The organism is Caldimonas caldifontis, from assembly GCF_002930615.1.
Lineage (GTDB): Bacteria > Pseudomonadota > Gammaproteobacteria > Burkholderiales > Burkholderiaceae_C > Caldimonas > Caldimonas caldifontis.
The window spans coordinates 56,204-402,065 of record NZ_PSNX01000003.1 but is presented as its reverse complement, the minus strand read 5'-3'; the positions used below and the strand labels follow the sequence as shown (position 1 = coordinate 402,065).

349 protein-coding genes, 3 pseudogenes and 1 riboswitch (1 of these 353 only partly in view) are annotated in these 345,862 nt (G+C 68.4%); of the genes and pseudogenes, 156 read left to right on the top strand and 196 right to left on the bottom strand.

Going from position 1 to position 345,862, the window contains the following annotated elements; genetic code table 11:
- Positions 1-93 precede the first annotated feature (93 nt).
- The 5 genes from C1704_RS17640 to C1704_RS05220 all read right to left on the bottom strand — a co-directional run bounded on the left by C1704_RS17640 (position 94) and on the right by C1704_RS05220 (position 3,865).
- Positions 94-495: a hypothetical protein gene (locus C1704_RS17640; protein ID WP_211286843.1), complete on the bottom strand. Its 402-nt coding sequence runs from the start codon at positions 493-495 to the stop codon at positions 94-96.
- 28 nt (positions 496-523) lie between these two features.
- Complete coding sequence (locus tag C1704_RS05235; protein ID WP_104301654.1) at positions 524-823, bottom strand: addiction module antidote protein; 300 nt, start codon at positions 821-823, stop codon at positions 524-526.
- Between the two features lie 53 nt (positions 824-876).
- Positions 877-2,220 carry an NADP-specific glutamate dehydrogenase gene (gdhA, locus tag C1704_RS05230; protein WP_104301652.1) on the bottom strand — a complete coding sequence of 448 codons (1,344 nt, stop codon included), beginning with the start codon at positions 2,218-2,220 and terminating at the stop codon, positions 877-879.
- A gap of 203 nt (positions 2,221-2,423) precedes the next feature.
- Positions 2,424-2,936 carry a hypothetical protein gene (locus C1704_RS05225; RefSeq protein ID WP_104301650.1) on the bottom strand — a complete coding sequence of 171 codons (513 nt, stop codon included), beginning with the start codon at positions 2,934-2,936 and terminating at the stop codon, positions 2,424-2,426.
- Positions 2,924-3,865 (bottom strand): LysM peptidoglycan-binding domain-containing protein, encoded by a 942-nt coding sequence (locus C1704_RS05220; RefSeq protein WP_104301648.1) that lies wholly within the window; start codon positions 3,863-3,865, stop codon positions 2,924-2,926. The genes C1704_RS05225 and C1704_RS05220 overlap by 13 nt, the downstream gene beginning before the upstream one ends.
- A 224-nt stretch (positions 3,866-4,089) precedes the next feature.
- Here C1704_RS05220 and C1704_RS05215 point away from each other — a divergent pair, with 224 nt between their 5' ends.
- A complete protein-coding gene (locus C1704_RS05215; RefSeq protein WP_245876381.1) occupies positions 4,090-5,220 on the top strand; it encodes a patatin-like phospholipase family protein in 1,131 nt (376 codons plus the stop codon).
- Between the two features lie 6 nt (positions 5,221-5,226).
- Here C1704_RS05215 and gatB read toward each other — a convergent pair whose 3' ends face one another.
- From gatB to gatC, 3 genes are read right to left on the bottom strand one after another with little or no spacing between them, the layout of a single operon-like run.
- Complete coding sequence (gene gatB, locus C1704_RS05210) at positions 5,227-6,684, bottom strand: Asp-tRNA(Asn)/Glu-tRNA(Gln) amidotransferase subunit GatB (protein ID WP_104301646.1); 1,458 nt, start codon at positions 6,682-6,684, stop codon at positions 5,227-5,229.
- A 1-nt stretch (position 6,685) separates the two neighbouring features.
- A complete protein-coding gene (gene gatA, locus C1704_RS05205) occupies positions 6,686-8,173 on the bottom strand; it encodes an Asp-tRNA(Asn)/Glu-tRNA(Gln) amidotransferase subunit GatA (protein WP_104301644.1) in 1,488 nt (495 codons plus the stop codon).
- A gap of 7 nt (positions 8,174-8,180) precedes the next feature.
- Positions 8,181-8,480 (bottom strand): Asp-tRNA(Asn)/Glu-tRNA(Gln) amidotransferase subunit GatC, encoded by a 300-nt coding sequence (gene gatC, locus C1704_RS05200; RefSeq protein ID WP_104301642.1) that lies wholly within the window; start codon positions 8,478-8,480, stop codon positions 8,181-8,183.
- Between the two features lie 165 nt (positions 8,481-8,645).
- Here gatC and C1704_RS05195 point away from each other — a divergent pair, with 165 nt between their 5' ends.
- The 5 genes from C1704_RS05195 (at position 8,646) to rodA (ending at position 14,452) form a co-directional block, all read left to right on the top strand.
- Entirely contained in the window at positions 8,646-9,689 is a 1,044-nt protein-coding gene (locus C1704_RS05195; RefSeq protein WP_104301640.1) for a rod shape-determining protein, read from the top strand.
- An 85-nt stretch (positions 9,690-9,774) separates the two neighbouring features.
- Entirely contained in the window at positions 9,775-10,692 is a 918-nt protein-coding gene (gene mreC, locus C1704_RS05190; RefSeq protein ID WP_104301638.1) for a rod shape-determining protein MreC, read from the top strand.
- 15 nt (positions 10,693-10,707) lie between these two features.
- Complete coding sequence (mreD, locus tag C1704_RS05185; protein WP_104301636.1) at positions 10,708-11,226, top strand: rod shape-determining protein MreD; 519 nt, start codon at positions 10,708-10,710, stop codon at positions 11,224-11,226.
- A gap of 17 nt (positions 11,227-11,243) precedes the next feature.
- Positions 11,244-13,298, top strand: coding sequence for a penicillin-binding protein 2 (mrdA, locus tag C1704_RS05180; protein ID WP_104301634.1), 2,055 nt, complete (start codon positions 11,244-11,246; stop codon positions 13,296-13,298).
- A complete protein-coding gene (gene rodA / locus C1704_RS05175) occupies positions 13,295-14,452 on the top strand; it encodes a rod shape-determining protein RodA (RefSeq protein ID WP_104301632.1) in 1,158 nt (385 codons plus the stop codon). The genes mrdA and rodA overlap by 4 nt, the downstream gene beginning before the upstream one ends.
- Here rodA and C1704_RS05170 read toward each other — a convergent pair.
- From C1704_RS05170 to C1704_RS05105, 14 genes are all read right to left on the bottom strand, one after another.
- On the bottom strand, positions 14,439-15,485 hold the full coding sequence (locus C1704_RS05170) for an asparaginase (RefSeq protein WP_104301630.1): 1,047 nt from the start codon (positions 15,483-15,485) through the stop codon (positions 14,439-14,441). The two genes, rodA and C1704_RS05170, sit on opposite strands and share 14 nt — an antisense overlap.
- Before the next feature lie 2 nt (positions 15,486-15,487).
- Positions 15,488-16,153: a glutathione S-transferase family protein gene (locus tag C1704_RS05165; protein WP_104301628.1), complete on the bottom strand. Its 666-nt coding sequence runs from the start codon at positions 16,151-16,153 to the stop codon at positions 15,488-15,490.
- 80 nt (positions 16,154-16,233) lie between these two features.
- Positions 16,234-17,409 (bottom strand): thiolase family protein, encoded by a 1,176-nt coding sequence (locus tag C1704_RS05160; RefSeq protein WP_104301626.1) that lies wholly within the window; start codon positions 17,407-17,409, stop codon positions 16,234-16,236.
- Between the two features lie 59 nt (positions 17,410-17,468).
- Positions 17,469-18,530: a DUF1513 domain-containing protein gene (locus tag C1704_RS05155; RefSeq protein ID WP_170064629.1), complete on the bottom strand. Its 1,062-nt coding sequence runs from the start codon at positions 18,528-18,530 to the stop codon at positions 17,469-17,471.
- Complete coding sequence (locus tag C1704_RS05150) at positions 18,520-19,554, bottom strand: imelysin family protein (RefSeq protein WP_104301622.1); 1,035 nt, start codon at positions 19,552-19,554, stop codon at positions 18,520-18,522. Before C1704_RS05150 ends, C1704_RS05155 begins: the two co-directional genes overlap by 11 nt.
- Entirely contained in the window at positions 19,551-20,978 is a 1,428-nt protein-coding gene (locus tag C1704_RS05145) for a di-heme oxidoreductase family protein (RefSeq protein ID WP_104301620.1), read from the bottom strand. The genes C1704_RS05150 and C1704_RS05145 overlap by 4 nt, the downstream gene beginning before the upstream one ends.
- Complete coding sequence (locus C1704_RS05140) at positions 20,975-22,150, bottom strand: imelysin family protein (protein ID WP_104301618.1); 1,176 nt, start codon at positions 22,148-22,150, stop codon at positions 20,975-20,977. Before C1704_RS05140 ends, C1704_RS05145 begins: the two co-directional genes overlap by 4 nt.
- A 183-nt stretch (positions 22,151-22,333) precedes the next feature.
- Positions 22,334-23,107 (bottom strand): ferredoxin--NADP reductase, encoded by a 774-nt coding sequence (locus C1704_RS05135; RefSeq protein WP_104301616.1) that lies wholly within the window; start codon positions 23,105-23,107, stop codon positions 22,334-22,336.
- A gap of 180 nt (positions 23,108-23,287) precedes the next feature.
- On the bottom strand, positions 23,288-25,438 hold the full coding sequence (locus C1704_RS05130) for a TonB-dependent siderophore receptor (RefSeq protein ID WP_104301614.1): 2,151 nt from the start codon (positions 25,436-25,438) through the stop codon (positions 23,288-23,290).
- Positions 25,439-25,473: 35 nt separating this feature from the next.
- Complete coding sequence (locus tag C1704_RS05125; protein ID WP_104301613.1) at positions 25,474-26,724, bottom strand: PepSY-associated TM helix domain-containing protein; 1,251 nt, start codon at positions 26,722-26,724, stop codon at positions 25,474-25,476.
- Between the two features lie 39 nt (positions 26,725-26,763).
- Complete coding sequence (locus C1704_RS05120) at positions 26,764-28,878, bottom strand: TonB-dependent siderophore receptor (RefSeq protein WP_104301611.1); 2,115 nt, start codon at positions 28,876-28,878, stop codon at positions 26,764-26,766.
- A 108-nt stretch (positions 28,879-28,986) separates the two neighbouring features.
- Positions 28,987-29,409, bottom strand: a complete 423-nt coding sequence (locus C1704_RS05115; protein WP_104301609.1) for an ExbD/TolR family protein — start codon at positions 29,407-29,409, stop codon at positions 28,987-28,989.
- 19 nt (positions 29,410-29,428) lie between these two features.
- Positions 29,429-30,175, bottom strand: a complete 747-nt coding sequence (locus C1704_RS05110) for a MotA/TolQ/ExbB proton channel family protein (protein WP_104301607.1) — start codon at positions 30,173-30,175, stop codon at positions 29,429-29,431.
- The gene (locus C1704_RS05105; RefSeq protein ID WP_104301605.1) at positions 30,172-30,933 is read right to left on the bottom strand and encodes an energy transducer TonB; all 762 of its coding nucleotides are present in this window, start codon (positions 30,931-30,933) and stop codon (positions 30,172-30,174) included. The genes C1704_RS05110 and C1704_RS05105 overlap by 4 nt, the downstream gene beginning before the upstream one ends.
- Before the next feature lie 132 nt (positions 30,934-31,065).
- Between C1704_RS05105 and C1704_RS05100 the strand changes: the two genes are divergently transcribed.
- Entirely contained in the window at positions 31,066-32,142 is a 1,077-nt protein-coding gene (locus tag C1704_RS05100; RefSeq protein WP_245876380.1) for an AbrB family transcriptional regulator, read from the top strand.
- Here C1704_RS05100 and lysM read toward each other — a convergent pair whose 3' ends face one another.
- From lysM to C1704_RS05085, 3 genes are all read right to left on the bottom strand, one after another.
- Entirely contained in the window at positions 32,143-32,649 is a 507-nt protein-coding gene (gene lysM / locus C1704_RS05095) for a peptidoglycan-binding protein LysM (protein WP_104301603.1), read from the bottom strand.
- Between the two features lie 95 nt (positions 32,650-32,744).
- Complete coding sequence (locus C1704_RS05090; RefSeq protein WP_104301601.1) at positions 32,745-33,317, bottom strand: MOSC domain-containing protein; 573 nt, start codon at positions 33,315-33,317, stop codon at positions 32,745-32,747.
- A 3-nt stretch (positions 33,318-33,320) separates the two neighbouring features.
- A complete protein-coding gene (locus C1704_RS05085) occupies positions 33,321-34,199 on the bottom strand; it encodes a substrate-binding domain-containing protein (RefSeq protein ID WP_104301599.1) in 879 nt (292 codons plus the stop codon).
- A 473-nt stretch (positions 34,200-34,672) separates the two neighbouring features.
- Between C1704_RS05085 and C1704_RS05080 the strand changes: the two are divergent.
- A pseudogene (locus C1704_RS05080) lies at positions 34,673-36,510 on the top strand (phosphoenolpyruvate carboxykinase (GTP)).
- Between the two features lie 87 nt (positions 36,511-36,597).
- Here C1704_RS05080 and C1704_RS05075 read toward each other — a convergent pair.
- Positions 36,598-36,867 (bottom strand): hypothetical protein, encoded by a 270-nt coding sequence (locus C1704_RS05075; protein WP_104301597.1) that lies wholly within the window; start codon positions 36,865-36,867, stop codon positions 36,598-36,600.
- A gap of 126 nt (positions 36,868-36,993) precedes the next feature.
- Here C1704_RS05075 and C1704_RS05070 point away from each other — a divergent pair, with 126 nt between their 5' ends.
- Entirely contained in the window at positions 36,994-37,950 is a 957-nt protein-coding gene (locus C1704_RS05070; RefSeq protein ID WP_104301595.1) for a LysR family transcriptional regulator, read from the top strand.
- On the opposite strand, the gene C1704_RS05065 is transcribed toward C1704_RS05070, so the two are convergent.
- Positions 37,951-39,267, bottom strand: a complete 1,317-nt coding sequence (locus tag C1704_RS05065; protein ID WP_104301593.1) for a D-amino acid dehydrogenase — start codon at positions 39,265-39,267, stop codon at positions 37,951-37,953.
- Positions 39,268-39,389: 122 nt separating this feature from the next.
- On the opposite strand from C1704_RS05065, the gene C1704_RS05060 reads away from it, so the two are divergent.
- The 3 genes from C1704_RS05060 (at position 39,390) to C1704_RS05050 (ending at position 42,282) form a co-directional block, all read left to right on the top strand.
- Positions 39,390-40,310 (top strand): LysR family transcriptional regulator ArgP, encoded by a 921-nt coding sequence (locus C1704_RS05060; RefSeq protein WP_104301591.1) that lies wholly within the window; start codon positions 39,390-39,392, stop codon positions 40,308-40,310.
- 15 nt (positions 40,311-40,325) lie between these two features.
- Entirely contained in the window at positions 40,326-41,924 is a 1,599-nt protein-coding gene (locus tag C1704_RS05055) for an alkaline phosphatase D family protein (RefSeq protein ID WP_245876379.1), read from the top strand.
- 151 nt (positions 41,925-42,075) lie between these two features.
- Complete coding sequence (locus C1704_RS05050; protein ID WP_104301587.1) at positions 42,076-42,282, top strand: hypothetical protein; 207 nt, start codon at positions 42,076-42,078, stop codon at positions 42,280-42,282.
- 76 nt (positions 42,283-42,358) lie between these two features.
- Here the strand turns inward: C1704_RS05050 and C1704_RS05045 are convergent, their stop codons facing one another.
- Both C1704_RS05045 and C1704_RS05040 read right to left on the bottom strand, forming a co-directional pair.
- Positions 42,359-42,814 carry a fasciclin domain-containing protein gene (locus tag C1704_RS05045; RefSeq protein WP_104301585.1) on the bottom strand — a complete coding sequence of 152 codons (456 nt, stop codon included), beginning with the start codon at positions 42,812-42,814 and terminating at the stop codon, positions 42,359-42,361.
- 31 nt (positions 42,815-42,845) lie between these two features.
- Positions 42,846-43,826, bottom strand: a complete 981-nt coding sequence (locus tag C1704_RS05040; RefSeq protein ID WP_170064628.1) for a fasciclin domain-containing protein — start codon at positions 43,824-43,826, stop codon at positions 42,846-42,848.
- Positions 43,827-44,023: 197 nt separating this feature from the next.
- Here C1704_RS05040 and C1704_RS05035 point away from each other — a divergent pair, with 197 nt between their 5' ends.
- Entirely contained in the window at positions 44,024-44,638 is a 615-nt protein-coding gene (locus C1704_RS05035) for a TetR/AcrR family transcriptional regulator (protein WP_104301698.1), read from the top strand.
- 30 nt (positions 44,639-44,668) lie between these two features.
- Here the strand turns inward: C1704_RS05035 and C1704_RS05030 are convergent, their stop codons facing one another.
- Positions 44,669-45,091: a universal stress protein gene (locus C1704_RS05030; RefSeq protein WP_104301581.1), complete on the bottom strand. Its 423-nt coding sequence runs from the start codon at positions 45,089-45,091 to the stop codon at positions 44,669-44,671.
- A 337-nt stretch (positions 45,092-45,428) separates the two neighbouring features.
- On the bottom strand, positions 45,429-46,355 hold the full coding sequence (locus C1704_RS05025) for a LysR family transcriptional regulator (RefSeq protein WP_104301579.1): 927 nt from the start codon (positions 46,353-46,355) through the stop codon (positions 45,429-45,431).
- 123 nt (positions 46,356-46,478) lie between these two features.
- On the opposite strand from C1704_RS05025, the gene C1704_RS05020 reads away from it, so the two are divergent.
- Together C1704_RS05020 and C1704_RS05015 are read left to right on the top strand one after the other, a co-directional pair.
- Positions 46,479-47,996 (top strand): CoA-acylating methylmalonate-semialdehyde dehydrogenase, encoded by a 1,518-nt coding sequence (locus C1704_RS05020; protein WP_104301577.1) that lies wholly within the window; start codon positions 46,479-46,481, stop codon positions 47,994-47,996.
- A 90-nt stretch (positions 47,997-48,086) separates the two neighbouring features.
- Positions 48,087-48,341, top strand: coding sequence for a hypothetical protein (locus C1704_RS05015; RefSeq protein WP_104301575.1), 255 nt, complete (start codon positions 48,087-48,089; stop codon positions 48,339-48,341).
- Positions 48,342-48,347: 6 nt separating this feature from the next.
- Here the strand turns inward: C1704_RS05015 and C1704_RS05010 are convergent, their stop codons facing one another.
- Positions 48,348-51,218, bottom strand: coding sequence for an AAA family ATPase (locus C1704_RS05010; protein ID WP_170064627.1), 2,871 nt, complete (start codon positions 51,216-51,218; stop codon positions 48,348-48,350).
- Positions 51,219-51,527: 309 nt separating this feature from the next.
- Complete coding sequence (locus C1704_RS05005; RefSeq protein WP_104301571.1) at positions 51,528-52,430, bottom strand: LysR family transcriptional regulator; 903 nt, start codon at positions 52,428-52,430, stop codon at positions 51,528-51,530.
- A 73-nt stretch (positions 52,431-52,503) separates the two neighbouring features.
- Between C1704_RS05005 and C1704_RS05000 the strand changes: the two genes are divergently transcribed.
- The 4 genes from C1704_RS05000 to C1704_RS17555 are packed head-to-tail and all read left to right on the top strand — an operon-like array spanning position 52,504 to position 55,169.
- A complete protein-coding gene (locus C1704_RS05000; RefSeq protein ID WP_104301569.1) occupies positions 52,504-53,673 on the top strand; it encodes a muconate/chloromuconate family cycloisomerase in 1,170 nt (389 codons plus the stop codon).
- A 3-nt stretch (positions 53,674-53,676) separates the two neighbouring features.
- Positions 53,677-53,967: a muconolactone Delta-isomerase gene (gene catC, locus C1704_RS04995; RefSeq protein WP_104301567.1), complete on the top strand. Its 291-nt coding sequence runs from the start codon at positions 53,677-53,679 to the stop codon at positions 53,965-53,967.
- A gap of 39 nt (positions 53,968-54,006) precedes the next feature.
- A complete protein-coding gene (locus C1704_RS04990; protein WP_104301565.1) occupies positions 54,007-54,984 on the top strand; it encodes a tripartite tricarboxylate transporter substrate binding protein in 978 nt (325 codons plus the stop codon).
- A gap of 44 nt (positions 54,985-55,028) precedes the next feature.
- A complete protein-coding gene (locus tag C1704_RS17555) occupies positions 55,029-55,169 on the top strand; it encodes a hypothetical protein (RefSeq protein WP_170064626.1) in 141 nt (46 codons plus the stop codon).
- 9 nt (positions 55,170-55,178) lie between these two features.
- Here the strand turns inward: C1704_RS17555 and C1704_RS17415 are convergent, their stop codons facing one another.
- From C1704_RS17415 to C1704_RS04980, 3 genes are all read right to left on the bottom strand, one after another.
- Entirely contained in the window at positions 55,179-55,319 is a 141-nt protein-coding gene (locus tag C1704_RS17415; protein ID WP_245876378.1) for a hypothetical protein, read from the bottom strand.
- Positions 55,320-55,415: 96 nt separating this feature from the next.
- Positions 55,416-55,865: a VOC family protein gene (locus C1704_RS04985; RefSeq protein ID WP_104301563.1), complete on the bottom strand. Its 450-nt coding sequence runs from the start codon at positions 55,863-55,865 to the stop codon at positions 55,416-55,418.
- Positions 55,866-55,952: 87 nt separating this feature from the next.
- Positions 55,953-56,828, bottom strand: a complete 876-nt coding sequence (locus tag C1704_RS04980) for a helix-turn-helix domain-containing protein (RefSeq protein ID WP_170064625.1) — start codon at positions 56,826-56,828, stop codon at positions 55,953-55,955.
- Between the two features lie 79 nt (positions 56,829-56,907).
- On the opposite strand from C1704_RS04980, the gene C1704_RS04975 reads away from it, so the two are divergent.
- The gene (locus tag C1704_RS04975) at positions 56,908-58,113 is read left to right on the top strand and encodes a serine hydrolase domain-containing protein (protein ID WP_104301559.1); all 1,206 of its coding nucleotides are present in this window, start codon (positions 56,908-56,910) and stop codon (positions 58,111-58,113) included.
- 5 nt (positions 58,114-58,118) lie between these two features.
- Here C1704_RS04975 and C1704_RS04970 read toward each other — a convergent pair whose 3' ends face one another.
- The 7 genes from C1704_RS04970 to C1704_RS04940 all read right to left on the bottom strand — a co-directional run bounded on the left by C1704_RS04970 (position 58,119) and on the right by C1704_RS04940 (position 62,328).
- The gene (locus C1704_RS04970) at positions 58,119-58,640 is read right to left on the bottom strand and encodes a GFA family protein (protein ID WP_104301557.1); all 522 of its coding nucleotides are present in this window, start codon (positions 58,638-58,640) and stop codon (positions 58,119-58,121) included.
- Positions 58,641-58,661: 21 nt separating this feature from the next.
- Complete coding sequence (locus C1704_RS04965) at positions 58,662-59,135, bottom strand: hypothetical protein (protein WP_211286841.1); 474 nt, start codon at positions 59,133-59,135, stop codon at positions 58,662-58,664.
- A gap of 42 nt (positions 59,136-59,177) precedes the next feature.
- Positions 59,178-59,549, bottom strand: coding sequence for a nuclear transport factor 2 family protein (locus C1704_RS04960; RefSeq protein WP_104301555.1), 372 nt, complete (start codon positions 59,547-59,549; stop codon positions 59,178-59,180).
- Between the two features lie 31 nt (positions 59,550-59,580).
- Positions 59,581-59,874: a type II toxin-antitoxin system RelE/ParE family toxin gene (locus C1704_RS17970; RefSeq protein ID WP_104301553.1), complete on the bottom strand. Its 294-nt coding sequence runs from the start codon at positions 59,872-59,874 to the stop codon at positions 59,581-59,583.
- Entirely contained in the window at positions 59,871-60,101 is a 231-nt protein-coding gene (locus C1704_RS04950) for an addiction module protein (RefSeq protein WP_104301551.1), read from the bottom strand. The genes C1704_RS17970 and C1704_RS04950 overlap by 4 nt, the downstream gene beginning before the upstream one ends.
- 87 nt (positions 60,102-60,188) lie before the next feature.
- Entirely contained in the window at positions 60,189-60,431 is a 243-nt protein-coding gene (locus C1704_RS04945) for a DUF4287 domain-containing protein (RefSeq protein WP_245876377.1), read from the bottom strand.
- Positions 60,432-60,447: 16 nt separating this feature from the next.
- Positions 60,448-62,328: a PhoX family protein gene (locus C1704_RS04940; RefSeq protein WP_104301549.1), complete on the bottom strand. Its 1,881-nt coding sequence runs from the start codon at positions 62,326-62,328 to the stop codon at positions 60,448-60,450.
- A 144-nt stretch (positions 62,329-62,472) separates the two neighbouring features.
- Between C1704_RS04940 and C1704_RS04935 the strand changes: the two genes are divergently transcribed.
- The 6 genes from C1704_RS04935 (at position 62,473) to C1704_RS04910 (ending at position 67,909) form a co-directional block, all read left to right on the top strand.
- Positions 62,473-63,234 (top strand): SDR family NAD(P)-dependent oxidoreductase, encoded by a 762-nt coding sequence (locus C1704_RS04935; RefSeq protein WP_104301547.1) that lies wholly within the window; start codon positions 62,473-62,475, stop codon positions 63,232-63,234.
- Positions 63,235-63,275: 41 nt separating this feature from the next.
- Entirely contained in the window at positions 63,276-64,139 is an 864-nt protein-coding gene (locus tag C1704_RS04930; protein WP_104301545.1) for a branched-chain amino acid ABC transporter permease, read from the top strand.
- Position 64,140: 1 nt separating this feature from the next.
- Entirely contained in the window at positions 64,141-65,172 is a 1,032-nt protein-coding gene (locus C1704_RS04925) for a branched-chain amino acid ABC transporter permease (protein ID WP_104301543.1), read from the top strand.
- Positions 65,165-65,965, top strand: a complete 801-nt coding sequence (locus C1704_RS04920; protein ID WP_104301541.1) for an ABC transporter ATP-binding protein — start codon at positions 65,165-65,167, stop codon at positions 65,963-65,965. The genes C1704_RS04925 and C1704_RS04920 overlap by 8 nt, the downstream gene beginning before the upstream one ends.
- Positions 65,952-66,659: an ABC transporter ATP-binding protein gene (locus tag C1704_RS04915; protein ID WP_104301539.1), complete on the top strand. Its 708-nt coding sequence runs from the start codon at positions 65,952-65,954 to the stop codon at positions 66,657-66,659. The genes C1704_RS04920 and C1704_RS04915 overlap by 14 nt, the downstream gene beginning before the upstream one ends.
- A 68-nt stretch (positions 66,660-66,727) precedes the next feature.
- Positions 66,728-67,909 carry an ABC transporter substrate-binding protein gene (locus tag C1704_RS04910; protein ID WP_104301538.1) on the top strand — a complete coding sequence of 394 codons (1,182 nt, stop codon included), beginning with the start codon at positions 66,728-66,730 and terminating at the stop codon, positions 67,907-67,909.
- A 76-nt stretch (positions 67,910-67,985) separates the two neighbouring features.
- On the opposite strand, the gene C1704_RS04905 is transcribed toward C1704_RS04910, so the two are convergent.
- Genes C1704_RS04905 through C1704_RS04895 form a run of 3 tightly spaced genes read right to left on the bottom strand, consistent with a single transcriptional unit; the run spans position 67,986 to position 70,653 of the window.
- A complete protein-coding gene (locus tag C1704_RS04905) occupies positions 67,986-68,813 on the bottom strand; it encodes an ABC transporter permease (protein WP_104301536.1) in 828 nt (275 codons plus the stop codon).
- A gap of 5 nt (positions 68,814-68,818) precedes the next feature.
- Positions 68,819-69,622 (bottom strand): ABC transporter ATP-binding protein, encoded by an 804-nt coding sequence (locus C1704_RS04900; protein ID WP_104301534.1) that lies wholly within the window; start codon positions 69,620-69,622, stop codon positions 68,819-68,821.
- Positions 69,619-70,653: an ABC transporter substrate-binding protein gene (locus tag C1704_RS04895; RefSeq protein WP_104301532.1), complete on the bottom strand. Its 1,035-nt coding sequence runs from the start codon at positions 70,651-70,653 to the stop codon at positions 69,619-69,621. The genes C1704_RS04900 and C1704_RS04895 overlap by 4 nt, the downstream gene beginning before the upstream one ends.
- A 145-nt stretch (positions 70,654-70,798) precedes the next feature.
- On the opposite strand from C1704_RS04895, the gene C1704_RS04890 reads away from it, so the two are divergent.
- Positions 70,799-71,548: an SDR family oxidoreductase gene (locus C1704_RS04890; protein WP_104301530.1), complete on the top strand. Its 750-nt coding sequence runs from the start codon at positions 70,799-70,801 to the stop codon at positions 71,546-71,548.
- A gap of 5 nt (positions 71,549-71,553) precedes the next feature.
- Complete coding sequence (locus C1704_RS04885) at positions 71,554-72,189, top strand: MarC family protein (protein ID WP_104301528.1); 636 nt, start codon at positions 71,554-71,556, stop codon at positions 72,187-72,189.
- On the opposite strand, the gene C1704_RS04880 is transcribed toward C1704_RS04885, so the two are convergent.
- Together C1704_RS04880 and C1704_RS04875 are read right to left on the bottom strand one after the other, a co-directional pair.
- Positions 72,182-72,628 (bottom strand): OsmC family protein, encoded by a 447-nt coding sequence (locus C1704_RS04880; protein WP_104301526.1) that lies wholly within the window; start codon positions 72,626-72,628, stop codon positions 72,182-72,184. The genes C1704_RS04885 and C1704_RS04880 overlap by 8 nt on opposite strands.
- 8 nt (positions 72,629-72,636) lie before the next feature.
- Positions 72,637-73,497, bottom strand: a complete 861-nt coding sequence (locus C1704_RS04875) for an MBL fold metallo-hydrolase (protein WP_104301524.1) — start codon at positions 73,495-73,497, stop codon at positions 72,637-72,639.
- 98 nt (positions 73,498-73,595) lie between these two features.
- On the opposite strand from C1704_RS04875, the gene C1704_RS04870 reads away from it, so the two are divergent.
- From C1704_RS04870 to C1704_RS04855, 4 genes are read left to right on the top strand one after another with little or no spacing between them, the layout of a single operon-like run.
- A complete protein-coding gene (locus tag C1704_RS04870; RefSeq protein WP_245876376.1) occupies positions 73,596-73,907 on the top strand; it encodes an ArsR/SmtB family transcription factor in 312 nt (103 codons plus the stop codon).
- 10 nt (positions 73,908-73,917) lie between these two features.
- Positions 73,918-74,349, top strand: coding sequence for a YeeE/YedE family protein (locus C1704_RS04865; protein WP_146076033.1), 432 nt, complete (start codon positions 73,918-73,920; stop codon positions 74,347-74,349).
- Positions 74,350-74,371: 22 nt separating this feature from the next.
- A complete protein-coding gene (locus C1704_RS04860; RefSeq protein WP_104301520.1) occupies positions 74,372-74,806 on the top strand; it encodes a YeeE/YedE family protein in 435 nt (144 codons plus the stop codon).
- Positions 74,807-74,819: 13 nt separating this feature from the next.
- Positions 74,820-76,529: a SulP family inorganic anion transporter gene (locus C1704_RS04855; protein ID WP_104301518.1), complete on the top strand. Its 1,710-nt coding sequence runs from the start codon at positions 74,820-74,822 to the stop codon at positions 76,527-76,529.
- Between the two features lie 3 nt (positions 76,530-76,532).
- On the opposite strand, the gene C1704_RS04850 is transcribed toward C1704_RS04855, so the two are convergent.
- A complete protein-coding gene (locus C1704_RS04850; RefSeq protein ID WP_245876375.1) occupies positions 76,533-77,075 on the bottom strand; it encodes a VUT family protein in 543 nt (180 codons plus the stop codon).
- A 154-nt stretch (positions 77,076-77,229) separates the two neighbouring features.
- On the opposite strand from C1704_RS04850, the gene C1704_RS04845 reads away from it, so the two are divergent.
- From C1704_RS04845 to C1704_RS04830, 4 genes are all read left to right on the top strand, one after another.
- Positions 77,230-78,894 carry a GMC family oxidoreductase gene (locus C1704_RS04845; RefSeq protein WP_104301516.1) on the top strand — a complete coding sequence of 555 codons (1,665 nt, stop codon included), beginning with the start codon at positions 77,230-77,232 and terminating at the stop codon, positions 78,892-78,894.
- 9 nt (positions 78,895-78,903) lie between these two features.
- Positions 78,904-79,578, top strand: coding sequence for a LysE family transporter (locus tag C1704_RS04840; RefSeq protein WP_104301514.1), 675 nt, complete (start codon positions 78,904-78,906; stop codon positions 79,576-79,578).
- A gap of 121 nt (positions 79,579-79,699) precedes the next feature.
- Positions 79,700-80,530: a hypothetical protein gene (locus C1704_RS04835; RefSeq protein WP_104301512.1), complete on the top strand. Its 831-nt coding sequence runs from the start codon at positions 79,700-79,702 to the stop codon at positions 80,528-80,530.
- 128 nt (positions 80,531-80,658) lie between these two features.
- On the top strand, positions 80,659-81,033 hold the full coding sequence (locus C1704_RS04830) for a hypothetical protein (protein WP_104301510.1): 375 nt from the start codon (positions 80,659-80,661) through the stop codon (positions 81,031-81,033).
- A 21-nt stretch (positions 81,034-81,054) separates the two neighbouring features.
- Here the strand turns inward: C1704_RS04830 and chrA are convergent, their stop codons facing one another.
- The 39 genes from chrA to C1704_RS04635 form a co-directional block, all read right to left on the bottom strand.
- Complete coding sequence (chrA, locus tag C1704_RS04825) at positions 81,055-82,389, bottom strand: chromate efflux transporter (RefSeq protein WP_104301508.1); 1,335 nt, start codon at positions 82,387-82,389, stop codon at positions 81,055-81,057.
- A gap of 81 nt (positions 82,390-82,470) precedes the next feature.
- Positions 82,471-82,923, bottom strand: a complete 453-nt coding sequence (locus C1704_RS04820) for a YciI family protein (protein ID WP_104301506.1) — start codon at positions 82,921-82,923, stop codon at positions 82,471-82,473.
- 99 nt (positions 82,924-83,022) lie between these two features.
- Entirely contained in the window at positions 83,023-84,048 is a 1,026-nt protein-coding gene (gene arsB, locus C1704_RS04815) for an ACR3 family arsenite efflux transporter (protein WP_104301505.1), read from the bottom strand.
- An 8-nt stretch (positions 84,049-84,056) separates the two neighbouring features.
- A complete protein-coding gene (locus tag C1704_RS04810) occupies positions 84,057-84,557 on the bottom strand; it encodes an arsenate reductase ArsC (protein ID WP_104301503.1) in 501 nt (166 codons plus the stop codon).
- 22 nt (positions 84,558-84,579) lie between these two features.
- Positions 84,580-84,921 (bottom strand): ArsR/SmtB family transcription factor, encoded by a 342-nt coding sequence (locus tag C1704_RS04805; protein WP_104301693.1) that lies wholly within the window; start codon positions 84,919-84,921, stop codon positions 84,580-84,582.
- Between the two features lie 46 nt (positions 84,922-84,967).
- Positions 84,968-86,194, bottom strand: a complete 1,227-nt coding sequence (gene arsJ, locus C1704_RS04800; RefSeq protein ID WP_211286839.1) for an organoarsenical effux MFS transporter ArsJ — start codon at positions 86,192-86,194, stop codon at positions 84,968-84,970.
- 10 nt (positions 86,195-86,204) lie between these two features.
- Positions 86,205-87,263 carry an ArsJ-associated glyceraldehyde-3-phosphate dehydrogenase gene (locus tag C1704_RS04795; protein ID WP_104301499.1) on the bottom strand — a complete coding sequence of 353 codons (1,059 nt, stop codon included), beginning with the start codon at positions 87,261-87,263 and terminating at the stop codon, positions 86,205-86,207.
- Positions 87,264-87,344: 81 nt separating this feature from the next.
- Positions 87,345-87,971: a LysE family translocator gene (locus tag C1704_RS04790; RefSeq protein WP_104301497.1), complete on the bottom strand. Its 627-nt coding sequence runs from the start codon at positions 87,969-87,971 to the stop codon at positions 87,345-87,347.
- A 12-nt stretch (positions 87,972-87,983) separates the two neighbouring features.
- Positions 87,984-88,376: a VOC family protein gene (locus tag C1704_RS04785; RefSeq protein ID WP_104301495.1), complete on the bottom strand. Its 393-nt coding sequence runs from the start codon at positions 88,374-88,376 to the stop codon at positions 87,984-87,986.
- A gap of 450 nt (positions 88,377-88,826) precedes the next feature.
- Entirely contained in the window at positions 88,827-89,576 is a 750-nt protein-coding gene (locus C1704_RS04780; protein WP_104301493.1) for an HNH endonuclease, read from the bottom strand.
- Between the two features lie 47 nt (positions 89,577-89,623).
- The gene (locus C1704_RS17410) at positions 89,624-89,956 is read right to left on the bottom strand and encodes a hypothetical protein (RefSeq protein WP_146076032.1); all 333 of its coding nucleotides are present in this window, start codon (positions 89,954-89,956) and stop codon (positions 89,624-89,626) included.
- Positions 89,957-90,170: 214 nt separating this feature from the next.
- Positions 90,171-90,689: a hypothetical protein gene (locus C1704_RS04770; protein WP_104301489.1), complete on the bottom strand. Its 519-nt coding sequence runs from the start codon at positions 90,687-90,689 to the stop codon at positions 90,171-90,173.
- 27 nt (positions 90,690-90,716) lie between these two features.
- On the bottom strand, positions 90,717-91,265 hold the full coding sequence (locus tag C1704_RS04765; RefSeq protein ID WP_211286837.1) for an ankyrin repeat domain-containing protein: 549 nt from the start codon (positions 91,263-91,265) through the stop codon (positions 90,717-90,719).
- A complete protein-coding gene (locus C1704_RS04760; RefSeq protein WP_146076031.1) occupies positions 91,256-91,720 on the bottom strand; it encodes a hypothetical protein in 465 nt (154 codons plus the stop codon). The genes C1704_RS04765 and C1704_RS04760 overlap by 10 nt, the downstream gene beginning before the upstream one ends.
- A 78-nt stretch (positions 91,721-91,798) precedes the next feature.
- On the bottom strand, positions 91,799-92,434 hold the full coding sequence (locus C1704_RS04755) for a tetratricopeptide repeat protein (protein WP_104301485.1): 636 nt from the start codon (positions 92,432-92,434) through the stop codon (positions 91,799-91,801).
- Entirely contained in the window at positions 92,431-92,886 is a 456-nt protein-coding gene (locus tag C1704_RS04750) for a cytochrome c-type biogenesis protein (RefSeq protein ID WP_104301483.1), read from the bottom strand. The genes C1704_RS04755 and C1704_RS04750 overlap by 4 nt, the downstream gene beginning before the upstream one ends.
- Positions 92,879-93,427 carry a DsbE family thiol:disulfide interchange protein gene (locus C1704_RS04745; RefSeq protein WP_272867977.1) on the bottom strand — a complete coding sequence of 183 codons (549 nt, stop codon included), beginning with the start codon at positions 93,425-93,427 and terminating at the stop codon, positions 92,879-92,881. The genes C1704_RS04750 and C1704_RS04745 overlap by 8 nt, the downstream gene beginning before the upstream one ends.
- Positions 93,424-95,370, bottom strand: a complete 1,947-nt coding sequence (locus tag C1704_RS04740; RefSeq protein WP_104301481.1) for a heme lyase CcmF/NrfE family subunit — start codon at positions 95,368-95,370, stop codon at positions 93,424-93,426. The genes C1704_RS04745 and C1704_RS04740 overlap by 4 nt, the downstream gene beginning before the upstream one ends.
- The gene (gene ccmE / locus C1704_RS04735; protein WP_104301479.1) at positions 95,367-95,810 is read right to left on the bottom strand and encodes a cytochrome c maturation protein CcmE; all 444 of its coding nucleotides are present in this window, start codon (positions 95,808-95,810) and stop codon (positions 95,367-95,369) included. The genes C1704_RS04740 and ccmE overlap by 4 nt, the downstream gene beginning before the upstream one ends.
- The gene (locus C1704_RS17405) at positions 95,807-95,947 is read right to left on the bottom strand and encodes a heme exporter protein CcmD (protein WP_146076030.1); all 141 of its coding nucleotides are present in this window, start codon (positions 95,945-95,947) and stop codon (positions 95,807-95,809) included. Before C1704_RS17405 ends, ccmE begins: the two co-directional genes overlap by 4 nt.
- Positions 95,944-97,365 (bottom strand): heme exporter protein CcmB, encoded by a 1,422-nt coding sequence (ccmB, locus tag C1704_RS17935; RefSeq protein ID WP_104301477.1) that lies wholly within the window; start codon positions 97,363-97,365, stop codon positions 95,944-95,946. Before ccmB ends, C1704_RS17405 begins: the two co-directional genes overlap by 4 nt.
- A gap of 10 nt (positions 97,366-97,375) precedes the next feature.
- The gene (gene ccmA / locus C1704_RS04725; RefSeq protein ID WP_104301475.1) at positions 97,376-97,975 is read right to left on the bottom strand and encodes a heme ABC exporter ATP-binding protein CcmA; all 600 of its coding nucleotides are present in this window, start codon (positions 97,973-97,975) and stop codon (positions 97,376-97,378) included.
- Complete coding sequence (locus C1704_RS17900; protein WP_146076029.1) at positions 97,975-99,111, bottom strand: AgmX/PglI C-terminal domain-containing protein; 1,137 nt, start codon at positions 99,109-99,111, stop codon at positions 97,975-97,977. Before C1704_RS17900 ends, ccmA begins: the two co-directional genes overlap by 1 nt.
- The gene (locus C1704_RS04710) at positions 99,108-99,608 is read right to left on the bottom strand and encodes an ExbD/TolR family protein (RefSeq protein WP_104301473.1); all 501 of its coding nucleotides are present in this window, start codon (positions 99,606-99,608) and stop codon (positions 99,108-99,110) included. The genes C1704_RS17900 and C1704_RS04710 overlap by 4 nt, the downstream gene beginning before the upstream one ends.
- 9 nt (positions 99,609-99,617) lie before the next feature.
- The gene (locus C1704_RS04705) at positions 99,618-100,112 is read right to left on the bottom strand and encodes an ExbD/TolR family protein (RefSeq protein WP_104301471.1); all 495 of its coding nucleotides are present in this window, start codon (positions 100,110-100,112) and stop codon (positions 99,618-99,620) included.
- Positions 100,113-100,142: 30 nt separating this feature from the next.
- Positions 100,143-100,802 carry a MotA/TolQ/ExbB proton channel family protein gene (locus tag C1704_RS04700; RefSeq protein WP_104301469.1) on the bottom strand — a complete coding sequence of 220 codons (660 nt, stop codon included), beginning with the start codon at positions 100,800-100,802 and terminating at the stop codon, positions 100,143-100,145.
- A 48-nt stretch (positions 100,803-100,850) separates the two neighbouring features.
- A complete protein-coding gene (locus C1704_RS04695; RefSeq protein ID WP_104301467.1) occupies positions 100,851-101,141 on the bottom strand; it encodes a hypothetical protein in 291 nt (96 codons plus the stop codon).
- Entirely contained in the window at positions 101,138-101,797 is a 660-nt protein-coding gene (locus C1704_RS04690; RefSeq protein WP_170064624.1) for a tetratricopeptide repeat protein, read from the bottom strand. Before C1704_RS04690 ends, C1704_RS04695 begins: the two co-directional genes overlap by 4 nt.
- Complete coding sequence (locus tag C1704_RS04685; protein WP_104301463.1) at positions 101,784-104,609, bottom strand: tetratricopeptide repeat protein; 2,826 nt, start codon at positions 104,607-104,609, stop codon at positions 101,784-101,786. Before C1704_RS04685 ends, C1704_RS04690 begins: the two co-directional genes overlap by 14 nt.
- Positions 104,593-106,542, bottom strand: a complete 1,950-nt coding sequence (locus tag C1704_RS04680; RefSeq protein ID WP_104301461.1) for a coiled-coil domain-containing protein — start codon at positions 106,540-106,542, stop codon at positions 104,593-104,595. The genes C1704_RS04685 and C1704_RS04680 overlap by 17 nt, the downstream gene beginning before the upstream one ends.
- Positions 106,543-106,552: 10 nt before the next feature.
- A complete protein-coding gene (locus C1704_RS04675; RefSeq protein WP_211286836.1) occupies positions 106,553-107,092 on the bottom strand; it encodes an AraC family transcriptional regulator in 540 nt (179 codons plus the stop codon).
- A 24-nt stretch (positions 107,093-107,116) separates the two neighbouring features.
- Positions 107,117-108,277 (bottom strand): DUF3570 domain-containing protein, encoded by a 1,161-nt coding sequence (locus C1704_RS04670; RefSeq protein WP_245876374.1) that lies wholly within the window; start codon positions 108,275-108,277, stop codon positions 107,117-107,119.
- Positions 108,264-108,485 carry a DUF4266 domain-containing protein gene (locus tag C1704_RS04665; protein WP_245876373.1) on the bottom strand — a complete coding sequence of 74 codons (222 nt, stop codon included), beginning with the start codon at positions 108,483-108,485 and terminating at the stop codon, positions 108,264-108,266. Before C1704_RS04665 ends, C1704_RS04670 begins: the two co-directional genes overlap by 14 nt.
- 5 nt (positions 108,486-108,490) lie before the next feature.
- A complete protein-coding gene (locus C1704_RS04660) occupies positions 108,491-108,991 on the bottom strand; it encodes a TlpA family protein disulfide reductase (RefSeq protein WP_104301453.1) in 501 nt (166 codons plus the stop codon).
- A gap of 32 nt (positions 108,992-109,023) precedes the next feature.
- Complete coding sequence (locus tag C1704_RS04655; RefSeq protein WP_104301451.1) at positions 109,024-109,692, bottom strand: outer membrane beta-barrel domain-containing protein; 669 nt, start codon at positions 109,690-109,692, stop codon at positions 109,024-109,026.
- A 12-nt stretch (positions 109,693-109,704) separates the two neighbouring features.
- A complete protein-coding gene (locus tag C1704_RS04650) occupies positions 109,705-110,493 on the bottom strand; it encodes an SH3 domain-containing protein (RefSeq protein WP_245876372.1) in 789 nt (262 codons plus the stop codon).
- A gap of 8 nt (positions 110,494-110,501) precedes the next feature.
- On the bottom strand, positions 110,502-111,122 hold the full coding sequence (locus C1704_RS04645) for a hypothetical protein (protein ID WP_104301447.1): 621 nt from the start codon (positions 111,120-111,122) through the stop codon (positions 110,502-110,504).
- On the bottom strand, positions 111,119-114,088 hold the full coding sequence (locus C1704_RS04640) for an HzsA-related protein (RefSeq protein WP_245876371.1): 2,970 nt from the start codon (positions 114,086-114,088) through the stop codon (positions 111,119-111,121). The genes C1704_RS04645 and C1704_RS04640 overlap by 4 nt, the downstream gene beginning before the upstream one ends.
- Before the next feature lie 65 nt (positions 114,089-114,153).
- Positions 114,154-115,182 (bottom strand): FAD:protein FMN transferase, encoded by a 1,029-nt coding sequence (locus C1704_RS04635; protein WP_104301443.1) that lies wholly within the window; start codon positions 115,180-115,182, stop codon positions 114,154-114,156.
- 540 nt (positions 115,183-115,722) lie between these two features.
- Between C1704_RS04635 and C1704_RS04630 the strand changes: the two genes are divergently transcribed.
- The gene (locus tag C1704_RS04630; RefSeq protein ID WP_104301441.1) at positions 115,723-116,280 is read left to right on the top strand and encodes a hypothetical protein; all 558 of its coding nucleotides are present in this window, start codon (positions 115,723-115,725) and stop codon (positions 116,278-116,280) included.
- Between the two features lie 68 nt (positions 116,281-116,348).
- On the opposite strand, the gene C1704_RS04625 is transcribed toward C1704_RS04630, so the two are convergent.
- Positions 116,349-118,139, bottom strand: a complete 1,791-nt coding sequence (locus C1704_RS04625) for a diguanylate cyclase (protein WP_170064623.1) — start codon at positions 118,137-118,139, stop codon at positions 116,349-116,351.
- A 181-nt stretch (positions 118,140-118,320) separates the two neighbouring features.
- Between C1704_RS04625 and C1704_RS04620 the strand changes: the two genes are divergently transcribed.
- Positions 118,321-119,913, top strand: a complete 1,593-nt coding sequence (locus C1704_RS04620; protein ID WP_104301690.1) for a gamma-glutamyltransferase family protein — start codon at positions 118,321-118,323, stop codon at positions 119,911-119,913.
- Between the two features lie 4 nt (positions 119,914-119,917).
- Here the strand turns inward: C1704_RS04620 and C1704_RS04615 are convergent, their stop codons facing one another.
- Together C1704_RS04615 and C1704_RS04610 are read right to left on the bottom strand one after the other, a co-directional pair.
- Positions 119,918-120,253 (bottom strand): hypothetical protein, encoded by a 336-nt coding sequence (locus C1704_RS04615; RefSeq protein WP_419186778.1) that lies wholly within the window; start codon positions 120,251-120,253, stop codon positions 119,918-119,920.
- 68 nt (positions 120,254-120,321) lie between these two features.
- Complete coding sequence (locus tag C1704_RS04610; protein WP_104301437.1) at positions 120,322-120,519, bottom strand: YgaP family membrane protein; 198 nt, start codon at positions 120,517-120,519, stop codon at positions 120,322-120,324.
- A 197-nt stretch (positions 120,520-120,716) separates the two neighbouring features.
- Between C1704_RS04610 and C1704_RS04605 the strand changes: the two genes are divergently transcribed.
- The 6 genes from C1704_RS04605 to C1704_RS04580 all read left to right on the top strand — a co-directional run bounded on the left by C1704_RS04605 (position 120,717) and on the right by C1704_RS04580 (position 128,135).
- Positions 120,717-122,834: a sensor histidine kinase gene (locus C1704_RS04605; protein WP_104301435.1), complete on the top strand. Its 2,118-nt coding sequence runs from the start codon at positions 120,717-120,719 to the stop codon at positions 122,832-122,834.
- 90 nt (positions 122,835-122,924) lie between these two features.
- A complete protein-coding gene (locus C1704_RS04600; protein ID WP_104301433.1) occupies positions 122,925-123,170 on the top strand; it encodes a DUF2061 domain-containing protein in 246 nt (81 codons plus the stop codon).
- 71 nt (positions 123,171-123,241) lie between these two features.
- Complete coding sequence (gene otsB, locus C1704_RS04595; RefSeq protein ID WP_104301431.1) at positions 123,242-123,997, top strand: trehalose-phosphatase; 756 nt, start codon at positions 123,242-123,244, stop codon at positions 123,995-123,997.
- A complete protein-coding gene (locus C1704_RS04590) occupies positions 123,994-125,799 on the top strand; it encodes a glycoside hydrolase family 15 protein (protein ID WP_104301429.1) in 1,806 nt (601 codons plus the stop codon). The genes otsB and C1704_RS04590 overlap by 4 nt, the downstream gene beginning before the upstream one ends.
- Positions 125,796-127,175 (top strand): alpha,alpha-trehalose-phosphate synthase (UDP-forming), encoded by a 1,380-nt coding sequence (gene otsA, locus C1704_RS04585; protein WP_104301427.1) that lies wholly within the window; start codon positions 125,796-125,798, stop codon positions 127,173-127,175. Before C1704_RS04590 ends, otsA begins: the two co-directional genes overlap by 4 nt.
- 27 nt (positions 127,176-127,202) lie before the next feature.
- Positions 127,203-128,135, top strand: a complete 933-nt coding sequence (locus C1704_RS04580; RefSeq protein WP_104301425.1) for a mechanosensitive ion channel family protein — start codon at positions 127,203-127,205, stop codon at positions 128,133-128,135.
- Positions 128,136-128,158: 23 nt separating this feature from the next.
- Here the strand turns inward: C1704_RS04580 and C1704_RS04575 are convergent, their stop codons facing one another.
- Positions 128,159-128,497 carry a hypothetical protein gene (locus C1704_RS04575; protein ID WP_104301423.1) on the bottom strand — a complete coding sequence of 113 codons (339 nt, stop codon included), beginning with the start codon at positions 128,495-128,497 and terminating at the stop codon, positions 128,159-128,161.
- Between the two features lie 206 nt (positions 128,498-128,703).
- On the opposite strand from C1704_RS04575, the gene mnmG reads away from it, so the two are divergent.
- The 9 genes from mnmG (at position 128,704) to C1704_RS04530 (ending at position 135,913) form a co-directional block, all read left to right on the top strand.
- Entirely contained in the window at positions 128,704-130,653 is a 1,950-nt protein-coding gene (gene mnmG / locus C1704_RS04570) for a tRNA uridine-5-carboxymethylaminomethyl(34) synthesis enzyme MnmG (protein ID WP_104301421.1), read from the top strand.
- A 440-nt stretch (positions 130,654-131,093) separates the two neighbouring features.
- Positions 131,094-131,738 carry a 16S rRNA (guanine(527)-N(7))-methyltransferase RsmG gene (gene rsmG / locus C1704_RS04565; RefSeq protein WP_104301420.1) on the top strand — a complete coding sequence of 215 codons (645 nt, stop codon included), beginning with the start codon at positions 131,094-131,096 and terminating at the stop codon, positions 131,736-131,738.
- The gene (locus C1704_RS04560) at positions 131,735-132,307 is read left to right on the top strand and encodes a lipocalin family protein (protein ID WP_104301418.1); all 573 of its coding nucleotides are present in this window, start codon (positions 131,735-131,737) and stop codon (positions 132,305-132,307) included. The genes rsmG and C1704_RS04560 overlap by 4 nt, the downstream gene beginning before the upstream one ends.
- 15 nt (positions 132,308-132,322) lie before the next feature.
- Entirely contained in the window at positions 132,323-132,934 is a 612-nt protein-coding gene (locus tag C1704_RS04555) for a LysE family transporter (RefSeq protein WP_104301417.1), read from the top strand.
- Positions 132,935-132,994: 60 nt separating this feature from the next.
- Complete coding sequence (locus C1704_RS04550) at positions 132,995-133,243, top strand: type II toxin-antitoxin system Phd/YefM family antitoxin (protein ID WP_104301415.1); 249 nt, start codon at positions 132,995-132,997, stop codon at positions 133,241-133,243.
- Positions 133,240-133,656 carry a type II toxin-antitoxin system VapC family toxin gene (locus tag C1704_RS04545; protein WP_104301413.1) on the top strand — a complete coding sequence of 139 codons (417 nt, stop codon included), beginning with the start codon at positions 133,240-133,242 and terminating at the stop codon, positions 133,654-133,656. The genes C1704_RS04550 and C1704_RS04545 overlap by 4 nt, the downstream gene beginning before the upstream one ends.
- A 20-nt stretch (positions 133,657-133,676) precedes the next feature.
- Positions 133,677-134,447, top strand: a complete 771-nt coding sequence (locus C1704_RS04540; protein ID WP_104301412.1) for a ParA family protein — start codon at positions 133,677-133,679, stop codon at positions 134,445-134,447.
- 20 nt (positions 134,448-134,467) lie between these two features.
- A complete protein-coding gene (locus C1704_RS04535) occupies positions 134,468-135,004 on the top strand; it encodes an RBBP9/YdeN family alpha/beta hydrolase (protein WP_104301410.1) in 537 nt (178 codons plus the stop codon).
- A 15-nt stretch (positions 135,005-135,019) separates the two neighbouring features.
- Positions 135,020-135,913, top strand: a complete 894-nt coding sequence (locus C1704_RS04530; RefSeq protein WP_104301408.1) for a ParB/RepB/Spo0J family partition protein — start codon at positions 135,020-135,022, stop codon at positions 135,911-135,913.
- A 15-nt stretch (positions 135,914-135,928) separates the two neighbouring features.
- On the opposite strand, the gene C1704_RS04525 is transcribed toward C1704_RS04530, so the two are convergent.
- Both C1704_RS04525 and C1704_RS04520 read right to left on the bottom strand, forming a co-directional pair.
- Entirely contained in the window at positions 135,929-137,203 is a 1,275-nt protein-coding gene (locus tag C1704_RS04525; protein ID WP_170064622.1) for an HD-GYP domain-containing protein, read from the bottom strand.
- A gap of 99 nt (positions 137,204-137,302) precedes the next feature.
- On the bottom strand, positions 137,303-138,214 hold the full coding sequence (locus C1704_RS04520) for a universal stress protein (protein WP_170064621.1): 912 nt from the start codon (positions 138,212-138,214) through the stop codon (positions 137,303-137,305).
- Between the two features lie 523 nt (positions 138,215-138,737).
- Here C1704_RS04520 and C1704_RS04515 point away from each other — a divergent pair.
- From C1704_RS04515 to C1704_RS04505, 3 genes are read left to right on the top strand one after another with little or no spacing between them, the layout of a single operon-like run.
- Positions 138,738-140,660 carry a PrkA family serine protein kinase gene (locus C1704_RS04515; RefSeq protein ID WP_104301403.1) on the top strand — a complete coding sequence of 641 codons (1,923 nt, stop codon included), beginning with the start codon at positions 138,738-138,740 and terminating at the stop codon, positions 140,658-140,660.
- Between the two features lie 54 nt (positions 140,661-140,714).
- Positions 140,715-142,004: a YeaH/YhbH family protein gene (locus tag C1704_RS04510; protein ID WP_104301401.1), complete on the top strand. Its 1,290-nt coding sequence runs from the start codon at positions 140,715-140,717 to the stop codon at positions 142,002-142,004.
- Positions 142,001-143,530, top strand: coding sequence for a SpoVR family protein (locus tag C1704_RS04505; protein WP_104301399.1), 1,530 nt, complete (start codon positions 142,001-142,003; stop codon positions 143,528-143,530). Before C1704_RS04510 ends, C1704_RS04505 begins: the two co-directional genes overlap by 4 nt.
- A 13-nt stretch (positions 143,531-143,543) precedes the next feature.
- Here C1704_RS04505 and C1704_RS04500 read toward each other — a convergent pair whose 3' ends face one another.
- Positions 143,544-144,095 (bottom strand): class I SAM-dependent methyltransferase, encoded by a 552-nt coding sequence (locus tag C1704_RS04500; protein ID WP_211286834.1) that lies wholly within the window; start codon positions 144,093-144,095, stop codon positions 143,544-143,546.
- An 82-nt stretch (positions 144,096-144,177) separates the two neighbouring features.
- The gene (locus C1704_RS04495) at positions 144,178-145,599 is read right to left on the bottom strand and encodes an FAD-binding oxidoreductase (protein ID WP_104301397.1); all 1,422 of its coding nucleotides are present in this window, start codon (positions 145,597-145,599) and stop codon (positions 144,178-144,180) included.
- Between the two features lie 80 nt (positions 145,600-145,679).
- On the opposite strand from C1704_RS04495, the gene C1704_RS04490 reads away from it, so the two are divergent.
- Positions 145,680-146,261 carry a cob(I)yrinic acid a,c-diamide adenosyltransferase gene (locus C1704_RS04490; protein ID WP_104301395.1) on the top strand — a complete coding sequence of 194 codons (582 nt, stop codon included), beginning with the start codon at positions 145,680-145,682 and terminating at the stop codon, positions 146,259-146,261.
- Here C1704_RS04490 and C1704_RS04485 read toward each other — a convergent pair.
- The 7 genes from C1704_RS04485 to C1704_RS04455 form a co-directional block, all read right to left on the bottom strand.
- Positions 146,258-146,563, bottom strand: coding sequence for a hypothetical protein (locus tag C1704_RS04485; protein ID WP_104301393.1), 306 nt, complete (start codon positions 146,561-146,563; stop codon positions 146,258-146,260). The two genes, C1704_RS04490 and C1704_RS04485, sit on opposite strands and share 4 nt — an antisense overlap.
- A 220-nt stretch (positions 146,564-146,783) precedes the next feature.
- A complete protein-coding gene (locus C1704_RS04480) occupies positions 146,784-147,431 on the bottom strand; it encodes a dioxygenase family protein (protein WP_104301391.1) in 648 nt (215 codons plus the stop codon).
- Between the two features lie 58 nt (positions 147,432-147,489).
- Positions 147,490-148,608, bottom strand: a complete 1,119-nt coding sequence (locus C1704_RS04475; protein WP_104301389.1) for a 3-deoxy-7-phosphoheptulonate synthase — start codon at positions 148,606-148,608, stop codon at positions 147,490-147,492.
- Positions 148,609-148,873: 265 nt separating this feature from the next.
- A complete protein-coding gene (locus C1704_RS04470) occupies positions 148,874-149,374 on the bottom strand; it encodes a hypothetical protein (protein WP_104301387.1) in 501 nt (166 codons plus the stop codon).
- A gap of 127 nt (positions 149,375-149,501) precedes the next feature.
- Complete coding sequence (gene tldD / locus C1704_RS04465; protein WP_104301385.1) at positions 149,502-150,962, bottom strand: metalloprotease TldD; 1,461 nt, start codon at positions 150,960-150,962, stop codon at positions 149,502-149,504.
- A 45-nt stretch (positions 150,963-151,007) separates the two neighbouring features.
- On the bottom strand, positions 151,008-152,159 hold the full coding sequence (locus C1704_RS04460; RefSeq protein WP_104301383.1) for a GGDEF domain-containing protein: 1,152 nt from the start codon (positions 152,157-152,159) through the stop codon (positions 151,008-151,010).
- Positions 152,156-152,956, bottom strand: coding sequence for a helical backbone metal receptor (locus tag C1704_RS04455; RefSeq protein ID WP_104301381.1), 801 nt, complete (start codon positions 152,954-152,956; stop codon positions 152,156-152,158). The genes C1704_RS04460 and C1704_RS04455 overlap by 4 nt, the downstream gene beginning before the upstream one ends.
- Positions 152,957-153,192: 236 nt before the next feature.
- Between C1704_RS04455 and C1704_RS04450 the strand changes: the two genes are divergently transcribed.
- The gene (locus C1704_RS04450; RefSeq protein ID WP_104301379.1) at positions 153,193-153,603 is read left to right on the top strand and encodes an RNA recognition motif domain-containing protein; all 411 of its coding nucleotides are present in this window, start codon (positions 153,193-153,195) and stop codon (positions 153,601-153,603) included.
- Positions 153,604-153,667: 64 nt separating this feature from the next.
- On the opposite strand, the gene C1704_RS04445 is transcribed toward C1704_RS04450, so the two are convergent.
- The 3 genes from C1704_RS04445 to fumC are packed head-to-tail and all read right to left on the bottom strand — an operon-like array spanning position 153,668 to position 156,338.
- Positions 153,668-153,976 carry a P-II family nitrogen regulator gene (locus C1704_RS04445; RefSeq protein WP_104301377.1) on the bottom strand — a complete coding sequence of 103 codons (309 nt, stop codon included), beginning with the start codon at positions 153,974-153,976 and terminating at the stop codon, positions 153,668-153,670.
- A 2-nt stretch (positions 153,977-153,978) separates the two neighbouring features.
- Complete coding sequence (locus tag C1704_RS04440; protein WP_211286828.1) at positions 153,979-154,914, bottom strand: sodium-dependent bicarbonate transport family permease; 936 nt, start codon at positions 154,912-154,914, stop codon at positions 153,979-153,981.
- Positions 154,915-154,943: 29 nt separating this feature from the next.
- Positions 154,944-156,338 carry a class II fumarate hydratase gene (gene fumC, locus C1704_RS04435; RefSeq protein ID WP_104301375.1) on the bottom strand — a complete coding sequence of 465 codons (1,395 nt, stop codon included), beginning with the start codon at positions 156,336-156,338 and terminating at the stop codon, positions 154,944-154,946.
- Positions 156,339-156,545: 207 nt separating this feature from the next.
- On the opposite strand from fumC, the gene C1704_RS04430 reads away from it, so the two are divergent.
- On the top strand, positions 156,546-157,049 hold the full coding sequence (locus tag C1704_RS04430) for a hypothetical protein (RefSeq protein WP_104301373.1): 504 nt from the start codon (positions 156,546-156,548) through the stop codon (positions 157,047-157,049).
- Complete coding sequence (locus C1704_RS04425) at positions 157,046-157,510, top strand: hypothetical protein (RefSeq protein WP_211286826.1); 465 nt, start codon at positions 157,046-157,048, stop codon at positions 157,508-157,510. The genes C1704_RS04430 and C1704_RS04425 overlap by 4 nt, the downstream gene beginning before the upstream one ends.
- 6 nt (positions 157,511-157,516) lie before the next feature.
- On the opposite strand, the gene C1704_RS04420 is transcribed toward C1704_RS04425, so the two are convergent.
- The 4 genes from C1704_RS04420 to C1704_RS04405 form a co-directional block, all read right to left on the bottom strand.
- Positions 157,517-158,293, bottom strand: coding sequence for an SDR family oxidoreductase (locus C1704_RS04420; RefSeq protein ID WP_104301369.1), 777 nt, complete (start codon positions 158,291-158,293; stop codon positions 157,517-157,519).
- A complete protein-coding gene (gene lptC / locus C1704_RS04415; RefSeq protein ID WP_146076027.1) occupies positions 158,290-158,889 on the bottom strand; it encodes an LPS export ABC transporter periplasmic protein LptC in 600 nt (199 codons plus the stop codon). Before lptC ends, C1704_RS04420 begins: the two co-directional genes overlap by 4 nt.
- Before the next feature lie 79 nt (positions 158,890-158,968).
- Positions 158,969-159,556 carry a KdsC family phosphatase gene (locus C1704_RS04410; protein WP_104301365.1) on the bottom strand — a complete coding sequence of 196 codons (588 nt, stop codon included), beginning with the start codon at positions 159,554-159,556 and terminating at the stop codon, positions 158,969-158,971.
- Complete coding sequence (locus C1704_RS04405) at positions 159,556-160,551, bottom strand: KpsF/GutQ family sugar-phosphate isomerase (protein WP_104301363.1); 996 nt, start codon at positions 160,549-160,551, stop codon at positions 159,556-159,558. The genes C1704_RS04410 and C1704_RS04405 overlap by 1 nt, the downstream gene beginning before the upstream one ends.
- A 92-nt stretch (positions 160,552-160,643) precedes the next feature.
- Between C1704_RS04405 and C1704_RS04400 the strand changes: the two genes are divergently transcribed.
- The 4 genes from C1704_RS04400 (at position 160,644) to C1704_RS04385 (ending at position 164,921) form a co-directional block, all read left to right on the top strand.
- Positions 160,644-162,641: a monovalent cation:proton antiporter family protein gene (locus C1704_RS04400; protein ID WP_104301361.1), complete on the top strand. Its 1,998-nt coding sequence runs from the start codon at positions 160,644-160,646 to the stop codon at positions 162,639-162,641.
- Positions 162,642-162,776: 135 nt separating this feature from the next.
- Positions 162,777-163,751, top strand: coding sequence for an MBL fold metallo-hydrolase (locus tag C1704_RS04395; RefSeq protein ID WP_104301360.1), 975 nt, complete (start codon positions 162,777-162,779; stop codon positions 163,749-163,751).
- A 14-nt stretch (positions 163,752-163,765) separates the two neighbouring features.
- The gene (locus tag C1704_RS04390; protein WP_211286824.1) at positions 163,766-164,341 is read left to right on the top strand and encodes a histidine phosphatase family protein; all 576 of its coding nucleotides are present in this window, start codon (positions 163,766-163,768) and stop codon (positions 164,339-164,341) included.
- Between the two features lie 40 nt (positions 164,342-164,381).
- Positions 164,382-164,921: an adenine phosphoribosyltransferase gene (locus C1704_RS04385; protein WP_104301358.1), complete on the top strand. Its 540-nt coding sequence runs from the start codon at positions 164,382-164,384 to the stop codon at positions 164,919-164,921.
- 12 nt (positions 164,922-164,933) lie between these two features.
- Here the strand turns inward: C1704_RS04385 and C1704_RS04380 are convergent, their stop codons facing one another.
- From C1704_RS04380 to rpmH, 6 genes are all read right to left on the bottom strand, one after another.
- The gene (locus C1704_RS04380) at positions 164,934-165,401 is read right to left on the bottom strand and encodes a cyclic nucleotide-binding domain-containing protein (protein WP_104301356.1); all 468 of its coding nucleotides are present in this window, start codon (positions 165,399-165,401) and stop codon (positions 164,934-164,936) included.
- A gap of 184 nt (positions 165,402-165,585) precedes the next feature.
- Positions 165,586-166,962: a tRNA uridine-5-carboxymethylaminomethyl(34) synthesis GTPase MnmE gene (gene mnmE / locus C1704_RS04375; RefSeq protein ID WP_104301354.1), complete on the bottom strand. Its 1,377-nt coding sequence runs from the start codon at positions 166,960-166,962 to the stop codon at positions 165,586-165,588.
- A 74-nt stretch (positions 166,963-167,036) separates the two neighbouring features.
- On the bottom strand, positions 167,037-168,758 hold the full coding sequence (gene yidC, locus C1704_RS04370) for a membrane protein insertase YidC (protein WP_104301352.1): 1,722 nt from the start codon (positions 168,756-168,758) through the stop codon (positions 167,037-167,039).
- Positions 168,755-169,054 carry a membrane protein insertion efficiency factor YidD gene (yidD, locus tag C1704_RS04365; protein ID WP_104301350.1) on the bottom strand — a complete coding sequence of 100 codons (300 nt, stop codon included), beginning with the start codon at positions 169,052-169,054 and terminating at the stop codon, positions 168,755-168,757. The genes yidC and yidD overlap by 4 nt, the downstream gene beginning before the upstream one ends.
- Entirely contained in the window at positions 169,051-169,521 is a 471-nt protein-coding gene (locus C1704_RS04360) for a ribonuclease P protein component (RefSeq protein WP_104301348.1), read from the bottom strand. Before C1704_RS04360 ends, yidD begins: the two co-directional genes overlap by 4 nt.
- A 21-nt stretch (positions 169,522-169,542) precedes the next feature.
- A complete protein-coding gene (gene rpmH / locus C1704_RS04355; protein ID WP_104301346.1) occupies positions 169,543-169,677 on the bottom strand; it encodes a 50S ribosomal protein L34 in 135 nt (44 codons plus the stop codon).
- 239 nt (positions 169,678-169,916) lie between these two features.
- Here rpmH and dnaA point away from each other — a divergent pair, with 239 nt between their 5' ends.
- The 5 genes from dnaA (at position 169,917) to C1704_RS04330 (ending at position 177,178) form a co-directional block, all read left to right on the top strand.
- Positions 169,917-171,323: a chromosomal replication initiator protein DnaA gene (dnaA, locus tag C1704_RS04350; protein WP_104301344.1), complete on the top strand. Its 1,407-nt coding sequence runs from the start codon at positions 169,917-169,919 to the stop codon at positions 171,321-171,323.
- 259 nt (positions 171,324-171,582) lie between these two features.
- Positions 171,583-172,689, top strand: coding sequence for a DNA polymerase III subunit beta (dnaN, locus tag C1704_RS04345; protein WP_104301342.1), 1,107 nt, complete (start codon positions 171,583-171,585; stop codon positions 172,687-172,689).
- 75 nt (positions 172,690-172,764) lie between these two features.
- Complete coding sequence (gene gyrB / locus C1704_RS04340; protein WP_104301340.1) at positions 172,765-175,269, top strand: DNA topoisomerase (ATP-hydrolyzing) subunit B; 2,505 nt, start codon at positions 172,765-172,767, stop codon at positions 175,267-175,269.
- A 183-nt stretch (positions 175,270-175,452) separates the two neighbouring features.
- Entirely contained in the window at positions 175,453-175,809 is a 357-nt protein-coding gene (locus tag C1704_RS04335) for a helix-turn-helix domain-containing protein (protein ID WP_104301338.1), read from the top strand.
- The gene (locus C1704_RS04330) at positions 175,787-177,178 is read left to right on the top strand and encodes a HipA domain-containing protein (RefSeq protein ID WP_104301336.1); all 1,392 of its coding nucleotides are present in this window, start codon (positions 175,787-175,789) and stop codon (positions 177,176-177,178) included. The genes C1704_RS04335 and C1704_RS04330 overlap by 23 nt, the downstream gene beginning before the upstream one ends.
- A 47-nt stretch (positions 177,179-177,225) precedes the next feature.
- Here C1704_RS04330 and C1704_RS04325 read toward each other — a convergent pair whose 3' ends face one another.
- Entirely contained in the window at positions 177,226-177,975 is a 750-nt protein-coding gene (locus C1704_RS04325) for a metallophosphoesterase family protein (RefSeq protein WP_104301334.1), read from the bottom strand.
- 291 nt (positions 177,976-178,266) lie between these two features.
- On the opposite strand from C1704_RS04325, the gene C1704_RS17545 reads away from it, so the two are divergent.
- Together C1704_RS17545 and C1704_RS17395 are read left to right on the top strand one after the other, a co-directional pair.
- Entirely contained in the window at positions 178,267-178,425 is a 159-nt protein-coding gene (locus tag C1704_RS17545; protein WP_170064620.1) for a hypothetical protein, read from the top strand.
- Positions 178,426-178,442: 17 nt separating this feature from the next.
- Positions 178,443-178,601, top strand: coding sequence for a hypothetical protein (locus tag C1704_RS17395; protein ID WP_211286822.1), 159 nt, complete (start codon positions 178,443-178,445; stop codon positions 178,599-178,601).
- Here the strand turns inward: C1704_RS17395 and C1704_RS04315 are convergent.
- Positions 178,598-178,909, bottom strand: coding sequence for a cupin domain-containing protein (locus C1704_RS04315; RefSeq protein ID WP_104301685.1), 312 nt, complete (start codon positions 178,907-178,909; stop codon positions 178,598-178,600). The genes C1704_RS17395 and C1704_RS04315 overlap by 4 nt on opposite strands.
- Positions 178,910-179,016: 107 nt before the next feature.
- Here C1704_RS04315 and C1704_RS04310 point away from each other — a divergent pair, with 107 nt between their 5' ends.
- A complete protein-coding gene (locus tag C1704_RS04310) occupies positions 179,017-179,439 on the top strand; it encodes an Lrp/AsnC family transcriptional regulator (protein WP_104301332.1) in 423 nt (140 codons plus the stop codon).
- Between the two features lie 19 nt (positions 179,440-179,458).
- Here C1704_RS04310 and C1704_RS04305 read toward each other — a convergent pair whose 3' ends face one another.
- Positions 179,459-180,271, bottom strand: coding sequence for a YihY family inner membrane protein (locus tag C1704_RS04305; RefSeq protein ID WP_104301330.1), 813 nt, complete (start codon positions 180,269-180,271; stop codon positions 179,459-179,461).
- A 122-nt stretch (positions 180,272-180,393) separates the two neighbouring features.
- Here C1704_RS04305 and C1704_RS04300 point away from each other — a divergent pair, with 122 nt between their 5' ends.
- Both C1704_RS04300 and C1704_RS04295 read left to right on the top strand, forming a co-directional pair.
- A complete protein-coding gene (locus C1704_RS04300) occupies positions 180,394-180,612 on the top strand; it encodes a SlyX family protein (RefSeq protein WP_104301328.1) in 219 nt (72 codons plus the stop codon).
- Positions 180,613-180,651: 39 nt separating this feature from the next.
- A riboswitch (glycine riboswitch) is annotated at positions 180,652-180,752 on the top strand.
- Between the two features lie 175 nt (positions 180,753-180,927).
- Positions 180,928-182,214 (top strand): D-amino acid dehydrogenase, encoded by a 1,287-nt coding sequence (locus tag C1704_RS04295; RefSeq protein WP_104301326.1) that lies wholly within the window; start codon positions 180,928-180,930, stop codon positions 182,212-182,214.
- Here C1704_RS04295 and C1704_RS04290 read toward each other — a convergent pair.
- Together C1704_RS04290 and C1704_RS04285 are read right to left on the bottom strand one after the other, a co-directional pair.
- Positions 182,175-183,614: an NAD-dependent succinate-semialdehyde dehydrogenase gene (locus C1704_RS04290; protein ID WP_104301324.1), complete on the bottom strand. Its 1,440-nt coding sequence runs from the start codon at positions 183,612-183,614 to the stop codon at positions 182,175-182,177. The genes C1704_RS04295 and C1704_RS04290 overlap by 40 nt on opposite strands.
- The gene (locus tag C1704_RS04285; RefSeq protein ID WP_104301322.1) at positions 183,611-184,528 is read right to left on the bottom strand and encodes a LysR substrate-binding domain-containing protein; all 918 of its coding nucleotides are present in this window, start codon (positions 184,526-184,528) and stop codon (positions 183,611-183,613) included. Before C1704_RS04285 ends, C1704_RS04290 begins: the two co-directional genes overlap by 4 nt.
- Before the next feature lie 55 nt (positions 184,529-184,583).
- On the opposite strand from C1704_RS04285, the gene phnC reads away from it, so the two are divergent.
- The 5 genes from phnC to C1704_RS04260 all read left to right on the top strand — a co-directional run bounded on the left by phnC (position 184,584) and on the right by C1704_RS04260 (position 191,333).
- Positions 184,584-185,447 (top strand): phosphonate ABC transporter ATP-binding protein, encoded by an 864-nt coding sequence (phnC, locus tag C1704_RS04280; RefSeq protein ID WP_473206047.1) that lies wholly within the window; start codon positions 184,584-184,586, stop codon positions 185,445-185,447.
- Between the two features lie 58 nt (positions 185,448-185,505).
- Positions 185,506-186,372 carry a phosphate/phosphite/phosphonate ABC transporter substrate-binding protein gene (gene phnD, locus C1704_RS04275; protein WP_170064619.1) on the top strand — a complete coding sequence of 289 codons (867 nt, stop codon included), beginning with the start codon at positions 185,506-185,508 and terminating at the stop codon, positions 186,370-186,372.
- Positions 186,372-187,187 (top strand): phosphonate ABC transporter, permease protein PhnE, encoded by an 816-nt coding sequence (phnE, locus tag C1704_RS04270; protein WP_104301320.1) that lies wholly within the window; start codon positions 186,372-186,374, stop codon positions 187,185-187,187. The genes phnD and phnE overlap by 1 nt, the downstream gene beginning before the upstream one ends.
- Before the next feature lie 14 nt (positions 187,188-187,201).
- Positions 187,202-188,188 (top strand): NAD(P)-dependent oxidoreductase, encoded by a 987-nt coding sequence (locus C1704_RS04265; protein ID WP_104301318.1) that lies wholly within the window; start codon positions 187,202-187,204, stop codon positions 188,186-188,188.
- A gap of 268 nt (positions 188,189-188,456) precedes the next feature.
- Positions 188,457-191,333, top strand: a complete 2,877-nt coding sequence (locus C1704_RS04260) for a PAS domain S-box protein (protein WP_104301316.1) — start codon at positions 188,457-188,459, stop codon at positions 191,331-191,333.
- A 3-nt stretch (positions 191,334-191,336) separates the two neighbouring features.
- Here the strand turns inward: C1704_RS04260 and C1704_RS04255 are convergent, their stop codons facing one another.
- Positions 191,337-193,730 (bottom strand): DUF6351 family protein, encoded by a 2,394-nt coding sequence (locus C1704_RS04255; protein ID WP_104301314.1) that lies wholly within the window; start codon positions 193,728-193,730, stop codon positions 191,337-191,339.
- Between the two features lie 298 nt (positions 193,731-194,028).
- Here C1704_RS04255 and C1704_RS04250 point away from each other — a divergent pair, with 298 nt between their 5' ends.
- Positions 194,029-194,925: a hypothetical protein gene (locus tag C1704_RS04250; protein WP_146076024.1), complete on the top strand. Its 897-nt coding sequence runs from the start codon at positions 194,029-194,031 to the stop codon at positions 194,923-194,925.
- Positions 194,926-194,949: 24 nt separating this feature from the next.
- Here the strand turns inward: C1704_RS04250 and C1704_RS04245 are convergent, their stop codons facing one another.
- From C1704_RS04245 to C1704_RS04235, 3 genes are read right to left on the bottom strand one after another with little or no spacing between them, the layout of a single operon-like run.
- Positions 194,950-195,570: a glutathione S-transferase family protein gene (locus tag C1704_RS04245; protein WP_104301311.1), complete on the bottom strand. Its 621-nt coding sequence runs from the start codon at positions 195,568-195,570 to the stop codon at positions 194,950-194,952.
- Between the two features lie 25 nt (positions 195,571-195,595).
- Positions 195,596-197,065, bottom strand: a complete 1,470-nt coding sequence (locus C1704_RS04240) for a gamma-glutamyltransferase family protein (RefSeq protein ID WP_104301682.1) — start codon at positions 197,063-197,065, stop codon at positions 195,596-195,598.
- Positions 197,066-197,097: 32 nt separating this feature from the next.
- Positions 197,098-198,636: a hypothetical protein gene (locus C1704_RS04235; protein ID WP_104301309.1), complete on the bottom strand. Its 1,539-nt coding sequence runs from the start codon at positions 198,634-198,636 to the stop codon at positions 197,098-197,100.
- A 433-nt stretch (positions 198,637-199,069) separates the two neighbouring features.
- Here C1704_RS04235 and C1704_RS04230 point away from each other — a divergent pair, with 433 nt between their 5' ends.
- The 4 genes from C1704_RS04230 to C1704_RS04215 are packed head-to-tail and all read left to right on the top strand — an operon-like array spanning position 199,070 to position 202,502.
- On the top strand, positions 199,070-200,107 hold the full coding sequence (locus C1704_RS04230; protein ID WP_104301307.1) for an ABC transporter substrate-binding protein: 1,038 nt from the start codon (positions 199,070-199,072) through the stop codon (positions 200,105-200,107).
- On the top strand, positions 200,107-200,919 hold the full coding sequence (locus C1704_RS04225; protein ID WP_104301305.1) for an ABC transporter ATP-binding protein: 813 nt from the start codon (positions 200,107-200,109) through the stop codon (positions 200,917-200,919). The genes C1704_RS04230 and C1704_RS04225 overlap by 1 nt, the downstream gene beginning before the upstream one ends.
- A gap of 5 nt (positions 200,920-200,924) precedes the next feature.
- On the top strand, positions 200,925-201,779 hold the full coding sequence (locus tag C1704_RS04220; RefSeq protein ID WP_104301303.1) for an ABC transporter permease: 855 nt from the start codon (positions 200,925-200,927) through the stop codon (positions 201,777-201,779).
- 18 nt (positions 201,780-201,797) lie between these two features.
- Positions 201,798-202,502 carry a cysteine hydrolase family protein gene (locus tag C1704_RS04215; RefSeq protein ID WP_104301301.1) on the top strand — a complete coding sequence of 235 codons (705 nt, stop codon included), beginning with the start codon at positions 201,798-201,800 and terminating at the stop codon, positions 202,500-202,502.
- On the opposite strand, the gene C1704_RS04210 is transcribed toward C1704_RS04215, so the two are convergent.
- From C1704_RS04210 to C1704_RS04190, 5 genes are all read right to left on the bottom strand, one after another.
- Positions 202,496-203,275, bottom strand: a complete 780-nt coding sequence (locus tag C1704_RS04210; RefSeq protein WP_104301299.1) for an SDR family oxidoreductase — start codon at positions 203,273-203,275, stop codon at positions 202,496-202,498. The genes C1704_RS04215 and C1704_RS04210 overlap by 7 nt on opposite strands.
- 12 nt (positions 203,276-203,287) lie before the next feature.
- A complete protein-coding gene (locus C1704_RS04205; protein ID WP_104301297.1) occupies positions 203,288-204,283 on the bottom strand; it encodes a 2Fe-2S iron-sulfur cluster-binding protein in 996 nt (331 codons plus the stop codon).
- A 16-nt stretch (positions 204,284-204,299) separates the two neighbouring features.
- Positions 204,300-204,776, bottom strand: a complete 477-nt coding sequence (locus C1704_RS04200; RefSeq protein WP_104301295.1) for a GlcG/HbpS family heme-binding protein — start codon at positions 204,774-204,776, stop codon at positions 204,300-204,302.
- Positions 204,777-204,808: 32 nt separating this feature from the next.
- A complete protein-coding gene (locus tag C1704_RS04195; RefSeq protein WP_104301293.1) occupies positions 204,809-206,266 on the bottom strand; it encodes an aldehyde dehydrogenase family protein in 1,458 nt (485 codons plus the stop codon).
- Positions 206,267-206,339: 73 nt separating this feature from the next.
- Positions 206,340-207,065, bottom strand: a complete 726-nt coding sequence (locus tag C1704_RS04190) for an iron-containing redox enzyme family protein (protein WP_104301291.1) — start codon at positions 207,063-207,065, stop codon at positions 206,340-206,342.
- Between the two features lie 277 nt (positions 207,066-207,342).
- Between C1704_RS04190 and C1704_RS04185 the strand changes: the two genes are divergently transcribed.
- From C1704_RS04185 to C1704_RS04165, 5 genes are read left to right on the top strand one after another with little or no spacing between them, the layout of a single operon-like run.
- The gene (locus tag C1704_RS04185) at positions 207,343-207,699 is read left to right on the top strand and encodes a 2Fe-2S iron-sulfur cluster-binding protein (protein WP_104301289.1); all 357 of its coding nucleotides are present in this window, start codon (positions 207,343-207,345) and stop codon (positions 207,697-207,699) included.
- A 24-nt stretch (positions 207,700-207,723) separates the two neighbouring features.
- Positions 207,724-208,044 carry a ferredoxin gene (locus tag C1704_RS04180; protein WP_104301287.1) on the top strand — a complete coding sequence of 107 codons (321 nt, stop codon included), beginning with the start codon at positions 207,724-207,726 and terminating at the stop codon, positions 208,042-208,044.
- Between the two features lie 4 nt (positions 208,045-208,048).
- Positions 208,049-208,327, top strand: a complete 279-nt coding sequence (locus tag C1704_RS04175; RefSeq protein ID WP_104301285.1) for a 2Fe-2S iron-sulfur cluster-binding protein — start codon at positions 208,049-208,051, stop codon at positions 208,325-208,327.
- Between the two features lies 1 nt (position 208,328).
- Entirely contained in the window at positions 208,329-209,078 is a 750-nt protein-coding gene (locus C1704_RS04170; RefSeq protein ID WP_245876370.1) for a sulfite exporter TauE/SafE family protein, read from the top strand.
- Between the two features lie 23 nt (positions 209,079-209,101).
- On the top strand, positions 209,102-210,022 hold the full coding sequence (locus C1704_RS04165; RefSeq protein WP_104301283.1) for an ornithine cyclodeaminase family protein: 921 nt from the start codon (positions 209,102-209,104) through the stop codon (positions 210,020-210,022).
- Positions 210,023-210,036: 14 nt separating this feature from the next.
- On the opposite strand, the gene C1704_RS04160 is transcribed toward C1704_RS04165, so the two are convergent.
- Complete coding sequence (locus tag C1704_RS04160; RefSeq protein ID WP_104301281.1) at positions 210,037-210,690, bottom strand: GntR family transcriptional regulator; 654 nt, start codon at positions 210,688-210,690, stop codon at positions 210,037-210,039.
- Between the two features lie 132 nt (positions 210,691-210,822).
- On the opposite strand from C1704_RS04160, the pseudogene C1704_RS17965 reads away from it, so the two are divergent.
- Positions 210,823-211,691 (top strand): annotated as a pseudogene (locus tag C1704_RS17965) (EamA/RhaT family transporter).
- A 24-nt stretch (positions 211,692-211,715) separates the two neighbouring features.
- Here the strand turns inward: C1704_RS17965 and C1704_RS04150 are convergent.
- A complete protein-coding gene (locus C1704_RS04150; protein ID WP_104301279.1) occupies positions 211,716-212,477 on the bottom strand; it encodes an IclR family transcriptional regulator domain-containing protein in 762 nt (253 codons plus the stop codon).
- A 109-nt stretch (positions 212,478-212,586) separates the two neighbouring features.
- On the opposite strand from C1704_RS04150, the gene C1704_RS04145 reads away from it, so the two are divergent.
- From C1704_RS04145 to C1704_RS04125, 5 genes are read left to right on the top strand one after another with little or no spacing between them, the layout of a single operon-like run.
- Positions 212,587-213,558, top strand: a complete 972-nt coding sequence (locus C1704_RS04145; protein WP_104301277.1) for a Bug family tripartite tricarboxylate transporter substrate binding protein — start codon at positions 212,587-212,589, stop codon at positions 213,556-213,558.
- A 7-nt stretch (positions 213,559-213,565) separates the two neighbouring features.
- Entirely contained in the window at positions 213,566-214,795 is a 1,230-nt protein-coding gene (locus C1704_RS04140) for an aromatic ring-hydroxylating dioxygenase subunit alpha (RefSeq protein WP_104301275.1), read from the top strand.
- Position 214,796: 1 nt separating this feature from the next.
- Positions 214,797-215,270, top strand: a complete 474-nt coding sequence (locus C1704_RS04135) for an aromatic-ring-hydroxylating dioxygenase subunit beta (RefSeq protein WP_104301273.1) — start codon at positions 214,797-214,799, stop codon at positions 215,268-215,270.
- A 10-nt stretch (positions 215,271-215,280) separates the two neighbouring features.
- Positions 215,281-216,252, top strand: a complete 972-nt coding sequence (locus tag C1704_RS04130; protein ID WP_104301271.1) for a PdxA family dehydrogenase — start codon at positions 215,281-215,283, stop codon at positions 216,250-216,252.
- Positions 216,249-217,292 carry an FAD-binding oxidoreductase gene (locus C1704_RS04125; RefSeq protein ID WP_104301269.1) on the top strand — a complete coding sequence of 348 codons (1,044 nt, stop codon included), beginning with the start codon at positions 216,249-216,251 and terminating at the stop codon, positions 217,290-217,292. The genes C1704_RS04130 and C1704_RS04125 overlap by 4 nt, the downstream gene beginning before the upstream one ends.
- Before the next feature lie 5 nt (positions 217,293-217,297).
- On the opposite strand, the gene C1704_RS04120 is transcribed toward C1704_RS04125, so the two are convergent.
- Positions 217,298-218,281 (bottom strand): magnesium transporter, encoded by a 984-nt coding sequence (locus tag C1704_RS04120; protein WP_104301267.1) that lies wholly within the window; start codon positions 218,279-218,281, stop codon positions 217,298-217,300.
- 211 nt (positions 218,282-218,492) lie between these two features.
- On the opposite strand from C1704_RS04120, the gene C1704_RS04115 reads away from it, so the two are divergent.
- The gene (locus C1704_RS04115; RefSeq protein WP_104301680.1) at positions 218,493-218,921 is read left to right on the top strand and encodes a DUF1810 domain-containing protein; all 429 of its coding nucleotides are present in this window, start codon (positions 218,493-218,495) and stop codon (positions 218,919-218,921) included.
- Here C1704_RS04115 and C1704_RS04110 read toward each other — a convergent pair.
- The 3 genes from C1704_RS04110 to C1704_RS04100 form a co-directional block, all read right to left on the bottom strand.
- A complete protein-coding gene (locus C1704_RS04110) occupies positions 218,911-219,672 on the bottom strand; it encodes an ABC transporter permease (RefSeq protein ID WP_104301265.1) in 762 nt (253 codons plus the stop codon). The genes C1704_RS04115 and C1704_RS04110 overlap by 11 nt on opposite strands.
- Positions 219,669-220,598: an ABC transporter ATP-binding protein gene (locus C1704_RS04105; protein ID WP_104301263.1), complete on the bottom strand. Its 930-nt coding sequence runs from the start codon at positions 220,596-220,598 to the stop codon at positions 219,669-219,671. Before C1704_RS04105 ends, C1704_RS04110 begins: the two co-directional genes overlap by 4 nt.
- Positions 220,599-220,706: 108 nt before the next feature.
- On the bottom strand, positions 220,707-221,585 hold the full coding sequence (locus C1704_RS04100) for a LysR substrate-binding domain-containing protein (protein ID WP_104301261.1): 879 nt from the start codon (positions 221,583-221,585) through the stop codon (positions 220,707-220,709).
- A 135-nt stretch (positions 221,586-221,720) separates the two neighbouring features.
- Between C1704_RS04100 and C1704_RS04095 the strand changes: the two genes are divergently transcribed.
- From C1704_RS04095 to C1704_RS04070, 6 genes are read left to right on the top strand one after another with little or no spacing between them, the layout of a single operon-like run.
- A complete protein-coding gene (locus C1704_RS04095) occupies positions 221,721-222,902 on the top strand; it encodes an acyl-CoA dehydrogenase (protein WP_104301259.1) in 1,182 nt (393 codons plus the stop codon).
- Positions 222,902-224,086 carry a CaiB/BaiF CoA transferase family protein gene (locus C1704_RS04090; protein ID WP_245876369.1) on the top strand — a complete coding sequence of 395 codons (1,185 nt, stop codon included), beginning with the start codon at positions 222,902-222,904 and terminating at the stop codon, positions 224,084-224,086. Before C1704_RS04095 ends, C1704_RS04090 begins: the two co-directional genes overlap by 1 nt.
- A gap of 52 nt (positions 224,087-224,138) precedes the next feature.
- Positions 224,139-224,561: a hypothetical protein gene (locus tag C1704_RS04085; protein WP_104301255.1), complete on the top strand. Its 423-nt coding sequence runs from the start codon at positions 224,139-224,141 to the stop codon at positions 224,559-224,561.
- Positions 224,562-224,589: 28 nt separating this feature from the next.
- On the top strand, positions 224,590-224,832 hold the full coding sequence (locus C1704_RS04080; RefSeq protein WP_104301253.1) for a type II toxin-antitoxin system Phd/YefM family antitoxin: 243 nt from the start codon (positions 224,590-224,592) through the stop codon (positions 224,830-224,832).
- Positions 224,829-225,281, top strand: coding sequence for a PIN domain-containing protein (locus C1704_RS04075; protein ID WP_104301251.1), 453 nt, complete (start codon positions 224,829-224,831; stop codon positions 225,279-225,281). The genes C1704_RS04080 and C1704_RS04075 overlap by 4 nt, the downstream gene beginning before the upstream one ends.
- A 48-nt stretch (positions 225,282-225,329) precedes the next feature.
- A complete protein-coding gene (locus C1704_RS04070) occupies positions 225,330-227,375 on the top strand; it encodes an acetoacetate--CoA ligase (RefSeq protein WP_104301249.1) in 2,046 nt (681 codons plus the stop codon).
- Here the strand turns inward: C1704_RS04070 and C1704_RS04065 are convergent.
- Positions 227,364-228,536: an ATP-binding protein gene (locus C1704_RS04065; RefSeq protein ID WP_104301247.1), complete on the bottom strand. Its 1,173-nt coding sequence runs from the start codon at positions 228,534-228,536 to the stop codon at positions 227,364-227,366. The two genes, C1704_RS04070 and C1704_RS04065, sit on opposite strands and share 12 nt — an antisense overlap.
- A gap of 42 nt (positions 228,537-228,578) precedes the next feature.
- The gene (locus C1704_RS04060) at positions 228,579-229,982 is read right to left on the bottom strand and encodes an MATE family efflux transporter (protein WP_104301245.1); all 1,404 of its coding nucleotides are present in this window, start codon (positions 229,980-229,982) and stop codon (positions 228,579-228,581) included.
- Between the two features lie 161 nt (positions 229,983-230,143).
- Between C1704_RS04060 and C1704_RS04055 the strand changes: the two genes are divergently transcribed.
- Both C1704_RS04055 and C1704_RS04050 read left to right on the top strand, forming a co-directional pair.
- Complete coding sequence (locus tag C1704_RS04055) at positions 230,144-230,437, top strand: nucleotidyltransferase family protein (protein WP_104301679.1); 294 nt, start codon at positions 230,144-230,146, stop codon at positions 230,435-230,437.
- On the top strand, positions 230,434-230,787 hold the full coding sequence (locus tag C1704_RS04050; protein ID WP_104301243.1) for a HepT-like ribonuclease domain-containing protein: 354 nt from the start codon (positions 230,434-230,436) through the stop codon (positions 230,785-230,787). Before C1704_RS04055 ends, C1704_RS04050 begins: the two co-directional genes overlap by 4 nt.
- A gap of 2 nt (positions 230,788-230,789) precedes the next feature.
- Here C1704_RS04050 and C1704_RS04045 read toward each other — a convergent pair whose 3' ends face one another.
- The 21 genes from C1704_RS04045 to C1704_RS03945 form a co-directional block, all read right to left on the bottom strand.
- Positions 230,790-231,491, bottom strand: coding sequence for a DUF4124 domain-containing protein (locus tag C1704_RS04045; protein ID WP_104301241.1), 702 nt, complete (start codon positions 231,489-231,491; stop codon positions 230,790-230,792).
- Positions 231,492-231,497: 6 nt separating this feature from the next.
- Positions 231,498-232,166, bottom strand: a complete 669-nt coding sequence (gene pyrE, locus C1704_RS04040; protein WP_104301239.1) for an orotate phosphoribosyltransferase — start codon at positions 232,164-232,166, stop codon at positions 231,498-231,500.
- A 57-nt stretch (positions 232,167-232,223) separates the two neighbouring features.
- A complete protein-coding gene (locus C1704_RS04035) occupies positions 232,224-232,640 on the bottom strand; it encodes a putative toxin-antitoxin system toxin component, PIN family (RefSeq protein WP_104301237.1) in 417 nt (138 codons plus the stop codon).
- Positions 232,627-232,896, bottom strand: coding sequence for a type II toxin-antitoxin system Phd/YefM family antitoxin (locus C1704_RS04030; RefSeq protein ID WP_104301235.1), 270 nt, complete (start codon positions 232,894-232,896; stop codon positions 232,627-232,629). The genes C1704_RS04035 and C1704_RS04030 overlap by 14 nt, the downstream gene beginning before the upstream one ends.
- Positions 232,897-232,965: 69 nt before the next feature.
- Entirely contained in the window at positions 232,966-234,015 is a 1,050-nt protein-coding gene (locus C1704_RS04025; RefSeq protein ID WP_104301233.1) for a phytanoyl-CoA dioxygenase family protein, read from the bottom strand.
- 20 nt (positions 234,016-234,035) lie between these two features.
- Positions 234,036-235,415 carry a capsule biosynthesis protein gene (locus tag C1704_RS04020; RefSeq protein WP_104301231.1) on the bottom strand — a complete coding sequence of 460 codons (1,380 nt, stop codon included), beginning with the start codon at positions 235,413-235,415 and terminating at the stop codon, positions 234,036-234,038.
- On the bottom strand, positions 235,412-236,434 hold the full coding sequence (locus C1704_RS04015) for a capsular polysaccharide export protein, LipB/KpsS family (protein ID WP_104301229.1): 1,023 nt from the start codon (positions 236,432-236,434) through the stop codon (positions 235,412-235,414). The genes C1704_RS04020 and C1704_RS04015 overlap by 4 nt, the downstream gene beginning before the upstream one ends.
- Positions 236,415-237,587, bottom strand: coding sequence for a glycosyltransferase family 4 protein (locus tag C1704_RS04010; protein WP_104301227.1), 1,173 nt, complete (start codon positions 237,585-237,587; stop codon positions 236,415-236,417). The genes C1704_RS04015 and C1704_RS04010 overlap by 20 nt, the downstream gene beginning before the upstream one ends.
- A 47-nt stretch (positions 237,588-237,634) precedes the next feature.
- The gene (locus tag C1704_RS04005) at positions 237,635-239,065 is read right to left on the bottom strand and encodes a glycosyltransferase family 4 protein (RefSeq protein ID WP_104301225.1); all 1,431 of its coding nucleotides are present in this window, start codon (positions 239,063-239,065) and stop codon (positions 237,635-237,637) included.
- Between the two features lie 25 nt (positions 239,066-239,090).
- Positions 239,091-239,975, bottom strand: coding sequence for an NAD-dependent epimerase/dehydratase family protein (locus C1704_RS04000; protein ID WP_104301223.1), 885 nt, complete (start codon positions 239,973-239,975; stop codon positions 239,091-239,093).
- Complete coding sequence (locus C1704_RS03995) at positions 239,972-240,796, bottom strand: D-hexose-6-phosphate mutarotase (protein WP_104301221.1); 825 nt, start codon at positions 240,794-240,796, stop codon at positions 239,972-239,974. The genes C1704_RS04000 and C1704_RS03995 overlap by 4 nt, the downstream gene beginning before the upstream one ends.
- A 14-nt stretch (positions 240,797-240,810) precedes the next feature.
- The gene (gene gmd / locus C1704_RS03990) at positions 240,811-241,845 is read right to left on the bottom strand and encodes a GDP-mannose 4,6-dehydratase (protein ID WP_104301219.1); all 1,035 of its coding nucleotides are present in this window, start codon (positions 241,843-241,845) and stop codon (positions 240,811-240,813) included.
- A gap of 33 nt (positions 241,846-241,878) precedes the next feature.
- Positions 241,879-245,010 (bottom strand): glycosyltransferase family 4 protein, encoded by a 3,132-nt coding sequence (locus tag C1704_RS03985; RefSeq protein ID WP_104301678.1) that lies wholly within the window; start codon positions 245,008-245,010, stop codon positions 241,879-241,881.
- Positions 245,011-245,072: 62 nt separating this feature from the next.
- Complete coding sequence (locus tag C1704_RS03980; protein WP_104301217.1) at positions 245,073-247,319, bottom strand: methyltransferase domain-containing protein; 2,247 nt, start codon at positions 247,317-247,319, stop codon at positions 245,073-245,075.
- Positions 247,320-247,343: 24 nt separating this feature from the next.
- Positions 247,344-248,540: a polysaccharide biosynthesis/export family protein gene (locus tag C1704_RS03975; protein ID WP_104301215.1), complete on the bottom strand. Its 1,197-nt coding sequence runs from the start codon at positions 248,538-248,540 to the stop codon at positions 247,344-247,346.
- Between the two features lie 2 nt (positions 248,541-248,542).
- Positions 248,543-249,805, bottom strand: a complete 1,263-nt coding sequence (locus tag C1704_RS03970; protein WP_170064618.1) for a glycosyltransferase family 4 protein — start codon at positions 249,803-249,805, stop codon at positions 248,543-248,545.
- Positions 249,806-249,851: 46 nt separating this feature from the next.
- On the bottom strand, positions 249,852-250,505 hold the full coding sequence (locus C1704_RS03965; RefSeq protein ID WP_104301211.1) for an ABC transporter ATP-binding protein: 654 nt from the start codon (positions 250,503-250,505) through the stop codon (positions 249,852-249,854).
- Positions 250,502-251,299: an ABC transporter permease gene (locus tag C1704_RS03960; RefSeq protein ID WP_104301209.1), complete on the bottom strand. Its 798-nt coding sequence runs from the start codon at positions 251,297-251,299 to the stop codon at positions 250,502-250,504. The genes C1704_RS03965 and C1704_RS03960 overlap by 4 nt, the downstream gene beginning before the upstream one ends.
- 13 nt (positions 251,300-251,312) lie before the next feature.
- On the bottom strand, positions 251,313-252,467 hold the full coding sequence (locus tag C1704_RS03955; protein WP_104301207.1) for a KpsE/RkpR family capsule polysaccharide export protein: 1,155 nt from the start codon (positions 252,465-252,467) through the stop codon (positions 251,313-251,315).
- A gap of 26 nt (positions 252,468-252,493) precedes the next feature.
- Entirely contained in the window at positions 252,494-253,852 is a 1,359-nt protein-coding gene (locus tag C1704_RS03950) for a phosphohexomutase domain-containing protein (RefSeq protein ID WP_272867976.1), read from the bottom strand.
- Complete coding sequence (locus C1704_RS03945; protein ID WP_104301203.1) at positions 253,852-255,282, bottom strand: mannose-1-phosphate guanylyltransferase/mannose-6-phosphate isomerase; 1,431 nt, start codon at positions 255,280-255,282, stop codon at positions 253,852-253,854. Before C1704_RS03945 ends, C1704_RS03950 begins: the two co-directional genes overlap by 1 nt.
- 268 nt (positions 255,283-255,550) lie before the next feature.
- On the opposite strand from C1704_RS03945, the gene C1704_RS03940 reads away from it, so the two are divergent.
- A complete protein-coding gene (locus tag C1704_RS03940) occupies positions 255,551-256,723 on the top strand; it encodes a nucleotide sugar dehydrogenase (protein ID WP_104301201.1) in 1,173 nt (390 codons plus the stop codon).
- A gap of 4 nt (positions 256,724-256,727) precedes the next feature.
- Here C1704_RS03940 and C1704_RS03935 read toward each other — a convergent pair whose 3' ends face one another.
- Positions 256,728-257,114, bottom strand: a complete 387-nt coding sequence (locus tag C1704_RS03935) for a HepT-like ribonuclease domain-containing protein (RefSeq protein WP_104301199.1) — start codon at positions 257,112-257,114, stop codon at positions 256,728-256,730.
- Positions 257,111-257,401 (bottom strand): nucleotidyltransferase family protein, encoded by a 291-nt coding sequence (locus C1704_RS03930; RefSeq protein WP_104301677.1) that lies wholly within the window; start codon positions 257,399-257,401, stop codon positions 257,111-257,113. The genes C1704_RS03935 and C1704_RS03930 overlap by 4 nt, the downstream gene beginning before the upstream one ends.
- Positions 257,402-257,550: 149 nt before the next feature.
- On the opposite strand from C1704_RS03930, the gene C1704_RS03925 reads away from it, so the two are divergent.
- Positions 257,551-257,796 (top strand): antitoxin, encoded by a 246-nt coding sequence (locus tag C1704_RS03925; RefSeq protein WP_104301197.1) that lies wholly within the window; start codon positions 257,551-257,553, stop codon positions 257,794-257,796.
- Positions 257,797-257,798: 2 nt separating this feature from the next.
- Positions 257,799-258,224: a type II toxin-antitoxin system VapC family toxin gene (locus C1704_RS03920; RefSeq protein WP_104301195.1), complete on the top strand. Its 426-nt coding sequence runs from the start codon at positions 257,799-257,801 to the stop codon at positions 258,222-258,224.
- On the opposite strand, the gene C1704_RS03915 is transcribed toward C1704_RS03920, so the two are convergent.
- Positions 258,197-258,583, bottom strand: a complete 387-nt coding sequence (locus tag C1704_RS03915; RefSeq protein ID WP_104301193.1) for a type II toxin-antitoxin system VapC family toxin — start codon at positions 258,581-258,583, stop codon at positions 258,197-258,199. The genes C1704_RS03920 and C1704_RS03915 overlap by 28 nt on opposite strands.
- On the bottom strand, positions 258,580-258,822 hold the full coding sequence (locus C1704_RS03910; RefSeq protein ID WP_104301191.1) for a type II toxin-antitoxin system Phd/YefM family antitoxin: 243 nt from the start codon (positions 258,820-258,822) through the stop codon (positions 258,580-258,582). The genes C1704_RS03915 and C1704_RS03910 overlap by 4 nt, the downstream gene beginning before the upstream one ends.
- A 125-nt stretch (positions 258,823-258,947) precedes the next feature.
- Here C1704_RS03910 and kdsA point away from each other — a divergent pair, with 125 nt between their 5' ends.
- Complete coding sequence (gene kdsA, locus C1704_RS03905; RefSeq protein ID WP_104301189.1) at positions 258,948-259,790, top strand: 3-deoxy-8-phosphooctulonate synthase; 843 nt, start codon at positions 258,948-258,950, stop codon at positions 259,788-259,790.
- Between the two features lie 4 nt (positions 259,791-259,794).
- Here kdsA and C1704_RS03900 read toward each other — a convergent pair whose 3' ends face one another.
- From C1704_RS03900 to C1704_RS03890, 3 genes are all read right to left on the bottom strand, one after another.
- Positions 259,795-261,111, bottom strand: coding sequence for a type II toxin-antitoxin system HipA family toxin (locus tag C1704_RS03900; RefSeq protein ID WP_245876368.1), 1,317 nt, complete (start codon positions 261,109-261,111; stop codon positions 259,795-259,797).
- 11 nt (positions 261,112-261,122) lie between these two features.
- Positions 261,123-261,398 (bottom strand): helix-turn-helix domain-containing protein, encoded by a 276-nt coding sequence (locus C1704_RS03895; protein ID WP_104301185.1) that lies wholly within the window; start codon positions 261,396-261,398, stop codon positions 261,123-261,125.
- Positions 261,399-261,502: 104 nt separating this feature from the next.
- Positions 261,503-262,243: a hypothetical protein gene (locus C1704_RS03890; protein WP_104301183.1), complete on the bottom strand. Its 741-nt coding sequence runs from the start codon at positions 262,241-262,243 to the stop codon at positions 261,503-261,505.
- Between the two features lie 195 nt (positions 262,244-262,438).
- On the opposite strand from C1704_RS03890, the gene C1704_RS03885 reads away from it, so the two are divergent.
- From C1704_RS03885 to C1704_RS03865, 5 genes are read left to right on the top strand one after another with little or no spacing between them, the layout of a single operon-like run.
- Positions 262,439-263,152 carry a GntR family transcriptional regulator gene (locus C1704_RS03885; protein ID WP_104301181.1) on the top strand — a complete coding sequence of 238 codons (714 nt, stop codon included), beginning with the start codon at positions 262,439-262,441 and terminating at the stop codon, positions 263,150-263,152.
- On the top strand, positions 263,149-264,492 hold the full coding sequence (locus C1704_RS03880) for a malonyl-CoA decarboxylase (protein ID WP_245876367.1): 1,344 nt from the start codon (positions 263,149-263,151) through the stop codon (positions 264,490-264,492). Before C1704_RS03885 ends, C1704_RS03880 begins: the two co-directional genes overlap by 4 nt.
- A gap of 48 nt (positions 264,493-264,540) precedes the next feature.
- Positions 264,541-265,539, top strand: a complete 999-nt coding sequence (locus tag C1704_RS03875; protein WP_104301177.1) for a Bug family tripartite tricarboxylate transporter substrate binding protein — start codon at positions 264,541-264,543, stop codon at positions 265,537-265,539.
- A gap of 7 nt (positions 265,540-265,546) precedes the next feature.
- A complete protein-coding gene (locus C1704_RS03870; protein WP_104301175.1) occupies positions 265,547-266,338 on the top strand; it encodes an enoyl-CoA hydratase/isomerase family protein in 792 nt (263 codons plus the stop codon).
- A 25-nt stretch (positions 266,339-266,363) separates the two neighbouring features.
- Positions 266,364-267,893: a malonate--CoA ligase gene (locus C1704_RS03865; RefSeq protein ID WP_104301173.1), complete on the top strand. Its 1,530-nt coding sequence runs from the start codon at positions 266,364-266,366 to the stop codon at positions 267,891-267,893.
- Between the two features lie 15 nt (positions 267,894-267,908).
- Here the strand turns inward: C1704_RS03865 and C1704_RS03860 are convergent, their stop codons facing one another.
- Positions 267,909-268,673, bottom strand: coding sequence for a TSUP family transporter (locus C1704_RS03860; protein WP_104301171.1), 765 nt, complete (start codon positions 268,671-268,673; stop codon positions 267,909-267,911).
- Between the two features lie 420 nt (positions 268,674-269,093).
- Between C1704_RS03860 and C1704_RS03855 the strand changes: the two genes are divergently transcribed.
- Positions 269,094-270,227: an ABC transporter substrate-binding protein gene (locus tag C1704_RS03855; protein WP_104301169.1), complete on the top strand. Its 1,134-nt coding sequence runs from the start codon at positions 269,094-269,096 to the stop codon at positions 270,225-270,227.
- 45 nt (positions 270,228-270,272) lie between these two features.
- The gene (locus tag C1704_RS03850) at positions 270,273-271,268 is read left to right on the top strand and encodes a Bug family tripartite tricarboxylate transporter substrate binding protein (RefSeq protein ID WP_104301167.1); all 996 of its coding nucleotides are present in this window, start codon (positions 270,273-270,275) and stop codon (positions 271,266-271,268) included.
- A gap of 95 nt (positions 271,269-271,363) precedes the next feature.
- Here C1704_RS03850 and C1704_RS03845 read toward each other — a convergent pair whose 3' ends face one another.
- The 8 genes and pseudogenes from C1704_RS03845 to C1704_RS03815 form a co-directional block, all read right to left on the bottom strand.
- The gene (locus tag C1704_RS03845; RefSeq protein ID WP_104301165.1) at positions 271,364-272,329 is read right to left on the bottom strand and encodes a DUF6708 domain-containing protein; all 966 of its coding nucleotides are present in this window, start codon (positions 272,327-272,329) and stop codon (positions 271,364-271,366) included.
- A 10-nt stretch (positions 272,330-272,339) separates the two neighbouring features.
- Positions 272,340-274,931, bottom strand: a complete 2,592-nt coding sequence (locus tag C1704_RS03840; RefSeq protein ID WP_104301163.1) for a T6SS effector BTH_I2691 family protein — start codon at positions 274,929-274,931, stop codon at positions 272,340-272,342.
- 206 nt (positions 274,932-275,137) lie between these two features.
- Positions 275,138-276,592 (bottom strand): aldehyde dehydrogenase, encoded by a 1,455-nt coding sequence (locus tag C1704_RS17715; protein ID WP_245876383.1) that lies wholly within the window; start codon positions 276,590-276,592, stop codon positions 275,138-275,140.
- Positions 276,593-276,877: 285 nt separating this feature from the next.
- Positions 276,878-277,390, bottom strand: a pseudogene (locus C1704_RS17710) (ABC transporter ATP-binding protein); the annotation flags it as partial.
- Entirely contained in the window at positions 277,387-278,133 is a 747-nt protein-coding gene (locus tag C1704_RS03830; RefSeq protein WP_104301161.1) for an ABC transporter ATP-binding protein, read from the bottom strand. The gene C1704_RS03830 and the pseudogene C1704_RS17710, both read right to left, overlap by 4 nt.
- Positions 278,126-279,088, bottom strand: a complete 963-nt coding sequence (locus C1704_RS03825) for a branched-chain amino acid ABC transporter permease (protein ID WP_104301159.1) — start codon at positions 279,086-279,088, stop codon at positions 278,126-278,128. Before C1704_RS03825 ends, C1704_RS03830 begins: the two co-directional genes overlap by 8 nt.
- A complete protein-coding gene (locus tag C1704_RS03820; RefSeq protein WP_104301157.1) occupies positions 279,085-279,960 on the bottom strand; it encodes a branched-chain amino acid ABC transporter permease in 876 nt (291 codons plus the stop codon). Before C1704_RS03820 ends, C1704_RS03825 begins: the two co-directional genes overlap by 4 nt.
- 9 nt (positions 279,961-279,969) lie before the next feature.
- Positions 279,970-281,214 carry an amino acid ABC transporter substrate-binding protein gene (locus tag C1704_RS03815; RefSeq protein WP_104301675.1) on the bottom strand — a complete coding sequence of 415 codons (1,245 nt, stop codon included), beginning with the start codon at positions 281,212-281,214 and terminating at the stop codon, positions 279,970-279,972.
- A 218-nt stretch (positions 281,215-281,432) separates the two neighbouring features.
- Between C1704_RS03815 and C1704_RS03810 the strand changes: the two genes are divergently transcribed.
- From C1704_RS03810 to C1704_RS03750, 13 genes are all read left to right on the top strand, one after another.
- Positions 281,433-282,404 (top strand): AraC-like ligand-binding domain-containing protein, encoded by a 972-nt coding sequence (locus tag C1704_RS03810; protein WP_104301155.1) that lies wholly within the window; start codon positions 281,433-281,435, stop codon positions 282,402-282,404.
- Positions 282,405-282,508: 104 nt separating this feature from the next.
- Positions 282,509-283,945: a mannose-1-phosphate guanylyltransferase/mannose-6-phosphate isomerase gene (locus C1704_RS03805; RefSeq protein ID WP_104301153.1), complete on the top strand. Its 1,437-nt coding sequence runs from the start codon at positions 282,509-282,511 to the stop codon at positions 283,943-283,945.
- A gap of 36 nt (positions 283,946-283,981) precedes the next feature.
- Positions 283,982-285,016, top strand: coding sequence for a GDP-mannose 4,6-dehydratase (gene gmd, locus C1704_RS03800; RefSeq protein WP_104301151.1), 1,035 nt, complete (start codon positions 283,982-283,984; stop codon positions 285,014-285,016).
- Entirely contained in the window at positions 285,016-285,936 is a 921-nt protein-coding gene (locus C1704_RS03795; RefSeq protein ID WP_104301149.1) for an NAD-dependent epimerase/dehydratase family protein, read from the top strand. The genes gmd (C1704_RS03800) and C1704_RS03795 overlap by 1 nt, the downstream gene beginning before the upstream one ends.
- Positions 285,933-287,054 (top strand): WecB/TagA/CpsF family glycosyltransferase, encoded by a 1,122-nt coding sequence (locus C1704_RS03790; RefSeq protein WP_104301147.1) that lies wholly within the window; start codon positions 285,933-285,935, stop codon positions 287,052-287,054. Before C1704_RS03795 ends, C1704_RS03790 begins: the two co-directional genes overlap by 4 nt.
- Before the next feature lie 139 nt (positions 287,055-287,193).
- A complete protein-coding gene (gene rfbB / locus C1704_RS03785) occupies positions 287,194-288,267 on the top strand; it encodes a dTDP-glucose 4,6-dehydratase (RefSeq protein ID WP_104301145.1) in 1,074 nt (357 codons plus the stop codon).
- Positions 288,264-289,169: a dTDP-4-dehydrorhamnose reductase gene (rfbD, locus tag C1704_RS03780; RefSeq protein WP_104301143.1), complete on the top strand. Its 906-nt coding sequence runs from the start codon at positions 288,264-288,266 to the stop codon at positions 289,167-289,169. Before rfbB ends, rfbD begins: the two co-directional genes overlap by 4 nt.
- Before the next feature lie 109 nt (positions 289,170-289,278).
- Positions 289,279-290,163, top strand: a complete 885-nt coding sequence (gene rfbA / locus C1704_RS03775) for a glucose-1-phosphate thymidylyltransferase RfbA (protein ID WP_104301141.1) — start codon at positions 289,279-289,281, stop codon at positions 290,161-290,163.
- The gene (gene rfbC / locus C1704_RS03770) at positions 290,163-290,714 is read left to right on the top strand and encodes a dTDP-4-dehydrorhamnose 3,5-epimerase (RefSeq protein WP_104301140.1); all 552 of its coding nucleotides are present in this window, start codon (positions 290,163-290,165) and stop codon (positions 290,712-290,714) included. The genes rfbA and rfbC overlap by 1 nt, the downstream gene beginning before the upstream one ends.
- A gap of 34 nt (positions 290,715-290,748) precedes the next feature.
- Entirely contained in the window at positions 290,749-291,540 is a 792-nt protein-coding gene (locus C1704_RS03765) for an exodeoxyribonuclease III (RefSeq protein WP_104301138.1), read from the top strand.
- Positions 291,541-291,625: 85 nt separating this feature from the next.
- On the top strand, positions 291,626-292,144 hold the full coding sequence (locus C1704_RS03760) for a flavin reductase family protein (protein WP_211286818.1): 519 nt from the start codon (positions 291,626-291,628) through the stop codon (positions 292,142-292,144).
- Positions 292,145-292,214: 70 nt separating this feature from the next.
- Entirely contained in the window at positions 292,215-292,634 is a 420-nt protein-coding gene (trxC, locus tag C1704_RS03755; protein ID WP_104301136.1) for a thioredoxin TrxC, read from the top strand.
- A gap of 55 nt (positions 292,635-292,689) precedes the next feature.
- Positions 292,690-293,589 carry a DMT family transporter gene (locus tag C1704_RS03750; protein WP_104301134.1) on the top strand — a complete coding sequence of 300 codons (900 nt, stop codon included), beginning with the start codon at positions 292,690-292,692 and terminating at the stop codon, positions 293,587-293,589.
- Between the two features lie 4 nt (positions 293,590-293,593).
- On the opposite strand, the gene C1704_RS03745 is transcribed toward C1704_RS03750, so the two are convergent.
- A complete protein-coding gene (locus C1704_RS03745; RefSeq protein WP_104301132.1) occupies positions 293,594-295,327 on the bottom strand; it encodes a diguanylate cyclase domain-containing protein in 1,734 nt (577 codons plus the stop codon).
- A gap of 100 nt (positions 295,328-295,427) precedes the next feature.
- On the opposite strand from C1704_RS03745, the gene C1704_RS03740 reads away from it, so the two are divergent.
- Entirely contained in the window at positions 295,428-296,960 is a 1,533-nt protein-coding gene (locus C1704_RS03740) for an MFS transporter (protein WP_104301130.1), read from the top strand.
- Between the two features lie 62 nt (positions 296,961-297,022).
- Positions 297,023-297,916, top strand: coding sequence for a M48 family metallopeptidase (locus C1704_RS03735; protein ID WP_104301673.1), 894 nt, complete (start codon positions 297,023-297,025; stop codon positions 297,914-297,916).
- On the opposite strand, the gene C1704_RS03730 is transcribed toward C1704_RS03735, so the two are convergent.
- The 3 genes from C1704_RS03730 to C1704_RS03720 all read right to left on the bottom strand — a co-directional run bounded on the left by C1704_RS03730 (position 297,871) and on the right by C1704_RS03720 (position 300,737).
- Positions 297,871-299,001, bottom strand: a complete 1,131-nt coding sequence (locus tag C1704_RS03730) for an AI-2E family transporter (protein WP_104301672.1) — start codon at positions 298,999-299,001, stop codon at positions 297,871-297,873. The genes C1704_RS03735 and C1704_RS03730 overlap by 46 nt on opposite strands.
- 46 nt (positions 299,002-299,047) lie before the next feature.
- Positions 299,048-299,686, bottom strand: coding sequence for an MBL fold metallo-hydrolase (locus tag C1704_RS03725; protein ID WP_104301128.1), 639 nt, complete (start codon positions 299,684-299,686; stop codon positions 299,048-299,050).
- Positions 299,687-299,798: 112 nt separating this feature from the next.
- Positions 299,799-300,737 carry a porin gene (locus C1704_RS03720; protein ID WP_170064616.1) on the bottom strand — a complete coding sequence of 313 codons (939 nt, stop codon included), beginning with the start codon at positions 300,735-300,737 and terminating at the stop codon, positions 299,799-299,801.
- Positions 300,738-301,133: 396 nt separating this feature from the next.
- Here C1704_RS03720 and alaC point away from each other — a divergent pair, with 396 nt between their 5' ends.
- Positions 301,134-302,342 (top strand): alanine transaminase, encoded by a 1,209-nt coding sequence (gene alaC, locus C1704_RS03715; protein ID WP_104301124.1) that lies wholly within the window; start codon positions 301,134-301,136, stop codon positions 302,340-302,342.
- A complete protein-coding gene (locus C1704_RS03710) occupies positions 302,339-303,433 on the top strand; it encodes a tetratricopeptide repeat protein (RefSeq protein ID WP_104301122.1) in 1,095 nt (364 codons plus the stop codon). The genes alaC and C1704_RS03710 overlap by 4 nt, the downstream gene beginning before the upstream one ends.
- 4 nt (positions 303,434-303,437) lie before the next feature.
- On the opposite strand, the gene C1704_RS03705 is transcribed toward C1704_RS03710, so the two are convergent.
- On the bottom strand, positions 303,438-304,187 hold the full coding sequence (locus C1704_RS03705; protein WP_104301121.1) for a UPF0149 family protein: 750 nt from the start codon (positions 304,185-304,187) through the stop codon (positions 303,438-303,440).
- 76 nt (positions 304,188-304,263) lie between these two features.
- On the opposite strand from C1704_RS03705, the gene C1704_RS03700 reads away from it, so the two are divergent.
- Both C1704_RS03700 and C1704_RS03695 read left to right on the top strand, forming a co-directional pair.
- Positions 304,264-304,929 carry a response regulator gene (locus tag C1704_RS03700; RefSeq protein WP_245876365.1) on the top strand — a complete coding sequence of 222 codons (666 nt, stop codon included), beginning with the start codon at positions 304,264-304,266 and terminating at the stop codon, positions 304,927-304,929.
- Positions 304,930-304,932: 3 nt separating this feature from the next.
- On the top strand, positions 304,933-306,843 hold the full coding sequence (locus C1704_RS03695) for a sensor histidine kinase (protein WP_104301117.1): 1,911 nt from the start codon (positions 304,933-304,935) through the stop codon (positions 306,841-306,843).
- Positions 306,844-306,859: 16 nt separating this feature from the next.
- Here the strand turns inward: C1704_RS03695 and C1704_RS03690 are convergent, their stop codons facing one another.
- Positions 306,860-307,480: a glutathione S-transferase N-terminal domain-containing protein gene (locus C1704_RS03690; protein WP_104301115.1), complete on the bottom strand. Its 621-nt coding sequence runs from the start codon at positions 307,478-307,480 to the stop codon at positions 306,860-306,862.
- Between the two features lie 132 nt (positions 307,481-307,612).
- On the opposite strand from C1704_RS03690, the gene C1704_RS03685 reads away from it, so the two are divergent.
- The 3 genes from C1704_RS03685 to purB all read left to right on the top strand — a co-directional run bounded on the left by C1704_RS03685 (position 307,613) and on the right by purB (position 311,345).
- The gene (locus C1704_RS03685; RefSeq protein WP_104301113.1) at positions 307,613-308,896 is read left to right on the top strand and encodes a YjgN family protein; all 1,284 of its coding nucleotides are present in this window, start codon (positions 307,613-307,615) and stop codon (positions 308,894-308,896) included.
- Positions 308,883-309,908, top strand: a complete 1,026-nt coding sequence (locus C1704_RS03680) for a M48 family metallopeptidase (RefSeq protein ID WP_170064615.1) — start codon at positions 308,883-308,885, stop codon at positions 309,906-309,908. Before C1704_RS03685 ends, C1704_RS03680 begins: the two co-directional genes overlap by 14 nt.
- A 69-nt stretch (positions 309,909-309,977) precedes the next feature.
- Positions 309,978-311,345, top strand: a complete 1,368-nt coding sequence (purB, locus tag C1704_RS03675) for an adenylosuccinate lyase (RefSeq protein WP_104301109.1) — start codon at positions 309,978-309,980, stop codon at positions 311,343-311,345.
- A gap of 10 nt (positions 311,346-311,355) precedes the next feature.
- On the opposite strand, the gene C1704_RS03670 is transcribed toward purB, so the two are convergent.
- Complete coding sequence (locus C1704_RS03670; RefSeq protein ID WP_245876364.1) at positions 311,356-312,537, bottom strand: CynX/NimT family MFS transporter; 1,182 nt, start codon at positions 312,535-312,537, stop codon at positions 311,356-311,358.
- Position 312,538: 1 nt separating this feature from the next.
- Complete coding sequence (locus C1704_RS03665; RefSeq protein WP_170064614.1) at positions 312,539-313,261, bottom strand: FadR/GntR family transcriptional regulator; 723 nt, start codon at positions 313,259-313,261, stop codon at positions 312,539-312,541.
- 183 nt (positions 313,262-313,444) lie between these two features.
- On the opposite strand from C1704_RS03665, the gene C1704_RS03660 reads away from it, so the two are divergent.
- Both C1704_RS03660 and pyrF read left to right on the top strand, forming a co-directional pair.
- A complete protein-coding gene (locus tag C1704_RS03660; RefSeq protein WP_104301107.1) occupies positions 313,445-314,476 on the top strand; it encodes a TRAP transporter substrate-binding protein in 1,032 nt (343 codons plus the stop codon).
- Between the two features lie 32 nt (positions 314,477-314,508).
- A complete protein-coding gene (gene pyrF / locus C1704_RS03655) occupies positions 314,509-315,348 on the top strand; it encodes an orotidine-5'-phosphate decarboxylase (RefSeq protein WP_104301105.1) in 840 nt (279 codons plus the stop codon).
- On the opposite strand, the gene C1704_RS03650 is transcribed toward pyrF, so the two are convergent.
- The gene (locus tag C1704_RS03650; RefSeq protein WP_104301104.1) at positions 315,349-317,655 is read right to left on the bottom strand and encodes a xanthine dehydrogenase family protein molybdopterin-binding subunit; all 2,307 of its coding nucleotides are present in this window, start codon (positions 317,653-317,655) and stop codon (positions 315,349-315,351) included.
- Positions 317,652-318,155, bottom strand: a complete 504-nt coding sequence (locus C1704_RS03645; RefSeq protein ID WP_104301102.1) for a (2Fe-2S)-binding protein — start codon at positions 318,153-318,155, stop codon at positions 317,652-317,654. The genes C1704_RS03650 and C1704_RS03645 overlap by 4 nt, the downstream gene beginning before the upstream one ends.
- A 160-nt stretch (positions 318,156-318,315) precedes the next feature.
- Between C1704_RS03645 and C1704_RS03640 the strand changes: the two genes are divergently transcribed.
- Positions 318,316-319,323, top strand: coding sequence for a porin (locus tag C1704_RS03640; protein WP_104301100.1), 1,008 nt, complete (start codon positions 318,316-318,318; stop codon positions 319,321-319,323).
- 7 nt (positions 319,324-319,330) lie between these two features.
- Here C1704_RS03640 and C1704_RS03635 read toward each other — a convergent pair whose 3' ends face one another.
- The gene (locus C1704_RS03635; RefSeq protein WP_104301098.1) at positions 319,331-320,101 is read right to left on the bottom strand and encodes a class II glutamine amidotransferase; all 771 of its coding nucleotides are present in this window, start codon (positions 320,099-320,101) and stop codon (positions 319,331-319,333) included.
- Between the two features lie 116 nt (positions 320,102-320,217).
- Between C1704_RS03635 and C1704_RS03630 the strand changes: the two genes are divergently transcribed.
- Together C1704_RS03630 and C1704_RS03625 are read left to right on the top strand one after the other, a co-directional pair.
- The gene (locus tag C1704_RS03630; RefSeq protein WP_104301096.1) at positions 320,218-320,601 is read left to right on the top strand and encodes a TraR/DksA family transcriptional regulator; all 384 of its coding nucleotides are present in this window, start codon (positions 320,218-320,220) and stop codon (positions 320,599-320,601) included.
- Between the two features lie 53 nt (positions 320,602-320,654).
- A complete protein-coding gene (locus C1704_RS03625; RefSeq protein WP_104301094.1) occupies positions 320,655-321,065 on the top strand; it encodes an HIT family protein in 411 nt (136 codons plus the stop codon).
- Here C1704_RS03625 and C1704_RS03620 read toward each other — a convergent pair.
- Positions 321,053-323,233, bottom strand: a complete 2,181-nt coding sequence (locus C1704_RS03620; protein ID WP_104301092.1) for a malate synthase G — start codon at positions 323,231-323,233, stop codon at positions 321,053-321,055. The genes C1704_RS03625 and C1704_RS03620 overlap by 13 nt on opposite strands.
- 166 nt (positions 323,234-323,399) lie before the next feature.
- Here C1704_RS03620 and C1704_RS03615 point away from each other — a divergent pair, with 166 nt between their 5' ends.
- Both C1704_RS03615 and C1704_RS03610 read left to right on the top strand, forming a co-directional pair.
- Entirely contained in the window at positions 323,400-324,335 is a 936-nt protein-coding gene (locus C1704_RS03615; protein WP_104301090.1) for a LysR family transcriptional regulator, read from the top strand.
- Between the two features lie 2 nt (positions 324,336-324,337).
- Positions 324,338-324,793 (top strand): DUF2214 family protein, encoded by a 456-nt coding sequence (locus C1704_RS03610; RefSeq protein WP_104301088.1) that lies wholly within the window; start codon positions 324,338-324,340, stop codon positions 324,791-324,793.
- A gap of 45 nt (positions 324,794-324,838) precedes the next feature.
- On the opposite strand, the gene C1704_RS03605 is transcribed toward C1704_RS03610, so the two are convergent.
- Positions 324,839-326,200, bottom strand: coding sequence for a serine/threonine-protein kinase (locus tag C1704_RS03605; RefSeq protein ID WP_104301086.1), 1,362 nt, complete (start codon positions 326,198-326,200; stop codon positions 324,839-324,841).
- A gap of 95 nt (positions 326,201-326,295) precedes the next feature.
- Between C1704_RS03605 and argS the strand changes: the two genes are divergently transcribed.
- The 7 genes from argS (at position 326,296) to C1704_RS03570 (ending at position 333,570) form a co-directional block, all read left to right on the top strand.
- On the top strand, positions 326,296-327,981 hold the full coding sequence (gene argS, locus C1704_RS03600; protein WP_104301083.1) for an arginine--tRNA ligase: 1,686 nt from the start codon (positions 326,296-326,298) through the stop codon (positions 327,979-327,981).
- 58 nt (positions 327,982-328,039) lie between these two features.
- Entirely contained in the window at positions 328,040-328,642 is a 603-nt protein-coding gene (locus tag C1704_RS03595; RefSeq protein WP_104301081.1) for an SPOR domain-containing protein, read from the top strand.
- A 100-nt stretch (positions 328,643-328,742) separates the two neighbouring features.
- Complete coding sequence (locus C1704_RS03590) at positions 328,743-329,378, top strand: thiol:disulfide interchange protein DsbA/DsbL (protein ID WP_104301079.1); 636 nt, start codon at positions 328,743-328,745, stop codon at positions 329,376-329,378.
- Between the two features lie 101 nt (positions 329,379-329,479).
- Complete coding sequence (gene lptA / locus C1704_RS03585) at positions 329,480-330,046, top strand: lipopolysaccharide transport periplasmic protein LptA (protein WP_104301077.1); 567 nt, start codon at positions 329,480-329,482, stop codon at positions 330,044-330,046.
- 11 nt (positions 330,047-330,057) lie between these two features.
- Positions 330,058-330,822, top strand: coding sequence for an LPS export ABC transporter ATP-binding protein (gene lptB / locus C1704_RS03580; protein ID WP_104301669.1), 765 nt, complete (start codon positions 330,058-330,060; stop codon positions 330,820-330,822).
- Position 330,823: 1 nt separating this feature from the next.
- A complete protein-coding gene (locus C1704_RS03575) occupies positions 330,824-332,338 on the top strand; it encodes an RNA polymerase factor sigma-54 (protein WP_104301075.1) in 1,515 nt (504 codons plus the stop codon).
- Entirely contained in the window at positions 332,335-333,570 is a 1,236-nt protein-coding gene (locus C1704_RS03570; protein WP_104301073.1) for a THUMP domain-containing class I SAM-dependent RNA methyltransferase, read from the top strand. Before C1704_RS03575 ends, C1704_RS03570 begins: the two co-directional genes overlap by 4 nt.
- On the opposite strand, the gene C1704_RS03565 is transcribed toward C1704_RS03570, so the two are convergent.
- The 7 genes from C1704_RS03565 to C1704_RS03535 all read right to left on the bottom strand — a co-directional run bounded on the left by C1704_RS03565 (position 333,549) and on the right by C1704_RS03535 (position 341,183).
- On the bottom strand, positions 333,549-334,301 hold the full coding sequence (locus C1704_RS03565; protein WP_104301071.1) for a 5'-methylthioadenosine/adenosylhomocysteine nucleosidase: 753 nt from the start codon (positions 334,299-334,301) through the stop codon (positions 333,549-333,551). The genes C1704_RS03570 and C1704_RS03565 overlap by 22 nt on opposite strands.
- A 20-nt stretch (positions 334,302-334,321) precedes the next feature.
- Complete coding sequence (locus C1704_RS03560; RefSeq protein ID WP_104301668.1) at positions 334,322-335,995, bottom strand: long-chain-fatty-acid--CoA ligase; 1,674 nt, start codon at positions 335,993-335,995, stop codon at positions 334,322-334,324.
- A 135-nt stretch (positions 335,996-336,130) separates the two neighbouring features.
- Complete coding sequence (locus C1704_RS03555) at positions 336,131-336,901, bottom strand: amino acid ABC transporter ATP-binding protein (RefSeq protein WP_104301069.1); 771 nt, start codon at positions 336,899-336,901, stop codon at positions 336,131-336,133.
- Positions 336,902-336,919: 18 nt separating this feature from the next.
- Positions 336,920-338,038 carry an amino acid ABC transporter permease gene (locus C1704_RS03550; RefSeq protein ID WP_170064613.1) on the bottom strand — a complete coding sequence of 373 codons (1,119 nt, stop codon included), beginning with the start codon at positions 338,036-338,038 and terminating at the stop codon, positions 336,920-336,922.
- Complete coding sequence (locus C1704_RS03545) at positions 338,035-339,177, bottom strand: amino acid ABC transporter permease (RefSeq protein ID WP_104301067.1); 1,143 nt, start codon at positions 339,175-339,177, stop codon at positions 338,035-338,037. Before C1704_RS03545 ends, C1704_RS03550 begins: the two co-directional genes overlap by 4 nt.
- A gap of 92 nt (positions 339,178-339,269) precedes the next feature.
- Positions 339,270-340,295, bottom strand: coding sequence for an amino acid ABC transporter substrate-binding protein (locus tag C1704_RS03540; RefSeq protein ID WP_104301066.1), 1,026 nt, complete (start codon positions 340,293-340,295; stop codon positions 339,270-339,272).
- Positions 340,296-340,583: 288 nt separating this feature from the next.
- Positions 340,584-341,183 (bottom strand): GAF domain-containing protein, encoded by a 600-nt coding sequence (locus C1704_RS03535; protein ID WP_104301064.1) that lies wholly within the window; start codon positions 341,181-341,183, stop codon positions 340,584-340,586.
- 186 nt (positions 341,184-341,369) lie between these two features.
- On the opposite strand from C1704_RS03535, the gene C1704_RS03530 reads away from it, so the two are divergent.
- The 5 genes from C1704_RS03530 to C1704_RS03510 are packed head-to-tail and all read left to right on the top strand — an operon-like array spanning position 341,370 to position 345,691.
- A complete protein-coding gene (locus C1704_RS03530) occupies positions 341,370-342,020 on the top strand; it encodes a thermostable hemolysin (RefSeq protein ID WP_104301062.1) in 651 nt (216 codons plus the stop codon).
- Complete coding sequence (locus tag C1704_RS03525; protein WP_104301060.1) at positions 342,017-343,462, top strand: AMP-binding protein; 1,446 nt, start codon at positions 342,017-342,019, stop codon at positions 343,460-343,462. The genes C1704_RS03530 and C1704_RS03525 overlap by 4 nt, the downstream gene beginning before the upstream one ends.
- A complete protein-coding gene (locus C1704_RS03520; RefSeq protein ID WP_104301058.1) occupies positions 343,459-344,148 on the top strand; it encodes an iron-containing redox enzyme family protein in 690 nt (229 codons plus the stop codon). The genes C1704_RS03525 and C1704_RS03520 overlap by 4 nt, the downstream gene beginning before the upstream one ends.
- Positions 344,145-344,996 carry an SDR family oxidoreductase gene (locus C1704_RS03515; RefSeq protein WP_104301056.1) on the top strand — a complete coding sequence of 284 codons (852 nt, stop codon included), beginning with the start codon at positions 344,145-344,147 and terminating at the stop codon, positions 344,994-344,996. The genes C1704_RS03520 and C1704_RS03515 overlap by 4 nt, the downstream gene beginning before the upstream one ends.
- Positions 344,997-344,998: 2 nt before the next feature.
- The gene (locus C1704_RS03510; RefSeq protein WP_245876363.1) at positions 344,999-345,691 is read left to right on the top strand and encodes a tetratricopeptide repeat protein; all 693 of its coding nucleotides are present in this window, start codon (positions 344,999-345,001) and stop codon (positions 345,689-345,691) included.
- Here C1704_RS03510 and C1704_RS03505 read toward each other — a convergent pair.
- Positions 345,685-345,862, bottom strand: partial view of an ATP-binding protein gene (locus C1704_RS03505; protein ID WP_104301054.1) — the 3' end only. It continues 1,202 nt past the right edge of the window; the window shows 178 of its 1,380 coding nt (coding positions 1,203-1,380); the start codon falls outside the window, past its right edge; it ends in the stop codon at positions 345,685-345,687. The two genes, C1704_RS03510 and C1704_RS03505, sit on opposite strands and share 7 nt — an antisense overlap.

Below are 345,862 nucleotides of genomic sequence, written 5' to 3'. Positions count from 1 at the left end.
TCGAAAAGCTCGACATCATGTTCCTCGGCTTCATCACCTTCGTTCTCGTCGCTGATGGACTGCGGATGTGTTAACAGGCCCTAGCCCTGCACCTCACCCCGCCGGCAACCTCGCCATCAGAGCCTTGTACGCCCTCGGCTGCTCCTCGCGCAACTTGCGCAGCGCCGCTTCGGCAGCCTCGGCCAGATCCGCTTTGTGCACCTGCTTCACGGCTTCGATGCGCGCGGCCAGTTCTTTCAGGCGCGTGTGATTCCGGGCGGCCTCAGCCGTCTTCCACTGGGCGTCTTCGGCCTGGGCCAGCAGCACCTCGGTGATCAGGCCCAGCTGGCGGCCGTAGGAGGCCGTCTCGAAGACCTTGCGCTCGACTTCGCCCACGCCCGCCTGGGGCGGGATGGCGCCGAAGAACCAGCGGGTGTCGGGGGCGATGTCCTGAACGACATCACCGCTGAAGGGCCAGTGCACCTGCGGGGCCCACCACCAGAACCAGGGGAACATGGATCACCTCCCGCGGTACACCCGCGCGTCAGTTGACCTGCGCAGAAAAGCGCACGCCCAATGCGCGCGCCACCTTCACAACCGTGTCGAAACGAGGCTTGGCACCGGGTGCCAGCGCCTTGTAGAGGCTCTCGCGGCCCAGCCCCGCATCCTTGGCCACCCGGGCCATGCCACGCGCGCGGGCCACGTCGCCCAGAGCCAGCAGCAGCAGATCGGTATCGCCGGTTTCAAGCACCGCGTTCATGTACTCGGCGATGGCCGCATCGTCGGTCAGGTAGCGTGCCGCATCGAAAGGGACCAGGGCGGCTTTGCTCTTGGAGGCGCTCATGTCGTCATGGTATCCAATTGGATACTGACGTCAATCACGAGCCCGGCGAAGTCTCACCACACCCCTTGTGCCAGCATCGCGTCGGCCACCTTCACGAAGCCGGCCACGTTGGCGCCGCGCACGTAGTCGGTGCCGCCGCTGCCATTGTCGCCATAGCGCACGCAGTTGGTGTGAATGTCGGCCATGATGCTGCGCAGGCGGGCGTCGACCTCGTCGCGCGTCCAGGGCAGGCGCTGGGCGTTCTGGGTCATCTCCAGGCCCGAGGTGGCCACGCCGCCGGCGTTGCTGGCCTTGCCCGGGGCGTACAGCGCCTTGGCGTGCTGGAACACATCCACCGCCTCCAGCGTGCAGGGCATGTTGGCCCCTTCGGCCACGCACTTCACGCCCTGCTTCACCAGGGTGCGGGCGTCATCGGCGTCGAGTTCGTTCTGCGTGGCGCAGGGCAGGGCCACGTCCACCTTCACGCCCCAGGGCTTGCGGCCGGCCTCGTAGCGCAGGCCGCGCTCGCGGGCATAGTCTTCCACGCGGCCGTAGCGGTCGTTCTTAATGTGCATGAGCATCGCGAGCTTCTCGGGCGTGAAGCCCTCCTCGTCGATGACCGTGCCACCGGAGTCGGAGGCCGTCACCACGCGCGCGCCCAGCTGCAGGCACTTCTCGATGGCGTACTGCGCCACGTTCCCCGAGCCCGACACCGACACGCGCAGGCCCTCGAGCGTCATCTGCTTGCTGCGCAGCATGTGATCGACAAAGTACACCAGGCCATAGCCGGTGGCCTCGGGGCGGATCAGGCTGCCGCCGAAGGACAGGCTCTTGCCGGTGAACACGCAGGCGGCGTTGTTGGTGAGCTTCTTCATCATGCCCGCCATGTAGCCCACCTCGCGCGCGCCCACGCCGATGTCACCGGCCGGCACGTCGGTGTCGGCGCCCAGATGGCGATACAGCTCCAGCATCAGCGCCTGGCAGAAGCGCATCACCTCGCCGCGGCTCTTGCCCTTGGGGTCGAAATCCGACCCGCCCTTGCCGCCGCCCATGGGCAGGGTGGTCAGCGCGTTCTTGAAGGTCTGCTCGAAGGCCAGGAACTTCAGGATCGACAGGTTCACCGACGGGTGGAAGCGCATGCCACCCTTGAAGGGGCCGATGGCACTGTTGTGCTGGATGCGGAAGGCCCGGTTGGTCTGCGTGTCGCCGTTGTCATCGACCCAGCACACCCGGAACTGGATCACGCGCTCGGGCTCCACCAGCCGGTCGAGCAGCCCGCTCTCGGCGTACTTCGGATGCGCGGCGATGAAGTCCGACAGGCTCACCATCACCTCCTGCACGGCCTGCAGGAACTCCGGCTGCTGCGGGTCACGGGCACGCACCTGCCCCAGGAACTCGTCGAGACTCTTGTATTTCACGGGCCAACTCCAAGGAAGCGCACTGATTCAGTGCAAAACTCATCAAGTGTCGCACCAAATGCGCGCGTTCCCCTGACGCCAGATCAGACATTGCGCCGTGTGTGGGCGCTCAGCCCGCCAACGGTGCGCGGCGAGGTCGTCGCGGGCGAGCAGCCAATCGCTTCCACCGCATTGCACGGACCCGCCCAATCCATACGCGAAGCTCAGCGGCGCCGTCCCTGCGTCACACGGCCTTTGTCCCGCTGTCGTCGCAGGTTCCACTGATACAAGCCCACTCCACCGAAGCAGCCCAAGGCCACGAGCAACCAGAACGTGTCGGCCCACGGGGGATCCTCGCGAGTCATCCACGCGTCCACGTTGAAGCCGATCAACGACAGGAAAAGCAAAGGCGTCATCACCATCGTGCCAACCGTGAACGCTTTGGCGCAGAAGCGGTACCACCCTGGAGCCAGAAGGCGAGCCTGCGATATGCCTCGCTTCCGGCCCAGGTTTGGAAACGCAATGGCCCCCATCAGCATGACCGTGCGCATGGGTGCGAAGAGGTTCCTTGAGAACAACCCGAGTTCGAAGGGGCGGAAGTGGGGCTCTTTCCAGTACCGGTCCAGAACGGCGCGGGGCATCAGGACGTGCAAGACGATCAAGGCGGGGATGCTTGCGAGCACCCATGCAAGAAATGCGATCAGCATCGCGCTGGAGATGAGCATCACGAGCGACATAGGCGGTCAATCCCGAGGCCGCTGACCAAGTCGACGGTTGAACCCGAGGTGTCGTAGACCTGCGCGGCCCACTTGCCGGCCTGCCAAGTTGCTGCGGCACTTCCTGTCGCCAACAACAGCGCCATTCCCCACCCCACGGGGTTGGACAACAGAAAGAGGCTGATTGCCGCGCCGGTGCCTGCTCCGACCAGCGTGCTTGTCATGGCTTCCACAAAGATCTCGTTCTTTTCCTTCTGGCTCACCGTGTGGGCGATCTGATAGCACGCGGCCGTCACGCCCACGCCACCCAGCAGGATCCCGCCGGCGCCAGCAGCCTTGCCGAGCTGCCGCAACCGCCCCACCTGCCGCTGGATGTTCGCATCGTAGGGCACCCCGCCTGCGCGGGCGATGCGGATCTCCTCCTGCGTTGTGGCGCCACCGAAGAGCAGCTTCTCCATCGGCCCGACGTTGTCGGCGAACTGCCTCACCAGCACCCGGCGGCGGTGATCGTACTGGCCCTTGGTGATGCGCCCGCCGCTGGCCTTGTAGGCGGCATACTCGTCACCCACCTGGCGCAGCAGGGTCAGGTTGCCCTCGCTCAGGAGGTTGGCCGCCGTGCCCATGGCCACCGCCCCCGGTGCCAGCAGCAAGCCGCTGCGCTGCGCCCAGGCCATGGCCCACATCTGCCGGCGCTCGGCGGGGTCGGGTGAGGCGCTCAGGAACAAGGGCCCTGGGGGTGCCGCCACAGCAGGCGCGCGGTCGGACACGCGCAGCACGGTGCCCGGCCACAGGTTGTGCAGGTTGGGCACCTCCGGGTTAAGGGCCTTGATGGCGTCCAGGATCTCGCCATAGCGGCGTGTGGGGGGTGACCATCCATAGAGCTTGTGGATGATGGTCGTGATCGTCTCGCCGGGTTGCACGGCGTACTCGTAGTACAGCGGCGGCGTCATGTTCTCTCCCTGCCATTGCTTGTGTGATGACCGCTTCTGCGGCCGAGTGCATCGTAGACAGAAGCTCGGGAACGGAATCGGCGCACGCTGTATCCGTGTGTGCCAGTGCGTTACTGCCCGTAAGGACGGGAGCTTGCTGCGGAGAGCGCCGCGCGCGATCAGCGCATGACCGCTGCATGGTGCCCGGCTCCTCGCCCTACACTCGGGCAAACCCTGAGCCCCCCATGCCCTCAGCCTCCACGCCCCTCCCGCTCGACCTCGCGCTGCAAGGCGGCGGGTCGCATGGGGCCTTCACCTGGGGCGTGCTCGACCGGCTGCTGGAGGACGAGGGCCTCGCCGTGCAAGGCGTGTCGGGCACCAGCGCGGGGGCGTTGAATGGCGCGGTGCTGGTGACGGGGCTGGTGCGCGGCGGGCGTGAGGGTGCGCGGGCGGCCTTGCGGGCGTTCTGGGAGGACGTAGGGCGCAGCGGACAGGTGTTCTCGCCGTTTTCGCTGACGCAGGCGGCCGCTGCGCAGCACCACAGCTTCAACTTCGACGTGCTGCCCAGCTACCAGTGGGTGACAAGCCTCTGGCGCAGCTTCAGCCCCTACGAGTTCAACCCGCTCAACCTCAACCCACTGCGCGACGTGGCGCGCCGGCATGTGGACGAAGCTGCGCTGCGCGAGGCGCACACCCACGTGCCGGGCCTGGGCCTGTTCGTGACAGCCACCGCCGTGCACACCGGCCAGGCGCGCGTGTTCACGGGCGAAGACCTCGGCATCGACGCGCTGCTGGCCTCGGCCTGCCTGCCCTTCCTGTTCCAGGCGGTGGAGATCGACGGCGAGCCCTACTGGGACGGCGGCTACACCGGCAACCCGGCGCTCTACCCGTTGATCTACCGCACGAACACGCTGGACATCCTGCTGGTGAAGATCAACCCGCTCAGGCGCGAAGGCACACCTAAGCGCAGCGTGGAGATCATGGACCGCCTGAGCGAGATCACCTTCAACGCGAGCCTGATCGCCGAGCTGCGCGCGATCGCCTTCGTGTCGCGGCTGCTGCGCGAGCACAAGCTCGACCCGCGGCAGTACAAGGACCTGCGCCTGCACATGGTGGCCGACGAAGAAGGGCTCGCACCCTTCAATGCGTCGAGCAAGCTCAACACCGACCCGGCCTTCCTGGAGCAGCTCTTCACCCTGGGCCGCGCCGCAGCCGAGCGTTGGCTGGCCGCGCACCGCGGCGACCTGGGCCGACGTTCGTCGCTGGACATCGAGGCGCAGTTCCTGGGCCGCACGGACAACGCAGGCGCCCGGCCCTTCTCGACGGAAGCCCTGCCGCCGCGCCGCCCGTGGTGGCGGCGCTGGCTGGGGCGTTGAATCCCCTCAGGCGCCGAGCTTCTTCTTAAGCAGCTCGTTCACCTGGGCCGGGTTGGCCTTGCCCTTGGTGGCCTTCATGGCCTGGCCCACCAGGGCGTTGAAGGCCTTTTCCTTGCCGGCGCGGAATTCCTCGACCGACTTGGCATTGGCGGCCAGCACCTCGTCGAGGAGGGCTTCCAGGGCGCCGGTGTCGTTCATCTGCTTGAGGCCCTTGGCCTCAATCAGCGTGTCCACCTCGCTGCCCTCGCCGCTCCACAGGGCCTCGAACACCTGCTTGGCGCCGTTGTTGGAGATGGTGCCGTCGCTGATGCGGCCGATCAGCGCGGCCAGCGTGGCGGCCTGCACGGGGGCCTGGGCGATGTCCTTGCCCTCGGTATTGAGCCGGCGCGACACCTCGCCCATCAGCCAGTTCGCCACCAGCTTCGGTTGCTTGCAGGCATCGCGCGCCGCCTCGTAGTAGCGCGCGAACGCAAGGCTCTGCGTCATCATCGTGGCGTCATAGGCCGGCAGGCCGTCCTCGCGCTGGAAGCGCTCGGCCATCACGCTGGGCAGCTCGGGCATCTCGGCCTTCACCCGTTCGACCCACTCGGGCGCAATCACCAGCGGCGGCAGGTCGGGGTCGGGGAAGTAGCGGTAGTCATGCGCGTCTTCCTTGGTGCGCATGGCCCGCGTCTCGCCGGTGTCGGGGTTGAAGAGGACGGTGGCCTGCTGGACCTCGCCGCCGTCTTCGATGAGGTCGATCTGCCAGTTCACCTCGTAGTCGATGGCCTGCTGCAGGAAGCGGAAGCTGTTGAGGTTCTTGATCTCGCGGCGCGTGCCGAAGGGCTGGCCGGGTTTGCGCACCGACACGTTGGCGTCGCAGCGGAAGCTGCCTTCCTGCATGTTGCCATCGCAGATGCCCAGCCACACCACCAGCGCGTGCAGCGCCTTGGCATAGCCCACGGCCTCGGCCGAAGAGCGCATCTCGGGCTCGGAGACGATCTCCAGCAGCGGTGTGCCGGCGCGGTTGAGGTCGATGCCCGTCTGGCCGTGGTAGTCCTCGTGCAGCGACTTGCCGGCGTCTTCTTCCAGGTGGGCGCGCGTGAGGTGCACCACGTGCTTCTCGTTGCCGAGGTAGAACTCGACCTCGCCGCCCTGCACCACCGGGATCTCATACTGGCTGATCTGGTAGCCCTTGGGCAGATCGGGGTAGAAGTAGTTCTTGCGCGCGAAGATGGACCGCGGCGCGATCTTCGCCCTCACCGCCAGGCCGAAGCGGATGGCACGCTCCACGGCTGCGCGGTTCATCACCGGCAGCGTGCCCGGCAGGGCCAGGTCCACCGCGCAGGCCTGGGTGTTGGGCGGCGCGCCAAAGGCCGTGCTGGCACCCGAGAAGATCTTGGATTGCGTGGACAGCTGGGCGTGCGTTTCGAGGCCGATCACCACCTCGTAGCCGCGCACCAGTTTCGATGCGGTCTGGGTCATCTCAATAGCCCTCCGGAGCGCGGAGGTGGAAGTCGGTCGCCTGCTGGAAGGCATGCGCGGCGTGCAGCAGCTGCCCTTCCTGCCAGTAGTTGCCGATGAGCTGCAGGCCCACGGGCAGGCCCTCTTCACCGAAGCCCGCGGGCACGCTCATGCCGGGCAGGCCGGCCAGGCTGCCGGGCAGCGTGAAGATGTCGGCCAGGTATTCCTGCACCGGGTCGGTCTGGCTGCCCAGGGGGCGCGCCACGGTGGGCGAGACGGGGCCAGCGATCAGGTCGCACTGAGCGAAGGCGGCCTGGAAGTCGTCGGCGATCATGCGACGCAGCTTCTGCGCCTGCAGGTAGTAGGCGTCGTAGTAGCCGTGGCTGAGCACATAGGTGCCGATCATGATGCGGCGCTTCACCTCGGGCCCGAAGCCTTCCGCGCGGCTCTTCTTGTACATGTCGAGCAGGTCGCCGTGGTCCTTGGCGCGGTGGCCATAGCGCACGCCATCGAAGCGGCTCAGGTTGGAGCTGGCCTCGGCGGGGGCGATGATGTAGTAGACGGGGATCGACAGCTCGGTGCGGGGCAGGCTCACGTCCACCAGCGTGGCACCGAGCTTCTCGAACTCGGCCAGCGCGGCGCGCACGGCCGTGGTCACGCCGGCGGCCACGCCGTCGCCGAAGAATTCCTTCGGCAGCCCGATGCGCAGGCCCTTCAGGGGCTGGGCCGCGGTGGCGCCCGCGCGCGGCGCGCGGATCGCCGCCGCGTAGTCTTCGACGGGCCGCTCGGCCGAGGTGGCGTCGCGCGGGTCGAAGCCGCTCATGGCCGACAGCAGCAGCGCGCAGTCTTCGGCGCTGCGCGCCAGCGGGCCGGCCTGGTCGAGGCTGGAGGCGAAGGCGATCATCCCGTAGCGCGAGCAGCGGCCGTAGGTGGGCTTGATGCCGGTGATGCCGGTGAGCGAGGCCGGCTGGCGCACCGAGCCGCCGGTGTCGGTGCCGGTGGCGGCCGGGATCAGGCGGGCGGCCACCGCCGCGGCCGAGCCACCGGACGAGCCGCCCGTGATGCGGTTCACGTTCCAGGGGTTGCGCGCCGGGCCGTAGGCCGAGTTCTCGTTGCTGCCGCCCATCGCGAACTCGTCGCAGTTGAGCTTGCCCAGGGTGACGCTGCCGGCCGCCTTGAGCTGGGCCACCACGGTGGCGTCGAAGGGGCTGCGATAGCCCTCGAGCATCTTCGAGGCCGCGGTGCTGGGGAAGTCGGTGGTGACGAAGATGTCTTTGTGCGCCAGGGGCACGCCCAGCAGCGGGCCCGTCTCGCCCTTGGCGCGCCGATCGTCCGCGGCCTGTGCCTGCGCCAGCGCCAGGGCCTCGTCGGTGCACAGGAAAGCCCCGAGTTGTTGATGGGCGGCAACGCGCGCAAGCAGATGTTTCGTGATTTCGACGCTGGAGACGGCCTTGGCGTCGAGCTGGCGGGCCAGGTCGGCCACGCCCAGGTGGTGCAGTTCGGTGCTCATCGCGCCCTCACTCGATGACCTTGGGCACGAGGAAGAGCCCATCTTCCACCGCGGGGGCGCTGCGCTGGTTGGCCTCGCGCTGGTCAACCTCGGTCACCACGTCCTCGCGCAGGCGCAAAGCCACGTCCTGCACGGCCGACAGCGGGGTGTAGAGGGGTTCGACGCCGGTGGTGTCCACCGCGCGCATGCGCTCGACGATGTCGAAGAAGCCATTGAGTTGTTCGAGCATCCGGGCCTGTTCGGCCTCGCTCAGCGCCAGCCGCGCGAGGTGGGCGATGCGGCCCACGTCCTGGGGTGTCAGAGCCATGGGAAATTGTTTGCTGATGGGGGCTTCCCGCACGCTTGGGCGCGGGGTCATTGGGGTATTATCTTCGGTTATCCACAGCCGGCCCGGACGCGGTGTTTCCATGCGGGGCTGCCCACGCCCCGATGGCCGCGCCCTGCGCCGGTTTTGTGCAAGGAAAACACACACATGTTCGAATCCTTTCGTCGCTACTTTTCGACGGACCTCGCCATTGACCTGGGCACGGCCAACACGCTGATCTACGTGCGCGGCAAGGGCATCGTCCTGGACGAGCCCTCGGTGGTGGCCATCCGCCATGAAGGCGGCCCCAACGGCAAGAAGACCATCCAGGCGGTGGGCGCCGAGGCCAAGGCCATGCTGGGCAAGGTGCCCGGCAACATCGAGGCCATCCGCCCCATGAAGGACGGCGTGATCGCCGACTTCACCGTCACCGAGCAGATGCTCAAGCAGTTCATCAAGATGGTCCACCCGCGCTCGGTGCTCAAGCCGAGCCCGCGGATCATCATCTGCGTGCCCTGCGGCTCCACCCAGGTCGAGCGCCGCGCCATCCGCGAGTCGGCCCTGGGCGCAGGTGCCTCCGAGGTCTACCTGATCGAGGAACCCATGGCCGCGGCCATCGGCGCGGGCCTGCCGGTCTCGGAAGCCTCGGGCTCGATGGTGGTGGACATCGGTGGCGGCACCACCGAGGTGGGCGTCATCAGCCTGGGCGGCATGGTCTACAAGGGCAGCGTGCGCGTGGGCGGCGACAAGTTCGATGAGGCCATCATCAACTACATCCGCCGCAACTACGGCATGCTGATCGGCGAGCCCACGGCCGAAGCCATCAAGAAGGAGATCGGCTCGGCCTTCCCCGGCTCCGAGGTCAAGGAGATGGAAGTGAAGGGGCGCAACCTCTCGGAGGGTGTGCCGCGCAGCTTCACGATCAGCTCCAACGAGATCCTGGAAGCCCTGACCGACCCGCTGAACCAGATCGTCTCGTCGGTGAAGAACGCTCTGGAGCAGACGCCGCCCGAACTCGGCGCCGACATCGCTGAACGCGGCATGATGCTCACCGGCGGCGGCGCCCTGCTGCGCGACCTCGATCGCCTGCTGGCGGAAGAGACCGGCCTGCCGGTGCTGGTGGCCGAAGACCCGCTGACCTGCGTGGTGCGTGGCTGCGGCACGGCCCTGGAGCGCATGGAGCGCCTGGGCTCGATCTTCACCTCGGAATAAGCCCCCACGGATGTCCCCGCCGGCCCAGCCCTTCCCCGCTGCGCCGGCCTGTGCCTGTTCGAGTGCCTGACCCCCGCTCCGCGCCATGCCCCTGGGTACGCTGGACCGCACACCCCCACCCTTCTTCCGCCAGGGCCCCTCGGCCCTGACGCGGGTGGTGTTCTTCTCGGCGCTGGCCCTTTTCCTGATGGTGGCCGACCGCCGCCTCGTGGTGGTCGAACCGCTGCGGGCCGTCATCGCCACGGTGCTGCACCCCATCCAGCAGGCCCTGCTGGTGCCGGTGCAGGCCCTCAGCACCGGCGGCGAGTACCTGCAGGGCCTGGCGGCCGCCCGCGCCTCGGAAGCCGAAGCCCGCCGCCTGATGGCCGACAAGGCCGAGCGCCTGAGCCGCCTGGAAATGCTGGAGCAGGAGAACGCCCGCCTGCGCGAAATGCTGGAGCTGCGCGCGGCCGTGCCGGCCCGCACCCAGGCTGCCGAAGTGCTCTATGACCGGCCCGACCCCTACACCCGCAAGGTGGTGATCGACCGCGGCCTCACCCAGGGCATCGTGCGGGGCTCCCCGGTCATCGACCACACCGGCGTGATCGGTCAGGTGACGCGGGTGTATCCGCTCACTTCTGAAGTGACGCTGCTGGTGGACAAGGACGCCGTGATTCCGGTGCTGAACACCCGCACGCAGGTGCGCGGCGTGGCCTATGGCGACCCGCTGCGCGGGGGACTGGAGCTGCGCTTCATGCCCACCAATGCCGACGTGCGCGAGGGCGACGAGCTGGCCACCTCGGGGGTGGACGGCGTCTATCCACCGGGCCTGCCCGTGGCCACGGTCACGCGCGTCGAGCGCCGCGCCGACAGCTCCTTCGCGCGCATCACGCTGGAGCCGGTGGGGCAGCTGGCCAGCGCCCGTCACGTGCTGGTGGTCGAACCCGTGGGCCTGTCGCTGCCCCCGCCGCCTGAGCCGGAACCCGAGCCGGCCGCCACCCGCCGCGGCGCGCGCAGCCGCTGAACGGAGCCTCCTGCCATGATGCCGCGCGGCTCCGACCAGCTCCTCCTGCCTGCCAACCCGGTCTTCATCTGGGGTTCGCTGGTGGTGGCCCTGGCCATCAACATGCTGCCCCTGGGGCGCACGCCGGCCATGCCCGACTTGCTGGCCCTCACCCTGGTGTTCTGGAACGTGCACCAGCCGCGACGCATCGGCATCGGTGCGGCCTTTGTCTTCGGGCTGATGATGGATGTGCACGACGGCGCCCTGCTGGGCCAGCACGCCCTGGCCTACACGCTGCTCAGCTTCTTCGCCATCACCATCCACCGCCGGCTGCTGTGGTTCTCGGTGCTGGAGCAGGCATTGCAGATTCTTCCGCTGTTTTTCGCCGCGCATGCGGTGCTGGTCTTGATCCGGCTGGTCGCTGGTGGCATCTTCCCGGGATGGGAACTGCTGCTGGCGCCGGTGTTCGAATCTTTGTTGTGGCCCCTGGCCAGCTGGGTGCTGCTGGCACCGCAGCGCCGTGCGCCGGACCCTGACAAGAACCGCCCGCTGTAAGGTTCACAAGGTCTGCCGTGACCGAACTCAAGGACGTCGAACTCGAGCTGTCGCGCTTTCGCGCGAGGCTGCTGTTCGCCGCTGCGCTGGTGCTGGTGTGCTTTGGCCTCGTGACGGCTCGGCTGGTGTATCTTCAGGTGATCAAGCACGAGGAGCTGTCCACTCGGGCTGAAACCAACCGCATCTCGGTGCTGCCCATCCCGCCGAACCGCGGGCTCATCCTCGATCGCAACGGCGTGGTGGTGGCGCGCAACTACGCGGCCTACACGCTGGAGATCACCCCGTCCAAAGTGACCGACCTGGACGGCACCATCGACGCCCTGGCCGAGATTGTGGAGATCGGCAACGCTGAGCGGCGGCGCTTTCGCCGGCTGATGGAAGAGACCAAGAGCTTCGACTCCCTGCCCATCCGCACCCGGCTCACCGACGAGGAAGTGGCCCGCTTCGCCGCCCAGAGCTACCGCTTCCCCGGCGTGGACGTGAAGGCGCGCCTGTTCCGCCACTACCCGCTGGGCGATGTGGGCAGCCATGTGGTGGGCTACATCGGCCGCATCAACCAGGCCGAGAAAAAGGCCATGGACGACTGGCCGGACGAGGACGTGGCCAACTACCGCGGCACCGAATACATCGGCAAGCTGGGCGTGGAGCAGGCCTACGAACGCGAGCTGCACGGCACCACTGGCTTCGAGGAGGTCGAGACCAGCGCCGGTGGGCGCGCGGTGCGCCGGCTGCGTTCCAGCCCGGCCACGCCCGGCAACACCGTGGTGCTGTCGATCGACATCAAGCTGCAGGCCCTGGTGGAGCAGCTCTTCGGCAACCGACGCGGGGCGCTGGTGGCCATCGACCCGCGCAGTGGCGAGGTGCTGGCCTTCGTCAGCAAGCCCACCTTCGACCCCAATCTCTTCGTCGAGGGCATCGACGTGGAGAACTGGCGTGCGCTCAACGAGTCGATCGACCGGCCGCTGCTCAACCGCGCGCTGCGCGGCACCTACCCACCCGGCTCCACCTACAAACCCTTCATGGCGCTGGCCGCGCTCAACACCGGCACGCGCACGGCCAATCAGGCCATCCTCGACACCGGGGTCTTCCTCTTCGGCAACCACCGCTTCCGCAGCCATGGCGACACCGGGCTGGGCATGGTGGACCTGCGCCGCTCCATCGTGAAGTCGAGCAACGTGTACTACTACTCGCTGGCCAACGAGATGGGTGTGGACCTGATGCACGACCAGATGGCGCCCTTCGGCTTCGGGCAGATCACCGGCATCGACCTGCTGGGCGAGGTACGCGGCGTGCTGCCCTCCACGACCTGGAAGCGCAATGCCTACCGCAAGCCCGAGCAGCAGCGCTGGTATGCGGGCGAGACCATCTCGCTGGGCATCGGCCAGGGCTACAACACCTTCACGATGCTGCAGCTCTCGCATGCCATGGCCACGCTGGCCGCAGGCGGGCAGCGCTACCGGCCCCACGTCGTGCGCGAGATCCGCGACGCCGTCACCCACGAATCCCGGCTGGTGCACCACGAGCCCATTGGTCGCATTCCGCTCAAGCCTGAACACGTGAAGATCGTGCTCGATGCCATGTACTCGGTCACGCAGGAAGGCACGTCCGTGCGCAGCTTCGCCGGGGCGCCCTACAAGAGCGGCGGCAAGACCGGCACGGCCCAGGCGGTGTCCATCCGCCAGAACGAGCGCTATGACGCCAGCAAAATGGCCGAGTACCTGCGCGACCATGCGCTGTACGTGGCCTTTGCCCCACTGGAGGAGCCGCGCATCGCGGTGGCTGTGATCGTCGAGAACGCCGGCTTCGGCTCGCAGTCGGCCGCGCCCATCACGCGCCGCGTCTTCGACTACTGGCTGGAGGGCCTGTACCCCAGCGAGGAGGACATCGCCGCAATGCAACGCGGCGAAGCCGCAGCGCCGATCGGCAAGCCGCGGCTTGCAGCCGCCGTGCCGGTGCAGCCGGTGTCGTCGGCCCTGGATGGCAGCCGCCTGCCCGGTCCCAGCATTGCCATGCCACCCGATGACCCGGCGTCTGCCACCCCTGTGCCCGCTCCCCCCCGCCGCACGCCATGAACGTCACCTTCGAACGGCCTTCGCTGTGGCAGCGGCTCAAGCCGGTGCTCTTCGGCTTCGACCCGGCCCTGACCTTCGCCGTGCTGCTGCTGTGCGGGGCCGGCCTCGTCATCATGTACTCGGCCGGCTATGACCACGGCAGCCGCTTCCCGGATCACGCCCGCAACATGCTCATTGCCGCGGCCGTGGTCTTCGTGGTGGCCCAGGTACCGCCTCAGAAGCTGATGCTGGTGGCCGTGCCGCTCTATGTCACCGGGATCGTGCTGCTGCTGGGCGTGGAGTTCTTCGGCATCACACGCAAGGGCGCCACCCGCTGGCTCAATGTGGGCTTCACCGTGATCCAGCCCAGCGAGATCATGAAGATCGCGCTGCCCCTGATGCTGGCCTGGTGGTTCCAGCGCCGCGAAGGCCAGTTGCGTGTGCCCGACTTCCTGGTGGCCGGCGTGATCCTGGCCGTGCCAGCGGCGCTGATCCTGCGCCAGCCCGACCTCGGCACCACGCTGCTGGTGCTGGCCGCCGGTCTGGCGGTGATCTTCTTCGCCGGACTGTCGTGGAAGCTGGTGATCCCGGTGCTGGCAGCGGGCGCCATCGGCATCACCGCCCTGGTGAGCCTGGAGGAGCGCATCTGCGCGCCGGGTGTGGACCTCAAGGTGCTGCACGAGTACCAGCGTCAGCGCGTGTGCACCCTGCTCGACCCCACCAAGGACCCCTTGGGCAAGGGCTTCCACATCATCCAGGGCACGATTGCCATCGGCTCGGGCGGACTCACCGGCAAGGGCTTCATGAACGGCACCCAGACCCACCTGGAGTTCATCCCCGAGCGCACCACCGACTTCATCTTTGCGGCCTACTCCGAGGAGTTCGGCCTGGCGGGCAACCTCGCGCTCATCCTGGGCTTCCTCTTCCTGATCTTCCGCGGGCTGATGATCGCCAGTGAGGCGCCCACGCTCTTCTCGCGCCTGCTGGCCGGTGCGGTGACGCTCATCTTCTTCACCTACGCCTTCGTGAACATGGGGATGGTGAGCGGCATCCTGCCCGTGGTGGGCGTGCCCCTGCCCTTCATCAGCTACGGCGGCACGGCGATGGTTACGCTCGGTCTGGGTCTGGGCATCCTGATGTCGATCGCACGCAGCAAGCGGTTCATGCAGAGCTGAGCGCTCTCAGCGCCTGCGCCGCGCGCAACGCCCCCACCTCGGTCCCGCGCCAGTTGCGCAGCGTCACATCGCTCAGGCTGCGCATGACCTGCCGCTCATCGTCGGACAGTGGCAGCAGGGCTTCGATGACCGCGGCCATCACCACCTCGGCGGCGCGCGCAGTGTTGCCATCGTCCATCTTCAGCGCCACGCCCAGGCCCTGTTCGGGCAGGGCCGCGCAGTACACCCCTTCGGCGCCCACCTTGCAGAAGACGCGCTCGCCCAGGCGCTCCATCACGCGCGTGTCGAAGCGGCCGGTGCCGGCCACGTGAAAGGGCGAACGGGCCACCGCCTGCCTCAAACGCTGCGCAGCGCGGGCATGGTCGGCGCTCAGGCCCTGCCCGGTGGCCACCCGGGCAAAGGCCAGCGCCCACGCCTTGAGCGGCAAGGCGTAGGTGGGAATGGAGCAGCCATCGATGCCCATGGGGGCATGTGCCAGGCGTTCACCCGTGGCGGCCTCGAGGGCCGCGCCCACCTCGCGCATCACGGGGTGGTCGGGCTGCACATAGCCGCGCACGAAACGCTGCAGGTCGGGGCCCTTCGCGCCGCCCTGCATGGCGCAGGCCAGGCACAGGAAGCCTGCATGCTTGCCCGAGCAGTTGTTGTGCAGGGCGGTCGGTTCGCGCCCCGCGGCCGCCAGGGCGCGGCCGGCGGTGTCCAGGCCGGGCCAGTGGGCGCCACATTCCAGGGCCGATGCGTCCAGGCCCAGGCGATGCAACACGCCGGCGGCCGTGTCGGCGTGGCCGGGCTCGCCGTTGTGCGAGGCGCAGGCCAGGGCCAGCTCGGCGTCGGTCAGGCCCAGGGCCTGGGCCGCACCGCTGGCCACCAGCGGCAAGGCCTGCAGCACCTTGATGGCCGAACGCGGGAAGACGGGCCGTTGCACGTCACCCAGCGACCAGACGGCCTGGCCACCGGCATCGACCACCACCAGCGCGCCGCGGTGGAAGGACTCCACCGCCGGGCCCCGCCAGGCCTCGACGAGCACCGGGTTCATGGTCAGCCGAGTTCGTAGGGCCCACCCTTGGCCAGGGCGCGCTGGTAGGCCGGCCGGGCCTGCATGCGCTGCAGCAGGTGGGTGAGCAGGGGGTAGCGCTGGTCCAGGCCGCCGCGCGAAGCCGAGGCCTCGAGCGGAAAGCTCATCTGCACGTCGGCCGCCGTGAACTCGTCGCCAGCGAACCAGGGGCGCTCGGCCAGCTCGGACTCCATGAAGTCGAGATGGCGGCGGATGTTGGGGGTGACGATCATCCCCTTGACCTTCTGCGCGATGCCCGCTGCGATGGGGCGCACCAGCAGGGGCGACTTCTTCTCCACCGTGTCGAAGACGAGCTTCATCAGCAGCGGCGGCATGGCCGTGCCCTCGGCGAAGTGCATCCAGTAGAGGTAGCGCAACGCCTCCGGCGTGCCGGCCTTGGGCTTGAAGCGGCCTTCGCCGTAGCGATCGACCAGGTACTCGAGGATGGCCCCGGACTCGGCCAGTACCAGATCGCCATCGGTGATCACCGGCGACTTGCCCAGCGGATGCACCTGGCGCAGCTCGGCCGGTGCCAGCATGGTCTTGGGGTCGCGCTGGTAGTGGCGGATCTCGTAGGGCAGCTGCAGCTCTTCGAGCATCCACAGCACACGCTGCGAACGGGAGTTGTTCAGGTGATGGACGATGATCATCGGCGCGCTCGGTGGGGCGTTGGACGGAAGGGCGAGCTTAACCGTCCTGGCCGTACTGTGCACCCGTCGACGCCGGCAGCTCAGACCCTCTCGATCACCGTGGCGGTGGCCATGCCGTGGCCAATGCACATCACCTGCAGGCCCAGGGTGCCGCCGGTGGCTTCGAGGCCGTGCAGCATCTTGGCCATCAAGGCGCCGCCGGTGCCGCCCAGCGGGTGGCCGTGGGCGATCGCCCCGCCCCAGGGGTTGAGCCGGGCCATGTCGGGCTGGAACTCGCGGGCCCAGCACAGCGCGACGCTCGCAAAGGCTTCGTTGACCTCGATCCAGTCGAGATCGGCCACGCCGATGCCCGCACGCTTGAGCGCCTCGTGAGTGGCAGGGATCACGCCGTTCAGCTGCATCACCGGATCGGAGCCCACCACCACGCGGGCGCGGAAACGGGCCCTGGGTGTGAGGCCGTCGGCGCGGGCGGTGGCTTCGTCGGCCACCAGCACGGCGCTCGCGCCGTCGGAGATCTGGCTGGCGTTGGCGGCGGTCACCACCCCTTCGCCGGGCGCGCGAAAGACCGGGTTCATCGCAGCCATGCGGGCCTCGTCGAGCACGGCGCGGATGCCTTCGTCGCGCACCAGCGTGATCGGCTGGCCGTCGGCATCCAGCCCCGGTGTGGGCAACACTTCGCGGTGCCGGCCGGCCTCGGCCGCCGCATGGGCACGGCGATGGCTTTCCTTGGCGAACTCGTCGCAATCGGCGCGCGACAGCCCCCAGTGTTCGGCGATGCGCTCGGCGCTTTCCACCTGGTGCACCAGGGCATGGCGTTCCAGCAGCGCCGGGTTCAGGGCCTCGAAGCCGGTGAACTCGAAGCGGCCGAGCGTGACGTCGAGGAACATGGGCACGCGGCTCATGCTTTCCACCCCGCCGGCAATCACGTAGCGTGCGTCGCCGGCCGCAATGGCCTGGGCCGCAAAGTGCACGGCCTGCTGGCTGGAGCCGCACATCCGGTTGAGCGAAACCCCCGCCACGCGCGTGGGCAGGCCCGACAGCAGCACCGCCAGCCGCCCGACGTTGGCGCCCTGCTCGCCCGCCTGGCTCACGCAGCCGGCGATGAGGTCGTCGATCTGTTCGGGCACCACACCGCTGCGCTCGACCAGGCCGCGCACGGCAAAGGCCAGCAGGTCGTCGGGGCGGGTCTCGCGCAGGGCGCCCTTGCGGCGGCCAAAGGCGGTGCGCACGGCATCGATGATGACGGGTTGGGACATGGGTCACTCCGGAGGATCACAACGCAGCAGCCATCATCGCCGATGGCGCGAGGCCCTGCCTAGCCGGCCAATCGCCAGTGGTTGTCCAGGCGCAGACCGGGCAGTGCCAGCCGTTCGGCACCTTTGCCGGCGACCGGATGGCCACCCATCCACAGGCGGCCCTGTGCATCGGCGGCGAGCGCGCAGGCTTCGGGCAGTGGCACCCAGCCGCGCGGGCGGCCGTCGCGGTGATGGAGCGCCACACCTCCCGCGCGCGGGCAGCCCACGGCAAAACCTTCGGGCGTGCCGGCGATGTCGCCGCCATAGCCCGCCAGCGGGCGATCGAAGGCCACGGTGCGCAGCCCTTTCGGCTCCAGCAGCGCCAGCACCGGGGCGGCGTGGCGCTGCGCCTCGTCGTCGTGCTCGGCCTGCAGGGCCACGCCCAGTCGGTCGCCGCTCCAGGCCAGGTGACGCAGGCTCAGGCGGGCATCGTCCAGCCGCCATTGGCCCAGCACCTCGCCGCGGCGCGTGTCCAGGCACACGAGCGACGCATCCATGGCATCGAGCGCGAGCTTCTGCCGCCCCGTCTCGGGCCGCGTCTCGATGCCGCCATTGGCCACGAAGAGGCGGTCGGGGTGGAGAGGGTCCCAGAGCAGCTGGTGTGGGTCTCGGCCGTGCGTGGGCCAGGATTTCAAGGGCAGCAGCGTGATGGCCTCGCGCACGGTCACCCAGCCTTCGCCGGTGTCCAGATCGGTCTCGGTGGTGAGCAGCACACGACCCTCGGGATGCGGCAGGACGTGGCCATTGAGCGTGCGTTCGGGCGGCATCCACACCCACAGCGGATCACGGCCCGGCTGCCAGCGCAGCAGCCAGTCGCCGGGGCGGCGGGCGGCGGCATAGAGTTCGCCCTGCGTGCCGATCCACACACCATGCGCCCGGGTGGGGACGTCCAGGGCCGCTTCCACCTGCCACTGGCCGCTGGACGGATCGGGCCGCAGCCAGCCCACTTGGTGCTGGTGATCGGCCCGGCGCCAGCTCGCGGCCAGGCGCGGGGCAGATCCTGCCCAGGCGGGCGCCGCCACCGCCAGCAGGCCGGCCCCGGCCCACCCCATGAGTTGTCGCCGGGTGAGTTCAGTCGCCATCGGCATCCGAAAAGCCCAGCCGCACCTCCAGCGCAGGCGCCAGTTCGGCCTCGGCCAGGCGCTTGAGGTCGGCCAGGGCTTGGCCTGCCTCCAGGACGGTGACGCTCACCTTCGGGTCGGCCTCCGCCATGCGTGTGTCGGCCGACTGGACCGCCGCCGCCCAGCGGTCGGCCAGGTCGTTCAGGCCGCGCCCGCGCAGGTAGAGCTCGAACGGCACCTGCCCCTCGCCCGGCCGTGGCGCCTCGGCGCTGGCACGGGCCTGGGCTGCGACTGCCCCCCAATGGGTCTGCCAGCTCTGCGCGGTGGTGCCGCTGGCATGCCGGGGCAGCGCCTGCGGCGTGGCGGCCCGCAGGGGTTTTTCCATCTGGGCCCAGCGCAGGCGCTCGATGCCGCCCACCCATTGGTTGACCAGCTCGCCCACTGCCGCCACGGCCTCGTCTTCGGGCCAGTCGTCGCGACCGCGCTGCGCGAGGGCGGCAAAGCCTTCGCTCAAGGCCTGGGTTTCGCGCAGCAGGTCGTGCGCCACTTCCCGGGCATAGGTGCAGGCCGGTGTCGCGGGGGCGGCCGGTTGGGTCCACAACAGCCATTCCAGCGCCGGCAGACCCTTGGCGGGTGTGCCGATACGCTCCATCGCCGCCGCGCCGCGTGGCGCAGTGCGGATGGCGCGCTCGATCAGGTTCGCTCGGGTGGGCGAAAAGTCGATCCGGCGCAGGCTGCGACGGGCGATCAGTGGTCCGGTGGCCACCGCCGACAGGCGCTCCCAGGCCGTGGTCGTGTCGCGCCAATGCCCGCGCACACGCTCCAGGGGGAGGCTGCCCTGGCAATAGCCGTCTACGGCGCCGGCCAGGGCCCGCGCCTGCTCATGCAGCGCGCGCGCCTGCGGTGCCATCACGAAGCGATGCCAACCCACAAGCAGGTCCACCGGGGTGTAGAAGGGCACGGCCACCCGCGTCCACTGCGGCTGGGACAGGGCTGGTGCTGCCTGGAGCGCTCCGATCAGCAGCAGAAGATCTCGTCGTTTCACAGCGACTCCACGAACTTCACCAGGGCCTCGCGGTCTTCGCGGCTCATGCGCAGGACCTGCTGCTTGCTGTCTTCGGCCTCGCCGCCATGCCAGAGGATGGCCTCGAGCACGCCGTTGGCGCGCCCGTCGTGCAGCAGGCGCTGGTGGCCGTTCACGTCCTTGATGAGCCCGATGCCCCACAGCGGTGGCGTGCGCCACTGGCGGCCGTTGGCGCGGAAATCGGGCCGGCCGTCGGCCAGGGCGTCGCCCATGTCATGCAGCAGCAAGTCGGTATAGGGCCAGATGGTCTGGCCCTTCAGCGCCGGGCTGGTCAGGTGCGGGAAGGGCGCATCGCCGGTGACGTAGCTCGGCCGGTGGCACACCGCGCACTGGGCTTGCGCAAAGAGCCGCTGGCCACGCAGCACCTGGGCATCGCGTGCGTTGCGGCGCGCCGGCGGGGCCAGTGCGGCCTGGTAGAAGATCACGTCGTGCAGCGTCTTGTCGTCGATCTCGGGGGTCTGACCCCTGGCCCCGCGTGGCGCGGCGCGGCAATCGGCCTGCTTCGGCGTGCAGCTTTCCTCGGGGAAGAAGGACGAGGTGATGCCGATGTCGCCATGGAAGGCGCCAGCCGTCTGGTGGGCGATGGTCGCCACATTGGCCTTCCAGCCGAAGCGGCCGATCATCTCGCGCCCGGCCACCACGTCCCACACGCGGTTGGGCTGGCCCTTGATCGGGCCCGGCATCGCCGCCTGCTCGGCCGCGTTGCGTTCGATCTCGGCCTCGGGAATGGCTTCGAGCAGGCCCATGCCGATGACCTGGGGCGCGATGCGCGGGCTCACCCTCACGTCCTTGGCCATCGGCCCGTAGCCGAGCTTGCGAAACCCGTAGAGCGGCTGCTGCAGGGTGTAGGGCGTGCCATCGGCGAAGCGGCCGTGGATCGGCTTCCAGCGCACGGTCACCTCACCCTCGGGCGTCACCCCCGGCACGGCGGCGTTGGTGAACTGGTCGCCGTACACCGGCTCGGGCCTGGGCCCGCCGTGCGCATCGGTGCCGGGCACGGACAGGCGCAGCAGCAGGGCCAGGGGCTGCTCGTCGGCCAGGCCCTTGCGGAAGTCGGGCGGGGCCCCGCGGCCGTCCAGCGCGTGGCAGGCGCCGCAGGAGCGGGCGATGAAATGCGGGCCCAGGCCGTCGCGCGCGGTGGTGGAGGCCGGCGCCATGACCCAGTTGCGCTTGAAGAAGGAATTGCCGATCACGAAGCGCGTGCGCTCGGCATCGCTCAGGTTGGCCGCCGGGAAGGAAAAGGCATTCTTGCCGGTGGCCCACACGGTGGTGGCCCCGCCAGTGCGCTCGCCCAGGGGGTCGGCATCGGCCGGGGCCGCATCGGACCAGGCCAGCGGGCTGGCCGCAAGGGCCAGCCCCAACCACACGACACCGCGGGCGCTCACGGCTGCACGAGGGTCAACTGGGTGATGCCGATGGCCGCGGCAGCGTCCACCAGGTCCTTGCTCTGCTGCGTCAGGCTGTCGATCGCGGTCTGCACGCGCTGGCGGCCGGGGGCGTCGGCGCCGCCGAGGATCTCGCGGTCGAAGGGCGCCTGGATCGCTTCGGTGGCCCGCACCGAGCGGCGGATCTGCGCGGTGGTGCGCTCGGCCAGGGCGGCGTCCTTGGCGGCCACGAGGTCGCGCAGGCTGGGGCCCTGCAGCACACGCCCGTCGGCGCGCCGGTAGCGGCCCAGCCAGACGTTCTCGATGCCCAGGGCATTGGTCACCGCATCGCGGTGGGTGTTGTCGGAGAAGCAAGAGTGCTCGTCTTCCTGGTCCTGGCTGGCCAGGGCCACCTCCAGGCGTTCGCCGGCCAGTTCACCGCGCGAGAGCGAGCCCAGACCCACCAGCATCTTGCGCAACGACTCCTGGCCGCCACGCTCGAAGGCGGCGCGGTAGTTGTTCTTCACGCCCGGCGCCCAGGCGCGCACGAGGGTGGTCAGGTCGTCGATCAGGATCTCGGTGATGAGACGCAGGTAGGTGCGGCGCCGGTCGGCGTTGGGGCGCTTGCCGTCGATGAAGTCCTCGAAGCTGCGATCGCCCGGACCGGCATCGGAGAGGTCCTGCCCCCACAGCATGAACTCGATGGCGTGCCAGCCGGTGGCGATGTTCTCCTCGCCGCCGCGCTCGTTGAGCTCGGTGAGCGCCTTCTTGGTCAGCGGCTGCTGGCGGTTGTTGATCAAGCCGGCGTCGGGTTGGCCTTCAACGTAGTCCACGTAGGACTCGTCCATGGGCCAGGCATTGAGCCGGCCCTCGGGGCCGCGGTCGTCATCGATGGGGCCGCCGTAGAAGCGGAAGGCCTCGGTCTGGCCGTAGAACTCGCGTGCGGCCCGCCAGGCCTGGCGGGCTTCGGCCTGGGTCTGCGCGGACGGAGCGGCGATGAAGGCCGCGATGGCCTTTTGCATCGTGCGGGCCGCGGCCAGCGTGTCCTCGTAGTTGGCGTGCACCAGCGCGGCGTAGTGGCGGGCCACGGAAGCGGGTGTGGCGGCAGGCTGGGCCGCCGCGGGTGCGGTGGGCAGGGCGATGGCGAAAGAGATGGCCAGCGCGGCCAGCCCGCCAGGCAGGCGATGAAGCATGGAGACGGTCCTCGACGACGACAGGGGTGGGGGTGTCCTGTGGCGGCCCGGCGTCGAGATGTGGCGGCGGCTGATCTGCTGCGCGCGGCTCAGATAGGAACGGTTCTCATTATCACTCACCCCGCCGCCAGAAGCAAAAAAAGGCCACCCGAAGGTGGCCTCGTCAGTCGGGCTTTCGGCGGGTCACTGTTCCGCGAAGGCGCGCTCGATGACGTAGTCGCCGGGCTTGGTGGTGTTGCCCTCGTGGAACCCGCGGGCGTCCAGCATGCCCTTCAGGTCGCGCAGCATGCCCGGGCTGCCGCAGATCATCACGCGGTCTTCCGCCGGATTCAACGCGGGCACGCCCAGGTCGTCGAAGAGTTTGCCGCTGTCGATCAGCGTGGTGATACGGCCCTGGTTGCGGAAGGGCTCGCGCGTGACCGTGGGGTAGTAGAGGAGCCGCTCGGCGGCCAGTTCGCCGAGGAATTCGTGCTTGGGCAGTTCCTCGGTGATGAGATCCTGGTAGGCCAGTTCAGCCACCTGACGGCAGCCGTGCACCAGCACCACCTGCTCGAAGCGCTCGTAGGTGTGCGGGTCGCGGATCACGCTGAGGAAGGGCGCCAGGCCGGTGCCGGTGGCCAGCATGTACAGGCGCTTGCCCGGCAGCAGGTAGTCCAGCAGCAGGGTGCCGGTGGGCTTACGGCCCACGAGGATGGTGTCGCCTTCCTTGAGGTGCTGCAGCCGCGAGGTGAGCGGGCCGTCGGGCACCTTGATGCTGAAGAACTCGAGGTGCTCCTCGTAGTTGGCACTGGCCACGCTGTAGGCCCGCAGCAGCGGCTTGCCTTCGACCTTCAGGCCGATCATCGTGAAGTGGCCGTTCTGGAAGCGGAAGGCCTGGTCGCGGGTGGTCTTGAAGCTGAACAGGCGGTCGGTCCAGTGATGCACGCTCAGCACGCGTTCTTCGTTGAAGGCACTCATGGTCGAAACAGGGAGGATGGAGCAGGGTCGTTGAGCGAGCGCCAGAGGCGGCTGACGCGGGCCGCGCCCTGCTGCGGTGCAGCAGAACGAGGCCGGATCATACATTCGCGCAGGCTATGAGTCACCCATACATAAATAACGTCCTGATCTAAAGCAAGGGTGTTGCGGGAACCCCCAGCGTCAGCGCGTCCAGTTCAGGCTGGCGCTCACATGCCGGGGTGCCCCGGCGTGGTTCTGCGACCAGTACAGGCTGCTGATGTAGCGCTCGTTGGTGGCGTTGCGCAGGTTCAGGCTGGCACTCAAGTGCTTGTTGATCTCGTAGCGCGCCATCAGGTCGATCAGGGCGTAGCTGTCCTGCAGCACCCGCGCGGTGCCGCCGCCGGCCAGGGCCTCGTCGCGATAGCTGCGGCTTTGCCAGTTCACCGCCGCGCCCAGCTTCAGGCCCGGCAGGGCCGGCACACTGTAGCGGGCGGCCAGGCGGAACATCCGTCGCGGCACGAAGGTGCGCGCGGCGTCGCCGTCCTCGTCCTTCAGGCGCATCTGCGTGTAGCTGCCGGCGAGCTCCCAGTTGCGGCCCAGGCGGCCGGCGAGGTCCAGCTCGAAGCCGGTGGAGGTGGCGTCGATGCCCTCGTAGTAGCTGCCGTTCGGACCGAAGCCCGCATAGACCGGGTCGTTCTTCTGCGTCACGCGGAAGACCGCCAGGCTGCCCTGGAGGCGGCCGTCCAGCCATTCGCCCTTCAGGCCCGCTTCGACGCTCTGCCCGTCGAGGGGGTCGAGCACACGGTTGGCCGCATCGACCTTGAACTGCGGCTTGTAGATCTTCGTGTAGCTCGTATAGACGGTGTGGTGGGCGTCCAGGTCGTAGAGGGCGCCCAGGTAGGGCGTGGTCTTGAGCTTGCGATAGCGGTGGGTCTCGCCGTACTGGATGCCGTCGCTGCGGGCCTGCGTCAGGTTGGCGCCGGTGATGAGCTTGAGGTCGTCGGCCAGGTTGAAGCGGACCACGCCATAGAGCGTGCGACGGTGGTCGGTGAAATCGGCGCGTCCGTCCACCCGCTCCTTGTCAAAATCGGGGCGCGGGGTGCTGCCGTCGAGCATGTCCTCCTCGCTCAGCGGATCGCCCACGCCGGCGTCGCTCGAGCGCAGTGCATTGACGCTGCGCGACCCGCTCAGGCCCACACGCACCTCGTGCTCGCGCCCCGCCAGGGTGAAGGGGCCGCCGAGATTCACATCGACCACCCACTGACGCTCACGGTGGCGGTAGGCGGACGGGAAGGTGGTCAGGCCCGATCCGTCGGGGTTGAGCATGCCGGACACGTAGAAGAGTTCGGCGTCGGAAGCCAGCTCCCGGTGCAGCACCGTGGCCCGGCTGCGCCAGCGACCACCCCAGGCGTGGTCGAGTTCCAGGAAGGCCTGGGTGTCGTCGGTGTGCCAGTAGGTCCAGCCGGGCGCGCTGCTGGCCGAGCGCGGGTAATCCGTCAGGCTGCCGTCGCTGCGAAAGAGCGGCAGGCCGCCCCACATGATGCCCTCGGGTCGGTTGCGCTGCTGGCTCACGCCGCCGGTCAGCACGGTGTCGGGGCCGAGGTCGGCCTCGAGGACCGCGCCGAGCACGGTCTTGCGCAGGTGGTAGCGGTCCAGATAGGAATCCTTGTCCTCCACCGCGGCGATGAGGCGGCCCCGCAGACTGCCGGCCTCGTTGAGCGCGCCGCCCACGTCGGCGTCGAGGCGGCGCTGATGCCACGAACCCAGGGTGAGTCCGGCCGAGGCCTGGAAGCCGGGCGTGGGCCGCTTGCGCACGAAGTTCACGGTGGCCGAGGGGTTGCCGGTGGACGAACTCAGGCCATTGGCGCCCTTCACCACCTCGACGCGGTCGTACAGCGCGGTGTCGATGTCGCCGAGCTGGTCGCCGGTGGCAAAGGGCAGGCCCAGGCCATCGACCTGGAAGTTGGTGATGTCGAAGCCGCGCGCGCTGAAATAGGTGCGATCGGTCTCGACCCGTTCGACGCGCACGCCGCTGGTGGCCGACAGCAGGTCGCGCACGTCGCGCAGCGCGAAGTCGTCGATCTGCGTGCGCGTGACCACGCTGATGGACTGCGGCGTCTCGCGCGGCGAGAGCCGCAGTCCCGTGGCGGTGTGGGTGGCGCGCGTGGTGTAGCTGTCGCGGCCTTCGGTGGCGGCGCGTTCGGACTGGCCGGTGACGGTGACGGCTGGCAGGGCCTCGTCTGCCACAGCAGCGGGCTCGTCGGCCGCCCAGGCGGCGGTGACGCCCAGCCACAGGGCCAGGGCGTGCAGGATCGGGTGAGGACGCACGTGGTGCGGCCGGGTCACAGGCATGACAACTCCGGGAAGGTTGAGAAGGGGATTGCGGCTCAGGCCAGGTCTTCGCGCATGCGCGGTGCCGGCGTCGCGGGGGCCGCCGCCTCGGCCGGCACGGCCCTGCGGCCGCGGCGCTTGCGCCACCAGATCACGACACCGGTGATCGACAGCACGGCGATCACCAGGCCCATCACGAGCACCAGCAGGCGATACGGCAAGCCAAAGACCTTGCCCATGTGCAAGGCGGCCAGCCAGCTCGTGAAGGTGTTGCCGGGCGCGATCTTGGGGTGCTCGAAAGCGAGTTCGGCGCCGTGGTCATCCTGGGCCGAGAAGTAGACGACGGTGTGGCCGTGGTCGTCAGCGAAGTCCTGGTCGCTCATGACCGAGTAGTACCAGGCGCCATGCTCGCGCGCGAACATGATCGCGTCTTCCTGCTCGATCACGAAACCGTGGCGCGCCGCACGCGCTGCCATGAGCTCGCGGCCTCGCTCGCGAGCCTGCTCCCAGCTCATGTTGGCCTGCATCAGCGGGGCGTGGTGCAGATCGGGCAGGGCCTCGTGGGCATCCACCGTGGGCACGATGCGCTTGAGCACCGGCAGGTAGAGCTCGTCCTTGAGGTTCAGGCTCACGCTGGACACCGCGAACAGGATGAGCATGCCCCACAGCCACAGGCTCAGCGCGCGGTGCAGGTCGAAGTTGATGCGGTAGGCGCTGCCCGACCACTTCACCAGCCAGGCCGGCTTCCAGCCCTTCCAGAAGCCATTGCGCCGGCGTGGCAGCGTGAGGTAGAAGCCCACGAAGCTGTCGAACAGCCACACGAAGGAGATCACGCCGAATAGCCACATGCCCCAGGGGTAGGGAATGGTGAGAGCGTAATGCAGCTGGTACATGAGCGGCATGAAGTGCGCACGATCGAAGACCCAGGCACCGCGCTCGCGTTCGCCCAGCACCTCGGCGGTGTAGGGGTTGGCGAAGACCTCGTAGAAGCGCAGCTTCTGTGCCCCCTCGGGGCCCACCAGACGCCAGGCGTAGAGCTTGTGCGAGCGCCCTTCGTCACGGTGCAGCGGGTGGTAGTCGAGGTGGGCGTTGCCCGGCAGCGCCTGTTCCACACGCTCGCGCAGCACGAGCGGGTCGAGCAGCGGCACGTCGCTGCGGTCCTCGACGAGCATCAACTCCGGGTTGAGCGCGGTGTCGATCTCGTCATAGAAGGCGAGCAGGCTGCCGGTGAGGCCGGCGATCACGAGGAAGCCGGCGATCGCCAGGCCGGCGCAACGGTGGGCGAGCACCCAGAAGTGACGGGTCATGGCTGGCGGTCCTTGTCAGAGAAGGCTGGCGGTGATGTCTCAGAAGCGGTAGGTGACGGTGGCGTTGACGGTGCGGCGCGCGCCGTACCAGCAGTCACCGCGGCCCAGGCAGGTCGCCACATAGGTCTTGTCGGCCAGGTTGGTGACGTTCAAGGCCGCCCGCCAGGTCGGGTTCTCCCAGGCCAGCAGGGCATCGAGCAGGGTCACGCTGGGCGTGACGGGGGCAGGCGCATTGCGGAAGGACTCCAGCCAGCGCAGCCCCAGGCCGGCGGAGAAGCCCGGCGTCCCGCCCAGTGCAAAACGGTACTTCGTCCAGACCGAAGCCTGGTTCTCAGGCACGGCCTCCAGCGTCTCGTCGATGTCGGTGTAGGTATAGCTGGCCACGACATCCAGGTCACGCATCACCGTGGCCTTGGCTTCGAGTTCGACGCCGCGGGTCCTGGTTTCGCCGACCTGCTGAACGCAATCCGGGCCGGTCCCCGACACCGAGCGACTCTTCTCGCGCAGGTCGTAGACCGCTGCGCCCAGGGCGATCTGCCGCTCTGGCGGGAGGTACTTGATGCCCGCCTCCCACTGCTTGCCGCGTTGTGGCTGCAGCAGATCGCCATCGCAGTTGCGTCCTGCGACAGGCGTGAAAGCCTCGCTGTAGCTCAGGTAGGGCGACAGGCCATTGGCGGCCTCGTAGAGCAACCCCAGGCGGTGGGTCGTGGCCGAGCTCTTGTCGTCCTCAGCTCCCACGGTCTTGTTGTTCACGCGGTCGTGGCGCAGGCCTGCAACCACCACCCAGTGGTCTGCAATTCGCAGCTGGTCCTGAACGTACACGCCCGTCTGCGTCAGGGTGTTCTTCGGCAAGGCGGCAAGGTCTGGCACCGTGAACCCCGTATAGACCGGGTCGTAGACGTCGATATCAGGAATGGCCGTGCCCGCGGGGACATAGGCCTGGGCAGTCCGTGCCGTGGCACGCGAGACATCGAGGCCCGCCAGCAGGCGATGGCGCACCGTCCCCGTGTTGAACTGCCCTTCCACATGCTGGTCCGCTGCGATCTGGTTCAGCTTGTTGTGCTGGAACCAGCCGATGCGCCCGAGCACACGCTGGTTCACCGGATCGGCCGGCCAGCCGCCCGGCGACGAGAAGGCGTCACCATAGATCGAGTAATAGACGACCTTGTTCTCGGAGTAGCGCAGGTTCTGACGCACCGCCCAGTCGTCGCTGAAGCGGTGTTCCAACTGCCACCCGAAGCTGCGCCGCTCGGAGTCGTAGCGGTCCACACCCGGCTCGCCGATGAAGGTGTCGGTGGGGATGCGGCCGTTGGGGTTGTCGGACACCATCCCGGCCCAGGGGAAGAACTGCGCGGTGGAGCCCGTCTTGTCTTCCTGCCACAGCGCCTGCAACGTGAGCGAGGTGCTGGCGTTCGGGCGCCAGGTCAGCGAGGGCGCCACCAGCTTGCGGTCGTCGCGCACGTAATCCACCTGCGTGTCGCTGTCACGGCCCACGGCCACCAGGCGGTAGAGCCACTGGCCGTCCTCGGTGAGCGGGCCGGTCAGGTCGGCCTGCAGCTGCTGGCGGTTGAAGCTGCCGAACTGCACACCCACTTCGCGCTGGACCTCGTCCAGCGGACGTTTGCTGACCATGTTGACGAGGCCGCCGACGCTGCCCTGGCCGAAGAGCATCGCCGAGGGGCCGCGCAGCACCTCGATGCGTTCGAGCGTGTAGGGGTCGGTGCGCGTGTTGCTGGTGTAGTAGCCGCTCAGGTGCTTGCGCAGGCCGTCCAGATACTCAGCGGCATCGGTGCCTCGGATGCGGGCCGAGTCCGTGCGCGAATCCAGCCCGTAGGCATCGGAGCGCACGCCGGCGGCGTAGTTGAGCGCGTCCTGCAGCCCGGTGGCACCGGTGTCAGTGATGAGGTCGCGCGTGACGATGGTGATCGACTGGGGCGTCTCCGACAAGGCCGCGTCGGTCTTGGTGGCGCTGACCGCGCGACGCGGCGTGTAGCCGGGCACCGGGCTGGTAGCCGTCTCGCGCTCACGCTCGGCGCTGACGGTGACCTCGGGCAAGGCCTCGGCCGCAGGGGCCTGGGCAGCTGCGGGCAGGACCAGGGCGAGCAGGCAGGCGCACGGCGCGGCGCGCAGGGCAGGACGGAAGGACGCAGGCATGGCAAAGCTCCAACACAAGGCTGTTGTTCTGGTTTTGCCTGGGTCCGTCACGCAACGCGTGCGGGGCCTGGGTCCGACGAAAAGGGTGCGGGGCTTCCCCCGCGGGGTCTATTGCTCGGGCTGGCTGATGAAGCCGATCTTGCTCAGGCCGGCCTTCGAGGCATCGGCCAGGGTTTCGGCGACGAAGCGGTAGGGCACCGCCTGGTCGGCGCGCAGGTGCACCTCGGGGCGCTGGGCCTGGGGTCGGGTGCCCTCGGCCTGGAAACGCTCGATGGCCTGCTCGCGCGTGACCACCTCACCGTTCCAGTAGCGCGTGCCGGCCGCGTCGATGGCGAACTCGATGCGCTCGGGCTTGAGCTGGTTCTCCTGCGCGCTGGCCTGGGGCAGGTCCAGCTTCACCGAATGCGTGAGCAAGGGGGCGGTGACGATGAAGATCACCAGCAGCACCAGCATCACGTCGATGAGCGGCACCATGTTGATCTCGGACATCGCCGCGCCCGAGGACTTGTTGTCAAAACTGCCGAAGGCCATCGCGGGGCTCCTTGCGCTGTCAGGCCTTGGCGGCCGGCTTGAGCGGGCGCACGTTTTCCTGGCGGCCGCCGCCGCCCAGCGCCTGGCCGGTGGACAGGAAGGCGAAGAGGTCGAAAGCGAAGGAGTCGAGCTTGGCCGTGAGCACGCGGTTGCTGCGTGTGAGCCAGTTGTAGCCCATCACCGCGGGAATGGCCACGGCCAGACCCAGGCCGGTCATGATGAGCGCCTCGCCCACGGGGCCGGCCACCTTGTCGAGCGTGCCGGCACCGCTCATGCCGATGGCCACCAGCGCGTGATACACGCCCCACACGGTGCCGAAGAGGCCCACGAAGGGGGCGGTGGCGCCCACGGTGGCCAGCACCGTCAGGCCGTTCTCCAGCCGTGTGTTCTCTTCGTCCAGCACCTTCTTCATCGTGCGCGTGAGGAAGTCCTGCGCGCTGCCGGCCTCTTCCAGCTTGGCGGCCCCGTACTTGGCGTGGTGGGCCTGCGCGTGCATGGCGTGGGCCGTGAGGTGGGAGAACGGGTCGCGCACGCCGTGGGTGGCGATCTCGTTTTGCACCTGCTCGAGCGAGCTGGCGTTCCAGAAGAAGTTCAGGAAGGCCTCGCTGCGGCGCTTGCGCACGAAGGCCGTGATGCCCTTCATGACGATCAGGTACCACGAGATGGCCGACATCAGCAGCAGCACGACGAGCAGGCTTTTGCCCACGGCATCGGCCTGGGCGATGAAGTGGCCGAAGCCCAGTGCGTTTTCGGGGTTCACGTTCAGTTCTCCAGATTGAAGACGATGGGGGCCGGCACCCAGACCGCCTGGGGCATGCCGTTTTCGGTGTAGGGGCGGAAGCGTGCGCCGCGCATGGCGTTCACCGCAGCGTCGTCCAGGCGCTGGAAGCCCGAGGACGTCTGCACGCGGGCCTGCACGGGGCGGCCCTGCTCATCGACAAGGACCATCAGCACCACGCGGCCCTTTTCGCCCAGCCGACGCGACTGGGGCGGGTAGTTCACGCGCGGCGGCGTGAGGTACTGCACGGCACTGGCCGACACGGTCTTGGGCTGCGGCGCCGGGGGCGCCGGCGGGGCCGGCGGGGCGGGTGGCGCCAGGGGCACCACCGGCTCGGGCGGCGCAGGGGGTTCCTCCGGTGGCGCAGGCGCCACAAACGGTGCGGGGGCGGGCTCGGGGGGCGCGGGTGCGGTGATCACCGGCGCTGGCGGTGGGGGCTTGCGCACCTCGGGTCGTGGAGGGGGCGGAGGCGGCGGGGGCGGCGGGGGCGGCACCGGCTCGGGCGGCGGCGGTGCGGCCGTCAGGAACTCGACGAAGATCGGTGCCGCCTCCCCCACGGCCGTGCGCACGGCCTCGACCTGGAGCAGGCCCCAGCCCGCCCCCACGTGTGCGGCCACCACGGCCGCCAGCGCCAAGGCACGCTCGCGCCGACCCAGGCCGGAGTCCCCGGCACCGGGCAGGTGGCGTGGATCCAGGTCAACCCAGGGCGGCGAGGCAGGGGATGAGGGGTTCACGGGCAGCGTCATGAATGAGAACGATTCGCATTATATGTGGTCGAATCGCAAGACGGCATGGATCGGTGCGGCCATCGCGCGCATTGTCCTGCTGCGCAGCACTTGATCTAGCATGCTGGGTTTCGCTGTCCTCGTGGTCTCGCCTTGTCCACCCTGCACACGCTGTCATCCTGGCTCCGGCCCCTGCGCATCGGCGCCACCCTGGTCTGGGCGGGCCTGGCCGGCTGGGTCTGCAGCCGGGTCGGCACCCCCCTGCCATGGATGATCGGCCCGCTCCTGGCCACCGCCCTGGGGTGCATGGCCGGGCTGCCACTCACCGGCAGCCTGACGCTGCGCAGCGCCGGCCACTGGGCCATCGGCACCGCCCTGGGCCTGTACTTCACCCCGCAGGTGGTGGGCGTGGTGGTCGGCCATGCGGCAGCCATCCTGGTGGGCATTGCCTGGGCTCTCGCGCTGGGCCTGGCCTTCGGGCTCGTGCTGGCCCGTGCGAACCGGCAGATCACCGGCCTCGACTCGGCCACCACCTACTTTGCCAGCGCGATCGGTGGCGCCTCGGAAATGGCGATGCTGGCCGAGCGCCATGGCGGCCGCGTGGACCTGGTGGCTTCGGCACACAGCGTGCGCATCCTGATGGTGGTGCTGGTGATCCCTTTCGGCTTCCAGGGCCTGGGCTTGCGAGGGCTCGACCCCTTCGTGCCAGGCCCCGCCGAGGTGCATGTCCCCGGCTTGCTGCTGCTCATCGTCCTGACGTGTGCGGCCGCGGGTCTGCTGCAGTGGCTGGGCCGGCCCACCCCCTGGGTGCTGGGCTCGCTGGCGATGGCCGCCGGCCTCACGGCCAGCGGCATCGAGCTGTCGGCCCTGCCCACGTGGATGACCAACCTCGGCCAGCTCTTCATCGGGGTCGCGCTGGGCACACGCTTTTCGCCGGCCTTCATCCACACCGCACCGCGCTGGCTGGCCACCGTGGCCGCCGGAACCCTGGCCATGATCGTGCTGTGCGCAGGGTTTGCCTGGGTGCTCGCGCAATGGGTGGACCTGCACCCGGCCACCGTGATGCTGGGCACGTCGCCCGGCGGCATCGCCGAGATGTGCATCACCGCCAAGGTGCTGCAACTCGGCGTGCCCATCGTCACGGCCTTTCACGTCACCCGCATGGCGGCCGTGGTGCTGCTGGCCGGGCCGCTCTATCGCGTGCTGTCGCGCCGCGGCTGGCTGGTCTGATCAGGCCGGCGGGATGCGCAGCAGCTGGCCCGGGTAGATCTTGTCCGGGTGGCTGAGCATGGGGCGGTTGGCCTCGAAGATCTTCATGTAGGCGTTCGCATTGCCGTAGAACTTCTTCGCAATGGCCGACAGCGTGTCGCCCTTGGCCACCAGATGGAACTGCGACTCGGGCTCGGGCGGGGCCGCGACCGTGAGCAGGTCGTTGACGGCCGACACCCCGGCCACGTTGCCGCAGCACAGCACGATTTTTTCCTTGGTGGCCTGGTCCGCCGCCACGCCGGACACCGTGACGGTGGTGGTGGCGCCGTCGAAGCTCACCTCCAGCGCATCGGCCGTCAGGCCCTGGGAGGCGATGTACTTGCGGATCGCCTCGGCGGCCTTCGCATTGGCTTCCTGGACGCGCGCCTGGGCCGCTGCGGGGTCGGCCGCGGGCGCCGGGGCCGCCTGGGCCTCCTTGCCACCGAAGAGCTTCTCGCCAGCGTCCTTCAGGAACTTGAGCAGACTCATGGATGTCCTCCTGTTCTGGGATCAACCGCCCCGGCGGGACGGCTGGACCATCATGCCACGCGCAAGGCCGCTCGCCGATGACCCCACCCGGGGCCTCAGCGCTTCATGCGGGCGGCGAACAGCTCGGCGATGCTCACGTCACGTGGCCCCGGGATCAGCTCGAAGGCCTCCCCCGCCTCCAGTGCACCCTCGTGACGCACCGCAAGGTAGAAGCCACAGTAGCCTGACTGGGCCATCAGCCTGGCCGACTGCCGGAAGCCCATCGCGGCCTCGAACTTGAAACACGGAAAGCGCGGCTCGCTGATCACCAGTTCGCAGCGCGGAAACCGCAGCACGTCACCGATCCAGGCGTCCCCCTCCAGCAAGCCGGTGACCGTGAGGTTCTCACCCATCGCCCCCGGCGGCAGGGTGTCGTCCCAGCCGGCCACCTGGGCCTGGGCCCGCACGGTGCGCCAGAACGGGTAGTGCTCGGCCGGGTAGGCATAGACCGCCTTGGACAGGCCGCCGTGCACGCTGAGGTCGGCCTGCTCGTCGCCTTCCAGACCGAGGTTGCGCACGCAGACCGGACCCGCCACAGGCTGCTTGCCATAGGCACTCAGCACGGAACGGCCTTGCAGGCTCACGCTTCGGGCACGGCCCACCTGAACGGACAGCAGCCGGCGTGCCATGTCTCAGGCACGCGGTGCGACCGCACTGTAGCCGCCCGGGGCCGACGCGATCGCACGGCGGCCGGTGGGCCCGGTCAGCCAGTCGAGGAACAGTTTGCCGGCCGGATGGTTGACGCGGAAGGAGCGCATCGCGTGGTAGACATCGGCCAGCCGGGCATCGCCTTCCACCACCACGCCCAGGCGATCGCGCTGGCGGGAAGCCAGCCACACGCCGCGATCCACCAGCACGTAGGCACCCAGTTCATTGGCCTGCGCGAGGGTTTCCGCCATGCTGCCTGCCGCACGCTGATACCAGCCGCCCGACGGGGACGTGCCGGCCGCCTGCCACAGAGCCAGCTCCTTGGCGCGGGCCCCTGAGCGATCGGCCGGGGCCACGAAGACCGCCTGGCCCTGGGCCCCGGCCTGGGCGATCTGGGCCAGCGCCTGCGCGGCGTCGCTGCCGCCCATCAGCCCCAGCGGGTCCTTGGGCGGTGGCGGTTTGCGGCCCTTGGCGGGTGCGGGTGGGCGCTCCAGCGGTCCGGCCAGCACGAAGCGGTTGGCGGCCACGAAGCGCCGGTCATGCACCAGGCCCTGCTTGAAGAGGGCCTCCTCGGCCTGCGGCACATGGGTGATGGCCACATCCACCTCGCCTTGCTCCAACAATGAAAGCATGCGCTCACTGGCGCCCGGTGTGCTGTCCACGGCCAGTCCGGTGTCGCGCGCGATGGCCCGGCGGATGTGCAGGGCAAAGCCGCTGTCGTGCAGCGAGGTGGCCACCCCCACCAGCAGGGCCTGGGTCTGGGGACGGCGCTGCTGCGCCAGGGCCGGGCCCAGCCAGGCCGTCAGCGAGGTGGCGGCCGCGGCCTGGAGGAGGCGACGACGTGGAAGGCGATGGATGGACATGGCGAGTCAAGGCAGGACGACGCAGGTGGCATCTTAGCCACGCCGCCCCGCCGCCCACAGGCCGCCTGGCATCACAGGCGCGCCTTGCGTCAACTGCGTCACCCTCCCCGCAAACAAGGGCTCCTCGCGCACAAGGGACGATGCACCGGGCATGTATCTATTCCGAACTTGCATAACCCCATGCCATCCTTGAGTTACGGCGCGATTACACTGGAACGGCTGCCTCGCAGGGGTGGCGAGTCGGTGCACCGGCCGGCCGCCGCTTCCGACTCGCCCGGCTTGCGCACAACGCAGCCCGAACGGGCCGAAGCAGCCCACCCGCCCTGGCACACGCCCGTGCGCCCCGGCCCGGCGGGCTGGCCCTGCGGCATTTGGCGAGCCCCGTGCGCCTCAGCCTGCGCGTCCATCTCCTGGCTGTTCCCGTTCGAGGTTCTCCAAATCCCGCTTTTCGGCTTTCAATGTTTGGAGTGACCATGAACCAACCCGTGATGCAGGGGCTGCGTCTGAATGCCCCCGCCTTCGTCAAGAACGCCAAGCTGCTGGCCTGGGTGGCCGAGATCGCCGCCCTCACCGAACCCGACAGCATCTACTGGTGCGACGGCAGCCAGGCCGAATACGACCGGCTGTGCCAGGAACTCGTCGACGCCGGCACCTTCAAGAAGCTCAACCCCGCCAAGCGTCCCGGCAGCTACCTGGCCGTGACCGACCCCAGCGACGTGGCCCGCGTGGAAGACCGCACCTTCATCTGCACGCCGAAGAAGGAAGACGCCGGCCCCACCAACAACTGGATGGCACCCGACGAGATGCGCGCCACGCTGCAAACCGGGCCGAACGCCCTGTTCAAGGGCTGCATGCGCGGGCGCACGATGTACGTGGTGCCCTTCTCGATGGGCCCGCTGGGCTCGCCGATCGCCCACATCGGCATCGAGCTGTCCGACAGCCCCTATGTGGCGGTGAACATGCGCATCATGACGCGCATGGGCCAGGCCGTGTACGACGTGCTGGGCACCGACGGCGAGTTCGTGCCCTGCGTGCACTCCGTGGGCGCCCCGTTGCAGCCCGGGCAGAAAGACGTGGCCTGGCCGTGCAACAAGACCAAGTACATCGTCCACTACCCCGAGACTCGCGAGATCTGGAGCTATGGCTCGGGTTACGGCGGCAACGCCCTGCTGGGCAAAAAGTGCTTCGCGCTGCGCATCGCCTCCACGATGGGCCGCGAGCAAGGCTGGCTGGCCGAGCACATGCTCATCCTGGGCGTGACCAATCCGCAGGGCAAGAAGTACCACATCGCTGCGGCCTTCCCCAGTGCCTGCGGCAAGACCAACTTCGCCATGCTCATCCCGCCCAAGGGCTTCGAGGGCTGGAAGGTCACGACCATCGGCGACGACATCGCCTGGATCAAACCCGGCCCGGATGGCCGCCTGTACGCCATCAACCCCGAAGCCGGCTACTTCGGCGTGGCCCCGGGCACAAACGAGAAGACCAACCCCAACTGCATGGCCTCGCTACGCGAGAACGTGATCTTCACCAACGTCGCGCTCACCGACGACGGCGACGTGTGGTGGGAAGGCATGGGCCCGGCCCCCGAGCACGCCATCGACTGGCAAGGCAAGGACTGGACGCCCCAGATCGCCAAGGAAACCGGCGCCAAGGCCGCCCACCCCAATGCCCGCTTCACCGTGCCGGCCACCAACAACCCCGCACTCGATCCTGCCTGGGACGATCCCGCCGGCGTGCCCATCGACGCCTTCATCTTCGGCGGCCGCCGCAGCACCACCGTGCCGCTGGTGACCGAGGCACGCAACTGGGTGGAAGGCGTGTACATGGCCGCCACCATGGGCTCGGAAACCACCGCTGCGGCCTTCGGCCAGCAAGGCGTCGTGCGCCGCGACCCCTTCGCGATGCTGCCCTTTGCCGGCTACAACATGGCCGAGTACTTCCAGCACTGGCTCGACCTGGGCAAGAAGCTGTGATCTACACCGTCAACTGGTTCCGCAAGGACGAAGCGGGCAACTTCGTGTGGCCCGGCTTTGGCGAGAACATGCGCGTGATGAAGTGGATGATCGACCGCATCGAGGGCCATGGCCGCGGCGAGGAACACATCTTCGGCGTCACCCCGCGCTACCTCGACCTGCACTGGGACGGCCTGGACTTCAGCACCGACCAGTACGTGCAGGTGACCAGTCTGGACCTGCAGGCCTGGCGCGACGAACTCAAGCTGCACGACGAGTTGTTCGAGCAGCTCTCGCACCGCCTGCCCCAGGAACTGGTCGACACCAAGGACCGGCTGACCCAGCGCCTGTCGGCCTGAGGCGACCGGTCCCGAAAAGGCAAAAGCCGCCCACGGGCGGCTTTTTCGTGCCCCCGCCCAACCGGCGAGGCTTCCTCAGGTGAGCGCTTACTCGTCGCGCGAGGTCTGCAGGCGGGCGGCAGCGGCACGCAGTTCCGCGGCAAAGCCGGGCTGGCTGGTGCCATAGCTGTCGGCCAGGCGCAGCATCTCCTGGATGGCGCGGGTTTCAGCCCACAGGCGGCGCTGCTCGACGATGTTGCGGCCCACGGCGCGCAGACCGTTCACAACCGAGGCAAAGATGCTGGCCGCCCAAGCCGCACCGCGCGGAGCGGCGGTGACAACCGGGGCCGACGGGAGCTTGATGGTGGTGGCAGACATGGTGTTTTCCTTTCAGTACACGCCGTCCTTGACGTGTTGGAAGGAAGTCTAGGGTAATCCCTAGGTATGTCGCCAATGGATTGTTGGAATCACAGACATTCACGTTGGTTATGACATGATGCCGGCGTGAACTTCCGCACGCTCGACCTCAACCTCCTGCGCGTGTTCGACCAGGTCATGGCCGAGCAGAACCTGACGCGCGCCGCCGAACGCCTGGCCATGACGCAGCCGGCCGTCAGCAACGCCCTGCGCCGGCTGCGCGAGGCCCTGGGCGACGACCTCGTCACCCGCACCGCCTTTGGCGTGAAGCCCACGCCGAAGGCCGAGGCCCTGTGGCCCGAGGTGCGCGCGGCCCTCGAGCGCCTGCGCGAGGCCATCGAGCCGCGCGGCTTCGACCCGCGCACCCAGGAGGCCACCTTCCGCCTGGCGATGGCCGACGCCACAGCCGCCACCTTGCTGCCGGCCCTGGTGCAGGCCATCGAGTCCACCCAGGCCCTGACCAATGTGCGGGTGCTGCCGCTCACCACCCGCGACCCCCGCCCCTGGCTGGAGCGCGGCGAGGCCGATTTCGCGATCGGCTACTTTCCCCAGGCCGTGGCCGCGCTGGAGGCCGAAGGTGGGCAGGCCACCATCCATCACCAGCGGCTGTATGACGGGCACTACGTGTGCGTGATGCGCAAGGGCCATGCGCTGGCCGAGGGCGAGCTCACGCTCGACCGCTTCTGCGAGGCACACCACCTGTTGGTGAGCTTCTCGGGCCGGGCGCATGGTTTCGTGGACGAAGCCCTGGCCGCGCTGGGCCGCACGCGGCGTGTGGTGCTCACCGTCAACCAGTTCTTCACCGCCGGGCGGGTGGTCACGGGCTCAGACCTGCTCACCGTGCTGCCCTACGAGTTCCTGCCCGCCACGGGCTTCGAGGAGGAGCTCGCGATCCAGCCCATCCCGCTGGCCCTGCAGGGGGTGCACGTGGAAGTGCTGTGGCACCAGCGGCATGACCGTCATCCGGCCCATGTGTGGATGCGCGAGCGCATCGTCGAGGCCGGGCAGGCCCGGCAGCGCAGCCGCACACCGGCGCCGCGGTGATCAGGCCGTGGCGCGGCGCAAGCGGGCGGACTTTGTACTGCTGACCTGCGGTCCGCAGAAGCCGAAGTCCAGCGCCGGACGCTTGCCGCTCATGAGCTCGGCCAGGGCGCGGCCCGAGCCGGCCCCGTGGGTCCAGCCCAGCGTGCCGTGACCGGCATTCACCCACAGCCTGCCCAGGCGGGTGCGGCCGATGTAGGGGATGTTGGTGGGCGTGCTGGGGCGCAGGCCGGTCCAGAAGTTGGGCTCGCTCAGGTCGGCCACGCCGGGGAAGAGCTGTTCGTAGCGCGTGAGCAGCGACTGGCAGCGCACCTTCGCGGTGGGCGTGTCCAGGCGGGTGTCGAAGCCGGCCAGTTCGGCCGTGCCGGCGATGCGCACGCAGTCGCCCAGGCGTGAGATGGCGATCTTGCGGCCGTCGTCGAGCAGGCTCACGGTGCTGGCGCGTTCGGGCTGCTTCAGGCGCAGCGTGGCCGAGTAGCCCTTGGCGGGGTAGATGTTGAGCGACACGCCCAGCGGGCGCAGCAGCGGCGCGGTGTAGGAGCCCATCGCGGCCACGTAGGCGTCGGCCACCAGCGTGCGGCGCTGGCCGCCGCGCATGTCGCCCACACGCACACCGCTGACCTGACCGCCGGCGACGTCCAGGCCCAGGATGTCGTGCTCGTACAGGAAGGTGGCGCCGCGCTCGGCACAGCGGCGCGCGAGTTGCTGCGTGAAGACGCGCGCATCGCCCGATTCATCGCTGGGCGTGTAGGTGCCGCCATGGATGCCGGGGCCGTAGGCCGCCAGCGCCGGCTCGATCTTCAGGACCTCCTCGCGGCTGAGCACGCGGCGGTCCACGCCGTACTTGCGCATCAGCTCGGCACCGGCCGCGCCGTCCTCGAAGTCCTTCTGGCTGGAGAAGAAGTGCAGGATGCCGCGCTCCAGGCGCTCGTACTGGATACCGGTGTCGGCCACCAGCGACTTCAGCGACTCATGGCTGTAGCGGCCCAGCGCCACGAGCTGGCGCACGTTGCGCTCGAAGGCGGCGTCGGTGCACTGGGTGAGGAAGCTCAGGCCCCACAGCCACTGGTGCGGGTCGAGCCTGGGACGGAAGAGCAGCGGCGAGTCGTCGCGCGCCAGCCACTTCAGCACCTTCAGCGGCGCGCCGGCGCTGGCCCAGGGCTCGCAGAAGCTCACCGAGATCTGCGCGCCGTTGGCAAAGCTGGTTTCCAGCGCGGCATCGGGCTGGCGGTCGATCACGGTGACCTCGTGGCCCTCCTCGAGCAGGTACCAGGCGGTGCTGATGCCCACGATGCCGGCGCCCAGAACGATGACTCGCATGATCGACTCCTTGGATTCCAGGGCGCACGCATGGCGGGCGCCGCTCCTTGGCGGGATTGTGGGCAGGGCCGGCCCCGTCGTGAAGTCGGATGAATATTGTTCCGATTACATTAGCAGTACTTATGAAAGACCTCGATCCCGCCGCCCTGGAATGCCTGGCCGCCCTGGTGGACGAAGGCAGCTTCGAGCGCGCCGCCGCGCGGCTGGCCATCACCCAGTCGGCCGTCTCGCAGCGGCTGCGCGCCCTGGAGGCCCAGCTCGGCCAGCCGGTGGTGGTGCGTTCGCGGCCCCTGCGTCTGACCGAATCGGGCAAGGTGCTGCTGCGCTTCGCCCGTCAATGGCAGGCCCTGCGTGCCGACGTGGCGCGCGAGCTCGACGCGGCCGGCGGGGGTGACGACCGGCTGCCGATCGCCGTGAACGCCGACAGCCTGGCGACCTGGGTGCCGCCGGCCCTTGACGCCCTGGTCCATGAAGGCGTGTCGCTGGAGCTGGTGGTGGACGACCAGGACTTCACCCACGACTGGCTGCGCCAGGGCGCGGTGCTGGGCTGTGTGAGCACCGTGCGCGAGGCCCTGCAGGGCTGCCGCGTCACACCGCTGGGCGTGATGCCCTATGTGGCCGTGGCCAGCCCGGCCTTCCTCGACCGTGAGCTGCCCAACGGTCTGCACCGGCGCAACTTTGCCGAGACCCCCTTCCTGGTGTTCAACCGCAAGGACGACATGCAGGCCCAGTGGGTGAGCCGGGCCTTTGGGGTGCGGTCGCCTCGGTTGCGCGAGCGCTTCGTGCCCTCGTCCGACGCCTATGTGCGCGCGGCCGTGATGGGCTGGGGGGTGGGCGTGGCCCCGGAACTGCAGGTGCGGCCCCACGTCGAACGTGGGGAACTGCAGGTGCTGCACCCGGACGTGCGGCTGCCCATTGCCTTGCACTGGCACCAGTGGCGGCTGGGCGACGAACGCCGCCCGGTGGCGCGGGCCAGCCTGCTCGACCGCATCGGCCAGGCCCTCGTGGCGGGTGCGCGTCAGGTACTGCAAGCCCCGGTCTGAGGCAACATCGCGCCCATGCTCGACCGCCGCGCCACTTTGCAGCAACTCGCCCGGGCCGGCGCCGCCCTGGCCCTGGCCCGCCTGGCCGCCCCGGTCTTGGCACGGCCCGAGGCCCCACGCTTCACCGACGACCCGTTCACGCTGGGTGTGGCCAGCGGCATGCCGCGGCCCGACGGTGTGGTGCTGTGGACGCGCCTGGCGCCACAGCCCCTGGAGACCGGCGGGGGCATGCCGCCCGTGGCCGTCAAGCTGCAGTGGGAGCTCGCCGACGACGAACACTTCGGCCAGGTGCGCCAGCGCGGCGAGGTGTGGACCGGCCCCGAGCGGGCGCATGCCGTGCACGTGGACGTGAAGGGCCTGCCGCCAGGACGGGTCTACCACTACCGCTTCCACTGCGGCGGTGCCACCAGCCCGGTGGGCCGCACGCGCACGGCCCCGCCCGACGATGCCGAGGTGGGCCTGCTGCGCCTTGCGCTCGCCTCCTGCCAGCATTACGAGCAGGGGCACTTCGTCGCGCACCGCGAGATCGCCCGCCAGGACCTGGACGTCGTGCTCTTCGTGGGCGACTACCTCTACGAGACCAGCAACCCCGACTTCCGGCTGCGCCGTCATGGCCCCCGCCCCACCACGCTGGCCGGATTCCGACGCCATCACGCCCAGTACAAGCTCGATCCCGACCTGCGGGCGGCCCATGCCGCCCACCCCTGGATCCTGACCTGGGACGACCACGAGGTCGAGAACGATTACGCAGCCGATCGCGGCCCGCTGCACCGGGACCCGCAGGCCTTCCTGGCCCTGCGTGCGGCGGCCTACCAGGCCTATTTCGAACACCTGCCACTGGCGCCCTGGATGGCACCCCAGGGGCCGGACATGCGCATCCACCACCGCTACACCTGGGGCCGGCTGGCCGAGCTGTGGACCCTGGACGGGCGGCAGTTCCGCTCGCCCCATGCCTGCCCGAGCGCCGAGCGCCCCGTTGGTGGACGCATCAGCGGCGCCTGCGCCGAGCTGATGGACCCGCAGCGCACCATGCTCGGCTTCGAGCAGGAGGCCTGGCTGCAGCGGGGGCTGGCCCACAGCCTGCGGCACTGGAAGCTGCTCGGCCAGGGCAGCCAGATCAGTCCGTGGAGCGTGGCCACCCCCTTGGGCCGGCGACTCTTCACCGATGCCTGGGACGGCTACCCGGCGGCGCGCGAGCGGCTGCTGGCGGGCATCGCCGAGGCCCGCATCGGCAACGTCATCGCCCTGGGCGGCGACGTGCATCGCCATGTGGCCGCCGACCTGCGCGTGATCCCGAACGAGTCGCGCTCACCGGTGGTGGCAAGCGAGTTCGTCACGACGTCGATCACCACCCGGGGCCTGCCGGGCTATGCGCAGGGCCTGGTGCGCTCGAGCAATCCCGACCTGAAGCACGCACGCTCGGACGAGCGCGGCTACGTGCTGCTGAGCCTGGATGCCCAGCACGCCCGCGCCGAGTTCCGCGCCACACGCTTCCCGGTGGCCGCCGAGGCACGGCTGCACACGCAAGCGGTCTATGCCGTGGAGAGCGGGCGTGCCGGCGTGCAGGCGGAGCACCCGGAAGGGCCGTCGCCGGCCCCGGCGATCGAGCCCTGAGCGTCCCACCCCGCGACCAAGGGGGCACGAACGTGCAATAGGCGCCACATCCCCCTCCAACTCGGGATATCGCGGACTTCAGCGCAGGCGCAAACTGCCGATGCATGAGACAAGGCACGGCCACGTGGCGGTGCCCGAAAGAAGGTGCATCATGGCCCGCTTCTCGCTGCCCCCCTGGACCCAGCCCCCGACGCCTGCGGCGCCGGCCTACCAACCCGACCCGGCCGACCTCGGCACCGAGCTGGGCCTTGAGGCCTGCCTGGGCGGCACCGTCCCGGCGCCGGCCTACCACGGCCGCGGCGACGACGACTCCCTGGGGCGTCGTGTCGAGGACGTGTTCAGTCACTACGGCGTCTGAGAACGGAAACGGCCCGCTCGTGGCGGGCCGGTCCTTGAAGGGCAGCGCCAGGCTGCCCCGCGTGTTGCCCTGAGGTTTACTGCGGCAGCACCACGGTGTCGATCACATGGATCACACCATTGCTCGCGGTCACATCCGTGGCCGTCACGCGGGCGTTGTTCACCGTCACACCCCCCATCGTGCCGATGGTCAGTTCCTGGCCCTGCACGGTCTTGACCTTGCCGGCCTTGACGTCAGCGGCCATGACCTTGCCCGGCACGACGTGGTAGGTCAGCACGGCCGTCAGCTTGGCCTTGTCGGCCAGCAGCGCGTCGAGCTGGGCCTTGGGGATCTTGGCGAAGGCCTCGTCGGTGGGGGCGAACACCGTGAACGGGCCGGGGCCCTTCAGGGTGTCGACCAGGCCCGCGGCCTGGACAGCGGCGACCAGGGTCTTGAACGAGCCGGCCGAGACGGCGGTGTCGACGATGTCCTTGGCCCAGGCGGCGGCGCTCAGGCCGAGGCTCAGGGCGGTGGCGATCAGCAGTTTCTTCATGGAAAGACTCCTTGGTTGAAGGGAACGGGACTCAGGGGGCAACGGGCGGCAGAATGACCGCATCGATCACATGGATCACCCCATTGCTGGCCACCACGTCGGTGGCGACGAGGTTGGCCGTGCGCGCACGACCGTCTGTAATGACCAGGGCGGGGCTCACATTGAAGGTGTCGCCCTGGACGGTCGTCACGTCGGCCGCGCCACCGCTGACGAGGGCCACCACGTCGGCCGCCCGCAGATCACCGCCCACCACGTGGTAGGTCAGGATGGCGGCGAGGTCCGGCGAGGCCAGCAGTTGCTCGGCCGTCAGGTCCAGCTCGGCCAGCGCCGCGGCAAAGGCGTCGTTGGTCGGGGCGAACACCGTGAAGGGGCCCGTGCCCGACAGCGTGGCGACCAGGTCGGCTTCCTCGACAGCCGCGACCAGGGTCGAGAACGTCGGGTTGAGCCGCGCCATCTGCACGATGTCGAGCACGCCGGGGGGCACCAGCACCTTGTCGATGACGTGGATCACGCCGTTGCTGGCGTCGATGTCGGGCGTGGTGACGTTGGCCGTGGTCCCCAGGGCGTCCGTGAGGATCACCCCGCCGGTCAGGCTGAGACCGAGGGTGGCGGCGCTGTCCTCGAAGGTATAGAGCGTTGGCAGGGTGCCGGCCGTCAGCGACGTGGAGGGGTTGTCGCCCGCCACCACGTGGTAGGTGAGGATCTTGCCCAGCGCGTCGGCGGGCAGCGTCTCCACCAGGGCCGTGCCATCGGCCAGGCCGATGGCCTGTGCCGCGGCGTCGAAGGCCTCGTTGGTCGGGGCAAAGACGGTCAGCTGGGTGTCGCCGGACAGCGCATCCACGAGGTCGGCCTTCACGACGGCCGCAACGAGGGTGCTGAACGCAGGGTTGCCCTGCGCGATCTGGACGATGTTCTGCGATGCCACGGCATCGTCGTCATCGTCACCACCGCCACAGGCGGCAAGGAAGGCCACCGAAGAGGCCACGAGCATGCTTTTGAGCCATCGAGACATTGGGGTTCTCCTGAAACGAATCCGGATGCCCCTCCCGTCCGGGTCCGAAGTCATGACCTGCATTGCTTCGGTGACCGGATGGGCAGAAATATAACTGCTCAGTTTATTTTTTCAACTGTTTCGTATTTCATTAGACGAAACAGTTTGTTTTTGACCCCTCCGTCAGGTTTGTGCCAGCCGGGTTTACAATGGGCGCCATGGCCCGGATCTCATTCAAGGAACAAGTCCTGCGCGCCCGCGAGGACGCCATCGTCACCTCGGTCAATCGGCTGCTCGCCGAGAAGGGCTTCGACGTGATGACGGTCGATGAGGTCGCCGCCGATGTGGGCATCGCCAAGGCGAGCCTCTACAAGCACTTCACGTCGAAGGAAGAACTGGCGGCGGCGGCGATGATCCGGGTGCTTCAGCGGGCCCTCGATTTCACGGCACCGCTGGCGGCGGATGCAACGCGGTCACCGGTGGACAAACTGCGCGCTGTGGCCCGCTGGACGATGGAGGTGCAACTGGCCGGCGAGATGCCGTCGCTGCCCTCCCAGAATTCCACGCTGCGCCAGGCCTTGATCGGCAATCGCGAGTACATGGACCGCCTGATCACGCTCAGCGACCGGCTGGGCGAGTGGATCGTGGCAGCCCAGAGCGCCGGCGACCTCAACCCCGGGCTCCCGCCCGAGGTGGTGCTCTACACCCTGTTTGCCCGGGCCTGTGACCCGGTGCTGGGCTTCCTCAAAGCCGGTGGGCAGCACACCGACGAGCAGATCATCCAGTACCTGCTGTCCACCTGCTTCGACGGCCTGCGTGGGCCGGCCCACTGAGGACACGATGTCCCCGGGGCCGGGGGCGCCTCAGCGCACCAGCAGGACGGGCGTCTTGCAGTGGGCGATGACGTAGGTCGCCACCGACCCCATCACCAGGTTGCCCAGGGTGCCGTGGCCGTGCGAGCCCATCACCACCAGATCAAACTTGCCGGCACTGGCCGCCTTGGCGATCACTTCACCGGGGTGCCCCACCTTGTGCTGGGTCTTGGCCTTCAGTCCCTGCTTCTCGAAGAAGGTGCGCACCGGCTTGAGCACCTTCTCACCCTCGTCGGCGTAGTACTCGGCCAGGGTGGCCTTGTCGATGACGGCCGCAGCGCGCGGGGGCACCGCCGGCACGGCCGTCAGCACGGTGTAGTCATGGGCACCGCCAAACAATTCATCGTGGGCGGCGAGATAGCCCAGCATGCGTTTGGTGTAGGTACTGCCGTCCGCGGCAACGAGAATCTTCATGGCGGGGTCTCCAGGGAAAGGGGCTTCAGCATGTCACCAAGCCGCCATCGCAGGCTTGATCGCGGTCAAGATGATAGCCACCACGCCCCGCGATGACCGTTGAGCCGCTGACAGCCTCCGTTTGGCCGTCATCCCCCGTCAGAGGGATAGGGGCGGCGCCTGCACCGCAGTACAGTGAGTTTCGAGCTGTCACACGGGGTTTGACACCAACATGAGATCCGCCGCAGTCCACAGCGCGCCCTGAAGGTGCCCACGCGGCAGATCGAGCATCACAGTCTCCCAACGACGTCCTTCATTGGACTTCATCGCCCACCCTTTGCGGTGGGCGTTTTTTTGTTCAAGGCGCAAAGCCGCGCGCCAGCGCCTCGCGCAAATAGGCCACCAGGGCCTGCACCGCGCGCGGCACCACGGGGCTGTAGGGACGGATGGCGTAGAGGTGGTCGCCAAAGGCGCCCACCGGCCGCCACGCGGGCAGCACCTCCACCAGCCGACCGGTGCGCAGCGCCGTCTGGGCGCTGAAGTCGGGCAGCACGGCCAGGCCCAGGCCGGCCAGGGCGGCCTCGCGCAGCACCTCGCTGTTGTTGGCTGCCAGCGGCCCGTGCAGGGGCACGGTCACCCGTTCGCCACCCGGGCCTTCGAAGGACCAGCTCGGCGTGTCGCCCGCGCGCGGGTAGCTCAGGGCGTCGTGGCCGGCCAGTTCCTGGGGATGCTTGGGTGTGCCGCGCCGGCGCAGGTAGGCGCGGCTGGCCACCAGGTAAGAGCGCGTGGGGCACAGCGTCCAGGCCACATGGGTTTCGGGCGGGGCCGCGGTGTGGCGGATGGCCAGGTCGAAGCCCTCCTGGGCCAGCGGCACCAGGCGGTCGGCCAGGTCGAGTTCGAGCCGCACCTTGGGATGGCGGCGCAGGAAGTCCGGCAGGTGGGGCACGATCTGCTGGCGTCCCAGGGCCACCGGCACCGTCACCCGCAGGCGCCCGCGCGGCTCGCCCGCCAGATCGCGCACGTCGGCAAAGCTGCGCTCGATCTCGGCATAGGCCTCGCGCGTGCGCTCCACCAGTTGCTGGCCGGCTTCGGTGAGGCGCACCGAGCGGGTGGTGCGCTGCACCAGCGGCACGCCGGCGGCCCGCTCGAGCTCGGCAATGCGCTGGCTCATCGCGGCCTTCGAGATGCCCAGGCGCTGGGCGGCGGCGGTGTAGCGGCCCTGCCGGGCCAGTTCCCCCAGAGCATGGACATGGCCCCACAGGGCCTCGATGCGGTCGGCTTGCATGACGGTCTCCGGATTCGGCCTGCCCATTGTTCACCATGGCGAACAATGTAGTCACGCGTTGGCGCTTGGATCGGCCGGCCGGGCGTCCTAGACTGGGTGCATTCCCTTCACCAGGAGACCGCCATGGGCGCCCCCGACCTGAACCTGTCCGCCACCGTGGCCCATTGGATCGGCGGCCGTGCCACACCCGGCACGAGCACGCGCGCCCAGCCGGTGTACCAGCCGGCCACGGGGGCAGTGGCCCGCGAGGTGGTGCTGGCCAGCGCCGAGGACGTGAACGCCGCCGTGACGGCTGCGAAGGCCGCCTTCCCGGCCTGGGCCGACACCCCGCCCATCCGCCGCGCGCGCGTGCTGTTCAAGTTCCTCGACCTGCTCAACCAGCACCGCGACACCCTGGCCGCGATGATCACGGCCGAGCACGGCAAGGTCTTCACCGACGCACAGGGCGAGGTCACGCGCGGCATCGAGATCGTGGAGTTCGCCTGCGGCATCCCGCAGCTGCTCAAGGGCGACTACACCGAGCAGGTGTCCACCGGCATCGACAACTGGACGATGCGCCAGCCGCTGGGCGTTGTGGCGGGCATCACGCCCTTCAACTTCCCCTGCATGGTGCCGTGCTGGATGTTCCCGGTGGCGATCGCCTGCGGCAACAGCTTCGTGCTCAAGCCCAGCGAACGCGACCCCTCGCCCTCGCTCTTCATGGCCGAGCTGCTCCAGCAGGCGGGGCTGCCCGATGGCGTGTTCAACGTGGTGCAGGGCGACAAGCTGGCCGTGGACACCCTGCTCACCCACCCGGACGTGAAGGCCTTGAGCTTCGTGGGCTCCACGCCGATCGCGCAATACATCTACGAGACCGGTGCCCACCACGGCAAGCGCGTGCAGGCGCTGGGCGGCGCGAAGAATCACATGGTGGTGATGCCCGACGCCGACCTCGACCAGGCCGTGGACGCGCTGGTCGGCGCCGCCTACGGCTCGGCCGGCGAGCGCTGCATGGCCATCAGTGTGGCGGTGCTGGTGGGCGATGTGGCCGACAAGATCGTGCCCAAGCTGGCCGAACGCGCGAAGCAGCTCAAGATCAAGAATGGCATGGAGCTCGATGCCGAGATGGGCCCCATCGTCACGAAGCAGGCGCTGGAGCGCATCGAGGGCTACATCGCCCACGGTGTGAGCGAAGGGGCGAAGCTCGTCGTGGACGGCCGCGGCTTCAAGGTGCCGGGCCACGAGAACGGCTACTGGCTGGGTGGCACGCTCTTCGACCACGTGACGCCACAGATGAAGATCTACCAGGAAGAGATCTTCGGCCCGGTGCTGGGCTGCGTGCGCGTGAAGGACTTCGCCGAGGCGGTGGACCTGGTCAACGCCCACGAATATGGCAACGGCGTGGCCTGCTACACCCGCGACGGCAACGTCGCGCGCGAGTTCGCGCGGCGCATCCAGGTGGGCATGGTGGGCATCAACGTGCCCATCCCCGTGCCCATGGCCTGGCACGGCTTCGGGGGCTGGAAGCGCTCGCTCTTCGGCGACACCCACGCCTACGGCGAGGAAGGCGTGCGCTTCTACACCAAGCAGAAGTCGGTGATGCAGCGCTGGCCCGAGAGCACGGCCAAGGGCGCCGAGTTCGTGATGCCCACGGCGAAGTGAGGCGGCCTGACCGAAACCGGACCGGGCCCTGACGACAGCGGCGGCCCTGGCGCGAGAGACTGGTGGCCAGACTCGCTGCCAGGATCGTCCATGAACACCGCCGCCGCCCCCCGCCCGTCCGATTGCGTCTACGTGATCAAGCTCCATCTGCCCGACCCGCGCTCGCCTGGCGGCCTGAGCGGGCGGCTGGAGCATGTGAGCAGCGGACGCCGGCACGACTTCGACAATGGTCCGGCCCTGCTGGCCTGCCTGGTGCACGAACAGGCCCAGGTGCTGGTGGAGGCCGCCACCGAGGAGCCGCCGCCGGCCTGGCGTTCCCCCGAGGGCCTGAGCGGCGTGGTCTGAGCCGGATCAGGCGCCGGCCAGCCAGGCGCGCAGGTCCCTGAGCACCGGGGCGTCATCCGCCGGTTCGGCGCGCGCCATCAGCCGTGTCACGCTTTCGCGGGCCGCCTCGCGGCGCCCGCGCCCGGCCATCAGGGGAGCCAGCCTCACCCACACCCCCGCTTCGATCAGCACCGCTGCCTGACGGCTGGCCAGGGCCGCCGCTTCCTGCAGCACGGCTTCGGCGTGGTCATCGTCCGGGTCGGCGTCCAGCGCCAGGTCGGCCGCCAGCCGCATCAGGGTCGACCGGGCATAGGCGTCGCCCAGCTCGGCGGCCGCGGCCTCGCCGTCGCGCACACAGGCAAGTGCGGCCTCTCGATCACCCGCCAGGCGCAGGGCCTCGCCCACCATCGCGCACAGGCCCACCAGCCCCTGGCGGCTGCCCTGGGCGCGGTAGCGGGCCAGGGCGTCGGCGGCCAGGGCCGCCCCCTCGGCGGCTTCCCCGAGCTGGGCGCGCGCCCAGCCCAGGGCCATGCGGTGCGGCTGCAGGGCGGGCGAAGCGCCGCGCGCTTCCAGCAAGGCCACGATGTGTTCGCTGACGGGCTTGAGCGCCGCCGCGTCGCGACGGTAGACGTGCGCATAGACCTGGAACCAGCGGCCCAGGCCCTCGCTGATGAGGTCGGTGCCGGCGGCGATGAAGGCGTCCAGCGCCGCGCTGCGCTCGCGCGCACGTGCAAAGCGCCCGGCCACGGTTTCGGTGAGGCACAGATAGGACAGGGCCTCGATGCGCGGGTCGCGCAGCAGGATGGGCGCGGCCGGTGGTGGTGAGCCCTCGGCCAGGGCCAGCGAGGCTTCGAACTGCGCAATGCTGTCGGTGAGGTGGCCTTCGTGCAGCCGGTTCGCGCCCACCATGTTGTGGGCCGCCGCGCGGCACTGCGCATCGCCGCCGGCCTGGGCGCGCTCGAAGAAGCGCTGCGCCAGGTCCCCCGTGCCCGGCAGGCGGCCGGTCACGTGCACCAGCAGGGCCACGTGCCACAGCGCAGCGGTGTCGGGTGTGACGGGCAGGTCCTGCACCAGGGCCAGCGCCTGGGCCACCAGCGGGCGGGCCGCAGGCGACGACAGGCCTTCGGTGAGCATGGTGGCGGTCAGGCGCAGCGCCAGCAGGGGCAGTTCGGCCTCGCGGCGCGCGGCGGCGTCCAGCGGCTCGATCAGGTCGAGGCCCCGCCGCGCCATGGCCAGCGCTTCCCGCGCGGCGCGGCGCTGCAGGGCGTTGCGTGCCGCCAGGGCGCAGTAGCGCGCGGCGCGCAGGGGCTCATGGCCCTGCTCGGCGTGCATCGCCAACTCGGTGGCGATCTCCCCCACCCGCGCGCCCCAGGCCGCTTCCAGCGCATCGGCCAGGCGGCGGTGGCGCTCCACCCGCAGCGACGGGCCCACACGGCGCGCCAGGGTGTGGCGGATCAGCGCATGCTCGAAGGTGCAGCCCAGCGCCCAGCGGCCGTCGGGCAGTTCTTTTGCTCCGGCAGCGCGCAGCCAGATCTGCCGGCGCAGCAGGCCCTCCAGCCGCTCGCGCACGGTGTCCGCCGGCAGGCCCATGGCCTCGGCAAGCTGCAGGTGCTGGAACTCGGGTGCCGCCAGCGCGGCGGTTTCCAGCAGGGCGCGCACCTCGGGCGGCAGGCGCATGAACTGCTTCTCGATCACACCGGCCAGGCTGGCCGGCACCGGCAGGGGCGCGGTCGGGTCGCCCGCCAGACGCCAGCCGCCTTCCTCGCGCGGCACCAGCGCGCTGTCGGCCACCAGTTCGTCGAGCACCCCCAGCACAAACAGCGGCAGGCCTTCGGTGTGCTGGTGCAGGGCCTGCACGAAGGTCGGGGGCAGCGCGGGCGGGCCGAAGCGCTGATCCAGCAGCGCGGCCAGGCGGGGCGGATCCAGGCCTTCGAGCACCACCTCGTCCACCAGGCGGTGCAGGCGCAGCTCGCGCCGCAGGTCGCCGAAGGGGTGGTCGGCAATGGCCACGTCGGCTGGCCGGAAGCTGCAGACGATCATCAGCCGGGCCGGGGCGCGGCGGCGCGCCAGCACGTCGAGCAATCGCACCGTGGCCGGGTCGGCCCAGTGCAGGTCTTCCAGCACCAGCAGCAGGGGCTGGTCCTGGCCCAGGTGGTCGAGCAGGGCGCCGGCCTCGCGCAGCATGCGGTCCTGCGTGGCGCCGGTCACCTCGCGCTGCAGCGTGGCGCGGTCGGCCTCGGTGAGGTGCCAGGGCAGTTGCACGAGCCAGGTGGGTGCAAAGCGGCGCAAGGTGGGCACGAGGTCCGGCTCGGCGGCACACATCTGGCCCAGGGCTTCCAGCACCGGCAGGTAAGGCTCATCACTGCCATAGGCCTCCACACACTGGCCCGACACCACACGACCCTGCTCGATGCCGGCCACGAAGGCCGCCAGCAGGGCGCTCTTGCCCACGCCCGGCTCGCCCGCCACCAACATGAAGCGGCGCTGGCCCGTCTGCGCTGCCTTCCAGGCCGAATGCAGCGCGCTCAGTTCCGCCTCCCGGCCGATCAGGCCCGCTGGTGCACCGGTGGGTGCCTGCGCCACCCCGGCGGCCGCGCCACCGACGAAACGGTAGCCGCGTCGGGCCACGGTCTCGATCCACCGGGGCTGGCGCGGGTCGTCGTCCAGGGCGGCGCGCAACTCGCTCACCACCGTCTTGATGACCCCCTCGCTGACGAAGCGACGGCCCCAGACGGCATCGAGCAGCTCGTCCTTGCTGACGAGCTGGCCGGGGCGGGCGGCCAGGCAGGCCAGCAGGGCAAAGGCCTTGGGCGGCAGGCTGACCGGCTGGCCGTCCCGCACCAGGCGGACGTTGGCGATGTCGAGTTCGAAGGGGCCGAAGCGCAGCGGGGCGTCCATGGGTGCAGATGGTACGCATGCCTGTGTCATACGGGGCGTCCACACTCGCCTGACCGAAACCGGACCGCGTCCTGACGACAGCCCGTCCCGGACGCCGGACACTGCCGTCACCGCCAACCAACGCTGCCGAATCAAGGAGTTGTCATGCAATCACCCCCGCTGTGGCAGGAACTGTCCCGCATCGCCGGCTGGCCCCTGCGGGCCCCGGGACGCCACCGGCCGGCGGGGGCCCTGGCCCGCCTGGACTCCTGCGCGTGGTCCGACACCGTGCCGGAGGCGCGCTTCCTCGACGAGGCGCCTGAAGGTGCGCTAGGAGCGCCGGCGCTCCTGGGCCCGCGCCTGTGTACGCAGCTGCGCGCGCAGCCGCGCCAGCAAGGGCGAGCGATCGTCGGCCCGGCAGTTCATGATCACCGGTGAGCTCACGCCCGCATCACTGAGCGGCCGGTAGCTCACGTCGTCGCGGTGCAGGCGCTGCACCGACTCGGGCACCAGGGCCACGCCGGCACCGGCCGCCACCAGGCCGATGGCCGTCTGCATCTCGTTGGCCTCGAAGGCCACCTTGGGTGACAGCGAGCGGGTGCGGAAGATCTCGAGCACGTGGTCGGCATAGCTGGGCCGTGGCCTCGCCGGGTAGAGCACCAGCGGCTCGTCGGCCAGGCGCGCCAGGCTCACGCGGGCCTGCCCCAGCAGCTTGTGGCGCGAGGGCAGGGCCGCCACCAGGGCCTCCTGCAGCACCACCTCGCCGTGCAGGGCCGGGTCGTCCAGCACCAGCCGGCCGAAGCCCACGTCGATGCGCCCGGCCTTGAGGGCCTCGGCCTGCTGCAGCGTGGTCAGCTCCGACAGCCCCACCTCCACCCCCTGCAATCCGCTGCGAAAGCGCCGGATCAGGTCGGGCAGGAAACCATACAGCGTGGAGGGCACGAAGCCGATGCCGAACCAGGTCCGTTCGCCCTCGGCGATGCGGCGCGTGGCCTCGGCCGCTTCCTTCACGCGCCCGAGCAGCTGTACCACCTGCTCGTAGAAAAAGCGCCCGGCCGGTGTGAGCTGCAGAGGGCGCGCCTGGCGGTCGATCAGTTGCGCGCCCAGCTCGTCTTCGAGCTGACGGATCTGGCGGCTCAAGGGCGGCTGCGCGATGTGCAGCCGCTCAGCCGCACGGCTGAAGCTCATCTCGCGGGCCACGGCCTCGAAATAGCGCAGGTGTCGCAGTTCCATCCATACCTCCTGGGTATCGCGCAGGACACAAACGATATTGGACGCGAGGCGCCGTGGCAACCAAGATGAATGCATGAAGCCCGCGATCACCGTCACCGCCGTCGAAACCCTTCTGGTCGACCTGCCCACCATCCGCGCCCACAAGCTGGCGATGACGGTGATGCACCGGCAGACCCTGGTGATCGTGCGCCTGCGCTGCAGCGACGGGCACGAAGGCGTGGGGGAAGCCACCAGCATCGGCGGCCTGGCCTATGGCGATCAAAGCCCCGAAGGCGTCAAGCTCGCGATCGACACCTACCTCGCCCCGCTGCTGATCGGCCTGGACGCCACCAACGTGAATGCCGCGATGGCCTGGCTCGTGCGTTCGGTCCAGGGCCAGTCGTTGGCGAAGTCGGCGATCGAGACGGCCCTGCTCGACGCCGAGGGCCGGCGCCGCGGCCTGCCCGTGCATGCGCTGCTCGGCGGCGCCGTGCGAGCGACGCTGCCGGTGCTGTGGACCCTGGCCAGCGGCGACAGCACACGCGACATCGACGAGGCCCTGGCGCTCATCGAGCAGCGCCGCCACAAGGTCTTCAAGCTCAAGGTGGGCCGCCGAGACGTAGCCGCTGACGTGGCCCACGTGGCCGCCATCAAGCGGGCGCTCGGCGACGAGGTGCTGATCACCGTGGACGCCAACCAGGCCTGGGACGAGGCCGAAGCCACCCGCGCCATCGCCGCCCTCGAAGCCGCGGGCGTGGGCCTCATCGAACAGCCCGTCTCGCGCCGTCACCGCGGCGCCCTGGCGCGACTGAGCGCCCGCTTCGACGTGCCGATCATGGCGGACGAAGGTTTCAACGACGCGATCGATGCCTTCGAGCTGGCCCGCAACGCCGCCGCCGATGTGTTTGCGCTGAAGCTGTCCAAGGCCGGCGGCCCCGGCGAAACCCTGCGTGCCGCGGCCGTGGCCGACGCCGCGGGCATCGGACTGTACGGTGGCACCCTGCTCGAAGGCAGCCTCGGCAGCGTGGCCGCCGCCCACACCTTTGCCACCTGCCCGCAGCTGGCCTGGGGCACCGAGCTCTTCGGCCCCCTGCTGCTGAAGGACGACATCGTCGTCGAACGCCCTGTCTTCCGCGACTTCGAACTGCACCTGCCCACCGGCCCCGGCCTGGGCCTGCAGATCGACGAAGACAAGCTCGCCCACTACCGGCGCGACCGCACGCACACCTCCATCCGCGTGACCGCGCCTTCCACCAAGGTCTGAACCATGCTGTATCACGTCCAGATGACTGTGCGCCTGCCGGCCGACCTGCCCACCGAAGTGGCGGCCGACCTCAAGGCCCGCGAGAAGGCCCTCGCCCAGCAGCTCCAGCGCGAGGGTGTGTGGCGCCACCTGTGGCGCATCGCCGGCCAGTACGCCAACGTCAGCATCTTCGACGTGCCCGACCACGCCACGCTGCACGACACCCTCATGCGCCTGCCGCTCTTTCCCTACATGGACATCACGGTGTTGCCGCTCTGTCGTCACCCTTCGTCCCTCCACGACGACGAGCGTTGAACCGATCGCCCCTACACAGACTCTAGACGGAGACAAACCATGAACGTCCGCTCCCTCACACGCACCGCCCTCGCCGCCCTGCTGGCCCTCGGCACGGCCACCGCGGCCCTGGCCCAGGCCTACCCGTCCAAGCCCGTGCGCTGGGTCGTGCCCTTCCCGCCCGGTGGCGCGATGGACGTGATCGCGCGCACCCTGGGCGAGCAGATGGGCCGCGATCTCGGCCAGACCTTCGTGATCGAGAACAAGGCCGGCGCCGGTGGCAACATCGGTGCCACCGACGTGGCGCGTGCCCCGGCCGACGGCCACACGATGATCATCGTGGCCAACGGCATGGCGGTGAACAAGTTCCTCTACGGCAAGCTGGCCTACGACCCGGTGAAGGACTTTGCGCCCGTCTCGCTGCTGGCCGTGGTGCCCAATGTGCTGGTCACCAACACCGCCCAGAACAAGGCCGCCACCGTGGCCGAGGTGATCGCCCAGGCGAAAGCCGCGCCCGGCAAGATCACCTATGCCTCGGCCGGCAACGGCACCTCCATCCACCTGGCGGGCGAGCTCTTCCTGTCGATGACCGGGCTGAACATGCTGCACGTGCCCTACCGCGGCAGCGCCCCGGCCGTGACCGACCTGCTGGGCGGCCAGGTCGACTACATGTTCGACAGCATCACCTCGGCACGCCCGCACATCGAGTCGGGCAAGCTGCGCGCCATCGCGGTCACCACCGCCACGCGTTCGTCCACCCTGCCCAACGTGCCCACCGTGGCCGAGGCCGGCGTGAAGGGCTACGAGCTGTCGCCCTGGTTTGCCGTGTTCATGCCCGCCGGCACGCCCGCCGCGCAGGTGAACACCATGCACGCCGCACTCACCAAGGCCCTGCAGCTGCCCGAGGTCAAGGCCCGCTTTGCCGCCATCGGCGCCGAACCCATCGGCAGCACCCCGGCCGAACTGGCCAGCCACCTGAAGGCCGAGATGGACAAGTGGGGCCGCGTGATCGCCGAACGCGGCATCCGGGCCGACTGAAACCCGCCCCGGGCCACCCTTCGCGGTGGCCCTAACATCGCGGCATGAAGCTCACCTACGTCCTTGCCGCCATCCTCGTGTGCAACCTCATCGCCGCTTTTGCCGGCGGGCGCACCGCCCGGACCGCCCTCAGCCTGGTATCGGCCGCGCTGGCCGGCTATGGATTGTTCCGGCTGATCGGATGAACCAGGCCCTCAAGGCCCGGGCTTCTGCAACATCGCCGCCATGCGCTCGTGGATGAGGTGGATGGCCTTCAGGGGGCGCAGCATCACCTTGAACTCGGTGATCTGGCCGGCCTCGTTCCAGCGGATGATGTCAACGCCGTTGACCAGCACCCCGTCGATCTTCGAGCGCGCCGAGGGTGGTGACGGTAAGGTGGAAGTGCATACGCTGTGTGAAGTGTCGGGCCGTCGCGGACGTATGGGCGGGCGTCACTCGAACATCGCCGTGTACCGCCGCTGCATCTCCTGCGGCGTCACCTTCTCGATTTCGTGCCCCAGCAGCCAGGTATGGCCGAAGGGGTCGCGCAGGGTGGCGGAGCGTTCACCGTAGAACTGATCGGTGGGTGGGCGCACGAGGGTGGCACCCGCGGCCACGGCGGCGGTCACCACGGCGTCCACGTTGTCGAGGTGCAGGTGCACCGACACACCCTGCACACCTTCGGGCGGTGGCGCGTGGATGTCGAACTCGGGGAACTCCTCGCACAGCATCAGCGTGGCCGGGCCGAGCTGCATTTCCAGGTGGCCGACACGGCCGCTGGGTTCGGTCAGGCGGAAGCGCTCGCTCGCACCGAAGACGCGCGTGTAGAAGTCCACGGCGGCCTGGGCCTGGCGCACGCGCAAATAGGGGAAGACTTCGCGAATGACGGGGGGCTGGGTCATGGATTCCTCGCAATCGTTCGTTGGAACCCTCCAAGCCTAGGGCGACCCACGGGGCCCGGTCTTGAAGAAATGTCCACCCGACGACCTTTACCGCCGTTCACCTTCGGCCAGATTCGGGCTGTGGGGGTAGCGCAGCGCCGCCAGCAATGCACCGGGCGTGGTGCCCGCCATCTCGTCGAACTCCGCCGTCATGTGCGACTGGTCGGCATAGCCGCAGGCGCCTGCCACGTCGGCCAGCACGGCCTCAGGGCGCTGCAGCTGCTCCAGCGCATGCCGAAAGCGCTGCAACCGCGCATAGCGCTTAGGTGACAGACCCACCTGCGCCTGGAACACGGCCGCCATGCGGCTGCGCGACCAGCCGGTGCGTTCACGCAGGCCTTCGATCGAGACCGCTCCGCGGCGCGCCGCAATGGCCTGAGCCATCCACACCACCGCCGCATCGGCCGGGCGGCCCTGGCGCAGGCGCTGCGCCACCCAGGTCGCGGCACGGCGCAGGCAGGTGCGCGCGTCGGGGGCGTCGTTGCAGGCCTCACCCAGCTCGCGTGCGGCGGCGCCCAGCACATCAGCCAGGTCCACGGTGCGGTCCTGTGCCTCGCCGGCCGCACCGCCCAGCACCGTCCAGGCAGCGGTGGGCCTCAGCCGCAGGCCCAGCACGGTGCAGGCCGCCTGGGGAGCCTCGACCACCAGCGGCTGCAGGCGCAGGCCGCTCAGGCACAGCGCCGGGTAGTGCTGCAGTCCGTCGCGCTCGTGGCCGTGGTAGCGCTCGCCCAGATGCACGATGATCTCGACCGCCCCGTGCGGAAACACCCGCTCGCGCGCATGCGCCACCCGCCCACGAAAATGCCACAACCCGTCCACGACACCGGCCAGCGCGGGCGGAGCGTGCATCGTGGCCGTCCAGCGGCCGAAGTTGTCATCGACCTCGAGGGTGGACCACACCGGCGGGTGGGGCGTGAACGGCATGCGTGAGCTTTTTCGGACGGGCAAGCCGGATGCCATCTTCGCACGCTAGCATCACGAATGGCACCCCAGGGGAGGCACGATGAGACGGTTCCACTTCACATCGCCCGGCCCGCTGGCCGCCCTGCTCCTGCTGACCGCCGCACTGTCAGGATGCGCCGGGTATCCGCCGGAATACCTCTGGCGCGTGCTGACCTGGGGTGATGCCGACATGGGCGATGTCGACCGCTTCCCGGCCCGCACCCTGCAGGCGTCGCCGCGGCCGCAGCACCTGCCTCAGGCGCTGGACGACGACGCCGTGCAACGCGCCTTCGAGGCCTGGCGGCCGGGGCAGCGGCTCGATGCATTGCTCAATGACACCGGCACCCAGGCCTTCCTGGTGTTGCACCGCGGGCAGGTGGTGTACGAACGCTACTTCCACGGCGCCTCGCGCGACACGGTGGTCACCTCGTTCTCGGTGGCCAAGTCCTTCCTGGCCGTGCTGGTGGGCCTGGCCATCGAAGACCGTCGCATCGGCAGCCTCCACGACCCGATCACGCAATACCTCCCCGAACTGGCCGGGCGCGATGCGCGCTTCGAGCGCATCACGGTGCACCACCTGTTGCGCATGGCCTCGGGCATCCGCTACCACGAGGTGTCGTTCTTCCATGGCGACAACGCCCGCACCTACTACCACCCCGACCTGCGCGCCCTGGCCCTGCAGCACACCCGCATCGACGGCGAGCCCGGCCGGCACTTCCTCTACAACAACTACCACCCGCTGCTGCTGGGCCTGATCCTGGAGCGCGCCACCGGCGAGCGCATCACCGACTACCTCCAGCGCCGGCTGTGGACGCCGATGGGCATGGCGTACGGTGGTTCCTGGAGCCTGGACAGCAAAGCCTCGGGCTTCGAGAAGCTGGAAAGTGGCATCAACGCCCGCGCCATCGACTTCGCCAAGCTCGGCCTGCTGGTGCTCAACGATGGCCGGCGCGACGGCGAGGTGGTGGTGCCCTCGGTCTGGATGCAGGCCATGCTGGAGCCCACCGCCAACGCACCGGACGACTACAACGCCGGGATGCCCTGGATGTCCCACCACCCCGACGTCTACTATGCCGACCTCTGGTGGGGCCTGCGGCGCAACGACGGCCTGCACGAAGTGGCCGCGCGCGGCAACCATGGCCAACTGGTCTATGTGTCGCGCCGGCACCAGGTGGTGGTGGTGCGCAACGGGCTGCGCTATGGCATCGGGTCGATGGAGTGGATGCGCTTGGCCGAGGCGGTGGCGGCGGGGTTGGGCGGCCGCTGAAGGCTTCAGGCCTTTCGGGCCTTTGCCGCCTGATACGCCTCGATCAACGGCAGGATGGCTTCGCGCCGCGCCAGGCTTTCGGGGGGCCAGAAGTGCTCGCGCTCGTAGTATTCCGCCACGGCGGGTACGCCCTCGGGCAGCACCACCCAGGGCTGCTTGGAGGCGGTGAAGATGTGGATGTCGGGTGGCAGCAGGTCGGGGTTGTCCAGGGTGCCCACCCGCACGAACGTCACCACCGGCCCGGCGCCGGCGTAGTGGCTCCACACGGCCACCCTGCACTTGGGGCACCGGGCGATGAGCTGGCCGCTGCCACTGTGCGACGGCGTGTTCACCAGTTCGGGCGGCTCGCCCAGGTTGGTCACCCGGTCGGCCTCGATCATCGCGTTCAACGCAAACGCCGATCCCGACCCACGCTGGCACCAGCGGCAGTGGCAGCAATGCACGAACAGCGGCGCACTTTCCATGCGGTAGCGTACGGCGCGACAGTCGCAACCGCCTTCAGCAGGGAATGCAGCGGGGGTGGGCATTTGGGCTCCTGGGGTCGCGGTTCAGGTGCCACCCATTTCCCGGCGCAGCACGGCATGTCGATGTGTGAAGAGCCTGCGCACCAACCAGGTGGCGAGCCCGGCGAAGAAGCGCGGCTCGAAGGTCAACGTGTCCCGCAGAACCACCAGATTCGGGTCGCTGGGGTGCGCAAGGATCTCTCGCTCGTGGAGCCAGCTCCGCATCGAAGCCATGGGGGACTGCTCCACGAACCCCTGCCCGGGCGCGAGCGACAACAGCGTGATGTGCGAGTAGTCCAGCGGCAAGAAGCCCAGGTAGAAGATCCAGCTCTTGAACAGGGGCACGCCGGGCGTGACCTGCACATCGGTCAACCTGCGGATGCCTGCGGGCGCCGTCATCCTCAGGAACAGCATCATCTCCTTGCGCAGGCAGCGCAGATCGGTGATCCAGTTCCACAGATCGGTGCGGCTGCACCGCAATGTGCTTTCGAACGAGAGTGAGGTCGTTTGCAGGGCCATGTGTCGCAACGCCTGAGCCTGGCCGCGAGCCGGCGCCGCACCTTACGCCGCGTCTCGCTTCACGGGCCCGAAGAACCCGATGATGCGCTCGATCTTCGAGCCGTCGGCCGAGAGGAAGGCAATGTCGATCCCCTCGGGCAACGCATTCCCGTTGGCTTCCACGGCATGCCACGCAAACCGGGCCAGACCGTGGTGCGCGTCAATCTGGCTCGTGCGAACGACCCGCGAGCCGGGCCGCCGGGCCAGCACTGTCGCAATATGGGCCAGCAGTTCGGCGCTGCCCACCGCGTGCACGGACGGGTCGGTGTAGGTGGCCCCCGGAGCCCACACTGTATCGAGCAGCTCAGCGCGCCGCTCGGGTGACGGGTCGCTCCAGGCCTGGCAGTAGGTGTCGATCAGCTCGGGGAGTTGCATGGCGGTCCTGTTCGATGTCAGCACTCCACCGTCACTTGCGTTGCCGCCAGTAAGCCGGCTTGCGCCGAAACGGTGCGACGGCAAGGATGATCAGGGAGTCCGCTGCTTCCCGGTAAACCACAGAGTGCGGAAAGTCCTTGGGGAAGACTCGACGAGTCCCATACCGATAAGGGCTTCCTATGCCGGGCATGGAGCACGCCAAGCTGACCGCAGCTTCAACCTGCGCTGCAAACCGCTCCCCCAAGCCGGGACTCCGTTCTTCGTAGAAGACAGCCTGTTCCCGCAACTCGGCCAGAGCGTCGGGATGAAAGATGGGCGACTTCACCGCCGGAGGGCTTGTCGCACCTGGGCAAAGGCTTGATCAGCCGGGATCAATTCAACGATGCCGCGTTCCACTTCGTCGATACGACGACGAAGCTCTGCATCCCAAGCGGCATCGACGTCGGCTTCGTGCGGGTCCAAGCTTGCAAGGAGCTCTTCCGCAAGCCGAGCACGATCCTCCGGAGGGAGGGCTTTCGCCTGGGCAGACAGTTCAGCGACAAGATCGGGCATAGGGCACTCCAAGGAGCGAGTTGTTCAAGTCTACTCCGCCGTCCACGGTCATTGCCAGGCGGTGTGGGACACCCGCAATGTGTGCCCCTACCGCTTGGCAATGAACCACGCCACCAGCGCATTCGCATGCCCGTGCCCCATCTGGTGCTCGGTCTTCAGGTGGTTCACCAGCTCCATGTGCTTGAGCGGGCCAGCCTGCTTCAGCACGGCCATCCAGTGGTCGATGGGCTGGCCGTATTTCTTTTCGATGGACGGGAAGTAGGAGGCGGGGCCTTTCGGTAGGGGGGTGCGGTTGGATGGACGACGTTTGACGCGGGCCGGAATCGACACCGCTCGCCGTTGCGCCTCACGCTCCCACCACCCCCCCGTCCCGGCGCCTCACCACGACCGTGGCCGACCGGGGGCGGCCGCCGTCGGGCCAGCGGGAGTGTTTCGTGGGCTCGGCCGGGTCGCTCCGGTCGTTGTCGGGCTCGCCCGGGTGCTGGATGTTGACGAACATCGAGGTGCCGTCAGGGGTCATGGTGGCGCCGGTGATTTCGGCGCCGCGGGGGCCGGTGAGGAAGCGGCGCACTTCGCCGGTGGTGGGGTCGCAGGCGAGCATCTGGTTGTTGCCGAGCCGCGCGAATTCGCCGCGACCCATGACCCTGGCGCTCATGTCGGTCTGGATCCAGAGCACACCACGCGCATCGACCCACAGGCCGTCGGGGTTGGCAAAGGCGTCGCCGCGGATGTTGCCCTGCGCTTCGGGGCGGGGGTTGGCGGGGTCGCCGGCCAGGAGGAAGACGTCCCAGGTGAAGGTCTCGCCGTCGAAGTCACCCTCCTCACGCCAACGGATGATGTGGCCCATGCTGTTGCGCGCGCGCGGGTGGGCGGCGTCCACGCCCGGGTGGCCTTCGGTGCCACGGCGGGTGTTGTTGGTGAGCGAGCAAAAGACCTCGCGCGTGGTGGCGTTCACCGCCACCCATTCGGGCCGGTCCATGGGCGTGGCCCGCAGCGCGTCGCTGGCCTGGCGGGCCTGGATGAGCACCTGGCCCTGGTCGGCAAAGCCGTTGGCCGGCGTCAGCGGTCCGCGGCCGTGCACCAGGGGCAGCCAGCGGCCGCGGCCGTCGGCGTCGAAGCGGGCCACGTAGAGGGTGCCGTGGTCGAGCAGCTCGGCATTGACCTTCGCGCCACCGGGACGGATGGCATCGCGCGAGACGAACTTGTAGAGGTATTCGAAGCGGGCATCCTCGCCGCTGTAGACGACCGCACGGCCGTCGCGCGTGACGGCCACCGTGGCGCCTTCGTGCGCGGCCCGGCCCAGGGCCGTGCGTTTCACGGGGACGGACTGCGGATCGAAGGGGTCCACCTCGACGATCCAGCCGAAGCGGTTCGGTTCGTGCGGGTGGCGTGCGGCATCGAAGCGCTCGTCGAACGCGTGCCAGCGGTAGCCCCAGTCGGCGTCCAGGCCCCAGCGGCGCTGGTGGGCGTCGAGCTGTTTCGGCGCGGCGAAGTAGCCATTGAAGTTTTCTTCACCGCTGAGGTAGGTGCCCCAGGGCGTGAGACCGGCGGCGCAGTTGTTCAAGGTGCCGAGCACGGTGCGGCCGGCCGGGTCGGCCGCAGTACGCATCATCGGATGGCCGGCTGCGGGGCCGCGCAATGCAAACGGCGAGAAGGCCGTGAGGCGGCGCGCGTACCGCGAGGGGCGCACCAGCTGCCAACGACCACCGCGCTCTTCCACTTCCACCACCGAAATGCCATGCGCGGCCTGGCTCTTGCGCACCTTCTCGGCCGACCAGTTCGTCATGCCGTCCGGGTGGAGGAGCCCTTCGTCGGCGTATTCGTGGTTCATCACCAGCAGGCCGCGGTCGCTGCGTCCCTCGAGGGGGAAGAAGTGCAGGCCGTCGTGGTGCATGCCCAGCTGGGCGGCCTGGTCGGCGGCGCTGTGGCTCGCATCAGACCGCCACGGCGGCATGTGGCCCGCCAGGCCCACCGGTTCACCCCAGGCGGCGATCACCTGGGCCACGTAGCCCTCGGGCACCACCACGGTGTCGGCGGTGGACGGAGGCACACCGCGAAAGCCGAGCAGGCCTGACGATGACGCCGACGCAGGCGCAAGACCCAGCGCGGCGAGCGCCGCGGCCGTGCCGCCTTGCAGCACACGACGGCGCGAAAGGTCGCACAACGAACGCAGGTCCGCGCGTTCGCTGCGGTTCGACCATTCCATGCGTTCGTAGTCCTTGGGCATGACACCTCACCTTGCTGAATGTGCCCTGAAGAAGTGCACGGCCGTTTAGAAACCTAGGGTGGACCCTGAGATTGTCTCGTGCGTGACTGACCCTGATGTGCGACGCGCCTACCTTGCGAACCCAGTATCAGAAGGAGACAGCGGATGCAGCTTTTCCGCCTCGACAACAAGGTCGCCATTGTGACCGGCTCCAGCCGCGGCATTGGCCGATCCATCGCCGAAAACCTCGCGCGCTGTGGGGCCCGGGTGGTGATCTCCAGCCGCAAGGCCGATGCCTGCGAAGCCGTGGCCCAGGCCATCCGCGACGAAGGCGGCCAGGCCCTCGCCATCCCCGCCAACATCTCTTCGAAGGAGCAGCTCGAAGCGCTGGTGGCGCGCACCCGCGAACACTGGGGGCCCATCGACATCCTCGTGTGCAACGCGGCCAGCAACCCCTACTACGGGCCCGCCACGGGCATGAGCGACGAGGTCTTCGACAAGGTCATGCGCAACAACGTGCTCAGCAACCACTGGCTGTGCAACCTGGTGCATGAGGACATGGCGGCGAAGAAGGACGGCGCCATCGTGATCATCTCGTCCATCGGCGGGTTGCACGGTTCGTCCACGATCGGCGCCTACAACATCTCGAAGGCAGCCGACATGCAGCTGGCGCGCAACCTGGCCGTGGAATGGGGCCCGGACAACATCCGCGTGAACTGCATCGCCCCCGGCGTGGTGCGCACCGACTTCGCCAAGGCCCTGGTGGACGACCCGCGCGTGCGTTCGCTGATCGAGAGCCAGTTGCCGCTGCGCCGCTTCGGCGAACCCGACGACATCGGCGGCATCGCGGTGATGCTGGCCTCGGCGGCGGGCCGCTTCATCACGGGCCAGACCATCGTGGCCGACGGTGGCTACATGGTGCGCTGAGCGCTGGCGCCCTCTCCTTTCTTTCTGACGGAGTCTTTCCCGTGGAGTTGTTCTTCCAGCAAGTGCTCAACGGGCTCACGCTCGGGGGCATCTACAGCCTCGTGGCCCTGGGCCTCACGCTCGTCTACGGCATCCTGCACGTGCCCAACTTCGCGCATGGCGCCTTCTACATGGCCGGCGCCTATGCCGCCTTCTGGCTGGTCACCGCGCAGGGCTTCAACTACTGGGTGGGCATGGCGGGGGCCGCGGTGGCGGTGGCTCTGATCGCCGTGCTGGCCGAACGCCTGGTGTTCCACCCGCTGCGTGACGCGCCCGGACTGCACCACATGATCGCGGCCATCGGCCTGCTGCTGTTCCTCGAAGCGGGGGCGCAGGCCGTGTGGGGGGCTGACTTCCACCGCCTGCCCACACCTTACACCGGCATCGTCGAAATCGGCGGCGCCACCGCGCCGGTGCAGCGGCTGATGATCGTGGGCGCGGCGTTTGGCCTGATGGTGGCCCTGCATCTCTTCCTGAAGAAGACGGTGATGGGCTCGACCATCATCGCGATGGCGCAGAACCGCCAGGGCGCGGCGCTGGTGGGCATCGACCCGAACCGCGTGGCCATGCTGACCTTCGCCATCTCGGGCGTGCTCGCTGCCGTAGCCGCCACGCTGTATGCGCCCATCAACCTCATCTATCCCGCGATGGGCCACCTGGTCATCACCAAGGCCTTCGTGATCATCATCCTGGGCGGCATGGGCAGTGTGCCCGGTGCCATCGTTGGCGGGCTGATCATCGGCTTTGCCGAGAGCTTCGGCGCCTTCTACATCTCGCCGGACTACAAGGACATCATCGCCTTTGCACTGCTGGTCGTGATCCTGTCGTTGCGCCCCGAGGGCCTGTTCACCAAGGGAGTGCGCTGACATGGACCGCGTCTTCGACCTTCTGCACGGCAAGCTCGGCTGGAGCCTGCTGCTGGCCGCCGGCATCGCCTTCCCCTTCGTGGCCGGCAACGACTACCACCTCACGGTGATGTCCACCGCCTACATCTTTGCGCTGGCCACCGTGGGCCTGAACCTCATCACCGGCTACACGGGGCAGTTCAACCTTGCGCATGCGGGCTTCATGGCCGTGGGCGCCTACACGGTGGGCATCCTCACGGTGGACCATGGCGTGCCCTTCTGGGTGGCGTTTGCGCTGTCGGGCGTGGTGGCCGCCGTGCTGGGCTTTTTCATCGGTATCGTCTCGCTGCGGCTGAAGGGCCACTACTTCTCGATCTTCACGCTGTGCGTGGGCTACATCATGTACCTCGTGATCGAGAAGTGGGAGGGCCTCACCCACGGCACCGTGGGCATCATCGGCATCCCCTCGCCCTCACCCATCGGGCCGCTGCAGTTCGAATCGCCGCGCGAGCTGTACTACCTGGTGCTGTTCTTCCTGGCCGTTGGCATGTGGGCCATGCACCGCATCGTCAACTCGCTGATGGGGCGCAGCTTCGTGGCCGTGCGCAACAGCGAGGACCTGGCCGAGGCGCTGGGCATCAACCTGATGCGCACCAAGGTGATCGCCTTCGTGCTGTCGGTGTTCTATGCCGGCCTGGCTGGAGGCCTGTACGCCGGTTTCGTGCGCTTTCTGGGCCCCAGCGTGGCCGGCGTCGAGCACACCTTCGACATGACGATGTACATGCTCATCGGCGGCATCGGGACGATGTTCGGCCCACTGCTGGGGGCGCTGGCCATGCCCTGGCTCACGCAGTACCTGCAGTTCCTGCAGGAGTACCGCTTCGTGGTGTTCGGCCCGCTGCTCGTCATGCTGGTGATCTTTTTGCCCTATGGCGTGGTGGGCAGCGTCCTGCAGTGGCGCGCGCGGCGCCTCTCACGCCGTGCCGCAGCGGCGTCGCGGGCTGCGCCGCAGGGGTCTGCACAACTTTCTGCGCAGGAGGGCGGCCATGCTTGAGATCCAGCAACTGACCAAACGCTTCGGCGGCCTGGCGGCCGTGCGCGAGGTGAGCACCACCGTGGAGGCCGGCAAGATCAACGCGATCATCGGCCCCAACGGCGCGGGCAAGACCACCTTCTTCAACCTGATCAGCGGAGCGCTTGCGCCCAGCAGCGGGCGCATCGTCTACGAAGGCCGCGACGTGGCCGGCCTGCGCGCCGACCAGATGGCCGCCCTGGGCGTGGCCCGCACCTTCCAGACCACCGCCCTGTTCGACCGTGCCACGGTGCTGGACAACCTCATCGTGGGCCACCGCCTGCGCACGCGCTCGGGCCTGTGGGACGTGCTGGTGCGCACACGGCGCCTGCACGAGGAGGAAAAGCGCTGCCGCCGTAAGGCAGAAGAGGCGCTGGAGTTCGTGGGACTGTCCCACGCCGCCCACCGCATGGCCGGCGACATCTCGCAGGAGGAGCGCAAGCGCGTGGCCTTTGCGCTGGCGCTGGCCACCGAGCCCAAGGTGGTGCTGCTGGACGAACCCGCCGGCGGCGTGAACCCCGAGGAAACCGTGGGGCTGGCCGCGCTGATCCGCAAGATGCGCGACAGCGGCCTGACCGTGTGCCTGATCGAACACAAGATGGACATGATCATGAACCTGGCCGACAAGATCATGGTGCTGAACTACGGCGAGAAGATCGCCGAGGGCAGCCCGGCCGAGATCCGCAGCAACCCGCAGGTGATCGAGGCCTACCTCGGCAGCGATGGCGCGCACGACGTGCAGGACACCAAGGAGGCCGCCGATGCTGCAGCTTGAGAAGGTGTCGCTGCACTACGGCGGGTTCAAGGCCCTGCACGAGGTGTCGCTGCACGCGAACGATGGCGAACTGGTGGTGCTGCTGGGCGCCAACGGCGCGGGCAAGAGCTCGATCTTCCTCACTGCCAGCGGCCTGCTCAAGGCGGCCGGCGGACGCATCCGCCTGCGCGGCCAGGACGTGGCCGGCGCCAAGCCTTCGCGCCTGGTGGAAGAAGGTCTCGTGCTGTGCCCCGAAGGCCGCAAGCTCTTTCCCGGCATGTCGGTGCTCAAGAACCTGATGCTGGGGGCCTATGTGCACCGGCGCGACCGCAAGGGCAACGCCAAGCTGCTCGATGAGGTCTTCGACATGTTCCCCATCCTGCGCGAGAAGAAGGACGACGCGGCCGGCTCGCTGTCGGGCGGGCAGCAGCAGATGGTGGCCATCGGTCGCGCGCTGATGGGCCGGCCCAAGGCGCTGCTGCTCGATGAACCGTCGCTCGGCCTCGCCCCACTGGTGGTCAAGCAGGTGCTGGAGGTGATCCAGCGCATCAACCGCGCCGGCACCACCGTGCTGCTGGCCGAGCAGAACGCCTACGCCGCCCTGCAGATCGCCCACCGCGCCTATGTGCTGGAGGGCGGGCGCATCGTGATGGAAGGCAGCCGCGACGAGCTGCTCAACAACGATGCCGTGCGCCGGGCCTACATCGGCGCCTGATCCCAGTTTCTTTCGGTTCCACCACACGCCGGCCCTGTGCAGGCCGGCTTTCACTCAGGAGAGCAGACATGTTGCATTCATCTTCATCGCGCCGCTTCGTGCTGCGCAGCGTGGCCGCGGCCATGGCCCTGGCGGGCTTGGGCAGCAACGCCTTCGCCCAGGAGGTCGTCAAGATCGGCTACTCGGGCCCCTTGAGCGGCGGCGCCGCGCTCTACGGCAAGAACGTGCTCACCGGCATGGAGATGGCCGTGGCCGAGATCAATGCCGACGGCCTCGAAGTGGGCGGCAAGAAGGTCCGGCTGGAGCTCGTCGCCCTGGACGACAAGTACAACCCCGCCGAAAGCGCCATCAACACCCAGCGCCTGGTGCAGGAGCACAAGACGCCGGCCGTGCTGATCCCGCACTCGGGCGGCAGCTTCGCGGTGCAGACCACCAATGAGCGCCTGGGCGTGCTGCTGCTGTCGTACACCAGCGTGCCCACCATCACCGCGCGCGGCAACAAGCTCACCATCCGCATCCCCCCGGAGTTCACCGGCTACGTCGAGCCCTTCACCCGCTATGCGATGGGCAAGTACGGCAAGAACCTGGCCATCGCCAATGCCGACCACGACTACGCCAAGGCCTGGACGGCGGCCTTCAAGCCGGCCTGGGAAGCCGCCGGTGGCAAGGTGGTGGCCGAGAACCCGATGTCGTATAACCGCTCGACCGACTTCTACAGCGGCGTGAGCCGCGTGCTGGCCGCCAAGCCCGACGTGATGTTCATCGGCGGCGCCTCCGAGCCCACGGGCCTGGTGGTCAAGCAGGCACGGGAGCTGGGCTTCAAGGGTGGCTTCGTCATCATCGACCAGGCCAAGATGGACGAGATCGCCAAGGTCACGGGCGGCTACGGCCCGCTGGAAGGCTCGATCGGTGTGCTGCCGCTGGTGGATGACACTCGCACGCACGCCAAGGACTTCGTGGAGCGCTTCCGCAAGGCCAACCCGGGGCGCGATCCCAGCTCGGAAGTGTCGCTGAACTACATCGCGGTCCATGCCACTGCCCAGGCCATGCGTCTGGCCGGCACCACGACTGATGCCCACGCCATCCGCGCCAAGATGAACGAGGCCTACCGCTCGCTGCCGGCCAAGTACAACGTGCACGACATCGAGGGCATCGACGAGAAGGGCGGCACCATCGCCAACACCTACGTGGCCACCGTCGAGGGCGGCAAGGTCAAGCAGGTGACCTTGCGCGAGCTCGTCTCGAAGTAAGCACAGCGGCGGCACCCGCGGACCGGCCACGCCGGCTCCGCGGGGTGCCGCTCGATGGTGAGCAACCCAAGGCGCTCTACAGTTTTTCAGTTTCGCCGGATTTCGGCTGCCACTTCATCAGCTTCTTCTCGATCACGCCCACCAGGGCGTCGAGCACCAGCGCAAAGGCGGTGAGCACCAGGATGCCGGCCATCACGGTGTTGATGTCGAAGCTGCCCTCGGCCTGCAGGATGAGATAGCCCACCCCCCGGGCCGAGCCGAGGTATTCGCCCACCACCGCGCCCACGAAGGCCAGGCCCACCGAGGTGTGCAGCGAGCTGAAGACCCAGCTCATCGCGCTGGGCAGGTAGACATGGCGCAGCAGCTGCTTCTGACTGGCGCCCAGCATGCGGGCATTGGCCAGCACCACCGGGCTGACCTCCTTCACACCCTGGTAGACGTTGAAGAACACGATGAAGAAGACCAGCGTCACGCCCAGCGCGACCTTGGAGGCGATGCCCAGGCCGAACCACACGGCGAAGATGGGCGCGAGGATCACGCGCGGCATCGAGTTGGCGGCCTTGATGTAGGGGTCGAGAATGGCCGCGGCCATGGGGCTGAGCGCCAGCCACAAACCCATGGCCAGACCGAAGACCGTGCCGATGCCGAAGGCCAGCAGGGTTTCGACCAGCGTGATCCACAGGTGCTGGTAGATGTCGGCCGCCACGAAGAACCAGTTCCAGATGCGGCCGAAGATCTTCAGCGGCTCGCCGAAGAAGAAGGCGGCCTGCTGGTCGTTCTCGAAGATGAAGTTGGGCAGCAGGCCCGGCTTGGTCATCACGTGCCAGAAGCCGAACACCACCACGAGCACGCCCACCTGCCACACGCGCAGGTTGCGGGGGCTGGGTTTGATGAGATTCCACATATCGTTCAAGCCGCCAGTTGCTGCCGGTAGCCCTTGAGGACCTCTTCGCGCAGCACGTCCCAGATGGCCTGGTGCAGCTCGATGAAGCGCGGGGTCACACGCACTTCGGCCACGTCACGCGGGCGCTCGAGGTCGATGGTGAATTCGCCGATGGGGTGCGAGCCAGGGCCGGCACTGAGCACCACCACGCGGTCGCTCATCGCGATGGCTTCGTCCAGGTCGTGGGTGATGAAGAGCACCGCTTTTTTCTTCTCGGCCCAGAGCTGCAGCACCTCGTTTTCCATCAGCTGGCGGGTCTGGATGTCCAGGGCCGAGAAGGGTTCATCCATCAGGATGATGTCGGGGTCGAGCACCAGCGTCTGGGCCAGGCTGGTGCGCTTGCGCATGCCGCCCGAGAGCTGATGCGGGTAGCGGTCGCCGAAGCCGCCCAGGCCTACGCGCTTGAGCCAGTGCTCGGCCTGCTCGCGCGCATCCGGCACGCCGCGAAACTCGAGCCCGGCCATCACGTTTTCGACCGCCGTGCGCCAGGGCATCAGCGAGTCGGCCTGGAACATGTAGCCGGCGCGCGTGTTGATGCCAGCAAGCGGCTGGCCGAAGACCTCGACCCGCCCGCTGCTGGGCGCCAGCAGGCCCGCCCCCACGTTCAAGAGCGTGCTCTTGCCGCAGCCCGTGGGGCCCACCACCGAGACGAACTCGCCGGGTGCGATGGTCAGCGTGACATCACGCACCGCCGTGTAGCGCTGCGTCTTGTCCTCGCGGCTGACGAAGGTGCAGGTGATGTCCTGCAAGGAAAGTGCCGGCGCCGTCATGCCTTCGGGTACTTCGCGTTGGCTTTCTTCACGAAGTCGTTGGTGTAGACGGCCTTGAGGTCGAACTGCACATTGTTGAGCGACTCGTCGATGCTGCGCAGGGCCCGCAGCGCCGTATCGGCGCCGGCATCGGGGATGCTGCCGTCGGGCGAGAGCGCGCCCTTGGCGGCCAGGAAGGCGTCGATGTAGACCGCGCGGTCGCCCAGCAGATAGCTTTCCGGGACGGCCTTGACGATGTCCGACGGGCCGGCCTGCTGGATCCACCTGTTGGCACGCACGATGGCGTTGGTGAGCGCCTGGGCCGTGTTGGGGTTCTTGTCGAGGAAAGCCTGCGGGGCATACAGGCAGCCGGCCGGCATGGGGCCGCCGAAGACCTGGTCGGCTTCCTTCACGATGCGGGTGTCGGTGACGATCTTCAGGTCGCCCGAGCGCTGCAGCAGCGTGATGACCGGGTCGAGATTGGAGATGGCATCGATCTGCCCCGAGCGCATCGCCGCCACGGCGCCGCTTGCAGCGCCCACGCCGATGATGGACACGTCGCTGGGCTTGAGGCCCGCCTTGGCCAGCACGAAGTTGACCATCACGTTGGTGGACGAGCCCGGTGCAGTCACGCCGATCTTCTTGCCCTTGAGGTCGGCCACCGATTTGAAGTTGGGCAGGGTCTTGGGGTTCACGCCCAGCACGATCTGCGGCGCGCGCCCCTGCAGCACGAAGGCACGCATGCGCTGGCCCTTGGCCTGCATGTTGACGGTGTGCTCGAAAGCGCCCGAGACCACATCGGCGCTGCCGCCCACCACGGCCTGCAGAGCGCGCGAGCCGCCGGCGAAGTCGGCAATCGTCAGATCCAGGCCCTCGTCCTTGAAGTAGCCCAGGGTTTCGGCCACCGTCAGCGGCAGGTAGTACAGCAGGTTCTTGCCGCCCACGGCGATGGTCATCCGGGGCTTCTCCAATCCTTGCGCGCGCACCAGGGCGGGAAAGGCCAGGGTGCCCACCGAAGCGGTGGAGGCGGCGAGAAAACTGCGGCGCTTCATGGCGTGTCTCCTGTCGGACGATCGTTCAGATCGAAGGTTTTTGTTCAGTTCACTGTAGCGCCGCCCGGGTCGCCGGGCTGTACGGGCTTGTCCGTAGGCCCTCGTGCGCAACACGCACCAGCCAGGCGCGGCACAATCGGCGGCCATGGCACGCCCTCTCACCCTCATCACCGGCGCCAGTCGCGGCATCGGCGCCGCCACCGCATTGGCCTGCGCCCGGGAAGGCCATGACGTCGTCATCCACTACGCCCGCGACGAGCAGGCCGCGCAAGCGGTGGCCACTCAGGCCACAGCCCTGGGTGTGCGGGCCCTGCTGGCCCAGGCCGATGTGGCCGTGCAGGCCGATGTCGCGCGGCTTTTCGAGACCATCGACCGCGAAGCCGGGCCGCTGACAGGCCTGGTGAACAACGCCGGCATCGTGGGCGCGAAAGCGCGCCTGGACGAAGTCGATGCCGAGCGGCTGCAGCGCATGTTCGCCACCAATGTGTACGGCAGCATCTGGTGCGCCCAGCAGGCGGTGCGCCGCATGAGCACACGCTACGGCGGCGCCGGTGGGGCCATCGTCAATGTCTCCTCGGTGGCCGCCCGCCTGGGCAGCCCGGGCGAGTACGTGGACTATGCCGCCAGCAAGGGGGCCATCGACACGCTGACCCTCGGCCTGTCCAAGGAGGTGGCCGCCGAAGGCGTGCGGGTGAACGGGGTACGCCCGGGCATCACCGACACCGGCATCCACGCCAGCGGCGGCCAGCCCGACCGGGCCTGGCGGTTGGCCCCGCTGATCCCCATGCAGCGCCCCGGGCGGCCCGAGGAGGTGGCCGAGGCCATCGTCTGGCTGCTGTCGGACGCCGCCAGCTACACGACCGGCGCCATCCTCGATGTGGGCGGGGGGCGCTGACGCACATGGACCTGCTCAAGCCCCTGATCGCCCTGCTCGCCATCGTCAACCCGATCGGCGTGGTGCCCTTCTTCATCCACTTCACGCAGGGCTTCACCGCCGAGCAGCGCCGCCGCACCATCCGGGTGAGCGCCTTCACCGCCTGCCTGGTGGTGGCCATCAGTGCGCTGGCCGGATTGCGCATCATCGAGTTCTTCGGCATCTCCATCGCGTCGTTCCAGGTGGGCGGCGGCATGCTGCTGCTGATCAGCGCGCTGCAGATGCTGCAGGCCCAGCCCGCCGAGACGCGCAAGGAAGATGTGGACGAGGGCGAATCGAAAGCCGATGCGGGCGCGAGCATCGCGGTGGTGCCGCTGACCATCCCGCTGCTCACCGGCCCGGCCACCATCTCGACGATGGTGATCTACTCGCAGCAGACCACCCACTGGTGGCAGGTGGGCGTGCTCATGGGCTACGGCCTGGTGATCGGCGCGGCCGCCTTCCTGGCACTGTCGGCCGCCGGGCGCATCGCCAGGCTGCTCGGCCAGACCGGCATCAACATCATGACGCGCCTGATGGGGCTGATCCTGGCCGCGCTGGCCGTGGAGATCATGGCCGACGGCCTGCTCAAGCTCTTTCCGGCGCTGGGCGGGGCTACTTGAGGCGCGCGCCCTCGGCGTCGATGACCTGGACCTCGACGGGGATGCCGGCGCCCACGCTTTGCGTGACGGTGCAGAAGGCCTCGAACTGCGACAGCACGCGGTCCAGGTGCTGAAGCTGCGCAGCGGGCACGCCCAGGCGCAGCACCGCCTCCATCTTGAGCACACGCAGCCGGCCTTCGGCGTTGCGGCCCACCTCCGCCGTCACCTGCGCGCTCAGTGGCTCGGGAGACTGGCGGTACTTGCGCAACGCGAACAGCAGGGAATCGCTCAGGCAGTTGCCCACGGCGGCGGCCAGGAGCTGCACCGGCGACGGCCCGGTGCCGCCCCCCAGCGGCGGGGGTTCGTCGCCGATGAGCGCGGGCACGGTGCCGCCGAAGGCGATCTCGAAGCGGTAGTCTTGCTGCTGTTGCAGGTGCACGGTGACCTGGGAATCGCTCATGGCCTGCCTCACAAGGCGTTGACGGGGATCTTCAGGTAGGACACACCGTTCGCCTCGGGTGGCGGCATCTCACCAGCGCGGATGTTCACCTGCACCGAGGGCAGGATGAGGGTGGGCATCTCGAGTGTGGCGTCGCGTTTGGTGCGCATCTCGACGAAGGCCTCCTCGCTCACACCGTCGTGGATGTGGATGTTGTGCGCGCGCTGGTCGGCCACGGTGGATTCCCACGCCGGCTTGCGTCCGTCGGGCGGGTAGTCGTGGCACATGAAAAGCCGTGTGGCCGGCGGCAGGCTCAGCAGCTTGCGCACCGATCGGTACAGCGCATGGGCGTCTCCGCCGGGGAAGTCGCAGCGTGCCGTGCCCACGTCGGGCATGAAGAGGGTGTCGCCCACGAAGACGGCGTCACCCACCTGGTAGGCCATGCACGCCGGCGTGTGGCCGGGCACGGACATCGCCTTCGCCTCCAGCTCACCGATGCGGAAGGTTTCGCCGTCGCTGAGCAGCTGGTCGAACTGGGCACCGTCGGTGCGGAATTCCGGCTCCAGGTGGAAGACTCGCTTGAAGACATCCTGCACCTTGGTGATGGCCGCCCCGATGGCGATGCGCCCGCCCAGCTCGCGGCGCAGGTAGGGGGCGGCCGAGAGGTGGTCGGCATGGGCATGGGTCTCGAGGATCCATTGCACCGTGAGGTTCTGGGCGCGCACGAAGTCGATCAGGCGGTCGGCCGAGGTGGTGCGGGTGCGGCCGGATTTGGGGTCGTAGTCCAGCACGGAGTCGACCACGGCGGCGTGGCCGCCCGGGCGGTCGTATACGACATAGCTGACCGTCCAGGTCGCAGGATCGAAGAAGGCTTGCACATTGGGGTTCATGGACGCACTCCTGAAGGATGTTGCCAATGGCTTCACTATATTGACAAATATTCTGTTTGTCAATATACTATCTTCATCGAAACTATAGAGAGGCCCCCGTGCAGACCGACACCGTTCTCGATCCTGCCCGCGTGCGGGCGGCCGCTGATGCGGCCTGCCGCCTGATGAAAGTGCTGTCCAACCCCGACCGGCTGCTGCTGCTGTGCGAGTTGTCACAGGGCGAGCGGCGCGTGGGGGAACTGGAAACCCTGTGCGACATCGCCCAGCCCACGCTGTCGCAGCAACTTGGCGTGCTGCGCGACGAAGGCCTGGTGGCCACGCGCCGCGAGGGCAAGCACATCCACTACCGCATCGACAGCCCCCAGGCCCTGGCCGTGATGGGGGTGCTGTACGACCAATTCTGCAAGTGAGTCAATCATGATCACCATCGACTGGACCCATTTCACCCCCTGGATGTCGCTGGCCGGCGGCGTGCTGCTGGGCCTGGCCTCGGCCCTGTTCATCCTGCTCAATGGCCGCGTGCTGGGCATCAGCGGCATCGTGGCGGGGCTCATGCGGCCCCGCACGGGCGACACGGGCTGGCGGCTGGCCTTCCTGCTGGGGCTGCTGGCGGCCCCGGCGGTCTATGCGCTGGCCGGCACCCTGCCCGAGGTGCGCATCGACGCCGGTTGGGGCGTGCTGGTGATCGCCGGCCTGCTCGTGGGCCTGGGCACCCGCTACGGCGCCGGCTGCACCAGCGGGCACGGCGTGTGCGGCCTGTCGCGCCTGTCGCCGCGCTCCCTGGTGGCCACGCTTGCCTTCATGGGCACGGGCTTTGCCACGGTGTTCGTGGTTCGCCACCTCTTCGCCTGATGGCTTGGAAAGGATCTTCACCATGCAACGCCTGACTGAATTCGCCGTGGGCCTGCTCTTCGGATTGGGCCTCATCGTCTCGGGCATGACCGACCCGGGCAAGGTGCTGGGCTTTCTCGACCTGTTCGGCGCCTGGGACCCCTCGCTCGCCTTCGTGATGGGCGGGGCCATCCTGGTGGGCCTGGGGGCCTTCACGGTGGCCAAGCGCCGCACCACCAGCTTCCTGGGCGGCGCCATGCATCTGCCGCAGCGGCGCGACATCGATCGTCGCCTCGTGCTGGGCAGCCTCACCTTCGGCGTGGGCTGGGGCCTGGCGGGCTTCTGCCCGGGCCCGGCGCTGGTGTCCCTGGGAGCGCTGCAACCGAAGGCCCTCGTCTTCGTCGTGGCGATGCTGGTGGGCATGGCGATCTACGAAGCCGGCGAACTGATGCGCGAGAAACGCGCCTCGGCCGCCTGATCCACGCTCCGCCATGAACGCCCTGCCCGCCTGGCTGAGAGACTACCGCCGCGAATGGTTCGCGGGTGATCTCACAGCCGGCCTCATCGTCACCGTGATGCTGATCCCGCAGAGCCTGGCCTATGCGCTGCTCGCGGGCCTGCCGCCGCAGGTGGGGCTGTACGCCAGCCTGCTGCCGCTGGTGGCCTATGCGCTGCTGGGCTCCAGCATGACCCTGGCCGTCGGGCCCGTGGCGGTGGCCTCGCTGATGACGGCCAGCGCCCTGCAGCCGCTGGCGACCCCGGGCTCGCCGGAGTACGTGGCGCTGGCCATGCAGCTGGCGCTGCTGTCCGGGGTGATGCTGCTGGCCTTCGGTGCACTGCGCCTGGGCTTCCTCGCACACTTCCTCAGCCACCCGGTCATCAGCGGTTTCATCACCGGCTCGGCCGTGGTGATCGCCGTGGGGCAGCTGCCACACCTGCTGGGCGTGAAGATCCAGGCCCATGGCGTGTGGGAGACGCTCGCCGCGCTGGTGCACGCCTTGCCGCAGACCCAGCCCGTCACCCTCGCCCTGGGGGGAGGCAGCGTGCTCTTTCTGTGGCTCTCGCGGCGCTTCCTGGCCCGGGGCCTCGCCCGCCTGGGGCTGGCGCCGGGCACCTCGGAGCTGCTCACCAAGCTCGCCCCGATGGCAGCCGTGCTGGTCACCACGGCCCTGGTGGCCGGCCTGGGCCTGGCCGAGCGTGCGGGGGTGCGCATCGTGGGCGCCGTGCCCCAGGGCCTGCCCTCGCTGACGGTGCCGCTGCCCAGCCTGGAGACCCTGGGCCCGCTGCTGCTGCCGGCGCTGCTGATTTCGCTGGTGGGTTTTGTCGAAAGCGTGTCGGTGGCGCAGTCGCTGGCGCTCAAGCGGCAGGAGCGCATCCGTCCCAACCGCGAGCTGGTCGGCCTGGGCGCAGCCAACCTGGCCAGTGCGGTGTCGGGCGGCTACCCGGTCACCGGCGGCTTTGCGCGCTCGGTGGTGAACTTCGCGGCCGGCGCCCGCACGCCGCTGGCCGGCGTGATCTCCGCGGCGCTGATGGCGCTCGTGGTGGCGTCCTTCACCGGCCTTTTCCACCACCTGCCGCACGCCGTGCTGGCCGCCACCATCGTCGTGGCGGTCACCTCGCTCATCGACACCCACACGCTGAAGGAGGCCTGGCGCTACGACCGCGGCGACGCCCTGTCGCTGCTGGCCACCGCCGCCGGGGTGATCGCGCTGGGCGTGGAAGCCGGCATCGCCATCGGCGTGGCCTGCTCGCTGGGCGTGCTGGTGTGGCGCAGCAGCCACCCCCACATCGCCGTGGTGGGCCGCGTGCCGGGCACCGAGCATTTCCGCAACGTCGAGCGCCACCGGGTCGAGACGGTGCCGGGGCTGCTGGCCCTGCGCGTGGACGAAAGCCTGTACTTTGGCAATGCCAACGTGATCGAGGATCGCATCGAGGCACGGCTGGCTGCCGACCCCGGCATCCGCCAGGTGCTGCTGGTGTGCCCGGCCGTGAACCTGATCGACACCACCGCCCTGGGGGTGCTCACCGAGCTGCAGCGCAGCCTGGCGCGCCGCGGCATCGCGTTGTCGCTCTCGGAGGTCAAGGGCCCGGTGATGGACCGCCTGCGCGGCACGCCGCTGGGCCAGGCGCTCGAAGGGCAGATCCACCTGAGCACCCACGAGGCCTTCGAGCAGGCCCGGCGCACCCTGGGCGCCGTCTGAGCGTCAGCGTGCCGCCGGCACCCAGGCCTGCAGGTGCGGCAGCATGGCGCGGTAGGGCGCCAGCAGCACCACGGCCATCAGCCACTTCACGGCAAGGTCCCCCGCGCCCAGCGTGACCCAGTCGAACTCGCTGCCGGCAAAGGCGATGTAGAAGAAGATGGCCGTGTCGAGGACCGAAGCGAGCACCGAGCCGATCAGCGGCGCCTTCCACCAGCTCGCCTGGCGCAGGCGGTTGAAGACCGCGATGTCCAGCGCCTGCGCCGCAAGGAAGGCCGCCCCCGAGGCCACCGCGATGCGCCAGGGCGCCAGCCACAGCGACACCGCCACCGCCACGACAAACCCCACCGCCACCACCTTGCGCGCAGCCACCGGGCCCACGGCCCGGTTGGTCAGGTCGGTGACGAGGAAGATCAGCGGATAGGTGAAGGCACCCCAGGTGAGCCAGTCGTTGATGACGAACTGGACCAGCACGTTGGAGAGCACGATCACGGCCGCCATCGACACGATGGGGCGCCAGAGGAAGCGAAGGTCTTGGGTCATGGACATGGCAGGGCGCATTGTCTCGCGCCGCAGCGTTTCAGCAAGAATGTCTGGATTGTTCGTTTCTGTGAACAATGAGGTCAGGAATCCACCCGATCCCCCACCCCCCATGGCGCGGCCGCGGCACTAGACTGGCGCACTGAGGTGGAGGGCGGAGAACATGTCGCAAACGACGAACGGTCTGCAGTTCGACTACGTCATCGTCGGCGCCGGCACGGCCGGCTGCCTGCTGGCCAACCGGCTGAGTGCTGACGCGTCCAAGCGCGTGCTGCTCATCGAGGCCGGAGGCCGGGACAACTACCACTGGATCCACATCCCGGTGGGCTACCTGTACTGCATCGGCAACCCGCGCACCGACTGGCTCTACCAGACCGAGCCCGATGCCGGGCTGAACGGTCGCCGCCTGCGCTACCCGCGCGGCAAGGTGCTGGGCGGCTGCTCCAGCATCAACGGCATGATCTACATGCGCGGTCAGTCGCGCGACTACGACGAATGGGCCCGCCTCACGCGTGACGAGGCCTGGCGCTGGGACGTCTGCCTGCCCTTCTTCAAGCTGCACGAAGACCACTGGCGGCTGGACGACCCCGACCCTGGCAACCCCGGGTTCCGGCAACTGCACGGTCACGGCGGCGAATGGCGCGTGGAAAAGCAGCGCCTGCGCTGGGAGGTGCTCGACGCCTTCGCGCAGGCTGCGCAGCAGGCCGGCATCCCGGCCACCGACGACTTCAACCGCGGCACCAACGAGGGGGTGGGCTACTTCGAGGTGAACCAGCGCAGCGGCTGGCGCTGGAACACCAACAAGGCCTTCCTGCGCCCGGCCATCGACCGCTCCAACCTCACCGTGTGGACGCACGCCCAGGTGAGCCGGCTGCTGCTGCAGCGCGGCGCCGACGGCGCCCTGCGCGCCCAGGGCGTGGAGGTGCACACCCGCACCGGCGTCGAACAGGTGCAGGCCACGCGCGAGGTGCTGCTCACCGCCGGGGCCATCGGCACTCCGCAGTTGCTGCAGCTCTCGGGCATCGGGCCCGGCACGCTGCTGCGTGAGCACGGCATCGAGCTGCGCCACGAGCTACCCGGCGTGGGCGAGAACCTGCAGGACCACCTGCAGATCCGTGCGGTGTTCTCGGTGCAGGGCGTGCCCACGCTGAACACGCTGGCCCGTTCCCCCTGGGGCAAGCTGCGCATCGGGCTGGAATACGCCTTCAAGCGCAGCGGGCCGATGAGCATGGCGCCCTCGCAGCTGGGTGCCTTCACACGCTCATCGCCCGCGCATGCATGGCCCAACGTCGAGTACCACGTGCAACCACTCTCGCTCGATGCCTTCGGCGAGCCGCTGCACCGTTTCGATGCCTTCACGGCCAGCGTGTGCAACCTCAACCCCACCAGCCGCGGGCACGTGCGCATCCGCTCCCAGGACTTCCGCGACGCCCCGCGCATCGCCCCCCACTACCTGTCCACCCCCGAAGACCGCCAGGTGGCGGCCGATTCGCTGCGCCTGACGCGGCGCATCGTGGCCCAGCCGGCGCTGGCGAAGTACCGGCCCCAGGAGGTCAAGCCCGGCGTGCAGTTCCAGAGCGACGAGGACCTCGCCCGCCTGGCCGGCGACATCGCCACCACCATCTTCCACCCGGTGGGCACCTGCCGCATGGGCGCAGCCAACGACCCCGGCGCCGTGGTCGATGCCCGGTTGCGCGTGCGTGGCGTGGCCGGCCTGCGCGTGGTGGATGCGAGCGTGATGCCCACCATCACCAGCGGCAACACCAACTCACCCACGCTGATGATCGCCGAGCGCGCCGCGCAGTGGATCGCCGAAGCCAACCGCTAACATCACCCCATGTTCACGCTCTTTGCCGCCGCCTTCGTGCTGGGCCTCGTCTTCAACGCCGCGCCCGGCGCCGTCTTTGCCGAAACCGTGCGCCAGGGCGTGCGCGGGGGCTTCCGCCCGGCCTTTGCGGTGCAGGTGGGCTCGCTGGTGGGCGATGCCACCTGGGCCGTGCTCGGCCTGGCCGGCGTGGGCGTGCTGCTGCAGGTGGAGGCCTTGCGCTGGCCCGTGGGCCTGGCCGGCGTGGCCTACCTGGCCTGGCTGTCCTGGGATGCCTGGCGCTCGGCCAGCCACGAGTTTCATCTGGACACCGGTGGTTCGTCGCGCACCGATGCGTCGCGCGCACTGCGCTCGGGCGTGACGCTGTCGCTCACCAACCCCCACAACATCGCCTTCTGGGCCGCCCTGGGCAGTGCACTCGGCGCGGTGGGCGTGCAGCAGCCCACCGCGGCCGACTACGGCCTCTTCCTTTCCGGCTTCATGGCCTCGTCGGTGCTGTGGTGCTTCGTGTGCGCAGCCATCGTGGACCGGCTCTTCCGTCGTGCCGGCCCGGGCTGGGCGCGCATCACCTATCGGCTGTGCGCCGCGGCCTTCCTGGCCCTGGCCCTGGCCTCGCTGCGCGACCTGATGGTCGCGCCCGCCGCACCCGCGAGCAACCCGCCCGCGGTCCTGGAACAACGCCGGTGAAACAGGCCGCGTGCGCTATTGCACACGCACAGGTATGCCCCTCCACCCGGGGGCTCGCCAGGCCCGGCGGCGGCGCACTACCATGGCACCGTCCTGGTCCACCGGCTTGCGGAGTGTCTCGATGCTGCCCCGTTCCAACCGCCTTGCGCGTTGCTCGCGCGCCTTGCTGACGGCCCTGGGTCTCGCGCTCACCAGCCTGGGCAGTTCGGCCCAGACCGCCGTGCCGCCCATGGCCGCCGAGCTGTTGCGCATCTACCAGGACGAGGCCTTCCTCGAGCGCATGGCCCAGGTCTCGTTTCCGCGTGCGTCGGCCGAGCAGCGCTCGGTCATCCGCCGGCACTATCGCGCCACGCTGGGAAACCCGGAAGTCACCGTCCGGCTGGCCGGCATGATCGAGGACAGCGCGCTCGCGCGGTTCAGCGAGGAAGAACGCGCCCGCTACTTCGCCGAAGCGGGCCTGGCCCTGATCACCGGGGGCATCGCGCGCCTGGACGATGCGGACATCGAGCGGCTGCTGCGTGCCAGCATCGAACTCATGGGCTGGGTCCCGCCCTCCATCTGCAAGCGCCTCATCGTGAGCGACCTCAGCGCCGAACAGGTGCAGATGATCGAGCGCGCCTGGCTGGGCACCCTGCCGCCCGAGCAGATGGAAGCCCATTTCGCCGTGCAACGCCGTGCGGTGCTGGCCCAGGTGCGCGGCCAGCCGGCGCCGCGGCAACTCACCGACACCCAGGCCCAGTTGCTGGAGAAGGCCCTGGCCGGCGCCACCGAGGCGCGCTGGCAGCGCATGCCCGACCCCGACACCGCCTACCGCGCCTTCGGCAACATCGGTGCCGCCAATGCCCAGGAACTGTGCCAGGCCGGCCGAGAAACCTTGCGAGCCAAGCTCGACCTGCGATCTCCGCTGCGCAGCTGGGCGCTGGTGGAGTTTGCGCAGGAGCTCGCTCGCTGAACACCCCGCCGGGGCGGCGACCCCTGGGCGCCACGCCCGCCCCGGTTCGTGACATATTGCACACTTTAGACTTCTGGTGCACGATCGGGCCACCACGCCCCCATCGATCGCCCAGGAGACAAGGCGGCATGTTCGGCCGGATCGTCATCAACGTCGTGCTGGCGCTCGCCCTGGGCAGTGCGGGAGGCTACCTGCTGGCGCAGGATGTCCTCTTCCTGCCCGCCAAGGCCCCGCCCGCGGCCGGCACCCTCTTTGCAGGCTGGTCGCTGTGGTCGCTCTCACTCTCGTTGTTTGCCCTGGCCGGCTTTGCCATGCTGGCCGCGCGCGACTGGTGGGCCGAACGCACGCACCACGCCCCGCTCACCCCTCGCATCAGCCGATGGCTGCGCTACGGCCTGACCCTGGTGCTGGCCGGCTCGGCCCTGGTGCTGGCCTTTGCGATGGCCGAGGAGTTCCAGGAGCCGGTGATGGAGGACCGCGGCCTGCCGACGCTGGTCACCTGAAGCGCAGGCCGTGCGGTGCGGTCACGCCAGCGTGGCCACCAAGCCGATCAGGGCGCAGCCGCCCAGCAGCGGGATCACGCCCACCTTGAAGCGGAACAGGGCCACGGCCGCGCCGGCGGCGATCAGGGCCGAGACCGCATCGAAACGCCCGCTGAAGCCCTGCGGCCACAGCACGTGGTAGGCGAAGAAAAGCGCGAGGTTGAGGATCACGCCCACCACCGCCGCCGTGATGGCCGACAGCGGCGCGGTGAAGCCCAGCCTGCCGTGCGTGGCCTCCACCACCGGCCCACCCGCGAGGATGAACAGGAAGGACGGCAGGAAGGTGAAGAAGGTCACCACCGTGGCGGCCAGCGCCGCGCCCAGGAAGAGCGCCTCGGGCCCCAGCGCCTGGTGCAGCCAGCCGCCCACGAAGCCGACGAAGGCCACCACCATGATGAGCGGGCCCGGCGTGCTTTCGCCCAGCGCCAGGCCGTCGATCATCTGCGGTCCGCTCAGCCATTGGTGGTGCTCCACCGCGCCCTGGTACACGTAGGGCAGCACGGCATAGGCGCCCCCGAAGGTCAGCAGCGCCGCCTTGGTGAAGAACCAGCCCATCTGCGCCAGCGTGCTGTCCCAGCCCTGCGCGGCCACGAGCACAGCCATCACGCCCCCCCACAGCCCCAGCCCGGCGACCAGCACCTTGAGCAGATGAGCCCGCGAGAAGCGGGCGTGCGGCGGTGTGGGTGTGTGGTCGTCGATCACCGCCGGCCCGTCGCCCTGCTTCGCTTCGCCATGCCCGCCTCCCAGGGCAAACGCGGCCGGCCATTGACGCGCGCCGAACCAGCCCACCAGGGCGGCGGCCATCACGATGGCCGGGAAGGGCACGCCCCCGGCGAAGATGGCCACGAAGGCCGCCGCCGCGATGCCCCACATCCAGCCGTTCTTCAGCGCCCGGGTACCGATGCGATGGGCCGCGTGCAGCACGATGGCTGTCACCGCCGGCTTGATGCCGTAGAACAGGCCGGCCACCACGGGCACGTCGCCGAAGCGCAGGTACACCCAGCTCAGCGCGATGAGGATGACGAGTGAGGGCAGCACAAACAGCGCCCCCGCGACGATGCCACCCCAGGTGCGGTGCATCAGCCAGCCGATGTAGGTGGCCAGCTGCTGCGCCTCGGGGCCGGGCAGCAGCATGCAGTAGTTCAGCGCGTGCAGGAAGCGCTTCTCGCTGATCCAGCGGCGCCGCTCGACCAGCTCGCTGTGCATGATGGCGATCTGGCCGGCCGGCCCGCCGAAGCTGATGAAGCCGAGCTTGAGCCAGAAGCGCAAGGCCTCGAGGAAGGGCACGGAAGCAGGCGGCTGAGTCGAAGGCGTCATCCCTTCATTGTCCGCCGAACCCCGCGACTCGCCAGCGACGCCGGCGCGGCCTCCGCCGCAACGGGCCGGCCACCGGCGTCGTTACTGGCCTGCGGCCGCGGCGCGCGCCGCGGCCTGGCGCTCCATCTCGGCGCGCTGGCGGTCTTCCTGTGCCCGCAGTTCCGGCGTGAGGGCGTCACCGAAGTCTTCGGCCTCGTAAATGGGACGCAGCTCCAGCACGCCCTGGACGCCCGTGGGGTTGGGACAGCGCTTGGCCCACGCGACCGCCTCGTCGAACGACTTCACCTGCCAGATCCAGAACCCCGCGACCAGCTCCTTGGTTTCAGCAAACGGCCCATCCACCACGGTTCGCTCGGTCCCCGAGAAGCGCACCCTCGCCCCCCGGGAAGTGGGGTGCAGGCCTTCGCCCGCCAGCATCACCCCGGCCTTCACCAGCTCGTCGTTGAAACGGCCCATCTCGGCAAACATTTCCTCGCTGGGCATCACACCGGCCTCGGTTTCGGCCGTGGCCTTGACCATCACCATGACTCGCATCGTCGCTCTCCTTGAGTGGGTTGGGATTCAAGCTGCCCTTCCCACGACGAAGCAAGCCGGCGGCGATCGACACGGCCCGCCAGGATTTGTGTCACCCGGTCAATCCGCCAGCGCCGGCTCCAGGGGGCGGCTGCGGTTGACCACCCACACCAGCGAGAGCATCACCGGCACCTCGACCAGCACCCCCACCACCGTGGCCAGGGCGGCACCGGAGTTCAGCCCGAAGAGCGACACGGCCACGGCCACCGCCAGCTCGAAGAAGTTGCTGGTGCCGATCAGGCAGGCCGGTCCGGCGATCGCGTGCGGCAGACGCATGAGGCGGGCGCCGGCCCAGGCCAGCGCAAAGATGCCGTAGGTCTGCAGCACCAGCGGCACCGCGATCATCGCGATCACCAGCGGCTGGGACACCAGCGTGTCGGCCTGGAAGCCGAACAGCAGCACCACCGTGGCCACCAGCCCCGCCACCGACGCGGGCTTGAGCCAGGCCACGAAGTCGCCCACTGCGTGGGGCGAGCGGCGCTGCAGCACGCGGCGTGTGGCCAGGCCGGCCAGCAGCGGCAGCACCACGTACAGCACGGTGGACAGCACCAGCGTTTCCCAGGGCACGGTGAGATCGGTCACGCCCAGCAGCAAGGCGGCGATGGGGGCAAAGGCCACCACCATGATCAGGTCGTTCACCGACACCTGCACCAGCGTGTAGGCGGCATCGCCCTTCACGAGCTGGCTCCAGACGAAGACCATGGCCGTGCACGGCGCCACGCCCAGCAGGATCATCCCGGCGATGTACTCGCTGGCCGATTGCGGATCAACCCAGGGGGCAAAGAGATGCTCGAAGAACAACACACCCAGCGCCGCCATCGTGAAGGGCTTGATGAGCCAGTTCACCACCAGCGTGAGGGCCAGCCCCCCCGGCCGCTGGCCCACCTGACGCACGGCCGACCAGTCGATCTGGATCATCATCGGATAGATCATCACCCAGATGAAGACGGCCACCACCAGATTCACATGCGCGAACTCCAGCGCGGCAATTGCCCGGAAGGCGCCGGGCACGACCAGCCCCAGCCCCACGCCGGCCAGGATGCCCAGCCCCACCCACACGGTGAGGTAGCGTTCGAACAGACCCATGGCGGCGTTCAGCGCTGGCCGATGTCGGTGATCTCGCGCTGGATGGCGAGCCGGTCGAGCGAGGCCAGCGGCAGGGCCAGCATCAGCTCGATGCGGCGCTTCAGGATGGTGGCGGTGTCCCAGTAGGCGCGGGCCTTCTGCTCCTCAGTGCCCTGCACCCGCGAAGGATCGGGCACGCCCCAGTGCGCGGTCATGGGCTGGCCGGGCCACACGGGGCACACCTCGCCGGCGGCCTGGTCGCATACGGTGAACACGAAGTCCATCACCGGTGCACCGGGCTGGGCGAACTCCGACCAGTCCTTGCTGCGGAACCCGTCGGTGGGCACCTGCAGCTTCGCCAGCGTCTGCAGCGCCAGAGGCTGGACGAAGCCCGCCGGATGGCTGCCGGCCGAGTGCGCGCGGAAGCTTCCGCGCGCCAGGCTGTTCAGCAGGCCTTCGGCCATGATCGAGCGCGCCGAGTTGTGAGTGCAGATGAAGAGGACGTTGTAGACCTTGCCGGACGTGTTCATGTTGGACCTTTGCTTGTGGACGTCAACAGGTGGTGCAGCCGCGGCCCTGGGGCGCCGCCACGGGGGTGAGCCCGCAGTCCTCGCCCTGGCAGCAATGCTGGGTGAGGTAGGCGAGCAGCCCGTTCATGCGTGCGATCTCGGGGCGGTAGATGAGGTGGCGCCCGTCACGCTCCTGGCTCACGAGGCCGGCGTGCATGAGCTCCTTCAGGTGGAAGGACAGCGTCGAGGCCGTCACGCCCAGCGTGGCCGCGAGGTCGCCCGGGGTCATGCCCGCAGGGCCGGCGCCCACCAGGGTGCGGAAGATGCGCAGCCGCGCGCCCTGGGCCAGGGCGGCCATGGCCAGCAATGCGGCGGTCTCGTCCACAGTGTCGATGCGGGGGGCAGCAATGGTGACCATGGGGATGCTCCCTTCAGTGCGCCGGCGCCGTCTGGTGGGTGGACGTGGGCAGCGCGAGGGTCACGGCCCAGCAGGCCAGCAGCATCGCAGCCGAGCCCGCCAGCGACCACGACAGCCCGCCCCACTGGTAAAGCAGGCCCGACATCAGCGTGCCGAAGAAGCGGCCCAGCGCATTGGCCGCGTAGTAGAAGCCCACGTCCTCGGCGGCCTTTTCGCTGCCGGCATAGGCCAGCACCAGGTAGGAGTGCACCGAGGAGTTGATGGCAAACGCAAAGCCGAACACCGCGAGGCCGCCCACCACCACCCATTCGAGCTGCGGCACCTCGGCCGCCACGAGCGCGGCCAGCACCAGCGGCACGGCCGCCAGCGCGGCCGACCACCAGCGCGCCGCCGGCACCTCGTGGCTCAGGCCGTCGTCGCTGCGCCGCACGATCTGCGGGGCCAGGGCCTGCACGGCGCCGTAGCCAATGGTCCAGGCCGCGAGGAAGCTGCCCACCATCGTGAAGTTCCAGCCCGAGGCATACAGGAACACCGGCACCCCCACCACGAACCACACATCGCGCGCGCCGAACAAGGCCACGCGTGCCGCGGCCAGCAGGTTGATGCCACGGTTCTTGGCAAACAGCTCGCGCGCCGACTTCGAGGCTTTGCTCTTGCCCATCAGCGGCGGCACGAACGCCACCACGCCCACGAACACCACCGCCAGCAGCGCCGCCATCAGCCACAGCGAGTGCTGGAAACCCAGCGACTGCAGCAGCACACCGCCCAGGAAGAAGCCCACGCCCTTCATCGCGTTCTTGCTGCCGGTGAAGAAGGCCACCCACTTGAAGAGCTGGCCCGAGGCCTCGCCCGCCGTGAGCTTGATGGCCGATTTGCTCGCCGTCTTCGTCAGGTCCTTGGCCACACCGCAGATGCCCTGCGCCATCACCACCCAGGCCACGCTGGCCGCGGCCGTCCAGGTGGGCGACAGCGCCGAGAGCAGCAGGAAGCCCGTGATCTGCGTGGCCAGGCCCACGGCCAGCATGCGCGCAATGCCGAATCGTGTGGCCAGCCAGCCGCCGATGAGGTTGGCCACCACACCGGCCGCTTCATACAGCAGGAAGAGGAAAGCCAGCGTGAAGGGCGAGTAGCCCAGCTGATAGAAGTGCAGCAGCACCAGCATGCGCAAGGCGCCGTCGGTGAGCGTGAAGCCCCAGTACGATGCAGTGACCAGGGCGTAGTTGCGAGTACCGGCATTCATCGGGTGCGCCTCACAGCCCCTGCTCGTGCAGGTGGCAGGCCAGGTCCACCATGCGGCAGGCATAGCCCATCTCGTTGTCGTACCAGGCATAGACCTTCAGCAGCGTGCCGTCGGTCACCATGGTGCTGGGTGCATCCACGATGCTGCTGCGCGTGTCGCGGGCATAGTCGGCGCTCACCAGCGGGCGCTCCTCATAGCCCAGGATGCCCGCCAGCGGGCCGGCCGCCGCGGCCTTGAACAGCGCATTCACTTCCTCAGGGGTGGTGGCGCGCTGCAGCTCGAACACGCAGTCGGTGAGCGAGGCGTTGAGCACCGGGGCGCGCACCGCATGGCCATTGAGCTTGCCTTTCAGTTCGGGGTAGATCAGCGCGATCGCCGTGGCGCTGCCCGTGGTGGTGGGCGCCAGGCTCAGCATCGCGCTGCGGGCGCGGCGCAGGTCCTTGTGGGGCGCGTCCACCACGAGGTTGGTGTTGGTGGGGTCGTGGATGGTGGTGATCTGCCCATGGCGGATGCCCAGGGCCTCGTGCACCACCTTCACCACCGGCGCCAGGCAGTTGGTGGTGCAGCTCGCCGCCGTCACGATGCGGTGCTTCGCCGGGTCATACAGGCCGTGGTTCACGCCCACGACGATGTTCAGCACCTCGCCCACCTTCACCGGGGCCGCCACGATCACGCGCTTGGCGCCCCGGTCGAGGTGGCCTTGCAGTGTCTCGGGCGTGAGGAACTTGCCGGTGCATTCCAGCACCACGTCCACCCCCAGATCGCCCCAGGGCACCTCGCCCGGCGTGGCGTGGGCGCTGAAGCCCAGGCGCCGATCGCCGATGTGCACCGCTGCCTCACCCTCGGCCTCGATGCGCTCGCGCCAGCGGCCCTGCACGCTGTCGAAGGCCAGCAGGTGGGCGGTGGCGGCGGCGCCGCCCTTGATCTCGTTGAGGTGCACCACCTCCAGCCGGTTGCCGGCCCGCGGGTCGTCGGCCGGCCGTTCAGCCGCGCCCAACGCCGCCCGCAAGGCCAGACGCCCGATGCGGCCCATGCCGTTGATGCCCACACGCCAGGAAGAACCGCTCATGGTCTGCAATCCGTCGATGTTTCGATGATTATCGAATCATAAGGGCGGCGTGTGACGGTTCGGTGACAGCTCCCTCCCCGCTCAGCGCGAGACGATCAGCCGCAGCCCCAGCCCCACGAAGACGACGCCGGCGATGCGGTCGAGCCACAGGCCGATGCGCGGCGTCTTCTGCAGCCACTGGCCGATGGTGCCCGAGAACAGCCCCAGCAGCGAAAACAGGAGGGCGGCCTGTGCGGTGAAGACGAGGCCCAGCTGCGCCATCTGCCAGCCCACCTGGCCGTTGGCCGGCACCACGAACTGCGGCAGGAAGGACAGGAAGAACAGCACGACCTTGGGGTTGATGGCGTTGGCAAACACGCCCTTGAAGAAGAGCCTCGCCAGCGATTCCTCCCCCAGGCCGTCACGCGCCACCTGCGCGCCGCCGCGGCTGCGCAGCGCCTGGATGCCCAGCCAGATCAGGTAGAGCCCGCCGCCGATCTTCAGCACCAGGAAGGCCGTGGGCGAGGCCGCAATCACCGCGCTCACGCCGATGACGGCCAGCGCCGTGTGGCTCAGGCAGCCCAGCGCACACCCCAGGCCAAACGCCACCCCGTGGCGCCGCCCCTTGGAGATGCCCATGCCCAGCACCATGAGGTTGTCCGGGCCCGGCGAGGCGGTGATGAGGAGGGCGGCCAGCAGGAAGCCGAAGAACTGTTCGGGGGTGAGCATGTTTGCGCGAGCTTACTTCACCCTGTGCAAGGCGCAGAGCTTGTTGCCGTCCGGGTCCCGCACATAGGCCAGGTGCATGGCGCCCAGCTTGTCTTCGCGCAGGCCCGGCGGGTCTTCGATCGACGTTCCACCGTGCGCAAGCGCCGTGTCGTGGAACTGGCGCACCTGCTCGGGCGACTCGCACTTGAACCCGATGGTCCCACCATTGGCTGCCGTGGCCGGCGCCCCGTCGATCGGCTCGCTCACGCAGAACGTCGCGCCGTTGTGCCGGTAGAACAACCGCGTCTGACCGGTGCGGTTCTGGTTCCGGAAGGGCTCCCCCGCGCCGAGCACACCCAGCACGGCGTCATAGAACTTCTTCGAACGTTCGATGTCGTTGGACCCGACCATCACGTGACTGAACATGGACTGTCTCCTGATCTTTCCTTGAGTGGAGGCCTGCCGCCGGCAGCGGCCATGCTGCCAGCCTGGCGCATTGTGCGGCAGTGCGCGGCTCGATGGCAGCGATGCTGGAACGCCGGGTTTTGATGTCGATGTTCTGTGGCGCAGGGCGCAAAGGAAACGGACAGTGCGTCGGCCGCCCTCAGAGCGTTGCCCTGCCCGCCTGAACCCCGCACGGGCTGCCTCCTCTGTTCACCCCACCACCACTTGCGATGGATCTGATCGACCCTCATGGCCCAACGGGAGCCCTCCCACACCGCGCAACGCCGATCACTCTTCCGGCAGCTTCGCCTGCCGCTTGCATCGTGTGGCGCCTCGGTGATGCAGATTCCATGTCGGCACGGGACACCTTCGATCCCACACCAGATGCCGGATATACGACTGCAGGTGCTTCCCCCCCACAGCCCTCATCGATCAGGTCCTTGCCGTTGCGGGGGAGTCCATATAGGAGGGGTTGGGCGTCTTGCTCGCACGCAGCAGCGCCTTGACCTCTTGAATGGAGCGAGGCGGATTGGTCATGTGAACCACCGCATGGCAGTTTGGGCAAAGTGGTCGAAGGTCTTCAAGTGGGTTGACTTCGTGTTGTTCACCAATGGATGCGAGGGGCTTGGTGTGATGCACATGAATGAAGCCAGCTGCTGACGGCCCATAAACCGTACCGAAGTCGAAGCCGCAGATATAACACTGTGCTCCGAACGCCTCGATACAGCGAGCCCGGGCAATAGGATTCCGTTCGTATGCATCGACCAGTACCTGTTGCACCGCACCCTCTGTTAGAGCTTCTGCCCTACTGAGCTCATTCGGCTGCGTTGTACTAGCCTTGGCGTAGCCCGAGGCGGCCAGACCGGCAACTACTTCTTCCCGGAGTCGCCATACGAAGCCCTGATCGTCTGTTCTCGTGCCAGTAGCGATTACGTGCCACCACTCGAAGGCACCGACTGGAAGACCCTCAGGATGGCCACCTAAGGCTTGATGCACTTTGCGCCCGATGCGACCCATCGCGCTATTCACTTGAACAACGGCTCCGAGACCGAGGGTTGTTCGCAGTTGCCCCGCGCTTGCTGCGTGATGTGGGGCAGCCACAAGTGCTTTCAGAACCTCGCGATCGCCCTGCGAGAGCGTTGCAGCTACTTCTTGAACGGCCTCGAAGAGTTTGGTCAGCATGATGAGACGCTCAACGTTTGAGTTAGGCTTCACCGCGATAGGACATGCTAGGGCGTGCGACTGGCTGTGCCAGCGCCCGCAGGGACAGCCTTGGTTGTGGTGGGCACCGCGGACGTGGCGGTACTGGAGGGCGAAAAGACCTGGAAGTAGAGCGATGCGCCCGCCAGTAACGCGGCAAGAGCTGCAGCAATGAAGTTGAGCCAGAAGCGCTTGCGTTCCGAACGTTCGCGGCGAGCGAACAAGAGTTGCGAAGCGGCGGCATGCGCCGCATAGCCTGGCAATGAGCGTGAGACCTCGGCGACAAGCTGCTCGTCTGACATGGCAGAGAACTCAGCCACACGAGCAGCAATGCGATCTGGGGTTGCGAGATCTTCGGTCACGAACGTGAAGCCTAGACAAGATGGCTTGACTTGAGGCGGCCCGCCTCCGGGACTACCGTGGATTGCGCACCGTGGGTGTGCCGAGCCACAAGGCGCCGCCCGAGGCCGCGCGCGAGGTCGAGGTGCGCCGCCTGGGCACTGTAGCGGGCGGCACGGCCGCTGTCACCAAGGCGCTGCGCCGGCTGGTGAGTGCCGGCCACCGGCTGCACATCGTCTACGAGGCCGGCCCCTGCGGGTTCGTGCTGCAGCGCCACGTCGCCGCGCTCGGCTGGCACTGCGAGGTGGTGGCTCCGTCGTCCATGCCGCCCCGCTGGCGCGGCACCACCGCCGAGCCGAAGAAGAGCGTTGTTGTTGTGTCGGGCTCGGCTGGCTGGGGGCCCACCATGAGCCACGAGCGTGTTCTGCCCGCGGCCAGGATCGCCTGGTGGGGCTCGCGGGCTTCAACGTGCCATGCCGCGAAGCGGCTCACCTGGCCCTGCGCCAGAATCCGGGCCTCGGCGTCGGTGGAGGGGAACCCGGCCAGCCGGCCGAGAAGCCAGCGCTCGAGCTTGAACGGGGGTGTCGTGTAGAAGGCTTCGATGAATTCGGCGAACGACACCGGGCGCGTCACCGTCACCGAGTAGCAATCGGTGTAGGCCTGCGTTTCGGCATAGGCCGCGAGCAGCGCCCCGCGCGGCAGGGTGGCGGCTACGACGCTGGAGGTGCGGCTTGGGGAAACTGCTTGGGGGGCCATGGCCTATTGTGCAAGCCGGTGGCGCTGCTATGGCCTGGCCGACGCAGCGTCGATCAGCCGCGCCAGATCAAGATACTGCTCCGCGTCGTTGGGGCGCCGTTGTGCGCCCTCCCTCGCCACGTCGGCGGGTGTACGCCCTTGGGCGTCGCGGCGCGACGGGTCGGCGCCAAACTCCAGCAGCAGGCGCGCTTCGTCGGTGCGGGCGCTGAGCGCTGCGAAGTGCAAGGCCGTCCACAGGTGGTCGCTGCGCTGATCGACGGCGTTCACGTCGAGCCCGGAGGCGAGGTAGCGCTTCATCAGGTGGCGCGCGGTGGCGGCGTCGTGCGTTCCGACGATGGCCCCCGCGCCAGCGATGCTGTTCAGAAAAGCGATCTCATCGGCGCTCGGTTCGGTGATTGCCATGAGGCGGCCGCACACCCAGCCCATGCCAGTGAACTTGGGTTTGTCGACGCAACTCTGCAAGTCCAGAAGGGTGTCTTTGCTGAAGGTGTAGGCCACAGCGCCGGCCACACCCAGGATGCCCACGGCCAAAGCGAGGACCAGCCATTTCCAGGCGGCGCGCATCGTCAGGCCCATGCGGCGGCATCGGGCGCCATGCCTGCAAGAACGAAGGGTGACAGTGGCTGGGTGTTCGCCACGCCGTCTCGGTGCATGTTCAGCCGGTGCAGATACACGCGGGCCACCTCACGGCGCACCGTTTCATAGATCTTCACGTCTTCCAGGTCCGTCACCTTGGCATGGCGCCACCAATGCTGCAGGTAGTGCCTGGCCAGCTTCTGCCCCATGGCCTTCAGGCCTCCACGGGGATTGGCCACCGTCTTGCCCAGCCGATGCAGGTAGCCCATGGCATAGCTGGCGTCGATCGCCGCAATGAGGATGGACTGGGCGAATCGCCGCAGGGGGTTGTCGACCGGCATCGCGTTGATGTCGTCAGAACGCGTGGGCCAGAAGAACAGAAGGATCTGCCGCGTCTCGGACGCGTCGAAGAGCAATTGCCCGTCTTCGACATACGGCGGTACGAGTGTCGTCATGGCGCCCTCCCTGGGCATGTGTAGGTGTGCGCGGCATTGTAGGGTCATGCACTGCGGCGACGCCACGGGGACATGGTTTCAGAATGTCCGTGTCGCGTGCGCCGCGCGGGCACGCTCCAACACCTGTGCCCGCAAAGGGTCGTCATCCTTCATCGTGGCCGCCAGCCGCTCCCAGAGCTGCGCGGCCTGCGCGTGCTGGCCGCGCTGCTGTGCCGCCATGGCGGCCAGCGTAAGAGCCACGGGTTGGGTGGGCTCCAGGGCCAGGGCACGCTGCACCAGCGCATGGGTCGGGTCGTCGATGCGGCCGCCGTGCAAGCGGGCCAGGAAGTCGGCGTGGCTGGCCAGCAGGTTGGCGTCGCGCGGGCGCAGGCGGGCTGCTGTTTCCAGGGCGTCCTGCGCTTCGGTGTCGCGGCCGAGCGCAGCGCGGGCGCGGGCGAGCTGGGCCCAGGCGTGGGCGTCGGTGGGGTCTTGCTGCACGCGCGCGCTGAACTGGGCGATGGCCTGCATGACGGGTGGGGATTCGGCGGTCGCACTGGCGGGTGCGGGCGCCAGGTGCTGAGGTGAGCCCAGCCAGGCATAGCCCCCGGCGGTGAGGGCCAGGGTGAAGGCGCTGACGGCCACGAGGGTGGCGCGGCCGTGCGCCCGCAGGGGCCACAGCAGGGCCGCCAGGGTGAGGGCCACCAGCGCGCCTGTGACGGCGAGGAAGAGGCTCATCGCGAGACCTCCTCGCGATCGTTGGCCTCAACGTCGTCGGCTTCGGGCTCGAAGGCCTCGGCGGGCAGGCGCTGGCGGCGGCGCAGGGTGAGCCACAGCACCAGCAGGCCCGCGCCCAGCAGTGCGGCGGGGCCGAACCACAGCGCCAAGGTGCTGCGCTGCAGCGGCGGGCGGTAGTGCACCACGTCGCCGTAGCGTTCGCTGAAGAAGGCGCGCACCTCGGCATCGCTGCGGCCCTCGGCCAGCAGGCGGCGCAATTCGGCGCGCAGGTCCTGCGCCAGCGCGGCAGACGATTCGGCCAGGGTTTCGTTGCGGCACACCAGGCAGCGCAGTTCGCTGGCCAGGGCGCGGGCGCGCGCATCGAGCACGGCGTCGTCGGCGGTTTGTGCGCTCGCCATCGAAGCCGCGGCAAGCAGCAGCAGCGTGATGAGGAGGTGGCGCCCATCAGCCATCGGCCAGCTCCTTCAGCAAGGGCTCGATGCGCGTGCGAATGAACTCGGGCGAAACGATGCCGACGTGCTTGAGGCGCACGTGGCCGCGCCGGTCGATGACGTAGGTTTCGGGCACGCCGTACACGCCGAAGTCGATGCCGGCGCGGCCGTCGGCGTCGACCAGCACCAGGCGGTACGGGTCGCCATGGCGCTGCAGCCAGGCGCGGGCGTTGTCGTCGCGATCCTTGTGGTTCAGGCCCACCAGCGCCACGTCATGGCGGCGCGCGAAGTCGACCCACACCGGGTGCTCCACCGTGCAGGGGCCGCACCACGAGGCCCAGACGTTCAGCACCCAGGGCTGGCCCAGCAGGTCGCGGCCGGTGACGCGCTCGGCGGGGTCGTCCAGGCGCGGCAACGAAAACGCCGGGGCGGGCTTGTCGATCAGCGGCGAAGGCACCTCCAGCGGGTCGAGCGAGAGACCGCGCCAGAGCAGCACGATCAAGGCCAGGAAGATCAGGAGGGGCGCGATGGCGCGCAGCACCGTGCCGAGGCTGGGTTTCATGCGGGCTCCTGCACGGCGCTGGCAGCCGCTTGGCGCTGGGCCACGTGGTAGCGGCGGTCGCTGGCGGCCAGGCCGCCGCCCAGGGCCATCAATAGCGTGCCGGCCCAGATCCAGCTCACGAAGGGCTTCACATGCAGGCGCAGCGTCCAGGTGGCACGGTCGGCCTTCACTTCGCCCAGCGAGACATAGAAGTCGCGCAGCGGGCCGTGCACGACGGCCGGTTCGGTGAAGGACGTGTCCTGGCTGGCGTAGAGGCGCTTTTCGGGGTAGAGCTGGGCCAGCGGCTGCCCATCGCGCGTGACTTCCACCCAGGCCTGCGCGGCGCGGTAGTTGGGGCCGAGCACCTCGCGCACGCCACGGAAGTGAAAGGTGTAGGGGCCCAGGTCGGTTTGCTGGCCGGCCGACAGTTCGGCGTCACGCTCCAGCTCATAGCTGCCCACCATGGTGACGCCCACGGCGAACACGGCCACGCCGGCATGCGCCAGCCACATGCCCCACAGCGCGCGCGGGGCCTGGCCCAGCCGGCGGCCGTGGCCGCCCATGTCGGTAGCGATGGTGCACAGGATCCACGCCCCCATCCACAGGCCCAGCACGGCACCGAAGGACAACTGCCCCGCCCACCAGGCCATCCCCACGGCGCTGGCCACCGACAGCCCCGCCGCCCAGCGCAGGCGGCGGGCCAGCGCGGGCAACTCGGTGTCCTTCCAGCGTGCCAGCGGGCCGATGCCCAGCAGGAAGACGAGCGGCAACATCAGCGGCACAAAGACCCGCTCGAAGTAGGGCGGGCCCACCGAGATCTTGGCGCCGGTCAGGGCGTCGAGCACCAGCGGGTAGAGCGTGCCCAGGCCCACCGAGGCCACGGCCACCACCAGCAGCACGTTGTTGAGCAGCAGCACGGTTTCACGCGACACGGGGGCAAAGCGCCCGCCCAGGCCCAGCGTGGGTGCGCGCCAGGCATACACTGCCAGCGCCACGCCCACCACCACGGCCAGGAAGAGCAGCAGCGCCAGGCCGCGTTGCGGATCGGTGGCAAAGGCATGCACCGAGCTGAGCACGCCCGAGCGCACGAGGAAGGTGCCCAGCAGCGAGAGCGAAAACGTGAGCAGCGCCAGCAGCACCGTCCAGGCGCGGAAGGCACCGCGCTTGTCGGTGACGGCCAGCGAGTGGATGAGCGCGGTGCCGGCAAGCCACGGCAGGAAGGAAGCGTTCTCGACCGGGTCCCAGAACCACCAGCCACCCCAGCCCAGCACCTGGTAGGCCCACAGGCTGCCCACCGAGATGCCCAGCGTGAGAAAGAGCCAGGCCACCGTCGTCCACGGGCGCATCCAGCGTGCCCAGGCGGCATCGAGCCGGCCGCCCAGCAAGGCGCCCAGCGCCAGCGCAAAGGCCACCGCAAAGCCCACGTAGCCCATGTAGAGCAGCGGCGGGTGCACCACCATGCCCGGGTCTTGCAACAGCGGGTTGAGGTCGTGGCCGTCCAGGGGCACGGGGCTCAGACGCGTGAAGGGGTTGGAGGTGATCAGCACGAAGAGCGCAAAGCCCGTTGCGATCCAGCCCAGCACGGCCAGGCTGCGCGCCACCAGCGGCAGGGGCAGCGAGCGGCTGAAGCGTGCCAGCGCGGCCATCCACGCGGCCTGGATGAGCTGCCACAGCAAAAGCGAGCCTTCATGCCCGCCCCATACACCCACCACGCGGTAGACCAGAGGCAACTGGCGGTTGGTGTTCTCGGCCACATAGGCCACGGAAAAGTCGAGCTGCACGAAGCTCACGGTCAGCAGGGCATAGGCCACGGCGATGAGGGCCAGGTGCACATAGGCGGCCGGCCGCGCCAGCGCCATCCAGGGCCCCTGCCCGCGCGCGGCACCCCACAGCGGCAGCACGCCCAGCACGGCCGAGGTGGCCAATGCGAGCAACAGGGCGATCTGGCCCAGCTCGGGGATCATCGTGCGCCCTCCTCCACGGACGACCGAACCGCCCGCGACACGGCCTCGCTGGCTTCGGGCGGCATGTAGTTCTCGTCGTGCTTGGCCAGCACCTGCTGTGCATGGAAGAGGCCTTGCGCATCGAGCCGGCCCTGGGCCACCACGCCCTGGCCTTCGCGGAAGAGGTCAGGCAGCAGGCCCTGGTAGACCACGCTCACGCGCTGCGCGGTGTCGGTGATGGCAAAGCGCACCTGCAGGCCGTCGCGCTGCACGCTGCCCTCCTCCACCAGGCCGCCCAGGCGGAAGGCCTGGCCCACCGGCGCCTCACCGGCCAGCACCTGCGTGGGCGTGCGGAAGAAGACGATCTCGCTGCGCAGGGCGTACAGCACCAGCGCCGCCGCCACGCCCACGGTGAGCAGCACGGCCACGACCACGGCCAAGCGGCGTTGGCGGGCGGTCATGCGCCCTCCTCCTCGTCGGCCTGCAGCGCCTGCGCGCGGGAACGCTGCAGCGCGCGCCACAGGCGCACGATCTCGATCAGCAGCATCAGGCCAGCCGCGCCATAGGCGCCCCAGAGGAAGGGTGTGGGGTCGCTCATGCAGCGCCCTCTTTCAGATGTGCCTTCAGCCACGCAGCGCCGGCTTCGCGCTGCATCAGCAGCGCGCGGGCGCGTGTGAGGCTGGCCGCCGCGGCATAGGCCCAGTAGGCCAACACCATGATGAGCAGCGGCGTGAGCATGGCCGCAGCCATGCGCGGGCTGTCACCCACCGGCAGCGTGGCGCCCTGGTGCAGCGTGGACCACCACTGCACCGAGAAGTAGAGGATCGGCACGTTGACCACCCCCACCACGGCCAAGAGCGCGCCGGCCGCATCGCCGCGCTGCACGTCGTCGATCGCAGCGGTGAGCGCGATGACGCCGAGGTAGAGCAGCAGCAGGATGAGCATGGAGGTGAGCCGTGCGTCCCACACCCACCAGGTGCCCCAGGTGGGCTGGCCCCAGATCGCGCCGGTGACCAGGCACACGGCCGCCGCCCAGGCCCCGGTGGGCGCCAGCGCACGCGCCAGCACGCCGGCCGTGCGCACCTGGGCCACCCAGCCCACCGTGGCCCAGAAGGCCATCACGAGGTAGAGCAGCATGGCCACCCAGGCCGAGGGCACATGCAGGTAGACGATGCGATAGACCTCGCCCTGCTGCGCGTCGGTGGGCGCTAGGCCCAGGCCCCACACGAGGCCCACGGCGCCCAGCACCGCGGCCAGCGCCCACAGCGCCGGCAGCAGCCGGCCGGTGAAGGCAAAAAAGCGCGGCGGTGCCGCCAGGCCCGTCCAGCGCACGGGCGCATCGCCACCGGCATCCAGCCCCAGGCGCAAGGCCGCCCCGGCCAGCGGCAAGGCCACGACGGCGCTCAGCAGCATCCAGGCCGCCAGCAGCGCCAGGTGCGGCATCGGCGACAGTCCCCCCAGGACGGCCGACACGGTACCCGTGCCCAGCACCAGCGCCGGCACGGCCAGCGGCAGCACGATCAGCATCACCAGCAGGCCCGCCTGGCGCAGGCCCACGGTGAGTGCGGCAGCCACCGTGCCCCAGAGGCTGAAGATCAGCGTGCCCAAGGCCAGGCCAGCGACAAGCACCGCCAGCGCCACCCCCTGCAGGCCCAGGGCCGCCGCCAGCAGCGGAGACAGCAGCACGAGCGGCACGCCGTGCAGCAGCCAGTGGCCGAGGGCACGGGCGGCAGCGATGACGGTGGGGCTGGGGGCGGCCAGCAGCAACTGGTCGAGCGTGCCGTCGGACGCATCGCTCGCAAAGAGTGCGCTCACCGACATCAACGCCGAGAGCAAGGCGCAGGCCCAGACCACACCCGCGGCGATCTGGCGCAGCAGGGCCGTCTCGGGCCCCACCGCCAGCGGGAAGAGGCTCACGGCCGCCACGGCAAAGCCCAGGGGCAGCAGCAGGTCGACCCGCCGCCGCCCTGCCAGGCGCAGGTCGCGTTGAACCAAGCTCCAGAACAGCGAGCGCATGGCCGAGCCTTCAGGGAGCGTCGAGATCGAGCACACGCCCGGGCAGCGAAGGGGCCTGGTGACTGGCCATCAGCACGCTGCCGCCGCAGCGCAGGTGCTCGGCCAGCAAGGCGTCGAGGGCTTGCGTGCCTTCGGCGTCCAGCCCGTCATGCGGCTCGTCGAGCAACCACGGCGTCCGCGAACGGCTGGCCGCCAGGCGGGCCAGGGCCACACGGCGACGCTGGCCCTGCGAGAGTTGCCCGATGCGCTGGTGGCGCCGGTTGGCCAGGCCAAAGCGGTCGAGCGCGGCGTCGACGGTGGCCGCGTCCTGCACCAGGCCGTGCACCCCCAGCAGGAAGTGCAGCGACTCGGCCACGGTGAGCTCGTCCTTCAGCGCGTTGGTGTGACCCAGCAGCACCGGGGTGCCGCCTGGGCGCACCACCTCGCCTTGCGCCGGGCGGCCCAGGCCCGCGGCCAGGCGCAGGAGGCTGGTCTTGCCGCTGCCGTTGCGCCCGCGCAGCCAGACCAGATCCCCAGCGCTCATCGTCAGGTTCACGCCGCGAAAGAGCAGCCGCGTGCCCCGCCGGCAGGCGAGGGCGTTGAGTTGCAAGGCGGGCGCGGACGGGTCCATCACGAGGGGAGGAAATCCACGGGCCAGGTGACGACCATCTGCTCGACTTCCTTCGCACCGAAGTCGAACTGCCGCACGCGCGCGAGCAGGCGGTTCTCCAGGTCGGGCGAATTCAGTTCGGTGGAGACGATGCGCACATCCACGACATCGCCCGAGGGCGCGATGGTCAGGCGCAGCACCACCTTGCCCTGCAGCGACGGGTCTTCGCGCAGCGCGCGGTTGTAGATGGCGTAGATGGCGCCCTTGTGGCGTTCGAAGACGAGCTTGATCTCCTCGATGGAACGCGAGGCCTTGCCCGCGCCGGCGCGCTGCAGCGTGCCGCCCGCCCCGCCTTTGCCCGACCCCGCGCCGGTGCCCGTGCCGTCGCCGCGCACCCCACCGCCGCCCGGGCCCCCGCCCCCACCGCCGCCGGCCACCCCTTCCACCAGCGTGGTGGCACGGCCTGCCAGTCCGCCGCCGCCGGTGTTGCGGCTGTAGGCCGCCGTGTTGATGCCGCCGCTGCCACCGGTGGCGTTGGAGGTGATCATCGAGCGCTCGGGCAGGCCCTGTTCGGTGCCGGCGCCCACGCCTGGCCCGGTGCCGGTGCCCACGCCGGGGCCGGGCTTGATGTCCTTTTGAAGCTGCACGGCCACCGGGGCGCCTCGCAACTCGGCGAGGTCGTCCTTCATCGCGAGCAGGCCCACACCGGCGGCGCGCCGACGCGCTTCACCGATCTCACCCGGCGGGCGGCCCTCAATGGGGTTGCGCGCCTCGGGCACGGGGTTGCGCACGGTGGCGGGCTTGGACGGATCGGGCCGCCGGTTGTCGCGCGGCACGCTGGTGGAGGCCGCCGGAGGCGTCTGCGGCGTGGGCGCGGCTTCGGGCTTGGGCGCCGTCTCACGCTGCGCCGCCGCGGGCGGCGGTGGCGGGGGCGGCGTGGCTTCGCGCTCGATCATCAGCCGCGCCAGCCGCTCGGGCACGGGCGGCGCCTGGCGCCGGTCGGGCTGGGGCGTGGGCCACAGCAGGAAAAGCAGGCACAGCAGCGCCGTGAGGCCCAGCACCCAGCGCAGCACCCGCCGGAAGCGGGCGATGTCCTCGGGCGGGATGGACCAGGCGAGAACCGGGCCGCGGAAAGAGATCGCGGTGGCCGCACTCATGACGACACCTCGTACTTTCGGGTCACCGCAAAAGACACGTCGGCGAAATTGGCCCGCGCGGCCGTGGCCATCACCTTGCGCAGCAGGGCGTAGGGGATGTCCTTGTCGCCCATGATGGTGAGGGTGCGGCCCTGGGCGGCGTTCTCGGCGCGGACCACCTGGCGGCTGGCGATCCCGTCGAGCTCGGCCTGGAGCGGGGCGATGAGGTCGCCCGGGGTGTTCATCGCCTGCGCCACGGTCGCCACGCGGCGGCCTTCGACCAGGATGTCCTCGGGGCTGATGACCACCACCACGGTTTCACGCGGTGCGGTCTCGGCCGTGGACTGCGGCAGCTTCACGCCCTTGGGTGCCGAGAGGATCTCGATGCCCGAGGCGGCCGACAGCAGGAAGAACAGCAGGATGGTGAAGATGTCGATCAGCGCGACCAGGTTCAGGTCGACGTTCGACTGGTTGCGCGCCTTGCGCTCGGCGCGTTTCTGCAACGGGGTGAGTTTCATGGCGGTCCCTCAGCGCTTGATCACCGGGGCGTCGCCGATGGCCACGTCGGGGAAGAGGTCGGTGCGCACCAGGTTCACGCCATCGGCGGTGTAGGTGGCGCGGGTCACGTCCATCACCTGCACCAGCAGGTCGTAGGAGGTCTCGGGTTCGGCCAGGATGCTGGCGGTGGTGGTGTCGGGGAAGCGGCGCTTGATCTCCAGCATCAGGGCCGACAGCGTGCGCAGGTCCTGCGTGCCGTTCACGGCCGGGATGCGCTGGATCAGGCCGCCGATGCGGTCGCCCACCTCGATGGCGTCGCGGCGGATCACGATCTCCAGCTTCAGGTCGTTGGCCTGGAGCTGCTCCACACCCCCGGTGTTGCGCGCCGGCAGGCTCAGGTCGAGCACCGACATGCGGGTGAACACCGCGGTGGACAGCAGGAAGGGCAGCAGCACCACGATGAGGTTGATGAAGGCGGTGACTTCCAGCTCCGCCGGGTGCTTGCGCAGACGTCTCACGCGCATGATGGTTCCTTCACGGGGCCCGGCGCCCGTTCACTTCGTGGCCGGCGTGGCGGCTTCGGACTTCGCGCGCTGCACGAGGTTGAGGAAGCTGATCTTGGCGGCCTCCAGTCCGTCGACGATCTCGCTGGTGCGCGCCTGCAGGAAGGCGTGGATGAGCAGGAAGGGGATGGCCACCATCAGCGCGAAGGCGGTGTTGTTCATCGCGATCGAGATCGAGGCCGACAGCATCTCGGCCTTTTCGGCCGGGTTGACCTGCGCCACCGCGGTGAAGCCCTTGATCAGGCCCACGATGGTGCCCAGCAGGCCCACCAGCGTGATCACGTTGGCGAAGGTGGCGATGTAGTGGGTGCGCTTTTCCAGGCGCGGCACGATCTCCATCATGCCTTCTTCCATCGCGGCGTCGATGTCCTCGCGGCGGCTCGGGCTTTGCATGCGCTGCAGGCCGTTGGCCACGATCTTGCCGATGGCCGCGTCGGAGTCGGCGGCCAGGCCATAGACCTCCTTGAACTTGCCGTTCTGCAGCATGGGCAGCAGCTTGGCCCACAGCTTCTTGTTCTGGGCGCGGGCACGGCGCAGGAAGGTGTAGCGCTCGATGGCGATGGCCACGCCCAGCGCCATGATCAGCATGCTGATGTAGATGAAGGCACCGCTGTCCTGCACGAACTTGACGATGAATTCGAAGGTGTTCATGGACGTCTCTCCGGGTACGACTGAAAAGGTTGTGTGGGTATTGAAGGGTCAGCGGGCCGGCGCCGCGGCCGGGGAGGCCGGGGCCTGGAGCACACGTTCGTAATGCAGCTGGCGGCGGAACACGTCGCGGTCGAGCGGGGCCAGCGCCTCGTCGAGCACGCCTTCGACGGGACGGCCGGCCAGTTCGCCCGGCACGGGCTTCTTCCAGGGCACGATGTAGAGCACCTTGGGCAGTTCGCGGTTGCCGATGATCTGGGTGCGGTCGAGTTCGGCGCGATCCTGCGCCAGCGCGGACCCGGCCATCAGGCCCAGCAGCAGCGCGGCAGTGAGCGTTCTCATCGCGGCTCCTTCTGGTTCGCGGCCACAGGGGCCGGCTTGCGGTTCTTGAGGTCGATGACCCATTTGTTCACCTCGGCGTCGCCGCCGGGCACGAGGCTCAGGTAGCGCTCGTACAGGCCCAGGGCCTGGGCCGCATTGCCGAGGTAGAGGTCGTGCAGGATGCCCAGGTTGAGCACCGCGGGGGCGTAGTCGGCGTCGGCGTCCAGCGCGCGCTCGTAGGCTTCGCGCGCCTGCGCGAATCGGCCCTGCTGCCGGTAGGTGATGCCCAGCTGGTTCCAGTAGGCCGGCTGCTTCGGACCCAGCCGCGTGGCGGTCTCCAGCGCCTGGGCCGCCTCGTCCAGGCGGCCGGCCTGGCGGGCCATGAGGCCCAGGTTGGCGTGGGGGCCGGGCAGATCAGGGTGGCTGCGTGTGAGGGCTTCGAAGCCGCGCTGTGCCAGATCGCCGCGGCCGGCCACCAGCTGGCGACGGGCTTCGTCGAAGGCCCGCTGCGCGGCCGGGTCCACGGCCGGCGGCGCCGGCGGGGCCGCCGGGGCAGGTGCCGGCGCTGCCGCCGCCGCGGGAGGCGGCGCCACGGGCGGTGCGTCGAGGCTGACCGTGGCACACCCGCCCAGGGCGGCCGCAGCGAGGATCGCGAAGAGGCGGTCAGCGGATCGCATCGATCGCTCCTTCACTCTTCTCACTCTTGCCATAGCGCACCGGCCGCAGCTTGGCCAGCGCGGCGAAGCTGCGCTGCACCCATTCGTCGTAGATGCCGGCCCTGGTGCGCTGGGCGTTGATCTCGTGCAGCTCCATGGCCTTTTCCTCGAAGGGGAAGGCCTGCTCTTCCAGCATCACCTCGTACTGCTCCAGCTCCAGCTTGGACAGGCGGCGCGGGCGCTGTGACTTGAGCATGGCGCTGCCGAAGTCTTCGTAGATCGCCGCCGTGTAGTAGGTGGCCGCGGTGGTGACGCCGGCCACGCCGTACTCGGCCGCCGCCCCATAGGCCTTGAGCGCGGCCTCCATGCGCTGGCGCTTGAGGCGCAGGTTGCGGTCCAGCGGCTCGACCAGCGCAACCTGGCGGTAGGCCTCGTAGCTGGGCTGGGCCAGGGCCAGCGCGGCCGCGCCGCCCAGGAAGCGGGTGCGGTCGGTGCGGGCGTTGCCACCGCGCTGGTCGGCCAGCATCACCTCACGCATCCAGTGCTGTTCGCGCGCGGCGTTGCCGTCGGCCTTGGCCAATTGGGCCAGGCGATAACGCGCCTCCACCGCACGCTCCAGCGGCTGCGGGTGCTGCTGCAGGTAGCGCTCGTAGGCGCGCGTGGCGGCCCCCCGCGAGGCGCCGCGTTCGGTGGACTTCTGGTGCAGCTCGGCGGCCTGCCATTGGGCCTCGCGGGCCACGGCCGGGTCGCGGTGGGTGGCGGCCACGCGTTCGAATTCGCCGGCCGCCTGCGCCCAGTGGCCTTGTTCGAGATAGACCGTGGCCAGTTTGGCGGGAACGTCGGCCTGCAGCGGGTGCTTGGGATGCTGCTGGCGGAAGGCCTCCAACGAGCGGGCCGCCGCGTCCCAGTCCTTCAGGCCGATGAGCACGGCGGCAGCGTCGTACTGGGCCGTGGCGCGCACGGCCGACTGCGGCGCCAACTGGGCGATGCGCTCGAAGTGGCCCACGGCCTCGCGGGCCCGGCCGGCGTCGCGCGCGGCCTCGCCCTGCTTGTAGATGGCCGCGGCCTGACGTTCGACCAGTTCGTTGCGGCCGGCGGCCTGTGCGGGCGTGAGCACCAGCACTTCGCCATAGGCGCGTTCGGCGATGTCGAAGCGCCCGCCGTCGAAGGCGGTGTGGGCCAGCACGGTCCAGGCCACCCGGCGCTGTGCGTCGGTGGCCGGCGGCTGCAGGGCCAGCACCTGCTGAGCCACGGCTTCGGCGCGCTCGGCGTCGTTCAGCGCAAACAGGGTGTCGGCAGCGTTCGTGAGCACGGCACCGGTGCGCGGGTCGGCGGGGAAGGCCTTGGCAAAGCGCAGGCTGCTTTCCACGGCCTCGCGCTTGAGCGGCGTGACCTGCTCGGGCCGTGCGGCCTTCTGCAACTCGGCATAGCTCAGCAGGGCGGAGTAGCCGGCATCGGCGCTGCGCGCGTGCTGCGGGTAGCCGTAGGCGGTCTTTTCGTACTCGACCGCGGCGTAGGCGTGGCGCTTGTCCTCGAAGAGCAGCTCGGCCAGCAGGAAGTGGTTCTGCGGTGCCTGCGGATCATCGGGGAAAGACACCAGGTAGAGGCGGTACCAGCGCACGGCCTCCTGGTAGTCGGCCGAGGCCTTGGTCTTCTGCGCGCTGGCGTGGTAGTGGCGGGCCAGTTCGCTCAGGTGGGTCTTGACCAGCGGCTGCGCGCGCTCCCAGCCCTCGGGGCTGGCGCGGCGGAACTCGCTGTCCACGCCGTAGCGGCCCACGTATTCCTTCTTGGCTTCGAGTGCCAGCGTGGCAAAGCCATTGGCCTGGTAGATGTCGATCACGCGGGCCTGCAGCACCGGCGCCTGCGCATGCAGCGGCTGGCGGCGGGCGAAGGCGCCCAGGGTGTCGGCGGCGTCCTTGACTCGCTCTTGCTGCAGATAAAGCTCGGCGAGCTGCTCATAGACGCGGAATTCGTAGCCGCGGCGCAGCTCGCTGTCGATGTAGGGGGGGATGGATTCCGCGCCCTGCAGGTTGGCCAGCGACAGGCTGGCCACGCGGAAGGTGTCCTCGATCAGCTCGCGCTCGGCACGCGACAGGCCTTCGATGCCATCGAGCCCGGCCTCGCCGCCGCGGCCTGCGAGCGCGAGGTCGAGCACGCCGAAGAAGGACGCCAGGGCTTCGTCCAGCCGGGCCTGCTTGAAGCGCGACCAGCCCTGCATGTAGAGCGCACGCTCGCGGTAGGGCGTGTCGTCGCCGCTGGCCAGCACGGCGGTGTAGGCTTCTTCGGCCTGCGGGTAGCGCGTGGCGGCAAAGAGGATCTCGCCGCGGCGGAAGTGGGCCTCGTCGCGTGTGGCCGTGTCAGGGTAGGCGGCCACCAGGCGGTCGAGCACGGCCAGGGCCTGTTCGAGCTGGCCGCCCTGTTCATGGGCGCGGGCCAGCTGGTAGAGCACGCGGTCGGTGTCGGGCGCCTTCGGGTAGGCGCGCAGGTAGTCCTGGTAGCGGGTGATGGCCGCGCGGAAGTCGGCCTCGGTCCCCGCGGCCGTGCCCTCGGCCATGCGACGGTCGGCCAGATCCATCTCCAGGTCGCCCAGGCGGCGCATGGCTTCGGCGCGCTGCGGCGCCCTGGGGGCCACGTCCAGGAATTTCTGGTAGGCCGCGATGGTCTGCTCTTCGGTGCTGCGGATGCCCGGGTCGGCCGGCAGCTCCACCTTGCGCCCGGCCAGGCTCCTGAGCGTGGGCTCGTTGTCGGGGCTGCCCTTGCGCGGCCCCGAGCAGGCCGCCAGCGCGGCGGCCAGGATCAGCAGCGGGGGCAGGAGGCTAGCGCGGTGCCGCATCGGATCGCTCCTGTGCACCGCCCGGCGCACGGGTGGCATGGTCATACAGCTGGGCCACGGCAAAACGGGCCTGGGTCGCATAGGCCGCCAGGCGTTGCTGCTGGCGGGTGAGTTCGGCCACGGCCAGGGCCTCGACGGCCTGCTGCTGCTCGCGGGTGAGTTCGGCCACGCGCGGGGCGAGGGCCTCGATGCGCGCCCCCAGGGCCGGGATGCGGCCTTCGAAGGTGGCGAAGCGTGCGGGTTCGTCACGCTGGGCCTGGGCCAGGGCGGCCTCGCGCTCCTGCGCGCGGGCCAACTGTTCGTCCACCACGCGCTGGGCCTTGCGGGCCTCCCACAGGCGCACGGGATAGTCTTCATCGAGCGTCCAGCGCAACACGCCTTCGGCCAGGCGATGGCGCTCGCGCAGGGGTGCCGCCTCGGGCGCATCGCCCACCCGCGCAAGGGTTTCGCGCACGCGGGCCAGGCGCTCCAGCAGCTCGCGCTCCCTGGGCGTGGCCAGGGCGGCGGCATCGCGCTGTGCGATCACGCGGTCGAGCTCGGCCTGCACGGCATCGCGCCGGCGCTGCAGTGCGGCCACGCCGGTTTCGCTTTCGCGCGCAGCGGCCTGGATGCGTGGCAGCCGGTCGGCAAAGGCCTGCTTGCGGTGTTCCAGGATGTCGTGGAAGGCTGCGAGCTTGTCGCGCCACTGGGCGAGGTTGTCGGCCAGGAACTGCAGGTCACGGTAGTTCTTGAAGGCCTCCTGGAAGTCGTGGCGGGCCAGCACCTGGGCCAGGTGGCTGCCATGCGGCATCTGCGGCAGCTCGCGCAGCTGCCAGAACCAGCCCATCTCCACACCGGGGTTGAGCGACATCAGGCCCTCGACCAGCTTGCCGGCGCGGATGGCCGCGATGGATTCGTCCAGCGCGGCGTGCTCGCGCTCGTAGGCGGCGATCGCGTCCTGGTAGCCCTGCAGCGCCAGGCCCAAGGCGCCGAGCTCGGCCTGCGCATAGGGCACGGCAATGCGGGCTTCGAGCACGGCGGCGTTATCGCCCTCGCGGCCGGCCAGCTCCATCCAGGGCACCAGGGCCTCGCGGGGCTGGTCGAGCGAGGCCGCGGCCCAGCCGAAACCGAGGAGCGCCTTGTTCGACTGCGGACCGTGCAGGCGCACCCGCTCGAGGAACTGGCGCGCCTGTTTCGGCTGTTCGGCCTGGAGTGCGGCAAAGCCCAGGGCCACGTTGGCCCGGTCGCGCAGCACGCGGTATTCCTCGCTGTTGGCACCGGCCTTGCCGATCTCGTCGAGCCAGCGGGTGCCGGCCTCGGTCTCGTTGTTGCGGATCAGCGCCACGCCGAGGTTGTAGCGCGCATAGGCGGCGCGCATCGCAGGCTCGGGGTCGCTGCGGCGGGCCTGGGCGCGGCTGGCCTCGACCTGTTCGCGCAGCAGCGTGGCGGCCTGGGCGTACTGTTCGCGGGCCATCAGCACCTGGGCGCGCAGCAGGGCGTGGTCTTCACGGAACTCGGCGGGCAGGTCCTGGCCGATGCGGTCGAGCGCGGCCTGGGCCTCGTCGAGGTAGCCGCGCTGGTAGCGGATCTTGGCCAGGTAGTACCAGGCGCGGTCGCGCACCGAGGGGCGGGCGCCCTGCTCGATGAGCGTCTCGAAGATGCGCCCGGGCTCGCGGTGCAGGCCGTACGAGAGCAGCATGCCGCCACGCAGGATCTCGGCCTCGTCGGCGTGCTGGGGCACCCGCTCGAAGTGCTGCGAGACCATCAGCGTGGTCAGCGCGGTGAAGTAGTGGTCCTGGAAAAAGTGGAAGAGCCCGTCGCCGTAGTGCGGGTCTTTCACGGGGCCGGGACCGCGCGTGGTCTGCGCGCCAGCGCCCAGGCTGAGCACGGCCACCGCCACGCCGGTGCACAGCACACGACGCCAGGAACGGGGGGCCAGGGATCGGAGACGCATGAACCGGTCCTTACTGCCAGACCTTCACGTTGAACTCGGGCTGCAGCTTGCCGGCGGAGTCCTGGATGCGCAGCTCGATGTACTGGGGGTCGGCCCCCTTGTCGAACTTGACCGTGGCGCCGCGCCGGTAGTCACGCTGGTGCGGGCCGCCACCGGTGAAGATGGCCACCAGCTCGTGGGTGCCGGTGCGCAGGTTGCCCAGGTACAGGCGCTGCACGCCGCCGCGGTGCAGGGCCTGCACTTCCGCCGGCGTGTACAGGTGGCTGGCCACGAGCTTGTCGCCCAGCTTGATCTGCACCGACTCCAGCTCGAAGAGCTTGCCCACGTCCATCGACACGAACACGGCCACCTGGGTGCTGGCCGGGAACAGCAGCTCTTCCTCGAGCACGAGGAGGTCGCGGTTGAGCTGGATGAGGTCGTTCTTGAGCGTCTGCACGCGGTCGTCCAGTGAGGCAGCCGGGGCGGGAGCAGCACTGGGATTGGCCCAGGCGAGGCCGGCTGCGAGGCCGAGGGCGACCGTCAGGAAGCGAAGGAGGTGTCGGTACGGCATGGTGGCTCTCATGGGCGCGCTCGTTCAGAAGGTGGCCGACAGGTAGACCTGGAACACGTTGGCGTTGTACGAGTACGGCCGGCCGGTGCGGATGTCGGTGAAGTCCTTGAAGTTGTAGAGCTTGTATTCGTAGGCCGCGTGGGCCTTGAGCTCGTACTGTCCGGGCACCCGCTTGGCGCGGTAGCTGAGCTTCACCCCCACCGAGGGCGAGTTGAAGGTGCTGAGCTGGCGGCTGCGCGAGATGTAGGTGGTCTCGGCCGTGGCGTTGTCGCTGTAGAACAGGGCCTTGGACTGGCTGTGGTAACGCAGGAAGCCGTCGACCAGCGTGTCTTCGCGCACATAGCGGCTGTAGCCCACTTCCACGGTGTGGGCGGTGATGTCCCAGGTGTCCCAGAAGTAGCGGTACTCGGCATGCACCGCGGCCTCGCTGCCGATGGCCCCCGTGACGCGGCCCTTGATCGCCCGGCTGGTGCGCGTGCGGGGGTTGCGTTCGGGCACGGCCGCGCCGAAGACCCGTGCCACACGATACGGGTTGCCGAGGTAGCCGCTGTCGGACACCACCTCGGCGTTGAGGCTGGCGATCCAGCGCGGTGTGAGGATCTGGGTGACGCCCAGGCGGTAGCGCCAGTGCAGGGCCTCGTCGAAGAAGCCCACGTCGGAGCGGCCCACCTTGTCCCAGGCGCGGGTGAAGCCCAGGCTCACGGTGGTCATGCCGCCGAAGACGTCCTGCGAGACATCGATGCCGACGGAGTTGGCCTCGTAGTCGGGTTCGGTGCTGCGGGTGGTGGACAGCGACATCAGCGAGTCGCGGTAGACATAGTCGAGCCCCAGGCCGTACTCGGTGCGCCGCTCGGAGTAGGGGCTGGCGGTGGTGACCACGTCGATGGAGGCATTGCTCACCGCGTCGACGTTGTAGAAGGCCGAGAGGGACACGCGATCGGCCATGCTCTTGCGCACCAGCAGGGCCGGCCCGTAGGCGCGCGTGCCGCCGCCGTCATAGAGGTGGTAGAGGGCTTCGGCCTTGTCCTCGGGCAGGGTGACGGCCTGCGCCGACCCGGCAGCCAGGGCCGCCAGGCCGGCCGCGCGCAGCGCGCGCGGGGTGCGCATGCGCCACTGGGCCATGAAGCCGCGCAGCCAGCGCGCCCTTCGGTGGCCGATGGGGCAGGTGGTCTCAGTTGCAGCCACAACCGCCTCCTTGCACGCCGTTGCCACCGCGGCCGCCCTCGCGCACCTCGCGCACGTGTTCGGTGTGGCGGGCCGAGAGGGCATCGCGATGCACCTGCATGATCGGGTCGGCCAGGCGCTCGCGCTCGTAGGGCTTGACCCAGGGCTCGGTCGCACAGGCCGACAGCAGCACGGCCAGGGCCAGGACGGGAAGGCAGCGCATCGTCATGGTCCTCATTCCTTCAGCAAGGCGCGGATCTGCTGTTCATAGAGGTTCTCGTAGCCACTCTGGTAGCCGCGATGCAGATGCCGCGCCCGCCCGTCGCGATCGACGATCACGGTGTAGGGCATGGCCTTGAGGTCGTACTGGCGGCTCACCTTCTTGTCGGCATCGAAGAGCACCGGGAAGTTCAGGCCCAGCTTGGACGCCATGCTGGCGGCCTTGGCCGGGTCGTCGTCGATGCTCACGGCCATCACGGTGAAACCGAGGGCGCGGTACTTGTCATACAGGCGGTTGAGATGGGGCATCTCTTCGCGGCAGGGGCCGCACCAGGTGGCCCAGAAGTTCACCAGCACCACGTTGCCGCGCTGCTCCTGCAGGCGCATGTTCGAGCCTTTGAGCGTGCTCAGCGTGAAGTCGGGGGCGGGCGCGTTCGGCTGCGCGGCCAGAGCCGGGATGGCGAGGCACAAGGCGGCCAGGGCGGCGAGGTGACGGAGGGTGGGGATCAGGTGCATGCGGGACTCCTGGGCGTGCACGACGAGGCGGGTCAGAAGAAGAAGCTCAGGCCCAGCGTGAGCTCGAGGTTGTGGGTGCTGCGGCGTTCGCCCAGCAGGTCGAAGGAGAAGATGTGGTCGCGCAAGTCGAGCTGCAGGGCCGAGCGCTGGCCGAGCAGGAAGCGGGTGCCCAGGCCGATGTTGAGGGTCTGGTTGCGCTGGTCGTCGAGTTCGGTGCTGCCGATGCCGGCGATCAGGTAGGTGACGGTGGCCTTGGCGCGCTTGGATCCCAGGAAAACCTCGCCGGGCAGGATGTTGTAGCCCAGCGAGACGTTGTAGTAGGTGAGGGTGGACTTTTCGCTCGCGAACACGCCGCCGGGCAGGATGCGTCGGAAGGACTCGTCGCTGACACGCGCCCGGCCGTAGGCCGCCTCGAAGAAGAAGTCTTCGGTGAGGTGGTAGCCCAGCCGCACGCCCACCACGGGGCTCGCGCCGAAGCTGTCGGTGGAGTAGATGCCCGTGAAGAGCCCGGCGATGATGTCCTTGGAGGGGATGCGGGGCAGGCGCACTTCGCGGCGCTCGACCTCGGGCACGATGACCTGCTCGTTGGCCGGGCGCTGGGGCTCGCTGGCCTGAGCGGTGGCCAGCAGCGGGGTGAGCAGCAGGGCCGCGGCCAGCAGGGCCACGGTGAGCCAGGGATGAAGGGCGTGCTTGGAAGGCATGGAGACGTCCGTTCAGAAGAAGAAGGCCAGGCCGGCGGTGAAGGCCCGGTATTCGATGGAGCGTTCGTCGGCGACGAAGGCGGTGTACAGGCTGTAGTCGGCGGTGAGCATGAAGCGCTCGCTCAGGTGCCAACGCAGGCCCAGGGTGGCCTGCCCCAGGTTGGCGTCGGTGCGGATGGCGCTCACCAGGCTGCTGTTGGGCACGTTGGAGAAGCGCCCCACGCCCACGCTGAAGAAGGGCGAAAGGCGGCGGTCGGACCAGGGCTCGGCGGCCAGACCCAGGTGCCAGAAGCTCGTGCCCGAGAAGGTGCCCTGCACCTGGCCCACATGCCCCTCCAGGCTGAGCGAGGTGGACAGCCGGTAGGCGGCGGTGAGCTTGAGCATGGGCTCGCCGTCGAAACGACCCCAGCTGCCGCCCGCCAGCAGGCGCCGGCTCAGGTAGTCGTCGAGCACGATGTCGCGGAAGGTCCGCTCGCTGCCGGCGGCGGTGAGCGTGCGTTCGAGCTGGCGGCGGTGCACCCATCCTTCCTTGCCGTTTTCCGCGCGCACCTGGTACCAGTCGGTCTGGCGCAGCGTGATGGCGATCCACTCGTGCCGGTCCACCACATGGAAGATGGGGTAGCCGCGGCCAGGGCCGGTGCGGAACTCGATGTAGGGGTCGGCGACCTGCACGCGCTCATAGCCATCGTCGGCTGCCACGGCGCTGACCTGGGCCATGGCCGGCACCGCGGCCGCCAGGCTCAGGCCACAGGCCAGGAGAAGCTGCGCACGCATCCGGCGCCCAGGTACTGCAAACGGCATCGGAAGGCTCATTCGGTGTTGCAAGTGCCGGTCTCGGGATCGGGCGGCGTGAACATGCTGTTGGCCGCCGCGCTGAATTCGTCCTGGCCCTCGGGCATGGGGCGGCTGATCCAGTAGCGGATCAGGCGCACATTCGGGTCGTTCTCGTCCTGGAAGATGAGGCCACCGCCGTGCAGCACGTTGAGCACCATGGGCTTGGTGAGCAGGCGGCTCTGCAGCGGCGCACCCAAGACCACCTCCCCCTGCGAGGAGTAGAAGTTGCGGTACATCGGCGTGTCTCGCACGACGTCGGGTGTATTGGCCGCATCCGAGAGGTCGACCTCCTGGGCTTCGGGCACCACCCGGAAGGCGCCTCCGGTGCCGGCGCGGTCGTCGTGGCAGCCCGAGCTCGCGCAGGTGTTGAGCGAGATGCTGCCGTTCTGGTTGACCGGGAGCTGGGCCAGGAAGATGGGGTTGACGCACTTCTGGAAGTACACGAAGGACAGGCGCTGCCCGCCCTCGCCCGGCGGGTTGCTCACCACCGGCGGGTTGTCCAGGGGATTGGAGCCTCCGCCGCAGGACGCCAGCAGCAAGGTGGCCACCGGCGCCCAGCGGCCGGCACGGCGAAGGGTGGCTAGCGCAGGACTCATGGGTTGCAGCCTGATCGAATCCAGTTGGCAATGGCCGTATAGCCCGGGCTGCCCACCGGCAGCACCGCCCCGCCGGTACCCCCGGCCGGATGAGGTGCCGTGGACGGGCGCGACAGCAAGAGGTTGTTCGCCGGGTTGCAGGTGTCGTTGATGAGGGTGAGCGTCACGTTGAAATCGCCCTCGGTGACCCCGGTGAGCACGTAGCGGTTGCCCGAGAAGCTCACGGCGAGCGCATCACCCAGGGACGCGCCGGGGATGCCGGCCCCGGCCTGATGGCAGCTTGCGCACTGGGCCTGCAGCACGGGCTGCACGGTGGCCTCGAAGGCGGCTTCGCTCAGCGTCTGCACGGTGCGCACCCCACTGGCCCCGTTGAACGGGTCGTTGTAGTACTGGGCCCCCAGGTCCATCCACTCGGCCAGCAGGCGCTTTTCGGCTGCGTTGAGCATCGTGGCGTGGTTGGGTGCGCTGCCCGAGGGCGTGGGGTAGATCGCACGCGGGCCGCTGCCGGCCAGCAAGGTGTGCCCGAAGAGGATCTCGGTGAGGCGGCTCTTGCGGGCAATGCCGGCGGTGTTGGCCGCGCTCGAGCTGGATTGCACGCGCGGCGGCTGGCGTTCCAGCATGGGCACGCCGTCGCGGATGCGGGTGACCGGCTGGCCCGCGCTGTCCAGCAGGGGGTCGCCCACGAGCAGCTCCTCGTAGGAGGTCATGCGCCCGGTCCCGCCGATCGTGCCGCGCAGGTCCAGGCGTGTCGGGTCGCTGTGGCAGGACACGCAGGAGCCCGCCGCGCGGGTGCGCTCCCACAGCGGCTGGATGTGCTCGGGGTAGTTGATCACGCCGTTCACGGGCGCCGGCGTCGCCAGGTCGTTGGCCGGGTCGGGGTTGCCGGTGTAGCGCACGATGATGGGCGCCCGTGCGGTGACGCCCGGTCGCGAGGTGTCGGCCCACACATCGGTGTAGAGCATGTCGGTCACGAGCCTCAGGGCGGCCGGATCGAGACGGGTCCGGGTGGACGCCATGGTCTGGCCGGACTCGTGAGCCGCGGCCATGGCCGGGAGCAAGGCGGCGGGCTGGGTGTCGACCACCAGGCCGGAATTCAACGACGCGCCGCGGCGCGGGCTGTGGCAACCGTTGCAGGTGCGGCGCTCACCCGGGCGCACCTGGATCCAGTTGGCGTGCGTCTGGAAGGCGCGGCCCTCGGCATCGACCACGGCGAGCGCCAGCGGGATGTCGGCCGGGATCTCCAGCTTGAAGGAGCCATCGGGCTCGATGGGCGCGTAGCCGAGGATCTGCTGCTGCTCGAAGTCGGTCTCGCCGATGGCCTGGCGCAGGCCCATCGACGAGGACGGCGGGGGGATGGCCCGCGTGGCACGCACGAAGCGCACCGGCGTGCAGTGGTAGGCCGGGTTGGCCGGGTCCTTGATCGCCAGCAGGTCGGCCACCTGGGTGGCGGTGCTGGTCGGGTCGGTGTTGGCGGTCATCGCGATGCCGCGGGCGCAACCCGGCGGGAGGTCGTCGGGCACGATCATCATCTCGGCCATGCGACCCAGACGGTCGGTGTTGTAGATGCTGCGCACCTCGATCAGGGCCATGCCACGCTCGGCCAGGGCGGTGTCCACGTTGGTCGGGTCGCTGGCCTGGGGCTCGCGACGGGCCTGCAGCGCGATCGGGTCGGTGTACATGTAGCCCGCCGGCGGGGTCGCCACGTGGCGCCAGGTCTGGTTGGCCGGGTTGAACATGTAGATGGCGTAGTTGGGCGGGACGTTGTCCTGCAGCTCATCCTCGGCCACGGCCTCCATCGTGCGCTGGCGATCGGACAGCCGCTGAATCTCCGCCGTCGTGAGCGTGGCGCAAGACACCGTGCGCCCGGCACGCGTGACTTCACAGGGCCGATAGGCCAGCAGCACGCGGTTGGTGCCATCCCACAGCGGGTAGGGGGTGGTGACGCGGCCATGCAGCGACAGGCCGCGGTCCATGTTCAGCTCCTGTGCCGTCACCTGCACCTGGCCGCCCTGGGTGGGCACGGTGCTGTTGGCCGGGGTGTTCTGCTCGGAGTAGTTGGCTGCGTCGACGAACATCAGGGCGCCGCCCTCGTCGGTGCGCTGCAGCGGCATCAGCGAGGAGGCCAGGAAGCCGGCGTAGGGGCCCGACGGGTCCATGTCGCGCGGGTGCAGGAAGCTGTTGCCCGGGCTGTGGGCGCCGTAGAGGACGAAGGTGTCGGTGCCGTCAGGCTTGGAGCGAAAGATCGCGAAGCGGTTGCGATCGGCCATGTGCTCCCAGCGTGAGTACATGATGTCGCCGTTGGGCCGCACCACGGGGTTGCGGTCGTGGCTCTGGTTGAAGGAGATCTGCTGGATGTTGCCGCCGTTGGCATCCATGGTGTGGATGTTGAGCACGCGCTCGCGCTCGTACTCGTCCAGCGCAAAGTAGCGGCGGCCCAGGGCCTGGTCCTGCGAGGACTTGGCCTGGCGGTTCGACGCAAACACGAAGCCGCGGCCGGCCGGCAGGTAGTAGGGATCGACGTCGTCGTGCTCGGTGGAATCGGTGATGCGCCGGAAGGTGCCGCCCGTGAGCCCGCCCGACGTCATGTCGTATTCCCAGATGTTCCATCGGCCCGTGCAGGCCGGCTGACCGTTGATCGTGGCGGTGTTGCTCGCAGGGCAGCGCATCGAGAAGACGATCTTCTTGCCGTCATAGGACACCTCGGGGTCGGACGCGTCGCCCACCCCTTGTGTGAAGCGGCGCGTGAGGTTGATCTCGCGCGCGCTCGGTGAGGAGCGCTCGCGCAGCATCAGGTCACCGCCCGGGGCAAACGGGCTGCCATTGGTGGGGTCCATGCGCACGCTGCTGGAGCGCATCACATAGGCGATGGCCACATCGCCTTCGACGGTGACATCGTCACCGTCACTGCCGCTGCACGCCGCCAGGCCCAGCAGGGGCAGGATCAGCGCCAGGACTCTCAGGCTCATCGGGGTCTCGTGGGTTTTCATGCTGTTCTCCGTGGACCGGCCTCGTGAGCCGGCGTCATCGACCGTCAGACAACAACTGCTTGTTTCTCATCCAGGGCGGCGCCCGCGCCTTGCAGGCCCGCCGACACATGCAGACGCCCCTGCGCGTCGACGACCACCGCGTCGGCGCCCGTCTGGGCCTCCACGAGCGCGAGCCCTCGCTCGACGCCCATCACGAACACACATTTGGACAGTGCCTCGCTCGTAAGCCCGTCCGGGGCCATCACGGTGACGCTGTGGACCTGATCGGGCGAACGGCCCGAGGCCGGATCGATCAGGTGGTGGTGGCGCACCCCGTCGGCATCGATGAAATAGCGCTCGTAGTCGCCCGAGGTGGAGATCGACACGTCCTGCAACGGCAGCACGGCCGCTGGGGCCCCTTCGTGCCGCGGATGTCGGATGGCCACCGTCCAGGGTCGGCCGTGGCGGTCACCGATCACCCGGCTGTCGCCGCCGGCGGCCACCATGGCATGCTCGATGCCCAGGCGCTGCAGATGGGCCACGGCGCCATCGACCGCATGACCCTTGGCAAAGCCACCGAGGTCGATGCACATGCCCGGGCGCGCGAAGCGCAGCGTGCGCTGCCTCGCGTCCAGCTCGAGGTGCTGCCAGCCGACCGCCTCGCGAGCGCGCGCCAGGCGGGCCTCGTCGGGGCGGCGACCGCTGCGGTAGTCGTACAGCCGCCCCACGGCCGCATAGCTGATGTCGAAGGCCCCGCCGGAGCGCTCGGACCAGCTCAGGGCCTGCTCGACCAGGGCGTACATCTCGTCGCTCAGCGGCACGGGGTGCTCGCCGGCCTCGCGATTGATGCGCGAGAGCTCGGAGTCGGGTTTGTGCGGGCTCATGGCGGCGTCGATGCGATGCATCTCGGCCATCACCGCCGACAGCGCCACCTCGGCGAGGCGATCGTCCGCGGCCCACAACTCAGCGCGGATCCGCGTGCCCATGATGGCGGCCTCGCGCACCCACCACCGGGCGGTGGCGGGACGGCGCTGCGGGCGCGCAAAGGCACCCAGGCGATGACGATGGCTGGCGCTGAGCAAGCCGGCGGACATGGAACTCCCCCTCGTAAGGCCCCAGGAAAGGCAAGCGGCATGCCATCGGCCAGGCCCCTGCCCTTCATTTCCCTCGCTTTTTTGGGCCGGCCGGGCTGCCGGCAGGGGGTCTTGCGACCGCCCCGCCGGGCCCGCCACACCTGTGATTCAGCTCATGTTAGGGAGCGGGCGCGACCCGACGTATGTCAACCCCGGCCGGCAGCGACAAGCTTTTCAATCAGTCACAAATCCCCTCGCGGATCGGGGAAAAGTGGCCCCCGGCCTGTTGCATCCGGCAACAACCTCGACGCGGCCCGTCAGTCCGGACGCCGGGGCGGCCGACACGACTTGACAGCGGTCCCGGGATGTCGCCCCAGAATGGGAAGTTTGCCCACGCTTCGATACCGCGCACGGCCACCTTGAGCGCGAGGGCCGCGGCATGGCAAGCTTGCGCGATGCGGACTGCATCGTCCGCGCCAACTGCGCCCGTGAGCGCCTTGCCATGCTGCGCTTTGCCGACATCGTGATCACCCGGGTGGCGCTGCTGGCGCCGAGCTGACCATGGAGTTCCGCCTGATCTACGAAGGGCCGCTGCACGGGCAGGGGGCCAAGTCGCCGCACAAGTGGGAGATCCGCCGCGCCCTGCATCCGCAGCTGCGCCGGCTGTGGCAGGAGCAGCCGCTGAAGGACGTGGCCGCCGACCTGCTGGCCTTCCCCGCACGCGGCGCCCTGCCTTCGGTGGTGGTGGAAAAGGACGGTCTGCGCTTTGCGCCCCTCATCACGCGCCGGCTGCATCTCTATGCCGAGATCTCGGTGCTGCTGTTCCGCCAGCAGCCGCGCGGCACGCTCATCACCGACGGCGGCGACATCGACAACCGGCTCAAGACCCTGCTCGACGGCCTGCGCATCCCGCGCGGGTCGAACGAGGGCCGCCAGGAGCGCCCCGACGTGCCCGACCCCGACCCGTTCTTCTGCCTGCTGGAGGACGACTCCCTCGTGACCAAGGTGACGGTCGAGTCCGAACAACTGTTGCGACCTGCCGACCCCGACGAGGTGCTGGCCGTCATCAGCGTGCATGTGAAGAAGACGCGGCTCACACCGGAGAACATGGCGATCTGATGGGTCCGCCATCGGTCCCTCGACCCGCCGCTGCATCCGAGGGGGTTTGCACGGCCTCAGCCGAGGGGTCACTCGCTCAGTCGATCACGCCCTGCCGCCTTGGCGCGGTAGAGCGCCTCGTCGGCCAGCACGTAGAGCTGGTCGGCGCTGGGGTCTGAGAGTGTCTCGCGCCAGACCAGTCCGGCCGACATGGTGACGACCCCGCGTTCGCTGCCATCGTGCAGCAGCTGCAGGTCCGACACCGCCCGTCGCACACGCTCGACGTGCTGGCGCGCCTCGTCGTGGCCGACGCCGATCAGCAGCACGGCGAACTCCTCCCCGCCCAGGCGGAAGAGGTAGTCGGTGGCGCGGTTGACCTGGCTGTCCATGGCGCGAGCCAGCGCCGCCAGGGCCTGGTCGCCCTGGCTGTGGCCGTAGCGGTCGTTGTAGGCCTTGAAGCGATCGACGTCGAGCATGGCCATCGCCAGCGGCCGGCCTTCGCGCCGGCAGCGATTGAGCTCACGCGTGGCGATGAGGTTGAAGTAGCGGCGGTTGTACAGGCCGGTGAGCTCGTCGGTGATCGAGGCCTGCTGCAGGCGTTCGTTGGCGGCGGCCAGCTCGTGCGTGCGCTGCGCAACCTGACGCTCCAGCTCCACGGCCGCCTGCCGCTGCACCGCCAGCTTCTCGGCCTTGAGGGTGTTCATCTTGTCGGCCAGCGCCAGCGCCAGCAGGATGAACTCGATGGCCGAGCCGATGTTCAGGCTGTACTCGGTCCACACATTCGAGGGCAGCACGCCGAAGACCTTGAGGAAGGTGGCCAGCGCCCCCAGGGCCAGCGCCGTCCAGGCCAGCACATAGAAGCGCGCGGGCCGATAGCCCCGCACGGCAAGATGCAAGGCTGCGGCCAGCTGCACCAGCAGCAGCGCGCCACCGGCGGGCAGCACCATCAGGATGCTCAGCGCATAGTGGTCGAGCAGCGCGGGCAGGACGGCCAGCCCGGACAGCGCAGCGAGAGCGACGATGGCTCGGTGCCATCGTCGAGCCTGCTGGCGGGTCTGCAGGTAGTTGCAGGAGAACACCGCCAGCGCGATGAAGATGGCCGGGATGCTCAGCGCCAGGATCTGGTTGTTGAAGTCCGGGTGATCGGGCCACAGGTGCTGCTGCCCATAGCCCAGGAAGGTGACGTTCCAGAGCAGGTAGGTGCCCAGGTAGATGGCGTACAGCAGGAACACGCGGTCGCGCGTGATCGCCGAGAGCAGCAGGTTGTACAGCAGCAACGCCAGGAGGCCGCCGTAGTAGGCGCCGAAGACCATGGTCTCGCGCTGGACGTGATCGAGAAAGCTGCGCTGGGTGCGCAGCACGAAGGGCACCGCCTCGTGCAGACCGTCGTGACTGCCCAGGCGGGCGATGAAGCCCACTGTCTCGCCCGGCGCCAGCGTCAGCGCAAAGACCGGGTAGCGATAGACGAGATCGCGCGAGTCCAGCGCGCGGCGGTCACCGGTGTGCCAGCTGCGCACCGGGCGTCCCTCGCGCAGCAGATGCAGATCGAGTTCGTCCTGCAGGGCCGAGGCGGCCTCCAGCACCCGGGTGGTGGGGCCCTCGGTGTCGTTGACCACACGGCCCCGCACCCACCAGGTGGAGGTCGAGAAGCTGAAGTTGAGCACCTCGGTCGTGTTCGGGCGCCAGTCGGCATCGGGGCGGCTGAGGACATCGTCCAGCGTCAGCCGGCCCTCGGGGTCCTCGAGCAGCTCAAGGAACAGGCCCAGGGGTTGGCGGGCCTCGGTTTGCGACAGGCGCACCGCGTCGGGCTGCGCCCACGCCGGCCAGGCCAGCCAGACGAGGCAGGCCAGCAGAAAGCGGGGCAGGACGCGGGCGGTCAATTCGGGCCGGGTGCGCCGGGCATGGGCCCGCAGCGCGGATCGGAGTCTTGCTCGGGATTGTCGGGCCGAATCCTGCTCACGAGCGCACCAAGACCCTGTGGTAACGCAGTTTTGACCTGCCGGCACTTGGTCGAATGAGGCGGCGGCGCCACACTGCCCCCTTTTACCCCCCTGTCTCACGATGTTGCACAGCCTCACCTGCCGCGGCGGCCTGGTGTCCGCCCCTCACCACCTGGCCGCCCAGGCGGGCGCCGCCGTCCTGCGCGAGGGCGGCCATGCGGTGGAGGCCATGGTGGCCGCCGCTGCCACCATTGCCGTGGTCTATCCGCACATGAACAGCATCGGCGGCGATGGCTTCTGGCTCATCGCCGAGCCTGGCCAGGAACCCGTGGCGGTGCGGGCCTGCGGCGCCGCGGCCGGCCTGGCCACGCCGGGTTTCTATGCCGAGCACGGCCACACGGCCATCCCCACGCGGGGCCCACGCGCCGCGCTCACGGTGGCCGGGGCCATCGGCGGCTGGGCCGAGGCGCTGGCCGTGGCCCAGGGCTGGGGCCGGGCCCTGCCGCTGTCGCGCCTGCTGGCCGATGCGATCGGGCATGCACGGCGCGGCGTGCCGGTCACGCGCTCGCAGGTGGGGCTCACCGCCAGCAAGTGGCCCGAGCTCAAGGACGTGAGCGGTTTTGCCGAGACCTTCACGCCCCATGGCCTGCCCGCCCTCGGCGACACCCTGGCCCAGCCCCGCGTGGCCGCCACGCTGGAGCAGCTCGCCCGCGCGGGGCTCGACGACTTCTACCGTGGCGACCTGGCCCGCTCGATGGCGCGAGACCTGACCGCCGTGGGCAGCCCGCTGCGACTGGGCGATCTGCAGGCCTACCGCGCCCGGCGTGTCGCGCCGCTGTCGGTGTCGATCTCGGCCGGCCGGCTCTACAACCAGCCGCCGCCCACCCAGGGCGTGTCCTCGCTGGCCATCCTGGCCCTGTTCGACCGGCTCGGGGTGCGTGAGGCCGAAGGCTTCGCGCACGTGCACGGCCTGGTCGAGGCCACCAAGCGCGCCTTCGTGTGGCGCAATGCCCGGCTGGGCGACCCCGACGCGATGGCCGCACGCGGCGATGATCCACAGGCCTTCCTGGGCGAGGCCTCGCTCGACGCCGAGGCCCGCCGGATCGACCCGGGCCGCGCCGCCCCCTGGCCGCTGCCGGCCGTGCCCGGCGACACCATCTGGATGGGCGCGGCCGATGCCCAGGGCCGGGTGGTGAGCTACATCCAGAGCATCTACTGGGAGTTCGGCAGCGGCATCGTGCTCAACGAATCGGGCGTGAACTGGCAGAACCGCGGCGCGAGCTTCACGCTTGGCCCCGGGCCGAACGCACTGGCGCCGGGACGCCTGCCCTTCCACACCCTGAACCCGGCGCTGGCGCGCCTGAAAGACGGTCGCACGCTCGCCTACGGCACCATGGGCGGCGAAGGCCAGCCGCAGACCCAGGCGGCCGTGTTCAGCCGCCACGTGCTCTTCGGCCAGGACCTGCAGGCGGCCGTGAGCGCACCGCGCTGGCTGCTGGGGCGGACCTGGGGCGAGGAGTCCACGAACCTCAAGCTGGAATCGCGCTTCGACCCCGCCCTGATCGACGCCTTGCGCGCCGCCGGCCACGAGGTGCAGGTGGTCGGCGCGTACGAGGACATGATGGGCCATGCCGGTGCAGTGAGCGTGCACCGCAGCGGCGTGATCGAGGGTGCCACCGACCCGCGCGCGGATGGCGTGTGCGCCGGCGTGTGAGGCCTCAGCGCAGGCGCCCGATGTAGCGCTGCTGCAGTTCGGCCGCCCGGAGGCTGGCCGCGGCCGATGCGGCAAGCTCCCCCGAGGGTGAGACACTGTCGGCCCAGGCCTTGGCGCTGGGCACCGGCTTGGGGCGCAGGGGCTGCACAGCCCGCTCCAGCTTGTCGGCCCAGGCGCGCAGTTCCTCGTCGGGCTCGGCACGGCACACGCGCAGGATTTCCTGCGCGTAATCCCAGTTCGCGGCCAGCCACTCGGTGTCGGTCACGCGCCCCAGCTTGCGGCGCATCAACACATGCAAGTGGGCGGCGATGGCCAGGCGTTCACTGTCGGACAGGCTCACGGCGGGTCTCCTTCACAGATGAAGTCGTCTCCCGCCTAGCAAATGCCGCGCCACCCCGGCGCGTGCCCTCAGCGCCGCTGCGACGTCGGGCAGGTGTTGATGCCCACCAGGCTGTACAGCGGGCACACGCGGAACAGCCCCGTCAGCAGGGGCACCACGCCGATGTAGCCCCACAGGCCCACGGTACCCGTGGCCGCCAGCGCGATGAGCACCAGCCCCACAGCGATGCGCAGAATGCGGTCGATGCCGCCCACATTGATCTTCATGGTGTGGTCCTTTCCAGGAGCACCCGGCTCCTCAGCACAACAGCGACAGTCTGGAGCAGACAGCCCCACTCATGCTTGATGCGGGTCAATCACCCTGCGGCGATCGCGGCTTGCCTGGCGCTCGCTCGGGTTTGCCAGCACGCCGCAGGAAGCCATGGCCATTACAGTGAGGATCACTGCAGATTCCCGAGCATTCCGTGCCGAACGGCCCTGCTGCCCCCCTCCCCACCCCGGCCGCGCCGGCATCGGCCGAAGCCTTGCTCACGGCCATCGGGCGCGTGCAGATGCAGTTCATCGAGGAGGCCGACCTGCCCCGGGCCTTCGAGCGACTGCTGCAGGTGCTGATCGACGTGACCGGCAGCGCCTATGGCTTCATCGGCGAGGTCCTGAAAGACGAGACGGGCGGCCCTTACCTGCGGACCCTGGCCATCACCGACATCTCCTGGGATGAGGCCTCCAGGGCCATGTACGCACGGCACGCCACCGAAGGCATGAGCTTTCGCAACCTGCACACCCTGTTCGGCCATGTCATCACCAGCGGCCAGCCGGTGCTGTCGAACGACGCGGCCCGCGATGCGCGCGCCGGAGGGTTGCCGGCCGGACACCTGTCCATGGACAACTTTCTCGGTCTGCCCTTCTTCCGAGGTGACGAGATGCTGGGCATGGTGGGCGTGGCCAACCGGCCGGGGGGCTTCGACGACAGCGTGGTCCCGGCACTTCAACCGCTGCTGTCCACCTGCGCCGCCCTCACGGTGGCCGCCCGCAGCGAAGCCGGCCGGCGCGAGGCCGAGGCCGCGCTGCGCCTGAGCGAGGCCCGCTGGCAGTTTGCGCTGGAGAGTGCCGGCGACGGGGTGTGGGACTGGGACATCGAGCATGACCGGGTGTACTACTCCCGCGTGGGTCATGCCGTGCTGGGCTATGCAGATGGCACCATGGGCACCCGCATCAGCGACTGGAATGCACTGATTCACCCCGACGACATCGACGCCTGCGTGGCCGCCACCACGCGTCACCTGCGCGGGGAAGACGCCATGATGGTCAGCCGCCATCGCGCCCGCGCGGCCGACGGCCAGTACCGCTGGGTGCTGCTGCGCGGCAAGGTGATCGACCGCGCCCCGGACGGTCGCGCCCGCCGCGCCGTGGGGGTGATCACCGACATGAGCGCCACGCTGGCCCAGCAGGCCGCCACGGAGGAAGCCCTGTCGCGCCTGCGCAAGCTCGCCCGCCAGGCCCCGGGGGTGCTCTACCAGTTCCGTCTGCATGCCGACGGCCGCATGAGCTTCCCCTACGCCAGCGACAACTTCGAGGACTTCTTCGGCGTGCCACTGACCGAAGTCCAGGACGACGTGCTGCGCCTCATCGAACGGGTGCACGACGAAGATCGCCCCGCCATGATCAACTCCATCCTGGAGGCCGGGCGCGACGTGCAGCCGTGGGTGTTCGAGTTCCGCTTTCTCCGGCCCGACGGATCCGTGCGCTGGATGCTGGGCCAGTCCAGCCCCGAGGCGGAGCCAGACGGCAGCGTGCTCTTCCATGGCTTCCTCACCGATACCACCGAGCGCAAGCACATGGAGGCCGAGCTGGCCCGGCTGGCCGAGACGCGCCGCGCCCGGGAAGCGGCGGAAGCCGCCAACCGCGCCAAGACGCTTTTCCTCTCGCACATGAGCCACGAGCTGCGCACGCCGCTCAATGCCGTGCTGGGCTTTGCACAGCTGCTGCGAGAGGACCCGGATCTCGCGCTGCCGCCAGGGCGGCGCGCCTGGGTGGAGCACATCCAGGCGGCCGGACAGCACCTGCTGGAGATGATCACCGACCTGCTCGACCTCACCCGCATCGAAGCCGGCGCCCTGCTCGTGCGGCGGGAGCGTGTGGCCCTGGACGAGGTGATCGAGGACTGCCTGTCCATGCTCCAGCCCCAGGCCGCAGCCGCTGGCGTCCAGCTCCACCGGCCCCCGCCCTCGGGCCTGCAGGCCCTGGGCGATCCGCAGCGCCTGCGGCAGGTCCTGCTCAACCTCGCCAGCAATGGCATCAAGTACAACCGACGCGGCGGTCAGGTCTGGTTGCGCCTTTGCGTGGCCGGGCCCGGACGCGTGGCCGTGCAGGTGCAGGACACCGGCCCCGGCATCGCCCCCGAACGCGTCGGCGAACTCTTCACCCCTTTCAACCGCCTGGGCCGGGAACACGGGCGCATCGACGGCGCCGGGGTCGGCCTGGCCCTGTCCCAGGGGCTGGCCCGCCTCATGGGCGGTGAGATCCGGGTGGACAGCCAACCCGGGCAGGGCTCGACCTTCACCCTCGACCTTCCGGCGGCCTGAGCAATCCTCGCAATTGTTCAAAGCAATTGGTCAACATTCGACAATTGCTTCAAACTATTCTCCAAGCATCGTTCGCACAGGAGTGTCCTCATGGTCAAGACCGCCAGCTTCGGTGTCCTGCACCTCACCATCGCCTTTTCGGTCAGCTACGCGCTGACGGGCGACGTGGCCATTTCCGGCGCCATCACGCTGCTCGAACCCCTGGCCAACACCGTCGCCTTCCATTTCTTTGACCGCTACTGGGGCCACCCGGTCTGGCGGGCCGGACTCTCGCATGTGAGGGCTTACTTGAGACTCAAGCCCGCCCGAAAAGAGGTCTCCGCCCCGGCCGGCTGAGGCCCCACTCCGGCGCGCTGTCAGCCAGCCACCGACGGACAGACCCGAAACGGTCTGTTAAGGTCGGCCGGATGCATTGGCCCCTATCCACCGGGCGCCCGGTCGCCCTGTTCCTGGATTTCGACGGCACGCTCGCCGATCTTGCCGAGCGGCCGGAGGCGGTGCGCGTCGAGCCCGGCCTGGTGCCCCTGCTGGAGCGCCTGCAGACCCAGCTCGACGGGGCCCTGGCGATCGTCACGGGCCGCCCGATCGCCGACATCGATCACTTCCTGCAGCCGCTGCGGCTGCCGGTGGCCGGCATCCATGGCGCCCAAGGCCGTCATGCCGATGGCCGCGGCTGGCAACTGCCGCCCCCGCCGCTCGGGGCGGTCGAGGCCGTCGTGCAGGAGCTGCTGACCCTGGACCCCGGCCTGCAGCTCGAGCGCAAGGCCGTCGCGCTGGCCCTGCACTATCGCCGCGCCCCCCATCTGGCCGAGCGTTGCCTGCAGCACCTGCAGGCCGCCGTGGCCGCCCACCCGGGGCTGGAACTGCTCCAGGGCAAATGTGTGCTGGAAGTCAAACCCGCCGGCGCGAGCAAGGGCCATGCGATCGAGCGCTTCCTGGCCGAGCCGCCCTTCCTGGGACGCGAGCCCGCCTTTGCCGGCGACGACGTCACCGACGAGGCCGGCTTCGACACCGTGCTGCGCCGGGGCGGCCAGGCGCTCAAGGTGGGCGACGGCCCGACGCGGGCGCCGCACCGCCTGGACACCCCGGCCGCCCTGCATCAGACCCTGGCGGCGTGGTCTCACCAGCTGGCCAGCCGCCCACGACAAGGAAGCCCCGCATGACCGCCCGCTTCGCCCCGCCCGCCCCGCCCTCGCTGCGCCTGGGCGTGATCGGCAACTGCGCCTACAGCGCCCTCATCGACGAACGCGCGCGCATGGTGTGGTGCTGCCTGCCGCGCTTCGACGGCGACCCGGTCTTCAATGCGCTGCTCGACCCCTCCGAGTGCGGCAGCGACTGGGCCTTCGACATCGAGGACTTCGCCTCGGCCGAGCAGGCCTATGTGCCCAACACCGCCATCTTGCGCACCGTGCTCACCGACACCCACGGCCAGCGCCTGGAGATCATCGACTTCGCGCCACGCTTCCAGTCGCGCTCGCGCTACTTCCGGCCGATGATGATGGTGCGCCGCGTGCGCCCCTTGAGCGGTGCGCCGCGCCTGCGCGTGCGGCTCAACCCCCGCTTCGACTGGGGCCGGCGCGCGCCGGGGCTCACCCAGGGCAGCAACCACCTGCGCTTCGTGGGCGACAACCTCACGCTGCGCCTGAACACCGACGCCCCGCTGTCTTACGTGCTGTCGCAGCAGCCCTTTGTCGTCACGCGCGAGTACAACTTCCTGCTCGGCTCCGACGAGACCCTGGCCGACGGCATCGGCGACACCGCGCGCCACTTCGAGCAGGAGACCGCCGCCTACTGGCGCCACTGGAGCCAGCGTCTGCACGTCCCGCTGGAGTGGCAGGACGCGGTCATCCGCGCGGCCATCACGCTCAAGCTCTCGCTCTTCGAGGACACCGGCGCCATCATCGCCGCGATGACCACCAGCATCCCCGAGGCCGCCCACAGCGGCCGCAACTGGGACTACCGCTATTGCTGGCTGCGCGACGCCTTCTTCGTGGTGCGCGCGCTCAACAGCCTGTCCGAGGTGGGGACGCTGGAAGACTACCTGCGCTGGCTGTCGAACGTCGTGGCCCAGGCCCGTGGCGGCCACATCCAGCCGCTTTTCGGCGTGGGGCTGGAGCGCGAGCTGCCCGAGTCCCTGATGGAGCATCTCCCCGGCTACCGCGGCATGGGCCCGGTGCGCGTGGGCAACCAGGCGGCCGAGCACTTCCAGCACGACGTGTACGGCAACGTGGTGCTGGGCGCCGCCCAGGCCTTCCACGATACGCGCCTGCTGCACCGCGCCGGCCTGGCCGAGTTCGAGCACCTCGAAGCCGTGGGCGAACAGGCCGTGCGCGTGTTCGACCAGCCCGATGCCGGCATGTGGGAGCTGCGCACGCGTGCGCGCATCCACACCTCCTCGGCGCTCATGTGCTGGGCCGCCTGCGACCGCCTCGCCAAGATCGCGCACACCCTGCAGCTCAGCGATCGCGCGGGCTACTGGTCCATGCACGCCAAGCGCCTGCGTGAGCGCATCCTGGCCGACAGCTGGAGCGAGGAGCGCCAGGCCTTCGTCGAAAGCTTCGGCGGGCGCGACCTGGACGCCAGCGTGCTGCTGATGGCCGAGGTCAACTTCATCGACCCCCGGGACCCGCGCTTCATCGCCACCGTCGATGCGCTGGAGAAGCACCTCTGCGACGGTCCCTACATGCGCCGCTACGAAGCGGCCGACGACTTCGGCAAGCCCGAGACCGCCTTCAACATCTGCAGCTTCTGGCGCATCGACGCGCTGGCGCGCATCGGCCGCAAGCAGCAGGCCCGCGAGATCTTCGAGGCCATGCTGGCCACCCGCAACCACCTGGGCCTGCTGTCGGAAGACACGCACGAGCGCACCGGCGAGCTCTGGGGCAACTACCCGCAGACCTACTCGATGGTGGGCATCATCAACGGGGCGGTGCGCCTGTCCGCCCCCTGGGATTCCGTCGTATGAGCCGTCTCGTGGTGGTGTCCAACCGCGTGGCCGACCCACGCAAGAGTGCTGCCGGCGGGCTGGCCGTCGCGCTGGGCGATGCCCTGAACGACACCGGCGGCCTGTGGTTCGGCTGGAGCGGCCGGATCATCGAGCCCGGCCAGTCCGAGGGCAGCGCCCCGCAGCTGCAACGTGCCGGGCGCGTCACGCTGGCCACGGTGGATCTCTCGCGCGAGGACCACGACAGCTACTACCTGGGTTACAGCAACGGCGTGCTCTGGCCGGTGTTCCACTACCGGCTCGACCTCGCCGACTTCGATGCCGGCTACATCGCGGGCTACCGTCGGGTGAACCGGCTGTTCGCGCAGAAGCTGATGACGCTGCTGCACCCCGACGACGTCATCTGGGTGCACGACTACCACCTCATCCCGCTGGCGGCCGAGCTGCGCGCGATGGGCTGCACGCAGCGCATCGGCTTCTTCCTGCACATTCCGTTGCCGCCGCCCCAGATGCTGGCGGCCATCCCGCAGCACGAGTGGCTGATCCGCGCCCTGTTCGCCTACGACCTGGTGGGCTTCCAGTCCGAAGTGGACGTGCAGCACTTCTCGCGCTACGTGCGCAACGAAGCCGACGCCCAGGTGCTGGGTGAGGACCGCTACCGCGCCTTCGGCCGCACCACCGTGGCCCAGGCCTTCCCGATCGGCATCGACGTGGACGAGTTCATGCGCCTGTCCCACGCGCGTGAGGCCTGCGAGACCTACGACACCATGCGCGAGCAGTACTCGCGCCGGCGCCTGCTCATCGGCGTGGACCGGCTCGACTACTCCAAGGGCATCCCGCACCGCGTGCGCGCCTTCCGCGAGCTGCTCAAGCACTACCCCGAGAACCGCAACAGCGCCACCCTGATCCAGATCGCCTCGCCCACGCGGGAAAGCGTCGATGCCTACGCCGACATCCGCCAGGAACTCGAAGGCCTGTGTGGCGCGATCAACGGCGACTATGGCGAGCTCGACTGGATGCCGGTGCGCTACATCCACCGCACCGTGGCCCGCAAGCGCATCCCGGGGCTGTGCCGCGCCGCCGACGTCGGCCTGGTCACCCCGCTGCGCGATGGCATGAACCTCGTGGCCAAGGAGTACATCGCCGCGCAGAACCCCGAGGACCCCGGCGTGCTGGTGCTCTCGCGCTTTGCCGGCGCCGCCGAGCAGCTCAAGGAGGCGTTGCTCGTGAACCCCTATGACGTGCACGGCACGGCCGAAGCCATCCAGCAGGCCTTGCGCATGCCGCTGGAAGAACGCGTGCGGCGCCACCAGAAGCTGCTGGCGCGCATCCGCGAACACGACGTGCACTGGTGGCGCCGCCGTTTCCTCGACACCCTCGCCCAGGCCGGCGACTGACCCCCTCATCGAAAGGAGTTCTCCCGCATGAATGAAGACCTGATCGCCGGCGCCGGTGCCCTGTGGAGCAGCCTGGGGCAATACACCACCATCGCCGTGCGCATCACGATCATTGCCATCGCGGCCTGGATCGTGGTCGGCGTGCTGCACCGGGCCATCCGGATCTTCCGCGAGCGGCTCACCGCGCGCATCGACGACCGTGAAGCCCTCAAGCGTGCCGAGACCCTCAGCCGCGTGTTCCGCTACATCGTCAGTGTGGTCATCACGCTCATCACCGCCATGCTCATCCTGTCCGAGCTGGGCGTGTCGGTGGCACCCATCCTGGGGGCTGCCGGTGTGGTGGGCCTGGCCATCGGCTTTGGTGCACAAAGCCTGGTGAAAGACTATTTCACGGGCTTCTTCATCCTGCTGGAGAACCAGATCCGCCAGGGCGACGTGGTGCAGCTGGGCGGCCAGTCCGGCGTGGTGGAGGAAGTGACGCTGCGATTCGTGCAGCTGCGCGACTACAGCGGCAACGTGCACTTCATCCCCAACGGCACCATCAGCGTGGTCACCAACATGACACGCGGCTTCGGCAATGCGGTGATGGACATCGGCGTGGCCTACCGCGAGGATGTGGATCAGGTCATGGCCGTGATGCACCAGGTGGCCGCCGAGCTGCGCGCCGACGAGACCTTCGGCCCGCGCATCCTGGGCGATCTGGAAATGGCCGGCGTGGACCAATGGGCCGATTCGGCCGTGGTGATCCGCTGCCGGCTGCGCTGCCAGCCCATCGAGCAATGGGGCGTGCGCCGCGAATACCTGCGGCGCCTGAAGAAGGCCTTCGACCAGGCCGGCATCGAGATCCCCTACCCGCACCTCACGGTGTATGCCGGTGAAGGCAAGGACGGCCACGCCGCCCCCTTCCGCCTGCGCACCACCGGGGCCGATGGGGCGACCGAAGCAGCGGGCGGGCGCTGATCAGGGGCGTCGGCCGGACCGATTCACCAGCGCGTGTCGCGCGGAAACAGGTAGGCGTCTTCGTGGGCCTGCAACGGCGCCTGGGCCGCCATGGCGAAGACCTTGTCATCGGGCACGAGGCCGAACTGGCGGATGTGGGCCTCCAGCGCGCTGAGCCGGGCCTCCAAGGCGAGCAGCCATGCCGACGGACGCGACGGATACAGCGATGACAAGGCCAACAGGCGCTGGCCCCAGGGCAAGGCCGGCGCCTGCGGATCATGCAGAATGCGCCAGGCTCGCGCGAGTTCCTGGGCATCGACGGCCCACTCTCCCAGCGCGTGACGGGCGATGGGCTGTGCGGCAGATGACGAAGGCGTTGTCATTGTTCTTGGCAGCAAGCGGGCCGACGGCATGGGCAAGCCCCTCATTCTCGACATCACCGAGAGCGAATCACTCGGGTTAACCCTTGACCCCCTCTTCAGGGGGAGTCGCGTGCGAAGGCACACATCCGGCCGCGTCGTTGGCGCAGCCCCCAGGCATGACCCGCCAGGTGCCACTAAAATAGGCAGTTTGCCCGGCGGAGATCGCCATGCTCTATCCCCAGGAATTTGACGTCATCGTCGTCGGCGGCGGTCACGCCGGCACGGAAGCGGCGCTCGCGGCGGCCCGCATGGGTTGCGCCACCCTGCTGCTGACCCACAACATCGAGACGCTGGGTCAGATGAGCTGCAACCCGTCCATCGGCGGCATCGGCAAGGGCCATCTGGTCAAGGAGGTCGATGCCCTGGGCGGGGCCATGGCCGCGGCCACCGACGAGGCCGGCATCCAGTTCCGCATCCTCAATGGCTCCAAGGGCCCGGCGGTGCGGGCCACCCGGGCCCAGGCCGACCGCATCCTCTACAAGGCCGCCATCCGTCGCCGCCTGGAGAACCAGCCGAACCTGTGGATCTTCCAGCAGGCGGTGGACGACCTCATGGTGGAAGGCGATCGCGTGGTGGGCGCGGTGACGCAAGTGGGCGTGCGCTTCCGGGGCCGCAGCGTCGTGCTCACGGCCGGCACTTTCCTGGACGGCAAGATCCATGTCGGCCTGCAGAACTACAGCGCGGGCCGCGCGGGTGACCCCCCGGCCGTGTCCCTGTCGGCGCGGCTGAAGGAGCTGAAGCTGCCGCAGGGCCGGCTGAAGACGGGCACCCCGCCGCGCATCGACGGCCGCTCCATCGATTTCTCGAAGCTCACCGAACAGCCTGGCGACCTCGATCCGGTGCCGGTGTTCAGCTTCCTGGGCGATGCGTCCCAGCACCCGCGCCAGGTGCCCTGCTGGATCACCCACACCAACGACCGCACGCACGACATCATCCGCTCCGGCTTCGATCGCAGCCCGATGTTCACCGGCGTGATCGAAGGCGTGGGGCCGCGCTACTGCCCCAGCATCGAGGACAAGATCAACCGCTTTGCCGACAAGGACAGCCACCAGATCTTTCTCGAGCCTGAAGGTCTGACCACGCACGAGTTCTACCCCAACGGCATCTCGACCTCCCTGCCCTTCGACATCCAGCTCGCCGCCGTGCGCTCGATGCCCGGGCTGGAGAACGCCCACATCCTGCGGCCGGGCTATGCCATCGAGTACGACTACTTCGACCCACGCGAACTGAAACCCAGCTTCGAGACCCGCGCCATCGGCGGCCTTTTCTTTGCCGGCCAGATCAACGGAACCACCGGCTACGAGGAAGCCGCGGCCCAGGGGCTCTTCGCTGGCATCAACGCCGCGCTGCAGGTGCAGGGCCGCGACCCCTGGCTGCCCCGCCGCGACCAGGCCTACCTGGGGGTGCTGGTGGACGACCTCATCACCAAGGGGGTGTCCGAGCCCTATCGCATGTTCACGAGCCGGGCGGAGTTCCGCTTGCAACTGCGCGAAGACAACGCCGACCTTCGCCTCACGGAGGTGGGCCGCGAACTGGGCTTGGTGGATGACGCACGCTGGGAGGCCTTCAACCGCAAACGCGACGCGGTTTCACGTGAAACAGAACGCCTGAAGTCCACCTGGGTGAACCCACAGATCCTCCCCGCCGCGGACGCCGAGCGCCTGCTGGGCAAGGCCCTGGAGCGCGAGTACAACCTCACCGACTTGCTGCGCCGACCCGGCGTGAGCTTCGACACCTTGGCCAAGGTGGCCACGATTGCCAAGCCCGAGGCCGGTGTTTCACGTGAAACGCTGCGCGCTGAACTGGGCGAAGCGCTGGCCGACGCGGTGATCGAGCAGGTGGAGATCAGCGTCAAGTACGCGGGCTACATCGACAAGCAGAACGAGGAAGTGCAACGGGCGCTGGCCTACGAACACCTCAAGCTGCCTGCGGACTTGGACTATGCGCAGGTCACAGCCCTGAGCCATGAGGTGCGGCAGAAGCTCAGCAAGCACCGGCCCGAGACCCTGGGCCAGGCGTCCCGGATCTCGGGGATCACGCCGGCGGCGATTTCGCTGTTGCTGATTCATTTGAAGAAGGGGCGGTTCAGGGGGTTTGGGGAGGAGCGGGCGGCCTGAGCGGAGGGCTTGCTTCTCGGTGCATTTGCGGCCATTCACCATTGCCGGGTCCCGCCCCGGCGGGCGGGTAACTTTCTTCTGTGGGCCCAGAAGAAAGTCACCAAAGAAGAGGGCCTCAAATACAAAACCATGCAGTTCGTTCTGCGCGCTTCGGACGGACAGTCCGGTGGGCGGTCGATCACCGCCATGGCGGATCGAAGCCTTGCGCGTCCAAGTCTTTCCCAAGCGCTTTGAAGGCCCAAGCCACCTCGCCGGTCATCAACCGCCCGCCGGACCGCGTCTCCGAAGCTCAACGGTCGATACCGTATGGTGTTGCATTCAGGCCCTTTGCTTTGGTGACTTTCATTTGGGCCAGCAAATGAAAGTTACCCGGCTGCCGGGCCGGGACCCGGCATGGCTGCAAGGCAACCCGAGCCCCATCAGGCACACTCACAAACCAAATGAAACCCGCCCTCCAATCCGGCCTCACCCACCTCGGCCTCTCCCTGAGCCCCACCCAGGTCGACCTCCTGCTCGCCTACCAGGCGCTGATCGCCAAGTGGAACCGCGTCTACAACCTCACCGCCGTCCGCAGCCCCGAGGAGATGCTGACCCACCACCTCCTCGACAGCCTCGCGGTGGTCCCCGCACTCGCCGCCCGCTTTGCTGAGCAGCCCTTCAAGCTGCTCGACGTCGGCGCCGGCGCCGGGCTGCCAGGCGTGGTCATTGCCATCGCCCTGCCCCAGGCCCAGGTCATCTGCGTGGACACGGTCGCCAAGAAGGCGAGCTTCATCCGCCAGGTGGCGGCCGAACTCGGCCTGAAGAACCTGCGAGCCGAGCACGCGCGGGTCGAGGCGCTGCCCCCTCAGCAGGCGGACGTCGTCACCTCGCGCGCTTTCGCCTCCTTGGCCGACTTCGTCGCCCTGACCCGCCCGCACCTGCGCCCCGGGGGCGTCTGGATGGCCATGAAGGGCAAGGCCCCCGAGGCGGAGGCCGCGGAATTGCCCGATGATGTGACGGTGTTTCACGTGGAACCATTGACGGTTCCAGGCCTGGACGCCGAGCGCTGCCTGGTCTGGATGCGCCCCACACAGGAGTCGCCATGAAGTTCTTCCGTCGCCTGCCAGCCAAGGCCCCTGTCGCCGCCCTGCTGACCGGCCTGGCCCTGAGCACCCACGGCCTGCTGGCCCAGCCTGCGCCGCTGACCCCGGTGCCGAGCGTGGACCTGAACCGCTACCTCGGCACGTGGTACCAGGTAGCGCTCTACCCCAACCGCTTCCAGGCCCAGTGTGCGTCCGACACCGCCGCCACCTACACCCCCCTGCCCGACAACCGGTTGCAGGTGCTGAACCGCTGCCGCCAGGCCAGCGGCGAGGTGGACCAGGCCCTGGGGGTGGCACGCGTGACCGGGCCCGCCACCCTCCAGGTGCGCTTCGCTCCGGCCTGGCTGTCCTGGCTTCCCTTCGTCTGGGGCGACTACTGGGTGATCCAGCTGGCCGACGACTACCGCTACGCCGTCGTGTCCGAGCCGCGGCGCGAGTACCTGTGGGTGCTGTCGCGCAGCCCCCAGCTCAGCGCCGAGGACGACCAGCGCATCCGCGCCCAGCTCCAGGCCCAGGGCTTCGACCTGGAGCGACTGAAGAGCCACCCGCAGACGCAACCCCTGACCCCCTGACCCACGGAGCCCCTGATGTTCGGCATCTCCGACTTCGGCGCCTACTGCGCCGCCATCCTCATCTTCCTGGCCCTGCCCGGCCCCGGCACCTTTGCCTTGCTCACCGCCACCGGCAAGGGCGGCTTCCGCGCGGGAGCTGCGGCGACCGCCGGGCTGATCGCGGGCGACCAGATCCTGCTCTGGCTGGCCGTGGCCGGCGTGGCCGCCCTGCTGGCCACCCACCCCACCGTCTTCCAGGCCGTGCAGTACGCCGGCGCGGCCTACCTGTGCTGGATCGGCTTCAAGCTTCTGCGCGCCCGGGACGGCGCAACGCCGGTCGTGCCGATGGAAGCCGGCCGCTACTTCCGCCAGGCCATGCTGATCACCGTGCTCAATCCCAAGGCCATCGTCTTCTACATGGCCTTCTTCCCGCTCTTCATCGACCCGGCCCGCCACCAGGGCGTGGTCACCTTCGCTGCGATGGCCGTCACGATCGCGGCACTCACCGCCGTGTATTGCCTGACCCTGTGCGCCTTCGCCCACGCCATCGCCGCCAAGGTGCGCGCCCACCGGCGGATGGCGAAATGGCTGGAGCGGCTGGCCGGCGTCTTCCTGATCGGGTTTGGTATCCGACTGACGACGAACTGAGCTTGACGCACAGCCCCTCTCACCGGAAAATCAAACCAGTTACTTCAACCAGTTGAATTGATGTCCGTCACCATCGGCGCCTTCGAGGCGAAGACCCATCTGTCCGCCCTGCTGGACCGCGTCGAGCACGGCGAGGAAGTCGTGATCACCAAACACGGCCGCCCCGTGGCTCGCCTGCTGCCCGTTCAGTCCACGTCCCACACCCCCGCCGCGGGCGAAGATCTCCTGGAGCGCATGCGTGAACAACGGGCCGGACGGCGCCTGGGCATGGACTGGCACGTGCTGCGCGACGAGGGCCGCAAAGGATGAGCCCCGTGGTGCTCGACGCCTCCAGCGCGCTCACCTGGTGTTTCGAAGACGAAGCCAGCGAGGCCGGCGACCTCCTTTTCCGACGCGTGCAGGATCACGGCGCCGTGGTGCCTCCGCTGTGGCACCTGGAGATCGGCAACATCGTGCTCAGCGCCGAACGCCGCCGCCGCCTGACGCAAACCGAGGTGGAGGCCTACCTCGACCTGCTGAAGCAGCTGCGCATCGACACCGACGCCGCCCCCCCTGAGCGGGCCCGCGCCGACACACTGCACCTGGCCCGCGAACACACCCTCTCCGTTTACGACGCCAGCTACCTCGACCTCGCCATGCGCCGCCGCCTGCCCCTGGCCACGCTGGACACCGCTCTGCAACGCGCCGCCCGTGCCGTGGGCGTCGACCTCATCGAACTCTGAGCCCCCCAAAGCACCCGCCCATGGCCAAGATCTTCTGCATTGCCAACCAGAAAGGCGGCGTCGGCAAGACGACCACCGCCGTCAACCTCGCCGCCGGCCTCGCCCGTGTCGATCAGCGCGTGCTGCTGGTGGACCTCGACCCCCAGGGCAATGCCACGATGGGCTCGGGCGTGGACAAGCGCACGCTGCCGCTGTCGGTGTACGACGTCCTGCTCGAATCGGCCTCGGTGGCCGAGGCGCGCGCCCGCTCGGAACTCGGCGGCTACGACGTGCTGGGCGCCAACCGCGAACTGGCCGGGGCCGAGGTCGAGCTGGTCGACCTGGAGCGCCGCGACCAGCGACTCAAGGGCGCCCTGGCCGCCGCCGATGCCGACTACGACTTTGTGCTGATCGACTGCCCGCCCTCGCTGTCGATGCTCACGCTCAACGGCCTGGTCAGTGCGCACGGCGTGATCGTGCCCATGCAGTGCGAGTACTTCGCGCTCGAAGGCCTCACCGACCTGGTCAACACCATCAAGCAGGTGCACGCCAACCTGAACGCCGACCTCAAGATCATCGGCCTGCTGCGCGTGATGTACGACCCACGCATCACGCTGCAGAGCCAGGTGAGCGAGCAGCTCAAGCAGCACTTCGCCGACAAGGTGTTCAACTCCGTCATCCCGCGCAATGTGCGCCTGGCCGAAGCCCCCAGCTACGGGCAGCCCGGCGTGGTGTTCGACCCGGCCTCGCGGGGCGCTCAGGCCTACATCGAGTTCGCGCGCGAGATGGTGGCGCGCATTGCCACGATGTGAGCCCTGTACCATCCCGGCCCATGACCCCGCGTGTCCTCCTCCTGCCCGGCTGGCTCAACTCCGGCCCCGACCACTGGCAAAGCCGCTGGGAAGCCCTGCATGGGGACACCCGCGTGGAACAGGCCGACTGGGAATGGCCCCGGCGGGGCGACTGGATGGCCCGGCTGGATGAAGTGCTGATGGCCGATGCCTCGCCCGCGCTGCTGGTGGCCCACAGCCTGGGCTGCCAGCTCGTGGCCGCCTGGGCCGCGCATTCGCGGCTGACCGATCGCGTGACCGGCGCGCTGCTCGTGGCCCCGCCCGACACCGAGCGCGACGACATGCCGCCCCAGCTGCACAACTGGCGCCCCATCGTGCGCCAGCGCCTGCCCTTCCCCGCCACGGCCGTGGTCAGCAGCAACGATCCCTACTGCGCCCCTGAGCGCGCCGCCGAGATGGTCCAGCAATGGGGCGCACGCCTGGTGGGCCTGGGCCCGCTCGGTCACATCAACCACGAATCCGGCCTGGGCGACTGGGCCGAGGGCCGCGCCCTGCTCGACACCCTGCGCGCCGCCTAGCCTTCACCTCACGACATGGTCACCAAGAAACCCAAAGGCCTCGGCCTCGGCCTCGAAGCCCTGCTCGGCCCCAAGGTCAGCGACACCCCCGCGACCGCGGCGCCGGCCGGCGCACCCTCGACGCTCAAGCTCGCCCAGATGCAGGCCGGCAAGTACCAGCCGCGCACGCGCATGGACGAGGGCTCGCTGTACGAGCTGGCCGAAAGCATCAAGGCCCAGGGCATCATGCAGCCCATCCTGGTGCGGCCCGTGGGGCCGAACCGCTACGAGATCATCGCGGGCGAACGCCGCTTCCGCGCGGCCCGGCTCGCCGGGCTGAACGAGGTCCCGGTGCTGGTGAAGGAAGTGCCCGACGAAGCCGCCGCGGCGATGGCACTGATCGAGAACATCCAGCGCGAGGACCTCAACCCGCTGGAAGAGGCCCAGGGCCTGCAGCGCCTGATCCAGGAGTTCGGCCTCACGCACGAGCAGGCGGCCCAGGCCGTGGGCCGCTCGCGCAGTGCGGCCTCCAACCTGCTGCGCCTGCTCAACCTGGCCGAGCCGGTGCAGCAGATGCTGATGGCCGGCGACCTCGACATGGGCCATGCCCGTGCCCTGCTGCCTCTCGAAGCGGCGCAACAGATCCTCTGTGCCAACGAGATCATCGCGAAGAAGCTCAGCGTGCGCGAGGCCGAAAAGCTCGTCACCCAGGCCGCCGCGCGCCAGACACCGCTGCTGCGGGTCAGGCATGACAAGCCGCGCGACCTGGTGCGCCTCGAGGAGCAGCTCTCCGACCACCTCACCGCCGCCGTCGAGATCCGCGTGAAGAAGCGCACCAAGCGCGGCGAGCAAGGCGAGGTGGCGATTGCCTTCGGCTCGCTCGACGAACTCAACGGCCTGCTCGAGAAGCTGGGGCTGCCACCGGGCTGAAACCCGCAACGAACCTCAGCCTTCGGGACTGGATCCGCCTCGCACCAGGGGCCCACACACACGCGCCACCTCGGCCAACCAGCGCTCCAAGGCACCGGGGTAGGCCTGGCCGGGCTCCAGACGCCAGCGCCGGCGCAACTCGCGCGACACGCTGCGCACCTGCCAGGCGGCTTCGCGGGCGATCAGGCTCAGCTCGGCCTGCACCCGGCGATCCAGCACGTCGTCCCCCAGCCACTGCAGCTGCTCGGGGCTGGCCCCTGCGCCCGCGAGGGCGCGTCCGATCTCTGCCACCCGCTCGGTCGTGCGGCCCAGCACCGCCGCCGGCTCCTGCGCCGAGACCACCTCAGCCCAGCCGCTCAGCAGACCTTGCACCGCATGCAGCTGCGCAACCGGGTCCCCGGTCACCGCCGAAGCCCCCGCCACCGCGCATTCACCCAGCAGATCCAGCAGCACGTGCGCAAGCTCCTGGTCATAGCGGTGACGGTTCATGCGCAGCACCACCGACAGGCGCAACTCGGGATCGGTGGCGCCACGTCCGTGCATCGCGGTCACCACCTCGGCCAGGGAGAGGATGCGCCCCAGCGGGCTCATCGCCTCACCGTTCAGGCCCCGCGGGTAGCCGCTGCCGTCGAGGTGCTCGTGATGCTCCAGGATGGCGCTCACCACCTCGCGCGGATAGTCATGGTGGCGCTCCACGAGCATGGCCGAGGCCAGCGGGTGGGCATAGAGCTGGCGGCGCTGCTCGGGTGAGAGGCGCTTCTCAGGCGCCATCAGCACCGGGTCGATGTAGAGCATGCCCAGGTCATGCAGCAACCCGGCCGCGCAGGCCAGGAGCACGTCATGGCGCCGCGCCACCGGCGACCAGGCCAGGTAGCCCGCCGTCAGCGCCGTGAGCACGGCATGCTCGAACAGGTCGGGAAACGACTCGCGCGCCAAGGTCAGACAAAAGCCAATGGGTGTGGGCAGGGGCAGGCTGCTCAACGCGGCCAGCACCACCTCGCGCGCCTTGTGCCGCTCGCCCATGGCCGCGAACAGCGGCCACCGCTTCAGCAGCGATTCAGCGGTCTCGCGCAGCACACGCCCGTTCACCGCCGGATCGCTGGTGAGGCTGTCTTCCACCGGCACGGTCAGCCGATGCTCGACCAGACGCTCGTACATGCGCGCATCCACACGCACGCCGGCATCGAGCAGCTTCATGCCGCGCTCGTTATAGATGGCCCGGGAGGTCAGCACCGGCCTTTTCTCGCCCAGCTCGGTCACCGCCCGCACATAGTGGCGGGCATCCAGCATCGCATCGATCATGGAGGGCAAAGGACGGGGAACGTCAGGCGAAAACGGACAGGGCACCCCATTGTGCCGCGCCTGGCCGGCACCACGCGGCACGAGGACTCACGCCGGCGCGCGCACCAGCCACAGATCGCACGGCGACTCCAGTGCCAGATGCAGGCACACGCTGCCCAGCACCACACGCTCCAGCGCCGAACGGCTGCCCGCCGACAAGGCGATCAGGTCCACGCCCAAGGCGTCCGCCTGGGCGGCGATCACCGCCGGGGCATAGCCATGCATCACCTTGCACACGCCGGGCAAGTCGCTGTGCCCCACCTCGCGGGCCAGGGCCTGCAGGGCCAGCTGAAGCTCGGCCTGTGCGCGGCGATGGAGATCTTCCAGCCGCGCGGCCTCCACGCCCGCATAGGCCAGCTTGTTCTCGTAGGGCAGTTCGTAGGCATGCAGCAACACCGAATCCACCTTGGGCAGCAGTCGGCGCATTCGCCGCACCGCCTCACGAGACTCGGGCCCCAGGTCGGTGGGCAAGAGCATGCGCGCGTAGTCACGCCCGCCGTACTCTCGCACCAGCAGGAGATCGCAGGCCACGCTGTGCAGCAGCCGTTCGGCCGTGCTGCCCAGCACCGCTTCGGCCAGGCCATGCTCACCCCGGGCGCCGATCACCACCAGCTGCGCAGCGCAAGACGCCGCCGCCTCGGCCACCGCCACCGCAGCCCGGCCGTGCAGCAGCCGGGACGATGCCGGCCGACCGGTGTCGGCCTGGACGGCCGTGGCCAGGGCCAGCAGGCGCGATTGCGCCGCCTCCTCCAGCGCCTGGGCCTCGGGGCCCGACACCCCGGGCATCCACGTCTGCAGCTGACGCCAGACGGCGCCCAGCACGGGCGCCTCATGCACATGCACCAGCACGAGCGGCGCCCCCAGGTCACGTGCCAAGTGGGCCGCCCGACGCACCGCCTGCTCGGCAGCGGCGGAGAAATCGGTGGCCGCCAGCACCGGCGGCACAGCGGAAGGAATCATGCGGCTTGCTCCTTGGACGCAGGAGGTGTCCCCCGGCGGAGGCCCAGATTCACCAACGAAACACCAACGATCTGAGCCTGATACCGTGCATTCTGCAAGCATTCGGCAAGAATCAAGTTGTCAGAACGCAAGACCCGGCACTGACGCACCACGGCAGTGCCCGGGACAAATTCCGTCCATCGCGGGGCTAACACCGCCTCACACCGGCCTGCACGGCGCCTCGGATCGCGCCCCTAGGCATCGCTGGACGCCAAACATCGCACACACGGCCTTCGAGCGCCAAGGTTGACGGCACATTCCCCGAGGAACTTTCCACACGACTGTGCTCTCCTGTCCACATGAGTGGTAGGACTTGCGAAATGGGGGCACACTCCTTGCACGCAGTCCGCGATGAACAGCCCTGTCTTCGGGCCCCTATTCGAGGCTTGCATTTGTTGCTCACCGGCTCATGCTGGACACCAAGGCACCAGATGCAAGCCCCGCGGCCCGCAGGCAGTGCCCGTTGACCCGAAGGAGGTGTCCGATGGATGTCATCAGCAACTTTGCTGCCCGCTACGAGCGCACGCGCGAAGAGGAGTTCACGCTTCAGGAGTACCTGGAGATCTGCAAGCGTGACGCCACCGCCTACGCCACGGCGGCCGAGCGCATGCTCAAGGCCATCGGCGACCCCGAGCTGGTGGACACGCGCAACGACCCCCGCCTGTCGCGCATCTTCGCCAACAAGGTCATCAAGCTCTACCCGGCCTTCCGCGAGTTCTACGGCATGGAAGACGCCATCGAGCAGGTGGTGAGCTATTTCCGCCACGCCGCACAAGGCCTGGAAGAGAAGAAGCAGATCCTCTACCTGCTGGGCCCCGTGGGCGGCGGCAAGAGCTCCATCGCCGAGCGGCTCAAGCAGCTCATGGAGCATGTGCCCTTCTACGCCATCAAGGGCTCGCCGGTGAACGAGTCGCCGCTGGGCCTGTTCGACCCCGAGGAGGACGGCGCCATCCTCGAGAAGGAGTACGGCATCCCGCGCCGCTACCTGCAGCGCATCCTCTCGCCCTGGGCCGTCAAACGCCTGGAAGAGTTCGGCGGCGACATCCGCCAGTTCAAGGTCGTCAAGCGCTACCCGAGCGTGCTCAAGCAGATCGCGGTGGCCAAGACCGAGCCGGGCGACGAGAACAACCAGGACATCTCCTCGCTGGTGGGCAAGGTCGACATCCGCAAGCTCGAGACCTTCGCCCAGGACGACCCGGACGCCTACGCCTACTCCGGCGGCCTGTGCCTGGCCAACCAGGGCCTGCTTGAGTTCGTCGAGATGTTCAAGGCGCCCATCAAGGTGCTGCACCCGCTGCTCACCGCCACCCAGGAAGGCAACTTCAAGGGCACGGAGGGCTTCGGCGCCATCCCCTTCGACGGCATCGTGCTCGCGCACAGCAATGAGAGCGAGTGGAAGACCTTCCGCAACAACAAGAACAACGAGGCCTTCCTCGACCGCATCTACATCGTCAAGGTGCCCTACTGCCTGCGCGTGACCGAAGAGATCAAGATCTACGAGAAGCTGGTGCGCAACTCCTCGCTGGCGCAGGCTCCCTGCGCGCCCGGCACGCTCAAGATGATGGCGCAGTTCTCGGTGCTCACCCGCCTGAAGGAGCCTGAAAACTCCAGCATCTTCAGCAAGATGCAGGTCTATGACGGCGAGAGCCTCAAGGACACCGACCCCAAGGCCAAGTCCATCCAGGAGTACCGCGACTACGCCGGCGTCGACGAGGGCATGAGCGGCATCTCCACGCGCTTTGCCTTCAAGATCATCTCCAAGGTCTTCAACTTCGACTCCACCGAGGTGGCCGCCAACCCGGTGCACCTGATGTACGTGCTCGAGCAGCAGATCGAGCGCGAGCAGTTCCCGGCCGAGACCGAGCAGAAGTACCTCGCCTACATCAAGGAGCTGCTGGCCCCGCGCTATGCCGAGTTCATCGGCAAGGAAATCCAGACCGCCTACCTGGAAAGCTATTCCGAGTATGGCCAGAACATCTTCGACCGCTACGTCACCTATGCCGACTACTGGATTCAGGACCAGGAGTACCGCGACGTGGACACCGGCGAGATCTTCGACCGCGCCTCGCTCAACGCCGAGCTCGAGAAGATCGAGAAGCCCGCGGGCATCAGCAACCCCAAGGACTTCCGCAACGAGATCGTCAATTTCGTGCTGCGCGCGCGCGCCGGCAACCAGGGCAAGAACCCCAACTGGACCAGCTACGAGAAGCTGCGCACGGTGATCGAGAAGAAGATGTTCTCGAACACCGAGGAGCTGCTGCCCGTCATCAGCTTCAATGCCAAGTCCAGCGCCGACGAGCAGAAGAAGCACGAGGACTTCGTCAACCGCATGGTGCAAAAGGGCTACACGCCCAAGCAGGTGCGCCTGCTGTGCGAGTGGTACCTGCGCGTGCGCAAGAGCTCGTGAGCCGGATGGTCTGAACCCAGCGGCCCACAGCGCATACGACACAAGGACGGATTCATGCCCCCCCTGCAGCAGATCATCGATCGACGCTTGTCGGGCAAGAACAAGTCCATCGGCAACCGCGAGCGTTTCCTGCGCCGCTATCGCGAACAGATCCGCGAGGCGGTGCGCAAGGCCGTGTCCGGCCGGGGCATCCGCAACCTCGAACAAGGCGAGGACATCATCCTGCCCAAGCGAGACGTCTCCGAGCCGGTCTTCGGCCACGCCCAGGGCGGCGACCGCGAATACGTCCACCCCGGCAATCGCGAGTACGTCAAGGGCGACCGCATCGAGCGGCCGCAAAGCGGCGGCTCGGGCGGGGGCGGTTCCCAGGCGAGCGACTCCGGCGAGGGTGAGGACGATTTCGTCTTCCACCTCACCAAGGAAGAATTCATGCAGGTCTTCTTCGAGGACCTCGCCCTGCCTCACCTCGTGCGCACGCAGCTCGCCGAAGTGCCCGAGTGGAAGAGCCATCGCGCCGGCTTCACCAGCGACGGCACCCCCAACAACCTGCACGTGGTGCGCTCCATGCGCGGCGCGCTGGCCCGGCGCATCGCCCTGGGCGGCGACACCCGCAAGGAAATCCGCCAGCTCGAGGCCCACCTCGTGCACCTGAAGTCGCACCCGCACGCCGGTGAAGCCCTGATCGACAAGGAGATCCGCGAGACCGAGGCGCGCATCGAGGAGTTGCGCAGCAAGGCCCGCCACATCCCCTACCTCGACCCCATCGACCTGCGCTACCGCAACCGGGTGAAGGTGCCTGTGCCCAGCGCCAAGGCGGTCATGTTCTGCCTCATGGACGTTTCGGGCTCGATGGACGAGCAGCGCAAGGACATGTCCAAGCGCTTCTTCATGCTGCTCTACCTCTTCCTGACGCGGCACTACGACAAGATCGACCTGGTCTTCATCCGCCATCACACGCAGGCCGCCGAAGTCACCGAAGACGAGTTCTTCCACGCCACCGAAACCGGGGGCACCGTGGTCTCCAGCGCCTTGCACCTGATGAACGACATCATCCGCGCGCGCTATCCCAGCAGCGAGTGGAACATCTACGGCGCCCAGGCCAGCGACGGTGACAACTGGCATCACGACAGCGGCCGCTGCCGCCAGCTGCTCGACGAGCAGATCCTGCCCCTGGTGCGCTACTACGCCTATGTGCAGGTGGCCGAAGCCGAGCAGAACCTCTGGGAGGAATACACCCAGCTGCTTGAACCGCACCCCAACTTCGCGATGCGCAAGGTGTCCGATGCGGCCGACATCTACCCGGTCTTCCGCGATCTGTTCAAGAAGGAAGGGGCCCCCGCATGAATGCCAACCCCAGCCATGAACGCCGCGCCCGGCTGCCCAGCCCGTCCGACTGGACCTTCGAGCTGATCGAGCGCTACCACACCGAAATCGCGCGCGTTGCTCACCAGACCTACCGGCTCGACACCTACCCCAACCAGCTCGAGATCATCACCGCCGAGCAGATGATGGACGCCTACGCCTCGGTGGGCATGCCCGTCATCTACCGCCACTGGTCGTATGGCAAGCAGTTCATCGCCACCGAAAAAAACTACCGTCGTGGCCACATGGGACTGGCCTACGAGATCGTCATCAACTCCGACCCCTGCATCGCCTACCTGATGGAGGAAAACACCATGGCCATGCAGGCCCTGGTGATCGCCCATGCCGCCTATGGCCACAACAGCTTCTTCAAGGGCAACTACCTCTTTCGCATGTGGACGGACGCCTCGTCCATCATCGACTACCTCGTCTATGCGAAGAACTACATCGCCGAATGCGAGGAGCGTCATGGCGTCGAGGCGGTGGAAGACCTGCTCGACTCCTGCCACGCGCTGATGAACCACGGCGTGGACCGCTACCGCCGCCCCCAGAAGCTCTCGCTGTCGCAGGAACAGGCCCGCCGCGAAGAGCGCGAGCACTACCTGCAGCAGCAGGTCAACGACCTGTGGCGCACCCTGCCCCGCCGCAACGACCGCGGGGCAGAAGAAGAGGCCGCCCGCCGCTTCCCGAGTGAGCCGCAGGAGAACATCCTCTACTTCATCGAGAAGAACGCCCCGCTGCTGGAGCCCTGGCAGCGCGAAGTCGTGCGCATCGTGCGCAAGATCGCCCAGTACTTCTACCCCCAGCGCCAGACCCAGGTGATGAACGAGGGCTGGGCCACCTTCTGGCACTACACCCTGCTCAACACCATGTACGACGAAGGCCTGCTGGCCGACGGCTTCATGATGGAGTGGCTGCAGTCGCACACCAACGTGGTCTTCCAGCCCCCGGTGGGCCACCGCGCCTACAGCGGCATCAATCCCTATGCCCTGGGCTTTGCGATGTTCACCGATCTCAAGCGCATCTGCGAACAGCCCACCGAGGAAGACCGCCGCTGGTTCCCCGACATCGCCGGCAGGCCCTGGCTGGAAACGCTCGATTACGCGATGCGCAACTTCAAGGACGAGAGCTTCATCGGCCAGTTCCTCAGCCCCAAGGTGATGCGCGACTTCCGCCTCTTTGCCATCCGCGACGAGGAGGACGAGGAAGAGCTCGAGGTGTCCGCCATCCACGACGACGGCGGCTACAAGGCCCTGCGCGAGTCACTCTCACGCCAGTACGACCTCAACCACCGCGAGCCCAACATCCAGGTGTGGAGTGTCAACCTGCGCGGCGACCGCTCGCTCACCCTGCGCCACACCCAGCACCACAACCGCCCGCTGCACGACAGCGCCCAGGAAGTGCTCAAGCACGTCGCCCGCCTGTGGGGCTTCGACGTGCATCTCGACAGCGTCAACGACCAGGGCCAGATCACCAAGCAGTGGACGGCGATGGCGCCGAAGCACTGAGGGAAGCTGGCGCTCAGCCCGCGCCCAGCTCCCACACCCAGGCCGGCGGTGCATTGCGCCACACCACGGTGCGCTTGCGCCACACCAGGCTCTCGCCCAACTGCAGGTCGAAGGGCGCGCGCGGCTGGTAGGTGTACTGGATCAGCCGGCGCTCGGGCTGCGCCCGCAGGAAGTGCTCGATCGCCCGGCTGGTGCCGTCACGCCAGGGCGGCGGCAGCGAGCGGAATGGCAGCGAAGACACCACCACCACCGGCTCCTCGCCTTCGGGCCAGGCTTCGAGCACCTCGTGCGCCGGCGCCTGCAGCACCGTCATGCCCGAGAAGCGCTGGCGCAACTGATCGGCCAGCTCGGGCTGCAACTCCACGACGGTCGTGGGGGTGTGGGGATGCCGTTCGCACAGGGCCTGCGTGATGGCGCCGGTGCCGGCGCCCAGCTCGACGATGCGTCGGGCACCATCGGCCCCTTGTGCCATGGCTTGCGCCAGATGGCGCGACGAGGGCCAGATCGCACCGACCATGGTCGGCCGGGCAAAGGCCAGCATCATGAAGGCGGTGGCTGTTCGCATGGTATTGGCCCGACTTCCAGCTGTACGACCCGGCCAATGTAGGGCCTGGGCGCCCAGGCCGCAAGGCCCCGGATACGAAGCCTTACCAGTGGAAGATCTTGCCCGGATTCATGATGTTCTTCGGATCCAGCGCATGCTTGAGCGAGCGCATCAGCGCCACCGCGCCCTCGCCCGCCTCCTCACGCAGGAAATCCATCTTGTGCAGGCCGATGCCGTGCTCGCCGGTGCAGGTGCCCTCCAGGCGCAGCGCACGCGACACGAGCTGGTGGTTCAGCCGTTCGGCCAGCTCGCGCTCCTCGGGCTTTTGAGGGTCGATCAGGTAGCCCACGTGGAAGTTGCCGTCGCCCACATGGCCCACGATGAAATAGGGCAAGCCGGCCGCGTCAGCCTCGGCCACCGTGTCCAGCAGGCACTCGGCCAGGCGCGAGATCGGCACGCAGGTGTCGGTGGTCACCGCGCGGCAGCCCGGCTTCATCTGCAGGGCCGCAAAGTAGGCGTGGTGGCGTGCCGTCCACAGCTTCGTGCGTTCCTCGGGGGTGGTGGCCCACTGGAAGTCTTCGCCGCCCTGGTCGCTGGCAATCTCCTGCACCACCTGGGCCTGCTCCTGCACGCCGGCCGGGCTGCCGTGGAATTCCATCAGCAGCATCGGGCCCTCGCGCAGCGTGAGCTTGTCATGGCGGTTCACCGCGCGCACGGCGTTGGCGTCGAGCAGTTCGCAGCGTGCGATGGGCACGCCCATCTGGATGATCTGGATGGTCGTGTTCACCGCCGCAGCCAGCGAAGGGAAGGAACACACCGCGGCCGACACCGCCTCGGGCTGCGGGTACAGGCGCAGCGTGATCTCGGTCATCACACCCAGCGTGCCTTCGCTGCCCACGAAGAGCCTTGTCAGGTCGTAGCCTGCGCTCGACTTGCGCGCGCGCGTGCCGGTGTGCACCACCTCGCCCGAGGCCGTCACCACCGTCAGGCCCAGCACGTTTTCGCGCATCGTGCCGTAGCGCACTGCGTTGGTGCCCGACGCGCGCGTGGCGCTCATGCCGCCGAGCGAGGCATCGGCGCCTGGGTCGATCGGAAAGAAGAGGCCCGTGTGGCGGATCTCGTTGTTGAGCTGCGTGCGCGTCACACCCGCCTGCACCGTCACGGTCAGGTCCTCGGCATTCACCGCCAGCACGCGGTTCATGCGCGACAGGTCGATGCTCACCCCACCCTGCACCGCCAGCAGGTGCCCTTCCAGCGAGGAGCCCACCCCATAGGGGATCACCGGCACCGCGTGCGCGTCGGCCAGCTTCACCACTTCGGCCACCTCGTCGGTGCTTTCGGCAAACACCACCACGTCGGGTGGCGGCACGTCGAAGGGCGACTCGTCACGGCCATGCTGCTCACGCACCGCCTGGGCCGTCGAGCACCGGTCGCCAAACCGCGCCTTCAGCGCCTCGATCATCGCCGCCGGCACCAGCCGGGGCTCGTAGGTGGGCAGCACGTGGCCGGGCAGCGGTGCGTTCATGGCCTGTCTCCATCGGGGTCTTGGAATCAGTCCATTCTAGGAGTCGCCCCTAAACTGTGGCTGAAAGGAGCAAGCACGCCATGGGCAACCGACTCACACAGATCGCCACGCGCACCGGCGACGATGGCACCACCGGGCTGGGCGACGGCAGCCGCGTGGCCAAGGACCACCTGCGGGTGCAGGCCATGGGCGACGTGGACGAACTCAATTCGCACCTCGGCGTGCTGCTGGCCGAGCCGCTGCCGCCGCCCGTGCGCGAGCTGCTGGTGGGCATCCAGCACGAGCTGTTCAACCTCGGGGGCGAGCTGTCGATGCCGGGGCACACGCTGCTCAAGGACGCCGCCGTGCTGGCACTGGACGAGGCGCTGGCCGAGCACAACGCCGCCCTGCCCCGGCTCAAGGAGTTCATCCTGCCCGCCGGCACCCGCGCGGCCAGCCTGGCCCATGTGTGCCGCACGGTGGCGCGCCGCGCCGAACGCGCCGTGGTGGCGCTGGCCGCGCACGAGCCGGTGAATGCGGCACCGCGGCAATACCTCAACCGCCTGTCCGACCTGATGTTCGTGCTGGCCCGCGTGCTCAACCGCGCCCGGCTCGACGGCCTGGGCGGCGATGACGTTTACTGGCGCAGCGAGCGCCTGAAGCGCGACGAAGCGGGCCGCTAGCTCACCTGCAGCGCCGCCACGTCCACCGTGACGCGCTCGCGGCCGGTGGCGCCCAGCGCCGCGCGGGCAAAGGCCTGGGCCCAGCCGGCCTGCTGAAACTGCGCCGGCCCCACCGCCTGGGCGATAGACAACAGCTTGTCGACGATCAGCACCTTGCCGCTGGCGCGCAGGGGCTCGCACTCATGCGCCACGAACTCGGCGTCGAGCCACTGGCGGGCCTCGTCATGGCTCATCGGGCCCGCGTCCGGCACCACGCGGGCTTCTTCGCCGGACCCGAACTTCACCACCACTTCACTGCGCATCGCGGTCTCCTGGTCAGCCAAGCCTCGATCATAAAAAAAGAACCCGCCGACACCCCAGGGGATGTGGCGGGCGGATCCCACCGGGGTGGGTCTGCTGAGGGAAAACGCAGCCGCCAGGTGCGGCATGCGCCCATTTCACCCCCTAAGCCCGGCGCAGGCCAGCACTCTTGCCAGCCCTTACCTTGCTTACACCTGGACGCGCCTCATGTGTCAGGGTCGATCAGGCCGGCACCACGATGTCGCGCCGGGTGAGCCAGCGCACAGGCGCGCCCGCGGGGGCCGGCTGCAGACGCATCTCGACCTCGGCCCGGTCGGCCGCGCTGAGGCGGCGGAAGAGGAAGTCGCGCTCGTTGGCCTCATCACCGGCCACGAACCACTGCGACACCCGATCGCCGAAGCTCGGGTGCAGGACCTTCAGGTGGATGTGGGGCGCACGGCCCGGATAGACCACCGGGCGGATGCTGCGGAAGCGGAAGGCCCCCTGCGCATCGCTGACCGTGGCGCCGAAGCCCTGGAAGCCGGCATCCACCCGGGGCCCGGCGCCTCGTGGATGGTGGTAGCTGCCATGGGCATCGCACTGCCAGATCTCGATCGCAGCGCCATCGATGAGGCGCCCGTTCACGTCCACCACCACGCCGCCGATGTCCAGCCATTCACCCTGCGCGGCGGCGGCCTGGCCGCTCACGCGGGTCAGGTCGGCGTCGTCGTCCAGCGGGCGGCGCACCGGATAGAACGGCCCCTCGGTCATGGACGGCAACACCCGGCGCGACGAGGCCAGGGCCGGCCAGGCCAGCCAGGCGGCGGCCAGGCCGAGACCGCCCGCCAGATGGCGCCGACGCTGCGGCAGGGAAAGACGGGACGAGGGCATGACGGGCTCCAGCGGACACTTCCGCTTGGGCCGCCGCAACACCGCGGAAGTTCCCCGCTCAGCCTCGACGGGTCTTGACGGCGTCCGACAGCACCTGCAGCACCTGCAGCGAATCGTCCCAGCCCAGGCAGGCATCGGTGATGCTCTTGCCGTACTCAAGCTTGGACGGGTCGTCCTTGCCGGCGTTGAACTTCTGGTTGCCCGCCTGCAGGTGGCTTTCCACCATCACACCGAAGATGCGCCTGGAACCGCCGCCCACCTGGGTGGCGATGTCCCGCGCCACGTCGAGCTGGCGCTCGTGCTGCTTGCTGGAGTTGGCATGCGAGCAGTCCACCATCAGCGAGGGGTGCAGCTTGGCCGCCTCCAGGTCCTTGCAGGCGGCCTCCACATGGGCCGCGTCGTAGTTGGGGGTCTTGCCGCCACGCAGGATGACGTGGCAGTCCTTGTTGCCCTTGGTCTCGACGATGGCCACCTGGCCGTTCTTGTGCACCGACAGGAAGTGGTGCGCCCGGCTGGCCGCCTGGATGGCGTCGGTGGCGATGCGGATGTTGCCGTCGGTGCCGTTCTTGAAGCCGATGGGCGCCGACAGGCCCGAGGCCAGCTCGCGGTGCACCTGGCTTTCGGTGGTGCGCGCACCGATGGCCCCCCAGCTGATCAGGTCGCCGATGTACTGCGGCGAGATCACGTCGAGGAACTCGCTGCCCGCGGGCATGCCCAGGCGGTTGATCTCCACCAGCAGCTGGCGCGCGATGCGCAGGCCCTCGTCGATGCGGAAGCTCTCGTCGAGGTAGGGGTCGTTGATCAGGCCCTTCCAGCCCACGGTGGTGCGGGGCTTCTCGAAGTACACCCGCATCACGATCTCCAGCGTGTCGGCGTACTTCTCGCGCTGCACCAGCAGGCGGCGGGCGTAGTCGACGGCGGCAGCCGGGTCGTGGATGGAACAGGGGCCGATCACCACGAGCAGGCGGTCGTCCTTGTGTTCCATGATGCGGCGGATGCGGCGGCGCGTCTCGCCCACCAGGGCTTCGACGGGCGTGCCGCGGATGGGGAAGAAGCGGATCAGGTGCTCCGGCGGCGGCAGCGGCGTCACGTCCTTGATCCTCTCGTCATCGGTCTGCGAGGTGCGGTCGACGGGCGCATACCAACCCTCGATGGCGGTGGCGGACTTGGCATTCATGAAATGAGTTCTCCTTGCTCGATCAAGTGGTGATTGCCGGTGTGCCTGCCGCCGCGGTCCCTGGGCCAAAAAAAAAACCGCCGGAGTCTTCCGGCGGTTTTCTGGGATTCGGTTGCGGGCTGCAGTTACGCGCTGACCTCTCCTCCGCCGGTGCGGTGCGAGAACCAAAAGTAGGCAAAAAAGAAGGTCGTAGCGCGAGCCATGGAGCTAATGTAGCACGGCTTCGCGGCGCCGCGTCAAGACCCCGCGTGGCCTGTGCGCCACGTCAAAGCAGGATGTCGGGGTCGTCAGCGCGGCGATTCGGCTCGGCATCGCCCGCGCGCAGGCCCCGGGTGATGGCCGACCACCAGCCCGGGCGGCGGGCGGGCGGGTCGAGTGCCGGGTCGGGCGGGCGCAGCACCTCCAGCTCGCCCAGCATGCGCGTGGCCACGTCCAGGAACTCGCGGCGCAGCAGGGGTTCGTCCACCTCACGCGCCGAGGCGTCGATCCAAACGTCCAGCATCCACTGCACCTCGGTGAAGGTCACGGCGTAGTGGCGCAGCGATTCGGGCAGCACGCTGTGACGGCCGAGCAGGGCGCGGCGTTCACGTTCCAGGCGCTCGCGCATGTCCAGCTGCAGCCGCGTGCGCACGGGCGGGCTGGCCGTGCGCACCTGGCGCACGAACTTCATCAGGTCGTTGTTGACGCGCTCCACCCGCTCGATCAGCTCGGGGTCGGGCGGCGGACGCGGCGACTCATCTGGCGGGTGGGAATCAGAGGCAGACATGGCAACCCGGCCGAGAGAGCGGCGCCGGGCCTGCCAGCGTAGTGCGTGAGGCGCCCCCGATCAAGCCTGCCGGGCGGCCACCTGCTGGCAGCGTGGAAAAGCTCTCAGGAACTCTTCACGCGCCCGGTCAGGCCGTGCCACCCACGGTGAGGCCGTCGATGCGCAGCGTCGGCTGGCCCACACCCACCGGCACGCTCTGGCCTTCCTTGCCGCAGGTGCCCACGCCGGTGTCCAGACGCATGTCGTTGCCGATCAGGCTCACGCGCGTGAGCGCATCGGGGCCGTTGCCGATCAGCGTGGCGCCCTTCACCGGGTACTGGATGCGGCCCCGCTCGACCCAGTAGGCCTCGCTGGCCGAGAACACGAACTTGCCGCTGGTGATGTCCACCTGCCCGCCGCCGAAGTTCACGGCGTACAGGCCCTTGTCCATGGAGGCGACGATCTCCTCGGGCGACTTGTCGCCACCGAGCATGTAGGTGTTGGTCATGCGCGGCATCGGCACGTGGGCATAGCTCTCGCGCCGGCCATTGCCGGTGGGCCTGACCTTCATCAGGCGGGCGTTCAGGCTGTCCTGGATGTAGCCGCGCAGGATGCCGTCCTCGATCAGCACATTGCTCTGCGTGACGTGGCCTTCGTCATCGATGTTGAGCGAGCCGCGCCGGTCCGGCAGCGTGCCGTCGTCGAGCACCGTCACGCCCTTGGCCGCCACGCGCTGGCCGATGCGCCCCGAGAAGGCGCTCGAGCCCTTGCGGTTGAAGTCGCCTTCCAGGCCATGGCCGATGGCCTCGTGCAGCAGCACGCCGGGCCAGCCCGGGCCCAGCACCACAGTCATCTCGCCCGCCGGTGCGGGGCGCGATTCGAGGTTCGTGAGCGCGGCCTTCACCGCATCGTCCACGTAGCTTTCGATCACGCCATCGTGGAAGTAGCCCAGGCCGAAGCGCCCGCCTCCACCGCCGGTGCCCACCTCGCGGCGGCCGTTCTGCTCGGCGATCACGGTCACGCTCAGGCGCACCAGCGGGCGCACATCCGCGGCCAGCGTGCCGTCGGCGCGCGCCACCAGCACCACGTCGTATTCACCCGCCAGGCCCGCCATCACCTGCACGATGCGCGGGTCGCGCGCGCGGGCCAGGCGCTCGACCTTCTCCAGCAGCGCCACCTTGCGGGTGCTGTCCAGCGTGGCGATCGGGTCCATCGGCGCGTACAGCGTGCGGCTGCCGGCCACCTGCGGATGGTCCACCTTCACGCGACGGCTCTGGCCGGCCGCGGCGATGGTGCGCACCGTGCGCGCCGCGTCCAGCAGCGCCGCCTCGGAGATGTCGTCGGAATAGGCAAAGGCGGTCTTTTCGCCCGACACCGCCCGCACACCCACGCCCTGGTCGATGCTGAAGCTGCCCGACTTCACGATGCCCTCCTCCAGGCTCCAGCCTTCGCTGCGCGTGTACTGGAAATAGAGGTCGGCGTCGTCGATGCGGTGCTCACCGATGGTGCGCAAGGCCCGGGCCAGGGCGCTCTCGTCGAGGCCGAAGGGTTCCAGCAGCAGTGAGCGGGCAACCGCCAGACGTTCGAGGGTGGGTTCGCGCGAGATCATGGATTCATTGTAGGCAGCGCACGCGGCGGCATGCGGGGATCAGGGTTACCGCCCGTCGGACAGCACCAGGCGCCCCCGCCCGCCCTGCTTGGCCCGGTAGAGCGCCTCGTCGGCCCGGGCGATGACGGCCTCCAGTGAGCCGCCTTCAGCGCCCAGGCCCGCCGCACCGGCGCTGAAGTTCACCGGGAACCCGAGGGCCCCTTGCGTCTCGCCCAACCAGGCGCGCAGGCGCGCATCCACCGAAGCCGCCGTGTCCAGGCCGCCGTCGTACAGCACGGCAACGAACTCCTCCCCGCCGTAGCGGCCCAGCACGTCTCCTTCGCGCAAGGTGCTGTGGAGCGCTGCAGCGAAGTGAGCAATTACACGATCTCCAACGGGGTGGCCACGCTCATCGTTGATGCGCTTGAAGTGGTCGATGTCGAACATCATGACCGTGAGGGGTGCGCCATGGCGGCGGGCCAGCTGCACCAGGCGCTCGCCCTGCTCCATCAGCGCGCGGCGGTTGAGCAGACCGGTCAGCGGGTCCTGGGTCGCCAGGCGGGCGAGCTGGGCTTCGGCCTCATCGCGATGGGCCATCAGGAAAGCCAGGGTCCCGATGCCCAGGCAGGCGCCATTGACCATCAGGCCCACGACGTTCAGCCAGTGCGGCGACTCGAAAGACGGATAGTCGGCGGGCGCCCAGATCACGAGGGCCGCGCGAGCCAGCACCAGAGGGGCCGATGCCAGCAGGCCAGCGGCTGCCAGCCAGCGCCATCGGCTGCGCCCCGCGCTGCCAGAGCCGGAACGCAGCAGCAAGGCGCCCAGCAGCGCCATCTGCAGGCCCAGCGTGAGATTGATGACGACGATACGTGCGGCGAAGTGCTCGAACACCCACCAGTGGACCATCCCCGACAGCAGCGGCGGCCCCCACACCCAGACCCGCGAGACGCTGCCGCCCAGGTAGTGCTGCGCCGCCACCACCATGGCGCTGACGCTGCCCACCAGCGAGGCCGCGCCCAGGGTGGCCAGCTCCCGCGGCCACCCCTGGTAGGACACCATCAGCAAGGCCCAGCCCAGCGACTGCAGCAGCAACGCCACTGTCCAGGCCCGCAGGCCCCGTCCGGCCCGCGTCCAGCCCACGCCCACCAGCAAGGCCACGATCGTGAGGCTCACCGTGAGCCACATCGAGAAGAAGAGGGTGCGCGGATCGAGTGTCATGGGCCCAAGACACCAGCTGCCAGGGTCTTGAGGTAGGCCAGCCCCTCCACCGCCCGGCTGCCATACCAGCTCAACATTTCGCCATCGACGAGCAGGACCTGCGCGCCGGGCAGCCGTTGCGCCACCTCGTCGCGATGGCGCTCGTCGAAGCGGTAGGGCTCGCTGGACAGCAGCACCAGGTCCACGCCGGCGTCCCGCGCCTCGCTCCACTCGAACACCGGGTAACGCGCTGCGCCATGAGACCCCCCCGCCACCTCCGGCCAGGTCTGCCAGCGCACGCGGGCGAGCAGCCGCGAGATGTAGGTGTCACGCGCCACCGTCATCCAGGGCTCGCGCCAGATGACGTAGAGCACCCGGCGCTCGGGCCAGGGACCGGCGCTGTCCAAGGACATCAGCGCATCGCGAAGCCGGCCAGACAGGTCCTCGGCCCGCTCCCGCACGCCCGGCAGGTGACCGAAGGCCTGGGCCACCTGCTCGTACAGCGCCAGGTTGTCCTCGGGCGCGCACGGGTGGGTGACGATCACCTCCGGGACGAACTCGCGCAGCGCCTGCACCGTGGGCCACTCGTTCTCGTCCACATTCACCACGACATGCGTGGGGGCCAGCGCACGCAGCACCTCGAGCTTCACGTCCTTGGTGCCGCCCACCTTGGGCACGGCCGCCACCGCTTCGCGCGGGTGGACGCAGAAGCCCGTGCGCGCCACCACCCAGGGGCCCAGGCCCAGCGCGAACAGCAACTCGGTGACCGAGGGCACCAAGCTGGCGATGCGGGGAGCGTCGGGGGCGAACAGGGGCATGGTCTGATCTTGCCTCAAGCACACCCCGCCCCGTCACGCACCAAAGGGGGGAACGCCCCGCCCCCCGGAGAAACCCGCCCCGGGAAAACAACACTTTTTCACACCTGAGCCTCCCATTCGCAGGCCGCTCGCCCATAATGGCCGAGTCTCTGTGTGGATGCGGCGCCTAGGCGTGAGTGGTTCTCGACGGGTAGAAGCTCCAACTGACCGATGAGCGATTGAAAGGAGCTCTCTCGATGGGCAACAAGCTATACGTGGGCAACCTCGCCTATTCCGTGCGTGACGAAGACCTCAACGAGGCCTTCAGCCAGTTCGGTGCCGTGACGTCGGCGAAGGTCATGATGGACCGCGACACCGGCCGCTCCAAGGGCTTCGGCTTTGTGGAGATGGGCTCGGACGCCGAAGCCCAATCGGCCATCAACGGCATGAATGGCCAGGCCCTCTCTGGCCGCGCCATTGTCGTCAACGAAGCCCGTCCGCGTGAACCGCGCCCGGGTGGCTTTGGCGGCGGCGGTGGCCGCGGCTTTGGCGGCGGTGGCGGTGGCGGCGGCCGCGGGGGCTACGGTGGCGGTGGTGGCGGTGGCCGTGGCGGCTACGGCGGGGGGGGTGGCGGTGGCTATGGCGGCGGCGGTCGCGGCGGCTACTGAACCCCAGCGCCTCACACACAAGGCGGCGAAGCTTCGGCTTCGCCGTTTTGCTTGGTGGGGGCGCTCAGAACTTGTGCGGGCGCAGCACCTGCACGTCGGCAAAGAACATCGTCACGCCGAAGTGCGGCACATACTGGGCCAGCACGTGCTCGGCGATCTGGTCGGCCACGGCCGTTTCGCAGATCACCTTCATCTCGATGGTCCGGTCGGCCTCCCAGGCGCCTTCGCGCACACCCATCGTCCCTTCTCCGCGCACGTCATAGACGGTGTAGCCGTGCGCGCCCAGGCGCTTCACGTCGGCCACGAGCTGCTTCTCCAGCGCCGCCTCGGCAATGATCACCAGCAGCATGCGGGGGTGTTTGATGAGGGCCATGCTCAGCCTCCGGTCAGGGCCTGGGCCATCGCGATGTACAGCGGAATGCCCACGAGGATGTTGAAGGGAAAGCTCACGCCCAGCGCCGCCGTGATCGACAGACCCGCATTGGCTTCAGGCACCGCGATGCGCATGGCCGTGGGCGCCGCGATGTAGCTGGCACTGGCCGCCAGCGTGGCCAGCAGCGCCACCCCGCCGGTGGACAGGCCCAGCATCAGGCCCACGCCCGCGCCGGCCAGCGACAGCACCGGCGGCACGACGAGGCCCACGCCGATCACCACGAAGCCGAAGCGCCTCACCTCGGCCAGGCGACCACCGGCCACCAGACCGAGTTCCAGCAGGAAGAGCGCCAGCACGCCCTTGAAGGGCTCGACGAACACGGCCTGGATGGGGGCCGTGCCTGCCTCGCCGGCGATGGCGCCGATGAACAGGCCGCCCACCAGCAGCAGCACGCTCTTGCCGAAGGCCACCTCATGGGCCAGCGTGGCCCACTTCACCTCGCGCAGGCGGGACAGCCGCGCCAGCAGGATGCCTGAAATGATGCCTGGCGCCTCCATCACCGCCACCCACAGCGAGGCATGGCTTTCGAAAGGAATGCCCTCGCGCATGAGGGCCGCGCTGGCCACGGCGAAGGTCACCACGCTCACCGAACCGTAGTGGGCGGCCACCGAGGCCGCATCCGGCCCGCTCAGACGCAGCCCCCGCAGCACCGGGTAGAGCACGAAGGGAATGGCCAGCCCCAGCGCCATGGTGGCGCCGATCTGCGGCAGCAGCGCCACCAGCGGTTGCTTCGACAGCTCGATGCCGCCCTTCAGGCCGATGGCCAGCAGCAGGTAGATGGACAGCGTCTCGTACAGCGCCTCGGGCAGGCGCAGGTCCGAGCGCACCAGGCGGGCGAACACGCCCAGCAGGAAGAAGAAGACAACGACGTCGATCATGATCGGCCGCGATGGTGCCACAAGGCCGGTCAGCCAGGACGTGTCATCGCCAGCGGGTCGATCCAGCGGTCGTAGTCTTCCGGGCTCACGAAGCCGCTTTCGATCGCGGCCTCGCGCAGCGTGAGCCCATGCGCATGGGCGGCCTTGGCGATCTGCGCGGCGCGGTCGTAGCCGATGTGCCGGTTCAGCGCCGTCACCAGCATCAGGTTGCGCTCCAGGTGCTCGTCGATCACCGGCTCGTTGGGCGCCAGGCCCTGGGCGCAGTGGCGATCGAAGCTTTCGCAGGCATCGGCCAGCAAAGTGATGCTCTCGAGCACGTTGTGCACCATCACGGGCTTGTACACATTGAGCTGGAAGTTGCCCTGCGTGCCCGCAAAGGCCACGGCTGCGTCGTTGCCAAAGACCTGCACGCACACCATCGTGAGCGCCTCGCACTGGGTGGGGTTCACCTTGCCCGGCATGATGGACGAGCCCGGCTCGTTCTCGGGGATGCGCAACTCGCCGATGCCGCAGCGCGGCCCGCTGGCCAGCCAGCGCACGTCGTTGGCCATCTTCATCAGGCCGCCGGCGAGGGTGCGCAGCGCCGCCGAGCACTGCACCAGCGCGTCGTGCGCGGCCAGCGCGAAGAACTTGTCGGGCGCGCTGCGGAAGGGGTGGCCGGTGAGCTGTTCCAGGTGCCAGGCCGTGCGCTCGCCGAAGTGCGGGTGGGCGTTGAGCCCCGTGCCGACCGCCGTGCCGCCGATGGCCAGGTCATACAGCCCGCCCAGCGACTGCCGCACCGCCTGCAGTCCGAAGTCGAGTTGCGACACCCAGGCGCCGATCTCCTGCCCCAGAGTGATGGGCGTGGCGTCCTGCAGGTGGGTGCGGCCGGTCTTCACCAGGTGCTCGTAGGTCTTGGCCTTCACGTCCAGCGTGTGGCGCAGCGCCTCCACCGCGGGGAAGAGCCGCTCGTGCAGCTGCTCCACCACGGCGATGTGCATGGCGGTGGGAAAGGTGTCGTTCGACGACTGACCCCGGTTGACGTGGTCGTTCGGGTGCACCGGCTGCTTGCTGCCCAGCACGCCACCGGCACGCTCGATGGCGCGGTTGGCGATCACCTCGTTGGCATTCATGTTCGACTGCGTGCCCGAACCCGTCTGGAACACCACGAGCGGGAAGTGCTCGTCGAGCCGCCCCTCGGCCACCTCCTCGGCCGCCGGCGCGATCAGCGAGACCAGTTGCAGCGGCAATTCACCCAGGTCGCCATTGGCCCGCACCGCCGCGAGCTTGAGCAGCCCCAGCGCGCGAATGACGGGCCGCGTCCACACGAAGCGCGGCACGCCAATCGCAAAGTGCTGCACCGAGCGCTGCGTCTGCGCGCCCCAGTAGCGATCGGCCGGCACCTCGATGGGCCCCATGGAATCGGTTTCGATGCGGGTGGGCATGTGCGTCTCCCGGCCACCGCACGGTGGATGGCCCGGGCCCAACGATAGCGCCGATGCCCGGCGCTGTCTCCCGATCGCGCCGCGATCCGTCGCGAGGGCCTGTCACGGCCGCTTACGGCTCGACACAGTCACTTGCAGGCCTTGATTCCTAGAATCCCCAGGCGCCTCCCGGGCGCCACGCACCACAAGATTCAGAGAGGACTTTCCATGCTGCACACCACCGTGCCCCTTGCCGACGCCGTTGGCAAGCACATCAGCGACCTGTGCCCCTTCTCCATCGCCAAAGACAATCAACAGAATCATTGCGCCCACTTCGTGAGCCACATGCTGGGCTACGATTTCGGACACACATGCAAGACCTTCACCTGGACGGACAAGCAGCGCGAGGAGCCCGGTGCCAACCTCCGCGTGGACGAAGTCTTCAACCGCTGCCGCCAACGAGGTTTGTGGTCCCAGCGGCCCTTGCACCTCCAGGGTTGCCTGATCTTTGTGACCCACACCAGCAACGTCGTCGAGGTTGGCCACCAGCTGGAGATGCGCGACTCCCGCTGGAAGCACATCGGCATCCACCTTGGAGGAACCGTCTGGCACTACAGCAATACGGGGCGTCGGGTGGTGAGTGAAGCCGTCTCAGCCTTCAATGAACGTTTCGGCCGGGTCTATCAAATGTCTGGCAAGACCGTGGAGTTCTACTTCGGAGAGTTCATTTGAGAACGCAACTGTGGCGCCTAGGGGGAGCCTTGATGCTGGTGGGCTGCGCCCACGCCCCCGTCGACCCCTGGACAGGCGAGCGACTGGCCATCGATCCCAGCCAACCGCCCAATGGGGCACAGATGATGCAACTCTTCCTGAGCCAGGGCGACGTGCCCCTGCGCGGTTCAGGCTGCATGTCCAGCGAGGCCCTCGATGCCCGCCTCACGCTGCGGGACCGGCTGGCGCAGGTGCTGGGGGATGCGCTGGACCATCCCGAGCATCACCGAGCGGTGCTGAAAGGGGCTTGCAAGGCGGATCAGGTGGAGGCGCCCGATGGCCGCGTGATCGATGCCTGGGCCTGCTCGCTCAACATGGTGCAGGAGGACATCACCGAAGGCTTCGTCGCCAACGCCTTCGTCCGCGGCCACTTCACCAAGGACCGATGGCGCCTGGTGCCAGGCAGCTTGCTGTGCCTGTGAGGATCCTCACTCCCCTGTTCGCTTCTTCCGCTCCCGCCCCGCAAAGACCCGGTCGAACAGCGCGTTGGGCAGCAGGCGCAGCAGCTTGACGACAATGCCCATCTGCCAGGGGATGACGCGGTAGCTCACACCGGCCTCGATGGCGGCGAAGGCGCGGTCGGCGAAGGCGTCGGCGCTCATCAGGAAGGGCATGGGGTAGCGGTTCTCGCGCGTGAGCGGGGTGTCGATGTAGCCGGGCAGCAGGGTCACGACACTCACGCCGTAGGGGCGCATCTCGCCGCGCAGGCTTTCGCAGTAGCTCACCACCGCGGCCTTGCTGCCGCAATAGGCGCCGTGGCCGGGCAGGCCGCGGATGGCCGCGACGCTGGCGATGCCCACCAGGCGGCCGGAGCGGCGGGTGCGCAGGCCGTCAATGAAGGGATGGAAGGTGGCGGCCATGCCCAGGTTGTTGGTCTCGAAGATGGCACGCATCACGTCGAGGTCGTCGAACACGGCGGTGTCCATGCCCACGCTGATGCCGGCGTTGGCAATCACCACGTCGGGCAGGCCCTGGGCGTCGATGCAGGCGCGGCCCGCGGCGGTGATGGCGTGCACGTCGCGCACGTCGGCGGCATAGACCGTGCAGTCTTCGGCGGTCCAGCCCTGGGCCTGCGCCCAGGCTTCGATCTCGGCAGCGCGGCGCGCCACCAGGGCGAGGCGGTAGCCGCCGCGGTGGAAGCGCTGCGCCAGGGCCTGGCCGATGCCGCTGGACGCGCCGGTGATGTAGGCGAGCGGGCGGGTCATGACGACGCTGCGGCGCGGCGGCCGGCCGGGGGGAGTTCGCCCTGCACGCCACCGGTCAGTTCGAGCACCCGGCGGCTGTGGTCATACCGCAGCGCCTGGCCGCGGATCTGCGCGCCGCCCTGTACCAGGGTCACGGGCTGATCCGACTCCACACGCTGGTCATCGACGAAAAAGTGGAGGAACTCGCTGCGAAACTCGAGGCGTTGGGCGAGCGGGTCGGTGGCGTCGGGTGACAGGGCTTCGCGCACGACCACGGCCTGGCCCACCAGACGCACCTCGCTGCCGTCGCCTTCGGCCTGGGCCTGGCGCGCGGTGGCCACCGAGAGGCGGCCCTGCTCGTCGGTGTGGCGCACGCGCACGTCGTCGATCTCGATGCGGTCGGTGTCGGGATAGTGGCGCATCTCGCGACCTTCCAGGCGCACACCGGGCAGGCCGGCCTCGCTGTAGTGCTGCACCGAAAAGCCTTGCATGACGTAGTCGGGGTCGCTGCGCGGCGCGGCCGCCTCGCGGGGCGCCTCGGGCACCGGGGTGCTGCGCACCAGCCAGTAGGTGAAGGCAGCCAGCAGGGCCATCAGCAGCACGGGCAGCGAGGCCATGAGCTGGTCCCAGGCGCGGGCCCAGCGAGGCAGGGGCGGCGACGCCGTCGCGACCTCATTCGCCGGGGGCAGGGAATCGTCAGTCGGCAGCACCGGCACGCCCGTCGTCCAGGGTCTGCAGGTGGCCGTGCAGCAACTCGGCGTAGCGGCCGCTGGCCATCAGCAGGAGGTCGCAGAACTCGCGTGCGGCCCCTTCCCCGCCACGCAGCGCGCTGACATGGTGGGCCACGGCCTTGGCTTCGGCGTGGGCATTGGCCGGGGCGCCCACGAAGCCGGCGCGCACCATCAGCGGCAGGTCGGGCCAGTCGTCGCCGATCACGGCCAGCTCGTCCCAGGACCAGCCTTGCGCATCGAGCAGCGCCTGAGCCACGGCCAGCTTGTCGTGCACGCCGAAGTGCGCCCGCGTGATGCCCAGGTCGGCCAGGCGACGGCGCACCGCGGGCGAGTCGCGCCCGGTGATCACCACCGGCTCGATGCCCGCGCGCGGCAGCAGCTTGAGGCCATGGCCGTCCAGCGCATGGAAGGCCTTGAAGGATTCGCCGTCCTCGCCGATGTAGAGCCGGCCGTCGGTGAGCACGCCGTCCACGTCGAAGATGGCCGCGCGCACGCCCTGGGCCTGCAGCAGCAGCTCGGGCGGGGCGGTGAGCACCGGACGCAGCTCGCGCATCAGATCACCTTGGCACGCATCAGGTCGTTGGTGTTCAGCGCCCCCACTAGGCGCTGCGCCTCGTCCACCACCAGCACCGAGGTGATGCGGGCCTCTTCCATCAGGTCGGCTGCCTCGACGGCCAGCGCATCGGCGCGCACGGTGCGCGGGTGTCGGGTCATCAGGTCGCCAGCGCTCAGGCCACGCAGGTCGCGGCCCTGCTCGATCTGGCGGCGCAGGTCGCCGTCGGTGAAGATCCCCACGACACGGTCCTCGGCATCCACCACCGCGGTGGCGCCCAGGCCCTTGGCCGACATCTCGCGCATCATGGCCGAGAAGCCGGTGTCCGACCGCACGCGCGGCACGGCCTCGCCCTGGCGCATCACGTCGCGCACGTGGGTGAGCAGCTTGCGGCCCAGCGCCCCGCCTGGGTGCGAGCGCGCGAAGTCCTCCTCGCGGAAGCCGCGGGCGTCGAGCAGGGCCACGGCCAGGGCATCGCCCAGGGCAATCTGGGCGGTGGTGCTGGCCGTGGGAGCCAGGTTCAACGGACAGGCCTCCTGCGCGACCGAGGTGTCGAGCATCACGTCGCTGTGCCTGGCGAGCGTGGAGGTCGCGCGCCCCGTCATGCCGATCAGGCGCACCCCCAGGCGCTTGAGCAGGGGCAGGATGGCGGTGAGCTCGTCGCTCTCGCCGGAGTTCGAGATCGCGATCACCACGTCAGCGGGCGTGACCATGCCCAGGTCACCGTGACTGGCCTCGGCCGGGTGGACGAACATGGCCGGGGTGCCGGTGGAGGCCAAGGTGGCGGCCATCTTGCGACCCACGTGGCCGCTCTTGCCCATGCCCATCACCACCACCCGGCCGGTGCAGGCCAGGATCAGGCCCACGGCCTGGGCCAGGGGCTCGCCCTGGCGGTCCTTCAGGGCCAGCAGGGCCTGGGCCTCGATCTGCAGGGTCTGGCGAGCCAGCTCGATGGCACGGTCGGCATTGAAGCCAGGGGCGGGCGGGCTTGACATGGGTTCAGGCAGCGCGGGGGTTGCTCGTTTAGGATGCCAGGGATTCTAGGCGCCGGGCCCGGCTCGCGCCGGCTTTTCCCGCGCGCGCCACCATGGCCTCCACCTTCGATCTCGTGCTGCTCTACCTGCTGGCCGCTGTGCTGGGGGTGGTCGCCTGCCGCAGCCTCAAGCTGCCGCCCATGCTCGGCTACCTGGCCGTGGGCGTGCTGATCGGCCCCAATGCCATGGCCCTGGCCAAGGACTCGGCCGGGATCCGCTACCTGGCCGAATTCGGCGTGGTCTTCCTGATGTTCGTGATCGGGCTGGAATTCAACCTGCCCAAGCTCAGGAGCATGCGTCGCCTGGTCTTCGGGCTGGGGCTCAGCCAGGTCGTGGGCACGGTGGCGCTGGTGGTGGCGGGCAACGCCGGGCTGGCGCTGGTTTTCAGCGCCATCGGGCGGTCCTGGAGCCTGCCCTGGCCCACCGCGCTGGCACTGGGTGGTGCGCTGGCGATGTCGTCCACCGCCATCGTGGTCAAGCTCATGGCCGAGCGGCTGGAGCTCGACAGCGAGCATGGCCGGCGCGTGATCGCGGTGCTGCTCTTCCAGGACCTGGCCGTGGTGCCCTTCCTCGTGCTCATCCCCTCGCTGGGGGCTGCGGCCGACGTGATGGTGCACGACCTGGGCCTGGCCCTGCTCAAGGCCACGGCACTGCTGGGCGTGCTGCTGGTGGGCGGGCAGCGCGTGATGCGCTGGTGGCTCACCCTGGTGGCGCGGCGCAAGAGCGAGGAGCTCTTCATCCTCAACGTGCTGCTGGTCACCCTGGGCCTGGCCTGGCTCACCGAGCACGCCGGCCTGTCGCTCGCCCTGGGCGCCTTCGTGGCCGGCATGCTGATCGCCGAAACCGAATACAAGCACCACGTGGAAGCCGACATCCGCCCCTTCCATGATGTGCTGCTGGGCCTGTTCTTCATCACCATCGGCATGCTGCTGGACTGGCGCGTGGTGTGGCAGCAATGGCCGCTGGTGCTGCTGTTGCTCACGCTGCCGCTGCTGTTCAAGTTCGTCTTCATTGCCGTGCTGGCCAAGCTCTTCGGCTCGCCCACCGGCGTGGCCCTGCGCACGGGCCTGTACCTCGCGCAGGCCGGCGAGTTCGGCCTGGTCCTGCTCAACCTCGCCACCGACCGCGGCCTGGTGCCCACCGACCTGCGCAGCGCGGTGCTGGCCGCCATGGTGCTGTCGATGCTGGCCACACCCCTCATCATCCAGCATGCCGACCGCATCGTGATGCGCCTGTCCTCGAACGACTGGATGCTGCAGTCGGTGCAGCTCACCAGCATCGCGAAGAAATCCATCCGCACCGAGGCCCACATGATCATCTGCGGCTACGGCCGCAGCGGCCAGAACCTCGCGCGCATGCTGGAGGCGGAATCCATCCCCTACATGGCGCTGGACCTCGACCCCGACCGCGTGCGCCAGGCGGCGGCGGCCGGCCAGAGCGTGGTCTTCGGCGACGCCGCACGGCTGCAGAGCCTGATGGCCGCGGGCCTGTCGCGCGCCAGTGCCGTGGTGGTGAGTTACCACGACACCGCCTCGGCGCTGAAGATCCTGCAGCTCGTGCGCGAGCACGCGCCGAAGGTGCCGGTGATCGTGCGCACCATCGACGACGCCGACCTCGAGCGCCTGCGCGCGGCCGGCGCCACCGAGGTGGTGCCCGAGGCCATCGAGGGCTCGCTGATGCTGGCCTCGCATGCCATGGCCCTGGTGGGCGTGCCCATGCGCCGCGTGCTGCGCCGCGTGCAGGAACAGCGCGAGGCCCGCTACAGCCTGCTGCGCGGCTACTTCCACGGCGCCGACGACAGCGGGGCCGACGAAACCCACACCCAGCGCCTGCAGTCCGTCACCTTGCCGACCGGCTCGCCCTGGGCCGGCCAGCCCCTCATCCGGCTGGCGCTGGATGCCTTGGCGGTGCAGGTGGTGTCGGTGCGGCGGTCCCAGGGCGCCGTGGTGCGACCCGACGCCCAGTTGCTCCTGCGCGGCGACGACACGCTGGTGCTGCTCGGGCTGCCGGAAGCCTTGGCGCGAGCCGAGGAACGCCTGCTCGGCCCCTGAGACACTGCGCGCACAGCGCGCAAAGTCGGGAACCCTGCGGGGGCTTCCAGGTTCGACTGGCGCGGGATTCCAAATGGCGCCACCATCGCGATCCATTTGTTACCCATTGGTCGCAATTTGAACAGGAGCGTTCCCATGATGCATCGCCGCCAGTTTCTTGCCGGTTCGGCCGCCCTGGCCCTTGGCTCTTTCGGCTCCCTGGGCTTTGCGCCCGTGTGGGCCCAGAACGCGCCCGACCTGGGCACCCCCACCCTGCCCAACCCCGGCTTTGCCCGCCTGCGCATCGGGGAGGTCGAGATCGTGGCCATCCATGATGGCGTGGCCCGCCGACCGCTGGCCGAAGGCTTCGTGCGCGACGTGCCGCTGTCGCAGGTCCAGGCCGCCCTGACCGAGGCCGGCCTGCCCACCACGCATGTGGACATCAGCTTCACCGCCTTCGTGGCCATCATGGGCGAGCGTCGCGTGCTGATGGACACCGGCAACGGCCAGTTCGGCGCGCCCACCACCGGCCGGCTGCTCGCCAATCTCCAGGCCGCCGGCATCGCCCCCGACAGCATCGACACCGTGTTGATCACGCACTTCCACGGCGACCACATCAACGGCCTGCGCAATCGCGAAGGCCAGACGCCCTTCACCAAGGCCAAGGTCTGGGTGCCCGAGGCCGAATGGGCCTTCTGGATGGACGATGCCCGCATGAACGCCGCCCCCGAGGCGATGCGCGGTGCCTTCCAGAACGTGCGCCGGGTCTTCGGCCCCATCGCCGGCGAGGTGCAGAAATTCGCCGCCGACGCGACGCTGATGCCGGGTCTGCGCGCGATCTCGGCCCACGGCCACACGCCGGGCATGTCGATGTTCCAGGTGGAGTCGGGTGGCCAGCGCTTCCTCAACGTGGCCGACCTGTCCAACATCCCCGCGCTCTTCGTGCGCCAGCCCGACTGGGCCGTGGCCTTCGACATGGATCCGCAGGCCGCGCGCGCCGTGCGCCGCAAGATCCTCGCCATGGCCGCGCAGGACGGCGTGACGGTGGGAGGCTACCACTTCCCCTTCCCCGCCTTCGGCGCGATCCGCACCCGTGGCGACGGCTACGACTTCACGCCGGTGACGGCCTGAGCCAGGGGCCGGCCATGCAGCGCCGCCTCGCCCTGCATGGCCTGGCCACCCTGGGCCTCACGCCCGGGCTGGGCCGCGCCCAGGCCAGCGACGACGCACTCTTCGACGCCCTGCGCCAAGGTGGCACGGTCCTGATGCTGCGCCACGCCCAGACCGAAGCCGGCGTGGGCGACCCGCCTGGGTTCCGACTGGGCCAGTGCAGCACCCAGCGCAATCTGTCTGAAGCCGGCCGGGCCCAATCCCGACGCATCGGCCAGGCCCTGGCCGCGCGCGGCCTGGTGCCCCGCGCGGTGCGCTCCAGTGGCTGGTGCCGCTGCATCGACACGGCCGAGCTGGCCTTCGGGCGCCACGAGATCTGGCCCGCCCTGCATTCCTTCTTTGCGGAACGCGCGGCCCAGCGCGACCCGCAGACCGCCGAACTGCGGCGCGCGCTGGCCGGGCTGCCCGCACCAGGCTTCGAGGCCTGGGTGACGCACCAGGTCAACATCACCGCGCTCACCGGCACCTGGGTGGGCATGGGCGAGGCTGTGGTGATCCGCGGCGGCCCCGATGGCGGCACAATGCTGGGCCGGCTGAGCCTGGGCGCCTGAGACGCGCGGGCGGCCCACCCCGCCCTCTTGCGCCTCTGCCATGGACACCGCCGACTACATCAAGCGCCACATCCGCACCGTGCCCGACTGGCCCTCGCCAGGCGTGCAGTTCCGCGACATCACGCCGCTGCTGCAGAACCCCAAGGTTTTCCGGGTGCTGATCGACCAGTTCGTGCACCGCTACTTCGACACCACGGTGGACGTGGTGGCCGGGCTGGACGCACGCGGCTTCATCATCGGCTCGGTGCTGGCCTACGAGCTCAATGTCGGCTTCGTGCCCATCCGCAAGAAGGGCAAGCTGCCCTTCACCACGGTGGAAGAAACCTACGAGCTGGAGTACGGATCGGCCACGGTGGAGCTGCACACCGATGCCGTGAAGCCCGGCGACCGCGTCGTGCTGATCGACGACCTCATCGCCACCGGCGGCACCATGATGGCCGGCAAACGCCTGCTCGAACGCCTGGGCGCCACGGTGATCGAGGGCGCCGCCATCGTCGAGCTGCCGGAACTGGGCGGCGGCGACAAGCTGCGCGCCAGCGGGCTGCCCCTCTTCACCCTGGTGAGCTTCGAGGGGCACTGAGGCAAGGACCACTCAGGTCATGGGCATGCGGTTGGCCAGGTTGGCGCGCATGCGAATGGCCATGACCGCACCGGCCGCCCGCAGCACCTCCAGGGCCACCACCGGGAGGCGGGCGGCCATCTCTTCCAGGCGCGGCAGACGCAGCGCGTAGATCACGCCGGGCGTCATGGCCTCGACGTTGGCCATGCGCGGCCCGTCGGCAAAAAGCGAGGGCTCGCCCAGGATCGCGCCGGGGCGCAGGATGGCCACCTTGTTGGCACCCGGTGGGCCGCCACTCACGAACACCTGCATCGTGCCCTGGGCCAGGAAGTACATCGCCCGGTCGCGGTCGCCCTGCTTGATCACCTGGTCGCCCATGCGCACCTCGTGGCGCGTGAGGAACTGCGTGAGCTGCTGCCACTGCTGGGCATTGAGTCGGGGGCGGAATGCGTCCTCGGTGTTGAGCGACTGCACCGCCTGGATCAGGTCCTGGCCTTCCATGTTCTTCTGTCCTTTGCACTGCGCTGGATGCCGCCTGCGCGAAGGCGCGAGGCCCCGGCATCAGGTGCACCCATTATGGGACGTGTCACCGCGCCCCCACAATCACGCCCCCCGGCTCAGGGTGGGGGGTTGCGCGCGTCCATCGGCGCTCGTGCGCCGTTCATCGCGGGCGGGAGGGCCGCCGTTACTTGCCGATGCAGAACTTACTGAAGATCTCGCCCAGCAACTCGTCGGCCGTCATGCGGCCGGTGATCTCGCCCAGCGCATCGTGGGCCAGGCGCAGCTCCTCGGCCAGCAGGTCCAGCGCGGCGTCGGCCACGCGGGCGTGGGCGTCGGCCTGGGCCAGGTGCTGCGCCGTGCGCCTGAGCGCGCGCAGGTGCCGCTCGCGCGCGATGAACACCCCCTCGGGCTGGGCATGCCAGCCGGCCAGGGCCAGCAGCTGCCGGCGCAAGGCTTCCAGCCCTTCGCCCGTCTTCGCCGACAGCGCCACGTGGGGTTCGCCCAGGCCCGCCGGGAGGCCGCCGGCATCGAGCTTGTTGTACACGTGCACGATGCGCGCGCCCTCGGGCAGGCGCGAGGCGATCGCCGCCTCGCCCGCGTCGTAGTCGGCCTGGCCCAGGCGGGTGAGGTCGTGCAGGAAGAGCACGGCATCGGCCTGGCCGATCTCGCTCCAGGTACGCGCGATGCCGATGCGCTCCACCTCGTCGGTGGCTTCGCGCAGGCCGGCGGTGTCGATGATGTGCAGCGGCACGCCCTCGATCTGGATGGTCTCGCTGACCTTGTCGCGCGTGGTGCCGGGAATGGGGGTGACGATGGCCAGTTCGGCCCCGGCCAGGGCATTGAGCAGGGAGCTCTTGCCCACGTTGGGCTGGCCGGCCAGCACAAGTCGGATGCCTTCGCGCAGCAGGGCGCCCTGGTGGGCGCGGTCCAGCAAGGCATCGAGTGCGGTGCGGATGGCGTCGAGCTGGCCGCGCGCATCGGCCTTCTCGAGGAAGTCGATCTCTTCCTCGGGGAAGTCGAGCGTGGCCTCCACCAGCATGCGCAGACGCACCAGGCGTTCGCGCAAGGCCTCCACCTGCTGCGAGAAGGCCCCTTGCAGCGAGCGCCCGGCCGAGCGCGCCGCCGCTTCGGTGCTGGCTTCGATGAGGTCGCTCACCGCCTCGGCCTGGGCGAGGTCGAGCTTGTCGTTCAGAAAGGCCCGTTCGGTGAACTCGCCCGGCTCGGCCAGGCGCAGCGGCGGCAGCGCCGTGGCGGCCACCTCCAGGCAACGGGCCAGCAGCAGCTGCAGCACCACCGGCCCGCCATGGGCCTGCAGCTCCAGCACGTCTTCGCCGGTGTAGGAATGGGGGGCCGGGAAATACAACGCCAGCCCCTGGTCGATGGCCTGGCCCTGGGCGTCCGGGAAGGGCAGGTAATGGGCATGGCGCGGCTGCAGCGCGCGGCCCAGCAAGGCCGACACGAAGCCCGACAGGTCGCGCCCCGACACCCGCACGATGCCCACGGCCCCGCGGCCGGGGGCGGTGGCAATCGCAAGGATGGGATCCTGATGGCGAGGCAGCATGGGATGCATTGTCCTCACAAAAGACAAACGCCCCGCGGCTTGCACCACAGGGCGTCGGGTTCAGCAGGTCAGGCTCAGCTCTTCTTCGAGAACTTGAGGTCGAGCACGCCCAGCTTCTTGTTGATGTACCACTGCTGCGCGATCGACAGGATGTTGTTCGTCAGCCAGTACAGCACCAGGCCGGCCGGGAAGAGGAAGAACATCACCGAGAACATCAGCGGCATGATCCACATCATCTTGGCCTGGATGGGGTCCGGCGGCGTGGGGTTCAGCCAGGTCTGCAGCAATGTCGAGGCCGTCATCAGCAGCGGCAGGATGTAATACGGATCCTTGGCCGACAGGTCGGTGATCCACAGAATCCAGGGCGCGTTGCGCATCTCCACCGACGACAGCAGCACCCAGTACAGCGCGATGAACACGGGGATCTGGATCAGGATGGGGAAGCACCCACCCATCGGGTTGACCTTCTCCTCGCGGTAGATGCGCATCATCTCCTGCTGCATCTGCTGCGGCTTGTCCTTGTAGCGCTCGCGCAGCTCGGTGATGCGGGGCGCCACGGCCTTCATCTTGGCCATCGAGGCATAGGCCTTGGCATTGAGCCAGTAGAAGGCCGCCTTCAGCAGGAACACCAGCGCCACGATCGACCAGCCCCAGTTGCCCAGCAGTGCATGGAGCTTGTCGAGCAGCCAGAACAGCGGCTTGGACAGAATGGTGAACCAGCCATAGTCCTTCACCAGTTCCAGGCCGGGGGCCAGGGCTTCGAGCTTCTTCTCTTCCTGCGGGCCCACGAAGAACGTGGTCTCCACGGTGTGCGTCTCGCCGGGGGCCACCGTGGGCAGGGGCACGACCATTGCGATCGAGTAGAGGTTGTTGCTCACCTTGGCCGTGCGGAACTCGCGCTGCAGCCTGTCGTGGCCCGGCACGTTGAGCAGCCAGGCCGAGGCGAAGTAGTGCTGCACCATCGCGATCCAGCCGTTGTCGGCCGGTGCCGCGGTTTCAGCGCGACCGCGCTCGATGTCCTTGAAGTCGATCTTGTGGAACTTCTTGGCGTCGGTGTAGAGCGCCGGGCCCGTGAAGGTGAAGTAGAAGCTCGACTCACCGGGAGGCGGGTTGCCGTCACGCACGAGCTGCAGGTAGAGCTGAGGATCGCGCGGCGCGTCGGCGCTGTTGACCACCTCATGGCGCACGCCCACCGTGTATTCGCCCCGGGTGAAGGTATAGGTCTTGACGTACTGCAGGCCGCCCACCACCGGCGAGCTCAGCTTCACCTCCAGGCGGTCCTGGCCATCGGCCAGCACGCGCGGGCCCGGCTCGGCGGTCATCACCGTGAAGTGGTTGGGGAAGCGCTCGCCCGCATCGTCCTTGTTGATCAGACCGGTCTGGGCCAGATAGACCCGCTGGGCCGACTGGTCGAGCAGCACCACGTTGCGGCTGCGGTCGTTCTGGTCGGAGAACTTCAGCAACTCGACGTAGCTCAGCGTGCCACCCTGGGTGTCGATCACGGCCTTGACCACGTCGGTGGTGATCTCCAGCCGCTCGGACGCTGCAGGCGTGGCCGCTGCGGGCACGGCGGCCTGTGTGGCAATGCTGCCCGGAGTGGTGACTGCCGCCGGGGCCGGCAAGGCTGCGGCCGATGCGCCACCTTCGGGTGTGGCGGAGGCGGGCGCGCTCTGCTGGGCCACGGGGGTCGGCGAGAACATCGAGGGCCGGCCGGAGTGCTTGTTCCAGGCGTCCCAGAGCAGGACGAGGGACATCGAGAACACCACCCACAGGATGGTGCGGCGCATATCGGTCATGGAGACGACTCGCTGGTGGAATTGGACGTGGCGCCCGGCACGGGACCGGGCTCGACATGGCGGGAGAACAGGCCCGGTCGCCGCGCAGGCACCGGGTCGTGGCCACCCTCGCACCAGGGGTGGCAGCGCAGCAGGCGGCGGGCGGCCAGGTAACTGCCCGCGGCCGCGCCGTGGCGGTCGAGCGCCTGCAGCGCATAGGCCGAGCAGGTGGGCTCGAAACGGCAGTCGCCCCCCACCCAGGCACTGAAAAGCAGCTGGTAGCCGCGCACCATCGCCTTGAGGGCCCCGGCCATCATGGCTGGCCCCCCAGGCCCAGACGCCGCGCGGCACCGGCCATCAGTGCATCGATCTCGACACGCACGGCCTGGCGCAAAGCGGGCGAATCCGCACTGGGAAACTGGCTGCGATCAAAGGACGAGCGCAAGCGCGCCACCCACATCCCGCCGGGCAGGACGTGTTGGTAGCGCGCGAAGGCTGCGTACATCTGCCGCTTCAGCACGTTGCGGGTGACGGCCCGACGCGCCCAGCGCTTCGGAATCACCACCCCCACGCACAGCCGCCGGGGCAAGGCCATCGAGCCATCCACAAGCGGGCCACTGTCAGGGGCAGACCCTGTTGACAACTGGCCGGATTCACGCAAGTGGTGCAGCACGAAATGCGGGCTGCGGGCCACGATGGCCGGGCCGCCAGCCCCCAGCACCCGTTCGAAATCGGCGCGACGCTTGAGTCGCACCAGGCCCACAGGCGTCGAGGACGGGGCCAACCCGGCGCTCGCCGCGCGGGATCAGACGGCCAGGCGCTTGCGGCCCTTGGCGCGACGAGCGTTGATGACCTTGCGGCCACCCTTGGTCTTCATGCGCACCAGGAAGCCGTGCGTGCGCGCACGACGGACCTTGGAAGGTTGGTAAGAGCGTTTCATGATGGATCCTCTCGGAGCACTCCGCCCGGAGGGCGCGAATGGATGAGTTCGACGAAGTCGCCCGAATTCGGGAAACCCTCAATTACACCAAACACCCCCTTTCAGGTCAATGACTTGCGCACGATACCTGGCGTTGGCCTGGGGGTTTGCCCGGGCACATTTTCTGTGGATAAGTCCCCCCTCAGGCCCTCGTCGGGGCTAGAATCGCCCGGCTCCAAGAAAAAGTTTTCCACAACTCCATGAGCTCCGACTTGTGGCAGCGGTGCTGCGAACGACTCGCCACCGAACTGCCCGAACAGCAATTCGCCACCTGGATCCGACCGCTGCCCGCAGGCCTCGTCACGCACACCGAGGCCGGGCCGGTCATGTCGGTGCGCGTGCCCAACCGCTTCAAGCTCGACTGGATCCGCAACCAGTACGCCGCCCGTATCGAGGCCTTGCTGGCCGAACTGAACGGGCAGCCCATGCGGCTCGAATTGAGCCTGGCGCCCCGTGAAGCCCTTTCACCGCGCCCGGTGGCTGCGGCGGTGCACGCCCTGCCCCAGGGACTGAACGGCAGCCACAACGGGCACGCCGTGGCTCCCCCCGTGGTCAGTCCGGCTCCCGCACCGGCCTCCCAGCCCTCGCGCAACCGGCTCAACCCCAGCCTGACCTTCGACACCCTGGTGCCCGGGCGGGCCAACCAGATGGCGCGCACCGCCGCGCTGCATGTGGCCGGGGCGCCGGGCCAGATGTACAACCCGCTCTTCATCTACGGTGGCGTGGGCCTGGGCAAGACCCACCTGATGAACGCCGTGGGCAATGCCCTGCTGGCCGACCGGCCCGATGCCAAGGTGCTCTACCTGCACGCCGAGCAGTTCATCTCCGACGTGGTGAAGAACTACCAGCGCAAGACCTTCGACGAGCTCAAGGCCAAGTACCACCAGCTCGACCTGCTGCTGATCGACGACGTGCAGTTCTTCGCCGGCAAGGACCGCACCCAGGAAGAGTTCTTCAACGCCTTCGAGGCCCTGCTGGCCAAGAAGGCCCACATCATCATGACCAGCGACACCTACCCCAAGGGGTTGGTGGACATCGACGAGCGCCTGACCAGCCGCTTCGACTCCGGCCTCACCGTGGCCATCGAGCCGCCCGAGCTGGAGATGCGCGTGGCCATCCTGATCAAGAAGGCCGAGACCGAAGGCGCCCAGATGCCCGAGGACGTGGCCTTCTTCGTGGCCAAGAACGTGCGCGCCAACGTGCGCGAACTCGAAGGCGCGTTGCGCAAGATCCTGGCTTATTCACGGTTTTCCCACAAGGAAATCAACATCGCCCTGGCCCGCGAGGCACTCAAGGACTTGCTCTCGATCCAGAACCGGCAGATCTCGGTCGAGAACATCCAGAAGACGGTGGCCGACTTCTACAAGATCAAGGTCGCCGACATGTATTCCAAGAAGCGGCCCGCCTCCATCGCCCGACCGCGCCAGATCGCGATGTACCTGGCCAAGGAACTGACGCAGAAGAGCCTGCCCGAGATCGGCGAGCTCTTTGGCGGACGCGACCACACCACCGTGCTGCACGCGGTGCGCAAGATCGGTGGCGAACGCAGCAAGAACACTGAGCTGAACCAGCAGTTGCACGTGCTGGAGCAGACCCTCAAGGGCTGACACCGACCATGACACGCGCCATCAGCACCAAGGGGGGGCTTGTTGTCAAAGCACAAAGCTGGGGACAACTCTGGAACAAGCTCCGCCTTGTCCACAGGATCGGCCGCTTTTGCGAAGTTGTTGTCGGTCAGCGCGCGGGCTTCCCCCGGCACCCCCCACAGGCTTGTCCTTGCGCCAAGCCCTTGATCGAACAAGACAAAATAGCGTTCTCCACAAAAACAACGGCCCCCTACTACGGCTACCACCTTAAGAGGTTCACATGATTGTGTTGAAAGCACCCCAGGACAAAGTGCTCGGCGCCCTCCAGGCCGTCTCCGGCATCGTGGAGCGCCGCCACACCCTGCCCATCCTGGCCAATGTGCTCATCCGCAAGACCGGAGCCCAGGTGGAGTTCACCACCAGCGACCTGGAGATCCAGGTGCGCACCACGGCCGAACTGGAGGGCGATGCCGGCAACTTCAGCACCTCGGTGGGCGCGCGCAAGCTCATCGACATCCTGCGCTCGCTGCCGGCCGACCAGGTGGTGTCGCTTTCGGCCAACCAGAACAAGCTCACGCTGCAAGGCGGTAAAAGCCGCTTCACACTGCAGACCCTGCCGGCCGAGGACTTCCCGCTGGTGCAGGAAGCCGCCGACTTCGGCCCGAGCTTCAGCGTGCCGCAGAAGACGCTCAAGAGCCTGATCGGGCAGGTGCACTTCGCGATGGCCGTGCACGACATCCGCTACTACCTCAACGGCATCCTCTTCGTGGCCGAAGGCAAGCAGCTCACGCTCGTGGCCACCGACGGCCACCGCCTGGCCCTGGCCAGCGCCACGCTGGAAGTGGAGATGCCGCGCCAGGAGGTGATCCTGCCGCGCAAGACCGTGCTGGAGCTGCAGCGCCTGCTCAAGGATGAGGACACCCCCATCGAGATGCGCTTTGCCGGCAACCAGGCCAAGTTCAGCTTCTCGGGCATGGAGTTCGTCACCAAGCTCGTGGAAGGCAAGTTCCCCGACTACAACCGCGTCATCCCCAAGAACCACAAGAACAGCGTCACGCTGGGCCGTGCGGCGCTGCTGGCCAGCCTGCAGCGCGCGGCCATCCTCACGAGCGAGAAGTTCAAGGGCGTGCGCGTGAACATCGAGCCCGGTACCCTGCGCATCGCCTCGAGCAATGCCGAACAGGAAGAGGCCAAGGAGGAGCTGGAGATCGATTACGGTGGCGACACCATCGAGATCGGCTTCAACGTGACCTACCTGGTCGATGCCCTGGCCAACATGAGCCAGGAGATGGTGAAGGTCGAGCTGCAGGACGCCAACTCCAGCGCGCTGATCACCATCCCCGACGACAACGGCTTCAAGTATGTCGTGATGCCCATGCGGATCTGAGGCTCACCCCCCAGCCCAGCCCCTGTTTCCCGATGCCCGCCACGCGCGGGCATGCATGTTTGAAAAGAGTCCCCCATGTCTGAACCGACCCCGAGCCAAGCACCTTCGTCCAAGCCTGTGGATGCCGGCGGCTATGGCGAAAGCTCCATCCAGATCCTGGAAGGCCTGGAGGCCGTGCGCAAGCGCCCCGGCATGTACATCGGCGACACTTCCGACGGCACGGGCCTGCATCACCTGGTCTTCGAAGTGGTGGACAACTCCATCGACGAAGCCCTGGCCGGGCATTGCGACGACATCGTCGTCACCATCCACACCGACAACTCGATCTCCGTCATCGACAACGGCCGCGGCATCCCCACCGGCGTGAAGATGGACGACAAGCACGAGCCCAAGCGCAGTGCGGCCGAGATCGCACTGACCGAGCTGCACGCGGGCGGCAAGTTCAACCAGAACAGCTACAAGGTCTCGGGCGGCCTGCATGGCGTGGGCGTGTCGTGCGTGAATGCCTTGTCGAAGTGGTTGCGTCTGACCATCCGCCGCGACGGCAAGGTGCACTTCCTCGAGTTCCGCAAGGGCGTGCCGCAGGATCGCGTGCTCGAGCAGCGCAACGGTTTCGAGGTGAGCCCCATGAAGGTCATCGGCGAGACCGACAAGCGCGGCACCGAGGTGCACTTCCTGCCCGATGACGAGATCTTCCAGCAGAACAACGACTTCCATTACGACATCCTGGCCAAGCGGCTGCGCGAGCTGTCCTTCCTGAACAACGGCGTGAAGATTCGTCTGGTGGACGAGCGCCACAACAAGGAAGACAACTTCGCCTTCGCCGGGGGCGTGAAAGGTTTTGTCGATTTCATCAACCAGGGCAAGAAGGTGCTGCACCCCAATGTCTTCCATGCCGTAGGCGACAAGCTCAGCGACCAGAACACCAACATCGGGGTCGAGGTGGCGATGCAATGGAACGACGGCTACAGCGAGAACGTTCTGTGCTTCACCAACAACATCCCCCAGCGTGATGGCGGCACCCACCTGACCGGCCTGCGTGCGGCGATGACCCGTGTGATCAACAAGTACATCGAGGACAACGAGCTGGCCAAGAAGGCCAAGGTCGAAGTCAGTGGTGACGACATGCGTGAAGGCCTGGCTTGCGTGGTGAGCGTGAAGGTGCCCGAGCCGAAGTTCAGCAGCCAGACCAAGGACAAGCTGGTGTCCAGCGAGGTGCGTGGCCCGGTGGAAGAGATCGTGGCTGGCAAGCTCACCGACTGGCTCCTGGAAAACCCCACCGACGCCAAGATCATCTGCGGCAAGATCGTGGAAGCTGCCCGCGCACGAGAGGCTGCCCGCAAAGCCCGAGAAATGACACGCCGCAAAGGCGTGCTCGACGGCCTGGGCCTGCCCGGCAAGCTGGCCGACTGCCAGGAAAAAGACCCCGCGCTGTGCGAGATCTACATCGTCGAGGGCGACTCCGCCGGCGGTTCGGCCAAGCAGGGCCGTGATCGGAAGTTCCAGGCCATCCTGCCGCTGCGCGGCAAAATTCTGAACGTCGAGAAGGCACGCTATGAGAAGTTGCTCTCGAGCAACGAGATCATCACGCTGATCACCGCGCTGGGCACCGGCATCGGCAAGGACGACTTCAACCCCGACAAGCTGCGCTACCACCGCATCATCATCATGACCGATGCGGACGTGGACGGCGCGCACATCCGCACCCTGCTGCTCACCTTCTTCTACCGCCAGATGCCCGAACTGGTGGAGCGCGGCCACATCTACATCGCCCAGCCGCCGCTGTACAAGGTGAAGGTGGGCAAGGACGAGCAGTACCTGAAGGACGCGCACGAACTCGACGCCTACCTGCTTCGCGTGGCGCTGAAGGATGCGCGCCTGGACACGGGCGTCAATGGCACGGTGCTCGAAGGTGAAACGCTGGAAACCCTGGCGCGCCAGTACGTGCTGGCCAACAACGTGATCGACCGCCTGGCCAACTGGATGGACGTGGAAGCCCTGCGCGCCCTGGCCGATGGCCTGGAGCTGCAGCTTGACACGGCCGAACAGGCCCAGGCCTCAGCCGCCGCCCTGAAGGCCGCGCTGCACGACGCCCAGGTGGAAGCCGTGTATGACGAACGCACCGACAAGCAGATGCTGCGCATCGGCCGCCGCCACCACGGCAACCTCAAGACCAGCGTGATCAGCGCCGACTTCGTGCACGGCGCCGACTACGAAGCCCTGAGCACCGCCGGCAAGATGTTCAAGGGCCTGGTCAGCGACAACGCCGTGGTCCGCAAGGGCGAAGGCGACAAGCAGAAGGAAGCCAAGGTCGCCGACTTCCGCCAGGCCATGGCCTGGCTGATGCAGCAGGCCGAAAACAGCGTGGGCCGTCAGCGCTACAAGGGCCTGGGCGAAATGAACCCCGAGCAGCTCTGGGAAACCACCATGGACCCCAACGTGCGCCGCCTGCTGCGCGTGCAGATCGAAGACGCCATCGAAGCCGACCGGGTGTTCACGATGCTGATGGGCGACGAGGTGGAGCCGCGTCGCGACTTCATCGAGAGCAATGCGCTGAGGGCGGCGAATATTGATGTGTGAGGTTGTTGTAGCCAGCACCCATAGCTTGTCATCGACGCCCATCACCCAGCTTCAGAAGTTCCTCACACCGTAAGAACATTGAACGAAAAGAGGCCGTGAACGCAGAATATTCCTGCGGTCAAAGGAATGTTCTAGATACGTGACCTGTGTCAGAGTACAACTCCTGTGAACGTAGGAATACTCATGGGCATCCCTTTGACCTCGGTCCTGGAAGCAGGCGTTGCCATCCGAACTCTGCGCAAGCGAGCGGGCATTCGCATCGACGACTTCGCGCTCACGGCGGGGGTGAGCAAGCAGTTCATGACCGATCTGGAAAACGGCAAGGCGACCGTGCAGATGGGCAGGGTCTTGGAGTTGCTGCAGCGTCTGGGCGTGAAGGTGGTCCTGGAGCTTCCGGAGTCGGAGGTGCTGTCCTACCGGGACGAACTGAGCAAGGCCCAGTTGCGCCGGGCGAGTCGGCAGAGTCGCAAGCGTCCTGCCCTTGCGAAAGGCAGCGAGTCGATGAAGGCCGGAACGGATGGGGCCAACGCTGGTGACTGATGCGACGAAAGACGCGCTGCCCCCAGGGGGCCGCCGGCTCAACATCTTCATCAACCAGGTCCGCGTTGGCACGCTGCATGAGGACAACGACCTCTGGGCCCTTGCCTACCTCCCGGAATGGGCCGCTCGAGAAGACAGCTTTGACCTCAGCCCGGCCCTGCCGCGCGGCCAGCTGCTGCACCGCGACGGGGCCACGCTTCGGCCGGTGCAGTGGTACTTCGACAACTTGTTGCCCGAAGAGAAGCTGCGCGAGCTCGTTGCGGCGGACGCCAAGCTGCGCCATCACGAGGATGCCTTCGCGCTGTTGGAGTATCTGGGTGCCGAGTCAGCGGGCTCCTTGACGCTGTTGCCGCAAGGCCAGGAGCCTGCGACCCATCCTGCACTGAAGCCCTTGCCCTATGAGGCGCTGAGCCAACGAATACGCGGGTTGCCTCGCTCCACGTTGACGAGGGAGGCGCCCAAGCGCATGTCGCTGGCCGGGGCACAACACAAGATGTTGGCGGTGCTCAAGGGCCAGGACGTCTACGAGCCGGTGGGCGCGATGCCCTCCACCCACATCCTCAAGCCAGACCACCCTTCGAGCGAGACCTACCCCGCCTCGGCCTACCTGGAATGGCTCACCATGAAGCTGGCAGCCTCCGCAAAGCTGGATGTGCCAGCCGTGGAGTTGCTGCACGTTCCACAGCCGGTCTACGCCATTGAACGGTTTGACCGCCGATTTGACCGTGCCGCGTTGGCACCGGAATCCGGTACAGCGCCACCTGAGGTGCAGCGCGTGCACGCCATTGACGCCTGTCAGCTGCTCAACAAGTCGCGGGTGTTCAAGTACGGAAAGGACGTCCAAGCCCTGCGAGAGGTTTCTCAGGCCTGCTCTGACAAGCTCACGACACCCGTGCTGCTCTTTCGCTGGCTGGTCTTCAACCTTCTCGTGGCCAACGACGACTGCCATCTGAAGAACCTGTCGTTCCTGGTCACCCCGGGTCGAATCGCCCTCTCCCCTCACTACGACTTGCTGGCCACCGGGGTCTACCACACCCGAGCGTTTGCAGACGACAACGGGAAGTGGCCCCAGGTGCCTCTGGCCGTCCATCTATCGAAGGACGTCACGCGCTTCGACCAGGTGACGCCTCAGGCCGTGCTGGCCGCCGGCCAGGTTCTCGGTGTGCCTGAGAAACTGGCCGTTCGGACCATCCGTGAAGTCGTGGCCCGCGTCCTTGGTGCCTTTGATGCGCTCGACTCAGAGCAGGACTCGCAACAAGAAGGCTTGCCGGCGCAGCTGCCACCCCAGGAGAAAGCGCAGCAGCTCGCAGTCCTGCGAGCGCTTCGTCATATCGTGCTGCCCGAGATGGCGGCGAGGCTCCTGCCTTAGGGGAGCGCTGCACAGAGCACCCTGCAGCCAGATGCGATGGCTACCCCTCACCCCAACCGCCCCGTCCTCAAGGCCTCGACCCAATCCTTGCGCCCCCGCGCCTGCGCCAGGTCGGCCACCGCTTCGCACGCATAAGCCACCTTGCGGATCTCGGCCTGCCAGCCGGCGTCGGTGTGGCGCAGGACGGCGTAGCGGGCCATCGGGTCGCCGTTGACGACCTGGTGGTAGACGGGGTGTTCGTCGTCGTAGGCCTGCAGGCCGACGCTGCCGGGGTTCACCACCAGGGGGCCGTGGGGCACACGCAGGACACGCGGCAGGTGGGAGTGGCCGCACAGCACCACCTGCGCGTTCACCCCTTCGACGAGGGGCTGCACCTGCTCGGGGGTGCGCTCATGAAAGCGCGTGCCCTCGAAGCCCTCCAGCAGGTATTCGAGATCGGAGTGCGGCGTGCCGTGGCACAGGTAGACGTCGGGGCTCCACCAGGCCGTGGTGGGCAGGCTGCGGATCCAGGCGAGGTGGGTGTCGTCCAGCGCGTCGTAGGTGAACTGGTCGGACGGCCCGCGCTGTGAGATCCCCTCGCCCAGCACCTGGCGTTCGTGGTTGCCGCGGATCTGCAGCCAGTCCACCGACATCAGGTACTCGGCCGTCTCGCGTGGGTAGAGCGGGCCCGAGAGCGAGTCGCCGAGGTTGATGAAGTGGCGGATGCCCAGCGCGTGGGCATCATCGACCACTGCCTGCAGTGCGGGCAGGTTGCCGTGGATGTCGGAAACGACGGCGAGGGTGGTGGCGGTGACCATGGGCGGCGACAGCGGAAGGTGGAGGGCTTTGCCACTGCACTGTAGCGCACGGGGCTTGCGGGTGGCGAGCGCCTGGTTGACGCGCGCGGCGGGGGCATGGATGCCGATGCGATGAACGATGTTGGCCGTGGTGGCTTTCCTGTGGGTTGAGACAGGAAGCCAATCTACGCAGCGGGCCCCGGGTGTGTGAGTAACAAGTGCGTCGCGAAACCTGCCGGGGTGTCACAGCCGCAGGGGCCCGGCCGTCGTCAAAAGGGCGATCCACTCACACGCCCACACGGAGAAGCTTCCATGTCCACCGTTGTGGGCGCCGGCGCCCTGGCCTTCATTGCCGGCCCGCGCGACGTGGTCAAGCTCACGGTGCTGATCGTGGACCACAGCGAAGACAAGCAGCACATCTTCGGCGCTGAACTGGCGCGAGCCTTCGGCCCGGGCATGAAGCCCACCTGAATCACGCCGACACCTGGTTGCGCGCGGCGCTGGAATTCATCGGCATCACCGACGTGCAGGTGATCGCGGCCGAAAGCGACGAGACGGAACGCTTTGCCCAGACCTTTCGCGAGGCCGAGGCCGCGCTCGCGCAGGTGGCCGCCGAGAGGACGCGCCCCGCCGAGCAGCTGGCCTAGACGCTGCCCGCCTTCTCGATCACCAGGATGCGCACGGCGCCATGCGGTTCGGCGACGTGCTCGTCGCCGACCTCCGCATGGCAGATGTCGCCGGGGTTCAGCAGCAGGGCATGTTCCTGGCCGTTGCGGCGGTAGCGCATGGTGACGCTGCCATCCAGCGGCACGAACACCTCCGCGCCGTCGTTCACGTGCCAGCGGTAGGGCCGGTCGGTCCAATGCAGGCGCACGGTGGCGCCTTCGATGGTGTCGATGTGGAGGGCCTGCCAGGCCTGCTGGCCGATGAAGCCCTGGGGGTCGATCTTGCGCATGGGGCGGTGTGAAGCTGCGTTGCCGATACGATAGGCGCTGGCCGCCGTCTTGCGGCCGACGAATCGTCGGAGCCACTGCACGCTTCGTTCAAAGCGCAAGGAGCCTCATGTCCGTGGACACGTTGGATCGGATCGACCGCAGGATCCTGGCCGAGCTGGCGGCCAATGCGCGGGTGTCGATGACCGAGCTGGGCGAGCGGGTGCATCTGTCGCGCACGGCGGTGCTGGCGCGCGTGAGGCGCCTGGAGGAAGTGGGCGTGATCCGTGGCTACCACGCGGAGGTGGCCTGGCCCGGGGAAGCCACGCCGGCCCGTGCGCTGTTGCTGCTGCGCTTTGCGGCCCGCCCCTGTGCGCCGGTGCTGGCCTACCTGAGGGCCCAGCCCGAGATCCGGCAGGTGTGGTCGGTGTCGGGCCCGCACGATGCGGTGGTGGAGGCCGCCGCGCGCGATGCGTCCGGGCTGTCGGCGCTGGCGGACCGGCTGTCCATCAGCGAGTTCAGGATCGCGGTGGAAACGCGCATGGTGTTGTGAGCCCGGGTTGCCGAGGCCGTCAGGCACGCCGACGGCCACCCGGCCCTACCCCGACGCTGGCGGCCACCAGCGCCGCGGCCAGCGTCACGACCCAGGAGCAGTAGATCCACAGCAGGAAGACCGGCACCACCGCAAAGCTGCCGTACACCGTCTGGTAGGTGGGCAGCTTGAGCACGTAGGCGGCAAAGGCCTGCTTGCCGGCCTCCAGCCCCGCTGCACCCAGCAGCCCGCCCAGCAGGGCCTCGCGGCGGCGCACGGCCGTGTGGGGCACGATGTAGAAGAGCAGCGCCAGCGCGACGAAGCTCAACGTGGCCGGGCCCAGCGTCCTGACGAACTCGGCGGCGGGTGGCAGTTCGCGCAGCCAGCCCTTGGAGGCGGCCAGGGCCCGCGAGGTGGCCCACAGGCTGGCGCCCAGCACCAGCGGGCCGGCCGCGATGAGGGGCAGGTACAGCGCCAGGCGCCTGAACCACGGCCGGCCCTGGCGCACCTGCCAGATCTGATTGAGGGCGTTTTCCACCGTGAGCATCAGCGCCAGCGCGGCCACCAGCAGGAAGGCCGAGCCGGTCCAGGTCAGGCCATGCGCGTTGTCGGCAAAGCGGCCCAGGTGCTGCAGCACCGAGCGGGCGATGTCGGGCGGCAGCAGGTGGGCCAGCCACAGCTCTTCGAGCGAACGCTTGAAGGGCCGTAGCGCGGGCACGTGGGTGAACAGCGCAAAGCCCACCGCCAGCAGCGGCACCAGCGACAGCAGGGTCGTGAAGGTGAGGCTGCCGGCCACCTGGGCCAGGCGGGCCTCGCGGAAGCGGCGGAAGAGGTGGCGAAGGCGGGAGAGCATGCAAACGGACGCGACCACACGGCGCGCAGGGGATTGTCCGAGAATCCGCACATGCGCCACCGTGAAGATTCGACAGCACAGACGTTGCAACGAACTCGACCTGGGCTACCCTTCGCCTCATCATGGACGCTCCCTCCCCTCTCGAGCAGCGCCTGATCGACCTGGAGATCAAGGCGAGCTACACCGACGACCTGCTGGACCGGCTCAACGAGGAGGTGGTGCGCCAGCAGGCGCAGATCGACCTGCTCAAGCGCGAGATCGGGCGGCTGCAGCAACTCGTGCAGGACAGCACGACCGGCCCGGCGCCCAGCCTGCGCGACGAACTGCCGCCGCATTACTGATGGCACAATCGCGCCGTGCGCCGCGCCTCGGTTGCGGCCACGGTGATGTCGGGAGAGCCCGCCGGGTGTGCAAGCACCGAGGCGGCGCCGAAGGAGCAACCGCCCCGGAAACTCTCAGGCCAAAGGACCGGCATCGCCCCTCGACTCTGAAGAGCTTGCCGGTGGTGTGCGTCGCCGGCCAGCACCGAAGGAGCAAGCGGGTGGCTCGTGCGCCCGTGAATCTCTCAGGTCCGCAACAGAGGGGGCGCCTGGGCTGCGGCATGCGCAGCGCGGGCTCCCGACCTCGACGCCGTCCCTGACCTGAGAGCTCCTGTCATGAAATCCATCGCTGTCATCGGCGGCGGCATCACCGGCGTCACCACCGCCTATGCCCTGGCCCGTCGCGGCCTTGCCGTCACTCTGTTCGAACGCCATCGCTACGCCGCGATGGAAACCTCCTACGCCAACGGCGGCCAGCTGTCGGCCTCCAATGCCGAGGTGTGGAACCACGCGTCCACGGTGTGGAAGGGCCTGAAATGGATGCTCAAGGCCGATGCGCCGCTGCTGGTGAACCCGCGGCCGGGCTGGCACAAGCTGAGCTGGTTCGCCGAGTTCATCGCGAGCATTCCGCACTACCGCCGCAACACCATCGAAACCGCGCGCCTGGCCCTTGCTGCGCGTGACCATCTATATGCGTGGGCGGCCGACGAAGGCATCGACTTCGACCACCGCCGCGAAGGCATCCTGCACATCTACCGCGACAAGGCGGGGTTCGACCATGCGAAGCAGGTGTCGGTGCTGCTGGCCGCGGGTGGCCTGGCGCGCCGTGCGGTGACGCCCGAGGAGATCCGCGCGATCGCGCCGACGCTGGCGGGCCGCTACTTCGGTGGCTGGTACACCGAGAGCGACACCACCGGCGACATCCACAAGTTCACGAACGGCCTGGCCGAGGCGGCGCAGCGCCGCGGCGTGCGCTGCCTCTACGGGCAGGACGTGCGGCGGCTGCAGGCGCGCGATGACGGCGTGCGCGTGACGCTGGACGGCGTCGGGGGCGAGCACGAACTGCACTTCGATGGCGTGGTCGTGTGCGCCGGCGTGGCCAGCCGGGCCTTTGCCGCGCAGCTGGGCGACCGGGTCAACGTCTATCCGGTGAAGGGCTATTCGATCACCGTGAACCTGGCCGACGAGATGAGCCGTGCGGCGGCGCCCACGGTGAGCCTGCTCGACGACGAGACCAAGATCGTGACGAGCCGGCTCGGGGCGGACCGCTTCCGCGTGGCCGGCACGGCCGAGTTCAACGGCGAGAACCGTGACATCCGCGCCGACCGCATCCGCCCGCTGGTGGATTGGGTGGCGCGCTGCTTCCCCGGCGTGTCCACGCGCAGCGTGGTGCCCTGGGCGGGCCTGCGTCCGATGATGCCCGACATGATGCCCCGCGTGGGCCGCGGCCGTCATCCGCGCGTGTTCTACAACACCGGGCATGGCCACCTGGGCTGGACGCTGTCGGCGGCCACGGCCGAGCTGGTGGGCGGCGTGGTCGAGCAGGCGGCAGGACGCCCCGCCGCCGTGCCCGTGGCCGCGCCTCAGCCGTTCATCACCGCCACCGAGCGCACGTTGACATAGGCCTCCAGCGCCTCGGGACCGCCTTCGGAGCCGTAGCCCGAATCCTTGAGGCCGCCAAAGGGCATCTCGGCCGAAGGCATGGCGGGCATGTTGATCCACAGCATGCCCACCTCGACGCGGCGCGTGAGGAGGTCGGCGTTCTTCAGCGAGCGCGTGAAGGCATAGCCCGCCAGGCCATAGGGCAGGCGGTTGGCCTCGGCGATGGCCTCGTCCAGCGTGTTGAAGCCGCGGATGGCGGCCACCGGGCCGAAGGGCTCGTCGTTGAAGAGGCGAGCGCTCGTGGGCACGTCGGCGAGGATGGTCGGCTGCCAGAAGTTGCCGCTCTGGCCGATGCGCTCGCCGCCGGCCAGCACGGTGGCGCCCTGCTCCACCGCATCACGCAGCAGCTCGGCCATGGCCGTCACGCGGCGCGGGTTGGCCAGCGGGCCCATCTGCGTGCCCTCGGCCAGGCCGTCGCCCACCTTCAGGCCCTGGGCGTGCTGGGCCAGCGCCTGGGCAAACTCCTGGCGGATGCTCTCGTGCACGAGGAAGCGTGTGGGCGAGATGCACACCTGGCCGGCGTTGCGGAACTTGGCGCCACCGGCCGTCTTCACAGCCAGCGCGATGTCGGCGTCCTCGCAGACGATCACCGGGGCATGGCCGCCCAGCTCCATCGTCACACGCTTCATGTGCTGCCCGGCCAGCGCGGCGAGCTGCTTGCCCACCGGCGTGGAGCCGGTGAAGGTGATCTTGCGGATGACCGGGTGCGGGATGAGATAGCCCGAGATCTCGGCGGGGTTGCCGTAGACCAGGCCCAGCACGCCCGCGGGCAGGCCGGCGTCGGCAAAGGCGCGGATGTAGGCGGCCGGGCCGGCGGGGGTTTCCTCGGCGGCCTTCACCAGCATCGAGCAGCCGGCGGCCAGCGCCGGGCCCACCTTGCGCACGACCTGGTTGATCGGGAAGTTCCAGGGCGTGAAGGCGGCCACCGGCCCTACCGGGTCCTTGAGCACCATCTGGCGCAGCTCGGGCCGAGCGCGCGACGGCACGATGCGCCCATAGACGCGCAGGCCTTCGTCGGCGAACCACTCGGTGAGGTCGGCGGCGGCCAGGGTCTCGGCCTTGGCCTCGGCCAGGGGCTTGCCCTGCTCCTGGGTGATGAGCGGGGCGATCTCGTTGGCGCGCTCGCGGATCAGCGCGGCGGCGCGGCGCATGATCTTCGCGCGCTCGGCCGGGGCCATGTCGCGCCAGGTCTCGAAGCCCTGCTGAGCGGCCTGCAGGGCGCGGTCGAGGTCGGCCTGGGCCGCATGGGCCACGCGGCCGATCTCCTGGCCGGTGGCGGGGTTGAAGACGGGCAGCGTGCGGCCGTCGGCGGCATCGCACCACTGGCCGGCGATGAAGAGCTGGGTGTGGGGGTAGGTCATGGGCGGAGGGCAGGCGGTTCAGGACACGGGAAACCGTCGATTGTGCGCGCAGCCTGGGCCGCCTGCAGGAAGCGCTGGATCAGCGAGGCCTGCAGGCGATCTTTCAGGCACACCACGTGCACGTGTGTGGCCAGATCGGCGGGCTGCACCGGGAGCGCCACCACGCGGTCATCGGGCACCCAGGCGGTGGCGGCCACCACGCCCAGCCCCAGACCCTGGGCCACGGCCTCCTTGACCCCCTCGCGGCTGCCCATCACCAGGGCACAGCGCACCTGGACACCCGCTGCCGCCAACCCCGCCTCGAACACGGCCCGCGTGCCCGAACCCGCTTCACGCAGCACGAACTCCTGGCCGTGCAGGTCGGCCAGCGAGATCTGCCCCCGTGCGGCCAGCGGGTGGGCCCGAGGAGCCAGCACCACGAGCGGCTGGCGACGGTAGGGCAGGCAATGCACACGGGCATCGTCCACGGCATGCAGCAAGATGCCCACGTCGTGCTCCAGGTCGAGCACGCCGCGCAGCACCGCACGGGAATCGCCCATGCGCACGCTCACCTGCACCTTGGGACAGGCGGCGCGGAAGCGCCGCAGCATGGGCAGCACGTTGTAGGGCCCGATGGCACCCAGGCGCAGGTGCCCCTGGTACTGGCTGCGCGCACTGAGCAGCAGCAGTTCGGCCTCTTCCTCGGCGCGGCGGATGCGGTGGGTGGCCTCGTGCAGCAGCGCGCCGAACTCGGTCAGCGCCACGCCGCGACCGCACCGATAGAACAGCTCCACCCCGAAGCGTTGCTCCAGGCTGGCGATGTGGGCCGAGACCGTGGGCTGGCTCAGGCCGAGCTGCCGTGCCGCAGCCGACATGCTGCCCGCGCGGGCCGTGGCTTCGAACGCCCGCAGTTCGGCCGAGGAGGACACACCCATAGACATGGTCTATAGGCTATTCGGTTCCTGTGACGGTTTGATGGAGAGGCTTGTCATGAAGCCTCGGGACACTGCGGACTTCCCCACTGCCGCACTGGAGATCGCCGTGACCGCAGCCTTGCGATGGACCCTCCCGAGGGACGAAACCGAGATGGACGCCGTGCGCGGCGCGTCAGGCGTGGCGGTCCATGCCGAGTCGGTGGCCGTGCGCTATGCCAACGGGACGCAGGCCCTGCAGCCCACCACGCTTCGCTTCGAGCCCGGGCGCTTCACGGTGCTGCTGGGCGCCTCGGGGGCCGGCAAATCCACCCTGCTGCGCTGCCTGAACGGCCTGGTCCGACCCACGGGTGGTCAGGTCCGGGTCGAGGGCCTGGGCACGCTCGATGACGCGGCCCGCCTGCGACAGCACCGCCGCCAGACCGGCATGGTCTTCCAGCAGCATCACCTGATCGGCCGCCTGAGCGTGCTGGCCAACGTGCTGATGGGCCGGCTGGGCTACCACGCGTCCTGGGCCACGCTGCGCCCCTGGTCGCGCGAGGAGAAGGAGCGCGCCCTGGCAGCCATCGATCGTGTGGGCCTGATCGAGCGTGCCCTGCACCGGGCCGACGAACTCTCGGGCGGACAGCAGCAGCGTGTGGGCGTGGCACGGGCGCTGGTGCAGCAACCCCGGGTGCTGCTGGCCGACGAGCCCGTGGCCAGTCTCGACCCGGCCACGGCCGAACACCTGATGAGCCTGATGCACCGCATCTGCCGCAGCGACGGTCTGACGGCGGTGGTGAGCCTGCACCAGGTGGAGCTGGCGCGCCGCCATGCCGATCGCATCGTGGGGCTGCGCGGTGGTGCCGTTGTGTTCGATGGCCCCCCGTCGTCGCTGAACGAGTCCGCCGTGGCCGAGCTGTACGGCGCCCAGGCCCACTGACCCCCTCTTGACCCCCTCTTGACCCCCTCCTGACCCGATGACTGCAAGGAGCCCCATCATGAACCGTCGTCACCTGCTCAGCACCACCCTGGCGCTTGCGCTGCTGACCCCGCTGGCCCAGGCGCAGACCGCCAACCCCTCGCGCCTGCGGGTGGCCCTGCTGCCGGACGAGAACGCCACCACGCTGATCCAGAACGCGCAGCCGCTCAAAGCTCACCTTGAGCGCACGCTGAAGAAGGACATCGAGATCGTCGTGACGACCGACTACTCCTCGATGATCGAAGCCATGCGTTTCGGGCGCATCGAGGTGGCCTACTTCGGCCCGTTCTCCTACGTGCTGGCGAAGTCGCGCGCCCCGGAGATCGAACCTTTCGCCGTGGGCGTGGAACGCGGCGCGCCCACCTACAACTCGGTGCTGATCGCGACGGCCGGCGGCCCGGTGAGCCGCCTGGAAGACATCCGCGGCAAGCCCTTCGCCTATGGCGACCAGGCCTCCACGTCCAGCCACCTGGCCCCGCGCGCCCATCTGCTGAAGCAGGTCGGCCTGGAAGGCGGGCGCGACTACCAGCCCGTGCACCTGGGCACGCACGATGCGGTGGCCCGTGCGGTCCAGGCGGGGCAGGTGCCTGCAGGCGCCCTGTCGAAACCGATCTTCGACAACCTGGTGAGCCGCAAGATGATCGACCCGGCCAAGGTGGTGCAGCTCGACCTCTCGCCGCCCATCCCCAACTACCCGATCGTGATGCAGGGCAGGCTGGCGCCGGAGCTGAAGGCGGCGATCCGCGAGGCCTTCCTGAGCCTGAAGGACCCGCAGGTGCTCAAGGCCTTCCGGGTGGAAGGCTTCGCGCCCACCGATGATGCGGCCTACGACATCCTGCGTGAGACGGCCACCATCCTCAAGCTCGACCTGGGACGGATGAACTGATGGACGCCGCCGCTGCCCGCAGGCCCGACTACACCGCGATCCTGGCCGCGCACCGCGTGCGTGCCGGTCGCCAGCTCAGGCTGGTGCTCGCGGTGGGGGTGGTGTGCATCGCGTCGCTGGCCCTCACCGGCTTCTTTGACGCGCAACGCTTCATCGAGGGCGCCCCGGCCATCGCCCAGCTCGCCAGCGAGATGGTGCCGCCCGACTTCGCGCGCTGGCAGCACTGGCTGCGCCCGTTGCTCGACACCCTGGCTATGTCGATCGCCGGCACGGCACTGGCGGTGATCCTGTCGCTGCCGCTGGCCTTGCTGGCGGCCCCCAACACCACGCCGCACCCCGTGGTGTACCGGGCTGCCCGCACGCTGCTCGCAGCCCTGCGTTCGGTGCCCGAGATCATCCTGGGCATCCTTTTCGTGGCGGCGGTCGGGTTCGGGGCCCTGCCGGGCGTGCTGGCCCTGGCCTGCCATTCGGTGGGCATGGTGGCCAAGTTCTACGCCGAGGCCATCGAACATGTCGACCCCAAGCCCATCGAGGCCGCACGCGCGGCCGGAGCCAGTCCCCTGCAGGTCATCACGCATGCCGTGCTGCCCCAGGTGCTGCCGCAGCTGGCCGACATCACCATCTACCGCTGGGAATACCACTTCCGCGCCTCGGCAGTGCTGGGCATCGTGGGCGCCGGCGGCATCGGCTTCGAGCTGATGGCCGCGCTGCGCCTGATCAAGTACGACGAGGTCGCGGCCATCCTGCTCACCATCCTGGCCTGCGTCGTGGTGGTGGACGGCATCGGCGCGATGCTGCGCCGCAAGCTCAAGTGAAGGAGCCTCCCTCCATGCAACACCACGTGGTGGTGACCAACCGCATCCATGACGAGGTGCTGGCGCGCCTGCAGACCCGGGCCCGGGTGGACATGAATCCCGGGCTCGAACCCTGGTCGAGCGAAGAACTCGGGCGCCGCCTGCGCCCGGCCACGGCCATGATGGGCTTCATGACCGACCGCATCGACGACACGCTGCTGGCCCAGGCGCCGCAGCTGCGCATCGTGGCCTGCGCCCTCAAGGGCTACGACGCCTACGACGTCGACGCCTGCACCCGGCGTGGCGTCTGGCTGAGCATCGTGCCCGACCTGCTCACCGAACCCACGGCCGAGCTGGCGGTGGGTCTGGCGATCGGCCTGGCGCGCCATGTGCGCACCGGTGATGCCGTGGTGCGCGCCCCGGGGTATGCCGGCTGGCGGGCCCATCTGTACGGCACCGGGCTGCGTCATGCCACCGCGGCGGTGGTGGGCCTGGGCTTGGTCGGCCGGGCCATCGTGGACCGCCTGTCGGGCTTCGGGTGTGCCCAGATCCTGGGTGTGGATCCGGCAGCCCGGCACCCGGCGGCCCGCAACGTCTCGCTGGATGAAGCCCTGGCGGTGTCGCAGTTCGTCTTCCTTGCCGTGCCGCTCACACCGTCCACGCGTGGCCTGATCGATGCGGCCCGGCTCGCCCGTGCACGGCCGGGCCAGTGGCTGGTCAACATCGGCCGCGGCTCGGTGGTGGACGAGGAAGCCGTGGCCTCGGCCCTGCACAGCGGGCAGCTGGGCGGTTATGCGAGCGACGTGTTCGCCTGCGAAGACTGGGGGCTGCCCGACCGCCCCCGGCAGGTGCCGGCCGCCCTGCTGGACGCTCCGCGCACGCTGTTCACACCGCACCTCGGCTCGGCCGTCCAGGAGGTGCGCCTGGCCATCGAGCATCGAGCGGCCGACAACCTGCTGGCCGTGCTGGAGGGCCAGGAGCCGCTTGATCACATCAACCAGCCGGGCCTGATCGCGGCCTGAGGGGGTGCCTGGCACCCTTGCGTTGCATCAAGCCAGTGCTACGGGTAAGCCCTCGTGGCTGTTCGCACAGGCCTGGCTTGAGGCCGTCCTGAGGCAATGCGATGATGCTGCCCAAGGCCCTGTTGATGGCGCTGCGTCGCGGGTGAGCAGCGGTGGGGCCCAGACTCCTGACCTCGGACCAGTCGTGCCCGCAGTACCACCCCCGACGCCCCCGGCCGATGCGTCCCATCGCCACACGCCCCGGGCCCTGACCCCCCGCCCCGGCCTCGTGGCCGCCCTGGTTGCTTTCCTGACGCTGGCCTGCATTGCGCTGTGGGCCTGGCAGCACCTGCGCACGCAGACGCTGCTGCGCGACCAGCTCGTGGCCCAGGCCGAAAAGCGCAGCCTGCAACTGGCCGATGCCATGGCCGGGCAGGTGGCCGGCCTGTTCACCACCATCGATCTCGCCCTGCTGCAGTTGCGCAATGAGTGGGCAGCGTCGCCTCAGGGCTTCGATGGGCGTGTGCGCGACCTGCTGGGCAAGCTGCCGCAGGGGGCCGTCAGCCACTTCACCGTGGTGGATGCCGAGGGCTACACGGCCTACAACTCCTTGCATCCTGGTGAGCGGGTGTACGTGGGCGATCGGCCCCACATCCTGGCGCATCAGGACGGGCAGGACCGCTTGATCGTGGGCACGCCGGTGTATTCGCGCCTGGGCCGCAGCTGGACGCTGGTGGCCACCCGGCCGATCCTGCGCGAGGGCCGCTACGTGGGGGCGGTGAACGCGTCGGTGTCCACGGAGTACCTGTCTCGCAAACTCGCCGGCCTGCGCCTGTCGGAGCACGACGTGGTGGCCCTGATCGACGGCGAGGGCCGCTTCCTGGCGCGCAGCACTGACCACGAGAAGGCCATGGGGCAGCGCCTCCCGGCAGACCGGCCCTTCCTGGCCGACCCATCGGCCCGCAATGGACTGTTCCGTGCCAGGGGCCAGGTCGATGATGTCTGGCGCACCTATGCCTGGCAGCGCCTGGAAGGCAGTGCGCTGGTGACGGCCATCGGGCTGGCGGACGACACCGTGCTGGCGCCCCTGCAGGAGTCCCTGCGCATCGACCGGCAGGTCGGCCTGGCCGTGCTGGCCCTGCTGGTGATCTTCGGAGGCAGCGTGGTGGTCATGACCCTGCTGCTGGCGCGGCAGCAGGCGAAGATGGCGGCCAGCCAGGCGTTCCGGCAACGGGTGTTCGAGGGCTCGCAGGTGGCCATCGGCGTGATGGAGGCCACCACGGGCCGCATCATCGACTGCAACCCGGCGGCCTCGGCCTTGTACGGGCATGCCGGCCCGCAGGAGACGGTGGGGCAAGGTGTGCCGGAGGTGTCAGCGCCCATCCAGGCCGATGGTACCGATTCCCTGCAGGCCGCGCAGCAGCACATGCAGCGTGCGATGGCCGAGGGCGAGACGCAGTTCGAGTGGCGCCATCGCCGCCCCGATGGCACGTTGTGGGATGCCCAGGTGCACCTCATGCGCTTCGAGGGCCCGCAGGGCCCCTTGCTGCAGTTCACCCTGCACGACATCACCGAAAGCAAGCGGGCGCAACGCAACCTCGAGCTGATGCAGTTCGCCATCGACCACAGCCACGACGCGGTGATGTCGCTGGACATCAACGGCCGGGTGCTGCGAGCCAACGAGCAGGCCTGCCTGAGCCTGGGCCTCACGCAAGAGGAGATCCTTCGCAAGACCATCCACGACTTCGACCCCTGTTTCACGCCCGAGCGACTCGCCGACCTGCGCCGACGCCTGCGTCGCGAGGGCTGGGCCCTGTTCGAGACCGTACACCAGCGCCAGGACGGCACCCGCTTCCCGGTGGAAGTGGCCGTCAGCCACATCCGCTCGGGAGGCGAGAACTATTCGCTCGCCTTCGTGCGCGACATCAGCGAGCGCAAGCGCGCCGAGGAGCAGCTCAGCCGCGCCAACGAGGCGCTGGAGGAGCGTGTGCGCGAGCGCACGCGGGAGCTGGAGCGGGCGAATGCCGCCAAGAGCGAGTTCCTCTCGCGCATGAGCCACGAGTTGCGCACCCCCCTCAACGCCATCCTGGGCTTCGGTCAGCTCCTCGAACTGGAGCTGCGCGACGAGCGCCACAACCGCCAGGTGCGCGAGATCCGCCAGGCCGGCGAGCATCTGCTGGCCCTCATCAACGACGTGCTCGACCTGGCCCGTGTGGAATCGGGCAAGCTGTCCATCAGCCCCGAACCGGTGGATCTGCACGCCGCCGTGGTGGAGGCGGTCTCGCTGCTGCGGCCGCTGGCCCGCGAGCGCAGCGTGCAATGGCCTGACCCCTCGGTGCAGACCCTCAAGGCTTGCGAAGTGCAGGTGCGGGCCGACCGCACCCGGCTCAAGCAGGTGCTGCTCAACCTGCTGTCCAATGCCATCAAGTACAACCGCCCGCAGGGGATGGTGGGCATCTCGTGCCATCGCGAGACCAGGGCTGGTCAACCCTGGGTCCGCCTGGCCGTGCGCGACACCGGCGAGGGCCTCACGCCCGAGCAGCAAGCCCGGCTCTTCGTACCCTTCGAGCGGCTCGACGCCGAGACGCGCCGCATCAAGGGCACCGGCATTGGCCTGGCCCTGAGCAAACGGCTCATCGAGATGATGGGCGGCGCCATCGGCGTGGACAGCCAGCCCGGCGCCGGCAGTGAGTTCTGGATCCGCCTGCCCGTGGTCGAGGCTGCGGCTGCGGCACATGCCACCCCGGCCATGCAAGGCGTCGCAGACGTGCACGCCTCGACGGGGGCTGTGGTCAAGGTACTGTGCATCGAGGACAACCCCACCAACCTGCGCCTGGTCGAGGCGGTGTTTGCGGGGCGGTCGGAGGTGCAGCTGCTCACCGCCATGGCGCCGGGGCTGGGGCTGGAGCTCGCGCGCAGCCACCACCCGGCCGTGATCCTGCTCGACATCAACCTGCCCGACATGGACGGCTACGAGGTGATGCGCTGTCTGCGCGAGCACCCGGCCACCGCAGCGATCCCGGTGGTGGCGGTGAGCGCCAATGCCATGCCGCAGGACCTGGAGCGTGGCAAGGCGGCCGGCTTCGCCGCCTACCTCACCAAGCCGCTGGACCTGGCGCGGCTGACGAAAGTGGTGGAGGACCTGGCGCGCCGCCAGGCCTCCTGAGGCTTACTTCTGCGGCTTCGCCTGGTCCGGCTTGCTGTAGTCGCACACGCCTTGCGGGAAGATCTGACGCAGGGCCGCCACCTGGGCGCCGCTGGGCATCCAAGCCCCGTAGGTGCCGTCGGCGATGGCCTGCTCCACCGGCTTGAGGGCACAGCGGTAGATGCCGCCTTCGATGGGCGCGCCGGCCACGGTGCGCGAGGTGCCGTAGATCGGGAAGCGCTGGGTGCAGGGGCCGGGGACCTTGTTGTCGAGGATGCCATCCCACGCGTCGGCGCCGGCGTAGATGAGCTGGCCGTGCACGTCGAAACAGCTGTCCACCGCACGCGCCGGGCGGTTGGCGGCGATGCCCTTCTTCGGGTTGGCGCGGAGGTTGGCCATCCATTCGTCCATCACCGCGATGGCATCGAAGGTGTTGCTCGCCTTGGGCTGCCCTGGCACCGTGTCGGTGAACCAGATCACCAGGTGATCGGAATGGCCCATGGCCTGCAGCACGCGCTGGCGCACCGCGAAGCTCTGGTGCACGTTGTGCATGTCGAGTTCGCGCTCCATGTACTGGCGGTGGTCGATGGTGGGCACGGAGAGCTTGCCGCCGAAGACCATGCCCGAGGTGTAGGCCGCGCGCATGGCCAGCGGATCGCCGGCGGTGCGTGGCGCGGGCTGGTCGGGCCCGGGGCTGAGGTTCATGTTGCGCCGGCTCCAGGGGTCGAAGTAGCCGGGTTCGGTCAGGGCCCGGTTGATCTCGGCTTGCGTGGTGCCGAAGAAGGGGAAGCCTTCCTGCACCATCTGGCTGGGATGCTTCCAGCCGCCCACGTGCCAGTTCAGGTGCAGGAACTCCTCGGGCGTGATGAGCCCGGCGCGCAGCGAGCGCAGGCCGTACTGCACGCCCACGTTGTCCCAGGTGGGCCGGGCCGCGCCGGTGGCATCCACGCCGTAGATGTTGCGCAGGTCGTCATAGTGGGTCCAGCGGATCGCGGCCACCTCGCTCTGCGGCTCGTAGAGCTGCTGGTTGGGGGCCTGGCCGTAGTGCGGGTTCATGGCCAGCGGTGACAGGCCGCGCCAGCCGGGGATGCACTCGGTCGAGCCCGGCGCCGTGCTGTAGCCCAGCGCCTGCTTGAGCGGTACCAGCGCATCGTTCACACGCGCGAAGCCCTCTTCGGCGTTCATGCCCACGAGCCAGGTGCGGTTCTTGGTGACCCGCCACTTCGGGTTGGCGCGGTCGGTGGCGTCCATGTAGTGCTCGAGCAGCTCGCAGTCGCCCACGTGGATGGTCTGGGTGACCATGTCGGGGTAGGACTGCACGGGCAGGGCGGCGTCGAGGATGCCGGGACTGTTCTGCTGCAGGATGTATTGCTGGATCGCGCCGCCCGAGCCGCCCAGGCCGTAGGTGTACAGCGGGCGCCCGTAGCGCTCGATGAAGCGCTCCTTGGTCATCATCGCGGTTTCCGCGGCCACCTGCAGGTTGTAGTGCGTGCCGGTGTTGTTGCCGCTGGAATGCACGATGGCCTGGCCGGTGCGCAGGATGTCGGCGTTCATCGCGCCGCTGTGCAGCGTGCCCTGGCTGTGGCCGATCGCCACGCCGCCCTGGAACCAGTACTGCAGCCGGCGGTTCCACAGGCTCAGGTCCGGCGATGACGGATCTTCCCCGCGGGGCGCCAGCATTGCAAAGCTGTAGAGGAAGCGGTTGATGCTGCCGCGCTCCTGGCGCACGATGAAGTCCACCTCGCGGCCATCGGCCAGCGTGATGCGCTGCATGTTCGCAGGCGTCGAGCCGTCGGTCGGCAGTAACTGCCACTGGTTGGTCGTGGTGCGATACCAGTAGGTCACGAAGGTGTCGATGGAGCACGTCCGCGTGTAGCCGATGCGGTTGCCGGCCGCGTCGAACACCGGGAAGCCCGGGCCCGTGGCCGACTCCACCACCGGCTGGCGGCCCACCGCCCCCTGCGTGGTCGTACACATGAAGGGTTGCTGCTGGGGGCCTGAGAACATCGGCCCGGTGATCGGGTGGTTCTTCAGCGCCAGCCGGTCCATCACGACCCGGCCCTTGTGGCGCAGCTCCAGGGTGTTGGGGCCGTTGCGCAGGCCGGCGACGACGCCCTCGAAGCCCTCGGTCGTGGCCGGCAGCGCGTCGGCGTCCATCAGCTTGCGGCCGTTGAGCCAGAGCTCCAGGTGGCGGCGCAGGCCGGGGGCGGCGGAGATGACGACGCGTGCGTCGCCGCCCGACACGTACTGCGGCGGACTCGACACGATCTCGAGCCGCGCGGCGGCGCCGTGGCCGGCCCCTTGCGCGGACACGTCGAGCGCCGCCACATCGGTGGGCGCGTCGCCCCCACCGCCACAGGCGGCCAGCAGGGCGGCGCCAAGCGCCCCGGGGACCAGGGTCTTCCAGACGGAATGCATGGGTTTGTCTCCTTCGGGCCTTGTGCCGGCCTCGTCAGCGGTTCTGGAGCCGCCCACCTTAGGCCGGGCGACGGTCCGAGGCCAGCGTTGTGCGCCTGCATCCACACATCTGGGGGGCGCCCGCCCGATCGGCGCCCCGCGGGCCCGATGGCTGGTGCATGATGCGCGGTTGCCGTCCGAGGGTCGCTGAGCGCCCCGACTGTGACTTTCCACCGACGCCGACCGCCCGATTTGTGCTGGATGCACGGCGCGCACTCTGGCGGTACGCCACAATGTGAGCCCGCGCTTCGTTTCGGCGATGAGCACACCCGCAATCCCCACCAAGACCGCCCTCGGCCACGAGGAGCTGCGTCACCGCGTCCACCGGCTCAGCCAGCGCCATCGCACGGTACTGCTGCTGGTCGATGGCGTGCGCCCGCTCGCCGAAGTGCTGGGCATGGCGCAGAAGGCCGGGGCGAGCACCCAGCATTTCGAGGACTTGCTGAAACTGGGCCTGGTGGAGCTGCCCGCCCGGCCCGACCCCGTGCCGGCCCCGCCGATCGAGGAACCGGCGGGCTTGCTGGTGTCGGTGCCGGTGCCGGTCGTGTCCGAGCCAGTCCCGGCCCCCGCGGAGGCGGCAGCGGACCTCCCCCATTCCGCAGCGCAGGCAGGCATGCCGCTGGCACCGCTGGCCCGGGCCCTTGCGCAAGCGGCCTCGATGCCGCCGGTCTCTCAGGCCCAGGCGCCGGCGCCCAAGGCGGCAGCGGCCGTGCGGCCACCGTCACCGCCCCCCAAGGTGCGCCCTGCCAAGTCGTCCACACCGCGCGCCAGCCGCAAGCCCCCCACCGATCCGGAACTGCCGCCGCTCACCTTGACCATGCCCGTCGAGCTGCCTGTGCTCACGGTGGTCGAAGACGAACCCAGCCCTGAGACCACCCCTTCAGAAACGGCACTGCACGACCAGGTGCTCGAACTCCTGCGCACCGTGGTGCGCCGCGAGCCTCCGCCCTTCACCTCCCGGGTCCCGGCGCGGCTGGCACGCTGCAGCACGCTCAAGGAACTGGGGGAGTTGGTGCTCGACATCGAGCGCTACCTCATCCATTCGCGCCGCGACCGCAACCTGCGTGAGGTGATGCCCTTGCTGCGCGAGGCGCGCGACCTGCTGGGCCTGGGCAACACGCGGGTGGTGAGTGCCGGGGGCGAGGAGCTGGGCTGAGGCCCTGCTTCGGGCGGCCGGGCCTCAGCCTGCCTGGCGCAGCGCAAAGGCCCGCTGTGCGGCGGGACGTGCCAGGCAGCGTGCATGCCAGGCGCTCAGTCGGGGATGGTCCCCTCCCCCCAAGTCCTTCAGGCGTTGCAGCACCGCGGCCAGGTTGAGGTCGGCCACCGTGAAATCGTCGCCCAGCAAGTGGGGACGGCCGTCGGCGAAGTGCCGCTCAAGCACGGCCAGGCGTCGACCCAATGCCTGCAGGGCCGCTGCGGCCAGGGCGGGCTGGCGCTCGGCCGGCGGCAGGAAGGCCGTATGGTGGAACCACTGCCGCGCGGGCGGCTCGGCCTCGGTGGCGGCCCACAGCGTCCATTGCAGCACGCGGGCCTGGTCGGCCGCGTCATCGGGCCACAGCCGGCTGGGGCCGTAGGTGCGCGCCAGGTACAGGGTGATCGCGAGGGACTCGAAGAGCACCAGGCCGTCATCCTCGAGGGCCGGGACCGTGCCGTTTGGATTGAGCCTCAGGTAGTCGGGCGCCTTGGTCTCGGGGGCGGCGTGGTGCAGCTTGATGTGCCGGTAGGTCAGATCGAGCTCCTCGGCGGCCCACAGCGGGCGGATGGCGCGGGAGGCGGCGATGCCGTAAATCGTCAGGGTCATGGGTGCAGGGGGTGGATACGAGGGGTCACACGGCCAGGGCCTGGCCGTCCTTGCGGGGGTCGGTGCCGCCGGCCAAGCGGCCATCGGGCAGGCGCATCACCATCTGGGCGCCGCCGAAGTCGCTGCGCCCGCCCAGTTCCCCCATGCCGGCGGGCTCGGCATAGCCGGCCTGCCGCAGGGCGGCGCGCACGGCCTCGGGCACGCCCTCCTCCGCGGCCAGTGCGGTGTCGGATTCCAGGCGCCAGCGGGGGGCGTCGATGGCCGCCTGCAGGGGCTGGCCCCAGGCCGCCGTGCGCACGAAGAGCTGCACCTGGCCCTGAGGCTGCATCGCACCGCCCACCACGCCCAGGGCCGCATGGAAGCGGCCGTCCTTCAGGGCAGCGCCCGGCACGACGGTGTGATAGGGGCGCCGCGACGGCGCGGCACCGTTGAGCTCGCCCGGGGCGGCAAAGCCAAAGCCGCGGTTTTGCAGCACGAAGCCGCAGCCTGGCACGGCGATACCCGAGCCGAAGCGCTTGAACACGCTGCTCATCAGGCTGATGGCCAGTCCGTCGGCGTCGACGACGACGGTGCACACGGTGTTGCCCGCCGGGTCGGCCACCGTCTTGCGGGCGTGCTGCAGGGCCTCGCGCATCGCGTGCACCATCGCCACATGGCTGTCGGGGGCCTCGGGGTCCAGCGGCCGGTCTTCCAGCGCCTGCAGGGCATGCAGCACGGCCACGCCATGGGTGTTGGGCGGGCATTCCAGCACAGTCAGGCCCCGGAAGCGCGCCAGCACCGGCGCGCAGAAATGCCCGCTGTGGACAGCGAAGTCCTCGGCCGCCAGCACACCGCCCAGGGCCTGCACGGCCTGGGCGGCCGCACGCGCCGGGGTGCCGCGGTAGTAGGCCTCGGGGCCGTCCTGGGCGATGCTGCGCAGGGTGGCGGCCAGCTCGGGGTTGCAGAAGACCTCACCGGCCCGGGGCACGCGGCCGGCCCGGAACAGCGACGCGCACACCGGGTCGCGCTGCAACACGGGCTCGAAGAGCCTCCATTCGCGTGCCGCCACCGGGGCCACGGGGAAGCCCTGCTCGGCCGCGCCGATGGCGGCTTCCAGGAGCCGCGCCCAGGGCAGGCGGCCGAAGCGGCGGTGCAGGTCGTGCCAGCCCCGCACCGCGCCGGGCACGGTGACGGACAGGGGATGACGCTCGGGGATGCGCCGCCCGGGCAGGGCCTCGATCTGTGCCGGGTCCAGGGCGGCGGGCGCGCGGCCCGTGCCGTTGTAGCTCAGCGGTGCGCCGTCGGGCGGCACGACCATTGCCAGCAGGTCCCCGCCGATGCTGGTGGCCATGGGTTCCACCACCCCGAGCACGGCATCGGCCGCGACGGCGGCGTCGACGGCGCTGCCACCCTCACGCAACACGTCGGCGGCGGCTTGCGCGGCCAGCGGGTGGCCGGTGGCCACCATCGCCCGCTCGCCGAGGACGCCGGCAGGAGGCGTCGGGTGCCGGTCCATCGGGTGCCGGTCCATCGGGGATCTGCCTGGCCTCAGCCCCACAGGGCCGCGGCCACGCCCGTGGCCACCACCAGGCCCACCAGCACCGGCAGCAGCAGGGCGCGTGCGGCTTCGAGCACGGGCACGCGGGCGAAGCCGGCCACGGCGATCAGGGAGGACCAGGCGATCAGCGTGCCGCCGCCCGTCCAGATCGCCCCCATCTGGCCCACCGCGGCCAGCGCGGCGGTTTCCATGCCGGTGGCCGGGGCCAGTGCACCGGCCAGGGTGCCCGTCAGCGGCAGACCCGAGAAGCCCGAGCCGTCGATGCCGGTCACCATGCCGACGATCAGCACGCCGAAGGCCACCAGCAGGCCGCTGTGCGGGATGTAGTCCTGGCCGGCCTGTACCAGTTCGAACAGCAGGCTCGGTGCCTGGCCGGAAATGCCGAGGATGGCGCCCGCCGTCTCGCCAGAGCCCATGAAGAAGAAGCCGGCGATCGGGAGCACGGACCCCATCGCCTTGAAGGCAAAGACAAAGCCTTCGGTGATGTGTTCTGCGCTGGTGTCGAGCATCTTGCGCGCACCTTCCCCGGCCAGCGCGGTCAGAATCATCAGCATGGCGGCCATGCCGCCCACCAGCATCGCAGCATCACCGCCCTTCAGATCAGGCATGCCGGACATGAACTTCGGGGCCACCATCACGAACACCACCACTAGGAAGGCCAGCGGCGTGAGCACGGCGAACAGCTTGGACCAGATCACGCGGCGGCGCTCCACGGCGTCGAGCTCGCGGTCGAAGTCGGAGTCGGTCGCAATCGGCTGTTCGCGGCCGGTGCCTCGCGCGATCTCGGACTTGTCATAGGGTCCTGCCCCTTCGATGCGTCCCACGTTGGCTTGCAGGGGCTGAGAGAGCCAGCGGTCGAGCAAGCCGTTGTTCGCCGGCACGATGTGCTTGCGCATCGTGAAGTAGGACAGCAGCAACGCGATACCGCCCACGACCAGCGACAGCACCAATGCACGGTCTGCCACCAAGGCGGCGCTCACGGCACCGCCGGCGGCCTTGGCACTGATGCCAGGTGCCACGCCGATCACATAGTCGGACGACAAGGCCATCCCTTGCCCGGCGATCGCGATGGCCATGGCCCCGGCCAGCGGCGGCAGGCCGGCTGCGATGGCCGCGGGCAGCAGCACGGCCGCCACCAGCGGCACCGCCGGCGTGGGCCAGAAGAACAGCGAGATCACGTAGGTGATGGCCGCCAGGATGAAGAAGGCCACGTGACCGTTCTTCATCACGGCGCGGAAGGGCTCGACCATGCGGATGTCCGAGCGCAGCGCCTTGAGCGAATTCAGCAGCGCCGTCATCAAGGCGATGATGAGGAAGATGTTGAACAACTCCTTGGCTGCCACGAAGCTGGCACTGAAGATGCTGCCCAGCGCGGTGATCGGGCTCCCCGACCAGGCCAGCGCCACGAAAAACGTCGCGAGGATGGATGGAACGACGACATTGGCGCGCAGGATCATCGTCAGCACGATGATCGCCACGCCAGCCAGGTAGACCCAGTGCGCGGGGCCGATTGCGGTAGAGACATCCATGGGCAGCTTCCTAGGAATCGTGGGGAAGGAGGGCAATCTGTGACCGAAGTGCGGTATACAGTATTCAGAAGTATTGATCCTCAGCAAGGCTCATGCCACAGGGTAAACGCGAGGTTCAAGGGCTTCCCCGAAGCGATCAGTCGGCTCAGATCGAGCAGAATGCACCGAAACAGGGCGCTTTTTGATCCCCCGAGCTCAGTTCATGTGCGGCGCGGCGCCCTGTTGGAGGGCTGCGCGCGGTGATGTCTGCTTGAGGGAGGGCAATCCCTAGAGAATGAATACTGTATTCCGTTTAAGCTTTCTGCCGGGGACGTTGAGGTGCCGGCCCCTTCAAAAGTTCGCCCCGCACCCTCGCGGCACACATGTTGCATACAGTATTTCTCGATCCCGCCTCCCGGGGTTCGAACCACCACAGCACAGGAGTGAGAGCGCCATGTCTTCTGAGTCCACCCCATCCCCCCGTCCCTTGTGGTCCCGCTTGCTGCTGCGGCTTGGCATGGCTGCAGCGGGGCTGGGCCTGGCTTGCACCGTGGCTGCACAGTCCGTCGCGTCCCCCACCAAGGTGCGCTATGAGGAAGTGGTGCGCTCGGTGCTCTATCTGCCCACGTACGTGGCGCTGAACCAAGGCTACTTCCGTGAAGCTGGCCTTGACGTGTCGATGAAAACCTCCCAGGGCACCGACAAGGGCATGGCCGCGCTGCTATCGGGCAGCGCCGACATTGTGCTGATCGGCCCGGAGGCGTCTATTTATGTCGCCAACAGCGAATCGCCGGTCAAGCCCAAGATCTTCTCCGGCCTCACCGCCACCGATGGCTTCCTGCTGGTCGCCCGTGAAAAGCCCGCGGCCAAGTTCGAATGGGGCCAGCTCAAGGGCAAGGCCGTCATGGGCTTTCGTCCCGGTTCCAACCCCGACGTTTTCCTCGAGACAGCGATGCGCAAGCATGGCATCGACCCGAAGAAGGATCTGCGCATCGTCAACAACATCGGCGCGGCTGCACGCACCGGGGCCTGGATGGCCGGGCAGACGGACTACGCCATCTTCCTCGAGCCTGAAGCCACAGTGCTCGAGAAGAATGGCAAGGGCTTCGTGGTGGCGTCGATCGGTCGGGAGGTCGGCGCGGTGGACTACACCGTCTTCACCGCCACCGACCCCTTCCTGAAGCGCAATCCCCAGGTGGCCCAGGCCTGGACAAATGCCATCGTGCGCGCCCAGAAGTACGTGGCCACAGCTCCGGCGGCTGACTTGGCCAAGCATATCGCCGAATTCTTCCCTGGTATGGGCACGGTCGAACTGGTGGCTGCCATTGACCGCTACCGCGACATCGGCTTGTGGAAGACCAACCCGACCGTCGAACGCTTTGCCATCGACACCTTGCAGGACATGCTGGTGGCCAGCGGCGTGCTAGATGCGGCCAAGCGCGTCAAGTACGAGCAGGTGGTCGTAACCGACTTCACTGCAAAGGCCCAATGATGAGTGCCGTACTTGACCGTCCGACCGCCGGTGGCGAAACCGCGCAGCGCGCCCCACGCATCGAGATTCGCGACGTCTCCCTGCGCTACTTCACCCCCGAAGGCGAAACCCAGGCGCTGGAGCGCATCCACCTCTCGGTGGTCCTGATCGGTCAGTCCGGCTGCGGCAAGAGCACCCTGCTGTCCCTCATGGCCGGCATCCTGGAGCCCTCGTCCGGCGAGGTGTGGGTGCATGGCGAGCGCGTGAATGGTCCCTCGCCCCGCGTGGGCTACATGTTGCAGCAGGACTACCTATTCGAGTGGCGCACTATTCTCGACAACGCCGTCCTGGGCGCCGAGATCCAGGGGCGCAACCTGAAGCAGGCACGCGAACGCGCGGCGCACCTGCTGCACAAGTGCGGCATGGGCGATTTCCTGAATCACTACCCACGCCAGCTCTCGGGCGGGATGCGCCAGCGTGTCGCTCTGGCTCGCACGCTTGTGACCGATCCGGATGTCGTACTGCTCGACGAACCCTTCTCGGCCCTCGACTCCCAGACCCGCCTGGCGATTGCCGATGAAGTGGTCGAGGTACTGCGAGAGGAGGGCAAGTCGGTGGTGCTGGTCACGCACGACATCGGCGAGGCCATCGCGATGACCGACCGCGTGGTCGTGCTGTCGCGCCGGCCGGGGCGCATCAAGTCCGAGCACCGCATGCACTTCCCGAGCTGCGAAGGCCGGCGCCCCAGCCCCTTCGAGGTGCGCTCGCTGCCCGAATTCAACGCCTATTTCGCGACCCTGTGGGACGAACTCGACGTCCACGTGGAAGGATGAAACCGATGAACTCCAGTGCTTCCGCACCCGTGGCCGGCGGGGCCCCGGTGGCGGCCACCCCGTCGCGCGAACCCAGCGCGGCCTACCTCGCCTGGCGCGCGCGCGAGCAGCGGCGGCGCCACTACATCCTGGCCACGCGCATCGCGCTGCTGGGCGTCCTCCTGCTGCTGTGGGAGATCCTGGCCAAGTCGCACGTGGTCAATCCCATGCTCACGAGCTATCCCAGCGCGCTGTGGCCCACCTTCCTCGAGCTGCTGGACGGCGGCAACCTGCTGGGGCACACCTGGGCTACCTTCAAGGCGACGCTGATCGGTTTCATGCTCAGCATGCTCATCGGCACGGGCGTGGCCGCCGGGCTGTGGTGGTCGAGCTTTGCGCACAAGGTCCTCGATCCCTTCCTCGTCGTGGCCAATGCGATGCCCAAGATCGCCTTCGTGCCGATCTTCTACATCTGGCTCGGGTCCGAGTACTCGGTGTACGGCATGGCCGTGGCGATCGCCGTCTTCGTGACGATCATGGTGATGTACGACGGCTTCCAGAGCATCGACCCGAACAAGATCAAGCTCGCCCGCACGCTGGGCGCAACCCGCGCGCAGGTGCTGCGCCTGGTGGTGCTGCCCGGCAGCGTGCCCACGCTGATCGCCGCGCTGAAGATGAACATCGGCCTGGCCCTGGTGGGGGTCATCGTCGGCGAGTTCCAGTCGGCCAGCCAGGGGCTGGGCTTCCTGATCGTCAACGGCAGCCAGGTCTTCAAGCTCAACGTGGTGATGACGTCCATCGTCGTGCTGGGGGTGCTGTCCGGGGTGATGTACCTCGCGATCGCACGCATCGAGTCCGCGCTGTCCAAACGCTACCGCTGAACGCAAGGAGCAGCGCACATGCAATTCCCACAGTGGGTGGTCGACCGTGTCGTGGCTCGGCAGGGCCGGCTGCATCCCTATGACACCCTGGTCGCCGAACGCACGGCCTTCGTGGTCATCGACCTGCAGAACTACTACACGCAACCGGGCTACCTGGGCGAATGCGCCCCGGCGCGCGCGACCTTCCCCGCCGTCAACCGCCTGGCCGATGCACTGCGAGCGGCCGGCGGCCACGTGATCTGGGTGCAGACCAGCGCCGACGGGGCCGACGAGTTCTGGTCCCACCACCACGCCCACATGCTCACCCCCGAGCGCAGCGCGCGCCGGCTGCGCGAGCTGGCCAGCACCTCGCCGGGTTTCGAGATCGCCGCGGGCCTGCGCCCGGCACCCGAGGACGAGCGTGTGGTCAAGCGCTGCTACAGCGCGCTGGTCCCGGGCTCATCCCGGCTGAACGAGGTGCTGAAGTCGCGCGGCGTCACACATGTCCTGATCGGCGGCACCGTGACCAACGTGTGCTGCGAGTCCACCGCGCGCGACGCGATGATGATGGACTACGCCACCATCATGGTGGACGATGCGCTGTCGGCCGTCACCCCGCAGGAGCACGAGCACTGCCTGAACAACTGGATGCTGTTCTTCGGCGATGTGCTGAGCACCGGCGAGGTGATCGAGCGGCTTCGGCCCGGACATGCCGCGCGCCCGATGAGCGCTCCAGCTCAATAGATGCCGGGATAGTCCCCGCCGTCCACGAGAAGGCTCTGACCGGTCATGTAGCCGGCGTGTTGCGAGGCGAGGAAGGCGCACCACGCGCCGATCTCCTCGGGGTCGCCAAAGCGCCGGGCGGGGTTGCTCCGCTCGCGCTCGGCCCAGATCTCCTCGAACGGGCGGCCGCTCGTTTGCGAAAGCTTGTGCACATGGCGGCGCTGCGCATCGGTGGCGAACACCCCGGGCAGCAGGTTGTTGAGGGTGACGTTGTGGCGCACCGTGTGCTTGGCCAACGCCACCGAGAAGCCCACCAGGCCCGAGCGCGCGCCGCTGGACAGGCCGAGCTCCAGGTGCGGTGACTTCACGCTGCGCGAGACGATGTTGACGATGCGCCCGAAGCGCCGTTCCATCATCGGATCCACGGTGCGTCGGATCATCTCGATTGGGCCGACCATCATCGCGTCCAGCGCGGCATGCCACTGCGCCGGAAGCCACTCGCGGAAATCCCCCGGCGGGAAGCCGTCGGCGTTGTTGACGAGGATGTCTGGCGCGGGGCAGGCCGCCAGGGCAGCATCGCGCCCGGCTTCGGTGGTGATGTCGGCCACCACCCAGTCCACCGTGCGGCCGGTGTCGGCGGCCAGCGCGCAGGCCGCCTCGACCAGGGTCGCCTCGGTGCGGGCGGCGATGCACACCTGCACGCCGGCCTGGGCCAGGTGCCGCGCACAGGCGCGGCCCATGCCCTTGCTGCCGCCGAAGACGAGCGCACGCCGCCCCTCGATGCCCAGGTCCATGCACGGCCTCCTTCAGGCGCTCTGGAAGACGAAGCTGTCGGTGTAGAGGTGATCCAGGCTGGCGCCGCGGGCGACGAAGGCGGTCTTCGCGTCGGCGATCATCGCAGGCGAGCCGCACAGGTACACGGCATGCTCCGACAGGTCGCCCAGATCGGCCAGCACGGCCTGCTGCACGTGCCCGCGGCGGCCCTTCCAGCCGTCCCCGGCCCGCGACAGCACGGGCACGTAGTGGAAGTCGTAGAGCCGCTCGGCCCAGGTCTGGATCTCGTCGTGCAGGTAGAGCTCGTCTTCGGTGCGCATGCCCCAGTACAGGCTGACCGGCGGGCAGTCGTCGCTGTCCATCAGCGACTCCAGCATGCTCTTGATCGGCGCGAGCCCCGTGCCTGTGGCCACCATCACCAGCGGCCGATCGTCCTCGGCGTGGTAGCGGAAGCTGCCCAGCGGGATCTCGACCTCGAGGCTCTCGCCTTCGCGCAGGGCGGCCAGGCGCCGGTCGGTGAAACGGCCGCCCGGAATGCGGCGCACATGGAAGTCCACCCGCGCGCCGTTGGGGCGCGAGGCCATCGAGAAGCTGCGGTGACGACCGTCGTCGAGCAGCACGTTCATGTACTGGCCCGGCCGGTAGACGAGGCCGGCTTCCTCGGGCAGTCGCAGCTCCAGATGCAGCACCTCGCGCGCCAGCGGGCGCAGGCCCGCCACGGTGGCGCGCATGCGCGTGGGCTGCGAGCAGGCATCGGGCCGAGGCACGCTGATGACGAGGTCGCCCTGCGGCCGGGCCCGGCACATCAGGGCGTAGCCTTCGGCGGCCTCTTCCTCGCTCAGGCCCAGGGGCGGCTCGTCGTAGTCCACGCGGCCGTCGACGAGCCGGACGCGGCAGCTCCCGCAGCCGCCGAACTGGCACTCGTGCGGCAGGCCCACGTCGCAGCGCAGGGCCGCGGTGAGCACGGCCTCGCCGGGCTCGACCTCGAAGGTCTGGCCGGTTTCCAGCCACAGCACACGATGGCTCATGCTCGTCTCCGGGCGTTCACTTCTTGATGTCGGCCTGGACGACCACCTCGTGGCTGGCGCCCAGCAGCTCCTTGAGCGCCTGCAGCGCGGCCAGGCCGCACTGGGTGTCCTGCTCGCCGTTGCCGCCGCTCAGGCCCACGCCCCCCACCACTTCGCCGTTGACGACGATGGGGAAGCCGCCAACGAAGACGGCGAACTTGCCCTCGAAGCTCCACTGGATGCCAAACGCCTCATTGCCGGGCAGCGCAGGGCCGTTGGGCGCGGTGTTGAACAGGTGGGTCGAACGCTTGTGGCCGGCGGCGGTGAAGGCCTTGTTCCAGGCGATCTGCGGGCCCGTCACGCGGGCGCCGTCCATGCGCTCGAGCACGAGGGGAAAGCCCCCTTCATCGGTGATGCACACCGTCTCGGGCACGCCGATCTCGGCGGCCTTGGCGAGCGCGGCTCGGGCCATCTGGCGGGCTTCGTCGAGCTGGAGCTTGAGAGAGGTTTTCATGAGCCTGTCCTTCGAAAGAATGGGGTCGCGGCTCACAGGCCGCGGTAGACCACCTTGGTCTGGGTGAAGAACTCCAGGCCGACGCGGCCCGACTCGCGGAAGGTCGAGGTGCTGGAGTGCTTGACGCCGCCGAAGGGCGCGTTCACCAGGTTGCCGGTGGTGGTGCGATTGATCTTGACCGTGCCCGACTGGATGTCGTCAGCAAAGGCTTGCATGTAGCGCGGGTTGCGCGTGGCGATCGCAGCCGACAGGCCGTACTCGGTGTCGTTGGCCTTGGCCATCGCGTCGTCGAAGCTCTCGGCTTCGATCACCGCGATCACCGGCCCGAAGATTTCCTCGCGGGCGATGCGCATGGCCGGGGTGACGTTGTCGAAGACCGCCGGCGCCACGTAATAGCCATGCTCGTAGACGCTGCCGCCCAGGCGTTGGCCGCCGCAAAGCAGCCGGGCTTCGCGCTTGCCGAGCTCGATGTAGCCCAGCACGGTGTCGAGCTGCTTGGCCGTGGCCAGCGGGCCCAGGTCCATGCCGGGGGTCAAGCCCGGGCCGATCCTGAGCTGCTGGACGCGCTCGACGAGCCGCTGGGTGTAGGCCTCGCGGACCTCGCGCATCACGATCACACGGCTGGTGCCGGTGCAGGCCTGGCCGGTCAGCGAGAAACCGCCCTTGATGGTGAGCTCCACGGCCTGGTCGAGGTCGGCATCTTCCATCACGATCAGCGGGTTCTTGCCGCCCAGCTCCATCTGCAGCCGCGTGGTGAGGTGCACGGTGCGGTGGATCGACTCGCCGGCCTGGGTGGAGCCGGTGAAGGAGATGGCCCGCACGGCCTGGGAGGTGGTGATGACCGGACCCACGTCGCCGGCTCGGCCGGTGAGGAAGTTCAGCACCCCCTTGGGCAGGCCGGCCTGCACCAGGGCCTCGGCCAGCCGCAGCCCCGACAGCGGGGCGTCCGACGAGGGCTTGAAGACCACGGTGTTGCCGGTGATCAGCGCCGGGGCGATCTTGCGCGCCGGGATCGAGGCAGGGAAGTTCCAGGGCGAGATCACCGAGACAACCCCCAGCGGCTCGCGCACGCTGTAGACCATCATGCCGGGGTCGTCCTGCGGATAGGTCTCGCCACCGAAGGTCTGGCCTTCGATCGCGTAGAAGCGGAAGGTCTGGGCCGCACGCAGGAACTCGTCCTTGGCCAGCGCCACGGACTTGCCCTCCTCGCGCGTGAGTTCTTCGCCAAAGCGCGCGGCGTGGGCTTCCAGGTAGTCGGCTGCGGCATTGAGGATCTTCGCGCGTTTGCCGATGGGTGTCCTGCGCCAGCCGTCGAAGGCCGCCGAGGCGGCGGCCACGGCCGCTTCGGCATCGGCCGAGGCCGAGGCCTGGAAGCGACCCACCACCTCGCGCGTGTCCGCCGGGTTGACGTTGTCGAAGGTGCGGCCGCTCAGGCTGCGCACCCATTCACCGTTGATGTGGTTGAGGAACTCTTCGATGGGCTGGGACATGCTCGGGCTCGTCGGGGGGGCTGGGGCAGGCAACAGGGACGGGCCGCGGCCGGGCGGCCGCAGCCGGCGGGGCTCAGGCGGCCAGCGCCAGGTTGGGGATGTCCTTGGCGACGTAGTCGTGGTACAGGGCCGTCGTGTAAAGCAGGCGCATCTGCGCGCCGATCTCGCAGATCTTCAGGCAGCGCTGCTGCAGCTCGGGCGTGTTGGCGTGCTCCAGCACGATCTGGTAGCCGCGCTCGCCATGGATTTCGTCGGAGACGATGTGCAGGTCGAAGAACTCGACCTCCTCGTCGCTGAAGCCGTACTTCTCGCGCAGGATGGGCGTCTGCTTGCGGTAGATCGAGGGCACCTGCGACTCCAGGCCCACCACGAGGCCGGCCACGGCCACGACCGGGTCCTCGCGCATGGCCACCGCATAGCACCAGCTCTGCAGCCCGCGTGTGGTGGGCGACATGTTGTCGGGGTCGATCACACGCTCGCGTGTCGTGCCGCAGGCTTCGGCGAAGCGGATCAGCAGGTCGGTGTGACGGTCGCCGCCGATCTCCTCCTCGTACATGTTGGCCAGCAGGAAGTCCTTGGCCTCGGTCATGTGGTCGGGCGTGCGCGCGTAGATGTAGGCCAGGTAGTCGGCAAAGGGGCCCACGTAGTGGTAGTGGTTCTCGGCCCAGCGGGCCAGGTGCTCGCGGCTGAGCTGGCCGGTGGCCCAGGCGATGCTGAAGGGGGCCTTGTTGGCGCTCTTGCCCTTGATGGCTTCTTCAAGGGCGGTGCGGAATTCGTCGCGGTTCATCAGTCGGGACATCTCGGGCTCCTGTGAGGGGTGAAGGGCGGCGGGAACGGTGACATGATACGTGTCAATGGATACGGTATACCGAATACCGGAAAGTCAACACCCGGGTTGTCCCGAGGGCGGCCGGATGGGCCCGCCTGCTGCGCGCAGTCCGCACGGGGTCGAGGAGGGGCGGCGCTCGGGTAAGCCCCGATGCCGAGGGCGTTCGAGGGGCTTGATCTGGAATTGGATATCAGTATACAGTATACCAACAGTCCGCCTTGCCGCCACCGACACGAAAGAATCCGCCATGCCCGTCGTGACCCTGCACAAGAACGGCCAGATCTACCGGGACGAGGTCCAACCCAAGACCAACCTGGTGGTGCGCGCCGGTATCCGGCAGTTCCCCTACCCCCATCTGCAGTACGAATGCGGCATGGGCAAGTGCGCCAAGTGCGCCTGCAAGGTGCTGCGCGGTGCCGAACACCTGCCGCCGCCGAACTGGAAGGAGAAGAAGCAGCTCGGTGCACGCCTGGAGGAAGGCTACCGGCTCGCCTGCCAGCTCTGGCTGGAGCATGACATCGAGCTGCAGCAAGAGCCTCTTCCCGCCGCCATCGCCGCCGTGGCACCCCGGGGGGTGCACAGTGCCCCGCCGCCTTCGGCCTGAGCGCCGCTGCCTGGAGCCCCGACCATGTACGTGATTCTCACCAGCAAGCCCGGCCAGTTCCGCACCGAGGCCGGCGCCGGCCTGCAGCCCGTCGAGGCCTACGACTACCTGTTCTACGGACGGGTGCGTGCGCAATTCGTGATCGCCGAACTGCAGGCCGAGACCCGGGTGCGCCTGGTCGACGAGACCGAGCCGGTCACCGTGAACCTCGTGCCCTCCAAGTTCCTGGAGAAGTTCGACACCCTGGAGCGCGCACGCGCCGAACTGCGCCACCTGTGCAGCTTCGGCCACATGGACGCCGTGCTGCAGCCCCGTGCCCTGCCTCCGATGCCCCGCGCCGCCTGAGCCCATGATCCAGATCACCTTCATCAACAACGACCGCAAGGTCGTCAGCGCCCCCGAGAACAGCAACCTGCTGCGCGTGTCCCTGCGTGAACAGGGCGGCATCCCCTTCAAGTGCGGCGGAGGGATCTGCGGCACCTGCAAGTGCCGCATCGAGCAGGGCCTGGAACACGCCGACGAGGTCAAGCCCAAGGAGCGCAAGCACCTGTCGGACGAGCAGCTCGCCCAGGGCTACCGCATGGCCTGCCAGACCTTCGTGCGCGGCGACATCGCCGTGTCGTGGTGAGATGGAGACGGGCTGGTGGCCTCAGGGCCTGGGCCTGTGGAGCTACCTGGGCATGGGCGGCATGGTGATGGCCGGGGCCTGCCTGCAAGGGGTGGGCGGTCTGGGCTTTGCGATGTTCTGCGCGCCGCTGGCGGCGCTGTGGTTCCCCGAGCTGGTGCCCGGCCCGCTGCTGGCCCTGGGCTGCCCGCTGGCCCTGATGACGGCCCTGCGCGAGCGCGAGGCGATCGAATGGCACACCACGGGCTTTGCGCTGCTGGGCCGGGTGCTGGGCACCGCACTGGCGATGGCCTGCCTGGTCTGGTTGAGCGTGAGCACCCTGTCCTTCCTGTTCGCCGCCCTCATCCTGGCCGGCGTGGCCTTGAGCCTGGGCGGGTGGCGCGTGGACCACAACGCGCGCAACACCACCATCGCCGGTCTGGCGTCGGGCCTGATGGGCACCATCACCTCGGCCGGCGCCCCACCCTTTGCGATCGCCATGCAGCACCTGCCTCCCGACCGGCTGCGGGCCACCATCGGTGCGATCTTCTTCATCGGTGCGGCCGTCTCGCTGGTGGCACTGGCCGTGGTGGGCCGCATGTCGGCGGCGCATCTCCTGCTGAGCGCGCTGCTCCTGCCCTGGATGCTGGTGGGTTTCACGATCTCCTCGCGCCTGCGCCGCCGCCTGGCCGGCGTGAGCCTGCGCCCCTTGCTCCTGACGCTGGCCTCCCTGGGCGCCTTGGGCGTGCTGGTGCAAACGCTGGCCCGCTCCTGACCCCCTTCTTCGAGGAACTCCAGATGCAACACATCACCGATGCGATGATCGACGCGGCCGTGAGCCCGCAGGACGCCCAGCAGGTGCTGCTCGAGGCCTTCCGGGCCTTCGGGCACGGCGAGGCGGCGATGCAGGAGCGCATCCGCACCGAAGCCGGCGGCGTCAAGCTGTCGACGCTGGGCGCCGTGATCCCGGGGCAGCAGGTGGCCGGCGCCAAGGTCTACACGACGATCCAGGGCCGGTTCACCTTCGCGATCCTGCTGTTCTCCACCGAGGACGGCCGGGCCTTGGCCTCCTTCGATGCGGGAGCCATCACGCGCCTGCGTACCGCGGCGTGCTCGGTGATCGCCGCTCGCCACCTGGCGCGACCGGCTTCGCGCCGCCTGGGCCTGTTCGGCGCGGGCGTGCAGGGTCGCGCACACGCCCAGCAAATGGCGCAGGCGTTCGCGCTGGAGGAGATCCGCGTGTGCGACCCCTATGCACCGGCGGACCTGGCCGCACAACTCCAGGCCCAGTGCGGCACCCGCGTGCGCATGTGCACCCAGGCCGCCGAGGTGATCGACGGCGCCGACATCGTCGTGACGGCCTCGCGCTCGACCACGCCGCTGTTCACCGGCGATCAACTGGGCCCGGGGACCTTCGTCGCCGCCATCGGCTCCAGCCTGCCCCACACCCGCGAACTGGACGACCGCGCCTTGCAGCGCGCCGCGTGCATCGCGGTGGAATGGCGGCCTCAGACGCAGCGCGAGGCCGGTGATCTGGTGCTGGCCGCCCCCGGCCTGGTCACGCCCGACAAGCTCGTGGAACTCGGCGCCCTCGTGACCGGACAGGCCCTCGGGCGCCGGACCGACGAGGAGATCACGCTGTACAAGTCGGTCGGCGTGGGCCTGGAAGACGTGGCCCTGGCCGGGCTGGCCTGGAAGCGCCTGCTGGATCGGGCATGAGCCGGCAGCGGCTCTCAGGGCTCCATCTGGGCCGCGTTGTAGACATGCCGCGTGGCCAGCAGCGCGGCCAGCTCCGCATCGCCCTTGATCACCGCGCGCAGGATGGCGGCGTGTTCTTCCCAGTTCTGCTTGCCACGCACCCGGTTGATGGGAGCGAACAGCAGGGCCGTGCGGTCGCGCAGCGAGCGCATGATGTCTTGCAGCACCGAGTTGGCCGCGATGTTGCCCAGTGCGTCATGGAAGCGCTGGTTCATCAGCATCGTGGTGGCCACGTCCTCGCTCTCGGCCAGGCGCGTGCCTTCCTCGAGGATGCGCTCAAGCTCGGCAATCTGGGCAGGATCGTGCCGCTTCGCCGCGAGCTTCGCATTCAGACCTTCGAGCGTCGCTCGCACTTCCACCAGCTCGCGCACCTGATCGGCGCTGAAGCTGGTCACCGACGCACCCCGCCGCGGCTCGATCGTCACCAGGCCTTCGGCCGCCAACTGGCGCAGGGCCTCGCGCACGGGCATGCGCGACACGCCCAATTCTTCGGACAGCCGACCCTCTACCAGCCGTTCGCCCGGGGGAATCGCGCCGCCCAGGATGCGCTCGCGCAGGGCGGTCACCACCAAGTGGGTCAGCGGCGAGTGGGTCGCGCCCAGCGTGGCTGCTTTTGTGCGGGTGTCCATGGTGGATGCGGCGGGCGAGTGACGGGTGCCTGATTCTATTTCGTCTATCGGGATACAGAATCCAATCTAGGTCAAACCAGCGTTCCGGCGCCATCCGGTGCAGCCCCATGGGGGCAGCAATCCTTGACGCCCATGGTATGGCCGGGTGCATTCTTCGCCTTGGCGGCGGGCCTGATGTGGGGTCTGGTGTTCTTGCTGCCGCTGTGGCGGCCCGAGGTGCCTGCCGCACAGCTGGCCTTCGGCCTGATCGCCCTCCCCCTGGCCTGGCAGGACCGAAGGCGCCTGGCCGGCCTCACGCGCGCCGGTGTCCCCTTGCCCACGTTGATCATTGGCACGCTGCCGGTGGCGATCGCCTCGGTCTCGAACCGGCGCAACGCGGCCCGCGACGGGCTGTTCCCCTGGCATCGTCTGGCCCTGCTGCTGGCGCTGATCGTCGTCGGCATCGCGCTGATCAACGAGGCGGAACTGCGGGCCCTGGCCCATGACCCGGCGGCCGACCTGGGCCGCTACGTCAGCGGCGCGGCGCTGGCTGTGGGTGCTATGGACTGCTGGACCTGGTACCCGCGAGGCAACGCCGACTGGCTGCGCGCCAATCCCGACCGCAGCCCCCGCACCTGGGCCACCGCCCAGGGACTGGCCACGTTGCCGCCGGCCCTGCTGAGCACTCTCACCGTGTTCGCCTGGGGCCGCCTGGGCGGCGGCACAGCTTCGCCGGCCTCGGCACCGACCCGTGGGCCTTTGTCGGCGGCCTGCTCATCGTGGCCGTGCTCTCGTCCTGGCTGGCCACGGTGTGCTGGAACGAAGCTAGCCAGCGCCTGCCCTCCACCCTGGCCGAACAGTTCATCGACTTCGAGACCCTGGCGGCGTTGGCCTACGCCTACCTGCTGCGGGGTACCTGGCCCGACGCCTTGACGCTGGGGGGCATCGCCCTGCTCGTGACCGGTGTGGTGGCGGCGTTGCGCGTCAGGCCGCAACCGGTGGAACCAGCCGCCCGGGAGTGAAAGCCAGCGGCCGCGCGGGCGGGCTCAGTCCTGGTAGATCTGCTCGCCCAGGCGGTCGCGCGCACGGCCCAGCATCGGCAGGAAGCCCTCGATGAACTCGGACAGGCCCATGCGGTCGGCCCGCACTGCGATGCTCAGGCCGGCCACCACGGCGCCGGCCCGATTGAACACTGGCACAGCCATCGAGCGCACGCCGATCTCCAGCTCGCCATCGCTGGTGGCGAACCCCCGCTCGCGCGCCTCGTCGACCCGGGCGATCACCTCGGAGGCGTCGGTGACGGTGCGCGGCGTCAGGGCCTGCAGCGTCATCTGGCGCACGCGCGCGCGGACCTCGCTGCGGGGCAGGCTGGCCAGCAGCACCCGGCCCAGGGCGGAACAGTAAGCCGGCAGGCGCGAGCCGATGCCCAGGCCCACGCTCAGGCTGCGGCGCGCGGTGCTGCGCGCGATGATGAGGGCCTCGCCATCGAGCAGTTTGGCCAGCGAGGCGGACTCCCGCGTGCGCTCGCTCAGGCCGTCCAGCAGCGGCTGCGCCAGCGAGGGCAGCGGACGCGAGGCCAGATAGGCATTGGCCACCAACAGGCACTTGTGGTTCATCCAGTAGTGCTTGCCGTCGCACTCCAGGTAGCCCAGGTGCCAGAGGGTCCTCAGCGACCGGCGGGCCGAGGCCGGCGTGCACCCCGTCAGCCGGGCCACCTCGGACAGGGTGAGGCGGCTGTGCACACGGCTGAAGCAGGTCAGGGTGTCCAGCCCTTTGCGCAGCGCGGTGACGAAATCCTTGTCCGACATGGCGAGGCCTTGCGTTGCAGCAGAAGTTTGCGCATGGCGCAAATCTAGCTTGTTCCGGGTCAAACCGGCGACCACACTTCAAAGGCCCCGATTCGACAAGGAGACCACCATGCCCCCCCGTTCCCTGCTGCGCAGGCTGGCCGCATTGACGGCCTGCGGCGTGATCTGCGGCTCTGCGCTTGCCCAGTCCCTGCCTGCCGCCCTGCGCATCGTCGTGCCCTTCCCGGCTGGCGGCACGGCCGACATCCTGCCGCGGCTGGTGGCCGAGAAGCTGCGCCCCAACCACCCGGCCGGTGTCGTGGTCGAGAACCGTTCCGGGGCAGGCGGCAACATCGGTGCCGACGTGGTGTACCGGGCCGACCCCGACGGCGGCACGCTGCTGGCCTCTCCCCCCGGGCCCATCGCGATCAACCACCACCTGTATCCCCGGCTCGGCTTCGATCCCACGCGTTGGGTGCCTGTGACGGTGCTGGCGACGGTGCCCAATGTGCTGGCCGTGAGCCCGAAGCTGCCGGTCACCAGCGTGGCCGAGCTGATCGCCTACCTCAAGGCCCATCCGGGCAAGGTCAGCTACGCCTCCCAGGGCAACGGCTCGACCTCCCACCTCACCGCCAATCTCTTCATGAACCTGACCGGCACCCAGATGGTCCACGTGCCCTACAAGGGCACGGCCCCGGCGCTGGTCGACCTGATCGGTGGCCAGGTCGATGTGTTCTTCGACAACCTCAGCTCGTCGGCCACGCACCACCGGGCCGGCAAGCTGCGCATCCTGGCCGTGGCCGACGAAGCCCGATCGCAGGCCCTGCCCGAGGTGCCCACCTTCGTCGAGAGCGGTCTGAAGGACATGCAGGCCGTCACCTGGTTTGCGGTGGTGGCCCCGCCGGGGACGCCCGAGCCGCTGGTGCGGGCCCATCACCAGGCGATGTCCGCGGCCTTGGCGCAGGCGGACGTGAAGCAGAAGTTCGCCGAACAGGGGGCCGACGCACGTGGCTGGAGCCCCGAGCAGGCCGCGCGGTTCATCCGCACGGAGTCGGACAAGTGGCACCAGGTCATCAAGACCGCCAATGTGAAGATGGAGTGAGATCCCCATGCACACCCAGCCGATTGTCTGGCGCAGCCAGGGCCTGACCCGCGTGCCGTATGCGGTGTACGGCGACGAGCTGCTGCACGAGCAGGAGCAGGCCCGGCTCTTCCGTGGCCCCACCTGGAACTACCTGTGCCTGGAGGCCGAAGTGCCCGAGGCGGGCCACTACCGCACCACCTTCGTCGGCGAGACCCCTGTGGTGGTCGTGCGCGACGGCGACGGCGAGCTCTACGGCTTCGAGAACCGCTGCGCGCACCGCGGTGCGCTGATCGCGCTGGAGAAATCCGGCCGGGCCGAAAGCTTCCAGTGCGTCTACCACGCCTGGAGCTACAACCGCCGGGGCGACCTCACCGGGGTGGCGTTCGAGCAGGGCGTGAAGGGTCAGGGCGGCATGCCGCCGGGCTTCTGCAAGGAGGACCACGGCCCGCGCAAACTGCGCATCGCCAGCTTCTGCGGCTTGGTGTTCGGCAGCTTCCATGACGAGGTGCCCGGCATCGAGGACTATCTTGGCGAGGAGATCTGCCAGCGCATCGAGCGCGTGCTGCACAAGCCGGTGCAGGTGATCGGCCGTTTCACCCAGGGCCTGCCCAACAACTGGAAGCTCTATGTCGAGAACGTGAAGGACAGCTACCACGCGAGCCTGCTGCACCTGTTCTTCACGACCTTCGAGCTCAACCGCCTGTCGCAGAAGGGGGGCGTCATCGTCGACGACAGCGGTGCTCACCATGTGAGCTACTCGATGATCGACCCGCAGGCCAAGGACACGTCCTACAAGGAGCAGGGGCTGCGCTCGGACACGGACCGCTACCGCCTCAAGGACCCCACGCTGCTGCAGGGCTTTCCCGAGTTCGACGACGGCGTGACGCTGCAGATCCTCTCGGTCTTCCCCGGCTTTGTGCTGCAGCAGATCCAGAACTGCCTGGCCGTGCGCCAGGTGCTGCCCAAGGGCACGGGCCGCAGCGAGCTGAACTGGACCTATCTGGGCTATGCCGACGACACCGCCGAGCAGCGCCAGGTGAGGCTCAAACAGGCCAACCTGATCGGCCCGGCGGGGTTCATCTCGATGGAGGACGGAGCCGTGGGCGGTTTCGTGCAGCGTGGCATCGCCGGAGCCCGGGACCAGGAGGCGGTGCTCGAGATGGGCGGCGAGCAGGCCTGTTCCAGCGAGGGCCGCGCCACCGAGGCCTCGGTGCGCGGCTTCTGGAAAGCCTACCGCAGCCTGATGGGGGTGTGAGATGGACGTCCATCACGACCTGATCGAGCTGTGCACCTTCAACGCCGCTTATGCCGATGCGATCGACGGCGACGCCCTGGAGTCCTGGCCGGGCTTCTTCACCGAACGCTGCCACTACCGCATCACGCACGTGGAGAACCACCGCGAGGGCCTGCCGGCCGGCATCGTCTATGCCGACTCGCGCGCCATGCTCGAAGACCGGGTGGCGGCGCTGCGCGAGGCCAACATCTACGAGCGCCACCGCTACCGGCACCTACTGGGCATGCCGTGGATCACCGGCTACGGCCAGGCGGCCATCGAAGCGCGCACGCCGTTCATGGTGGCACGCATCATGGCCACCGGCCCGACCGAGCTGTTCGCCACCGGTGCCTACCACGACCGCTTCGTGCGCGAAGGGGGGCGCCTGCTGCTGGCCGAGCGCGTGGCCGTGTGCGACAGCACCGTCACCGACACCCTGCTGGCGCTGCCGCTGTGAGGACCGGACGATGAGCACACGGCGCCTGGCCCTGGCCGTGGGCGATCCGAACGGGATCGGCCCGGAGATCGCGCTGAAGGCGGTGCAGGCCCTGCAGGGCGAGCAGGGCCTGCACCTGACCCTGTACGGCCCGCCCGGGGTGCTCGAGCGCACGGCGCAGCAGCTCGGCCTGATCGATCTGCTCGAGCGCGTGGCGCGCGTCGCCACGCCCGAGCCCTCCCCGTCGGCCTCGCGTCCCGGCCTGGTGCATGCCGAGGCGGGCGCCAGTGCCGTGGCCGCGGCCACCGCCGCGCTGCAGGCCTGCTGCGCCGGCCGGCATGACGCCGTGGCGGCCGGGCCGCATCACGAGGGGGCCGTCGCCCGGGCCGGCGTGGCCTTCAGCGGCTATCCCTCCCTGGTGGCGCGCGTCTGCGGCCTGCGCGAGGACGAGGTCTTCCTGATGCTGGTGGGTGCAGGCCTGCGCATCGTGCACGTGACGCTGCACGAAAGCGTGGCCTCGGCGCTGGCGCGCATCACGCCCCAGCGCGTGGCGGCCGCGGCCCGGGCGGGCCTGAGGGCCTGCCGGCTGCTGGGCGTGCCGCAGCCGGCCGTCGGAGTCTTCGGGCTCAATCCGCATGCGTCCGAAGGGGGCCTTTTCGGGCCCGAGGACGAGGCCTTGGTGGCCCCGGCCGTCGCGACCCTGCGGGCCGAGGGCCACCAGGTCGACGGCCCCGAAGGCGCGGATGCCATGCTGGCCCGCCGGGCCCACGATCTGTACGTGGCCATGCTGCACGACCAGGGGCACATCCCCGTGAAACTGCTGGCTCCGCAGGCCGCCAGCGCCCTGAGCATCGGGGCCGACGTGCTGCTGTCCAGCGTCGGGCATGGCTGCGCGATGGACATCGCCGGCCGGGGTGTCGCGCGGCCCGACGCCATGATCCGCACCCTGCGCCTGCTGGCTGGCCTGACGCAGCCTGGCGCCCCGACCGAGAGCCCCTCATGAGCCACACCATCCGCATCGCCCAGACCGATCTGCACTTTCCCTGTGCGCCGGGCCAGACCGTGCTCGACGCGGCCCTGGCGGCCGGCATCGAGCTGCCCCACTCCTGCCGCAAAGGCATGTGCGCCAACTGTGCCGGCCGTGTGGACGAGGGCCTGGTCGAGGGTCTTGGCGGGGCGCCCCTACACCATGAGGCTTGCGACCCCGATCAGGTGCTGCTGTGCCTGTGCGTGGCGCGCAGCGATCTCCTCATCTCCCCCACCCGGTATCGCCGCGTGGACCCGGCCGCGGCGAAGACCTTCGTGGCCAAGGTCTACAAGCACCAGATGGTCGCCTCCGATGTCTCGCTGCTGCAGTTGCGCCTGCCGGCGGGCCAGCGCCTGAAGTTCCGTGCAGGCCAGTACCTGCAGGTGATCCTGGACGACGGCAGCCGCCGTTCGTACTCGATGGCCAATCCGCCCCACGAGAGCGATGGTGTCACGCTGCACATCCGGCACGTGCCGGGCGGGCGCTTCAGCGCGGTGCTGCCGACGCTGCAGCCCGGCGACGCGGTGCGCATCGAGGGGCCTTATGGCAGCTTCGGGCTGCGCGAAGACAGCCAGGCCCCCCTGGTGTTCGTGGCAGGGGGCACCGGATTCGCCCCGATCAAGTCCATCCTCGACGACATGGTCAAACGAGGCGACTCGCGGCGCCCCGTGACCCTGCTGTGGGGCGGGCGCCGGCTCGAACACCTCTACCTGGGCGCGGCCGTGCAGCGGTGGCAGCGCCTGCTGCCCGGGCTGGAGTTCGTGCCGGCCGTGAGCGAGCCGATCGCCGACACCCCGCCCGAGGTCTTCCGCGGCGACGTCCGCCAGGCCTTGCTGGCGCGGTTGGCGTCACTGGCCGGCCACGAGCTCTACGCCTGCGGAGCGCCGGCCCTGGTGACGGCCCTGAGGCAGACGGCGGTGCAGCACCTGGGCCTGGCGCCGCAGGACTTCTTTTCCGATGCCTTTGTCAGCGGCCCGACCCCGGACGCGGAGCAGCGTCGGCTTGCCGCGGCCTGAGAGGCTCAGACTACGACCGCCGTCACGCAGCCGAAGTAGATCAGCAGGCTCAGCAGGTCCTGCACGATGGTGGCCAGCGGGCCGCTGCCATAGGCCGGGTCCAGGCCCAGGCGGGTCAGTCCCCAGGGCAGCAGCAGGCCCAGGCCGGTGGCCACCATGCTGGCGCCGCTCAGGGCAAGCGCCACGGCGGCGGCCAGGGCCAGCTCGCCGAACACCAGCCAGACCATCGGAAAGGCCAGCAGCCCCAGCACCCCGCCCATCAGCAGCCCGGTGCGCAGCTCGGCCACCAGCATCCGGCCCAGGGGCTGGTGGCTCAGCGACAGGCCGCGCACCGCCACCGCCTCGGTCTGGGTGCCGATGGCATCGGCCAGGTAGACCAAGCCCGGCACGAAGAAGGCCAGCATGGGGCGCGCCTCCAGCGTGGCCTCGAAGCGCGAGACGATGTAGGTGGCCACCATGCTGCCGGCCAGCCCCACCAGCAGCCAGGGCAGGCGGTGGCGGGCACGCCGCAGCGGCGGGGCCGTCAGGGCCTGGCGGGCCTGGTCCGCGTCAACGGACTCACGGGCGATGCCGGCCAGGCGGTGCAGGTCCTCCACATGCTCGCGGCGCAGGATGTCCATCAGCGTAGCCGCGCCCACCACACCCACCAGCCGTCCGTCCTCGTCCACCACCGGCATGGCCGTGACGCAGTGGTGCAGGGCCAGCGAGGCCATGTGCTCCTGGTCGGTGCCCGGGCTCACGCGCGGGGCGTCGCGGCGGGCCGCCTTGCCCAGCGTCTGGTGCGGTGCCAGGGCCAGCAGCTCGCTGGGCGTGAGCGTGCCCAGCAGCCGGCCGTCGGCTTCGGTGACGCACACCAGGTCCCAATGGCGCAGGCCTTCGCGCTGCACGCGCTCGCGCAGCGCCGCGGCCGTCTCGTGGGCCAGCGCCTGCAGGCCATGCGGGCCCGTGCGCCGGGCGGAGCTGTCGGGGTGTAGGGGGTGCGGGGGCATGGACGGGCGGTCGGCAGGAACGACGCCATCCACGGTACGCGCTTGGGCGCGAGGCGCCAAGCGCCCGGCCCGGGGGTCTTGACCCGCGTCAAGCAGGGCCGGGCTCGAAGTCCGTGTCCGGGGTGAGCGGCGCGTGCCGATCGCTCGCCGCCAGCGTTCTGCGGGTTGAAGGGCTTGCCGACAGCATGAACGGCGTGACAGGATGGGCGCCATGCTCAGCGACCGGCACGATCTCCAGCGCTTCATCGACGCCCAGGACCCGGTGTTTCACACCGCGCTGGCCGAACTGCGCGCCGGTGCCAAGCGCACGCACTGGATGTGGTTCGTCTTTCCGCAGTTGCGCGTGCTGGGCCGCAGCGCCACCGCACGGCATTACGGCCTGGCCGATCTGGACGAGGCCCGCGCCTACCTGGCCCACCCGGTGCTGGGCGCAAGGCTGCGCGAGTGCGTCGACGCGGTGATGTCGGTGCGGGGCCGCACGCTGCACGAGGTCTTCGGTTCGCCCGACGATCTCAAGTTCTGTTCGTGCATGACGCTCTTCGAGGCCGTGGACGGCGAAGGCTCGGTGTTCTCGCAGGCGCTGGACCGGTGGTGCCAGGGGCGGCGCTGCGAGGCCACCTTGCGCCAACTCAGGCCCTGAGCCGCCAGCCCGTGCGGAAGATCCAGCCCACGATCCCCAGGCACACGAGCAGGAAGCCGGCGATGGCCAGCAGGCTCACGCCCACGGCCACGTCGGCCACGCCGTAGAAGCTCCAGCGGAAGCCGCTGATCAGGTAGACCACGGGGTTGAACAGGCTCACCGTCTGCCACACCGGGGGCAGCATGCTGATCGAATAGAAGCTGCCGCCCAGGAAGGCCAGCGGGGTGATGATGAGCAGCGGCACGATCTGCAGCTTCTCGAAGCCGTCGGCCCACAGGCCGAGGATGAAGCCGAAGAGGCTGAAGGTGATCGAGGTCAGCACCAGGAAACCGATCATCCACAGCGGGTGGGCGATGGAGAAATCCACGAACAGCCGCGCCGTGGCCAGGATGATGAGCCCCAGCACGATGGACTTGCTCGCCGCCGCACCCACGTAGCCGATCACCACCTCCAGCGCCGACACCGGGGCCGACAGCAGCTCGTAGATCGTGCCGGTGAACTTGGGCATGTAGATGCCGAAGGAGCCGTTCGAGAGGCTTTCGGTGATGATGGCCAGCATGATCAGCCCCGGTACGATGAAGGCGCCGTAGCTGATGCCATCGATGGCCACCATGCGTGAGCCGATGGCCGAGCCGAAGACGACGAAGTACAGGGAGGTGGAGATCACCGGCGAGGCGATGCTCTGCCCCAGGGTGCGCAGGGTGCGTGCGATCTCGAAGTGGTAGATGGCGCGGATGGCATACCAGTTCATCGGGCTTGCCTCACGAGGTTGACGAAGATTTCTTCCAGCGAGCTCTGCTCGGTGTGGAGGTCCTTGAAGGCGATGCCCTGCTCGTCCAGCCGCTTGAGCAGCCCGGCGATGCCGGAGTGCTCGGCCTGCGCATCGAAGGTGTAGATGAGTTCGTGGCCGTTGCCGCCCAGCTCCAGGTCGTAACCGTTCATGCCGCCGGGCACGGTGGCCAGCGGCTGCTGCAGCTGCAGGGTGAGCCGCTTCTTGCCGAGCTGGCGCATCAGCGTGACCTTGTCCTGCACGAGGATGAGCTCGCCGTGGTTGATCACGCCGATGCGGTCGGCCATCTCCTCGGCTTCCTCGATGTAGTGGGTGGTCAGGATGATGGTGACCCCCTGCTCGCGCAGGCGGCGCACCAGCGCCCACATGTCGCGGCGCAGCTCCACGTCCACGCCGGCCGTGGGTTCGTCGAGGAAGAGGATGCCCGGCTCGTGGCTCAGCGCCTTGGCGATCATCACGCGGCGCTTCATGCCGCCCGACAGCGTGCGGATCTTGGCATCACGCTTGTCCCACAGCGACAGGTCCTTCAGGATGCGTTCGATCAGCGCGGGGTTCGCCGGCTTGCCGAACAGGCCGCGGCTGAAGGTCACCGTGGCCCACACCGTCTCGAAGGCGTCGGTGGAGAGTTCCTGCGGCACCAGGCCGATGAGGCTGCGCACGGCGCGGTAGTCGCGCGCCAGCTCGTAGCCGTCGATCAGGGCGCGCCCGCCGCTGGGCGTGACGATGCCGCACAGGATGCTGATCAGCGTGGTTTTGCCCGCCCCGTTGGGGCCGAGCAGCGCGAAGATCTCGCCGCGGCGGATCTCCAGGTCGAGCGCCTTCAGGGCCACGTGGCCCGAGGCATAGGTCTTGTGCAGGCCCTGCACGGCAATGATGGGGGAGGTCAATGTCTGCTCCTCGGTCCCGCCCGATGATGAAGAGGTGAAGGATAGTTCCCGACGCGTGCGGCCGCCACGACCACTTGCACCCCCTTCTCACATCACGGTGGTCGGTGTTCAGCGGTGCATCACCCAGCGCGCAAACACCTGCACCGCCTCCGACGCCGGCTGCGACTCCGGCAGCGCGAGGTAGTAGGCGCGGTCGCTCTCGCATGCGCTGGTGGCGGGTTCGATGAGACGGCCGGCGGCCAGCTCGGCTTCAGCCGCGAAGTCGGGCACCAGGGCCACGCCCAGGCCCAGCAGTGCCGCCTGCACCGACATCGAGAACAGCTCGTAACGCGGCCCCTGCAGGCTGCGGTCGGTGTCCACACCGGCCGCGGCGAACCAGCGGCGCCAGGCGTGGGGGCGTGTGGTCTGCTGCAGCAGGGGCAAGGCGGCGAGCTGCTCGGGGGTGATGCGCTTGCGCGGGGCGATCAAGGCCGGCGCACACACCGCGATCAGCCGCTCGGGCATCAGCAGACGCGTCTCGCAGCCGGGCCAGTGGCCGTCGCCGGCGTACAGCGCCAGGTCCAGCCCGGAATCGTCGAACAGGAAGGGCCGCACGCGCGTGTGCAGGTTGAGCTGGATGTGCGGGTGTTCGCGCTGGAAGGCGGGGATGCGCGGCAGCAGCCAGTGGGTGGCGAAGGTGGGCACGACCGCCAGCTCGATCACGCCGCCCTGGCCCTGGGTGGACATCAGCTCCAGCGTGTCGCGCTCCAGCGCTGCCAGGCGCTCGGCCACACGGCGCCCGTAGGCCAGGCCTGCGGCGGTGAGCTTCACTCCGCGGCGCGTGCGGCGGAACAGCTCCACCCCCAGGCCGGACTCCAGCGTGGCGATCTGGCGGCACACGGCGCTTTGCGTCATGTGGAGTTCGTCGGCCGCACGTGTGAAGCTTTCGTGGCGGGCGGCCGCCTCGAAGGCTGAAAGGGCAGCGGTGCTGGGAATACGACGACGCATGGGCATTCTCCTGGGGTGGCACTGGAGATGACGGAGTGAGTTTTTCGCACAAGTCGATGCGCAATTGTCGGTTGAAACCCCCTGCTCCGGGGCTTAGCATCGACACATCCCCTCAGATCGATACCGGAGACCACCATGGGCCAGACCAAAGCCGCCTTCCACTGGGACGACCCCCTGCTGCTCGACCAGCAGCTCACCGGCGAGGAGCGCGCCGTGCGTGACGCGGCCGCGGCCTACTGCCAGGAGCGCCTGGCCCCGCGCGTGCTCGAAGCCTTCCGCCACGAGAAGACCGACGCAGGTATCTTCCGCGAGATGGGCGAGCTGGGCCTGCTGGGCCCCACCATCCCCGAGCAATACGGTGGCGCCGGCCTGAATTACGTCAGCTACGGCCTCATCGCCCGCGAAGTGGAGCGCGTCGACTCGGGTTACCGATCGATGATGAGCGTGCAGTCCTCGCTGGTGATGGTGCCCATCTACGAGTTCGGCAACGAAGCCTCGCGCCAGAAGTACCTGCCCAAGCTCGCCAGCGGCGAGTGGATCGGCTGCTTCGGCCTGACCGAACCCAACCACGGCTCCGACCCCGGCAGCATGGTCACGCGCGCCAGGAAGGTCGACGGCGGCTACAGCCTCACTGGCAGCAAGATGTGGATCACCAACAGCCCCATCGCCGACGTCTTCGTGGTGTGGGCCAAGGACGACGAAGGCGCCATCCGCGGCTTCATCCTCGAAAAGGGCTGGAAGGGCCTCTCGGCGCCCGCCATCCACGGCAAGGTGGGCCTGCGCGCGTCCATCACCGGCGAGATCGTGATGGACAACGTCTTCTGCCCCGAGGAAAACGCCTTCCCCGAGGTGCGCGGCCTCAAGGGCCCCTTCACCTGCCTGAACAGCGCGCGCTACGGCATCGCCTGGGGCGCTTTGGGCGCGGCCGAGTTCTGCTGGCACACCGCGCGCCAGTACACGCTCGACCGCAAGCAGTTCGGCAAGCCGCTCGCGGCCAACCAGCTCGTGCAGAAGAAGCTCGCCGACATGCAGACCGAGATCACCCTGGGCCTGCAGGGCTGCCTGCGCCTGGGTCGCATGAAGGACGAGGGCACGGCGGCGGTGGAGATCACCTCCATCATGAAGCGCAACTCCTGCGGCAAGGCCCTGGACATCGCCCGCACCGCGCGTGACATGCTGGGCGGCAACGGCATCAGCGACGAGTTCGGCGTGGCCCGCCATCTGGTGAACCTGGAGGTGGTGAACACCTACGAGGGCACGCACGACATCCACGCCCTGATCCTGGGCCGTGCCCAGACCGGCATCGCCGCGTTCTGATGAACACGCCCACCCCACCGCGCCCGCTGGCGGGCGTGAAGGTGCTCGACCTGTCGCGCGTGCTGGCCGGCCCCTGGGCGGGCCAGTTGCTGGCCGACTACGGCGCCGACGTGATCAAGGTCGAGCGCCCCGGCAGCGGCGACGACACGCGCGGCTGGGGGCCGCCGTGGTGGGGCGAGGGCGATGCCCGCACGGCGGCCTACTACCTGTGCGCCAACCGCGGCAAACGGTCGGTGGCGCTGGACATCGCCACGCCCGAGGGCCAGGCGATGGTCAAGAGCCTCGCGCGCGAGGCCGATGTGCTGATCGAGAACTACCGCGTCGGCCAGCTTGCCAAGTACGGGCTCGACTGCGCGAGCCTGCAGCAGCTCAACCCGGGCCTCGTCTATTGCTCCATCACCGGCTACGGCCAGACGGGCCCCTACGCCCAGCGCGCCGGCTACGACTTCGCCATCCAGGCCCAGGGGGGCCTGATGAGCATCACCGGCGACCGGGGCGCCGAGCCGCAGAAGGTGGGCGTGGCCGTGGTCGACCTGATGACGGGCGTGTACGCTACCACCGCCATCCTGGCCGCCCTGCACGAGCGCCAGCACACCGGGCGCGGCCGCCACATCGATGCCGCCCTGCTCGACGTGCAGGTCGCCATGCTGGCCAACCAGGCTTCCAACTACCTCGTGAGCGGCACGCCGCCCACGCGCATGGGCAACGCCCATCCCAACATCGTGCCCTACCAGGTGTTTGCCACCGAAAACGGCCACCTGGTGCTGGCCGTGGGCAACGATGCGCAGTTTTGCCGCGCCTGCGAGGCGATGGGCCTCGCGGCCCTGGCGCAAGACGATCGCTACACCACCAACGCCGGCCGCGTGAAGCACCGCGCCGAGCTGGTGCCCGAGCTGCAACGCGCCCTGCTCGCACGGCCCACGCTGGCCTGGGTCGAGGCGTTCGACGCCGCCGGCGTGCCCTGCTCGCCCATCCTCGACATCGCCCAGGTTTTCGACGACCCGCACGTGCGCGCGCGCGGCCTGCGCGCCCCCGAGACCCTGGGCCACCCCCCCGGCGTGCTCACGCCCATGCGCTTCGACGGCCAGCGGCCCATGGCTCCCTGCCCGCCGCCGCCGCTGGATGCCGATGGCGAGGCGGTGCGTGCGGCCGCCCAGGCGGGGTGCTGGCCCGAAACGCCCTAACATCACGCCCTCGCCGCTCGGCTACGGGCGGCCGCATGGACAGGAGCAGCACATGGGCGAAGCCAAACGCCGCAAGCAGCAGGGTCAACAGGCGGGCGAACAACTGCGCCAGCGCGTCGCCGCGGGCGAGTTCGGCACGCCGGGGCGCGTCGAGCGCCTGTGCCTGGTGGTGGATCACAGCGCGGCGGGGCGCGACCTGATCGCCCTGTTGCGCACGCTGCCCGAGTTCACCCTGCTGCAGGCGGCCCTGGTGGGCGAGGAGTGGCAGCTCTGGGACAGCGTGCCGATCTTCGCATTCGCCGGCGTCACCGTGAAGGACGGCGAGGCCCGGGCCTGGCTGGCCACCGACGAGGACAAGCTGCTGAACGAGGCCCTGCCGCGCGAGTTGCGCGGGGGGGTGGGCCTGCTGGCGGGCCTGGAGCCGGCGCTGCAGGAACGGGTCACTGCCATCGCTGGGGCAATGAAAGCACTGTAAAGTAGGAATATTCACTACAATTGGCTCCATGGAAAAGGCCATCACGTCGGCGCAAGCCAATCGTCAGTTTTCGTGCCTGCTGCGGGGGGTGCGGGAAGGGCATCGCTACGTCGTGACCAGCCACGGCAAGCCGGTGGCTCGCCTGGTGCCTATCGAAGCCGATGATCCCGTGGCAGCAAAGGCCCGCGAGGCCTTGTTGCAGCGTCTCGCCGGACAGACGATCGTCCAGGCCGGGCACTGGACGCGTGACGACCTCTACGAAGACCGGTGAGAGTCGCGCTCGATACCAATCTGCTGGTCTACGCAGAAGGCATCAATGATGCCGCCCGGCGCGATGCCGTCCTGGCCTTGCTGGGGCAGTTGCCGTCGGGAAGCGTGGTGTTACCGGTACAGGTGCTGGGCGAGCTGTTTGTGGTGCTCACACGCAAGGCGGGCCGCTCGCGTGAACAGGCGCGTGCAGCACTGCTGAGCTGGCGCGACGCCTATCCACTCGCCGACACATCGCAGGACGTCATGCCGGCAGCGGCTGATCTGGCGGCAGACCATCAACTGGGGTTGTGGGATGCCGTCATTCTGGCCTCGGCAGCCAAGGCCGGGTGCCGCCTGTTGCTGTCCGAAGACCTGACCGAAGGCTTCACCTGGGGAGGTGTGACGGTGACGAACCCTTTGGCCGCGCAGCGCCACGAACTGCTGGCGGCCCTGATCGAGCACGGCGGCTGAACCTCTCGGGCGTCGCTATCCTTCGTCAAAACGACATGAGGAGACGCCATGCCCCCGGCCCACGAGCCCCACATCCACCGCTACCAGCGCTGGCTCGGTCAACGACACGGCCTGCACTTCGACCACTACGACGCGCTGTGGCAATGGTCGGTGAGCGACCTCGACGCCTTCTGGCGTTCGATCTGGGACTACTTCGAGCTGCAGTCGCCCACCCCTTTCGAGGGCGTGCTGGTGGAAGATCGCATGCCGGGGGCCGTGTGGTTCCGTGGCGCGCAACTCAACTTTGCCCAGCAGGCGATGCGCCACGCCGACGAGGCCGACACGGCCGGCCACCCGGCCATCATCTGGTGTGACGAGGCGGGCCTGGCCCGCGGCGAGTTGCAGCAGATGCGCTGGAGCGAGCTGCGCCGCCAGGTGGCCTCGCTCGCCCACCACCTGAAGCGCCTGGGCGTGCAGCGGGGCGACCGCGTGGCCGCCTACCTGCCCAACACCGCTGCCACCGTGGTGGCCTTTCTGGCCGTGGTCAGCGTGGGGGCCGTGTGGTCGCTGTGCTCGCCCGACATGGGTCCGGTGGCCGTGCTCGACCGCTTCCGCCAGATCGGGCCCACAGTGCTCATCGCCTGCGACGGCTACCGCCACGGTGGCATCGACCACCCGCGCCTGCCCCTGGTGGCCGAGTTGCTGGCGCAACTGCCCACGGTGCGCCACGCCGTCCTGTTGAACCACCTCGACGCCCAGGCCGATGCCGAGCCGCTGGCCACGCCACAACGCCAGGCGCACGCCTGGGCCACGCTGGTGGCCGACGACGTGCCCTTCGAGCCTGAATGGCTGCCCTTCGATCATCCGCTGTGGATCGTCTATTCCAGCGGCACCACCGGAGCGCCCAAGCCCATCGTGCATGGCCATGGCGGCATCGTGCTCGAACAGCTCAAGCTGGGCACCCTGCACAACGACGTGGGGCCCAGCGTGAGCGGTGGCGACCGCTTCCACTGGTACAGCTCCACCGGGTGGATCATGTGGAACTGTCAGGTCTGCGCCCTGCTCGGCGGCACCACGATCTGCCTCTTCGACGGCAGCCCCGCGGGCCCCCGCGACGCACCCGACTGGACCACCCTGTGGCGCTTCGCCGGCCTGGCGGGCGTCAGCTTCTTCGGTGCGGGCGCGGCCTTCTACGCCAGCTGCCTGAAGGCCGATGTCCGGCCCCAGGCCGTGGCCGACCTGTCGCGCCTGCGCGCCGTGGGCTCCACCGGCTCGCCCCTGTCCGACGAGGCCTATGACTGGATCTGGCACCGCCTGCCCCAGCCGGGCGGCGAACCGATCTGGCTCACGGCCATCGCCGGCGGCACCGACTTCGCTGGCGCCTTCCTGGCCGGCCATCGCGGCCTGCCCGTGACGCGCGGGGAGATGCAGTGCCGCTGCCTGGGCGCGGCCGTGTATGCCTACAGCGAGCCCGACGCGAACGGCCAGGGCCACCCCATCGTCGATGCAGTGGGCGAACTGGTCTGCACGCGCCCCATGCCCTCGATGCCGCTGTGCTTCTGGGGCGATGCCGACGGTTCCCGCTTGCGCGAGAGCTACTTCGAGATGTACCGCGGCCCGCGCGGCGAAGGCCTCTGGCGCCACGGCGACTGGCTGAAGATCACCCCGCGCGGGGGCGCCATCATCTATGGCCGCAGCGACGCCACCATCAACCGCCACGGCATCCGCATGGGCACGGCCGAGTTGTACCGCGCCGTGGAAGCCTTCCCCGAGGTGCTCGACAGCCTGGTGGTGGACCTCGAATACCTGGGCCGCGAAAGCTGGATGCCCCTCTTCGTGGTGCTGCGCGAAGGCCACACGCTCGATGGCGCGCTGGTGGCGCGCCTGAAGGCCGGCATCCGCGAAGCGCTCTCGGCCCGCCACGTGCCCAACGACATCTACCAGGTGCCCGAGATCCCGCGCACGCTGTCGGGCAAGAAGCTCGAGCTGCCCATCAAGCGCCTGCTGCTGGGCCACCCGGTGGACAAGGTGCTCAACCGCGACGCCATGGCCAACCCTGGTGCGCTGGAGTGGTTCATCGCGCTGGCGCAGCAGCGCGGGGCCTCATCCGCCTGATTGCAGCTGCTCGGCCAGGCCCTGCAGGGCCTGGACGGGCACCACCTCCACGCCGGGCGCCAGCGGGTAGCGGCGCTCGACGGGGGCGACCACCCAGGCCCGCTCGATCTTCAGGTCGGACAAGGCCTGCCAGAACCCTTTGGTGGGCTTGGGGGCGGCAGAGAACTTGATCTCGATGCCGAACTTGCGTGTGCCAAGTTCCACCACCAGGTCCAGTTCGGCACCGGCGGCCGTGCGGTAGAAGCTCAACTGCGCGCCCGCGGGCAAAGCGGCCGCCACCTGCTCCACCACGAAGCCTTCCCAGGAGGCGCCGGCCACCGGATGCCCCTGCAGGTCTCTGACGGTGGCCAGGCCCAGCAGGGCATGTACCAGGCCGCTGTCGCGCACATAGACCTTCGGTGACTTCACCAGCCGCTTGCCCACGTTGACCCAGTGCGGCTCGAGCCGGCGTACCACCAGAGCATCGACCAGGGTGTCCAGATAGCGGGCAATGGTGGTGTGCGCGATCCCTCCCAGGGCTTGCGCGAGTTGCGAGGCGTTGAAGAGCTGGCCTTGCAGGTGGGCCAGCATGACCCAGAAGCGGCGCAGGGTTTCGGCCGGCACCCGCACGCCCATCGAGGGAAGGTCCTGTTGCAGGAAGGTGTGCACGAAGTTCTGCCGCCACTCGAACGAGGCTTCATCGCTGGAAGCCAGATGGCTCAGGGGATAGCCACCACGCAGCCACAAGGCCTGGAGCGAGGTCAGGTCGCTGACCACTTCACTGGCCAGCAATGGCGTCAACTCCGCATACGCCACCCGGCCTGCCAGCGATTCGCTGCTCTGGCGCAGAAGGTCGCCCGAAGCCGATCCCAGCAACAGGAAGCGGCCAGGCCTGCGGTCGGCATCGATCTCCGGACGCAAGGCCCGGAACAGATCCGGCACGAGCTGCACTTCGTCGAGCACGACCAGGGCTTGGCGGTGTTGCGGGAGGAACAGCTCCGGCTGTGCAATGGCAGCCCGGTCCGAGTCGCGCTCCAGATCCAGCATCACCGACGGTGAATGGCGGGCACCCAGCGCTTGGGCCAAGGTAGTCTTGCCCACCTGACGCGGGCCCAGCAGGGCCACGGCCGGGCTCTGCGACAGCAGGTGCTCGATCCGGGGCAACAGTTGGCGATCAATCATCCTTGCATTTTGAGCATACAACGCTCAATATGCAAGGACAAATCACCCCACCGGCTGCCGCTCTCGCACCACGCGCCGGTGCGTGGCGCGGGCGTGGCGCACCCAGCCGTGGCCCCACCAGCGCGCCGCCATCGCCAGGCCGCGGATCCATTCGTCCAGGGCGTAGGCGATCCACACGCCGGGCAGACCCCAGCCCAGGTGCACGCCAAAGAACCACGAGCCGCCGGCCAGCACCACCACCATCGAGACGATGCCCGCGGCCACCGGGAAGCGCGCGTCGCCGGTGGCGCGCAGTGCGTTGATCACCACCAGGTTGAAGGTGCGCCCCGGCTCCAGCAGCACCGTGAGCCACAGCAGCAGCACGGCCGAGGCGATGATGGCCTCGTCCTGCGTGAACAGGCGCAAGTACCACGGCGCGCCCAGCGCAGCGACGAGCGCGGCGCCCGTGGACACCCCCAGCCCCAGGAACAGCGACTTGCGCACCAGGGCGTGCGCCTCGTGCAGCCGGGCCGAGCCGATCAGGTGGCCCACCAGGATCTCGGCCGCAAAGCCGATGGCCAGGCCGAACAGCAGGATGAAATACATCACCTGCATCGTGTAGCTGTGCACCGCCAGCTCGGTGGCCCCCATGCGTGCCACCACCGCGATGCTCACCATCAGCGCCAGCCGGTAGGCGATGGTCTCGGCCCCGCCGGGCAGGCCGATGTGCAGCACCGGGGCCAGCGGCTTCCAGCGCATCACCCACCAGTCGCGGGCCGTGGGCACGAGCTTGAGCCGCCAGCGCCACAGCAGCAGGTGCAGGCCCAGGCCGAAGGCACGGCTGAGGGCCATCGCCAGCGCAAAGCCCACCAGGCCCAGCCCCGGCAGCGGCCCCATGCCGCCCATCAGCGGGATGCACAGCAGCAGGTGCAGCGTGTGCATGGCCAGCATGTTCAGCAGCGTGTCGCGTGCATGCAGGTGGGCGCGCATCACCGAGGCCATCGTGGCGTTGTAGGCGTCCAGCACCAGGGCCAGCGCGGCCATCTGCAGGAAGGGCACGGCCAGCGGCATCAGCTCGGCGGGCGTGTTCATCCACTGCAGCAGCCAGGGCGCGCCGGCCAGCAGCGAGCACCCCGTCAGCAGCCCCAGCCAGGTGCTGGCGCCCAGCGACACCCGTGCCGTCTCATCGGCCGCCGCCCGGTTGCCCGCCCCGAGGTTTTGCGTGATGACCACGCTCACCCCCATGCTGATGATGCGGAACAGGATGAAGAAGGCCGCCTGCAGGTGGTTGACCATCGCAAACGCGCCCGAGGCCGCGTCCGACACGCGCGAGGCCATCCACAGCCCCGCCAGGCCCACGCTGATGCCCAGCAGCAGCTCGGTGAACAGTGGCCAGGTGATGGCGAACAACGGGGGGCGCGGCGCAGCGGCGCGTGCGCCCGGCTGCGCAAGGACAGCGGTGCTCATGGGGAGGCGGTGGAAGAGAGGCTACTTCGCGGGCGGACAGGGCGCCGCCCAGGTTAGGATGGGGCTCGCGCTGAACATGAGCGTAGCGCGGTAACCGCGACGTATCTCATGAAATTCATGACCGTCGCACTATGATCACAGCCATGGAGACGCTTCACCCCATGACCACACCTTCCAGTGCGCTGTCCCAGCATCGTGCTGCGGTGCGAGCCGCTGTGCGGCGGTTTCCGGTGGCCAATCCACGCGTCTTCGGTTCTGTGCTGACCGGCCAGGATCATGTCGGCAGTGATCTCGACCTCCTGGTCGATCCCCTGCCGGGGACGACCTTGTTCGACCTGGGGGGGCTGCAGGATGAGCTCGAAGAGATCCTGGGGGTGCCGGTGGATGTCCTGACTCCTGGAGACTTGCCGGCGCGATTCAGACCTCAGGTGTTGGCCCAGGCCCAGCCCCTATGAATCGTGCCGCCGACTACCTTCGGCACATGCTGGAGGCGGCCCGGCAAGCCTGCGCCTATGTCGAAGGCCTGTCCAGGGCGGAGTTCCTGGATGACAAGCGTACCCAGCAAGCGGTCATCCTCAATCTGGTGATCATCGGCGAGGCAGCCACCAAGCTGATGAATGACCACCCCGAGACTGTTGACCAGTGGCCGTCCCTGCCGTGGCGCAGCATGCGCGGGATGCGAAATCGCCTGACCCATGGCTACTTCGACATTGACCTCGACGTGGTGTGGGACACCGTTGCCATTGCGCTGCCCGCTCTCGTTGTCGAGCTGACCTCGAAGCTGCCCCCCGCAGGGGGGGCATAGGCTCACTGGGCCCGCGCGCCGGCAGCCCCGGCCGCGTCGCGGCGCGGCGGCGGGTCGGCCAAGGGGAGGGAGCCCGGGGCGGCGCCGGCCCACAGGCGGCGCAGGCGGTCGAGTTCCTGGTCGAAGAGGTAGTTGATGCGTTGCAGCTCGGCCCGCTGGTTGGTGATCAGTGTCTTGTGGGCATCCACCGCCACGTCCACGAACTCGATCGACTGCTTGAGCTTGGCCGGCAGGGCCCGCCCCTTGTAGAACTCGGTTTCGTCCAGCAGCGGCTTGCGCTCGGCCTCGAGCTCGGTGATGCGCTTTTCCGAGTTGCGGATGGAGGCGTACACATCCTCCAGCGCCGCCTCGCGGGCCTTGAGGTGCTCGGACTCGCTGGGATAGCGCATCAGCAGCAGGCGGTCGCGGCGGATGGCGTCCTGCTGGGCCATGCGCTCCAGGTTGGCCTTGCGCTCCTTGGCCTCCAGGGCGGCGCGTTCGTCGGCCGTCAGGCTGGGCGGCAGCACCGTGCGCGTGGAGCCGTCCTTGTTCAGTACGCGCTGCTCGCGGTCCAGGCATTCCAGGATGGGCCGGTCGGAGGTGAGCTTGCGGCCCTTGTTGTCCGTACACGTGTAGATGCCCTGGGCGGACGCAGGCAGGCCCGCCAGGGCGGTGGCGCCAGCGGCACAGGCCACACGGAAGAGGGCCCAGACCCAGTGTTTCATCCTCGTTCAGACTCCGTAGCGGTCGCGGTACGCCGCCACACTTGCGAAATGCGTGCCCAATGCCGGATCGGCCGTGGTTTGCAGATACTGCAGCAAGTCCGTGAGGGTGGCAATCGCGCACACCTCAAGACCAAGCTGGCTGCGCACCCATTGCACTGCCGAATATGGGGCATCGTTGCCGTTTTCCGTCGCCTTTTCCTGTCGGTCCAGGGCGATCGCCACCCCGCAGGGGGTGGCGCCGGCCGCGCGGATCATCGTGATGGATTCACGCACCGAGGTGCCGGCCGAGATCACGTCGTCGATGATCAGCACCCGCCCGGCCACCGGCGCGCCCACCAGGGTGCCGCCCTCGCCGTGGTCCTTGGCTTCCTTGCGGTTGTAGGCATAGGGCACGTTGCGGCCCAGTCGCGCCAGCTCGATGGCCACCGCCGCGGCCAGCGTGATGCCCTTGTAGGCCGGGCCAAAGAGCATGTCGAAGGCCAGGCCGCTATCGATCAGGCGCTTCGCATAGAACTCGGCCAGCCGGCCCAGCTTGGCGCCGTCGTTGAACAGTCCGGCGTTGAAGAAATACGGGCTCATCCGCCCTGCCTTGGTCTTGAATTCGCCAAAGCGCAGCACCCCGGCATCGACCGAGAACTTCACGAAATCGAGGGCGAGGGGGTCGGGGGTCTGCATGTGGGGGCTCGAAGAATGGGCAGGGAATTCTAGGCGGGTCCATGACCACCGCCGTGCCTATCGCACTCCCACCAGGAAGGCCGCCGGGGGCAGGATCGGGATATCGCGCCAGGGATGGAGTGCGGTCAGGTGAGGATCGCTCGCGATGATCAACTCCGCCTGGGCCGTCCACGCCAAGGCCAGGAACTTGTTGTCCTGCGGATCCATGCAGTCGGTGACGGCCTCGTTCACCTCGTAGGGCGTCAGGTGCGGTTGCAGGCCGCGCAGAAAGTCCAGTCGCTGCGGCAAAGACAGGTAGCGATCGAACTTGTCGCGCATCAGGACGGTCTCGACCTCCTGCCACGTCTCGGGCGAGCAGCAGATGTCGAATTGCAGCAGGGCCTTTTCAAGGGCCAGCGCCGGCACCGAGCCCGGACGGATCGCCGCCGACACCAGCACCCCGGTATCGACCACGACGGGCCTACCGAAGCTCATGCACCAGGCGGTCGATGTCGGTGTCGCTCAGATCGGCGGCAGCCCCTGCGGGCGCCAGGGTCTGGCGATATTGGGCATACCAGCGCGCGGCTTCCTGGCGCCGTGCGTCCAGGGCTTGCAGTTCTCGCATGTCGTGTTCGCTCACCACATAGGCCACGGGACGGCCGCGGCGCGTCACCTGCACCGGTTCGCGCTGAGAGCGGTCGAGCAGTTCTCCGAAGCGGTTCTGTGCCTCGGCAGACGTGAAGGTGATCATGGAAGCACCCCAGCGAATCACGAATTAGCTATTTTAGACAAAACCTGTCATTCACAGGTCGGGCTCGACTCACACCCGTGTCAGCTTGGCGGCCTCGCCTGGCGTCACCGGCCCCACATCCCGCCAGGGGCTGCGCTGGCCGAGGCGGCGTTCACGCCAGTCCAGCGCCTGCCAGTACCAGCCCACGCGCCGCTCGGCCAGGCCGGGCAGCGACAGCAGGTCGGCGCCGGCCCAGGGCAGGAAGGGGTTGCGCCGGCCGTAGCCCCAGATCTCGATGCGCGTGGACGGCTGCAGCGAGGGCCCGCGGGCATGGAAACCGAAGGTGTCGGCCACCACCAGCGTATTGGCCGGCACGGCAAAGAGCTTGGGCTCGGGCAGGTTCAGGCCCGCCAGCTCGTCGCGGCGGATGCGGAAGGAGCCGCGGCCGGTGAGGATGTCGGCGTCTTGCGCGGCGACCAGGCTCTTCGCCTGTTCCCACGCCAGACGCTCGGGCGTGAGCCGGTGCGAGCCCGGCACGTAGCAGAAGGGGCCGGCATCGGCCGCCACGTCGGTCAGGAAGTACCAGGCCTTCACGGTGGGGTGGAAGGTGTCGGCGTGCAGGTGGGTCTGGGGGTCGGGTGGTGCGGCCACCACGTGCGACAGGATGGTCTGGATGTAAGCGACGGGCTCCTGGTCGAAGCTGCCCACATAGCGGCTCAGGCCGTGCCACAACGGCGAGCGCAGGAAGCCCTTGAGGGCAGGCTGGGCGTCGAGCAGCTCGGTGTCAAGCGCGATGCGTCGCGTGACGGTGTCGCCCTGCAGCATCTCGCGTGCCGGTGCGCGGTAGGCCAGCAGGCTGTCACGCAGAGCGGCAAATTGGTCGGCAGGCAAGGCATCGTGCCGGATCACGAAGCCATCGCGGGCAAAAGCGGCACGATCTTCGGGTTGCACCAGGAATGCGAGCCGGGCGCGACGTTGTTCAGCCAGGCCATGCGCCAGGCGCAGGCGCTGCGAGTGCAAGCCCCAGGCATTGAGGCGGGGGGACCCGAGCACCCGGTTGTCCCGGAAGGACTTGGCCGAGGTGAAAAGGGCCGCGCACCACAGCGGGCTCATCAGGACGTCGCGCAGAGACATCGGCATGGGTAAAACACGGGCCAGCGTCAGTGACGATCGGTGCTTGGCAACGCAGCACTGCGGCCTGACTGCGCTGCCTGCCAGCGGGCCACCACGGGCGCAGGCATCGGCGGCATGGTGTCGGTCGGCGGCACCGCGCGTGTCGGCAGCGGGACCACCACAGCCGACGCCGGCGGCGCGGCGTCCACGGTGTCAGGTTCCGGATCGGCCGCATCTGCGCGATCGAAGACGCCATAGCGGTAGAAGCTGCCGTTGAGCTGGGTGTGGTGAACGAGGTAGGCGCGGAAGCGGTCGTACAGCGCCATGTCGGGCGCGCCCTGCTCCGCTTGCGTCCAGAAGCTGTCGAGCGGCCCCTGGAAGCTCAGGCCGGCGAAGTCGTACATCGCATCGCCCAGCACCATCAGGGGCGTCCCGTGATGCAGTGCCGACAGGCCCACGGTGCTGTTGATGACAGCCACCCCGCGGGCATGCTGCAGCAGCGAAGGCAGGTGCTGGTCGTGCAGGTAGAGCAGCCGGTCACCCAGCCCGTGTTCACGCGCCAACCGCGAGATGCGCTCGGTGTAGTCGTGGTAGCCCCGGTCCATCGGGTGGTGCTTGAAGGCCAGGTAGTGGTCCTTGGGGGCGTGCCGGGCAAAAGAGGCCACCAGCGTTTCCATGAAATGCGGCACGGACTCGAAGTCGGAGTGCACCCGCACCTGGAAATCGGTGTTCACCTGCAGCGGCACCAGGAAGAAGCGCTTGGACAGCTCGCCCGTGAGCCGGGCCTCCAGCCCGCGCTCGCGGATGCGGTAGAGCCATTTGCGCAGCGGGCTCTTCAGCCAGGGCAGCACTTCCGCAGCATTGAGCGGCCGGTGATGGCGATAGTGCGGGAAAAAGGGCCGCAGCACGATGGCGGCGGTGTAGTAGAGGAAGGCCCACAGGGCGGTGTGCCAGAAGGTGTTGCCCACTTCCCGCTCCTGCGGCGCCTTGGTGGGCGGCAGGTGACGGTAGAAGTCCGGGTCGCGCGGCAATCGCGAATGGTTGTTCACCCCGTAGGGCTCAAGTGTCACGAAGTTCGGGCGCACATAGCCTTCCTCGAACACCCACACCTCGACGTTGCGGCGCTGGGCCGCCTGGTGTGCCACCTCGTGGATGGGGCGGCAGTCGCCGAAAAGGAACAGCGCGTCGATGCCTTCTCGTTCGAGCAGCCGGTCGAGGGCCTCCGGCCAGGCGTCCATCGTGTCACGGTGGTTGTAGGCTGCGCGGGGGTAGAACAGCCAGTCTCCGCCGTTGAAGTTGACCTTGTGGACGCTGGCCGCTCCGGCCTCGCGCAGGATGTCGGCGAGCTGGGCAAAGAACGGGCCCACGGGCCCCTGCAGGAGCAGCACCCGTTTGCCGGCAAAGGCCTGCCACCCGTTCCTGATCATTTGGTACCTACCAACACCTTCAACACCAAACGCAGCATTTTGCGCCAGAGCGGCGTTCCCGGTGGTAAGCGTTCGCGCCAAGCGAGCAACTCGTCCAGCGCCTGCTCCGGCGTGATGGGCCGGCCGGTGCGAGGGCTGACATAGCGTGGATAGAGGATCAAGGCTGCTGCCACCAGCGCATCCAGGGGTAGCTGGCGGTTGCGGCGTGTGAGCGGCGTCTGGTCTTCCGTGAGGCCCCATCCAGCATAGAAGGGTTGCCCGTAAGTGACCACTCGCTTGTGTCTCAGAAGCGCCTCGAATCCAGCCAGGGAAGTGAGCACATGCACCTCGTCCACCTGTTCCAGAAGGTCGTGCATCGATACATCCGTGACGATCTCGTCACACCATTGCCGCGCCTCCGCCTCGCCCCGCCCCTGGGCTCGCAGCCCCGCCAGCACGTCAGGGTGTGGCTTGTACACAACGAAAGCCCCCGGCCGGGCCTCGCGCACGGCCCGCAGCAGACCCAGATTGGTGCGCACGCCCGGTGCACCATGTCGAATGGCCGCGTCGCTTTCCACCTGCCCGGGCACCAGCACCACCCGTTCGGCGCCGGCAGGCCGCTGCCAGCCGCCCTGGCCCACGTTGTACTTGGTGAGCCCGGCCTGCACGATGCGTGCCCGCAACCGGGCAGCCCGCTCCAGCAGCTCAGGCGGGAATGGCTCATGCAGCAGCAGGTGCTCCAGGTCGGACGGCCGCGACGCGTCGTAGTAGAGCCCTCGTCCGTCCACCACCCACGACACCGGCTTGATGAGGTCGGCCCCCAGACCCACGGAGCGCAGGAAGCCATCCTCCAGGCGCAGCACCTTGCGTCCTTCCGGAACCGATGCCAGACCCCAGACCACCGCGGTCGCTCCCGGTGGCACCGCCTCGGGGGATGCCACAAAACGCACGCGCGCCGGGGCCAGGAAGCGGCGCACCAGCGGCTTCTTCCAGGGCGAAAAGCCGCAGCCGTACACGACCTCAGTCGCTGCCGTGGCCATGCAGCCGCTCCAGCAAGGCATCCACCGCCGCGAAATGGCTGGCCCAGGTGGGCGGCGCATAGCCGACCATGCGCGCCACTTGGGCGGCGCGCAGCGGGCTCCCGGGGGCGGCGTAGCGCTCGATCCGGTCCATCCAGCCGGGCCCGTCCAACGGATCGACGAAATCAGGGATGTCGCTCGCCAGTTCCCGGAAGACGGCCAGATCGCTTGCGATCACCGGCGTGCCCAGCATCAGGGCCTCCACCATCGGCAGACCGTAGCCCTCCACGAAGGACGGGAACAGCAAGGCCTGCGCATGGTGCAGCCAGGTCGTCAGGCCCGCATCGGTGCACGAGGCCTGCTCGACCACCACACCGCGCAGCGGCTCGCAGCGCTCGAGCAGGTCCACCACGTTCTCGCATTCCCAGCCCCGCTGGCCGATCACGACGAGTCGCGGCGCTGCCTCGGGGCCCAGGCGCTCCACCAGTCGGCGCCACACCTGCAGCAGCATCCAGTGGTTCTTGCGCGGCTCGATCGTGCCCAGCACCACGAAGTAGGGCTCGGCGATGGGCCGCGGCCCGGGCGTCAGATGCGGCAGCCCCGGCGCCAGCAGGGCGCACTGCGCTGGGGGCATGGGCTTGCCACGCTGCTGCGCGTAGCGGGCCAGCTCGCCCAGCGTGGACTGCGAGTTCGTCACCACGCCCGCAGCCGTGTCCAGCACCGTGTCCATGCGCTGCATGTGCCGCTCGCGCTCACCGGCCCGGCAGTATTCGTGGTGGGTGATGGGAATCAGGTCGTGCACCATGAACACCGGGCGCAGCCCCTGCGCACGCAACTGCTTGGCATAAGCGGGCTGATGCAGGCCGCTGTGGCCCGTGTTGAAGACCAGCGAACCCGCCAGAGGCGCCTCACCCCCCCCTGCCAGCGCCCCGCGCAGCACGCGCATGCCGATCGACCACGGCAGCGCTTCGCGCTGCGCCACCAGCTGTTCGAACACCGCCTGCGAGGCCCGCATCGACAGAGCGACGCTGCGCCCTTGCACGCGCACCACCGCGCGCGCGCGGTGCCCGTAATGCGCCACATAGGCCAAGTCCACCCGGTCCACACCAGTGGCCAGCCGGCCCTTGAGCAGGCGACCAAGCAGGCGGGTGATGTCGATCAGGAGGGTGGGCATGGCGGGTCGGGGTGCAGGCCCGGGATTCTAGGAGCGGCCAGTCGCCTTCAACGCCCCAGGCGCTGCCGAAGGCGGCGGGTCATTGTCGCGAGGCGGCGACCCAACGCCAGCATCAGTGCACGGCGTGCAGCGCCCACACTGAGCGCGTAGCGGCCGGTGCGCAGTTGGTCGTCCTGCCGAGCCAGCGACGTATTGAGCTCGGCGAACTGGGCTGTGAGCGCCGAGGACAAGGCCTGCACTGACGGCGCGGGACAGCGCATCGAGCGGGATGCCTCTTCCATGGCAGCGAGAGCACGTTGCGCGGTGACTTCCCACGAAAAGCGCTCAGCCTGTTGCAGGCCATGCGCCGACAGACGCGCGCGCAAGCCGGGCTGGGTCAGCATCTCTTGCATGCGCGCGCCGATGGCGGCTTCGTCGAAAGGGTCGAACAGCGCCCAGTCTGCGCTGATCACCTCGGGCACGCTGGTGGTGTTGGCGCCGATCACAGCGGCGCCACAGCGCATCGCCTCCAGCGCGGGCAACCCGAAGCCTTCGTGCCACGAGGGGAAGACGAACAGCGTGCACAGCACATAGAGGTGTCGCAGGTCTTCATCGCTGAGACGACCCGTCCACACCACCTCGCCATCACGCAGGCCGCAGTCGCGCATATGGCGGTCCACCAGGCGGCGATGGGAATTGGGCACCTCACCCACCATCACCAACTGATGGCCTGCCCTGACGGCTGGTTCCAGCTGGGCGAAGGCGCTGAGCAGGCGAAAGTGGTTCTTGCGGGCGTCCGAGGCTCCGGAGCACAGCACAAAGGGCCGATGGATGCCCAAGCGCTGTCGCAAAGCTGCCGCCAAGGCATCGGGCACCGGCTCCGGCGTGAAGCAGTCATCGGCAGCTGCCGAGATGTTCACCACCCGTTCTGGCGCCATACCCAGATGGGCTATTGCTTCCTGGCGGGAGGATTCCGAAATCGACAGCAGCAGGTCGGCTCTTGCCAGCGCGCGTGCCTTGGCGCGATAGGCCTGATCCAGGGCCGCATGGGATAGATATGCCTTGCTTTCGATGAGCGGGATCGCGTCGTAGAACACTGCTGCCTGCAAAGCGCCGCAAGGCAGGCGACCCAGACTCAGTGTGGCGTTGTCTCCAAAACCCTCGAAGAAGCTCGTCACCAGTACCACGTCGGGCTGCAAGCCCGCGATAGCGGCCTCGCGGGTCAGCTCTGCCAGCTTGCGTCGCACATCGTTGCGCGGGTCGGTCGAGGCCACCGGTCCCTGCGCGTCCCAGACCCGCACATGGTCGGCGTCCAGCCACGGGGCCAGCGACTCACGCAGCGGGCCGATGGTGTCGGCGAAAAGCCCATTAAGCAGCACGAACACCTCGTGCTCGCCCCGCAGGCGCAGCAGCGCCTGGGTCAGCGCCAGGCTGTAGCGCCCGATGCCGCGGTGTCGGCTGCCGCACTGCGCGCCCTGCAGGTCGATGACGATGCGCATGGAAGACAGGAGACGGCGCTGGCGTTCAGGCCTCAAGCATCCACCGCAAGGTGTCCGCCAGCGCAATCGCGGGCACCGCACCGATGGCCGCGTCCAGCCGTGCGCGTGAGCCGATCAGCGTGTGCACCTCGTTGGCCCGCACGAACGCCGGGTTCACGCGTACCTCGATCTCATGCCCCGTGAGCTGACGCATCAGCGCGAGCACGTCCTGCAACGAATGGCCCACGCCCGAGCACACGTTGAAGGTGCCGTTCAGTGCGTCCGGTTCTATGAGCCGCCGGTAGCACTCCACCACCATGCGCACATCGGAAAAGTCGCGCACCACGTCCAGGTTTCCCAGCTCGATCACGGCTTCGTGGCGCCGGAAGTGGCTCACGATCTTGGGCAGCAGGAAGCGATCGCTCTGCCCCACGCCTGTGTAGTTGAAGGGCCGCACGATCGTCAGGGGCAGCCGGTCGGCCCACAGGCGGGCCATGTGCTCCATGGCGAGCTTGCTCACTGCGTAGTCGTTGGCCGGCGCAGGCGGCACCGATTCGTCCAGCACGGTTGCGTCGGAGTTGCCATAGATGTTGGCGCTGCTCGCCAGAATCACCTTGCGCACCCCGTTGCCTTGCTGCGCGAGCGCGTCAAGCAGGTGCCGTGTGCCCACCACGTTGGCCATGTAGATGTCGTCCACCTGCCCGTGAGCGACGAAGGAAATAGCGGCCAGGTGCACTACCACCTCGGGGCGAACGGCCTTCACCACGGCGCCCACCTGGGCCGCGTCACGCAGGTCACATGCGTGGACATGCGCATTCGCGGGCGCTGCGCCATGGCAGGTTCCGAACACCTCGTAGCCCGCCTCACGCAGGGTCTGGGCCAGATGGTGCCCTGTGAAGCCTTCGATGCCGGTGATGAGTGCGCGGGTCATGGTTCGATCAATGCAAGTCGTTGCTGCCCCAGCCATTGGGTGCCGGGCGCCAGAATTACGGGGTGGGCCACCTGCGCGGCCTCGATGCAAAGCATGTGCTGCCAGTCGGTGTCGGGCAGGTCGGCCAGCGCGGCCGCCTTGGCCGGGCCCGGGTTCCACACCACCGTGTCGGCAAAGCCCGATTGATGCACCTCCAGCGACCGTTGGCCCGGGCGTTGCAGCAGCAGCCGTGCGGGCGCATCGCGGTAGACGCGGTCCACTTCACCGTCGATCGACAGATGCGCGTGGCGTTCGGTTGCCACGTCGTTACCGCGGCAGGCATCTTCGTACGTCAGCCCTTCCAGCCCATGCAACGATGCGCGCGCCACGTCCGCGAGCTGTACGTACGTGTGTAGGGCCGCGGTGAATGGCCAGGGCTCACGACCCGTGTTCTCCACGCTCAGCGTCAACGTCAGGCTGGCCGGGCTCAGCGTGACATCAAGGGTCAGCGCAAAGCCGTGCGGCCACAGAGCCCGGGTTTCGTCGCTGCTGAGCAGGCCCAGCCGTGCCCGGGCCACACCGCCCTCGCAGGACCGATGCTCCAGCTGCCACATCGAAGTGCGCGCAAAACCATGCTTGGCCAGCGGCCCGCGCGAGGCGAACTGCGGGAAGCACACTGGCACACCGCCCCGGGTGGCCTGGCCCGGCTGGCGCAGCGGGCTGCAATAGAGCTGCTCGCCGTGCACGGCATGTGCCCACGACAGCACCTGCCCCCCCCACAGGCTCAACTGGGCGCGATGCCCCTCAGGCGTTTCCAGCGCAATCAGGTCAGCAGCCTGCACGCCGGCACATCCGCTCAAAACGAGAAGCCGGCCTGATTGCGGCGGATATCGGCCTCCACCATCATCTGGCAGAGCTGTTCCAGCGTGGTCTTGGGCTCCCAGCCCAGCTCCTTCTTCGCCTTGGCAGGGTTGCCGATGAGCAGTTCCACTTCCGCCGGGCGGTAGAACTTCGGGTTCACGCGCACCAGCGTCTTGCCCGTGGCCCGATCGATGCCTACCTCGCCCTCGGCCTGGCCTTCGAAGGCCAGATCAAAGCCCGCCGCCTTGGCCGCCATCGACACGAAGTCGCGAACGGTCTCGGTGCGGTTGGTGGCCAGCACGTAGGTGTCCGGTTTGTCGGCCTGCAGCATGCGCCACATGCCTTCCACGTATTCCTTCGCATAGCCCCAGTCGCGCTTCGCGTCGAGGTTGCCCAGCTCCAGCACATCGAGCTGGCCCAGCTTGATCTTGGCCATGCTGTCGGTGATCTTGCGCGTCACGAACTCACGCCCACGCAGCGGCGATTCGTGGTTGAACAAGATGCCGCTGGAGCCATGGATGCCATAGCTCTCGCGGTAGTTCACCGTGATCCAGTGAGCATAGAGCTTGGCCACGCCGTACGGGCTGCGCGGATAGAAGGGGGTGTCTTCCACCTGCGGAATGGCCTGCACCTTGCCGAACATCTCCGACGTGCTGGCCTGGTAGAAGCGGATGGCCGGGTTGACGATGCGGATGGCTTCCAGCAGGTTCAGCGGGCCGATGCCCGTGATTTCGGCCGTGGTCACCGGCTGCTCGAACGACACCCCCACGAAGCTCTGGGCCGCGAGGTTGTACACCTCGGTGGCGCCGGTGGTCTGCAGCAGGCGGATGCTGGCGCTCAGGTCGGTAAGGTCGTACTCCACCAGGTGCAGCGAGGGGTGCTTGGCAATGCCCAGTTCCTCGATGCGCCAGAAGTTGACCGAGCTGGTGCGCCGATAGGTGCCGTAGACGGTGTAGCCCTTGGCGAGCAGGAGTTCGGCGAGGTAGGCGCCGTCTTGGCCGGTGATGCCGGTGATGATTGCGGTGGTCATTGGTCTGTCCAACAGATGCCCGAAACCGGGGAGCTAGATCCGAGAAGAGAGGAGTTTGAGCCTAAGCGCACATCTAGAGCCAATAGCCTCCGGCGAAAGTTGAGCCTGGATATCGTGGGCCGCCCTGTCGCCAATCGATGCGCGGAAATGCGAATCATCGAAAATCCTGAGCAACAGCTCTGCGGCGTGTTCTGTATCAGCTTCAGCCCAGTTCAAGCCGGCAACGTAGGGTCCCAGATTCTCCTGGAGCGGCAAAAGATCATAGCTGACCGGTAAAGAGTTTCTAGTTGTCATGAAATCCATATTACCCGACCATCCAGTAGCAACCACCGGCTTCCCCAAGGCCATCATCTCCGCGATGGCAAATCCAAACCCCTCAGCTCTGTGGAGGGAGATTAGACAGTCACATGAATCCTGAAGCGCGAGGAGATCCGACTTCGACATTATTGAGTCGATGAGGTAAACATTGGGTATATCTGCGCAAAGCTCCACCAGCTCCGATGCAGCCCGTGGATGGCGAGCGGCATTTGATGTCTTTATAACTATACCTGCGTCATTGTTCGACGAAAATGCTGACCTGAAGGCCCTAACAGATGCCTGCGGATTTTTTCTGAACTGATACGAGTCAAAATCATACATGAGTAAGACAAGAAACTTATCGAGCGGTAGGCCAAAGTCCTCTCTAGATTTTTGCGAGCGACCGGAAACATCAATAGAATGGGGGACGCAAAAAATAGGCACTGGCGAAATATCTGAGACCGCCTTCTGTACAAAGGAAGTTGGGGTCCAGACCTCAAGCAGTCCGTCGAATGAAGGGAGGAACTTCTTGGGAAGACTTTCCTGCTCCCAGTGCCAAAAACCGATCCTTGCTGCCGAGCGATGACCTTTTTCGCCCAAATAGGAAATGGTGTTCAATGTTTGGTCCGCATTTACGTATATTATATCCACTGGGTTCAATTGAGGCGTGGACAGCGCCAGTATAGATTTATCCATCTTCGGTGTCGGGGCTTGGTACCCAACATCAATCAGGTGAACAGGCACTCGAGCCGCTTGCAGCGCCCACACCAGCCTCCGCGACGCCTCTCCGACCCCATGCTCAGAGGTTACGTAGCCAACCAGATTTACCCCAGGCGGAGCTTCGAACTTTTGGATATCCGCAATTGGCTCGGACAGGGAGGAGTCAACAAGTTCGAGTTCATTCAGATAAAGTGATTTAACCCTAACCGAAAGCAATCTTCGGTCTTTACCGAGGCCCTTTTCGGCAGGAACGAACGATCGAGCAAAATTCAGTTCAATATGAGAATCAGGAGCAAAAGAAAGGCCCGATAGATCTTTATGCCAAGAAAAATCAGAAGAGTTTTCGGTGCCGATAACGTGCTGCGAAACTTCACAGCCATTAACTAGAAGGCGAAGTACCTGTTGCGGGGTAGGCTCATCTGACTCCGCGTAGTAGATTGAAAAGACTTGGCCGGTAAGCTTGATACTAGTAGGACGAACTCCCCTTGGGATGGGAACGCTAATGGTGGGGCCACACCATAGCCCCGCAACTTTAGAGTCACCCTCATGACCGAATATTCCAGTTATTGCCCGAATGCCACTGTTGTTACTGCAAGAAGAAGGGGCCGCCCCTCGTGGGGCTCTATTATCCAATCTTGTAGCTATATGGGCATCTGAGTGCTCGTCGATCACTTTCACAGCGATTAGGGTATGCATTGCCCTCAGGACCTGCCGGGGGCTCACGTGGCGACTTATACCCTCTTTGGAGCGAAGCACGTTCCAGGATACGCGTAGTGCTCCAGGCAATGTCGCGCACCGGTGAGCGTAAACCTCAACAGCGGTGGGATCAGGATCGCGGTTAAGCAATTGCTGGTAGATCACAGAAAGCCGTCTTAATCCTGTTGCTGGAACTGGCGTGCGAACGCCTGCTGAGATGTGCGAAGACTCTGATGAGACAGACTTTGGTCCCAAAAATCCAAGCTGATCGGCTGATCGCCGATAAATATTTAAACACTCAGCAGAGAACCAGTTGTAGAACTCCGCGAGAGATGCTTCAGACTCGTTTATTGGGAACGCGTCCTGCAAATCCGGCCGTGCAGACCAGATGCAGTACATACCGATGGGAACCTGTGCTTTGGTCAATCCTAACTCGGATGATGGGTAAGTCAGGGTATGTACGGAACTGAAAGGATGGTCACCAATAGCGGCCCGAACCGGAGGGGACGTACGGTAGAGGGCTCGGAGTGAATCTGGAATAGGCGTACCATCCTCAAAGCTACCAAACCCATACTTGCATTTGCTGTAAACTTCATATCCACAACCAAGGACCGCCCGAGCGTAATTTTGAATAATTTCCTGAGCTTCCAGACTGAGGTCGGGAGTGCGAAATCTATTTTGATGTTTTGAAAAGCGCTCCGGCTCCTTCGGGTTGAAGCCGCTAAAATGGAAAAACACGAGCGGATACTTGTCGTTAACAAGAAAGTTGCCGTTCCGGTCCTTGGTGATGGCTCTCTGAGCTATATTCCAATACGCAACGTTATACCCCTCATGTCTAATGATGGCGACGTTTTCGAATAGTCCTGGAACCAGATCGATCCAACTCTGATCGACGAAAATTCCCCTGTCCGGATCCACGATGCACTCTCGCTCGAGCTTTGATTGCCACCATTTGAGAAACTCGACGGAGTTGTCGGATTTCTTTAGAGCGCAAAAACCAAAGTTGTAAGTTCCAGCCCTCCTAATATCTAACTCAGTAGGAGAGCGATCATCGGTCAGCCTGCGAGTAAGATGGGGTGTCAGAACAATTTCACCGTCGCACGCGAAGCTTTTTTCTACCTCGACCAAAGGGGCGTATACAAATATGTCCGGGTCAATATATATAACCTCGCGATGCCCCAGATTGAATAGATACTCGAACGCCCAAGGCTTTACGGCGGTGTTTAATTCAAGTACCGTGTATTGAAACAGAAAACCATCTCCATGCGGAAGACCGAGTTCTCGCAGATTTACGGCTGTGAATTCGGAATCGTGCTCCCGGCTAAAACCCATATCTTCATCTACGATTACGCAATAGAGGTGCGCAGATGGATAATGATTCCTGACACTTTTGAGAAGTGTGCGGGCAAAATGAAGATAATTGTTCGAAACTATCGTAAAGAAGCAGTTCATTTTGTGACGTGATGACAGTCTTGTTTGCGAAATTGTAAGCAGGAGTACGGAGTACCCCCATATCACTTCAGGCGGCGCCAGCGTTTCCACCAGGGCAACGCTAGCTGAGAAATTCGATCCTCAAGCGCCGATACGCTATCGCGTACTTCTTCCACGGCCTCATTTAGCTCAGCGGAGAGTTCCTGCTTCATTTCGCTTAACCTCACGGCTAGCGCACTCTGCTTATGTTCACACTCCCGGATCAGTTGCCTTAATCGGGAGGATGATAACTGCAGAGCTTGAAGCTTTCTTGCGGAAGTAAGTGCTACTATGCGCATACTACTTAGTTCGTTGGAGAGGAGCTTCTGGTGATTGATGAGCTTTGCTTCAAGCTCAGCATACGCGCCCAAAACTTTGGTTAGCTCTCCCCTAAAGCGGCTTTCTGAGACATCTACGCTTTGTCGGACGGAGCCAATCATGTCGTTCAGGATAGTGATCTCTCTTTGTAGCATGGCAGTCGTGTCCGCAGATATCTGATCTAGTCGCGCGGAAAACGAGCCGTCAGCTTCCGACAGTCGCTCAAGAAGTTGCTGTCGACTGAATTGGTTTTCCTCTCTAACCTTCTCGATGGCCAAATCTATTTCGCTCATCTCCTTGCTGAACTTCAAATTCATGCTATCCGATACGGCAGCAATAGACGAGTGAACGTCCGCCCTAATCCGAAGATCTTGGTCTTTGATGCTTTCAGTGAAGTGCGTGGAGAATGTTTCGACGCTTCTCGCAATCGCCTCCGTCTCGCGGTGAGCGGTTTTTTCGAGGCTGGATAGGTGAGTTTGCTGCTCAGCGAGGATCTCGTTATGGTCGCGAACGAGAGTCAACAGATGAGATAGAAAAAGTTCAATTTCAAGCGCCCATATGGCATTCCCGTTGTGCTCGCATGGTGTGAGCGACAGTTGATCAGTCGAATCAAGGCATGGCAAAAGGCTTAACCAAATATCTCTAAAAGAACTGAAAGACCACTCGCTGCGAGGGCTGCTCCACATTCGTCGAATTGCCGAGGCGAAGGGGTCGGGCAGCCCCGCATAATGTATACGCGGAGTTCGTAGGGGTGTAGGAGATGCTGTGGACTTGAGTGCAACTTCACCGAGGAAGCAGAAGAATGAGACGAAAATATCTGATGGCCACGCGCAATCTCGAGGGGTTGTGCGGATGGCCCCAAAATCTATTAGCGAGTATCGACCCGAAGCCGTAACTATTACGTTCCAGGTGCGTAGATCTGTATGGTAAAGACCGTTATGCTCGAGTGCGCATAGCTGATCGAGAATTTGGCTGATCAATTCAATGGGAGAAACTGGTGCCCCTGAAAGTAGTCTCTCAATCAGGAGTTCTCCCTCAACTAATTCTCGAGCCAAGACACAATGGTAATGATCTTTCTCGAAATGAAGTGGCAGCGGCGTGTCTTCTAGAAGATCTGAGTACCGGCTTAGATAGTCGAACTCTGAGGTGATCTCCTCAATATTGTGCTGGGCTAGTTGTCCGTCTATCCGGAACTGCTTAATCAGTATGCCGTTTCCAAAGAAGTATCTTCGTGTTCCCATTGGACCATCTTTGGCCAGCGGGTGAGGAGATTTGGTATACCTTTCAAAGGTGAAGACCCGATCTCTCAATATGACCATTCGATTGCTACATACGAAAAGAGGCCTTTCAATATCGGAGAGGTGCGTTTTAGTCTCACGCAGCCGTCTTATGAAAGAGAAAGGTTCAAGCGTTGCATGCGGATCTTTAGGTAGTGATTTAGCCCAAGGCAGTGGCTCCTCGGCCAAGGCGAGTTCGACAACCGCTACAGCACTACATTCTGCAAGCTTAGAGAAAAGTAAAACTACTGAGTCGTGACCTGACCTATCTGCGATGTGGTGAAATACGCTGAGACCGAGAACTAGGTCGTACTGATCTTTCTGTATCTTCGATATAAGATCAGAGACTTCTTGTGTTTCGAACCGAACATTGCTCAGGCCGGTGGATTCGGCTAGGGCTTGGCAGACATCTATATTTTCCTGGAGATAGTCCACCCCAACAACGTTCGCACCAAGCGCCGCCAAACTGAGCGAAAAATATCCTTGAGCACAACCTAAGTCGAGTACGTTGAGAGCGCGGCCCAGTTGGTTGGAGAGAACAGAGTAGAGTGTGACTACCTGCTCTAGTCGTTCCCTGCAGGTGCGCTGAGCATCTTGAAATTCATTCTCGTGCCCAAAGATCGGTTGATATATTTCGGGCAATGCCGCAACCAACTCAGATATCTTTCGTTTAGAAATATGCGAGTCGATTGACATAATCTCACCGAGCGGCGATTGCCTTCATCGCGTCAATTGGAAAACACCGATCGCTGGGTATGCGATTGACGTTATGATATTAAGGAACTTCTGCAGCTCGACGGCCGGGGCGTTGGACACGTACACCACGTCCTTGTTGTTCACCGGGAAGCTCTGGGCCACGAAGAAGCTGGTCGGGTCCTTCAGGTCGAGGTTGTAGATCACGGGGACGCGACCGTCCGGCGTGGTGTTGGCGGGGGGGGTGGCCCAGTTCAGTGCATCGGCCGCTTCCAGGCGGAAGATGAAGACGCCCTGGGCATCGGCACGCTGGTCGCTCAGGCCCCCGGCGCGCGCCAAAGCCTGGGCCAGGGTGATGCCCGTGGCTTCGAAGGGGATCTCTTCGTTGCGGCCGGTGGCGCCCAGGGCGGTGAAACTGAGCGGTTGGAACAGGGCCGTGACCACGTCACCCGGTTGCAGCGGAATGTTCTGGCGAGGGTCGCGGATCACCAGGTCCAGCGGCATGGCGTGCACGGCCTCGCCACGCGTCACTTGGATCATGATCTTGTTCACAGGCTGCCGCACGCCTCCGCTGGCGGCCAATGCATCCAGCAGGCGCTCGCCCTTGGGCGTGATGGGCATGCGCACGCTCTGGCCCACTTCGCCCACCACGGTCACGTTGGCACTGGCATTGCCCGTCAGCCGCACCAGCACCTGGGGCTGGTTGGCCTTGCCAGCCAGGCGGCGGGCGATCTCGGCTTCGATTTCGGGCAGGCTGCGGCCGGCGGCCCGGATGGTGCCGGCGAAAGGTACGTTGATGGTGCCCTCGCGGCTGACCACCTGATCGGGCAGGGCCGATGAGCGGCTGCCGGGCAGCACCGCCGTGCGGGTTTCCAGGGCCGAGGTGCCGAACAGCAGCGCCGGCGGGGCTTCCCAGACGGTCACTTCCAGCACGTCGCCCGCGGCCACCGTGCCGGGCAGGATGCTGGGTTGGGCCAGGCTTTCGGCAAACACGCCCTGGCGGCGTTGGGCCAGCAGCTGCCGCGCCACATCGTCCGTGATGCGCACCACCTGGATGGCCGCCGCGTTCGTCTCGCCGTTGGCGGCTTGTGCCACTTCCGACCGGCTGGGGCCGGTGGTGGGAATGAAGCTGCCTGTGGCGCATCCCGACAGCGCGGCGGCTGCAAGGCCCCAGGCCAGCGCGCGCCGGGCCAGGGAGGCGGGGAAAACAGGGGAAAGGTTCATGTTCATGGGTGCTGAGGGATCCCCAGGGGCAGGCACGCGAGCAGTTGCCGCGCGCTGTCCGACCAGGTTTGCCAGGGAATGGCAGGGCCGGTGCGCCGGCCGTGGGTTTGCATGTCAGCCAGCCACTGGCGCAGGGCCGCCGCCAGAGTCTGCGGGTCGTTTCCGCTGAAATAGCGCGCCGCATTGGCGCCCACCTCCCGGAACACCGGGATGTCGCGCGCCAGCACGGGCCGGCCGTGGCAGGCCGCCTCCACCAGCGGCAGGCCGAAGCCTTCCGCCTGCGAGGCCATCAGGGCCCCGTCGGCGTGACGGTATAGAACCTCAAGCGCTTCGTCGGAGGGATGGTCGAGCCAATGCAGGCGCTGGCCCAGTTCGGGGTGCTGGCGGATGCGTGCGAGGAGGTCCTCCACCTTCCAACCCGGCTTGCCCGCGATGATCAGGTTCACATCCTCGCCCTGGGCCCATAGCTGCTCGAAGGCCGACAGGGCCTGCGCATGGCCCTTGCGGGGCTCCAGCGTCCCCACCATCACGACGCTGGGGCGACTCCCCAGGCCCGACAGCCAGGCGTCGAAGGCGGCTGGCCGACCCTGGCTTGGCACGCTGGCGCGCAGGTCGCCCCCCAGGTGGATATGGTGCAGGCCAATGCTGTGGGTGGGCAGGTGGTAGCGCTCGGCGAGGTGGCTCTCCAGTTCGTTGCGCACCGACTCGGAGATGCACACGGCGCCATCGGCCAGCAGGGCCACGGCGCGCAGCCAGCGGGCGAAGTGGCGCTGGGTGCGAGGGTTGAACCACTGTGGATGCAGGACCGGCAGCAGGTCGTAGACCATGAAATACAGGGCCACGCCCTGCTTCTTCCAGCGCGCCAGTTGTCCGAAATGCCGCGGCACGAGGTGTGCGGACAGGTCCAGGCCCAGGAAGACGTCGCCCCGGCCCACATGCAGCGGCGCCCCAGCGCCGGCCCCCGACCAGGGCAAGCCGTTCAGCGCAGGGGCGGTGCGATAGCCCCGGTATTTGGTGGCGCGCACCAGGCGCACCACCCATCCGGGCGGGGGGTTCTCGAGCAGTTGAGCGAGCAGGGCGCGCACCACCCGCTGGATGCCGGTGCGGGCATCTTCCCGCACGATGACCGACACATCGATCAGCAACTGGCGAGACGCGGCCGCGCCGCGGTCTGTGCGGCCGCCGCCGCGCACCATCTGGCGCCCCAGGGGGACAGGCAGCAGGGTCAGGGGGGCGACCCAGGCCTTGTCGATGAGGCTCAGCATCCGGCCCCTCCCGTGCGGCCTGTGCCAGGGGGCAAGGCAGGCCGGTTCACGACGAGTGCTCCTGATAGAAGGCATACGCCTCGTCAACCGTGTCGAAGTTGTGCATCCGGCCTCCCACCAGCACCGAGGCACGGTCGCAGTGGGAGCGAACGTAGCCCGGGTCGTGCGAAACCAGGATCATCGCGCGATCACCCCGCTTCTCAAAGAGCTCGACCCGGCATTTTTCGTGAAAACGCGCGTCGCCCACGGCCACGATCTCGTCGATCAGGAAGCAGTCGAACTCCACCACCATCGAGATGGCAAAGGCCAGGCGTGCTCGCATGCCGGCCGAATAGGTGCGCACCGGCTCGCGCAGGTAACGCCCCAGTTCCGAGAATTCCTGCACGTACTCGATCTTGTCTTCGGCGTCCCGTCCGTAGACCCGGCAGATGAAGCGCAGGTTGTCCAGCCCGGTGAGAGCTCCCTGGAAGGCGCCGCCAAAGGCCAAGGGCCATGACACGCTCATATCGCGCACGATGCGGCCCGCGCTGGGGCGCTCTGCACCACTGATCAATCGGATGAGCGTGGACTTGCCCGCGCCGTTGCGGCCGAGCACGCCCACCTTCTCGCCGGGGCGCACACGCAGGTTCACGCTGTCGAGCACATGCACCGACCCATGCCGCGTGTGGTAGCGCTTGTGGATGTCGTCGAGCCGGATCATTCGGGCATCACCTCGCGGCTGATGCGGCGCAACACGGCGAGCCCCATCACGCTCAAGCCAAGACACGCCGTGGCCATGTAGGCCAAATCGTAATGGGCGCGGATCGACTGACCAAAGTAGCCTTCACGCAGGTATTCGACGCCGTGCACCATGGGGAGCAGCAGCACAAACTCCTGCGCCTGCTTGGGCAGGGCATCCACCAGGAAAGCAGCGCCGGACAGAGGGAACATGATGTAGGCGGCCGGGTGCCAGAACTTCTCGACAAGCTCGGTGCGCTCGTTCAGCGAGCCAAGCAGAATGGCCAGCGACATCCCGAACCAGGCCAGCATGACCCAGCCGACCATCACCTTGACGATGTCCTCGGGCGGGTCCATCCAGCCGATGGCGGTGAAGAACACCGACAGGGCGATGAAGGACATCGTGGCGCCCGCCCCTTCAAGCAACAGCCGCGCGGCGAAAACGTCCATCACCTTGACGTTGCGGTGATACATGAGCGACAGATTGGGTTCGATAGCGCCGATGCACCGCCCCGGCATGTTGCGCCATAGCAGAACAGACGAATAGCCGGTAATTGCAAAAGCTACGATGGGCAGGTTGGAGCCATGCGCCGCCTTGGCAATCGTCCACAAGGCCGTCACCCCCAGCGTGAACAGCATCGGCTCCACGAACAGCCACAGGAAACCGATGTTGTGCCGGCCGTAGCGCGTGAGAATCTCGCGCATCAGCAGTGCGCCGATGACCCGGCGCTGCACGGCCCAGGACTGCAGCAGGGAGGAGGAGGCGCCGCTGCTCATGCTGGCCCCGGGGTCAGTCCTGGTGCTCGCGCACGCCGGCGATCAGCATGCTGAGGATGCCCCACAGCACCAGGCCCAGCGCCACCACGGCGAGGAAGGACCGCAGGCGGCGTGGTTCGGTGGCCACGTCGGGGAGGTTGGGCTGCACGATGCGCTCGAGGTAGAGCTGCTTGCGCTGGGCCTCGTTGCGGGCCTGTTCCAGCGACACCAGGGCCGCGGCAAGCTGGCGGTCGGCAAACTCGCGCTCCAGCGCCAGGCGCTGGAACTCGGCAGCCTTGTTGGTGAGCGAGCTGCGGCCGCCGGACACCTTGGCGATCTCGGCATCGATCTCGCCCTGCAGCGTGCGAGCCTTGACCTGCAGGGCGGGCAGTTGCGGGTTGTCGGGCGTGAAGGCGCGCAACTGGGCAAGCTGGGTCTTGGTGAGGATCAGCTCGTCCTGGAGCTTGGAGATCTGCTGCAGGTGGATGGTGGTCTGGCGTTCCGGGTCCACCACCGCCTGCTGGTTGCGGAACACCGCCACGGCCAGGGCGGCCTCCTTGGCCTTGCGCTCGGCTTCGGCCACCTCGGCGGCAGCGAACCGGATGAGATCCTGCCGGCCCCGTTCGTTGAGCTTGTTGACGAGCTGCTCCGCGGCTTCAAGCAGCAGTTCGTTCATCTGCCGCGCTTTATCCGCCGAAAAAGCCGTGACGGTGAGGGTGGAAATGGACGACAACGTGTCCAGGTTCACCGCCACGCGCTTCTGGTAGTAGCGGTGCAGAGCCTCGAAACTCTCGTCGAAATCGAGCGACGGGAAGCGGTTCAGGCGGTCGATGCGGTCATTGGAGAATGCTCCCCGCAGGTCGAGTTTCTCGTCGAGCAGACCCAGGGCGTCGCGGGATAGCATGTAGTCATGCACGGTGTACACGTCATCCGGCGCCCGAGCGAACCCGGAGAAGCCGGTGCCTTGCAGCAAGGCCCCCAGACCACCCGTCTGCTGCTTCTGGGGGCTGCGCACGATGAACCGCGACTCGGAAACATAGATATCCGAGGCGAACACACCATAGTAGAGTGCTGCCAGCAGCGTGGGGACCAGCACCGTGGCCACAAAGAGCCGGTGCCTGCGGACAAATGAGAAAAAGCGCTTGAAGCCCTTGGGCGCTTCAGCGCTCGTGTTCGGAGCGAGCGACATGAATACCTATTCGTTGCCGGTCGCCATCAAACCAGCAATTGTTCAATGCACCGCACACCTTGCTCGACGAGCTGGGCGTTGCCTCGGCTTTCGACGTTCAGGCGCAGCAGCGGTTCGGTGTTCGAGCCCCGCAGGTTGAAGCGCCACTCGTCGAATGCCAGGCTGAGGCCGTCGGTGCGGTCGATGGCTGGATTCGCGGATGCGAAGTGTGCCATGACACGCTCCAGGGCCCCGGCGATGTCGGTCACGCGGTAATTGAGCTCGCCGCTGCAGGGGTAGGCGGCGACGCGCTCGCGCACCAGGGTCGAGAGCGCGCGACCCGAGCGGCTCATCAGCTCGGCCACCAGCAGCCAGGGGATCATGCCGCTGTCGCAGTAGGCGAAGTCCCGGAAATAGTGGTGGGCGCTCATTTCGCCGCCATAGACGGCATCTTCCAGCCGCATGCGCTCCTTGATGAAGGCGTGGCCCGTCTTGCTTTGCACGGGGACGCCGCCGGCAGCACGAACGATGTCCACGGTGTTCCAGGTCAGGCGCGGGTCGTGGACGATGCGTTCCCCCGGGTGCTTGGCCAGGAAAGCCGCCGCCAGCAGCCCGACAATGTAATAGCCTTCAACGAACTGACCGGCCTCATCAAATAGAAAACATCGATCGAAGTCACCATCCCAGGCGATGCCCATGTCGGCCTGATGCCGGACCACGGCCTCGGCGGTGGCCGACCGGTTTTCGGGCAGCAGCGGGTTGGGAATGCCGTTCGGGAAGCTGCCGTTGGGCTCGTGGTGGATCTTGATGAACTGCAGCGGGGCGCCCAGGCCGGCGAGGCGTTGCTCCAGGGCGTCGACCACATGGCCGGCCGCGCCGTTGCCGGCGTTGACGACCAGGCGCAGGGGCTTCAGGGACCGGGCATCGATGTACCCCAGCAGATGGTCGACATAGGCCGGCAGCGTTGATTGCCGGGTGAGCGTGCCACGGTGGGCCGATGGGCCGAACTCCCCGCGTTCGGCCACGGCCTGGATGTCGCGCAGCCCGGTGTCACCGCTGATGGGGCGGGCACCCTCGCGGACGAGTTTCATCCCGTTGTAATCGATCGGGTTGTGGCTGGCCGTGACCTCGATGCCGCCATCCACGCCGAGGTGGAAGGTGGCGAAATAGACCTCTTCCGTGCCCGTGAGGCCGAGGTCGATGACGTCGCTGCCGGCGTCCATCAGCCCGCGGGCGAGCGCGAGTTTCAGCGACTCGCTGGTGTGGCGCACATCACCCCCCACCACCATCCGCCGGGGACGGATCACCTGCCCGTAGGCGCGGCCGATGCGGTAGGCGACGTCCTCGTTGAGCTCGTCACCGAGCCGCCCACGAATGTCGTAGGCCTTGAAACAGCTCAGCGTCATCAGCAGCGTCCGTACACGTCCTGGAAACGCACGATGTCGTCTTCGCCGAGATAGTCGCCGCTTTGCACCTCAATCAGCACCAGCGGCAACTTCCCCGGGTTCTCCAGGCGGTGTTTGTGGCCCGCCGGGATGAAGGTGGATTCGTTGGTGCGCAGGAAGATGTCCTGCTCGCCATTGACCACCTTGGCGGCGCCGCTCACCACGATCCAGTGTTCGCTGCGGTGATGGTGCATCTGCAGGCTCAGGCTGGCGCCGGGCCGCACCTCGATGCGCTTGATCTTGAAGTTGGGGCCCTCCTCCAGCACGGTGTAGGTGCCCCAGGGGCGAGCGACCGTACGGTGGAGCTTGTAGGCGTCGTGGTTGCGCAGCTTGAGCGCGGCCACCACCTTCTTGACGTCCTGTGCGGCGTCTTGTCGGGCTACCAGCAAGGCGTCCGGGGTGTCGACGATCATCAAGCCGTCCACACCGACGGCGGCCACAAGGCGGTCTTCGCTCTGGACGAAGGTGTTGCGGCTGTCCACCAGGATGGCATCACCCGCACAGCGGTTGTTGTGTTCGTCTGGCGGCACGAGGGAGCTGATGGCGTTCCATGAGCCGATGTCGTTCCAGCCAAAGCGGCCGGGGACCACACTCACCCGGTCCGAACGCTCCATCACCGCGTAATCGACGGAGATGTCGGGCAGTTGACCGAACGGCTCGGCGGGCAGGTCAATCATCGCGCCCTTGGCATCGCGATCCACCGCCATCGCATCCCAGCAGGCCTGGGCCCGCGCATGCACATCAGGGGCATGCCGGGCCAGTTCCTCCAGGATCACGCCGGCCTTGAAGCAGAACATGCCCGAGTTCCAGAGGTAGCGGCCCGAGCCGACGTACTCCCGCGCGAGCTCCAGGGAAGGCTTTTCGACGAACCGCAATGCACGCCGGCCCGAGCCCTGGGCTTCGCCGCACTCGATGTAGCCGAACCCCGTTTCGGGCCCCGTGGGCTCGATGCCGAAGGTGACGAGGCGGTTGTCGCTGGCCAGGGCGTGTGCGTCCCGCACGGCGCCGGCAAACAGATCCCGATCGGCGATCAGGTGGTCGGCGGCCAGGATCAGCATCACGGCATCGGCCCCGTGGCGCTCCTGGACATGAAAGGCCGCCATGGCGACGGCGGGCGCTGTATTGCGCCCGGCGGGCTCCAGGAGGTAGCTGGGCGAGAGGGCATCGCCCAGGTGGGCACGCGTGAACTCGTCCTTGCTCATGAAGAAGTAGTCGCGGTTGGTGACCGTGACGACCTCGCCCCCGGTGGCCACGCTGGCGGCACGCCGATAGGTCTTCAGCAACAGCGTTTCGCCGTCAGCCAGTTTCATGAAGGGCTTGGGATGGCCTTCGCGGGAGACGGGCCACAGGCGCGAACCGGCTCCGCCGGACAGGATGACAGGGATCAGCATGGAGGGAGGGGAGAGGAAGCTGGAAACTGCTGTACGCCGACCGACAGGGAGAGCAAGAAGGCGCTGCCGCCAAGAACATAAGTTGAAGGCCTGATTTTCGCGCGACTTTAGCCCATGGCATAGCTTTTGCCGCCCCGCTCCACGTGACAAAGTGCGTCAATCACCCTTCAGGGGGTGTTGCTGGTCCCCACGGCCCTCCTGGACAGGGGCAATGCGAGAATAGGCGCCGTTCCGGCGCGTCAGGCGCCCCTCTTGGGTCACTTGCCTCATGAAGAAGATCGCCATCGCCGGCACCGGCTACGTCGGCCTGTCCAACGCCATCCTGCTGGCGCAGCACCACGAGGTGGTGGCGCTCGATATCGATGCGGCCAAGGTGGAGATGATCAACGCGCGGCGCTCGCCCATCGTGGATGCCGAGATCGAGGACTACCTGGCCACCCGGCCGCTGAAGCTGCGCGCCACGCTCGACAAGCGCGAGGCCTATGAAGGCGCCGACTTCGTGGTGATCGCCACGCCCACCGACTACGACCCCGAGACCAACTACTTCAACACGCGTTCGGTGGAAGCGGTGGTGCGCGACGTGATGGCCGTGAACCCGCAGGCGGTGATGGTGATCAAGTCCACCATCCCCGTGGGCTACACCGAGCGGCTGAAGCAGGAGACGGGCAGCCCGAACCTGATCTTCTCGCCCGAGTTCCTGCGCGAAGGCAAGGCGCTGTACGACAACCTGCACCCCTCGCGCATCGTGGTGGGCGAACGGTCCGAACGCGGCCAGGTGTTTGCCGACCTGCTGCGCGAAGGCGCGCTGAAGCCCGACGTGCCGGTGCTGCTGACCGACAACACCGAGGCCGAGGCGATCAAGCTCTTCGCCAACACCTTCCTGGCCATGCGCGTGGCCTATTTCAACGAGCTGGACACCTATGCCGCGGTGCACGGGCTCGACACGCGCCAGATCATCGAGGGCGTGTGCCTGGACCCGCGCATCGGCCGCCACTACAACAACCCTTCCTTCGGCTACGGCGGCTACTGCCTGCCCAAGGACACGAAGCAGCTGCTGGCCAACTACCAGGACGTGCCGCAGAACCTGATCCACGCCATCGTCGAGGCCAACACCACGCGCAAGGACTTCGTGGCCTTCGACATCCTCAAGCGCAATCCGAAGGTGGTGGGCATCCACCGCCTCATCATGAAGGCCGGGAGCGACAACTTCCGCGCCAGCAGCGTGCAGGGCGTGATGAAGCGGCTCAAGGCCAAGGGGGTGGAGGTGATCGTCTACGAGCCGGTGCTCAAGGACGAGCAGTTCTTCAACTCGCGCGTGATCCGCGACCTGGCCGAGTTCAAGCGCCTGTCCGACGTGATCGTGGCCAACCGGCGCGTGCCCGAGCTGGCCGACGTGGACGAGAAGGTCTACACGCGCGATCTGTTCGGGGGGGATGCCTGAGGGCTCATGGAGCCTCTTGTTCGTCGGCCCCGTGCAACTGCTCGAGCAAGAGTGCCTTGACCTGCTGGTGAAGCCTGGGCAGGTCTGCCCGAGTCGTTGCCCACACCATCTCGAGGTCGACGTTGAAATAGCCGTGTGAAACGGCATTGCGCATCTGGTAGGCGACGGCGAGAGGCAACTCTGTATGGGCTGTCGCGAACTCGGTGTGATGCTTCTCGATGTTGTGGCAGGCTTCGCCGATGACTTCCAGGTTGCGAATCACGGCGTCCTGCACCATTGCTTCGGACAGAAATCCCGACAAGCTCAAACCCGTGGTGTAGCGCTCGATGCGCTCGATGGCGTCCAGGATGTGCGTCAGGTAGTCGATCAGACGTTGTTTGTCTCGGCTCATACCGGTTGAGCTTCTGAGAGCACCTTGGCGCGGAACTTCTCAGGCAACGCTCGTGGCGTCAGGACATCGACAGGTACGCCAAGGAGTTCCAGCAGTTCATGCCGGATGGCCCCAATGTCGAAGAGCGTTGCCTCGGGCAGGGGGTCGACCAGAATATCCAGATCGCTGCCCTCTGCATCGTCGCCGTGGACGACGGAGCCGAAAACGCGAGCATTGCGGGCGCGATGGGCCTCCACCACGCGCCGGATCGCTTCCCGATGGATGGCAAGGGCGATGGAGGGTTTCATGCGGGCGGGCAGATGGATGTCGGTGGCTGTGATCATGATAAGGGTTCAGGGCCGCCATGTTGTTTTCCACAGGCTTGGGGCCTGGCGCTTTCCACGCAGGGACGCGAATGTATATACTGTATATACTACATTCCGTCCGAGGCAGCATCATGTTCTCCAGGCTCTTTCGCAGCGGCAATTCGCAGGCTTTGCGCATTCCCAAGGAACTGGCGTTCCCGGCCGACATGCAGGACGTGGAGATCGAGCGGGTGGGCGACACGCTGGTGGTGCGCCCGGTGCGCCGTCGCACCATGGCTGGCCTGCGCGAGGTGCTGGCCGAGTTTCCGCCGGGCTTCATGGCCGAAGGGCGGGGTGAGCAGGAGCAGGCCGAGCGCGACTGGTTGCCGGAGCGTTGAGCATGCGTTTCATGCTCGACACCAACATCTGCATTCATCTGATCCAGCGACAGCCGCCCGATCTGCTGGCGTGCTTTGACTCCCTCAAGGTGGGTGAGGCGGTGATGTCCGTGGTGACGCTGGCCGAGCTGCGCCATGGGGTGGAGCGTGATACAGCAGTGCGCGATCGAGCCGACATGGCGCTGGTGCGGCTGCTCGAGTACCTGCCCGCCCTGCCCTTTGGCGAGGCACAGGCGCACCGCTATGGCGTGCTGGCTGCAGCCGTGAAAGACCGCCGGCGCGACGCGCTCGATCGCCTGATCGCCGCCCACGCCCTCAGTCTCGACCTGACCCTGGTCACGAACAACGAGGCCGATTTCGCAGGCTACCCGGGTTTGCGGGTGGAGAACTGGTTGACGGATCACACCCGACGCACGGGCCCCGGGTAGCGGGCCACCTGGGTGTCGGACGTGAGCAGCATGACCCCCTCCACCGTGGCCTGGGCCACCAGGAGCCGGTCGAAGGGGTCCTTGTGCACGGGCGGTAGCTGATCGACCGAGACGGCGTGCTCGCTGGTCACGGGCAGTTCCTGATAACCGTTGTCGAGCAGGCTGCGACGCAGGACGCGAGGGTCCACCTGGAAGTCGTTGCGCCCGAGCCCGCGCTTGATGGCCACCTCCCAGAGGCTGGCGGCACTGAAGAACAGCTCGTTTTCGGGGGCGGTCAGCAGCATGCGTGCCGCCTCCGACAGGCGCTCCGGCGCGCTGGCGGCCCACAGGAGCAGGTGGGTGTCGAGCAGCAGCTTCATTCGCCGTAGAACATCTGCTGGATCTCTGCCTGGCCCAGGGTGTCGAAGTCGTCGGGCACGGTGATCTGCCCGGCCAGAAAGCCCAGGCGCCGTATCGGGCGGGGATCGGGGGTGTCCAGAGGGACGACCTTGGCGATGGGGCGTCCGGCCTTGGCGATGACAAACGGCTCCCCGCGCGCCACCTGTTCGAGCAGGCGCGACAGATGGGTCTTGGCGTCGTGGATGTTGACGGTTCGCATGGCAGGGTGACTTAGCTAAGTCTTGGTAGTCTAGTCTATCTGGCGACCCACGGCAATGCGACCGTCGAAGAAGTGGAGGGCTCGGTGAGACAATCCGCCCTGCATTTCATCCGTGAGACACCGCCATGGTTGCCATCACCCCGTCCATCTCCTGCCGCAACGACGGCCCCTTTGTCCTCTTCGGAGGCATCAACGTGCTCGAGTCGCGCGACCTGGCCTTGCGCGCCTGCGAGGAGTACGTGCGCGTCACCACGAAGCTGGGCATTCCCTATGTGTTCAAGGCCAGCTTCGACAAGGCCAACCGCTCGTCCATCCACTCCTATCGCGGCCCGGGGCTGGAGGAAGGCCTGAAGATCTTTGAGGCGGTGAAGGCGCAGTTCGGCGTGCCGGTGATCACCGACGTGCATGAGCCCTGGCAGGCCAAGCCCGTGGCCGAGGTGGTGGACGTGCTGCAGCTGCCCGCCTTCCTGGCGCGCCAGACCGACCTGGTGGTGGCGCTGGCCCAGACGGGCCGGGTGGTGAACGTCAAGAAGCCTCAGTTCCTGAGCCCCTCGCAGGTGCTCAACATCGTCGAGAAGTTCAGGGAAGCCGGCAACGAGCAGATCATCCTGTGCGACCGCGGCACCTGCTTCGGCTACGACAACCTGGTGGTGGACATGCTGGGCTTTGGCGTGATGAAGAAGGTCACGGGCGACCTGCCGGTGATCTTCGACGTGACGCATGCGCTGCAGCAGCGCGACCCGGGCGGCGCCGCCTCGGGCGGGCGCCGCCAGCAGGTGGCCGATCTGGCGCGCGCCGGCATGGCCGTGGGCCTGGCCGGCCTCTTTCTGGAAGCCCACCCCAACCCCGACCAGGCCAAGTGCGACGGCCCCAGCGCCCTGCCGCTGGACAAGCTCGAGGCCTTCCTGATGCAGATGAAGGCGATCGACGCGCTGGTGAAGGGGTTTGCGCCGCTGCGGATCGACTGACTGCCTAGGACAGGCCCGCCAGGCCCCCACGGAACCGGGCCAGCTGGTCGCGAACACCTTGGGCGATCGTGGCCCAGGTGCGCTGCGGAAAGTCCGCCGGCAGTTCAGCTTCCACGCGTTGCAGGGCCGGCTCCAGGCGCTCGGTGAGCGCCAGCATCTGGTGCCATAGGGGCGTCCCGCCCTGCTTCATGGCCAGGCCGTGCCAATGGCGCGCCTGGATGTTGTGCAGGTCGTAGTGCACGTTTTTGGCGCGCAGCGCCAAGGCCAGTTCGGCCTTGCGCCAGCGGAACTGGTTCGGCCCCTCGCCCACATAGGGAAAGATCGACAGCACGTCGTACAGCGGGGTCATCACGTAGGTGTCGCCGGGCGCCAGGAAGATGGAATAGTTCTTGGCGTGTCCGTCGGTGGCGGCCAGCAGCCAGAAGCTCAGTTGCGTGAGTGCGAAGAAGGCGCGATCGCCGCCATCGGCACTGCCTTCGAGCAGACGCAGGCAGTCGGCCATCCGAGGGCCGCCGTCCTTCTCATACTTTTTGGAGGGCGGGTAGCCCAGGGCCTGGCAGAAGTCTTCCTGGGGCAGGCGGGCGATCCAGGGGGTGCCGTTTTCGGACATCTGCCGTTCCCGGTCGAAGCGGGTGACGACCAGGGCTTTCTGATCCTCGAAGCGGGCCATCTCGGTGAGGGCCACCGGCAGGCCCAGCGCATGCAGCAGGCGTGAGCACAGCCATTCGTTCTCGACCGAGTCGCCCAGGTCCACGCGGCGCGAACCGCCGACCAGGCCCAGCGGCAGCTTGAGGATGTGCGTCGTGGGGGTGGCGCCGTGCGGCCGGCACCATTGGCGGCCGTCGTGCAGCAATGCTGTCTTCTCTTGCGCACCGGCCAGTGAGATGCGGAAGAGTTCGTCATCGGCTGCCTGGCCCAGCACCTTGTCGGACGGCACGGCGCGCAGGATGTTGGCCACCTGGAGCTCGCTCAACGGTTCGCTGTCGATGCGGTCCCAGCCCTGCGGCGCCATCCCCTCGGGCAGGAGCTGCACGGCACCGACGCAGTCGCGGCCGATGGCCTCGAGCAGCGCAAAGGGCTCCGTCGAGCGGGTGCGGTAGCGCCGCGCCACGCGCTCGCGAATGCGATCATTGTCGGGCAGCAGGTTGTCGAAGTAGTTCGCCACGGCGGGGCCGCGGACTTCGCGGTTGGCAGTGATCGGCAGGGACAGCGAAAGCGAGCGCCGCCGGGGCGACCTCAACCAGGCTTCGTCATACGTGAAGCTGTGGCTGCCGCGGTCCACGGTCCAGGTGCCGACGAACTGGCCGTTCATCCACGCCATGAGGCGCGACCTCACCACTGCCCCCGTTTCGGTGGTGCGGGCGTGGAGGCCGCTACCGGCCCGTGAGTGGAACTGCTCTCGCGAATCACCAGTTCAGCGTCCAGGGCGTGCAGGATCTGCAGGATCTGCTGCAGGCTGACAACACCGGGGTTGGCCTCGATCTCGACGATACGGGCTTGTGTGACGCCGATGGCAGCACCCAATTGGGCCTGTGTGAGGCCACGCTTCTTGCGCAACGCGGTCAGCTGTGGGCGCAACTGAGTGAGGGTCTTGAGGGGGTAGTCCATACCGCATGGTGTGTTCGGCGCAAATTACAAGACATATCTTGTTTTGTCAAGAAAAAGGCTTGAACTTGTAAATGCACAAAACAAGCTTCAGCTGATGATGAGCATCACGGTGCAGACCCCACCTCCTCCACCGCCAGCGCCTTGAACGCATCGCCCACCCCGTGCTCGGGCACGGCCAGCTGCCCTTCGGCCGCGAGGGTGTCGGCATGGGTGCGGCGCATCTCGAAGGTCTTGACGAGCCAGTAGCTCGCGAAGATCCACACGCCCGCCGCCTCGACGAGGAAGAGGGTCCAGCGGTAGCCCGAGCCCCGTTCCAGCAGCCAGCCCAAGGCGCCGGCAGCCACGGGCGCGAGGATCATCGCCACGCCCAGGCCCTGGTAGGTGTGGCGGTAACGCCGGGCCAGGGCCGGGTCGCGGATGAGGCTCAGGGTGTCGGAGGCGCGGAAGATGCACACGTAGGCAATGGCCACGAAGAAGGCCGCTGCGAAGCTGCCGTGCAGCGACAGCGAGGGGCAGGCGTTGCCGCAGTCCCAGGCCATGGGCACCAGGGCCACACCCACCAGCAGCACGGCCGCCAGGTTGAGGGCATTGTTCTCCAGCGAGGTGATGCCCTTGTAGAGGTGCAGGCCGGCGGCCACGGCGCACAGGGTGCCGACGAAGACGTCGCGCGCGACGCCGTCGCCGGCGTGGTAGTAGGCGCTCATCGAGGCCTGCAGGGGCAATCCGCCCAGGAGCGCGCCCACCGACCACAGCGCCACCGGCAGGGCGATGGACAACAGGGCGATGCCCAGGCGCAGGCTCAGGTAGGTGGCGGTGATGTGCTCATTCAGGTGCTCGCGCGACATGGGGGGCTTTCACGGGACGGAGCCCTCAGCATAAGCCCACCCTTTCAGGCGATCCAGGCCGCAGCGGGCGCTCACATCCCCCGGTTCCGGGGGCGCTCTTCCTGAAACTCAGGGTTCATCCGTAATTTGTAATTATGGATTTTTGATCTATCGTGGAGATACACCCGCCGGCATGGGGCCGGCCGCGAGCGCGGGATGACCAACCTGAGTGAGCTCCACAGCGCGATCCGCCCGACCACTCTGCATGAGGAGGTCGCGTCCCGATTGCGCACGCTGATCTTCGAGCGCCGGCTGGCGCCCGGGGCCTGGGTGGACGAGAAGGCCCTGGCGGCCGAATGGGGCATCAGCCGCACGCCCTTGCGGGAGGCCCTGAAGGTGCTGGCGGCCGAGGGCCTGGTGACGGCGGTGCCGCGCCGTGGCTGTCAGGTGAATGAGCTGTCGGAAGACGATGCCGCCCAGCTTTTCCCGGTGATGGCCTTGCTGGAGGGGCGCTGCGCGCACGAGGCCGCGCTGCGTGCCACCGACGCCGAACTGGCCGAGTTGCAAGGCCTGCACGAGGCTCTGGAACTGCACGCCGCCGCACACGATGTGAACGGCTACTACCGGGCCAACCACGTCTTCCACAGCCGTGTGCAGGCGCTGGCAGGCAACCGCTGGCTCGACCGTGCGACCAACGAGCTGCGCAAGTTCATGCGCATGCTGCGCGGACGCCAGCTCAACTGGCCCGGCCGGCTGGAGGCATCGATCGCCGAGCACCGGGCGCTGATCGATGCCCTGGTCCGCCGCGACGCCCACCGCGCTGAGCGTCTGATGCACGACCACCTGATGGCCCAGCTCCAGGCTTTGCAGGCCCTGCGGGCCAACGAATCCCGCCCTGCCCCTCCCCCCGCGCCTTCGGAGAGCCCATGATGTTCCTGTCCCGCTCCAGCCCTGCCCGGCGCCGCACGAGTGCGCCTGTGGAACAGCGTTCCCCCCGGGCCCAGGCCCGCTTGCTCAACCAGGTCGTGGCGGGGTGCCACCGCCTGCTGTCCGAGCGCGGGGAGTCCAACAGCGTGGCCATTGCCGAAGAGGTGCTCGGCCTGTACGCCGGGCTCACGGCCGAGCAACGCCTGGCCTTCTTCAAGGTGCTGGACACCGAGTTCGGCCCCGACCCGAAGGCCGTGCTTGACGCCGCGCAGCGCTATGCCGAGGAACCCGAGGCGACGCGACTGATGGCCCTGGTGCAGGCGGCCGAGCCGCCCCGCCAGGAACTGCTGCGCCGACTGAACCGTGCCCCCGGGGGCACGGCCGTGATCATCGGCATGCGCCGCGCCCTGCTCGACCTGCTCAAGCACCAGCCCGCGCTGGCGGCGGTGGAGGCCGACTTCCTGCACCTGTTGTCGTCGTGGTTCAACCCGGGCTTCCTGCAGATGGAGCAGGTGGACTGGCGCTCGCCGGCCGAGCTGCTGGAGAAGATCATCCAGCACGAGGCCGTGCACGAGATCGACGGCTGGGCCGACCTGCGCCGCCGCCTGCAGCCCGACCGACGCTGCTTTGCCTTCTTTCACCCCCAGCTGCCGGGCGAACCGCTGATCTTCGTGGAAGTGGCGCTGGTGCCCGACATGCCGGCCGCCGTGGGCCCGCTGATCAACGCGCGCGACGAGCCCCAGGGCGACGAACGCCAGTTCAAGGTGGCCACCTTCTACTCCATCAGCAACTGCCAGCCGGGCCTGAAGGGCGTGTCACTGGGCAACTTCCTGATCAAGCGCGTGGCCGAACACCTGCAGCGCGAGTTCCCGCAGCTGCACACCTTCTGCACGCTGTCGCCCATCCCGGGCTTTGCGGCCTGGCTGCACAAGCATGCGCCGGGGCTGCGCGAGCGCGACGATCTCGCGCCCAAGCTGAAGGAGCGAGCCCTCAAGGCCCTGGCCGCGCTGGTGCAGCACGGCGGCGAGCCGGCCGCCCTGGCCAGCCTGGAGCCGGCGAAAGCGAGCGAGCCGCTGCGCGAGGCCCTTTGCACGCTTGCGGCCTTCTACCTCGCGCACGAGTCGGTGACGCCGCGCGGCGACCCGGTGGCCAAGTTCCACCTGGGCAACGGGGCGCGCCTGGAGCGGCTCAACTGGGCCGGTGATCTGTCACGCAAAGGCCTGAAACAGGCCCTGGGCCTGATGGTGAACTACCTCTACGATCTACGCCACATCGAAGACCACCACGAACGTTTTGTCCATGGTGAGGTGGTGGCCTCGCGAGCCCTGCAGCGGATGCTGTAGAAACGGGTTTTCCCACCTCACACCCATCACGAAGAAGGAGACATGTCCATGAAAAGCACGCCTCGCCGCGCGAGCCTGCGCACCCTGGCCGCCGCGGCGGCACTGGCCGTCACGGGCTTGGCCGCCCCCCTGGCCCTCGCCCAGGCGAGCTGGCCCACCAAGCCCGTCACCATCATCGTGCCCTTCCCGGCCGGCGGCGGCACCGATGCCTTCGCCCGCCCGCTCTCGGCAGCCCTCACCAAGCACCTGGGCCAGCAGATCCTCATCGACAACAAGGGCGGCGCCGGCGGCACGCTGGGCGCCGGCATTGCCTCGCGCGCTGCGCCGGACGGCTACACCTTCTTCATGGGGGGTGCCCACCACGCGATCGCCCCGTCCATGTACCCCAAGCTCGACTACGACATCGAAAAGGACTTCGTGCCGGTGGGCCTGGTGTCCAACGTGCCGCAGGTGATCGTGGTGCACCCGGGCAAGGTGGCTGCCAACACGCTGCCCGAGCTGCTGGCTGACATGCGCGCCAACCCCGGCAAGCGCAACTACGGCTCGGCGGGCAATGGCTCCTCGCACCACCTCGCCGGTGAGCTCTTCAAGCTGCAGAGCAAGACCTTCATCACCCACATCCCCTACCGCGGCGCGGGCCCCATGCTGCAGGACCTGATCGCCGGCCAGGTGGACATGGCCTTCGATGGCCTGGGCTCATCGGCGGGCCACATCCGGGGCGGGCGCATCAAGCCCATCGCGGTGGCGGCCACCAAGCGCGCGGCGGCCTTCCCCGACATCCCGACAGCGGCCGAGGCCGGCCTGCCCGACTACGTGGTCTCTACCTGGTACGGGATGTGGGCCCCCAAGGGCACGCCCAAGGACGCCGTGGACAAGATGGCTGCCGCGATGAAGGCGGTCATGAATACCCCCGAGCTCAAGCAGATGTGGACCAACATGGGCACCGAAACCCCCGACCTCTACGGTGACGCCTACGGCAAGTTCGTCAGCAGCGAGCTCAAGCGCTGGGCAGAAGTCGTGAAGGCTTCCGGCGCGAAACTGGACTGACCCTCTCGTGAGTGGCCGTGTCCTCGTCTCCCCGCATCCCGGGCTGCCCGGCGTGCAGGTGGTGGAGCTTGCCAACCCGGGCAAGCTCAACGCCATCAGCATCGGCATGTGGGAAACGCTGCGCGAGGTGTTTGCGCAGTGGCACCAGCGCGATCCCGGCCTGCGCGCCGTGATCGTGCGCGGGGCCGGGGGGGTGTTCGCGGCCGGTGCCGACATCGACGAGCTGCCGGGCTTCCGCTTCGAGGTGGACAGCCTGCAGCACTTTCACGAGCACATCGTGGCGCCGGCCCTGCAGGCGCTGCTCGACTGCGAGGTGCCCCTGGTGGCGCAGATCGACGGCGTGTGCGTGGGCGGCGGCCTGGAAATCGCCGCTTGCTGCGACATCCGCATCGCCGGGCGCACTTCGCGCTTCGGGGCCCCCATCGGCCGCCTGGGCTTCCCGATGGCGCCCGACGAGCTGGCGGTGCTCAGCCGCGTGCTCGACCCGGGCACCGCAGCCGAGATCCTGCTGGAGGGCCGGCTGCTCGATGCCGCCACGGCTTGGCAGCGAGGCATCGTGCAGCGCCTGGTGGACGACGCCGACGTCGCGGCCGAGGCCACGGCCACCGCGCGGCGCATCGCCGCGCTGGCGCCCCATGCGGCCCGCCTGAACAAGCGCACGATGCGCCAGATCGCGCTGGGCCGCCCTTTCGATGCCGCCTGGCGGCGCGACCACTTCAGCTACGCTACCCACCCCGACCATCGCGAAGGCGTGATGGCCTTCATCGACAAGCGCGACCCGACCTTCTCCGGATCCTGATCCCCCCGATCTCCTGCGCCACACCATGAACAACCACAATCTCTTTGCTGCGCTGCGCGCGGCCTTCCCGACGCAGCTTGACGCCACCGCCATCGAAACCGACGACGGCCAGTACTACACCTGGCGCGACCTCGACCGCGGAACGGCCATGATCGCCAACCTGCTGGCCTCGCTCGACCTGCCCGAGGGCGCGCGGGTGGCGGTGCAGACCGAGAAGTCGGTCGAGGCGCTGATGCTTTACCTCGCCACGCTGCGTGCCGGCTACGTGTACCTGCCGCTGAACACCGCCTACCAGCAAAGCGAACTCGACTACTTCATCGGCAATGCCGAACCCAGTGTGGTGGTGTGCACGGGCAAGAACTTCGGCTGGGTGAGCAAGCTCGCGTTCAAGGCCGGCACGAAGCACGTGTTCACGCTCAACGAAGACCGCACCGGCACCCTGCTGGAGCGCGCCTCGCACCACAGCGACGAGCACGAGATCGCGGTCAAGGGCGAGGACGACCTGGCCGCCATCCTCTACACCAGCGGCACCACCGGGCGCAGCAAGGGCGCCATGCTCACGCACGGCAACATGCGCAGCAACGCGCTCACCCTCAAGAGCTACTGGGACTGGCGGCCCGGCGACGTGCTGGTGCACGCCCTGCCCATCTTCCATGTGCATGGCCTCTTCGTGGCCGTGCATGGCGCGCTCATCAACGGCAGCAAGATGCTGTGGTGCGCCAGGTTCGACCCGAAGCGGGTGATGGAGCTGCTGCCGCGCGCCACGGTGTTCATGGGCGTGCCCACGCTGTACGTGCGCCTGCTGGGCGAGGCCGGTTTCGGCCGCGAGACCTGCCGCCACATGCGCCTGTTCATCAGCGGCTCGGCCCCGCTGCTGCTCGAAACCTTCAACGAGTTCCGCGAGCGCACCGGCCACACCATCCTCGAGCGCTACGGCATGAGCGAAACCGTGATGCTCACCTCCAACCCCTGCAAGCCCGAGGACGGCGAGCGCTTGGGCGGCACCGTGGGCAAGCCCCTGCCCGGCGTGGAGGTGCGCGTGGTCGATGACAAGGGCCTGCGCTGTCCGGTGGGCGAAATCGGCAACGTCGAGGTGCGCGGGCCCAACGTCTTCAAGGGCTACTGGCGCATGCCGGAGAAGACCAAGGAGGAGTTCACGCCCGACGGCTGGTTCAAGACCGGCGACGTGGGGCGCTTCGACGCGAAGGGCTACCTCACCATCGTGGGCCGCAGCAAGGACCTCATCATCAGCGGCGGCTACAACGTCTACCCGGCCGAGATCGAGGGCTACATCAACGAGATGCCCGGCGTGGCCGAATCCGCGGTGATTGGCGTGCCCCACCCCGACTTCGGCGAAGCCGTGGTGGCCGTGGTGGTGCCCAAGCCCGGTGCCACGCCGGATGGCGAGGCCATCATCGCGCAGCTCAAGCGCCAGATCGCCAACTTCAAAGTGCCCAAGCGCGTGTTCGTGCAGCCCGAACTGCCGCGCAACACCATGGGCAAGGTGCAGAAGAACCTGCTGCGGCAGGCACACCAGGACCTGTTCAAGACCTGAGCCCGGCGGGCCAAATCAGCCGGCCCCGAACGCGTCCCACCCCGTCTTCAGGATCAGCGCGCCCACCACCACGATGAAGAAGACGCGCACGAAGCCGGCGCCGTGCTTGAGCGCCAGGCGCGTGCCCAGCAGGCTGCCCACCACGTTGGCCACGGCCATCACCAGGGCGTAATGCCACCAGACGTGACCCTTCCAGGCGAACAGCGTCAGGGCCGAGAGGTTGGTGGCCGTGTTCAGCAGCTTGGCGCTGGCCGAGGCGTGAAGGAAGTCGTAACCCAGCACGCGCACGAAGAGGAAGACGAAGAAGCTGCCGGTGCCCGGGCCGAAGAACCCGTCGTAGAAGCCGACGACCAGGCCGATCAGTGAGGCGAGCAGCGCTTCGGCGCGCCCGTGGTGGTGACGGGTGTGATCGCGGCCCAGATCCTTCTTCGCCAGGGTGTAGAGGAAGACGGCCCCCAGGATGAAAGGCAGGGCCTTGCGCAGGCCCTCGGCGGACACCTGCGTGACGGCCCAGGCCCCCAGGAAGCCGCCGGCCAGTGCGGCCACGGCGGCCGGCAGCAGGGCCGACCAGGGCAGGGTCACGCGCCGGCTGTACTGCAGCGTGGCCCAGGCCGTGCCCCAGACCGAGGCCCCCTTGTTGGTGCCAAAGAGCGTGGCCGGGGCTGCGCCGGGAAAGAGGCCGAACAGGGCGGGCACCAGGATGAGGCCGCCGCCACCGACAATGGCGTCCACAAAGCCGGCCAGCAGCGAGGCCAGCGTGACGACGACGAATTCGAGCATGGGGTGAGGACGACGGCGCGCGAGGCACCCAAAAACAAAGGGCGCCGGCTTGTGGCCAGCGCCCTTCAATTGTGACATTCGTTGTGTGCGTCACAGAGTCTCTTCGTCTTCTCTGTGTCTCCTCAGTCCCCCGCCGTGTGCAGGCCCGTCGGGCGGGTCCGCAGCGAGTGCCCGCACTTTAGGCAAAGCCCGCCGACGGTGCACTAGGGGTTTACCTGCACAAATTTGGAGCAGTTTCGACCCCGGGAGAACCCCTCCCCTTGGATGGAGGGGTGCGAAAGCCGCGCAAACGGCGGCAAAAGTCACACCCCAGGTGACAATCCCGAATACGAACGCCCGTGCACTTCTGTGACACTTTGAAACATGGGACGTCATCCCGCGCCGTCCCGGTGCACGAACGCTCGATTCTGGAGGCCCTTTATGACACCGACCCATCCCACCCGCCGCCAACTGATCCTGGGCGCGGCCGCCGCCGTGGGCAGCGCCTGGGCTTTGCCTGGGCGGGCGCAGGACAGCAGCGACATCGTGGTGGGGCAGAGCGCACCGCTGAGCGGCCCGGTGGCCGTGGCCTTCCAGGGGGCCCTGGCCGGAGAGCGTCTGGCCTTCGAGGAAATCAACCGCAAGGGCGGCATCAACGGCCGGCGCATCCGCCTGGTGCTGCTCGATGACGCCTACGACACCCAGCGCACCGTCGAAAACGTGCGCCAGCTGGTCGAGCAGGAAAAGGTGGTGGCCCTCACCGGCCTGGGCAGCACGGCCGGGGTGGCGGCCATCCTGCCCTACATCGCCGAGAAGCGCATGCCGCTGGTGGGCGTGTACACCGGCGCGCATGTGCTGCGCCTGCGTCCTCACCCCACCATGTTCACCACCCAGGCCAGCTTCAAGGACGAGGTGGAACACCAGTTGCGCACACTCGTCACGCTGAAGATGGACAAGGTGGGCGTGGCCTTCCAGGACAACGAGTTCGGCAAGCTGATGATGCCGGTGGTGGAAGCCACGGCCAAGGAGCTGGGCGCCACGCTGGTGGCCTCGGCCCCGCTGGCGGTGGATGGCAGTACCTCGGCCCAGGCCGTGGGCACCATCGCCCAGGCCCGGCCCCAGGCGGTGCTGCTGATCGCCGTGGGGCCGTCGGTGGTGGGTTTCGTGAAGGCGGCCAAGGCCGGGTTGAACGTGCCGATCTACACCCTCTCGGTGGCCGCGAGCGCCGTGCCGGCCCTGGGGGGCGATGCCCGGGGCCTGGCCATGACCCAGATCGTGCCCTTCCCCTGGCGCCAGGTGCACCCGATGGCGCGCGACTTCAACCGCGAGGCCGCCGCGGCCGACGTGGCCGTCAACTACAACAGCTATGGCGGCTATCTGGGGGCGCGTTTCCTCATCGAGGCCCTGCGGCGCTCGGCGCCCGCCATCACCTCGGACAACCTCATCCGCACGATCCAGGGCATCCGCAATTTCGACCTGGGCGGCATCCAGCTCAACTTCAGCCCCACCAACCACCACGGCACGAACTGGGTGGAGATCACCATCGTCGGCCCGGATGGCAAATTCATGCGGTGATCTCTTACAGTGGGTGGTCCCCACCACCCCCTGCCGGAGTCCCGCATGCCATTCGCCTTCTCCTTCGCGCCTGTACGCCGCCGGGTCCTGGCGGCCCTGTCCGTGGCCGCGCTCGCCGCGGCCGGTGTGGCCCAGGCCCAGTCGCCACAGCCCATCCGGCTGCTGGTGGGCTTTCCCGCCGGCGGGGGCACCGATGCCATCGCCCGCACCCTCGCCGATCGCCTGAAAGAACACCTGGGCGGCCGCCAGGTGCTGGTCGAGAACAAGCCCGGTGCCGGCGGCCAGATCGCCGCGCAGACGCTCAAGGCGTCACCGGCCGATGGCAGCACCTTCTTCATCTCGCACGACCACACCATCACCATCCTGCCGATGGTGGTGAAGAACCCCGGCTACGACTCGGCCCGCGACTTCGTGCCGGTGGCCGGCTTTGCCACTTTCGTGAACGCCTTTGCGCTGTCGGCCGGCACGCCGGCCAAGAGCGTGGACGAGTATGTGGCCTGGGTGAAGTCGCAGGGCCAGGGCAAGGCCACCATCGGCGTGCCCGCACCGGCGTCCACGCCCGAGTTCCTGGTCAAGGTGATGGGCGAGCGCTACGGGCTCGACCTCGTACCGGTGCCCTACCGTGGCAGCGCGCCGATGATCGGCGACATGCTGGGCAACCAGATTGCCGCGGGCACGGGCTCGGTGCCCGACTTCATCGAGCACCACAAGGCCGGCAAGCTGCGTGTGGTGGCCGTGCTGGGCGGCCAGCGCCAGGCCGTGCTGCCCGACGTGCCCACCTTCTCGGAACTGGGCCTCAAGGGCCTGGAAGACCTGCCCTACTACGGCATCTTCGCGCCGGCCGGCACGCCCCAGCCGACGCTCGACCAGTTCGCCCAGGCCCTGGCCAAGGTGATCGCCGAGCCCGAGGTGAAGCAGCGCCTCACCGGCTGGGGCCTGGACGTGGCCTTCATGAGCGGCGCCCAGCTGACCCAGCGCGAGGCGGCCTACCGCCAGGTCTGGGCCGAGATCATCCGCAAGACGGGCTTCCAGCCGCAATGACCACGCTCAGAAGGGGTAGTGGCGCGGCGCGGTCTGCACCGTGATCCAGCGCAGCTCGGTGAACTCCGCCACGCCTGCCTTGCCGCCGTCAGTCTTCAGCCATTGCGCCGCGCCCCAGCGGTCGCCTGCATGGCCGCAATCGCCTCTTCATCCCGATACCCCGGCTCGCGCCGCCACGGGTCATCGGGCTCGATGCGGCACTCGTCTTCCACCCACTGCGGCCACTGCGGGATCTTGCTGGTGCGCATCACGATCCAGCGGAACAGGCTCTCGGGCAAGAAGAACACCTGCGCCAGGATCTGGAGCAAGGGCGAGCCATTCAGGGTCAGCGTGATGCGCTCCCACCCAAATGCCCATGACTCCTTTTGACGATCAATGGGCGGCAGCATGATCAGCGGCACTGGTTGGATCCTCTGCAAGGCCACAGCCGGTCCCTCCTGCATGTACAGCCGGAAGAACTCGAAGTGGTTGCGCAACTTCACCTCGCCCTGCTTGCTCGTGGAGTTCACACTCAATGCGAACGTCTCGAGCACCGTCTTGCCCGATTCATCCATCACATGGCCCGCCACGTTGAGCCAGCCCAGCGGGTTCGCATGGCCCAGGATCGTCCAGTACACCCGATCCCACGGTGCCTTGAGCACCGTGCCGTCAGGACGGAAGGCGTACACCTGACGGTTCTTGCGGTTGAACCGGATCGGGTAGTGGGTGTAGGTGAAGGCGTCGCAGAGGAAGATGTAAGCCGTGACAGCCAAAAGCACTGGAAACACGAGAAGAAAGAACAAGCCAATCGGGTGCCAATGTTTGAAGATGTTGGTAACAAGGACCCACATACCGAAAGCAACGGCCGAAAAGGCAGCCGCTCCGAACATCGCCCCAAACCCTCTCTCCGCATACCACTTGTCCACGCATTCGACAAAGGTCGAGTTCAGGCGGATCAGCGACAACTGGTAGTGCGGGGCATCACCCGCCGGTTTGCGAATGTCCAGACGCAGCTCGCGCTCGCGCGCGGTGAGCGGGCGCTTCACGTGGAAACGATGGATCACATTCTTGATCAAAGGCATCGACAGCTCCTCAACCCGCCGTGCCCAGCGCCACGCCGTACTCTTCAAGCTGCGTGCGCGCATCCGGATACTTGTCTGCACCGATCCCAAAGTGGCAACGCCTCAGCCAGGCCTGCAACTTGTTGTCCTTCGCGTCTTCGATGAAGAAGGCCAGGATACCCAGCGCCACCAGCATCCCGATCAGGATGACCCACCCCACAACAGGAAGTCCGGCCACTCCCACAGCAAGGTACAGGCCTATGGATGCAGTGATGCCCAGAAAACCTGAGGCAATGTACATCCAGCCAAGGGACGTGTCACCCCTATCGAACTCGCTGCCCGCGCACATCAAGTCCACCACCCCCATCAATATTCCCGCCCCAAGCCCAAGGCGGCGGCCGAGCAGCTTCAACTTCTCAGGCACGACGGACTGCCCCAGCCCCAACGCATTGCCCAGCCGGGTTCCTGCTGTGGCCTGCCCCAGGCTCTCGATCGCAAAGCCCGCGATCGCCAGCGTGGCCAGAGCCAGCCGGGTGCGTGCCTCGGGCCGTTCGTGGCGCATGCCCTGGAAGGCGTCTTCCACCAGCTTGCTGTAGTTGAAGGCCATCAGCACCCCGCCCAGGACACCGGCGGCCAGGCTTGCGCGCGACAAGGCTGACTGGGCACGCGCCATGTCGATGGCCTTGAGTTGCGCCGGGCTGCGCAGCGCCTGGGCCACCTGCTGGGCCAAGGCGTTGCCGCTGTGCCCCTTGGCCGCCGCAGACTGTACCGCCTGCCGGTCGATCAAGGCATACCAGCCCTGGCGCCGTGAGCCCTCCAAGGGAACGCCTTCCACCTGCAGGAGCCTGAGCTGCGCCGCCACGGCCCGGCCCACTTGATTCGGCCGGGCCTTCAGGCTCGGGTCGATGGCGTAGAGCTGCTCGATGATGAGCTGCACGAACTGGTCGCGCCGGCCGGCCACCGGCACCCGCACAAAGCGCTGGCCGCTGGCAGCCGCCATGGCCGTGGCCGCCTTGCCGCTGGCACGTCCTTCATCGAAGTCTTTCCAGTACCGCAAGGCAGCCCCGCTGAGCCCGTCCATGACCGCCCCCAGGTGGGCCTTGGCGCTGTCGGGTAGCTTGTCCAGCATGGACGAGAACGCGCTGGCCACCGCGTCGGTGGGGTAGAGGCGCAGATCGCTCGCGCCGCTGGCATCGGCCTGGTTCACAGCGCGGGCCAGTTCCTCCTGGTTGAAAGCCAGCGCGCGCATCACGAGGTTGGATGCCGCGCTGGCGTCTCCCTCACGCAGCCATCGCAGGTACAGCTCGAAGCTGGGCTGCTTGTCGCTGGTGTAGCGCATCATCAGGCCCACGGCAGCCGTGTAGGCCAAACCACTATGAATATCGGCAGCGTCGTAGTTGCAGGCCATCGCGCCTTGCATCAGCCCGTGCTGCATCCACGCGGCGTGGGCCTGGGCCAACGGGGCAATATGATCTTTGTCATAGGCCTCGAAGGCACGGTGGTGCTGCTGCAGCCAGTCTCGAGCAGCGGCCGGGTCAAAACGCGGCAGATCGCGATGATCGTGGGTATAGCGTCGCCACGCCCTTTGTGCGACCGTATTCAAGCCATCCACCGTGTGGCGGCGCAACAGGGCCGCGGCTCTCGGGTTGCCGGGAGGCTCCATCATCGCCGCCATGGTGCCCACCGGCAGTTCCATGCGTCGCTCCTCATCCTGGGCCAGTGCTTCGCCAGCGATGATTTCGCTGAGCTTGGCCTGCTCCTTGAGTTGCTGCTCCAGATTGACGATGGCGCTGGCTGCAAAGTGAGGTTTCTCGACGTCGGACCGGCTCATGTAGATCAGCTTGCGGGCTTCGGCCAGGGCAGCGATCTCCATGGCCAAACCCACCGGGTCATGCAGCGCCACAATGGCCGCGCCACCTTGGGGGCGGGCTTGCTGAACCGCCTGCAAGAAGGCCTGCGCTGCGGCATGGCGGCTGCTGAAGGGGTGTGGGCACCACGGGCCGAAACGCTGCTGCCCGGCTTGCGCGCCCAGTTGGAACTCGGGCAACCATTGCCCCACTTGCTCGATGGGTGCGGTGCGGGCCTGTGGCTCGACCCTGCCGCCGCTCACGGTGATGCAGGTCATGTGCCGCTGGCGCACGGCCGCGTCGTCGTGTTGGTTGAGCACCGCATCGGTCCATTGCACGTCGCTGAAGCCGATCCACACCTTGGTGGCGTGCCTGGGGTTGCGGATGGTGATGACGCCGGCCAGGGGCGCCGCACCGTTGCGCGCACAGCGAAAGTGTGTGGCGATGTTGTGCCGCACCTTGAACGCCCGGATGCGCTCAGGCAGCTTGGTGAGGAAGCCGTCGGCGGTGACGAAGTATTCGTCCCAGCGCTTGCGGGCTTCGTCGTAGACATAGACATAGCCGCTGCGCAGCAGGCGCAGCCCGTAGTGAGCCGAGGCGCCCAGGCTCACCTGCGTGAGCTCCGGCGGCGCCAGGTGCCCCGAGACCCGGGGCGCCTGTGCGTCCGCAGGCATCAGGGCATAGCGCGCCAGCAGCAGGGGTAGGCCCTCCTTGGCGCAGGTTTCACAGGGGGTTTCGCAGATGAGGGGGGTGGCAGCAGGGGCTGCGGCATTCACGACGAGTTCCTTCCTGAATTTGATCTGCTTGTACGACCCGGCATGCGCTGCGGTCGTTTGCAGTGAAGGACTCCATCACCCTGCCCTGGCACGCAGCCTCGCCAAGTCGCGCGCAGTATGGCGGCCCAGCAGCGTCTGCCAACCCCTCCTTTGCAGGAATTACGAACGTTTACAACCTTGCCACGCTAGACCAGCAGCTCGATGTGTCAGAACGGATAGTGCCTTGGCGCGGTCTGCACCGTGATCCAGCGCAGCTCGGTGAACTCCGCTACGCCCGCCTTGCCGCCGAAGCGCCCATAGCCGCTGGCCTTCACGCCGCCGAAGGGCATCTGGGCCTCGTCGTGCACGGTGGGGCCGTTGACGTGGCAGATGCCCGACTCGATGCGCCGTGCCACCTGCAGGGCGCGTGCGATGTCACGGCCGAAGACGGCCGATGACAGGCCGTATTCGTTGTCGTTCGCGCAGGTAATCGCTTCCTCCACGCCCTTCACGCGCACGATGCACTTCACCGGGCCGAAGGTCTCCTCGTGGTAGATCCTCATGTCGGGCGTCACGCGGTCGAGCAGCGTGGCGGGCATCAGCGTGTTCTCGGCCTTGCCGCCGCACAGCAGCTTGGCGCCCTTGGCCAGCGCATCGTCGATGAGGGCGTTGCAGTGCTCCACGGTGCCCATGCCGATCACCGAGCCCAGCACCACCGGGTCGCTCTTGCGCGGGTCGCCCAGCGGCAGGCCCTTCGCCTTGGTGACGAGCTTGTCGATGTAGGCATCGGCGATCTTCTCGTCCACGATGATGCGCTCAGTGCTCATGCAGATCTGGCCGGAGTTGGCAAAGGCCCCGAAGGCCGTGGCGTTCACGGCATCGTCCAGGTCGGCATCGTCGAGCACCACGATGGGGGCCTTGCCGCCCAGTTCCAGCACCACCGGCTTGAGGTACTTGGCGCAGGTCATCGCGATGATCTTGCCCACCTTGGTGGAGCCGGTGAAGTTCACGCGCTTGACGGCCGGGTGGGCGACCATAGCTTCCACCACGGCGCCGGCATCGGCGGGGGCATTGGTGATGTAGTTCACCACACCCGGCGGGAAGCCGGCGTCCTGCAGCGCCTCGACGATGAGCTGGTGGGTGCGCGGGCAGTTCTCGGAGCCCTTGAGGATGACGGTGTTGCCGCAGGCCAGCGGTGTGGCGATGGCGCGCACACCCAGGATGACGGGGGCGTTCCACGGGGCGATGCCCAGCACCACGCCGGCGGGCTGGCGCACGCCCATGGCCAGCGAGCCGGGCACGTCGGAGGGGATCACCTCGCCGGCGATCTGCGTGGTGAGGGCGGCGGCCTCGCGCAACATGCCGGCGGCCAGGAAGACGTTGAAGCCGGCCCACATGCCGGTGGCGCCGGTCTCGGCCGGCACGGCTTCCACGAACTTCGGCGTCTTGGCCTCCAGCGCGTCGGCGGCCTTGAGCAGCAGGGCGCGGCGTTCGCCGGGGCCCGTCTGGCTCCAGGTCTTGAAGGCTTCGGCGGCGGCCTCCACCGCAGCCACCGCGTCGGCGGTGCTGGCCGCAGGGGCGCGCGTGGCCACGCTGCCGTCGAGCGGGTTGCGACGTTCGAAGGTGGCGCCCTTTTCGGCGGAAACGGCCAGGCCGTTGATGAGCATGGACAGGTCGGACATGGACTTCTCCTTCGTGTCGGTGGAAGAGGATGAGGAAGAGGAGGCAGCGCCCGAGGGGGCGCCCAGATAGGCCTGGCGGATCACCGTGGAGCGCGACAGCAGCGTGGCCGGGCCGCTGGCCACGAGCACGCCACGTTCGAGCACATAGCCCCGGTCGGCCACCGCCAGGGCCTTGCGCACGTTCTGTTCGACCATCAGCACCGTGGTGCCGGCATCGGCGATGCGACGGGCGATGGCCAGGAGTTCATCGACCATGCGTGGTGCGAGGCCCAGCGATGGTTCGTCGAGCATCAGCAGGCGGGGGGCGCTCATCATCGCGCGCGCCACGGCCACCATCTGCTGCTCGCCGCCACTCATCGTGCCGGCCAGTTGCTGGGCCCGTTCTGCGAGCTTGGGGAAGTCCTTGAAGGCCTGGGCCAGGCGGCGCGCCCGCTCGGCCTTGTCCACCAGCCAGCCACCCAGCTCGAGGTTCTCGGTGACCGTCATCTGGGCAAAGAGCTGGCGGCCCTCGGGCACCAGGCTCAGGCCGCGGCGCACGATCTCGTCGGGCTTCTCCGTCGGCAGGGCTTCGTCGTCGAGCAGCACCTCGCCCGCGCGGGGGATGAGCCCGGCGATGGCCTTGAGCAGCGTGGTCTTGCCCGCGCCGTTGGGGCCCAGGATCACGGTGAGGCCGGGTCTGGCTTCGAGTTTCAGGTCGCGCAGCACCAGGAAACCGCCATAGCCGGCGCTCAGGCCCTTGACCTTCAGGTGCGCCAGTCTGTGGCCGGCGCCCAGGGCTTGTTCAATGTCGTTCTTCATGCCACCGCCTCGGCCATTTCGTCCCCCAGGTAGGCCTCGATCACCTCGGCGTTGCGCACCACCTCGCCCGGCGTGCCATCGGCGATCTTGCGGCCCTGGTGCAGCACCAGCACCCACTCGACGTGGCGCAGGAGCGTGGTCACGGCGTGCTCGATCCACACCACGGTCAGGTCCAACTCGTCGCGCAGTCGGCGGATGAGCTGGGCCATGTTCTCCACCTCGGCCTCGGTGAGGCCGGCGGCCACTTCGTCGAGCAGCAGCAGGCGCGGCCGCCTGGCCAGCGCCATGCCGATCTCCAGCAGGCGCTGCTGCGAGGGCGTGATGGCCGCGGCAGGCAGCGCGGCCTGGGCCGACAGGCCGATCACGTTGAGGATGCTCCCCGCGTCCTTCAGCAGCCACGAGGCGGTGCGGCGACGGCCGGCAAACTTCAGGCCGAAGTCGATGTTGGCGGCCACCGGCAATTCGGCGAACACCCGCGGCGTCTGGAAGGTGCGCGCGATGCCGTGCCGCGCATAGGCATGCGGCTTGGCGCCCGTGAGCTCATGCCCCTGCGCCACGAGCCGTCCGCTGGTGGGGGCGATCACGCCGGAGATCGCGTTGAAGAAGGTGGTCTTGCCCGCACCGTTGGGCCCGATGATGCCCACCAGCTCACCGGCGTGGAAGGTCGCATCGACCTGGTCAACGGCCACCAGTCCGCCGAAGCGTACCGTCACGCCCTGGGCGTCGAGCAGAAGCTCAGCCATGGCGCTGCTCCTTCCACCATCCGCGGCTGTCGCGCCACCAGCCCCCGAAGGTGCTCCAGCGCAGTGAGGCCAGGCCGCCGGGCAGGTAAAGCACGCACAGGATGAGCAGCAGGCCCAGCGACATCATGTAAAGCTGTGGCAGCTGCAGGCGCAGGGTTTCGGCCAGCAGGCTGAAGACGATGGCGGCGATGAGCGGCCCCCACAGCGTGGCGGCACCGCCGATGAGCGCGATCAGCACGGTCTGGAAGCCGATGAAGGGGTTGAAGACGGTGGTGGGGTCGATGTAGGTCCATCGCACCGACATGGCCGCACCCACCGCGCCGGCGAAGGCTGCGGTCAGCGCAAAGCCGCCGATCTTCACGAGCCGGGTGTTCACGCCCAGGGTCTGGGCACGCTGTTCGTCGGCCCCGATGCCCACCAGGGCCAGGCCAAAGCGGCTGCGCCGCACGACGATGGAGGTGGCCAGCGCCAGCACCGCCAGCGCCAGCACGGTGAGGTAGACCGTGTCGCCCTCGGGCACCACCACCAGCACACGGCCCACCGTGCCGGTCACCTGCTTCTCGAAGTAGGTGATGGCGTGACGGATCAGCTCGGTCATGCCGAAGGTGAGCACGGCGAAGTAGGTGCCGCGCAGGTGCAGCACCGCCGCCCCCATCACCACCGCCACAGCCGCGGCGATCAGCGCCCCCAGGCCCACGGCCGACAGCCACGACGACTGCTCCAGCACCAGCGCGCTGGTGTAGGCACCGATGCCGAAGAAGGCGGCGGTGGCCAGCGAGAGGTAGCGCGTGGTGCCGCAGAACAGCGACCAGCTCGACGACAGCGCGATGTACATCAGGCAGGTGAGCGTGAGCGACAGCACGAACTCGCTGCCGTAGTGGGGAATGGCCAGGGCCCAGCCCGCGAGGGCGAAGAGCACCAGGAGATCCCGGGTCAGAAGGGTGCGATCGTTCATTTCTTGAACAGCCCGTTCGGCCGCAACAGCAGTACGGCGATGAACACGCTGTAGCTCAGCAGGGACTTCAGCGAGGGGTTGGTGAAGTGCATGCCCAGCGCCTCGATGACGCCCAGCAGCAAGCCGCCGGCCAGCGCCCCGCTCATGCTGCCGAAGCCACCCAGCGTGATGACGATGAGGGCGGTCACGGTGTAGGGCTCGCCCATCGAGGGCGTGATGGCATAGGTCATCGACAGCAGGCACCCCGCCACGCCCGACAGGCCCAGGCCGATGCCGAACATCAGCGGGTGCAGCCGCTGGGTGTTGATGCCCACGAGCTGCGCCCCGGTGGGCGACTGCATCAGTGCGCGCACGCCCTTGCCCAGCAGCGTGGTGCGCAGGAGCACGATGAGCGCGCCGCTGAAGAACAGCGCCAGGCCGAAGACCACCAGCTTGTTGACCGCAAACTGCGCCCCGCCGATGGCCACCGGCTGGGTCAGGTAGTCGTAGCCGCGCAGGTCGCCACCCCAGATCAGCGAGGCGAAGTTCTGCACCAGGAACATCAGGCCAAAACACACCATCAGGCCGCGCGCCTCGAAGACATCGAGATTGGGCGAGGTGGCGGTGAGCGGGCGAAACCACAGCCGGTGCACGATCAGGCCCACGCCCATCAGCAGTGCAAAGCTCACGGGCACCATCAGCAGCGGCGAGACGCTGAATTGCGTCTGCATCAGCCAGGTGAGGAAGGCCCCCACCATCAGGAACTCGCCGTGCGCGATGTTGAGGATGCGCATCAGCCCGTACTGCAGGTTCAGGCCGAGCGCGACCAGGGCATAGACGCCCCCGGTGATGAGACCGGAGGCGATCAGTTCAAGCCAGGCACCGAAGGACATGGACGCGGCTCAGACCCAGGCGGGTTTCTGCGTGATGAGCGGCGCGGTGGCCATGCTGCGCGGCCACACCACCTCGAACTCGCCCTTCTGCCACTGGCTCACCGTGCCCGGCGTGGCGGTGTTCTCGCTGCCCGTGAACTTCACCTTGCCGATGATGGTGTCGTGCTCGGTGCCCGCCACGTAGTCGCGGATGGCCTTGCGGTCCAGGCCCACCTTGGCCACGGCCGCCTGCAGGATCTGCAACCCGGCCCAGCAATGGCCGCTGGCCCAGCGGTCGGGTTCCTTCTGGGCGCCGAACTTGGCCACATGGGCGTCGAAGTAGGCCTTGGCACCGGCACTGGTCTTGGGGTTCCACGAGCCCATGCCCAGCACCCCTTCGGCGCCCGGGCCCATCACGTTGCGGTAGAGCTGGAAGGCCGTGCCCACCGAGGCATAGAAGAACTTCGGGTTGAAGCCGATCTCCTTGCTCTGGCGGCTGGCCAGGATGGTGTCGGGCGGGTAGGTGATGCCGATGAAGGCATCGGGGTTCTTGTCCTTGATCGAGCGCAGCACCGGCGAGAGGTCCTTCACGCCGGCGGGATAGCTCTTGTCCTCCACCAGGCTGATGCCGGTGCCCTGCAGGGCCACCTTCAACGCGGCGTAGTTCTCCAGGCCGAAGAGGTCGTCGATGTAGATCGTGGCCACGGTCTTCACGCCGTTGGCCTTGAGCATGTCCACCAGCGCATTCATCATCGGCGCAGGCTGCTGCAGCAGCAGGAAGAAGTAGGGCAGCTTCATCTCCACCAGGCGGCGCGACAGGGCCGTGGGCGCGAGGAAGGGGTAGCCCATGCGGTTGGCCAGCGGGGCCACGGCGAAGTTGGCGTTGCTGCCCCAGGGCGGGAGGATGAGGTCGACCTTGTCGCTGCCCATCAGCTTCTGGTAGGAGCGCACGCAGGTCTCGATGTCGCTGCGGTCGTCGGAGCTGATCAGCTCGATGGGGCGCTTCGTGCCGCGCACGTCCAGGCCGCCCGCGGCGTTGACCTGTTCGGCCCACAGCAGGTAGTTGGGCTCCTGGCTGACCTGGGCGCCGGGCGTCCAGGGGCCCGTGCGGGCGATGGCGTAGCCGATGCGCACGGGGCCGGACTGGGCGCGTGTGAGGGCGGGGGCGGCCAGGGCGGCGGCGCCCACGGCCAGGGCCTGCACGGCGCTGCGCCGGCTCAGGGAAGTCCCGCAGGCCGGGGTGCGGCGGGAGGGGCGGCGGTCGGACGAGGTCATGGCGGTCTCCTTCTCGGTGGTGCCGCCGGGTCCATGCGCCGGCAGCTTGTGAGGGCGATGGTAGGAAGCCTGCCCGCGGGCTGCTTTGCCGCCCATGCACTGCCGCTTGACGATCCGTGCACACCCCCTGGGGATTTACCCGGGCTATGGCTCCGATAGGCTTTTCCGGCCGGGCCGGGGCCCGAATAATGGGCGTCCCCCGCCCCAGGAGCCGCACCATGCAAACCGCCGTCATGAGCACCGACGAGGTCGCCCCCCGCGAGCGTGTGCCTTTCTGGTCGGATTGGATCAGCCGCCTGTTCTGCGGCCTGGAGTCCGATGTCTATGGTGACACCGACTTCGACGGCCGCATGGTCAGTGCCCATGCCGGTGCGGTCATCCTGACGCGGCTGGAGGCCAACCGCCACCGTGTGATGCGCTCGCGCGAGAAGATCCGCGCCAGCGACAACGGCTACCTCAAGATCGTGGCGCCCTTCACCGGCTGCGCCGGTGTTGAACAACAGGGTCGGCTGGCCTGGGTCACGCCGGGTGAATGGAGCATCTACGACACCACGGACACCTATGCAGTGGCCAACCCGGTGCGGGTGGAGCATCTCATCGTGATGGTGCCCAAGGCGCATCTGGTCGAGCGGGGCCTGGTGCTTGACGAACTGATGGCCCGCCGACTGGGCGGCAGCGGCGGTGTGGCCCGCCTGGCGCTGGAGACCATGCGCAGCGTCTACCGCGAACTGCCCGGCATGCATGACGAAGCCGCGCGCGCGGCGGGCGATGCCATCACCCAGTTCGTTCACCTCTCCCTCATCGAGCTCGCCGGCCGCGGCAGTGCGATGTCCCAGCGCGAAGCCCTGCGCGAGCGCATCAAGCAGCAGGTGACGGCCCGCCTGGCGGACCCGGCGCTGAACGTGGACAGCATCGCCGCTGCGCTCAACTGCAGCCGCCGTCATCTCTACAACGCCTTCTCCGACGAAGCCGAGGGCGTGGCGGGCTACATCCTGCGCGAACGCCTGGAAGCCTGCCGCCGCGAACTGCTGCGCCCGGCCCCCTGCCCCCGCTCGGTCACCGAGATCGCGCTGGCCCATGGCTTCTCCAACCTGGCCCACTTCAGCCGCGTCTTCAAGTCGCGCTTCGGCATGCCGCCCAGCGACTACCGCGAACACACCCGGCGCTTGCTGGGGGAGGCCACGCCCTGAGGAGGTGCGTGACGGGTCGATGACGCTCGGCATCCCACGAAGGCGGGGGTGACAGCCAGGGCGGTTGGCGGTCCAATGCGCGTCTTCCCTGGTATCGTCCACCCATGCAGATCCAGCCCGTCATCCTGTGCGGCGGAGCGGGCACCCGCCTGTGGCCCGCCTCGCGTGAACACCACCCCAAGCAGCTCCTGGCCCTGGTGGATCAGGACACCTTGCTCCAGGCGACAGCCCGGCGGCTGGACGGACTGACGGGATTCAGCAGCCTGCCGCCGCTGGTGGTGGCCAACGAGGAATACCGGTTTGTCATTGCCGAGCAACTCCGGCAGATCGGGCACGCCTCGCGCATCGTGCTCGAGCCGATGGGCCGCAACACGGCGCCGGCCCTGACCCTGGCCGCCCTGGTGGCCACCGCCGATGCGAGCGACCCGCTCCTGCTGGTGATGCCGTCCGACCATGTGGTGCGCGACCTGGCCTCCTTCGGGCGGGCCGTCACCGAGGGCGCTGTCCACGCCGCGCAGGGTGCGTTCGTGACCTTCGGCATCCTGCCCGACCGCCCGGAGACCGGGTATGGCTACATCCGCGCCGGGGGCCGATGCACGGACAGCGGGGCAGCCTGCCACATCCAGGCCTTCGTCGAGAAGCCCGATGCCGCGACGGCCGCGGCCTATGTGGCCAGTGGCGAATACTTCTGGAATGCCGGCATCTTCCTGCTGCGGGCCTCCGCCTGGTTGGGGGCGATGCGCCGCCTGCACCCGACCATCGTGGCGGCCTGCGAGAAGGCACTGGCGGCCGCGCGTCCTGACCACGACTTCCTGCGCGTGGACGGCGCCGCGTTTGCGGCCTGCCCGTCCGATTCCATCGACTATGCCGTGATGGAAAAGCTGGCCGACCACCCCGACCTGGGGGCCGGTGTGGTCGTGCCGATGAGCTGCGGCTGGTCGGACGTCGGGGCCTGGGATGCGCTGTGGTCGGTGGCCGACAAGGACGAGGCCGGCAATGTCGTGCGAGGCAAGGCCTTGCTCGAAGACACCCGCAACAGCCTCGTGATGGCGGGCTCGCGCCTGGTCGCGGCTGTGGGGCTGGACAATGTCGTCGTGGTCGAGACCCCGGATGCGGTGCTCGTGGCGGACAAGCACCACACCCAGTCCGTCAAGAAGATCGTCGAGCGCCTGCGCCGCGATGGCGAACAGCAGGCGCTGCAGCACCGCAAGGTCTACCGCCCCTGGGGCTGGTATGACGCGATCGACGGTGGCGACCGCTTCCAGGTCAAGCGCATCGTCGTCAAGCCCGGTGCCCAGCTCAGTCTGCAGATGCACCACCACCGGGCCGAACACTGGATCGTCGTGCGCGGCACCGCTGAAGTCACCTGCGAAGACCGCACCTTCCTGTTGTCCGAAAACCAGTCCACCTACATCCCGCTCGGCCAGCGCCACCGACTGGCCAACCCGGGCCGGGTGCCGCTGGAGATGATCGAGGTGCAGTCGGGGACTTACCTGGGCGAAGATGACATCGTGCGCTTCGAAGACAGCTACGGCCGATAACCGCCCCTACTTCTATCTGACAGACATTCCGACCTCATGAAAACAGCCATCGTGACCGGCGTGACCGGGCAGGACGGAGCCTACCTGACCGAACTGCTGCTGGGCAAAGGCTACCGGGTGTACGGCACCTACCGCCGCACCAGTTCGGTGAACTTCTGGCGCCTGGAAGAGCTCGGCGTCGTCGCTCATCCCCAGCTGCAGCTCGTCGAGTACGACCTCACCGACCTGTCGTCCAGCATCCGGCTGCTCGAGCGCAGCGAAGCCACCGAGGTCTACAACCTCGCAGCCCAGAGCTTCGTGGGCGTGTCCTTCGACCAGCCGCTCACCACCGGCGAGATCACCGGCTTGGGCGCCGTGCACCTGCTGGAAGCCATCCGCACCGTCAACCCTCGCGTGCGCTTTTACCAGGCCAGCACCTCCGAGATGTTCGGCAAGGTCCAGGCCGTCCCGCAGGTCGAAGACACGCCCTTCTACCCCCGCAGCCCCTACGGCGTGGCCAAGCGCTATGCGCACTGGATGACGGTGAACTACCGCGAGAGCTATGACATCTTCGGCGCCAGCGGCATCCTCTTCAACCACGAGTCCCCGCTGCGCGGGCGAGAGTTCGTCACGCGCAAGATCACCGACAGCATGGCCAAGATCCGGCTGGGCCAGCTCGATGTGCTGGAGCTGGGCAACCTCGACGCCAAACGCGACTGGGGCTATGCCAAGGAGTACGTGGAAGGCATGTGGCGCATGCTGCAGGCCAACAAGCCCGACACGTATGTGCTGGCCACCAACCGCACCGAGACGGTTCGTGACTTCGTGTCGATGGCGGCTCAGGCGGCGGGCTTTGATCTGGCCTTCGAAGGGCAGGCTGAGAACGAGGTGGGCATTGACCGGACCACCGGCAAGACCCTGGTACGTGTGAACCCGAAGTTCTACCGACCGGCCGAAGTGGAGCTGCTCATCGGCAACCCTGCCAAGGCGAAGAAGGAACTGGGCTGGGAGGCGCACACCACCCTCGAGGCACTGTGCCAGATGATGGTGGAGGCCGACCTGCGCCGCAACCGGGACGGGCGCTCCTTCTGATGCGAACGGCCTTTGTCACCGGGGTGGCCGGATTCACCGGCCGCTACCTCGCCCCGGCGCTGCAGGCCCGTGGCTACCGGGTGTGCGGTCTGGTGCAGGATGCAGCGGCGAACGCCTTGCCCGGCGTGGACAGGCTGTGCGAGGGCGATCTCCTCGATGCCGGACGGTTGGCATCGCTGCTGGACGATGAGCGTCCCGAGGTCGTGGTCCACCTGGCGGCCGTGTCCTTCGTCGCCCACGGGGACGTCGAGGCGATCTATCGCACCAACCTGATCGGCACCCGATGCCTGCTCGATGCGCTGGCCCGGCGCGGGTCGGTCCGTCATGTGCTGCTGGCCAGCAGTGCCAACGTCTATGGCAATGCCGTCGAGGGGATGCTGGACGAAAGCACGCCGCCGGCACCCGCGAACGACTATGCCGTCAGCAAGCTGGCCATGGAGCACATGGCGCGGCTGTGGACACACAGGCTGCCGATCACGCTGGTGCGGCCCTTCAACTACACGGGCGTGGGACAGGCCGCGCACTTCCTGGTGCCCAAGATCGTCGGCCATTTCGCGCGCCGCGCCCCGGTGCTCGAACTGGGCAATCTCGAGGTCGAACGCGACTTCTCCGACGTGCGCACGGTGGTCGAAGCCTATGTGCGCCTGCTCGAACAACCCGCCAGGGGCCAGGTCTACAACGTGTGCTCCGGGCAGGGGCACAGCCTCATGGACATCCTGAGCCTGCTGGAGCGCCGGTGTGGCTTCCGCCCTGAGGTGAAAGTCAACCCGGCCTTTGTGAGACCCAACGAGGTGCGCCGCCTGGTGGGGAATCCGGCCCGTCTCGTGGCGGCTGTGGGACCGTTGCCGACCGTGCCGCTGACCGAGACCCTGGCGTGGATGCTCGATGCCGAGCAGGCCGCTGCGCCGCACATGGCATGACGACCGCGACGCCTGGCGCTGACTTGTCCCAGCTCGATCGGCGCGTCGTGTGCCTGCTCGGTCTGCCGTTCGACGTACTCACCCTGGACGAAACCTTGCAGGAGGTGCGCGATGCGATCGCTCAACGCCGGCGCTGCTGGTTGTCCACGCCCAATCTCAACTTCCTGATCGCGGCCCGTCAGGATCCTGAGTTCCGACGCACGGTGCTGCACAGCGAACTGAGCGTGGCCGACGGCATGCCCATCGTGTGGCTGGCCCGCCTGCTGGGCCTGCCGCTGCGCGAACGCGTGGCCGGCTCCGACGTGTTCGAGGCCCTGCACCACGGCAACGCAGCCCGCCCGGTGCGCGCCTACTTCTTCGGGGGGCCCGACGGCGCGGCCGAGGCGGCCAGCCGGCGCATCAACGCACTGGGTGGGGGGCTGCATTGCGTGGGCTTCGACTCGCCGGGTTTCGGGTCGCTGGACAGCATGAGCACCGATGCGGTGATTGAGCGCATCAATGCAACCCAACCGGACTTTGTGGTCGTGTCGCTGGGCGCCAAGAAGGGGCAGGCCTGGATCGAGCGCAACCGACACCGCCTCATGGCGCCGGTGATCGGGCCGCTGGGCGCGGTGGTCAACTTCGAGGCCGGCACGGTGCGCCGTGCACCGCCGCTGTGGCGCCGCCTGGGCCTCGAGTGGTTGTGGCGCATCATGCAGGAACCGGCGCTGTGGCGCCGGTATGCCGGCGATGCACGGGCGTTGCTGCCCATGCTCTGGGGCAGCGTCCTGCCGCTGTGGTGGGCTCGGGTTCGGCGCGATCGGCATGCAAGCCGACTCGACACCCACCTCGAAGCTCCTGCCGCGGGCGCGGTGACCCTGCGCCTGCGGGGCGTGTGCGTTGCGGCCACGGTCCCGGCATTGCGCCAGGCCTGCAAGGATGCGCTGGCGCTGTCATGTGACCTGCGCCTGGACCTGCAGGCGGTCGAAGAACTCGACGCCGAGGCGATGGGCCTGCTGCTGCTGGTGCAGGCCCACCAGCAGCGGCTGGGCCGGGGCTGTGCCATCACGGTGGCCAGCCCGCTGGTGCGACGACGGCTGAGGCAGCACGGGTGTGCCGATCTGCTGAAGAGCCTCTGAAGCCAGTGATGCGAGAATCAGAACCCTCAACATGGGGGTGGGGCGAGGTTGGCTGCGTGGCCTGTGCCCCCCCACAATACGGGCACTCAGCACACCGGGTGCCCGGTGAACGGTTCCCTGCTTCGTTTCGGACTTCACCATGATCCTCGTCACCGGCGGCGCCGGCTTCATCGGCAGCAACTTCGTGCTCGACTGGCTCCAGCAGAGCGATGAGCCCGTCATCACCCTGGACGCCCTCACCTATGCGGGCAATGTCCACAACCTCGACAGCCTGCGCGAGGACCCGCGCCACACCTTCGTGCATGGCGACATCTGCGACCGGGCCCTGATCGACCGCCTGCTGGCCACCCACCGGCCGCGTGCCATCGTGCACTTCGCCGCCGAAAGCCATGTGGACCGTTCCATCCATGGCCCCGGTGCCTTCATCCGCACCAATGTGGAAGGCACCTTCACGCTGCTGGAAGCCGCCCGCGCCCACTGGCAGGCCCTGCCCGCCGACGAGAAGGCCGCCTTCCGCTTCCACCATGTGTCCACCGACGAGGTCTATGGCTCGCTGAGCGCCGACGCACCGGCCTTCACCGAGACCCACCCCTACGAGCCCAACAGCCCGTATTCGGCCAGCAAGGCGGCCAGTGACCACCTCGTGCGCGCCTGGTTCCACACCTACGGCCTGCCGGTGCTCACCACCAACTGCTCGAACAACTACGGCCCCTACCATTTCCCCGAGAAGCTCATCCCGCTGATGATCGTCAACGCCCTGGCCGGCAAGCCGCTGCCGGTGTATGGCGACGGCCTCAACGTGCGCGACTGGCTCTACGTGACCGACCACTGCAGCGCCATCCGCGCCGTGCTGGCGCGCGGCCGCGTGGGTGAGACCTACAACGTGGGCGGCTGGAACGAGATGCCCAACATCGAGATCGTGCGCACGGTATGCGCCCTGCTCGACGAGCTCAAGCCCGACCCGGCCGGGCCCTATAGCCGCCTGATCACCTTCGTGAAGGACCGCCCCGGCCACGACCGCCGTTACGCCATCGACGCGCGCAAGATCGAGCGCGAACTGGGCTGGCGCCCGGCCGAGACCTTCGCCACCGGCATCCGCAAGACGGTGCAGTGGTACCTCGACCATCCCGAGTGGGTCGCCCAGGTGCAAAGCGGCGCCTACCGCGACTGGATCGCCGCACAGTACCAGCCGGCGGACGCGCAGGCCGCATGAAGATCCTCCTGCTGGGCAAGAACGGCCAGGTCGGCTGGGAGCTGCAGCGCGCCCTGGCCCCCCTGGGCGAGGTCGTGGCGCTCGACCGACGCGGCCATGATGTGCTGTGCGGCGATCTCGCGCAGCTCGATGGCCTGGCCGCCACCGTGCGGGCGGTGCGCCCGGACGTGATCGTCAATGCCGCGGCCCACACCGCGGTGGACCGGGCCGAGAGCGAGCCCGCACTGGCCACCCTGCTCAATGCCACCGCGCCCGGTGTGCTGGCCCGCGAGGCCGCGGCCCTGGGCGCCTGGCTGGTGCACTACAGCACCGACTACGTCTTCGACGGCAGCGGCCACCAGGCGCGGCAGGAAGACGACCCGACGGCGCCCCTGAGCGTCTATGGCCGCAGCAAGCTCGAAGGCGAGCAGCTCATCGCCCAGAGTGGCTGTCGTCACCTGATCTTCCGCACGAGCTGGGTCTATGCCGCGCGTGGGGGCAACTTCGCCAGGACCATGCTGCGCCTGGCCGGAGAGCGCGACCGCCTGACCGTGGTGAACGACCAGATCGGCGCGCCCACCGGGGCCGAGCTGATCGCCGACGTGACCGCCCAGGCTTTGCGCACCGCCCAGGCGCGGCCCGAGCTGTCGGGCCTGTACCACCTCGTGGCGGCCGGCGAGACGAGCTGGTTCGACTACGCCCGCCATGTCATCGAATGGGCCCGCGCGCACGGGCACGCCGTTCGTGTGGCGCCGCAGGCCATCGAGCCGGTGCCCACGACCGCGTTTCCCACGCCGGCGCGGCGACCCTTGAATTCCCGCCTCGACACCACCCGCCTGCGCGAGGCCTTCGGCCTGTGCCTGCCGCCCTGGCAGCACGGGGTGGAACGCATGCTTTCAGAAATCCTTTCGCGGAACATATGAAACACCCTCAATTCACAGCACGGACCCGGGCCGCCGCGCCGGGCCGCCCCAAGCCAGGCCCGGCCCCCCTCGGGGGGGTGGCGGACGGAACGGACGCCGGGGGGTTGTCATGACCACCCGCAAAGGCATCATCCTCGCCGGGGGTTCCGGCACCCGGCTGCACCCGGCCACGCTGGCGATCAGCAAGCAGCTGCTGCCGGTGTACGACAAGCCCATGATCTACTACCCGCTGTCGGCCCTGATGCTGGCGGGCATTCGCGAGATCCTCATCATCTCCACGCCGCAGGACACGCCGCGCTTCCAGCAGCTGCTGGGCGATGGCAGCGCCTGGGGCCTGTCGCTGCAGTACGCGGTGCAGCCCCGCCCGGACGGCCTGGCCCAGGCCTTCCTGATCGGTGAAGGTTTCCTGGACGGCGCGCCCAGCGCGCTGGTGCTGGGCGACAACATCTTCTACGGCCACGACCTGGCGTCGCGCCTGAAGGCCGCGATGGGCCGGCGCGACGGCGCCACGGTCTTTGCCTACCCGGTGCATGACCCCGAGCGCTATGGCGTGGTCGAGTTCGACGCCAGCGGCCGGGCCATCAGCCTGGAAGAAAAGCCCAAGCAGCCCAAGAGCCGCTATGCGGTCACGGGCCTGTACTTCTATGACGCCCAGGTGGTCGAACGCGCGCGTGCGCTCAAGCCCAGCCCGCGTGGCGAGCTCGAGATCACCGACCTCAACCGCGTGTACCTCGACGCCGGTGAGCTGGACGTGCAGGTGCTGGGCCGTGGCGATGCCTGGCTCGACACCGGCACGCATGACTCCCTGATCGAGGCCAGCCAGTTCATCCAGACGCTGGAAAAGCGCCAGGGCCTCAAGATCTGCTGCCCCGAAGAAATCGCCTGGCGTCAGGGCTGGATCAGCGCGGATCAGCTCGCCGCCCTGGCCGCGCCGCTGGCCAAGAGCGGCTATGGCCAGTATCTTCAGCAGGTGCTCAACGAAAAGGTCTTCTGATGAAGGTCACCCCCACCCGATTGCCGGAAGTGCTGATCTTCGAGCCGCGCGTCTTCGGCGACGAGCGCGGCTTCTTCCTGGAAAGCTTCCGCCAGAACGTCTTCGACGAAGCCGTCGGAACCCATTTCGACTTCGTGCAGGACAACCACTCGCGTTCCAGCCGCGGGGTGCTGCGCGGGCTGCACTACCAGCTCGACCCGGCCGCCCAGGGCAAGCTCGTGCGTGTCACGCAAGGCCGCGTGCTCGACGTGGCGGTGGACGTGCGCCGTTCCAGCCCACGCTTCGGCCAATGGGTGGGTGTGGAGCTCAGCGGCGAGAACCACCGCCAGCTCTGGGTGCCGCCGGGCTTTGCGCACGGTTTCCTGGTGCTCAGCGACAGCGCCGATTTCCTCTACAAGACCACGAACTACTACGCTCCGCAGGCCGAGCGCTGCATCCGCTGGGACGACCCGGCCCTCGGCATCGACTGGCCCGACACCGGCATGGCGCCGCAGGTGTCGGCCAAGGATGCCCAGGGCGTGAGCCTGGCCCAGGCGGAGGTGTTCGCCTGAGCAGGCGCCGGGCGGGGGAGGTAAGCTCGCGCCCATGCTGCGCATCATCTCCTCCAACCTCAACGGCATCCGCTCGGCGGCGAACAAGGGCTACTTCGACTGGCTGGCCCAGCAGCAGGCTGACTTCGTCTGCCTGCAGGAACTCAAGGCCCAGGACGGCGACCTGACCGACGCCATGCGCGCCCCGCACGGCCTGCAGGGCTGGTTCCACTGTGCCGAGAAGAAGGGCTATTCCGGCGTGGGTCTGTACAGTCGCCACGCACCCAGCGACGTGAAGATCGGCTTCGGCAGTACCGAATTCGATGCCGAGGGTCGCTACGTCGAAGCCCGTTTCGACACGCCCTCGCGCAAGTTCTCGGTCATCAGCTGCTACTTCCCCAGCGGCTCCAGTTCAGAAGAGCGGCAGCAGGCCAAGTTCCGCTTCCTCGACGAATTCTTTCCCCACCTGCAGCGCCTGAAGGCCGAGCGCGAGTTCGTGCTGTGCGGCGACGTGAACATCGCGCACAAGGAAATCGATCTCAAGAACTGGAAGAGCAACCAGAAGAACAGCGGCTTCCTGCCCGAGGAGCGCGCCTGGTTCACGCGTCTGGTCGAGGACATCGGCCTGGTGGATGTGTACCGCCGTCTGCACCCCGACACCACCGGCGAGGCCTACACCTGGTGGAGCAACCGCGGCCAGGCCTGGGCCAACAACGTGGGGTGGCGCATCGACTACCACGTTGCCAGCCCCGCCGTGGCCGCCACTGCACGGGCGGCCAGCGTCTACAAGGCGCAGCGCTTCTCCGACCACGCGCCGCTCACGATCGAGTACGACCTCACGCTCTGAGCATGGCGCTGAGCCCACGCAAAGAGGGGGGGCATGGGCCCTTCCCATGGGGCGGGGCTGGGGAATAATGGGTCCTCCGCCGATCATGGAAGTCGTGAACCCACCCCGCCGGGCCGCCGCCCCCAGTTTCTCCTCGGTCGAGTTCCGACAGGCGCTCGGCAGCTTTGCGACGGGGGTCACCATCGTTACCGCCCGTGCGGCCGACGGGCGGCTCATCGGGCTCACGGCCAATTCCTTCAATTCCGTCTCGCTCAACCCGCCGCTGGTGCTGTGGAGCCTGTCACGCCTGGCGGGCTCGATGCCGGCCTTCGAGCGGGGCTCCCACTACGCCATCCACATCCTTGCGGCCGAACAGATGGCCCTGGCCGAGCGCTTCGCTGCCAAGGGCGTGGACCGGTTTGCCGGACTGTCCTGGCGCGAAGGTGCGGGCGGGGCGCCGTTGCTCGATGGCGCAGCCGCGGTGTTCGAATGCTTCAACCGCAGCCGCTACGAGGAGGGTGACCATGTCATCTTCGTCGGCGAGGTGGAACGGTGCGAGCAGCGCCCCGGCGCCTTGCCACTGATCTTCCACGGCGGGCGCTACTTCACCGAGTTGCCGCTGTGAGCCGGCCGGCGGGCTTGAACTCGCCTCAGGCAACGCCATCTGTGGTGGCAGACCACTCCCGGAGCCTGCCATGCTCATCGCCTGTCCCCATTGCCAGACCCTCAACCGCGTGCCCGACGAGCGCCTGGCCGATGGGCCGGTGTGCGGCCAGTGCAAGCGCAGCCTGACCCCCGACGAGCCGGTCGTGCTGACCGACGCCAACTTCGATGCAGTGGTCTCCCGCACCGAGCTGCCCGTGGTGGTGGACTTCTGGGCACCGTGGTGCGGGCCGTGCCGGATGATGGCGCCGCAGTTCGAGCAGGCCGCCCGTGAGCTGGGGGGGCGCGTGCTCTTCGCCAAGGTCAACAGCGACGACAACCCCAAGACCTCGGTGCGCCACCGCATCCGCAGCATCCCGACGATGGTCCTGCTGCAAGGGGGGCAGGAGCAACGGCGGGTGTCTGGCGCGATGGGCGCGCGCGAGCTGGTGCGCTGGCTGCAGGCCGGGTGACCCTCGCCCCGGCGCCGCCTGAGCACGGCGCCCCGGAAGGCGGCACAATCATCGGATGATTGAACGCCGCGCCCACCTGGACTCCCGTGCCGTCACCCTGTTGCTGGGCTGCTGCCTGCTCTGGGGCCTGCAGCAGATCGTCGTCAAGGCCACGCTGCCGTTGATGCCGCCCATCGCGCAGGCGGCGCTGCGCTCGGGTGTGGCGGCGCTGCTGGTGTGGGCCTGGGCCTCATGGCGCGGCATCCCCCTCTTCTCGCGCGACGGAACGGCGGGGCCAGGGCTGCTGGCCGGGGCGCTCTTCGCGGCCGAGTTCGTCTGCATCTACATCGGCCTGGGCCACACGGCGGCCTCGCGGCTGGTGGTGCTGCTCTACCTGTCGCCCTTCGTGGTGGCGGCCGGCATGCCCTTCATCAGCGCCTCCGAGCGCTTGTCGCCGCGCCAGATGATGGGCCTGGGGCTGGGCTTCCTGGCCGTGGTGCTGGCGTTCAGTGAAGGGTTCAGCGGTGCGGCCGCGCCGGCCGGGTCCACGCAATGGCTGGGCGACGCCCTGGCGGTGCTGGCCGCGCTGCTGTGGGGCGCCACCACCCTGGCCATCCGTGCCACGCGCCTGAGCACGGCGTCGCCGGAGAAGACGCTGTTCTATCAGCTCGCCGTGTCGGGCGTGGTGCTGACGGTGCTGTCGCCCCTCACCGGGGAGTCGTGGGCCTTCGACTGGACGGCGACCCTGTGGGCCTCGATGTTCTTCCAGGCGGTGGTCGTGGCGTTTGCCAGCTACCTGGTGTGGTTCTGGCTGATCCGACACTACCCGGCCACGCGGCTGGCGTCCTTCACCTTTCTCACCCCGCTGTTCGGTCTGCTGATGGGCTGGTTGCTGCTGGGCGAGGCGATCACCTTGCGTCTTGCGCTGGCCCTGTGCGGCGTGGCGGTGGGGATCTGGCTGGTCAACCGGCGTTGATCCGTCAGGAGCAGCGGTCGCGGCGCTTGCGCTCGTACATGTCCCGATCGGCGCTTTGCAGCAGGCTGTCGCTGTCGCGGCCATCGTCGGGGTAGACGGCCAGGCCGACGGCGCCGCCCACGTCCAGCGTGGCTTTCGGGCCCAGCCCCACGTCATCGGCCGGCGGCTCGCGCAGCAGGGCCTCGACATGGGCGCGCACCTGCTCGGCCACCTCGCGGTGAGCCACGTGCTCGACGAGAACGACGAACTCGTCGCCCGCATAGCGGGACACGAGGTCGCCCTCGCGCATGCCCTGGCGCAGCCGGCGCCCCAGGGCCACCAGCACGCGGTCGCCCACGTCATGGCCGTGGCGGTCGTTGATGGCCTTGAAGCCGTTGAGATCGATGAAGAGCACGGCAAAGGGCCGCTGGTCCTCGGCCCGCCGATGGAAGGCCACGCGTTCGTCGAGCCGGCGCAGCAGGGTTTCGCGGTTGACCAGGCCGGTGAGACGGTCCGTGCGCAGCTTGTGCTGCATCACGACGAAACTGCGCGCGAGGTCGCCGATCTCGTCGCGCCGCCGGATGTGCAGCGGCACGTTGAGATCGCCTTCCCCGATGGCACGCGCCGCCTGTGACAGCCGGCGCAGGTCGCGCGCCACCCAGCTCAGGATCAGCAGCCCCACCATCACCACCAGGGCAGCGGCGGCGGCGCCCAGCATCACGGTGCGCTTGACGTTGTCGGTGACGCCGTGCATGAAGTCGCTGTGCGGCACGGCCACCACGATGAACCAGTCCAGCCCGGCGCTGTCGGTCACCCGCGAGAAGGCGGCCTGCATGAGCTGGCCGTCGGGAGCCGCGAACTGCCGCGTGCGCGGCCGTGCATCGGCGCTGGCGTCGGCCAGCAAGGGACTCAGTTCGGCATACGTGGCCGCCAGCAAGGGGTTGCCGCTCTCGCGCGCGGCCAGGCGAGCGGCCGCGCCGGCGTCATCCTGCGTGATGTTGGGGGCGTTGGAGGCCGCGATGAGCTGGCCGTCGGGCTCGATGATGAAGGCGAAGCCGTTGGGCGTGAGGTCGAGGTTGCGCACGAAGTCGTTCAGGCCCTTGAGCGCCACGTCGGTGGCCACCACGCCTTCGATGCTGCCGTCCGGACGCAGCACGCGGCGCGCGCGCGTGGCCACCAGGCTCTGGGTGCGGAAGTCGATGTAGATCGACGTCCAGGTGTGGGTGGATGCATCGCGCCCCGCGAGGTACCAGGGCCGGGTGCGGGGTTCGAAGACCCGCTCTTCGAGCTGGGGCTCTCGCAGCTCACCGTGGATGCCCGTGAAGCGGTAGAGCGTGCGCGGCACGCCCGAGGTGAGCCGCAGCCGCAGCTGGGCCTCCTGCTCGTCGAAGCGCCACAGGCCGAAGAACTGGCCTTCGCGGTTGCCGTAATAGACATAGTTGTTCGGGTCGAGATGCAAGGAGGTGGCGATCCAGAAGCGCGTGCGCAGCGCGTCGAATTCCTCCTCGACCGACCGGGGCGCCGCCATGCCGTTGGGAAAGGCGGCCTCCAGCACGGCGCCCGAGCCCACCACGTGGCGCTCCACGGCCTGGCCGATGCGGTGCACGGTTTCCAGCAGCAGGTGGTCGGCCACGGTGTCCACGGCCTGGCGTCCCGCCTGGTAGGACAGGGCGCCGATGGCCATCGCCAGGGCGACGACCAGGCTCACGTAGGGGATCGTGAGCAACGCACGCAGGGACAGGGGAGCGCCGATTTTCATGCTGGAACCCGCGGTCCACCATGACCGCCCGTGCGGCCGGTCGGCCACGGACCGCATTGTGACCCACAGGGGCGGGCGTGCCTCTCCCTAGAATGGGCGAATGACCGACACCCCCAAGCCGGCATCCGGCGAGCAGACGCTCACCCCCGTCTACAAGCGCAAGCTCTTCTGGGTGGCGCTGCTTTACTTCTCCGAGGGCCTGCCGCTCGGGGTCTTCTACGACATCTTCCCGGTGCATTTCCGCCAGCAGGGCGTGAGCCTGGCCGACATCGGTCTGCTCAGCCTGCTGGGTCTGGCCTGGACGGTGAAGTTCCTGTGGGCGCCGGCGGTGGACTGGGCGCGCCGCCACCGCTGGTGGATTGCTGGCGCCAACTTCGGCATGGCGGCGGTGATGGGCCTGTTCGCCAGCGAACTGGGCTTCGGTCCCTGGGTGTGGGTGGCCATCGGGGTGTTCACGATGCTCTCGGCCACCAACGACATCGCCACCGACGGCTACACCATCGAGTTGCTCACCCGCAAGGAATACGGCCTGGCCAACGGCTTTCGCATCGGCTTCTACCGCGTGGGCATGCTGACGGCCGGCGTGCTGCTCATGGTGTCAGGCTGGTTCGGCTGGTCGATGGCCTACCTGCTGGGGGCGGGCGTTTTCCTGTGCAACGGCCTGATCGTGCTGCTGGCCCCGCGCGAGGGCCAGCGCCCCGGCACGCCGCCGGGCAGCGTGGCCACCGAACTGCGGCTGCTGCGCGACCAGCCCTTGTGGGTGCTGGCCCTGGGCCTGGTGCTCCTCGGCCTGCTGTGGCCGGTGCTGGGTCCGCTCTCGCGCACGCTGGGCTGGACGGACATCGCGGCCGTGGCCAACACCTGGTGGTTCCGCGGGGCCATTCCTGTGGGGCTGATGTTCGCCGGCGCCGGCCTGATGGTCACCGCCGCCAACGGTCCGCGTGCGGAGCTGATGCGCAACGGCCCGGTCTTCGGCGCCTGGGTGGAACTGCTGTCGCGCCGGGGCATGATCGGCATCATCCTTTTCATACTGCTGTTCAAGCTGGGCGATGCAGCCATGGGCTTCATGGTCAAGCCCTTCTGGGTGGACAGCGGCTTTTCGGCCGAGCAGATCGGCCTGGTCAGCGTGAATCTCGGCCTCGTGCTGTCCATCGCCGGGGGGCTGGTGGGGGGCTGGTACGTGGACCGTGCTGGCATCTTCAAGGGCCTGTGGGTGCTGGGCCTGTGGCAGGCGCTGTCCAACCTGGGCTACGCCGCGGCGGCCTGGTACGTGCCGCGCGTGCTGCCGGGGGCCGATGGCATCGTGCAGCCGGTTGACCTGCCCTTGGTGCACCAGGCGGCCGTGTACGCCGCCAGCGCCCTGGAGAGCTTCACCGGCGGCCTGGGCACCGGGGCCTTCCTGGCCTTCCTGATGGCCATCACCAGCCGCGCCAAGGCCACCACCGAGTATGCGATCCTCTCGTCCATCTTCGCCTTCAGCCGCGCCGTGGCCGGCTGGGCGGGCGGCATCGGCGCGCAGGAGATGGGCTATGCGGCCTATTTCTTCCTGACCTTCTGGCTGTCCTTCCCGGCCTATTTGCTGCTGCTTCGCGTGCGCACGATGCTGGAACAACAGGAGCGACACGAGGTCTGACGATCATGGACACACTGCATGCTTCGCTGAACGAGCGCGCGCATTGCGCGTTGTGCCAGGCCATGGCCGCGGTGAATGCGGCGGCGCCTGCACGACTGGCGCCTGTCAACCCCGGGCGCCGGCTCTTCACCGGCGCGCTGCTGTCCTCGGGCCTGGGCGCCGTGGTGCCTGCACAGGCCCAGCAGAATCCCCCGCGTGAAGGCGTGGATGTGGGACGCACCTCGGGCTTCGCACGGGTCGTGTCGGCCGAGCAGGTGGAGCAGGCTGCGGCCCAGCAATACCGCCAGATGATGCGCGAGGCCGAAGCCCAGAAGGCCCTGGCCGGACCACAGCACCCCCAGGTGGTGCGTCTGCGTTTCATTGCCGATCGCATGATCCCGCATGCCCATCCCTGGAACGCACGGTCGCGCCAATGGCAGTGGGAGATCAACCTGATCGGCTCGAAGCAGATCAACGCCTTCTGCATGCCGGGCGGCAAGATCGCCTTCTACACCGGCATCTTGCAGCAGCTCAAGCTCACCGATGACGAGGTGGCGATGATCATGGGCCATGAGATGGCCCACGCGCTGCGGGAGCACGCGCGCGAGCGCATGGGCAAGACGGCGGCCACCCGCGTGGGGGCGAGCCTGCTGTCCAGCCTGCTCGGGCTGGGCGGTGCCGGCGACATGGTGCTGGGCATGGGAGCCCAGCTTCTCACCTTGAAGTTCAGCCGCGAGGATGAAAGCGAGGCTGATCTCGTGGGGCTGGATCTGGGGGCGCGCACCGGCTACGACCCTCGCGCAGGTGTGAGCCTGTGGAACAAGATGATGGAGGCCAGCAAAGGGGCGCCGCCGCAGTTCCTGTCCACGCACCCGGCGGGCACGACGCGCATCCGCGAGATCGAGTCGGTCCTGCCACGGGTGCTGCCGCTCTACGAGCGTGCCCCCCGGCCGCCGCGGCGCTTCGAGCCGGCCTGAGCCAGCGGCGCATCCTCGCTGGGCGCGCCGTCCGGCGGCGTGCCGCGGGTGGCGGCGAAGAGGTCCCAGACGGCCACGAACAACGCCGCGATCAAGGGGCCGATGACAAACCCGTTGATGCCGAAGATCGACATGCCCCCCAGCGTCGAGATCAGCACCACGTAGTCGGGCAGCTTGGTGTCCTTGCCCACCAGGATGGGGCGCAGCAGGTTGTCCACGAGCCCGATCACGAACACCCCGAAGGCGATCAGCACCACCGCCTGCACCAAAGCGCCGGTGGCCAGGAAGTAGATCGCCACGGGCCCCCAGATGAGGCTCGCCCCCACAGCCGGAAGCAGAGACAGAAAGGCCATCAGCGTGGCCCACAGCACGGCACCCTGGATGCCGAGGATCCAGAAGATCAGGCCACCCAGCGCGCCCTGCGTGACGGCCACGATGACGTTGCCCTTGACGGTGGCGCGAATGACGGTGGCGAACTTGGCCAGCAGGTCGCGCTTGTGGGCTTCGTCCAGGGGCAGGACCTGCCGGATGCGCAAGGCCAGCTCCTGCCCGTCACGCAGCAGGAAGAACAGCAGGTAGAGCAGGATGCCCAGGCTCACCACGAAGTGGACGGTGTTCTGCCCGATCGTCAGCGCCTGCGTCGCCACGAACTGGCTGAGTTGGGAGGCCATCGTCGCCAGGCGGGCCTGCACGGCACTCACGTCGTCCAGCCCGACCCGTTCCAGAAGCTCCAGGACCCAGGGGGGCATCACGCTGAGCACCTGCTGCAGGTAGTTGCCGAAGTTCAGGTCGCCCGAACGCAGCCTCGACACCAGCGTGCCGGCCTCCTGCACCAGCGAGGCCGAGATCAGCGCCACCGGCAGGACCACGATCAGCAGGCACACCGACAGCGTGGCCAGCGCCGCCAGGTTGCGCCGCCGCGGCATGCGCGCCAGCAACCGGCGATGCAAGGGCATGAAGATCAGGGCGAGGATGGCGCCCCAGAAGACTGCGCCGTAGAAAGGCCAGAGGATGGCCAGGAAGGCCAGGCTCACAGCCGCCAGCAGGCCGAGGAAGATCTTGCGGTGCAGGTCGGGGGTGTTCATGGTGAGGCGCGTCACACGGGACAGGGGCCCGATTGTGAGGCCTCGTTCAGGTTCCGCCCACGAAAGGATTGGTGCGTCGTTCCTGGCCGAAGCTGCTCTCGGGGCCGTGGCCGGGGATGAAGACCACGTCGTCACCCATGGGCCACAGGCGCTGCGTGATGGCGTCGATCAGGTCCTGGTGGTTGCCGCCGGGGAAGTCGGTGCGGCCGATGCTGCCGGCAAAGAGCACGTCGCCCACGAAGGCGCGCCGGGCCTCGGGCGAGAAGAACACCACATGGCCGGGCGTGTGGCCAGGGCAGTGGCGCACCTGCAGCGTGCAGTGTCCGACGGTCACGGTGTCGCCATCGTGCAGCCAGCGCGTGGGGGTGAAGCGCTCGCTGGGTGGGAAGCCGAACATGGCGCCCTGCTGGGGCAGGGCATCGATCCAGAACTGGTCGCCCTCGTGCGGGCCGATGATCGGGAGGCCCTGCTCGCGCGCCAGCTGGGCCGTGGCCCCGGCATGGTCGATGTGGGCGTGGGTGAGCCAGATCTGTTCCAGTGTCACACCCAGGCGCTCCACCTCGTCCAGCAGCTGCGGCAGGTCGCCACCGGGGTCGATGATGGCGGCGCGTTTCGTGTCGTCGCACCAGACGATGGAGCAGTTCTGCTGGAAGGGGGTGACAGGGACGGTGTGGTAGCGCAGCATGGACCGAACCTTAGCCGAAAGCCGGGCGCCCCATGAAAAAAGGGCCCCTGCGGACAGGGGCCCTGAAATCTCGCGGGGGCGAACCCCCAGGAGATAGTTGCAACAGGTGCGATCAGAAGTTGTGCTTCAGGCCGAAGTCGAAGCCGGTCTTGTTGTCGGCCAGTTCACGGTCATTGGCCACGTCGAAGTACACCGTGGTGCGCTTGGACAGGGCGTAGTGGTAACCGACAGCGAATTTGCTGGACACATCCTGGTCGGGATCGACGGCTTCGAGCTTGCCGTAGGCCAGCTTGACTTCGCCGGCTCCCACGGGCGCGGTGGCACCGATCATGTAGCTGCGATGCTTGTCAGCGGCAGCCACGCCCTCGGGCGTGCCCTGGCCGTAGGCGCCGATCAGGCGGAAGCTGCCGAAGTCATAGCCGGCCGTGACCAGATGCCAGGTGTTGTCGTCCACACCGGACTTGTCGTAGCCGTAGGCCAGCGACAGCGGGCCGGCGCCGTAGCTCAGGTTCAGACCATAGAAGGCCTTGTTGTCGTTGCCGGGCACTTCGTCCATGGTCAGCTGGGCCTGGGCGCGCAGGCCGTTGAAGCTCGGCGAGGTGTAGGTGATGGAGTTGTTCTGGCGAGTGGGCAGGATGGCGCCGAACAGGATGGGCTCCATGCGGGCCACCGTGTCACCGCCCCAGGGGTCGGCACGGTTGGCGATGTTGCGTGCCGGCGTGTACTCGCGGCCCAGCACGACCTGACCGAAGCCGCCTTCCAGACCCACCACCGAGCGGCCGTTCCAGAAGCTGCTGGTGCTGTTCACGGCGCCGGTGTCGGCATTGAAGCGGTGCTCGATGTTGAACAGGGCCTTCAGGCCGCCGCCCAGGTCTTCCACGCCGCGCACACCCAGACGGCTGCCGGAGCCGTTTTGCATGACCATGTAGTCGTCACCCAGGTTGCGGGCGACGCCCAGGTCCACGCGACCGTAGAGCGTGACGTTGGACTGGGCCTGGGCCGTGGCGGCCAGCGTGCCGAGCACGGCAAGTGCGATGAGCGATTTCTTCATGTCTTCTACCTCGGGGATGAGTTGACGTTCCGGGCGCCGGGGCGCTCGGGCTGTCGCGGGGGAAGCGACGGGCCAGGCGAAGTGAACCATTCGGACGTGACGCAACTGGGTAGAAACCCTAGGGTCAAGCCTGGGTTTGCGATGTCCGCCACAGTGGGTTTGAACGCACCGTGCCTGGCCCATCCGGGGCCCACATCAAGCACGCATGCGGGTTTGCGAGGGGTCGGACGCTCATGTCCTGGCCTGCCGGGCTCATCATTGCAGGATCCGCAACGCTCCATTGCGGGTCCGCGATCGGGGTGCGCAAGATTGCGCTAGGATGCGTGCAAGGCTGCGTGCTTGTGCCGGCCCCACGTCGCTCGGACGGTTCCGGGCGCTCACGTTGAAAGTCTCCCCATGACCAGCACTCCGGGTCAGCGCCGCTTTGCGCGCATCGACCGCCTGCCTCCCTACGTCTTCAACATCACGGCCGAGCTCAAGCTGGCCGCCCGCCGTCGCGGCGAGGACATCATCGACATGAGCATGGGCAACCCCGATGGCGCCACGCCGGCGCACATCGTGGCCAAGCTCGCCGAGGTGGCCCAGCGACCCGACACCCACGGCTACTCGGCTTCCAAGGGCATCCCGCGGCTGCGCCGGGCCATCGCCCACTGGTACCAGGGCCGCTACGGGGTGGACATCGACCCCGACCGCGAGGCCATCGTCACCATCGGCTCCAAGGAAGGCCTGGCCCACCTGATGCTGGCCACGCTCGACCGTGGCGACACGGTGCTCGTGCCCGACCCGAGCTATCCCATCCACATCTATGGCGCGGTGATTGCCGGGGCCGACATCCGCTCCGTCCCCATGGTGCCCGGCGTGGACTTCTTCGCCGAGCTGGAGCGCGCCATCCGCGGCAGCTACCCCAAGCCCAAGATGATGGTGCTGGGTTTTCCGAGCAACCCCACCGCCCAATGCGTGGAGCTCGACTTCTTCGAGCGGGTGATCGCGCTGGCCAAGAAGCACGAGATCCTCGTCGTGCATGACCTGGCCTATGCCGACATCGTCTTTGACGGCTGGAAGGCACCCTCCATCATGCAGGTGAGCGGCGCCAAGGACGTGGCGGTGGAGTTCTTCACGCTGAGCAAGAGCTACAACATGGCCGGCTGGCGCGTGGGCTTCATGGTGGGCAATGCCGACCTGGTGGCCGCACTCGCCCGCATCAAGAGCTACCACGACTACGGCAGCTTCACGCCCGTGCAGGTGGCGGCCATCGCCGCGCTGGAAGGCGACCAGCAGTGCGTGAAGGACATTGCCGCGCAATACCAGCGCCGCCGCGACGTGCTGGTCAAGGGCCTGCGCGAGGCGGGCTGGCCGGTCGAGACCCCCAAGGCCTCGATGTACATCTGGGCGCGCATCCCCGAGCGCTACCGGACGCTGGGCTCGCTGGAGTTCTCCAAGCAACTGATGGCGCGCGCCAAGGTCTGCGTCTCGCCGGGCATCGGCTTTGGCGACCACGGTGACGACCATGTGCGCTTTGCCCTCATCGAAAACGAATCGCGCATCCGCCAGGCGGTGCGCGGCATCAAGGCCATGTTCAAGGCCGATGGAGTGACCCCTGCATGAGCGACCCCTTCGAACGCGCCAAGGCGCTCTTCTTCGACGGCCTGGCCCACCTGGAAGCCGGCCGCCTCGGCGAGGCCGAGCGCGCCTTCGCCGAGTCGCTCACGCTCGTGCCGGGCCGCCCCTCCACGCTGAGCAACCTGGGCACCGTGCGCCGTCGTATGGGCCGCCTCGATGACGCCCTGCAGTCCTTCGACGAACTGGTGCGCGTGCAACCCGAGGACGCCGAGGCCTGGCTGTGCCGCGGCGAAGTGCTGCTGCAGCTCGATCGCCACGACGAAGCCCTGGCCGACTACGACCGCTGCCTGGCGCTTGACCCGAACCGTGCCTTGGCCTGGAGCCGGCGCGGCAGCCTCCTGCGGCTGGCCGGCCGCACGGAAGAAGCGGCCGATGCTTTCGAGCGCGCGATCACGCTGGGCGACGACTCGGATACCACGCGCTACTTCCTGGCCTCGGTGGCGGCCCGCAAGGCCCCGCCGGCGGTGGCGCCGGCAGCCTATGTGCAGACCCTCTTCGACGACTACGCCGACGACTTCGACGAGCACCTCGTCGAGGTGCTGCACTACGACGTGCCGCAGCGACTGGTCGGCCCGATCGAGGGGCAACGATTCGGTCAGGCGCTCGACCTGGGTTGTGGCACCGGCCTGTGTGCGCCGCTGCTGGCCCCGCTGGCTGGCGCCGTCGATGCCGTGGACCTGTCCGAACGCATGGTGGCCAAGGCGCGTGAGCGCGGCCTGTACCGTGACGTGTTCCTGGCCGATGCCGTGACGCAGCTGCAGGTGACCGATCGACGCTACGACCTCGTCGTGGCGGCCGATGTCTTCATCTACATCGGTGACCTGGCCCCGGTGTTCGCGGGCGTGCGACGTGTGCTCGAACCCGGCGGCGTCTTCGCCTTTTCGGCCGAGCAGGGCGATGCCTCACGTGACTTCGTGCTGCGCCCGAGCCTCACCTACGGCCATTCACCAGACTACCTGAGGCGGCTCGCGGCCGAGCACGGCTTCGAGGTGACCGACCTGCAGCCGCACGCCCTGCGCGAAGACCAGCGCCAGCCGGTGCCGGGCTGGCTGGTGTGGCTGCGGCGGACTGCGTGAGACGTCAGGCGGCGGCGCCGGGCGCGCCGTGGCACTTCTTGTACTTCTTTCCGCTGCCGCAGGGACAGGGGTCGTTGCGGCCGGGTTCGGCGGCCTTGCGCACGGTGGCCACCGGTTGGCGCGAGGCGCGCTCGCGCCAGAAGTCGCGCAGGTCGTAAGCCGCCCACAGCGCATCGGCGAGGCGCTCATCGGGGGTCATCGCGCGGGCTTCCGGCGGCATCTCGGCCTCATCGCTGGCCAGGATCTCGAAGAGCTGCAGGCAGCCATCGACGAATTCGTTGCCAGGATCGTCAGCCTCCAGCAGCCAGTCGTCCTCGAAGGCGTCCACACACTGCAGGAAGCCGCCCGCCCAGACGGCGCCCAGGCGAGGCCAGTCTTCGGGGGCGCCGCGCTCGGCTTGCGGGGTGTGTTCGCGCACGGCCTCCCAGTCCGTGAGCAGGGGGCTCAGGGCGCGTTCGTCGTCCAGGCGCTGGACCGGCGCATCGATGGCGCGCAGGACTTCGCTGGCGCGACGACCCGCCAGATCGAGAAAGGCCTGGCGCTGCGCCAGGTCGGCAAAGGCCGGCGTTTCGCCGAGCAAGGCCGGCAATGCGTCCTCGAGCGTCATGCGCCGCGGCCCGCAGGCCAGGGCGGTGAGGAAGCCGTCGAGCTGTTCGAGGTCGGGCACGGCCTCGTCGCGCTCGGCCATCGAGGACAGGAGTTGTTCCAGCCGGTCGAGATCGGCTTCGGTCAGGGGGGCGGAAGGGGCAGCCATGTTGCGATTGTCGCAGCACCGCCCCCCAACCGCGGGGCTGCGGCGCAGGGAACTCGTTCAGTACCATCGATGACCCTTGTCCCAAGCCGAACTCCCTGTGCTGACCGTCTACCTGGTCGAGGACGACCCTCTGCTCGCACGCCATGTGCTCGATGCCCTCGCCCAGGCCGACGGCATCGAGTGCGTGGGCCATGCCGACCGCCTGGCGGTGGCGCGCGAGGAACTTCCCTCACGATGCCCGCAAGTGTTGCTGTCCGACCTGGGTCTCCCGGACGGCGACGGCACCGACCTGATCCGCGAGATCAGCCAGATTTCAGGCCCGTGGCGGCCGCACATCCTCGTCTATTCCGTGTTTGGTGACGAGGCCAAGGTGATCCATGCGATCGAGGCCGGTGCCGATGGCTACTTCCTCAAGGGGTGCGCCGACCGCGACCTCATCCATGCGGTGCAGCGCGCCGCCGACGGTGAATCGCCCATCTCGCCGGCCATCGCCCGCTACCTGCTCAAGCGCTTCGCGGCCGGCCCCGAGGCCAGCCCCTCGGGTTTTGATGGACAGGTGACCGAGGAACCCCAGCTCAGCCGTCCCGAGCATGCCGTGCTGCGCCTGGTGGCCCAGGGCTATCTGGCCGAGGAGGTGGGGGAGCGCCTGATGATGTCGGCCCACACCGTGGCCACGCATGTGCGCGCGGTGTACGCCAAGCTGCAAGTCGGCCAGCGATCCATGCTGGGTCTGACGAGCTGAGCCATGCAGCCTGGGCAGCGCCGCTGGCTGTGCGGCCTGGCTTGCCTGGCTGTGGCTGCCGCTGTGGCCGGTGGGCTGTCCGCCTCGACGCCCGAACCCAGGGTGCAGCGCCTCACCGAGGCCGTCCTGACCGATCACACCCAGCCCGGTGCTCCCACCAAGACGGTGAGCCTGCCCGATGCCTGGGAGCACACGGCGCCTTCGCGGGACGGCCGCGCCAGCTACCGCATCGCGCTGCCGGACGACGCCCTGGCCACGGAGCAACCGGCCCTGTTCCTGCGCCGTGTCGGCAATGTCTTTCGGGTGCAGTTCAATGGGGAACCCGTCCTGTCCGTCGGCGAGCTGCGTCGGCCCTTGCCGAACTACGGTCAGGAGCCCCACCTGCTGCGGCTGCCACGCCACCTGGTCCGCGCCACGGACAACGAGCTGGTGATCGACGTGATCGGCGAACCTCGCCGCGAGGCAGGGCTGTCCAGCGTCTGGGTGGGGCCGGCCGCCGGGCTCGAGCCCATGTATGAATGGGCCATGAACCTGCAGGTGCGCGGCGCCTGGGTGCTCACCAGCACCAGCGCCACGCTGGGGGCCCTGGCCCTGCTGGTGGCCTGGCGCACGCGGCAGATGGTCTATGGCTGGTTTGGCCTGGGCAACCTGATCTGGGCCTGGCGGGTCAGCGCCTTGCACCTGCACGATCCCGGTCCCTGGGCGGCTGTGCTGCACTGGATGTTCGAGCTGTCGTACTCGCTCTTCGTGGCCTGCATGGGCATGTTCCTGCTGATGCTGGTGCAGCGCGACAGCCCGACGGCTCGCCGCTGGATCGCTGCGTTCGTGGCTGCAGCTCTCACGCTGTCGCTGGCCAACGCCTGGTTCAACCTCCCGGTGCTGCGTACCATGCATCTGCTCATGGCCCTGGTGGTCACCGTGGTCACGGCCAGCTTCCTCGGCCGGCATGCCCTGGCCCAGCATTCACGCACCGGCTGGCTGCTGCTGGCCGCAGCGCTCACGGGCGGGGTGTTCGGCCTGCGCGACTGGATCACCTTCCGGGTGTTGCGCGACTACGAAGCCTATACCTGGACGCGCTACGCCATCCTCGCGCTGATGCTGGTGATGGTGTGGCAACTCGTCGAGGACTATGCCCGCAGCCTGGCGGCACAGCGCGAAGCGACGCGCCGGCTGCAGGCCGCGCTGGAAGCCAAGGAGCGTGAACTCGAACGCATCTATCTGGAACGCCGCGATTCCGATCGCCAGCAGGCCGTGGCCGCCGAGCGCGACCGCCTGCTGCGCGACATGCACGATGGCCTGGGAGGTCGCCTGGTCAGTGCCATCGCGCTGGTCCAGCAGATGCCGGCCCCGACGGGCGAGGCCACCGCCCTGCAGGAGCTTCGCATGGCCCTGGACGACTGCCTCACCGAGTTGCGCATCACACTCGATTCTTTGGAGTCCGAGCAGCACAGCCTGGGCGAGTCCCTGGCCGAGATGCGCTTCCGGCTGGAGCCCTCCTTGCGCGCCGCGGGCATCCGCCTCGTGTGGAACGTGCATGACGATGCGCTGGAGGCCCGGCTGCCGGCCGGACACACGTTGCAGATCCTGCGCATCGTGCGCGAGGCCTTCACCAACATCATCAAGCATGCGCAGGCCACGGTGGTCTGGCTGACCCTGGCCCGCGAGGGGGAGACCCTGCGCATCACCGTGCTGGACAACGGCATGGTCCAGCGGGCAGGCACTGGACAGCCCGGCCCACTGAGTCTGCAGGGGGGCAAGCGCGGCATGGCGAACATGCAGCGCCGGGCGTCTCTGCTTGGGGGGGAGGTCGAGGTGGGGCCTCATCCCGAAGGCTGGTGCGTGGACCTGCGTTTTCCGGTGCCACTGCCTTGTGACGCTGCGGTGAGCCCGGCGCTGGGCGGCGCCGTCGTATGACGGCGCTCGCGCGACCTCAGGCCGTCGGCGGCGCGGTGTCGATGAAGCTCTGGCGCTGGGCGAGCTTCTCGTGCAGGCGGGCGAGGTTGGGGTAAGGGTCGCGCCAGTCGATCTGCGGGAAACGGAAGTCGAGGTAGCCCACGGCCACGCCCACCGCGATATCGGCCAGCGAGAAGTGGATGCCTGAGCACCAGGTCTTTTCGCCCAGGCCGAGGCTCATCGCCTTGAGCGCCGCATGGATCTTGGCCAGGTGACGGTCCACCCAGGCTGTGCAGCGCTGAGCGTCGGTGCGCCCCGGCCAGGTGAGCTCCAGGCGCGCGGCGATCGCGGCATCCAGCAGGCCATCGGCCAGGGCTTCCCAGGTGCGCACTTCGGCACGCTCGCGCCCCGACGCCGGGATCAGGCGACTCACCGGCGACAGGGTGTCCACATACTCGACGATCACGCGCGAGTCGAACACGGCCTCACCGCCTTCCATCACGAGGCAGGGAACCTTGCCCAAGGGGTTGGACGCCATGATGCGTGTGTCGGCCGACCAGACGTCCTCCAGCTCCAGGCGATAGTCGAGCTTCTTTTCGGCCATCACGATACGCACCTTGCGCACATAGGGGCTGGTGAGCGATCCGATCAGTTTCATGGGGGTTCCAGGTCAAACGAACTGCGAACGATTCTAGCCAGCCGCCTGCCGAGGGAGGTGCTACAGTCCCCCTCAAACAGGGAGGCGCCAGGCCACGGTGTGTGGGATTGCTGAGCGCCTGGAGGATCACAGATGCATACCAACACCCCAGGCCCGGTGCCGGGCAACCTTGTCGACAGCGGCAAGCTGAGCGGCGTCGTCACCGCCATGGGCGGCGATCGCAATTCCAACAGCATCTTCTCCCGCCTGCTGCACCCCGACCAGGCCCATCATGTGCCCATCGAATTCACCGGCTCGGGCAGCGAATACTTCCGCATCTGGATCGTCAACCTGCTGCTCACGCTGGTCACGCTGGGGATCTACTACCCGTGGGCGAAGGTGCGGCGCTTGCGCTACTTCTATGGCAACACCCTCGTTGCCGGCCATGCGCTGGACTTTCACGGCGAGCCCAAGAAGATGCTGCGCGGCTCGGCCCTGGCGGGCCTGCTCTTCCTTGTCTACTCGCAGGCGCTGGACTATTCGCCGCTGGCGGGGCTGATCGGGGCCGTGCTGGTCAGCGCCCTGTGGCCCCCGCTGCTGCGCGCGGCGTTGCAGTTCCGCACGGCCCACACCAGCTGGCGCGGCATGCGTTTCGGCTTTGGCGGTGGCACGGCCGAGGCCTACCAGGTGCTGGCGGTGCCGCTGGCGCTGTCGCTCATTCCGCTGGCGCTGGTGGCCTATGCCGACACGGTCTCCGACGACCCCGCATCAGCTGCGCCACTCACCAGCGGGGTCGCGCCGTGGCTCCTGATGATGGCCGCGGCCCTGGGCCTCTTCCTGGTCACCCTGCCCTACTTCTACTGGCGCCTCAAGAAGTACCAGCACAACCACTACCGGCTGGGGCAGCTCCAGTCGGAACTGCGTGTCGGACCGATGCCGGTGTACGGGGTGGTCCTGCGCACCCTCGGGCTGTTCCTGCTGCCGGCTGTCCTGGCCGCAGGGGTCGTCGCCGTGCTTCATGGTGGCATTCCAGGACTGGATGGCGGTACGCCGATGATCCTCCTGCTCATGATGCTGTTCGGGATCCTCTTCATCGTGGGCGGCCTGTACTTCTACATCGTGGTGCTGCCCTACTTCACCGTGCGCATGCAGAACCTCGTGTGGACCAAGACCGGCAACCGCTACCTGCGCTTCCGCAGCGAACTCAGGTTCGCTCGCTACCTGGGCCTGCAGATCAAGAACTACCTGCTGGTGCTCCTCACGCTGGGTCTGTACTGGCCCTGGGCGGCGGTCGCCAACCGCCGCATGCGCCTGGAGGCCATCACCCTGGTCAGCCGCGTCGATCTCGACGACCTGGTCATGGCCATCCGTCCCAAGGCCGGCGATGCGGCAGCCGACATGGGCGACGAACTCATGGGCATCGATGTCGGTTTCTGAGCTTGCCGGTGACTATTTCGACGGCCGTTCGGCGCGGCCGGTGAAGGCGCTTGCATCGCTGACGCCGCAAGGCCTGCAACTGCGCGGCGACACGCTGGACCGCGTGGTGCCGCTGTCGCAGGTGCAATGGCCCGAGCGCACGCGGCATGGGCAGCGCATCGTCCATGTCGCCGACGGCGCCAGCTTCCAGGCTTACGATCCGGCGGCCTTCGATGCCTGGCGCGCCGGACACGGCCATCGCGGCTCTCTGGTGGAACGCGCCCAGCAGAGCTGGCGCGGCGTGCTGGTGGCCGTGGCCCTGCTGGCGGTGCTGGCCGGTGCGCTCTACCAGTGGGGCCTGCCGGCGGCCGCCCGGGGGGTGCTGAGCTTCGTGCCGGCTTCGGTCGACCAGCGCCTGGGCGAATCGGCCCTGCACACCCTGGGTGGGCAGATCCTCGAACCCAGTACCTTGCCGATGGTCCAGCAGGAGGCCTTGAAACGCGCCTTCGACGGCGCCGTCGCGGCCGCCTATCCGGCCGGCCAGGCGCCTGCCTACCGGGTGCACTTCCACAAGAGCCGCATCGGCCCCAACGCCTTTGCTCTGCCCGGCGGCATCATCGTGATGACCGACGAGCTGGTGAAGCTGGTCGAAGGCGACGTCGAGGTGGTGGTGGGCGTGCTGGCGCACGAGTTGGGTCATGTCGAACACCGCCACGGGATGCGCATGGTGGTGCAGACCGGCCTGCTGGGGGTGATCACCAGTGTGGCCTTCGGTGACTTCAGCGGCTGGCTGGCGGCCGCGCCCGTGATCCTGGGCCAGGCAGCCTACTCTCGTGCGGCCGAGCGCGAGGCCGATGTCACCAGCATCCGCATCCTGCGGGCTGCTGGCCTGTCGCCGCTGGCCATGGTGCGCTTCTTCGAGAAGATCGGCGCAAAGGAAGGCGGCCGCGACCGCTCGCTGCTGGGCATCGCCTTCGCGAGCCATCCCGCGGACGCCGAGCGCATCGCCGTCTTTCGCGAGGCGGCACGTTGAGACCCGGCGTCCGGCCTGGACGCCTAAAATCACGGGTTTCCCCCGATCGGCCCTTGCGGCCTGACTGCCATGGACCTCTCTGCCCTGACCGCCCTGTCGCCGCTCGACGGCCGCTATGCCGCCAAGGTGGCCGCGCTGCGACCGCTGCTGAGCGAATTCGGCCTGATGCACCGCCGCGTGCAGGTCGAGGTCGAGTGGTTCATCGCGCTGTCGGACGCCGGCTTTGCCGAGTTCAAGCCGCTGAGCGACGGGGCCCGCGCCCACCTGCGTGCGCTGGTGAGCGGCTTCTCGGTGACCGACGCCCAGGCCATCAAGGACATCGAGAAGACCACCAACCACGACGTGAAGGCGGTCGAGTACTGGATCAAGTCGCGCTTTGAAGGCCAGGCCGAGCTGCAGGCCGCCGGCGAGTTCGTGCATTTCGCCTGCACGAGCGAAGACATCAACAACACCAGCCATGCGCTGATGCTCCAGGCGGCGCGCGAGCAGGTGCTGCTGCCGGCACTCGATGGCGTGATCGCCAGCCTGCGGGCCCTCGCCCACGGGCTGGCCGACGTGCCCATGCTCAGCCGCACCCATGGCCAGACGGCCAGCCCCACCACCGTGGGCAAGGAAGTGGCCAACGTGGTGGCCCGCCTGGCCGCTGCGCGCGAGCGCATCGCGCAGGTGAAGCTGCTGGCCAAGATGAACGGCGCGGTGGGCAACTACAACGCCCACCTGGCGGCCTATCCCACGCACGACTGGGAAGCCTTCAGCCGCCGCGTGGTCGAGCAGCAGCTCGGACTCGTCTTCAACCCCTACACCATCCAGATCGAGCCGCACGACTACATGGCCGAGCTCTTCGATGCGGTCACGCGGGCCAACACCATCCTCATCGACTGGTCGCGCGACGTGTGGGGCTACATCAGCCTGGGCTACTTCAAGCAGAAGACCAAGGCTGGCGAGATCGGCTCATCGACCATGCCGCACAAGGTCAACCCCATCGACTTCGAGAACGCCGAGGGCAACTTCGGCCTGGCCAGCGCGGTGCTCACCCACCTGAGCCAGAAACTGCCCATCAGCCGCTGGCAACGTGACCTGACCGACTCCACCGTGCTGCGCAACATGGGTGTGGCCCTGGGCTACGCTGTGTTGGGCTACGACTCGCTCGCGCGCGGCCTGGGCAAGCTGGAGGTGAACCGCGAGGCCCTGGCGGCCGACCTGGACGCTGCCTGGGAGGTGCTGGCCGAGCCCATCCAGACAGTGATGCGCCGCTACGCGCTGCCCAACCCCTACGAGCGCCTGAAGGAGCTCACGCGCGGCAAGGCCATCACGCGCGAGGCCCTCCAGCAGTTCATCCAGGCGCTGGAGCTGCCGCAGGCCGAGAAGGACCGGCTGCTGGCGATGACGCCGGCCAACTACACCGGCATTGCCGAGGCGCTGGCGCGGCGCATCTGAAGGCGCGGATTCAGCGCGCCTCGATGAGGCGGTTCTGCGCGGCGAACCAGCCGGCCGCCGCGGCCGCCAGCGTGACCACGGTGAACAGCGGCCCGGCGGCCGACCAGTCGCCTAGCAGGTCGTGGCTCAGTCCCAGGGCCAGCGGGCCCAGCGAGGCCAGGGTGTAGCCCACGCCCTGCGACATGCCCGACAGCCGCGCGGCCGTGGGGGCATCGGGCGAGCGCAGCACGATGAGCAGCAGCGCCACGCTGAACTGCCCGCCCTGCCCCAGGCCCTGCAGCACGGCCCACAGCCACAGGCCTTCCAGCGGCCCGGCCACGCAGCCCAGCCAGCCCACCAGGGCCAGGCCCAGCATCAGCAGCAGGGTGGGCCGCTGGTCGGCCCCCAGGCGCATGGCGATCCAGGGGCCGGTGAAGGCGGTGACGAGCTGCACCAGCACCGATACCGATACCACCAGGCCGGCCTGCAGCGGCGCCACGCCGCGCTCGATCAGGATGGGCGGCAGCCACCCGAACACGCAATAGGCCAGGGCCGACTGCAGGCCCATGTACAGCGTCACGGCCCAGGCCAGGCGGTCGCGCCAGAGCGGCGCCCCAGGGGGCATCGGGGCGGCGCCGGTCTGGCCGCGTACCTGCGGCCACCACAGCGCGGCAGCCGCCACCGCGAGCACGGCCCAGGCGGCCAGCGCGCCGCGCCAGCTCCCGTCCAGAGCATCCATCAGCGGGACCGTGGCACCGGCGGCGATGGCTGCACCCAGGCACAGGGCCATCGTGTAGACCCCCATCATCGTGCCGATGTGCCGGGGGAAGTCGCGCTTGATCAGGCTGGGCAGCAGCACGCCGATGACGCCGATGGACGCACCGGCCAGCAGGGCCCCGAGGAACAGTCCGGTGGGGCCCAGCACGGCGCGCAGGGCCGTGCCGGCTGCCAGTACCAGCAGCACGACGAAGATGGTGCGCTCTGACCCCAGGCGGGCGGCCAGGCGGGGCGCCAGCGGGGCGAACACGCCCAGGCACAGCACCGGCAGGGTGGTCAGCAGCCCCGCGGCGGTGGCCGACAGGCCCAGGCTGGCCTGGATCCAGGCCAGCACCGGGGAGACGCTGGACAGCGCCGGGCGCAGGTTGAGGGAGACGAGGACCAGGCCGGCAATGAGCAGGCCTGCGGACGAGGCGGGGCGGGAGGCAGCGGTCAACTCAGGCTTCCGGGGCCGTCGGTGGCGGGGGCAGGGGGTCGAGGGCGTCGAGGATGGGCTGGAGCAGTTCGCGGGCGGCCTGGGCGGCGCCTTCGGGATCGCGCCGGGCGATGGCCTCGGCCACCGCTGCGTGGGCCGCGTAATCGGGCTCGGGCAGGTCGGGGCGCGCCATCATGCCTTTCAGCGTGGCCCGCACGGCGCGCGCAAAGAAGCCATAGAGCTTGCCCAGTGCCGGGTTGTGCGCCGCATCGACGACGGCACGGTGGAAGGCCAGGTCGTGCTCGATGAAGACGTCCTTGCGCCGTTTGTCGGGGCGCTCGCCGCGCAGGGCCAGGGCGGCGAAGATGCGCTCCTGGTCTTCGGGCGTGCGGCGCTGCGCGGCCAGCCGGGCAGCCTCCACCTCCAGCATCGCGCGCACTTCCAGGTGCTCGCGCAGCGAAGCGCCGCTCAGGCCCTGGGCCATGTCGGTGGTGTCCACTGCCGAGCGCACGTAGGTGCCATCGCCCTGACGCACTTCCAGCACGCCGCTGAAGGCCAGCACGCGCACGGCCTCGCGCACGGTGTTGCGGCTCACGCCGAGCTCGGCGGCGAGCTCGGGCTCGATGGGGATGCGCTCGCCCACGCGCCAGGCACCGCGCTCCAGCCGCTGGCGCATCGCGTCAACGGCCACATCCACGAGCGATCGACGAGGGGTGGGTGCGGTGTCCATCAGCGGGTCAGGCATTCATCGGATGATTGTAGGCCGCTGTCGCCACGGCTGCAGATGACGTGGCGCAAAGCTGTCCAACCTTGCCGTGTGGGACTGGCGCCATTCGCACCGATCGTGGCGGCTCTCCCGGTTTGTCCCAGTGTGCCGGGGGCGGTGCAGGCCTACGATGCGGCATTCCCATCCGACAGGAGACACCCCATGAAAACCTGGATCCAATGCAGCCTGGCGGCTGCGGCCGCCAGCCTGGCGATGACGGCCGGGGCGCAGGAGGTCACGCTCAAGTTCCACCACATCTGGAACACGCAGGCCATGGCCTCGCAGCGTGTCATCACGCCCTGGTGCGACAAGGTCGCGGCCGAATCGAACAACCGCCTGAAGTGCCAGATCTTCCCTGCCATGTCGCTGGGCGGCACGCCACCCCAGCTGGTGGACCAGGTGCGCGATGGCGTGACCGACCTCACCATCACCCTGCCGGGCTACACCGCGGGGCGTTTCCCGATGATGGAGGTGTTCGAGCTGCCCTTCATGACCCGCTCGGCCGAATCCGGCGCACAGGCCGCCTGGGACTATCTGCAAAAGCACGCGCTCAAGGAATTTCCCGGCACCAAGATCCTGGCCGTGTGGGTGCACGACCAGGGCTATGTGCACACCCGCGAGCGGCCCGTGCGCACCCTGGCGGACTTCAAGGGGCTGAAGATGCGCGCGCCCACGCGCCAGACCAACAAGCTGCTCACCAAGCTTGGCGCTTCCCCCGTGGGCATGCCGTTGCCGGCCATCCCCGAGGCGGTGAACAAGGGCGTGATCGACGGCTTCCTGCTGCCCTGGGAGGTGATGCCGTCGCTGCGCCTGCAGGAGATGGTGAAGTTCCATTCCGAGACCGACCCGGCCAAGCCTGCGCTGTATTCGGCCGTGTTCATCTTCGGCATGAACCAGGCCAAGTACGACAGCCTGCCGGCCGACCTGAAGGCCGTGGTGGACCGCAACAGCGGCATGGCTCTGTCGAAGCAGATCGGCCAGATCTGGGACGACAGCAAGGCCGCCGGCCGCAAGGCGGCGGTGGACCGCGGCAACACCTTCTACACCGTGCCGGCCAGCGAGCTGGAGAACTGGATCGCGGCTTCGGCCTCGCTCTATGACGAGTGGGTGGCCGACATCGACAAGCGCGGCGCGAGCGGCAAGGCGCTGCTGCAGGATGCACGCGACCTGCTGGAGAAGTACGGCGGCAAGTAGGGCCCGCGGGAGGCCCCTTCTACAATCGGGGCATGCCTTTCATCGACCAGCTCCACGCCGCCGAACGCCTCAACGACTCGCTGATGTGCGTGGGGCTGGACCCCGATCCGGCCAAGTTCCCGTCGCCCTGGCGCGGCGATGCCTCGCGCATCTTCGACTTCTGCGCGGCCATCGTCGATGCCACCCGCGATCTGGTCATCGCCTACAAGCCCCAGATCGCCTATTTCGCCGCCCACCGCGCCGAAGACCAGCTCGAGCGGCTGATGGCGCACATCCGCGCCGTGGCACCGCAGGTGCCGGTCATCCTCGACGCCAAGCGCGGTGACATCGGCGCCACCGCCGAGCAGTACGCCCGCGAGGCCTTCGAGCGCTACGGGGCCGATGCCGTCACGCTCTCGCCCTTCATGGGCTTCGACTCCATCGAGCCCTATCTGCGCTATCCGACCAAGGGCGCCATCCTGCTGTGCCGCACCTCCAACCCCGGCGGCTCGGACCTGCAGAACCAGCGCCTGGCCGAGGTGGAGGGGCAACCCCGCCTGTACGAACACCTCGCCCGCCTGGCCCAGGGCCCCTGGAACACCACCGGCCAGCTCGGCCTGGTGGTGGGCGCCACCTTCCCCGCCGAAATTGGGCGCGTGCGCGAGCTCGCTCCGACGGTGCCGCTGCTGATCCCCGGGGTGGGCGCCCAGGGCGGGGACGCCACCGCCACCGTGAAGGCGGGCTACCGCGAGCACGGTGGCCGCATCACCGGCCTGGTGGTGGTGAACGTGGGCCGCAGCGTGCTCTACGCCGGCAGCGGCCCCGACTTCGCCGAAGCCGCGCGGCGCGCTGCGATGGCCACGCGCGACGAGCTCAACGCGGCGCGACGCTGATCAGGCCGGCGGGGGCAGCAAGGGCAGCCGCCGCACGCGTTCGCCCGTCAGTGCAAACAAGGCATTGACCAGCGCCGGGGCGGCCGGTGGTGTGGCGGGTTCGCCCACTCCGCCGGGCGGCAAGGTGCTGGGCACGATGTGGGTTTCGATCACGGGGGTTTCGGCCAGCGAGAGCATGGGCGCCTGGTGGAAGTTCTTCTGCACCACTTCGCCGTTGCGGATGTCCACCCGGCCGTAGAGCGCGGCGCTCAGGCCGAAGATCACGCCGCCTTCCATCTGCTGGGCCACGATACCCGGATGCACCACGGTGCCGCAATCAATCGCGCAGACCACGCGGTGCACGCGCGGGCGGCCGTTGTCGAGCGACACCTCCATCACCTCGGCGACGATGGAGCCGAAGCTTTCGTGCAGGGCCACACCGCGGGCGCGGCCGGGAGCCAGCGGCCGACCCCACTGGGCCTTGTCGGCCGCAAGCTTGAGCACGGTGGCAAAGCGCGGGTGCTGGTCCAGCAGGCTGAGGCGGAAGGCCACCGGGTCCTGGCCAGCCTCGTGCGCCAGCTCGTCGATGAAGCACTCGGTGAAGAAGGCATGGTGGGAATGGCCCACCGCCCGCCAGTAGCCGATGGGCACGCCGCTGCGCGTGGCCTGCTGCGCAATCCGTTGGTGGGGCACCGCATAGGGCAGATCGAAGAAGCCCTCGGCGGCCGTCTTGTCGGGCGCGTCGAAGCGCGTGGCCCAGGCGGGGCGGTTGCGCGCAATCCAGCGCGGCGTGATGGCGTCGCCGGCCACGGTCATGCGCAGGGCCTGAGGACGGCCGCGCGCGTCCAGCGCGGCACGCATCACGGCAACACCAGCAGGGCGGTAGAAGTCGTGGGTGAAGTCTTCCTCGCGCGGCCACACCAGTTGCACCGGGCGGCCGCCGGTCTCCATCGCGATGCGCACGGCCTGGGCCACGTAGTCCACGTCCAGGCGGCGGCCGAAACCGCCGCCCAGCAGCGTGATGTGCAGGTCCACCGCGTCCACGTCCACGCCGGCCACGCGCGCGGCCACCTCGCGTGCGAAGGTGGGCGCCTGGGTGGGCGCCCACACGGTGACGCGGCCGTCGCGCACCTGGGCCGTGCAGTTCATCGGCTCCATCGTGGCGTGGGCCAGGTAGGGGGCGTGGTAGACAGCCTCGTGACGCCGTGCGGCGGCGGCCTCGGCTGCGTCCACGTCACCGCGGCGATGGAAGGGCACGCCGCCGGCGTTGTCCTGCGCTTCGCGAGCGGCCTGTTCAAGCGATGCGTCGATGCGCTGCGTGTCGAGCAGGCCCACGGACGGGTCGTGAGGCGGGGCGCGCCACACCACGTCCATGCTGCGCGCGGCCTGCAGGGCATGCCAGGTGCTGCGTGCCACCACGGCCACGCCCGAGGTGGCACCGGCGGTGCGGCCCAGGCGCACCACGCGCTCCACGCCGGGGCGGCGCAGCGTGGCATCGACATCCACACGCGCTGCACTGCCGCCCAGCATCGGGCAGTGGCGCACCACGGCATACAGCAGGCCCTCGGGCTTGACGTCCATGCCGAAGACGGCCGTGCCGTTCACCTTGGCCGGCACGTCGGTGCGCAGCGGTTGCCGGCCGATCACCTGCCAGGCTTCGCGCGGCTTCACGTGGATGTTGCGGGCGCTGACGGTGAGGGCCGCGGCCTGGCGCGCGAATTCGCCGAAGTGCCCGCGCACCCCGGATTCGTGTTCGATGACCCCGTTCACGATGCGCAGCTCGTCCACCGGCAGTCGCCACTGCAATGCCGCGGCGCCCAGCAGCTCGGCGCGGGCGGTGGCCGCGGCCAGCGGCAGCACCTCCCAGGCATCGGCGATGCTGGACGATCCGCCGGTGACGTTGATGCCCAGCTCGCGCGCCAGCTTGGCAACGAACCAGCGGCCGGCGCGCACGCCACGCGTCTCGTGGCCGGGCTCGCGATCGTCTGGATGGAAAGGCAGGGCCCCGAGGAACATCGCCACGTTGCCGTACAGCGCCTCGGGTCCGGCCTGTTCGAGCTGGATGCGGTCCAGACCGATGTCCAGCTGTTCGGCCACGAGCATCGGCAAGGCCGTGTGCACGCCCTGGCCCATCTCGCTGCGGTTCATGGCCAGCAGCACGCGGCCGTCGGCGGCGATGCGGATCCAGCCGTTCAGGCGCACCTCGTTGTCGGTCGAGGTCAGCGGGCCGCGGCGTCCCACCCGGTCGCGTGGCGGCATCGCGCCCCAGCCCACCAGGAGGGCTCCGCCCAGCGCCGCCCCGCTGAGGACGAAGGTGCGGCGCTTCATGCGGTTTTCACGCGCAAAGGACCGCGCGGAGGACGGGTGGGCCTGAGCTGGGCGGCGGCCGTCTTGATGGCGGCCCGCACCCTGGGGTAGGTTCCGCAGCGGCACAGGTTGGTGATCGCCGCATCGATCTGTGCATCGGTGGGCTCCGGGGTGGTGTCGAGCAAGGCGGCGGCGGCCATCAGCATGCCGCTCTGGCAGTAGCCGCATTGGGGCACCTGGTGCGCCACCCAAGCCGCTTGCAGCGGATGGGGCTCCTTGTCGCCGGCCAGCCCCTCGATGGTCTGGATGCTGCGCCCCTGCACCGAGGACAGCGGCGTGACGCAGGAGCGCACGGCCTGGCCGTCCACCCGCACGGTGCAGGCGCCGCAGGCCGCAATGCCGCATCCGAACTTGGTGCCGGTGAGCTGCAGCACATCGCGCAGCACCCACAACAGGGGCATCGAAGGGTCCGTGGCGTCATCGGGAACGTCGCGGGTCTGACCGTTGATCTGCAGCTGCATCGGGGTGCGGGTTCAGCGAAAGCTCAGGTTCCAGGCATTGTGACCCGGAATCGGTCCGTTTCGAATGCCAACGCACCATCGGATGGCGCCGGGCATGGGCACAGCTCTTGCATACAAAACGATGCAACATCTTCTGCAACCCTTGAGGAGTGAGAACATCATGAAGTTGTCCCCCTGTCGCGTGGCCCGTCTGGGCGCGGCCATGGCCCTGGGCGTGGGCGCCTGTGTGGGCGCGCAGGCCCAATCGTCGGTCCAGCTGTATGGCCTGATCGACCTGGCGGTCGGGTCCTATGAGACCAGCGGATCCTCCCGACTCGGCCGCGTCGAGTCCGGCGGCATGACCACGAGTTACATCGGCTTCAGTGGCAAGGAGGACCTGGGCGGCGGCCTGGCCGTGAACTTTGCCCTGGATCACTTCCTGCGCGCCGACACCGGGGAGGCCGCACGGTTCAACGGTGATGCCTTCTGGGCGCGCAACGCCAATGTGGGACTGAGCGGGAGCTTCGGGACGGTGACCCTGGGTCGCCGCTCCACACCCATGTTCGTGTCAACGCTGCTGTTCAACCCCTTCGGCGACTCCTTCGGCTTCTCGCCGGCCATCCGCAGCTACTACGGCAGCACGGGCACGCTCGCGGGCGACTCCGGCTGGAGCAACGGCATCACCTACGCCTCGCCGCGCTTCGGCGGCCTCAGCGCCACGGTCACCTATGCCCTGGACGAAACGCCGGGCGCACGCGATGCCAACATCGGCGGCAATGTGCTGTACTTCGCCGGCCCACTCGGCCTGAGCTTCTCCGCGCAGCGGGTACAGGCCGTGTTCGACAGCGGGGACGAGACGGCCGTGCAGCTGGGCGCCAGCTACGCCCTGGGTGCGGTGAAGCTCTTCGGGCAATACGGCCAGATCCGCGAAGATCAGGGCGCCGTCGACAGCAAGGACAAGATCTTCCAGCTCGGCGCGTCCTACAGGATCGGTGAAGGCTCGGTGCTGGCGTCCTACGGCTCGCGCAAGACCACCGGCACCACCGAGTCCAAGCGCGACATCGCCAGCCTGGGCTACGACCACTTCCTGTCCAAGCGCACCGACGTTTACGCGGTCTACATGTACGACAAGATCCGCGACACCGACAGCGGCAACACGGTGGCCTTCGGCATCCGCCACCGCTTCTGAGGCTGTGTCAGGGCCGGGCCGGCCTGCGCAGGGGCTGCCCGTCCACGAAGGCGATCAGCTCGCCCGGCGCGAAGGCCGTCCAGGCCTCATCGCGGGTGAGCGGCTCCGTGACGATCACGGCCACCCGGTCCTGGGGCGAGGCCAGTTCGGCGAAGTTCACGCTCAGGTCCTCGTCCTGCAGTCTGGCGGGGCGGAAGGGATGCTCGCGCACGAGGTAGTGCAGATGGGTCGAACAGTGCGCCCACAGCGCATGCCCGTTGCTGAGCATGAAGTTGAAGGTGCCATGCCGCGCCACCTGCGGCACGAGCTCGGTCAGGGTGTCGGTGAGCTGCTCGGGGGTGGGCACGCGCGCGTGGTTCTTGGCCAGTTCCTGCATGAGCCAGCAGAAGGCGGCCTCGCTGTCGGTGTCGCCCACGGGTCGGAAGGCGGCATGCAGGTGCGGTGCATAGCCCTTCAGGTCGCCGTTGTGCGCAAACACCCAGTACCGGCCCCAGAGCTCGCGCACGAAGGGGTGGCAGTTCTCCAGCCGGGTCTCGCCCTGGGTCGCCTTGCGGATGTGGGCGATCACATTGGTGCTGCGGATCGGGTAGCGGCGCACCAGGTCGGCCACCGGGGAATGCAGGGCCGCCTGCGGGTCGACGAAGAGCCGCGCGCCCTTGCCCTCGAAGAAGGCGATGCCGAAGCCGTCGGCATGCTCCTGCGAACGCGTGGCAAAGCCCGTGAAGCTGAACACGATGTCGGTGGGGGTGTTGCAGTTCATGCCGAGCAACTGGCACATGCGTGGATCCTGCAAAAGCTCACGATCCAGTGATTGTGCCGTCGGCCGGTCTTGCGCGATATCAAGATCGGCGACCTGCTCGGGTGCGACGATGTGAAGGTGAAAAGGAGCCTCCCATGAGCCACCATCTGACGGCCGGACAGCGCGCGATGCTGGAAAACACCCTGCGCCTGCGTCTGCAGGATCTGTTGCGCCAGCGCGATCTTCATCAAGAGGGGCGCTCCCGCGTGGACCACGCGCGCCAGGTGCTGACCCAGGACGATGACGACGCCCCCGCCCGCGCGTCCGACCGCGAGGTCGATCAGGCGCTGACCGACCTGGAGCAGATCGAACTGCGCGAGGTGACGCATGCGCTGGAGCGCGTGGGCGATGATGACTACGGTCTTTGCGAGGACTGCAGTGCGACCATCCCCTTCGACCGCCTGCGGCTCAACCCGGCCGCGCGGCGCTGCGTGAGCTGCCAGGGCGCGCGGGAAGGATCGGGTCCGCCCGCTCGCTGAACCCTGGCGGGGTGCGCCATCATCGGGGCTTTGACCGACGAGGAGACCCGCCCATGACCGCCCCCACCGTCTTCCAACGCCTGCTGTCGGGCGAATGGCCCTGTGCCAAGGTCTATGAAGACGACCTGGTCTTTGCCTTCATGGATGCCGGCCAGGTCAACGACGGCCACGTGATCGTGGCCACCAAGCGGCCCTGCGAGACCCTGCTGGACTGCACCGAAGATGAGGCCGCCGCGCTGATGCGCGCGGCCCGCCGCATCGCCCGCGCGGTGCAGGCGGCCTTCCAGCCGGCGGGCATCACGGTGCTGCAGGCCAACAAGCCGGCCGGCTGGCAGACCGTGCCCCACCTGCACCTGCATGTACTGCCGCGCCACGAGGGCGACGGCGTGGGGCTGGTCTGGCCGCGCAAGGAGCCCGGGATCGAGCGGCTGCGCGAGCTCGCGGCGAAGCTTCAGCTGGACTGAGCGGCTTTCACCTTCAGGCGCCAGGCGTGCAGCAGCGGCTCGGTGTAGCCGCTGGGCTGCTCGACGCCCTTGAAGACCAGGTCCAGCGCGGCCTGGAAGGCCGCTGAGGTGCTGAAGCGACCCGACATCTTCTGGTAGAGCGGATCGCCGGCGTTCTGCTGGTCCACCACGGCGGCCATGCGCTCGAAGGTGGCGCGCACCTGGGCCTCGCTCACCACGCCGTGCAGCAGCCAGTTGGCGATGTGCTGGCTGGAGATGCGCAGCGTCGCGCGGTCTTCCATCAGGCCCACGTTGTGGATGTCGGGCACCTTGGAGCAGCCCACACCCTGGTCGATCCAGCGCACCACATAGCCCAGGATGCCCTGCACGTTGTTGTCGAGTTCCTGCTGCTTCTCGGCGTCCGACCAGTTCGGGGCCGGGGCCACCGGCACCTGCAGCAGGTCGTTCAGGATGGCGTCGCGTTCGGCGTCGGCATCGATCTTCTCCAGCTCGCGCTGGACCGCGGCCACGTCCACCTGGTGGTAGTGCAGGGCGTGCAGCGTGGCGGCCGTGGGCGAGGGCACCCAGGCGGTGTTGGCGCCCGCCTTGGGGTGGGCGATCTTCTGCTCGAGCATGGCAGCCATCAGGTCGGGCATGGCCCACATGCCCTTGCCGATCTGGGCGCGTCCGCGCAGGCCGCACTTCAGGCCCACCAGCACGTTGTTGCGCTCGTAAGCGGCGATCCACTTGGTGGTCTTCATGTCGCCCTTGCGTAGCATGGGGCCGGCGCGCATGGCGGTGTGCATCTCGTCGCCGGTGCGGTCGAGGAAGCCGGTGTTGATGAAGGCCACGCGGCTGGCGGCCGCGGCAATGCAGGCCTTCAGGTTCACGCTGGTGCGGCGCTCCTCGTCCATGATGCCCAGCTTCACGGTGCTGTCGGGCAGGCCCAGCAGCTGCTCCACACGCCCGAACAGCTCGGCGGCAAACGCCACCTCGGCCGGGCCGTGCATCTTGGGCTTGACGATGTAGACGCTGCCGGTGCGCGAATTGGTGCGGCGCTTGAGGTCCACCAGCGCGATGGTCGTGGTCACCACCGCATCGAGGATGCCTTCCGGGATCTCCTTGCCGCCGTCGTAGAGGATGGCGGGGTTGGTCATCAGGTGGCCCACGTTGCGCAGGAACATCAGCGAGCGGCCGTGCAGTGTCAGCGGCTGGCCGTTGGCGCCGGTGTAGTGGCGGTCGGGGTTGAGGCCGCGCGTGAAGGTCTTGCCGCCCTTGCTCACTTCTTCGGTGAGCGTGCCGTCGAGGATGCCCAGCCAGTTGCGGTAGCCGGCCACCTTGTCGGCGGCATCCACGGCGGCCACCGAGTCTTCCAGGTCGAGGATGGTGGACAGCGCAGCCTCCAGCACCACGTCGGCCACGCCGGCCGGGTCGGTGGCACCGATGCCCTTGCTGCGGTCGATGCGGATGTCGAGGTGCAGGCCGTGGTGCTTCAGCAGCACGCTGCTGGGCGCGGCCGGCTCACCCTGGTAGCCCACGAACTGGGTTGGATCCTTCAGGCCGGTGCTGCCGTTGCGCAGCGTGACGCGCAGCTGGCCGCCTTCGACCTGGTAGGCCATGGCGTCCTTGTGCGAGCCGCTGGCCAGCGGGACGGCCTGGTCGAGCACGTTGCGGGCGTAGGCAATGACCTTGGCGCCGCGCACGGGGTTGTAGCCGCTGCCCTTTTCGGCGCCGTCGGTCTCGGGGATGGCGTCGGTGCCGTACAGGGCGTCATAGAGCGAGCCCCAGCGGGCATTCGCGGCGTTGAGCGCGTAGCGGGCATTCAGGATGGGCACCACGAGCTGCGGGCCAGCCTGCAAGGCCAGCTCGGCATCCACGTTGGCGGTGGTCGCCTGCACGTTCCGGGGCGGGGGCACCAGGTAGCCGATCTTCTCCAGGAAGGCGCGGTAAGCCGGCATGTCGGTGATGGGGCCGGGGTGGGCGGCGTGCCAGGCGTCGAGTTCGGCCTGCAGGCGGTCGCGTTCGGCCAGCAGGGCGACGTTCCTGGGGGCCAGGTCGTGCACGATGGCGTCGAAGCCGGCCCAGAAGGTGCTGCTGTTCACGCCGGTGGCGGGCAAAACCTGATCTTCAATGAAGCGGTGGAGCTCGTGGGCGACTTGCAGTCGGTGGACGGTGATGCGGTTGCTCATGGGTCGTGTCCTTGCTCAATGGGCAGATGCAGGGGAAGGCGCGGCCCTTTCAGGGCCTTTGAGCCACACTTTATTCAAACCATGGCCCATGATTAATCCCAAACATGGCGCTTGATCTTTGACTTTTTGGGTCGTAATCTGCGGCGAAACCCGGAAGCACCCCTGTATGGACAAGCTCAAGCAGCTCGAATCCTTCACCCAGGTGGCCCTGAAAGGCAGCCTGACGGCCGCCGCCAACCTCGAAGGCGTGGCGCCGGCGGTGATCGGCCGGCGCATCGACGCGCTGGAGGCGCGGCTGGGGGTGAAGCTGCTGGTGCGCACCACCCGGCGCATCACCCTCACCCACGAAGGCAGCGCCTTCCTCGAGGACTGCCAGCGCCTGCTCACCGACCTGGCCAATGCCGAAGCCAGCGTCTCGGCCGGCGGCGTGAAGGCCAGCGGCCACCTGCGCATCACCGCGCCGGCCGGCTTCGGCCGCCGCCACGTCGCGCCGCTGGTGCCACGCTTCCTGGGCCTGCATCCGGAAGTCTCGCTGTCGCTGAACCTGTCCGACCGGGTGGTGGACATCGTCAACGAGGGCTTCGATTGCGCCGTGCGCGTGGGCGATCTGCCCGACTCCAGCCTGGTGAGCCTGCGCCTGGCCGACAACCGGCGGCTGTGCGTGGCCTCGCCGGCCTACCTCAAGCGCCGTCCGGCGCCGCAGCATCCGTCCGAGCTGAGCCAGCACGACTGCCTGACGCTGAGCTCCGACGCCAGCCAGACGCGGGGCTGGGCCTTCACGGTGGACGGTGAACTGACCCATGTGCGGCCGCCCTCGCGCGTGGACTGCTCCGATGGCCAGGTGTTGCACGACTGGTGCCTGGCCGGCCTCGGCCTGGCCTGGCGCTCCACCTGGGAGGTGGAAGGCGACATCGCCGCCGGCCGCCTGGTGAGCGTGCTCGACGATTTCGCCGCGCCCCCCAATGGCATCTACGCGGTGTTCGCTCAGCGCAAGCACCTGCCGCTGCGCGTGCGCCTGTGGATCGACTTCCTCAAGCACACCTATGGCGATGCGGCCTACTGGACCTCGCCTGCGCCGACCACCCCTTCGAAGGAGACCTGACGATGCTGCTGGAAGCCCTGCTGGCCTACGCCCACATCGGTGCCATCCTCGGCCTCGTCGTGTTCATGACCAGCCAGGCGGCACTGTGCCGCGTGGAGTGGATGAACGAGGCGGTGGTGCACCGCCTGGGTCGTCTGGACCGCCTCACCGACATCGCCGCCCTCACCGTGCTGGCCACCGGCCTGGCACGGGCCTGGTGGGGCGCCAAGGGCTGGGACTGGACCTGGAGCCAGCCGCTGCTGCACCTGAAGCTCACGGTGTTCATCGTCATCGGCCTGATGGCCCTCCCGCCGGCGCGGGCCTACCGCCGCTGGCGCGCGGCGTTGGCTGCCGGGCAGGGGCTCCCCTCGGAAGGCGAGGTGCGCCAGGCGCGCCGCTGGGTCATGATCCAGGCCCATGTGCTGTTGCTGCTGCCGCTGGCGGGCACCCTGCTCGCACGTGGCATCTGGACCCGCTGATCGATCCTGCCCGAGGCAGCCCCTCGATGAGGTGGACGAGGCGCTTCACAGAATGCGCTGAGGGTGTGACAGCGCCTCGTGCGCCGCGTGCAGCCGGCGCACCAGCACGGCGATGAAGGCCTCGTTGAAGCGGTCGCGGCAGGCCAGGCTCATGCGCCGCAGGCTCTCGGGCGTGAACGAGATCGTGGTGACGGGCTCGGTGACCACCACGTCGGCCGTGCGCAAGCGGGGCTCCTTGCTGGGCGCCAGGTAGGCCATCTCACCGACGGTGGAGCCTGCGCCCAGCGACTCCACCCGCTGGCCGTCGCGCAGCACGTCCACGGCGCCCTGGGCGATGAGGTGGAAGTCGCGCCCGCGTTCGCCGCGCGACATCAGCTTGTGGCCGAAGCCATAGCGCTGCCAGCGCGCCTGGTGCACCACCTCCCACAGCTCCACGTCGTCGAAGTGGCGGAAGAAGTCGACCGAGCGCAGCAGGCTGAAGCGTTCGGAGTCGAGCACCGCCTGCAGGTTGCCGCGCGGCACCTCGCGGCTGGCGATCAGCCCGGCCAGCGCGTGGGCGAAGTCGTCCCAGTGGTCGTAGCGATCGGCCGGCGCCTTGTTCAGGGCGCGCAGGATGACCTCGTCCACGGCGGTGGACACCCCCTGGCGGCGCTCGCTGGGCGCCACCACCGGGCCATGCAGCACCTGCTGGATCATCTCGCCCTGCGACTGCGCCTCCACCGGCGGGTGGCCGGTGATGAGGTGGTAGAGCACCGCCGCCAGGGCGTACATGTCGGACTGGGCGCTCAGCGGGGCGCCGTCGATCTGCTCGGGCGACATGTAGGCCAGCGATCCCACGCGGTGCACCTGGGTGGTGTCGGCCTGCAGATGCAGCACGCTGCCGAAGTCGGTGAGCTTCACGTCCGTGATCTGCCCGGCGCTGGTCACGGCCAGGATGTTGGCCGGCTTGATGTCGCGGTGGATCAGCCCCTGGCGGAAGACATAGCCCAGGGCCATCGCGCACTTGAAGCCGATCTCGACGATGAGCTCCAGCGGCAGCAGCTGGTCGGCCCGGCAGAAGGGCCGCAGCGTCGTGCCCTCCACGTACTCCATCACCAGGTAGGGCTCGTCGGGGCCTTCCACGGCGTCATAGAGCTGCACCACATGGGGATGGTGCAGCCGGCCCACCAGCGACGCCTCGGCGGCAAAGAAGCGCGAGTAGTAGCGCCCGTCCACAGGATCGCGCAAGGCCGAGGGGCGCACGCGCTTGACGGCCACATCGCGCGAATGGAACTCGTCGCGGCACAAAAAGACCTCGCTGGTGGCGCCTTCGCCCAGCTTGCGCACCACCTTGTATTCGCCGATGTGGGCCGGTTGGCCGACGGGTGGGTCGGCCGGCGGGGCCTCGGAAAGCGTCTCGGGTGTCATGGTCAGCGCATCATTTCACTGCGGCGCCCCCCGCGCAAGCCGGTGTCACGTCAGGTGTATCGAGGTGTGACGAGGCCAAAACGTAGAATCCGGGAATGATCCGCGCCAAGCAAGAACTCCTGGATGACCTCGCCGCCGAGCTGGCGGCGCTCGCACCCGAGCTGGCCCCGGCAGCCACGTTTGAAAGCCCCAAGCAGGCGTCGCATGGCGACCTCGCCATCACGGCGGCGATGCAACTGGCCAGGCCCCTGAAGAAAAACCCACGTGAACTCGCGCAAGCCCTGGTGGCGGGCCTGCAACAGCGCGAAGGTTTCGCGCGCTGGGTGGACAGCCTGGAGATCGCCGGGCCCGGCTTCATCAACCTGCGCCTCAAGCCCGCGGCCAAGCAGGCCGTGGTGGCCGACATCCTCGCCAGCGGTGAGGCCTACGGCCGCCAGGCCGCCACTGGCCGGCACGTGATGGTGGAATTCGTCTCAGCCAACCCCACCGGGCCGCTGCACGTGGGTCACGGCCGCCAGGCCGCGCTGGGCGATGCGATCTGTCGTCTCTTCGAGACGCAGGGCGACCAGGTCACGCGCGAGTTCTATTACAACGACGCCGGCGTGCAGATCCAGACGCTGGCGGAGTCCACGCAATGCCGCATCAAGGGCCTCAAGCCTGGCGACGCCGGCTGGCCCGAGTCGGCCTACAACGGCGAGTACATCGCCGACATCGCGGCCGACTTCCTGGCGAAGAAGACCGTCAAGGCCGACGACCGCGAGTTCACCGCCTCGGGCGACCCGGACGACCTCGACGGCATCCGCCAGTTCGCGGTGGCCTACCTGCGCCACGAGCAGGACCTGGACCTGCAGGCCTTCGGTGTGAAGTTCGACCACTACTACCTGGAGTCGAGCCTCTACACGAGCGGGCGGGTCGAACGCACCGTGCAGCGCCTGGTGGAGGCCGGCAAGACCTTCGAGCAGGACGGCGCGCTGTGGCTGCGCACCACCGAATACGGTGACGACAAGGACCGCGTCATGCGCAAGTCCGATGGCAGCTACACCTACTTCGTGCCCGACGTGGCCTACCACATCACCAAGTGGGAGCGTGGCTACACCCGGGTCATCAACATCCAGGGCACCGATCATCACGGCACCATCGCGCGCGTGCGCGCTGGTCTGCAGGCTGCCGGCGTGGGCATTCCAGTGGGCTACCCCGACTACGTGCTGCACAAGATGGTCACGGTCATGAAGGGCGGCGAGGAGGTGAAGATCTCCAAGCGTGCCGGTTCCTACGTGACCCTGCGCGACCTCATCGACTGGACCAGCCGCGATGCGGTGCGCTTTTTCCTGATCAGCCGCAAGGCTGACACCGAGTTCACCTTCGACGTGGACCTGGCGCTCAAGCAGAACGACGAGAACCCGGTGTACTACGTGCAGTACGCCCATGCGCGCATCTGCTCGGTGGTCGAGCAGTGGCGCAGCCAGCACGGCGGCGACCTCGACCTGCTGCCCCGGGCCGATCTGGGCCGCCTGGTGATGCCGGCCGAGGCGGCGCTGATGCTCAAGCTGGCGGAGTACCCGGGCATGCTGTCGGCTGCTGCGCGTGACCTCGCGCCCCACGACGTGGCCTTCTACCTGCGCGACGTGGCGAGCGCCTTCCATGCCTACTACGCAGCCGAGCGCTTCCTCGTGGATGATGCCGAACTCGCGCGCGCCCGCGTGGCGCTGCTCGTGGCCACGCGCCAGGTGCTGCACAACGGCCTGGCCGTGCTGGGCGTGAGCGCGCCGGCCAAGATGTGAACTCCGGGTCGGTCTGCGCCACAATGGACCAGGCCCTCCTGCAAGGATTGAATGTCGGATGAAAAAGCAACGCGGCGGTTTTGCCCTGGGTCTGGTGGTGGGCGTGCTCATCGGCCTGGCCGTGGCGCTGGCGGTGGCGCTGTACGTCACCAAGGTGCCGGTCCCCTTCGTCAACAAGGTGCCGGCCCGCTCGGCAGAGCAGGAGGCGGCCGAGGCCGAGCGCAACCGCAACTGGAACCCGAATGCACCGCTGCAAGGGCGCGGCAGCCCGGCCGCTGGCGCTTCTGCGCCCACCGCGCCGGCCGCCGGCGGGGCCTTGCCTGACGTGCCGCCCGGCTTGCGCCAGGGCACGGCACCCGCGCGCGACCCAGCCGCCATCCTTTCTGGCGCTGTCACGCCCGGCGCCTCTCCCACGGCGCCGCCGAGCCTGATCTACTTCGTGCAGGCCGGGGCCTACACCCGCGCGGCCGATGCCGAGCAACAGCGCGCCCGCCTGGCCATGATGGGGCTCACCGCCCGCGTGACCGAGCTGGAACAGAGCGGGCGCACGGTCTACCGTGTGCGTCTGGGCCCCTACGACACCCAGGCCGAGGCCGACCGGGCCCAGACCCAGCTCAGCAGCCAGGGCATCGACGCGGCCCTGGTGCGCGCCCAGCGCTGAGACGAACGTCGCACGGCAGCAGACCGGCGGCTGAACTTCACGGTGTCGGCCTGATCCATCTGTCAGGCGTTACACACGTGCAGACGAAAGGACAACATTCATGAAACGACGCGCATTTGCCACCGGACTGACCGCCACGCTGGCCGGGCTCGCCCTGCCCGCCGCCTGGGCCCAGGCCCCGGCAGCCGGCAAGGACTACGTGGTGCTGCGCCAGCCGCTGGCTGGCGGTGCCAATGGCAAGGTCGAGGTGGTCGAGTTCTTCTGGTACGGCTGCCCGCACTGCAACCGTTTCCAGCCGGTGATCGAGCCCTGGGCGGCCAGGTTGCCCGCTGACGTGAGCTTCCGCCGCGTGCCGGTGGCCTTCCGCGACGAATTCACGGTCCATCAGCGTCTGTACTACGCGCTGGAAGCCATGGGCGAACTCGAGAAGATGCACAAGCGCGTGTTCCATGCGGTGCACGTGGAGCGCAACCCCCTGAACAAGCCCGAAGCGATGGCCGATTTCGTCGCCCGCCACGGGGGGGACCGTGCCAAGTTCCTGGAGGCCTACAACTCCTTCGGCGTGCAGACCAAGACCCGTCAGGCCAAACAGACGGCCGAGGCCTACAAGATCGATGGCGTGCCCGCCATCGGCGTGAATGGCCGCTACTACACCTCGGGGGCGCTGGCCGGCTCGTTGGAGCGTTCGCTGCAGGTGGCCGACTTCCTGATCGCCCAGGCCCGCGCCGGCAAGTAATCGTCTGCCGGGCGCTGGCTCGGCATGAAAAATGCTCGGTGGCCCTCCCTCAGGCAGCCGCGCTGGGCTAGAATGCGGCAAACTGCAAGTTTCATGCCGCAATGAGCCCGTTTTGTTCCTCCACCGTCCGCCTGGCGGTCTGCGCCAGCCTGTGGGGGTTGGCCGTTGCGGCGGGCCCGGCAGGCGCCGAGCGGGCGGACCGGGACCAGCCCCTGCGCTTCACCGCCGATGCCCTGCGCTATGACGACGCGCGGCGGGTCAATGTCCTGACCGGGCGGGTCGAGATCACCAAGGGCTCGCTCCTGCTGCGGGCCGAGCGCGTGGAGGTGCGTCAGTCGGCAGAAGGCCACCACAGCGCCCAGGCCACCGGGACGGGCGAGCCCGCCTACTTCCGGCAAAAGCGTGAAGGCGTCGATGAGCATGTCGAAGGCCGGGCCGCGCGCATCGACTACGACAGCCGCACCGACACGGTGCGGCTGAGCGGCAATGCCATGATCCGTCGGCTGCGCGGCAACGACCTGGCCGACGAGATCCAGGGCCAGACCATCACCTGGGACAACACGGCCGAGACCTTCACCGTGCAAGGGGGGGGCGAGGGCAGCCCCGACGGCCGGGTGCGCGGGGTCCTGACGCCGGCGCCGGCCAGCAGCCGCGGAGGCACACGTTGACGTTGCCTGGGGTGAAGGACAGGCCGGACAGTGCCGGCAGCCGCCTGGAGGTGTCGGGCCTGCAGAAGCGCTACGGGGCGCGTCAGGTGGTCAAGGACGTGCGCCTGTCGGTGAAAAGCGGTGAGGTGGTGGGCCTGCTGGGCCCCAACGGCGCCGGCAAGACCACGAGCTTCTACATGATCGTGGGCCTGGTGCCCGTGGATGCTGGCGAGATCCGCATCGATGGCCAGCGCGTCGAGCGCCGGCCCATCCACGAACGCTCGCGCCTGGGCCTGAGCTACCTGCCGCAGGAGGCCTCGATCTTCCGCAAGCTCACGGTGGAGGACAACATCCGCGCCGTGCTCGAACTGCAGCGCGACGCCCAGGGCCGTCCGCTGGACGAAGCCAGCCTCACGCGCCAGCTCGACCAGCTGCTGGGCGACCTGTCGATCGAAAAGCTGCGCCACTCGCCGGCCCCGGCCTTGTCTGGCGGCGAGCGGCGTCGCGTGGAGATCGCGCGCGCCCTGGCCACGCAGCCGCGTTTCATTCTGCTGGACGAGCCCTTCGCCGGCGTCGATCCGATCGCCGTGATCGAGATCCAGCGCATCATCAGCTTCCTCAAGTCGCGCGGCATCGGGGTGCTCATCACCGACCACAACGTGCGCGAGACCCTGGGCATCTGCGACCACGCCTACATCATCAGCGAGGGCCGGGTCCTGGCCCAGGGCACCCCTGCCGAGATCGTCGAGAACGCCGACGTGCGAAAGGTCTATCTCGGCGAGCATTTCCGCATGTGACATGAAACCCTCGCTGCAGGTCCGCCTGTCCCAGCACCTGGCGCTCACGCCGCAGCTGCAGCAGTCCATCCGCCTGCTGCAACTGTCCACGCTCGAACTCCACCAGGAGGTGGAGCAGATGCTGGAGCAGAACCCCTTCCTGGAGCCCGAGGACGACGGCGGCGATCCGATGCCGGGCCTGTCCTCGCTGCCCGAGGCACCGGTCACCCGCGAGCGCGAAGCCCAGGCCGACGCCGAGACCGGCGACGGCTTCGAGGCGGCCGATGCCGGCGGGGTCGACACGCTGGAGGCCGGCGCCACCGAACGCGACGATTGGGAGAACGGCACCGAGCGCGACGACTTCGACGGCATCCGCGAGACCCCGGGCAGTCGCAGCGGCAGCGATGACGACGAGCTCGACCCCATCGACCGGGCCAGCCCTGGCATCAGCCTGCAGGACCACCTGCGCCAGCAGCTGCTGGGCATGCGCCTGGCGCCCGAGGACGCGGCGGCGGTGATGGTGCTGATCGAGTCGCTCGACGAGGACGGCTACCTGGCCGACCCGCTCGAAGAGATCGCGGCTCACCTGGCCGGTGATGACGACGAGGCGCGGGAGGACTTGCTCGACCGACTGCGCTGCGCCCTGAAGTGGCTGCACAACCTGCAACCCACCGGTGTGGGCGCGCGGGACCTCTCCGAATGCCTGTGCCTGCAGTTGCGTGCGCTGCCGCGCAGCGAAGCCCAGGTGGTGGCCTTGCTCATCTGCAAAGGCCTCCTCGAGGCCTTGGCCCGGCGAGACATCAAGAAGCTGATGGCCGCCACCGGCGCCGATGAGGAGCTGATCAAGCAGGCCCAGGCGCTCATCGTGGCCTGCGAGCCCAAGCCGGGGCGGCCTTTCACGCGCGCTGAGGCCAACATCATCGTGCCCGACGTGATCGTGCAGAAGGCGGGCCGGGGCTGGAAGGTGGTGCTCAACCCCGACGTGATGCCCCGGCTACGCATCAACGACCTCTACGCCCAGGCGTTGCGCCAGCACCGCGGCAGCGATTCCGGGCAGGCCCTGGGCGCACGCTTGCAGGAGGCACGCTGGTTCATGAAGAACATCCAGCAGCGCTTCGACACCATCCAGCGGGTCTCGCAGGCCATCGTCGAGCGGCAGAAGAATTTCTTCACCCACGGCGAGATCGCGATGAAGCCGCTGGTGCTGCGCGAGATCGCCGACGAGCTGGGCCTGCATGAATCCACCATCTCGCGTGTGACGACGGCCAAGTACATGGCCACGCCCTTCGGCACCTTCGAGCTGAAGTACTTCTTCGGCTCCTCGCTGAACACCGAAGCAGGGGGCAATGCCTCCAGCACGGCGGTGCGTGCGCTCATCAAGCAGCTGGTGTCGTCCGAAGACCCGGCCAAGCCGCTGTCGGACAGCCAGCTCAGCCAGATGCTGGAGGAACAGGGCATCCAGGTGGCGCGCCGCACCGTCGCCAAGTACCGCGAGGCGCTGAAGATCGCGCCCGCCAACCTGCGCAAATCGCTGTGAGCTTCTCGCTGTTCCTCCCCTGCGCCGGTGGCGTCGAAGAATGGCTGGCCGAAGAGGCCATGGACATCCTCGGACCCGACACCCACGGCACGATCGAGCGCGGTGGCATCGCCCTGAGCGGCGATGCACGCGCGGTGATGGCGCTCAACCTGGAAAGCCGCCTCGCCCAGCGCGTGCTGGTGCAGGTGGCACGTGGCCCCTATCGCCAGGAGGACGACCTCTACACCCTGGCCCGCCAGGTGCCCTGGCCGGCCTGGATGAGCCCGAGACAGACCTTCAAGGTGGACGTGACGGCGCAGCGCTCGCCGCTGCGCAGCCTCAATTTCGCCGGCCTGCGCATCAAGGACGCGCTGTGCGACGTCTTGCGCGAGGAGGTGGGCGAACGGCCCAACGTCGAGATCCGCCACCCGGACGTGCGCGTGATGCTGCACCTCACGGAAGACCAGGCCACGGTGTACATCGACACCTCGGGCGAGCCTCTCTTCAAGCGCGGCTGGCGCGAAGACAAGGGCGATGCCCCGCTGAAGGAAACCCTGGCGGCGGCGATGCTGGCGGCGGCCGGCTGGCGCGGCACACCCGAGGCCGGTGGCGCGCTGCTCGATCCCTGCTGCGGCTCCGGCACCATTGCCATCGAGGCTGCGCAGATCGCATGCGGCATCGCGCCGGGCCTGAAGCGCCGCTTCGCCTTCGAGCGTCTGGCGCCTTTTGCCGGGCCCCAGGCCCGTGCGCAGTGGCAGGCCCTGAAGCAGGCCGCACAGGCGCGCATCCACGCCCCCGCGGTGCCGGTGTTCGCCAGCGACGTGGCCTTCCGCATGGTCGATTTCGCACGCCGCAACGCCGAGCGTGCGGGCGTGGCGCACGCGATCGAGTTCCACGGCGGCGACGTGCTCGAGCGCCCGGCCCCGCGCCTGCCCGACGGCCTGGCCCGCACGCTCATGCTCAACCCGCCCTACGGCGAGCGCATCGAGGCGCGGGGCAGCGTGGCGCGCAGCACCGAGCAGACCGGCATGGCCGATGATTTCTATCCGCGCCTGGCCGCGCATTGGAAGCGCCACTTCGGCGGCTGGACGGCCTGGGTGCTCAGCCCCGAGATGAAGCTGCCCACGCGCATGCGCCTGAAGGAGGCGCGGCGCATCCCCATGTGGAACGGCCCCATCGAGTGCCGCCTGTTCCGCTTCGACCTGGTGAGCGGGTCGATGCGCGAGCGCACTCAGGCCGAGATGGCCAGATAGCGTTCGACCAGCGCGACCGTGTAGCTGCGCGCCACGTGCTGGACGAAGGCACTGAAATCGACATGGGCCTGGTCATCGGCCCGGTCGGAGATGGTGCGCAGCACGGCCAAGGGCAGGCCGTGGTCATGGCAGACCTGGGCGACCGCCGCACCTTCCATTTCCACGGCCAGGGCGTCGGGCAGCTCTCGGCGCAAGGCCGCGCTTTCGGCGCTGGTGGACACGAAACGGTCGCCGCTGATGATCAGCCCGTCGTGCACTGCCGGGGTGGCGATGCCGAAGGCGGCCCGGGCGTCGGAGCCGAGCACGCGTGCGGCGTCGGCGGCCACTGAGCGCGCCGCCTGGAGCAGGCGCCGGCTCATCGCCGCATCGGTGCGCAGGCGCGACAGGCCATAAAGCGGCAGTTCATGCCGAGGAAAGATCGGCGAGGCATCCATGTCGTGCTGCAGCAGTTCGGTGGCGACCACCAGGTCGCCCACGCGCACTCCCTTGCCCAGCCCGCCGGCCACGCCGGTGAAGAGCAGGGCCTGCGCGCCGAAGCGCTGGATGGCCAGCGTGGCCGTGGTGGCCGCGGCCACCTTGCCGATGCCCGAGAGCACCGCCACCACCGCCTGCCCGCCCAGGTGCCCCACCCAGAACTCGCGGCCGGCCACACGCTCGCGCCGCTCATCGGGCATGAGGTCGAGGACGGCCGACAGCTCCTCGTGCATCGCGGCAATGATCGCAAGCGTCATGACCGCGAGGCCCGCTGGCCTTACTTCTTGTCGCGCAGCTCGCGCCGCAGGATCTTGCCCACCGGGGTCTTGGGCAGCTCGGTGCGGAACTCGATGATCTTCGGGCGCTTGTAGCCGGTGAGGTTCTGCTCGCAGTAGGCGCGCACGTCGGCTTCGCTCAGGGCCGGGTTCTTCTTGACGATCACGAGCTTGACGGCCTCGCCCGACTTTTCGTCGGGCACGCCCACGGCCGCCACCTCCAGCACGCCGTCGAGCTGGGCCACCACGTCTTCCACCTCGTTCGGATAGACGTTGAAGCCGCTCACCAGGATCATGTCCTTCTTGCGATCGACGATCTTGAAGAAGCCGCGCTCATCCACGGTGCCGATGTCGCCGGTGCGGAAGAAGCCGTCGGGCGTCATCACCTTGGCGGTTTCGTCGGGGCGCTGCCAGTAGCCGGCCATGACCTGCGGACCCTTGATGGCAATCTCGCCCGGGGTGCCCATCGGGACTTCGTTGCCTTCGTCGTCGAGCAGCTTGAACTCGGTGGAGGGCAAGGGCAGGCCGATGGTGCCGGTGAATTCGGTGCTGTCAGTGGGGTTGCAGCTCGCCGAGGGCGAGGTTTCCGACAGGCCGTAGCCTTCGCAGATGGGGCAACCCGATTTCTGCAGCCACAGCTTGGCGGTGGCCGACTGCACGGCCATGCCGCCGCCCACGCTGATCTTGAGGTGGCTCCAGTCCACCTTGTTGAAGTCGGGGTGGTTGGCCAGGGCACCAAAGAGGGTGTTGACGGCCGGGAAGCTGTGGAACTTGTGCTTGGACAGTTCCTTCAGCACGGCGGGAATGTCACGCGGGTTGGGGATGAGGATGTTGCAGCCGCCCATGCGCATGGACAGCATCATGTTCACCGTGAAGGCGAAGATGTGATAGAGCGGCAGCGCGCAGACGGTGACCGTCTGTTCACCGGCGGGGATCTTCTTGAGCGCCGGGCCGTTCCAGGCTTCGGACTGCAGCACGTTGGCGATGATGTTCCGGTGCAGCAGCACGGCGCCCTTGCTCACGCCGGTGGTGCCGCCGGTGTATTGCAGCACGGCAATGTCGGTGCTCTTGAGATCGGGCTGGCGCAACGTGAGACCACGGCCCTTGGCCATGGCGTCGTTGAAACGCACGGCACCCGGCAGCTCGAAGGCCGGCACCATCTTCTTCACCTTGCGCACCACGTAGTTGACGATGGCGCCCTTGGGGAAGCCGAGCAGGTCGCCCATCGCAGCCAGCACCACGTGCTGGGTAGGCGTCCTGGCGATGCACTCCTGCAGGGTGCGCGCGAAGTTCTCGATGATGACGATGGCCTTGGCCCCGGAGTCCTTGAGCTGGTGCTCGAGTTCGCGTGCGGTGTAGAGCGGGTTGACGTTGACGACGACGTAGCCGGCGCGCAGGATGGCTGCCACCACGATGGGGTACTGCGGCACGTTGGGCATCATGATGGCCACCCGATCGCCCTGGCTCAGGCCCAGTGACTGCAGGTAGGCGGCAAAGACGCGCGAGTACTCGTCGAGCTGGCCGAAGGTGAGCGTCTTGCCCATGAACTTGAAGGCCGGCCGCTCGGCATACTTGGTGAAGCTCTCCTCGAGCAGCGCCACCAGCGAGGTGTACTGGTCGGGGTTGATCTCGTGCGGGACACCCGCGGGGTAGTGCTTCAGCCAGGTTTTTTCCATGGATTCCTCCAAATCAACCCATCATTCTGACGGAAGGCTGACGCCGCGCCCATCAGGTGTTTCTCTAGACGGATTTGGAGTGGCGCCTCTAGTGGGATGTCCCCCAGGAGATTGCGCCCCGGTTCGAGGTGCCGCTCACCGGTCCAGGATCTGGCTGAGGAACTGGCGTCCGCGTTCGCTTTGCGGGTTGCCGAAGAAGGCCTCGGGCGTGTTCTGCTCGACGATCTCGCCGGCGTCCATGAAGATGACCCGGTCGGCCACGGCGCGCGCAAATCCCATTTCGTGGGTCACGCACAGCATGGTCATGCCTTCGCGCGCGAGGTCGATCATGGTGTCGAGCACCTCCTTCACCATCTCCGGGTCGAGGGCCGAGGTGGGCTCGTCGAAGAGCATGATGGACGGATTCATGCACAGCGCGCGCGCGATGGCCACGCGCTGCTGCTGGCCACCCGACAGCTGCCCGGGATACTTGTGGGCCTGCTCGCCGATGCGCACGCGCTCGAGAAAGCGACGGGCGGTGGCCTCGGCCTGGGCACGCGGCTGCTTCTTCACCCAGATGGGCGCAAGCGTGCAGTTGTCCAGCACCGACAGGTGCGGGAAGAGGTTGAAGTGCTGGAACACCATGCCCACGTCGCTGCGAATGGTGTCGATGTTCTTGAGGTTGTCGGTGAGCTCCACGCCATTGACCACGATGCGGCCCTGCTGGTGCTGCTCGAGCCGGTTGATGCAGCGGATCAGCGTGGACTTGCCCGAGCCCGAGGGGCCGCAGATCACGATGCGCTCGCCCTTGGCCACCTGCAGGTCGATGTTCTTCAGGACGTGGAACTCGCCATACCACTTGTTCAGGCCTTCGATACGGATGGCTACGTCGCCGGCGGCCGAGGTCTTGAGGGCAGCATCTGCCATGGGGGTCTCCGGTGAGGTTCAACGCTGGTGGCCACGCGCCAGATCGCGCTCGAGCCACTGGCTGTACTTCGACATCGCGTAGCAGAACACCCAGTACACGATGATGGAAAAGAGGAAGGCCTCGATGAAGTAGGGCTTCCAGCTGAAGTCGGTCTCGACGGACTTCTTCACCGCATAGGCGAAGTCGTAGATGGCGATGATCACCACCAGCGAGGTGTCCTTGAACAACGAGATGAAGCTGTTGACGATGGGCGGGATGGACAGGCGCAAGGCTTGCGGCAGGATGATCAGCCCCATCATCTTCCAGTAGGGCAGGCCCAGGGCTTCGGCGGCTTCGTACTGTCCCTTGGGCACGGCCTGCAGGCCGCCGCGCACCGCTTCGGCCAGGTAGGCCGCGACGAACAGGATGATGGCCACCTGGGCGCGGATGAGCTGGTCGATGCGCAGGCCTTCGGGCAGGAAGAGGGCGAACATCACCGAGGCCATGAAGAGCACCGTGATGAGGGGTACCCCGCGCACCACCTCGATGTAGATGATGGAGAAGGCACGGATCAGCGGCAGCTTCGAGCGCCGGCCCAGGGCCAGCAGCACGCCCAGCGGAAACGCGAAACCGATGCCGAAGATCGACAGGATCAGCGTGACCGGCAGGCCGCCCCACTGTTCCGAGCGCACCGGTGCGAGGCCCAGCCCGCCGCCCATCAGCCAGAAGGTGACGGACAGGCCGACGATCCAGATGAGGATGAGCCATGCGTTCCAGAAGCGCTTGAGGGCCGAGACGACGAGCAGGCCGCACATCACCCCGATGGCCAGCGCCGGGCGCCAGCTTTCCTCGAACGGGTAGACACCGAACATCATGAAATGGAACTTCTCCCACACCACGGCCCAGCAGGCGCCCTGACCGCGGGCGGCCTGGCACTGCTCGAGCGTGGCGTGTCCCCACACGGCGTTGAAGACCGACCAGCCCAGGACCTTGGGCAGCGCCCAGGCGAGCAGGGCCAGGGTCACCAGGGTGATGGCGCTGTTGAGCGGGGTGGAGAAGAGGTTCTCGCGCGCCCAGGCCCAGGCCCCGGTCTGGCGGCGGGGCGGGGGCAGCGAGGCGCTGGCGGGCGCGAGGGGCTTATCCATGGTCGTGCTCATCGTTCCACCAGCTTGACGCGGTCGTTGTACCAGTTCATGAACAGCGAGATCGCCAGGCTGATCGTGAGGTACACGGCCATCAGGATGGCGATGGCCTCGATGGCCTGGCCGGTCTGGTTCATCGTCGTGTTGGCCACGGCCACCAGGTCGGGGTAGCCGATGGCCACCGCCAGCGAGGAGTTCTTGGTCAGGTTCAGGTACTGGCTGGTCATCGGCGGGATGATCACGCGCAGGGCCTGGGGCAGGGTCACCAGGCGCAGCCGCTGGCCGGCGTTCAGGCCCAGGGCCTGAGCAGCCTCGGTCTGGCCGCGATCGACGGCCAGGATGCCCGCGCGCACCACCTCGGCCACGAAGGCCGCGGTGTAGGTGGACAGGCCCAGCAGCAGCGCCGTGAACTCGGGCGAGATCGAACGGCCACCTTGCAGGCTGAAGCCGCCCACCTGGGGCACATCCATCTCGGTGGGGGCGCCCATGACGGCCCAGGCCAGCAGCGGCAGACCCAGGATCAGGGCAGCGCTCACCCAGCCCACAGGCCAGCGCTGGCCCGTGGCCTGCTGATGGCGTGCCGCGGCCATGCGCCACACCCAGGCCAGGACGATGCCGGCCAGCAAGGCCCAGGCGGCCGCTGTCCAGGCGGGGTGGGCGGCGGGCCAGGCGAACCAGAAGCCCCGCTGTGTCGCAAACAGCCAGTCGCCCAGGGTGATGGCTTCGCGCACGGGCGGCAGCAGCTCGGTGAAGAGGCCATACCAGACGAAGAGCTGCAGCAGCAGCGGCACATTGCGCATCACCTCGACATAGCCCGAGGCCAGCTTGGCCAGCAGCCAGTTGCTGGACAGCCTGGCAATGCCGATCAGGGTGCCCAGCACCGTGGCCAGCACCACCCCCAGCACGGCCACCTTCAGCGTGTTGAGCAGGCCCACGCCGAAAGCGCGCGCATAGGTGTGGGTGGCGTCGTACTCGATCAGCTTCTCGGCGATCTCGAACCCCGCCTCACGACCCAGAAAGCCGAAGCCCACCTGGATCTGGCGCGTGGAGAGGTTGTGCAGGGTGTTGGAGACCAGGTACCAGCCCACGCCGACCACGGCGGCGAGCAGCAGGACCTGGTAGGCGATGCCACGGACACGTTCGTTGCTGAACATCGGTGCTTCGACCTCGAAGGAAGGATGAGTGGCAGATACGGGGCGGCCCGCTCGCGCGGGCCGCCGTCCTCAGACACGCAGGGTGCGCAGGATCAGCGCAGCGGCGGGGCGTACATCAGACCGCCGTCCTTCCACAGCGCGTTCTGGCCGCGCTCCAGGCCGAGCGGGCCAATGTTGCGCTGGTAGATCTCGCCATAGTTGCCCACCGCCTTGATGGCACGCACCAGCCAGTCGTTGTCCAGGCCCAGGCCCTTGCCCACGTCACCGGTGTTGCCGACGATGCGCTGGATCTGCGGGTCCTTGGATTCGGCCTTCAGCTTGTCCACGTTGGCCGAGGTCACGCCGTACTCCTCAGCCTCGATCAGACCGTAGAGCACCCACTTGGCGATGGTGTAGAACTCCCAGTCACCGCGGCGTACCATGGGGCCCAGGGGCTCCTTGGAGATGGCGTCGGGCAGGATCACCAGGTCGTCCTTGTTGGGCGCTGCCAGGCGGGTGGCGGCCAGGCCCGAGATGTCGGTGGTGAAGACGTCGCAGCGCCCCGCGAAGAAGGCCTGCTGGATCTGGGCCAGGTCGCTGATCACCACCGGCTTGAACGTCATGCGCTTGCTGCGGAAGTAATCGCTCAGGTTCAGCTCGGTGGTGGTGCCGGGCTGCACGCAGATGGTGGCGCCGTTGAGCTGGGAGGCGTTCTTGATGTTGGCCGCCTTCTTCACCATGAAGCCCTGGCCGTCATAGAACCAGGTGCCTGCGAAGACGGAGCCCAGCGTGGAGTCGCGCGAGGAGGTCCAGGTGGTGTTGCGCGAGAGGATGTCCACCTCGCCCGACTGCAGCACCGTGAAGCGGTTCTGCGTGGTGGTGGGGACGAACTGCACCTTGTTGGGGTCGTTCAGGATGGCCGCGGCCACGGCGCGGCAGTAGTCCACATCGAGCCCCGTCCAGCGCCCCTGGGCGTCCGGCGCCGAGAAGCCCTGCAGGCCGCTGTTGACGGCGCAGCGCAGCGTGCCCTTGGACTTGATCGCATCCAGCGTCGGCCCGGCCGTGGCGGACAGCGGCAGCATCGCGGGGATCGCAACGGCTGCGGCAGCGGCCAGGCCCTTGATCCAACGTGTCTTCATCTTGAGGTCCCTTTCCTTCGTCTGTCAGATGGCACTGCACCCCTGGTGGGGCGGTGCAGCGAGTGGGTCACAACGGCAGGGCGCGGCTTGTGGCACGCCCAGGCCCGAAGCATGCAAACATTTGGTGCGGAAGGCTTCATGGGAAACGCGAATATTTCCCGGGTTATGCGCATTCCGCATGGTTTGCTCTCAGGGTTGAACCTAGTCAACCCCTCCCCCGGCGTGACGCCAGACACAAGGAAGCAAGAACGGGGCCTGCTGGCGGCGTTTGGGAGATGGCCTGCTCGGTCAGGGCAGGCGCCAGACCTTGGACTCGTAGGGTTCCATGGGCTCCAGCGACCAGTTGGGTACCGGGTCGCGCACCCCTTTGGATTCGGCCAGCTCGAGCTTGCGGGCCACGAGCTGGGCGCATTGCTGGAGCAGCTGCAGATCCTTCTGCTGCAGCCGTGGGCTGGGCGCCTGGCTGAAGCAGCACAGGGTCCCGAAGGTGCGGCCGTCCTTGAGCACGATGGGGGTGCTCAGATGGGCTCCCACACGGATGGGGCTGCTCGGCAGATCGGTCCCGGCAGGCAGCGCCGCCACGTCCTGGATCAACTGGGGCAGGCGGCCGTCCACGATGCGCTGACAGAAGGTTTCCTCCACCGGGTTGGCACTGCCGGCCTGCAGCGCGGGTGCGTCGGGTGTTCTGTCCACGAAGCGGAACACCCGCTGTCCGTTGACCATCTCGCCCACGAAGACCACATCCATGCCCAGGCGCTCGCGCAGCGCAGCCAGGACTTCGTTGACCGATCCGTCCACCAGGGGGTCGGTGCTGTCGGCGGTGGCGATCAGCAGCTCGGACACCACCACACTCAGGTCTTCGTTCTTGTACAGCTGGAACAGGCTCATCGTCAGTCAAGGCATGAACACGGGGAGCCGAAATGATGACATCCCCAGGCCTGCTGTGATGCATTTGGCGGGCTTGCGTTCGCTAACAGATGCAACAGGCGCACACCCACCGCGCTTAAGGGAGGCTTCATCCAGCCCTTGGACCATGCGCTCGAAGGCACCCATCGGTGCCACAGGAGTTGCTTCATGCCACTGGGATGCGAGCTGGCCGCCGGGAGCGGTGCACAGCGGTCCGGACACGGACCTGTGGGTGGGATCCCGGCATGGACCTGGCAGGTCCATTCCCCCGGGGATCCGGACCGCGAGCCGGTCGAGGACTTCATCCGTGCGGTCTATGCCCGCCGGCATGCAGCCCGTGTGCGCCACTTCATGCCGGAGCTGGTCAGCCTGCGGCAGGGGCCTGCGCTGGTGGCCGCGGCCGGCTACCGTCAGGCCACCGAGCCGCTGTTCCTGGAGCGCTACCTGGACGGCCCGGTGCACGAGGTGCTCTCCCGGCAGACCGGGTGTGCGCTCGAGCGGTGCCAACTGGTCGAAGTGGGTCATCTGGCGGCCAGTCAGGTGGGCGCGGGCCGTCGGCTGATCCACGTGCTGGGGGCGCACCTGGCACAGCGGGGGGTCGAGTGGGTGGTGAGCACGCTCACCGAGGAGTTGCGGCACCTGTTCCTGCGCATGGGCGTGACCCCGCTGGAGCTGGCCCCGGCCGATCCGCAGCGGCTCGGTCCGGATGCCCAGGACTGGGGTCGCTACTACGAGCATCGGCCGATGGTGCTGGCCGGCCACCTGCCCACGGCGCTGGGCCGTATGCACACGCGTCCTGTGGCGGAGAGCCTGTCATGAACCCGGCCTGGATCGATGCCCGGCGCGCCTGGTCTCGGCAGGACGCGATGGACGCCACCCTGGCCCTGGCAGATCGTCTGCAGCATGCCGGTATGCGTGTGGTGGCTTCCTTGATGGACAACGGCGTGGCCTGGGCCGTGCTCGACCGGGCCTGCCGCAACGCGGGCGTGGTGCATGTGCCCCTGCCCCTGTTCTTCACGTCGGAGCAGATCGACCACGCGCTGGGGCTCAGCGGCGCGGACGCCCTGGTCTGCCCGGCGTCGATGGCGCGGCGCTGGCCCGAGGCACCGATCGACGCTGTGGTGGTGGCGCAAGAACCTCTGGCATGCGTGTGGCTGCCGCGTCCCGCTGCGCCGCCGGTGCTGCCGCCGGGCACCGCCAAGGTGACGTTCACCTCCGGCACCACGGGCACACCCAAAGGGGTCTGCCTGAGCGAGGCCGGCCTGCAGGCGGTGGCGCAGTCGGTGGCACAGACCCTGGGCCCGCTGGGGGTGCGGCGCCATCTGTGCGCACTGCCGCTGGCGGTGCTGCTGGAAGACGTGGCAGGCCTGCAGGCCGCCTGGGCGGCCGGGGCGACGGCGATCGTGCTGCCCCTGGCCACGCTCGGCTGGCAGGGCTCGTCCTCCTTCGACATGGCGCGTTTCCACGCCACCGTGACGGCGCACGCACCTGACAGCCTCATCCTGCTGCCGCAGATGCTGGCCGCCTGGGTGGCCTACCTGGCGTCGCGTCAGCAGCGGGCTCCCGCCAGCCTGCGCTTCGTGGCGGTGGGAGGTGCCCCGGTGGGGGCCGAACTCATTGCGCGTGCACGCCTCCTGGGCCTGCCGGTGTACGAGGGCTACGGCCTGTCCGAGGGCGGGTCGGTCCAGACGCTCAACCATCCCGGTGCCGACCGGCCCGGCTCGGTCGGTCGTCCGCTGCCACATGCCCGCGTGCGGGTGGCTGCCGACGGCGAACTGGAAGTGTCCGGTGCCTTGATGCTCGGGTACCTGGGCGGGGCGGAGGCGGCCTCGCCGCCGGGCGTCTGGTGGCCCACGGGCGATCTGGGCGAGATCGACGACGAGGGCTTCGTCCACGTGCGAGGCCGCAAGAAGAACGTGCTCATCACCGCCTACGGGCGCAATGTCTCGCCCGAATGGGTCGAGACCCGCTTGCGCGTGCAGCCCGGCATCGCCCAGGCGGTGGTCTTTGGCGACGGGCAACCCGCCCTGGGCGCGGTGCTGTGGCCGATGGCGGCCGACCTGGACGACGCCCTGTTGCGCCGTGCGGTCGAGGCGGTCAATGCGACGCTGCCCGACTACGCCCAGTTGCGGCACTGGACCCGGGCCTGTGCGCCCCTGAACGACACCAGCGGCCTGGCCACTGCCAACGGCCGCCCCCGACGCGACGCCATCCTGGCCGCGCACCCCCATCTGTTCCCCACCGAGGAGTTGCTTTCATGAGCTTTCACGCACGTCTGCTGGCCGAGACGGCTGGCGAGCGGGCCGACCTGGTCCAGGTCCCCATCATCCAGGGCTGCCTGCGCGGCGAGGTGTCGCTGCCCAGCTACCAGGCCTTCCTCACGCAGGCCTATCACCATGTGCGCCACACCGTGCCGCTGCTGCGGGCCTGCAAGGCGGCGCTGCCGCCGCGCCATGCCTGGCTGCACGATGCGATGGACGAGTACATCGAGGAGGAGCAGGGGCACGACGAATGGATCCTCGACGATCTGCGCGCCTGCGGTGCCGACGCCGAGGCCGTCCGGCGCGGGCGGCCCGCGCACGCCACCGAGGTGATGGTGGCCTACGCCTACGACACCATCGCGCGGGGCAACCCGCTGGGCTTCTTCGGCATGGTGCATGTGCTCGAAGGCACCAGCGTCGCCCTGGCGCTGACGGCGGCCGATCGCATCCAGCAGCATCTGGGGCTGCCCGACGCCGCCTTCAGCTACCTGCGCTCGCACGGCACGCTCGACCAGGAACACACCGCCCACTTCGCCCTGCTGATGGACCGCATCGACGATGCCGCCGATCAGGCGGCCATCGTGCATGCCGCCAAGGCGTTCTATCGGCTCTACGGCGATGTGTTCCGGGGCCTGCCCCTGCCTGGCAGGGTTGCGCCTTCGCGCCCGCAGGAGGTGGCTGCATGATGCCGTCGAATGCCCGGGTGCTGCTCACCGGGGCCACCGGCGGCATCGGGCAGGCCGTGGCCGACGGGCTGCTGGCCGCGGGCGCCAGTCTCCTGCTCACCGGCCGCTCTCCAGCGCGCCTGTCGGCCCTGGCGCGCGAGTTGCGCCGTCGCCGGGGCCTGTCCAGTGCGCGTGTCGAATGGTGCGTGGCCGACCTGTCCCAGCCACCCACCTGGACGCAGGCCCATGGCCTGGTGCCGGTGGCGGCGGACTGGGGCGTGAACGTCGTGGTGCATGCCGCCGGCGTGCCGGCCTTCGGACGGCTTGAAGACCAGTCGGCCGAGCAGGTGGCAGCCAGCCTGCAGACCAACCTGCTGGCCCCGCTGTTGCTCACACGGGCCTTGCTGCCGCATCTGCGCACGCGCACGCAGGCCCAGGTGATCTTCGTCGGCTCGGCGCTGGGCCGCATCGGGCTGCCCGGCTTCAGCGTGTACAGCGCCGCCAAGTTCGGCCTGCGGGGTGCCGCCGAAGCGCTGCGGCGCGAGTTGCGCGACAGCCCGGTGCAGGTGCAGTACCTGGGGCCGCGCAGCACCCGCACGGCCTTCAACGACCCGGCCGTGGCGGCCTACAACGCCGCCACGGGCACCGCGTCGGACCCGCCGCAGCGGGTGGCCGACGCCCTGCTGGCGCTGCTGCAGGACGAAGCAGCCGAACGCCACATCGGCTGGCCCGAGCGGCTGGCGGTCCGCCTCAATGGCCTGGTGCCGACCTGGCTCGACCCCGTGTTCGACCGCCACCGCCGCAGTCTGCCCAGCCCATCAGGCCGCGAGGCCGTCAGCCCCCCGAACCCTTCTCTGTGCAAGGAATGACCATGAACCTTCGCTCCCCAATCCTCATGCCGCGCCGCAAGGCCGTGTTCGGCAGCCTCGTCGTCGCTGCGGCCCTGGCCCTGGGCGCGGTCCTCCCTCCCGAGGCCCACGCAGCGTCCGTCGATGACGCCGTGGCTGAACTCCAACGCGACTGGGAGGTGATCCGCTACCAGACGCCCGCCGCCGAGCGCGAGCGGCGCTTCGAGGCCCTGGCCGCCAAGGCCCACCGCGTGAGCGAGACTTTCGCCCAGCGCGCGGAGCCGCTGGTGTGGGAAGGCATCATCGTCAGTTCCTGGGCGGGGGAGAAAGGCGGTCTGGGCGCGCTGAGCCTGGTCAAGCAGGCCAAGGGGCTGTACGAACAGGCGATGGGCATCGACGCACGCGCACTGGACGGCTCGGCCTACAACAGCCTGGGGGTGCTCTACTACAAGGTGCCGGGCTGGCCGGTGGGCTTCGGCGACAAGAAGAAGGCCCGGGAGTTGCTGCTCAAGGCCCTGGAGATCAACCCGCAGGGCATCGACCCGAATTTCTTCTATGGCGAATTCCTGCTGGAAACCAACGAACCTCAGCAAGCGCTGGTCTATCTCGAACGCGCGCTCCATGCACCCTCTCGGCCCGGTCGTCAGATCGCGGACGCAGGCCGGCGCGAGGAGGTGCGCGCCCTCATCGACAAAGCCCGCGCTCGCCTTCAGTGAGTGGTGGTGTGCGCAGGTCTGGCGTATTGCAGCCGCGCCACGACGCCCTGTCCGTCGGGCCCTGTGCCGTAGCTCAGCACCAGGCCGTGCAACTGCGCGATGCGCTGAGCGATGGACACCCCCAGACCGCTGCCGCGCTCTTCCTGTCCGTCCGGCCGGTAGAAGCGCTCA

Bases quoted from the DNA above. Each gene is read 5' to 3' on its own strand.
- C1704_RS17640 (WP_211286843.1), bottom strand. From the start codon at position 495: ATGTTCCCCTGGTTCTGGTGGTGGGCCCCGCAGGTGCACTGGCCCTTC.
- C1704_RS05235 (WP_104301654.1), bottom strand. From the start codon at position 823: ATGAGCGCCTCCAAGAGCAAAGCCGCCCTGGTCCCTTTCGATGCGGCA.
- C1704_RS05225 (WP_104301650.1), bottom strand. From the start codon at position 2,936: ATGTCGCTCGTGATGCTCATCTCCAGCGCGATGCTGATCGCATTTCTT.
- C1704_RS05220 (WP_104301648.1), bottom strand. From the start codon at position 3,865: ATGACGCCGCCGCTGTACTACGAGTACGCCGTGCAACCCGGCGAGACG.
- C1704_RS05215 (WP_245876381.1), top strand. From the start codon at position 4,090: ATGCCCTCAGCCTCCACGCCCCTCCCGCTCGACCTCGCGCTGCAAGGC.
- gatB (WP_104301646.1), bottom strand. From the start codon at position 6,684: ATGACCCAGACCGCATCGAAACTGGTGCGCGGCTACGAGGTGGTGATC.
- gatA (WP_104301644.1), bottom strand. From the start codon at position 8,173: ATGAGCACCGAACTGCACCACCTGGGCGTGGCCGACCTGGCCCGCCAG.
- gatC (WP_104301642.1), bottom strand. From the start codon at position 8,480: ATGGCTCTGACACCCCAGGACGTGGGCCGCATCGCCCACCTCGCGCGG.
- C1704_RS05195 (WP_104301640.1), top strand. From the start codon at position 8,646: ATGTTCGAATCCTTTCGTCGCTACTTTTCGACGGACCTCGCCATTGAC.
- mreC (WP_104301638.1), top strand. From the start codon at position 9,775: ATGCCCCTGGGTACGCTGGACCGCACACCCCCACCCTTCTTCCGCCAG.
- mreD (WP_104301636.1), top strand. From the start codon at position 10,708: ATGATGCCGCGCGGCTCCGACCAGCTCCTCCTGCCTGCCAACCCGGTC.
- rodA (WP_104301632.1), top strand. From the start codon at position 13,295: ATGAACGTCACCTTCGAACGGCCTTCGCTGTGGCAGCGGCTCAAGCCG.
- C1704_RS05170 (WP_104301630.1), bottom strand. From the start codon at position 15,485: ATGAACCCGGTGCTCGTCGAGGCCTGGCGGGGCCCGGCGGTGGAGTCC.
- C1704_RS05165 (WP_104301628.1), bottom strand. From the start codon at position 16,153: ATGATCATCGTCCATCACCTGAACAACTCCCGTTCGCAGCGTGTGCTG.
- C1704_RS05160 (WP_104301626.1), bottom strand. From the start codon at position 17,409: ATGTCCCAACCCGTCATCATCGATGCCGTGCGCACCGCCTTTGGCCGC.
- C1704_RS05155 (WP_170064629.1), bottom strand. From the start codon at position 18,530: ATGGCGACTGAACTCACCCGGCGACAACTCATGGGGTGGGCCGGGGCC.
- C1704_RS05140 (WP_104301618.1), bottom strand. From the start codon at position 22,150: ATGCTTCATCGCCTGCCTGGCGGGCTGGCCGCGCTGGCCATCTCTTTC.
- C1704_RS05135 (WP_104301616.1), bottom strand. From the start codon at position 23,107: ATGAGTGCCTTCAACGAAGAACGCGTGCTGAGCGTGCATCACTGGACC.
- C1704_RS05130 (WP_104301614.1), bottom strand. From the start codon at position 25,438: ATGCCTGTGACCCGGCCGCACCACGTGCGTCCTCACCCGATCCTGCAC.
- C1704_RS05125 (WP_104301613.1), bottom strand. From the start codon at position 26,724: ATGACCCGTCACTTCTGGGTGCTCGCCCACCGTTGCGCCGGCCTGGCG.
- C1704_RS05120 (WP_104301611.1), bottom strand. From the start codon at position 28,878: ATGCCTGCGTCCTTCCGTCCTGCCCTGCGCGCCGCGCCGTGCGCCTGC.
- C1704_RS05115 (WP_104301609.1), bottom strand. From the start codon at position 29,409: ATGGCCTTCGGCAGTTTTGACAACAAGTCCTCGGGCGCGGCGATGTCC.
- C1704_RS05105 (WP_104301605.1), bottom strand. From the start codon at position 30,933: ATGACGCTGCCCGTGAACCCCTCATCCCCTGCCTCGCCGCCCTGGGTT.
- lysM (WP_104301603.1), bottom strand. From the start codon at position 32,649: ATGAGTCTGCTCAAGTTCCTGAAGGACGCTGGCGAGAAGCTCTTCGGT.
- C1704_RS05090 (WP_104301601.1), bottom strand. From the start codon at position 33,317: ATGGCACGCCGGCTGCTGTCCGTTCAGGTGGGCCGTGCCCGAAGCGTG.
- C1704_RS05085 (WP_104301599.1), bottom strand. From the start codon at position 34,199: ATGTCCATCCATCGCCTTCCACGTCGTCGCCTCCTCCAGGCCGCGGCC.
- C1704_RS05075 (WP_104301597.1), bottom strand. From the start codon at position 36,867: ATGTCTGCCACCACCATCAAGCTCCCGTCGGCCCCGGTTGTCACCGCC.
- C1704_RS05065 (WP_104301593.1), bottom strand. From the start codon at position 39,267: ATGCGAGTCATCGTTCTGGGCGCCGGCATCGTGGGCATCAGCACCGCC.
- C1704_RS05060 (WP_104301591.1), top strand. From the start codon at position 39,390: ATGAAAGACCTCGATCCCGCCGCCCTGGAATGCCTGGCCGCCCTGGTG.
- C1704_RS05055 (WP_245876379.1), top strand. From the start codon at position 40,326: ATGCTCGACCGCCGCGCCACTTTGCAGCAACTCGCCCGGGCCGGCGCC.
- C1704_RS05050 (WP_104301587.1), top strand. From the start codon at position 42,076: ATGGCCCGCTTCTCGCTGCCCCCCTGGACCCAGCCCCCGACGCCTGCG.
- C1704_RS05045 (WP_104301585.1), bottom strand. From the start codon at position 42,814: ATGAAGAAACTGCTGATCGCCACCGCCCTGAGCCTCGGCCTGAGCGCC.
- C1704_RS05040 (WP_170064628.1), bottom strand. From the start codon at position 43,826: ATGTCTCGATGGCTCAAAAGCATGCTCGTGGCCTCTTCGGTGGCCTTC.
- C1704_RS05035 (WP_104301698.1), top strand. From the start codon at position 44,024: ATGGCCCGGATCTCATTCAAGGAACAAGTCCTGCGCGCCCGCGAGGAC.
- C1704_RS05030 (WP_104301581.1), bottom strand. From the start codon at position 45,091: ATGAAGATTCTCGTTGCCGCGGACGGCAGTACCTACACCAAACGCATG.
- C1704_RS05025 (WP_104301579.1), bottom strand. From the start codon at position 46,355: ATGCAAGCCGACCGCATCGAGGCCCTGTGGGGCCATGTCCATGCTCTG.
- C1704_RS05020 (WP_104301577.1), top strand. From the start codon at position 46,479: ATGGGCGCCCCCGACCTGAACCTGTCCGCCACCGTGGCCCATTGGATC.
- C1704_RS05015 (WP_104301575.1), top strand. From the start codon at position 48,087: ATGAACACCGCCGCCGCCCCCCGCCCGTCCGATTGCGTCTACGTGATC.
- C1704_RS05010 (WP_170064627.1), bottom strand. From the start codon at position 51,218: ATGGACGCCCCGCTGCGCTTCGGCCCCTTCGAACTCGACATCGCCAAC.
- C1704_RS05005 (WP_104301571.1), bottom strand. From the start codon at position 52,430: ATGGAACTGCGACACCTGCGCTATTTCGAGGCCGTGGCCCGCGAGATG.
- C1704_RS05000 (WP_104301569.1), top strand. From the start codon at position 52,504: ATGAAGCCCGCGATCACCGTCACCGCCGTCGAAACCCTTCTGGTCGAC.
- catC (WP_104301567.1), top strand. From the start codon at position 53,677: ATGCTGTATCACGTCCAGATGACTGTGCGCCTGCCGGCCGACCTGCCC.
- C1704_RS04990 (WP_104301565.1), top strand. From the start codon at position 54,007: ATGAACGTCCGCTCCCTCACACGCACCGCCCTCGCCGCCCTGCTGGCC.
- C1704_RS17555 (WP_170064626.1), top strand. From the start codon at position 55,029: ATGAAGCTCACCTACGTCCTTGCCGCCATCCTCGTGTGCAACCTCATC.
- C1704_RS04985 (WP_104301563.1), bottom strand. From the start codon at position 55,865: ATGACCCAGCCCCCCGTCATTCGCGAAGTCTTCCCCTATTTGCGCGTG.
- C1704_RS04980 (WP_170064625.1), bottom strand. From the start codon at position 56,828: ATGCCGTTCACGCCCCACCCGCCGGTGTGGTCCACCCTCGAGGTCGAT.
- C1704_RS04975 (WP_104301559.1), top strand. From the start codon at position 56,908: ATGAGACGGTTCCACTTCACATCGCCCGGCCCGCTGGCCGCCCTGCTC.
- C1704_RS04970 (WP_104301557.1), bottom strand. From the start codon at position 58,640: ATGCCCACCCCCGCTGCATTCCCTGCTGAAGGCGGTTGCGACTGTCGC.
- C1704_RS04965 (WP_211286841.1), bottom strand. From the start codon at position 59,135: ATGGCCCTGCAAACGACCTCACTCTCGTTCGAAAGCACATTGCGGTGC.
- C1704_RS04960 (WP_104301555.1), bottom strand. From the start codon at position 59,549: ATGCAACTCCCCGAGCTGATCGACACCTACTGCCAGGCCTGGAGCGAC.
- C1704_RS04950 (WP_104301551.1), bottom strand. From the start codon at position 60,101: ATGCCCGATCTTGTCGCTGAACTGTCTGCCCAGGCGAAAGCCCTCCCT.
- C1704_RS04940 (WP_104301549.1), bottom strand. From the start codon at position 62,328: ATGCCCAAGGACTACGAACGCATGGAATGGTCGAACCGCAGCGAACGC.
- C1704_RS04935 (WP_104301547.1), top strand. From the start codon at position 62,473: ATGCAGCTTTTCCGCCTCGACAACAAGGTCGCCATTGTGACCGGCTCC.
- C1704_RS04925 (WP_104301543.1), top strand. From the start codon at position 64,141: ATGGACCGCGTCTTCGACCTTCTGCACGGCAAGCTCGGCTGGAGCCTG.
- C1704_RS04920 (WP_104301541.1), top strand. From the start codon at position 65,165: ATGCTTGAGATCCAGCAACTGACCAAACGCTTCGGCGGCCTGGCGGCC.
- C1704_RS04915 (WP_104301539.1), top strand. From the start codon at position 65,952: ATGCTGCAGCTTGAGAAGGTGTCGCTGCACTACGGCGGGTTCAAGGCC.
- C1704_RS04910 (WP_104301538.1), top strand. From the start codon at position 66,728: ATGTTGCATTCATCTTCATCGCGCCGCTTCGTGCTGCGCAGCGTGGCC.
- C1704_RS04905 (WP_104301536.1), bottom strand. From the start codon at position 68,813: ATGTGGAATCTCATCAAACCCAGCCCCCGCAACCTGCGCGTGTGGCAG.
- C1704_RS04900 (WP_104301534.1), bottom strand. From the start codon at position 69,622: ATGACGGCGCCGGCACTTTCCTTGCAGGACATCACCTGCACCTTCGTC.
- C1704_RS04895 (WP_104301532.1), bottom strand. From the start codon at position 70,653: ATGAAGCGCCGCAGTTTTCTCGCCGCCTCCACCGCTTCGGTGGGCACC.
- C1704_RS04890 (WP_104301530.1), top strand. From the start codon at position 70,799: ATGGCACGCCCTCTCACCCTCATCACCGGCGCCAGTCGCGGCATCGGC.
- C1704_RS04885 (WP_104301528.1), top strand. From the start codon at position 71,554: ATGGACCTGCTCAAGCCCCTGATCGCCCTGCTCGCCATCGTCAACCCG.
- C1704_RS04880 (WP_104301526.1), bottom strand. From the start codon at position 72,628: ATGAGCGATTCCCAGGTCACCGTGCACCTGCAACAGCAGCAAGACTAC.
- C1704_RS04875 (WP_104301524.1), bottom strand. From the start codon at position 73,497: ATGAACCCCAATGTGCAAGCCTTCTTCGATCCTGCGACCTGGACGGTC.
- C1704_RS04860 (WP_104301520.1), top strand. From the start codon at position 74,372: ATGCAACGCCTGACTGAATTCGCCGTGGGCCTGCTCTTCGGATTGGGC.
- C1704_RS04855 (WP_104301518.1), top strand. From the start codon at position 74,820: ATGAACGCCCTGCCCGCCTGGCTGAGAGACTACCGCCGCGAATGGTTC.
- C1704_RS04850 (WP_245876375.1), bottom strand. From the start codon at position 77,075: ATGTCCATGACCCAAGACCTTCGCTTCCTCTGGCGCCCCATCGTGTCG.
- C1704_RS04845 (WP_104301516.1), top strand. From the start codon at position 77,230: ATGTCGCAAACGACGAACGGTCTGCAGTTCGACTACGTCATCGTCGGC.
- C1704_RS04840 (WP_104301514.1), top strand. From the start codon at position 78,904: ATGTTCACGCTCTTTGCCGCCGCCTTCGTGCTGGGCCTCGTCTTCAAC.
- C1704_RS04835 (WP_104301512.1), top strand. From the start codon at position 79,700: ATGCTGCCCCGTTCCAACCGCCTTGCGCGTTGCTCGCGCGCCTTGCTG.
- C1704_RS04830 (WP_104301510.1), top strand. From the start codon at position 80,659: ATGTTCGGCCGGATCGTCATCAACGTCGTGCTGGCGCTCGCCCTGGGC.
- chrA (WP_104301508.1), bottom strand. From the start codon at position 82,389: ATGACGCCTTCGACTCAGCCGCCTGCTTCCGTGCCCTTCCTCGAGGCC.
- C1704_RS04820 (WP_104301506.1), bottom strand. From the start codon at position 82,923: ATGCGAGTCATGGTGATGGTCAAGGCCACGGCCGAAACCGAGGCCGGT.
- arsB (WP_104301505.1), bottom strand. From the start codon at position 84,048: ATGGGTCTGTTCGAACGCTACCTCACCGTGTGGGTGGGGCTGGGCATC.
- C1704_RS04810 (WP_104301503.1), bottom strand. From the start codon at position 84,557: ATGAACACGTCCGGCAAGGTCTACAACGTCCTCTTCATCTGCACTCAC.
- arsJ (WP_211286839.1), bottom strand. From the start codon at position 86,194: ATGAATGCCGGTACTCGCAACTACGCCCTGGTCACTGCATCGTACTGG.
- C1704_RS04795 (WP_104301499.1), bottom strand. From the start codon at position 87,263: ATGAGCGGTTCTTCCTGGCGTGTGGGCATCAACGGCATGGGCCGCATC.
- C1704_RS04790 (WP_104301497.1), bottom strand. From the start codon at position 87,971: ATGCTCACCCCCGAACAGTTCTTCGGCTTCCTGCTGGCCGCCCTCCTC.
- C1704_RS04785 (WP_104301495.1), bottom strand. From the start codon at position 88,376: ATGTTCAGTCACGTGATGGTCGGGTCCAACGACATCGAACGTTCGAAG.
- C1704_RS04780 (WP_104301493.1), bottom strand. From the start codon at position 89,576: ATGCTGACCAAACTCTTCGAGGCCGTTCAAGAAGTAGCTGCAACGCTC.
- C1704_RS04770 (WP_104301489.1), bottom strand. From the start codon at position 90,689: ATGGCCCCCCAAGCAGTTTCCCCAAGCCGCACCTCCAGCGTCGTAGCC.
- C1704_RS04765 (WP_211286837.1), bottom strand. From the start codon at position 91,265: ATGGGCCTGACGATGCGCGCCGCCTGGAAATGGCTGGTCCTCGCTTTG.
- C1704_RS04760 (WP_146076031.1), bottom strand. From the start codon at position 91,720: ATGACGACACTCGTACCGCCGTATGTCGAAGACGGGCAATTGCTCTTC.
- C1704_RS04755 (WP_104301485.1), bottom strand. From the start codon at position 92,434: ATGAGCCTCTTCCTCGCCGTCACAGGCGCGCTGGTGGCCCTCACCCTG.
- C1704_RS04750 (WP_104301483.1), bottom strand. From the start codon at position 92,886: ATGGCTGATGGGCGCCACCTCCTCATCACGCTGCTGCTGCTTGCCGCG.
- C1704_RS04745 (WP_272867977.1), bottom strand. From the start codon at position 93,427: ATGAAACCCAGCCTCGGCACGGTGCTGCGCGCCATCGCGCCCCTCCTG.
- C1704_RS04740 (WP_104301481.1), bottom strand. From the start codon at position 95,370: ATGATCCCCGAGCTGGGCCAGATCGCCCTGTTGCTCGCATTGGCCACC.
- ccmE (WP_104301479.1), bottom strand. From the start codon at position 95,810: ATGACCGCCCGCCAACGCCGCTTGGCCGTGGTCGTGGCCGTGCTGCTC.
- C1704_RS17405 (WP_146076030.1), bottom strand. From the start codon at position 95,947: ATGAGCGACCCCACACCCTTCCTCTGGGGCGCCTATGGCGCGGCTGGC.
- ccmB (WP_104301477.1), bottom strand. From the start codon at position 97,365: ATGCGCTCGCTGTTCTGGAGCTTGGTTCAACGCGACCTGCGCCTGGCA.
- ccmA (WP_104301475.1), bottom strand. From the start codon at position 97,975: ATGGACCCGTCCGCGCCCGCCTTGCAACTCAACGCCCTCGCCTGCCGG.
- C1704_RS17900 (WP_146076029.1), bottom strand. From the start codon at position 99,111: ATGAGTGCGGCCACCGCGATCTCTTTCCGCGGCCCGGTTCTCGCCTGG.
- C1704_RS04710 (WP_104301473.1), bottom strand. From the start codon at position 99,608: ATGAAACTCACCCCGTTGCAGAAACGCGCCGAGCGCAAGGCGCGCAAC.
- C1704_RS04705 (WP_104301471.1), bottom strand. From the start codon at position 100,112: ATGCGCGTGAGACGTCTGCGCAAGCACCCGGCGGAGCTGGAAGTCACC.
- C1704_RS04700 (WP_104301469.1), bottom strand. From the start codon at position 100,802: ATGAACACCTTCGAATTCATCGTCAAGTTCGTGCAGGACAGCGGTGCC.
- C1704_RS04695 (WP_104301467.1), bottom strand. From the start codon at position 101,141: ATGAGAACGCTCACTGCCGCGCTGCTGCTGGGCCTGATGGCCGGGTCC.
- C1704_RS04690 (WP_170064624.1), bottom strand. From the start codon at position 101,797: ATGCGATCCGCTGACCGCCTCTTCGCGATCCTCGCTGCGGCCGCCCTG.
- C1704_RS04685 (WP_104301463.1), bottom strand. From the start codon at position 104,609: ATGCGGCACCGCGCTAGCCTCCTGCCCCCGCTGCTGATCCTGGCCGCC.
- C1704_RS04680 (WP_104301461.1), bottom strand. From the start codon at position 106,542: ATGCGTCTCCGATCCCTGGCCCCCCGTTCCTGGCGTCGTGTGCTGTGC.
- C1704_RS04675 (WP_211286836.1), bottom strand. From the start codon at position 107,092: ATGCCGTACCGACACCTCCTTCGCTTCCTGACGGTCGCCCTCGGCCTC.
- C1704_RS04665 (WP_245876373.1), bottom strand. From the start codon at position 108,485: ATGACGATGCGCTGCCTTCCCGTCCTGGCCCTGGCCGTGCTGCTGTCG.
- C1704_RS04660 (WP_104301453.1), bottom strand. From the start codon at position 108,991: ATGCACCTGATCCCCACCCTCCGTCACCTCGCCGCCCTGGCCGCCTTG.
- C1704_RS04655 (WP_104301451.1), bottom strand. From the start codon at position 109,692: ATGCCTTCCAAGCACGCCCTTCATCCCTGGCTCACCGTGGCCCTGCTG.
- C1704_RS04650 (WP_245876372.1), bottom strand. From the start codon at position 110,493: ATGCCGTTTGCAGTACCTGGGCGCCGGATGCGTGCGCAGCTTCTCCTG.
- C1704_RS04645 (WP_104301447.1), bottom strand. From the start codon at position 111,122: ATGAGTCCTGCGCTAGCCACCCTTCGCCGTGCCGGCCGCTGGGCGCCG.
- C1704_RS04640 (WP_245876371.1), bottom strand. From the start codon at position 114,088: ATGAGCCTGAGAGTCCTGGCGCTGATCCTGCCCCTGCTGGGCCTGGCG.
- C1704_RS04635 (WP_104301443.1), bottom strand. From the start codon at position 115,182: ATGTCCGCCGGCTTGCTCAGCGCCAGCCATCGTCATCGCCTGGGTGCC.
- C1704_RS04630 (WP_104301441.1), top strand. From the start codon at position 115,723: ATGGAGTTCCGCCTGATCTACGAAGGGCCGCTGCACGGGCAGGGGGCC.
- C1704_RS04620 (WP_104301690.1), top strand. From the start codon at position 118,321: ATGTTGCACAGCCTCACCTGCCGCGGCGGCCTGGTGTCCGCCCCTCAC.
- C1704_RS04610 (WP_104301437.1), bottom strand. From the start codon at position 120,519: ATGAAGATCAATGTGGGCGGCATCGACCGCATTCTGCGCATCGCTGTG.
- C1704_RS04600 (WP_104301433.1), top strand. From the start codon at position 122,925: ATGGTCAAGACCGCCAGCTTCGGTGTCCTGCACCTCACCATCGCCTTT.
- otsB (WP_104301431.1), top strand. From the start codon at position 123,242: ATGCATTGGCCCCTATCCACCGGGCGCCCGGTCGCCCTGTTCCTGGAT.
- C1704_RS04590 (WP_104301429.1), top strand. From the start codon at position 123,994: ATGACCGCCCGCTTCGCCCCGCCCGCCCCGCCCTCGCTGCGCCTGGGC.
- otsA (WP_104301427.1), top strand. From the start codon at position 125,796: ATGAGCCGTCTCGTGGTGGTGTCCAACCGCGTGGCCGACCCACGCAAG.
- C1704_RS04580 (WP_104301425.1), top strand. From the start codon at position 127,203: ATGAATGAAGACCTGATCGCCGGCGCCGGTGCCCTGTGGAGCAGCCTG.
- C1704_RS04575 (WP_104301423.1), bottom strand. From the start codon at position 128,497: ATGACAACGCCTTCGTCATCTGCCGCACAGCCCATCGCCCGTCACGCG.
- mnmG (WP_104301421.1), top strand. From the start codon at position 128,704: ATGCTCTATCCCCAGGAATTTGACGTCATCGTCGTCGGCGGCGGTCAC.
- rsmG (WP_104301420.1), top strand. From the start codon at position 131,094: ATGAAACCCGCCCTCCAATCCGGCCTCACCCACCTCGGCCTCTCCCTG.
- C1704_RS04560 (WP_104301418.1), top strand. From the start codon at position 131,735: ATGAAGTTCTTCCGTCGCCTGCCAGCCAAGGCCCCTGTCGCCGCCCTG.
- C1704_RS04555 (WP_104301417.1), top strand. From the start codon at position 132,323: ATGTTCGGCATCTCCGACTTCGGCGCCTACTGCGCCGCCATCCTCATC.
- C1704_RS04550 (WP_104301415.1), top strand. From the start codon at position 132,995: ATGTCCGTCACCATCGGCGCCTTCGAGGCGAAGACCCATCTGTCCGCC.
- C1704_RS04545 (WP_104301413.1), top strand. From the start codon at position 133,240: ATGAGCCCCGTGGTGCTCGACGCCTCCAGCGCGCTCACCTGGTGTTTC.
- C1704_RS04540 (WP_104301412.1), top strand. From the start codon at position 133,677: ATGGCCAAGATCTTCTGCATTGCCAACCAGAAAGGCGGCGTCGGCAAG.
- C1704_RS04535 (WP_104301410.1), top strand. From the start codon at position 134,468: ATGACCCCGCGTGTCCTCCTCCTGCCCGGCTGGCTCAACTCCGGCCCC.
- C1704_RS04530 (WP_104301408.1), top strand. From the start codon at position 135,020: ATGGTCACCAAGAAACCCAAAGGCCTCGGCCTCGGCCTCGAAGCCCTG.
- C1704_RS04525 (WP_170064622.1), bottom strand. From the start codon at position 137,203: ATGCTGGATGCCCGCCACTATGTGCGGGCGGTGACCGAGCTGGGCGAG.
- C1704_RS04520 (WP_170064621.1), bottom strand. From the start codon at position 138,214: ATGATTCCTTCCGCTGTGCCGCCGGTGCTGGCGGCCACCGATTTCTCC.
- C1704_RS04515 (WP_104301403.1), top strand. From the start codon at position 138,738: ATGGATGTCATCAGCAACTTTGCTGCCCGCTACGAGCGCACGCGCGAA.
- C1704_RS04510 (WP_104301401.1), top strand. From the start codon at position 140,715: ATGCCCCCCCTGCAGCAGATCATCGATCGACGCTTGTCGGGCAAGAAC.
- C1704_RS04505 (WP_104301399.1), top strand. From the start codon at position 142,001: ATGAATGCCAACCCCAGCCATGAACGCCGCGCCCGGCTGCCCAGCCCG.
- C1704_RS04500 (WP_211286834.1), bottom strand. From the start codon at position 144,095: ATGCGAACAGCCACCGCCTTCATGATGCTGGCCTTTGCCCGGCCGACC.
- C1704_RS04495 (WP_104301397.1), bottom strand. From the start codon at position 145,599: ATGAACGCACCGCTGCCCGGCCACGTGCTGCCCACCTACGAGCCCCGG.
- C1704_RS04490 (WP_104301395.1), top strand. From the start codon at position 145,680: ATGGGCAACCGACTCACACAGATCGCCACGCGCACCGGCGACGATGGC.
- C1704_RS04485 (WP_104301393.1), bottom strand. From the start codon at position 146,563: ATGCGCAGTGAAGTGGTGGTGAAGTTCGGGTCCGGCGAAGAAGCCCGC.
- C1704_RS04480 (WP_104301391.1), bottom strand. From the start codon at position 147,431: ATGCCCTCGTCCCGTCTTTCCCTGCCGCAGCGTCGGCGCCATCTGGCG.
- C1704_RS04475 (WP_104301389.1), bottom strand. From the start codon at position 148,608: ATGAATGCCAAGTCCGCCACCGCCATCGAGGGTTGGTATGCGCCCGTC.
- C1704_RS04470 (WP_104301387.1), bottom strand. From the start codon at position 149,374: ATGTCTGCCTCTGATTCCCACCCGCCAGATGAGTCGCCGCGTCCGCCG.
- tldD (WP_104301385.1), bottom strand. From the start codon at position 150,962: ATGATCTCGCGCGAACCCACCCTCGAACGTCTGGCGGTTGCCCGCTCA.
- C1704_RS04460 (WP_104301383.1), bottom strand. From the start codon at position 152,159: ATGACACTCGATCCGCGCACCCTCTTCTTCTCGATGTGGCTCACGGTG.
- C1704_RS04455 (WP_104301381.1), bottom strand. From the start codon at position 152,956: ATGCCCCTGTTCGCCCCCGACGCTCCCCGCATCGCCAGCTTGGTGCCC.
- C1704_RS04450 (WP_104301379.1), top strand. From the start codon at position 153,193: ATGGGCAACAAGCTATACGTGGGCAACCTCGCCTATTCCGTGCGTGAC.
- C1704_RS04445 (WP_104301377.1), bottom strand. From the start codon at position 153,976: ATGGCCCTCATCAAACACCCCCGCATGCTGCTGGTGATCATTGCCGAG.
- C1704_RS04440 (WP_211286828.1), bottom strand. From the start codon at position 154,914: ATGATCGACGTCGTTGTCTTCTTCTTCCTGCTGGGCGTGTTCGCCCGC.
- fumC (WP_104301375.1), bottom strand. From the start codon at position 156,338: ATGCCCACCCGCATCGAAACCGATTCCATGGGGCCCATCGAGGTGCCG.
- C1704_RS04430 (WP_104301373.1), top strand. From the start codon at position 156,546: ATGCTGCACACCACCGTGCCCCTTGCCGACGCCGTTGGCAAGCACATC.
- C1704_RS04420 (WP_104301369.1), bottom strand. From the start codon at position 158,293: ATGACCCGCCCGCTCGCCTACATCACCGGCGCGTCCAGCGGCATCGGC.
- lptC (WP_146076027.1), bottom strand. From the start codon at position 158,889: ATGGCCTCGCTGCCCGTGCTGCTGATGGCCCTGCTGGCTGCCTTCACC.
- C1704_RS04410 (WP_104301365.1), bottom strand. From the start codon at position 159,556: ATGCGCGAGCTGCGTCCGGTGCTCACCGCCCCGCCCGAGCTGCTGCTG.
- C1704_RS04405 (WP_104301363.1), bottom strand. From the start codon at position 160,551: ATGTCAAGCCCGCCCGCCCCTGGCTTCAATGCCGACCGTGCCATCGAG.
- C1704_RS04400 (WP_104301361.1), top strand. From the start codon at position 160,644: ATGGCCTCCACCTTCGATCTCGTGCTGCTCTACCTGCTGGCCGCTGTG.
- C1704_RS04395 (WP_104301360.1), top strand. From the start codon at position 162,777: ATGATGCATCGCCGCCAGTTTCTTGCCGGTTCGGCCGCCCTGGCCCTT.
- C1704_RS04390 (WP_211286824.1), top strand. From the start codon at position 163,766: ATGCAGCGCCGCCTCGCCCTGCATGGCCTGGCCACCCTGGGCCTCACG.
- C1704_RS04385 (WP_104301358.1), top strand. From the start codon at position 164,382: ATGGACACCGCCGACTACATCAAGCGCCACATCCGCACCGTGCCCGAC.
- C1704_RS04380 (WP_104301356.1), bottom strand. From the start codon at position 165,401: ATGGAAGGCCAGGACCTGATCCAGGCGGTGCAGTCGCTCAACACCGAG.
- mnmE (WP_104301354.1), bottom strand. From the start codon at position 166,962: ATGCTGCCTCGCCATCAGGATCCCATCCTTGCGATTGCCACCGCCCCC.
- yidC (WP_104301352.1), bottom strand. From the start codon at position 168,758: ATGACCGATATGCGCCGCACCATCCTGTGGGTGGTGTTCTCGATGTCC.
- yidD (WP_104301350.1), bottom strand. From the start codon at position 169,054: ATGATGGCCGGGGCCCTCAAGGCGATGGTGCGCGGCTACCAGCTGCTT.
- rpmH (WP_104301346.1), bottom strand. From the start codon at position 169,677: ATGAAACGCTCTTACCAACCTTCCAAGGTCCGTCGTGCGCGCACGCAC.
- dnaA (WP_104301344.1), top strand. From the start codon at position 169,917: ATGAGCTCCGACTTGTGGCAGCGGTGCTGCGAACGACTCGCCACCGAA.
- dnaN (WP_104301342.1), top strand. From the start codon at position 171,583: ATGATTGTGTTGAAAGCACCCCAGGACAAAGTGCTCGGCGCCCTCCAG.
- gyrB (WP_104301340.1), top strand. From the start codon at position 172,765: ATGTCTGAACCGACCCCGAGCCAAGCACCTTCGTCCAAGCCTGTGGAT.
- C1704_RS04335 (WP_104301338.1), top strand. From the start codon at position 175,453: ATGGGCATCCCTTTGACCTCGGTCCTGGAAGCAGGCGTTGCCATCCGA.
- C1704_RS04330 (WP_104301336.1), top strand. From the start codon at position 175,787: ATGGGGCCAACGCTGGTGACTGATGCGACGAAAGACGCGCTGCCCCCA.
- C1704_RS04325 (WP_104301334.1), bottom strand. From the start codon at position 177,975: ATGGTCACCGCCACCACCCTCGCCGTCGTTTCCGACATCCACGGCAAC.
- C1704_RS17545 (WP_170064620.1), top strand. From the start codon at position 178,267: ATGTCCACCGTTGTGGGCGCCGGCGCCCTGGCCTTCATTGCCGGCCCG.
- C1704_RS04315 (WP_104301685.1), bottom strand. From the start codon at position 178,909: ATGCGCAAGATCGACCCCCAGGGCTTCATCGGCCAGCAGGCCTGGCAG.
- C1704_RS04310 (WP_104301332.1), top strand. From the start codon at position 179,017: ATGTCCGTGGACACGTTGGATCGGATCGACCGCAGGATCCTGGCCGAG.
- C1704_RS04305 (WP_104301330.1), bottom strand. From the start codon at position 180,271: ATGCTCTCCCGCCTTCGCCACCTCTTCCGCCGCTTCCGCGAGGCCCGC.
- C1704_RS04300 (WP_104301328.1), top strand. From the start codon at position 180,394: ATGGACGCTCCCTCCCCTCTCGAGCAGCGCCTGATCGACCTGGAGATC.
- C1704_RS04295 (WP_104301326.1), top strand. From the start codon at position 180,928: ATGAAATCCATCGCTGTCATCGGCGGCGGCATCACCGGCGTCACCACC.
- C1704_RS04290 (WP_104301324.1), bottom strand. From the start codon at position 183,614: ATGACCTACCCCCACACCCAGCTCTTCATCGCCGGCCAGTGGTGCGAT.
- C1704_RS04285 (WP_104301322.1), bottom strand. From the start codon at position 184,528: ATGGGTGTGTCCTCCTCGGCCGAACTGCGGGCGTTCGAAGCCACGGCC.
- phnC (WP_473206047.1), top strand. From the start codon at position 184,584: ATGAAGCCTCGGGACACTGCGGACTTCCCCACTGCCGCACTGGAGATC.
- phnD (WP_170064619.1), top strand. From the start codon at position 185,506: ATGAACCGTCGTCACCTGCTCAGCACCACCCTGGCGCTTGCGCTGCTG.
- phnE (WP_104301320.1), top strand. From the start codon at position 186,372: ATGGACGCCGCCGCTGCCCGCAGGCCCGACTACACCGCGATCCTGGCC.
- C1704_RS04265 (WP_104301318.1), top strand. From the start codon at position 187,202: ATGCAACACCACGTGGTGGTGACCAACCGCATCCATGACGAGGTGCTG.
- C1704_RS04255 (WP_104301314.1), bottom strand. From the start codon at position 193,730: ATGCATTCCGTCTGGAAGACCCTGGTCCCCGGGGCGCTTGGCGCCGCC.
- C1704_RS04250 (WP_146076024.1), top strand. From the start codon at position 194,029: ATGAGCACACCCGCAATCCCCACCAAGACCGCCCTCGGCCACGAGGAG.
- C1704_RS04245 (WP_104301311.1), bottom strand. From the start codon at position 195,570: ATGACCCTGACGATTTACGGCATCGCCGCCTCCCGCGCCATCCGCCCG.
- C1704_RS04240 (WP_104301682.1), bottom strand. From the start codon at position 197,065: ATGGACCGGCACCCGACGCCTCCTGCCGGCGTCCTCGGCGAGCGGGCG.
- C1704_RS04235 (WP_104301309.1), bottom strand. From the start codon at position 198,636: ATGGATGTCTCTACCGCAATCGGCCCCGCGCACTGGGTCTACCTGGCT.
- C1704_RS04230 (WP_104301307.1), top strand. From the start codon at position 199,070: ATGTCTTCTGAGTCCACCCCATCCCCCCGTCCCTTGTGGTCCCGCTTG.
- C1704_RS04225 (WP_104301305.1), top strand. From the start codon at position 200,107: ATGAGTGCCGTACTTGACCGTCCGACCGCCGGTGGCGAAACCGCGCAG.
- C1704_RS04220 (WP_104301303.1), top strand. From the start codon at position 200,925: ATGAACTCCAGTGCTTCCGCACCCGTGGCCGGCGGGGCCCCGGTGGCG.
- C1704_RS04215 (WP_104301301.1), top strand. From the start codon at position 201,798: ATGCAATTCCCACAGTGGGTGGTCGACCGTGTCGTGGCTCGGCAGGGC.
- C1704_RS04210 (WP_104301299.1), bottom strand. From the start codon at position 203,275: ATGGACCTGGGCATCGAGGGGCGGCGTGCGCTCGTCTTCGGCGGCAGC.
- C1704_RS04205 (WP_104301297.1), bottom strand. From the start codon at position 204,283: ATGAGCCATCGTGTGCTGTGGCTGGAAACCGGCCAGACCTTCGAGGTC.
- C1704_RS04200 (WP_104301295.1), bottom strand. From the start codon at position 204,776: ATGAAAACCTCTCTCAAGCTCCAGCTCGACGAAGCCCGCCAGATGGCC.
- C1704_RS04195 (WP_104301293.1), bottom strand. From the start codon at position 206,266: ATGTCCCAGCCCATCGAAGAGTTCCTCAACCACATCAACGGTGAATGG.
- C1704_RS04190 (WP_104301291.1), bottom strand. From the start codon at position 207,065: ATGTCCCGACTGATGAACCGCGACGAATTCCGCACCGCCCTTGAAGAA.
- C1704_RS04185 (WP_104301289.1), top strand. From the start codon at position 207,343: ATGCCCGTCGTGACCCTGCACAAGAACGGCCAGATCTACCGGGACGAG.
- C1704_RS04180 (WP_104301287.1), top strand. From the start codon at position 207,724: ATGTACGTGATTCTCACCAGCAAGCCCGGCCAGTTCCGCACCGAGGCC.
- C1704_RS04175 (WP_104301285.1), top strand. From the start codon at position 208,049: ATGATCCAGATCACCTTCATCAACAACGACCGCAAGGTCGTCAGCGCC.
- C1704_RS04170 (WP_245876370.1), top strand. From the start codon at position 208,329: ATGGAGACGGGCTGGTGGCCTCAGGGCCTGGGCCTGTGGAGCTACCTG.
- C1704_RS04165 (WP_104301283.1), top strand. From the start codon at position 209,102: ATGCAACACATCACCGATGCGATGATCGACGCGGCCGTGAGCCCGCAG.
- C1704_RS04160 (WP_104301281.1), bottom strand. From the start codon at position 210,690: ATGGACACCCGCACAAAAGCAGCCACGCTGGGCGCGACCCACTCGCCG.
- C1704_RS04150 (WP_104301279.1), bottom strand. From the start codon at position 212,477: ATGTCGGACAAGGATTTCGTCACCGCGCTGCGCAAAGGGCTGGACACC.
- C1704_RS04145 (WP_104301277.1), top strand. From the start codon at position 212,587: ATGCCCCCCCGTTCCCTGCTGCGCAGGCTGGCCGCATTGACGGCCTGC.
- C1704_RS04140 (WP_104301275.1), top strand. From the start codon at position 213,566: ATGCACACCCAGCCGATTGTCTGGCGCAGCCAGGGCCTGACCCGCGTG.
- C1704_RS04135 (WP_104301273.1), top strand. From the start codon at position 214,797: ATGGACGTCCATCACGACCTGATCGAGCTGTGCACCTTCAACGCCGCT.
- C1704_RS04130 (WP_104301271.1), top strand. From the start codon at position 215,281: ATGAGCACACGGCGCCTGGCCCTGGCCGTGGGCGATCCGAACGGGATC.
- C1704_RS04125 (WP_104301269.1), top strand. From the start codon at position 216,249: ATGAGCCACACCATCCGCATCGCCCAGACCGATCTGCACTTTCCCTGT.
- C1704_RS04120 (WP_104301267.1), bottom strand. From the start codon at position 218,281: ATGCCCCCGCACCCCCTACACCCCGACAGCTCCGCCCGGCGCACGGGC.
- C1704_RS04115 (WP_104301680.1), top strand. From the start codon at position 218,493: ATGCTCAGCGACCGGCACGATCTCCAGCGCTTCATCGACGCCCAGGAC.
- C1704_RS04110 (WP_104301265.1), bottom strand. From the start codon at position 219,672: ATGAACTGGTATGCCATCCGCGCCATCTACCACTTCGAGATCGCACGC.
- C1704_RS04100 (WP_104301261.1), bottom strand. From the start codon at position 221,585: ATGCGTCGTCGTATTCCCAGCACCGCTGCCCTTTCAGCCTTCGAGGCG.
- C1704_RS04095 (WP_104301259.1), top strand. From the start codon at position 221,721: ATGGGCCAGACCAAAGCCGCCTTCCACTGGGACGACCCCCTGCTGCTC.
- C1704_RS04090 (WP_245876369.1), top strand. From the start codon at position 222,902: ATGAACACGCCCACCCCACCGCGCCCGCTGGCGGGCGTGAAGGTGCTC.
- C1704_RS04085 (WP_104301255.1), top strand. From the start codon at position 224,139: ATGGGCGAAGCCAAACGCCGCAAGCAGCAGGGTCAACAGGCGGGCGAA.
- C1704_RS04080 (WP_104301253.1), top strand. From the start codon at position 224,590: ATGGAAAAGGCCATCACGTCGGCGCAAGCCAATCGTCAGTTTTCGTGC.
- C1704_RS04070 (WP_104301249.1), top strand. From the start codon at position 225,330: ATGCCCCCGGCCCACGAGCCCCACATCCACCGCTACCAGCGCTGGCTC.
- C1704_RS04065 (WP_104301247.1), bottom strand. From the start codon at position 228,536: ATGATTGATCGCCAACTGTTGCCCCGGATCGAGCACCTGCTGTCGCAG.
- C1704_RS04060 (WP_104301245.1), bottom strand. From the start codon at position 229,982: ATGAGCACCGCTGTCCTTGCGCAGCCGGGCGCACGCGCCGCTGCGCCG.
- C1704_RS04055 (WP_104301679.1), top strand. From the start codon at position 230,144: ATGACCACACCTTCCAGTGCGCTGTCCCAGCATCGTGCTGCGGTGCGA.
- C1704_RS04050 (WP_104301243.1), top strand. From the start codon at position 230,434: ATGAATCGTGCCGCCGACTACCTTCGGCACATGCTGGAGGCGGCCCGG.
- C1704_RS04045 (WP_104301241.1), bottom strand. From the start codon at position 231,491: ATGAAACACTGGGTCTGGGCCCTCTTCCGTGTGGCCTGTGCCGCTGGC.
- pyrE (WP_104301239.1), bottom strand. From the start codon at position 232,166: ATGCAGACCCCCGACCCCCTCGCCCTCGATTTCGTGAAGTTCTCGGTC.
- C1704_RS04035 (WP_104301237.1), bottom strand. From the start codon at position 232,640: ATGAGCTTCGGTAGGCCCGTCGTGGTCGATACCGGGGTGCTGGTGTCG.
- C1704_RS04030 (WP_104301235.1), bottom strand. From the start codon at position 232,896: ATGATCACCTTCACGTCTGCCGAGGCACAGAACCGCTTCGGAGAACTG.
- C1704_RS04025 (WP_104301233.1), bottom strand. From the start codon at position 234,015: ATGCCGATGTCTCTGCGCGACGTCCTGATGAGCCCGCTGTGGTGCGCG.
- C1704_RS04020 (WP_104301231.1), bottom strand. From the start codon at position 235,415: ATGATCAGGAACGGGTGGCAGGCCTTTGCCGGCAAACGGGTGCTGCTC.
- C1704_RS04015 (WP_104301229.1), bottom strand. From the start codon at position 236,434: ATGGCCACGGCAGCGACTGAGGTCGTGTACGGCTGCGGCTTTTCGCCC.
- C1704_RS04010 (WP_104301227.1), bottom strand. From the start codon at position 237,587: ATGCCCACCCTCCTGATCGACATCACCCGCCTGCTTGGTCGCCTGCTC.
- C1704_RS04005 (WP_104301225.1), bottom strand. From the start codon at position 239,065: ATGCGCATCGTCATCGACCTGCAGGGCGCGCAGTGCGGCAGCCGACAC.
- C1704_RS04000 (WP_104301223.1), bottom strand. From the start codon at position 239,975: ATGACCCGCGCACTCATCACCGGCATCGAAGGCTTCACAGGGCACCAT.
- gmd (WP_104301219.1), bottom strand. From the start codon at position 241,845: ATGACCACCGCAATCATCACCGGCATCACCGGCCAAGACGGCGCCTAC.
- C1704_RS03985 (WP_104301678.1), bottom strand. From the start codon at position 245,010: ATGAACTGCTTCTTTACGATAGTTTCGAACAATTATCTTCATTTTGCC.
- C1704_RS03980 (WP_104301217.1), bottom strand. From the start codon at position 247,319: ATGTCAATCGACTCGCATATTTCTAAACGAAAGATATCTGAGTTGGTT.
- C1704_RS03975 (WP_104301215.1), bottom strand. From the start codon at position 248,540: ATGAACCTTTCCCCTGTTTTCCCCGCCTCCCTGGCCCGGCGCGCGCTG.
- C1704_RS03970 (WP_170064618.1), bottom strand. From the start codon at position 249,805: ATGCTGAGCCTCATCGACAAGGCCTGGGTCGCCCCCCTGACCCTGCTG.
- C1704_RS03965 (WP_104301211.1), bottom strand. From the start codon at position 250,505: ATGATCCGGCTCGACGACATCCACAAGCGCTACCACACGCGGCATGGG.
- C1704_RS03960 (WP_104301209.1), bottom strand. From the start codon at position 251,299: ATGAGCAGCGGCGCCTCCTCCTCCCTGCTGCAGTCCTGGGCCGTGCAG.
- C1704_RS03955 (WP_104301207.1), bottom strand. From the start codon at position 252,467: ATGTCGCTCGCTCCGAACACGAGCGCTGAAGCGCCCAAGGGCTTCAAG.
- C1704_RS03950 (WP_272867976.1), bottom strand. From the start codon at position 253,852: ATGACGCTGAGCTGTTTCAAGGCCTACGACATTCGTGGGCGGCTCGGT.
- C1704_RS03945 (WP_104301203.1), bottom strand. From the start codon at position 255,282: ATGCTGATCCCTGTCATCCTGTCCGGCGGAGCCGGTTCGCGCCTGTGG.
- C1704_RS03940 (WP_104301201.1), top strand. From the start codon at position 255,551: ATGAAGAAGATCGCCATCGCCGGCACCGGCTACGTCGGCCTGTCCAAC.
- C1704_RS03935 (WP_104301199.1), bottom strand. From the start codon at position 257,114: ATGAGCCGAGACAAACAACGTCTGATCGACTACCTGACGCACATCCTG.
- C1704_RS03930 (WP_104301677.1), bottom strand. From the start codon at position 257,401: ATGAAACCCTCCATCGCCCTTGCCATCCATCGGGAAGCGATCCGGCGC.
- C1704_RS03925 (WP_104301197.1), top strand. From the start codon at position 257,551: ATGTTCTCCAGGCTCTTTCGCAGCGGCAATTCGCAGGCTTTGCGCATT.
- C1704_RS03920 (WP_104301195.1), top strand. From the start codon at position 257,799: ATGCGTTTCATGCTCGACACCAACATCTGCATTCATCTGATCCAGCGA.
- C1704_RS03915 (WP_104301193.1), bottom strand. From the start codon at position 258,583: ATGAAGCTGCTGCTCGACACCCACCTGCTCCTGTGGGCCGCCAGCGCG.
- C1704_RS03910 (WP_104301191.1), bottom strand. From the start codon at position 258,822: ATGCGAACCGTCAACATCCACGACGCCAAGACCCATCTGTCGCGCCTG.
- kdsA (WP_104301189.1), top strand. From the start codon at position 258,948: ATGGTTGCCATCACCCCGTCCATCTCCTGCCGCAACGACGGCCCCTTT.
- C1704_RS03900 (WP_245876368.1), bottom strand. From the start codon at position 261,111: ATGGCGTGGATGAACGGCCAGTTCGTCGGCACCTGGACCGTGGACCGC.
- C1704_RS03895 (WP_104301185.1), bottom strand. From the start codon at position 261,398: ATGGACTACCCCCTCAAGACCCTCACTCAGTTGCGCCCACAGCTGACC.
- C1704_RS03890 (WP_104301183.1), bottom strand. From the start codon at position 262,243: ATGTCGCGCGAGCACCTGAATGAGCACATCACCGCCACCTACCTGAGC.
- C1704_RS03885 (WP_104301181.1), top strand. From the start codon at position 262,439: ATGACCAACCTGAGTGAGCTCCACAGCGCGATCCGCCCGACCACTCTG.
- C1704_RS03880 (WP_245876367.1), top strand. From the start codon at position 263,149: ATGATGTTCCTGTCCCGCTCCAGCCCTGCCCGGCGCCGCACGAGTGCG.
- C1704_RS03875 (WP_104301177.1), top strand. From the start codon at position 264,541: ATGAAAAGCACGCCTCGCCGCGCGAGCCTGCGCACCCTGGCCGCCGCG.
- C1704_RS03865 (WP_104301173.1), top strand. From the start codon at position 266,364: ATGAACAACCACAATCTCTTTGCTGCGCTGCGCGCGGCCTTCCCGACG.
- C1704_RS03860 (WP_104301171.1), bottom strand. From the start codon at position 268,673: ATGCTCGAATTCGTCGTCGTCACGCTGGCCTCGCTGCTGGCCGGCTTT.
- C1704_RS03855 (WP_104301169.1), top strand. From the start codon at position 269,094: ATGACACCGACCCATCCCACCCGCCGCCAACTGATCCTGGGCGCGGCC.
- C1704_RS03850 (WP_104301167.1), top strand. From the start codon at position 270,273: ATGCCATTCGCCTTCTCCTTCGCGCCTGTACGCCGCCGGGTCCTGGCG.
- C1704_RS03845 (WP_104301165.1), bottom strand. From the start codon at position 272,329: ATGCCTTTGATCAAGAATGTGATCCATCGTTTCCACGTGAAGCGCCCG.
- C1704_RS17715 (WP_245876383.1), bottom strand. From the start codon at position 276,592: ATGTCCGACCTGTCCATGCTCATCAACGGCCTGGCCGTTTCCGCCGAA.
- C1704_RS03830 (WP_104301161.1), bottom strand. From the start codon at position 278,133: ATGGCTGAGCTTCTGCTCGACGCCCAGGGCGTGACGGTACGCTTCGGC.
- C1704_RS03825 (WP_104301159.1), bottom strand. From the start codon at position 279,088: ATGAACGATCGCACCCTTCTGACCCGGGATCTCCTGGTGCTCTTCGCC.
- C1704_RS03820 (WP_104301157.1), bottom strand. From the start codon at position 279,960: ATGTCCTTCGGTGCCTGGCTTGAACTGATCGCCTCCGGTCTCATCACC.
- C1704_RS03815 (WP_104301675.1), bottom strand. From the start codon at position 281,214: ATGACCTCGTCCGACCGCCGCCCCTCCCGCCGCACCCCGGCCTGCGGG.
- C1704_RS03810 (WP_104301155.1), top strand. From the start codon at position 281,433: ATGCAAACCGCCGTCATGAGCACCGACGAGGTCGCCCCCCGCGAGCGT.
- C1704_RS03805 (WP_104301153.1), top strand. From the start codon at position 282,509: ATGCAGATCCAGCCCGTCATCCTGTGCGGCGGAGCGGGCACCCGCCTG.
- gmd (WP_104301151.1), top strand. From the start codon at position 283,982: ATGAAAACAGCCATCGTGACCGGCGTGACCGGGCAGGACGGAGCCTAC.
- C1704_RS03795 (WP_104301149.1), top strand. From the start codon at position 285,016: ATGCGAACGGCCTTTGTCACCGGGGTGGCCGGATTCACCGGCCGCTAC.
- C1704_RS03790 (WP_104301147.1), top strand. From the start codon at position 285,933: ATGACGACCGCGACGCCTGGCGCTGACTTGTCCCAGCTCGATCGGCGC.
- rfbB (WP_104301145.1), top strand. From the start codon at position 287,194: ATGATCCTCGTCACCGGCGGCGCCGGCTTCATCGGCAGCAACTTCGTG.
- rfbD (WP_104301143.1), top strand. From the start codon at position 288,264: ATGAAGATCCTCCTGCTGGGCAAGAACGGCCAGGTCGGCTGGGAGCTG.
- rfbA (WP_104301141.1), top strand. From the start codon at position 289,279: ATGACCACCCGCAAAGGCATCATCCTCGCCGGGGGTTCCGGCACCCGG.
- rfbC (WP_104301140.1), top strand. From the start codon at position 290,163: ATGAAGGTCACCCCCACCCGATTGCCGGAAGTGCTGATCTTCGAGCCG.
- C1704_RS03765 (WP_104301138.1), top strand. From the start codon at position 290,749: ATGCTGCGCATCATCTCCTCCAACCTCAACGGCATCCGCTCGGCGGCG.
- C1704_RS03760 (WP_211286818.1), top strand. From the start codon at position 291,626: ATGGAAGTCGTGAACCCACCCCGCCGGGCCGCCGCCCCCAGTTTCTCC.
- trxC (WP_104301136.1), top strand. From the start codon at position 292,215: ATGCTCATCGCCTGTCCCCATTGCCAGACCCTCAACCGCGTGCCCGAC.
- C1704_RS03750 (WP_104301134.1), top strand. From the start codon at position 292,690: ATGATTGAACGCCGCGCCCACCTGGACTCCCGTGCCGTCACCCTGTTG.
- C1704_RS03745 (WP_104301132.1), bottom strand. From the start codon at position 295,327: ATGAAAATCGGCGCTCCCCTGTCCCTGCGTGCGTTGCTCACGATCCCC.
- C1704_RS03740 (WP_104301130.1), top strand. From the start codon at position 295,428: ATGACCGACACCCCCAAGCCGGCATCCGGCGAGCAGACGCTCACCCCC.
- C1704_RS03735 (WP_104301673.1), top strand. From the start codon at position 297,023: ATGGCCGCGGTGAATGCGGCGGCGCCTGCACGACTGGCGCCTGTCAAC.
- C1704_RS03730 (WP_104301672.1), bottom strand. From the start codon at position 299,001: ATGAACACCCCCGACCTGCACCGCAAGATCTTCCTCGGCCTGCTGGCG.
- C1704_RS03725 (WP_104301128.1), bottom strand. From the start codon at position 299,686: ATGCTGCGCTACCACACCGTCCCTGTCACCCCCTTCCAGCAGAACTGC.
- C1704_RS03720 (WP_170064616.1), bottom strand. From the start codon at position 300,737: ATGAAGAAATCGCTCATCGCACTTGCCGTGCTCGGCACGCTGGCCGCC.
- alaC (WP_104301124.1), top strand. From the start codon at position 301,134: ATGACCAGCACTCCGGGTCAGCGCCGCTTTGCGCGCATCGACCGCCTG.
- C1704_RS03710 (WP_104301122.1), top strand. From the start codon at position 302,339: ATGAGCGACCCCTTCGAACGCGCCAAGGCGCTCTTCTTCGACGGCCTG.
- C1704_RS03705 (WP_104301121.1), bottom strand. From the start codon at position 304,187: ATGGCTGCCCCTTCCGCCCCCCTGACCGAAGCCGATCTCGACCGGCTG.
- C1704_RS03695 (WP_104301117.1), top strand. From the start codon at position 304,933: ATGCAGCCTGGGCAGCGCCGCTGGCTGTGCGGCCTGGCTTGCCTGGCT.
- C1704_RS03690 (WP_104301115.1), bottom strand. From the start codon at position 307,480: ATGAAACTGATCGGATCGCTCACCAGCCCCTATGTGCGCAAGGTGCGT.
- C1704_RS03685 (WP_104301113.1), top strand. From the start codon at position 307,613: ATGCATACCAACACCCCAGGCCCGGTGCCGGGCAACCTTGTCGACAGC.
- C1704_RS03680 (WP_170064615.1), top strand. From the start codon at position 308,883: ATGTCGGTTTCTGAGCTTGCCGGTGACTATTTCGACGGCCGTTCGGCG.
- purB (WP_104301109.1), top strand. From the start codon at position 309,978: ATGGACCTCTCTGCCCTGACCGCCCTGTCGCCGCTCGACGGCCGCTAT.
- C1704_RS03665 (WP_170064614.1), bottom strand. From the start codon at position 313,261: ATGCCTGACCCGCTGATGGACACCGCACCCACCCCTCGTCGATCGCTC.
- C1704_RS03660 (WP_104301107.1), top strand. From the start codon at position 313,445: ATGAAAACCTGGATCCAATGCAGCCTGGCGGCTGCGGCCGCCAGCCTG.
- pyrF (WP_104301105.1), top strand. From the start codon at position 314,509: ATGCCTTTCATCGACCAGCTCCACGCCGCCGAACGCCTCAACGACTCG.
- C1704_RS03650 (WP_104301104.1), bottom strand. From the start codon at position 317,655: ATGAAGCGCCGCACCTTCGTCCTCAGCGGGGCGGCGCTGGGCGGAGCC.
- C1704_RS03645 (WP_104301102.1), bottom strand. From the start codon at position 318,155: ATGCAGCTGCAGATCAACGGTCAGACCCGCGACGTTCCCGATGACGCC.
- C1704_RS03640 (WP_104301100.1), top strand. From the start codon at position 318,316: ATGAAGTTGTCCCCCTGTCGCGTGGCCCGTCTGGGCGCGGCCATGGCC.
- C1704_RS03635 (WP_104301098.1), bottom strand. From the start codon at position 320,101: ATGTGCCAGTTGCTCGGCATGAACTGCAACACCCCCACCGACATCGTG.
- C1704_RS03630 (WP_104301096.1), top strand. From the start codon at position 320,218: ATGAGCCACCATCTGACGGCCGGACAGCGCGCGATGCTGGAAAACACC.
- C1704_RS03625 (WP_104301094.1), top strand. From the start codon at position 320,655: ATGACCGCCCCCACCGTCTTCCAACGCCTGCTGTCGGGCGAATGGCCC.
- C1704_RS03620 (WP_104301092.1), bottom strand. From the start codon at position 323,233: ATGAGCAACCGCATCACCGTCCACCGACTGCAAGTCGCCCACGAGCTC.
- C1704_RS03615 (WP_104301090.1), top strand. From the start codon at position 323,400: ATGGACAAGCTCAAGCAGCTCGAATCCTTCACCCAGGTGGCCCTGAAA.
- C1704_RS03610 (WP_104301088.1), top strand. From the start codon at position 324,338: ATGCTGCTGGAAGCCCTGCTGGCCTACGCCCACATCGGTGCCATCCTC.
- C1704_RS03605 (WP_104301086.1), bottom strand. From the start codon at position 326,200: ATGACACCCGAGACGCTTTCCGAGGCCCCGCCGGCCGACCCACCCGTC.
- argS (WP_104301083.1), top strand. From the start codon at position 326,296: ATGATCCGCGCCAAGCAAGAACTCCTGGATGACCTCGCCGCCGAGCTG.
- C1704_RS03595 (WP_104301081.1), top strand. From the start codon at position 328,040: ATGAAAAAGCAACGCGGCGGTTTTGCCCTGGGTCTGGTGGTGGGCGTG.
- C1704_RS03590 (WP_104301079.1), top strand. From the start codon at position 328,743: ATGAAACGACGCGCATTTGCCACCGGACTGACCGCCACGCTGGCCGGG.
- lptA (WP_104301077.1), top strand. From the start codon at position 329,480: ATGAGCCCGTTTTGTTCCTCCACCGTCCGCCTGGCGGTCTGCGCCAGC.
- C1704_RS03575 (WP_104301075.1), top strand. From the start codon at position 330,824: ATGAAACCCTCGCTGCAGGTCCGCCTGTCCCAGCACCTGGCGCTCACG.
- C1704_RS03565 (WP_104301071.1), bottom strand. From the start codon at position 334,301: ATGACGCTTGCGATCATTGCCGCGATGCACGAGGAGCTGTCGGCCGTC.
- C1704_RS03560 (WP_104301668.1), bottom strand. From the start codon at position 335,995: ATGGAAAAAACCTGGCTGAAGCACTACCCCGCGGGTGTCCCGCACGAG.
- C1704_RS03555 (WP_104301069.1), bottom strand. From the start codon at position 336,901: ATGGCAGATGCTGCCCTCAAGACCTCGGCCGCCGGCGACGTAGCCATC.
- C1704_RS03550 (WP_170064613.1), bottom strand. From the start codon at position 338,038: ATGAGCACGACCATGGATAAGCCCCTCGCGCCCGCCAGCGCCTCGCTG.
- C1704_RS03545 (WP_104301067.1), bottom strand. From the start codon at position 339,177: ATGTTCAGCAACGAACGTGTCCGTGGCATCGCCTACCAGGTCCTGCTG.
- C1704_RS03540 (WP_104301066.1), bottom strand. From the start codon at position 340,295: ATGAAGACACGTTGGATCAAGGGCCTGGCCGCTGCCGCAGCCGTTGCG.
- C1704_RS03535 (WP_104301064.1), bottom strand. From the start codon at position 341,183: ATGAGCCTGTTCCAGCTGTACAAGAACGAAGACCTGAGTGTGGTGGTG.
- C1704_RS03530 (WP_104301062.1), top strand. From the start codon at position 341,370: ATGCCACTGGGATGCGAGCTGGCCGCCGGGAGCGGTGCACAGCGGTCC.
- C1704_RS03525 (WP_104301060.1), top strand. From the start codon at position 342,017: ATGAACCCGGCCTGGATCGATGCCCGGCGCGCCTGGTCTCGGCAGGAC.
- C1704_RS03520 (WP_104301058.1), top strand. From the start codon at position 343,459: ATGAGCTTTCACGCACGTCTGCTGGCCGAGACGGCTGGCGAGCGGGCC.
- C1704_RS03515 (WP_104301056.1), top strand. From the start codon at position 344,145: ATGATGCCGTCGAATGCCCGGGTGCTGCTCACCGGGGCCACCGGCGGC.
- C1704_RS03510 (WP_245876363.1), top strand. From the start codon at position 344,999: ATGAACCTTCGCTCCCCAATCCTCATGCCGCGCCGCAAGGCCGTGTTC.